Here is a 461373-nt window from a genome sequence, read left to right as displayed (position 1 = left end):
ACGGCTCGTCCCTTCACAGTAATCCTCCAGCCGCCGTTTTGACGCTCGACGAGGCCGTCCGAAAAAATGTCGAGCTCGGGTACGCGCGTTGCCATCCGCTTGGTGCGCTCGGCCCATTCCGGGCCGCTGGTCGCCAGGATGGCCATGTCGCGCTTGAGGTCCGCCATCACGGCGAATCCATCCGGATAACTCACCAGGATCTTCAAGACCGTGACCTGGAAATTCACTGCGCACCTCGCCTGATCAACGCCACATCCTCGGCGCTTGTGTCAGGGCTTTCCGGCCAATCTGCCGCAGCTCGTCCGGTGTCGTTTCGCCGGTCTTTGCGGTTTCGAGGATCTTGCAGGCCACATGGGTGCGAGCGCCCGTCTCGTCGCGGGCTAGCTTTTCGCAGACCTCGTCAAGTACCGCTCGCAATAGAGCGGTTGTAGCTTGTTCAAACATGGGTGCGCCCCCTTGGAAAGCCCGATCCTACCGCAAGTCTTTCCATTTTGGGATTCACGAATGTGAACTAATGAACTCTGCCGCACTGCACACGACCTGCGCCTGCGCCCCTCCTGAAATCCTGCTCGAAACTGCGCCTCTCAAATCGGCCAGGCCGAGTTGCGGCTCACCTGCCACTCACCGTGGGGCGAGGACAACGATACTCCGAGAAGCCGAACCGGCTTTGGAGCAGGCATCTCGTTTTGAAGCAGCGCGATCGAGAAGTGTTCGGGCTCGCTGTGGTTCGACTTCGCGATCGGCATGGACCTGCTGCGCGTGATGATGTCAAAATCGTTGACTTGAGCCTTCAGCGTGACTTTCCGGGCCCGCGCGGTCCTTGTCCTCCCAGTGCCGCCAGACCTTCTCGATCAGCGGGCCCAACTCGGTGGCCATTGCGTCGAAAGCGCTAAAGATCGGTTGAGGACGTATTCTCCGCACCAACCGACTTCCGGATCCGGTTCGCGCGGACCTCGCGGTGATCGATGCCCCTCGATATCCGGTAGTATTACGCGCCGGCCTTGCCGAAATTGGCTTGCAGAGTCGAGCGACTGATTGCGGACGTCGAGGCAGTGTACCGCCCGATAGCATTCATCTTGGCGCAAGTCGCCGGACCGATGCCGTGGGATTTGCTGACAGGGAGTGCCTCCACGAAGCCGGGGCTCATCTCCGGCGTGATGACGTACTGGCCGTTTGCCGCGCCAGGCTTTCTGCAGATACGCGCCGGCCGCGGAAACTCGCGTCCGAGGGGGCGCGCTAGCTCGCCCTGGTCAGTGCTCTGGAGCGGGACATCGCTGACGGTCGGCTGTCCGATGGCGACTGCCTTCCGCCGCACCTTGAACTGGCACGAGAGCTCGGCCTGTCCGTCGGCACCGTCAGCAAAGCCTATCAGAAGGCCGAACAACGCGGTATCAGCGGACATGTCGGGCAGGGAACCTTCGTCCGGCGTCATTCGCCGCGCAGGCCGAGGCGGCCACGGCATGACATGAACCGGTCAATTTAGCGCTGAGCGTGCCCGGCCACGGAAGCGAAACGCAGGTCCTGTCCGCGTTGTTTGGCGAGGTGGTGCGCGAACCTGATCTTGCACTGTTGTTGGGCTACCATCCTCACGCTGGCCTTTCCCAGGGACGTGAAATCATCGCAGCCTCGCTCTCTGACAACGCCTTTACGGTCGCGCCGGCACAGCTGATTCTGTGCAACGGCGCCCAGCACGCGATCGATGTCGCCCTGCGCTTCGTGGCAAAACCCGGCGACAGTGTCTTGGTGGGTGCTTTCACTTATCCCTGCTTCAAAGCCATCGCCGCGCCAGCCACCTTAATTTGGTGCCCGTGGACATGGATGAGGACCGAATCGACCCTGAGGCGCTGAAAAAGCCTGCCGGGCGTCCCGAGCGCGAGTGCTCTATTGCCTGCCGACGTTGCAGAGCCCCACGGCTCGCACGCTGAGTCTTGACCGCGGGGGCGCATCGGTGAATTCGCCGAGGAGCTCGATCTCGCCATCATAGAGGATGACGTTTACCGCTTTTTCTTCCCCGAGCGTCCTGTGCCGATCGCCTCATTGGTGCCGGCCCTCTCCTTCTACACGTCCTACTCCAAATACCTTGCGCCAGCCTTCAGGCTCGGGACAGTGACAGTCCCGCCGGCCTACATCGCTCAAACTCAGCTCCTCCTGCACGCCTGTGCCTGGTTTGTTGCTCAGGTGTTAGGCGAGACTGTGGTGCGGTTGATTGAGAGCGGAAAGCTGGAAGAACTTCTGCGTGAGCGGCGGCGTCAGGCGCACGAACGTTACGGGGTGCTCCTAGACTTTTTCCCAATGCCGCAAACTTCAGTTCTCAGCCTTCTACGGATAGTTGCAGTTGCCGCAAGAGTGGTCCGCAGATCGGTTTACGGCCGCTGCGCCAGGACGAGGCATACTTGTCCCCCCCGCATCGCCTCAGCGGTGGGAAAGGGGGATCCTGGCGCCATTCGCATCTGTTTTGGCGCCCCCAGCGATCCTAAAGAACTGTCCGATATATTTCAGATACTTCGGGACATTATGGCTCGCCGGCCAGTAAACGTCGCTTCTCACGCGTAGGTGTCCGTCTTCGTTTCGGTATGCGTGGCGAATCCCTTCGCACGACAGCCCCTTTTCTTGGCTGCGACGATAGATCGGCTGCCATCAAGCCGGTGCTGCCGAACTAAAGAGATCACCGATGGAAATTCTCGGCCAGGTCTCGGTCTGCCGAGCGGCTTTAATCTTCGCCGACCAAGCGTCGATGAGACTGTCGAGGACCAATCGTCCGTTGCCACGAGTATCCGGCCATTTCATCGTTGGTGTTCCCAGTGGCAGCGAGATCACCCCATGCGCCGCCGATAGCAGGGCGGTCGCGAGGCGCTCCGTCAGCCTTGGCGTCGCCTCCACCCCTAATTCGGAAAGATACTCCGCCATCGAGGTCACAAATAGCCCGTAGCCCTTTCGTGCGATCTCAGTTTCACCGAAATAAACCCCGTCGGGAAAACGCCTGTCCTCGACTGTGCCGGCCATCGAATAGAGCGATCGAAAATGATCGGGGTTGTTCACCCAATACTCGATATAGGCCTCCATGACACGCCGCAGCCGGACCTCACCGCTGGAATGAAGCGCGCGGACTTGGTCGAGCCGATCCGCCATTTCCTCGAGATTCCTCTCCTTCACTGCCAGCAGCAGCAGGATCTTGGTCGGAAAGTATTTGAGAACCGTACCCTTCGAGTAACCGAGCGCATCGGCGATCTTCTGGATCGAAACGGTTTCGAGTGTGCCGCTCGCGAACTCCTTTCGCGCTGTTTCCAGGATTCGAGCCTGCAACGCGCGCTTGTCAGCTTCTTGGCGTGCGCGCTTCTGAAAGCGTCGCATCCCCTTGGAGTTTCCTGATCTCTCGGCCGACATCCAATCTCCGCCTGGTCTGTCCTGCAGCTACATGGCTGTTATCACGAGCAAAAAACGCCGCTCCATTCCTAGCTTGCCACCTTCTGCAATAAATGACTATAGTCAATTAAGTTGAAGCGACCAAACGGAGGCAAGCAGTGGCAACGTCAGCACGCGAGTATGCCTGCAGCGATTTCGATCCGTTCGACTGGGACACTCGCATCGACCCCTATCCGGCCTATGCCGAGCTTCGTGCGACGGCACCCGTCGTCCGGCTCGAGAAATATCGCATCTTCGCCGTGCCGCGTTTTGCCGAGATCAAGGCGGTCTTTGCTGACCATGTGAACTTCAGCAATGCCGGTGGTGCTGGCATCATCAATTATTTCAAGGAGAAGCCGTGGCGTCCGCCAAGCATCGTCCTCGAAGCTGACCCGCCGCTACATACACGCACCCGAAAGGTGCTAGCTCGGATCATGTCGCCGGGTGCCATGCGGGGGCTCGAGAACGGTTTCAAGGCCAAGGCCGCCGCGCTGGTCGATGAACTCATTGAAAAGCGATCGTTCGACGCCGTCCGCGATCTTGCCGAAATATTTCCGGTGACTGTATTTCCGGATGCTCTGGGCATCGACAATGAGGGCCGCGAAAATTTTCTGACCTACGGCGCAATGGTGTTTGCCGGCATGGGGCCGGAGAACGATTATTTCCGAACTCTGATGGCCAAGGCACCTGAGGTTTTGCCTTGGGTTGCCGCGAAATGCCAACGGGACGCCTTGGCTCCCGGCAGTTTTGGCGCACAGGTCTACGAGGCCGCCGATAGCGGCGAAATTACCCATGACGAAGCGCCTCTGCTCGTCCGGTCCTTTCTTTCGGCGGGACTGGATACGACTATCAGTGCAACAGGCATGGCCCTCTTTAGTTTGGTCCGTCATCCGGAGCAGTGGGCCATTCTGGCCGCCAATCCTTCGCTGGCGCGCGGCGCGTTCGATGAGAGCCTGCGCTATGATTCCGCCGCACCTTACGTCTTTCGGACCACACCGCATGAAACCGAGATCGCAGGGGTGCCGATCGGTAAGCACGAGAAAGTATTGCTGCTGATTGGTTCTGCAAATCGCGACGAAACGCGGTGGGAGCAGCCCGACCAGTTCGACATCACCCGGCGCGTCTCGGGCCATATCGGCTTCGGCACCGGGATCCATGGCTGCGTGGGGCAAATGGTCGCGCGGCTCGAAGGCGAAGCCGTTCTGGCCGCCTTGGCGGCGAGCGTCGCATCAATCGAGATAACGGGCGAGCCGGTATACCGCGACAGCAGTGGATTGCGGGCCCTCAGCTCACTGCCGGTACGCGTTACGACGAAATAGCGCCAGCCCGGGCTCTTTGCGGCGGCTGTCATTGCCCGCCAGGACGGCTGGCGGACCTGCTTCCTTTGCGAGCTTATTGCCCGAAAGGTGTTGTCGTGCAAGCGCCGCTGCTTCTTCGACGTAGTTGCTATAGTTCAGCACGCCTTTCGCATGGAAGTTCGTTGAACCGAGAAGGGATCTTGTTCTTGAAAAGGAGCTCCCAAGGGCCCGAAGGATCAACGATCGCCTTGATAACGTTTGCATCGAGAATCAACGCGGGCCCTCTATCAGCCTTGCGAAATACGCCATCGTCATCGTGGCGAACCCCAGGCAGGTCACCAGATCAATGCCGGCGGCGAGCAGCGCATCGCGCTGCAAGTCCGTGCTCTCGCCGTCGGAGTCCGACGACACGCATGTAGCCAACCAACATAGGCGGATACGCATCGGAAATAGGTTCCGTATTGCAGCGCGTGGCGGCAGAGTTTTCCGCATATTTTTTGCGCCACCGAGCGTTTAGTTTAGGACGCTACTACAAGATTCGGTAGTTGGCTAAAGCCACTTTGAGGCCCTAGGTTCCGGCCGCCGTCCCCGCCGATCCTCATCATCGACGAACAGAAGCGAACGCAAGCGCACGTGAAGCCCGCACCGTCTGCCGGTCACCTTCCGCCCTTCCATCGCGTAGAGACTGAAGTGTCACCATGTCCGAACAACTCTTGCCGACGCTGCCGATGTGGCGCGTCGATCACATCGAGCCCTCGCCCAAGATGTTGGCGCTACGCGCCAACGGTCCGATCCACCGCGTGCGCTTCCCGTCCGGGCACGAAGGCTGGTGGGTGACAGGCTACGACGAGGCCAAGGCGGTGCTGTCCGACGCGGCGTTCCGGCCCGCGGGAATGCCGCCGGCGGCATTCACCCCGGATTCGGTAATTCTCGGTTCGCCGGGGTGGCTGGTCTCGCACGAGGGGGGCGAGCATGCCCGGTTGCGCACGATCGTGGCGCCAGCCTTCAACGACCGCAGGGTGAAGCTGCTCGCGCGGCAGGTCGAGGCGATCGCCGCGCAGTTGTTCGAGACGCTGGCGGCCCAGCCCCAGCCCGCCCGACCTGCGGCGCCACCTCTCCTTTCCGCTTCCGGCCATGGTCATCAGCGCGCTGATGGGCGTGCTCTACGAGGATCACGCGTTTTTCGCCGGCCTGTCTGACGAGGTAATGACGCACCAGCATGAAAGCGGCCCGCGCAGCGCGTCGCGCCTGGCTTGGGAAGAACTGCGCGCCTACATTCGCAGCAAGATGCGGGACAAGCGCCAGGATCCGGGCGACAACCTGCTGACGGACCTGCTCGCGGCGGTCGACCAGGGCAAGGCGACCGAGGAAGAGGCGATCGGTCTGGCCGCGGGCATGCTGGTGGCGGGGCACGAGAGCACCGTCGCGCAGATCGAATTCGGCCTGCTGGCCATGTTCCGCCATCCGCAACAGCGCGAACGCCTGGTCGGCGATCCATCCCTGGTGGACACGGCGGTGGAGGAAATCCTACGCATGTACCCGGCGGGCGTGGGCTGGGACGGCATCATGCGCTATCCGAGGACCGACGTGACCATCGCGGGCGTGCATATTCCCGCGGAGAGCAAGGTGCTGGTCGGACTGCCTGCGACGTCGTTCGATCCGCGCCATTTCGACGACCCGCAAATCTTCGATATCGGGCGCGCCGAAAACCCGCACCTGGCGTTCTCCTACGGTCCGCACTACTGCCTCGGCATGGCGCTGGCCAGGCTGGAACTCAAAGTGGTGTTCGGTTCGATCTTCCAGCACTTTCCCGCGCTGCGCCTGGCCGTGGCGCCGGAAGAACTGAAGTTGCGCAAGGAGATCATCACTGGCGGGTTCGAAGAGTTGCCGGTGCTCTGGTGATGCGCGGACACCGCCGGGAATCGCGATCTTCTCCGCAATTTGCCGGCGCGCCTGGCGCGCGCCGTTCCGATCAGCAAGCCAACAGTTAACCAAGATGGACGTGCAAGAAACCACGGCAGCATGCCGGGACGCCTTCGCCGAACTGGCGTCGCCAGCGTGCATCCACGACCCGTATCCGTTCATGCGGTGGTTGCGCGAGCACGATCCGGTGCATCGCGCGGCGTCGGGCCTCTTTCTGTTGAGCCGCCACGGCGACATCTACTGGGCGCTCAAGGCCACGGGCGATGCGTTTCGGGGACCGGCGCCGGGCGAACTGGCGCGCTATTTCCCGCGTGCAGCGACCAGCCTGTCGCTCAATCTGCTGGCGTCCACGCTGGCGATGAAGGACCCACCGACGCATACGCGTCTGCGCCGGCTGATCTCGCGCGATTTCACCATGCGCCAGATCGACGACCTGCGGCCGAGCATCGCGCGCATCGTCGCAGCGCGCCTGGACGGCATGGCGCCCGCGCTGGAGCGCGGGGAGACGGTGGACCTGCATCGGGAATTCGCGCTGGCCTTGCCCATGCTAATCTTCGCCGAACTGTTCGGCATGCCCCAAGACGACATGTTCGGGCTCGCCGCCGGCATCGGCGCCATTCTGGAAGGCCTAAGCCCGCACGCCAGCGATCCCCAGCTTGCCGCGGCGGACGCGGCCAGCGCCAGGGTGCAGGCCTACTTCGGCGACCTCATAGAGCGCAGGCGCACCGATCCCCGCCACGACATCGTGTCGATGCTGGTCGGCGCACACGAGGACGATGCCGACACGCTGTCGGATGCGGAGTTGATCAGCATGCTGTGGGGCATGCTGCTGGGCGGCTTCGCCACCACTGCCGCGACCATCGACCATGCGGTCCTGGCGATGCTGGCGTATCCCGAACAGCGGCACTGGCTGCAGGGAGACGCCGTGGGGGTGAAGGCATTCGTCGAAGAGGTCCTGCGCTGCGACGCGCCCGCCATGTTCAGCTCCATTCCGCGTATCGCCCAGCGCGACATCGAACTAGGCGGCGTGGTGATCCCGAAGAACGCGGACGTGCGCGTGCTGATCGCGGCCGGCAATCGCGACCCGGACGCCTTCGCCGACCCCGACCGCTTCGATCCCGCGCGGTTCTACGGCACCAGTCCTGGCATGTCGACCGACGGGAAGATCATGCTGAGCTTCGGCCACGGCATCCACTTCTGCCTCGGTGCGCAACTGGCCCGGGTGCAGTTGGCCGAGAGCCTGCAGCGGATCCAGGCGCGCTTCCCCACGCTGGCATTGGCCGAGCAGCCGAGCCGGGAGCCCTCCGCGTTCCTTAGGACGTTCCGCGCGTTGCCGGTGCGGCTGCATGAGCACGGGGACTGAGATGCGCGTCGTGGTCGACCAGGATATGTGCGGAACCACCGGGCAGTGCGTGTTGACGCTGCCGGGCACCTTTCGCCAGCGCGAACCGGACGGCGTGGCCGAAGTGTGCGTGGCGACGGTCCCGCAGGCGCTGCACGCCGCCGTGCGGCTCGCGGCCAGCCAATGCCCGGTCGCCGCCATTAGGGTCATCGAAAGCGACGCTGGCGATGACGAGCGCGCCACCGCCGACCCTGCGCCTTCTCCGGCCGAGGCCGAGCGGCATGCCGCGAAAGACCAACGCAATCGACGAGGACACGATGGGACGGTTTGAAGGCAAGGTGGCCGTGGTAACCGGCGCCGGCGCCGGTATCGGCAAGGCATGCGCCCTCGCTATCGCGCGCGAGGGCGGCAGAGTGGTGGTGGCCGACATTGACGGCGCGGCGGCCATCGCCTGCACCGCGCAGATCGCGGCCGAAGCGGGCCACGCGCTGGCCCTGGCGATGGACATCGCCGATGCGCAGGCGGTGGCAGCGCTGTTCGAGACGGCGGAGCGGCACTTCGGTGGGGTCGACCTGCTGGTGAACAACGCGAGCGCCATGCATCTGACCCCGCGCGACCGCGCGATCCTCGACCTGGATCTGGCGGTCTGGGACCAGACCATGGCGACCAATCTGCGCGGCACCCTGCTCTGCTGCCGGCAGGCAATCCCACCGATGATCGCCCGCGGCGGTGGCGCGATCGTCAACATGTCGTCATGCCAGGGGCTCAGCGGTGACACCGCGCAGACGTCCTACGCCGCGTCGAAGGCGGCGATGAACATGCTGTCGGCCTCGCTCGCCACCCAGTACGGTCATGCGCGGATCCGCTGCAACGCGGTTGCGCCGGGTCTCATCATGACCGAGCGTCTCCTCGCCAAGCTGGACGAGGGCATGCAACGGCATCTGCGCCGGCACCAGCTCCTGCCGCGCGTCGGCCGTCCCGAGGACGTCGCCGCGCTGGTGGCGTTCCTGCTTTCCGAGGATGCTGCGTTCATCACCGGCCAGGTCGTGTGCATTGACGGCGGCATGCTGGCGCATGTGCCGACGTACGCCGACGGTGGCAACAGCCGCGCCGCGCGGCCTGCCGACAACACCGCCGAAGCGGCTGCGGCGCCGCGCTGCTGATGGACATGCTGCTCAACCCGCTGGCGCGTCGGCACCGGCTGCGGTACGACATCCCGATCGTGCCCGGCGCTTTCCCCCTGGTCGGGCATCTTCCCGCCATCGTCTGCGACCTGCCGCGCCTGCTGCGGCGCGCGGAACGGATGCTGGGCAGCCACTTCTGGCTGGATTTCGGCCCTGCCGGACACCTGATGACCTGCGTGGATCCGGACGCGTTCGCGCTGCTCCGGCACAAGGACGTGTCCTCGGTGCTGATCGAAGAGATCGCGCCCGAATTACTTGGCGGAACGTTGGTCGCCCAGGACGGCGGCGCGCACCGGCAGGCGCGCGATGCGATCAAGGCGGCGTTCCTGCCCAAAGGGCTGACTCAGGCCGGCATCGGCGACCTGTTCGCGCCCGTCATCTGGGCGCGGGTGCAGGCGTGGCGTGACCGCGGCGACGTAACCATCCTGCGCGAAACCGGCGACCTGATGCTAAAACTCATCTTCAGCCTCATGGGTATCCCCGCGCAGGACTTGCCAGGATGGCATCGCAAGTACCGGCAACTGCTGCAGTTGATCGTCGCGCCCCCGGTCGACCTGCCCGGGCTGCCCTTGCGGCGGGGCCGCGCCGCCCGCGACTGGATCGACGCGCAGTTGCGCCAGTTCGTCCGCGACGCGCGCGCGCATGCCGCGCGCACCGGGTTGATCAACGACATGGTAAGCGCCTTCGATCGCAGCGACGATGCGCTCTCCGATGACGTCCTGGTCGCCAATATCCGCTTGCTGCTGCTTGCCGGTCACGACACCACCGCCTCGACGATGGCCTGGATGGTGATCGAGCTGGCGCGGCAGCCTGTGCTGTGGGACGCCCTGGTCGAGGAGGCGCAACGCGTGGGCGCGGTGCCGACCCGGCACGCGGACCTGGCGCAGTGTCCGGTCGCTGAGGCCCTGTTCCGCGAGACGCTGCGCGTGCATCCGACGACCACGCTCCTGCCGCGTCGGGCGCTGCAGGAATTGCAACTCGGCCAACGGCCCATTCCCGCGGGCACCCGTCTGTGCATCCCGCTGCTGCATTTCTCGACCTCGGCGCTGCTGCACGAGGCGCCTGATCAGTTCCGCCTGGCGCGGTGGCTGCAACGCACGGAGCCGATCCGGCCGGTGGACATGCTGCAGTTCGGTACCGGCCCACACGTCTGCATCGGCTACCACTTGGTGTGGCTCGAACTGGTGCAGTTCTGCATCGCTTTGGCGCTGACCATGCACAAGGCCGGGGTGCGGCCGCGGTTGCTGAGCGGCGTCGAAAAAGGCCGGCGTTATTACCCGACCGCACATCCGTCCATGAAAATCCGCATCGGATTCTCATGAGCTGGCATCGCTTGCGCCTGTGTGGCGAGGCAGCGACGCCGGCAACACCGCGGCGGCCCGCTCTGGCCGTCTCCTGTCAGGTACAAGGACATGAACAGCATGCAGACCGGTTCCACGCTACACGACGACCGAACTGGCGTTTCCGCGCTCGGCGGATTGGGCGCGCAGGCGCGCGGCGCTTCCGGCAGGCTGATGCCTGAGATCTGGATGCAGGACGGCGCAAAGCGGGTCGAACAAGCGCTCGCGCGTCGTCTCTGCGTCGAAGACAAGGGTGAGACCGAGCTGATCGCGGCAATGCGCTACGCCACCTTGCATGGCGGGAAGCGCACCCGCGCCTTGCTCTGTCTGGCTGCCGGCACACTGGCCGACACGCCGGCGCACATGCTCGACGACGTCGGCGCCGCGATCGAGATGATGCACGCCTGTACCCTGGTCCACGACGACCTGCCCGCGATGGACAACGACGTGCTTCGCCGCGGCCTTCCGACCGTGCATGTCAAGTTCGGCGAAGCCACCGCGATCCTGGTCGGCGACGCGCTGCAGGCGCACGCCTTCCTGACCCTGGCGAGCCTGGATGCGCCGGGCGACAATCCTATCGCGCTCGTGCGCGAACTGGCGCAGGCGGTGTCCGCCGAGGGTGCCGCAGGCGGGCAGGCCATCGATCTGTCGCTGGTCGGAAAGCACGTCGAGCTGGACAGGATCGTCGCGATGCACCGGATGAAGAGCGGAGCGCTAGTGCGCGCGTCCGTTCGCATGGGCGCGCTATTCGCCATTGCGGAGGATGCCGCGCACGCTGCGCTGTACTGTGCGCTCGATCGCTACAGCGCCTGTTTCGGCCTGGCGTTGCAGGTGGTCGATGACATTCTCGATGCGACGGCGGATACCGCGGCGCTGGGCAAGACCCCCGGCAAGGACGCGGCGGCGCAGAAGCCGACCTGCGCGTCGATCATGGGGCTGCAGGCTGCGCGCCAGTTCGCGCTCGATCTGTTGCGCGACGCCGGAGAGGCCATCGTCCCGCTGGGGCCGCGTGCGGAACGGTTGGGGCAGATGCTGCAGCGGGCCAACGCGCACCTGTTCAAGCACGCGCCATGCGCATGAGCGCGCCCGTGCGCATGGAGTCGCCCTTGTGCCGCTGCGATCAGCCGGCGGTAGCGGTGCATGCTGCACCGTGTCCGAGTCCGCGGCGCCCATCGCAGCGGTTGCCCTGCACGGCCGCGGCGCGCTGCGGCCAAGCCTATGCGGCGGACCGGCGCCAGCGTCGTTGGCGCGTCGCCGCGCCAGAGCAGTGCGGCCGTCCGGCGCTGCCCATCGGCCGGGCCGCGACGGACCTGCGGCGACGTGTGCGGCGTCTGCCCGATCCTGGTTCTCGTCAACCGTCTGCAGAAGGAACATCCCGCGTGAACGCGCAGTCCGAACAGATCCTTTCCGAATTGCGCCACCTGCTGAGCGAGATGAGCGACGGCGGCAGCGTCGGTCCGTCCGTCTACGACACGGCGCGAGCTCTGCAATTCCACGGCAACGTCACCGGTCGGCAGGACGCCTATGCGTGGCTCATCTCGCAGCAACAGGCCGATGGCGGATGGGGAAGCGCGGACTTCCCGCTGTTCCGTCATGCGCCCACGTGGGCGGCGTTGCTGGCATTGCAACGTGCCGATCCTCTTCCCGGCGCTGCCGACGCGGTCCAGGCTGCAACCCGGTTCCTCGAACGCCAGCCCGATCCCTACGCGCATGCGGTGCCGGAAGACGCGCCGATCGGCGCGGAGCTGATCTTGCCGCAATTTTGCGGCGAGGCCGCATCCTTGCTGGGCGGCGTGGCGTTTCCGCGCCACCCGGCGCTGTTGCCGTTGCGGCAAGCGTGCATGGTCAAGCTGGCGGCGGTGGCGACGTTGCCGAGCGGCCATCCGTTGCTGCACTCCTGGGAAGCCTGGGGGACCTCGCCGACCACCGCATGCCCGGACGACGACGGCAGCATCGGCATCAGTCCGGCGGCCACCGCCGCGTGGCGTGCGCACGTCCTGACACAGGGGAGCACGCCGCAGGTCGGGCGCGCGGACGCGTATCTGAAGGCGGCATCGAAGGCGACGCGCAGCGGCATCGAAGGTGTCGTTCCCAACGTTTGGCCGATCAATGTGTTCGAACCATGCTGGTCGCTGTACACCCTGCATCTGGCCGGGTTGTTCGCGCATCCCGCGCTCACTGAGGTGATGCGCGTGATCGTCGCGCAGCTCGATGCCCGCCTTAGCGTGCGCGGTCTCGGCCCGGCCTTGCACTTCGCGGCCGATGCGGATGACACCGCCATTGCGTTGTGTGTCCTGCGCCTTGCAGGCCGCGACCCGGCGGTCGATGCGTTGCGCCAATTCGAAAGCGGCGAGCTGTTTGTCACCTTCCCCGGCGAGCGCAATGCCTCGATGTCGACCAACATCCATGCCCTGCATGCGTTGCGACTGTTTGGAAAGCCTACCGCCGCCGCCAGCGCCTATGTCGAAGCCAATCGCAACCCGGACGGTGTATGGGACAACGAAAAATGGCACGTTTCATGGCTGTATCCCACCGCGCATGCCATCGCTGCGCTGGCGCAAGGCAACCCCCAGTGGCGCGACGAGCGCGCGCTGGCGGCGCTGCTGCGCGCGCAGCGCGACGACGGCGGCTGGGGCGCCGGTCGCGCGTCCACATTCGAGGAAACCGCCTATGCGCTGTTCGCGTTGCACGTGATGGACGGGAACGAAGAGCCGACAGGGCGCCGGCGCATCGCGCAGGCGGTGGCGCGTGCGCTGGAGTGGATGCTCGCCCGCCATGCGGCGCATCCATTGCCGCAGACGCCGCTGTGGATCGGCAAAGAACTATATTGCCCCACGCGGGTCGTGCGCGTGGCTGAACTCGCCGGGTTGTGGCTGGCACTTCATTGGGGGCGGCGCGCCCTGGCCAAGGGAGCAGGAGCGGCGCCATGATCCAGACCCAACGCGCGCTGCAGCAGGTGCTGGAGTGGGGGCATTCCCTGACCGGGTTCGCCGATGAGCATGCCGTGGAAGCAGTCAGGGGCGGCCAGTACATCCTGCAGCGCATCCATCCGAGCCTGCGCGACGCCAGCGCCCGCACCGGCCGCGATCCGCAGGACGAAACGCTGATCGTGGCGTTCTATCGCGAACTGGCGCTGCTGTTCTGGCTCGACGATTGCAACGACGTTGGCCTGATCGCGCCGGAGCAGCTCGCCGCGGTGGAGCAGGCGCTGGGGCAGGGCCTGCCGTGCGCGCTCCCCGGATTCGAGGGCTGCGCGGTGCTGCGCGCCTCGCTGGCCGCACTCGCCTACGATCGTCGCGACTATGCTCAGCTTCTCGACGATACCCGGCGCTACTGCGCAGCGCTGCGCGACGGACCCGCGCAGGCGGCAGGGGCGGAACGCTGGTCCTACGCCGAGTACCTGCACAATGGCGTCGATTCGATCGCCTACGCGAATGTGTTCTGTTGCCTGTCATTGCTGTGGGGGTTGGACATGGCGACCTTGCGCGAGCGTCCGGCATTTCGCCAGGTCCTGCGGCTCATCTCCGCGATAGGGCGTCTGCAGAACGATCTGCATGGACGCGACAAGGACAGGACCGCGGGCGAGGCCGACAACGCGGCGATCCTGCTGCTGCAGCGCTATCCGGCTATGCCTGTGATGGAGTTCCTCAAGGACGAGCTGGCCGGCCATACGCGCATGCTGCACCGCCTGATGGCGGAAGAATGCTTTCCCGCGCCGTGGGGAGCGTTGATCGAGGCCATGGCCGACATCTGCGCGCAGTACTATCAGACCTCGACCAGCCGCTATCGCAGCGACGCCGCGGGGGCAGGCCAGCGTGCGCCGGGCTGAACGCGCGGGAGGCGGAGGCGAGCGCCCGCTCCCCTCGGTCAGATCGGACGCAACGCCGTCGCCCGATGCAGCGAGCATGAGCGACACCGCCATGAGCCGTGCAAGGACGACTATCTGGACGTCGTGCTGGATCGGCGAACGGCACCGGCCCCGATCGCCGACGGCTGGAAGTATATAGGTTTCGAACACTGCGCATGCGACTTGGACCTGACGCAGATCGAGCGCTGCGCCTGGCTGGTGGGCAAGATCATGGCGCGAAGCGGCGTCCATAGCGATCACCGAGAAACCCGGTACGCAACGATCCCGGATCATGCCGACGAAGGTCGCGGAGATGAACACCGCATTCTGGGCGAGGGTCCAAACCTGGTCTTCGGCATCACGCTCAGCACGGTACCGGCAATGTAGATGAAAAACATTCCGATGCCGATCAGCCGCATGAGGCGGCCATGGAATGGCCCGACCAGCAGTCGATCAAGACGAGTGCCTGCGTTCACGGATTCGAGTTTGACGCTCTCCCTTGATGCGGACCGCCTTCTTCGAACTTCTGCCGCTTGTCTTCTGTTAGGGTCTGTACCTAATTAACTGCTTCTGATTCGCTCTTGCCAAGTTGATTCGGCATGGGGGCTTCGATGCGCAAAGGACTGTTCTGGCTCAACGACAAGCAGTGGGCTCAGATAGACCGCAGCTGCCAATGAACCAGACCGCGCCGGCGCGCGAAGACGATCGACGCATCATCAGCGGTATCGTTCACATGCTCCAGTGCGGCGCACGCTCGCGCGATTGCCCGCCCGACTATGGCCCTTACACGACAATCTACAATCGGTTCAATCGCTGGGCTAAGCGCGGACATTGGCAGGCTATCTTTGAAGCGCTCGCCCGCTGCGGCAAGGACGGCCTGACTTTGTCGATCGACTCCACCTCGATCAAAGCGCATCGCTCCGCGAGCGGCGGAAAAGGGGGGAGCATGAACAGGCCGTCGGCCGCTCACGCGGCGGGCGGAGCACGAAAATCCACGCGCTGAGCGACCCCGATTGCAAACCTTGCGCATTTCATCTCACTCCGGGACAAGACGCAGATCTTGCCGCAGGGCCGGCCCTTTTGAAACTCGCGGCGCCCATGTCTTCCCTCATTGGGGACAAAGGCTACGATGGCGACGGCTTTCGCACCGAAATCGTCAATCGCGGCGCGAAACTCGTCATTCCGAACAAGTCCAACAGGGTGCCCCTCCACAGCTTCAGCAAACGCGCCTATAAAGGACGCAAACGTTATCGAGCGCTGCTTCTGCCGGCTCAAGGATTTCAGGCGTGTCTCTACTCGCTACGACGAACTTGCTAGAAACTTCTTGGCCGCCGTCCACCTCGCCGCCGTCGTCGCCTGTTGGATCAATTGAGTCTGAACCCTAGTCTCTGTCGCGGCAGTTCTTCGTCTTGTGCGGTCCAAGAGCATGTCAAACAAACTAAGAAAATTGCGTATCTTTACCGACAGAGGTCCCCTGATTGCGCTAACCATCGCTGGGGGGATGGTGGTCGGCGTTGTCGGCCCGACGTCGGCGCAGTTCTTCAATTTCGGTGGATATCAGCAACGGCCGCAGCCGCAACGCGGTGGCGGATTCGGCGGCGGCTGGTTTGGTAACGACATGTTTGAGCCGTCTGCTCCCCAGCCTCGTTGGGATCGGCGGCAAACCTTGCCGCCCGCGCGCGAGGATTTTTCGAGGGCGCCCGCGGCCGGAAAGCGCGCTACTGTACCGGAGCGCCATGTTCTTGTGCTCGGTGATGCCATGGCGGACTGGCTCGCCTATGGTCTTGAAGACGCCTATGCCGAACAGCCTGACATGGGCGTGATCCGCAGACATAAGACCGTCTCAGGCCTTATCAAATATCAGCCGAAGGGCAATCCGGCCGATTGGGCCGCCGCTGCCAAAGGCATTCTCGCGACCGAAAAAGCGGACGTCATCGTCGTCATGCTCGGACTCGATGACCGAGTCGGGATGCGCGAGCCGCCGGCTGAGAAATCCGATATCAAGCCATCGGACAAAAACGCAGACAAGAAGGAAGCCAGAGGCAAACCGGGCGTCAAGCCGGAGGGCGGTACGAACGTCGACGCGAAGCCGGATGGCAGACTGGTCGATACGGAATTGTCGCCAAATGACGCCGCCGACGCGCCGGCTATCGAGCCGGAGAGTAGCACGCGCTCGCCGAACGGCCTCTATGAGTATCGCGAGAAACGCTGGATCGAGCTCTACAAAAACAAGATCGAACAGATGATCGGCGTGCTCAAATCTAAGGGGGTGCCGGTGCTGTGGGTTGGCCTGCCGGTGGTACGTGGCCCTAAGGCAACAGCCGACACCCTGTTTCTGGATTCGCTCTATCGCGAGGCGGCCGGCAAGGCCGGCATCACTTATGTCGATGTCTGGGACAGCTTTGTCGATGAAGCCGGCCATTTTATCCAGCGCGGTCCCGACTTCGAAGGCCAGATCCGTCAGCTGCGCTCCTCCGATGGCGTGTATTTCACCAAGCCCGGCGCCCGCAAGCTTGCGCATTATGTCGAACGCGAAATCAACCGGTTGTTGGCTACTCGTTCCGCGCCGATCGCGCTGCCGACGGAACCGGCAAAGCTCGACGTCAATGCGCTGCCGGGTCAACCGGACCTGCGCCCGCTCGCCGGACCGATCTTTCCCTTGGTGGCCCCCTCTTTCGGCGCCGATCAATTGCTCGGCGGTCCAGGGGCGCCGATGGCAATGGATGCGCTAGCAGCGCGTGTCTTGGTCAAAGGTGAGCCCTTGTCGGCACCGGCCGGTCGCGCCGACGATTTTGTCTGGCCGCGCCGCGAAGTCGGACGCGAACAGTCTAAGGATACTCCAATGGCTTCGGCTTCGCCCGATGATCGCATCCCGGTATCTGCGCCGGCGCCAATGCTAAAGCAGAAAAAGAATCGCAGCCAAAGGTGAGGCGCTGACGTTTTGGCCCGCAGGTTTCGCTCAGTGGGGCCGCTTCGGGGACAATCGCATCGGTTTGGGCTGGAGCCTGTGGGCGTGGCAAACGCAGTTCGCACCTGGAGCAACACTGTTCAGCCGCTTCTGGTTGGCCGTGTCGCGATACCAGTCGAACGGCTGCTCGTGCGTGGCGATCATCACGCTCTTAGTGTTGAAGTGGTTGTCGAAGGTTTCGGTGCGTATTCGCGGACGGTGGCGGAATAGCCGAGGCCCCCAAGGCGAGGCGGGGTCGAGCACCGGTGATGATCGTTGACCCAGACGACGCCGGCCGACGAAGGGGCAACTCGATGCGCGCGGGCGACGTCACGGGTGCGGATCGCTGCGGCAAGGCCGAAGGGGAAGTCGTTGGCAATCCTTAGGGCGAATGCCAAGCACCTACCTGGGTTGGCAGGTTCCAAATTATACTGCGGTGCTTAGACTCGTCGAGCGAATGCAACTCGCAACATTTGGCGAAACAAGATCACCTTGTAGCTCAAATCGTCTTTTCGCTGCTTTCGGAAGGCTGGCAGAGTTGTCGACGCCGATAAAACGGACCCTTCCTTCGGAAAGCGCTGGATCCAGATGACGCTCTCATGGCGAAAAGCACAAGTCCTCGCCAGATCCAGATCCAGCCCCAAGGGTCAGGGCCTCCAGCGAGGAACCTCCGTCCGAAGCGGCCGTCGAAGGCGGTCTTCTGAGGCAGGATGAGAGCGGGAGACGGAAACTAAAGGGATCCGATGAATGTTCGGGGGCAAATCCATTCCGCTCACGTCCAAGGTATCGGTCCTGTGCTCCAACCTTCAACTCTGTGATCCAAAAGCGGTGCATCATGACAAGGGAGCCGGGCGTCACGTCGGCGAACGCAAGTATTCGGGCAAGAATCGTCTGGACGATTGTCCTCGGCTTTGCCGCCGATCCTTTGATGCGTTGGAGTTGGCCGGACCCTGGGCAATATCTTGGCAGCATGATTCAGTTCATCAAGGCCTGCGGCGGACGAGCATTCGAGCATGGCACAGCATACGTCACGGGAGAGACTCGCGCCGCGGCCCTGTGGCTGCCTCCGGGCGTGCAGCAGGATGAGGATTCGCTGGACGCAATCATGGCGCTGTCCCTGCGCCCGGAAATCAGCGAACATATGGCACACCTGCGCCAGGGAATGGCCGAACATCATCCCTCCGAGCCACATTGGTATTTGCCCCTGATTGCTGTCGACCCGAACTGGGCCGGACAAGGGCTTGGCACATTGCTGATGAAGTACGCTCTTCAACGCTGTGATGAGCAGGGCATCGCTGCCTACCTCGAAAGTTCGAATCCTGAAAACATTCTCTTTTACCAACGCCACGGGTTCAAGATTATTGGAAAGATACAGCACGGTTGCTCACCGCCACTTACGCCGATGTTGCGAAAGGCGCGTTGAGCGGAATTCGGAGACGCTTCGCATGCTGCGGCTCCCGAAGCGTCCTTGAGACGCCGAACTGAGGCGCATTGCCCCATCCGGATTGTCACTGAACAACTTCTCGCCGGTGATTGGGTGGCTGCCATCGAATTGGTCCGGTGGCGTCTATGGCGGGAAAGATCAGCATGGGCGCGGGGCGGCAGGTGGTGTCGGCCGAAAGGGATCGTTGCCGGTCGGCCACCCGGGCGAAAAGAGGCGCATCTCGATGCGATATGCGCGACGACCGGCTGGCATCGCAAGTATGCGGTGCGTGCAATTCGGGAACGCGCAACAGTTGGACCGAGGCCGGTCTAGGCACCGCGAGAGCACAAGCGTTGATATGGGGCTACGATCAAGGGACGCGATGACCGCAGTGTGGGGCGTCGGATCGGGTCTGCGGCAAGCGGCTCAAGGGCCGGGTTTCGTCAACTCCTGCAGCTACGCCAATCATGAGGCCGCTCCTTTTGTGTCTCGATCGACGGCAGTGGCCCACCATGGATCTTTGCCTCAAAGCTCCGTAGCCGCTGATAGATCGAGATCAGTTCGACGATCGTGCTCCAGGAGTTGACGAGATACTGAAACGAGGTTCGTACTTGCGTGAACGCGTTGAGGATCTGGTTCATCGCGCCGAGGGTGATCTTGCCCGCGATGATTGTGGGCGCAAGCAGCAGATAAGGAAAGATGACGTCACTCTGGAGATAGACGATCCGGCCGATATTGAAGTACATGAAGTTCAGATAGAGCCGGAAGTAATTCCTGCGAATGTCTCTAAACAGCACGCTCAATGTCGGCGCATTGGCACGCGCCGTATCATCCTCGCCGAGCACGAGTTCCTTGCGATAGGCCGCTTCGACCCGCTGGTTGAAAAATTCAATTCCGGGCAGGCGGATGCCGATAAGCGCGAGAACGCCGGTGCCCAGGATTGACCAGATCACCGCGGCGAACACCAGCGGATAGGGAATCGAGCCGAACAGAGGCAACTCCGTGACGTTGCTGGACAGCCTCACCAGAACCGGCAGGAAGGCCAACAGTGTCAGCACGGCGCTGATGAGATTAACGCCTAGACCTTCCATGGTGCTGGCGAAACGCATGGTGTCTTCCTGGATGCGCTGGGAGGCGCCTTCGATCGTGCGCAGCCGTGGCCAGTTGGCGACATAAAAATCGTTCATCGCCGTGCGCCAGCGGAAGATGTAGTGGCTGACGAAGAATCGCGTCATCACGCCGACCACGACGGCCACGAGCGCGATACCGGCAAAGGTCGACAATTCGTTGTAGAACTGCTCAACCGTGACCGGCGCCGATTTCGAAAGCGCAGCCTGGACCAGGTCGTAGAACGGTCCATACCAGCTGTTGATCGCGACCGAGACCTGGACCTGAAAGTAAGAGGTGAACAGGATCAGCGCCGAACCAAGAATGGACCACGTCGCCCAGGGATGCGGGGCAAATAACATCCATGCAGCCGCGAACACCGTAACGGCCAGCGCAAAATAGAGATCAAACCACAGCGCCGAGGCCGACCAGAACGTCGCAAGCCCGACCGGCTTCTCCGGGGCTTGAAAGAGATTGCCGGCAAACACATACCAAAACGCCATCGCCAATGCCGTCCAAAGAATTGACGACGCAAAGAACAACTTTGGTCGAGGGAAGAATGAAACGAACATACTCGCTGTCCTTTATCGGCTCAGAACTTCAGCTCAGAAGATGAACACACCGCGGCCGCTGGCCACCACCGGTCGGCAAGCGTTATCGGCGATCTGGGCATTGGCGGTGTGGTAGGAAGCCTCGGGTGGAGAACGGCTCGCTCAACCAATAAGCAAAATCCTTCGGGCCGCATCCTGCATCCGCCGAGGGCGGAGGTTGTGTTTCGCATGCTCTGTCGACCGCGGGACACAGCGGCATCTGCGACGAACGGGTCAGCATCTGCAGGACATTGATTCAATCGAATAGTCATCTGATCTCTCGGAGCCAGTGGGTGCAACACGAGCATGGTCGTAACGGGGTCTTTAGTGGCGGCACGGGACAAGAGCAAGAGTTTTGCAAACCGCTTCATTCTTCTCACTTGCGGTGTGGCTTGCGACGATCTGACTTGCGTGCGCTTACTCCGCTGAAATCAGCGGTCGCAATCTATGCTCGCACCCGAAGGTGGATTGCGACGCTGTTGGAGATGATCTGCAGCGCAACCTGACGCAGCGTTCGGTTCACGCATTTCTTTCAGCGCAAATGTTGCGATGCAGTTACAGCAATTCGCGCGGACGTTGTTACGACGCATGAGGCTCGGGGCACTGAAGAGATGAGAGTAGAAATGAAAAACTTATTGCTTGCGACTGTGAGCATTGTGGGGCTTGGCGCGTTGGTGCCCGCATTCGGCGCGGATCTGGCTGCGCAGCCGGCCAAGCCTCTCTACACCAATGCCCCGCGGCCGTCGCGGCTGCAATCTACGACTGGAGCGGCTACAACGTCGGTATGAACGGCGGCTTGGCCTCAAGCTCGAATTGCTGGGATTCCGATGGCGGTAAGCCTGAGGGCTGTCATGATGCGACCGGCGGAAGCGTGGGTGGCCAGATCGGCTATCGATGGCAGATGGGCCCGATCGTGCTTGGTCTTGAAGGCCAGGGGAACTGGGCTGATTTGACCGGCTGGAATCCCAGCGCTGCTTTTTTGGATATCAACCAGACCAAGATTGATGCGTTCGGCCTGGTAAAGGGCAGATCGGTTATGGCTTCGACAACGTACTGCTTTAGGCCAAAGCGGCGCCGCGGTGACGAGCAACACGTTTCAAATCATCTGGACGACGGGCGAGCTGGGTGGAGAAAGCAAGCACGTTCTTTGGGGCGGCGCGTTGGCAGCCGGTATCGAGTACGGCTTCGCACCGAATTGGTCGGTTGGGTCCGAGTACGCACACCTGTCCATGCGGCCTGCCATGGTCAGCTTCACCGAGCCCGCTGGTGGGATCGACCGCGTCCGCCAAGATTTGGATCTTCTGACTGCACGGCTCAACTATAAGTTTGGCGGCCCGATTCTTCTCAAATATTGATCTATCGTTCAAAAGGTAGATAAGGCCTTGGCCCATGGGCCGGGGCCTATTTTGGTGCGCCAGGCATGGCGCGGAGCGCCGCGACTGGCGCGGTTGACCGGCTTTCAGTTGTCCATAACTTTCTCCGCTTGAGCTGATCCGCCGATCAGCAAAATCTTAAAGAATCACTTGTGGTTCCTTGCTGAGCACCTGATGCGCGAGGGGGTGCTCTATGGGGCTCACATTGAGGGATCGATCGGCAAAAGGCCGTTTGCGATTTGTAGGCGGTGAATGTTGGATTGATCGAGAGACTAGTGGATGCCAGTCTAAGGACGCGCGGCTCGGCGACAGATTCCGCTGCTCACGCATATTGGAAGCGCCATCGGACAAAGTATTCCGCTCGTCTGCCAATTGGGCGAATACCAAGGCGGCTTATCGCTTCTTCTCTAATGACCGGGTCAGCGAAGCGGACATTCTGGCGGGCCACTTTCAATCGGCGCGTGAGCGCACGATTGCCGCCGGCGGTCCGGTTCTAGTGCTCGATGATACGACCCAGTTCAGCTATCAAAGATAGAACTCCGACCGATCGGAATCACGAAGAGCATAAACAGCGGCCGGGGACAAGGCGGGCTGCCTGAGCTCGCACACGGTTTGCGGCATCCTGATGCACTCGAGCCTGGCGGTGACGACTGAAGGGCTCCGCCTGGGCTGGCCGCCGTCAAATTCCGGACCCAGAAGAAATTCAAGGGGCCGCCGCGCTCAAGAAGACTAGGATCCAGATTCAATTGAGCCAATATGCGACGAGAGCGGCAAGATGCGCAGCGGCCAAGAAATTCCGGCCGAGCTTGTCGCACCGCGGGGCGATGCGCCGGAAGTCCTTGAGCCTGCAAAAGCAGTGTTCGAGACGTTTCGGACTTTGTAGGCGCATTTGTTGAAGCGCTGGACGACAACACGGTTACATTTATTGGGGATTACGGGTTTCGCGCCGCGACGAACGATTTCGCCGCGAAGCTTGTCGCCGTCATGCCCTTTGTCGGCGAGGAGCGCACTGATAGGTGGCGCGAGCGCCAGGACATCGGGAGCCGCTGCGATATCGACATCCTGGCCTGCCATCAGATGCAGGACGACCGGCCGGCAAAGGGATTGCTCAGCGTATGGAGTTTCGTCGTGCGGCCTGCGCGCGAGCGGCCGATTGCTTGATTGTGCTCCCCCCTTTTCCGTCGGACGCACACCGGTGAGCTTTAACCGAGGTCCAATCGAGCTACAGCACAACACCATCTTCGCCAGGCTTGGCCAGCGGTTCGAAGATTGCGCACCATCGGCCTCGCTTGGCCCAGCGATGAAGCGATTCGTAGATCGTCGTGTAAGGGCCATTGCTGTGGAAGGAAAATAGAAAACAGCAAGTGTAAATATGGTTGGCTGCGTCAACCGATCGGCGGAGCGGCGAGGAGGCGGTTTGATCGGCCGCAGGTTCATCGGGCCGTTGCTTTCGCTGCAACAGGGTTAGGGTTGGTGGGGTATAGTATGTTGCAAGCCTAGTCCGCCCTGAAGGAAATTCAGCAGTCCGTCGAACGTTCAAATACGCCAAGCACGACGCTGCACGGTCCTGTGAAATATCCGCGACGTGCCGCTAAGTCCCGATCTATCTCAGTTTAGGCAGGAGCCTCAAAATGTTCGACGACTGGCCTTGAGCGGCCAGGCGAACAGCGCCGGCCACGCAGCTGTGTCGGTTCTTGCACAATCGATGTCACCGCTTGCGCGCCGCAGCCGACCTGCAGCACCAGAGCATTATCCAGGCGCCGACAAATGCAAAAAATCACAAGCCAGAAGAAGTCTCCGCGTGCATTAGTCGCGGGTGCCATGCAGATCGCACGTCTGCTACAACATCCGGTAGATGCCAGCGCTGACGAATCGGCGGAAGAAGAACGCGATCGCGGTCATTGACTTGCGGGTTGGTCGGACCTCGACCTGCTTTGCAGGGTGGCGGCAACCAAGCTGGCCAGCACCCTGCGCTCTGACATCGCCGACATTGCTCGCCAAGCGCTGATGCGGCTCGACCAAGAGATCATCTGTGCCGCGGGCAGCCTGCAATGGCGTGAGCCAACACCGCGGAAACGGACGAACTCCTAGTGAAGCGTCAAGGCGGTGTCGACAGCATGACGTGAGTCGGCGGGACCACTGACCCGGACCCCGACTGACCACAGCTTCACCTTTCCGCCACTGGAAGACCATAAGCTAATCGCAGCGCTTCGGCACGACTAGATCAGCGCACCCTGCGTCGTCCCGTGCGCTCTCATCTGGAATGGCTCCAACCGCCCCAGCGCGCCCTGAGGCGCGGCGTGACACAAGGTGCTTCCACATGACAATTTGAATTTTGGAAGTTCTTGCTTGGTGGTCGCGCGACCATTGGAATATTTGTGTACTCGGTCGCGACCTTGGAGACGTATGTTTCTTTCTTTCTTTCACGGTTGACAGTTTTCTCTTGTCCTCCATACGAAAGCATGGTCCCAGTTTGCGCGTAATACTCGGCCGCGTCGCAATCGGATTTCCCTTCGCCTAGTTGATGGAACGTATCGAAAATGAGCCACGCTTCGGAAGTGTCAGTTGAGCGGGTCACGATCCCAATCTTGCAGCGGTGGAAGCAGGAGCGGCGGCGTGTCACCATGACCACCGCCTACGATGCGGTTACGGCAGGCATCGCCGACCCCATCGTCGACATCATTCTTGTGGGCGACAGCGTTGGCAATGTCTGTCTCGGATTCGACAACACGTTGCCGGTCAGCATGGCAATGATGAACCATCATCTGGAGGCTGTTGCACGCACAAGGCCCCGCGCCCTGCTCGTGGCCGATCTGCCGTTTCTTAGCTTTCACCTTGGTCCGGAGGAGACGATACGCAACGCTGGAGGGTTCCTGCAGCGAGGCGCAGATGCTGTGAAACTCGAGGGCGGGGCCAAGCGCGTGGAAATGGTGCGTGCCTTGGTCGATTGCGAAATTCCTGTCATGGGCCATCTCGGCCTCACCCCGCAAAGCGTCAATGTCATGGGCGGATTCAAGGTGCAGGGCCGGAACGCCGATGACGCTTTACGGCTGCTCGATGACGCTCACCGTCTGCAGGAGGCCGGATGCTTCGCGTTGGTGCTTGAAGGCATTCCGGCCGAGCTAGCCCAGCGAGCGACCGAATCGCTATCGATACCAACCATCGGAATCGGCGCGGGTCCCGACTGCTCGGGCCAAGTGCTCGTATTCCATGACGTGCTGGGGCTAACCATAGGTCATCGGCCCAAATTCGTTCGCGCCTATGCAGATGGTTTTCAGATGTTACAAGAGGCGCTCTCTCGCTGGGCTGCCGATGTCCGCACCGGTGCGTTCCCGGCGCCGCAGGAGTGCTATAGGCTTCCTGAAAGCCTGAGTGACATTATCGCAACCTGGGCTCCTCCCAACCCAACCTGATGTAAGGTGCAACGATGCAGACGATTACCACGGTCGCTGAGCTTCGTCGTGAGCTAGCGAAGGCTTGCAGCGCGGGCAAACGCGTCGGGTTAGTGCCTACAATGGGGTATTTGCACGATGGCCATCTGGCCCTGGTCGAGGCGAGCCGAGCCCAATGCGATGTCACCGTCGTTAGCATTTTCGTCAATCCGGCTCAGTTCGGACCAAACGAGGATCTCAGCAGCTATCCTCGCGATTTCGTGCGCGATGAAAAATTGTGCCGCGATGCCGGTGTTGAGATTGTGTTCGCGCCGGGTGTACAGGAAGTCTATCCGGCTCAATTCGAGACCTTCGTCGAGCCGGGCGAACTGGCGAAACCACTCTGCGGAGCTTTCAGGCCTGGGCATTTTCGGGGCGTGGCGACCGTCGTGTGCAAGCTGTTCAACATGGTGCATCCGGCCGTCGTGTTTTTCGGGCAAAAGGATTTTCAGCAATGCGCGGTCGTGCGTCGCATGGCGACAGATCTCAATCTTCCCATCAAGATCGTCACCGTGCCAACCGTTCGGGAACCGGACGGGCTCGCGATGAGCAGCCGCAATCGGTATCTCAGCAAGGAAGAACGTCGGCGAGCCGTTGCCGTCAGTCGTGGACTGTTCGCCGCGGCGGAAGAATTCCGCGCAGGAGTGCGCGAGGTGGAGAAGCTGATTGCGATCGCCGAGCGGCAACTTGAGACAGTTGATCGGCTGCAATATCTTGAACTTGTCGACGGTGATACGCTCAAGCGCGCCGAGAGTCCCCTGCGGTTTCCGGCGGCGCTCTGTGTCGCAGCCTACGTTGGTTCGACCCGACTGATTGACAACGTCCTACTGGGACTACCAACTCCGTAGCGCAATTCAGAACCAAATCGATAAACCTATCTTCTCGTCATAATCCACGGATCGGCCGACCGATTCACCTGTTCAGGCCGTGGGCCCAACCCAGCGATTTGAGACGGTGCAGGTCCGGGATTTGAGCGTCGGGCACTCCGCGACCCTTGTTCCGCCGACGCAGCGCAAACCTTAGCATCTGGATGTGGGTCGGACATGGATTTAGCGATGAAGGGCTGGGTGCGCAAAGTTCAAGCCGCTCAGCGTCGTCAGACCAGAACTGCCCCGATTTTGAACGAATATGAACCTTACTCGTGAGTGGAGGGGCGTGAATTGTCTCTCCCGAGCAGCACAGAACTTTCCGTGCTGTCCTCCCTGAGCCAGAGCGGCGAGTTGGGCGATGGCGGATCGCGAGATCCGGAGCACCTTGTCTGGGATTAGGATCGTCCCTATGAGGGGGATACGGCCTGGATTATGCGTCGATGTGAGAGGTTCTGACGAACTAGCCGGACTCGGCTCTGCTTTATGTGCTACCGAAATCATTGGCCTTTGCCATGTCGAACACCATGAACGTGGAAGCGAGGAATTCGCGATGTCGCAGATGAATAGCGCCCGATTCACGGACGATCCGCGCTCGTTATTGCGCTCCAACCTTGATGAGCTTGAGCAGCGCATAAATCGGGCTTGTATGCGGGCTCGCCGCAGCCGTTCAGAAGTTCGTGTTTTGCCTGTCAGCAAGACCGTACCCGCCGCGATTATCCGTATCGCATCCGAACTCGGCCTTTGCGAGTTCGGCGAGAACAAGGTCCAAGAGGCGGAGAGCAAGGTCCGCGATTTGGCCGACCTGTCGTTGAACTGGAGTATCATCGGTCACCTCCAGACGAACAAAGTGAAATCGATGGTCAAGTTCGCGAACGAGTTTCATGCGTTGGATACCTTGAGATTGGCCGAAGCGCTCCAGGCCCGCCTGAGCGCCGAAGGCCGGCATCTCGACGTGTTCGTCCAAGTCAACACCTCGGGTGAGGTGAGCAAATACGGTCTGCTGCCCCACGAGGTAGAGGATTTTGTTCTTCGGCTGTCCGACTATCCAGCCCTTGTCCCTCGCGGCTTGATGACTCTCGCCGTCCTGAGCGGAGAGGCGGACAAGGTTCGCGAATGTTTCAAGTTGCTGCGCGGGCTTCGAGACGCACTCCGCGATAGAACATCGACGCGACTTGATCTCCTCTCAATGGGGATGACAAGCGACTTCGAGATAGCAATCGAGGAAGGTGCCGATGTCATAAGAGTTGGTCAGGCGATATTCGGACCTCGGCCGACCAAGGACGGACAGTATTGGCCAGGGCTTCCTCTCCCCACCAGCGCGCTATCCGAGTGAGGCCGCGGGACCTGCCGCGAGTTCTGTTTCGTCCGTCGCCTGCCAACAGCAGAGTAAAACCACCACGCCAATGCTAGCAAGTCGCCCCGTCACGATCGGCATGACGCCCCTTGTGAGCTGACCAGGCTCGATGGCGGACCCACTCTAAGTCGACACGCCGGAGCCTCGCCGATTGCAGGCGGGCCGCCCAACGGAAAACACGGCAAATTTCTCCGCGACCAGGAACACTAAGGTGCGCCGCGAGGTTCTTCTGCGTCAGGGATAGGGCTTGCGGAGTTCTCTTCCATGGTGAACGCCTCGCGCAACTGTCTCCGTGAGCAGGGCTCGGTGGGTCACTGAGATATTCGATTGTTAGCCTGCCCTAAAGAGACGTTAGGGTGCTGGCTTCGCAGAAGCAGGAATTTGCCGTCCCATATCGATGAGCTCGAGCGCTCCATCTCTTGACGCCCGCATCAAAATCGAGCGCACGCGCGTGGCCGGGCAACGAAGCCGCCGCGCCGAATATAAGCGCGCCGGCTTCGCATTGGGTGAACCCGGACGGGGCAATGTCCGGTGCGTGAACGCAACGCTACGATGCGTTGCCGCAATCAAAACCCCAAATTAATTGATGCCCTGGGTCGAGGTTAATTCTGGAACCGAGATTCGAGCGTGCAAGCGAGCAGGAACCTTCTGCTTTTCAGCCTCCGTGCCCCACCGATCAAAATTCATGGTTTGCCGGATCTTATCGCTAGAGCATTGGACATGACACTGGACGTGCAAGAGATGGACTGCGAGAGCGCCTGGAGAAGCTCTACGCGAAGTGCCGCCCACGGCGTTTCGCTCGTTTTGAACCAGAGCGGAGGGAAGCGAGACCGCTGGCGCGCGTGAGCGAACTCTACGGACGCTCGCCCGATTTAAGCGTCCGCGGCTAAACCAGGTCGGGCTACTCTGATCATGGGCGGTGCCACGGGATGGTCGCATCCAATAATTACAAGATCGGCACGGCAGAAGCAGAGCCCGAAAACGCGCGAGCAGATGCCGCTTATCCTGAAAATTCTAGAACGGCATCCGGAAATTTCAAAGGTGATAGAGTTCTATTGATCCGAGCACCTGAAAGGTATTGATAAGTTCAACCGGCCTAGCGGTCTGTGTGCTGCCCGCATCAAATGAACTCGACCCATATTTCTGCAATACTGCTCTTTTCGCGTTGACCGGTATGTTATCGAGCTGCGCATTTGTGAAACCGATCTATACGACCGCGTTTAAGGAAGCTCTGCAAGCCGTAGGAAAATTGCGAATACTGCGTCCCCTTGCGGTGCGAGTATCGACTCCGGATAGAACTACACGTCGTATGTCGCTTGATTCCGATGGGCAAGAGCATGATCGCCCTATCATCCCAGAGTGCTGTCACTAGCAGAGCGCGAAGTGCCACCCTCGGATCACCCACAATGGTCTCTCCGTTGCAAATACCTTTCCCGTCCGCGATCATATAAGCCCAGAAGGGATCGCACGTCATATGCGAATGCTGCCCGAGTACCGCGTCTCTCGATGCGCTATCCAGGCACTTTAGGTGCCTCCGATGCGAGAGGCCTCGCATGGCTGTGACGGGCTCGATCCACTGCAGTTCCACTACTGCATGACTCTGTCGCTCAGCGATATATGTAAGATCGTAATTCGGCCCGCCGAGGCGAGCGTTATATCACCCCAAAACGCCTACATGCCTGTCAGCTTAACCACGCGCGTAGCGAGGGCCCGCCGAACATACTGGCTCCGCATCTGCAGACAAGCTGTAGGCGGCCGCGAGACGTAGCTCTCGCAGCGGCTTACCTGACGGATCGATTGCTGGTAAAGCTCGGCGCTTTATAGGCTTCGAGGCGCCTTCGTCGTCGAACTCACCGTAGACGATCACGTCAATTTCGTTTGGCCGGTCACTCTTGCGGTTGCGAGCGACTTCAAGCCGGCGTGCGTACGGGATTTTGGCGAGAACGGAAAGGGCTTCGATTACTTTGTCGATGTATGCCTTGTCTTTTGCGGTGAAGAATACGACGTGTCAAATCATAGTTGGCCGTCGGTAATCCCGAACAGTTGCGGTTTGATTTCGTGGAAAGCGAAGCGTCCTAGCCAAGTCATGCAGGACTCGGGCAGCCGTCCAGTGGCCACCGCACGGTAGGCGCCCTGTACGATCGCACTGCCGGGTGTTTAGCTGAATCTCCTTCGGCCGCTACTGCGCAAGGTGGACCATGTCTGAGACCAATTTTCGCCATGCAGCAAGAAAGCGCCTGATCATCAAGTCCCCGAACAAGTTTAAGTATATGACTGCGTGGACGCCATTCGCTTTGCGCGGAGGTCGTGCATGAAACGATCTCACTTGCTGGATTGAGGCATAAGAACTGCAGGAAAATGCGCTCGCTTCTCGAATACAGGCGAGGCGCCGTCATAGAGCTGAAGGAAAGAGCGCGCCAAGCCCTGGAGCGTTGATGTCGAGGCATGACTTCAGCTCTTTATGCATCCGGCTGATCACCGCAGAGAGATCGCTCGTGAAACTACACCCAACTTACGGAACGTAGCGATGGTCCACCCCTGCCGCCGAGTTCGTTTTACAAGTGCGCGATCTCGTAGCGTAGCGCATCGGGCCCGCAACGCTATCTCCCCCACAGCGTCAGCACCGCTCACGCGCAATGGCTGCGCGGAGCCTTCGAAAATGCCATGCAGAGGTTGAGAAATGCCTGGCGCGAAATGCGCGCAGGGCATCTCGCCAACGGCTAATAGCCGGATCGCATTGCAACAAAACGCCAGTCTGGCGAGGCTTACCTGCTGTCGCGAAGGAGCCGTCGTTTCACGTACAGGCGCTTTTCGCCGGCCCGCACCAAGCGGCCCACCCATGAGCAACGCTAGTAGGCGCGGCGCACCAGTCGAGGGAGTCGAATAGGATTCGGATAGAATTTGTTCGCAACCGCGAGCACTGCCATTTCATCGGTTTCGAGCGCGATCTTTTGAGCGAGCATGATGTCGCCGGTCACCAGGGGGCGTTCGGGAACAAAGCACCACCCGATTTTTGGCTGGCCGTTTTCGTCGATCTCCACAACATTGCTCACGCTGCCCTGGTGAATTCGATATCGTCGACCCGTGTGAGAGCCCGTGACTTCGAAATAGCCTCGGCATCAAATTGCGCACGCTGCTCTGGGGATAGCCAATCCCACAGAAGACGCCACGCACGCGCTTCCGGGCCGTTTTGCTTAATGAAGCTCCAATAGACCAAACGCAGGGCGCGCAAACGCGCACGATTGCCGGCCCCATTGCGCCTGAACAGAAACATTTGCCGTTCCGCGGAGATAGCTAACCACTGACGAGGCGCGGATAGAATAGCGTCTCATCCGCAGTCCAGTCGAATGACCGTCTGACCTTGAGCTCGCCGGACGAGGTCCGGGTGGCGGCGGTAAATCCTTGGCCGGTCAGCTCCCTGAAGCGCTGTTCAGCCTCGGCCAGCCCGTTCGGGTCGGTTTGCTCAAACATATGTCGAGTGTCGCCCCGTATGGTCCAATACGATCTGAGTGGCCATGAAAGAGAACTCCGCAATTCTTGCCCCTGAGGCGAAGAACCTTGCAGCCCGGAATAGTGTTCCTATGTCGCTCGAAAATTTGAGTTTTCTCACTGACGCGAGCGTAACCCATGGGGCACTGCACGCTCTTTCGAGAACTCGTCTGCGGCTCGCGCTGGAAGGACGCCTACATCGTTGCTGCCGGGCCTCGCTCCAGGAATCCGCGTAAGTTCTCCTTGTCACCCTAATTGCGCCATGCCCGATGCTTCTTTCTGATGACGATGCCGCTACGCGGTGGCTCCCTGCAATGGGCCAGCGGCTTCCTCCATTTCGTGCCGCCTCATCCGAGTGACGACCTCGCCACGAGCCAGGAAGGATCGTTCCTGGTATCCGATCGTCACGCTTAGGAAGTCTCTGCAAGTCGCAGAAAATTCATGAGCAAGACGTGCCCTTGCTGCGTAAGTATCGACTCTGGGCAACTGCACGCCATAGTTGGTTGATGGCGATGTGCAATGGCCATGATCGCGCCTTCGTCCGAACGCGCGGTGACCTTGAGGTGCGGCGCGCAGGCCTAATCGAGCTCGACAACGAGAGAATGGTGGCGCCCGACGCAAAGTGGAAAGGGGAGGTCCTTGAACAACCCAAGGCCATCATGCGTTACGTACGAGGACCGGCCGTGCATAGGGCGACGTGCACGCGCGACACGTCCGCCGAAAACGCTGCCAATACACTGGTGTCCGAGGCAGATGCCGAGAATCGGGAGCCGCCCAGAAAGTTCGCGGACGACGGCGGTAGATATTCCGGCTTCCGTTGGCGTGCATGGACCGGGGGAGATAACGATTGCGCGCGGCTTGAGGCGAACAAGATCGCTGAGCCGACCACGTCGTTCCGGAACACCTCAGTTGCTTGACCTAACCTGCGGAAATAGCGCGTAATGTTGAAGACGAAGGAGTCGTAGTTGTCGATGATGATGATCAAAATCCACCGGGTGTTTTAGCGCCAAATGCATCAAAGATGCGCTACGCCTTCGCGAGCGTCTCCTGGTATTCGGCCTCTGGCTCTGACATCGCGGTTATACCGCTACCGGCCTGAAACACCGCTTGTTAGTCATTGATCGTGACAGTGCGGATCGCATTACTCGTATCCATGTGCCCGTTGAAACCGATGAAGCCGATCGCCCCGCAATAGACCTCTCGCGCCATAGCCTCGATGTTCCTAATAATTTCCATCGCGCGGACCTTCGGTGCCCCTGTGATGGAACCGCCGGGGAAGCAAGCCCGAAGTAAGGAAACGGCTAATGCGCTCACCGATGGCCTCAGCAATGCGCCCCGCAGTCGTCGCGTTTTGGTCAGGGCCAATCATAGATTATCTACCGCAAAATCAGGGCATGAGTAGGTCGCATCGTCTAGTCTGACTCCAGACCGACAGTTCATAGATAATTTCTCTGATTATCTATGATGGAATGCTAAGGCAAGTTGGGCCTGATTCTTGGCGCTAAATAGGACGATGTGACGAATCATGGGTGCCGCAGGAGCGATGTCGCTCGTTTTCAGCCCTGCTGCGCTACGGCAAGCTCACCATTGCGTCGAGCTCGCCGGAACCGTTACTGAAGCTTGACGGACGACAGGTCGAAACGCGACCCATCAAAGGTACGATCGCGCGATCCGCTGATTCCAAGGAAGACCAGCGCCGCGCTGATAGGCTGGTCGCATCCGAAAAGGACCCGGCAGAGAACACTATGATCGTCGACCTCTTGCGGAACGACTATCTCGCGTTTGCACTGTGGATTCGATCGACGTTCCTTCCTTGTGTGCAGGCCCTATGCTTTCTAGCCGGCGCAAACTCAATCTTCATCGGCGATGTGCTGTTGACGACTAAGAACCCGCAGCGCGACCGTGATGCCAACTTGCTGGACCGGCTCGGCATCTCGTGCGGGCCTACTAAATGAAAGAGGCAGCGCGCAGCTGTGCCGTAACTTGAGTGAAAGTGACAATGCAGATTATCTCGATGAAAGGCAAAATCCATCGCGTCTGGGTGACTGGAGCCGATCTGGACAGCGATGGCTCGGTTTCGAATGATCGTGCGCTGCTGGATGCGGCAGGACTCCTGATCCACGAACGCGTCGAGATCTACAAGATTGAAAGCCGGGGCGCTTCGCGACCTATGTGGTGGAAGCCCCCCGCGGATCGGGCTCCATAGATTTGAACGGTGCGGCTGCGCGACTCGCGATGCCCAGAGGCAAGGTTATCGTCGTGGCATACGAGTCGCTTGACGAGACGGAGGCAAGACCTTTCAAGCCGCCCGTTGTGTTCGTCGATCGAGAAACTCGCATTCTGCCAGGTCGAAGCCAAGAGGCAGATATTTGAGCTTGCTCTAGGCGGCCAACAGACTTTCTTGCGCGATCCCGGGAGTTGAAGAGTGACGTTAAGCCTTGCGGTCAAAGTTGCCGACTATGTCGCGCAGTTGCAGGCCCTGAACGAAGACGACCGTCTTCGCTGCCTCAAGCCGCGCAGTGGGGCAGATTTCACATCGAGAATGATTATCTGGCGCTGGCGAGCGCGCCGCGCATGAAAAAGGCTGTCACGGCCACGCTCGAGGCGGGCACCCCGGTCGGGCCGGCGGGTCGCGGCTCCTGCGTGACAATTGCGAAGAACAGTCGAGGCGGAAGCAGCTCGGTTCTTTGGGGCGGAGGCGCGCTTTTTTTCCCGCGGGCTATCTCGCAAATCTTGCAGCCTGACAACGCTGCCTCAGCGGGGTGATCTGCTTGTTCTCGATTCTCTTGTGCACGCAAGTGTTCATGAAAGGGGCGCGTGCTGGCCGGGCCGAGTTTCCTCTAACCGCCCACAATGATACTCAATCGGTCGAAAGCACAATTTGTGACTGGCGGGCCACGGGTGGAATGGGCCGCGTCTGGATCGTGGTTGAAAGTGTCTACAGCATGGATGGCGATTTCGCCCCGCTCAAAGAGCTGATCGCGATCGCGGATCGATATGATGCGTTTGTCGTAGTGGATGAGGCCCATGCCACGCGCGTTTACGGGGAGCAGGGCGAGGGCTCACCGCGCCTTATGAAAGGCGCGAGAACCTCTTGGTTGTCCATACCTGCGGCAAAGAACTGGGAGCGGCCGGGGCGCTTGTCGTGGCCTCGGGCGTGCTGCGCGACTTCATGGTCAATCGTTGCCATCCATTCATCTTCGCCACCGCGCCCTCACCATTGATGGCCGTCGCCGTGCGGGAGGCACTCTTCATGCTGCGGGAGGAACCAAAGCGACAGCAGCGGCTGGCCAAGCTGATCGCGTTCACGCATCGAGAGATTGGCGCGCCCAGTGGGCGAAGTTCCTCGGAGTCGCAGATCGTGCCCTATCCAGGGCGACAACGCGCGTGCGATGCGGCTCGCATCGAGACTGCAGGCGCGCGGTTTCGATATTCGCGCAATCCGGCCGCCGACTGTGCCGGCGGGCACGGCTCGTCTGCGAATTTCACTGACGCTTGCGGAGGCTGACGTGCGTGCAATGCTCGATGCCTGCTGCGAACCGATTCAGGCCGGCGTGGCAATAGGCGGTGAAGGGGCTCCAGAACTTAGACGCCTCTCGTGCTTTGCTCAGGCAGACCCAGAAGCCTCGAGGCTTGTGAGATGAAAGCTTTGCAATCTCCTGATTAGCTCCGGAATTCGGCAACGACCTGCCCAGCATTGCGGAAATTCGGCTCAGAGTCCGGGCAACATAGGACGCAAAGATGAAGACTTCCGGCCGACCAAGGTCGGAGCGGACAAGGTGCGTTCAGGGCTCGGCGCGTTTATTGAAGAGACGAGAGGTGAAGCTCGATGGGTCAGCGGATCGTGGTGACAGGCACAGACACCGGAATCGGGAAAACGGTGTTTTCCGCGGGGCTCGCCGATCTCCTTGGCGCCAACTATTGGAAACCGATTCAGGCCGGTCTCGAAGGAGAGACTGATGCCGAACTTGTCGCGCGGCTCGGCGGTCTCTCGCCCGATCGCATCATGCCGGAGCTTTACCGACTTCGCACTCCCGTTTCGCCACGTCAGTCCGCTGAAATTGACGGAGTTCGCATTGAGCCAGATTCGCTCAATGTGCCAGACACCGGGAGCGACCGTTGGTGATTGAGGGCGCTGGCGGCCTGATGGTGCCGCTCAGGGGCGATACACTCTACATTGATGTGTTCGAGCGATGGCGACTTCCAATCGTGCTTTGCGCGAGCACGGCACTTGGCACCATTAATCATTCGTTGCTGTCGATAGAGGCTCTGCGAAAACGCCAGATCCCCATTCTTGGGATAGCCTTCATTGGGGAACCCAATCCTGAGACCCAGATCGCAGTTCGCGAGATTGGGCGGGCGCGTTGGCTAGGGCGATTGCCCTGGCTGTCTCCCCTCGCGGCAGACACGCTGCAGGCCGCGTTCAAAACCGCTTTCCATGCCGATCAATTCAAGCAATGACGACGAAGCCGAAGTCGCCGATCTGGCACCCGTTCACACAACATGCGCTCCAAGAGGAGATGACAAAAGTTGTGCGGGGAGATGGCGCTTATCTCCGCACCGCTGACGGTCGCTGAATTATCGATGCCATATCATCCTGGTGGGTGGTGACCCACGGTCACTGCATTCCACATGTCGTGAGCGCCAACCAGGAACAGGCAGGCAAGCTCAACCAGATCATCTTCGCAGGCTACACCCACGAACCGGCGGAGGAGCTTGCTGCGCAACTCTTGAAGCTCGCAGGGGGATCATTCTGCTTCACGACGCCAAGGCACATACCGCCGCGATGAAGCCCGCCTTCCTACGGTACCTGCACGACAATGGCTATCACGTCGTTCAACATCGTTCCGACGGCGCCGCTGCAGAGGATGCCGATACGCTGATGGCGGAATGTCACGATGGCGCAGATTGGATATAATCCCGAACCAACTAAGCCGTCCTTCATGCTACCCGGTGCAATGATGAAGGCGGAATCGCGCCTGAGCCGGCAAGCTCCCGTCATAGGAATGTAGGAAAGTGACGTAAGTCACTTCAGACGTCTGCCTCATCCGTGCCGTTTACGCGCCGACAGGAGTGGTAGGCGCGCATAGCCGCTACGGTTCGTCCTCGTGCAGCACTTCCTGATTTTGGGATGGCAGAAGCCTACCGCTTATGCCTGAGCGATCTTCCGCGACGTTCTCACGGAGTAACGCGTGTCCGCAAGCATAGAACAGTCTTTCAACAAACAGATCGTAAAGTGATCCAAGTGAACGATAGAAACGTCTCGCGCGATACGGCCCGACGATGCTCTCAAAGCATTTAACGGCAATGCGATGGCAGGCGGTGAACCCGGCTCATCAGGACGGGATGTTGTCTATTCGAGGAACACGAGAGAAGCCGGCCTCAATCGCGAGCTCAACGACCAAGTTGCACGCGTTCGTCGGGCGTCCCGTGATGTTCTTCATCGGCGCGGCAACAAATGGCGCGTCCGATGAGAAATTAGAAAAACTGATTATCTAAACACTACCGAAAACAGTGTGCCATGGACTCGCGTGTTCCACGATTCTCTGAGAGCATAGATGCCAGCAATGACGGCGGTAGGGACGCTCATGATCCCCAACAACAGCTTCGACAAGGTGAGTAATTCAATTATTCCCGCGGACGGATGAGCGTTTTTTCCGCCACGCGCGCAACCACCGTCATGGGACCGTCAAATCTGATTGATCGAGACTGGATCCGGCAAATCGCGGGTCGGCCTGCCGTTCGAGCTTTCTACGAGGGGGGGAGAGTAGACCCTAATCCGTGAGCCTGTTCGCAAGCGGTTAGCCTCGCTCCTGTAACGTCCGCGCATGAACACGATCCGCCCGATGTTGGGCGACACGCAAGTCCAAAGAAGAAGAGACCTCCGTGCGATCATCACGATGTTCGGCAAGTTATCTTTCGAGTTTCCCAGATATTTTAGCTTAGCTGGGAGCGACACATAGACGCTATCACCGCGGTGTGAACTAAACGTCATCTGACCTTCAACCCTGCGGCATATCTGTTTTGGATCGGGTGCTGCGGCAGGTTCCTGCCCCGATGCCGCCGCTGGACCAGGTCGTACATTGGTAAAACTTGAAAGAGGATGTGACATGGTGACCACGCGTGAAGTCTCTAACGGCGACGCTACAACGGTGACTCACATGGTTGCCGCCCTACTTGCCGAACTTGAGGGCGGACAAAAGCAGGGCGGACCAGATACCCAGCTCGTTGTCGACCTCTTGGCCATGAAAGAGCGCGTCCATGGGTTTTTGGCCTTCACGGAGTCACGCCCGGTCGGCCTCATTATGTTGTCGGAAAGCGCCGCCCTTTTTGCGGGCGGAACCTACGGTATTATCACCGAACTCTACGTGGTGCCGGATCAGCGGTCGTCTGGGGTCGCGATGCGTCTCATTGAGGCTGCGGTGGGCCTAGGGACGGTAAAAGGCTGGGGCCAGCTCGAAGTGGGGGCGCCGAGGCAACCAATGTGGAGCCGTAGCCCCAACTCAGCATTATACCTGAAGGCCGGTTTTGCAGAGATCGGGCCACGCCTCAAGTTGCCGTTACACGGCTTACCTGGTCAACGTGCGAAACGTGATGCTGCGGGCAGCTCGCGGTTAGATCCTCGGCAGCAACGCGCACTGGGCCGCTTTCGCTCGGATTCGACTTCTGCGAGATTTGCGTGAGCGTCGATTTGCCGGCGCCCGATTGACCCGCGATGAAGTTTGTAGTGCCGGGTTTGAGTCCGGCCGACAAGTCAGAGAGAACCGGCGCATCTCAAACCCCTCATTGTGAGTGAGCCAATCCGCGTGCCCAGCTCGAAGGGACATAAACCCCTGCGCGGCGATGAGCCTTCTGTAAGGGCGGAACGCTGGCCGGTGTCCCAAGGCGTACGGATGGGACGGGCTTACGAAAGGCTCACGAGCTCGCCCCATCAGTTGACCGGTTTAATATTCTTCGAGGTCACTTGCGCTGGCGTCGCACCGATGAGCTGTTCGTACAGGAGAGGATCTGTCGCGCCCTCGGTGTTGATCAGAAAGACCCGTGCATTGGGTCCAAGACCGACCTTGCCACGCAAGGTCAGGTCAGAAGAGCCTTCAGTAGTGCTGCGAGGCCAACACCACCATTTTCGCCTGCAACGACAACGGGATCGCCATCCTCGGATTTGCCAGTCGTTTCATCACGCTGATTGCGTCCTCGTCGTCGACAGTCATAAAAGCATCCGCCGTGCGCGAAAGGATGCGCCAAGCGACGAGCGAAGGCTCGTAGCATTCGAGCATCGCCATCACGGTCGGTTGCCCATGATCTACCTTGACAGGATGACCGGCGCGCGCGCTTTCGAAGAGGCATGCTGCCCGCGAGGGATCGACAACTGTGAAGAAGGGGCGGTGTCGCCCAACAGAATTGATAGATGTCCAGCAACGGCTGCGGCGATGCCACCGACTCCTGCCTGGAGGAAGACGTGCGTCGGCGGCTCCGGCAACTGGCGTAGTGCTTCGCTCGCAAGTGCGGTATATCCCTGCATTACAAAACGTGGGATCCGCTCATAGCCGGGCCAGGACGTGTCAGACACTGTGATCCATCCTTCTTGTGCCGCAACTCGCGATGCTTGGACGACAGAATCGTCATAGTTGCCGTCGACACGGATCATCTGCGCGCCAAAGCGGGCGATGGCGGCGATGCGCTCGTTGCTCACGCCTGAATGAACGAAGATGACGCATTTTGCGCCAACAAGCTGGGCACCTTGGGCAACTGATCTGCCATGGTTGCCATCCGTGGCGTAAGAGACCGTCATACGTCTTGCCACGGTCTTTACTTCAGCTGTGTGCAGCTCGGACGCGTCAAGATGGCGACCGAGCTGCCGAGTTGCTTCCTCGAGCACCAGGGCATTCACTGCATAGAGCCGCCTAAGGCTTTGAAACTCCCAAGCCCGAGACGTTGGCCTTCGTCCTTTAGATGGATCGAACCCACTCCAATCTCGCGGGCAGAGCCTGGCAAAGAAATAAGCGGGTTTCCTTGTGACCATCGCGATGGTTGAGAAGCCGCTCGACCTCCTGAGCTGCTTCGAGGCTCAACGTGTCGGCGTCCGAGGCATCGAGGGGCGTGCGATGGTCGATCGGCTGTTTGAGGAGAAACATGATTTGGCTTTTCTCGGGAGCGCTTTGCATGGAATACTTCAGTTAGAAAAGCCTTCTGGAATCATTTTTTGCAAGATTCATACCCGAGGGAGAGCTCCTTGATCAGCTTGGACCCTCGAGCCGAAAGTCGCAAACGATACGGCGCGTTCTGCAGCATAGAAAAATCGCCCTATTGGCGTCATACCTGGCAGCGGATCGGCTGCTTCCTGAACCTGTCACAACCAGCGGGCCTTCGGTCGTGAAGACCGACCACAACCACCTTCCCCACGGTTCTTTAAGAAAATCTTGAACATGGGAAATTGATTAGACATGAGCAAGGCACAATTTTCGAAAGTTGTTTGTTTTTGGTCCTAAGAACTCCAGAGCGACTTTCAAGCGAGTTTTCTTTAGGCGATTCCTGGGTGCTGTGAGCCTATCAGCGAACTCGGTCAATTCGCTACTGCCGATATCCAAAAACAAATTCATCGAGTGCTTCCTGTTGTGCCGCGACGCTCGTGAGATGCTTGAAAGTCTTGTCCGTCAGCGACATCTTTACGACCCGGCCATCGCGTGCGCAGGGCTTGCGCCGCAGGAAGCCGTTTTTCTCGAGCAGCTTTGATTGGCTCGTAACGAACGAAGGCTCAACGTGCATCAATTTGGCCACGACGTTGACCGGGACACCGCCTTCTCGGTCCAACTCCGTTAAGGCCATCAAGATCATCCACTGTGGCCCAGTAATCCCAAGTACATCGCCGCGGAATTGGCGAAGTTCCTCCAGACACAAATTGATCGATCTGATCTCCCACGTGAATCGCCGGACCACTTCCTGAATCTCGGCAGAGCTACCGGCGAGCTGTCTTGCGGGGCTGGGTAAATCCGGCGGCATCGTCTGTCTGTCTCCACTTAAGCAGATTTAGGGACAATGCTGTCCGCGCGAACCCAATCAAACTTCACAGCGCGCTCACATCGTCGGGGCTCTTCGTCAAACTCCCGATCAGCTTGGCGTCGCTTGAACCGCCGATGGCCGGGTCGTCGTAGCGGTTAAAAGCGACGCGACGAATCCCAGTTTGAGCTAAAGCGCCGCCAGCCGAGACCACAGCAGCGTTCTGCATAAAATAACTAGACGGCTTCGCCGACCATATCGCTTCATCGAAATACGCGTGCGCGCTCCGCCAGCTGGCCTACGAAGGCTGGACAACGACCGCCATGCTGCGCACCCCGCAGACCGGCCGATCCGTCCGCCGCAAGATCCGGGGCCGCCCTTCGAAGATGTCTTCGGCAAAGCGCTCGCGCTGGCTTGCAGACCCCAAATGCTTCGCAATTTTCGGACAATCAGTGTGGTGAAATCCGTCGAAAGAAGCGCTCGAACGCGGAATTTAAGCGTCAACGCGGCACTCGTTGCATTGATCAATATCGACCAATCGTTACTGTACAGCATCGAACGTCGCCCTGTTTCACAAATCGACCGTTGCGTAGTCCCAATTGGCGGTGCTCGGTGCCTCGTGCCCAGCGTGGTATACGTCTGCGAAAATCCGTTCACGTTTATGTTCGATTGGAGTTCGCCCTTGGGACGTTTCTGCTTTCGGAGCCCTTCACCGCCTCATCGTGGTAGGTGCCAACCAGCTCGATGCCCCCGCGCTTCGCAAATCCCTCGATTGCCTGAAGTTGCCTGCGACCGCTGTCTTTATCCTCGCCGATGTTGGCGGCTGATGAGGTCCTGAGATAGGCAAATGCCCGAATGGATTTCGATGGTTTTACCAAGACTTGCCTCATCACTTTGTATCGTATTCCTGAGAATTAGATACAGTCCGCTAGGAAAACACCGCCGCTTTTGGAATCCCAGCGTTTCATTTCTGCATGGATGGACCGGGGGAGCGCGAGGCTAGGCAGCAAGCGCGAGCTAAGCAGACCAGCGGCGTAAAGCCCAATGGTCCATTAGCGACATCAGGAATCGCTGGGATTCCCGCAACGCATAGTACGAGAACGGTGTTTGCTGCACCGCAGTGCATTTGAGATGGGAGATAGACGCCAAGCGGAGTACCCACTGAAGTACAAGGTTGCATCGGTTGAGGCACCTCGACAATGCGCGCCTTCTGAGCGATGGTCGCGCCGTTCAATTTAGGGATTCGGATGACTGGCCGATTGAGCGCCTTTATCGCGTCGGAAATTGTTCTAACTGTTTCAGACGGAAAGATGGTTTGGTCCAGAACTGGAAACCGAGCCGTGCTGCATGATCAGCACAAGGGCTATAAGCTCGGGAAACACCTTTCAGGACAGCTGCCTTACCACTACCGCCCAACTAAGGGGATTGCGGATGATTTCACTTCCGAGAATTCCGCTTTGGAAGCCATTTTAGATCTGGCTGCGACCGCGCCCACGTCAACGACGTTCCGAAACAGCCATTGCGGTGAAATTCTTGCGGCGCATTTTGTTGAGAGCCAACTCAGCTACCGGCGTCTTTACAGCAAGCTCACCCTGACAACGTCTCAGAATACTAATGTTCATAAGATGGACGGCTTGTTTGTGAAGACAAGTCAGCCTCATTTCGAATATCTGTTCGTGGAAGCAAAGACGAGCATACTGCCAACAAAGAAGACGCCGACAAAAAAGCACAAATCTGGAATACTGAGCCAGATGCTCACGTCGTTGAACGCATATGCCGCAGACGATCCGCGGTTCGAATTTGCTCGTATCAGAGACAATCTAACCGCAAACTTTTCCGAAGCTGACCAAAAGCAGATACGATCAGATCTTACTCCGCCGGGGCCATCAAATCTCAAGCTGCTGGGCGTAAGCGTCACCAACGCGTCGACGGTGAACCCGGACGATGACGACTTCATTCTTACAGCGTCATGCGGAGCGCACTTCGACTACTACGCGCTTGTCGTGAGCGACCTCGCCTCGCTCGCGGCGGAGAGCTATGGTTACTGGGATGCGGTAAAGGCGGCGCTCGCCTGATGTTCAGCGCAACAGAATTGACGAACTGTCTCAACCAACACTGGTTTCAGGATGGATACCGCCAACTCGAACGCAATCTACTGCTGGTTCGACTAGGATTGAGCAGTGAACCGTTGTCTACCCAACAGCGCGCCAACCTAAAGCGCTTCTCACAAGCCGTTATTGGTAGCGCCCCCGCCTGGGATAACCCGAGAGCGGGATCGGAGCGCCGCCTGTGCCAACTGGCTGCGGATATCGAAGCTTCGCTATCTATTTCTGGGGGAGTTGACCACCAGCAGTCTCACGCTGCTCTCTTTAAGGCGATTGTGTTGTATGATCTCGCCGGTCTTCCAGGAGCGAGCGCCTCCCTTGCGTCCCGTAATGGTTTTGACCCGCGGGTTCGCGAGTTTTTTAATCGTTCTCCTGAATCCCTTTGGGGTACTACGGCACAGAACTCCGAAGCCGCTCTTGCCCGCCTCCGTGCAGAGCCGAAACTTAAGGGTGCTGAAGAACCGATTTTCGAGCAAGCGATAGGCGACTTGGTTCAAGAGGCTGCGCTTCGACTACAGCAACGCAACGACAAGAGCCTATCTGAATACTTCGAAATCTTGGTGCACGTAGCGGGGCACTATTCAGTCGGACTGTCGGGGGACGATCTGCGGGCTATCTCGCGGCTGATAGAATTGCGGGAGGCAAACAGCTCGCTAACTTTGGTGCCGACGCTGTCGCCCCTTGATCCGGCTGGCTTGCGCACAATCGGGCTTCCATTGGAGCTTTGGCCAGCCCAAGTCCGTGCGTTAAGAGAGGGTCTTTTAGACCAAAAATTTTTCAAGCTTTGGCTTTGCTGCTCCAACCGGCACCGGAAAGACAGCTCTCACAAGGCTGCTTATAGCCGACGCATTCGCAAAAAATCCTCAAAGGAAGGTGCTTTACATCTGTCCCAGTCGTGCGCTCGTTCATCAAGTCGGAGATGACCTTCAAGCGGCACTTGTAGGTCTCGGTCTAACGGTCCTGAAAGCTGGCGCCCACCTCGTCGCGCACGACCGAATTCCAATTTCGTCTGACGACGCGGATGTGATCGTATTTACGCCGGAACGAGCAGATTTGCTGCTTCGGATTGAGCCGGCATTTCTCAAGCGCGTTTGCCTAGTCATAGTTGATGAAGCCCATCACATCGAGCAGGGACCGCGTGGGGTCCTCCTAGAATTTTATCTTTGGCGACTTAGAAAGATGATCTCTGACGATGCGAGAATTGTCCAACTCTCGGCTGTAGCTCCGAATATCGAAGATCTGACGGACTGGATTTCGCTAAGAGGAACCTCGCATTCGGTAATGCTTGATTGGCGCACTAGCAAGCTCAGAGTGGGCGTGCTTGAGAGGACTGCAACGGGCGCCGCAGTTCTGAGTTTTAGCGGAGCTCCCTATGGGTTGTTGTCCGATGGGACTTTGCCACAACATCCGCGGCGCGGGTTGGCGGTACTAGCAAATCACTTGGCGAAGAGCGGCATTGTCCTTGTGCTTTGCTCCAGCCCAGCCGCAGCAGAAGAGGTTGCCGGTTATGTTGCGGAGCTGCGAAGCGAAACCCAAGAACTCGAAGATGAAATATCCGAGCGGTTAGATGCTTGGATAGAACGAGAGCTTTATCCTGAATCGGAATTGCGGGCACTTTATCGAAAGCGGGTTGTCTTCCATCATGCGCAAATGCCGCCGAGAGTGCGTCAGGGGCTTGAGGAAGCCATACGGTCTCGCAAGGTTGACGTTATATGTGCAACAACCACCTTGGCGGAAGGGGTTAACTTTCCGTTCTCGACCGTGGTCGTCGAGACGCTCGTTTCTAAGAAATTCGAGCTTACGCCGCGATCCTTATGGAATATTGCGGGTCGTGCCGGGCGGTTCGGTGTGGACTCTGAAGGGCATTGCATTCTTTTCCGACCGAGCCTTTGGACAGACAATCTCAGTGAATATCGGCTCGACGACTACATGAAGGTCGCTTTGGTCGACATTCCGCCTGTGCGCTCTGCGCTTGCGCTTGGAATTGAACGCCTAGATCGTCTTGTGGAGCAAGGCAAAATAGATTTGGTCTCCCTCGAAGACGTTTCGCTGGCGGCAATCAAAATCGATAACAAGGCATCTGAAGAAGCGAGGTCGATCCGGGCATTAATCAACATCGTGAGGGTAGGCTACGCGCACGCAAATTCTAGTGGCTTGATTTCGTTGAACACGGACGAAGCCCCCGAGTTCGTAAGTGAGTTGTTGGCCTCGCGCCAAATGCCAGAGGCAACCGTAAGATTCGCCACGGAGTTGGGTAAGCAGCAGCGCCGCGTTGTATCCCGGGCGACTGCAGGTGATCCAGATTTTGTGGAAATCGCTGCCCGAGTAGGTTGGTCGTTAGAAGCCCAGCAGATTCTCTATGCTTGGCTGAAGACAAGGGAAAACTGGCAGCTTGAACAGTTCGGTAACGTCGTCACGGCTGGGTACGTTAGGAATTTCGACCGATTGGGGTACTTGATCGGGCCGGTAGCCAAGCATCTGATAGCGTTTGAAGGGGCTGCGCTTGGGGGTGCGATAGCGTTCCTAGCAGAAAAATGGATTCGCGGAATACCATTGGCAAGCTTTCAGGTCGACAGGGGGGCGTCGTTCGGCCGAATGGTCAACAATGTTTATGGGCGAATGCAATATTTGCTGCCATGGGGTCTCTTTGGAATGCACGAATTACTCCAGTACGAGGCAAAGCTGCGTTCGATCCCGCTTGGTGATGGTTTGAGCGCGCTGTCGGTGCTTGCTGCCGAAGGGGTGCCAAATTTCGATGCCCTTAAACTAGTTCTCGACCTGGGTATCGAGCGCGTCGATGCAACGCGACTTGCGGAGCGCTATAAGCGCGAGCGCGTGTCCGCCGACATTTCAGCTTGGCTCGTTGCTAAAGAATGGTCCGAGATAGAGCGAGCAGTTAGGGGAGGGGACGTAAGGAGAGTTGATCCCTCTCTTAGGGGGCTCCATCGGCGTCTCCGAGAGAGCACGCCACAAGGTTTGTAAAGTTCGTCGAGTGTTTCGGAAACTGCTTGAGAACAATTTATCGGCGGCAGGGAGTTCGTCGATTAGACAACAAAACCGCCTTGCGACTGGGAGATGGGATTCTGTCTCGCGCGTGTCGAATCTCGGTAGGTCCTTGGGCGTCGATTTCGTGTGACGTCCAGCTGTCGCCAAAGGCTATGGGACTACGGGGGCGTTCGATGTCTGAACTTTGGTCTTACGCGGAAGGCGGAAATACACGTGGGCCGTTGTCGCTCAGTGAGCTATTGCCGCTTCTCTCACGAGTTGCCGATCCGCGCCGGGTCATGATTTGGCGCTCTGGCTTCGACGAATGGAAAGCAGCCGAGAACGTTCGTGAGGTCGCTCAGCAGTTGTTCCGGCCGCCGCCCTTGAAGCCCGCGACATCTTCCTCACCGCCAACATCGGCGGAAGCGGCTGTCCGAATGCCTGTGGTCGGAGCTGAGGAGGCCGCTGCGTTCAAGAACGTCAAGCCGGAATTGACTGGGATCGGGGGATGGCTCGGACTTGTGGCGTTCGGCCAGGTTGTAGGGCTGCTCCGCCTGCTCGTGTCATTGGGGCAGTACTACACATCAATTGACGAGCAAATATGGAAGCAATTCCCGACAGCGATGTGGGGCGAGGCGTTCTTGAACGCTGTGTTTGTCTCGCTCGTAATTTGCACCATAGTGCTCTTTTTCCAATATTCGCGCCATTTTCCGCGCGCCTTTGTTTTGCAGATGATCACCGTAATCTGCATGCCGTTACTCGATGCCCTCTGGGTAGCCTTCATCATTGGAGCGACGACTGGACAGTCACTTGGAAGCAGCTTTCACCTCGATGAGAAAGATGGTGGTCAGCTAATCGTCGCCGTCATCAGCGCGCTGATTTGGATACCGTACGTCATGCGGTCACGCCGGGTCGCGAACACGTTTACGAAATGAACATGAAAGACGGGGCATAGCGTAGTTGCATCGGCAGTTGCGGGAGACTTCATGTTCGGAATGCTTGACTATCGAGCACACAAACTCTTTCGACTGCTCAGTTTCCCGCTGATCGTCTGTGGAAGGCTAACATTTTTCGTCGTTGTTGCGATTGCCATAATCGTTGCGCAGCAGACCGGTTACAGTCTGCTCGTCAAAATCGTGTTGGCGTATGTCACGATTGGAGGCTCTTGCCCTTTTGACAGCGGGGGTTTGGTTCTTGATAATGTGGGTCTATCAGGCAGTCTTCTTCTGGATCGTTGATGTTGTACCTGCCAAGGGTCTCGAAAGAAGAGGCTCGGGAAGTTGTAAAAAAAAGGGCGGATCGTCTGGCTCTCGCGCAAACTCGGTTGGGATATTGGTGGCTGGAATGCGGACGACACCCGAGCATTTGTGTCTGTTCTAAATTGGCGTGCTCGCCTGTTCTTTAAAGCACGGGAACGCTTCGAGAGACGGGTCAAGCGCTTGCAGCAGAATTTCTATGAAACGGGGCTGCAACCCGGAGCGCTTAGAAAGGATGAAATCGATGGACTCGTTGGCGAAAGGAGCAATTGGTTAGAGACCGCGCTCGTTCACCCATATTACTTCAACTCAATCGTCGGCGCTTGCATCATTGTGGCTGCACTGATCGCTCTGAGTTGAAGTGTCCACCGGCATAGCCGCACTTCGATGAACCGATCTTAGAGAAACATCTTCGCTGCTAATCCGGCTACTGCTACGAGCAAGCCCAGCGCTGTGTATAAACCCCGCCATTTAGTAAGGTGCTCCTCAATACGCTTCATCATTGAGACCTTCGGCGGAAGCTGCTCGTGAGGGATAAGAGCGAGGTGGGCGGCCTTAAGCCGTATCTCTCCGGCGGCGGCCGCCTTGTTTAGTTTGGGAGGCGGCCCGAGGATTTGACCTTAAGTCTAGCTTTAAGGTCACGTGGCGAATGCAGGTCAATGTGTTGGGCGCCGAACGTCGGCGGCGATGGAGTTACGACGAGAAGGTCCGCCTTGTCGAAGAGACCTTGCAGGCTGGTGAGACAGTCTGCGGCGTCGCGCGCCGGCACGGGATGGCTCACAGCCTGCTGTTCACGTGGCGTCGACAAGCGCGCCAGGGTCGGCTGGCCGGAGATTCCGTGCCAGCTCTCGTTCCCGTCGAGATCACGCCGGTGGCGTCTCCGATCTCGAGTGACGCGCCACAACCGGCCTCTTCCCCGCCGGCGCAGCGCGCAAGGACTGGAATCATCGAGATCGAGTTTGGCGGCGGCTGTCGCGTGCGCGTTGACCGGGACGTAGACACCGAGACGCTGCAGCGGGTTCTTGAAGTTTTGAGACGACGATGATCCCGATCCCAAGCGGCGTCAGGGTCTGGATCGCCACTGGCCACACCGACATGCGTCGCGGCATGCAAAGCTTGGCTCTCACGGTTCAGGAGAGCTTGAGGCGCGATCCTCATGCCGGCGATCTCTACATCTTCCGGGGCCGCCGCGGTGATCTGGTGAAGATTCTTTGGCATGACGGGTTGGGCATGTCGCTGTATGCCAAGCGCCTGGACCGTGGCAAGTTCATCTGGCCCTCGGCGTCGGACGGTGCGGTGTCGATCTCGGCGGCCCAGATGGCTTACATGCTAGAAGGCATCGACTGGCGGAATCCGCAACTGAGCTGGCGGCCACAAAGCGCGGGCTGAGCGCCGAATCTGTAGCTTCTTGCATTTTGGGGAATCCCATCGCGTCCAATCTGTGATTCACTGCATCGCATGCATGCTGATCGCGACGCTGTTCCGGATGAGGTTGCCGCCCTGAAGAAGGCGCTGGCAGTCGAGCGCGCGAAGGCTTTGGAGGTCGCCGCCGAGCTCGCGGTCGCCCGCGCGAAAGCGTCGGAAGACGAGGCGCTGATTGCCCAGCAGAAGCTGCAGATCGCCAAGCTGAAACATCAGATCTACGGACAACGGTCGGAGCGCTCGGCGCGGCTGATCGAGCAGTTGGCGCTGACGTTCGAAGAGCTGGAAGCTGACGCTACCGAGGACGAGCTGGCGGCGGAATGGGCCGTGGCCAGGTCGACCACGGTGCGCGGATTTACGCGCAAGCGCGCCGAGCGCCAGACCTTCCCCGAGCACCTTCCCCGGGAGCGGGTAGTGATCGACGGACCTACGGCTTGTGAATGCTGCGGCAGCAATCGTCTTCGCAAGCTCGGCGAGGACGTGACCCGCACGCTAGAAGTGGTGCCGCGCCAGTGGAAGGTGATCGAGACGGTCCGCGAGAAGTTCTCCTGCCGCGACTGCGAGAAGATCAGCCAGGCGCCAGCGCCGTTCCATGCCGTTGCTCGGGGGTGGGCTGGTCCGAGCCTCTTGGCCATGATTATGTTTGAGAAGTTCGGCCAGCATCAGCCGCTCAACCGCCAGGCGGAGCGCTACGCTCTGGAAGGCGTGCCGATCGCACTGTCGACCATGGCAGATGCCGTTGGGGCGGTCTGTGCCTCGCTGGATCCTCTGCTGCGCTTGGTGGAAGCCCACGTCATGGCGGCCGAGCGCCTTCATGCTGACGATACGACGGTACCGGTCCTGGCCAAGGGCAAGACCGACACCGGACGGTGCTGGATCTACATCCGCGACGATCGGCCATTTGGGGGCACGGACCCGCCGGCGGCGATGTTCTACTACTCGCGCGACCGCGAGGGCGAGCATCCCCAAGCGCATCTGGCCCGGTATGCCGGCATCCTGCAGGCCGACGCCTATGACGGGTACAACCAGCTCTATCTGCCGGGACGCCAAGCCGGGCCAATCCGGGAGGCTGCCTGCTGGTCGCATGGACGGCGCCCGTTCTTCGCGATGGCCGACATCGAAGAGAATGCCCGGCGCAGGGCCACCGGCAAAAAGGAAATCCCGCTCTCGCCGATCGCGATCGAGGTCGTGCGGCGGATCGATGCGCTGTTCGAGATCGAACGGTCCATCAACGGCAAGAGTGCCGAGGAGCGCCTTCGGGTTCGGCAGACGCTGAGCCGGCCTCTGGTCGAGGACCTCCAGGTCTATATGCGGGAGCAGCTTGCCAAGCTGTCTCGGGGGCACGACCTGGCTAAGGCGTTCAACTATATCCTGAAGCGCTGGGCGAGCTTCACCCTATTCCTCGAGGACGGCCGCGTGTGTCTCTCCAACAATGCCGCCGAACCGGGCTTGCGAGGCATCGCTCTTGGGCGGAAGTCCTGGCTATTCTGCGGATCTGATCGCGGAGGGCGGCGCGCCGCAGCTATGTACAGCCTGATCGTCACAGCCAAAATCAACGGCATCGATCCGCAGGTGTGGCTCACGAATGTCCTCGCCCGCATCGCCGCTCATCCGGCTCATCGGCTGGACGAACTTCTGCCCTGGAATTGGACGTCAGCGTCTGCGCTCTCCGCTCGAGCGGCGGCATGACCACCCAGGTCAACAAGGTCCATCACGTCACCACCATCACCAAGGTCGCCAAAGACCTCGGCGAAGACGAAGATTGGCTGTGGGACATCGCCAACGAGATGGAGATCGAGGATGGCGTCATCTGGGTCTATGGCGTCGGAGAAGACGGCGTTCAGGCGTTCACCGACTTCGGCATCGACAACCTGATCGAGCTCATCTAGTTCTATAAAGAGAACCCCGGACTACTCAGGCGGTAGCCCTGCGGCCTACGCCGAATGGATACCTTAAGCCTCACGACCTCGACGTTTGCGCGGCTGTGCGTTTCAGAGGTGTTGTAGAACGGAACATTGGCGGGATTGCCATTGCCCCGTAATCTTTGATCGGTCGTTGTCGCCTCCTGAACAATGCGGGCGATATACCCGTTCAATGAGCGCTCTAACGTATCCAGAAATGACCGTTTCAAATCGGGCGGGTACGATGCACATTCCGCCTTCCATTGACGAAAGCCGCTGTGGACACGATCCACCAAATGCTTGCCCACTGAAGACCAATAAATGTCGTGTATCTGTCCTTGGAAAAGGATGCCCCCGACGCGGATGCGCCCGCCATAAAAGTCCTCCACGTCGACCGTGTGGTTCGGAATGTTGATGTTATGCCACTTGAAGAACCAGTCGTTCGCCATGCGAACCGAATCTTGGCCGAGTTGGTGGACCAAGGAAATCTCGAACGGCGTTGTCATTCACGGTAGCTCTCATCAGCGGGATTAGAATCAGGAGACTCCCCAACGCGGGAACGATATCGAGTTGAAGCGAATACAAAAGCGCTATACAAAAGGAAATCAGACGAGCGTAAAAAGGCTAGTCTTATCAGTGTTTTGCTCGGCGGGTGGCAGTACCCACCCAACTGTACCAAGGCTGCGGATAACTCCGCGTGTTCTCAGCATCTTATTGATACACCACGAGGATTTGCGCGGCCTAAATACAAAAGGCTGCACAAATGGCGTTACGAATGGTTGCGTTGAATAGGATTGCTGACGGTCGTTGGTTTGCTCGCAAGGTCATTGACCTGCCGAACTTTCATCCATCGGCGATGTTCATGAGATTGCCAAGTCGCGCATACCATACTCTTGCCCACCCCATTCACCCGGCGCTCCGGTGGACACGGCTGCGCAATCACGACGGTTAGGCGTCTCGCCCCTCGTAAGGCGCCGGATTAGCCAGGGCTGAAGATCAAGCAGAGCAGGATCGCCGCCACGACCAATGTCCAACCGATTGACGTGGCGAGAGCCATACTTGGATTGGCATCGAACGAACTCTCCCGACGACACTGCTGGCGGGGGACAGCGGCCTCTTGAAGTTACCTCAAACCCTGTTCGAGATAAAAGCCCTTACTTGGGGACCGCCAGAATCAAAAGCCGGACTCGCCACTTGTGAAGTCAAAAACGATTTCAGACCTATGATCTTTCGCCCGTGCCTAGACTACTGTAGAGGCGTCCATTGCGCGCAGAGGGCGATCGAAAGTGAGTAGTAGCAATCGGCGCTCAAATTGGGCGGCATCAGCCTAGTTGTTTACGAAGCAGATGGGCTTCGCGTCGCGATTGTGCCGCGCCCAAGACGTCGCCGCGTTCGACAGTCCTGCTCTGCATCTGAACGCAGGTGCTCTACTCTACTGCCGATTAGCGATCGCGTCCCCTTACGCGCCACAGGGTTGAACGGTGCGGGAATGCGGCGCACTGCTCGCTGATCGTGCTGGAAACCAGCGGCCCATTGGGAGACCAGCAGGAATTATGCGCCGTATTTGAATAATCTTTCATGATGAGGCGAACCGAGGATTACCTGATCTCTACTCCTCGCCAAAATTGAGCTCGTTCATGGGCATTGTTGATCTTGTCAGCAGCAGCTTCTGGTGCCGTCGGCAACTGGAGTTGCGCAACTCTGCTTCCGCTCGTCTTCACGTAAAGTGAGTTGGTCGGTCGTGTTGCCATCTTTGTAGACGTCAATCGCTGTTGTCCCGGAGCTTCTCCAACTACGTCGCTCAAACCCGCACGAACCATCTTCGGAAAGTGGTGGCGAGAGCTGCGTCCGCTTTCAGTATCTTCGCTATCGTATCAAGCCGACAGATATTTTGCCTCTTGGTAGTTGTCATTTTCATTTGATTGCAGATGCGAGGCCAGATGAGGAGCAATTTGACTCCGCTTCGCCCGGTCTGGACTGAAAGCCATTGGATGTGGGATAAGCGAAAATCAAAGCGCGTTCACTTCGAGCACGAGTACCGGGCAACCCTTTTAGGTCTAGACGGCACGTGGCGGCGCGATTGCATTCTCATCGACGTTTCCGACACTGGAGCACGCCTTCGAATGCATGGATCGCCAGACGTGCTCAAAGCTCGCCAGTTCTTCCTGCTGCTTTCAACCGTCGGATTAGCTTACCGACGATGCAAGTTGATTCGACTGGACGGCTCGGAAATCGGGGTCCAATTTGTAACCAGCCGGAATATCCGCTCGGGCTAATTGCCAGAGAAACCAAATCCGGTTCGAATTGATTCAATGAGGAGGGTCGTCCTCCCAACTCACTCCTGAATCGACGCTACCCGGCAGCAGCGATGCCCCTCATCTGCGTTCTCATTGTAGGGGCGGTCCATCCCGGGTATCGAACCCTTATGCGATTTGCCTGAACGGCGCCCGAGAACATGCCGGCGGCGGTCTCAGGACGTAGTGCTCCCCGTAGCGCTGCAGCGGTATAGTCGTTCCGGAACACGCCATATCGCCGCAAATGCGGACTACCTGCTTCGAACAGTTGGGCACTAAGTCAGCATTTGATGACATTCAACTTTGTCATCGATCGCTGACATTCACAAATTGTCAACGAACGCCGACTTATGCTAAAGTAAGCGAACGTAGACATTTGGATGTCCCATGCTCATACGCACACCGGCCGAACTCGGCGCGATCCTTCGCGACCGGCGCAAGAAGCTCAAACTCGATCAATCGACGTTTGCCAAGAGCATTGGCGTCAGCCGCCAATGGGTGATCGAGGTTGAGCACGGTCACCCGCGCGCTGAGCTCGGGCTGATCCTTCGCGCCCTCGACGCCCTGGACATCCGCCTGGATGCGGGCACCGAACAAACGCCAGCCCGCGGGACCACCAGGCCAGCCGTCGATATCAACGCCATCGTGGCCAAGGCCAGGAAAAAAAGGGCATGACGAGCGAACTTGTTGCTCTGCTCGATGATCGGGAAATCGGCCGCGTGCGCAATGACGCCCGCGGCCGGCTCACCCTTGTCTATGACAAGGACTGGCGCCGGGCCGAGGGAGCCTATCCGCTATCGCTCCATGCCGCTCGCGGCCGAAGAGCACGGTCCTTCCGCCGTGCAGGCCTTCCTCTGGGGACTCCTGCCCGACAACGAGCGCGTGCTGGAAAGGTGGGCCCGAAGATTTCAGGTGTCCGCGCGCAACGTGTTTGCCCTTATTTCCCATGTCGGCGAGGACTGCGCGGGTGCCGTTCAGTTCGTCACGCCCGATCGGCTGGGCGCCTTGCGAAGCGGGGCCCAAGACAAGGTCGAATGGCTTGATGAGACGGCGATCGCCAAACGCCTGCAAACCTTACGCGAGGATCACGCCGCCTGGCGATTGCCGCGCGACAACGGACAATTCAGCCTTGCGGGTGCTCAACCCAAAACCGCCTTGCTTCTGCAAAAAGGCAATTCCCTCTGGGCGCATTCCGACCGCGCATATCCTCAAACCGCCGACCGGCCATTTCGATGGGCACGCGGAAAATGAACATATCTGCCTCATACTTGCGCGCAGTCTCGGTCTGCCCGTCGCCGACACCCAGGTGATGCGTTTCGGAAAGGAAATCGCCATTGTCATCGAGCGCTACGACCGGCAGTTCAGTGGGAACGAGATCGTCCGTGTCCACCAGGAAGATATCTGCCAGGCGCTCGGCATCCTGCCGACCATGAAGTATCAAAACGATGGCGGACCAAGCCCTGCCGATGTGATCGAGCTTTTGCGCACCTACTCCACGGATCGGGTCGCCGACGTTGACACGTTTGTCGACGCGCTAAGCTTAAATTGGCTGATCGCGGGTACGGATGCGCATGCCAAGAATTATTCGCTGCTGCTGGCCGGAGGCCCTCATGTACGGCTCGCCCCGCTCTACGACATCGCCAGCATTCTTCCCTACGATGACGTCGATCTTCAGAAGATCAAGCTCGCGATGAAAATCGGCGGTGACTACAAGCTCAGCCAGATTAGTTTGCGCGATTGGCAGAAGTTCGCGCGCGAAACGCGGCTCGATCCTGACAAGGTGATCACCGGACTGATTGCCATGGCCGAGCAGCTTCCCGATATTGTAGCCGCTGTACGGAAGCAAGCCCGGAAAGACGGATTGGACAATGCCATCATCGGGCGTCTCGCCGAGCACCTGATCGCAAGAGCCGGGGAATGCCGTCGACTCCTGGTGAGGCATAGGTTCCGGCGACCGCCGCCAGCAGCATGATCGACATGTCGTTGACGATGCCAATGATGATCATGATCGGCAGCACCAGCATCAGCACCACAGTGATCGGCATGCCGATGTCGATGTCGACATCGACGATGTCAGTGGGTGCTCGCGATCCGTGGCAGCCGCGCAGTCGCTGCGGGTAGCATCACCATACGGCATGTCCTTCAAAGCTCCGACCGACAGCGATTTTTCTTCTGCGGGCTTTTCTAATTCGGTAGGACGCTCGTAGGTCGTCTTTTTGACGCGGCCCCAAATCAATGACGTTTAGGCGTCTCGCCCCGCTTAGGGGGCGCCGGATTAGCCACGTCCGAAGATCAAATAGAGCAGGATCACGGCCACGGCGACTGTCCAGCCGATCGACGTAGCGACAGCCCATACTGGCATCGGCATCGGATGGCCCTCCCGATGAAAGCTAACGAAGAGGCCGCTGGCGCTGGACAGCGACCTCTTGGACCCGCCTCAAAATGTCTTCGAGATAAAAACCCTTATCCCGGGTCGCTACAATCAAACGCCGGACTCGCCACCCTGTGAAGTCAAAATCGATTCGAGGGCCAATGGAACAATTGTGACGTTGCGAGAGCGACACACCTAACAAGCTAGGCCCGGTACTGGTGAAGAGTTCTGACTCGGGCGGAAGCCAACCAATTTGCCAGAGATAATGTGTGAAACTGCCTGGCGCATAAGCCGGGAATAATTTGTGGGCTATTTCACCTGATATTTGAAGTGGGGTAGATAAGCGTTCGCCGCTCGTCGGGGCTGGGCCGCAGGCGACGACGGCGGACCGTCCTACTGTTGAGGATTGCCGATGTCGAGCGCGCCTAGACGGTAATCTTCGCCCAGCGATTGGTCGGTCGTCGGCCGGGCAGTCAAGGTGAATGTCGCGTCGGGGTAGCGGGCCCACACCTCAATGTCCTCTGAAGTAACGGTTAGATATCCGAAGAAGCACTTGTATCGACCCGGCTCCGTTACCCGGCCGATTTTGTCCCAATTGATCTTGTTAACGCGCATCCCTAGCTCCACTCTTTCTCAGGCAGCGAGCCGGGCGGAGCATTGAGTTCTTCGAGGCCGGCTTCGATCACCGCCAATTCCTCTTGGATTGCTTTGGCCGCGTTTTCTGGGTTGATGCCCGACACGGCTTCCAACTGGGCGAGCACCTTGCGCCGATGCGCCAGCAAGTCGACTAGAGCCCGTCGGTCCCGCAGTTTCACGTAGCCAGTGACGATCAATTCCATGGCTTTTGACACGTTCGTCGTTTCCCACCGGTTTGCGGGTTATCGGGGGCGGCTAAGTTCTGTCAGACCGGCTGCGGTCATACGATATTCGACAGCTTCGCCGGTTGAGCGTCGCTCCATCCATCCGTTTCGTAAAAGAGCGAGCGTCGTTCCGGGGTGATCGGGAAGCCTCGAAGAAGACACCCAATCGCGGTCACCAAGAGGGTCGAGCATTTGCCGGTGATACTGGTTAAAAAGCGGCCTGCGCGGGCGTTCGGTTTCCATGGCCCGTTTGTTGCCATCGCATTGTTTACGATCAATTACGGATCGGGAACAGCCGGCAATCTTTTCTAAGTGGTTCATGGATATTGTTCTGCGGCATGGATCACGAGGACGCATCTGCTTGGTTTGTTCCGGCTCTCAGGCGAAGCTACGCTCGTCTAGCAGCGTGGATGACGCGCGGTAATCGCGCGCCTGAGCCCAGCCGCTTGCCGGAGCCGCCGCGCATTTAGGCATTGCAGGCATTGCGAATGACGAAGCACATCTACGCGTCCGTGATTGCCGGACGAAGAGGAGCGGAATTGCTCTCTCTCTTTGGCGCAGGTGCCATAGCTGAGGAGGGCGGCGAACGGCGAGGCCGCACCCGCCAAGCGGTCGACGCTCGCTTGCAGCGCTTTCAAAAACAGCGGGGGCGAGCGAGTAGGACGAGTGGGAAATTCTTTGCTCAGTTACTAGAGTATCGTCCGTTCAGCCCGGCTGAAGTAACCCTCAACCGATACATCGAAGATTCAATTGCATCCGCTTCAAAAGGCACCAAGCTGTAAGTGATCGCATTGAGGTCGACGGATGACCAGCCCGACTGATGACGAATTTGCGCCGCTGTCACCGCCGCCATTGAGCAGTGGAAGACTTCGCGCCAGCTTCCCACCTGTCGCCGAACGATTGTGAGACGTTGAACAAGTTGATCATCACCGGACTTCAGACCGTACTGTTCCAGCGTGCGAAGGGCTTCGACAAGCGCTAAACACCGGCGGAATTCGACGACACGATCTTTGATTGAAGCATGCGCCCGAAAGCCCGCTCAAGCAGAGCCGATCGAGCAGAAAGGCGGCGCATCACAAGGGTCAAGCGCTGCCAATCGCCGTGGTTGAAATGCTAAATGGTCTTCCGACTGACTTGGGGTCGCATGGTTAAGGCATTTCGCAATATGGTCATGGCACTTACTTTTGTAGGAGTTGCCGGCTGTAACATGTTTTGGAATTTCACGAATGACGATATGGCCTGCGGCCTTGCGCTGGCGGCATCGGTTGCAGCCGGCTTTTGCCTTGAGCGCATCTTCATCGAGCGGTCCCGTCGGGAGATGATCCGCCTCCACGGCGCGGAGTGGCATTCCACCGAGAACCTTTAGCTCGGCTCATGAGCGTCACCCGTCGCACGCTCGTCGTTTTCATCATCCGATTGTTCGCATTCGACTGGAGGGCTTAGGCCCGATGATCAAACTGGTCCATCCATTCCGGTTCGCTCGCATGGAGCGCCTGCGAGAGCTGCTTGAACGGGACTACGAAATGGCAGTTGATCCGAATGCGGGCGTGAGCACCACGAAGCTGGTGAGACCCGATCCGCCAATGCTCGATGCAGGTTTGATACTCGGTCAGTGACCCAGGAGGGTGCGAGCCGGGTCCTTCGTTTTGAGCCATACGAGCGCTACGGCACCGCAACCGGTCAATACGCCCGAGTAGCATCACGATCTGGAAGGGCGATGACCATAAGCCGACCCCGAGGTAGCGGGATGCGAAAGCGAACTCCCCGGCTCCATTAGTCCTTACCGCTTTACAATGTTGCCACAGGGCTCGTCGTAGTCGTCACAATCGCCGCTAGCGAGGTAGTCAAGAGGGGCGATCCGAACCAAGTCGGGCGCGAGGTTCAACGGCAACAGCTGGAGGAGAACCAGTGCACGAACTGGCAACCTGATGTTTGAAGGCGGCCCTATGTGGTTGTCCCTCACTGGACGGCAGGTCGTCACTGGAAACCAGCACTGGCTGCTCTGCGATGTGGTCTCGAAGACCATTTCGAGCTCGGCTGACGCGGCGGCAACTCATGGCTAGGGCGGACCACGAATTTTGGGTTGTTAGTATTAGCGCGCGCCCAGGCTGTGCCCCAATCTTTTTGGGGCACACATGAGGGGAATGAAAGCGCGAAGTGTCTGTAATTAGTGTGAAAATGGTGGGCGCACAAGGGATCGAACCTTGGACCTCCCCGTGTGAAATTTGCGGAAGGCGCGATTGAGCGCGCTGCGCGGAATGCGCCCGCCATCGTCGGTTCTCGTATACTGTGGGTAGACGACCATCCTTCGAACAATGACCTTGAGCGCAATCTGTTAGAGGCGCTGGGTATCGAGGTCTTTACGGTCAAGAGCAACAAGGAGGCACTCACCTTTTTGCCCGTCGTGCGGCCGGACGTCGTGATAAGTGATGTCGGAAGAGACAACGAGGAATCACTCCCATTGCGCAACTGCCCTGCTCATTACTATAAGGCTACAGACAGAAAGGATCTGGCCGCCGTCAACGCCGATCTGATGCAAGGGAAAACGAAAGACGCTGGTTTCAGTTTGCCTGAAGCCATCTCGGCGGTTGATGCCAAGTACACTGACCATTTTAGTGTCGGATAGCTTTCTACTCGGCCTCCGCCGGGGGAAGTTCGGCGAGTCAGTGCGCACGACTGGTGACTAACCGTCCCGATGTCCTGTTGCACAACGTTATCAGCGCATTGGAGGAAATCCGGTGGGAAAAGCTCAAGAAGCAGCCTGAAAAAGAAAAGCAGTCCGAGAAGAAAGACTAGCTCCACCCCGGCGCCACCGGTATATTTCCTACAACGCCCCTAAACACGTGGCCGCACCGCCACGCCGCTGGCGTCACAAAACGCACGCAGCTGCTGAATACAGCTTTGCGCGGTAAGCTTGCCTTGCACGGACGAATGGCCCGGGTTGTCGCGTATGCCCTCATGGGGAGCGGCCGTAGCGGTGTCTTCGTTTGCAGCCACTCAAGTTCGGCCGGCACACGCCTCATGGGCGCGAGCTATTTCTTGTCGGTGTGCGCAAGGCATGGCGCTACTATCTCGCTCCGGTACTTTCCGCGGTTGTCATCGTCTATCTGGCAGTCACGGTCGGTAATCGACTTGCGTTCACCGCGGTTGATCAAGCGGGGCTGGTTTGCAAGCCAACGGACAGGCTTGAATTTGTCCCCGACGCCGGCGCGCTGGTCTCGTTCGATGCGTCCGACCTTTGCTTTTCGACCGGTTATAAAGTGGGACGCCTAGAGCGATACCTCGTCTGGACCAACCCGGACCCGATTGCCCTGGCCAGGCAGTACAAGGACTACACTACCAGCCGCGCAACATGTCAGGTAGGGGCGGGAGACTTGCACAATGGCAGCGTCGTCACGGATGCACGTGGCTATTCGACTTTCCATAATCCGGATGACGGAACACAGCTGTCCTGGACCGAGACCGTTGTCCATATGCTCGCATCACCTTTGCGGCGTTACTACTTCCAGCCCTGGTTCCAACCGGTGGCGCGCTATGGCGCGCTAGGTAGTGAAGTGGACTTCCTCGAACCTGACCCCGACCGACGGGTGAAGAAAATATCTGAATATGTGACGCCGAAGGTGGCGGGCGAGTTGTTCTTTTACTTGAACGATGCCGTTCTTGTTCTCCCACGCAAATACCAGTGGCTTTATGGCGATAACGGGGGGTGCGTTTCGTTCTTCATCAAGCCGTCCAAATAACGATGGCGTGGGCCGACGTGAGCGTATGGGGATCTGATGGATTTCAATGGGACCTATATTGCCGGGCTGGTCGTGTCTGGCGTAGCGACAATCGTCTTCTTCGAAGGCAGGCCAAAGGGCCCTCAGTTCGTCGTCGCTCAGAACGCGGTCTTCCTCACGCTCCTTTCCACCGACTTTAGGGATACGGGCGAGGGGGGTAATGATCGTTTCGTCTTCGAGGTTGGCCCAATTGTACATGGTGCAGATGGACGCCTGGGTCTTATTGGCATTGCGCACGGAGGTTGCGGCGAGACCCCGAAGAAAGACGACCAGCTCTTTGCGGGTGATCGTTGATACGATTCGGGGACCGAACTCCGTCTTGGCCCGCTTTAGGACCCACTCGTCATCCTTCCACGATTTCTTGCGGGGCTTCGCGTATTCGTTGATGTGGCGGTCAGCCAGCCGATTGAAGGTCAGCTCGTCGGCTCCCACCGAGGCCTCGGCTGCCTCGCGCTGGGCCTCTGCGACCGGATTGCGGCCTTCGTGCAGGTCCGCATATCGGCGGTTTGCTATCTCGCATATTGTTTTCGCATCAGCGGCTGCGGTCGAAACCACTGCCGCAGCCAAGCAGAACGCTACTCTCATCATCACCTCCTCCGGCGAGGTGAACTGGTTTTCAAAGATTGCTCCTCACAGGCTGTTGAGTCAACGGCAGCGACGGGCCAATGATTGCAGGAACGATCGGGCCGCTTTCATTCGGCACAACGTGTGCATTGCTAACCAACAACTGGGAATGGTGTTGTTTGGCGATGTGCGCGGTCTAGATGTAGCCACGAGGGAATCCATCAGTCACTTTAAAAAAGGACGGCGAGCAAAATCCCGACTTGACCCCGGCTGCGGCCACGGGGACCGATGTCTCCAAAGAGATGGGGCCGCTCCTGGACGGCGCTCAGGTTCCGGGGTCAGCTTCCATTCCCGGCCGAACGGAGCTTCTGGTGACTTGTCCCTAGTGCTGGCCGGGATCGTTGCTTACCGGCTCAGGAAGCTTTGGAAGGTTCCTGGTTGCTTGGTCACGGACCCAAGCTGCCCAGGCGAATGAAAATGACGCCTTGGAGCGACCTTCCACGATGTCTATTAGCCGCGTTTGTAAGACCCCCAGTCCAAACGCAGTCATCAGGATGAGCGCGGCTTGTACTATTTGACTTACTGGAGTGGCACCTATCGCTTCTGCCTGGAAGCCGATCGGCGATACAGCTTCTTCGAACACGATGGCGCTGAGCGCGGCTAGAAACTTGATCAAGATCCAAGCCGCAAGCTCTTCGAAATACCAAACAAGAGCGGGCGGCTTGGCGCATCCGAATATCCCCGCCAATCCGTAGGTGAGCAGCTGTGGCACAACCGCAACGACTATGATCGAGATGACCAAAACGAGTTCATCACGAATATTAGTCAGCCAGTCATGAAGCCACAAAGTATATGCGCTCGGGATGTGCATCTCCTGTTCGAGGAACAGACTTAGAGATGAATAGCCATCAAGGTAGGCCGCGACCGATATCGTAATGCGGATCACGAAAACCAAGGAAAACGCGTACCAAATGACATTGATCTGAGTTTGGTGACCTCTCCGGTTCATTGTTTTTACGCATAGCCAGACAGTCCACAGAGCAAGCAGCAACCAGACTAATTGAGCTGCTCGAATAATCCATTCTGCGGCTGTCTGCGAGACCATTCCGGTATCCTAGTTCTGGCTGCACTCTCCCTGAGTGCCCTAAGTGGTGGGACGCTAGTCAGATAAGAGTCAGCGTTTTCGCTTCTTCATCCTCACCCCCGCTCCGCCCCCGTTCTCGGGGATAAACTCGACGCCAGCTCTTTCCAGGGCTTTGGCTATCACGTCGATAGTCTCGTCTGCGACCTTGATCGGGCCGCCAGCTTCTGCACGTTTCAATGTAGGCACAGATACGCCTGCAGCCTCCGCGACCTCGGGCTGAGAGAGGCCGGTCAGCGCACGCGCGGCTCTCAATTGAGAAAAATCCACCAAGGCTATTGATCCTTTTAGATCATCGTGTGTGATCCTTTTGTATCAAGGCTGAATTTCGAAAGCAACCCCGATGAGCAAGACCACTTTCCCGGTGAACGGCGGAGCCATGCCCGCAACCATCATCACCAATGTGAACTTCACCGACTTCGGGCAGCTAAACCGCGACACGGCCTTGGTCTGCCATGGGGTCTTGCGCACCTCGGCCAACGGTAAGCCGCGCCACCCGCGGGCCGCTCTCCTCTCGAAAATCATGATTGAGGCTCATGCCCGCGCGAAGGCGGATTATGCCAACGAGCTTTCGTGCCGCGCTCGCGCTCACCACGTCATCCGGAAAAACGTCGAAGAGTTCAAAAGCCTAGAAGCGTGGGAAGTTGCCGTGCTGGCGAAGGCCAATAGCTTTTTCAAGTGAGTCATCCGGCAACCCTCAAGCCGCCGGCCCCATACGAGAGTGATCAACTGGAAAGTCTGAAAACACATGAACGGCAAGGGTTTGCGCGGGCGTTCTGCGACCTTGAATCGAACGTCTGCGACCTCACCCGGATGGCCAGGCTTGCTCAGCTGCAGGTGCACGAAGCAATTGGCGAGCTAAAATATGAAGACGGGACCTGTGTCGAAGTTCCGGACACGGAGAGCGTTGGTCTTGCCATGTTCGCGGTCTCTCTCTTGACCGAAAAAGTGCGAGAGTTGGGGATGTCCCGGGTTCTGTTGAATTTCTGAAGAGGTCGGCGTTGCCCACCTTGAGCCGGTAGGCTCGGGGTGCTGATTCCACAAAGGAGAGCAACGCCATGACGAGAGATATCACACCGGCTGGTTCGCCGGCGACCGGGGCTGTGGACGAAGCGTTTGCAGAAGTGCGGGCGAGCTTCGATCAGTTCTGCCTTGCGGCAGGGATCGAGGCGCTCGGCACGATGATGGAGGCGGATGTCACGGCGGCCTGCGGGCCGCGCGATCGCGACGCGGCGCGGCGGGCGCACCGTTGGGGCCGAACGCGGGGACGGATCGGCTTCCACGGCGGCAAGATCGAGGTCGAGCGCCCGCGGGTCCGGGGCGTGGATGGCGGCGAGGTCACGATCCCGAGCTGGGAAACGGCGGCGCAGGAGGATTGGCTCGGTCGCTGGGCGATGAACCTGATGCTGATCAATGTGTCGACGCGCCGGTTCGGCCGCGCCGTCCGGCTGCCCGAAGGTGACGTGCCGGCACCGCCCGGATCGGGGGTTTCGAAGTCGGCGGCCTCGCGGAGGTTCGTAGCGCTGTCGGCGGCGCGGCTGGCTGACTTCATGGCTGCCGATCTGTCCGCGCTCGACCTTCTGGTGGTCCAAATCGACGGGCTGCATCTCGGCGACGATCTCGTGCTGGTCGCCGCGATCGGAGTTGACGGCGAAGGCAACAAGCATCCGCTGGCGCTGGTGGAAGGGGCGACCGAGAATGCCGCAACGGTTCAGGCCCTGCTGGACAACCTGGTCTCGCGCGGGCTCGACCCGACGATGCCAAGACTGTTCATCGCCGACGGCGCGAAAGCGTTGTCGAAGGCGATCCGCCGCACCTTCGGTTCGGCCGCTGCGATCCAGCGCTGCCAGATCCACAAGGCGCGCAACATCATGGAACGCCTGCCGAAAGAGCATCATGCGCCCACCCGTCGGGTGCTGCGCCAGGCGTGGGAGCTCGATGACGCCGACAAGGCTGAAAAATTGATCCGCAATCTCGCGCGTCGCCTCGACCAGCAATGGCCCGGCGTCGCGGCCAGCATCCTCGAAGGCCTCGACGAAATCCTGACTGTCGTCCGGTTGAAGCTGCCGAAGGAGCTTCGTCGATCGCTCGCCTGTACCAACATCGCCGAGAACATGATGGGCACCATTCGCCGCGTCACGCGCAACGTCAAACGCTGGCGGGATGCCGGTATGGCCTTGCGATGGGTCGCGGCCGGCATGATCGAGGCCAACAAGGGCTTTCGACGATTGAAGGCGCATAAGCAATTGTCGGTTCTGCGTGCAGCCCTTCAAGCTCACCACGATCGCATGACGATCAAGCCCGTTGCCCACGTCTCGAGGGCCGCGTAACATTGATCCCGGCAACGTCGGCCCGACGTAGTTCAAGACCGATCGGGACATCCCCCGAGAGCTTGAACAAGAGTGGTACCGGCTGTTCAACGAAGCGGTAGAGGCTGCACGGAATTGCCGTTGATGTCGCTCGGCCCGCCGGTTCACACTGGCGGGTCTGCTCGTCTGATTCCAAAGCGCGGGCTAGGCGTCTTGGCAGGGAATACCGAAGTTGTCACAAGCGAGAGCGAATGAGCGAATGACTCTTTTGCTTTTACATCCTCGAAGCAGAAGCGAGTGCCGACCTCCGCCTGATCGATCCACCAATCGACGTTACTGCCTTTCGCAATGCGGGATGCTTCGCCGCGTAACAGGTCCAGTTGTCTTCCCGCAGCACGAACGATCAAGCAATTCCTCTCTTTGGACATAATACCTTCTCCAATGGGCGGCCAGAATGATAGCGCTAACCGCCGTAGACGAAGGCCGCAGCAGGGGACTGCTGCGGCCTTGTTGTCAAAAAAGCCGGGTGAAAAGGTCTAAGTTAAATATTCAGCCAGCCCCGGCGTGATTATCGTATCGCAGCCTCTCTGGCTCGCAATATGATCTATTTCACAATTGCCACTTTTCCCGGTCACCTAATGTTCCAGCCAAAACAATTATGCTGGAGTCGGAAGTTTTCGGTGTCCTGATAGCCCTTGTGTATCTGTTGATACTTTCCGCCCGGTTGTGGCTTGCTACGGTTTCCCAACGGTAGGGGCACATGGATCAGCTAAAGAAAGCACTGAGGCAACTAGAGCCCGCGGAATGTCCGAATTGCCGCATCACTATGAGCTGGGTCCGCTCGGAGCAGGTGCGAGATACCCCGGAACGGATCATCGCGCACCTTTTCGTCTGCCCAAACTGCAAACGGGCTCAGCGCAGCGATACAAAGTTCAAGGCGATACGCGTCCCGCCTGACAAACAGGTGTCCCCGCAGTTTCGCGTCCGAGGGCCAGCAATACGCCGAAGATCAGCGCATCATGAAGCAACTACGTCACCGCCCCACAGAGGCGGCTCCGTTGCCGTTTCTAGCCGCTCCGAGCGAGGTGGCCTGATTTGATCTAGCAGTACTAGACATCATGCTTTCTCTCGCTATGATTGTAACTTGGATTATGTCTACCGTTGGTCTAACGATCCCGGCTGGGCGTCATGTTCGACGATGCTGCTAAGTTCTGGCAAGAGTATGAGGAATGCCGAAAGCAAGCCGGCATAACGAAAAACCCGTGCTCCCAAGCGCAGTGGCTTCTGTTCGCTGACGAGTGGCTAAAGCAGGCTGTGGCCGCTGAGGCTCTGGCGAAACGCGAGGCGGCTGAACCTGTGGCCGCAAAGTAAGGCCCGCCTCAGGGGCGGCATCTTTCACTGGCTCATGCTGAAGATCCCGCAGATATCCGATCTCCCTTTAGATCTCATGCCAAACGAAACGGCTCGCTTCACGTATTTTATCGCTTCGCGCGCCAAGGCGGGTGCTTTGTAAGCTCGCTGTGGGCGGCGGGCGCCGACGCCCGACCCCGTGCTCGGATAGGTGCGGACCTCCATGCACGGGCCGTAAGCGGGGCTGCGAGGCCCATCAGATTGTTTGTGCGAAGACCTGTGAGCGCCGCTAGAAGAGTCATCTTCTGCAAGGGTGCTCACAATGGACGACCATTCGGACGACATAAGACGACCGTTGTCACCGCGCATAGAAGTGTACGCCGGCGGCGGCCGGAAACAGTGGCCAGATGATTTGAAGGCGCAGATTGTCGCGGACAGTCTCGAGCCGGGCGCGATCGTAACAGATGTCGCACGTCGCCATGGCTGCCGGCCCAGCAGGTGCATGACTGGCGGCGCCGGGCGCGTTCAGGTCAACTGGTGCTGCCAGCTGCGGCGGGTGCACTGTCGTTTGTGCCGTTGGTGTCGGAATCGTCGCCATCGGCGGCTGCAGCTCCCTCCGGGTCGCCGGAAGCAGCCGTTGTGACGGTTGAGCTCCATGGGGCACGAGTTGAGGTGCGAGGGACGCCTGGCCTTGCTGTGTTGAGTGATGTGTTTGTTGCGTTGCGCCGGACACGTTCATGCTGACGGCTCCCGCTGGCCTCATGATTTACGTTGCGACCCGACCTGTAGACTTCAGGAAGGGCGCGGATGGCCTGGCGCTGTTGGCGAAGGAGACGCTGGGCCACGATCCGATGGAGGGCGTGGCGGTGGTCTTCCGTGCGAAGCGCGCTGATCGGGTGAAGATCGTTGTCTGGGATGGTAGTGGCCTCGTGATGTATTGGAAACGGCTTGAGGGCAGCGCCTTCAAGTGGCCGCCGGTCGTTGACGGCGTCATGCGAATGAACGCCGCGCAGTTGTCCGCGCTTTTGGCCGGCATGGATTGGACACGCATGCATGCGCCTCGAATCCCGCATCCGAAAGCGCTTGCGTAGGACACAAATCGTCGCTGCATCGGGGCGCGAAGCATGGCAGAATCGGGCCAATGAGTGATTTGCCTGATGAGCTGCCGAGCGATCCAGCCGAGTTGCGTGCCTTTGCCGCGGCTCTGCTGGATCGCTGCGCCAGGCTCGAGCGGTTGCTCAAGCTTGCAAAAGACGCGCAGTTCGGTCGATCCTCGGAAAAGCTTGACGCTGATCAGCTCCAGCTTGTTCTGGAGGATATCGATCAGGCTGTCGCGGCTCTCAAGGCAGCCGAGGACCGCGCCAATCCCAAAACGCGCGAGAAGAGAGCTGCCGAGCGCAGGGCCAATCGTGGCAGGCTGCCGGAGCATTTCGCTAGCTGCGCTGTGGTCAGCGAGTGTCATTCCAAGGCCGTGAAGCTGACCCAAAAGGTACGCTGCGAATTTCAAGGTGTTTCCGTATTCTGCTCCGACTTCGCGGACAACCGTGGGAATATCACCGTGCAGCCGATACCGTTTTATGGATTCGTTCGCGCGCCCGCGCGCATTGCTAGCTGCACCCATAAAGATTTGCGCTAGATTGTCTGCCGTTCCGTTCGTAGAGAATTGCGCGCTAAAGTAACAGGCTGCGTATTCTTCCCAACATGAAACAGAAGTGCCGCCGAGCACATTCCGTCGAAGGTTTGAATATCGAGCCTGCATCAAGACGTTCGGGAACGCTTCGTCGCGAGCTTTCAAATCGTGAACGTGGCCGCACTCATGCGCGATGAGATAGAGAAGCTCACGATTGAATTCGACGCCCTCAATTCCTCGTAGAATGGTGGCATCGTAGACCATATGAGCTTTGACCACTCCATCCCGTAATACGGCCGGTGTCATTGCAACGCCCTGACCGTAAGTTTCCGCTGTTGCCGTAAGTGGCGTAGTTCCTTCGATCCCCCTATCAACGCTCGCTAATGCGCCTGCGTAATCATACGCAACACTCACTGCGTCCAGCCGTTCTAGGTTCAAATATTGCCCGAGCACCTGCAAATAAAGATGCAGAGTATCGGCAAATTTGCGTGCTGCTTCCGGGCTTTCGAAGCCGCCAAGAGTCATAGGGAGAGGAGCGGGAAGACTAGACGGAATCTCGGAAGCGTTGTCCGTTGTTTCACTTACCATTAGTCAGTCGCCATTCCTTTGGACCAACCATTTGCGCGTGCCATTGTCGTCTACTTGTAGTTCAATGTTTCCGTAGTAGCGCGTTGAGAAAACTGAATTTGCGTGAGTGCGATACTTGGGGCTTGCATCTGTCGGCGGCTTCTTGCCCACGGAAACGATCACCACAGAGGGTTTGATCGCCTTCAGGGCGTCAAGGTGGAAGCCGCTATCCCGGCCATGATGGGCCGCCTTCAATACGGCCGCGCCGAGCGCGGTCCCGTAATATTTCAACATGCCATCCCAAGCGGTCTGCTCCGCATCACCGGGGAGCAAGATCGATGTGCCGCGGTGTGTTACCCGAATAGCATAGCTAAGGTCGTTCGATTTCTCTGTGCTGTTGCACCAATTAACTAAGTCGGAAGTTGGTGACAGCAGTTGAATCGCGTCGCCTGTGCCGTTCCCTGCCTCGTCGCAGCCAAAGGCGTAATGGCGGTCACCGCGATGATAGTTCTTTGCGGTCAGTCCCAGCTTGCCGCTGCGAAGAGCTTGGTAGTATTCCCAATCTTCTTTGTCGGCATCGCTTTGGAAGCTGGGTGTGGGTTTCGTATGAGCAATGTCCCAAAAGTTCGTGAAACCGATCTCTTCGTGCAGACGCTTTATTCCCCGCATGTGATCTAGGTCGGGGTGGGTTAAAATGAACCGGAAAAGCGACCTCTTTGGATAGTTCTGCTTGATATAGGCAATGGGATCAGTCAGATCGCTGACAGCATCGGCGCGTGCCTCCACTAAAAGCGCCGTGCTGCCAAGTGCGTTGCTCTGTGAAGCTGCTCGTGCTTGAGCATATTCCTCGACCGTCTCTTTGTCCGGGTCCTGCGAATTGTTGATATCGATCAGGGTGAGGTTGCCGGACGGATGCTCTATTAGAGTCGCATCGCCGTGACCTACATTGAGAAAATGGACCTTCAGCATGATTACCTATCACCGGACGACAAGCTTCAACCGCTTGCCTTTTTTGTTCGCGATCTGGGAGCCGTGCCCGTCTTTGGGAGATGAGGGGACTCGGTACTAAGCAAAAGTTGCCGGGCATAGGTCCGGGATGCCTCTCGCACCGCCTCTTCCGATGAAAAAAGTGCAAGATAGGAGGCGTGCAGGAAGGCAATGACAAAAACCGGCGCCAGTCCCGTAAGGTCGTGCGGAATCAATTTATACCGATAGGCAGTTATGCAGCCGAAAACGATGGCGACATTCAAAGCAAGAGCGGGCCACTTCAGCGCATATAGATTGCGTCGGTAGCCGTATGTCACGTTTTCATTGAATAGGATTTCGAAGTGCTTTTTGTCGCGGGTGTTTTCGCGTAGCCATGTCGCTGCGCGCGTATAGAAGCTGTCCGCGGCCGCAGGATCAGCAGCCTCTTGGGCTGCGGTGGGAGCCTGTTCGTTAACTCTCGTAGCTAGCGCCGCGTGCATCCGCATCCTGGTCGGCTCATCGAAAGTAGGATCGCGATGGCGCAGTATTGTTGTGCTGGGGAGACCTCCCATGCGCTCATTGATCCCTGGCTCGATGTGTTTGCCTCGGCGCCTTGCGACATCAGCAAACACCATCAACAGAACCGTGAGTGCGGTTCCGGCAATTGCATGTGTCACGCCTAGTGACTTCCACGAGATAAGCACCCATGCCAAAGTGAGGGCCGGTGCTGCGGCGATGATAGCCGGGACGAGTCGAGCGAAAAAGGTGTACTTATCGAACTTGGGCAAGGGTTAGTCGTCCTCAACGTCAGATGAAAAGGCGATTGTGCTGGCATCGACCGTGCCAGCTCTACGGTCGTAGTCACTACGGAAGTTGATCCACGAATCATGTGTTGAGTGCACGATGTATCCGCGACGGGTGAACGCATTCGCTACCTTCTTGCGCGGGTAGATATCTTCGTTTTTGCCTACAGATGCGATTGCGTTGCCGCGACCTTGAGCTGGGAACGCGCCGAGCCACCGGTTGAGGACTGCCGGGGTGACGTTGCGTCGGCTGCCATGATGAGGAATCTGAACGAGAGTTGGCTGAAGACTGGGAAAATTGTTCTCAGCGTAGTCGGCTGCTTCGTTAAGCCCGTCTGGACCAACATCGGCGGTCAGCAGGATGCTCTTAGTACCGAATGTCCCCATCTGAACTACCGAAGTCTCGTTCGAAGCGGAGGTGCTTGGAGGGTTGTTGTCCAGCGTTTCGAGGTCGAGACGCTCCTTTATTTTTTCGACCACGTTGCGCAAAGCGCTTCCGAAGACCGATCCGAGTCCGGCCGTGTCACTCCGGTAAGCTGTGGGGGTCTTGTCGAGATCAGGAATGAGACGAACGTAGCGTTCACGACTAGGAGCCAAGACTTTGAAAGCACCTATCTGAGCACCTTGCAGAGGTGCACGGATTTGGATGCCTCGCTCGGCCGCAATTGTTTCCATCTCCACCAGATAGGGATGCATTTCCCGCATTCGCTTGACGAGGCCCTCACGAGTGTAGGCGCCGTGAAACTTATCGAGCACTTCGTCCACGTAGTCCCAGGGGCGGTTCATCCAGAGCGTGTGGATGGTAAAGCCCTCATGTTGGAGCACCTTTATCAGGCCGCACGCGTGATCATTGTCTGCGTGGGACAAGACGACATTGGCGATGTTGGCGGGCTTCGCGTAGTACCGCTCGACGTGGGAAATGATCTGCTCGCCAGTGTCGGTAAAGCCGCCATCCACATGTTGATGTAAAATGCGCTGTCTTGGTATCGCCCCATCGGACGACAATAGCGTCGCCATTGCTATCACCAGCCCGGAGGAAATCGATTTCGTACGGCAATGCACGCTCCTATGCACGGCCGTCGTCTCGGACGGTCGTGAGCTGAGGCGATCTGGGCAAAAATCGGAAAGTTGTGTAGGCCCCTAGGTGCAGCTATGTGGTGCGTCTGCCTTTTGAAGCAATAGTAAGAAAGGAGGAATCGCGCAGTTTTCCACTGACACTTGATTTATATATACGTCATCAGACCTGACGCATGCTGCACTAAGCCGCTTCTTTGGTGGCTGCATCGCTGCGTCGTGTGCGCGAAATATAGTCCGCAATGGCATCCACTGCTTGCCGCTTCTCAGCCTGCATCTCGTAACGGTCATAGGTCTTTCCGCTGCCGACAATGGCATGATGCGTGAGCGCCTCCGTCGTGTCGCGCGGGATTCCCATCGTCCGCGCCCAGGTCGTGGCTGACCGGCGCGCGTCATGGGGAGACCATTCGGCCATTTTCAACTTCAGCCGGAGACGGCGCACAGCTTGCGACAGGGCATGTCGGTCAATCGGCTTGTCGCCCTTGCCCCGAGTGGACGGGAAGACGTACGGGCTATCGTGTAACCAGCAGGCTCCATAGTTCGAATGCGCCCTTCTTCTCCACGCCACAACGGCGCACGCCATGCGGCGTAGACCCTCCCGGGAAGGGATTCGGAGCTCCTCACCGGGGGCACTCGAGAAAGGGCCCGCCGTGATGAAGTATGCCGGCGTCGCTATCACTGCTCCGTTCCCGGGTGCCCTCTTAACTAATAGGAGCGAGCCCCACGCCGGTCGGCAGCGCGGCCGGACCCAGGCTGATCGAGCAGAAAGACGGCTCATCACAAGGGTCAAACGCTGCCAATCGCCGTGGTTGCAATGGTAAAAGTTCCTTCGCCGACTTACTGGGGGCAGGATGGTTAAGGCATTTCGGAATTTGATCATGGCACTTACTTTGTGGGAGTTGCCGGCTGCAACATGTTTTGGAATTTCATGAACGACTATATGGCCTATGGCCTTGCGCTGGCGGCTTCAGTTGCAGCCGGCTTTTGCGTTGAGCGCATCTTCATCGAGCGGTCCCGTCGGGAGATGATCCGCCTCCATGGCGCGGACTGGCATTCGGCGGAGAACCGACAGCTCGACTCATGAGCATCACCTGTCGCGCGCTCATCGTTTTCATCATCCGATTGCTATCATCCGACTGCTCGCATTCGACCCGAGGGGCCTAGCCCGATGATCAAACCAGTCCATCCATTCCGGTTCGCACGCATCGAGCGCCTGCGAGAACTGCTTGAACCAGACTCCGACACGGCAGTTGATCTGAATGCGGGTGTGAGCACCACGGAGCTGGTGAGACCCGATCCGCCAATGCTCGATGCAGGCTTGATAATCGGTCGTGATCCAGGAAGGGGCGAACTGGGCCCTTCGTTGCGAGCCATGCGAGCACTACGGCACGGCAACCGGTCAATACGCCCGAGTAGAACCACGATCTGGAAGAGCGATGACCATAAGCCGGCCCCGAGGTAGGGGATGCCGAAAGCGAACTCGCGGCTCCGTTGGTCCTTATCGCTTACAATATTGCCACAGGGCTCTCGTCGTAGTCGTCACCAGCGCCAGCCGTCCGAACTAAGTCGGGCGCGAGGCTTACGGCAACAGCTGGCGGAGAAGCAGTGCATGAGCTGGCAACCTGATGATTGAAGGCGGCCCTATGTGGTGTCCCTCACCGGACGGCAGGTCGTCACTGGAAACCAGCACTATCTGCTCTGGCGACGTGGTCTCGAGAACCACTTCGAGCGACATTGCCGAGCCGACGCGGCGGCAACTCATGGCGTTAGTGGACAACCCAGCCAATGAGCGGCAAGAGCGGAGCCTCAAAGGACTCGGCGGGACCACTATACCTTCCTCCGTGGTACCTCGGCGAAGGTTGCCTCGAGCACAACGTGCTCGCGCCTATCGAGCGCCAACGAAACCCGTGCCCAAAGGTCGCGCGACGACGCGTCTCGTGGTGAAAGATCGACGAGCTTTCTTGTTTGTCGTCGGGCCGGGAGCGGCGGGCGAAGGTAGAGGGATGATCTTTTTTGCAGCGTGCCCGGGTTGTGCCCCAGACTTTTCGGGGCACAATGTAGAGGAAGCAAGTCGGTAAGTCACTAAAAAATGCTGGAGAAATGGTGGGCGCACAAGGGATCGAACCTTGGACCTCTCCCGTGTGAAGGGAACGCTCTCCCGCTGAGCTATGCACCCGAATCCATCATGCAGGCGGCCCGAGTTTCGGCCGCCGGCGCTTTGGAGCCCGCGATTTAGAAGTGCGGGCCCAAGGTGTCAAGTTTCGAGGCGCTGCCGGGCCGGAAAACCTTCCCCGAACCCGCAATTCGGCGGTGAGACGGTCTTGGGGCCGCTTACGCGCCCTGCTGGCGGGCGCGGGAGGCGTGGGCCTGGAGCGCGCGGATGCGTTCGGCCAGTGTTCCGCCGCCTTCGGGCAGGGTGCCGGCGGCCGCGCCGTTGGTCGCGGCGTCATTGGCCGGGCGCGGCGCCGGCCTCGGCGGCTGGCCGGCCTCGGCCGCAAGCAGGGCCTCGATCGGCGAGTTCGGCCCTTCGAGCTGCATCGCGAGCTTGGCCACTTCGGCTGCGATGTCGTTGATGCGTTCGCGCAGCAGCGCGTTCTCCATCCGCTCGGTCGCCCAGGAGCTTTCGGCCTGCTGCTGGATCGCGTTGATGTCGCGCTGGAGCTTGGCGCGCTCGTCGCGGGCGGTGCGCAGCTGCTCTTCCAGGGCGGTCTTTTCCGCGCGGATCGATTCCATTGCGGCCGACGATTTGCCGCCGCTCAAGGCCGCGATCTCGACGCGCAGCTCCTTGATGGTGCGCTCGGAACTCTCATTGGCCTGGCGGAGCTGGTTGTTCTCATAGTCGCGCTCGGCGAGCAGCTTGCCCTGCGTGGCAAGGCGTCCCTCGAGATCGCTGACGCGGCCCGACAGCATCTCGGCCTCTTTCACCTGCAACATGAGCTGGCGATCGAGGTCGGTGACGCGCTGGCTCAGATTCTCGACCCGGCCGCGGGCGTCGCCGAGCTCGCGGGAGGCGGTCTCGGATTCGGTGCGCTCCTGCGCCAGCCGCGCCTGCGTCGCGGCAAATTCCTTTTCGGCGTCACCGACGCGGTTCTTCAGCTCCTCGATCTGCGCACGGACCACAACCAGCTCGACCTGGCGGCTCTCCGCCATCATCGAGCGGTCTGACAGTTCGGAATTGATCTTTGCGAGCTCGCCCTGCTTGTCGGTCAGCGCGAGTTCGGCGGCACGCAGGGCCGCGGTCTTGGTGTTGAATTCCTCTTCGGTGGCGCGGAGCTGCTCCTTCACCGCCTTCTCGCGCGCTTCGAGCGCGAAGATCGTGGCGTTCTTCTCGCCGAGCTCGATCTTCATGCGGTTGATGGCGTCGCTCTTCTTGCCGAGCTCGGCGAGCTGGCTCGTGGTCTTGTTCTTGAGCTGGTCGACGCTCATCTCCAGCCGTCGCGCCGACATGGCGAATTCGGCGCGGAGCTGGTCCTTGTCGGCCTGGATCTCGGCCATCGACAACGGCGTGGCGGCCTCGAGCCGGCGCGTGGTCAGGCGCACGGCGCGGTTATGCACCAGCGGCACGATCGCGAGCCCGCACAGCATCGAGAGCAGGAAACCGATCGCCAGGTACATGATCGGTTCGACCATGGGCCAGAACTCCCAAAGCTAAGGAAAAATTTACCAAGGACATTGCATGCGGGGCCGGCAAAAAGCCAGCCCCGACATGTCGTTAACCTTGATCCGTCGCCGCAGGGGAAAGCGGGACCCTAGAACGGGTTCCAGGTCGCGCGCGGGGTGAATTTCAAATAGCCGATATTGGCTCCCAGCCGCAGGCCGAGGCCCGAGCGGATCGGCACCAGCACGATGTTGTTGGCGGTGAGTGCCGTCATGCCGAAGCCGCCGATGATGTAGGCCGAGCCGTCGAGGCCGGCGAAGCGCTGGTAGATCGCGTTGGTGGCGGGCAGATTATAGACCAGCGTCATGGTACGCGCGCCGTCGCCACCCCAGTCGAAGCCGAGCGAGGGACCCTGCCAGTAGACGCGCAGGTCACCGGCGTTCTTGGTGTAGAGCGTGCCTTCGCCGTAGCGCAGGCCGGCGACGAAAGCGCCGGATCCTTCCTCACCGAGGATATAGCCGTTGGGCAGGCCCCATTGGCTGACCGCCTTCTCGATGATCGAGGCGAGACCGCGCGAGACGTTGCCGAAGAAGCGGTGGCCGGCGTTCACGAGTTCGTCCGGCCCATAGGTGCTGGGCGTCTGGGTCCGCTGCGGCGGCGGCAAATCGGGCGGCGGCGGCTGCTGGGCGGAAGCCGGACTGATCCACCCGACCATCGCGGCAAGCGCGACTGCGGCAAGGCGTGATGCGAAAGTCATAAAAGAACCCCTGGTACCGAATCCGGTCGCTTCCTTAACCTGACGCCAACAGGCGCGGCTCTAGGTTGCGCCGGATGTCCCCTCGACTCGGATGTTATCCGCAGCAACTATGACGGCAGAACGGCAGGAAGCCAGCCCTTTGCGCCCCGGAATTGCCTTGATCGGCCTTCTGGTCTGCATGCTGTCGGGCATTTGGATCCTCTGCGTGGGGGGGCCGGCGCAGGCGGCCACCACCGAGCGGATCGTCGTCAACCGCTTCAGCGGCGTGGCGATCGAGGGCTTCGACCCCGTGGCCTATTTCGTCGCTGGCACGGCCGTGCAGGGGACGGCCGAGTTCGAGGCGAACCTGTGGGGCGCAGTCTGGCGCTTTCGGAACGAGGGCAACCGCGCCTCTTTCCTGGCGCATCCCGAGGTCTACGGGCCGCAGTTCGGCGGCTACGATCCGGTCGATATCGCCCGCGGGGTCACCATCGCCGGCAACCCCCGTTTCTTCGCGATCGCGGCGCAGCGGCTCTATCTGTTCAGCCGGGAAGCCAATCGCGACGGCTTCGCCGCCAATCCCGAGCGCTTCCTCTATGAGGTGGGCAAGCGCTGGCCGGCCCTCCAGGACAAGCTCAGCCAGTAGGCCCCTTTACGATTTCAGACTCTTGCCGCCTGCGGGTCACCCCAGGCGATGAACTCCGGGATAATGAAGCCGCCATCGTGCCGCTCGCCGAAGCGGAGCGCGCCGCCCTTGCCGTCGGTCACGCTGCCGCCGGCCGCGGTCACGACCGCGTAGCCCGCCCCGACGTCCCATTCACAAGTGGGCCCGAAGCGCGGATAGATGTCGGCACTGCCTTCCGCGATCCGGCCGAATTTCACGGCCGAGCCGACCGTCTTCCTGACGGCGTTGGGGCGGTGATCGATGAAGTCCTCGGTTCGGGGATCTCCATGCGAACGGCTCACCGCGGCGATCCAGGGCTCGCCCAGGGGCGGCAACTTGCGGGTATGGATCGGCTCGGCAGCGCCGATCGTCGCGCCATCGAACCTGACGCGCTCGGCGCCGCGGCCGACGATGCCGCGCCAGAGCAGCCCGAGCGCGGGCGCGCTGACGATGCCCAGCAGCGGCACGCCCGATGTCACCAGGGCAAGGTTGACGGTGAACTCGTCGCGCCCGGCGACGAACTCCTTGGTGCCGTCGAGCGGATCGATCAGGAAGAAGCTGTCGCGGAACGGCGGCGAGGCGAGCTGGGTCCGCTCTTCCGAGAGCGTCGGGATGTCGCCCGCAAGCTGCGCCAGCCCGTCCGCGATGATGCGGTCGGCGGCAAGGTCGGCCTCGGTCACCGGCGAGCCGTCCTGCTTGCCGTCGACCCGCATCGCCGCGCGGTTGACCGCGAGGATGGCTTCGCCCGCCTCCACCACCAGCGCGGTGAGCGGCTCCATCAGGTGGAAGGCGGCCGCGCCGTCGATGATCCGCTTCACCTGCATGCCTCATTCATCGGCAATTCCATCCCTCCTCAGTGATTCGCCGCGGCATTAGGGCCGCTTCGAACCGATCGCAAGCTAGCTGCCACGTGCCAGCGAATGTTAGAACCTGAGGCATTCGTCAAGCATGCTTGATTCGCCGCGTCCGCGCCGTGCAATTCCAGGAACCCTTTATGTCTGACGCTTCGTCACCCGCTACCGCCACCGCTCCAGATGCGCTCGAACTCGCTGCGCTGCTGTGCTCGCGGGTCTGCCACGATCTCATCAGCCCTGTCGGCGCCATCGTCAATGGGCTCGAAGTGCTCGACGACGATCCCAAGCCCGACGACCGCGAGTTCGCACTCGACCTGATTCGCAAGAGCGCGAAAACCGCCTCCGCCCGCCTCCAGTTCTGCCGTCTTGCCTTTGGTGCGGCCGGCTCGTCCGGCGCGCAGATCGATCTCGGCGATGCCCAGACCATGGCGCGCGGCCACATCGAGGACGGCAAGTGCTCGATCACCTGGAATCTGCCGCGGATCCTGCTGCCGAAGAATCGCGTCAAGCTGTTGCTCAACATGCTGGTCGTTTCGCAGCACACGATCCCGCGCGGCGGCACGCTGACGATCGACCCGATCGGCGAGGGCGAGACCATGAGCTTCCGCATCACCGCGACCGGACATAATGCGCGCCTGCCGCAGAACATCTCCGAGCTCCTGAGCGGCGAGCGCGGCCCGGCCGCGGATGCGCACGCGATCCAGCCTTATTATACGCGGCTGTTGGCAGAGGCCTGCGGGCTCACCGTGAGGCTCGCGCATGAAGGCGAGGCCATCACCATCATCGCTTCGTAGACACGCAGCCGCTCTCAAACGTTAATCGAATCTTTACAAGGCGCTTCGGCTTGTCCGGAGCGCCTTATCTCTTTGTTGATTCCGTTCTTTTCCACATACTCAACCAATATTAAACGCTTTGCGGTGAAGCTGGCCCCATTCCGAATTGGCGCATCACGTCTTGTGTGCGCGCCCTCCCTGTATGAAGGCCTGTTTTCATGGATGATCTGTTGCGGGAGTTTTTGACGGAAACCAGCGAGAGCCTGGACACCGTGGACAATCAGCTGGTGAAGTTCGAGCAGGAGCCGAACAACGCCAAGATCCTGGATAACATCTTCCGCCTGGTCCACACCATCAAGGGGACGTGCGGCTTCCTCGGATTGCCGCGCCTGGAAGCGCTGGCGCATGCCGGCGAGACGCTGATGGGCAAATTCCGTGACGGCATGCCGGTGACGGGGCAGGCGGTGACGGTGATCCTGTCGTCGATCGACCGCATCAAGGAAATTCTGGCCGGGCTGGAGGCGACCGAAGCCGAGCCCGAGGGTACCGACCGCGATCTCATCGACAAGCTGGAAGCGATGGTTGAGCAGGGCATGGCGGCCATGGCGGCAGGCGCCGCTGCTGCTCCCGTAGCCGAAGCGCCGCCGCTGGTGCCGGAAGCACCTGTCGCAGTTGAAGCCGCGCCGACCTCCGGCGTGCTGGCCGACCCGAGCCTGGAGCGTCCGCTGCGTCCGGGCGAAGTCTCGCTCGACGAGCTCGAGCGCGCCTTCCGCGAGACCGCGATCGAAGTGCCGGTCCCGGTTGCCAAGGCCGAAGTCAAGGCCGAGCCCGCGCCGGCCGCTGAAGCCCCGGCGCCTGTCGCCAAAGAGGCAAAGGCACCCAAGGAAAAAGCCGCGCCGAAGAAGTCGATCGCCGACGAGGGCGCCGGCGAGGGAGCCAGCATCGCCAACCAGTCGATCCGCGTCAACGTGGATACGCTGGAGCATCTGATGACCATGGTCTCCGAGCTGGTGCTGACCCGCAACCAGCTGTTGGAGATCTCCCGCCGCAACGAGGACACCGAGTTCAAGGTGCCGTTGCAGCGGCTGTCCAACGTCACCGCCGAGCTGCAGGAAGGCGTCATGAAGACGCGCATGCAGCCGATCGGCAATGCCTGGCAGAAGCTGCCCCGCATCGTTCGCGACCTCTCGAGCGAACTCGGCAAGCAGATCGAGCTGGAGATGCACGGCGCCGACACCGAGCTCGACCGCCAGGTGCTCGACCTGATCAAGGACCCGCTCACCCACATGGTGCGCAACTCCGCCGATCATGGCCTGGAGACCCCCGCCGAGCGTCTCGCCGGCGGCAAGGGCGAGCAGGGCACCATCCGCCTGTCCGCCTATCACGAAGGCGGCCACATCATCATCTGCATCGCCGACAACGGCCGTGGCCTGAACACCGACAGGATCAAGGCCAAGGCGATCTCTTCAGGGTTGGTCACCGAGGCCGAGCTCGAGAAGATGAGCGAAGCCCAGATCCACAAGTTCATCTTCGCGCCGGGCTTCTCGACCGCTGCCGCCATCACCTCGGTGTCGGGGCGTGGCGTCGGCATGGACGTGGTGCGCACCAATATCGACCAGATCGGCGGCACCATCGACATCAAGTCGGTCGCCGGTGAAGGCTCCTCCGTTACCATCAAGATCCCGCTGACGCTCGCCATCGTCTCCGCGCTGATCGTGGAAGCCGCCGGCGACCGCTTTGCGATCCCGCAGCTCTCCGTGGTCGAGCTGGTGCGGGCCCGCGCCAACTCGGAGCACCGCATCGAGCGCATCAAGGACACCGCGGTTCTCCGGCTGCGCAACAAGCTGCTGCCGCTGATCCACCTCAAGAAGCTGCTCAAGATCGACGACGGCGCCGTCTCCGATCCCGAGAACGGCTTCATCGTGGTGACGCAGGTCGGCAGCCAGACCTTCGGCATCGTCGTCGACGGCGTGTTCCACACCGAAGAAATCGTGGTCAAGCCGATGTCGACGAAACTGCGTCACATCGACATGTTCTCGGGCAATACCATCCTGGGCGACGGCGCGGTCATCATGATCATCGACCCCAACGGCATTGCCAAGGCGCTCGGCGCCGCCGGCTCCTCGGCCCATGACATGAACAACGAGAACGGGACGCACAGCATCGGATCGGGCGAGCAGACCACCTCGCTGCTGGTGTTCCGCGCCGGCTCATCCCAACCCAAGGCGGTCCCGCTCGGGCTCGTCACGCGCCTGGAAGAGCTGCCGGCCGACAAGATCGAGTTCTCGAACGGCCGCTACATGGTGCAGTACCGCGAGCAGCTGATGCCGCTCGTCGCCATGGAGAGCGTCACCATCGCGAGCCAGGGCGCCCAGCCGATCCTGGTGTTCTCCGACGACGGCCGCTCCATGGGCCTCGTCGTCGACGAGATCATCGACATTGTCGAGGAACGGCTCAACATCGAGGTCGGCGGATCCTCCTCCGGCATTCTCGGCTCGGCCGTGATCAAGGGCCAGGCCACCGAAGTGATCGACGTCGGCCATTTCCTGCCGATGGCGTTCTCCGACTGGTTCACCCGCAAGGAGATGAAGCCGTCGCTGCACTCGCAATCGGTGCTGCTGGTCGACGACTCGGCGTTCTTCCGCAACATGCTGGCCCCGGTGCTCAAGGCGGCCGGCTACCGCGTCCGCACCGCGCCGACCGCGCAGGAGGGCCTCGCCGCGTTGCGCGCGCAGACCTTCGACGTGGTCCTGACCGACATCGAGATGCCCGACATGAACGGGTTCGAGTTTGCCGAGACCATCCGCTCCGACAGCAATCTGGGTGCGATGCCGATCATCGGGCTCTCCGCGCTGGTGTCGCCGGCGGCGATCGAGCGCGGCCGTCAGGCCGGCTTCCACGACTATGTCGCCAAGTTCGACCGTCCCGGTCTGATCGCGGCGCTGAAGGAACAGACCGCGGGCGCCGCCGGTGCCTCCGAGCTGAGCCGCGCAGCAGCGTAACCAGCGGGATCAGGAGATACGCAACATGACCAAGAAGACCCAGTCCGGCGAAGGCGCCATGGTCGAATACGTCACCGCGATGATCGGCGGCCAGCTGTTCGGCCTGCCGATCTCCCGCGTCCAGGACGTGTTCATGCCCGAGCGCGTCACCCGCGTGCCGCTGTCCTCGCGCGAGATCGCGGGCGTGCTGAACCTGCGCGGCCGCATCGTCACCGTGGTCGACATGCGCGCCCGGCTCGGCCTGCCCAAGCCCGAGGACGGCAAGATCCCGATGGCGGTCGGCGTCGACCTGCGCGGTGAATCCTATGGCCTCCTGATCGACCAGATCGGCGAAGTGCTGCGGCTCGCCGAGGACGGCATGGAAGAAAACCCCGTCAATCTCGACCCCCGCATGGCCAAGCTTGCCGGCGGCGTCCACCGTCTCGACGGCCAGCTCATGGTCGTCCTCGACGTCGATCGCGTCCTCGAGCTCGCGCCCGAGATGATGGCGGCCTGATACGCCGGCACATCCGCCGACGTACCTGCAATTGGAAGTGCCCCCGCAAAAGGGGTGGAAGCAGAGGTTCACATGCGAACTTGTCTCGTCGTTGATGATTCCAGCGTCATCCGCAAGGTTGCGCGCCGGATCCTGGAAGGCCTCGACTTCCAGATCCTCGAAGCCGAGGACGGTGAGAAAGCGTTGGAGGCCTGCAAGCGCGGCTTGCCCGATGCGGTCCTGCTCGACTGGAACATGCCGGTGATGGACGGCTACGAGTTCCTCGGCCATCTCCGGCGCATGCCCGGTGGCGACCAGCCCAAGGTCGTGTTCTGCACCACCGAGAACGACGTCGCGCATATCGCGCGCGCGCTGCACGCGGGCGCCAACGAGTACATCATGAAGCCTTTCGACAAGGACATCGTGACGGCGAAATTCCAGGAAGTCGGCCTTATCTGAGCGACTGCCCCGGAGGCTGAACGGCTCCTTCGGCGTTTGTTTTCAACTGACCGTTTCAGTCTGAGTTGGTGAGTAAATGAGTGTTGCGTTCGCAGGTAATTCGACCCCGGGCTCGTCGCGGGAAGCCGGACCGTTGCGGGTGATGATCGTCGATGACTCCGTCGTCATTCGCGGTCTGATCTCGCGCTGGGTCGGTGCCGAGCATGACATGGAGGTCGCGGCCTCGCTGCGCACCGGGCTCGAGGCGGTCAACCAGATCGAACGCATCAACCCCGACGTTGCCGTGCTCGATATCGAAATGCCCGAGCTCGACGGTATCTCGGCGCTGCCGCAACTCCTGGCGAAGAAGCGCGATCTCGTCATCATCATGGCCTCGACGCTGACCCGCCGTAACGCGGAGATCAGCTTCAAGGCGCTGTCGCTCGGCGCGGCCGACTATATCCCGAAGCCGGAATCGACGCGTGAGGCGTCGGCTGCGGACATCTTCCATCACGACCTGATCCAGAAAATCCGCCACCTCGGCGCACGGCTGCGCCGCAAGCCCGCGGTTGCGAGCCCGCCGCTCGCGCCCGCAAGCCCGGCTCCGGCTGCACGTGGACCGCTTGTCGCGCGGCCTGCCGCGCCGGCTCCGGCCCTGCATGCGCCGTCACCGTCCTCGCCGCTGTCCACGCGTCCGTTCTCGACCCAGGCACCGAAGGTGCTGCTGATCGGCTCATCGACCGGCGGTCCTCAGGCGCTGATGGCACTCGTCGCCGAGCTCGGCCCCGTGATCGACCGCGTCCCGGTGCTGATCACCCAGCACATGCCGCCGACCTTCACCACCATTCTCGCCGAGCATCTGGCACGCACGAGCCGCAAGCCGGCAGCCGAAGCCGTCGATGGCGAGCCGGTGAAGCCGGGCCGCATCTATCTTGCGCCGGGCGGCAAGCACATGCGCGTCGTGCGTAGCGGCGTCGACGCGGCGATCGCGCTCGACGACGGCCCCGCCGTCAATTTCTGCAAGCCCGCGGTCGATCCGCTGTTCACCTCCGCCATCGATATCTGGCACGGGGCCATCCTCTCCGTGATCCTGACGGGCATGGGCTCGGACGGCATGCGCGGCGGCAAGGACATCGTCGCCGCCGGCGGCAGCGTGATCGCGCAGGACGAAGCTTCCAGCGTGGTCTGGGGCATGCCGGGCGCGGCGGCCAATGCCGGCATCTGCGCGGCGATCCTGCCGCTCAACCAGATCGGCAGCCGGGTCAACCGCCTGTTCGCGGGAGACCGCTCGTGACGCCGGTTGACTACGAGTATCTGCGCAAATTCCTGAAAGAGCGCTCCGGTCTCGATCTCTCCCCGGACAAGCAGTATCTGGTCGAGAGTCGGCTCCTGCCGCTGGCTCGCAAGGCGAGCCTTACCGGTATTCCGGATCTTGTGCTGAAGATCAGGAACGGCGACGGGCGGCTCGCAAGCGACGTGGTCGAAGCGATGACCACCAACGAGACCTTCTTCTACCGCGACAAGATCCCGTTCGATCATCTGCGCGAAACGATCCTGCCGGGGCTGCTTCGGGCGCGTGCGGCGCGCAAGTCGCTGCGCATCTGGTCGGCGGCGTCGTCGACGGGACAAGAGCCCTATTCCATCGCGATGTGCGTGAAGGAGATGGGCGCAGCCTTCGCCGGCTGGCGCATCGAGATCGTCGCCACCGATCTGTCGCAGGAGGTACTGGAGAAATCCAAGGCCGGCGTCTACAGCCAGTTCGAGGTGCAGCGCGGCCTGCCGATCCAGCACCTGATGAAATACTTCACGCAAGCGGGCGAGGTCTGGCAGCTCAATGCCGACATCCGCGCGATGGTGCAGTTCCGCCAGCTCAATCTGTTGCAGGACTTCTCCCATCTCGGCACGTTCGACGTGATCTTCTGCCGCAATGTGCTGATCTATTTCGACCAGGACACCAAGGCCGTGATCTTCGAGCGCATGGCGAAAGTTTTGGAAGCCGACGGTACGCTGCTGCTCGGCGCCGCCGAATCCGTCGTCGGCATCACCGACGCGTTCCGCCCGATCGCCGAGCGTCGTGGTCTCTATCAGCTCAACCCGACGCGCTCCGGCCGCCCGATGGGCGGATTGATGCCGCCGTCGTTGAAGGTGGCAGCTGCGCGGTGAGTTCTCTTACCTCGCCCCGCTTGCGGGGAGAGGTCGGATTGCATCGGAGATGCAATCCGGGTGAGGGGGATTCTCCGCGAGTCCATTTGTCATTATTTTTGCGGAAGCAGCCCCTCACCCCAACCCTCTCCCCGTAAGAACGGGGAGAGGGAGATCACTTCACAGAATCGCATGTGGCAGAAACCGCGAGCCGTTGCCGGTGATCGGGCTCTCGTCCTCGCGGATCGACAGGCCGCAGGGTTCGTGATCCACCAGCCAGCTTCCCACCACCGGATAGAAGTCTGAGAAGTTCGGTAGCGGCGCGAGCGCCTGCCGCACGAATCCTTCGGCGCCGTAGGGGCCTGCCTGCTCGTCGAGCGGCATTCCGCCTGCTACCAGCGTGATATTGGCGCCTTCGCGCGACAGCAGCGGCTTGCGCACATAGGAGCTGCCGAGCCCGGCTGCCCGCGGATCGTCCTCGAAGAACGCCGGCAGCAGATTGGGATGGTTCGGAAACATCTCCCAGAGCAGCGGCAGGATGCCCTTGTTGGAGAGCACCGCCTTCCACGGCGGTTCGATCCAGCGTGTCGGTGCGTCCTTGAGCTTTGCGCCGAAGCTGTCGTGAAACATCCATTCCCAGGGATAGAGCTTGAAGGCGAGCGCGATGTCGCGGTCGTCGAGATCGACGAAGCCGCCGGAATCATTGCGCCAGCCGATCGCCTCGATGTCGAGCAGCGTGGTTGCAAGTCCGGCCTGGCGCGCGGTGTCTTCGAGATAGGCAAGCGTGCCGGCATCCTCCTCATTGCCTGTGGTGCCGGTGAGATGGACGTGGCGCCCCGCGGCAATCTGCTTCCAGGCTTCGATCAGTCGTTCGTGGATGGAGTTGAACTGGTCGGCCCGCGACGGAATGATGCGCCGTTCGATCGCCTGTTCGAGCCAGGTCCATTGAAACACCGCGGCTTCGAAAATCGAGGTCGGCGTGTCCGCGTTGTATTCGAGCAGCTTTGCCGGTCCCTTGCCGTCGAATTTCAGATCGAGTCGGCCATAGAGGCTGCGGTCGTCTCGTGCCCAGCTCTCGGCAATCAGGCTCCAGAACGCGTCGGGTATTTTCAAGCGCTGCAGATGGCGCTCGTCGCCGATGACCCGGCCGGCGAGCTCCAGGCACATCGCGTCGATCTCGCCGGTCGGCGTCTCGATGCCGCGCTCGATCTCGTCGAGCGTGAAGGCGTAGTAGGCGCGCTCGTCCCAATAGCGCTCGCCGTCGATGGTGTGGAAGGCGAAGCCGCATTGCTCGGCGATCTGCCGCCAGTCGTCGCGCTCGGGGCAGACGATGCGTCGCATGGGTCAGCCGCCGCCGGAGAAGCCATGGCCAAACGAGCCGAAGCCGCCGCGGCTCACGCCGCCGGAGCCTGAATCGGACGACGTTCCGGACGAGGAATGGCTCGAGGAGTCGCTGCTGAAGAAACTCGATCGCGACGAGCTGCCGCCGCCGCTGGAGGAACTGCGGCTACTGCTGCACGAGGTGCTCGCTTGCACCGCTGGGTCCGTGCCGACAGGAGTGGGCTCGCAATTCTGCCGCGGCATCAGCGTGTAGGCGGTGGTGCCGACCGCGATCGTGCCCATCACCAGCAGCGCGACACGGCCGGAGCGCTTCACCGGCTGTTGCGCAGGCGGCGGTCCTGCCGCCGGCCGGCGCTTGCCGAACTGCTGTTTGGAGGGTTTGTCGGCCATATCAGTGGATCATGTCAGTAGATCATGCAGGCGGCGTTGAGCAGGCCCGCGGCAAGCGAGGACAGCCCGAGCCAGATCGCAGGCGCAAGCTCGCCGGCCGCGATCCGCGCCGGCAGATTCGGCACCGGCACCCTCACCAGAAAGAGCACGATGATCTGCACGATCAGCGCGATGACCGCCCAGATCAGGCAATCCAGCACATTGGCCGAATGCGCGATGGCGCTGACCAGCGGCGCCACGAAGCCGAGCAGGCTGAGGCCGAGTGCAATCGCCGCGGCCGGCTCGTTGTCGCGGATCAGCTGGAATTCGTTGTACGGCGTGATGCGGGTGTAGACGAACAGATACGTCACGATCGCGATCAGCCCGGTGCAGAAATAGACCAGGAAGGCGGGCAGGCCGGCGAGTGATTGCAGGATCATAGGAAGGTCCGATGGATTAAGGCGCGACACTGCACGATCACTTGGTCGAGGCGTCGACGCCATCGGTTCGATTCCAAATGCCAAGCTATGGTGCTGCCTCGTCTGACCGGTCCGTGCGGATCACCCGCCACACAGTTGCAGCCACACTTGGTTGGATTCAATACTTGAAAGTTCCAGCGACGGTGTGCTTTGCTCGATAAGCATCGATATAGTTCTTGCACGCGGTCTTGAATTCGGCGGGCAAGGGAACGCTTCTGTTTGTTTGATTGGTCTGGGAGCGCAGCCGCTTGTCGATGTTGTCAAGGATGGTTCGCGTTGTCTTGTAATCGGGATTCTCCCCGACCTTCGCGCTCAGCAATGCGCGTGTCTGTTCGATTGCATCATAGTTTTCAAAGTAAGCCCAGGGCGCCACGACCGAGACAATTCCGAGCAGGTTCGCTCGACCATTCTTGCCGTAGTCTGTGCTATCGAGCTCTGGATCGTTGAGGTGGGCGATGGGGACGCAGACGGTGGTGTTATCAATGATGTTGCCAAGGATAAGAACGGAATTGAGCCTCGCATCGTAGATGTCGCTGCGCGCTGCGTAAGTCAGAACCGAGACGACAGCAATATTATCGTTGTCTCGAAACAGCGAGATGAACTCATTCAACTTCGTGGTATCGTTTGGGGTTCCGGACGCTGCATCGAGGGCGCCTTGCCTCGCCATGATGGCTCGCAGCGCAGCCGTCGCACTCAAGAGCTTGCTGCCCCCATCCGGAGGCATCTTTGGGGATGTGATGCCCGGTTCGAGCCCACCAATGACCGTGACAAGGCAGGGGACCGCAATCTTGATGTCTTGCAGCAGAGCGTCGGGTACGATGGGGACGCCCTTCGAAGGTATGCCGCTGGTCGTCGCTTGATACTGGGCGCACACGCCGGCTTCTTGCGCGCTCGCCCGATCGTATGGATAGGCACTCATCGCAATGAGCGTGAACAATGCAAAGCGAGGCAATAGAGTTATCACTTCGTCACCACTTCTGGAGGTTCTGTAGCAGCCGGCTGACTCGGGGCTTTGAGTGCGCCTTTGGCGTCGAAGTTCTGTCCGTTGTTTGGATTGCTCGCCAATTTGCGGTTTGCCTCCAGCAGTGCATCAGCTTGCTTGTCGTTCTGAAGATTGACGCAGACCACTTCTTCGTACTCGGGAAAGTCCTGGCCCCCGGAAGTTTGCCGGAAGCTCGATTTATTTAGCCGGATAACGAATTCTCTGGGTACCATATCGACGAGCTGGTCGAATTTTCCGTTGATCCTATGGTCGCTAACGGCGTTGGTGCCGCTCTCCGGCATGCGATAGAACATCCCGGAGATGCGCTTTCTCGACGAGCTTTCGTCGTCCTCTTCAGGGGATGCCTGCAGAGTCAGGGCTTTTGACTTTTCGCAGCCGATTCCCTTTCCCTTCGAGGCTGCTTTGTTTTTAGACTTGGTCTCGCTCGACTGAGCGGCGGTTTCAATTGTATTCAAGTCTGCCAGCGTATAGGGCACAAAAACTTCGATGTACGAATTTCCGCGCAAGACCGACGGAATTGGCGTGCCGTCGATGAAGAACTGCGAGGTGTAATATGCGATCTTCGATGATCCGTCAGTGCTCTTGATAAGCACGCGCAAGTACTTCTTTTCGGCCCTGAATGTGTCCGCCATCATGGGATAATACGTCACCATCCCGAATGCTACGCACAGGGCGAGTACTCCGGCGCCCCCTGCTATTGCTACATTGTACTTTGCAGCTGTCGTATCCGAACTGAAATTGCCGGCGCTCTGCGTACCCGTTCCGTAAAGAAGGAGGGCAATCCCCAGGACAACGAGGACGAAAGTGAACGCCGCATGCATTGTCTCAATTCGCCATTGAGCGATGAATAGCAACACACCGCCTAACAGCATGTAGAATAAGCCGCTGCTCGTAAATCCGAGACAGAATTCGCGAAATGTTTTGGGAGAGGTGTCGCTTGGTCGCTTGAGATTTGCGATGTCGTCGTTGAGCTTCTTGAGGGTAGCCTGTAGGTCGAACTGTTCGTTCGACTTTTGACCTTCGGGATTTTTATTCGCGTCTTCCGCGTTCTCTCGCATTGGGCTGCCTCGTCGAAATAATTACTCGATTAAATGACTTGCGTATTATTCAGTGGTCCGAGGGGTCTTCCTCGAGTGGGGCGTAGCGATCGGAATGCTTAGTTTGAACAATCTTCAGGTGAGATATTTTTACACTAGCGCATAGGTTGATGTTCTTTCAAGGGGGCGCGGAAACCGTTGGTACGGCACCATTGCATCCCCCCAAAAAACAAAACCCCGCCATTTGCGGCGGGGTCCAGGCTGGGAGGAGCAAGCCCCGAAGGGCTCGCGGGTAAAACCCAGGATCAGGCGGGAATGCGCTCTTCGACCTCGTGCGGCTCGCGCAGCACGTAGCCGCGGCCCCACACCGTCTCGATGAAGTTGCGGCCTTCCGAGGCATTCGCGAGCTTTTTGCGGAGCTTGCAGATGAAGACGTCGATGATCTTCAGCTCGGGCTCGTCCATGCCGCCATAGAGGTGGTTGAGGAACATTTCCTTGGTGAGGGTCGTGCCCTTGCGGAGCGAGAGCAGCTCCAGCATCTGGTATTCCTTGCCGGTCAGATGCACGCGCTGGCCGCCGACTTCCACCGTCTTGGTGTCGAGGTTGACGACGAGGTCGCCGGTCTGGATCACCGACTGGGCATGGCCCTTGGAGCGGCGCACGATCGCGTGGATGCGGGCAACCAGCTCGTCCTTGTGGAAAGGCTTGGTCATGTAGTCGTCGGCGCCGACGCCGAGACCCTTGACCTTGTCCTCGATGCCGGCGAGGCCGGAGAGGATCAGAATGGGTGTCTTGATCTTGGAGACCCGGAGCTGCTTGAGCACGTCGTAGCCGGACATGTCGGGCAGGTTGAGGTCGAGAAGGATAATGTCGTAATCGTATAATTTACCGAGATCGACGCCTTCTTCCCCCAAATCGGTCGTGTAGACGTTGAAGCTCTCAGACTTCAACATCAGCTCGATCGACTGCGCGACGGCGCTGTCATCTTCAATCAGCAAAACGCGCATGCCAGTTCCCCATAGTCGCCGCTCCTGGGCGTCAGGTCGGCCGCATTCGCGGCACACAACAAAACGCCTTTGAACAACTGATTCGGATCCTGACAACAGATGGTTAACAAATTCTGATTCTGGAACGCAAGCCCTGTAGATGCAATTTTCGTCGAATCGCCCTAAGGTCTTGTGTGCGAAGCAGCTTTCGTTATCCGGTTGCGTTCAAGTTCCACTTTAAGAGACGGGCCTAACCGACTCCCGCGACTCAGCCTTCTTCTGAAGGGGAGCCACGCTCAGTCACAAAGACAGTGACGCAATGATTAACGATGCGGGTAAACACGAAGTTAAGCGCCGTTCAGAAATATGGCGAAACTTAAGGTTTTCGCCACGAAGCCCGGGATTATGAAGGCGATCACCTCATGAAGGCCCTCTAATGAAGGCTCTTGCCGAACAGATCGGCGATATTGACGGCATCAATATTTATGGCCGTGTGGTCGGCGTGCGCGGCCTGATGGTCGAGGTAGCCGGCCCGATCCATGCGATGTCGGTCGGCGCGCGGCTCGTGATCGAGACCGGCGGCAACCGTTCCATCCCCTGCGAGGTGATCGGCTTCTCCGGCAACAATGCCGTCGTGATGCCGTTCGCCGGCCTCGACGGCGTGCGGCGCGGCTGCAAGGCCGTCATCGCCAATGCCGCAAATCAGGTGCGGCCTTGCGCGGCCTGGCTCGGCCGCGTCGTCAATGCGCTCGGTGAGCCGATCGACGGCAAGGGGCCGCTGCCGCAGGGCCCGGCGCCGATGCCGTACCGCAATTCGCCGCCGCCGGCGCACTCGCGCAAGCGCGTCGGCGCGCCGCTCGATCTCGGCGTGCGCGCGATGAACACGTTCCTGACCTGCTGCCGCGGCCAGCGCATGGGCATCTTCGCAGGCTCCGGCGTCGGCAAGTCGGTGCTGCTGTCGATGCTCGCGCGCAACGTCGATGCCGCCGTCAGCGTCATCGGGCTGATCGGCGAACGCGGCCGCGAGGTGCAGGAATTCTTGCAGGACGACCTCGGCGACGAGGGCCTCGCGCGTTCCGTCGTCGTGGTCGCGACCTCCGACGAGCCGGCGCTGATGCGCCGCCAGGCCGCGTATCTGACGCTTGCGATCGCCGAATATTTTCGCGACGAGGAGCAGGACGTCCTTTGCCTGATGGATTCGGTGACGCGCTTTGCCATGGCCCAGCGCGAGATCGGCCTGTCCGCGGGCGAGCCGCCGACCGCCAAGGGCTACACGCCGACCGTGTTCACCGAGCTGCCGAAGCTTCTGGAGCGCGCCGGTCCGGGCCTGGGGGAGGGCGCCATCACCGCGATCTTCACGGTGCTGGTCGATGGCGACGACCATAACGAGCCGATCGCGGATGCCGTACGCGGCATCCTTGACGGCCACATCGTGATGCAGCGCTCGATCGCCGAGCGCGGCCGCTACCCCGCCATCAACATCCTCAAATCCGTCTCCCGCACCATGCCGAAATCGGCCGACCCGGAGTTCTGGCCGACCATCCAGAAGGCGCGGGCGGTGATGGCGACCTATGCCGACATGGAGGAATTGATCCGTCTGGGCGCCTACCGCGCCGGCTCCAGCCCCGAGGTCGACGAGGCGATCCGCCTGCACGAGCCGCTGGAGGCCTTCCTGCGCCAGCGCAAGGATGAAAATGCATCGCTGGCGGACGGCTACCGCCAGTTGGCGCAAATCCTCGGCAATTTGGAAACGGAACGCTAACTTTGTCCCGTCATCATCCCATCCCACAGAGTAGCAGAGCCGGTCTTGGCCCCCGTCGGGCCTGTGGGGAGACCGGTGTTGTCCCACGTGCAGCCAAGGGACTTCTGGGGAGTACGAGTCGATGAAGTCACGTGATACCCTCATCCGCCTGAAGAAGTTTCAGGTCGACGAGAAGCGCCGCCGGGTCAGCCAGATCGAGACCATGATCGCCGACTTCCAGCGGATGTCGACCGATCTTGAACGCGAGATCTCGACCGAGCAGGAGCGCGCCGGGATCAACGATCCCTCGCACTTCGCCTATCCGACCTATGCCAAGGCTGCCATCCAGCGTCGCGAGAACCTGACCCGCTCGGCCGACGAGCTGAAGGGCCAGCTCGACGAAGCCAAGGCCGCGCTGGCCGAAGCCTTCGAGGAGCTGAAGAAGGTCGAGCTTCTCGACGAGCGCGATCAGGCCCGCGAACGCGCCGAGGAAAACGCCCGCGAGCAGGCCGATCTCGACAGCATCGGCCTGATGCGTGCCCGCATGGGCGCCGTCGCCTGAGACGCTAGCCGCCAGACCTGCGAGAATTTGCAGAACCCGGACCCCATGGGTCCGGGTTTTCGTATGTCCTGTCCACAGTGTGCCGCCGCGCCCCCTTGGTGGTCGGCTTTGTCGCGCGCTATGGTGGCGGAGTGCCAGGGCCCGCGCGGAACGCGACGGGCCGCGCATTGGGGGGCTGAATGCTGACGCCAGCAGAGCTGGTCGGGCTGATTGGGGCGGTGGCGCAGGGCGATCAGGCCGCGTTCGAGCGCCTCTACGTCGCCACGCGCGCGAAACTCTATGGCGTCGTGCTCCGTATCTTGCGCCGACAGGATCTCGCAGAGGAGGTCATTCAGGAGACCTACGTCAAGATCTGGAACAGCGCCGGCCAGTTCAATCCCGCTCTCGCGTCGCCGATCACTTGGATGGCGTCGATCGCGCGCAACCGCGCCATCGACATCGTGCGCAAGAAGACGGAAGTCTCCATCGAGGAAGAGCCGCAGGCGATGGAAGTCGCAAGCGACAGCCCCGATCCGCTGGCGCGGCGGGAGATGACCGAGGAATTGAGGCGGCTGCTGGAATGTATCGGCCGGCTCGAGCCGGACCGTCAGAGGCTCGTGCTTCTCGCCTATTACAACGGCTGGAGCCGCGAGCAATTGGCGGAGAAATTCGCGGCGCCCGTCAACACGGTGAAGACGTGGCTTCGGCGCAGCATGTTGGATATTCGCGAATGTCTCGGACTATGAGATTCGAGCCATGAGAGCTCATACGGTGAGGGTGGGTCTGGACCGCAAGTGATGGCCTATACGGAGGACCATATCGCGCTCGCCGCGGAATATGCGCTCGGCACGCTCGACGCCGGCGAGCGCGCGCAGGTCGAGACCATGATGGCGGTGGACAAGGCGTTCGCCGATGTCGTGCAGGCGTGGGCATTCCGGCTCGGCGTCCTCAACCAGATGGTCGGCTCGATCGAGCCGCGTCCGATCGTGTGGGAGAACATCAGGTCCGAGCTCGCGCGGACGGGCTTTGCGCAGGATCCGCCAGCACTGCCGGATGTCGCGCCGCCACCTGTGCCGGAGTTTTCCTCGCCCGACACCATGCCTCCGCAGGTGCCGTCGGAGACTATGCAGCAACCGCCGCCGCCTCCCGAGGCGGAGCAGCCTGACCCGGCGCGTCCTGCGTCCGATGCGATACCCGAAATCGTGCCGATCTTCATGCCGCAGGTCCACGCGCCGGACCCGGAGGTCGTGCGCGCGCCACCGCCGCCGGTTGCCGACAACAGCAATTTGATCCGGCTCGAGGGCCGGGTGAAGCGCTGGCGCACCATCGCATCCGCCGTCGGCGCGCTCGCGGCCGCGCTGCTCGTGACGCTGTCGCTTCAGATCTTCCTGCCCGACGCGCTGCCGGGCGGCTTGCGGCCGCCAGCGCGCATCCAGACGGTCGAGGTGAAGACACCGGCGCCGCTCCCGGTGTCGTCGCAATATGTCGCGCTGTTGCAGGGCCAGGGCGGCGGTCCCGCCTTCATCCTCACCATCGACGGTGCGACCAAGAACTTTACGGTGCGTAAAGTGGGCGCGACGCCGGAGCCCGGCAAGAGTTTCGAGCTCTGGCTGATCTCCGACAAGCTGCCGCGTCCGCGTTCGCTCGGCGTGATCGGCGCCGGCGATTTCACCGCACGACCGGTGCTCGGTTCGTACGATGCCGACGTCGTCAACGGCGCGACCTACGCCGTCACGCTCGAGCAGGCGGGCGGCTCGCCGAACGGCCAGCCGACCTCGGCGCCGGCATTTTCCGGCAAGCTGATCGAAACAGTGCCGCCCGCGCAGCCGCAGGCGCCCGCCAAGAAGTAAGCGTCGTAGCCCGGATGGAGCGCAGCGCAATCCGGGACCGCCGTCCCGCATTCCGCTTTGCTCCATGCGGGCTACCAGCGCAGAAAGCTGTCGCCACGGTCCGTCCCACCGTCGTCTTCCGACAAATCCCGCCAAATCCGCCCCCGATTTGAACCTCTGCGCGTTTCGCGGCGTCAAATGCCCGGAATTTGCAGTCGGCGCCCCCCAATCATGGTGCCGGAGAGGGGCGAGAAATCAGATGGATGCAGCGAAAACGTCGGGCATCTTCATTCACCAATATGCGGGGCTGCCACACGGCCCGGCCTTCGAACATTGGCGCGAGCGGACGTTCGGGACCTGCGGCCTGGATATCGGGCCGAGCCGGGGCGACAGCATCGATTGCCGGCTCCAGGTCAGCGTGGTCGATAATATCGCGCTCGCCATTCCCGAAGGCGCCTCCGCGCAATATTCACGAACGCAAAGCCACCTTGCCGACGGCAGCGACGATCTCGTCCTGATCGCGGCGCATGCGGGTCTCGTCCGCGTCGGGCAGAACGGCCATGCCGTGGAGCTTGCGCCGGCGCAGATGGTGCTCGTCGACATGGGCATCACCGGCACCGTCGGCCACACCGAGGAAGATCGCTTCACCACCATCCGCATGCCGCGCCGCGCGCTGCTCGATATCAATCCGCGCGCCGAGGACAAGCTGTCGCAAGTGCTCTCGGACGGCGCGGTCGCCGAGACGATCTTGCGCTACCACTCCCTTGCCGCCCATCACGCGCCGCATCTCGACGCCGTCGGCCAGCGCCTCACCGCGCAGCACATGGTCGATCTCGTCGGCCTCCTGCTCGGCACCGACGCCGAGCATGCGAGTCTCGCGCGCGGGCGAGGTCATGCGGCGGCCCGTCTCGATCTCATGCGCGCCGATGTGATGGCTGCCCTTGGCCGCAACGATCTCTGCCTGTCCGAGATTGCCACGCGCTCGGGCCTGAGCCCGCGCCAGGCACAGCGCCTGTTCGAGCAGGCCGGAACGACCTTCACCGAATTCGTGCTGGAGCAGCGCCTGCTGCAGGCGCGCAAGCTGCTCAGCGATCCCCGCGCCAGGACCCGCAAGATCAGCGACATCGCGCATTCGTCGGGCTTCTCCGATCTGTCCTATTTCAACCGCGCCTTCCGCAAGCGCTTTGCCGCGACGCCGTCGGAACTGCGCGAGGCCTGAGCGCGCCGAGAATTCGTGCGGCGCGCCGGTGCCACCGCAGTTGGCCCGCCAGGCCGGATGAGTTATATCTGTCTGCGCGGTCAGATGGCTTGATCGTTCGTCGCTTCGTCGTCGCTCTCTTGGGAAATGCAGTCAACGGACATGGCGCGTATCGTCGTGCTCGGCGCCGGGTTTGCAGGTCTGTGGGCGGCCATCGCTGCCGCACGCAAGCGCGAGGAGATCGGTGCGGCCGGCCGTGACATCGAGATTCGTGTCATCGATCGCAATCCGTATCACAACATCCGCGTCCGCAATTACGAGGCCGACCTCAGCGAGGTCGCGCTTCCGCTGCCGCAACTGCTCGATCCGATCGGCGTCAGTCACGGGCTCGGCGAGGTCGAAGCCATCGATCCGGCACGGCGCGAGATTTCGCTGGTCGCGGGTGGCGGTGACGAGACGCTCGCTTATGACCGGCTGGTGCTGGCGCTCGGCAGTGAAGTGATGCGTCCCGACATTCCCGGCCTTGCCGAGCATGCTTTCGATGTCGACACTTATGCAGCGGCGCTCCATCTCGAGGATCATCTCACCTCGCTCGGACGCAGCGTGCCCGCGCCGGGGCGCTCGACGATCGTCGTGGTCGGCGCCGGCTTCACCGGCATCGAGGTCGCGGCCGAGATGCCCGACAGGCTGGCGCGCGCCGGCATCACCGGCAGCCGCCGCATTATCCTGGTCGATCCCAATCCTGCCGTGGGCGCCACCATCGGCGCACATGCACGTCCCGTCATCGGTACGGCGTTGGCCTCGCTCGACGTCGAGACACGGCTTGGCGTTCGCGTCGTCTCCGTCGAGGCCGCCGGCCTGCGCCTGAACTCGGGCGAGTTCATTCCGACACGGACGGTGATCTGGTGTGCCGGGATGCGCGCGAGCCCCCTGGCGGCGAGCTTTCCGGACGCACGCGATCGCCTTGGGCGGCTTCTGGTCGATCCCATGATGCGGGTCGCGGATGTCGGCGGCGTGTTCGCGGCCGGCGACGTCGCCTCGAGCGTGGTCGACGGCTTGCATCCGACCGTGATGTCCTGCCAGTTCGCGCGGCCCATGGGCCGCTTCGCGGGCCACAATGTGGTCGCCGATCTCGTGGGCTTGCCGATGCTGCCGCTACGGATCGGCTGGTACGTGACGGTGCTCGATCTCGGTGAGTGGGGCGCGCTCTATACGGAAGGGTGGGACCGCGAAGTCCGCGCCACCGGCGCGGCCGCGAAGGCAACCAAGCAGACCATCAACCGCAAGCGCATCTATCCGCCGCTCTCGGGGCGCAAGGACGAGCTGTTCGCGGCAGCCGCGCCGACTGTGCAGGCGCCGCCGCCGACGTATGGGGCGCGGTAGTATCGGTGCCCGTTGGGGGATGACGGCGGTACGTTTTGCTTCGTCATTGCGAGCGTAGCGAAGCAATCCAGAACGTCTCTGCGAAGGGGTCCTGGATTGCTTCGTCGCAAGAGCTCCTCGCAATGACGGAGTTGGACGCGCGCTCGCAACGGCGAACTACCCCAGACATGAGAAAGCGCCCGTGGGGGGCGGGCGCTTTCTGTAGTCGACTTGGGGTTGGGGTCGTCTACATATCCACGTGGCGACTTTGGGGGGCTGATAAAGAGCCGCGTGAATTCCTGAAACTCAAATCTCCTTAGCGAACGAGGGAAACGTTCGAGCTGGTGATGGCGATCGGCTTGCCCGCCTTCATGACGCGAGCGGTCTGGGTCAGGCCTTCGTCTGAACTCGTACGCGCGGTGATCCCGAGACCCGCCACCGCGATGCCGGCAACGAGCGCGACAACCACGATCTTGAGGTGGGTCGAGCGATCTGCGCTGTAAATCGAGTGGTTCATGGAAGGCTCCTGCCGCCATCTACCCGAAGTAGTCGCCTGCGTGTTTGGGCAGGTTCATGCTTCCGGTGCCCAACAACCTAGTATTGGGGGGATTCGTTCCCAAGAGGCGATCACAAGAGCGTGACAGGACGTGAGAAGTCGCGATCGAAAGCGACCCTGGATCGTGCAATTTGGCAATTATTTCAAAGCTGTAATGTGCCTGTCTGGCGCCTTGCCGGCCGTTGATCGGCAAGGCGCCAAAACCTGAAAAACCATTTGCCTGTGGCCAAAAAACACACGGCTTCTTAAGGCAAATCAGATGCTTCCGACCGTTTTCAGTCTCGCCCTGGGGTGGATTTCAGCCTGCGACAGCACGGTCGTCTGGGCCCGGAACCGCTCGACCAGGGAACGCACGAAGGGACGAATTGCCGCAGAGGTGACCAGCACCGGCGCCTCGCCTTCGCGGGCGGCGCGCTCGAAGGCCTCGCGCACGCCGGTCATGAACTCCGACAGCTTCGAGGGCTGCATCGCGAGGCTGCGCTCCTCGCCCTGGCCGATAATGGATTCGGCGAAGGCTTGTTCCCACCGCGCCGACAGCGCGATCAGCGGCAGGTAGCCGCTGTAAGAGGTGTTCTGCGCACAGATCTGCCGCGCCAGGCGGGCGCGGACGTGCTCGACCATGGTGGCCGGATTGCGCGAGAACGCGAGCGAGTCGGCGATGCCTTCGAGGATGGTCGAGAGATCGCGGATCGAGATGCGCTCGGCGAGCAGCAGCTGCAGCACGCGCTGGATGCCGGAGACGGTGACCTGTCCCGGGACGATGTCCTTGACCAGCTCGCCTTGCTCCTTCGGCAGCTCCTTGAGCAGCTTCTGCACCTCGCCATAGGAGAGCAGGTCCGACATGTTGGCCTTGAGCAGCTCGGTGAGGTGGGTCGAGAGCACGGTCGCGGCGTCGACGACGGTGTAGCCCTTGAGCGAGGCCTCCTCCTTGAGGCTGGCATCGACCCAGGTCGCGGGCAGGCCGAAGGTCGGCTCGGTGGTGTGGATGCCGGGCACCTGCACCTGGCTGCCGCCGGGATCCATGACCATGAACTGGCTCGGCCAGATCTTGCCGGTGCCGGCGTCGACCTCCTTGATCTTGATGATGTAGGTGTTGGCTTCGAGCTGGACGTTGTCGAGGATGCGCACGGCGGGCATCACGAAACCCATCTCGATCGCGAGCGAGCGGCGCAGCGCCTTGATCTGCTCGGTGAGGCGGTCGGTGCCGTCGGGGCCGTTGACCAGCGGCAGCAGGGCATAGCCGAGCTCGATCTTGAGGTCGTCGATCTTCAGCGCCGCGGAGATCGGCTCCTCCGCCGCAGCGGAGCCGGCTGCGCCCGGCGTTCCCGGTGCAGGTGCAGTCTTCGCAACTTCCTCAGCCCTGGCCGTTGCCCGGTTGCGGTTGCGGGCGTGCCAGGCGAGCGCGCCGGCGCCGGAGCCGAGCGCCAGGAAGGGGAGGGTCGGGATGCCCGGCAGGGCCGCCAGCACCAGCATGACCGCCGCGGACATCGCCAGCGCCTGCGGATATCCGGAGAACTGCTTCATCAGCGCCTTGTCGGCGGCGCCGGACACGCCGGCCTTGGAGACGAGCAGGCCGGCCGCGGTCGAAACGATCAGTGCCGGCACCTGGGTGACGAGGCCGTCACCGACGGTCAGCAGCGTGTAGCTGCGGCCGGCGTCGGCAAAGGACAGGCCCTGCTGCGCCACGCCGATGATCATGCCGCCGACGACGTTGATGAAGACGATCAGGAGGCCGGCGATGGCGTCGCCGCGGACGAATTTAGAGGCGCCGTCCATGGCGCCGAAGAAGCCGCTCTCGTCCTCCAGATCCTTGCGCCGTTGCTTGGCGACGGTCTCGTCGATCAGGCCGGCGGAGAGGTCGGCGTCGATCGCCATCTGCTTGCCGGGCATGGCGTCGAGGTGGAAGCGCGCCGCGACTTCGGCGATACGGCCCGAACCCTTGGTGATGACGACGAAGTTGACGATGATCAGGATGGCGAAGACGATGATGCCGATGACGAAATTGCCGCCCATCACGAAGCTGCCGAAGGCCTCGATGACGTGACCGGCGGCATCCGTGCCCTCGTGCCCGTGCGACAGGATCAGCCGGGTCGAGGCCATGTTGAGCGACAGCCGCAGCATGGTCGAGATCAGCAGGACGGTCGGGAAAGCGGAGAATTCCAGTGGCGCCTGGATGAACAGCGACGTCATCAGGATCAGGATCGAGAGCGTGATCGAAATCGCCAGGAACAGGTCCAGCACGATCGCGGGCAGCGGAAGGATCAGCACCACCAGGATGGTGAGGACGCCGAGCGCCAGCGCGATATCGCCGCGCTTGAGGATGTTGCCGATCTCGGCAAGGGTGGGGAAACTGGCGTTTGTGCTGCCTACGCCCTGTCCCGCGGTGACGTCGACCATGGTAGCTGCCCCTCCGCGCGACTGCCGTCCGCGCGCCCCAAATGTCTGCGCGGCGGCCGAAGGGCCGCCGTTCCGAAGGTGAGGCACCGCACTGGCGTCCACAGGGCAATCCCCGTTCTACGCGGCTGACGACACTCGACTCCACTGGGCAATTATTGCCGGGTGTATGGTTAGCAAACGGTTAACGAGGGTGGGGCATGGGGGCGTCGGGTCCCCAAGACTTCATTCCAGATTCCAGGCGGAAGCCGTCTGAGCGGCTGCCGATAGCTGCCGAGTCTCAGGCCCTACGCGGACTGTGACATCACGCGCCAGATCTAGAGCGCGTCCACGACGTCGGCATGGCCCATGGGAGAAGCAGCGGTCGTCCCCTTCCTGATCGACTCCGCGACGTAGCGAAGCTCCCAGTTCTTCACGAACCAGTAGATCGCAAAGGCCCACAGCCCGGACCACTCGACATACAGGATGTAGGAATCGTTCTCCCGATCCGTATGCAAGAAATGCATGATGACCGAGCCTGCCATCGCCAGCAACATGTAGGCCCCAATCAGGAAGTAGGCTCTCCTGAACCATTTGCGGGCCGCACCGTCTTTCTTGAGCTTCGACAGCGTCGAGTCCGAGTACCAGAATATGATGATGCCGATACATATGAATGCCAGCACCGCGCTGATGCCGTGCAGCGTGACGTTGGGAAGGCCGAAAGATGCGAGGGTGAATGGACTCGTCTTGCCGGAGACCCCCATCGGAAAGATCGCAACGCCCAAGACGAATGCGCCGGTCAGGCTGAGCCAGCGGTCTTCATTTTTCGAGAAACCCGTGTAGCGGTAGAGGAACACGCCGACGGCGAAGAGGAGACCGCAGAACCAAAGCCGGACGGGATAGAGATCCGCTACGCCTTGAGCAGGGGTTTGGGCAAAATAGTAATCGCTCAATGAAGGCTGGAGGCGAATTTCCCAAAGAAGCCCGATCACGATGACGACGACAGGGAAAGCCGCGGTCAGCGCGCCCATTCGGGTTCGCAGCTTCCTGTAGTTTTCAACAATAGCCTTGTCGATATGATCCTGTTCCATGATGCGCTCCATGACTCAAATAAGGGTCATCTTGGCATTATTTAAAGTTGTGGAAAAGGGAGAGATATCGCTCCGGGCGTCGCCATTCTAGTCGTGGTGGCGAACCCCGAGATTCCGAGGGGCGATGCAGCGCATCGCCCCTCGGAAGGACGAGGACCGCCTACTTCGCCTTCTCCATCCGGGTCACCATGTACCCCGAAGCCGCCTCCTCGGCTTCGAAACTCACCTTGTCGCCGACCTTCACCTGCTTGAGCACGGCCGGGTCCTTGACGCGGTAGACCATGGTCATGGGTTCATCCATGCCGAGGTTCTTGGCGGGCCCGTGCTTGAGCGTGATCTTGCCTGCGCCCTCGTCGATCTTCTTGACCTCGCCGGTGATCGCGGCGCCCTGGGCCGCGAAGGCACCTGTGCCAAGGCCGACGGCCAGCGACAGCGCTGCGGCGATACGGATGATGCGGTTCATGGGACTCCCCTTTATTGCTTCACGGTGACGTGGCCGACCATGCCGTAGTCGCGGTGGTCGGGAATCAGGCAGGAAAATTCGAACGTGCCGGCCTTGCTGAACTTCCAGAGGATCTCGGCTGTCTTGCTCGGCGCGAGCCTGACACCGTTGGGATCGTCATGCTCCATGTGCGGGTGCTTCTTCATCTCCACCGCATGCGCGAGATTCTCCTTTGTGGTGGCGAGCAGGAATTCATGGTCCTCCTTGCCGACATTGCGCAGCACGAAGCGGATCTGCTCGCCGCGTTTGACCTCGATCCTGGCGGGTGCGTAGTCCATCTCGTTCAACAGGATCTCGATGGTGCGCGCTGGTTTCTTGGGATCGCCGGGCTCGCCGGCCGAAAAGGTGCCGTGCCCGTGCTGGTCGTGGGCAAAGGCCGGCGCGGTGGAAAGCGCGGCCAGCGCGAGACCGAGCTTGATCGTCGTCTTCATTGGTAGCTCCAGTTGGTGGTGGTTCATCGAAACGCTCACATCTTCATGTTCTTCATCGGCGGTCCGCCTGGTTGTTGCCGCACGGGCTCCGGGGCCGGCGGCGTGACCTCGTAGGCGACGGTGCCTTTCGGGAATTGGTAGGGGCCGGGATCGCGATAATCGTCGCGCGCGAGGCCCTCGCGGATCTTCATCACCGTGAACATCCCGCCCATCTCGATCGGACCGAACTGACCGGTGCCGGTCATCATCGGCAGCGTGTTGTCGGGCGCGGGCATCTCCATGTTGCCCATCGCCATGCCGGTCGAGCCCATCGCCATGCCGTCAGGCGCGAGCTTGCCGACGGCTTTGGCGAGATCCTTGCGCGACACCCCGATCATGTTGCGCATGTCGTGTCCCATCGCATTCATGGTGTGATGCGACTTGTGGCAGTGGAACGCCCAGTCGCCGGGGTTGTCGGCGAGCACGTCGAACACCCTGACAGCGCCGACCGGTACGTCCGTCGTCGTTTCCGGATATTGCGCGCTCTCCGGAATCCAGCCGCCGTCGGTGCAGGTCACCGCAAAGCTGTGGCCGTGCAAATGGATCGGATGGTTGGTCATGCTGAGATTGCCGATGCGCACGCGCACCTTGTCGCCGAGCCTGACCGGCAGTGGATCGATGCCGGGAAATACCCGCGCATTCCACGTCCACATATTGAAGTCGGTCATCTCGTTGACCTTCGGCAGATAAGTGCCGGGATCGACGCGATAGGTGCTCATGACGAAGACGAAGTCGCGGTCGACGGCCCGAAAGGTCGGGTCACGCGGATGCACGACGACCATGCCCATCATGCCCATCGCCATCTGCACCATCTCGTCGGAATGCGGGTGGTACATGAAGGTCCCGCTCTTCCTCATCTCGAACTCGTAGACGAAGGTTTTCCCCGGCTGGATGTGCGGCTGCGTCAGTCCGCCGACACCGTCCATGCCGCTGGGAATGATCATGCCGTGCCAGTGCACGGTGGTGTATTCGGGCAATCTGTTGGTCACGAAGATGCGGACCTTGTCGCCCTCGACGGCCTCGATCGTCGGGCCCGGCGACTGTCCGTTATAGCCCCACAAATTCACCCTCATTCCCTCGGCGAATTCGCGCACCACGGGCTCGGCAACGAGATGGAACTCCTTCCAGTCGCCGTTCATCCGGAACGGCAGCGACCAGCCGTTCAACGTGACGACGGGGCGATAGTCCGGCCCACTGACGGGGTGCAGCGGCGGCTGCATCACCACCTTGTCCATGTGCGGGGCTTCCGGAATGGAGGCGGCCTGCGCGCGTCCGCTGACGACGGATGCGCCGGCGAGCGCGGCGCTACCCAAAAATCCTCGGCGGGAAAACATGTTGGCCTCCATGTCAGTGACCGCCATCGGCAGGCGCTGCCGCGGCGAGAGTGGTTGAATTGTCGCCGTCAGCAGGCGCGCCGCCGCCATTCACGGCGGTCTGCAAGTCGGATTGGGCAAGGAAGAATCTTTGCCTGGCATCGATTGCACCGCGCAGCGACGCAAGCCGCTGCCGCGCCTCGGTGAGCAACGCGAAGATATCGACCTGCATGCTGGAGAAGCGGAGCTGCATCTCCTCGGTGATGATTTTGCGCAAGGGGATGATCTCGCGCTGATAGTGGCTGGCGATGTCGTAGCCGGAGCGATAGATCCGGTAAGCATCGCGCGCCTCGGAGCGTACATTCACGGCACGCTCGGTCAGCCGGTTGAAGGCGAGATTGTAGGTCTCCGCCGCCTGCCGCACCCGCACCTCGCCGCCGTCGAAGATCGGGATCTGGAACTGCACGTCGAAGCCGCGCTCGCGGAACGGTGCGCCTTCCGGATCCCGGGTGCGGCGGGAGATGCCGGCGAGATCGAGCAGTGTCACGAAGCGCGTCGCCTCGGTGAGATTCAGTGACTTCGCCAGCGCTGTCAGCTCGAGCCGCGCGATCTGAAGGTCGATGTGATGGGCGACCGCGTCGGCTTCAATCGACGGCAAGGCCTGCGGCCGGCGCGGCAGCGGCGGCAGCTGACCGGGCAGGCGGAAGTCGAGGCCGCCGTCCCACAGCCCCATCAGGCGCGCCAGCTTTTCGCGCGCGCTCGTCGCCGTCTGTCGCGCGGTGGCGAGGTCGGCGGTGGTTTCGGCGTAAAACACCTGTTCACGGGCCTGATCGAGCTTGTTGATCGAGCCGGTCTCGCCGAGCTTGACCGCGAGCTGTGCGGTCGATTCCGCCGTCGCCTTCGCATCCGTCAGCAACGCCACCATCTCGTTGCCGCCAACGGCGCGCCAATAGACGCGGCGGACATCGGCGGCAAGCCGCAACGTCGCCAGACCCGCGCGCAATTGCGCCTGGCGGAAACGGTCGCGGGCGATCTCCGAGCGGAACGGCAGTGTGGCGAGCGCGAGGATGTCGCCGACAATTTGACGCTCGATTTCGCTGGCGCCGTTGCCCGAGATCCGCGAGACCGAGAACACGGGATTGGGCGGCAGGCTCTGCTCGACGAGATCGGTCTCGGCCAGCGCCAGCTCGTTATAGGCGGCCTGAAGCCCCTTGTTGTTGAGCAGTGCGATCTGCACGGCGGTCTCGGGGTTGAGTGTTCGCGAGAGCAGTTGGTGAACGCGCGCGTCGACCGCACCCGCCCCCTCGGCCGTTCGCACGAAGGCGACATCCTTTTTGATGGTCTGGCTCGTCAGCTCCGAGACGGCATTCATGCCGCTGTCGGGCGAGAAGGCGGCGCAGCCCGACAAGCCGAGCGAGGCAAGAACGAGCAGGCTTGGCACGAGCAGGCTTGGCACGAGACGGCTTGGCGCGAGACGGTGTGTCATGACGCGCTCCTACCGGTCTTGCTTGGGTTGCGGCGCGACGCTCTCGTTGCGCTCGCGCCATGGTGCTGGCGCCGCCGGCCGCAGGCTGGTGTAGGGCGCAATTGTCGAACGATAGCCGGCGCGCGCGACCTTGGCCGCGGGATCGGCAGGATCAGCGCCGGCGACTTGTGTCGTTGCCGGCATGCAGCCGGACAGCGCCAATGCCGTCGCGGCCAGCAGCAGCCAATTGAATCGAAAGTGTCGTCCCCGCGCTGTGGATGCAGCGGCGGACTTCGCCCCGGAAAGCGTAAGCATGAGTCATCCCTGATCTGTCTGGAGACCACAGGTTCGCGCGCGCGGATGCGCGCTCGGCCTGACGTCGTCGCGCGTCAGATCAGACGATGGGAGGGCGGTAGAGCAGGGGCGGCGCCGCGCTGTGCAGGCTGGCCACGATCTCGGGCGAGCAGGCGGAAACCGGCTGAAGCGGCTTTGCGACGCTGGGCAGGTCGGCCGGCAACGCGCTCCCGCACATCATCGCGCAGCACGGTCCCGCCGTACCCTTGCCGCCGTGATGATGCGGCGCGGGGGGCGCGTCCTGTGCGGCGGCCTGGTGATGCGCATGCGCCCCGGCGTGGTCATGCGAGGCGCCGTCATGCGTGTGGCCGGCGTGCATCTGATGATGCACCGGCACGAGGTCGGCGAGGAGCGTGTCGTCGAGGCACGGTGCTGGAGCGCTACCCCAGGCGAGGCTTGCGGCCGGCGCGAGCACGCAGAACAGATAGGCAAGGGCAATCACACGCCCCAGCCTGATCCGCATCGATCGTGTCAATCGCAGCAACATTCCGCCGACATGCTCTTCGCGCGGCGATGTTGCACGCGCTGATTTGCAAAATAATGACAAAACGCGCGTTCGCCAAGCTCCTTCTTACCGCAGTGCACCGTGCATGCCCAATATCGCGCCACAATGCTTGACCCTGTGGCGATCTGCGGGCCATGGTCCCGCCCGTGCACGCGCCAAATCAATCAGGACAAACACCCGAAGCATTCACCCCTGATTCCCGTCAGGCCTGGATGCGCCTCGCCATTGCGCTTCTGATCGGCTCGATCGGCGGCGTCGGCATGTGGGCGATCGTCGTCATGATTCCCGCGGTGCAGGCCGAATTCTCCGCCACGCGCGGCGCGGTGTCGCTGGCTTTCACTCTGATGATGTTCGGCTTCGGGCTTGGCGGCGTCATCGCCGGCAGGATCACAGATCGGTTTGGGATCGTGGCGGCGATGGCAATCAGCATCGCCTTCCTCGGCGTCGCCAACGTGCTGGCGGGTCTGTCGACCCAGCTCTGGCAGTTCGTGGCGGCGTATTTCCTGATCGGGCTCGGCACCTCCGCGACCTTCGCGCCGCTGATGGCGGAGGCCTCGCACTGGTTCGAGCGCTATCGCGGCCTGGCCGTGACCATCGTTGCGAGCGGCAATTATGTCGCCGGCACGATGTGGCCCCCGCTTGTGAGCACAGGCATGCAGACGATCGGCTGGCGCTTCACTCATATCGGCATCGGCCTCGTCTGCGTCAGCCTGATGACCATCCTGGTGCTGGTCTTGCGCGCGCAGATGGGCGACGACAAGGTTCACGATCATGCCAATGCAGCGCCGCCGCGGGTCGACCTCAAGCTCTCGACCAACACGCTGACGGTGCTGCTCTCGATCGCCAGCATCTCCTGCTGCGTTGCCATGGCAATGCCGCAGGTGCATATCGTCGCCTATTGCGGCGATCTCGGATATGGCGTGGCGCGCGGCGCTGAGATGCTGTCGCTGATGATGGCCTGCGGCATCGTCAGCCGGATCGGCTCGGGCTACCTCGCCGACAAGATCGGCGGCATCCCGACGCTGCTGATCGGTGCCCTGGCGCAAGGCTTTGCACTCGTATTCTACCTGTTCTTCGACAGCCTGACTTCGCTTTATTTGATCTCCGCGATGTTCGGCTTGTTCCAGGGCGGCATCGTGCCGAGCTATGCCATCATCGTGCGCGAGGCGATGCCTGCGAGCGAGGCCGCAACCCGAGTCGGCATCGTGATCTTCGCGTCCGTGTTCGGCATGTCGTTCGGCGGCTGGGTCTCGGGCGTCATCTTCGACGCTACGGGCTCCTATGCGGCTGCGTTCGCCAACGGCGTGGCGTGGAACGCGCTCAATATCGGCATCGTCTTGACGCTGCTGATCCGCTCGCGGATGAATGCAGCCAGGACCGGTCCGGGTTTTGCGACCTAGACTGCCTGTCCCGCCTTCAGCAGCGAACAACCCGTGATCTTGTAGCTGCCGTCTGCCTGCTGCTCGAGCGTGTAGAGCGCCTCCCAGGCCTCGCCATTGGCATCGATGATATGGACGTGCTGGGCAATCCGGCCGCCCTCGCTCTTGCTGTCGCCAAATTCAAAGCTCTTGTGCCGGTAGACCGGCGGGTAGCCGTTTTGCACCATGGACATGAAGATGTCGGGCGCGGGGAAGATCTCCCGGATTGCTGGCGCGGCGTAGGAATAGGCCGCGCGCGCGTCGTCGCGGCCGAATGCCTGCTCCTGGGCGCGGATGATATCCTGTGCCGTCGCGACATCGTCGGCGCGTGCTGAGATGGGAGCGAAGGCGACACTGAGAAAGACCAGCAAGGCGGCGATGCGCATGACAGGCTCCGCGTTGAAATCCCGGCGGCGCCGATCCTAGCACATCTTGCGGATTATCGCTTCCGCTTTGCAGCCGGCTTCGCGGGCTTGGCGGCCGCGCGTACCCCGGCCTTCTTGACAGGCTGAACCCGCAAACCGTCGACGAACACGTCGAGCATCCGCAGCACCGAGGATTGCCAGCCGGGCTGGTCGTGCATGTAGCACATGCCGAAGAACGCGCGGAGCAAGTCCTCGGGACTGACGTCCGCGCGCATCGCGCCGGCCGCGGCTGCGCGGTCGAGCAGCGAGCCGATCGCCTTGGTCAGGCGCTCAAAGGAAAAAGCATGCAACTCCGACCCGCTCTGCACCGCGAGTGCCAGGGCTGCCACCATGCCCTTCTTGGTGGCAACGAATTCGACGCCTGAGTGCAGCCAGCGCCTGAGCGCATCGACCGGGTCCCCGTTCTTCAACTGCTCGGCGAGCTCGCTGAGCTGCTCGACCTCGCGCCGGTACACCGCCTCGAACAAATCCTCGCGCGTCGGGAAATGCCGATAGAGCGTGCCGATGCCGACGCCGGCACGTTTTGCCACCGCCTCCAGGCTCGCCTCGGGACCACCCGCGTTGAACACGGCCTTGGCGGCCTCGAGCACGCGCTCGCGATTGCGCACGGCATCGGCGCGGGGCTTGCGGGTCTGGTCGGTGGTGTGGTCGTCCATCCACGCAATGTAGATCACGAATTGGTTAGATTGAACCCTTGTGGGGCTGCATCGCGTTGATGCGCACGGGCTTTTGACGAATTCCAAATATTTCCCGCCGGCTCTTGTTAAGCGGAGGCTGCCTCCGTATCTTCGGTGAGATGTTGGCCGGGCTCAGCCTGGCCGGCGCATGTCGACGGCGGCCACGGCGGTGGCGCGCTGCGCGACGACTCATGTCCATATCTGATCGGAGCCTTATATGAACCACTCCATCAGCCTCACCGTGAACGGTGCGCGGCGCGACTTCGTCCTCGACGATCCGCGCGTCACGCTGCTCGATCTCCTGCGTGAGCGCCTCCATCTGACCGGAACCAAGAAGGGATGCGACCGCGGCCAATGCGGCGCCTGCACCATTCTCGTCGACGGCAAGCGCATCAATTCCTGTCTCGCGCTGGCCATCAGTCATGACGGCGCCGACATTCTCACCATCGAGGGCGTGGCGCGCGGCGACCAGCTTCATCCTGTGCAGGCCGCCTTCATCGCCCATGACGGGTCTCAGTGCGGCTTCTGCACGCCGGGCCAGATCATGAGCGCGATCGGCATGATGAGCGAGGCGCAGGCCGGCAACGATCCCGAGCGCATTCGCGAATGCATGAGCGGCAATCTGTGCCGCTGCGGCGCCTATGCCGGCATCGTCGATGCCGTGCTCGACGCGCAGGCCGGCATGGACGAATCCAACCAGAGGCGCTCCGCATGAAGCAGTTCGATTATGTCAGGCCGGCCACGGTCGCCGAGGCCATCGCTGCCGCCGCGCAGCCGGGCGCGACCTATCTCGCCGCCGGCACCAACCTGCTCGATCTGATGAAGGGTGGCGTCAGCCGGCCGGATCGTCTGGTCGACGTCACCCATCTCGACGGCCTCGATCAGATCGAGCGCCTTGCCGACGGTGGCATGCGTATCGGCGCACTGGTGAGCAACGCCGATCTCGCGCACGATGCCGGCTTTGCCAAGGCCTATCCGGCCGTCGCCGAAGCGCTGCTCTCCGGTGCGTCAGCGCAACTGCGCAACGCCGCGACCGTTGGCGGCAATCTGCTGCAACGGACGCGCTGCGCGTATTTCTACGACACCGCCAGCCGCTGCAACAAGCGCGAGGCCGGCAGCGGTTGCGACGCGCGTGAAGGCGAGAACCGCACCCACGCCGTGCTCGGCTGGAGCGAAAACTGCATCGCCACGCATCCGTCCGACTTCTGCGTGCCGCTGGTCGCGCTTGACGCCATCGTCGAGATCGAGGGCAGGAACGGGCGGCGCGAGATCGCGCTCGACGAACTGCATCGCCTGCCCGGAGATACGCCCGAACGTGACTCGGCGCTTGAACCGGGCGATCTCATCGTGGCGGTGCGTCTGCCGCCCGCTGCACGGGGCTTTGCCGCGCATGCGCGCTATCTCAAGGTCCGCGATCGAACGTCCTACGCGTTTGCCGTCGTCTCGGCTGCGGCTGCGCTGCGGATCGAGAACGGCAAGATCGCGGAGGCGCGGCTTGCGCTCGGCGGTGTCGCCGCAAAGCCCTGGCGCGCCCGCGCTGGGGAGGACGTGCTCAGGAACGTCGCACCCACGGTGGACGCTTTCCAGGAAGCCGCCTCGCGCGCGCTCGCCGACGCAAAACCGTCCGGCGACAACGCCTTCAAGATCGAGCTCGCGCGCCGCATCGTCGTGCGTGCGCTGAGCCTCGCCGCCGCCGGTACGCCCGCGCGCATCCCCGCGCTGCCGGCCTCTCCCTTTGCCTCGACGTCCGGAGCCATTCATGCCCGAGCTTAATCTCACCAGCGCGCCCGCTCATCTGCGCCACGGCTCGAACATCGGCCAGCCGCTGACCCGCCGCGACGGCGTGCTCAAGGTCAAGGGCCAGGCGACCTACGCCGCCGACAATCATCCGCCCGGCATGCTGTTTGCGGTGTTGGCGGTGGCCAGCATCTCGCGCGGCCGCGTGACCTCGCTCGATGTCAGCGCTGCCAAGCGCCACCCCGGCGTCGTCGAAATCATGACGTCAGACCACAAGCCTGAGCTCGCGATCGATCCCGAGATCAAGACCAATCCATTCGTATTCCGGATGGAGGTGTTGCAGAGCAACGAGGTCCGCTACGCCAACCAGCCGATCGCCGTCGTGATCGCCGAGACGCTGGAAGCGGCGACGGAAGGCGCGGCGCTGCTGGCGCCGCGCTACGAGACGCTGCCCGCGCTCATCGGCCTCGATGCAGGTGACAGCTACGTGCCGCCGGTCGTCGGCGTCGGCAACCCCACAGAAAATCACCGCGGCGATGTCGAGGCGGGGCTTGCCTCAGCAGACAAGCGGATCGACGCGACGTACGAGACGCCGCCGCAATATCACAACGCAATGGAGCCGCATGCGATCGTGGCGGCCTGGGACGGTGACAGTCTGCAGATCGACATGCCGACCCAGGGTCTCATGCTGTCGCTGGCGCGCGTCGCCGAATTGTTCGGCATCGCGCACGACAAGATCCACATCCGCAGCCCGTTCCTCGGCGGTGGGTTCGGCTCGAAGGGGCTCATGGCCGGCCCTCCGGTCCTCGGCATCATGGCGGCAAAGCTCGTCGGCAAACCGGTCAAGCTGGTGCTGCGCCGCGAGCAGATGTATGGCCCGGTCGGCCATCGCGCGCCGACGCGGCAGCGGCTGCGCATCGGTACCGATGGCGAGGGGCGCCTGACAGCGCTCGATCACCACGCGCGCACCGTGTCGAGCACGTTCGACGATTTCTACGAGCCCGCGGCCGATGCCTCGCACACGCTCTATGCGGCGCCTGCGATCCGCACCTCGCATGACGCCGTGCGCGTCAACACCGGCACGCCGTTGTTCATGCGCGCGCCCGGCGAGGCGACCGGCTCGATCGCCCTGGAAAGCGCGATCGACGAGATGGCTTGGTCCTGCCGCATCGATCCGCTCGCCTTTCGTCTGAAGAACTATGCCGAGGTCGAGCCCATCACCGGCAAACCGTTCTCGTCCAAGGCGCTGCGCGCCTGCTACGAGCAAGGCGCCGCGCGCTTCGGCTGGGCGAAGCGAACGCTCCAGCCGCGGCAGATGCGCGACGACGATGGTCTTCTGGTCGGCTGGGGCATGGGTACCGCGACCTTCCCGGCATTGATGTTCCAGGCCGAAGCGCGTGCCGTGCTTCGCCGCGACGGCTCCGGTGCCATGGAAATCGGCGCGCATGACATGGGGCAGGGCGCCTGGACGGCGCTTGCGCAGATTGCGGCCGACGAACTCGGGCTTGATATCGACCGGGTCGAGTTCAAGGCCGGGACGTCCGACCTCGCCCGATGCCGGCATTGCCGGCGGCTCCGCGCACACCGCGACCGCGGGTGCCGCGATCCACAGCGCAGGCGCGGCGGTGATTGCAAAACTCGCCGATCTCGCCACCGGCGACGAGCGCTCGCCGCTGTTCGGCGCCGGCAATGCCGGCGTGATCGCGCGCGATGGCAGATTGATCCGGCGCGACGACGAGAGCCGCGGCGAAAGCTATTCCGAGATTCTCGCGCGCGCCGGCGTGGCCGAGGTCGAGGCGCGCGGCACCGGCGCGCCGAATCCGGCGGCAATGGAGGAGTATGCGATGCACGCCCATGGCGCGGTATTCGCGGAGGTGAAGGTCGATCCCGAACTCGGCCAGGTCCGCGTCACCCGCATGGTCGGCGCCTTCGCCGCGGGGCGCATCGTCAACCCGCGCATGGTGCAGAGCCAGCTGTTCGGTGGCATGATCTGGGGCCTGTCCTTCGCGTTGCACGAGGAAGCCATCACCGACCGCCGCACCGGCCGGATCATGAACGCCAATCTCGGCGAATACCATGTCCCGGTGAATGCCGACGTGCCGCCGCTCGACGTGATCACGGTCGATGAGCACGACCCGCACGTGAACGCGCTCGGCATCAAGGGGGTCGGCGAGATCGGCATCACCGGCAGTGCAGGGGCAGTCGCCAACGCCGTCTGGCATGCGACGGGCGTGCGTGTTCGCCGTTTCCCGATCCGGATCGAGGAGTTGCTGACCTAGGCTTTAAGCAGCGGCGGGCGAGGCCGTCTCGCTCCGCCGCGTGCTAATGCAGCTTCTTGCGAAGAGCCTTGAGCGCTTCTCGCTGCGACTCGATGTAATTCGCGATGGTCTTGCGCAGCTCCTCCGAATGGAGCCTGTCGCTGTCGCGCTGCACTTCATCGAGTGCGGCCTCTGCATTGGCGAGCGTGATCTTCATAGCGAGCCCTGTTACGAAGCGGCTCCGGAAAGCGGAGGCTGCTTGGCTATGGCTCGAAACATATAGAGGATCAGGCTGCGGAAATTGAGATGGCTCAAGCTCCGTAAGATACCGGTGGCTCCGTAGGATGCGGACCACTTCAAAACGTCGGCGGTGTGCAGGCCGAGATCACCTCGCACGGCTTGCCGCCGACGCAGCGGAAGCGATGCGGACGCCGGCTCTCGAAGTAGTAGGCATCGCCCGGATTGAGGATGCGGCGCTCGTCCTCGACGGTGACTTCGAGCTTTCCCGAGATCACGACGCCGCCTTCCTCGCCGTCATGGACGAGGTGAACGCGCCCGGTGTCGCTGCCGGGCTCATAGCGCTCCTTCAGGATCTGCAGGCTGCGACCGAACAGATTGTCGCCGACTTGCCGATAGGAGATCGGCTTCTTGCCGACCTCGGTCAGCTCTTCGCCGCGGTAGAAGATCTTGCGCCGGCTCTCCGGCTCCAGCGCGAAGAATTCGGCGAGCCCCATTGGAATGCCGTCGAGGATGCGCTTGAGCGCCCCCACCGACGGGTTCATCTGGTTGGATTCGATCAGCGAAATTGTCGAATTGGTGACGCCGGCGCGTTTGGCGAGTTCGCGCTGCGACAGCTTCTGGCGCGCCCGGATGAATCGCAGCCGTCCACCAATATCGACGCTCATGTCCCTGTCCCGTGTTGCACGTGTTGCGGATCGCGCAAATATGGACCGGCAGCCCCAGTCAAATCAATGGCTTGCAGCCCATCAGAAAAGGACTTGTTGCGCTTCTTAAGCCGTGCCTCTGGTGGCAAGTCAGCAAAGGAGCGTGGCCCGTGACCCTTCATCAGATTCCGAACACCATCAAGACCGACTCGTTCTGGATGCCATTCACGGCCAACCGGCAGTTCAAGAAGGCGCCGCGCCTGTTCTCCTCGGCCGAGGGCATGCATTACACCACGGTCGACGGCCGCAAGGTGATCGACGCCTCCGCCGGCCTCTGGTGCGTCAATGCCGGCCACGGCCGCAAGCAGATCGCCGCCGCCGTCGAGCGCCAGCTGATGACGCTGGATTTCGCACCGTCGTTCCAGATGGGCCATCCGCTGGCATTCGACTTCGCCGAGCGTCTGGCCGAGATCGCGCCGAAGGGCCTCGATCGCATCTTCTTCACCAATTCCGGCTCCGAGTCGGTCGACACCGCGCTGAAGATCGCGCTCGCCTATCACCGTGCCAACGGCCAGGCGAGCCGCACGCGCCTGATCGGCCGCGAGCGCGGCTATCACGGCGTCGGCTTCGGCGGCACCTCGGTCGGCGGCATGGTCGCCAATCGCCGCGCCTTCGCCACCCTGCTGCCGGGCGTCGACCACATCCGCCACACCCATGATCTCACCCGCAACGCCTTCGCCAAGGACCAGCCCGAGCATGGCGCCGAGCTTGCCGACGATCTCGAGCGCCTCGTCGCTCTGCACGGCGCCGAGACCATCGCTGCCGTCATCGTCGAGCCGGTGCCCGGCTCGACCGCGGTGTTGCCGCCGCCGAAGGGCTATCTCCAGCGCCTGCGCGAGATCTGCGACAAGCACGGCATCCTCCTAATCTTCGACGAGGTCATCACCGGCTTCGGCCGCCTCGGCACGCCGTTCGCTGCCAACTTCTTCGGCGTCACGCCTGACATGATGACGACGGCCAAGGGCATCACCAACGGCACCATTCCCTGCGGCGCCGTGTTCGCGAGCCGCAAGGTTCACGACGGCCTGATGGTCGGCCCGGAGAACGCGATGGAGCTGTTCCACGGCTACACTTATTCGGCGCATCCGGTCGCCTGCGCCGCGGGCATCGCCACGCTCGACATCTATAAGGATGAAGGCCTGCTGACGCGCGGTGCGTCGATCTCCGAATATTGGCGCGATGCGCTGCATTCGCTGAAGGGCCTGCCCAACGTCGTCGACATCCGCAATTGCGGCCTGATGGGCGCGGTCGAGCTGTCGCCGCGTGACGGCACGGTCGGCGTGCGTGGCTACGATGTCATGGTCGATTGCTTCAATCGCGGGCTGTACTTCCGCATGAGCGGCGATAGCTTTGCGCTGTCGCCTCCGCTCATCGTCGAGAAGAGCCACATCGACGATATCGTGTCGATCCTCGGTGATGCCATCAAGCGGGTGGCCTGATAATTGCTCTCGCCGTTGCGGAGTTCCCTCTTGCAGCGGCGAGCGTGATGCCGCGGGAGTTTGACCAAGCGTGAAAGTTTTGATCCTCGGCAGCGGTGTCATCGGTGTCACCTCTGCCTACTACCTCGCGCGTGCCGGCCATGAGGTGACGGTCGTCGACCGTCAACCCGAACCGGCGCTCGAGACCTCCTTTGCCAATGCCGGCGAGGTGTCGCCCGGCTATTCTTCGCCCTGGGCCGGTCCCGGCGTCCCGGTCAAGGCGGTCAAATGGCTGCTGATGAAGCACGGCCCGCTGGTGATCCGGCCGAAGCTCGATCCCGTGATGTGGGTCTGGCTGCTCAAGATGCTGCGCAATTGCACCAGCGAACGCTACGCCATCAACAAGAGCCGGATGATCCCGATCGCGGAATATAGCCGCGATTGCCTGCGCGACCTGCGCCGCGACATCGGCATCCAGTATGACGAGCGCTCGCAGGGCACGCTGCAGCTGTTCCGCTACCAGGCCCAGCTCGACGGCACCGGAGAGGACATCGCCGTGCTCAAGGAGTACGGCGTACCGTTCGAGGTGCTGAGCCGTGAGGGCTGCATCGCGGCCGAGCCGGCGCTGGCGGGCGTGAAGGAGAAGTTCGCGGGCGGACTGCGCTTGCCGCAGGACGAGACCGGCGACTGTCACATGTTCACACAGGCGCTGGCCAAGCATGCCGAAGCGCTCGGCGTGCGCTTCATGTTCAACACCGGTATCGACCGCATCGTCACCGACGGCGGGCGCGTCAGCGGCGTCGCGACCAGCGCCGGAATGTTGCAGGCGGACGCCTACGTCCTGGCGCTCGGAAGCTATTCGTCGCGCCTCGTCGCACCCCTCGGCATCTCGCTGCCGGTCTATCCTGTGAAGGGCTATTCGATCACGGTGCCGATCAAGGACGCTTCCGGCGCGCCGGAATCGACCGTGATGGACGAGAGCTATAAAGTCGCCATTACGCGCCTCGGCAATCGCATTCGCGTCGGCGGCACCGCCGAAATCTCCGGATTCTCGAGCCAGCTTTATGATGCGCGCCGCGCCACGCTCGATCACTCGCTGACCGATCTGTTCCCGCGCGGCGGCGATCTCTCCAAGGCGACGTTCTGGAGCGGTCTGCGCCCGATGACGCCCGACGGCCCGCCCGTGATCGGCCCGACGAAGTACGCCAACCTTCACCTCAACACCGGCCACGGCACGCTCGGCTGGACCATGTCTTGCGGTTCGGGACGGGTGCTTGCGGACATGCTGTCGGGCAAGAAGCCGGATGTGGATGTGAGCGCGCTGACCGTCGACCGGTACGAACACCGGTTTGGGTAATACTCTCTCTCTCGTAATGATGATGGGAGGCGTTCACGTCATGATGTTCAAGGCGGCTCGCGCCGTGCGGAGAGAATCCGGGCGATGTGGCCATCATTGCCGTACATGGCATCCCACAAATCGACGCCGGACGCCCACGATCTGATCCAATCTTCGAAACCGCGCGATTCCTCGAAGAATGCGGCGCTCCAGTCGTCTCCATCCTGAGCATCGGGATCGAAGATTCGCATCGGGAAGTCCGGGGCGAGACAATCGATGCAAGAGTAGATCGCGCATCCCCAATGGCAGATAGGTAGCAGGGCATCGGGCCATCCCAGCTCTGGCGCGCTGCGAAACACGTCGTAAATCGCAACAGCGGTCTTGCCGGTATCGTCGGGAACGCCGTTCGTTAGCCCGATGAGCCCATATCCCGGGCCGAAGCCTCCATTCCCGATCTCTGCATAGATGCGTTTCAAAAGGGATGGCAGCCCGAAACGAAAATGCTTTTCGTCGGAGTCGATATCGCCGGGCTTGCCCGGCATCAATCCCGCGTGCGGGGGGCGGCCTAGATCGGTGGGTTTCGTTTTCAATCGCCGTCGGATCGCGGCGATGATGGGGTCATCCATCGGTGGCTTCCCTCGCCTCGCGGAATGCCCTCACATTATGCCAGCAGACGGAGCGCCGGCAAACTACCCGGCCCCCGTCACGCAATTCACCCACAGCACCACCGCCTTGGTATCCTCCGCCGGGTTGGAAAACCGGTGCGGCCTGCGGCTGGCAAAGCGAAAGCTGTCACCGGTCTTCAGCGACCACGTCTCGCTGTCCACCGTCAGCATCATCTCGCCTTCGAGCACGAGGCCGGCCTCCTCGCCGTCATGGGTGTAGAGCTCGTCGCCGGTGGAGCCGCCGGGCTCCAGATGTACCAGGAATAGATTGAGCCGGTTGTCGGTGCTGGCGGGGCTCAGCAATTGCTTCGACACGCCGGTGCGCCAGAGCTTCAGTTCGGGCCGCTGAAGCCCGCGCGTGACGATTTGGTCGGATGCACCGTCGGCGTTCGGGCTCGCGCCGAACAGCGCGGCGATGCCGACGCCGAGCACGTCGGCGAGCGTGGCCAGCACGCGCAGCGACGGCGACGACAGGCCGCGCTCGATCTGGCTGAGGAAGCCGATCGACAGCTCCGTGCGCGAAGCGACCGTCTCGAGCGAGAATTGCCTGACGCGCCGGAGGTCGCGGATGCGGCGGCCGACCGCGACATCCATCGCCGGCTCGGCCGCTTTCGCGACAGCCTTGGCTTTCACCTTCTTCGCCGGCTTTGCGGCGGCCGGTCTGCGCATTCTTTTGCCACCGCTCACGTCAAACCGCTTCCTTCATGTGCATGAAAACCGCTTGCAACGGCCGTGAAAGTGTGACCAAATTTTCATATTGGTGAAAATAGGCCGAAACGGCTTGGCCCGCAACGTCTGCGATGACGAGATCTGCGAGCGCCGCCATCGGCCGGGCCCAAGGGGGATGCGATGAAGCGTTTTGGTCTGGCCGCGGTCGCGGCACTCGCGATTGCCGCAGCAGCGCCGGCTTCGGCGCAGCAAGTGCTGAAGGTCGGCTCGACGCCGACAGGCATTCCCTTCACCTTCCTCGACACCAAGACCAATAGCATCCAGGGCATCATGGTCGATCTCGTCACTGAAGTGGGCAAGGATGCCGGCTTCAACGTGCAGATCGAGCCGATGCAGTTCTCGGCGCTGATCCCGTCGCTGACATCGAGCAAGATCGACATCATCGCGGCCGCGATGTTCATCACTGCGCCGCGCAAGGAGGTTGTCGACTTCTCCGACCCGATCTACGCCTATGGCGAAGGCCTCGTGGTTCCCAAGAGCGACACCAAGGCCTACGCCACCCAGGACGATCTGAAGGGTGAGACGGTCGGCGCCCAGGTCGGCACCGCCTTCGTCGACGCGCTGAAGAAGTCCGGCCTGTTCGCCGACGTCAAGGCCTACGACACCATCCCCGACATCCTGCGCGACGTGAACACCGGCCGCCTCAAGGCCGGTTACGCCGACTATCCGATCCTCGCCTATAATCTGAAGCAGGGCGGCCTTCCCCGAGGTGCGTCTGGTCGACGGCTACAAGCCCGTCACCGTCGGCTCGGTCGGCATCGGCGTGCGCAAGGGCGAGACCGCGCTGCTCGGCAAGATCAACGCCTCGCTCGCCAAGCTGAAGGCCAACGGCACTATCGACAAGATCCTCGATAGATGGGGCCTGAAGGCACAGGGTTGATCGCCAGCGGCCAATCGTGAAAGCTGACCGATGAAGGGCTTCTGGCACGACGCGGCCGAATTCTTCCCGATCCTGATGAGCGGCGTCGTGCTGACGATCGTCGTCACCATCGGCTCGCTGCTGCTCTCGACGGTGCTTGGCCTCGTCTGGGCGATGATGCGGGTCTCCGGCATCCGCGTCCTGTCGCTGCTCAGCGCCAGCCTGATCAACGTGATCCGCGGCATTCCGATCATCGTGCTGTTGTTCTACCTCTACTTCGTGATGCCTGATCTCGGCGTCACGCTGTCCGCGTTGCAGGCCGCGATCCTCGGGCTCGGCATCGCCTACTCAGCCTATCAGGCGGAAAATTTCCGCGCCGGCATCGAGGCCATCGACAAGGGGCAGATCGAGGCGGCGCAATCGATCGGCATGGGCTGGTGGCTGACCATGCGCCGGGTCGTGCTGCCGCAGGCGGTGCGCATCGTGCTGCCGCCCTACGGCAACGTCATGATCATGATGCTGAAGGATTCCTCGCAGGCCTCGACCATCACGGTCGCCGAGCTCGCCCTTCAGGGCAAGCTGATCGCGTCCTCGACCTTCAAGAACACCAACGTGTTTACGATGGTCGCGCTGATGTATCTCACCATGAGCATTCCGCTGATCCTGCTGGTCCGTCACTTCGAGAAGCGGGCGGGCAAGAAATGATCGAGCTCACCGACGTCCACAAGAGCTTTGGCGAGAACGAGGTGCTCAAGGGCATCACGGCGTCCGTCCAGAAGGGCGAGGTGGTCTGCATCGTCGGCCCCTCCGGCTCCGGCAAGTCCACCATCTTGCGCTGTATCAATGGTCTCGAAAGCTACGACCGCGGCGAGATCAGCGTCGAGGGATTGAAGGTCGACAGCGACGCGCCGTCGATCGTGAAGATCCGCACCCAGGTCTCGATGGTGTTCCAGCGCTTCAATTTGTTTCCGCACCGGACGGTGCTGGAGAACGTGGTCGAAGGTCCGCTCTATGTGAAGAAGGAGCCGCGTGCGCAGGCATTCGAGCGCGGCCGCGCGCTGCTCGCCCAGGTGGGCCTTGCCGAGAAAGCCAGCGAACATCCGCCGCAGCTCTCCGGCGGCCAGCAGCAACGCGTCGCGATCGCGCGGGCGCTGGCGATGCAGCCCAAGGCCATCCTGTTCGACGAGCCGACCTCGGCGCTCGATCCTGAATTGGTCGGCGACGTTCTCGGCGTGATGCGCAAGCTCGCCGACGACGGCATGACCATGGTCGTCGTCACCCACGAGATGGGCTTTGCCCGCGACGTCGCCGACCGCGTGCTGTTCATCGATGGCGGCGTCATCGTCGAGCAGGGACCGGCGAAATCGGTGCTCAACCAACCGCAGCATGCGCGGACGCAGGATTTTCTGCGCCGCGTGCTGCATCCGCTCTGATCGGTCTTCGCCATGACCACGCGCCTGCCTTTGCCGCCGTCGCTCTATGCCGACACCGCCGTCGCGCCGGTGGCCACGCCGCCGCTCGACATCGACAAGACGGTCTCGGTCGCCATCATCGGCGGCGGCTACACCGGCCTGTCCACCGCATTGCATCTGGCGGAGCAGGGTGTCGAGGCACTGGTGCTGGAGGCGCAGGAGCCGGGCTGGGGCGCATCCGGCAATAATGGCGGCCACACCAATCCCGGACTGAAGCACGATCCCGATCAGATCGAGGCCGATTTCGGCGCCGAGCTCGGCCGCCGCATGGTCGCGTTCTCCTACGGCACGACGGATTTCACCCACGATTTGATCCGTCGCTACCAGATCCCGTGCGAAGCGCGGCAGAACGGTACGCTGCGCGCGGCCTATAACGAGGCCAGCGCCGCCGCGATCGAGACAACCGCACAACAATGCATCGCCCGCGGCATGCCGGTGACGTACCTCAATCGCGAGCAGCTGCGCGAGATGACCGGCACGGATCGCTACATCGGCGCCATGCTGGATACCCGCGGCGGCGACTTGCATCCGCTCAGCTACGCTCGCGGCCTTGCGCGCGCCGCGATCTCGGCAGGCGCGAAGGTGCACGGCGAGACACCGGCGCTGTCGCTCCGTCGCGAGGGCAGCCGCTGGCGCATCGAGACGCCGCGCGCGGTGGTGCATGCCGACAAGGTCCTGCTCGCGACCAACGGTTTTACCGACGATCTCTGGCCGGCGCTTCGCCGCACCATCGTGCCGGTGTTCTCCTCGATCGCCGCCACCGCGCCGCTTTCGGATGAGGTCGCGCGTTCGATCATGCCGACGCGTCCCGTCCTTTACGAGAGCGGCCACATCACCGTCTATTACCGCATCGATCAGCAGAACCGCCTCTTGATGGGCGGCCGCGGCCCGATGCGCTGGATCAATTCGCCGCGCGACGTCGCTTATCTCATGCGATACGCCGAGCGGCTATGGCCGCAACTCGAGGGCGTCGCCTGGACCCATGGCTGGAACAGCCGGCTTGCCATTACCGCGGATCATTACCCGCATGTGCACGAGCCCGCGGACAACATCCTGATCTCGCTCGGCTGCAACGGCCGCGGCGTCGCGCTCTCGACCGCCATGGGCGCGCAGCTGGCGCGGCGTCTGATCGGCGGCGCCAAGGCCGAGCTCGACATGCCCGTCACCGGCATCAAGCCGATCCCGATGCATGCCTTCTGGCCGGTCGGCGTGACGACGGCAGTGATCGCTGGTCGCGTGCGCGACCGGCTCGGGATCTAAGCTCAGCCCTCCGCCACCGCGTCGGCCCAGGGCTGGAAGATCTCGACCGCGCCGGAATTGGTGTCGCCGTCGCGCATCACGACGCTTGGGCAGGCGAACTTCTGCGGCAAGGATTGCACCCGCGCTTCCTCATAGTCGAATCGCGCCGCGAGCGTCTCGCGTGTGTCCGCCGGCAACCTGGTATCGCCGATCACGATCGCGCCTTCGCTGGCGTCGATGCGCGGCTGGTGGATCGCGGCGTCGAGATCCATGCCGAAATCCATCGCAAACGACACGATCTGCATCACCGACGGCAGGATGCGGCGACCGCCGGAGGCGCCGACCGCGAGCCGCCTGCCGTCCTTGGCCTCGGCGATGACAGGCGTGTAGTTGGTGAGACAGCGCTTGCCAGGGGCGAGCGAATTGGTGGTGCCCGGCATCGGGTCGAACCACATGATGCCGTTGTTCATGGCGATGCCGGTGTGCGGCGTGACGTATTTCGAGCCGAAGGATGAGAGCAATGTCTGCGTCACCGCCGCGATGTTGCCGTGGCGGTCGACCACGGAGAAGTGCGTGGTGCAGGCGGGCGCCAGATAGTCCGCGCCGAGCGAGCGCTTGCCGTCGGCATCCCCCATATCCTTGAGCCGCTCGCGATAGGCCGATTGCAGCGCGGCGGCATATTCGACGTAGGCGGCTGCATCGGGCGCGCTTCCCGGCTTCAGGTTCTGTTGCAACAGGCGCAGCGCATGCGCCATCGTCGGTCCGGCCGTGAGCTCCGGCGTCGCAAACACCTTGCCGCCGCGATAGGGGATCGCCAGCGGATCGCGCAGATGGGCTCGGAACGCGGCGAGGTCCTCCACCGACAGCGCGCCGCCGTCGGCCTTGATGTCGGACGCGATGCTTCTGGCGAGGTCGCCCTGGTAGAAATCGCGCGGACCGGCGTCGGCGAGATGCGCCAGCGTCGCCTTCAGCGTATCCAGCGGCAGCCGCGTCTCGGACTTGATGCCCCATGGCGCGCTCGGAGGCAGGCCATCCTTCAGGAACGTGGCCGCGCTTCCCGGATAGCGCCGAAGATCGGCCGCCGATGCCGCGATCGTCAGCGTGGTCCACCAGTCGACCAGCAGGCCTTCACCGGCGAGGGCGACGGCCGGCGCGACGAGATCTTTCCATGGCAGCCTGGCGTGGCGGCGATGCGCCTCCTCCATGCCGGCGACGACCCCGGGCACGGCGATCGAGCCGGGGCCGTGGATGTTGCGGTCGTTCTTCACCCGCTGCCAGGGAAACAGATCGGAAGCCGCGCCTTCGCCGCTGATCGGATAGTCGGCGGTGCGCAGGCTTTGCGGCGCGCACATGCCGTAGTCGATCACCTCGTAGCGATTTTCCGCGGCACGGTAGAGCACCATCGCGCCGCCGCCGCCCATGCCGCTGTTCCAGGGCTCCAGCACGTTGAGCGCGAAGGTGGTGGCGACGATCGCGTCCACGCAGTCGCCGCCCGCCGCCAGCACTTGCGCCCCCACTTCGGCCGCCCGCCGCGATTGCGCGGCGACGATGCCGCCTTTGGATGTGACGGCGGGCTTGCGGACGGTTTGGGTGTGGCTGAACTGGTGCGGCATGATGATGTCTGTGTGCTGTCTTCGGTTTGGCTTCGTTGCGCTGAGCTCCGCAATTCGCGGAACGCGCGAAGAATGGCACATCGCCCCCACCGAGAACATCGAAAGGGCATGGCTGGTGTGAAACAGGCGGGGGTAGGCGCCAACGCGTGATGCCCGGGACATAGGCGAGCGGAAGCGACGCCGTCCTTCGGACGGCTATGCCCGGGCATGACGCATTGAAAGACCGATCAGTGGGAAGCAGGAGCCGCAGGGCTCAGCGCGCGCGATCCAGCCGGCTGGCCTGATACTTGGCGTGCCATTTCGGGCCAGGCCCGCGCATGTAGTGAAGCTCGGGGCGGTAGGGATTGCCCGCGACCCGCATCAGCGTCTGCCATTTGCTGGCGACGAAGTTCAGGGGCTGGCGGAGCAGGGTCAGTGACGCGAGCAACATGGCATCACCTCAGTGCGGCTTGCCGAGCATGGCAGTGAAGGGGAGATCGAAGATCTCCTCGCCATCGGAGCCGCTGACATGGATGACCCAGTCGCGCCAATCCTCAGCGCCGGGCGTCAGGATCATCGCGTTCATGATCTGGGCGGCACGGTCGCGCGCCTCGGTCAGGTTGGTCACGGCTGTGCCGCTGCGATCGATCAGCGTGCCGTCCAAGTTGGAGCAGTGAAAATAGACCTGGACCATATGCGTCTCCTATTGGGAGCGATTGGGACGGCAAACCGATACCATTCCAAGCATTCGCGAAACATTCGGGCCGAGCCCGGTAAGGGAATCTACGGAGATTGGTCGGCGCCAAGCCCCCTGCCGGTTTGATCACAAGGGGGTGTTGATCAACTGGACGGCATTCCCACGGCATGGAACAACCCTGGACGGAAAGTCCGGGAGGCGCCGTGAACCACCTCACATTTTGGCGTGAAAGCCGAAGCCTGCGCGCATGCGCGGTCGCCCTGGTGGTCCTCCTGACCCTCACCTCGGTAGGCTCATCAGAACCGGTCCGCAAGAGCGGCTATGCCATCGGCACGGAGACCTGCGGCAGTGCCGATCTGGCTTTTCCAAAAATCCAGATCGACACGAAGGCGGGATTTTGCGCTGGCCTCGTCGCCAGCGAGGAGGATCGGCTGAAATTCCCGCGCTCGATCATCCAGGTGCCCGGTCGTGACCTGTTCGTGGTCGCCGACATGGCGGGCTGGGGCCATACCGATGGCCGGCTGCTGTTGCTCGACCCGCGCGCACCCCAAGGACAGCGGTTCAAGGAGCTGCTGACTGCAATCGAATATCCGTTCGGTCTCGTGATCGGCCCGGACAAGAAGCTCTATGCCTCGAGCGCGGAGACGATCTTCCGGTTCGATCCGCTCGCCGACAATCCGCGCGACACGGTCGAGACCATCGTCCGTCACATGCCCGGCCGCCGGGTCACATTGCCCGATGGCACAAAGCTCGACGAGAGCGCGCATCCACTCAAGCAGTTTGTCTTTGATAAGAACGGCCGGCTGTTCGTCAACATCGGCTCGCACAGCGACGACTGCATCACGCCGGCGCCGATCACGAAACCTTGCGCGGCGGCCGAGGGCGCTTCCGCGATGGCATCGATCTGGCTGTTCACGCCGCCCCCGGGCGGTATCTTCCCGGCGTTGAAGCCTGGCGAGACCGACCCGCCGCACGGCGTCTATGCGCGCGGCCTGCGCAACTCGATGGCGCTGGCGCTGCACCCGAACTTTCCCGATGCGGGCTATGCCTTCCTGCAAGGCGAGAACGGCCGCGACCTGCCTGACATTTTCAAGCCGAACGAGGAGATCAACGCGATCGAGCAGGGCAGGCATTACGGCTGGCCTTATTGCTACGATGTGTCGACGCCGAGTCCCGAATTCAGGATCGTGTTGCAGTCGGGGGTCTACAAATCGCTGTGCACCGCCAACGTTCTCTACAACGCGCCGTTCTCGCTGCTGCCGCCGCACGGCGCGCCGCTCGCGATGCTCTATTATCACGGCGCGAAATTTCCGGAGCTCGAGGGCAAGCTGCTGGTCGGCCTGCACGGCTATCGCCCGACCGGCAGCCGCGTCATCGTCTATGACGTCGACGAGCACGGCTTCCCGAAGCCCACCCCGCTGCCGGTACGCTATCATGTCAGCTGCGCGGCCGATCCGACCCACAGCTTCCAGACCGAGGGCGGCGACGTCGCCGCCGCGCCGTTCGAGGAGCTGATCGCAGGCTGGCACCGCGTCAACGGCGCACGGCCGCAAGGTGCGCCGGTCGGCATGACGGTCGCCGAGGACGGCGCCATCTGGCTGGTCGAGGACAAGAACCAGACCGTGATCCGGATCGACCGCGCCGCGGGCGATGCGCCGCCGCCCTTGCCATGCGACATGCGGAGCCAGGCGCTGATCGATCAATTGGCGGTCTTCGTTGCCAGGGACGCGCAGAACAGCGTCCGGCTCACCAGTTTGCGCAAGGGCCTCGTCGAAAAGCATTGCGTCGGCTGTCACTCGGATTTCGGCCTGAAGCCGGGCCTATCGGACGCTCAGAAGGACGCGACGGTGCTTCGCTTCATGCTGGCGCAGGATGGCTGGATCTATCCTGGCGATCCCGACTCCAGCAAGTTGCGCACGCGGCTTCGTGGGTTAGGCGCGGAGAAGCTGATGCCGCCGGGTGGCGAAGGCCTGCCGAAGGCCGAGCCTGGTTACACGCGCCTGCTCGACACGGCGGATCTGCTGGTGTCAAAAATGGTTCCAGGCATCCGGATGCGGATCAAGTCCGGCCCGCCGCAGCGCAAGTTCTTTGGCAAAACCAACAAGGAATGCGGCGAAATACCGGCTGCCAAGGTCGTCGTCGTGACACAAAGGAACGCTGTAGACAAACCCGGCTTCAGCCGCTTCTTCCGGCCGGCCGATCCCTATCTGAATGGCGAGTGCAGCGACGGCGATGGCTATTACATCCGGCAGGAATTTCTGGTGCCTGTGCAGTAGCGTTGTTCTCGTCCTTGCGACGGCACCGGCACGAGCGGAAACGAAACTGTTCGAAAGCGTGCAGGTGACGCCATCAGGCGAATACACCTTCGGCATCGAAGGGCCGGCCGCCGATCTCGACGGCAATCTCTTCGTCGTCAATTTCGGCAAGCCCGGCACCATCGGCAAGCTGCCTGTCGGCGGCGCGGTGTCCGAGCCGTTCACGGCACTGCCCGAGGGCAGCGTCGGCAATGCCATCCGCTTCGCGCGCGACGGCACCATGTTCATCGCCGACTACAAGGAGCACAACATCTTCGCGATCCCGAAGGGATCGACCGAGCCCGCCATCTGGTTTCACTCCGACGAGATGAACCAGCCCAACGACATCACCATCGCCCGTGACGGCACGATCTATGCGAGCGATCCGAACTGGAAAGGTCGCGAAGGCCACATCTGGCGCATCGCGAAGGGAGCCGACGGAACGGTGCAGGGACAGCTAATGTCGGCGCCGCGCGCGATGGGCACGACCAACGGCATCGATCTCAGCCCCGATGACAAGACGCTCTATGTCGGGGAATCCAGCAGCGGCCAGATCTGGTCCTATACCGTCGGCGGCAACGAGCTCACCAATCCAAAACTCGTCAAGGCGTTTCAGCCCGACACCGTCGACGGCCTGCGCACCGACGTGGCCGGCCGCCTCTATGTCGCGCGCATCCTCAAGGGCACGATCACGTTGATGAAGGCCAATGGCGCGGTCGAGCGGGAGATCGCGCTGAGAGCCAAGGAGCCGACCAACCTGGCCTTCGGCGGCAACGACGGCAAGACGATCTTCGTCACCCAGCGTCAGGGCGGCTTCGTCGAGGCGTTCCGCACCGACCAGCAGGGTCGCGAGCACTGCCTTCAGCGTGGGCGCTGCTGAGCTTCACGAGCGATCTGCTTGCGGCGCAGGGCGGTGCGACAGGGGCGGCATTCTTCTTGCTTGCATCTCGCCGCCGCGGCGATTTAGACATCTGTGGCACCCTCAAAGCGACCACGGAGTGTTCGAGTGAAAGCCGTCCATACCGAGCTGCATCGCAGCCACGATCCGCAATTCTTCCTGGTTCGCGGTGTGGTCAAGCGCACCACCGAGCAGCCCGAGCGCGCCGACCGCCTGCTCAAGGGATTGAAGGACGGCAAGCATCAACTGGTCGAGCCAACCACATTCGGGCAGGGGCCGCGTGCGCGCATCCACAGTCCGGAATATCTGTCGTTCCTGAGCGAGGCCTGGGAGGCCTGGACCGCGCTCGGCGATTCCGGCCCGGAGATGATCGGCAATATCCATCCGGTGCGCCATGCCGCGACTTATCCCACCCATATCACCGGCAAGCTCGGCTGGCACACCGCCGACACCGCGGCGCCGATCGGTCCCGGCACCTGGGCTGCGGCCTGCGCTGCGACCGACGTCGCGGTCACCGCGGCACAGATGGTGATGGACGGCGAGGATGCGACTTATGCGCTCTGCCGGCCGCCCGGCCATCACGCCTATCGCGACATGGCCGGCGGCTTCTGCTTCCTCAACAACAGCGCGATCGCGGCGGCGCATCTGCGGCAGAAGCACGAGCGTGTCGTGATCCTCGACGTTGACGTCCATCACGGCAACGGCACGCAAGGAATCTTCTACGCGCGGCCGGATGTCTACACGGTCTCGATCCATGCCGATCCCGTCGCGTATTATCCTTACGTGTGGGGCTATGCGCATGAGCGCGGCGAAGGTCCCGGCCTCGGCGCCAACCTCAACATTCCCCTGGCGATCGGTACCGGCGATGACGGCTACATCCAGGCGATGGAGGTCGCGCGCAAGGCGATCGAATCCTTTGCGCCCGGCGCCCTCGTCATCGCGCTCGGCCTCGACGCCTCCGAGCACGATCCGCTGAAGGGTCTCGCCGTCACCACGCCCGGCTTCCGCCGCATCGGCCAGGCCATCGCGAAGATGGGCCTGCCGACCGTGTTCGTGCAGGAGGGCGGCTATCTCTCGGACATCCTCGGCGCGAACCTGACCTCGGTGCTGGCCGGATTCGAAGAGGCGCGGTGATGCTCGCTGAGTAGCCCATCATTCTCCGTCATTGCGAGCGTAGCGAAGCAATCCAGAATCTTTCCGCGGAGGGACTCTGGATTGCTTCGCTTCGCTCGCAATGACGATGTGGATGGTTAGGTCGACTTCATCAACATCTCAAAACATCCCGCTTGCCGCGAGCGCCTTGCAGACGTGCTGCATCTCGGTCTCGTCTGCGACCATGTCGAGCATGATCGTGGTCAGCCCCTTTGCGGCAAATTCCTTCAGCTTCGCGCCGATCTCCGCGTAGCTGCCGACGAGGTAGGGGCAGTCGGCCTGGAAGGTCAGGAACGGCAGCAGCCAATAGCCATTGTCCGCGAGCTCGCCGCTCTGGCCCTCGTAGAGGCGCCGTTTCCACTCGGAATCGCTGTTCTCCACGGTGAGCACGAGCAGCTCGCGATCGTCGGCGTTATCGCGGAAACGCGCCTTTGCCGCTTGCCGTGCCTCGTCGCGTCCCTCGCGGGCGAAAATTCCAAAATTCACGCCGGGCGCATCGAGGCCGCGGTCGAGATCCGGCGGCAGCATCTGCATCTTGATGCAGCCGGTCTCCTTTGCGACGCGCTGTGCCGGCTCGGACTGGCCTGCGACCAGAAATTCCGGCATCAGCTCCGGCGGCAGGCGCGGCCGCAGTTGCAGGTTGCTGGCGCGGTAGAACCGGCCCTCGAAAGTCGCCGGCCGCGGGCTTGCCAGCAACTGGCGCATCAGCGCAACGAATTCGCCGAGCCGGGCATAGCGGTCGGCATGCGACAGCTCGTCGCCGAGCCCCTGCAAATCGCTGACCGCCGTCCCCGTGATCATGTTGAGATAGACCTTGCGGCCGTGGAGCTGCGCAAAGGACGAGACGAATTTTGCCGCCGTGAACGGGTGCATGTAGACCGGATTGACGGCGATCAGCGGCGAGGATCGGGTCGTCTCGCCAATGATGTGCTGGGCCATCGCCCAAGGCTCGACGAACACGTCGTTGCCCTCGAACAGCAGGATGCCCTCGAAGCCGTTGCGCTCGGCGAACTGCGCCACCCGCATCAGCTCGCCGACATATTTCTTGGGATCGCGGTTGCGCGAAATCGCGGGAAAGACGCGCAGCCGCGGCAGTGTCATTCAGCCGCCTCCTGCAGCGGCCACGCATTGCGGGTGATGGGAAGGCCGCCGGTGGCGCGGGAGCCGTCGGCGATCGCGAGACGATGCGAGGGCGACGGCGAAATCAGCTGGAATCGCCAGCCTTCCGGATCGTCGGCGATATCGGGCGTGAAGCTGATCTCGATGGCCTCGCGCGATACCTGCATCGCGAAGGCATCGAGCGGCAAATTGAGGCCGAAACCCCTGGCCTTCAGATAGGCCTCTTTCAGCGTCCAGTAGTCGAAGAAGCGCTCGGTCGCGGCGGGCTCCGGCAGTCCGCGCAGCGTTTCGACCTCTTCCGGCGCGAAGAACCGAAGCGCGGTCGACAGCGGCGCCACCCGACTCGACACGGTCTCGACGTCGACGCCGACGGTCTCGTGCCCCGATACGACGCAGGCGACGCAGCCGTCGGCGTGCGACAGGCTGAAATGCAGCGTGCTCGAGGTCTTGGGCGATGCGACAAACGGCCGCCCGTAACGCCCGGCCGCAAATGACCAGTCGGTGGGGGCGACATCAGGTGCGACGTGCGAGAGCGCGAGGCGCAACATCGCGTGCGCGAAAATATATTGCCGCTGGTGCCGCTCGAACCTGAAGCGGTCGGCTCGTCCCCGTTCGTCGACCGAGAGCAGGCGCCGGCACGTATCAACCGCATCCGGCGCGTCAAAAGTCTCGATCAGTCCGACAAACAGTTCAATTCTGTCGTCTGCCATCAATTGGGCCCATGGCGTCAGGCCGGGGCCAAATCCCCTGCCATGACGGAAGAATCAACTGAGCAAGAATTAACTGAGCGGACCGCTTCTAGCGGTCCACTCGGGCGAATCCTTGTCGATTGCTGGCCGGTTTACGGGCGCAAGCTTGTGCGAGACCCCAACTCGACACGCGAGCGGCCAAATCTGAAAACAGAAGCCCGAAAACCGAAGCCTGAAGATTCGTGCGGCGTCCCGGCCGACGAGTCTTACGTCTTCTTCTTCTTGGACTTCTTGGAGCCGCCCAGCATCGAAATACTGGCGTCGACGTCCTTCAGGGCGGACTGCAGCTTCTTCTTCTCGGCGCCGAGCAACTTCTGCAGGGCCTTGCGGTCCTTGTCGCTCAACGAGGTGCCCTTGGTAAATTTGATGAAACCCATAACGAACTCCCCGGTTGAAAATAATCGTCCAAATCAAAACGCGAGAATAATCTTGCGCGATGGCGCCAAATAATCAAGATGCAACTTGGTCATTCACAGCTTTGACGGGTGAACCCGTATTCGCCCGTGCTCTGCGGCCGGTCATGCCGCCCTGCGATTGAGCAATCGGCCGAGCGGCGCGTTGGGTTGGGCGAGGGCGGCCCCGAGCAGCGCGACGAGATCCTCCATCCACTGGCCGACCGTAGCGCCGTCGAGCAGCTCGCTTTTGTAATTGCATGAACCGGTGATTCCCGTCGGCCGCTCCTTGAGCATCAGCGACAGCCAGGTCTGGTCGATCGGCAGCACCGGCTGGCCTTCGCGGGCAATGTTGCCGATCGATCCTGTCGTGAGATCAGGCAGATCGAGCGGCTGGCGCAGCGGATTTTGCAGGGTGAAATAGACCTGGAGCAGCGCGGCTGGATCGACCCCCTCCTGCTCCAGATGTTCGGCCAGGATGTTGAACGGCAACTCCTGGCGCGCATGCGCGTCAAGCACGCTCTGGCGGACCCGGGCCACGGCCTGCGCGAACGACAGCTCCGGCGTGATTTTGGTGCGAACGATCACCGTGTTCTCGAACGGGCCGACGATCCGGTCGGTGTCCGGCAGGGCGCGATTGGCCATGGCGGTGGCGATCGAGATGTCGTGGCGGCCGGTCCGCGCCAGCAGCAGGGCTTTCAGGCCGGTCAGCAGACACATGAACAGCGTACAATTGTGCTGGCCGGCGAAGGCCGCGAGCCGGCCGATCAGCTCACGCTCGAGACTGACCGGATGGTGCCCTCTGGACGGGCCCGGGCTTGATTCGCCCTCGAAGAGGGGAGCCGCCCCGCGCAGATTCTCCGTCCATTCAGCCGCCTGACGGCGGGCGGCATCGGTGCCGCACCACCAGCGCTGCCAGCGCGCGACGTCCGAAAAGGCCGGCGGCTGTTTCGGCAGCGGCACCGACGGATAGCCAGCCAGCGCCGCATAACGGTGGGATAATTCCTCGAACAGCACGCCGATCGACCAGCCGTCGACGACGGCGTGGTGCAGCGTCAGCAGCAACACGTGATCGTCATCGTGGAGCCGCAACAGCCGGGCGCGCAGCAGCGGCGCGCGCGTGGTGTCGATCGGGACATAGGTCTCCTGTTCGATCAGGAGATTGATCTTGCGGAGCTCCAGCGCCTTGCGCCGCTTGTTGTTGTGGGGCTGACCGTCGCCGATCGTCTCGACGGTCAGGACACGGCCGAGGGCGCCGGGCGCGGCGACGTGGCTGACGGGCTCCCCGCCGCTCCAGCCGAAATGGGTCCGCAGCGATTCGTGCCGACGCACGATGTCGTCGATCGCCTGCGCCAGGGCGGCCAGATTGAGCGGCCCCTGGAGGCGGAAGGCGAAAGGCAGGTTGAACAGCGGCAAACCCGAAAGATTCTGCTCGATCCGCAGCATCTGGTCCTGCGCGATCGAGAGCGTGGGAGGGCTGCCTTCGGCCAGGCTCGCTCCAACCAGCCTTGCCAAACTTGCGGCCGGCTTGCGCGGCTTTGCCGCCACGGCCTCGTCGACCCGCCGGGCAAGCTCGTCGATCGTCGGTGCCTCGAAGATGGTCTTGATCGGCAGCGACACGCCAAGCGCCCGGGCGACGCGGGCCATCACCTGGCCCGCCAGCAGCGAGTGGCCGCCGAGGTCGAAGAAATTGTCGGTGACGCCGAGGCTCTCGACCTTCAGCAGGTCGATCCAGATGTCGGACAGCACCTTTTCGGTGAAGCGCCGCGCCGGCACAGTCGCATCCGATCCGGAGGTTTCCTGCTGCGCCGGCGCCAGCAGCGCGCTCCGGTCGATTTTGCCATGGGCATTGAGCGGCACCTGGTCCAGGAACAGGAACGCGGACGGGATGGCATGGCCCGGCAGCCGGCTCTTCAGGAAGTCGCGTAGCTCGCTGGCGCTGCTCCGGCTGCCGGATCTCGCGACGATGTGGGCAATCAGCCTGACATCGCCGCTCGCTTCGCGACGCGGCTCGACGATGCCGGCGCGCACATCCGGATGGTCGGCAAGCGCGTTCTCGATCTCCTTGAGCTCGATACGGTAGCCGCGGACCTTGACCTGATGGTCGGCGCGACCGAGGCATTCGATCGTGCCGTCGGCGCGGCGGCGGGCGAGGTCGCCGGTCCGATACAGCCGGCTGCTTGCTTTGCGCGAGAACGGATCGGGCAGGAAGCGCTGCCGGTTCTGTGCTGGATCGTTGACATAGCCGCGGCCGACACCGGTGCCGCCGATGCAGAGCTCGCCGGTCACGCCGACCGGCTGCGGCTGCAGGCTTGCGTCGAGCACGTAGAGCTGCGTGTTCGGCAGCGGCGCGCCGACCGGGACGTTGTTTGTCATGGTCGCCGGCGCCCTGGTCAGGCGATGCAGCGAGACGTCGTCGGAACATTCCGACGCACCGTAAGCGTTGATCAGCGGCACTTTCGGGCAGCGCGCGAACCAGGCGTTGCAGAGATCGACGGGCAGCGGCTCGCCCGTCGAGATCAGAAGGCGCAGCCTCGCAAAGGCGCGTCGGACCTGTGCCTCGTCCATGCGATCGAGGATCACGCGCAGCAGCGATGGGACGATCTCCAGCACCGTGATGCCCTCGTGCTCGATCTCGCGCGCGAGTAAAATCGGGTCTCCCACGATCGCGGTACCGCAGACATGGACGCGCGCGCCGACCATGGGCCCGGCGAGGAACTGCCATACCGAGATGACAAAACTCTGCGGCGCGGTCTGCGCGATCACGTCCCGGCGCGAGAGGTTCAGCTCGGAGATGAGCGAGGCGAGATGGTTCGAAAGCCCGCGCTGCTCGATCATGACGCCCTTCGGCGCGCCGGAGGACCCGGAGGTGTAGATGAGATAGGCAAGGCTCGACGCCGCGCGCCGCGTTGCACGGGCCGGCTTGGTCGACGCCGGCGCGATGGCGTCCTCGAGCCCGGCCATTGGGATGCGCTCGACCAGCGGTTCGAGCAGCGCCTCCGCTATGGACGACTGCGCCCGTCCGGTCAGCAGCATGCGGGCGCCGCTCGATCCGAGGATGGTTGCGAGCCGTGCCGGCGGCTGGTCGGGATCGAGATTGAGGAAGGCAGCGCCTACGCGTTGCACGGCGATCATCGCCGCGAGCAGGTCGGGTCCGCGCTCCGCAAGCAAGGCGACCACGGCCTCGGCGCCGACGCCTTCGCTGGCCAGCCAGCGCGCGGCCGCCTGGCTGCGGCGCGCCAGCTCGCGGTAGCTCAAGGACGTGCGGCCGTCCGATACGGCGATCGCGTTCGGCGTCTTCTTGACCTGGCGGTCGAAACGTTCGCTCGGATTGCCGCGCGTGGCGAAATTGGCCGGCACGCCCCGGCCCTGCGCCAGCAAGTGCCGGCGTTCGGTCTCGGTCAGAAGTGCCAGGTGAGAGATGCGCTGCTCCGGATCGGCGATGACGGATTTGAGCAGGGTTTTGAACTGGGCGGCCATGCCCTCGATCGTCGCCGCGTCGAACAGATCGGTGGCGTATTCAAAGAAGCCGGTGAAACGGCCATCAGCCTCGACCAGTTCGAGCGTGATGTCGAATCGCGCCACTTTTGGATCGATCTCGATCCGCCGCGTCGACAGACCGGAGAAAGATGCCGCCTCGATCGAGGCATTCTGGAGGATGAACATGATCCGGAAAAGCGGATTACCGTCGCTCCTTCGCGCGATCTGAAGCGCGCGAAGGACCTCTTCGATCGGGAGGTCCTGGTTGCGATAGGCATCGAGCGTGACCTGCCGGACCCGGCGCAACATGTCGCCGAAGCTCGGATCGCCGCCAAAATCATTGCGCAGGATCAGGGTGTTGGCGAACAATCCGATCAGGCGCTCGCTCTCGATCTGGTTGCGGTTGGCGATCAGCGAGCCGGTCGCGACATCTTCGTGCCCGGTGTGACGGAACAGCAGGCACTGGAACACTGCGAGCAAGGTCATGAAGGGCGTGACGCCCTGGTTCTGGCTCAGCGCACGCAGGTCGGCCGACAGAGTTTTGGAGAATTCGAGATAGCAACGGGCACCGTGGCCGCTCCAGACCTCCGGCCTTGGCCGGTCGGTCCGCAGCGGCAGTGTGGTGACGCCGTCGAGCTGCGTCCGCCAGTAATCGAGCTGCTCCTTGGCGGCCGGCGTCTGCGCCCAGCTCTGCTGCCAGAGCGCAAAGTCGCGATACTGGAAGGCTGGCGAAGGCAGTGCCGCCACGTCGTTCTTGCGCGTTGCCGAATAATGGGCGGCGAGTTCTTCCCAGAACAGCCGCTGCGACCAGCCGTCGGTGACGAGATGATGGACGTTGACCACGAGCGCGTGGTTGCTCTTGTCGAACGAGAGCAACGTGACCTTCAGCGGCGCCTCGTGCGCGAGGTCGAACGGATGTTGCGCGAGCCGGAGCGCTTCGCGCCTGACAACAGCGGCCCGCTTGTCCGCGGGGCAGGCCTTGAGCTTGATCCGCTCGAACTGCAGCGGCGATTGCAGCACAAGCTGCACCGGCTCGCCCTCGCGTTCGATGATGACCGACCGCAACGCCTCATGGCGTGCCGACACCGCGGCGAGGCCAGTAGAAAGTGCGGCGACGTCGAGCCCACCCTTGAAGAGCGCGACTTCGACGACGTTATAATTGTAGCGGGTGGCGTCGAGCCGCGAGAGCACGTACATCCGCTGCTGCTGGAACGACAACGGCGCGTCTGCTGCCGTGGCCTGACGCCAGCCCGGCAGCATCGTTTCGCGATGGGTTGCGGTCTCGATCCGGGCCGCAAGCGCGGCGGCGGTGGCGCAATCAAAAACGTCCTCGAACGAGAAGTCGACATTGAAGCGTTCGCGCAGGCGCGAGCGCATCTGCGTCACCGCGAGCGAGTCCGCACCGAGCGCGAAGACGTCCTGATCGCCCCCGACCTGCGGCAGCTCCAGCAAATTGGCCCAGATCCCGGCGAGTTCGGTCTCAAGCGCGTTGCGCGGCAGACGGGCCGCCTCCTCGCCGCCGCCCATCGTTGCGATCAGCTCGGCCAGCGCGTTGCGCTTGACCTTGCCGCTGGCGCCTTTCGGCAGCGTCGCCACGCTGCGGATCAGGCTCGGCACCTTGTAGGCCGCGAGCCGTTTCCGGGCGAACTGGCGCAACTGGTCGGAGGTCGCCGCGGAATTCGGCCGCAGCACCACGATTGCGGCGACATTCTCGCCGAGCTTCGGGTGCGGGACGGCAAACACGCCGGCCTCCAGCACCGCGGGATGGCTGAGCAGGACCTCTTCCACCTCCAGGGGCGAGATCTTCTGCCCGCCGCGGTTGATGACGTCCTTGATGCGGCCGACGATGAAGAGATAGCCGTCGGCGTCGAGATAGCCGAGATCGCCGGTCCGGAACCAACCGTTGCGGAAGGCAGCCTGCGTCGCCGCCTCGTCATTATAGTAGCCGCGGCTCATGTTCGGTCCGCGCAGCATGATCTCGCCGTGCTCGCAGCTGGCGAGCGCGCGGCCCGTCTCATCCATGATGGCGATCTCGGGGCCCGCGGCGCGGCCGACCGATCCGACCTTGCGCAGCTCGAACGGATTGGCCGCGATCTGCGAGGCCGCCTCCGTCATGCCGTAGGTTTCGAGAACGGGAACGCCGAACGTCGCCTCCAGCCCGTCGAGGATCGCAGGCGCAAGCGAGGCCGAGGCGGAGCGGATCACGCGCAGCGAGGACGATCGGGCGAGATCCGGGTTGGCTTCCGCCGCCCGTCAGTAGCGCGCGATGGATGGTCGGCACTGCCGTGTACCAGCTTGGTTGCAGCTGCCGCATCCAGCCGAAGAAGGAGGCTGCGTCGAAACTTTCCGTACAGATCACGCTGGAGCCCGCGGCCAGCGCCGTCAGCAGGCCGGAAATCAAACCATGGGCGTGAAACAGCGGCAGGACGTTGAGCAGACGATCGTGGGACGCGAGCGACAGCACGCGGCCGGCATTGTAGGCGGAGAGGCACACATTGCGATGCGTCAGCGGCACCATTTTCGGTCGCGCCGCCGTGCCCGAGGTCAGCAGGATGAACGCGTCGTCGTCGCCGCGCGAGGCGCCGCTGCTGCTCGCCGGTCCAACCGCCGGCCCGACGAACGTGCAGCCACCGAGATCGTCTTGCGACCCCGGCACGAAATCGATCACGGCAATATCGAGCACCTTGGCGACATCGCGGGCCGCCGAGTTCGTGTCGGCCCGGGTGACGAGCGCGCTCAGCTTCAATTCGCTGAAATAGCGTTGCAGCTCGTCCGCCGTCAGATCGGGATTGACCGGGACGCAAGCGCCGCTCGAGGCGACCGCGATCAGCGCCAGTGCGCTGTCGGCACCGCGCGGCAGTGCAACCGCAATACGGTCGGCAGGGGTAATGCCAAGCCCGCGCAGCGTGCGGACGAGATCCTGCGTCCGCGCGCCAATCCCGCCGTAGTTGAGGACCGGCCGACCAGGGGCGAGGAGGGCGGGGGCCGCCGGCCTCTTGCGGGCATGGAAATCGAGAAGGCCGCCGATATCCGCGAATATCTTCGTTTCGGCCGTCGTGCCGGCTGATCCCTGCGGCGCTGGGCGTGTAGCGTCCGACAATTCCGTTCCCTTTTGATCCGGTTCGGCTATTCTTCCAAGAAGTTACGGAACGCGTCCAGTCTGAGGTGAAGTTTTGGCCCCAAAATCTGTGGTTGCGGGGCCCTGAGCCCTTCGACGGAGTGATTGGTCGGGCAGAATCACCATGCTGGAGACTGAGTCGGGCACGGGAACGGAAGGCGGGCTGAAGCGCTGGCTCGAGGGTATCGGTCTTAGCCACTATACCGATCTCTTCGCGCAGCACCGTCTCGATCTCGACGTCATGGGGGACCTGACCGAATCCGATCTGGTCGAGCTCGGATTGCCGCTGGGCGATCGGAAGCGGCTCCAGCGCGCCATGACCGCGTTGTTCCGGGCCGAAACCGCGCAGATGCCCGACGCGACGGCGCGCCCGCAAGTCCGGACGGAGGTCGGCGCGGAGCGGCGTCAGCTCACCACCATGTTCTGCGACATGGTGGATTCCACCTCGCTCTCGGTGCAGTTCGATCCGGAAGACGTGCGCGACATGATCGCGAGCTTCCGCGAAACCTGCGTCCGCGTGGTGAAGCATTACGAAGGTTTTGCCGCCCGCTTCGTCGGGGACGGTATTTTGGTCTATTTCGGCTATCCGACCGCACATGAGGACGACGCCGAGCGCGCCGTGCGTGCCGGGCTGGAAATCGTCCGGGTGCTGTCGACCGCCCGCGCGATCGAGCCGCGTGGTGCGCTCAGCCACTCGCCCGCCGTCCGCATCGGCATTGCGACCGGTCTCGTCGTGGTTGGCGACCTCGTCGGACAGGGCACCGAAGAGCGCGACTCCGCGGTGGGAGAAACCGTCAATCTCGCCGCGCGCCTGCAAGGCCTGGCGCCGCCCAACGGTGTGGTGATTTCCACGTCGACCCAGTCGCTGCTGAAGGGGAAGTTCGACTACCGCGATCTCGGCGTCCACGCGCTCAAGGGCATCTCGGAGAAGGCCCAGGCCTGGCACGTGATGCGCGCCTCGCGGGTGGAGACCCGCTTCGCCGCCGCGATGGGCACGCGGCTGACCCCGCTCGTCAACCGCGAGGAGGAGATTGCGCTGCTGATGGGGCGCTGGCAGCAGGCCAAGGAGGGCGAGGGCCAGGTCGTGGTCAAGTTCGGCGAGCCCGGCATCGGCAAGTCGCGCATTATCCAGGAAATCTTCGAGCGGATCGCGGGCGACCGCCATGGACAGGTCTCGTTCCAGTGCTCGCCCTATTACACCTCCACGGCGTTCTATCCGTTCGCTGAGCAGCTCAAATTCTCTCTCGGTCTCGATCGCGAGGATGCGTCCGTGCAGTCGCTGGCGAGCCTGGAGACCGCGATCGCCGCCGCTCATGGCGACATCGAGCAGGTTGCTCCGCTGCTTGCCGCGCTGTTGTCCATTTCGACCGGTGACCGCTATCCGCCGCTGGAGCTGTCGCCGCAGCAGCAAAAGGATGCGACCGTCGCGGCGCTGGTCAATCATTTTCTCGGCCTTGCGCGCGAGCAGCCGCTGGTGATCGCATTCGAGGATCTGCACTGGATCGACCCGACATCCCGTGAGGTGATCGATCTCCTGGTCGACCGGGCACAGCACCGGGCAATCCTGGTCATCATCACCGCGCGGACCGAATTCCAGCCGAGCTGGAACGCCCATTCGCATATCACGACCCTGGTCCTGAGCCGGTTGAGCCGGCAGTTGCGCGCGACGCTGGTCGAGCGCGTGGCGGGACGCGAGCTTCCCAAGGAGGTCATCGAGGAGATCATCGTCAAGACCGACGGCGTGCCGCTGTTCCTGGAGGAGCTGACCAAGACGGTGCTCGAATCCAACCTCCTGACCGAACGGCACGGGCGCTACGTGCTGTCGGGCCCGTGGCGGCAGCTCGCGATCCCGGCGACGCTGACGGACTCGCTGATGGCGCGGCTGGACCGGATGGGGCCGTTCAAGCGGATCGCGCAGATCGGCGCCACCATCGGCCGCGAATTCTCCTACGAGACTCTGCACGCGGTCGCCAACACGCCCGCCGAACAGATCGAGGCTGCGCTCAATCATTTGGAGGAGGCCGGGCTGATCATGCGCCGCGGCCATCCGCCCGACGCGCTTTACTCCTTCAAGCACGTGATGATCCAGAACGCCGCGCATGCGAGCTTGCTGCACAGCGAGCGGCGCAAGCTGCATTCCCGGATCGCTCAGGTGCTCGCCGAGATGTATCCCGAGAAGACCGAGCGCGAACCGGAGCTGCTTGCCCATCATTTGACCGAATCCGGCCAGAGCGAGGGCGCTGCCAGCTTCTGGCTCAAGGCCGGCAAGCAGGCGGCCAAGAGCGGCGCCAATCTGGAGGCGATCGGCCATCTGCGCCGCGGCCTCAGCGTCGTGCAGGCCAATGCGCGCATGCAGGGCGCCGACGAGATGGAGCTGGAGCTGCGCATCGCGCTCGGCAACGCGCTGATCGCCGCCAAGGGCTATGCCGTGCAGGAGGTCGAGGAGAACTACGTCCGCGCCCTCGAGCTCGGCCAGCAACTCGACGATGACGAAAAGGCCTTCGCCGCCACGCGCGGGCTCTGGGTCTGTCATTTCATCCGCGCCGATCTGACCCGCGCGCACGATCTCAGCGTCGAGCTGTTGAAGTTCGCCAAGCGCGAGCGGCTGAACGAGGGGACGCTGCCGGCGCAACAGACCGGCTATCTGATCGAGGCGCATCGCTCGATCGCGATGACCATGCTCTATCGCGGGCGCTTTGCTGTGTCCCAGCACCATCTGCATCGCTGCATCAACCTCTACAGCCCCGACCTGCACTCCGATCTGATGGAGCGGCACGGCACCGATCCCGGGGTCGTCTCGCTGTCCTATCTCGGCTACCTGCTGTGGTTCCTCGGCCGGCCCGACGCGGCGCGCCAGCACAGCGAGCAGGCGATCGCGAACGCCGAGAAGATCCGCCACCCCTTCACGCTCGCCTTCGCGCTCGTGTTCGGCGCCTATCTCTGCCAGCATTTGCGCGATGTCGAAGGCACGCGCGACCACGCCAACCGCGCCATGATCATCGCCACCGAGCACAATTTCCTGCACTGGAAGCAGCAGGCCGCGATCCTGCGCGGCTGGGCGCTGGCGCAGCTCGGCGAGGCCGACGAAGGCCTCAGCCAGATGCGGTTCGGCCTCGACGAATACGAAGCGATGGATTCCTGGCTCGCCGGCTGCTGGTTCCGCTGCCTGCTCGCGGAGGCCTACGCCAAGGTCGGGATGCGCGATGCCGCCTTGCGCGCGCTGGACGGTGCGCTCGCGACCGCAAGACGGACCGGCGACCACTCCTACCTCGCCGAGGTCTACCGCCTGCAAGGCGAGATCACGCTCTCGGACGGGGATCCGGCCTCGGTGCAGGAGGCCGAGGAACTGTTCAACCTGTCGCTGGAGATCGCACGCAAGCAGGGCGCGCTGTCGTGGGAGCTTCGCACCGCCGTCAGCCTCGCGCGCCTGTCGCACCAAGCCGGCAAGCGCGAGCACGCTCGTCTCCTGCTCGTACCGATCGTGGGCAGGTTCAGCGAGGGCTTTTCCACGCCGGACCTGAAACAGGCGATGCAACTGATCGACGAGCTCGGCGCGGACGCGCCTGTTCGTGCACAGGCCGATCTGTGAGATGAGCGATCTTGCCGCCGCGCGTGCGCGTTACGTGGAGCTGATCGCAAAGCGCGAGCGGATCTCCTCAACGCGCCTGCTTGAAGCCCTCGCCACCGTTCCGCGCGAAAAGTTTCTGGCGAAGGGACCCTGGCGCATCAAGAGCGAGGCGGCGCGCAATTATCGGCTGACGCCGGATGCCGATCCCGTTCATCTCCAGGACAATGTGCTGGTCGCGATTGATGCGCGCCGCAAGCTCGACACCGGACTGCCGAGCCTGTGGGCACACTTCATCGACTTGCTCGACGTCGGGGAGAAAGACCGTGTGGTCCAGATCGGCTGCGGGCTCGGCTATTTCTCGGCCGTGCTGTCGAAGATCGTGGGCCCCAAGGGCAGGGTGCAGGCAATCGAATGCGACGAGCGGCTTGCGGCGCGCGCCGCGACCTATCTTGGCGCCTATCGCAACGTCGCGGTCGTCCATGGCGACGGATGCGAGGACATCGGCGAACCCGCCGACGTGATCATCGTTCATGCCGGCTTCTCGCAGCCGCATCCGCTCTGGCTTCGGTCGCTTCGTCCGCGCGGCCGGCTTCTGGTGCCGCTGACCCAGCGGGACCGCGAAGGCGCCGCGCTCAAGATCACCCGCAAGGGCAAGGGGTTCGAGGCCGAGGCGGTGCAGCAGATCCGGATATTCCCCGGTCAGGGTCGAGGCGTGACCGCGCTCGACGACCGCGTCGCCGACTGGTGGCAGCGCGCCTCCACGCTGGCGCCGCTGCGCTTTCGCAGCATCGAGCAGGGGCTGCCGTCGGATGGCTAATGCTTCGTTTCATTTTACCTTGATTGCGAATGTAAGTATTCAACGCGCCTCGGCGCCGTTATGACTACGGCCTGATCGCCATACGAGCGCGCGCCATGCATTCCGTTGCCCTGCTGACCGCCAGCTACGCCAAGGATATCGAGCGCTTTTCGCTGCTCAGCGAGAGCATCGACACCTGGTTGACGGGGTACACGCGGCATTATGTTCTCGTTAACGATGAGGATCTGCCGCTGTTCGCGCGGTTCGCTTCCGACAAGCGTGTCATCGTTCCGGCCTCGCGCTATTTGCCGAAATGGCTGTGGGCGCTGCCGCCGGCTCTGCAGTTCATCAGCAAACGGCGCGTCTGGCTGTCGCTGCTGTCGTCTCCGGTTCATGGCTGGCACATCCAGCAGATCCTCAAGATCGCCGGCGTCCTCAACGCGCCCGAGCAGCGCGTCTGCATCCTGGATTCGGACAATCTGTTCTTCCGCGAATTCGACGTCGGCCAATACGCCGGCGCCGAGAAGACCCCGCTGTTCGTCACGCGCAACGGGATCGACGCCGCCCACCCCTTGCATGTCCTGTGGCTCCGCACCGTCGATCAGCTCCTTGGCATCAAGGACAGGTCCTTCCCCGCGGACGACTATGTCGGCAACGCACTGGTATGGGACAAGGACACCGCGCGCGCGATGACCGACGCGATCAAGTCGGCGACGGGATTGAACTGGGTTCTGGCGCTGTGCCGGAAGAAGAAGTTCTCGGAATATCTCATGTACGGCCATTTCGTCGCGAACGCGCCCGCGCATCTGGCCGCCCATCGGGTCACCGAGGACAGCATCGCGGTCTCGCATTGGGATGACACCCGCCTCGACCGTCCGGCCATCGAAGCGATGATGCGCGCCGCTTCGCCCGACCAGGTGGCGCTCTGCATCCAGTCCTATTCGTCGACCTCGATCGACGACATCCGCGACGTGTTCCGCCTCAGCTCGCGCGACCGTCGCAGTCCGAGCCTGTCTCCGGAGGACATCGGGGACCAGGTTCAGTTCGAGGCTCCGAAGACGCGCTGAGACCCGGCGCCTTCACGCGTCCTTCGTGAACTTACTGATCACGTTCATGAACGGCTTCGGCTTGAACTCGCCGTCGAGCGGCAGGGGACGGTTCGGCTGCTTGTCGGCGCGGGCAAAGGTGCCGTTGATCCAGCTATAGCGGTCCGAGAGGCCCCAGGTCAGGATCGAGCGCACCGGTCCGCTGGTCGAGATCGCGGTCAGGAGATCATCGACCCGCTTGGCGACGATCGCATCGCGCTCCGCCGGCGTCCCCGTCAGCTTCTGGTCGTCAACATCGAGCTCGGTGACGTACACCTCAAGGCCCCAGGCGCGCAGCTCGGTGACGAATTCGGCGAGCCCATGGGTGTCGATCTCGAGCTCGGCATGCAGATGCGATTGCAATCCCACGGCGTGCAGCGGCACGCCCTGGTCGAGCAGCTCCATGATGAGTTGGCGGTAGGCCGCGCGCTTCGCAATGAACGTGTCCTTGGCCGACTCGATGTCATATTCGTTGATCGCGAGCTTGACGAAGGGGTCGGCCGCCGCTGCCGTGCGGAACGCCAACGGAATCCAGCGATTGCCCAGATGCTGCGTCCAGAACGACTCGCGCCGGTCTTTTGGACTGCGCGGATTGTCGGGGATCGGCTCGTTGACGACGTCCCACGACGTCAGCTTGTCCTTGTAATAGGAGACGACGGTGCCGATGTGGTCGACATAGGCGCGCTCGACGCCCTTGGTATCCTTGATCTGCTTGGTCCAGTCCGGAATGTCGTGATACCAGGCGAGCGCGTGGCCGCGCATCGTCAGGTCGTTCTGCCGTGCGAAATCCAGGATCGCATCGGCACGTTCGAAGGCAAAGGTATGCGCGTCGGGACGCAGCATCGGCCATTTCAGCTCGAGCACCGGAACCACCTGCGTGCAATAGGTGCTGATGGCTTCGCCGAGCCTGGGATCGGCTTGCAGATCCCAGAGCGTGGCCGCGGCACCAAATCCCTGATGGCGCTGGGCGAGTTTCGACGCCGGCGCTGCGGACGCCGATGCGGCTGCCGTGAGTGCTGCGGCGCTGCCGAGGAGAAATTCGCGTCTGTCGAGCCTGGTCACGGCATTCCTTAATCGCACCAACGCGCCATCGTACCAAGCGACGCCTTGCAACGCCGGGGTTTTCCCTCGTTGGGTTAACTTTGCCATCTGCGAAACCACGGTTCCTTTCCGTGGTCGTGCCGCCGGTCAGGGAAGGGCAAATTTAACGCTAACCCGTGAAAGCGGCCCCAAAGCCGCATTCGCCGCCCGATCTCCAGACTTATGTGACACTCTTGAGAGATGCTGCGGCGCAATTCGTTCGCCCCGCCATGGTCCAATTGATGAACGGCCGTCACACTCGCAACAATGTTGCCGGTCCCGTGCTCACATGCTGAACCGCCATTTTTCGATTTATCTCGTTGCCTACATCCTGCCTGCGGCGGTGGGCTTCTTCGCCGTCACGGCCTACACGCGGCTGCTGACGCCGGCGGAGTACGGCGTCTATGTCGTCGGCATCAGCCTGGCCGGCATTCTGGGCGCGATCTTCTTCGCCTGGATCAAGCTCTCGGTGTCGCGCTATCAGGCGATGTCGGCCGAGGTGGATTTCCGCGGCACCGCAATGGTCGCCTTCGCGCTCACCGTCGCCGTCCTCTGCGCCACCACGCCGCTGGTCTTCCTGTTCCGCAGCGATCTCAGCGTCGGGCTGCTGCTTGCCAGCATGTTCGTCGCGATCATGGCGAATGCCGTCGATGTCGGCCAGGAGTTCGAGCGCGCCAAACTGCGCCCTTACAGATTCGCGGCGATCTCGATCGTGCGCAGCGTGTCGAGCGTCGGTTTCGGCCTAGTCGGCATCTGGCTGGGCTGGGGTGGACTGGGACTGCTCGCCGCATTCGGCCTGGGTTCGCTCGCCGGGATCATCCTGAACCTCGTCGGTGACCGCACCAGGATCGCGCGTTTTCAGCGCAGTCAGTTCGTGCAGCTCGCGCGCTACGGCCTGCCGCTGACGCTGGCCGGATTGTCCGTCGCGGTCTACTCGGCCTGCGACCGCCTCATCGTGGCATATTTGCTCGGCAAGGACGCTGCCGGCATCTTTGGCGTCGCCGCCGATCTGCCGCGACAATTCATGGTCATGATCGCCTCCAGCGTCGCTGCGGCAACAGTGCCGCTGGTGTTCCGGTCATTGTCGGAGAAAAACAACGAGACGACGCGGGAGCGGCTGACCGAGAGCCTCGAGCTTCTGCTCGTCGTGGTCGCGCCCGTCGCCGTCTGGCTCGCGCTCGCAGCCGACCAGGTCGCCGGCACACTCGTCGGCGTCGACTTCCGCGCCGGCGTGTCGGCATTGCTGCCGACCCTGGTGCTCGCGCGCTTGTTCGGCATCGCCAATCAATTCTACGTGCAGATCAGCTTCCAGCTTGCCGAGCGGCCGTTCATGCTGGCGGCGCAGTCGTTTCTGACGCTGGTCGTCAGCGTGGCGTTGATGTTCGTGCTGGTGGCCGGCCATGGCCTCTACGGCGCGGCGCTGGCGACCCTTGCAACCGAAGCGATCGGCTTGCTCGTTGCCGTCGTCCTGATGCATCGCGCCCATCCGGTCCCGTTCGACCTCCACCGTCTCGCCGGCGTTGCCGTCTCTGCCGCGGCGATGGCGGCTGCGATTCTCGTTGCACGATCCCAGGTCAATGGCATCGGTCTCGTCCCACTCATGGTCGTGAGCCTCGCCGGCGGGCTCGCTTATGCCACTGCCGGCTGGTTGCTGAACGTCGCAAATGTCCGGACGCTGTCGCTGCGTTTCCTGCGAACCTTCAATCGCAAGGCACTGGGCGTTTAAGCCGCAATATCTGACGAGGCTCGGCCTCACCGTCTGAAGCTCTGAAACCGCCGCTTGGCCTGGCGATGGCTCGGTTCCGACCGGAAGTGGTCCAGGCGGAGGGCGATTTTGTTGCGTCGGTGGCCATAACCGTGCTTCTTGGGCGGCATGTCGGGAGCAGAGCAGATATGAGCCAAGGAATACCGGAAATCCGCGCATCGGCGCAGTTGCTTGCCCGCTATCGCGAGCCCGACAATGCGCGGGGTGTCCTTGAACTGGCGATTACGGCGATACCGTTCGTCGTCATCTGGGCTCTGATCTGGGCCGCTCTTGACCAGGGCTATTGGTTTGCCCTCCTGCTGGAGGTGCCCGCGGCGGGTTTGCTGGTCCGCCTCTTCATGATCCAGCACGATTGCGGACACGGCTCGTTCTTCCGCGGCCGCGTTGCCAACGATTGGGTCGGCCGTGCCCTCGGCGTGATGACACTGACGCCATACGGGTACTGGCGGCGCAACCATGCAGGCCACCATGCGAACTCCGGCAATCTTGATCAAAGGGGGTTGGGCGACATCGATACGCTGACCACGCGTGAATTTCTCGGGCGGTCTCGATGGCGTCGGACGCTGTATCGCTTGTATCGACATCCCCTGGTGATGTTTGGCGTCGGCCCCTCGTATTTGTTCATCTTGAAGCACCGATTGCCGGTGGGGATGATGCGTCGCGGCTGGAAACCCTGGCTGAGCACGATGGGCACGAACATCGCCCTCGCGGTTCTCGTCGTCACGATGATCCAGCTGGTCGGCTATGGGCCGTTCCTGCTCGTGCATCTGCCGATCATTGTTCTGGCGGCGTCGATCGGTGTCTGGCTGTTCTACGTCCAGCATCAGTTCGAGCACACGCACTGGGCCCACGACGAGACCTGGAATTTTCACGACGCCGCGCTGCACGGCAGCTCTCACTACCAACTGCCGGCTGTCTTGCGATGGTTCACGGCAAATATCGGCGTCCACCACATCCATCATTTGTCCAGTCGAATTCCCTACTATCGCTTGCAGGACGTGTTGCGCGACAATCCGCAGTTCGCTGGTGTCGGGCGGATCACGCTGCTCCAGAGTTTGCGGACCGTGCGGCTGACCTTGTGGGACGAGGAGCGGCAGCGGCTCGTCTCCTTTGGAGAGGCGGCCTTGTTTGGAAAGGGAGCCAAGCTTGTTTAAAAAGGGCGGCCTTGGCCCCAGCGGTTTCGCTTACGCCGCCCCCGCGCGGCCGCCGAATGGCGTGAATCCGCGCGATCGGAAGGCGATGGGCGTTCAGCGTCCGTTTAACGTGGCCTCGCCGTCCGACGCCGGGCGCTGGCAGCCGTGTCACCGACCCCCGGTCATTCTGTCGCAGCGATAGACCGCCAGCTTCGGCCGCGTGCCGCCCTTCCGCCTGCGTCAACCGTCGTATATGAGATTTATCGCCGGAACGTGCCGAATGTCGCCACAGACGGAACGTAAGGCGACTGCGATTTCTTAATTCAATGATCGCAATCTGATCAATGACCGGCGGACTGGCAATTTCGACCGAGGATGGCATGAGAAACCTGATGACAACGGCGCAATCTACCGTGGCGATGCGGCGTTGGGGGCCTCCCGGAATTGTGACCTTGGCGGCGATGCTCGCCTTCGCGGCCGTGGCCCCGGCCAATGCGGCCAAGCAGGCGCGTCAGCCGGCCGAGGCGGTGGCGCCGCGCGAGGCCGGCGAGCCGATCATGGCGATCGTCTCGATCAAGAGCCAGCAGGTCACCTTCTACGACGCCGAGGGCTGGATTTTTCGCGCGCCGGTGTCCACCGGCACGACGGGACGCGAGACGCCGGCCGGCGTCTTCGCCATCGTCGAGAAGGACAAGGACCACCACTCGACCATGTATGACGACGCCTGGATGCCGAACATGCAGCGCATCACCTGGAACGGCATCGCGCTGCATGGCGGGCCGCTGCCAGGCTATGCCGCTTCGCATGGCTGCGTGCGGATGCCGTTCGGTTTCGCGGAGGGCCTGTTCGACAAGACCAATATCGGGATGCGCGTGATCATCTCGCCGAACGACGCGGCTCCGATCGACATCGTTCATCCCGCCTTGTTCATGCCGAAGCGGGACGCCATTGCGGCGGCGCCAGGCCAGATCGGCAAGCTCTCCGGCGAGGCCGAGGAGGCCACAAGGGCGGCCGACGAGGCCAAGAAGGCTGCGACTTTGGCCGCGAAAGAGGCGGCATCGCTGCCGGCCTCGCTGCGCAAGCTGGAACAGCAGAAGACCCGCGCTGACGCCGAGCTCGCCTTCGCCGACAAGCAACTCGCGGCCGCCAAGACCGATCAGGCCCGCGCCAAGGCCGAGGAGCTGAAGCAGAAGGCCGCCATCAAGGCCGCCGACGCGGCGACGCAGCTCGATGCCGCCAAGGCCGCCGCACAGCCGAAGCGCGATGCGGTCGCTGCCACGAAGGAGGCGGCCAAGGCGGCGGCGACCAGGAAGTCCGACGCCGTAAAGGCTGCGACCGACGCAAAGCTCGCGCTCGAGCCGGTCTCGGTCTACATCAGCCGCGCGACGCAGAAGCTCTATGTGCGGCGGAACACGCACAAGCCGGCACCGGACGGCGGCGGCGAGGTGTTCGACACCAGCATCGAGGTTCCCGTCACGATCCGCAATCCCGACCAGCCGCTCGGCACCCACATCTTCACGGCGATGGCGAAGAACGACACCGGCCTGCGCTGGAGCGTGGTCACGATCGAAGACAGTGACAACGCCAAGAACGCGCTCGATCGCATCATCATCCCGCAGGAGGTGCTCGATCGCATCGCGCCGACGGCGTTGCCGCGGTCCTCGATCATCATCTCGGACGAGCCGCTGAGCAGCGAGACCAACTACCGCACCGAGTTCGTCGCGGTGCTGAGCAACCAGCCCCAGGGCGGTTTCATCACGCGCAAGCCGACCGCGCCTCCGATGGCCATGGCGAGCGACGACGGCTGGGACAATGGCGGCAACGGTTTCGGCTTCTTCTTCCAGCGCGACCCGAACCCGCAGCCCGTCAATCCGCGCCGGCGTGGCCAGTATCAATATTATCAGCCGGCACAGCCGATGCAGCGGGGCTTCTGGTAGGAGGCGGGCTGATCGAAGTCCGTCACTACCGCGCCTCGATCACGATAGCCTGGATCTTACCCTCGATCGGTCCGGACCCATGGCGCGTCCGGATCGCCTCGGCAACGATGTCGGTCGCAGCCTGGAGCTTGCTGGCATCGCGTGCCTCGATCTCGCTGCGCAGCGGCGTGCCCTGGCAGAGCGCGATCGCAACGTGCTCGGGCGACGGCGCGCGGCTTATTTCAGCGCGCGTTTCGATCGATATGTCACGGAAGCCTGCGCGTTCGAGGTCGGTTCTGATGACGGCCTTGTCGTGATAGCCGTGCGGCGTCCGGGCCATGAAACGGGGCGGGTCGTCGGGGAACAGCTTTTCGAGTGCGACAGTTGCTTCATGGGTCAGCACATTGTCCTCGATGCGATCCCAGACGTTGAACACGAACGTGCCGCCGCCCTTCAGGACGCGCTTCACTTCGCCGTAAGCCTTGACGCGGTCCGGAAAGAACATGGCGCCGAACTGGCAGCAGACCACGTCGAAGGCGGCATCGTCGAAGGGCAGGGCCGATCCGTCCGCCTGGCGCCACGAGATGCGATCGTCGTCTGCCTGACGCTGCGCCGCGACGGCGAGCATGGGCTCGTTGAGGTCGGTCGCGACATAACGGATGCCGCGCGGCAGCGCCGCCGCGACCGCGCGCGTCACGGCCCCGGTGCCTGCCGCGATCTCGAGCAGCACGGAGGGAGACCGGGCCGCGACACGTCTTGCGATGTCCTCGGCGTAGACGGCGAAGATCAGTGGGACCAGATATTCGTCGTAGAGCTTTGGGATCGAGCCGGCGAAAACCTTGTCAGTGTTGGACATGCTTGCCTCGCTGAAGGTTCGGACACGAGGCTCATGTTACCATGGATTGCCGTCTACCGCGCCAGCAGCGCGGTGAACCCGGCGGGTTCCTGCATCGCCTTGCGGGCCTCCAGCGTCATCGGCCCCCACCGACCTCGCGAATCGGCCGCGTGCCATCCCAGGTGGCCGCTGCCTGCCGGACCTTCTCGAAGAACGGCCCCTTGGTGCCGCTGATGTCGGAGATCTCGATCACGGTGCCTGGATGGGCCTGGGTGTCGAAATAGGCAAAGCGCCCCTTGTCGCCACCGATCTGGCCCTCGTGGCCGATCCGGTAGCCGAGCCCGAGCGCCCTGTCGTAGAGCGCCTGATAGTCGTGGCTCCAGTACGACATGTGCTGAAGGCCTTCATGGCCGGACTCGAGGAACTCCCTGTACAGCGAGGGCGCGTCGTTGCGCTGCTGGATCAGCTCGATCTGGAGATCGCCGGAATTGGCCAGCGCGATGCTCATCTCGACGGCAGAGTTTTCGCCGCGATGGCGAAACCAGTCGGTCTTGACGCGGTCCATGTAGTACCAGGGACCGACGCCCATGACGTCGATCCAGTGCTTCATCGCGGCGTGGATGTCCCGCACCACATATCCGTTCTGGCGCACCGCGCCGAAGATGCGGCTCATGCCGGCGCTCCCGTTGTCACCTCGTTCACCTGATCTCGATTCACTTCACTTCACTTCAATGCCCGCGTCCTTGGCAACCTGCTTCCAGGCCGCGATGTCGCGGGCGTTGATGTCACGCTGCTCGTCGCCCGGCACGAATTGCGGCGTGATGCCGAGCCCCAGCAGCTTCTCCTTCACCTCGGCATCGGCGAGCGCGTCCTTCAGTGCCGCCGACAGCTTTCTTGCGATCGGCTCTGCGAGGCCCGCAGGCGCATACATCGCCCAGGACAGGCTGCGGTCGAACGGCACGCCCTGTTCCTTGTAGCTTGCGACATCCGGCAGGCTCGGCGAGCGCTCGCCGCAGGCGGCCAGCGCCTTGATCGAGCCGTCCTTCACCAGCGGCGTCGCGGTCGCCATGTCGAGGGTCGCCAGCGAGATGTGGCCGCCGAGCAGATCGCCGGCGAGTTTTGCGATGCCGTTGAACGGCACGTGGTCCATCTTGATTCCGGTCTGCTGCATCAGGATTTCCGCGCAGAATTGTCCGGTCGAGCCCACGCCCCAGCTTCCGTATTGGATCGGCTCACCCTTCTTGGCCAGCGCGATCAGGCCCTTGATGTCGTTGGCGGCAAAATCCTTGGTCGCCACCAGCATGATCGAGGACGTGCCGATGCGCCCGATCGTGGTGAAGTCCTTGATCGAATCGTAAGGCAGTTTCGGATAGATCGCCGGCGCCAGCACATGCGTGGTCATGCCGCCGACGGTGATGGTGTAGCCGTCGTTCGCCGCCGCCGCGACGATCTGGGTGCCGAGCGTGCCGGCAGCCCCGGTGTGGTTCTCGATATAGACGCTCTGTCCGAGCGTCTTGCCCATCCTGTCGCCGAGCAGCCGCCCGATCACGTCGCCGCCGCCACCGGCCGCATAGGGCAACAACATCCTGATCTTGTGCGTGGGATAGGCGGCTGGGTCCTCGGCCCGCGCAGGCAGCATTGCCGAGGACGTTGCGACCAATGACAATGTTGCGGCGCGCAGCAGACGAAAATGGACGAAGCGCGCCATGACCCAGTCTCCCAGATTGCTCTCCGCTTCTTGAGAGCGGAGTTGAAACGAACGATCGTTCGTACGGTTGACTAGCGAACGATCGTTCGTTAGTCAAGCCGCATGGCTGTCCACACCACCAGCGCGGCGGAAGCGGCTGCGCCTACGACCCGCGCGCGCATCCTTGCCGAGGCGCTCGATCTGTTCGCGCAGAGCGGTTATGGCGGCGCCTCGATGCGCGAGCTCGCGCGTCGCGTCGGCATTCGCGAGAGCAGCCTCTATAATCACTTCGCCGGCAAAGCCGCGATCCTCGAGGCGATCGTTGCCGAGCACGGTCCGGCCAGCTCGGCGAGCCGGCTGGAAGAGCCGCGCTACAAGCAGCTCGCGCGCCAGCCCGCCGCGTTCTGCCGGCAGTTTGCATTGGACCTCGTCGAGCAATGGTCCGATCCGCGCGAGCACCAGTTCCAGAAAGTCATCACCGCCGAGCGCAATCGCGTGCCCGGCATCCGCGCCAAATTCGCCGATCATTTTTATGCGCGCGAGCAGAGCATGATGACGGATTATTTCCGCGGCTTTGCGCTCGCCGGGTTGGTCTCGACGCCGGATCCGCGCGAGACCGCGCGGCTGTTCGCGGCCGGGCTGATCTACATCCGTCTCGAGCATTACGTGATGGGCGCGGCACCGTCGCCGCGGCCGAAGGTGATCGAGGCGATCGACCGCTATCTCGCCTTCTTCCTGTCGCTGATCGCGGCGGACGGCGGGACGCAGGACAACAAGAAACGAAAAGCCAAGGGAGAGAATCGTGGCAAGGCTGCCCCTGATTGATCCGGAGACCACCAGCGGCGACATCCGGGCGTCGTTCGACCGCATGCCGATCAAGCTGAATATTTTCCGCATGATGGCGCACGCCGAGGCCAACATGATCCCGGCGATGCGGCTCGGCAATTCGATCCTGCACAAGCAGAAGCTCAGTGCGGTCAATCGCGAGCTCCTGATCCTCCAGGCCGCCCAGCTCGAAGGCGGCGCCTATGAATGGCGCCAGCACGTGCCGATCGCGCTCGGGGTCGGCTGCACGCAAGCACAGATCGATGCGGTCGAGCGCGCCGACTACGATGCCGCCGGCTTCAGCGAGGCCGAGCGCGCGCTGCTGAAATTCGGCCGCGAGGTGGTCGAGAACGTCCGCGTTCCCGAGGCGATCTTTGCCGCCATGCGCGAGCATTTCAGCGACCAGGAGATCGTCGAATCCATCGTCGCGCTCGGCTTCTACATGATGATGGCGCGTGTCACCGAGGCGACCGAGACCGATCTCGATCCGGCAGCCGGCATGAAGGTCTATGACGGCGGCAAGACATAGGCGGCGCGCATGTCCGAAAATTCCGAGACCAGACCGGAGCGCTATGTCCGCCCGCCGAGTGCGGAATCGCTGGGCGAAGCGCCGGGCAGGGGACGTCTCGCGGGCCGCCGCATCCTGATCGTCGGCGGTGGCCAGCGCGTGTTCGATGCCGCCACCGATCCGATCGGCAACGGCCGTGCCATGAGCATTCTGTGCGCGCGTGAGGGCGCGAAGGTCGCAGTCGCCGATCTCAACCGAACCTCGGCCGAGCACACCGTCAAGCGCATCACCGACGAAGGCGGTGAAGCCTTTGCGATTGCGGCCGACGTCACGTCGGAGGCCGAAATCCTGCGCATGATCGACGAGGCGCATCGGGCCATGGGCGGGCTCGACGGAATGGTGCTCAACATCGGCACGTTCGGCAAGGTCGGGCTCGACGCCGTCAGCCCCGAGGAGTGGAATGCGATCTACGACGTCAACGTTCGCGGCCCGATGCTGTGCTGCCGCGCAGGCCTGCCGCAATTCGACAACGGCGGATCGATCGTCTTCATCTCCTCCATCGCTGCGCTGAAAGCCGGCTCGCAGATGGCGGTGTATGATTCCTCGAAAGCCGCGCTCGGCGGCCTCATGCGCAACATCGCCCATCTCGGATCGCGCCGCGGCATTCGCGCCAATTTGGTCTATCCCGGCCTCGTCGACACCCCGAACGGCCGCGAGGCCGGCGCCGGCCGACCCAACCGTGGCAAAGGCCACGTCCCGTTCGGCCGTCAGGCCACCGCCTGGGAAATCGCCTATGCCGTGCTGTTCTTCCTCTCCGACGAGAGCGTCTACGTCACCGCGCAGACGCTCGCGGTCGATAGCGGGCTGAGCGGGATGTGAGAGGGCGGCCTCGCGCCTATGGCCGAGGGGCGCGCGCTTGGCAGATCACGTGGTCGAGCGAGACCCAGCCCGGCCCGTAGGCCATGATGGCGAGCGCCATCGCCGCCCAGGTGATGTGGATCGGCCAGCCGTCAGGCACGGTCAGCTCGACGATGACGGTCATGAACAGCAGTCCGAGCGCCGCGAACCGCGTGCCCAAGCCGAGCAGGAGCAGGATCGGGAACATGATCTCTCCGCATCCGGAGAGGAACGCCATCACGCTCGGCGCCGGATAGTGATAGGGCCCGCCCGGCAGATGCAGCATGAACTCGTCGCTGAACAACGTCACGGCAGTGTCGTTGAGCTTGAGGAAGCCTGCCCATTTGAGCATGCCGGAACGCCAGAACGGCACCGCCAGCGCGACGCGGAGCACGAGCTGGACCAGCGATGGCGAGGCGATGGTCTGCACCAGATGATTGGCCTTGTCGACGAGGAGCCCGAGTGAGGGCAGGCCGCCACCCGCCTGCATGCGTTGGTCCGTGATCATCAGACGTCTCCGAAAGCGATTGAGGTGAAGGCGCCCGCCTCGATCAGGCCGGTGATGTTCGAAGCGAGGTCGAAGTCGGCCGCCGCGTCCAGCGCGCGTGCGGCGGCCTCGCCGAGCGGCCGACCCGACATCAGGCTGCTCGCGAACGCCGCTCCGCCCGGCGGCAGGTGCCGGACCACGACATCGCATTCGGCGCGCGTGACCAACGCGTCTTCCGGTGTCGCAGCGTCAATGCGCCCGACCGGCGACGTGTCGCGGTTTTCGGCGAATATCGTCACCGCGGCGAATTGCGACCGCACGATTCCCACTGCCGGGTGCGGTACGAGGACGAGATCGCCCAGCCGCTCCGGCGCAACTGCGGCAAGCTGCCCCGGCGACAGCGGTGCGGCGTCGGCGGCGTGATAGGCATCGAGCCAGGCCCGCTCGATGCGGGCGACATCTGCGAGCCATGGCATCATCTGCGCATGTTCATATTGCGCGATGAAGGCGGGGAAGTCGCGGCCGTAGTCGAACAGCAGGGGTGAGATCGGTGGCGTCTGGCGAACATGGAAGCGCGCCATGGCACGGAAGAAGTCGATGCCGGTGATGCGCTGCACAGCCGGGTAGATGGCAGCGAGCGCGTCGATCAGGCTGACCGTGACGTTGTTGCGGTAGACGTCGTAGCGCTTGCCAGGTGCCTTGCCGTTCGGACCGGCCACGATCTCAGGCGCAGGGCGCACCGGGTCCAGCAGCGCCGGTGCAAAGGCTGCGGCAAAGCAAAGGTCAGGCTCAGGCGGCATGACGATCTCCCGTCAGCCCGACCGGGCGGCAACGGTCGAGGATCGCCTGCGCAGCGGCCGCCTCCGCTCGCAGGACCGCCCAATCCGGGATCTTGCTGTCCCACTCGATCAGCGTCGGCACGCCGCCGCGGCGCTGGACGACGATCTCGTACAGCTTCCACACGGCGTCCGCGACCGGGCCGTCATGGCTGTCGATCAGCAGCAGATCGCCTTCGTCGTCGGCCTGCTCGGCATGGCCGGCGAGATGGATCTCCCCGACGCGGGCCAGCGGAAAGTCCGCGAGATAGTCGAGCGCCGAGAAGCCGTGATTGGTCGCTGATACGAATACATTGTTGATGTCGAGCAGCAGCCCGCAGCCGGTCCGCTCGGCAACAGTGCGGATGAAATCGGTTTCGCTCATCGAGGATTCGCGAAAGGCGACATAGGTCGACGGGTTTTCCAGCAGCAGCGGTCGGCGGATCGCGTCCTGCACCTGATCGATGTGATCGCAGACGTTTCGGAGCGTTGCTGCGGTGTAGGGCAGCGGCAACAGATCGTTGAAGAAGCTGGTCTCATGCGTCGACCAGGCGAGATGCTCCGATACCAGCGCGGGCTGGTAACGCGCCACCAGTGCGCGAAAGCGGGCCAGATGCGTCTTGTCGAGCGGCTGTGGTCCGCCGATCGACATGCACACGCCATGCAGTGAGACGGGATGGTCGCGGCGGATCGCCTCCAGCGCGCGGTGCGGCGGTCCGCCGGCGCCCATATAGTTCTCGGCGTGGACCTCGAAGAAGCCGCGTTGCCGTTTCGCGCCCAGGATCGCCTGAAGATGTTCGGGCTTGAAGCTCGTCCCCGCGACGCCGCCGATCGGCGCGGAATAGCGGAGGGGCACCGCAGACATGTCAGGCGCGATTGCCGTCGTCATGGTTTCTCTCCGCTCTTCCGTGTTGTGGTGGTCGCGACGCAGCGCGTCAGACCGGCTTGAGCGAGCCCTTCTTGCCGCCCGGCAGCTCGATGCTGGTGCAGGTGCCGCCCTGGACGAATTTCCATGCATTGCCCTGGAAGTCGGCGGTCGAGGTGCCCTGGCAGGTCGTGCCCGGTCCGGCCGCGCAATCGTTCTGGCCCTTCAGCGCGACGCCGAAGCATTTTTCCTTCTTGGCGGCGACGGCAGCGTCGCCCTCGGCCTTGGTCAGCGGAGCAGCAGCGGCCAGGGTCGCCAGTGCGGTCGACATGGCGCCGGCGAGAACGAGCGTGGTCACGGCAAGTTTGGCAGACATTGAAGTTTCTCCTGTTCGAGATGGCATCGCCTGGCAGGCGAAGAGCGCCTTGTTCGTTCGCCTCGCAGCCGGCTCGCGTTACCGATCGAGCGGGTCACGAGTTCGTGAGGACGTTAGATGAGCGCACGGGCTGTGCGCCTGGACCGGATTAGCGGGTGACGGGCCGGTCAATCCAATGCCTAGTCTCTATCGAGACCTTAGCCGGAGAGCATTGGCGGCGAGGCGCGGTGCCTGCCACAGGTAACGAATGCACGCGTGCCACGTAGAGCGGTAACAGGAGGTGGCCAGTCGCCGCTTTGCCGGAGAACGGAAACAGCGATGAATGTCGATCCCGGACGGCACCTGCGCGCGCTCGCGAAGCTGACGGTCAGCATTCGGCTCGCCGTCTCGGCGCTGGTCCTGACCGCGATCCTTTTGACCGCCGCCCTCTCCAGCCTGTTGTGGTGGCGCACGGCAGAGGCGGCGAGCCGGCAGCTCGCATCGACCATCAACGAGCAGATCGTGGCCGCCGTCCGCAAGGAGGTCGCCGCGATCGTGGACGAGGCGCGTGCCGCCCACACCGCGATCCGCACCCTGTTCCTCCAGAACGTGCTCGACACCCGCGAGGCCGACAAGCGCGAATTCGTGTTCCTGTCGCAACTGCAATCGCAGGCGACGATCTCCTGGGTCGCCTTTGGCTGGCCCGACGGGACCTTCTTCGCCGCGCACAAGCTCGGCGACCACCGCCTGGAGATGATGGAGATCTCGCTGACCGATCATGCCGGCCAGCGCCGCATCGACGAATACGAGGTGGTGCCCGGCGATATCGAATTCGCCAATCGCCGTTTCGAGCCGACCGATTTTCGCGTCGCCGATCGCGCCTGGTTCAAGACCGGGCTGGCGGCCGGGGAGCCGGAGTGGTTCAAGGTCATGGACCATCCGACCGGCGAGCGGCCGTCGATTGCCTTTGCCGGTCCGATCGATGTCTACCAGGAGCGGCAGGGCGTCCTCGCCATCGTCATCGAGTACACCAGGCTCGCACGCTTCCTGTCGCAGCTCGAGGTCGGGCGCACCGGAACGGCCTTCATCATCGACGGCAGCGGCGAGCTGATCGCGGCGCCCGACAAGGACGCCGACGAGCTGCACGTTGCGAAGGGCGATACGACGCTGCTGCCGCTGGCGCGGATGGCACTCGTGAAGGCGGGCGAGGATGGCCGCAAGGAAGCTTGGCGAAGCCGGCTGACGTCGGCTGGCGGGGCTTACGAAGTGGCGCTCACGCCGCTGCCGTTTCCCGGCTGGTCGCTCGCGACCGTGATCCCCGAGGCGGAGTTCCTTGGTCCGGTCGAGACGACATTGCGCCGCCTGATCCTCGGCCTTGCCGTCGGCGCCGTGCTCGCGGCGCTGGCCTCAGCGATGCTGGCGCGCTCCGTCATCGCCGCGCCGCTGTCGCGCGTCGTCGGCGAGCTGCGTCACGTTGAAGCTTTCGCGCTGGAGCAGGTCCGCCGCCATCCCTCGCGGTTGAAGGAGATCGCGAGCCTGTCGGGCGCGATCGCCGAGATGGCGGCCGGCCTGTCGGCGTTTCGCAAGTTCATCCCGGCCGATCTGGTCCGCTCGCTGTTGCGCCAGGGCGTCGAGGCAAGGCCAGGTGGCAGCATGCAGGAGCTCAGCGTGATGTTCGTCGACATCGCCGGCTTCACCGGGCTGTCCGAGCGGCTCGGCGACCGCGTGGTGCCGCTGTTGTCGCGCTATCTCGACCTCGCCTCAGAGGCCGTTGTCGCGAATGGCGGCACCATCGACAAGTTTATCGGCGACGCCGTCATGGCGTTCTGGGGCGCGCCGCAGCCGCAGGCCGACCACGCGCTGCGCTGCTGCCGCGCGGCGCTCGGCTGTTGCAGGGCAATCGCGGCCTCGGGCCTTGCCGACGATCTCGGCCAGCCGCTCCAGATCAGGATCGGGATCAACTCCGGCCGCATGCTGGTCGGCAATATCGGCTCGGAGCTCCGCCTGAACTATACCGTGATCGGCGATGCCGTGAACGTCGCAAGCCGCCTCGAGGGCGCCAACAAGTCCTACGGCACGCAAATCCTCATTGGCGAAGCGACCGAACGTCTCGCGCGCGGCGCCATCGTCACGCGCGAGATCGACAGCATCGCCGTGTACGGACGCGAGGAGGGGTTTGCGGTCTACGAGTTGGTCGGACTCGTCGGCGAGGACGGCGGCGAGACGCTCGATTGGATCGTCCGCTACGAACAGGGCCTCGCGAACTATCGCGCGCGCCGGTTTGCGGCTGCACTTGCTGATTTTGAAGCCGTGCTGAACACGCGCGGCGCGGATCGCCCGGCTGAATTGATGCGCGATCGCTGCCGGCAGTTGGTTGAGAGCGCGCCTGATTTTGCGTGGCGCCCGGTCGCGGCACTGACGACGAAGTAGTCGCGAAAGATTGGCGTGCTGCGGGAAGCGAGCTGGCTACAATTCTATCTGCATGATACGCAACTGACACCCGCCCTCTTGCGCTCCCGGACCACCTGAAGACATGAAAACCACACTGCTGAAATCCGAAGACTACGCTCGCTCGCCCTGGAAGAACGGCGGCGGCATCTTCACCGATATCGCGGATGCCCATCGCGCTGAGTCCAATGTGAAGGATTGGGACAGCCTGCTGTGGCGCTTCGCGGCCACGCCGATCGTGGCGCCGGGTCCCTTCTCCCATATGCCCGGCATCGACCGTTTGCAGATGGTGGTCGGCGGCCGCGGGCTGGTGCTGAAATCGCCCACCCAGGAATTCGACGAGCGCGAGCCGTTCACGACGGTGCGCTTCACCGGCGAGCTCGAGATCGTGACCAGGCTCGAGGAAGGGCCAGTCGAGGTGGTGAATTTGATGGGCCGGCGCGGTGCGGTGGCGCTTGAGCTCGAAGCGCTTAAGGCGCCCGGTGAGCAGCGATTGTCCGCCGGCACGCATCTGATTTATGCGGCGCGCGGCGACTGCGGCATCCGTCTCGACGGCACGGATTTTTCGATTTCGCACGAGAACACGTTGAAGGTCGAACTGACGGGGGCGTCGACGCTTGCGCTTGTGTCGGGGCTGGCCGTGCTGAGCTCTATTCAAATCGTCGGCTGAACCGCGTTCCGGCCGTCGGAGCGGTGCGCACAATCCGTGCAACTGGCTAGGTTGACGCCGTCGCGCCGGGGCACGATATCTGCCCTGATGCAGCCGCTGCCCAGAGCACGATATGGGCAGCCACGATATGAACGGGCAGATATGACCTCGCGAGACAAGAACGCCACGCTATCCGACGGCGTCGTCGATTGGCTGATCAACGGCACGCGCGACGAGCGCTTCATCGACAAGATCTTTGCCGAGATGTGCATCCGGCTTCAGCAGGCCGGCATTCCGCTGGCGCGGTCGACGGTTCACGTGCTGATCCAGCATCCGCAATGGCTGGGCGCCCGCTTCATGTGGGCCGACGGCATGCGCGAGGCGGAGATTGCGCGGGTCGACTACGACGTCCGCGAGCGGTCCGAATACATCGGCAGTCCCGCCAACGAAATGTTCGACGGCGCAACCGAGGTGCGCGAGAATCTCGAGGGCGACCCCTCGCTCGGCCGCAAGCACGCGCTCTATCGCGAGATGCGCGCGCAGGGTCTGACCGACTATGTGGCCTGGCCGCTCTATCATACGCTCGGCAAGCGCCATCTCGTCACTTTTGCGACCAACCGGCCCGGCGGCTTCGACGACGCCCATGTCGCCGCCCTCAAGAACCTGTTGCCGGTGCTGGCGCTGGTCAGCGAGATCCGCATCAAAAATCGCCTGGCGCGAACGCTGCTCGAGACCTATGTCGGCTCCCATGCCGGCGAGCTCATCCTGGCCGGCGCCACGCGGCGCGGCACCGGCACGACGGTGCGCGCCGCGATCATGATCTGCGATCTGCGCGAGTTCACCAAGATTTCCGACAATTGGCCGCGCGATGACGTCATCGATCTGCTCAACGACTATTTCGACGCGATGTCGGAGCCGATCGCGCGGCATGGCGGCGAGATCCTGAAATTCATCGGTGACGGCCTGCTCGCCATCTTCCCCTTGAGCGAGCCCAATGCCGGTGCAAACCTGCTGCATGCCGTGACCGAAGCCCGTCAGGCCATGATCGCGTTGAACGCGCGCAACGACGGCACCGGCCGCGCGCCGCTGAACTACGGCATCGGCGTCCATGTCGGCGACGTCATGTACGGCAATATCGGATCGTCCACCCGACTCGACTTCACCGTGATCGGTCCCGCCGTCAACATGGCCTCGCGCCTCGAAGCCTTGACCAAGCAATTGGGAAAGACGGTGCTGCTGTCACGCGACTTCGCCGATCTCGTCGGCGGCCAGTTCGATCTGGAGCGCGTTGGCGAGCACGGTGTGCGCGGCTTCAGCGAGCCGATCGAGCTGTTTGCGTATCAGGGTTGAGGCAAGGACCATCACTGTTTCGATCCGGTCCAGCTTCCGACACATCCATCGGATCGCTGGAACGTACCGGAGCCGCTGCGGCCTGAAAATCGCCCGGACATGGTCCAACTCAGGCTTCCGGCGGCACCGACGCCGGAGGTGGAGCCGTTCGGACTGACTTGGGCGGTGCCGTACTGTCCCACCAGCTTGCCGCCGGTGATGACCACCGTGTCCGTGGAGGTGCCGCAGGACGCGCCGACACTGGTCAGCACCCATGCTCCGTCGAGATTGCCGCCCCCGCCGCTCTTTTGCGGCGCGCGGCGTGGCTCGTCGTCCGCGGGCTTGCTGCGTCGTGCCGGCTTCGAAGGCTCGGTTGCCCGCGGCGTCGCGCGCGAACCGGACAGCGATTTTTCGTCATTGCCGATGCTGCCGCCGGCGCTCCCCGACTGCGCACGCGCCATGTCCGGCAAGGCGACGATTGCGAGTGTGGCTGACAACAGGGCGGCTTCACAAAAAGCGCGAAAATGGCTTTGCATATTGCACTGGTTTCAAATGAACAGGTGTTGGCGGCGGATCGTATTGCCAATGCGCGAGTGTGTCACTACGCTTGACCCTGGGTAGCCCAAACGTTGCTTCGATCGGCCGCACGTTCATGCCAAAATTCCTCCGCATCGGAATCCATCAGTCGAACGTATCGGGTTACACGTCGAAAGCGTGGTGCGTCCGGCGCGTCGGCACGGCGATCCTCCTGAAATGGGGCGCCGTGGAGGTCCAGGGCGCCGGTGACGGACGAAAGGTCTACTGGACCCGTCTGCCGCAGGAGAAGACCATTCGCTGCGGCAGCGCGCAGCGTGCCCAGGACTACGCAAAGGCCGCGATCGCGCGGCGCCGCAACCATCGCTATGAACCGCTGGCCGGCGCGATCGTACTCCGGCGCCGACCGGCCGCGGGCAACACCGAGCTCAAGCGGGCGCTCGCCACGATCCTGATCGTCGACATCGTCGGCTCCACCGCAAAAGCCGCAAAGCTCGGCGATGTCCGCTGGACCAAGATCATGGGTCATTATTACGCGGCGGTCCGCAAGGAGCTGAAGAGTTCGCGCGGCAAGGAAGTCACGACCACGGGCGACGGCGTGCTGGCGACGTTCAAGACGCCGGACGCCGGAATCAATTGCGCGGCCGCGATCCAGAAGGCCGTGCGTACGCTCGGCCTCGAGATCAGGGTCGGCCTGCATGCCGGCGAATACACCGTGAGCGGCACTGAGGCGGTCGGCCTCGCCTTCCACATCGGCACCCGCGTCGCCGCAAAGGCGCGCGCCGGCGAAGTTCTGGTCTCCAGCGCGGTGAAGGAGCTGATGACGACCCAGTCCGAGATCCGCTTCAGGGATCACGGCGTGCATCAGCTGAAGGGCGTGCCGGAGCGATGGCGGCTGTGGCGGGTCGAGGGCTGAGGCGATTGGGCGGGCCGCATCCACGCCCTCATCTCATCTGGACGACGATTTTCCCCTTGGCCCGTCCCTTTGCGAGATAGGCCAGTGCCTCTTTCGCCTGTTCGAACGGAAAGACCTTGTCGATCACCGGCCGGATGTGCTCCGCCTTGAGAAGCTCGCCGATCTCGGCGAGTTGGTTGCCGTCCGGGTGCACGAACACGAACGAATAGTCCGCGCCGATTTTGCCGGCTTGGCGAATGATCTTGCGGCTCAGCCATCCGAACAGGAACACCATGATGAAGTTCATCCCGCGGGCGCGCGCGAACGCGGCGTCCGGCGGCCCGACCAGCGAAGCAATCCTGCTCCCCCGCTTCAGGATTCGAAGCGATATCTCGACCGCGTCGCCCCTGAGCGTACCCAGCACCGCGTCGTAGTCCCGCAGCACCGCCTCGAATTGCTGGGTCTTGTAGTCGATCACCTCGTCAGCCCCGAGGCGGCGCACCAGATCGATGTTTCCAGTGCTGGTCGTCGTCCCCACTTTTGCCCCGAGATATTTCGCGAGCTGGATCGCGAATGTGCCGATCCCGCCGGCGCCCGCGGGAATGAACACCTTCTGGCCTGGCTTGAGACGTATGCGCTCCCTAAGCGCTTGCCACGATGTCAGGCCGACCATCGGGATCGAGGCCGCCTGCACGAAGTCCAGGTTTGGCGGCTTGAGCGCGGCGGCATCCTCCGGCACGATCGCGAATTCGGCGAGAGCGCCGGTGCCGAGATCGAAGATGCTGGCAAAGACGGCATCGCCGGGCTTGAAGCGGGTCACGCCGTTTCCGACCTCGACGACGATGCCCGCGAGATCGCTGCCCAGCGTGGCCGGCAGCTGAAACTTGAGGATCGGCTTGAACGTTCCTTTCGGAATCATGTTGTCGATCGGGTTCAAGCCCGCGGCGTGAACCTGGACCAGGATTTCGTTCGGCTTCGGCGTCGGCCGGGGGATGTCGGCCAACGCGATCTGGTCCGGCTTGCCGTAGCGCTTGAAGATGAGGGCTCTCATTTTTTCTCTTAGTCCGAGGGTTCTTCGCACTGGCAGTTTGCGGCCGTCAGAAAGCCCGCGCAGTGCGGGCGGGCTGTGGCGCCGCCACCACGTCGAGCCGCAAATCCTTTCGAAGCCCGGCATCCACCAGGGCTGCGGGCGCAAATCTGCGTAGAAACCGCAGGCGCTTCGCAAGGCTGCCGGCCGCGTATTTGAGCTGCGGGCGCGCCGCGCTCGCGGCCTTCAGCACAGTCTCGGCCACCACGCCGGGCTCTTCGGCCGTCGCCATCACCTCGTTCACCCGCTTGGTCACGCCGGCGCGCGCCTCGCGATATTCCTCGAGCGTGGCGTCGGGCTCCATGAAGTTCGCGTCGAACGGCGTCTTGGTGTAGGCGGGCTCGACCACGGAGACGCGGATGCCCCGCGTGCGCAGTTCATGGTCGAGCGATTCCGAATAGCCCGCCACCGCGTGCTTGGTCGCGGCATAGAGCGCGCCGTAAGGCATCGGCAGAAAGCCGAGCACCGAGCCGATATTGATGATGCGGCCATTGCCCTGGCGGCGCATGTGCGGCACCACGGCGCGCGTCATCCGGATCAGGCCGAAGAAGTTCGTCTCGAAAATCGCGCGCGCCTGCTCCATCGAGCTCTCTTCCGCGCCGGCGGGGGCAACGCCGAAGCCGGCGTTGTTGACGAGCAGGTCGATGCGGCCCTCGCGCCGGATCACTTCGCCGACGGCGGCTTCCACCGACGCATCGCTGGTGACGTCGAGGGCCAGCATCTCGAAGGCTTGCTTGCCCGCCTGCGCGCCCCGCCTGCTGGTGCCGAACACCTTGTAGCCGGCGTTGGCGAGCCGCTCCGCCGTGGCCTGGCCGATGCCTGAGGAGGCGCCGGTCACCAGCGCGATCTTCGGTGTAATCCTGTTCATAATGCCTCTCCGACGCCACTAGCGGGCCTGAAATCGTTTGATTACGGTCGTAACTATTGATATACATGACGATCGTAATTATAAAAGTCAAGCCCCGTATCCGAGGATCGGTCCCATGCGCGTCTCAAAGGAACAGGCTGCCAAAAATCGCGAGCATATTCTCGAGACCGCCTCGCGGCTGCTGCGGGAGCGCGGCATCGCCGGCGTCGGTGTCGACGCGCTCGCCGAGGCGGCCGGGATGACCCACGGCAGCCTGTACAGTCAGTTCGGCTCGAAGGAGCGGCTGGTCGAGGAAGCCGTGGCCCATGCGATCAAGGCCAAAGGGGAGGAATTGCCCGAGGCCTTCGCGCTCGAGGACTATCTTTCGGAATATCTCTCGCCGGGGCATCGCGACGATCCCGCCGCCGGCTGCCCGTTCGCTGCGCTCGCCTGTGAAGTGTCACGTCAAGGCGGCGGCCTGAGGCAGCGCTTCACCGCCGGCGTGCGCGGCACGATCGCCCTGCTGAGCAGCCGGATGGCCTCCACGCTGAAGCCGCGGCAGCGCGAGGACAAGGCGCTCGCAGCCGCCGCCTCCATGGTGGGCGCCCTCGTGCTCGCCCGGGCCGTGGACGATCCCAAGCTGTCGGACGATATTCTTCGCGCGACGAGGAAGTCGCTGGGAGGGTGAGGACGCGTCTCGGCGGGACGCCAAAAGTCCGGAACAAAATTCCGGTGTCGACGTTCGATGTCGCGGATAGCCAATGGCAATGGCTGCCGATCTTTCGACATCGACATACGTTTCGAACGCGCATGGATGATGACAGCGATCTGGTGCTCGGCATGTTGGCCCTGGCCGTCGCTGCCCTCCTATTGGTGGCGGGCGAGCTCTATCTCGTGACGCGGCCAGAGCCGCCGCAAACTCACGCGCCGGCCCGACCGGTCGTAACATCGTCGGCCGAAGCCATTTTTGGTCATGTCGATTTTGGAGCGTAAGCAGACAAACTCGAAGAGGTGGGCCATGGGAAGCACTGCAACTGTTCCGATGCTGTCGCCTGAGGGCGGATTGACACATTATCTGGCGGAAATTCGCAAGTTTCCGATGCTGCGGCCCGACCAGGAAATGGCGTACGCGAAGCTATGGCTCGAGCACGGCGACCGTGAGGCAGCCTATCATCTGGTCACAAGCCATCTGCGGCTCGTTGCCAGGATTGCGATGGGATATCGCGGCTACGGCCTGCCGGTTGCGGACATCATTTCCGAAGGAAACGTCGGCCTGATGCACGCCGTCAAGCGCTTCGAGCCGGAGCGCGGCTTTCGGCTTGCGACCTACGCGATGTGGTGGATCAAGGCGTCGATACAGGAATACATCCTGCGGTCCTGGTCGCTGGTCAAGATTGCCAACAGCGGCGCGCAGAAGAAGCTGTTCTTCAAGCTTCGCAGAACCAAGGCGGAAATCTCCGCTCTGGAGGATGGTGATCTCCGCCCCGAGCACGCCAGCCAGATCGCGCGGCGGCTCGGCGTGCAGGAGAACGACGTGATCGAGATGAACCGGCGCCTCGGCGGCGACCTGTCGCTCAATACTTTGGTGCGCGACGCCGACGGCGGCGAAGTCCAGGACTGGCTCGTCGACCCCGCGTCCAGTCCTGAAGCCGAATACGCCGAGCGGGAAGAAACCAGACGGAGGCGTGAAGCCCTCGCCGGCGCGCTGGACGTCCTCAAGCCGCGCGAGCGCGACATTCTCGAGGCGCGCTGGCTCTCCGAGCCGCCGCTGAGACTCGAGCAACTCGCGGCACGGCATGGCGTTTCACGCGAGCGGGTGAGGCAGATCGAAATGCGCGCGTTCGAAAAAGTTCGGGCTGCCATCGGGGGGCGCTTGGCAGCCACCTCTTGAAACCAAATCGCCGCCTCCTAATTCTTTTGGCAACCCCGACCGAAACATCGAGCACAAGCAGGTGCCTGACGAGCTGATCGTCTGGGCTTTGCAGCGCCGGTGCGTGGCCTTCGCCGCGCGCCGAGCTGCGCTAATCGACAATCGAGAGAGGAGAGAAGGAGAAACGACAATGGCACTACGCGATCTGATTCCGTGGAACAACGGCTCACGCAGCATGGCCGTTCAGCGCGGCGAAGCCGGCAACCCGCTGCTTGCGCTTCACCGCGAGATGAACCGGCTGTTCGACGACGCCTTCCGCAGCTTTGACCTCAGTTCGTTCGGCTCCTCGACCGCGATGGGTTGGCCGAACGTCGAACTCGACGAGAGCGACAAGGAGGTCAAGGTTGTCGCCGAGCTTCCCGGTCTCGAACAGAAAGACGTCAACGTCGAACTTGCAAACGGCGTGCTGACGATCAGCGGCGAGAAGAAGAGCGAAACGGAAGACAAGGAGCGTCTCTTCAGCGAGCGTTACTATGGCCGTTTCGAGCGGCGCATTCCGGTCGATGACGTCGATCAGGACAAGGTCGCCGCTTCCTTCAACAACGGCGTTCTCACCGTCACCCTGCCGAAGTCACCGGCGGCACAGCAGAAGGTGAGGCGGATCGCGATCAACGGCAAGTAAGCATGAAGCGGGCGGGAGCCAGCGCTCTCGCCCGCGTCCGGCAGGGGGCCGCATTCGCGTTCGTCGGCTCGCTGCAAAATTTTTCGGAACGCCCGGAAACTTCAATTCCGGTCTGGCGTTTTGCGGTCGGTTTCCAAGTTTTGGGAGTCGCATATGAAGAAACTTGCTTTGGTCCTGACGATGATCTCGACGCTGCTCGTGGCGGCCGCGTCGCCGGCGGAAGCCCGTGGCTGGCGCGGCGGCTGGCACGGCCATTGGGGAGGCCCCGGCATCGGCTTCGGTCTTGTTGCCGGTGCGCTTGCGGCCGGGCTCGCGGCCGATACCTATTATGGCCCGCGCTACTATGGCCCGCCCTACGGCTACTATGGACCGCGCTACGTGCGGCGGGCCTATTATGTGCCTTACGCCTACGCGCCGCCGCCCTATTGGGATCCATGGTGGTGACAAGACAAGGCCCGGACCATCGTCCGGGCCTTCCTGCGTGAGCGCAATCGGTCACTCGTTCGCGGCGCGCCTATTTGCGGCTCGCTCCGGTGGAGCCGGAACCTGGCATGGCCTGCTGGCCTCCTTGCGTTTGCCTTGTGTCGTTGTCGCCTGGCCGCGTCGTTGACGTTTTGGCCGGTGCGTTCGCCCCGCCGCCATTGTTGTCCGATGACGTGTTGAGGCTGGAGGCTCCCGCGCCCGTCGCGCCGCCGGTGCTTGAGGAGTCGATGCTCGACCCGGTCCTGGACGCACCCGCGCCGCCTTGCGCGAACGCGGCAGGGGAAAATGCGAGAGCCGCAACCAGCCCTGCGAGAACCAGCTTTTTCATGTCCGCTCCTGTGCTTGACGTCGTCACATACCGTGCCGAGGCAAAGATCTCGGCACGCACCTGTTCCTGCGTGGGCGCGGAAATCCGCACCAGCGACGATTAAGTCATCCCGGACTCATCGCGCCCGGGGCGATCAATTCCTGCGCTTGCGGCGTCAGCTCGTAGCGATCGCCGGCTTTCACGAGCCAGCCCGCCTCGATCATGCGTCGCGTCATGCCTGCGCTGCACAGCGGGTGGCTGCCGCCGGGATGAAACAGCGCGCCCTCGCGTTCGATCAGGTAGCCGTAGAGCCGCGCCTGTCGAAGCGGGTTTTGCATCCCTGGTGTGGGCGCCTCCATGGTCTCTCGCGCAGTTGCTCCATGACGGGTTGAGATGACGGGCTGATCCCCATCAGGCGGCCCCGGCCTGTGGCCCGGGGGCGGGGCTTCGAGCCGAGGCCGCCATTGCCGGAATCGCAAGGACCCGGCGCGGCCCAATACGCAACAGCCCCAGGTCGTTCCTACAACGCCGTTCCTATCGGCCGTTGCTGTTTCCGGATGGGGGCCGGCAAGGCGAAGCGTCTAGGCCGACCAACGATCCTGCTCTTCCTGGTGGGCATGCTCGTTCAGCCGTTCGGCGATCTGATCCGCGATCTTCTCCGACTCGGCCGAGGCGACCGGCTCGCCCTTGTGGGTCCTGAGCTTGTCCTTGTCGGCTTCGATGGGAAAATCGTCGGGCTTCAGTCCGGGATCCCTGGTCATGGCGCGCCTCATTATGTCTCGCATCCCGAAAACACGGATGCAGGCTGTTCGTTGCTGGAACAATGAAGCTGCGATCGAAAGCCACAGCCTGGCTCAAGCACCGCGCTCCCGCGCTTTGCTCAGGCCCCGCCGACGGCCCGGATCACGGTCCCGCTCCCGCCGCACGTCGCACAGGGCGCGCCGTCGATCCGCCCCTTGCCATGGCAATCGGGGCACACATCTTCGCCCGTGCCCGTCGTTCCCGGTGCGGCTTCATCGCCGGGGTTGAGCGCTGCCGAACCCGTCGGCGATGTCCCGGTCGATGTCCCGGTCTTGGCGCCTTGCGCGTCGGTCTTGGTCATCTGCAATCTCCATCGAAAAGACCGCAACGCGCCTTGCCGCAGGAAGTGCCAATCGAGGTTGCACTCGCCGAGACCGCCCCACTTGCGCGATTGCGGAATCAACCACAACCAGAGCTTGCGCGATTGCTGGAAAACCAGCAGTATGCATGACGGCTCATTGTCGATCTCAAGTTGAACGATACCGCCGCGTCACGGCGTCATCGTCCCGGGATCGGCCCGACACATCCGCGCTTCACCCTGGAAAACCCATGACCCGCATCGACGCAGTCGACTGCCACGCGCGACCATTGCAATCATCGGCGCGGGCCCGACGGGCCTGTCGACCGCATGGTTCCTGTCGAAGAACGGGTTTCACAACGTCACGGTGCTGGAGAAGCTCGGCCAGATCGGCGGGCTCTGCAAGAGTCTCACGGTCGACGGCATGAGCTATGACCTCGGTGCCAATTACGTCACCTGGGCCTACCAGGAGACGCTGGCGATCGCGGCCGAGGTCGGCGCGACCACCTATGCCGAGGAGCCCTATACCTCGATCGACATCGCGCCTGATGGCAACAGCTTCACGTACCGATCGCTCATGAAGGCCGTGCTCTACGATCCCTACACCAAGTCCACGATCTCGGTGTGGACATTCCTCTGGGCGGCGGTTCGATATCTTTATATCCGGTGGCAGCTCAGCGGCGTCATCGACGCGCCTGACTATCTCGACAAGATCCACGAGCGCCCCGAGCTCTGCGTCGACTTCAAGTCCTGGCTCGCAAAACAGGATCTGATGCCGCTGGCCACCCTGTTCCAGTTTCCGATCACGATCATGGGCTACGGCCAGCTCGACGACATCGCGACGCCCTACGCGCTGCGCTACATGTCGGTCCGGACGTTCTTCCCGATGGTGTTCGGGCTCGGCCCGGTCAACTGGATCATCGGGAGCTGGCCGCGGCGCTTCACCGACGGGTTTCAGCGGCTGTGGGAACGGGTGTCCTGGCGCCTCAACGTCCGGCTCAACGTCAACATCACCAAGATCGAGCGCACGGCCGCCGGCGTCCGGATCGACATGGAGTATCCCGAGCAGGATCTGAACGACCTCAAGATCGTCAAGGACAGCAAGCTCTATGATTATCTGGTGCTCGCCTGTCCGTTGACGACGGACGTGTTCGCGCAGCTCGGCCTTGCTCCCAATGCCGCGGAGCAGAACGTGAATCGCGAGATCAAGTTCAATCCGTATTGCATGACGACGTTCTGGATCGACATGAAGATGGAGGCGCCGGTCGCGCCGGTGCTGCCGCTCACCGAACAGGGCACGCCATGGGCGGTCGCGCGGCAGTTTCAGGACAGCGGCAACATGTTCACGCAGTTCTACACCCGCCCCAGGGACAAGCAGACCAGCGACGAGGTCATCGCTGAGGTCAAGCGCCTGACCAAACTGCTCGGCGGCACGATCGACACCAGCCAGCCGCGCTGGCACACGTTCGACGAGTTCACCTACTTCCAGCACTTCACGCCGGACCAGATCAAGACCGGCATCTATGCCGACCTCGCCCGCATGCAGGGCGAAGACCGCACGTTCTACGTCGGCGGCGCGACCGATTTCGAGCTGGTCGAGCCGATCGTCGTGCATTCGAAGTACATCGTCGAGAAGCACTTTGCCGGCGGGGTCTGCACGAATTAGCGCGGCCGGGCGGCGTCACCTCATCATTACCGCACGCCGGTGCCCTTGCAGCGCTGGCACTTCACCACCTTGTCGCCCTTCTTGAGCAGGCCTTTGCCTTCGCAGTTCTTGCATTTCTGCTTCTTCTTGATGTTCGGGCCTTTTTCACTGGTCATGGATGGCTCCTGCCGCGGTGGGGGACGGGCGCCTTGTATAGGATATTGAACCCGCGAAAGCGGCAGAAATCATCAAGAGTGCTGTGCCGTAATCCCGGCGTTCGGTCAGGGACGCACGCGAATACTCGCGTTGGAGGGGCCGCCGACCGTCTGAATCGGCTCACCGGCCGCGCGGTCCAGCGGCGGGTGCGGCCTGGCGAGTCCGACTGTTCCGGGAGCTGCCTCGTTGCTGACCGCAGGCATGTTGACGCGCTCCATCGTGATCGTGGCCACGACGGCAACGGCGAGGGCGACAGCACTCAAAACCAGGGTCATCCGATTCTGGTCTTCCATCGTGAGACCTCCGCGAAACGAGTCGCGGGGATAATGCCGGATCGGGGATTTAGTTCTTCTCCCACCTGGTTCAGGCTGCGCCGCACAAAACGCTTCGCCCTTCATTCTCCGGCTCAGATGCTCGCCTTCAGGACTCCAGCTCTCATCTGACGCCCGAGAAAGCATCCGCGGCGTAGACGACCTTACCGCCCACGACGGTCAGCAGCGACGCCGTGGCGCCAATTTGCTCGACGGGGACGGACATGAAATCCCGATCGAGGATCGCGAGGTCGGCGAGCTTGCCGGTCTCTAACGTGCCGCGCCGCGTCTCGTCGAAGCAGAACCACGCGCTTCCCACGGTGTAGAGGCGCAAGGCATCTTCGCGGCTGGGTGTTTCGTCCGGGCCGCGCGTCGACAGTCCGCCGACGGTCTTGCCGTCGAGCATCCATTGCAGCGCCACGAACGGATTGTAGGATGCGACCCGATGCGCATCCGTGCCGGCCCCGACATGGACCCCCATGCGCAACGCCGTGACGAGGGGCGGCATGCTGCGCGCGGCTTCGCCGGCCTGCGCCACGATACGGTCGCCTCCGAGATACATCGCGTCCTGCATGGTCCAGCCGACCCCAAGGGCTTTCATGCGCGCGAGCGTTTCGGGCGAGGTGTTGTCGAGATGGGCGATGGACCAGCGCAACGGCGCGAGCGGCGTCTCCTTGTTGACCTCGTCATAGAGGTCCAGGAGGTGATGGACGGATTTGTCTTCCTGCCAGTGGATGGTGACGGTCAGCCCTTGTTTGGCCGCCCAACGAATGATCTCGCGGAATTTGTCCTTGGCGGCCGCGTCGGGCGCATTGTTGTTGTACATGGCGCCGGTGATCCGCTCGCCTAGTCCGTTGAACCGCAGCATGTCGTCGCCGAATCCCATCGGCAGGAACGGCGTGAGAGACTTGTACTCCTCGAATTCCGCGCCGACATTCTGCGCGAACAGGCTGTAGGCAACCCGAACCGAGAGCGATTTCTCACGCCAGAGCTTTTGCAAAGCGGCGTAATGGCTGGGATAAATGCTGAAGCCGCCGGGATCCACGATCCCGGTCACGCCAAGACGATTGAGCTCCGTGAAGAACTGCCGCGTCCCGGCGACATTCTCTTCGAAATTCGGCCTCGGCAGCCGATCGAACAGCGCGGAGATACTGACAATGGAGCCGTTGAGCCAGCCCGTGGTGTCGCCCGACGCGGCCGTGATACCGGCCGGCAACTGATCCGCAGACATCCCGAGGGCTTGTTGCGCCTTTGGCGTCATCAGCACCGCCGCATAGAACAGCTGGATGTAAGCCGGATTGTCGGGAACGGCCGCCATCACCTCGGCGAGCGTTGGCCGCCGCTTCTCCGCAAATTGCAATTCGCTCCAGCCACCGGCCACGATGATCCAGGACGCCGGCCGCGCTGTTGCCGCCTGGCGCAGGCGGTCCATGGCCTCAGGGATAGTCTTTGCGCCGATCCAGTTGACCTCGGTTGCGTAGGTGAGGCCGGCGCGCACGGCGTGAATATGGGAATCGATCAATCCCGGAATGATGGTGCGTCCACCTGCATCGACTCGGCGCGTCGCGGGCCCGATCAGGCCTTCCATGGCATCGTTGCCGCCAATCGCGACGATCTTGCCGTCGCGGACTGCGAGAGCCTGCGCGATCGTCGATGCGGGATCCAGCGTCACGAGCTTTGCGTTCGTGACAATGAGGTCGGCCTTTTGTGCGTAAGCCAAACCGGCCCAGCACGAGATCACCAAAATCGCCAGAAGCTTTCGCATCATCAGTTCCGACATGAGAGAGGCCGAAGCGTCGCCACACATCCGCCGCCGGATGCGCCCTTGGACATCGCGTGTCGCAACGGGGAGTGTTGCCGTCCTGGCCATGTCTGGCACCAACAAAATCAGCCGGTCCACTGGAAAATTTGTTAAGGCCCAAGTTTGATTTTCCTGGTGGGCCCGGCAGGACTCGAACTTGCACGAGACCGTTATGAGCGGCCGGCTATCGAACAGCTTCGTTGATTTTGCCGCTTTTTCGTTCGAGTTCGCTCGCGTTCGTGAGGGTTTGTTTGCGCTGTTTCTGGTGCAAAACTGGTGCAGCTGAATGTTGGGCCGTTCTGCTCTCACATAGAAAGCACTCAAGACTTTCCCTTGTGGACTTATGCTAGTCACGCTCTAACTTGCGTTCATCGAAGATTGTCCGCATGCATTAATGTCGTGGAGGGCAGCAGAAGCATTTCGAGTTCACCGAGATGGTTGCGGTCGTGTTCCTATCCGTTCCCCGCTACTGACGCAGCACCAGGTGCTGGAATGCGATCCCTTCGTCCGTGCTCAACGTGATTGGATCGTCCGCACTATGCGCGTAGGGACTAGCGATATGGTTATTCGCTGAGATTGTCACGGTATTCGTGTGGCTCGTTGTACTGGTCCTCAGGACGGTCGACGCAACGTTTCACCAGCAGGTTGGCGAGGTTTCTCGCAATCTGAACCGCAGACGCCAGGTGAGCCGCGAGATATGATCGCCCTCACGAGAGGTCCCTCATCGGCAGCGCATGGAAGCATTCAGCGGGCTACCGCTGTGAAGCCAACCTTTTGAAGCGGCGGGGACTCCTCGCATTGGGACTTCGTAGTAGCGAGCTCAGACGGCTAGAGCCAGAGTTAATAGGCTGGCGCAGTTCTGCCAAAAAAGCGCCGTTGGGGCCAATAATTAGCTTGTTTCTGAAGGTTTTGTGATAAAGGTGTGTCGGGGAGGTGATGCAATCGGTTCGTGCGTGTCGGTCTGCGGCCTATTTGGCTGTGGGAAAGCCAACGCTCAATCGCGAGGAAGGCCACTAGACTTGGTGCTTTGCGATTTGGGGATGTAGGCTTTTGCATAGCTTGATTCGAAGCTTCGAGGCTTTCCGAATGGCCACGCTGATGTGCGACCGCTTGAGTCGCTTTTCCGGCAAAGTCCCTCCGGTCGATTTCTCCCCGCCATCCGTCCAGCATTTTCGCGGCAAGAACTTTAGGTGCGTAAGTCAGTTCGTCATGATCGTTTTTGAAAAGAATGTATTCGAAGGCCGGCGGCCGCTCCACGTCCTTATTGTCGTCGTTGGCGATGACAAGGACTCTCCGCTTCTTAACGCTCAAGCGTTCTGTCAGGACATCGTCGATTTCTGGATCGGGCACGAGGACGAGTCACTCGCGCACGAGATGTCTCTCAGTACGATCGAACTAGTTGCCAGCGACCGGGATCGAGCCGGCGGTGTGACCGTTCGGATCCCATCCGGCACCAAGACGGTCGAAAATCCGAATTGGGCCAATGCTCGCCTTGCTATCCAGAACTGGTGCTCTCGGGTGCAGAAAGGTGGTGCGGGCATCCTTCATTGGGTCGGTCACGGCCATATCGAAGGCACGCAAGAGAGCAGTAGTGTTCAAATCTTGTTCACCGACGACAAGCTGGAAAACCGAAGAGAAGGTATTAATTGGAACACCACGAGAATTGGGATTGACGACAGGACACGCGGAAGGCCGGTGTTCTGCTTCGTCGACAGCTGTCGAGTTTGGGAGCCAAGCAGGGCTGGATACCAGTCCGCCTTCGACGGTACGGTGTGGCCCGCCAGCAGGCGGGCGGCCGTCGTTTATGGGGTGGCGCCTGAAAGTCCGGGCATTTGGGACGACATGCGCCATCACGGCGACCGCGCGGCTGACCTCCACTTCCCGGGCGGTCCGGTTGCGACGAGTGCATTTGTTAAGTCTTTTGAGGGGCTTGGAGTGGATTATGTCCCCGGTCGGGGACGGCACGATGTCAAAATGCACCGTATCGAAGAGGGGGCGAGAGCGTTAGTCTGCAGGTGGATGCACGCGATTGGCAGGCCGGTCGCAAAGGGCGACGAAAGGGATATTGTGTTTGTGGATTATGCGGGAGAGTTCACCCCGATGATACACAGTCCGACGCCGCAGTCGGCGGTTGATGTCATGTCGCACGGCGCGATCGCTTGTTCTTTGACCTCGACAGCGAGCGCGGTCGCGTCCAACGGCGTGTCAGTGCCAGGATCACAACCACCCACGTTCGAATTCCTCGTGTCGTGCGGCGACTTTAACGCAGACGTTCGGGACGCGGGCGGCATTTATAGTAGGTCGCTCGGAGAGACTATCACGATCCCACATCAGCAGGTGACGGTCTCGCGGTGAAAATGATAACTACATCCGAGTCACTTCCGCCTCCTCCACTTCTCTTCATCGAGACCGTGGGAAGCGATGGAGAAGCGCGCAAACGCATTGTTCAAACCAGCGACGAGTTTCCTGCTTGGTTTTCGAAGGAAGCATCCGTCCGTGTCATCGCTCCTAACGGCGCGCGACGTGAAGGCAAGATAAAGGTCGATATTCACAAAACGAACTTTTACGAGGCCTGCAGGAGCCTTCTCGGCTCAAGCGCGGATTGGATGCCTTCGCTTCCCGAGAAAAAGAAGGTACACGAACCGGACCATGACTGTCGTGTTTGGATAGATGGAAAGCCGTCCGACATCGAACTCGGCCGGTTGGCCGGGAAGTTCATTAAGTTCAATGTCCCACTGGATGCCTCGAGTTCGTATTTTGAAGTTTCGAACGACAAGGGTCCGAAGATCTTTGCCCCGATCGATCGAAATATCTTCGTCTACATCGACATCCTAAAGGGCAGGACCGGAGACTTTCTCTGCCCCCGAGTGCTGACCAACTTTACGTTCCCGGCAGCACTGTGGGCATTCCGGCGTGTGCGGATTTCGGATGCTGCCGAGGTCGCCGCTGTCGAGGTCGCGAATCGATGCAAGGAAGGCGAAGACAGGATAGATTGGGTCGTTGCCGCCGGTCAGAGCGTAATTCTTTATCCCGATCGAACCGAGTCCAATCGTTCGAAGGTGGTGAAAGCGCTGTCGGAAGCGTCGTCCAAAAGTCCCGACGCGGAGATCTGTCTTGCTCTCATCCGAATGATGGATACGGACAATCGTGAGGAAGCGTACTCGGTCGCCAAGAAGGCAGTGATCAATCTTGCAAGAATTCCGCCTCGCTACGCTTGCACGATGGAAGTGTTGGACGCGAATGTGGACGTCCTAGCGGAATTATTCCGGGCTGATGGAAAGGCCGAAGAAGCACTTTCGGCGGTGCGTTCGCTGGTCGCGCGAGTTCGGGCCAGCTTCGGGCGAGGAGATGTGAACGTATTCAGAGGAAATTCGCCGACCGAACCGGACAGCACAGCGGTCGGTGAAAGCGGCTCAAAAAAAAAGTCTAGTTTAATCGAGGATCATTTCGCTTCGCGCGTTGCAGCTGCGGCTCTTGAAAAAGAGCCCGCGCAGGAGAAAGTTGCCGTATCAATTGATGCAGGTGCACCGACCGTTCGTTCGCAGCCCGCCGCTACTGCTTCTCCTAGACAAAGGGCGAATGCCAATCGGGTCGATGGCACGCGCAGGCGCGACAAACGAGAACGCTTCGACGGGCGAAACGAGCGAGATAACGAATTAGTCGATAAGCTCGTCCATATAAATCGCGTAGCCAAGGTCGTCAAAGGCGGCAAACGTTTCGGATTCGCGGCGCTAGTCGTGATCGGCGACCAGAAAGGTCGGGTTGGTTTTGGTCACGGCAAGGCGCGCGAGGTTCCAGAAGCGATCCGAAAAGCGACAGCTGCGGCCGAGAGCAATTTGACTCGCGTACCGTTACGTGAGGGTCGAACGCTACATCACGACATTGCCGGTCGTCACGGAGCAGGGAAGGTATATCTACGGTCGGCGCCTCCCGGCACTGGAATCATAGCCGGCGGTCCGATGCGGGCGGTGTTCGAGACACTTGGTATCCAAGACGTAGTGGCGAAATCGATCGGCTCATCCAATCCATACAACATGGTTCGGGCCACGTTCGATGCGCTTAAACATCAGGAGTCGCCGCGAGCCGTCGCCGACCGCCGAGGCATAAAAGTATCCGTATTGAATCGACGCATGGAAGAGGGCGGTCGCTACGCAGAAGCGGCGGAGTAGGGTTGTCTCGACCCATAAAATATCGAATTTGTCTGCGTGCTGAACGTCCGACGTGTTTGCCTCAGCACTAGTGTGCCGTCGTACCTTCGACCCGAACCCGCGAAGGAGGTTCTCATGACAGAAGTTCGCGCTGCGGGACCTTATCCCCTTCCCGGTGTGAAGATGCGGACCTGGATCGTGAGATACGACCAGGATGGCGGCTGTTGTTCTCCGGAAACACGCAAAGCCTGCATAGATGCTGTCTCGGCCGCGGGTGATCGTCCGGTCATTCTATTCTCTCACGGTTGGAACAACGACTTCAGCGACGCCGAGGATCTCTATAGCCGCTTCCTAGTGGAATTCGAGAAGATCCAGCAGATTCACCCGCTGAAGGGCGGTGAGCCTATATTCATCGGCGTGACCTGGCCGAGCATATGGCTGCCTCTCGACAAGGGTCCCAAGATGTCCGCGGATCCGACCGGAGCCTTCGAGGGTGCCGCGAAGTCGGTCGGGAGGACCATAAGCGATCCAGCCGATCGAGCACGATTTCACGAACTGGTCGGATCGGGATCGCTGAACTTACAGGATGCGAGCGATCTTGCCCGGTTGATCTCGCCGATCTTGCGGGGCGACGACGACGAGGGACCTCCCGCCGCCGCTGCCGACGAGGTGAGCGTGCTTGCGTCTGCCGAGGCGATCGAACAGATCGAGAGGGGAGAAGACGATGACGACTTCGACCGGATCCGACGGGTCGATGGGCCGGGAAGCCGCGAACCGCGCGAGGCCACCGCGGCGGGGTACAGTCTCGATCCTAAGAACGTGCTCCGATTGGCGTCGCTGTACCTCATGAAAGGGCGTGCTGGAACGGTGGGATCGAAGGGCGTATCCTCGCTGCTCGCCGATCTACTAAAGACCAGAGCGTCATTGCACTTGGTGGGTCATTCATTCGGCTGCAAGGTACTCCTATCGGCCCTTGCCGAGAGCGACCCTCCTTCGCGCAAGGTCGGTTCGATCCTCCTCCTGCAACCAGCGATATCCCATCTCGCCTTCGCCGATACGATACCGGGGCGCGAAGGTCCGGGAGGCTATCGCAACGTGTTCGCAATGGTCGAAGGACCGATTTTCTGCACCTATAGTGCTCACGACTTTCCCCTCCACGACGTCTACCATCACGCCATGGCGAGAAAAAACGACGTGGGGGAGATACGGAGCGCTTCGTCTCCAACGTCCGCCGGTGCACCTCCCAACAACTACGCCGCCCTCGGGGGGTACGGTCCGCGCACTTCGGGGGAGAAGCTTCTGGATCCAATTCCAAACGTGGGCGAACCGCACATCGTCGACAACGGAGCATCGATCGTCGGACTCGACGGCTCCGCGGGACGGAGGATCGACGGGCACGGAAGCGTAGCAAACGTGTACACCGCTTGGGCGCTGCGGTCGCAGATGATGTGATACTCGCTGCGGCACACCAGCGTTTCGACCGCCGACCAAAGCCGATAAGGTAGGGATGCGCATGACGGACTCGATCATTCGCCCAGATTCCGTCTCCGTTAACGCGTGGGACGGCACCAGAACATTCCGGTCGCCGTTGCCGTCGGAAACACGGTGGGAAGTCCAGCACCACTTCAAAGTGGCCTCGATCAAGACGCTGGCTGCGCCCGAAGCAGTGGAAGACCGCGACTGGAGGCGTCCGGACGTCGGCTGGGGTCTCATTCTTCCCGAAAATACGACGCTGTCACCCAGAGAACGCTCAACGGCCATCGATGCGCCCTGTGCGATCCGTCGACTGTTCGATAGCCGCCAGGCAGCGGTCGTGCTTCGGTGGCGCCCGGAAGTGGAGGACTTCCTGCTGCGGTATGACGAGAGCGGCGGCAGCAAGGATCTTTCCATCAAATCGCCGAACCCCGGCACCGGAGAGAACTGCATTCCGCGTTACCTGCTCATCTACGCGACGCCTCATCAAATTCCTTGGTCGGTTCAGTACGGACTGAACATGTCCACGTACGTCGGCAGATTGGATCTGGAGGGACGGGCGCTCGAGAACTACATCAATGCGTTGATAGGAAATTGGGGCGGCCAACTGGCCGATGCCCGTGCACCCCTCGTCTGGAGCGTTGACCACGGCGCTGGGGACATCACGAGGCTCATGGCGCGCGCCATCGGTAGAAAGATCTGGGAAAAGCTGGAATCCAACCCGGACCTTTCGAAGCGAAGGTTTTTGTACGACGACCGTGCTTCGGGGAAGGATCTTGTCGAATCCCTGGTGGAGCTGAACCCAGGCCTGGTCGTTACGACCAGCCATGGAATGACTGGTCCTCTCGGCGACGGCGCGCAACTTTCCGCTCACTTGGGCTGTCCGATAGACTGCAACTACTCCGTCATCAAACCGTCCGATCTGGCGGCTTGGAATCCCAGTGGGGCCATTTGGTACGCTCATGCCTGTTGCTCCGCAGGATCGGATAGAGAGTCGCGCTACCACGATCTATTTCCGCCCGGTACCGATATCGGTGACTTCCTACGCGGCATTTCAGCCGCCGCCGGCGCGATCGTCGCGCCTCTCGTGCGAACTCTGCTGGGAGCAGAAAGACCACTTGGCGCCTTCGTCGGTCACGTCGAGCCGACGTTCGACTGGACGTTGCGAGACACGCTTAACGGTCAGGTCGTGACACACCAGCTCGTGGACGCGCTTTACGGCAAACTCTACCAGGGCTACGCGCGAAATCCGATCGGTTGGGCTCTCGAACAGATCTACAAGGAGGCGGGAGCCTATTTCGCCGATTGGTCGAACGCCGTTGCCAATGCGAAAGGCCAACCCGCGTCTCTCCAAGATCGGACGAGATACTGTAAGCTGGTCGGGATGGACCGGCAAACCACGGTCATCATTGGAGACCCGACGGTTTCGCTCGCTCCCCTCAGCATAGCAACGAGCTAGAACCCTTTTTGGCGCGAGCGTTAGTGTTGTGCAGATGGAGCGGCGCGAGGATGCGCTATGAGGCGGCCGCCGTCAGGCGCATGCTCGAACAACACCGGCAATCGGTGCTGCCATGTTGCTATCGCAGTGGCATCTCACTGCCACCTGATCGGAGACAGCACGGCCTCGAATAACCTCGATTCAGGCGGGCGTTCGTCGCGAAGTTCGTGGATAGTTCCGAGGGACGCCCCAGAAACCGAACGGGGAAGAGCGGGGTAATCATTGGTGGTCGGCGCATCACTCGCATCATCTTCTGCCGACATCGCCGACTGGCGCGTTCCGCTTGCAGGTTCTCGATTGTCGATCGGCAATTCCTCTCATAGAAGTGTGAGGTGCTGCTCGGACTTCTTCAGCGAAAATGCCTCCAAATCTACGATCGCACGGAAATCGTAGCCAGATCGAAGCCGCAGAGTTAGTTCGCGGAAACACAGCTCGGGGCAAAATAGCGAGGCATTTCGGTGCGATGGCCAACAGCCTGTGAAATGAAAACCGGCTAAGCCATTGATCTCTTTGGTGGGCCCGGCAGGACTCGAACCTGCAACCAGACCGTTATGAGCGGCCGGCTCTAACCATTGAGCTACAGGCCCCGCCGCGAGACGGCCGCGAAAGCTGCGGCCGGCAACGGTGCGCGGTTCGTTTACAGGGACGGAGGCGGGGGTGCAATGCTGGCTCCGGCGGATGGAAACGCCGGCGCGGCAAGGCCCGATATTTTCGAATAACCGAAATTTGCGATGATGCGCTTATAGTCCTGTTTTGCCCGACGGCGCAAGCCCACCTCGCCGAGCCTTTGCCCCCGCCCTCCGGCAATCGCGCCAAGGGGTTCGGTTTTCGATTCCGTAACACCTTGTAATCGTTCGCTCTTTCTACTGTGCATGGGGTTGTTTTCGCACATTTTGTTGGGAGGGGTCTTCCGATCCCCTCCGATGTCGCGTTGGCGCGCTGCAGGCGCGCGGCAGTTCCCGCCGCTAGTCCACCGACACGCCGGCGAACTCCACCACCTTGCGCCACTTCTCGGTCTCGTCGGTGACCAGCTTGCCGAACTCGGCCGGCGTCATCGGCTTGGGGATGCCGCCGGTCTCGGTGAGGCGCGCGACCAGCTTCGGGTCCTTCAGCGCCTCGTTGACGGCCTTGTTGAGGATCTCGATCACGTCCTGCGGCGTGCCCTTCGGCGCGGAGATGCCGTAGAAGCCGACCGATTCGAAGCCCGGCAACGTCTCGGCGATCGCGGGAACGTCAGGCACGCTCGGCCAGCGCTGCGGCGAGGTCACGCCGAGCGCGCGGACATTGCCGCCCTTGGCCTGCTCCATCGCGGAGGGGAGGTTGTCGAAGATTAGCTGCACCTTGTTGGAGATGATGTCGGGGAACGCGATCGCAGATCCCCGATAGGGCACGTGCACCATGTCGCACTTGGTCATCACCTTGAACAGCTCCGCCGACATGTGCACCGAGGTGCCGTTGCCGGACGAGGCAAAGGAGATCTTGCCAGGATTGGCCTTGCAGTAGTCGATGAACTCCTGAACCGTCTTGGCCGGGAACGCGTTGGAGACGACCAGCATGTTGGTGAGCTGCATGATGCTGGCGACCGGCACGGTGTCACGCAGGAAGTCGAACGGCAGCTTCTTGTAGAGCGAGGTCGAGATCGCGTTGTTGGGCGCGACGAACAGCAGCGTGTAGCCGTCCGGCGGTGAGTTGATCGCGGCGCCGGCCGCGATGTTGCCGCCGGAGCCGGCGCGGTTCTCGACGATGAATTGCTGGCCGAAACGGTCCGACAGCCAGTTCGCCATGATCCGCGCCACGATGTCGACCGGGCCGCCGGCGGAGAAGCCGATGATCCAGTGCACGGGACGGTCGGGATAAGCGGCGGAGGCGGGAGGTGCGGCGCCCAACAGCGTTGAAAGGAAAACCAGCCCGAAAACACTGTTACGCAAAATTCGCAACATGACGCCTCCCATTGTTCTATTGTCGTTGGGCTGCATGCTTTCACAAAAACGGGGCGCTGCCTACATCGCCGCAAGTCGATGTTGACGCGCCTCCGCCGGGACCGACCATGAGATTCGCGATCACCCTTGCTCTCGGCGCGGCGCTGCTTTCAAGCCCCGCCGCCGCTCAAACCGGAGGCAACGCCATTCCGACCACGACTTCCAGCCTGACGATCAGCTTGGGCACCGCGACGCCCGGCGGCGGCTTTCCGCTCTATGGCAACGCCTTTGCGCAAGCGATGAACGCGGCCGATCCGCAAGCCATCATCGCCCCGCGCAACACCAAGGGCAGCAACGAGAACATTCCGCTGCTGGAGAAGGGTGAGCTCGATCTCGCTCTGGTCGCGGGCGAGCCGGCCTATGAGGCCTTCGCCGGCATCGGCCGCGCGCCGGTACGGCTGAAGATTCTTACCGCGATCTATTCCAACCCCGGCATGTTCGTGGTGCGCGCGGACAGTCCCTACAAGACCATCCGCGATCTCGTCGGTCAGCCCGTTGCGTTCGGCGCCAAGGGCTCCGGCCTGCCGATCCTGGCGCGTTATGTGCTCGATGGGCTCGGCTTGAAGCAGGACGGGGATTTCAAGGCGATCTATCTCGACCGCGCCGGCGATGGCCCCGCGATGGTCGAGGATGGCCGCGTCGCAGCACTCTGGGGCGCCGGCATCGGCTGGCCCGGCTTTGCGGCGGTGGCGTCGAGCGGATCAGGCGCGCGCTTCATTGCGCCCAGCGCCGAGGACATCACGCGCATCCGCGCCAAGCACGCGTTCCTCAAGCCGCTCACCGTGCCGGCCGGCAGCTATCCGAACCAGTCCGGGCCGATCGCCTCGCTCGGGTCCTGGAGCTTTGTCCTGACGCGCGAAGATCTGCCCGATGACGTCGCCTATCGCCTGGCGAAGACGCTTCACGGTGTCGAGCCGACGTTCTGCAAACAGCTCGCCCAAGCCTGCGAGACCACGGCCGCGAACACCGTCGCGGCCGCGCCGAAGCCGGAGCTGATCCACCCGGGCGTGATGAAGTATTTTCGCGAGATCGGGGTGGTGAAGTAGGGCACTTCCTTCCTTCTCCCCCTGTGGGAGAAGGTGGCGCGAAGCGCCGGATGAGGGGTATCTATCCGCGAATTCAGCGAGAGCTGGTCGAGCGGAGAGATACCCCTCACCCGGCTTCGCTTCGCGAATCCACCCTCTCCCGCAAGGGGAGAGGGTACACTGTCAGCGCGGCTTCGCTACACCCTCACTTCTTCACCATCGCACATGCCGGGTCCGGCGGACCGAAGGCCTTGTCGCCCGAGATCGTCGTGAGGATCTTGTAATAGTCCCACGGATATTTGCTCTCCTCCGGCGTCTTCACCTGCACCAGCCAGAGGTCGTGCACCATCAGATTGTCCTCGCGCAGTTTGCCGTTGCGGGCGAAGAAATCCTCGATCGGCTTCTCCCGCATCTTCGCCGCGACCTTGAGCGGATCGTCGGTGCCGGTCTCCTTGATGGCGTTGAGATAGTGCATCACGCTCGAATAGACGCCGGCCTGCCACATCGAGGGCATCTTGTTCATCTTGGCGAAATAGCGCTTCGACCATTCGCGGGTCTTGTCGTCCATGTCCCAATAGAACGAGGTGGTCAGCAACAGGCCTTGGGCCGCCTGCAGGCCGAGGCCATGGATGTCGGTGATCAGCGCCAGCAGCGCCGCCATCTGCTGGCCGCCCTTGAATACGCCGAACTCGGACCCGGTCTTGATCTCGTTCATGTTGTTGGGCGGACCCGCCGCGATGCCGATGATCTTGGCCTTGGAGGCCTGCGCCTGCAGCACGAACGAGGAGAGGTCGGGCGTTGCCAGCGGCGGCTTCACCGAGCCCAGCACCTTGCCGCCATTGGCGGTCACGACCGCCGAGGCGTCGCGCTCCAGCGAATGGCCGAAGGCATAATCGTCGGTGATGAAGAACCAGCTGTCGCCGCCGCGCTTGACCACCGCGTCCGCGGTACCGACCGCGAGCGCACGGGTGTCGAACACCCACTGGATCGCATAAGGCGAGCAGAACTTGCCGTGGAAATCCGCGGTGCCGGTGGAGTGGGTGATGAACAGCCGCTTCTTCTCGTTGGCCATGTTCTGCACCGCGAGCCCGACCGCGGAGACCGGTACGTCGACGATCAGATCGACCTGGTCGACGTCGTACCAGCGCCGTGCAATCGCGCCGCCGATGTCGGCCTTGAGCTGATGGTCGCCGACGACGATGCTGATCGGCTTGCCGAGCACGGTGCCGCCGAAATCGTCGATCGCCATCTGCGCCGCCGTCACCGAGCCCTGGCCGGTCGGCGCCGAGGCCGGACCGTTCATGTCGGTGAGCACGCCGATCTTGACGATTTCGTCGGACACCTGCGCCATTGCGGCGCCCGGCAGCAGCGCCGCCGCCAGGAACGTCGCTGTAACGCCGGCAGCGACCGGCAGTCCAAATCTCGTTGGCTTCATGCTTATCCTCCCCTGATCCGGCGCGTTGGCCGGTGTGCCCTCCGGGTATGGCCCGGCTGAATTGGTTTCTTTTGCAACTATTTGGGGGCGGGCGTCAACGTCAGGCGGCGAAGCGGATTTGTCCGGCCGGGGAGGGATCGTAGCCGGTCAGCTCCGCGGCGCGCTGGAGCAACCGCTTTTCGCTGAGGAACCGGATCAGGCCCTGCATGGCGGGGCGGAAATAGCTGCGCTGCCGCATCGCGAGGTCAAAATTCTCCCAGACCAGCGGCACGAAATCGAGGCCAGCCGAGCGCGCGGACGCACGCGTCGCGATGCCGCAATCGGCTTGTCCCGCGCGGACGATCTCGGCGAGATCCGGCCCGGTCAGAGCGGGCGTCTCGATCCGGCGCAAATCGCGCGTCGAGGCGCCGGCGCGCTTGAGCAGCACATCGAGCAGCATCTGCGCGCCCGTGCCCTGTTGCCGCATCGCCACCTTGGCCCCGAGCGCGAGCACGTCGGAAAGGCCGCGCAGCCGCTTGGGATTGCCCGGCGGCAGCACGAGACCCTGCTCGCGACGCACGAACGCGACCAGCAATGCATCATGCAGGTCCGGAGCGTCACGCAGGACCGTCGCATTGGCGTCGGCGGCGAGATTGCCGTCGGCATCGAGGCTGTGGAAGTGCATTGCCACGGCCATCACCTCGTCCCGCTGCAGCCGCTCGAGCCCGCGCGCGCTACCCTCGCTCATCGATCCCAGCCCCGAGCCGGATTCGCGCAGACCCCAATCCAGCAGCTCGTCCTGGCTGCCGCCGACGACCGGCGGCGGCTCAGCGATCAGCATGCCGGCCGGACGCGCCAGTCCGGACAGCACCCAGAGGTCGAGCTCGTGCCGCGGGAAGAGCCATTTGCCGGTCACTTTGGTGCATGGGATCGCGCCGGTGGTGACGAGTTCGTACAGCTTGCGTTCGCCGAGCCGAAGATAGTCGGCGGCTTCGCTGGTCGTCAGGAATTCCATCCTGCATTCCTATGCAAATTCTTGCTTCTTTTTGGAGCTCGACGCAGGTGGAATCTGCATTTCAAGTTTTGTCCGTGACGACCATGCCTGATCATCTCGCTGCTTTGCAACACATCCCCACGCGCGATCTCTGCTTTGGTGAACGATCCTGAATCGCTCGCGTGGTGCCATTCTTGCGGGCAGTCGCGCGCGCAACTGCAATGGGCATATGCCGCTCCGCGCGTTGCCGAGATTTCCCGAGTCGTCCGCGCGCGATGCGGACGATAAAATCTGTCGCCGGTAGTGGTTTGATCCGCGCTCTATCTTTTGTTGTCCGCATCCGGCGCTGCAACGAGCAAACGCGTCACGAGTGCGGCGCAATCGATCATCATCATGATGGCGTCATAGCCAGTGGGAACCCGATCATGGCCGTCCGCCGCCTCTCCGTTGCACTCGCGCTTCTCTGCGGCCTCGCCGCGGGCGTTGCGGCGTCATCCGCGGAGGACCGCGCGATCGTGCTCGCCACGACCACAGCGACGCAGGAGTCCGGCCTGCTCGACTATCTGCTGCCGATCTTCCGTGACAAGACCGGCATCGAGGTGACGGTGATCGCGCGGCGCGCCGACGAGGTGCTCGAGGGGGCACGAAGGGGCGAAGTCGACGTCGTGCTGATGCATGCACGGCCGCAGGAGGAGAAATTCGTGGCCGACGGTTTTGCGGTGAAGCGCTTTGATGTGATGTACAACGACTATGTGCTGATCGGGCCGAAGAGCGATCCCGCCGGCGTCAAGGGCAAGGACATCGCGACCGCGCTGAAGGCGATCGAAGCCAAGGGCGTGCCGTTCGTGACGCGCGGCGACCGCTCGGGCACGCATGCCGCGGAGCTCGCGCTCTGGATCGTCGCCGGCATCGACATCGCTCGCACCAAGGGTGCCTGGTATCGCGAAGCCAAGCAGGACATGGCTTCCGCCCTCGACGCAGCGCGCGTGGCGAACGCCTATGTGCTGTCCGACCGCGGCAGCTGGATCGCTTTTCGGGAGCGCGGCGATCTCGACATCGTGGTCGAAGGCGACAAGCGTCTGCTCAATCAGTACGGCGTAATGCTGGTGAACCCCGCGAAGTTTCCGAACGTGAAGAAGGAGCTGGGGCAGGATTTCGTCGACTGGCTGATCTCGCCCAACGGACAGGCGGCGATCGCCGGATACAAGGTCGACGGACAACAGCTGTTCTTCCCCAATGCGGACAAATCGGGCGGCTGACCTTCGTATCGCCAGTGGTTGCCAAACCGGGCGATGCATGATCCATCATGGCGCATGACCCAGCGCCTGCCGCCATCACTGACGCCGCTCGACGCCGCACTCGCCGCGTTGCTGAAGGGGCTTGATTCGCTCGCGCCGATGGAGTTGCCGCTGAGCGAAGCGGCCGGCTGCATCGCGGCGGGCAATCCGCTGCTCCCAGCCCGACCGTCTCGTGACGTCGCTGCCGCGGACGGCTGGGCGTTACGCGCCAATGATCTTGTCGGCGCGTCCTCCTATTCACCGCTGCCTCTCGCGACAGCCCCGGCTTGGGTCGATGCCGGCGACGCGATGCCGGCGGGATGCGACTGTGTGCTCGATGCCGACGCAGTCGAGGTGTTTGGTCCGCTCGTCCAGGTGTTGGCGGAGGGCGTGCCGGGGCAGGGCGTCAGGCGTGCGGGCGACATCGGCGGACGAACGCCTGCCGCGGCAGAGGGGAATCCGCTTGGTCCTGCCGCTCTGTTGCTCGCGCGCGCCGCCGGACTGGACCGGCTGAGCGTGCGCCGTCCGCGACTGCGCATCATCAATGTACCAGGTGCAACGCTGACCATGCATCTGATTGCGGACATCGCACGCGCCGCAGGGCTGGATGTGCAAACGAGCGAGGCCGGTGCGCGCGACGCGGAATCGATCGCGGAGGCGTTCGGGGCGCCCACCTGCGATCTCCTGCTGACGATCGGCGGCAGCGCTGTCGGTCGCAACGATGCAGCGGTCACCGCTCTGACCCGGCGTGGTGACGTGATCGCCCATGGTCTTGCGCTCCAGCCCGGACGCACCGCCGCGATCGGGCGGTTCGGAACCATTCCTGTCGTGGCCCTGCCCGGATCGCCGGATCATGCGCTTGCGGTCTGGCTCGCGCTCGTGCTGCCTCTTGTCGATCTTCTGTCGGCGCTGCTGCCGCGCCGACAGATAGCCTTGCCGCTCGCGCGAAAAATTGCATCCAGCGTCGGCATCGCCGAAATGGTCCTGCTGGCCGAGGAACATCATGCGTGGGTGCCGCTTGCGGTAGGAGAATGGCCGCTCCAGGCAATTGCCCGCGCGGATGCATGGCTGCTTGTTCCCGCCAGTCACGAGGGATTTGCAGCGGGCGCGCCGGTCGATGCCTATCTGATGTGGGAATGATATGGGTTTAGCATGACCATGATCCCGCAATCGCAAGTCCGCAGCGCGCTCGAACAGGAACAGTTCCTCAAGATCCTTTCCCGCGAGGAGGCGCTGGCACGCTTCGAGGCCGCGCTGTTCCCGCGCGCTCTTTCGAGCGAAACGCGCAAGCTCGCCGATGCGCTCGGCGCGTCGCTCGCTGAAGACATCACTGCGCCAATCGACGTGCCGCCGTTCGACCGTTCCAATGTCGACGGCTTCGCGCTGCGCTCGGCGGACCTTGCGACAGCCGGCGAAGGTGCGCCGGTTCGCCTTCGGTTGAATGGCGAGACCATTCACTGCGGCACCGTACCGGCGCTGCAAGTCGCCGCGGGAACGGCAACGCCGATTGCCACCGGCGGTCCGCTGCCGCGCGGTGCCGATGCCGTGGTCATGGTCGAGCATACCCAGCCGACGGAGTCCGGTGCGATCGACGTCCGTCGCGCGGCGTCGCCCGGGCAATTCATATCCTACGCAGGGTCCGATATCGCGCGCGGCGAGGCGCTGCTGCGCACCGGCACGATCATCGGCTCACGCGAGGTCGGCATGCTGGCGGCTTGCGGTCTTGCCGAGGTGCGCGTCGTGCGCAAACCTCGTGTTGCCGTGATCTCCACCGGTGACGAACTGGTTCAGCCCGGCGCGGTGCTCGCGCCCGCTGCGATCTACGACACCAACGGCGCGATCGTCACTGCTGCGATCGACGAGAACGGCGGAGAGGCGGTTGTCCTCGGCGCCATTCCCGACGACGAAGCTCAGCTCGAAGCCGCCATGCGGCGTGCGCTGGCGGACGCCGACATGCTGGTGCTCTCCGGCGGCACGTCGAAAGGCGCGGGCGATCTCTCCCATCGCATCATCGGCCGGATCGGCAAGCCCGGCATCATCGCGCATGGCATTGCGCTCAAGCCCGGCAAGCCGCTGTGCCTTGCGGTGTGCGAGGGCAAGCCGGTGGTGATCCTGCCGGGGTTTCCGACCTCGGCGATGTTCACCTTTCACGACATGATCGTGCCGGTGCTGCGCAAGATGGCCGGGCTACCACCGCGCTCCGATGCCATGGTGAACGCGACCGTGCCGGTGCGCATTGCTTCCGAGCTTGGCCGCACCGAATTCGTCATGGTCTCACTGGTCGCTGGCAAGGACGGCTTGATCGCCTATCCCTCCGGCAAGGGGTCCGGTGCGATCACGTCGTTCGCGCAGGCCGACGGTTTTCTGCGCATCGACGCGCTCGCCGACCAGATGCCGGCCGGGAGCGAAGCCGAAGTGACGCTGTTCACGCCGCATGTGCGGGTGCCCGATCTCGTCATCGTGGGCAGCCATTGCACCGGCCTCGATCTCGTCACGGCGCAACTCGCGCATGCCGGCCTGACCGTGCGCTCGATTGCGGTCGGCAGTCTCGGCGGACTTGCGGCGGCACGGCGCGGCGAATGCGATCTGGCACCGATCCATCTGTTCGACGACAAGAGCGAGACCTACAATGCGCCTTACCTCGTCGAAGGACTCGAGCTCGTGCCGGGCTGGCGACGGATGCAGGGCATCGTGTTTCGCAAGGGCGACAAGCGTTTCGAAGGCCACAGCGCGAAGCATGCCGTGGCCGCGGCGCTCGCTGACCCCTCCTGCATCATGGTCAACCGCAACCAGGGCGCCGGCACGCGCATCCTGATCGAGCGGTTGCTTGGCGGTGCGCGCCCGGAAGGCTATTGGAACCAGCCGCGCTCGCACAACGCGGTGGCCGCGGCGGTCGCACAGCACCGCGCCGACTGGGGCATGACCATTGCACCGGTCGCCCATGCGGTCGGCCTCGGTTTCATTCCGCTCGCCGAGGAACATTATGACTTCGCGTTGGTGACGGCGCGCAAGCAGCGTCCTGCGGTGCAAGCCTTTCTCGCCGCACTCGGCTCGGACGAAGCGCGCGCCGCACTGGAGCGGGCCGGATTCCGGCCGGCGTAGAGCTTGGTTAGGACGCCGCATCCAGTGCGGCCAGCCGCTCGGCTTCCGCGATATCCTCGACGGTGTTGGCATTGAAGAACGGATCGAGCGGCTCGGTCGGCCACGTCACCGTCGCGAGCGGATAACGCGCGGTCCAGCGGTCGATCTTGCGGAGGTCTTCGACCACCAGCGCGTGACGCAGTTCGTCGCGCAAGCCAACCCGCCACAAGCCGATCACCGGATGCGATTGGCCGCCTGATGCCGCCACGGCGAGCTCGGCATTCGCCGCGATGCGTTCGTCATGCAAGCGCACGACCAGATCGCGCGGCAGGAACGGGCAGTCGCCGGCGGCACTGAGCACCCATTCCACCTCAGGCCGGTTCGCCGCGGTCCAGTCGAGCGCGGCAAGGATGCCGGCGAGCGGACCGGGAAAGCCGGGCACGTCGTCGGCAACGACCTGCAAACCGAACTTAGCGAAGCGGTCGGGATCGCCGTTGGCATTGAGGATCAGGCCGCAGCATTGCGGCTTCAGGCGTGCGATTACGCGTTCCAGGATGGTGCGGCCGCCGATGGTGCGCATCGGCTTGTCGCCGCCGCCCATGCGCCGCGCGAGGCCGCCGGCGAGCAGCACGCCTTGCGTGGTCGGGAAGCTAATCGTCACCACTTTCACCCTTGCGCTTGTGCCTGGCCGATTCCTCCTCGACATAAGCGAGGTTCTGGTCGTAGACGATGCGCTCTGCCGCCGCCAACGCGATGAACCGTTTGCCGCGCGCGCGGCCGACCAGCGTCAAGCCCACCTGCCGGGCGAGATCGACGCCCCAGGCGGTGAAGCCGGAGCGCGACACCAAAATCGGAATTCCCATGCGGACCGTCTTGATCACCATCTCCGAGGTGAGCCGTCCCGTGGTGTAGAGGATCTTGTCGGATGCATCGACGCCGTGGCGGTACATCCAGCCCGCGATCTTGTCGACGGCGTTGTGACGGCCGACATCCTCGGTGTAGCAGAGCGGCTCGCCCTCTCTGCACAGCACGCAACCGTGGATCGCACCGGCCTCCAGATAGAGCGAGGGCATGGTGTTGATGGTCTGAGTCATCTGGTAGAGCCAGGAGGTACGCAGCTCCGCCTTCGGTAACGCGACGCTCTCGACCGCCTCCAGCAGATCGCCGAAGGCGGTGCCCTGCGCGCAGCCCGAGGTCTGCGTGCGCTTCTTCAGCTTGGCTTCGAAATTGGTGTGGTGCTCGGTGCGCACCACCACCACCTGGAGGTCGTCGTCGTATTCGACCTCGGTGACCGCGTCATCATACTTCAGCATATTCTGGTTGAGCAAATAACCCAGCGCGAGATATTCCGGATAGTCGCCGATCGTCATCATGGTGACGATCTCCTGCGAATTCAGGTAGAGCGTCAGCGGGCGCTCCACCGGCACCTTGATCTCGATCCTGGCGCCGGACTGGTCGGTCCCGGTCACGCTCTCGGTGAGGCGCGGGTCGTCGGTGTCGGGGACGATCAGGGGTGCTGGGGCTTTGTCGATCTTCATCATGGCCGCGACGTTAGCATGACATTCGGGTCAAGCCGATATAAGCATGCTGGCGAGAGAACGAAATGCCGCCTATTCGTCATTGCGAGCGAAGCGAAGCAATCCAGGCTGCCGCCGTGGATGCATTCCTGGATTGCTTCGCTTCGCTCGCAATGACGTAGGAGAGGGTGGTTCCATCAAGGACCGGGTCGCTCGCGGAGACGGAGCTGGAATGAAAGTCATCGGCCTTGCAGGCTGGAGCGGTGCGGGCAAGACCACGCTGTTGACGCGGCTGATTCCGCATTTCAATGCGCTTGGCTTGCGCGTCTCTGTCATCAAGCATGCGCATCACCAGTTCGACGTCGACGTGCCCGGCAAGGATTCCTGGCGCCATCGCGAGGCCGGGCGCGGCCGAGGTGCTGGTTGCTTCGTCAAATCGCTGGGCGCTGATGCACGAATTACGCGGAGCGGCGGAGCCGCGTCTGCCGGAACTGTTGAGCAAATTGTCGGCCGTCGATCTCGTCGTGGTCGAGGGTTTCAAGCGCGAGCCGCATCGCAAGATCGAGTTGCATCGCGCCGCCAACGACAAGCCGCTGCTGTTTCCCGATGATCCCGGAATTTTCGGGATCGCGGCTGACGTTGCCATTGAAACCCGACTGCCGACGGTCCATCTCGACGATATCGCCGCCGCCGCGGAATTGCTGCTGCGCGCGGCGATGCCGGTCGAGGAAGCGGTCGCGAAAAGCGCTGCGATGCGCTGACGAGGCACCATGGCGCAACTGTCGGACGATTGCTTTGCCTTCGGCGGACCGATGATGTCGGTCAACGAGGCCGTTGGCCTGATCACGACGCGCGTCAACGCGATTGTCGATCTCGAAACCGTGTCGCTCATCGATGCCGATGGGCGGGTGCTGGCCCGCGATATCGCGGCGCCGCTGCCGTTGCCGCCCTTCACCAATTCCGCTGTTGACGGCTACGCCGTGCGCAACGCCGATCTTCCTGATAGCGCCGAGCGGGCACTCCCGCTCGATGGCCGCATCCAGGCCGGCGGTCTGGCACTGGCGCCTATCAAGGCCGGCCGCACCGCGCGCATCTTCACCGGCGCGCCGATGCCGCCGGATGCCGAAACCGTCTTCATGCAGGAAGACGTCCGCGTCGATGACGCCGGCCGAATTGTGCTGCCGCCGGGGCTGAAGCCGGGTGCGAATGTCCGCCCTGCGGGAGAGGACATTCCCCAGGGCCATCTCGCGCTGCGCGCAGGCCAGCGCTTGCTGCCGCAGCATGTCGCGCTCGCGGCGGCGTTCGGCCTTGTCAGGCTCGACGTCGTCAGGCGCATCCGCGTCGCGGTGTTCTCGACCGGCGACGAACTGGCCTCGCCCGGCGAGCCGCGCGCGGCCTCGCAGCTGTTCGATTCCAATCGCTTCATGCTGATGGCGATGCTGCGCCGGCTCGGCTGCGACGTCAGCGATCTCGGCATTTTGCGCGACGAACGTATCTCGCTTGCGAATGGCCTCAAGCAAGTCGCCGGCACGCATGATCTGATCCTCACCACCGGCGGCGTATCGACCGGGGAAGAGGATCACGTCAAGGCGGCCGTCGAGAGCATCGGCTCGCTGGTATTGTGGCGGATGGCGATCAAGCCGGGACGGCCCGTGGCGATGGGCATCATCGAGGGCACGCCGCTGATCGGATTGCCGGGCAATCCCGTCGCGAGTTTCGTCACGTTCGTGCATGTGGTGCGGCCGACGGTGCTGGCGCTTGCGGGCAGCCTGCAGGCGCCGCCGTTGCCGATCCCGGTGCGCGCGGCGTTCACCTACAAGAAGAAGGCGGGGCGTCGCGAATATGTTCGCGCCTCCTTGCGGCGCATGCAGGATGGCGCACTCGAGGCAGTCAAGTTTCCACGCGAGGGAGCGGGGCTGTTGTCCTCTCTGGTCGACACCGACGGCCTCGTCGAGCTCGATGAGGAGGTTACGCGTGTCGAGCCCGGGCAGAGCGTGGGTTTCCTGTCCTATGCCGATTTGCTTTGAGCCTGGGTACTATGTTGGCGCTGTCCTGGCGTTGACGCCATCGGCCCCTCCCGCCATGTTGCGCCGATGACCAGAACGACGCTCGATCTCACCGGACTGAAATGCCCGCTGCCCGCCCTGAAGACGCGCAAAGCGCTGAAGCCGTTGCAGCCGGGCGATCAGCTCGAAGTGTACTGCACCGATCCCCTGTCGGTGATTGACATTCCGAACCTGATCCGAGAGACCGGCGACACGGTGGAGATCACCGAGCGCAACGACGCGCGTATCGTGTTCTTGATTGAGAAGGCCAATCGATCGATAGAAAATCTCAATGGTGCGCCGCCCACTTAGCCGACGGTCACTCGGTTGATACCTACCTTTTGTCTATCGACATCGATCACCACTTCTGCCCCAATTGAGTTCCTCCGCCGAGACGCGGAGGTCGAGTCTTGCCTGCGATATGCGGAGCAAATGGGCCATCGAAAGAAGCCCGGCCGTGGCGTCGGGCATAGCCCCCAAGGTTAGGGGTTTAACGTCTCGGATGCGCGTGACGATCCTGGCGCGCGTCGATCATTGTGCGGAGCAGCAGGGACAAAGGCTGCGCTGCAGGCTGAGGAACAGGACCGTCGTGGCAGGCCGTTCAGAAGGGCGGCTTCAGGGGAGGAATGCATGTCTACCATCGAGAGCGCTGGAACACTTTCGGGCGCCGGCGCAGGTTTTCTGGATCGCGAGCGGACCATCGCGACCGCGGGGTTCAATCGCTGGCTGGTGCCACCGGCCGCCCTGTGCATCCATCTCTGCATCGGCATGGCCTACGGCTTCTCGGTGTTCTGGCTGCCGCTGTCGCGTGCGATCGGAGTGACCGCGCCGAAGGCGTGCGCAGAGATGTCGCTGTTTCAGGAGCTGTTCACGACCAGCTGCGACTGGAAGGTCGCCAGCATGGGATGGATGTACACGCTCTTTTTCGTGCTGCTCGGTATCGCGGCTGCGGTCTGGGGCGGCTGGCTGGAGCGCGTGGGTCCGCGCAAGGCCGGCTTCGTCTCGGCGCTGTGCTGGTGCGGCGGCCTCTTCCTCGGTGCGATCGGGGTCTACACCCATCAGCTCTGGTTGTTGTGGCTGGGTTCGGGCGTGATCGGCGGCATTGGTCTCGGTCTTGGCTATATCTCGCCGGTGTCGACGCTCGTGAAGTGGTTCCCGGATCGTCGCGGCATGGCGACCGGCATGGCCATCATGGGCTTCGGCGGCGGCGCCATGATCGGCGCACCGCTGGCGAACCTCTTGATGAACTACTTCAAGACGCCGACCTCGGTCGGCGTCTGGGAGACCTTCGTCACGATGGGCATCATCTACTTCGTGTTCATGATGATCGGCGCGTTCCGCTATCGTTTGCCGCCGCCCGGCTGGCAGCCCGAGGGCTGGACCGCGCCGTCGAAGGCCAACGCGATGATCTCAAAGGCCAATGTCCATCTCAACGACGCGCACAAGACGCCGCAGTTCTGGCTGATCTGGTGGGTGCTGTGCCTGAACGTGTCGGCCGGCATCGGCGTGATCGGCATGGCCTCGCCGATGCTCCAGGAGATCTTCGCCGGCAAGTTGATCGGCCTGCCTAACGTCGGCTTCAACGCGCTTGATGCGGGACAGAAGGCGCAGATCGCCGCGATCGCCGCGGGCTTCGCCGGATTGCTGTCGCTGTTCAACATCGGCGGCCGCTTCTTCTGGGCATCGCTGTCGGACAAGATCGGGCGCAAGAACACCTACTATACGTTCTTCATCCTCGGCATCGTCCTCTACGCGCTGGCGCCGACTTTTGCGGCGATGGGTTCGAAGCTGCTGTTCGTGCTCGGCTTCGGCATCATCCTGTCGATGTATGGCGGTGGCTTCGCCACCGTGCCGGCCTACCTCGCCGACATGTTCGGAACCCAGTTCGTCGGCGCCATCCATGGCCGGCTGCTGACGGCGTGGTCCACCGCGGGCATCATCGGCCCCGTCGTCGTCAACTATATCCGCGAGTTCCAACTCGCGGCAGGCGTGCCGCGCGACCAGCTCTACAACACGACGATGTACATCCTCTGCGCCATGCTGATCGCGGGCCTGATCTGCAACTATCTGATCAAGCCGGTCGATTCGAAATGGCACATGAAGGAGGCTGATGTCGCCAAGTTGCAGGCGGCAAGCGCCAACGCCGCCGCCGCGGGGCCGCACGGCTCCTACGGCATCGGATTTGGCGGGCTTGACGCCAAGGCGGCGCTGTTCTGGGCCTTCGTCGGCGTCCCCCTGCTTTGGGGTGTCTGGAAGACATTGGAGAGCGCGGTCAAAATCTTCTGATCGCCGTCGAGACAGAAGCGGGATGTTCATCAGGCGTCCCGCTTCGTTGGCCTTTCAGACATCATCAAGAATGGGACTTAGGGGGATTGAAATGCTTCGCACTCGAACTTGCCTTCGAATTTGCCTTGCGGCCGTGTTGCTCGTCGCTGGCCTTCATGCCGCATCCGCGCAGACGACAACGACACCGGCGGCGCCTGCTGCAACGACCGAAGCCAAGCCTGGCAAGATGAAACTCACCATGCAGAAGCTGAAAGACATGAAGGCGAAATGGGCAGCCAACAAGCCGAAGCTGAAAGCCTGCCGCGCCGACGTGAAGGCCAAGGGCCTCGCCGGCGATGACCGCTGGTTCTACATCGAAGAGTGCATGAGCAAGACCTGAGATCGGGTTCCGTCTGGCGCACGCGTAAAGGGGTATGGCGGGCGACCGCCTGCCTCCTAAATCATTCTAGAGACGCTCTAAATTGTCTTGCATCTGGCATACCAGAGACTAGAGTTGCGTCGAATTTGGCTTGGTCGACGGGACGCAGAACCGGTGGTTCCGCTGATCGAATCGGGAAACGAAGGCTGATCGCTTTGGCGATCCGGCCTAGACTGATCACGCATTTGAAGAGAACGCGACCTCTCCATGAGCAGCAACGACGACGTTCACAAGGTTCGCGAGTTCGAACATCCCGGCCAGGGACGGAAGCGCGCCAAATCCACGCCCAAGGGACGGCAGGTCGATCCCGCCGCCGCGCACGAGATCGAGCAGATGCTCGGCGATCGGCCGCGGCGTCGCGATCTCTTGATCGAATATCTGCATCTGATCCAGGACAAGTACCGCCAGATCTCTGCCGCGCATCTCGCCGCGCTCGCCGACGAGATGAAGCTCGCGTTCGCCGAGGTGTTCGAGACTGCAACCTTCTACGCGCATTTCGACGTGGTGAAGGAAGGCGAGCCCGAAATCGCGCCGCTGACGATCCGCGTCTGCGATTCGCTGACCTGCGCGATGCTCGGCGGAGAGAAGCTGCTCGCCGATTTGCAGGACGCGTCGGGCCCCGGCATCCGCGTGGTACGCGCGCCCTGCGTCGGCCGCTGCGATACGGCGCCCGCCGCGGAAGTCGGACACAACTTTGTTGACCATGCGACGGTGGCCAATGTCACGGCGGCGGTGAAGGCTGGCGACACCCACGCGCATCTGCCCGAATATATCGGCTATGAGGCCTATGTCGCCGGCGGCGGCTACAAGCTGCTCAATCGCCTGCGCTCGGGGGAACTGGCGACGGACGACCTGCTGAAGACACTCGATGACGCCTCGTTGCGCGGTCTCGGCGGCGCCGGATTCCCGACGGGACGTAAATGGCGCGCGGTGCTGGGCGAGCCCGGTCCCCGGCTGATGGCGATCAACGGCGACGAGGGCGAGCCCGGCACGTTCAAGGACCGCGTCTATCTCGAGAGCGATCCGCACCGCTTCCTCGAGGGCATGCTGATCGGCGCCCATGTGGTGCAGGCCTCGGATATCTACATCTACCTGCGCGACGAATATCCGGCATCGCGCGAAATCCTCGAACGCGAGATCGCAAAGCTCCCGCCGGGCGGTCCGACGCTGCACATGCGCCGCGGCGCCGGCGCCTATATCTGCGGCGAGGAATCCTCGCTGCTGGAAAGCATCGAGGGCAAGCGCGGCCTGCCCAGGCACAAGCCGCCTTATCCATTCCAGGTTGGCCTGTTCGGCCTGCCGACGTTGATCAACAACATCGAGACCTTGTGGTGGGTGCGCGACATCGTCGAGAAGGGCGCCGATTGGTGGAAGGGCCACGGCCGCCATGAGCGGCACGGCCTGCGCAGTTTCTCGGTCTCGGGCCGCGTCAAGAATCCCGGCATGAAGCTCGCGCCTGCTGGCATCACCGTGCGCGAGCTGATCGACGAATATTGCGGCGGCATGGCCGATGGCCATCAGTTCTATGCGTACCTGCCGGGTGGTGCGTCCGGCGGCATCCTGCCGGCGGCGATGGACGACATCCCGCTCGATTTCGGCACGCTTGAAAAATACGGCTGCTTCATCGGCTCTGCCGCGATCGTGATCCTGTCGCAACAGGACAGCGTGCGCGCGGCCGCGTTGAACCTGATGAAGTTCTTCGAGGACGAGAGCTGCGGCCAATGCACGCCGTGTCGCGTCGGAACCCAGAAGGCCGCGCTGCTGATGCAGCAACCGGTCTGGAACCGCGCTCTCCTGGACGAATTGAGCCAGGCGATGCGCGATGCCTCGATCTGCGGGCTTGGACAGGCGGCATCGAATCCGCTGTCCACTGTGATCAAATATTTCCCTGACGAGTTCAAGGAAGCGGCCGAATGACGAAGATTACGTTCGAGCTCGACGGCAAGCAGGTCGAGGCCAATGCAGGCGAGACGATCTGGCAAGTCGCAAAACGTCAGGGCCGCGAGATTCCGCATCTGTGCTATTCGCCCGCGCCGGATTATCGCCCCGACGGCAATTGCCGCGCCTGCATGGTCGAGATCGAGGGCGAGCGTGTGCTCGCGGCGTCCTGCAAGCGCACGCCGTCGGTCGGCATGAAGGTGAAGACCGAATCCGCGCGGGCTGTATCGGCGCAGAAGATGGTGATGGAGCTGCTGGTCGCCGATCAGCCGGCGCGCGAGACCTCGCACGATCCGGACTCCAAGTTCTGGCATTGGGCCGAAACCACGGGCGTCACCGAAAGCCGCTTCCCCGCCGCCGAGCGTTGGGCGACCGACGCCAGCCATCCGGCGATGCGCGTCAATCTCGATGCCTGCATCCAGTGCGGCCTGTGCGTGCGCGCCTGCCGCGAGGTCCAGGTCAACGACGTCATCGGCATGGCCTATCGCAGCCACGGCTCGAAAATCGTGTTCGATTTCGACGATCCCATGGGCGAGTCCACCTGCGTTGCCTGCGGCGAATGCGTGCAGGCCTGTCCGACCGGAGCGCTGATGCCGGCCGTGATGCTCGACGAGGCGCAGACCCGTGTCGTCTATGCCGACAAGAAGGTGGATTCGCTCTGCCCGTTCTGCGGCGTCGGCTGCCAGGTGACCTATGAGGTCAAAGACGAGAAGGTGATCTATGCCGAGGGCCGCGATGGCCCGGCCAACCGCAACCGTCTCTGCGTCAAGGGCCGCTTCGGCTTCGACTACATCCACCATCCGCATCGCCTGACCAAGCCGCTGGTTCGGCTGCCGAACGCGAAGAAGGATTCCAACGACCAGGTCGATCCGGCCAATCCGTTCACGCATTTCCGCGAAGCGAGCTGGGAAGAAGCTCTCGACATCGCGGCCAAGGGCCTCGTCAAGATCCGCGACGAGAAGGGCGTGAAGGCGCTGGCCGGCTTCGGTTCGGCGAAGGGTTCGAACGAGGAGGCCTATCTGTTCCAGAAGCTGGTGCGCACCGGCTTCGGCTCCAACAACGTCGACCATTGCACCCGTCTGTGCCACGCCTCGTCGGTCGCGGCGCTGTTCGAAGGCCTGAGCTCGGGCGCGGTGTCGGCGCCGTTCTCGGCTGCGATGGACGCCGAAGTCATCATCGTGATCGGCGCCAACCCGACCGTGAATCATCCGGTCGCCGCGACCTTCATCAAGAACGCGGTCAAGCAGAACGGCGCAAAGCTGTTCGTCATGGACCCGCGGCGGCAGACGCTGTCGCGCCACGCGACCAAGCATCTGCAGTTCAAGCCGGGCTCCGACGTCGCCATGCTGAACGCGATGATCCACACGATCATCACGGAAGGTTTGACCGACGACCAATACATCGCCGGCTACACCGAGGGGTTCGAGGACCTCAAAGAGAAGATCAAGGAGTTCACGCCGGAGAAGATGGAGCCGATCTGCGGTATCCCGGCGCAGACCCTGCGTGAGGTCGCGCGAACCTATGCGCGGGCAAAATCGTCGATCATCTTCTGGGGCATGGGCATCAGCCAGCATGTCCACGGCACCGACAATGCGCGCTGCCTGATTGCGCTGGCGCTGATCACCGGCCAGGTCGGTCGCCCCGGCACCGGCCTGCATCCGCTGCGCGGCCAGAACAACGTGCAGGGCGCCTCCGATGCCGGTCTGATCCCGATGTTCCTGCCGGACTATCAGCCGGTTGGCCGCGACGACATGCGCGGTGCGTTCGAGAAGCTGTGGGGCCAGGATCTCGATCCCGTGCGCGGTCTGACCGTGGTCGAGATCATGAACGCGATCCACGCTGGCGAGATAAAGGGCATGTATATCGAGGGCGAAAACCCCGCGATGTCCGACCCCGATCTCCAGCATGCGCGCCAGGCGCTTGCCATGCTCGATCATCTCGTGGTGCAGGATCTCTTCGTCACCGAGACCGCGTTCCACGCCGACGTCATCCTGCCGGCCTCGGCGTTTGCCGAAAAGGAAGGCTCCTTCACCAACACCGATCGCCGCGTGCAGCTCGCGCGCCAGGTGATCAAGCCGCCGGGCGATGCGCGGCAGGATCTCTGGATCATCCAGGAGATCGGCAAGCGCATGGGCCTGCCGTGGAATTATGCCGGTCCCGGCGATGTCTTCACCGAGATGGCAGAGCTGATGCCGTCGTTGAAGAACATCACCTGGGAGCGGCTGGTCCGCGAGGGCGCGGTCACCTATCCTGTCGATGGTCCCGACATGCCCGGCAACGAGATCATCTTCACCACGGGCTTCCCGACCGCGAGCGGCCGCGGCAAGATCGTGCCGGCTCACGTCATCCCGCCGGACGAGATCCCCGACGCCGAATATCCGATGGTGCTCTCGACCGGCCGCGTGCTGGAGCATTGGCACACCGGCTCCATGACCCGGCGCGCGCAGGTGCTCGACCAGATCGAACCCGAGGCGGTCGCGTTCATGTCGCCAAAGGACATGCACAGGAAGAAGCTAGCGCCCGGCGATTTCATCCGGCTCGAGACCCGCCGCGGCGCGGTCGAGGTCAAGGTCCGCTCCGACCGCGACGTTCCGGAGAATATGGTCTTCATGCCGTTCTGCTACGCGGAAGCGGCGGCGAATTTGTTGACCAACCCGGCGCTCGATCCGTTCGGCAAGATCCCGGAGTTCAAGTTCTGCGCGGCGAGAGCCGAGCGCGCCGAAATGCGGGACGCGGCGGAGTAGGGCTGCGGCGGTCGCCGGCTATTTGGCGGCACAATGCCTCCAAATATGCGGCGTCGTCCCGGCGAAGGCCGGGACCCATACCGCGAGGTGTCTCCTTAGCGGATGGTGGGCGTACCGAACGACGAGTTTTCACCAAACTCCTGCCTGTGGTTATGGGTCCCGGCCTTCGCCGGGACGACGCTGAGGCTGTGGTGTATGCGTCCACCCGTGTTGCCGTCCCTTCGCTCCTCGCAATGGCGGTGGTAAACATCGTCCATGTCCAAAGCCACCCCAGCCACACGCGCGCTCACAGCCGCCGGTGTTGCCTTCACCGTCCACGCTTACGACTATGATCCCGATGCCGAGAGCATCGGCCTCCAGGCGGCTGCTGCGCTTGGCGAAGACCCCGCGCGCGTCTTGAAGACGCTGATGGCGCTCGTCGATGGCAAGCCGGTCTGCGTGATCGTCCCATCCGACCAGGAAGTCTCGATGAAGAAGCTCGCCGCTGCTTTCAGCGGCAAGTCGGCGCAGATGATGAAGCTACCGGAGGCCGAGCGCCTCACCGGCTACAAGGTTGGCGGCATCAGCCCATTCGGGCAGCGAAAGCCCGTGCGCATCGTGATCGAGCAGAGCGCGCTCGCACATGACTATGTGTACGTGAATGGCGGCCAGCGCGGACTGCAGGTGCGGCTCAGTCCGGCCGATGTGCGGGACGTGTTGAAGGCGATCGTCGCGGAACTGGTCGCCTGAGCGCCGCGCTCTACTACTGCTTTTGCAACAGCTTCAGCCGGCAGCGCAGCGCTTCGCGGATGTGTGTGCGCGCGAGCTGCTCCGCTTTGCCGCCGTCGCGAGCCGCGATGGCTTCGATGATGGCCTGGTGCTCACCGTGGCTGGTCGAGGGGCGGCCCGATACCGTGAACGTGGTTGGACCGAGCAGGGCGATCCAGTCCTGCAATTCGCGCGAAGCGTTGTCGAGATAGCGGTTGCGCGCGGCGCGGCAGATCGCTTCGTGGAAGGCGCGGTTGAGTCTTGCCATGTCTCCTGCCATCTCGGTCGCGTCGGCCTCGGACGCTTCGACAAAGGCCTGCTCGATATCCCTGAGTGCATCGATCTCGGGCGCCGAGGCGTGCTCGGCCGCAAGTCGGGCGGCGGCGCCCTCCATGATCTCGCGCATGGCGTAGAGCTCGAGCACCTCCGAGATGTCGAGGTTGCGCACAATCAGGCCGCGGCCGCCGGCAGGTTCGACGAACCCGCGGGCCGCAAGTCGCCCGAGAGCCTCCCGCACCGGGGTGCGGCTGACCTTCAGCCGCTGGGCGACCTCCTCCTCGCGCAGGCGGTCGCCGGCGCGGTAGCTGCCGGCCTGCAACGCCTCGCAGAGCGAGCGGAACACGGCTTCGCCCAGTGCCACGCCGCCGCCGCGCGCGATCGAGCCGCCTACCTTTGTCGGACGTCTTGCCATCCATCCTCGTGGGCTCGCGCATCCTGCCCATGCAGCGATGGCGCTTGCCGGACGTTTGTATAGCTTTGTATACAAAGGTGCGCAATGATCCCGGATTGACCGAGGCTGCTGGCGGGCAGAATGTTTCCAACTTCGTCGCACGGGCAGACGGCATGAGCAGCAAATACGATGTGCTGGTGATCGGCGGCGGCAACGCGGCGCTGTGTGCGGCGATCAGTGCGCGACGCGGTGGGGCGTCCGTGATGGTGCTCGAAGGTGCGCCAAAATTCTATCGCGGCGGCAACACGCGCCACACCCGCAACATGCGTTGCGCCCATGACGAGGCGACCGAAATCCTCACCGGCCCCTACACCGAGGAAGAGTTTTGGGAGGATCTCCTGCGCGTCACCGGCGGCCAGACCGACGAGGTGCTCGCCCGGCACATGATACGGGAGTCCAAGGACATCTTGAACTGGATCGTCGAGCAGGGCGTGCGCTGGCAGCCCTCGCTTGGCGGCACGCTGAGCCTCGGTCGCACCAACTCCTTCTTTCTCGGTGGCGGCCGCGCGATGTTGAACGCACTTTATCTCACCGCCGAGAAGCTCGGCGTCGACGTCGAATACGACGCCGAGGTCACCGACCTCGTGATCGAGGACGGCATGTTTCTCGCTGCTCGCCTCAAGCGGCCGATCAAGGGCGATACCGAGATACGCGCGACATCGCTGGTCGCCGCGGCCGGCGGGTTCGAGGCCAACATCGAATGGCTGAAGCAATATTGGGGCGAGGCCGCCGACAATTTTCTGATCCGCGGCACGCCCTATAACCGCGGCTCAATCCTGAAGATGCTGCTCGCCAGGGGCGTGCAGGAGGTCGGCGACCCCACCCAGTGCCATGCGGTCGCGATCGACGCGCGCGCGCCGAAATTCGACGGCGGCATCATCACGCGGCACGATTCCGTCGTGTTTGGCATCGTCGTCAACAAGCTGGCGCAGCGCTTCTATGATGAAGGTGAGGACATCTGGCCGAAGCGTTACGCGATCTGGGGCCGGCTGGTGGCCGCGCAGCCCGACCAGATCGCCTACATCATCTTCGATTCCACCGTGGTCACGAGCTTCATGCCGACGCTGTTCCCGCCGATCGCAGGGCAGACGATTGCCGAGCTTGCGGGCAAGCTCGAGCTCGATTCGGCTGCGCTGGAAAAGACGATTACCGAATTCAATGCCGCGGTGCAGCCCGGCACCTTCGACCACACCATTCTGGACGATTGCCGCACCGAAGGCATCACGCCGCCGAAGACGCATTGGGCACGGCGGATCGAGACGCCGCCCTACCTAGCCTATCCGGTGCGGCCCGGCATCACCTTCACCTATCTCGGCACGCGCGTGACCAGGGAAGCGCGCATGCTGATGGCTGACGGCAAGCCGTCGGCCAACATGTTCGCCGCCGGCGAGATCATGGCCGGCAACGTGCTCGGCAAGGGCTATGCTGCCGGCATGGGCATGACCATCGGAAGCGTGTTCGGACGGATTGCAGGACGGGAAGCGGCACGCCACGCGAAGAACTAGGACGAAGAAAAGACACGAGGGAGGAACCATGTCACGCATTGCCATCGCTTCGATCGCGGCGCTGCTAATCGTCGGCCACGCCCAGGCGGCCGAGCCGATCACGCTGCGAGACATGGGTTCGTTCCATGTCGGCGGCCGCCTCGTCGAAATCTCCGGCAAGCCGGTGAGGGAGGTCGTGTTCGCGCCCGGTGGGGTGCCGGCCAAGGTCGATCCCAACGGCACGTATCAGGTCGAGCAGATGTACGTGCAATATTTTCTGCCGGCTAACGAGAAGGGTGCCTATCCCTTGCTGATGTGGCACGGCGGCGGATTGACGGGCGTCACCTACGAGACCACGCCGGACGGACGCGAAGGCTGGCTGAATTATTTTCTGCGCAAGGGGTGGGCAGTTTATAATTCCGACGCGGTAGAGCGCGGACGCGCGGGCTGGGCGCAGTACCCCGATATTTTCAAGAGCGAGCCGGTCTTCCTGACCACGGCCAACCCGTTCGAGCGTTTCCGCATCGGCGATGGACCGAACTCATACGATCCCGATCCCGCCAAGCGAAGATTGTTGCCGGGCAACCAGTTCCCCGTCGAGGGTTACGAGAATTTCGTCAAGCAGAACGTGCCGCGCTGGACCACGACCGACGATGCGACCATCGCCGCCTATATCGCCGAGATCGATCGCGTCGGCCCCTCGGTGCTTCTGTTCCACAGCCAAGCCGGCACCTTCGGCTTCAAGGTCGCGCAAGCCCGTCCCGACAAGGTCAAGGCGCTGATTGCGATCGAGCCGGCAGGCATCGGCGATCCCGCCAAGGCGGATGTGCTGAAGAACATCCCGACCCTCATCATCTACGGCGACTATATCGAGCGCGATTCGCGCTGGCCCAAGATCCGCGCTAATGGCATCGCCTTTGCGGACGCCATCAAGGCGGCCGGGGGCAGCGTCGACATCATCGATCTCCCGCAGGCCGGCATCAAGGGCAATTCGCATATGGTGATGATGGACAAGAACAACCTCGAGGTCGCAGCCCTGATCCAGAAATGGCTCGAGGGCAAAGGTCTGACGAAGTAAAGCCATGCACGGAACCAGAATTTTGGACGAAGCCGACCGCCTGATGACGGTCTGCAATTCCTGCCGTTACTGCGAGGGTCTTTGCGCGGTGTTTCCCGCCATGGAGATGCGGCGCGCCTTCTCCGACGGCGACCTCAATTATCTCGCCAATCTCTGCCATGGCTGCGGCGCCTGCTACGTCGACTGCCAGTTCTCGCCGCCGCACGAATTCGACGTCAACGTCCCGCAGACGCTGGCGATCGCGCGCGCGGAATCCTATGCGGCCTATGCCTGGCCGCACGCGCTGTCCGGTGCCTTCGCGCGTAATGGTCTCGTCATCAGCATCGTCGCCGCGCTCAGCATGGCCGCCTTCATCCTCGGCTTTGCGGCCCTGAACGACCGCAGCGTGCTGTTTGGCGTGCACACGGGCCCCGGCGCGTTCTACAAGTTGATGCCGCACAACGCGATGGCGGCGTTGTTCAGCGCCGCCTTCCTCTATGCGATCTTCGCGCTGGTGATGAGCGTGCGTGCGTTCTGGCGGGATATCGGCCCGCCGATCGGCGGCCGTGCGGACGGCGGCTCCATCTTTCAGGCGATACGCGACGCTGGTGAGCTGCGCTATCTTCATGGTGGCGGCGCCGGCTGCTACAATGAGGATGACAAGCCGACCGACCGGCGCAAGCTTTTCCATCACCTGACCTTCTACGGCTTCCTGCTCTGCTTCGCCGCGACCTCGGTCGCCACGCTGTATCACTATCCGCTCGGCCGCGAGGCGCCGTATCCGTGGTGGGATCTGCCGGTGGTTCTCGGCACGCTCGGTGGCATCGGCCTGATCATCGGGCCGATCGGCCTGTTCGCCGCCAAGATGCGGCGCGATCCGGCGCTGCTCGACGAGCAGCGCTACGGCATGGATGTCGGCTTCATCGCCATGCTGTTCCTCGCCGGCTTCACCGGCATGCTGCTTCTGCTCTTGCGGGAGACCGCTGCCATGGGACCGCTGCTTGCGTTGCATTTGGGGGCAGTGTTCGCGCTGTTCATCACCATGCCCTACGGCAAGTTCGTGCACGGCATCTATCGCTTCGCGGCGTTGGTGCGTTATGCGCAGGAGCGCCGCGGAGAAGGCAGTTCTTGAGATTCAGACTTGCGGAAGCGGGTTTCGCGCACGTGAGCGGTAGAGAGAAGAAGTTCGGCATCCCGGTAAGGAGGTTCGGGCGGCGCGTGAGCGCCGCAGTCGCCCTTGAAAAATGCTATCAAAGGTTCTATTTTGATAGCATTGCAGTCAGTTTCCGGAGGATGCCATCATGGCCGCCGTCACCATCCGCAACCTTTCCGAGGAGGCGCATCGCGCCTTGAAAGTCCGCGCGGCGCAGCACAATCGCAGTGCGGAAGCGGAAATGCGCGCCATTCTGGAGGCCGCAGTGCGTCCCGAGGGCCGGCTGCGGCTTGGCACCGCTCTTTCGGAGATGAGCCGGAAGATCGGCCTCACCAATGCCGACGTCGAGGCACTTGAACTTGGCCGCGACGCGCGTCCCGCTGAGCCGGTGCGCTTCGAATGATCCTGCTCGATACCAATGTGGTCTCCGAGGCTATGAAGCCCGAACCGCATCCATCGGTCCGCGACTGGCTCGACGCCCAGGCGGCCGAGACGCTGTTTCTCTCCAGCGTCACCATTGCCGAACTGTTGTTCGGGATCAGCGCGTTGCCGCGCGGCAAGCGTAGGGACAGGCTGGCAGCTGCGCTTGACGGCGTGCTGGACCTGTTCGCGGCCCGCATTCTGCCCTTCGATACCGCCGCGGCGCGGCGCTATGCCGATCTCGCCGTCAAGGCGCGCGCGGCCGGGAAAGGCTTCCCCACGCCCGATGGCTATATCGCCGCGATCGCCGCCGCGCACGGGTTCGCAGTGGCATCGCGCGACACGAGTGCGTTCAAGGCTGCCGGTCTGACTATAATCGATCCCTGGACCGTGACCACCTGACGGGGGCGGGCGCATCACGTTCTGCGAAATCGGTGATCGCCGGGTGGATCTCGCGAGCGCTGCAATCGGCTTCCTGCGGCTCGCATAGTCGATGTTGAGTGTCGCGAACCCGGTCGCCTGGAGTGCCCGCTCAAGACGTTTCAGGGTGCGGAGGTGCGGGCGATGCCATGGAGCAGTACCACTCCCGGGCATCGCGCGCTGCCCATGTCAGGCGCCTTGGACATCTCTCTTAGGCAACCTCGCGCTCCGCGCTTGAGGCCTGCTCCCGGGCCATCGTGGTTGCGGTGACGTAGTCGGTCTTGCCGGTGCCGAGCAGTGGCACCTTGTCCACCACCATGATCGCCGCGGGAACGGTCAGCTCGGATGCGCCGATCGCCTTGGCCTGGCCCTGCATCGCACTGCGCTCGGCGTTCTTTTCCGTTGTCAGCAGCACGATACGCTCGCCCTTGCGCGGATCCGGGATCGACACCGCGACCGATGCGGCCTGCGGCCACAGGGTCGTCGCGATGTTCTCGACCGCGGACAGCGAGACCATTTCGCCGGCGATCTTGGCAAAGCGTTTGGCGCGGCCCTTGATGGTGATGAAGCCGGCGGCGTCGATCGCCACGATGTCGCCGGTGTCGTGCCAGCCCTCGGCGAGCGGTTCGAGCACGCCGGGATTTTCGGCCCGCAAGTATCCGAGCATCACGTTCGGTCCGCGCACCGACAGGCGGCCGCCTTCCTCAATGCCGGGGACCGGGTCGAGGCGGCTTTCCATCAGCGGCGACAGGCGGCCGACCGTGCCGGGGCGGTTGGCCATCGGCGTGTTCATCGCCAGCACCGGCGCGGTCTCGGTCACGCCGTAGCCCTCGAGGATGCGGATGCCGTAGCGTTCCATGAAGACCTGCCGGGTGCGATCCTTGACCGCTTCGGCGCCGGCGATCACCAGGCGCAGGGTGCGGAAGTCATAGGCATGCGCCGAGCGGGCGTAGCCGGTGAGAAACGTGTCGGTGCCGAACAGGATCGTGGCGCCGGTCTGGTAGATCAGCTCGGGCACGATCCGATAGTGCAGCGGCGAGGGGTACATGTAGATCGGAATGCCCGCGAGCAGTGGCATCATCATTCCCCCGGTCAGCCCGAAGGAGTGGAACACCGGCAGCACGTTGAACACCTTGTCATTGGCGTTGGCATCGACCCGCGCCAGCGCCTGTGCGGCGTTCGCAAGGATGTTGCGGTGGGACAGCACAACGCCCTTGGGCGTGCCTTCCGAGCCCGACGTGAACAGCACGACGGCCGGATCGCTCGCCTGGCGGACGACGCGCGGCGTAGTCCCGGCGAGCAGACCCTTGATCTTGTCGGCCGTGCCGATCGAGGCGCGGACATCCTCGAGATAGACGACGCGAACTTCCGCGGAGATCGCGGCCATCAGCTTGTCGAGCTTGCCCTTCTCGATGAAGGCCTTGGACGTCAGCACGGTCTTCACCTGTGCGGCCTTCATGGCGGCGAGGACGTTGACCGGGCCGGCCGAGAAGTTGAGCATCGCCGGCACCCGGCCGATGTTTTGCAACGCCATGAAGACGACGGCGACGCCTGCGGAATTCGGCAGCAGCACGCCGACATTCTCACCGATAGCGGTGCCGTTCTCCAGCTTCCGGCTCAAGACCTGCGCGCCCAGGATGAGCTTGCGATAGGTCAGCTTGGTGCCGAGCGCGTCCTCGATGATGACCTTGCCGGTGTCGCGGTCGCGGTAAGCGTGTCCGAGCGCCTCGAACAGGGTGTGATCGAGCATGGCGTTCTTCACCATGGCGTCGATCATCACGTCCTGAAGTGCCGCGCCCGCGGCATTGCGGCGCGACTTGCCCTTGAGCGACGGATCGACCGGAAGCTTGACGGGCGGCAGGATGGTGACGGTCACCCGCGGAAACCACGTGCGCTTGATCTGGCTGCCGTTGAGATAGCTGAGATGCGAGCGTTGGGCGCCTTCGATGCGGATCGGGACGACGACCGCGTCGGCCTTGTCCGCGATCATCGCGGTGCCGTCATAGACTTTCATCAGCGAGCCGGAGACGGTGATGCGTCCTTCCGGGAAGATCACCACCGGCTCTCCGGCGGCGACGAGCTTGATGAGGTCGCGCGCGGCCAGCGGCTTGCTGGGGTCCATGGTGTAGTGCTTGACCACGCGCAGGAACGGCTTGGCCCACCAGGCCTTGGCGATGCCGGTATCAACAGCGAAGCTCGCGTCGATCGGCAGCACGGCGTGCAGCAGCGGGCCGTCGATCAGGCTGACATGATTGGGCGCGATCAGCATGCGCGTGCCAGCAGGCGGCAGGTTCTCCAGCCCGCGGACCTCGGTGCGGAACAGCGCGCGGAACAGCAGCCCGCCAAAGTCGCGCACGCCTTCCTTGCCCCACTTCGTCAGCACGAACCAGACCGCGCCGAAGCTGGCGATTCCGAGGCCAAAGAAGATCCAGCCGATGTGCAATCCGCCGGCCTGCAGCAGCGCGACGAACAGCGAGCCGGCCACCATGAAGGCGGCCTGCAGCACGTTGCCGGCGGCGATGATGCGGGCGCGCTCCGAGGGAGCAGACCAGGCCTGGACGGCGGCGAAGGACGGAACCACGAACAGCCCGCCGCCGAATGCGAAGGCGACGAAATCGAGCAGCATGCGCAGGCCCGCGAACGAGGTCGCGAAGTCGCCCGCGGTGATGTCCTGGCCCTTGGCGGTCACGCCGATCGCCCAGGCGAGGTCGAGGCCGGCAAACCCCATCATGATGGCGCCGATCGGCACCAGCGCGAGGTTTGGGCGAACGTGGCTCAGATTCGCGGCGAACAGCGAGCCGATGGCGATGCCGATTGCGAAGATCGCGAGACACAACGTCACCACGCCCTCGGTGCCGCCGATGACGTCCTTGACCAGTGCCGGCAGCAGTGAGAGCACGATGGCGCCCACCAGCCAGAACCAGGAGACGATCACGGTGCCGTCCCACAGCCGGTGATCGGCGTGCAGCGTCTTCAGCAGGCCGAGCGTCGAGGTCCAGGGATTGGCGTTGACCGGAAGATCGGGTGCAGACGGCGTCGTCGCGGGAATGCGGGAGGCGAAGGCCCAGGACAGCAAGGCCAGCACGACCACGGCCGATGCGACCCAGCCCATATGCGCGGAGCCGGCCACGAACTGGCCGCCGGCAACGGTGCCGAGCAGGATGGCCATGAAGGTCGCGCCTTCGACCAGCGCGTTGCCGGTCGCGAGTTCGCCGAGCTCGAGCTGGTCCGGCAGCATCGAATATTTCACGGGACCGAACAGCGCGGCGATGACGCCGAACAGTGCAAGTGCTGCGAACAGCAGCGGCACCGAGTGCAGGAAGAAGCCGGCCGCGGCAAAGCCCGCGGCAAAGATCTCGGCGAATTTGAGCCGCCTTGCGACGACGGATTTGACGTATTTGTCGGCGAGCTGGCCGCCGAGCCCGGACAGAATGAAATAGGGGAAGATGAAGACGGCGCCTGCGACCGTCACCAGCGCATCGCCGTGGCCGGTCGCGGCACTGTAAAGCAGGATGATGACGAGTGCGTTCTTGAGCACGTTGTCGTTCAGCGCCGAGAAGAATTGCGCCCAGAACAGCGGCGCGAAGCGGCGTGACGACATCAAATCCCTGATCATGACTAGTCCTGTTTTGGAAACGCTGTCTGAGGTTGTTTCATTGTCGGATGGGCGTCGGGACCGGAGGAGATGCGACGGGCATTTGCGGGTTGACGGCGATCGTCCCGGCCTGCTCTGCGCCTTTGCCTTCCGATCCTGTTGGTCTCCGCGTGGCGTGGTTTGGTTCGCAAATGGTTGGTCGCGGCTCTGTCACGCTCCGGCAAGGCGGCGTGCTCGCCTCAGGTGAGATGGGCTAGGCGGCGAAAGGGCGAGAGGCGGCCGAGCAGGCTAATGCGGCGGCCCTCATGACGGGCACGGCCGCGGTTAGCCCGCCACATCCGGAAGGTCGCCCGGCGCTCGGTCAGGACGCCGGCGATGTCGCAGGCATTTGCGATGCGATCGATCGGCCCCGTCGCGAACCGCAGGAGGGCGCGGCCAACTCCGGTCACGAGAGCTATGGCGTCATCGACGAAGGTGGAGGCGATATCAACAGCGAGGGTTTGCATTTTGCAGGTCTCCGGGTTAACTTGAACATTGTTCAAGTGAGTATCCTAAAAATGAACAATGTTCAAGACGAATCGTTGCGAGATCGAAAAAAGTCTCGCCGGCGGCAGCAGATCGTGGAGATCGCTCGCGGTATTATTGCAACTAAGGGATTGAAATCGTTGAAAGTCCGGGACGTTGCGGACGCCGCCGGCTGCTCGGTTGGCAGCGTCTATAACGAGTTCGGTGACTTCGACGGCGTGATCCTGACTGTGAATCGGGAGACTGTTAATGCGCTAACGGTGCGGCTGGGCCAGGTTCCAGCCGAGGATCCGGTTCGCCAGCTCTACGGGCTGGCCGCGACCTATCTCGAATTCTTCGCGGAGCACGCCAATCTGCTGCGCTCGCTGTTCGAACATCGGATGGAGGACGACCGCCCTTACCCCGATGACATCCTTCAGATGGTGATGGACGCCTTCGCGCTGATGCATGCGCCCCTGGTGCGGCTGCTTCCGAATGCAGACGACGTGCAGATCGCGCTGCTGTCACGCACCCTGTTTTCCGCCGTGCACGGGATCATCTCGCTCGGCCTCGAAGAGCGCATGGTGGCCGTACCGTCGCAAATGCTGCGCCAGCAGGTCGAACAATTTCTGGATGCGCATCTCGCGGGGCTCGGGATTCTGCCCATACGATAAAGTGCTGAGCGCTGCTATGCGCTGGCGGACTTGCGTTGCCGAGAGGTGACGACGATGACGTCCGTCGTCCCGTTGTCGACCTGAACACGGTTGCGTCCGTTCTCCTTGGCGCGATAGCAGGCGGCATCCGCGCGCCGCATCGCGTCCTCGAGCGTGGCGTTGCCGTCGGTGATGCAGGCAACGCCGATGCTGGCGGTCACGGCAAAGCAACGATCGTCCCAGGCGAAGACGGATAGCTCGAGCGCCCGGCGCAGCCGTTCGGCGATATCGACGGCGTCGTACGGTGGGCACCGCGGCAGGATCAAGCCGAATTCGTCACCGCCGAGCCGGGCCACCAGGTCATGCGGCCGCCGCTCCTGCTGCAGGAGGCGCGAAATCTGGCGGAGCAGGCGGTCGCCGGCGAGGTGACCGCAGCTGTCGTTGACGTCCTTGAACTGGTCGAGATCGAGCAGGATCAGACCCAGCGAACCCGCCGCGGTGTCATCCAGCTCGCTTTGCAGGCGCGCCTCGAAGGCGCGACGGTTGGACAAGCCGGTCAGCCAATCGTGCGACGCCTGCCAGGCCAGGCGCTCCTTCTCGGCATGCAGGGCATCCTCGAACGCCTGTCGTTGCAGCACCAATCGCCGCGTGTGCCAGATCAGGAGCAGGATCAGCGTCATGGCTGTGACGATATTGACGCCAGTCAGCGTCATCTTGATGGCGCGGGAGCCTTCGCCGAGAACGGTGGAGAACCGCTTGGCGTGCACCGTGAATTGGGTGTTGAGCTCCGAGAGCCGCGACGACAACAATTGCAGGCGCTTGCTGTCCTGAACCGGCCCATTCTTCAACTCTGACCGTATGACCTCGCCGAACACGCTGAGCTCCAGCAGCATGGGGTCGGTGGCAGCCCACTCGCGGATCGCTTCCTTGAGAAAGCTGACCTGTTTGAAGTAGCGAAACAGCCAAATCAGTCCCGGCACGTCATCGGGGTGGTTGCCGCCTTGCAGGAAGCCGATGCGGGCGGCCTCGACGTCGACCGGATCGCGCTCGAGCGCCCAGCGCGCGAACTCGTCGCCGATGGGAACGGCCAGCGAGGTCTGATATTGCGCAAACTGGCTGGCGTCGCCCGAATGCAGATAGAGATTGAGGAAATAGACGGCGTTCTTCTGCGAGCGCGACCACAACGCTTCGCCCGCGACATAGGCGCGGACCGAGGACATCACCTCCAGGCTGAATCCGGCAATCGCGGCCTGCAGCAGAACGACCGTGACGAAAGGCGAGACGAGCTTGATGACGTGAAGGAAGCTGCGTCCCTTCGTTGACGGCGCTGTTCTGCGAAACACTTTGCGTTTCCCCAAGTCGCTCGACGACCCCAGCGGAGCGATCCGCTCATAACGCGGATTACGCGCGAAAGGTGCTTAACTCGACTTGAAAATGCCAGGAGACTGCGTCGCAGGGTGAAGACGTTGTGAAGCGGATGATGGCAGATCGTTGCAAATGCCGTCGAACCGGAACTGACGCGGCATCGGCGCGCCGATGTCTCGCATTCGCCCCAGATGGTTTACCCGATGGAGAGAGATTGCTCTGGCGCTAGACCAGCACGGGCTTGCGCACGCGCCCGGCGTCGCCGAAGACGCGCAAATAGCGCTCGATCTCCGAGGGCAGGCCGGTCGCCTTCTCGGGATTGTCGGAGAGCTTGACGGCCGGATGTCCGTCGACCGACGACACCTTGCAGACCAGCGAAATCGGATCGAGATTGAACGAGCCGTCGGGTGTGCAGCCGACGAAATCATTGGTGAGATTGGTGCCCCAGCCGAAGGAGAGCCGCACCCGGCCGGCGAAGTGGTGGTAGGTCTCCTCGATCGAGCCCACGTCCATCGCGTCGGAGAACACCAGCAGCTTGTCCCTGGGATTGCGGCCCTTCTGCTCCCACCATTTCATGATCTCCTCACCGGCCTGGATCGGCGGCGCGCTGTCGGGACGGAAGCCGGTCCAGTCGGCGACCCATTCCGGCGCATCGCGCAGGAAAGCCTTGGTGCCGAAAGCGTCGGGCAGCGCGATCAGGAGGTTGCCGCCATAGGTCTGGCGCCACTGGTCAAGGATGCGATAGGGCGCCCACCGCAACTCCTCGTCGTCGCTGGCGAGCGCGGCCGCGACCATCGGCAGCTCATGGGCGTTGGTGCCGATGGCTTCGAGATCATTGTCCATCGCGAGCAGCACGTTGGAGGTGCCGATGAAGGACGGGCCCAGGCCTTCCTTCACGGCCTCCACGCACCAGCGCTGCCAGAGGAAGCCATGGCGGCGACGGGTGCCGAAATCGGAGAGCCGCAAGCCATCCAGCTTGCGCAGGCGTTCCACCTTGGTCCACAGCTTGGCCTTGGCGCGGGCATAGAGCACGTCGAGCTCGAAGCGGCCGCGGCCCTTCATCGCTGCGCGCGAGCGCAATTCGTTGAGGATGGCCAGCGCAGGAATCTCCCACATCGTGGTATGGCTCCACGGCCCGTGGAAGTGCAGCTCGTACTGGCCTTCGACCTTGCGCAGCTCGTATTCGGGCAGCCGGAATTCGGCGAGCCAGCGGATGAAGTCCGCCGAGAACATGTGGGTCTTGCCGTAGAATGTGTTGCCGGCAAGCCAGATCAGCTCTTTCTTGGTGAAGCGGATGGTGCGGGCGTGGTCGAGCTGGGCGCGCAGTTCGCCCTCGTCGATGATCTCGGCGAGCCGGACATGGCGCGATCGGTTGATGACCGAGAATGTCACCTGCTGATTCGGGTAAGATTCCCGAATCATTTGCAACATCAATAGCTTGTAGAAGTCGGTATCAAGCAGGCTGCGGATGATGGGATCCAGCCGCCAGCTGTGATTGTAGGTCCGGCTCGCAATGTCGGTCACTGTCATGGGGGAATTCTAGCGTGGCGGCCCCGGCGCAACCAGTGGGTTTGACGGGGATCAGGTTTTCGTGGAGGCGGGGTGCGAGGCCGTCGCCGCCATGGTCTCGAGCTGGCCTCTGATCCAGCGATGCGCCGGGTCCTTCTGATAGCGCTGGTGCCAGACCACGTACATCGGCAGCTCGGCCAGGGTTCGCGTGCGCGAGGCCAGTGGAATCCGCACCTGCGCGAAGCCGTGCATCACGCCGGGCGCCAGCAGGCTCGGCATGCTCGCCAGCATTTGCGAGCCACGCAGGAAGGACGGCACGCCGGAGAAGCTCGGCACCGAGATCGCGATGTCGCGGTGGAAGCCGTTGGCTGCAAGCCGGCGATCGAAGTCGAGCCGCTCATTGTCAGTGTAGACCACCGTGATGTGACGCGCCGCGAGATAGGCGCCGCGGGTAGCCGGCGCGGCACGCGCTTTGGGGTCGTAGTAACAAACGTAATGGTCTTGCAGCAGGCGCTTCTGCACGATGTCCACGCCGGATGGCGGCAGCGGCGTGATCAGCAGATCGCAGCGGTTTTCGCGCAGCATCGCGGGCGAGGGCGACTGCGAGGGGATCACGCGCAGGTTCAAGCTCGTCACTTGCGCGGCGACATGATCGAAGAACCGCGGCAGCAGCAGGTCGCGCTGGAAGTCGTTCGCGGCGATTGTCAGCGAAAGCTGCGCGCTCGCCGGCTCGAACGTGACGCCGCCGGCAAAGCTCCGCATCTCGTCGATCAGCGCCCGCGCCTTTGCCGCGAGCGCCTGGGCGTGCGCCGTGGCCACAATGCCGCGGCCGGATTTGGCAAACAGCGGATCGCCGACGATCCGCCGCAGCTTGTTGAGGGCGTGGCTGACCGCGGATTGCGTCAGGCCGAGCCGCGTTGCGGCGGCCGTCACCGAGCCTTCTTCCAGCACCGCCAGGAACAGCTCCAGCGCGTGGCCATCAAGCGCCAAATGATCGATTTTGTTCATGGAATTCATTATAATCGATCTATTTATCTTGAGAATAGCCCGCGCCATCATCTCCCGATAAACCGTGCGCCCAAACGGGGCGCGATAGGGAGAGACAACGCCGATGCATGCCCAGGCGCCAGCCTTGCGGGATCCCCGCCTCAACCACCCCGAGCCGTTCACGCCGCCGCTCGGTGACGGCGGCTTCTTCCAGCGCGACCGTTCCATGCATCCGCCCGCGTACGCGCCGGGCTACAAATCGTCGGTGCTACGTTCGCCGCGCCAGGCGCTGCTGTCGCTTGAGAACTCGGTCTCGGAGATTACGGGGCCAGTGTTCGGTCACAACGACCTCGGCGCGCTCGACAATGATTTGATCCGCAACTATGCCAAGGACGGCGATCCCGTCGGCGAGCGCATCATCGTCCACGGCCGGGTGCTGGACGAGACCGGCCGCGGCGTACCGAACACCCTGGTCGAGTTCTGGCAGGCCAATGCCGGCGGCCGCTACCGGCACAAGAAGGACACGTATCTGGCGCCGATCGATCCGAATTTCGGCGGTTGCGGCCGCGCGCTGACCGACGACACCGGCTACTATTATTTTCGCACCGTGAAGCCGGGACCCTATCCCTGGCGCAACTACGTCAACAGCTGGCGTCCCGCTCACATCCATTTCTCGGTGTTCGGCTCGGGCTTCGCACAACGTCTGATCACCCAGATGTACTTTGAGGGCGATCCCCTGATCCCGGTCTGTCCGATCCTGACGACGATCCCGGACAAGGACGCGCTGGAGCGTCTGGTCGCGCCGCTCGACCTCAACGCATCGGCTCCGTTCGACTCGCTCGCCTACCGCTTCGACATCGTCTTGCGCGGCCAGCGCTCCACTTACTTTGAAAATCGCACCGCAGGGAACTAGGTCCATGCCGCAGCCGCTCAACTACCTCAAGGAAACCGCCTCGCAGACGGCCGGGCCGTACGTCCATATCGGGTTGATCCCGGCCATGGCCGGCTTCGACATTTTCGAGAAGAACTTCTCCAACGTGCTGGTGACGACGAACACGCAAGGCGAACGCATCACGCTGGAGGGCAAGGTGATCGACGGCAGCGGCACGCCGCTGCGTGACGTGCTGCTGGAGATCTGGCAGGCCAACGCGACGGGCCGCTACAACCATCCGGCTGATCGGTCAATCGGCTCGCTGGACGATGAATTTCGTGGCTGGGGCCGCGGCGGCTCCGACTTCGAGAGTGGTCTCGTCACCTTCGAGACCATCAAGCCGGGCGCGATCATCGACAAGACCGGCCGCAAGGGCGCTCCGCACATCAATGTCTGGATCGTCGCGCGCGGCATCAACATTCGGTCTGAACACGCGCCTCTATTTCTCGGACGAAGAGGCCGCCAACGCCGGCGACCCCGTGCTCAACCTCATCGAGCAGCCGGTCCGGCGCTCGACGCTGATCGCAAAGCGCAGCGAACGCGCCGGCAAGATCGTGTATTCCTTCACGATCAATTTGCAGAGGCCGGAAGAGACGGTGTTCTTCGATGTGTGATCGTCTCAGGTCTCCTCGCCGTGGAGCTGCGCGCGAAAGGCGCGCGGTGACACGCCCGTGGCGGCGGCGTAGACCCGGCTGAAATAGGCGGGGTCCTCGAAGCCAAGCGCATAGGCGATCGTCGAGACCGGCAAATTGGTGTAGACGAGGTTGCGCCGCGCCTCGCGGATCAGCCGGTTGAGGATCAGGTGCGAGGCGGTGTCGCCGGTTGCTGACCGCGTCACCCGGTTGAGATGGGTCGGCGTGATCGACAGCGCACCCGCATAGTCCGCAACGCTCCAGCGTTCCAGATGATGCTGTTCCAGCAGCGCCTCGAAGCGACGGAATAGTCCGCTTTCAGCCGTGCCGTTGCCACCGCCCTCGCCGGTGAGCGCACGAGCCACCAGCCCAATCATGGCCGCCGACAGTGCACGCAGCACATGCGCTCGGCCGAAATCGCGCGCGGCGTGTTCGGCAAAGATCTGCTTCATGGTGATCCGGATCTGCGGCGTGCCGCGTATCACGGCCGAGCGCGACAAGGCACCCCGCAGTCCTTCGGAGGCGAGCAGCGCTTCGTCCAATATTTCCGCGGCGATGGTCAGCACCCAGCCCTGGGTATCAGGCACGAAACGGAAGCCGTGGACGTGGCCGACAGGCACGTTGACGATTTGCATCGGCTTCAGCTGCATCACGCGCCCGTCAAGCGTGGCTTCGCCGCCGCCGCGCTCGATCAGCAGCACCTGGTGCAGCCGGGCATGGCGGTGCACGGCCAACGTCCAGTCGTGCAGCACCGAGCGCGAGGCAATCGTCTCGCAATGCACGACATCGGGCAGATCGCCGGACTCGCCGAACAGATTGTAGACCCGGATCGCCGGGGCGGGGGCTGCGCTTCTCATGTTCGAATAGTACAAGACAAAGACGAAAGTCTCCATCGGTCAGCGGCGCTGAATCTGCAAGAAAGTGCAGAGGAGGATGCAAAAATGAAAGTTCAGGTCTGTATCATCGGCGGCGGGCCGTCCGGGCTGCTGTTGTCCCAGCTCCTGCACCTCAAGGGCATCGACACGGTCGTGCTGGAAAAATACAGCCGCGACCACGTGCTTGCCCGGATCCGTGCCGGCGTGCTCGAGCACGGCTTCGCCAGGCTAATGCGCGAGGCTCAGTGCGGCGAGCGGATGGACCGCGAGGGTGAGATCCACAAGGGATTCGAGATCGCCCATGACGGCGTGCTCTCACAGATCGACCTTTACAAGCATTCCGGCGGCAATTCGGTGCTGGTCTACGGCCAGACCGAGCTGACGCGCGACCTCTACGAGGCGCGCGACCGCCTCGGCGGCAACGTCGTGCACAACGCCGAGGATGTGACGCCGCATGACCTGACCTCCGACCGGCCTTACGTGACCTATCGTTCGAATGGCGAGACCGTTCGAGTCGATTGCGATTATATCGTCGGCGCCGACGGCTTTCACGGCGTCAGCCGCAAGTCGATCCCGAAGGACGTGCTGCGGGAATACGAGAAGATCTATCCGTTCGGCTGGCTCGGCGTGCTGTCGCGCACGAAACCGGTGTCGCCGGAGCTGATTTACGTGAAGCACGAGCGCGGCTTCGCGCTGTGTTCCTTGCGGTCGCAAGTGCTGAGCCGCTACTACGTCCAGGTGCCGCTCACCGACAAGGTGGAGGACTGGAGCGACGATGCGTTCTGGGCCGAGCTGAAGCGTCGTTTGCCGGACGAGGTCGGCGGCCGCCTGATCACGGGACCGTCCATCGAGAAGAGCATCGCGCCCTTGCGCAGCTTCGTCGCCGAGCCGATGAGCTACGGCCGCCTGTTTCTCGCCGGCGATGCCGCCCACATCGTGCCGCCGACCGGCGCGCGCGGGCTGAACAGCGCCGGCTCAGACATCTATTATCTCTACCACGCCATGCTCGCGCACTATCAGAACGACGATGATTCCGGGCTCCAGGGCTACTCCGCCAAGGCGCTGGCGCGGATCTGGAAGGCGCAACGCTTCTCGTGGTGGATGACGATGCTGCTGCATCGCTTCCCCGACCGGCTCGAATACGAGGACCGGCTCCAGCAGACTGAGCTGGAATATCTCCTTTCGTCCGAGACGGCGCAGCGCCTGCTCGCGGAAAATTATGTGGGGCTGCCGTTCTAGCGTGGAGTGAACCCGAAAAGCGGTGCTACGCTGCACTACTTTCCTTCTAGGATGTTCACCGGAGTCCAATCCGACCCCGGTGGATTTGTAGCGAGCGCAGTCGCGCGCTTGCCAAAAAGCGCTGACGCCGGATCCATTTCCGCCGTTCGCCCGAACGCATCAGCGGCCTTCGCAAACTCCCTTGCCCGCCAGCAGGCCAGCCCTTCCGCGTAAGCCGTGGCCACCTGTTTCTGCCCGGCGCTCTCCGCGCCTTTGTCCGCGAGCGGCTCGAATACCCTGATCGCCTCGCCGCGCCCCAGCACCCGGATCGCATCGAGTTCCCGCCAGGCGAAGCCGTCGCCGGTTTGCGCCATCGTCGATTCCGAGGCCATGATTGCGGTGCCGTAGTATTTGTTGGCGCCTTCGAGCCGCGAAGCGACGTTCACGGTGTCGCTCATCACGGTGTAGTTGAAGCGGCGGCGGGAGCCGATATTGCCGACCACGGCCTCGCCGCTGTTGAGCCCGATGCGATGCGACAGGCCGCGGCCGGCGAAAGCGGCGCTGCCGGCGTTGAGCTCTGCCAGCTTTGCGTGACACTTCAGCGCGGCATGGACCGCGTGGCGCGCATGCGCGGGATCGTCGGCGGGCGCACCGAACATGGCGACGATGGAATCGCCGATATATTTGTCGACATAGCCGCCATGGCTCTCGATGATGTCGGTCATGGCCGACAGATATTCGTTCATCAGCGTCACCAGCTCGCCCGGCGTCATCGTCTCGGCGATGGAGGAGAAGCCGCTCAGGTCGGAGAAGAACATGGTGACGTTGCGCATTTCGCCGCCGAGCGCCGGCATCTTTCCGGAGGCAACCATGGTGTCGATGACTTCGGGGGCGAGATAGAACGCAAAGCTCTTGCGCAGGAAACGCTCGTCACGATCGGCCAGCACGAAACGGTAGCCGATCATCATCGCGAGCGCGGCAAGGCTTGCGAGTGCCGGCTCCGTCAGCGGCAGCGCCAAGGCATAGACGAATGCACCGACGGCCACGGCGGCGTAAACGGCGGTCAGGACGAACCAGGCGATCATCGCGCCGCCGGGCGCGAACATGCAGGCCGCGCAGGCGATGATTGCCGCGAGCGCGATCGTGACAATGGTCCGTGCCGGAAAGCCGAGTTCGCTCACGGCATCGCGCTCGATCAAGTTCCGGACCGCGGTGGCATGCACGAAGACCCCGGCGATGTCGCTGCGGGCCTTTTGCGCGGTGTTCGCCGAGACGGGTAGGGCGCATCGCGGCCCCGGCGTTCCGTCATATCCGCCGGACAGCCGCATCGAGGTGAGCTTGCGATCCTCGAAATTCAGAGCGGTGCCGAGCAGCACGACTTTGCCGCCGAAGGCGCGGCGGAAGAAATCGCGGTCGCCTTTTTCGACGCAGGCTCGCAGATCGGCGAAGGAGAAAGTCGGAATGTCGCGGCCCAGTCCTCGAAAATTGAGCGCCAGTGTATTCGGTACCGCGCTCGGAATTGCATAACCGGACAATTCGGTCGTTCCGGACGGTGCAATCTCGGGCTTTACAGCGAGCGCGCGCGCGGCGAGCTCGACCGCCATCGCGGGGACCGGCTTGCCGTCGATCGAGAAGCTCAGCGGCATCCGCCGGATCACGTCGTCGGTGTCGGTATGGACGTTGAGGGCGCGGATATTGTTTCTCACCGCCAATTGCTGCGCGCGGTCGGGCCTTTCCTGATGGTCGTTGCTCAAGATCTCGCCGAGCACCAGCTTGCCGCTGTCGGAAAGCTTCCGCAGGGCGATGAGATAGTCCCGATCGAAGCCTTTCATGCGGCTGCCCAGCGGCGCGTCGCCGAAGGGAATCTCCGACTGCTCGATCGAGCTCGGGAAGATGACGTCGAAGCCGATGACCTTGGCACCGCCATCGTCGATACTCCCGAGCACGCGGCCGATCTCGCGCGTCCAGGTCTGCGTTGGCGATCCCTTGAACGGCGGAGTGTCGTAGGTCTCGCCGTCGATGGCCACGACGACGACGGGTGATGTCGCGGGATCGCGGTGGTCGCCGACGAGCATGCCGCGCAGTGCCGTGAGGATGTCGAGCGACAGGCCCTGCAACGTCTGGAACGGCGGAGACGTGACGACGGCGCCTGCAAGAAGCGCAATCAGGATCGCTGCAACGATGTCCCGTCTGCCGCCGATCCGCCGCATCGCCCCGACGCAGGCCGCCTACTCGAGCCGCAGCAGGCGTCCGACGATCGGCGTCGGCGATGACGTGGCGCTGGCATCGACCTGGAAGGCGTAGCGCTTGGCGCCGAGAATGGCGAGATAGCTGCCGCCCGGCGTCAGCGACTTCCCGACCTTGGCGAAGTCATAGAACTTGCCTCCGACCATCGTGTCGCCCCTGAGCGGCACGCTGATCGTGGGCTCCTTGCCATCGGTGCGTTCGATCACCAGGGTGCTGCCGCTCTTGGCCTGCACCAGCGGCGCGACGCCGTAGAGCGTCGGCAGCTTGGCCGGAGCGCTACCCTTGGCATCCGACCGCATGGTGCGGAAGGTCGTCGCGGCACTCTGGTTCGCCTCGCGCTCAGACAGTTTGGCCGCATTGGTATCGCAGGGCACCTTTTCCCGCTTGACCTCGCCGAGCTGCACGGTGCTCTGCTCGGCGCCGATCAGGACGACGCCTTCGCTGATGATCTCGCGCTGGCAGGATTTGAGATAGCTGAGCGTAATGCTCGCCTTCGGCCCGAGCTTGATGATCTTGCCCGGCGCCACGTAATCCATGAACGCGATGCCGTCGACCTTGCCTTGCACGTCCTCCACGATGGCGGCCGGAGTCTCCGCCAAAGCGGGGGCAGCAAGACAGCACGCGCCGACAACAGCGCCGATCAGGCTTTTCATGGGAAATCTCATCCAATTCGACCGATATTTGCCCGGTCCCCGTCCAGGGGCGATGCTTAGCAGCGAAACGCCAAGGCAAGTGTGACCGGAATCACTCTCAGATATTGGTGCACTCTATCAGGAAGAGGTTCAAACCGGCGACCGGAGAAAACAGTGCGCCGGCAAGCTGTTGGCCGGATGGATAATTTCATTCGGCTGGGACGGCCTCGACCGGGTGGCCCTCCGCTGCACTCTCTATACCTATAATGGGCGCGAGCGTGGCCTCGGTCTTCTGATACGGCGTCGCCTGCTGACCGGCGGCGATCTCGACCACTTCCTCCCTGCGCGACAGGAAGGCTTGTTGTCACGAAGGCTGAGTTGATAGCGGTTATATGCAAGCTGCCAAACGAGGTCGGCACGCCGATCGTCTTTAGCGCGGTATGCAACGAGGTCCAGCTTTCGTGCCCGCTGCGCGGAGGAGCCTGCGCTGCCCGCGTCGCTGCGCGTCGGTAGCAATTTGACTGGCTCGCTTTGCAGGGTGTTAACCGTGGCGGAATGCTCTCCGCGCGGATCATTGTCGCGCCCTAGTATTGGTTGCAAATGGGTTTGAGTTGTACGGCGGATATTTTCATGCTGAGAGACGGCAAATATGCTGCCTGGTTCAGGACCCCGCGCGGTCAGGGCACGGGCGTAGTGCATCTGGCGGAGGGACGAATCTCCGGCAGCGACAGCTTCTTCACCTATGGCGGCTCTTACCGAATCGACGAGCAGCGCTTCACGGCGATTCTGACCACGCGGCGACATGCCGAGGGGCCGCCGACCGTGTTTGGGCTCGACGAGGTCGAGGTCAAGCTCTCGGGCGTGTGCAGCGGTGCGATGGCGACCTGTTCCGGAACGGCCGAGCAGGCCCCCGATTTGACCTTCGAGGCGACGCTGATCTACAGCCAGGACGAGGTGCCGGCCCCCGACACCAGAGGTGCGGTCGTGAAGCTCAATGCCGACAAGCTGCCCAAGGGGCTCGACGGCCGTTCGCGATCGCGCCATCCATTTGCGCCGGGATCGCTTGGCTCAGAACGGAATAGACCATAAGGCCAGATCGACTTCGACGATGTTGTCAGGACTTAAGCGGATGAGCCCGCTGGTGCCAGGCCCAGGCGGTGCGGATCACAGTCGGTAGATCCGAATGTCGCGGCACGAAATTCAGCACTTTTCGCGCTGCGGAGGGATCGGCGACGAGATAGGTGGGATCGCCGGCGCGGCGCGGTTTGACGGTGTGGGGCACCTCGCGCCCGGTCTCCTGCCTGATGGCGGTCAGGATTTCCCGCACCGAAAAGCCGGAGCCGGTGCCCAGATTGAAGCTGCCGCCGGCATGCCCTTGTTCCAGCAGCTTCAGCGCCGCGACATGCGCCGCGGCGAGGTCGGTGACATGGATATAGTCGCGGATCGCGGTGCCATCAGGCGTGTCGTAGTCCTCGCCGAACACGGCAAAATCGACATGGCCCTGTAACGCCATCATGGCGCGCGGAATGAGATGGGTTTCATTGTCACGCAATTCGCCGATGCCGCCGGCAGGATCGGCGCCGCTGGCGTTGAAATAGCGCAGGCAGAACGCGCCGAAGCCGTAAGCGGCGCGGTAATCGGCCAGCATGCGCTCGATCATCCACTTCGATGCGCCATAGGGGTTGATCGGCGCGCAGGGGAAATCTTCCGGCAGTTCCTTGGAATCGGCATTGCCGTAGACGGCGCCGGTCGAGGAGAACACGATACGATGGCAGCCCGCATTGCGCATCGCCTGCAATAGCGACAGCGTGCCCTGCACATTGTTGATGTAGTACTTTTGCGGGTCGGTCATGGACTCGCCGACGAGGCTTGCCGCCGCGAAATGCATGACCGCCGTGATTTTGTGCTCGGCGAAGGCGTGCGCCAGCGTGGCGCCGTCGAGCAGATCGCCTGTTACCAGCGGACCGGCGACGAAGCCGCGATGACCTGTCGACAGATTGTCATAAACGACGGGCTGATAGCCGGCGGCGGTCAGGGCGCGGCAGGCATGCGAGCCGATATAGCCCGCGCCTCCGGTAACGAGGACAGTCGGTCGGTCCGTCATGTGTGCTTACCTCAAAGCGAAATCAACGATTATCCAGGCAACCGCCGCCAGCACCAAATCGGCAGACAGCACGAGCGAGCGTCAGCGATGCGGGACGTTTGCGGAGAAGCCGACCATATGTCGGCCCAAAGCGGTGCCCAACGCGGGAACATGCAGGGTGGCGCCACGGGACACGACATCACTCAAGGAGAGGGCTTCCGAAGTGATCTGTCCCAATGTGATTGCCTCAGTTCAACAGTTGATCGATCGGGTGAGCATAGATCGATCTTCGCTGTATGCAACCCACCGGGGGCTCGGCACGATAGTCCTTCTTCGTTTAGCTCGCATTGACCCTATGGCTGCGAAATGGTCGGCGCGCGCGCGGCGGCAACCGAAGCTTTAAGTACGAAAAATAAGCTGAGGCCGAGTAAAGGAGTGACTGAACATGGCACAGATCTGGATGACTTATGACGAACTCGCCGGGCTGAGTGGCTGCACGCCTGCCGAGGCCAGAATGCGAGCCATCCATTTGTCACTTGACCGCCGCAAAAGCCGCGATGGCGCAACCCGCGTCAAGCTCGATCTGGCGCTGACGGCTAAATTTTTCGCATCTGTCCGGGACGCCGATTTTGATCTGGACGGCGCCATCGAGGCGCTCCAGGCCACCCATCATCAGATGGCAGAACTCCTGACGCCGAACCAGTTCCTGGGCCAGCGCCGCTCGGCTTAGCCCCCGCACGTGATTTCTCAAGCTCCGGGTATAAGGAGCCGAGATCTCGCGATAGTTGTTCCGAATCAGGCGTAAATCTCCATCCGGAATTTCCATTGCGGGCCGGGTTTAATCGCAGCGGGCCGCAGAGCTTGCAGGAGGATGCCATGAGGAACGACAGCGATCGAGGCTACGCGACACTGGTGGGAGCGGCGATGCTGGGGGGCTGATCATCATGACAGCCGCAACGGCGAGCGCAGAACTCGTGAAGTTGCAGGCCGATCTCAAAGGCGGCAATGAAGTGCCTCCGAACAACTCGCCTGGAACAGGCAAGGCCGAGGCGACCTACGAAAGCCTGCCGAAAAGCGCGCCGATTGCGAACGCTACGGCCAGCGTCGGCCAGTAGGCCTCGCGTCGAGAGGATGCCGCGTTCGAGGCGGATGGTCGCATGGAGTGGGAATCGAGTGGAGTTTTTGTCGAGATCGATCGGGACCTGCAAGGCTTTGTCGGGATAGAGCAGGAATTCGCCAAGTTTCTCGCCGTTGCTCAAGGCGAGGATCACTTCGCTATGGACGCGCAACTCGGCGGGCATGATGTCGAACAGGCTGGCGTTGACGCCAAGAATGGCGACCAATGCGGCGTTGCCATTGATGTCTTTGAGCACGCCCAGAGCATCGCCGCCGAATTGCTCGACACGGAAGAGCGAAAGGCTCTTGTCGCGCGCGGGAAGCATATCGCGGCGGTCGATCATCCCTTGTCGAATTCCAGCGTTTCGGAATAGGCCGAACAGATCACCGGGCCATCAGGGTTAACGAGGCGCACATCCTTGATTGCGGAACGCTGGTAGACGTGGAGGCGGATCGCCTGCAGCGTCGCGGGCCCGCAATCGGCAAGGTCGCGCCGCGCAAGTTCGCCCAGGCTCGCGCCGGCAAAATCGATTGCAAATTCGGCGCGACGCAGAACAACCTCAGTCAATTCGTCGAGCTGATGGGCTTGCTGACGCCGGATGATGCTTTCGGCTGCGAAATGCCCGCCCAGCCCGAACGCCATTGTGCTCGCAAGCACGAGCGCCGCAAACACAAAGGTCGGTCGCTGTAGTCTCATCCTGCCCGCGCGGAGATCGAAGGACGCTCCTGCAGATCCTAGTCAGGACGGGCTAAGATAGGGTCTAATTGGGACACCCAAACGCGGCGCGGAACCCAACGGGTCTTGCCCATTTGGCGGGCAGCGGGGGCGGGAGGCGTGGGTAGCCCGGTTTGGGGCAGAGCGGTGCGCTCTTCGGCATCACAAGCCAGGGTGGCGAACCGCGTAGCCCGAGGATGAGCCAAAGTTGCCTTGTTCTACCCACCGATCGGGATGGCTCGGGCCTGTTGCCTCAGGTCGGAGGTCTGGGCAAGAAGGCCAAGATCGTCTGGGCGAGCATGACACCCACGAGACCTCCGGCGACTTTCTGGAGGGCGTCAAGCAGGCCCGGATCCCGGTCGGGTGTGAGCATTTGCATGATCTCCAGCCCTATGGCGACCGCGATAACGAGAGAGCAGGTTAAAGCGAACCGTCCCGGCAGCAGGAACGACAGGAGAAATCCGAGCAGCCCATAAGCGCTGAAGCGCTCGATCACGACGACCCAATAGGCTTCGTGATGCCCCATTAGCGCAGGGCGTCCTGCCAACTTTGCAAAGGTGGCGTAGACAATGAGCGCCAGGCAGATGCACATGGCTGCAATCAAGTGGTTTCGGCGCATGCCGCCAGGGTAGCCGGTTGGCTACCGATCGGGATCAAAAAGCCCAGATATCGTTAAGTTCCTGCTGGCGCTAACGAGGCATCCATGATTCAGGGGCGTTTCAAGGCGCGATCTCTAAAGGACCACACTCACGCTTAAGCAGGTGGGCATAAGAGTAACCTCTCCGGTTCCGTGGCAAGGCAACGAGTTTACTCTGGCTGAAGTTGGCTTTTCTATTCGTCGAGAACAATCGCATAGTTTCTGTTATTTCAGCCGCCGCTTTATCCGATGAGCTCTTTGCCATGCCGAACGTCGACGATCTGCAGATGCTACGTCTGATCAAGGCTTTTCAGAAAATATCCGACCAGGACGTAAGGCGCTTGATCATCCTGTATGCGGAAGAGCAACTCGAGAAGCTACAGGCAAAAGCGAAGCAAAAGCCGCAGTAGACGTACGCCGGCCGGCGAGCCGTCCCTGTGGTTTGCGTCGCAAATTTCCGGTGCTCAGGTGATATCCGTTCGACAACCCGTTGCGCCCCATTGAACGTCTCGACATGGAGCCGACTCGGCTTAAGCCTTTTCCCTGCGGACAATCCACCGGCTCGGCCTGCAACGCCCGCCTTCCCAGATAGATGGACGGGTCCCCGCATCGCTGACGATGCCGTAACTCAGATTGGTTTGGCACCGACGGTCTAAGAGGGCTACGACAAGGTTGTGGTCAAAAGCTTCCGGTAGTTCGAGCCGAAGAGGACACACCGCAATTTTGGGCGAAGCCGAAGCTGCTACGCAGCAAGCCCTTGCGTTGCGGTAACGCGCCATTTTGCGCTGTCCTTGTCGACAGGCCTAATTCTGCCTGATCGTCGGGCTGTCTATTTTCGTTGACCAGCGCGATTTAGATTCCGCTGTAACCCATCGGCGGCGCTTCAGCCGTGATCAATGCGCCCCGAGACACAGGAGCCTTGGTGGCGAAATCCCCGCGGTGGTCATACCGGCGTTGAAGCCGGCGGCACCGGGATGGTCGGCCTCAAAGTGGGGTTGCCATCAGGTCATCGGGGCCAGGTTTAGGCTTGACGTTCCATTTCAGCCCGATTTGGGCATGCGTCGCCAGTCGTCCCTGTTTGCCGCTGTTCCCCCCTCAGCATGTATCAGCGGTGTCGCCGAATGATCGCTTTTCACGCGTCCAGGGTAGGAGCTCGTCCCATTCCAATTTCGCGACACCCCCCGTTACCGACCCAGAACAAAAACGGATTTTTGATAATTTAAAACGATTCTTTGTCGAACTCTTCGTGTCCTGTGGGAGAGCGAAACACGCCATCAAAGAATCGTTTATTTTTCTAGATGAGTCGTATCGCACGGTAACTCGCTGCGTGTTACCGTGCGATGGCGACAATGTTGATGGCCAATCGTGCTCGAAGATCGGAAAGACACGGCAAAAGGCACAACTCGGGATCAGTCCGCATCCCCTCTGCCATTATCCGGGCGCGACCCAACATACACTTCGTCCAGCGTGGCCAAGCTGCGATGCCAAGCCCGGGTGGTAGGCAGCGTTGAACGATTGCCCCAATTCTAGACCTTCTAACGGCTATCCATGTGCTACGCCGCGTCGGTTGATTGGCTCGACGGTTACGGCCACCGGCGCAAGCGAAATCTTAGAATGCGCGCTGAAGATGCTGTGGTTCAATAGAGCCGCGGCAGGCATGAAAACGTTGGAGCCAACTGCTGTCCGAGCCCGAAGGCGCCAGCATCCGCCTTACCGCATCCCTCGATGACCGATAACGATGCAGGCATCTGGATCTAGGCTCGGCGGAGGCGGCGCACCGTTGCGGCCAAGTAAGCTCGGACGTGCCCCACAGTCATCGATGACATCAGTTCGATGAGTGGGGCGCCTTACGATGCGATTGAGCTCAGCGACAGTTGCGCGAGCGGTGGGCGCTGATCATTGATCTGATATGGGAACATCAAAAGGAACGCCGCCGGGGCGACAAGCTCAGGCGAACCAAACGTCAATCCAAGGCGTTCGCCACCTGTCGCTGCTGCTTGAATAATGCGCGTTCCACGATGGTGCTCGATTGAGTACTATCGCCGCCTGCAATTTTTATTCAGCTAATGGCTCACCCAGCCGTTCCAGCACGGCAAGCCTGTAGGCCGCCTTATCGGCAACCAACGTCTGCATTCTGCGATACATCTCAAGCCGCTTTTGCATTCGCGCAACCAACGGCCGTGATGGCCACGGGACGACGACACCGATTTCCTTCCACGCCGCGCGTCGTTTAGTATAGTGCTTCCTCTCGTTGTTGATGCACAGGTGGCCTACAAGGGCCGCCACCCCGGCATCGCCATACTCGCTTCTCATGTTTTCAATGAATTGCTGGCGCAGGCTGTGCAGGTCATATTGCAGCTTGAACCCGCATTTCTTTGAAGTCACGCGGAGCAGGCGCGCGATTTGACCTTGACGCTCGGCGAATTTTCCCTCGACTGCCCATTCGCTTGCGTTATAGATCATGTGCTGGATGTTTGTCACAGCGGCTTCGCTGAACTTCGAAATCTCGAGGGTGCGGTGGGTAAGCCACTCCTCCTCCACATGGCCCATTATCACGTGAAGCCAAACCCGCCTGCCGTGAGGCGCGCTGGCGTCGTGGCGTATTTCCAGTGTGGCCAAAGGCCATTCGGTCGGATGCAGACCGGTACTAATGCCGGCATCGAGCCAGATTTCGAGCCAGCGTGCCGGTTTGCTGTTTTGGTCCCCGAGTGCAGTCTTGAGCTTTTCGATCTGGTGCTGTTCGATTTGGTTCGCGCTCTCGCGCTCGCGCGATCCGGATCCAGGCTGAAGATCAGAATACAACCAGGCGAGTGCTTCAGTTATATGTGAAGAGGGGATGGTGTGGATGACAGCGATCGCACCTGCACGATTCATTCTCCACGTGCTGTCGTCCCAGAAGGGCTTCCTGGCCAAAAGCCAATTTGCGAAGTCACGCGGATCCACGTCCTCGAATGCCATCCCGGACGCTTCAGTACGGACGTACTTGGCTGCCAGCCTGCGCCCACACCTCTCGTAAAGCTCTTTTGTTTCCTGGCTCGCGACGGCCAGAGGGGCGTCCGGGTCCTTCTGGTGCTTGTTGCGCCATTGAGTGCGATATCCTTCGGCTTGCCCGACGAGCCCGGACAAGACAGGGTCAAAGGAGGCGTAGTCCGGTCCCCTTGGCCCATCGAGCGAAGCTGCGATCTCTGCGGTCCAAGATTGACCATCGTCGAATTGCTCTCCCGGGCGGCCAACCTGCGGGTCGCCATCAGGCAATTGAATGCCCAAGGAGGCTTCCGCGTCTATTCTGTGAGGGGCCTGTTGAGCCTGCGGAGCCGGGTTGTCAGCCTTAGCCGCCCTGATCGAGGCCGGGTAGCTGGCTCCGATGTCTGGGTCTCCGGCTGTCGAACCATTATGCGTCTTGGTTTCGCTGCGGGCCTTCGCCTGGCGAAATCCAAGCTTCCGTCGAAGCGGGGCGACGGCCCTGGGCCGTTTATCGTCTCGATCTGTCATTGTTTTACCCGCCGCATGTGTCGGCGTAGAAGCCGCGGCTGACGACTTTTCCGGTCTTAGGGCGTGCGCGCATGAGCTCGTCCTTTCCTCCAATCCGATGGGCAACCCGTTCAGAAAAAAACGGAAATGAGTCATAATATAACGCCTCTTTAGTGAATTCGGGAAGAGAAATTTTGTCTAAGAGTCGTTTATTTTCTCAATAGAGTCGTATCGCACGGTAAGTTGCCGCGAGATACCGTGTCATCTTGAAAGCCGCTCGATTGCCGGGCTCCTTTTGGAGGGCGCAGCTCGCTAAACCGGTTGAAGCGATTGCGAAGCGGCAGCATGGGTGCATGACAGAGACCGAGGCGACGGCCAAGGCATCGATGTGCGCCGTTCGCCGGCTGCGCGAACCGCCTGGCGGCTGCGATCGACGTTACTGCCGGCAAGAATTCAGGCCAGAAGCTCAAACATGACGCCGGTCGCACCAACGGACGGAGCGACGATGGCCCTCCACGGCCGGCGCGATCATCGCGCGTCTGAAGCTGGAGTTGAGCTGAATGATGCGCCGCCGCGTGCGCCAAGCCGGCCGACGCCAATGTCGCGAGGGCAACCGGCCGCTTCGCATTGAGAATGAGCAGGCCGCGGTCTGACCTCTGACGACGGGCGCATGTCGGGGCCCCTTTGGCGCCGGATTCGCGATGCTCGAAGCCGTCACGATCAAGACCATCGATATCGCCTCCGGGCCAGACCCAAAGACGGGTGAACGCGTGAATGGGGGCTCTTTCCGGAAGAGCCGAGCGCCATTGCGTACGGAATCTGCGGCTCGGCCCGGTTGGACATCCTGGCGAAGCGTCCGTCAGAGCGCCGCCAAATGTCATCTGGGCAGGTGTTGGGCGGCGTGGCCGCCGGGCGATCGTCGACGCCGTCCTGTCGGTCAATATGCCCATGGCTTTCGGGGACGAGGTCCGTCTCTCGGGGCGGGACCGGGCGCAGGGCGCTCGAAATAGCCGTTCGTCGAAAGTGAATGATATAATAGGCAACAAATGGTAACTCATGTTGCTAAAGCAAAAATATATCGTTATATATGTGTTGGGAGGTAAAATACCCCGGCTGACTGTCGAGGTCCGGCAGCAGGAGGATGATCAACAGAAAGTGTCATGATGCGGTTCTTCACGTCGGTGTTCGCAGCCTTCCGGGCAGTCGTTGCGGCGCTTTGGGCGCTCGTGCTGCTGCCTGGCCGCCTTCTGGGCGTGCTCTTCGGCGTCGCGCCGGACCATGACGAGATTCCGCCGATCGCTCCGGCCGAAGATCTGGAGAAGGTCGCGGAAGCAGAGGTTAGTGCTTCGGGCCCCGATCATTTGGCGGCGGCTGTTGTACTCGGATGGTGCGCGCAGAGCATCATCGATGGCCGGCCGGCCTTACTGCCGCTCGACGCGCCGATGGAAATTTCTCGATGGCTGCGTGGCCTGACCCGCCAGGAATGCTCGATTATCGTCCATTCCAAAAAGTCCAATATCGAAAGTCATTTGATTGGACGTCACCGGCTTCCCGGCGTCAGGGACGTCCGGCCCTTGATGCCGCAGCAATGGACGGCGGGGCCCAACACGGGCCCCGCGGCCGACCTCATCGCCGACGAAGAATCTCCCGAGCCCGCATCGCCTTCAACTCGGCCGTGAGGGCGATCATTTCCGACTGCATTTCCAGCATCCGGCGGTTCGAGACCTGCACCTCTCTGTAGAGGCGGGCCCGCTTCTGCTCGCTGAACTCGATGCCGTCGACCAGGGCCTGTCGGTCCCAGCGCGCAAAGTTTGCCGCGCGGGCGTTTTGGATCGCGGCGGCGAACGCCGCCGCGATGGTCGCCGCGCCGCCGACCGCTCCCACGGTGAAGGCGCGGGCGTCAAAGCCGGTAAGTGGGTCGCGAGTGCTCATCTTCTGTCCTCCGTTTGGTAACAAATTAGATGTTGCATCATTATATCCTAAGTATTACAATCTCGTTTCATCGCCGTCGACAGTTCTTAACAATCGATCCAAAGGACGAAGCATGCGTATCCGCCTCGGCTCCGACTTCCACGACGATCTCGCAGGTAACGGCATGGATCGCCTCGCGGTCGTCGATGCGGATGTCACGGTCATCGCCGGCGACGTCATGGCCCCTGGGCACCTTGCAATCCGCCGGCTGCGCGAATTGCTGCCCGACGCGCGAAATCTGGTCTACGTGCCCGGCAACCATGATTTTTACTCGCACGCGGATAGGCACCACCCCGAACTACGGACGACCTACGAAGCCCAGCGCTACGAGCTTATGCCGCGTGCCGCCGAAGAGAATGACGTCATCTTGCTGGATGACGCGGCTGTCGAGATCGACGGCGTCCGGTTCATCGGCGGCACGCTTTGGACCGACTTTTGCGCGCGGCCGGGCTACGTCTCCTTCGACGAGGCGGTTCGCGCGGCGTCGAAGGCAATGAACGACTATCGATTGATCAAGAGGTTGCCCGGCCGTTCGCGTGACAGGTTGCGAGCGCGCGACACGATCGACGCTCACAAGGCCACTCGGAAATTCCTGCAGGAAACTTTGGCCCAGCCCTTCGATGGAGAGACCGTGGTGGTGACGCATCATGCCCCTTCTTATCGTTCGTTGCTGGGCTGGGGGCCCGATCGTCCGCTCCTGTTCAATGATCTCGACTGGTGCTACGGATCCGACCTGGAAGCCCTGATGCAAGGCGATGGAGCGCCGGCGCTCTGGCTGCATGGTCATGTTCACACCAATCGCGATTATCAGGTCGGACCCGTGCGCGTGGTCGCTAATCCGCGTGGTTATCCTTTGCGGCCGGGCGTGCGCGAGAACCCCGACTTCAATGCCGACCTCGTCCTCGAGCTGGAGTCGCGCTTGGCCCCAACGATGAAGATCTGATGCGCCGTCGGAGCCGGGATCGCCGCGGATGGGTCTTGTTCGGGGCGAAGGGGGGCGGACCGACTGCGTCCGCGAATGAGCGCCGGGGTCTGGCGGGACGTGGTGGTGGCCGTTCGGAAGGCATTGTTCGAGCCATCGGCGCCGATGAGAGTTGCGCGTTCGCCTCGCCACCCGATCCCGCAGCTATGCTGCACGACGCTGCGGCATTTCTGGTTGCCTCGAAACCCGCTTTCGAATCGCTGAAATTAGCGTAGTCTCCGGCAGTCGCCTCGTTTAATGTTATAGCATTAAATGGCGGCAGATAGAGGGTGAGCCGAAACTTGAAGGACGCTGCAAAAAAAAGAGCTCGGGGGCGTCCTTTCGGCGATCCCGACGCCAGACGCTCCTATCGGTTCGTGATGCGCATGAACCCGGATTTGGCGGATGTGCTGGATCTGCTCGCTGACGAAAGTGGTCTTTCCAGATCACTCTTTGTGGAACGGGTCCTCATTTCGTTTGTGAATCAGGATCCCAGGATTCAGCTCAACCACATTGGCCGCAAGGTCGATACCATGCCGACCGGGCCAGCACCACCGGGCTCGCTCGCGAGTTTCGGTGCGCAGTGGCGTCGCTGGCACGCCATGAAGCATGATGTGCTTGGGGAGGACGCCCCGACCGCCTACGGTGCCGCAGAGCCGTCTTTTGACGATTTTGGGCGTGACGCGCGCGGTCATGGCCACCGGCAGGAGCAGCGTCCGCCTGTGCCGGACCATCTCACGCACAAGGCGGCCGACAAGATAATTCCTCACAAGGGTGGACGGCGAAAGGCCCCGAAGTGAGTCCTGAATCGTCCGTCGAGAAGCCACGATCGCTCGGTCATTCGACTGCGCCTCGATAAGACGCTCTTGCTTCCGCTTTGTGATCCGCAATGCTCCAATCGCGGACTTTGAGCGCGCTGTCGGAAGCGGGCTGCATCATCCCGGCAGATGATCGGGCCCTTCGGGCTTTTGTTGCTCAGCCCTGCTTCGGCTTCTTCGACCCAAGCGAAAGACCCAGGCGCAATGCCATGCGCTTGATTGCATCAGGTGTCCGGCCGAGCTGTTTCGCGGCTTCTTCCAAAGAGACTGAAGACTTGGCCAGTTCCATCAACTTGCGGTCTTCCTTGAACGACCAGGGCTTGCGCGCCATACTCAAAGAATCCTCATTCACAAAATAAGACGAAAAAGCCGCCAAGCGACCCAGATTCGCTCGACGGCTTTGCTTGGGTGGGGCCAGGCCTTGGGGAAGCCCGGTGCGAAAATGAATATGCGATCGGCGAAATCTCGCAAGCAACACCGTGTATTAAGCTAACCGCTCAACCTTACCTGCAGCGTGCGCGTCGCGTTCGTCCGTGGATATACGGATGTGGATCCCGAAGCGAATGACGACAAAAGTCGAGGTTCGTCGAGCGTCCTGCATCTGACTTCGACGGAGCCAAACGGCTGGCGCGTTTATGCCGCGGGCCTCGATGCAATCTCCATGGACGAGCCGCGTGGTACGGAGCCGTCGGAGCAGTTGCATGGTCTGCGACAATCGGCGCTGGAAGCGCGAGGAAAGCCGCGCTAGGTAGTGCTTCCCGCAACGGCAGTAATTGGCCGCCGCCTTTTCTGCGGCTCCAGGGCAAACGGCGGCGTTCATTCCGCGTCATCGACCCGGCCAATCGAGTGGAATGAGAGCGCGCGATCGAAGGGAACGCGAGACAGGCGGAAATGTGAGGCGCGTCGATGCGCAGGATCGTGAGTGAACGAGCTCTGACGTTACCGACGCATGCAGGAGCGCCGGTGTCCCTCGTTGTGGCCGCCGGGCCCGTCAACTCTTTCTGTTAACGCTTGGCTCTGGCGGTACGGCTTCCAAGTTACCTTGAGTGATCACCACGCTTGCAGCAGCTTCGCCGGACGCCTAATAATTCTGCATATTGTCAGTTTAGTACGGCTTCGATCATTTGAAGTGCTGGTCACGTTGGGTCGTGTGGTTCGTCAAGGCGAATTCTGGGCCCGAGTTTTTGGAAGCCGGTGCCTTGAGGAGCCAAAATGCTGGTTCATTGGAACGCTGGACCGCGACGGTATTTTGTCAATGCTGATGGACATCGCGTCCTCATCGGCCTCTCGCGCGCGGAAACCGCAGAATTCGAAATGCTCGACGATCCTCCGTCGCGGGCGGAGGAAGGGAGCGCGATAGGTGGCAGCGGTTCGACCTGCGTGAACGTCGATCGATGGTCGGAACTCTATACCAAGCATGAAGATGCCTGGCGCATCTGGATCGCGCGAAGCCGCACTGAAGCGGTTTCCAGTTTAGCCCTTTTTTAACCATGGCGGGTCGATCCTTGGGCCCAAGGGCACAAACAGGATATGCCAGATGTTCCATCGTCTTCTGAAAGCCCGAACGAACAATCCGCTCGCGCAGAACAAGCGCTTCCAAGCGCGTTCGGCCGAACGTGATGCGCAGACCGATCGCGAGCGTGTTGCTTCGATCATGACGGCGATTGACGTCGCTCTGCAGGCTGCCGAAAACGAGCAAGCGGGGCTGAGCAGTCGCGTGGAAGATGCGCTCGCGCGTGCGGCCGTGACCTTCGGCAATGGCGACGATGAATATCTAGAGCGGGAAGCGCTGGACAATCATCATCAGGACCTTTTTGGCGCCGAAATCTCCAATGGTCAGAGGCGGCTCAAGGAACTTGACGCGTCCGTCTCGCATTTGAAATTCGTCAGATCCGCAATGCTGACGCGTTTTCCCGGCTATTTCAGCCAGTCGGGCAGTTGACCGCTCGTCGTCCTGATCAAAGCGTCGTTTTCATTGCTCGCTTTCGGGCAGCAGTGTAAATTGCAGGCCTCCCGCTCTTGCGATTGCTGATCCTAGGCGTTTGTCCGACTGGTGGCTGAAACCGGTGATGACCGCCTCTGCGCGCGGAGCCAAGCTCGGGCCGACGACATGTTTTTTCGCCACTGGGTGCAAGTTGGGACGACAACTCTGTCGTTTGCGGTGAGCGCGACGGCGTGTCTTGCAGAACAACCGGCCGGGTCGGCGACGGAGGAGCCAGTGGGCGAGACGTCGACTGAAATGTCGCGTGAAGAATGGAAGATACAGATCGAGGAAGCTCGTAGACGGATTGCCGCCGAACGTCGCGAGCGACGCCTCGGGTTACGAGCTCCCGCCGAACAGGATCTGGCGAAAATAGCCGCAGAGCGCGCCCTGGAGCGAGCCATGAACGACACGACGCTGGAGCCGGGCGACATCGTGTCGACGAGCAAAGGATTTCTCGTCTTTAAACGGCGAACGGGTCCTGAGGGAGAGTGGAACGAATTCGTTCCACTCAGTCCGCGCTGACGCGCGGGCTTCGACCGAGATAACGCCATCCGAGCCGGATCTCTTGCACTCCAGCAGCCAGTGAATAGAGGAAGGCCGTCGGGGAGCGCTCCCCGGGTGGCCGTCACCGTGTTTGGTCCACTGAGCTCTGCGAAGGCCGAGCGCCCGCGGACTCGGTCGACCAAACGCGTCGTGAAAGGCGGCACCATCAACCGGTGATGCCGTGCACTCGCAAGTTATTCTCGCTTGAGGGCGGCTGCGCCTTTCGCGTGGAGCGGCTTAATCGATCCTGCGGCTGCTTACGAGCGTTCTGAAGGTTTTGTCGGCAAACTTGGGACCGCAATGCACCAGGGCAGGGGCTGCGCGACCGGGTTCCTCTCACCGCGCATACGACGATTGCTTGGAATCTTGATCAATCTTCGGAGAGATCGTACCTTCTCGTGCGGGCAATTCTTCGCCGCTGCATGGAAATAAGTGCACGAATGGCGTAGCCGACAAACACGCCAGCGACGAAGGCGGACCACAGGAAAGCGATTGGATAAGTGGCGATTAAATACGTCATGGCCTCGCGCCGAAAAAAATGCACTCGGCCAGAATGAGCACGCCAATCCTAACCGTGATTTAATCGGCTCACAGGAACGGAAGTTTGGACCGGGACCAATCGTCGCAAACGTCGCGTGGGGGAAATGTCCGGTCCTGCGATCTTTCCTATCGTGGGAAAGTCGCCATTGGCTGGCCCAGGCAGCCTAGGTCGGCGGGCGCCGCAATTGCCTCGAAAAACTCGGTCGAACCATCAAGGACGTACGGCATTGCGACATCGCTCCTTAGCGACGAGATCAAATGGTCGACATCAAATATTTTTGGAGGAGTCCGTTCCGCGAGCCTCCGAAATCAAAAATTCCTCGAGATGCGCCCCAGCCTGGAGCTTGGCAGCTATCCAGCGCGGTTGCCTCCCCCGTCCTGACCATACCTCGTTCGGATTATTCGGGTTTCGATATTTGGGCAGCACGGCGGGATATGGGCGGCGCTCGCGATCGGGTCGCCAGGCCTCGTTGGTTTCTTCAATCGCGCGAAGCCTTTGCTCAAGCTTGAACTTTTCCGCCTCGATCATCCGAGCAAGCTTCTTCGTCAACTCCTGATGAATAATCCATAGCTCATCGACGGACATCGATTGAAAGTCACATACCTCCATGGCGAACCCCTTAATCCGGTGATTCGCAAATCATGGGATAAGAAGTCGCGCGGCGAGGGAATATATCGCTCTACCCACAGGTATTTACTATGTGCGCCGCAGCGCCTGAGCGGTACTCAGGGAAGTTTCTATGCAATCAGCCGTACGAAATCCGCAGGAGCCGCGACGGCGGGAGTTGTTCGACTTCTAAGCAAGTGAAGCGCATGGAAAAGGGAGGCTCTCGCCTCATCCGCTACAGCGATAAGCCGTAGCGGCGCGCGTCGGAAACGCCCGGAGACCGACAAGTCCCATCGCCCGTGACGGCCCTGGAGTACGCGAGGTTCCAGATTTAAGCTTTTGCGTAGGCGTCAATCTTAATAAGCGGGATGGCTTGCCGCCTTATGCAATTCCGGCCATCTATCAACTATTGGCAAACGTCTTTAGCGACCTTCCGCAACTCAACTACTTGCGTCAATTGGGCAGGCAACAAGTTCATGATCAGATATTCTTCGAGCTGTGTAACGAACTATCGCGCGCCAGAAACTCAATCCGCGCAAGATTCTCTCGAAATACAATATCGAGAATTGTTGAAATTGAGAGAGCGTGTCGAGAACGCCGAGACGGAGTTGCGCTCAAAGCTGCTCGACAAGGGCTCGCTTCGCAAAATCAACTAGAGCGCGGAATCATCTGTGGTGGCCCGTCGCGATCCAGCTGAATTGCGATGGGTCTTGACGACGAACCGTCGGATCTGGCGTCCGAGCAGTCGGCGCTGGAATGCCGCGTCGAATCTCCAGGGCCGCAACTGGATGGTTGTTGCGTGCTCTGGCGGACCTCGCTGATCACTAAGAGATATTGAGGGCTTCCCCACGTGTGGGCCGCACATCGGAAGAAAGCTGCCGCGCGACCAGATACTATCCGCTGTTGTTCGGCGACAGGAAGGACCCGGATACTTGCGAACTCGGGTGCCTTGCTCAAAGGCACTGGCGCGGACGGCTTGGCCGAGATTGTTCGGGCGATGTGCGAAGACTTCATCCGGGACGGCGTCTCCGATCTGTTACACGTTCGCGACGGCAAGGTGTCCTTTCGAGGTCAAAGGCGAAAGCGGACGCTATGCGCCGCAATCAACTGAGCCGTCTGCGCCAAATGGAGTGCGCCGGCATCACGGCCGAGATTTGCTGTGTGGACTAGGGTTCGAGCCGAAATAGGACCACCTGGTCGTAGATTTGAAACCGTGGGGGCCGGCCGTCCGGTGATAGGATCAGCGAAAGCGGCGCGGTCAGGATCCGCTACTGTCGGTTGACGATGAGTGGCAGTCGCCGTCAACCCGTAGCGGCCGATCCCTATCTCTTCGCCGCACTTCGACTATGGCTTCCTTTCGGTCGAGTACGGCTGAACGGCGCTTCCGCTTTCCGAAGCTCCGCACTTGCGCGGGAATGCGGCCTCGACAGCCGCCACTGATGGCCTGGTGAATCGTGTCCGTCGCTTGCCGGTAGGTTGGCCGTGAGTGACCGTGTGATTCTCGCGATTTTCGCGTTACAATTGCGGATTAAGTAGTTACAGCACCGGAGTTTCGCGATTCACTTCTCTTCGTTCGTGGGATAAAATAAGAGTATAGCGTTACTAATGAAGATTATGGTGTTACAGTGAAGGAACAGGTTTCTGGCAAAAACTCCTCGAGTCCATGACTTTAGGCGCGCCCCTGAAATTGAATAATTCGATTATGGCGTTACACTACGACGCAAGACCAGGGGGGAGCCGCGGATGTGCCCATGGCCACTGTCTCGAATTTGTAGCGAGCGACCGGCCTTGGCGATCCGACGGAGAACTTTTTCGAGGTCCATCGAACCGGATTAACGCGTTACTTTTCGAGATTAACGCGTGACAGTTTAGGGGAAGTAACGGGGGGCCCCGGCGATTCCTTGCCTACTAAGGTCCCTACAATGCCGGAAGGGGACACCGGCTGAGAGGCGCTTAGGCTGCTCAATCACCCCCGCCCAACGCGATTGTAGAGGCGATCGGCCGCAGCCCCAGGCTGGTCGAGGTCCAGTTTGAAGACGACTGCTGATTGCTAACAAGTAGCGCGGCTGATCGCCTCCTAAATCGACTGCAAGCTCACGAAGGTGAGGTCAGGCAATGCCCTTCCGATCATCTTGCGCACTGTCGGCGCCAATGGGGCCGACCAACGGAATCTTCGCCTTGGACCGCGCACCGATGGGGGTGCTGCGTGCGATCGCCCTGTTCTCTCGGCACAAACCGTCGCCAATGAAATTCATGGTTAGGGCGGCGACCCGGTGCGGCTCAGACCGCTGCTTCAATCGATCGAAACGTGATGTTTGCGTGTCCCACGTTGAGTGCGGCCCCTGACCGCGTCGGCTTTTCAATCCAAGCGAGAAGTTCGATTGCGTTCGGCTCCTGTGTAGCGAGCGAACCCGCGACGTAACTCCAGTTGGAAAGCATTCTGTTGTTGATCATAATAGGTCCACGGATGACGTACCTGTCTGGCTTGAGAAACCTCGTGCCAACGAACTCAAGTTTGAGCATCAACCGGATGTCCTGATATTCGTGAGGTGTTAGGGCGAGCGTGGCGACGACGGTTCCCATTGCCTTAACCTGGACATACGCCGGGAACGGCAGGGGGGCGTACCAGCCGGACAACTCGATTAGGATCGCATCGCCTCTACAGATCGAGGGATCGGGCGGAATGGTCATCACGAGCTCCGGTGTTGCTACAGGGCTCGACCAAGGCGACTCGGACAACCGCCTTATTGTGGGCAATCGGCCAAAAGTTCGCGCGCAGGCAACAAACCGACTTTGGTCCAGCAGGGCTTGCGACGCTATGTGAGTATAATCGCAATTCCGTAGAACGACGCCATGAAACTGATAGGGCTTGTCTGGAGGTGGATCCATCGTTACGCATCCGGGCCCACTGACGCCGTCGAGCATAACATTCCTTTGAACGCCCTTGTAGAACCATATCAAATTGTGCTCGCTCCGGTCTGTCGCGCCACGCAGCGAGCAATGACTTATCGTTACGTTTTGAACTTCTCCATCGTTGTGATCGTTATGCAGAACAAAGCCGTGGTGAAATCCGTTCGCAGGATCGAGTGTTTCGATCGAGGTATTGGCAAGCGTTAACCCCAGATGGCCGAGCTGATATTCGCCCGGATCGGGTACGAAATAGTCGAGGACTTTGTCGATTGATTTTGCCGTGACCTCGATGTTCTCCAGCCGGTGGCCTCCGCTCATGATCTGCAACACCATGCCAACGTCGAGACCGGCGGCGGCCACCCGAATGTTTCGTATCAACGTTCGTCGTGAGAATTCCTGGCAGTAGAACAGAGGAAACTGCGTTCCAGGCTTCGAAGAGCCTGCCATGTAAACGTCGATGTCGTGAAAATTGGCGCGTACGGAGCCGGTTTCGACCTCGAACAAAGAGGCTGACGTTCCAGCTGCATTCCACAGAACCGTGGCGTTAATATCGTGTGCGGCGCTTCGCGTGAAAGCATTGAAGCAAGCGACGGCATAGCCACGGGTCCAGCAGTTTCGAATGACGCTCTTGTAGCTTCCCTGGATGAAGAACGGATATCCATTGTCACACTCGATCCGCAAATCATGGATGCTGTAACCTTGCGCGATGTGCTTCGTGACGTTCGCCACGATCAAGCCCCTCCAGCCGTCATCGACCGGATCCTCGAGCAAGAGGCGTCGTCCGTCGACTCCGACGACACGGTTCATCTCCACGTAATAGGGTAGGATGTCGCCGGGTGTGACGATCGCATTGATCGAGCGTGCAATGACGATATCGCCTGGCTTGAAGCTCACCGCATCGCGAGCATCCCGCAGATCAATGAATTGATCGCCGGCCACAATGTCACTGATCGGCATGTATTTGTAGGAGTCGTACGCCGTCCGTCCGAAGGCAGCATCTTCTGGGCTGATGAAGGCGGCGTTCGATCCAATGATGACTGAGCTGTGCCCGTCTCCGTAGTATTCGACATTGCTGCGAACTGTGATGTTTTTAGCGATTTCGGGGAGGCGATATCGGCCGGTCGGGAAATAAAGTCGGCCGCCGCCAAGGCGCTCCAAATAGAGCCCGGCCGTCTCGATGGCTGCCCAATCGTTAGCCAGACCGTTCCCGACCGCACCGAAATCGCGTCGGACATCGACCTGATGTGTCGGGCTCGTGCCCGATGCGCGCGGTGGCGATTGAGCGATTGCATCGGAGGCGGCCAATAGCGAAGCCGGGCCACCGGCCAGTAAATCTCGCCGCCGCATTTGATGTCCGATGTCCCTGGTTTTAGCCGCCCGCGGACTGCGGCCGACCACGCGAAACTGTCAAATGCGTTTCGACAAATCAAGCTAGGAGCGGCCTGTCTATCCATCACACCACTGCCACTTGTCGCGTAAGAGGAGCTGTCTCCTGCAACTTGTGGGCGCTTCTTTTTGGGTTCCAATATGTTAACTTTATACCCTTAATACCCTTACGGTTAGCGCATTGGCCCTGAGGGTTGATCGCCGCAGCGCTGGTGCTGCACCATCTCGAAGCTGCAGGCTCGATGACCTTCGAAATCGATGAAGAAGCATTCGAGACAGGAAATATTCGTCAAGCTCAACCAGGCGGATGCGCTGGCTCAGGCAGGCAATTCCCAGGTCCAAATCAGCAAGGCGCTCGGTGTCAGTGTGATGACCCTGCATCGTTGGCGCAGGCTTCCGCGCCGGCCCGGGGAGTTCCGAAGCGGGGAGGGCGCTGTCCAAATGGAGGCTTTGGGACCGGAAGGACAGCCAAGTGCGGCGCATGTGCATCGCCTGGTTGAAGAGCTAACCCTCGAGAACGGACGGCTCCGCAAGATCGTTACCGATCTATTGCTTGAGAAGTTGCAGCTGGAAGCGGCGTCCTCCCCGGGGATCGCTCATAAGGACGAGCGCGACAGCTGATCGGCCTCCGCCTCTCGGCTTTGGTTAAGAGCTCCTGGTCCAGACTTGCATAATTTGAGGCAAGTCCGACCGTCCAGCCAAACGCGTTTCTAAATTGTCGCTGTTATTGCTGCCTCAAGGATCACGATGCTTGGGGAGTACGGGATGTTGCGCAAATTCTGGATCTGCTTCGCGTTGCTTTTTGCCTCTGTTTTGTCCGTTCAGGATACGCGAGCAGCAATGATCGGTGCACCGATCAATCTCAAATATCAGTTTGAGCGGATTAAACTCGCCGGCGCTGTCCTGCCGCCGATGGCGCATATCAATTTCTGCCTTCGCTATCCCTCGGATTGCAAGACGGGCAAGCAACTCTTGTTCCGGGGCGGCGGTGTGAAACTGACGGCAGAACGCTATGCCGATCTCGTCAAGATCAACTCGGACGTCAATCGATCAATTGCCCCTGTGCGCAACGAACGTGGCGTTGTTGGCGAAGAATGGATCGTGGCGCCTTCGCAGGGGGACTGCAACGACTACGCCGTCACCAAGCGCCACGCGCTGCTCGAACGAGGATGGCCGGCGCGTGCCTTGCTGTTGGCGGAAGTCGTGACCGGCTCGGGTGAGCATCATCTTATTCTCGTGGTCAGGACGCGCTCGGGTGACGTCGTTGTCGACAATCTCAACGCGAATGTCCGGCCGTGGTCAAAGACCAATTATCAGTGGGTCAGGATGCAGTCGCCGCAAAACCCGCAATTTTGGTCAAAGGTTGCGGCTTAAGCCTCGTTTGCGCACCTCCTTGGAGTGTGCGCGCTTCGGGCGTTCGAAGGGGCCGGGTTCAAACAGCGACGCGCCTTACTGCAAAAAAAATTGGCACTTGAGTCCGCCGATAGCGGTTCGTGTTGGTGGCGCGCCAGGTGCCTCAATCGTACGAATACCGTCCAGCGTGCCGAGCGATAGACGCCCGCCGCCCTAGGACAGAGAGGCAGCGTGAAGGCGAACCGGATCTTCGTTAACCGACCGCTAAGGATAAAACCGCAATCCTTGCGCCCCTCGAGCATCCACGCCGGCCTGATTGCTGAATTACGGAAGTGATTTGAGCAAGTTGACTAAATGTTGCGTGGTTGCAACACTCGCCATCAACGTTCCGTTGCCAATAATAGTTAGCGATTGCGATGCTACCCTCACCCATCCTGCCGTGATACGGCAGGGTTAGGGTTGGAGGTTAGATGCAGTTCCGGACTATCGCGAGCCTGAGCTTGGTTGCGCTGGCGACATGTTTGTCGGCGGGCTGCTCAATGATGCCGGCAAGCGGTCCCCAGGGCGATGCGGTTCGTGCATCGGAAGCCGGAAGTCCGGAAAGTCTGCCCTACGCCCTCGTCAAGGTAACCCCCGACGTTGAAGCGGTCCTCGCTTCGTTTTCGCCGCGCTTGTCCAATCAGGCAACCAGGGCGTTCCGCTCCGATCCGACCGAGATTCGTTTCGGAGTGGGTGACGTCGTCAGCGTCACCATCTTTGAGGCGGCGGCCGGCGGACTGTTCATTCCGTTGGAAGCCGGTGTGCGACCCGGTAATTTTGTCACTATTCCGAACCAGAATGTGGACCACAACGGCTTTATTTCTGTGCCGTACGCAGGCAACATCCGCGCGAAGGGAAGGACGCCCGTCGAGGTCCAACAGGCGGTCGTGGAAGCTCTCAAGAACAGGGCCATTGAACCGCAGGCCGTGGTGACGCTAATTGATCAGCGCACCTCGCTGATCAGCGTTCTGGGTGAGGTCAATTCACCTTCGCGTTTTCCAGCCAATGCGGCTGGCGAGCGAATTCTTGACGCGATTACCCGAGCTGGCGGCCCGAAAGGACAGGGATTTGATACCTGGGTCATGCTGGAACGGGGCGGCCGGCGCACCACCGTGCCGTTCGGGCAATTGGTCTACGAACCGACCAACAATATCAATGTGCAACCTAACGATACTATCTACGTCTATCGCGAGCCGCAAAATTTCGTCGCCTTCGGCGCGTCGGGCTCGCAGGGACAGTTCAATTTCGACGCATGGCGAATTTCGCTCGCCGAGGGTGTCGCCAAGGCCGGCGGGTTGAACGATAGTTCAGCCGATCCAGCGTCAGTGTTTCTCTATCGCGGTGAGATGCGCGAGGTCGCAGAGCGTCTCGGAGTCGATACCAAGCGGTTTCCTGGTGATATCGTGCCGGTCATCTACAACGTGAATTTCCGCGATCCCAGCGGCTTCTTCCTTGCGACAAAATTCCAGATGCGGGCGAAGGATGTCGTTTTTATCTCGAATGCGTCGTCGGTCGAGGCAGCCAAGGTGATGCAGTTCATCCGACTGGTCACAGCGACTGTCAACGATCCGATCGTGGCTGCTCAGAATGCTGTTCTGCTTCGGACGGCGATCAAGACATCGCCTTGATGCAGGTTGCGCTCTCGGCGGGCCGCCCGTGGCTGATCGCGAGCTGGCGACGTGAGCATCTCGTCTGACGCCAAGAACCAGGTTCAACGTACGCGAGACAACCGGCTTGCAACCGGTCTGCTTGGCGCGACGATCGCCGTTGCGCCTCTTCCCTACGGCGCGACCGATCCCATTGCAGTCAGCGCCGTGGTTGCTGGTCTGGGGATTGCCCTGCTGTGTGTGCGCCCTCGGTTGCGAACGCCTCGGGACTGGAGCGTCATTGCCTTTCTCGCTCTCGTTGGGGCGGGATATGCCTTGGTGCTGCACGAGCAACTGAGCGCCAATCCGTGGTTGCAAAGCCTGCCCGACATGGCTTGGCTCCAAGTATCCTCCCTGCTTGGCGACACGAGCGCGCCGCTCTCAGCTGTGAGGGGGCAGCCATTTTTTGCCCTCGGCAACACCTTGGCTTGTAGTGGCGCGCTGTTGTGTTCCTACCTGGTTTGCATGGACAGGCAAAATGCCGAAAGCCTGCTCAAGATCATTGCATGGGCAGGGGTGGCCTACGCCTTCTTCGGTATCGCGGCCTATATCGTCGCGCCAGAAATGGTGCTGTGGCGGGAGAAGGTCCTTTTTCGGTCGGTGTTGAGCAGTACCTTTCCAAACCGCAATACGGCGGCGATCTATTTCGGGGTTTGTTCGGTTCTTTGGGCGTTGCACGTGTTTCGCGAGATGCTCAATCAACACGTATTCTGGGAAAGCCGATGGCGGATTGCAAATCTGACTTGGGATTTCAGCCTCAGCGCGTCTTGTGGAGGTTTCCTGCTGTGTTTTCTCGCGATGATGTTGACGGGCTCGAGAGCCGGAATTTCGATTTCCCTCATCGGAATATGCGCCGCTATCGCGTTCCTTTTTAACCGAGAGATCCGATCCCGGGCGGCCGCATTATGGTTGAGTTTGCCGGTCCTTGGGGGCGCCGCTCTGTCTTTCCTTGTGCTTGGCGGCCAGGTCGGGGAGCGCCTCGGTCAATATGGCTTGAGCGGTGGAGGGCGATGGGAGGCGTATGCTTCGACCTGGCAAATCATCTCCCAACATCCCTATTTTGGAACGGGCTTGGGGACTTTTGCATCGGTCTTTCCGCGTTTCCGGAGCGGCGATGTTTCGATCTGGGGGATCTGGGACCGCGCCCATAACACGCTCCTCGAACTTGCCGCCGAGGTCGGAATTCCGCTTGCGGCTCTGGTGGGATTCGGCTGGATTCTGGCGCTGCTTGCATTGCTGTTCGGTTCACTGCGGCGGCAAAAGGGGGCAATCTTTCCGCTTGCCGGCCTTGTCTGCGGCGCCATGGCGGTCTTGCATTCAATGGTCGATTTCTCGTTGCAGGTGCCCGGTCTGGCCGTGACCGTCATGACGCTTGTCGGGATGGGGCTCGCTCAACGGACCTCTCGGGCCGGGGCAAGGAAGTTGTGAGGGGCGAGACGGCGTAAAGGTTAACCCGGTGATGGGCTATTTCTAAAGGCGCAAACGGGCCATTTGCCTTGGCGGGCTGCCAGCCGCCATGTTATGGGTATTATAATATTTAATAGGGGTTGATTATGTTCTCCTTCGGTGGGTTTTGTTCGCGACGCATGATTGCGGCGCTGGCGGTTTCGGCATCTTGCACCCTGCTTATGCCCGCGGGCGCGCTTGCTCAGCAGGGGCAGCAGCAGGGCCTGGTTCAGCAGTTCAACGCCAATCCGCAGCAAGTGCTGCAGCAATTCCCGAACGGGGGCGCTGCCATGATCTCGCAGCTTCGTGAGATTGCGATCGCTGATCCGAAATCCCTTGACGCGATCATGGGGCTCATCCCCAACGCCAGCAAGGATCAGAAGGCTGCAATCGGCTCCGCGCTTGGCCAGGCGGCAAAGGTGGTTGTGAAGACTGACCAAGCCTATGCCAACGATATTCTGCAGGCGATCGCCAAGACCAAGGACCAGGACGTCTTCCTGGCTTATTCGGGCGTTGCGCCAGACCAGGGAACCGCTGCGACGGGTGGCGGCGGCGCAGGCGGCGGTGGTGGTGGCGGTGTTGGCGGCCAAACGAACGCGATTGCCGGGACCCCAAGCAGCACCGGTGCGCCTCAAGCCATCGGAGGAGGCAACACGCCAACCGCTAATTTCAGCTACACCTCCAGCGTCTCCGGCGGTGGGACGACGTCGGGAACGACCACTCTGCTTGCAACTGGTACCAGTCAATAGACCCGATTGCGGCCAATCGATCGCTACCGCTCCATGCGACGATCGACAGGCTAGGCCTTCTTCGAATAGCGGACACCCATGAACGTACTTCCCAGTCTTGATCGGGCGGTGGCCTACGCCGGGGCGGCAACGGATCAGGCCGCCTCGTCCACGGAAGCGGTCAAGGGTCTTCTCGGTTTTCTGCGCCGGCAGTACCGGCTCATCCTGACCATCGTGGCGGCGAGCTTGTGTTTCGGGCTGCTTTATATGATCGCGACGCCGTCAAGCTATACGGCGACGGCCACTTTGATCATCGATACCCGCAAAAATCAGCTGTTTCAGCAGCAGTCGGTTCTGGGAGACATTCCAATCGACAGCGCGGCCGTCGAAAGCCAGGTTCAAATTCTCAAATCGGAAACGATCGCGCTCGCCGTCATCAAAGATCTTCATCTAACCGAGGATCCGGAATTCGGTGGCAGGTCGGGGCTGCTTGGCATGATTTCCGGCGGCCTCGCATGGCTGTTTGCAGGGGATTCAAGTCGCTCTGATTTTGAAACGCTGCGACGGACGGCCGAGGCGTTCTCCAAACATCTTACCGTACGTCGGGTGGGCCTCACCTACATCATCGAGATCAGCTTCAGCTCGCTCTCATCGGATCGCGCTGCCCAAATCGCAAATGCGGTCTCGGAGGCTTACGTCGTCGACCAGCTCGACTCCAAATATAAAGCGACCAAGCGAGCCAGTGTCTGGCTGCAGGATCGCATCAAGGAACTTCGTGATCAGGCGTCTGCAGCCGAACGGGCCGTGGTCGCGTTCAAGGCCAACAACAATATTGTGGAGTCAGGCGGTCGCCTGATGAACGAGCAACAGCTCGCCGAGCTCAACAGCCAGCTCGTTGTTGCGAGAGCGCAGGCCTCGGAGGCCAAGGCGCGATTGGATCGTATCCAGGCTGTCCTCCAAATGGACTCGCCGGAATCGACGGTCGATGGGACGGTCGCCGATACTTTGAACAATCAAGTGGTGAGCAAGCTCCGATCGCAATATCTCGACCTGGCGACGCGCGAGGCCGATTGGTCAGCGCGCTATGGCCGCGGCCATCTTGCGGCGGTTAATCTGCGCAATCAGATGCAAGGCATTCGTAATTCTATCCTGGATGAGCTGCGTCGCCTGGCGGAGTCCTACAAAAGTGATCTCGAAATCGCAACGCAGCGTGAAGCTGGTGTTCAGAAGCAGCTATCACTAGCGGTAACGGAGTCTCAAGCCACCAATCAGGCTCAAGTTTCGCTGCGTGACCTTGAGAGTTCGTCGCAGACCTATCGAGCGCTGTACGACAACTTCCTGCAACGTTACATGGAATCGGTGCAGCAGCAGTCATTTCCGATCACCGAGGCGCGGGTCATTACGCAGGCTTCTCGCCCGCTGAAGGCGAGCGCGCCGAAGCTCAGCTTCGTGATGCCGATCGCAGCCTTTGCAGGGCTTTTCCTCGGGCTCGCCATTGCACGCTTCCGTGATTTGTCGGAGAACGTTTTCCGCACTACGGATGATGTCAAGGCCGTCCTGAAGACAGATTGCATTGCAATTCTGCCGCAGATCGAAGAGCAAAAGGGACGTCTGCCGGTTGCCGCGGTGCTCAACGGCCCCCGTGCGATCGCTTTGAACGGCAGCCTGTACTGGCATGTGGTCAACGAGCCATTTTCCCGCTACGCCGAATCCATCCGCTCAATCAAGGTCGCAGTTGACCTTGCGCTACGTTCGGGGACCGGCAAGGTCATCGGCTTCACCTCTTCGCTCCCGAACGAGGGCAAGTCGACGGTTGCCACCGCATTCGCCGAGCTCCTGGCGCAGAGCGGAGCCCGAACGATTCTGGTCGATGGCGATCTGCGCAATCCTTCCCTGACGCGCGGCCTTACGCCCGATGCGAACCGTGGCTTGATCGAGGTCATGGCCGGCCGCGACGGACTTTCGCAGGTCGTGTGGCAGGAAGGCAATACCGGTCTGCACTTCCTGCCCGCCGTCGTTGCTGCGCGCACCGCGCATACGAGCGAAATCCTGGCGTCGCAGGCGATGAAGGCGCTGATCGACGACCTGCGGAAGAACTATGACTACGTAGTGGTCGATCTATCTCCGCTCGCGCCCGTCGTCGATGTCAGGACTACAACCGACATCATCGATTCCTATGTCTTCGTCGTCGAGTGGGGACGCACCAAGATCGATATCGTGCGGCATGCGCTGGACGGCGCGCGCAGCCTGCGGGAGAACATTCTTGGGGTGGTGCTGAACAAGGCCGATCTAAAGCTGATGTCGAGATATGGCCACCACGACTACTACAGAAACGAATATTACAATCGCTACGGCTATTCTGATTAGAAGCAAATCGAACGGGCTGCTGCGCGCAGCGGTCGCTTGCTGCGGCTGCCTGCTGGCCGGTTGGGCTGCGGGTACCCTGCCAATGTTTCGGCAAACCGAAGGCGCCGATCGAACCGCTGCGGCCATTCTGACCGGTCGAAGCTTTCCAACCGAGCTCGTTACAAGCTACATCGGCGATGCGAAAGGCGCCGACGTCTTTGGCTTCTGCAGGGCTTCCACCAGGCGCTCATTGGCCGTGCTGAACCTCTACCTCTACGAGGAAGCGTTTGCCGCAGGGCGGGCCGATCTCATCGACTCGCGACTGCGAAATCTCCTCGGCAGCGTGAAGGCGGCGCTGCACTGCGCGCCGGCAGACGCTTACCTTTGGCTGTTGCTGTTCTCGTTCGAAAATGCGTTCGGCGGCTTTAAGACAGACAACCTCGCCTATCTGCGAACGTCATATTTGATGGGACCACACGAGGGATGGATTGCGATCAAGCGCAATCCTGTGGCCCTCGCGATGCTGCCGGGCCTTGATTCATCACTGGCGCAAACCGTTTTGGACGAATTCACTATGCTGGTGCAGAACGGCCTTTATGAGGAAACCGCTGCAATCTTTGCGGCTGCCAACCCCATCTTGCGCGACCGCCTTCTCGCCCGTTTGGCCGCGGTTCCACAGCCGAGCCGTGAACGCTTTGCCAAGGCGCTAGGCGCGCTGCTGCCTTCGGTCGCAGTGCCGGGCATCGATCGGGAAGACGATCGTCCATGGAGGCGTTGACGGTCAGCAGCCCTACGCGGCCACGGGTTTTGACAGTAGCCCACAGGTTTTGCCTGGGGTTCGGCGGGATCCCCGAGAGCCTGCTGCTGCTTGCACGCGAGCTCGAAAAGCTCGGCGTGCAATTGGACATCTTGAGCAAGGATGGCCTGGTCGAAGCCGCCGGATGCCTGGATCGGCTTCCCGCACAAAATGTTTTGAAGTCGAGACCCGCCCTCGGCGATCTGATGGGCCTCGACCTTGGTAGCTACACTTGCGTGTTCATTGCCGGTGCCTGGAACCCGATCGGCTGGTGGATTGCAGCACGGGCTCGCCGGAAGGGCCTGCGACTTGTCTACACCCCTAAGGGAAATCTCGCCCGCGCCGAATTTAAACGCCCTCGGGATATCAAGAAATTCCCCTACTTGGCGTCGATTGAATTGAGTTTACTGGCGATGAGCCAACGGATTATTTTCTCGTCGCAGTTGGAGGCTCAGAGTTCGCTTCTGGCAGGTTTATTTCGGAGTAAGTCGATTGTCCTGCCGGAGCCATTCATTGGCCCCGCATTGGCCGGTTCCCAAACGCGCCGCCCCGGGCCCATTCGATTCGGTTTCCTGGCCGAAATAGCCCCACGAAAAGGCCTAGCGGAACTCACACGTGCTTTTGTGGCCTGGCAGGCCACAGATGACGCTCCGCCCGCCGAGCTCCATGTTGCGGGCGCGGCACGCCCAGGCTCCGAAAGGTATCAGAATAAGGTCGCGCAGGAGGTTGCCGCGGCGCCGGGGCGTATTTTTTTCCGGGGGGCCCTGAGAGTGACCGATCGGGAAGAATTCTACGAGGACATCGATTACTTCGTTTGCCCGACGCGTTTTGAGTCTTTCGGGCTTACGCCGCTCGAGGCGCTATGGCATGGCAAGCCCGTTATGGTTACTAACAAACTAGGCGCATTGGAATTTATTTCCGACCGCCGGTGCATTATAAATTTAGGGGATGGAAATAAGACAGATATTCTCACAGCGTTTGCTGTGGCAGTGAAGGATTGGACCGACCTTTCCGCGGCGGCTAACCAGTGGCGCATGCGGCCGGTGACAATTATTACGAACGATCATTTGGCGCGCGAGTTCGCACGCGAGCTTGGAGTTGGACCGACGATGTGGACCGGGGGGAGTTAGAATGGCGGCCGCTTCGCATCACGTCAGGCCGGCCGCCGCTGTGGTCATCGTCAATCACTTCAAGGCGCAGCGCTTGCTGGAGGGAATCAGGTCGCTTCATCGTCAGACGATTGCCAGGACGCTTGCCGTTGCGGTGGTAGACAATTCGATGGACGAGCGCGAGCGGCGCGCTTTGTCCAAGGACGCGCCGGAAGGTGCATTTCTGCTTGTCGAGCCTGGCGGAAATATCGGTTATACAAGGGGCTGTAACCTCGGCGTTGCCGCTCTACCCTCCTCACGCTATGTCGTCCTGTGCAATCCTGACGTGGTGTGGGATCAGCCCCATGCGCTTGAGCGCCTCATCGCAATGGCAGACGCTGACCCTTCGATCGGCGTTCTGGCCCCTCTGCAATTCAGTGATGATGGCGCCCCGGTCGAGATCGCAAGAACATTTCCGACCCTGACCGAACAGGTCAAGCGACGCTTGAGTCCGCAGAGCGGGAGTGAACTCTATCTGAATGAATCACTGACCGACGGCTCAGCGGTTTCGACCGAAGTCGATTGGGTGCAGTCATCATGCGTCCTTGTTCGCAGGACGCTCTGGGATCGGATCGGCGGGCTGGACGAGAGATATTTTCTCTTCATGTCCGATGTCGAGCTTGGTCGTGCAACATGGAATGCGGGCATGCGGGTATGCCTTACCTCGGCTGCAGCGGTCAGGGCTGACGGCAAACGGGCGAGCAATGGCGGCTTCCGTGCGTTGCTTACCAGCAGGGCTCAACGGGGCCACCTTGCGGATGCCATCAAATACTATCTGATCAACGGTCCTCGAAAGCTTCGTCGTCAGCAGATCAGCGGTATGGCCTATCGCCGAATCACCACGGCACCAACCGCGCTAGGTGCCACGACGCCCGGTGCACGATCCGCAGTCAAATCACTGGATGCCGCTGTTCATCCTGTCGATGCGCCAAGCGTCGTAAGAAGGCCATTCCTGTCATCGCCTCAATGAGCCACATCACTGGGACGATCACTGCGAGATTGCGCAAGGGCACAAGATATTCGTCCAGTGTGAGTTCTGGCTTGAGCGCCAGATGGATGATGGCAAAAGTGCCGAACATGACGGTGATCGGAGCCGGGAATTTCTGAATCAGAAAGATGGCACCCCGCAACAGGGCGAGCATCACGAGCGCGTAAAGCCCGGCACCAATAACTCCAAAATCAGTCATCCCGTCCGTTAGAATCGTGTTGGCCTGATCGATCACAGGCAATCCAAGCTTCGGATGCGCCAGGGCCTCGACCATCTGCAAGGCGATGATTTGGTCCTTGCCGGAGTCGAGTGCTGAAGGGATGCAAAGGCGCACGTAGTAGAGTAACGCCTCCCCGTAAAGCGGAGCGGAGTTGGATACGGCCTCCATCAAATCGGCAAGGTAGCCCAGGAGAAACGTCCGCTCTCGAACGTTTTCGTAGAACAGCGTTGTAAAACGATCCTGCAGCGAGGGGGAGACCAGAAATTCCAGGCCCAGGCTCATCTGGTCAGCCAGAGTGGCATCGGTGCCCAGCTCCCATCCTGCAAGCCGCAGAGCAAAGAAATACGAACTCATGACGTAGGCAACGGCCCCGCCGCAGGCAACACCCAGCAGTTTTCGAGACAAAGAGAGCCGTTGCAACCCGCCGCCCAACGAAAACCCCATGGTGGCAACAATCAAGATCAACACGATCGGCCGTCGGCCGGTCGGGACGGCCGCCAGGACGACCATCAAGACGACCGCCGCATAAAACGCTGTCATCGTGCGCCGCCGGCTGCGCGCCAGCATGAAGCCAGCGATCCCGGCGAGTGGCCCCTGAAACAGCGCGGCCGCCGCACCAAGGACCGTGATGCGACCGGCTTCGTCGATCTGAATACCCATGTAGCCGAGGTCGCCAGCGAGATAAGCAGCAACGATCAATATGAGCCCGAAGGTCGCCAAAGCGAAGGAAAACCAGCTGTCTTCGGTCGCTTCCGCTGTCCTGGTCACGACGGGGCTCTCGAGCTGTCCTACGATCAGGAGCAGGCCGCAGATGATGTTGACCAAAGCCAGCGTCGATGAAATCAGCTCGATCGGACGATCCTTCACCATGATGGCAAATTCCGGAGCCGATGGCGCGCTGAGATAGGTCGACACAGAACCGCCGTCATAGGCAAACAGCAGCGAGGTGGTGAGGATCCAGGAGATGCGCATGGCCTTGCGATCGTCGATTGCGGCGTAAAGCGTCGCGAGGCCAATGATCAAACCGCAGAAGGCTACAGCTACAAACAGCGTCAGATTAGGCCACAGCAGAAGGACAAGGCCGCTGAGCAGCAAGGCCGTTCCGAACCGCGGGATTGTCAAAAGCCAATTCACGGCATGCGATCCTTGCGCTCAGCCAGCACCTTGACCAGGAACGTGGCGTAGCGCGCTGCGGCAACATCCTCCGAAAAGGATCCAGCGTGACTGCGCGCGGCTTCGGATTGTGAGGTCAGCCAGGCCCAGTTTCTCGCAATCGTGGCTGCTGATTTTTGCGGTTGGTGAGGATCGATCAAGAGGGCGGCTGGTCCTGCGATGCTTCGCATGGGCTCCTTATCGGTGGTGATCACCGGGCAGCCGCAGGCCTGAGCTTCGATGATCGGCCAGCCGAACCCTTCTTCATATGATGGGTAAAGCAAGGCCTCGGCCCGCATATACAGAGCCTCGATCAATTCGTTCGATGCCTCGCTCAAGACAATCAAGTTCCGCTGCCAATTCGAAGCTATTCGCGTGGCGTCTTCGGGAAGCGGCGGTCCTACGCAGACCATCAACGCGTCGCGAAGCGACGGCTCCCATTCGGGATGATCGCGCAAAAGACCGAACAACTCGACCGCGCCCCCTCGATTCTTGTACCAGATATTGCTTCCAACATGGAGCAGAAACGGACGGTCAACGGGCAAGTCCGCCTGCCGCAAGAGCTCGAGCGCGCGGTTCTGATCCATACCGCCGAACCCTATGACCGGGTTGGGAATGACATCACTGGTTCCTGAGGGGAGCCCAATCAGGCGCGTGAAATCGGCCTGAGTCGGCGCGGAGACAAAGGCAATGTTGGCGACGTGATGAAGGGACAGGCGGATGAGCCGCTGGAGATAGCGTCCTGTTGAGGGTAGGCGCTGGCCTTCGACCTCGCCGGACAGGACCTTGATCGGGATGAGGTCGTGGCAAGTGATGCTCGATGGCGTCGAGCCAAGCAACAGCAAGTATGGCGCATTCGAGTGGTCTGCGATGTGGACCAAATCGTAGCGTGAAGCCCGCACCTTGAGCTCGGCCGCGAAAAGCAGAAACTTGTCCACGAAGCCAAGCCATTTGCGGGCTGGGCCTTGGCCGGAGGCTAGTTTCGCGAGGCGAACCGACGGCGCGATAAGGTCGACCTCGAACCCCTGGCGCCGCAAGGCCGCGGCGAGCCAGGATGTATAGCGCAGCATCGAAAACTGGCGATCCGGGGCGTAATTTCCGACCAGGAGAATGCGTGCAGAATGGCTCATTGCAGGATTGCGGAGCTTTCGGCCTGAAGGTCAACGGCGGTGTTGTAGCCCAAATCGGGCCGAAAAGGTGGGCGGCGGTCACTTTGCGCTGAGCGATCGAAAATTAACGTAAAAGACCTACCAAGGGCGAACTGGCCCGATTTCTCCATTAGAGAGACAGTTCGGTGGTCAAGCGCATGTTGAAGGGCAAGACGGGACCTGCAGCGCAAGGCAAGGCAAGATGAATATTGACCGTTACTATACTCGTCGCGCTTGCGCCGGATTTTATCCATGCCGGCCCTGATCAAGCGGCTTGCGATTGGCCTCCTGGGGCAAGGGGTTTGGCGTGTTGCCGTAGCGCTCAACACCGTGGCGCTGATCCCTGTGCTCATTGCGACATGGGGGCTTGAAGGTTACGGCCAGTGGATGACGATCAACGCGCTCGTCTCCTATCTAGCCTATGCCAATCTTGGCCTCGTGGCCGCCGCGACGAACGAGCTCATCATGCTGGTTGCCGCTGGCGATCAGGTGCGCGCGCAACGCTGCTTTCAGATGTCCTGCAATCTAGCTCTTGGCCCGTTTCCGATCCTGCTCGCCGCAATCCTGGCGCTGGCAGCTTCGCTGCCGCTCGTCGACTGGTTCAATCTAGCGGAATTCTCGTCAGGCGCGGTCATGCTCATACTGGCGCTCGGCGCGCTGCAACTTTGTTGCGAGACGCTTCGCGGCTTCATGGCCGGGGTGCTCTTTTCGGCGGGACGCTATGGAACTGCTTATAACATTGCCGCAGGTGTAAAGTTTGTCGAACTCGGCACGTCGATCTACTCCGTCGGCGTCCTCGGCGTCCGTCCGGTGTACCTTGCGGCCATCATGGCGGCTGTCGCCCTGGTTGACCTCATCATCGTCGTTTGTCTTGCCCGCTCAGCGGCACCCTGGGCGCGCCTGGATTTCCGCGTTATGGATGGACGCTTCTTTCGCGATCAGCTCAAACCCGCGCTGGGGTTCGCCTGTTTCAACCTGGCGACCCAAGGCGTTCTGGTTCAAGGACCGCGGCTCGTGCTTGGCACCTTGATGGGAGGACCGGCGGTCGCGGTGTATGCCGTGTATGCGACCGCAATGCGGCTTGTCGATCAGCTCTTCTTCATGTTGATGGCGCCGGTCGGCGTCGAAATCAGCCATTCGGCCGGACGCGGCGAGCCGCAACAGGTCGTTCGCCTCACCGCGGTGATCGTACAACTATCTACGCTCGTCTTGATCGCGGTTACTTCATTCCTAATGGTGCTTGGCCCGGTCATCTTCGACTGGTGGACCCATTCACGGGTGGCCTTTCACCACCCGGTGATGGCGCTTTTCCTTATCATGTCTGCGGCTAGTCTGCCGGGTCGGATCGCAGCGCAGGTCCTGATTAGCGTGAATGCCATGCGCGTCGTGTCGGTTTTGGTGCTGGCCGTCTCGCTTGCATCGCTGGTGCTCGGCTCAGCGCTAGTTCCGAATTTCAAGATTTACGGAATGTTGATCGGCCCCATTTGCGGCGAGGTTGCGATTGCGGTCGTGCTATGGATCTGCCTTAACCGCTGGCTTGGTCTTCCGTTAAGTGCAATCGCGCGCGAAGCTGCAAATGTCTCGGGTTTGGTCAGACGGATCCAGCACCATCTGCGCGCCCCGCTGGGCGGCCGGGGCGGTTCACGATGAGTCTCCTGCACCGGCAACATAGAACGAGCATCTTGATGTCAGGTCTGCCAAATGATGAAGACGCCAACCAATTTATGTATGAGCGATATCTCTCCTCCGGAGGTTTCGGGCGGGCGCCAGTCAACGAAAGCGATCTTGCGCCGCGCTTAGTCATCTTGCGTGATCTCGTGCGCAGGTTCTTCCCGGCTGATCGAAACGCGTTTATTCTTGATCTCGGCTGCGGATATGGAGTGCTGCTGCTTGCCGCCCGTCGCGAGGGCTACGTTCAGCTGTTGGGGGTCGATGGGTCGGCGGAACAAGTCGCGACTGCGCATCGTCTGGGGATTAGCGAAGTCCGCCAAGGGGATCTGTTTGCCGAAATCGAACAGACCGCGGCCGATGTTCTGGATGTGGTCGTGACTTACGATGTGATTGAGCACATTAAGAAGCAGGATTTGCTTCGCCTGGTCGCCGAGGTGAGGCGGGTGCTCAAGCCAAATGGGCGCTGGATCATCCATGCGCCGAACGCCGAATCACCGTTTTTTGGGCGAATCCGCTACGGCGATTTCACTCACGAGCTTGCGTTCACGCAGCAATCGCTCGGAGCTGTGCTGCGCGCCGGCGGATTTGGGCAGGTTGAGTGCTTTGAAGATCAGCCGGTCGTGCATGGGCTGAAAAGCGCAGTCCGCTGGATGTTTTGGAACCTGCTGCGCCTGGGGTTGCGCTTCTTCATCGCAGTCGAGACGGGCGAAACCGCAGCTGGAATCTACAGCCAAAACCTCACGGCGGTGGCTCGCAAGCTGTGAGAAGGGGCGCGCAACGTTTTATTCGCTGCCCCTACCGGGGGCTGATCCGACCGACCCAAATTAAGTTCCCCCCGCAATCAATAGCTGTTTTGGTAGTTCTTCCTCGAGAAGAGCAAAAGGGCGGTCAGGAACATGATTTTGAGGTCGAAGTAAAACGACCAATTGTCGACATAGAACAGATCGTGGTCGATGCGCCTTTGCATCTTTTCCAGCGTGTCGGTTTCCCCTCTGAGCCTATTGACCTGAGCCCAACCGGTGATGCCGGGTTTGACGTTGTGACGTCGCGATAGAGGCGGGATGCGCTCCTCGAACATCTTATTATGGGCAACGGCGTGCGGCCTCGGACCGACCAAAGACATCTCGCCGCGCAGCACGTTGAAGAGCTGTGGCAACTCATCAATGCTGGTCGCTCTCAACGTTGCCCCGACCCATGTCACCCGGTCGTCGTTACGCGCTGCCTGGCGGAAATCCTCACACTTGTCATCCGTGCGCACCTGCATAGTGCGAAACTTCAACACAGTGATGGCTTTATTGTTGAAGCCGTGACGGACCTGACGAAACAGGGCGGGACCTGGGCTCGTCAATTTAACAAGGGCCCCAATCATCAACATTAGTGGGGCCAACGTCACCAACAGCAATGCGCTGACAACGATGTCGAAACCTCGCTTGAGAAGCTCGTCAGCGGCGGATAGCGGTTCACCCTGCACCTTCATGGTTGTGACGTCGCCGAACGCGGAAATCTCTGACGACGACAGCAGCCCATCAAGTCCCGGCACCATGACGTGGACCGCGACCGGCAGCTGCGACAGCTGGTCAAGCACGGGCCTTACGCTTTCAAGCTCGCTTGGTTGGGGCAGAACAAAAATCTCATCCACGGCCAATGAGCGGCAGGCCTCAATCAGCTCTCGGGTCATGGAGGCGGGTTGATCGGCATCCAGGCTTGAGAGCGGGAATTGAGCAATGGTGACGACCCCGTTCGCGTCAAGGCGCTTTGACAATGCACTGGAGGCTGCAGGATCGCCGATCAGAAAGGCGCGGCGCAGGGCCAGTCGTCCTTGGCCGAGCGCCCGCTCCTGACGCCGAATCAGGATGCCACGCAACGCCAACGTGGCGAGGCACACGGTCACCAGTTGCGCGAAAAATGCGCCGCGTGAATATTCCAAGGACGTCTTGAGGAGAAACATTCCGCTCAACAAAAAGCAGAACGACAGGACGGTGGCCCGGACGGCATTCCAGAGCAATTGCCGGCGGCGGAAAGCCAGCAGAAGGGCTGGGTCGCCGAGCCAAAGCGTGCTCACGCAATAGAGTGTTGCGAGCAGGAGAGCTGCCGGGAAATAACGAGCGGCGGCGGTGGCGTCGGGGACAACAGCGTGGTGATAAAGCTTGCTTGCCAAATAGGCGGCCGCCGTGACCGTCAAGAACTCGAGGCTCAACAGTCGGAATGCGACCCGCGCGCCTGGTTGCAGCCCCAGCCCCAACGGCCAAACTGATTTGCGCGTTGGCCGGAGCGGCGAGGACGTCTCGGTGGAGGGGGCGGCTGCCTGATCGGTCCGAGAATCGGGCCCGCTGTGCGACGGATGATCTTCGCGGTGCAGCGGAGGTGCTCGCCGACCGGGCGCATGCCGGCCCATTCCAACTTCGCGACGCATCCGCTACGCACCCCTAACAAATAAATATCAAATCTCGACAGATCAAAGATGTATCTTAACGTTCCAGCCACTTTAACTGTTTATTTACCGTTCGCAATCTCACAGTTTGTCAATCCATGGCGCAGATAGGCCCTTGCATGCATCCCCCTCAATGGTTGCAACAGTCGCTCGTTGCTTCTACTGCGATTGCTACCTTGCTGGTCGTGTCGCCGGCGGCGGCGCAAGGGACAACGGATCCGCTGACGGGCCTTGGCACGAGACCCGAGGTGGGCGGAACCTACCGGCCGCGTGAGGTGCCGCAGCCCAAGATCAGCAGCAGCGGCAACACCGAGATTCTCCGCCACCGTGATTTCAGTGGGAAGCCGTGTCTCAGCGTTGGGGGATTCGCGCGACCGTTTGCAACCAGCCCCAACCTTTTCGACCATGTCATCAGCGCCGAGAACAATTGTCCGAAAGCGATCCAGATCCAGGTTTGTTATTTCAAGAGCACCGCGTGCACCCAGGCCGCGGTTCCCGGTTATGGCCGCAAAGAGGCCATCCTTGGTACGATGCCCTCGCAGAAGGATTTTCGCTTCGAGTTTCGCGAGAAATTTTGAAAGCGGGCGTCCGAATTAAATCTGCTGCGTGTTTTCCACAAGGACGTCCTTAGGGGCGGGCGAGAGCATCCTCAACGGTGTCGGCAAGCGCGCGAATCTCGAAATCTGCGGGTTCATCGGGTGCAAAACTTGCGACCGATTGTCCCATCGCGAATGAGCGGACGAAGGCCGACCGTGCTGAAATTGCGGGCGCCACCATCTCGCCAAAAGTCTGCAATTCCTGAACCAGCTGGCGGCCTTCCAAGGTTCTTGCGTCAAGCCTATTGGGAACCAAAATCACCTGTGCGGGCAAACGGCGACGGGCGCGCACTGCTGCAATGATCGCGAGTGTTGCGGCAGTGGCTTCGAGATCGAGCCCTGACGCCGTGCAGGGGATGAGGATCAGATTGGCCAGCGCGATGGAGGCCCCCATCTCGCGCTCGTTTGGCGCGGTATCGATGACGAGCAACTCGGATTGCACGCTCAAGACATCGCGCGTCCATACGGAGATGGTATCCAAGCCCAAGCCTATCTCGTGAACGGGAAATTCGAGCTGGCCGGGCTCGGCCCACAGGGACGCGGAGCGCTGCGGATCTGCATCAATCAAGGATATGCCGTGACCGCGCCTGGCGAGTTCCGCGGTGATACAAACAGCGAGCGTGGTTTTGCCGACGCCACCTTTGCGTTGGGCGACTGTAATGATCGTGCTCATGAACAGCGAAGACCGCGGGCCTCGTTTCTAGTGATCTCCGGGAGCCGTAGCAGGATGCCGGCTGTCGCGTCAGCAAAATCGAGCCCGCGACCACGGCCCCCCGATGTTCTCCGCACGCTTAGACCGCTGCCGGCCGCCTCAATGACACCATGCGGGCTTCGGGTTAGGCGAGCTTGCCGTTTCGTGCTCGGGGTGATCAGCCAAATCGAAGTTAACCACAATATGATGTTGCCTGAGATTTAAGTTGGCGGGAATTAAATTCTGATCTTGCACGCACTGCGGCGCTCCGTTAACAGTAGCTTAACGGAGGCGAGAAGGGGGCAGACTCTCTTTGCGCCTTTTGAAATGCCTTTTTCGAGGTTGATCGTTTCCATCTGGCTTCCCCATGAGCCGGCTGGGTTAGGAAATTTCAGGGGTCTTGTATGGCTGTCAGCTATTTGACGAAGACGGATTTGAATGCCGACCTCACGGCGGCGGGGCATCTCGATCCCGCGGTTCAAGCGGCACTGATCGCGTCGCTTGAAAACGGCGGCGTCTACGATCCGGGTCCTGAGGACGGCAAGAAGGCCTGGGTTGAGCAGGGCACCTACACCAGCGGACCGGTTCCCGGCATCGTTCAGGTTGTGGACCTCACGAATTCGGCGACCGTTCAGACCTCCTCGACGCTCAAGGCCATCATCATGGATGATGCCGGCGGCAACCAGCTCAACGTTGCGGGCGGATCGAACGGCGTCTTCGTGGCGATGGGTGAGGGCAACGACAGCGTCAACCTGTTCGATAGCGGCAACGACACGGTGCGGGGCGGCTCCGGCGCCGACGTGATTGGCGGCGGCAGCGGCAACAGCCAGCTCTTTGGTGACGGCGGCAGCGATACCATCTATGGCGGCAGTGGTCAGGACAGCATTTACGGTGGTGCGGGTGACGACGTGCTGCGGGCCGGCACCGGCGGGCATCAGTTGCTCGACGGCGGCGACAATAACGATGACATCCGTGATTTCTCGTCCGGTTCGAGCACGCTTCTGGGCGGCGCCGGCAACGACACCATCTGGGGTTACGGTGCGGATACGATCAACGGTGGCACCGGCAGCGACGAGCTGCATGGCGGTATCAACTCGACCGTCATTTCGGGCAGCACGGCCAGCGATGCCTCGGCCCTTGGTTCGGGCAGCACGCAGACGGGTGAAGCCAACTCGCTGCAGGGCGGGGCAGGTGCCGATACGCTCTATGGCGGCGGCGGTGGCGATACGCTCACGGGCGGTGCGGGCAACAACTTCCTGATCGCAGGCTCTGGCCAGCATCAGCTCCTGCAGGGAACCACCGGCAACACAAAATTGTACGATGGGTCGGCTGGTGCGGGCACCGACACGCTCATCGGCGGTGCAGGCAATGATACTATCATTGGCCAGCAAGGCGATTACTTCCAGGATACGGGCGCGGCCGGATCGAAGAATGAATTCTGGCTTTATGGCAGCTCCGGAGCGTCCTCGACGCTGCAGGGCGGCGCGGGCGACGATACCTTCCACGTTGAAACCAAGATTGGCAACGATACGATTATCGGTGGCGGTGGTACGGATATTGTCGGTTTCAACGACCGTTCGCTCGGCGACGTCAAGTCACTCGATCCGACAGCGCCCGGCAGCTACACCATCACCTTCAACGATGGTCAGGAAATCAAGGTCACCGGCATCACGGAGCTTTACTTCACCGACCAGGTGGTCAAGCTCACTTAATTCCGCTGATCGGCGGATTGGAAAGCCCCGCCTCGGCGGGGCTTTTTCGTCTCGACTAAGCTATTGAGCTCGCATCGTTTACCGTTAATTCGGTGAGAGTCGTGACCGGCTGGCAGGGGTCCGGTCGGCTTGGTAATCTCGGGCCAAGGTTTGATTGAGATTGTCCGGAGGAACGTCGTTGCCCCACAAGCGCATGCTCAACGCTGGCTCCGGTCCAGGTCCTGCTCGACGGATCGCCCGAATGACGGCGAAAGCGGATTGGGAAGAAGTGCGGCTGGACATCGACCCGGGCGTTCGGCCGGACGTGGTCGGCTCGATCAGCCGGCTCGATGCGTCCTTTGGCCCTCAAAGCTTTGATGCGGTCTGGTCCTCGCACGTGCTTGAGCATCTCTACGCCCATGAGGTTTATCCGGCGCTGCGGCAATTCCACCGGGTTCTCAAGTCAGATGGATTCGCTCTCATCATGAGCCCGGATCTGGAGGCGGTGGCTCAGTTCATCGTTGAGCATGGGATTGCCGCTGTGGCCTACGAATCGCCGGTTGGGCCGATACGTCCGCTCGATATGCTGTATGGTCACACGCGCTCGATCGAGGAGGGGCAACACTATATGGCCCACCGCACAGGTTTTACGCCGGAGCGGCTTGGCAACCTGCTGCTCAGTGCAGGCTTCCCCACGGTATCGGTCCGGAGCCAGGATTTTGAGGTCTGCGCGCTGGCGATAATGCCCGAGGCCGATGGCGTTGCCATTCAGAAGGAGCTTGCCGCCTGCGGCTTCGATTTTCAGGAGCAATTTGCCTAGCTTGTGACCGGAAGCTCCCCCGCCGCAGTGTTAAAGTTTATCGCAGAAGAGCCGCAGTGTTAAGGTTTATCGCAGAAGAGGTGGCTTTTTACCCCATGGAAGCGGGCTTTCCGCATAGCAAGATCACCTGATTTATTATATGAATTTAATAGCTTGGCCCGAAGCGTCAGAGCGTTAGATTTTTCGGCTCCGTCGGTAGGCCATATCGTTTCTTCTAGAGGTTAGAGACAGGACCCCAATGAGCTCCGAACTCGTTCGCGAAGGCGCCTCGACCGACCCCACACCCGCCTCGGCACTTGAGTGTCTTGTCATCGTGGCCCGCCAGCATGGGATGCATTTGACGCCGACTCAGCTGGTGCAGGACAATTTGCTTCGCGATCAGAACGTCTCGATCCCGCAGCTGATCAAATGTGCCGAGAATGCCGGCATGAAGGCCAAGGCGGTCAAGCTCGATTGGGCCCATCTGGCGCAGCTGAAGAAGGCACTGCCGGCGGTCGTTTGGCTTCGCAATGGCGCCGCCATGGTGCTGCTCTCCGTTGACGGCGATCCACAAAATATCCGCGTCACGCTCCGTGATCCGAACGCGGCGGACGACGCCCTGCTGGTCATCGACCAACCGCGGTTCGAGAACATTTGGTCGGGGGATGTCGTGCTGGTCAAGCGCGATTACGAGATTTCGGATGAGGACCAGCCGTTCAGCTTCGGCCTCATCACGTCGCTGATCTTTCGCGAGCGGCGCATGGTGCGCGATGTCGCAATCGCCGCGCTCGTGCTCGGCTTCCTGTCGCTCGCGCCGATCATGTTCTGGCGTCTCATGTCGGACAAGGTGATCTTCTACAAGGCGTACAACACATTCTATGTGCTCTGCGTCGGCATGCTGGTCGTGATCGCATTCGAGGCCGCATTCTCGTTCCTGCGACAGTTCCTGGTGCACCGGCTCACCTCGCGTCTTGACGTGAAGCTGTCCACCTACGTTTTCGAAAAAGTGTTGAGCCTGCCGATCGACTATTTCGAGCAAAACGCGGTCGGCCTGATCTCGCGCGACATCCGCGAAGTCTTCCGGGTCAGAACGTTCCTGGTTGGCCAATTGTTCGGCACCGTCCTGGATTCCACGATGCTGCTGTTCTTCCTGCCGGTGATGTTCTTCTTCAGCCCGGTCATGACCTTCATCGTTCTCGGATTTGCCGGCCTGATCGTGGCCTGGCTGGTGCTCATGCTGCCGGCTTATCGTAAAAAATCAGGTGCCGTCATGGCTGCGGAGGGCGCGCAGGGTGCGTTCCTGATCCAATCGCTCAACGGTATTCGCACCATCAAATCGCTCGCGCTCGACGCACGCCAACGGCATATGTGGGACGTGTTGGTCGCCCGCGTCGCCAAAGCGCGAATTGGCGAGGCCATGACCGGCACCATGATCCAAACCGTGGTTCGTCCCCTGGAGCGGCTCGCGGTCAACGGCTCCTACGCCATCGGCGTTTATCTGGCGCTCACAACGAATGATCCGATCTACATCGGTGCTCTGTTCGCATTCCTGATGCTGTCACAACGTGTGTCCGCGCCTCTGATGCAAATGGCGCAGCTCATCAATCAATACGATGAAGCGCGCACGGCGGTTTCGATGGTTGCAAAGCTTGTCAATCAGCCCGCGGAAGAAGGCCGGTCGGGTCATGGCGTGCGGACGCCGTTCAAGGGCCACGTCGAATTTTCCGGTGTGACCTTCAAATACAAGGGAACGGTGACACCTGCGCTCAACGACGTCTCGTTTGAGATCCCGCAAGGACAGACGCTTGGTGTCATGGGCAAGAGCGGCTCGGGCAAGACCACGATTACCCGGCTGTTGCAGCGCCTGCACTCTGATTATGGCGGGCTCATCAAGGTCGACGGCATTGACGTGCGCGAATACGATATCGACCATCTTCGGCGTAATGTCGGTGTTGTGCTGCAGGAAAACTTCCTGTTCAGCGGCACCATCCGAGAGAATATTGCGGCGGCCAAGCCTGATGCGACGTTCGATGAGGTGGTTCGCGCGGCGCGGCTTGCGGGCGCGGAAGAGTTCATCGACAAGCTGCCGCGCGGCTACGAGACCTATATATATGAAGGCTCGCCGAACCTTTCCGGTGGTCAGCGGCAGCGCCTTGCGATTGCGCGGGCGCTGATCGTCGACCCGCCGATCCTGATCCTGGACGAGGCCACCAGTGCTCTCGATGCCGACAGCGAGGCGATCGTCAACGCGAATATCGCCCGCATCGCGCATGGACGAACGCTTATCATCATCTCGCACCGTCTGTCCTCGCTCGTGAAGTGTGACGCTATTGTCGTCCTCAATCGCGGCGTGATCGACGATGTCGGTCGCCACGAGGAGCTCTTGGAGCGCAACGATATTTACAGCGGTCTTTGGCATCAGCAGAACAATCATATGATTGCCCCGGTTCGACGGAGCCCTAGCCTTGTCTCGTAGTCAGCAAGCCTCCCTTACGACGGTTCGGCAATTCCAGTCCGAGACGGATGCCATTCGCGAGGCGGCCGAGCCGTTGGTCGCCCGCGCCACCCTGTTGGTGCTCACGGCTTTCGTTGTCGTGATCGTTGGGATCATGTGTCTGACGCGCATCGATCGTGTGGTCTCGAGCGTCGGCGGCAAGATCGTTCCGGTCGACCAAATCACGGTGTTGCAGGCGCTCGACCCCTCGATCATCAAGACCATCGACGTCAGGGAAGGGGATCAGGTCAAGACCGGGCAATTGGTCGCTACGCTTGACTCGACCTTTACCGCGGCGGATGTGCATCAATACAAATTGCAGATCGCGAGCCTTGAGACGCAAATGATGCGGGACAAGGCTGAGCTCGATGGAAGTGTGCTGGTCTTCCCCGATCGCAATGACGAGGCGTTCAAGAGCTATGCGGATCTGCAGGGGGCGCTGTACGACCAGCGCGATGCGCAGTACAGGGCGCAGCTGTCGAGCTTCAATTCCAAGATCGAGCAGACGAAAGCTACTATCCAGAAGCTCGAGAAGGATGACGAGCGTTTCGGCCAGCGCGAAGAGATCGCAAAGAAGGTCGAAGATATGCGTACGAGCCTGGCCGAGAGCGGCAGCGGTTCGAAGCTCAATCTCTATGTGTCGCAAGATCAGCGCATCGAACTGTTGCGGCAAATGGACAGCACGCATAACAGCCTGCTCGAATCCAAACATACGCTGCAATCGCTCATTGCCGATCGCAATGCTTTTGTCCAGCAGTGGCGTGCGCAGCTCAGCCAGGATCTGGTGCAGACCCGCAATAACCTGGATACGGCACGATCGTCCTACGAGAAGGCCAATAAACACCAGGATCTGGTGCGACTGACTGCCACCGAACCATCGGTTGTGCTGACGATGGCGAAGCTTTCGATTGGTTCCGTTCTAAAGCCGGGCGATCCCTTTATCACCCTCATGCCGATCGGCACGCGCCTTGAAGCGGAAATCAAGCTTGCGTCCCGGGACATCGGGTTCATTCGTTCGGGAGATCGCTGCACCATCAAGGTGGACGCGTTCAACGCCACCGAACATGGCACGGCCGAGGGCAAGGTGCGCTGGATCAGCGAAGGCGCATTTACGTTGGATGACGACGGCCGGGCCGTTGAGGCCTATTACAAGGCGCGTTGCTCGGTCGAGCACGCGAACTTCATCGATGTGCCCCAGAACTTCCGCTTGATCCCCGGCATGACCCTCACCGGGGATGTCAACGTCGGAACGCGATCGGTTGCGATGTATTTGCTCGGCGGCATGCTTCGGGGCATGAAAGAGGCCATGCGCGAGCCATGATGGCAGCCCAATTTCTCCTTTGGCGAGCCAAGGAGGTCTTGCGCGGGAAATCATTTCGTCACCGAAGGTCCCCATTCGATGCGGGGGTCGCTGCCTATGAGGCTGCACGCTTTCTTGACGCTTTTCACGCCTGGAGAGACGCGAGCAAGCTTGGCCATGCGGAAGCCGATCACCGGATCGCGCTCCTATACGAAAAAGGCGAGGGCGTTCGTGGCAGCATTGCCGAGGCCGTGGCCTGGCACGAGCGCGCGGCCCAGGCGGGTCACCTCGAAGCGCAATACAAACTCGCGCTGATATACCGCCATGGCGTCCAGGCCGGACTCGGGCCTGGATCAGCTGAGACCTGGCGGCGGTCGTCCGAGGAGCGCCTCGGCGAGAAGGCATCGTCGCTTCATGCTCTGATCTTTCCACATGGTACGGCCGTTGCCAAAAACTCTGAAGCTGCGTTTCGATGGGCCAAATCTGCGGCAGATGCGGGCAAGCCCGAGGCGCAGGTCTTGCTCGGTGATCTCTACACAAATGGCGAGGGCTGCGAGCGGGACCTCAAGGAAGCACTGAAGTCTTATATGGCGGCCGCGAAACAGGACTTTGCGGCCGGCCAGTTTGCGCTCGGCGATGTCTGCTTCCAGGGCCGCGGACTGCCGGAGAATTTCGAGCTTGCCGCCGAATGGTACCGCAGGGCCGCGGATCAGGATTACGTCCGGGCGGCGGTGGCGCTTGCGTTCATGCATCTGAAGGGCAAGGGACTGCCTGAGGATCATGCTGAGGCCGCGCGGCTGTTTGCAAAGGCGGCCGAACACGACGACGCCGTTGCGCTCTACCATATCGGTATCATGCGTCTCAACGGGGATGGCGTCGAACGAGACCGCGAACGCGCGGAAACGCTGTTGCGGAAATCTGCGCGCAAGGACTATCTGCCGGCGATCCTGGGGCTTGGCGAATTCTACGCTCTCGGAGCGGGCGCGGAGCCCGACCTGCGGGAGGCCGCGTACTGGTATCAAAGAGCGGCCGAGCGCGGCGATGTGCAGGCTCAATTCTTTACCGGCCGGTTCTTTGCCACGGGCGACGGCGCGCCGCCCAATCTGCGGGAGGCGGCTAAATGGTTCCTTCGCGCGGCCGAGAACAAGCATCCCACGGCGGCCTTCAACATCGCGACGTTTTTGGCCAATGGCACCGGCCTGGAGAAGGATATCCCTGCTGCGATCAAATGGTTCGAGGTCGCGGCCCAAGGCGGCCTGAGCGCGGCGAAGGTTCAGCTTGGCCGTCTCTATGCGGCCGGCGAAGGCGGGACAGACCAAGTGCAGGCCAGACAATGGCTCGAGCAAGCTGCCAATAGCGGCGAACCCGAAGCCAAGGTTGCCTATGCCCAATACCTCTTGCAAACGGACAAGGAACGTTCACTCAAACGCGCGACAGAGCTGCTCACGGAGGCTGCCGGGGCAAACCACGGGCCGGCAAAACTCATGCTCGGACATCTCTACGCGGGGCGACTTGGTGTTCCTCCTGTCCTGACGCTCGCGGCAGAATGGTATAATAGCGCTGCCGAGGCCGGATCCATCGAGGCCATGATGGAGCTTGCAAATATCAACCTTGGTCAGAACAAGCTCGGCGCCGATCCCAAGCAGGCGGCCATGTGGCTCGAGAAGGCGGCACGTGCCGGGCATGCGCTGGCCCAATTCCAACTCGGGGTGTTGTTCTGCACCGGCAACGGAGTTGAGCTCAATCTCCAGCGAGGCCTCGGATGGTATGAGGCTGCAGCCAAGCAGGGCCATGCTCTCGGGCAGTTCAATCTCGCGGTGATGCTCTCGAAGGGACAGGGCTGCGAAAGAAGCGCAGAGAAGGCGGTCGAATGGTTCGAGCGGGCTGCCGAACAGGGTATGCAAGCTGCACAGTTTTCGCTCGCAGAGGCCAATTACGGCGGACTAGGCATCACAAAGAATGTAGAGGTCGCAGCGACTTGGTACGAAAGGGCCGCGCAGCAGGGCCATGAGGGCGCTAAAGCGCGCTTGGCGGAGTTAAAGCAGCAGCTTGCCAGGCGGTGATTGTGAATTTAGTACCCGATGGCTTTCTGCTATCGCCAGAAAGACATGATAAAGCGAACTGGCCGGGACAAAGGTCACCAATGGTTGACCTTGGGCGTCTACTCTATCGATCCAGCCAGCTCTAAACGGACGTCCCAAGAACAAGTTCTGTAATGCATTCAGAAAGCCCATTGTGAGCCGAGGCGAATGGTCTAGTCCGCTTTCGAGGTCAACAACAGCAGCTTTGAGTGCTTCGCATGTGCCCCAGCATCTTCGGCTCAGGGTTCTTCGTCCGTTTCGAAGTCCAACAGTTTCGACGACGGCGCCGGCTTCGTCAAGTCCCTCAGAATAAGCTCGGTTTCGCAGCGCATTAATATCGCTCCGCAGATCGATTCCGCACATTTTGCTGTATCGTTCGAGAAGCCACATCCACTCGAAATGGTGGCCTGGCTCGAACACCGAATCGTCATGGTCGATGAATGTCCAATCATTATCATAAAGTTCGGGTAATGCAGCGAGAGGTCTCTGAAACAGACGCGTCCTAAAGAGCTCGAAAAGTTCGCTCGCAACTAAGTCGGCTTCAACCATTCCAAATGCGTCTCTGACCTCAAGCATTGCCTCGAAGAGGTGCATTTGTGGGTTTTGTCGGCAAAATTGATCGGGCCTAGGGAGCCCATCGATGAAGCCAAATGGCAGCCGAGCGTCTGCTAGGTTCGTCCGGATAAAGTGCAACAGGCCAGCTGCCAACGTAGCATCAACTTGATTTCCAAGAACGCGGCGTGCCCATGCTAATGCAAACAACAAGAAGGAATAGCTATAGGTATCGCTCCTGTCTTCGACGATTCGTCCATTCGTCTCGATCGAAAAGGCGAAGGGAGCTGAAGACGATCCGACGCGAAATTTTGTCAGCAGCGAGCTCAATGCTTTACCAACAAGGTATTCTCCATCGAACCACCCCAGCAGCGTCGCATGAGAGAAAACGTAGATCTGTCGGCTTTGTACCATAAGCCGATGTGGAATCCCTCGAACGGGTTTTCCAGAAAAATCGAGGCGCTCTTCAAAAAGGTTTGACTCAGCATTGAATCCTGTGGTCGACCAATAAGGAAGAGTCGCGCCAATCAGCCAGTCCTTCATCGAGTTGGTACTATTCGCTAAGTCAGCGAGCATGCGGTGTTTCCGATACAAGGCACCTGTGTTCAGAGATCGACTGGCTACCTTAGGATACGTGGGTCTCAATTGTATCTGCCGTTGCCGCTTTGCTAGTCCGCATCCGCTTCACAATTCCAGTAGTACTTGAGTTCTCGACGAGAGAGATAAGAATTACGCGACCGCCGTGCTTCTCTACGATTGATTTCCCGACGACTTGATCTGCCAAATAATCGGCGCCCTTCACGAGGACGTTAGGAACAACTTGGTTAATGAGCTCCAATGGCGTGTCTTCATCGAAGCAAACTACAGCATCCACAACGGAAAGAGCTGCCATCACTCGCGTTCGAGCTCCTTCCCTCTGAACTGGTCTACTTGGCCCCTTTAGACGCTTCACCGAGGCATCGCTATTCAATGCAACGATAAGACGATCGCAGTACGAGCGAGCCTCCGCCAAGAGCTGAATATGACCCTCATGAAGGATGTCGAAGCATCCATTCGTAAATCCGACCACCAAACCATCATTGCGCCACGCCGACACGCGATTCTCCAAATCTAACCGAGAGTGAAAGATCTTCGCATCGAGTTCAAGCTTCGGCCTAGAGAGTAGGGCGTCGCGCAGCTCTTGGTGCTCAACATTCGCCGTACCGGGCTTGCCCACCACGATGCCGGCCGCAATGTTTGCAAGGCGTGCACTATTCTCAGCCGTGCCGCCGCTTACTAGGCTCAAAGCAAATGCGGCTACAAGAGTGTCGCCAGCACCGGAAACATCTATCACTCGTCTCGCTGTTGCCGGATATCGATGGCATTCTCTGAGGCCATTCGTGAGCAATACTCCTTTGTCTCCACGCGTGACGAGAATGCCTTTGCAATCAAGATCTGCGCTCAATGTTGCGGCGGCCTGAATCTGCGATTCTTCATCATCAAGGTTGAGAGCGGCAGCTTGCCTGAGTTCCGAGAGGTTTGGGGTAATGTAGCTCGCGCCGCGATAGCGCACATAATGGGATCCTTTTGGATCAACGACGACCGGTCTTCCGCAATCTTTGGCGAATCTTACGATTTCCGTGATCACCCGAGGGGTAAGTAATCCCTTTCCATAGTCGGAAAGTAACACGGCGTCGTTCTTGCCAACCAACTGTTGGGCCCGTTCGATGAGATCGTCCTCTATTTCAGTCGCTATCGGGCGGGCATCTTCAATGTCGGCCCGAAGGAGGTGAGTGTTGTGTAATCGGGCTACGAACCTTCCTTTGACTGTCGTGGGTCTCCCATTCAGATGGACGAAATGCGCCGTCACTCCGGGCAAAATTCCGATGAGATGAGAGAGGGTTTGTGCAGCTTCATCGTGACCGATTCCGGCTATGAGATCACAATGCCCTCCAAGAGAGGCAATATTTCGCGCAACGTTGCCAGCTCCGCCGATAGTTTCCTCAAGTTCGTCCAGATGGATGACCGCAGCCGGTGCTTCAGGTGAAATTCGCCCCACGCTGCCGTAGTTGAACCGATCAAGCATCAGATCGCCAACGACCAGAATGCGGCGTGTAGCGAACGTCTCAAGAATGCGTTCGAATGGCTTTGTTTCTTCTGGTAACAAGCTGACCATTGGCTCTCTCGATCTCAGAAATCGCGGGGCAGTCGGCCTTCAGCGTAGCCGTGAGTTAGAAAATGCTGTTGCGGCGAGCTGATTTCTCCGCTTTCGATACCATGTGCGACGTCGGGATAAGTGCTTAGATACCAGTCCTCATCTACCGCCACCGGGCCCGGTCTGCGACCTTCGAAGTATCCGTTTTCTACAAAGTGATGCTTGGCTGATTTGTAGTCACCCGACTGAATCGCTTCATCAACGTCCGGGTATGTCCGCCGATACCAAGTCTCGCTGACGGGAACTCCCTTCAACAGATGCCGAATCATCTCTCGCACGTCCTTACCGGAAACGCTCAACCGAGTAGTATCGCTAAGTGTTCCGACTCCGAGACTATCGAGCAAGATCGAATAGGGTGGCACGTAGGTGGTTTCTGGCTGGCCCACAACGGACGACTGCGTCTTTTTTGAAGACATGCTCATTTCGGTCTCCTGCTTGTCCGCGTCTTGATGTTTTTCACGTCCGAGCGCGTATTGGCTTTCGAGGCGGGAGCTATGAAGCCCGCCTTTAGCTGAAGGAAAGGAAGGCAAGACAATAGCACCGAGCGCGGATGCAGTTCAGTCAAGCAAACCAGCCCTCGATGACAGTCCTCACGCTTTGCTGAGTAGCAAGGCGCGCAGGTCATCTCGCGCTTGATGGCAAGAGCAGCGGTGCCCAATGGCCCCCATTCGCGGGGATCCACAACGCCGGAGTGAATGCCAACGGTCGGAACGCCGAGCGCGGCCGCGAGGTGCTTGGGACCGCTGTTGTTGCCAACGAATAACGTGCAACAATCAATGAGGAGCGGGAGATTGGGAAGTTTCAAGCGCCCCACTAGGGAGGTCACGCGATCTTTGTGTCGGACCCGCTCGATCATGTCTTCAGAGATTGCGGCTTCGTCGGGGCCGCCGATAACAACGACATTTATGTCTGCAGCGTCGACCAGCATATCGGTCAGGGCTGCAAAATGCTGTGGTGGCCATTGTCGCATTTCGGTTCCCGCGGCGGGGTGTATGCACACCACGCGTCGCTCGAACAGGGTTGAGTTCTCAAGTTCGGACACCAGGCGAAGTTGCTTCTGACGCCAATCCGCCGGCTTTTTGATGACGCTGCGTTCCAAAATTCCCGCTGCGGACACTGCGTCAACCAGATTAATTAGATCATCCGCAACATGCTGCCGCTTCGGCAAAAACCGGTGATCCCCTTCCCAAGGCACGGAAATGTCCAACCAAGAGAATTGCTGTGTGCTCGGCTCGAAACCTGCCTTGATCGGCGCCCCGGTGTACTGCAGTACTTTTCGAGTGTCTGGATGCTTGCGCAAATCGATCGCTATATCGAAGCCATATTCCGATAGTTTCGTACGCAGAGCATCGAGATCTGCTTCCGAAACCTCCTTCTGTCCGAGTCCAGATCGGGCATGAAAGAATTCGAAGGGTATTATCTCGTGAATGGAAGGCTCGAGTGAAGCTAGCGTCTTCGCCGCAGGGGCAGTCAACGCGTAGAGCTCTGCGTTTGGGAAGTGCTGCTTTAAGCGCTGGAATGCGGGGAATGCCGTCAGGAAATCGCCGATATGATCAAGTTTAACGGCCAGAATTCGCTTGATCTGATCCTTGCGGTAGATCGGATGGCCGGCGAACACAACCTGGGTTGGTTCTGACTCATGCTGATAGTTGTCGCTATTTCGCGAAAGGTCCGGATGAAAAAATGGATCGCCTTCTGAAAAAATCCTCGCCCACTTTTTGGCAAAGGCAGATCGGTCATGCACGTCCTTCATGGTAGCGCGGCTCGCGAGCTCATGATGTATCAAGGTCGCAAACGGTGTGTAAATGTTGCGGTAACCGGCCGCGTGGGAGCGAAGGCAAAAATCGAGGTCGTTGTTAACAACCGCATGTGCCTCGTCAAAGCCTCCGAGTTCGTCAAATACGGATTTTTTTACAAGAAGGCATGCTCCGGTCACGCCGATTACGTTCCGCTGGGTCAAGGCAAGACCGAAATAGCCTGGATCAGTCTCGTCGCAAAATCGAAATGCATGACGCGCAGCATTTTCGCCTGAGAGGAATAGGCCTGCGTGCTGCACCTTGCGATCAGGGTACAGCAGCTGCGGCCCCACGATACCAACGCCCTCTTCAGCTGCCAAAGCTAATAAGGTTTCAAGCCAATTAGGCTCTATCACCTCAATGTCGTCATTCAAGAAGAGTAAATAAGAACCGGATGCTTCAGCAGCTCCAAGATTATTGAATCTCGACCAGTTGAACGGTTCTAGAATTTCGACAACAACATCGCAGTTGTCGCGAAGCCAGCCCTTCCATTCGTTATCTTCATCCAGAATGTTATCAATGCCAATGATCTCAATCTGTTTGTAGGTTGATCGTTGGCGAAGGCTATCGATGCAGGTCTTGACCAGGCCTCGTGCAGCACAGGTCGGAATAATGATCGAGACCAGCTCATTCATCTCGCGCTTGTGTCTGATGCGATAGCTGTGCTCGACGCGACCTTTTTCGACCGTCGCGTTGATATTTCGGCGTCGCAGTGCTTGCCGAAGCGCCTTTAGCTCATCTTTTCTGCTCTCGATCCCGGTGGGCGATCGAGAGCAGAGTACCTTCGGAATATGCTGAATGTTCTTGGCAAGTTCGGTCAATCTGCACACGGCGTCATAGCGCCCCGAATGTTCCAGCTTCGAAGGTTCCAGATTCGCAGCACTGATCACATCAGCTCTTGCACACCAAGGCCGGCCAACGTAGTTGCTCGAAAGAAGAAGATCGGGCGACCAGCTTGGCTTGAAGAATGCATCTACGGTCTGCGAAGCCGCATTGTTTTTCCGCTCGTCGCCATAGAAGAAGTCGGACCCCGGCTTGAGTGCGGACGCGCGGGCGAACTCGAAAAGAGCATCGCAGGAAAGAACATCGCCGGCGTCTAGCGGGAGAGTCAAACTTCCCGCCGGTAGGGATAATTTCTTTGAATGCGGCAACAGTCGCGGTGCAATAACAGCAAAGCTTGCTGCTATCTTGTTTACGATTTTCAGCGCCGAGGGCGAGCCAATGAGCAGAAGCTGCCAATTCGTATATGTTTGTTCGTTAAGAGCGCTAAGGCTCGACTTGACGAATTCGGCATTTGCATTTTCGCAATTTAAAGTTATCAGAAACGAAATATTAGGTAAGCGTTGGCTGACCGCTTCGGTCAAAAGACGCTCCAATACGGGAATGTGTTTGCGGAGCGACCACGGTCCAGCCTGCTCCTGGCTTTTCGTAACCTCAATCGTGAACTCGATCGTTTTTTCTAGAGCGGCTTCGGTAATTGCCGTGAGAGACACTAGATGTTGCCCTTCAGTAAGGGCGCGACGAGGTAGGGAGAAGGCAAAGCCGCTGAGCAGAGATCCGCCCCAGTCAGGGAACGCCGTCTCAATATCCTCTCGGCGCATGCCATAGTAGGCATTGCCCACATTGACTTTGTCGAGCTCAACCTTGATCGAAGAAATCCCGTCCCGAGCGAGAGCCCAACCGACGATCGAAAGACCTCCTGTGATCGGCTGTGCTGCGACCGAATCTTTCACAGTAGGATCGTCAACGAAGATTAGAACGCTGTCGACGGCCGGGTTGTTTTGCTCAACGATCTCAATTCTTTGAGGAGCTAGGGCGATCTTGAATGTCTGTGTCCCTCCGTCCTTCAGAACAACGTCAAGGGTGAAGATATGCTCGTCTCGGAGCGCTTCCTTTTGAATTGCGCCACTAAATGCAAAGCCGGATTGCCGGGAGCCTGGCAGTGCTGGAAACAAATTCCCAACATCAGGTCTTTCGGATCCGTATTCAGCAACGCCGATCAGTTCATCTTCTAGTAAAACCCGAATCTCTGCGACGCCGGCACTCGAAACGGCCCATCCCCTGAGCTTTATCAGCCCCTCCGTTGTGAGGACTGCCTCATCAGTTGTTAGTTTGTGAGTCTCGCTGACCTCGCGCGGTTTCGCAAAGGAGATCCGATCCACAGGGACCGAAACTTCGCGAACGATGCCGCCCATAGCATTTGCGGTTACCCGAATATATATGGGGTGCTCAAAATTGGTCGCATCAGTTGCTAAGAAGAAGCCTGATGTTAAAGAGTTCGGAAAATCTGGCCACGCAGACGCGACGTCCTGCCGTTCGATTCCGATTTGTGCGTTTCCAATCAGTTCATCGTTGATTGAAACAACGACGCTCTCGATTCGAGAATGGCAGATGGCCCAACCGCCCAATCGCAAGAGCCCGGCTCGGTCGATCGCAGCGCTCTCCACGTTGAGTTGCATAGCCGCGCCAGCGTTGGAAGGGTGATCGGACGTGCTTCCGGCTTTGCTTGCCGAGTGGGCCTCGACAATGTCAATAGGGATCTCCAAGGAGCGCTCATAACCGCCGCGGCTTTTTACAGTCACGCTAACATTTAGAGTTTCTCCGGGCTGACAAGATTCCGGAATCTGCAAAACGGTTGAAAAGCCAGAATAAGCAAATGCGATATGCTTGGGATAAGCTTTGGCAAGCTCAGGCCGGAACAGGCCGTGGCGTGCCAGTTGTGTGTTGGAGCCGCACTGGATGACAACGGCCTTGACGTGCTCGTGCGCTGCAGCAACCCCTTGGACGGTAACGTGGTTTCCAGGCGCAGCGGGGAGGACAGGATCTAGGTGGAGGAACACCTTGTCAGACTGCTTTGACCTCAGTTCTGAGGGAGGGCTTTGTTCGGGTCCCGTAGGTGCATTGATAGTGTTGTCGGACATGCTATGTTCATACACGCCTGTTGGCAATTATCTAGCAAGATTGACGCCAGAGTGAGTCTTAACGTTACCTATCCAGCGAATGGGCATATGATAGCCGCTTGGGTTATGTTCCGCACCTTAAATGCGTGGGTTTCAAGCTTACTTAGCGAATCGCAACGGTTAATAGGCGCGCAGTCTATTACTGGCATCTGACAATTGATGCAGATGTCTATTTTCGAAATGTGTTCTCTAAGGGTGCGATGACGCGAGTTTTTGCCATAGGGGCTTATGGAACGAACAACGTCGGAGATGAAGCTATCTTTGACGGACTATCAGTTATATTCCCGGGGTGTGTTCCGATCCATATTGGGAAATCAGACCGTCCAAATGCCGTTTTCTTCGAGGATGTGCTCAAAAACCCTGAGTTTTTTCAGCGGGGCGATCTTCTTATAGTCGGTGGTGGAGGCCTCCTGTACGATAAGAGAGCCATCAGGCTCTTTATTGAATTGGCAAGGGCGGTCGATCGTGCTGGAGGTAAGCTTCGCATTCTTGGCTTGGGTTGTGAGGCCGCGGATGAGGCGTACTACGAGGACATACGCGAGCTCGTGGGTCTGACGGATACCGTCGAAGTTCGAAGTTCTATTTCGCAAGAAATCCTCAAGCGGATTACAGGCCGAGAAGCAGTTTTCCGAGAGGATTTTGCATTTTTTTTGCGCTCAAAGATCAATCAGGCGGAAGGAAGTTGTGATGACGTGCCTCACATAGGTATTGTAACTTCGGGAGATTACCTAGAAGACATCTCCGAATTGTGTCGAGTGATTAAGACATTTACCGCCACACCAAAAGTGAAATTCCATCACATTCCTCACTCGAGAGCGTTCTTCGATCCTAGAAACAACGACTTGACAGTTGGTCAACGCGTGTGGTCGTCGATCGACGTCTACTTTGGCAACCGAGAACAGTTGTTTTTCACTGAGTCATTTAGTTCTGATCCCACCAAGGTGTTGAACCGATATCGGAAATTAGATGGCGTTGTATCACGCCGCTATCATGGACTGGTGTTTTCAAAGATCGTTGGCATTCCTCATATGGGAATGAACGGTGAATCGCTGAAGAACGGCTCCTTCTTCGCCGACCATAGTTCCAATCTTTCTAGAATCTCGCGAACGAGCGCGGATTTGTTCCGGACATTCGCCGAGTTCTTTGAGCTTGTTAGGGATGTCAAACAGCGCACAACGGTGGATGAAAAGAGTTTCGCTGTAGAGCCCTTGCGGGGTTCATTCGAAGACTTCGGGCGTGCCAGGCCACCAAGCGTTGCAATCGGACTTGGTGACTATGAAGTGTGCCTCTTCTGCGAGCTTTTGGCTAAGGGCGCAGCTGCTGCGGCGGCCGGAGACTTACAAAGTAGACAGGAAATCGTTGCTGTACTGAAGAAACTGTCGCTCCCGCCGTTCGCTACCATCGCGAAACTTTTGGATCGAAAGGCCGAACGTGCTGTCGACAACAGCGAGGTTTCCAGAATTATTAAAGAACTGTTGTCCGATTTGCCGTTCAACGAAGGATGGTACGTTACAAGATATCCCGATATCGCGAAGGCAATAGCCCGCGGATCCATTCAAGATGCTCGTTCACACTATATAGATCTCGGTTATTTTGAGGGGCGGCGGAACGCACCTTAAAGGTCGTCCGTCTACGACTATTGCACTTTTGCTGCCGCCGCTCGGAAAGTTTCATTTCCGATGAAGATCGCAATGGGTGATCGTGCCATCATGGACCGATCAAGCGACACTTCGCCTTGTAGATTGGTGCTGAGCGTTGCCAACGGTAACGTGCTTTGCCGAAGAGCGATTTTCCTTCGACCAATTTCTCTCCCGTCCCGACTCAAAAATATCACCGCAAGGTAACCGGCTCTCCCCACGTCAACGCTTGTGCGAAGGGGGATGTCTAAATGATAGCTGCCGGGCCAAACTGCAAAGGTTTGAGAATTCGCCTTGACGACTTGGCCGCGACCAACGCTGTATTCAAAGGCGCCATCTTGCATTAGTTGTCCCATGGCAACCCTCTTCTCGCCGCCAGAGTCACCGTACTTCATAGTTCCGATCGTAACGTCTCCCGTTCCAGCGCATCGACATTCAGCATTTAGGCGGAGGGCAATTAAAGCGCTTACAGCAGCTTGCGGCACTTGACCCTCTCTTATCAAGGAAGCCAAAGGCCCACTTCGCCCGTCCTGCAGTGCCGATATTGAGATCTTCGCATTCGCTATGGGCTTTTCGTCAGCGTCGGTCAGTCGGGCGTAGAATCTCTCGGCGTCTGCTGATAGCGTCAGCTTGGTTCGCTTGCGGGCATAACGATTCACAAGGTTCGTCATCGTCCCAGGTGTGACTTCAGGAACCATGTTCGCTGGGCGCCGCATCCATGTCTGCAGGACCACGTCACTTGGAATGATGTTCAGTTGCGTCTCGACAAATTCGAAGCGTTCCTCAGCGTTCTTTGCCCATGCTACATCGTCCTGGTCATCCTCATCTCCATTATAGATGATTCCGAATCGGATGGAGCGTGCATCAAGTTCATTCTTCAAGGAGATGAGCTCTCGATCGGAGTTCATTACCCAATCAATGTCTACGTGAAAAAAATCCAGAAAAACGCCGGCTTCACCAAGGGCATCGACCCAATTAAGAAAAGTATCTAGCAGCGGAATTGATTGGAGTTGGCTAACTGGCTCGATGTCGCCGACTTGCACCCTAGGAAAAACCTGCCTCACCTCGGTCACCCCCTTTGCTACGGTGCGCGCGAGATCGGGCAAGGGGGTCTGACAAGCATTCTTGCCAGCAAAAATATGCCCAAACCATAGTGGCTCATCAAACGCGATGTATGCCAACTCGCCGCCCAAGGACTTTACTCGCTCAGCCGCTCGCAACATTGTTAGCGGCGAAGAATAGCCTTCAACACCTTGCCCACATTCCTCCCGGCTGCTCGTTAGAATAAGCGCTTCCATCGCGAGTGAGATTTTTCTCCTTTTTAGGGCGGCGAACATTTGCCTGAGATCGTCATCCGATCCATTAAGGATCCATTGCGTCGAAGTTTTAAACACATCCAAATGTGATGCTGCTTCCTTCCACGAGTCGCGTTCTTGAAACAACTTCATGTAGTCCGAAGGACTCGCATTCATCGTTTTGCGCACGAACGGATCAACTCCCGAGAGCCAAATTCGCTGAGAGTGGGCTTCTTTGGCTTGCATGCAGGTGGCCGTCGCGACGAAGGCGATAACGGCGGCAAGCAGTTTCAGGACGTGTTTCATGCGTTGATATGTCAAAGCTGTTGCGCGTATGCGCGCTCTGAAATTCAAACTAGATCGCAACTACGCTGCAAATCGGCACTCAGGGATGCGGCTTAGAGGGCGTAGTCTTCGGCGCGGGACAACTGACCTGATGGTTGCGTCGAGCAAAGGTCACTCTAGAGAGGCCATGAATTCAAGATTCAGAGTGACTTTCGCCGAATCAGTTTTTCAAGGATGCCCTCTTCTGTTCGTTTGGTCATTCCGCTGGGTTTTCTGTGGAAGGAGCTGCGACTCCAATGTTTTGAAGTCCTCTTGTACCTAACCTGACAGTGAATTCCGACGTGACTTTGCAACTCACCCATGTTTAGGATGACTGTCTTCTCGCTCCAGCCATCTTCAGTAGCCGCGTATTGGCCGAACGCGCGGGTAAGAAGGCCGGGGCCAGTCGCGAGCCATAAGAAGTCCGCATCTCCACGGTTAATTGCTTCTCCAGCCAATTCCAGCGAGCGTTGGATGACTGGATGCTTAGGTGTGGCGGCAAGAAAATTGTTTCCGAGTGTACCGAAATCCTCCTGAAAGGCGACGAAATCTGCGTCAGGGTGAACGAACTCAGTTACGGCCTTCAAACAACGATCGTCCGCGTCCGCGTAAAACCCTCCGAGAGTTGAAAGGCAAGCTAGTCTGAAAATATCGGCGCGCTGTGCCGGTTCTTGTGATCGAAGATAGGCGTCGAGAATTCTGCTAGAGTGGTTTCGGCGTATAAAATCTTGTGCTGTTGCGTCATTGAATAACAAATACTCAAAACTTGGATGGTTGTCCTTCCAAGTTCTCATTAAATCCGAAATCTCTTCAGGAGGATTTGTGTCCCAATATTGTATGATCCGTGCCGGGATACGTGGGGCGTGAGATCGATAACAAGGTCTGTAGGGGGCGCGGTCGAATCTGCCGCACTGTCGAAGTGCAATCATGAGCATAATCGACGCGGGCGTGTAGTCGGGATTCTTAAGAATAAGATTACGCAACTGTGTGATCTGCTGATTGATCTCTAGCTGCCGTATCATGCGCATTTCTTCCAGAAGCTCAGCGTCGAGCGCGAACTCGTCTATCAGTTGGCCGATGTGGGTTTGGGAGATATTGGACGAATTCCCCTTGAGAATATTTTCGGTCGCGTGGATTTCTTTCTGCCGGCGCAAATGATGGCGGGCGCCATCAATATCCAGTAGTTTGAGTGTAGTTCGTGCCAACTCTGCATGAGCGCCAGCATCGTCTTTATTCGCTCTTAGCGCTTCCCGATAATGGGCGGCTGATTTTTCTAGTTGCCACCGCGCCTCGGCGAGTTTTCCTTTGAAAGTATCGATTCGCGATAACTCATGCAGCGTAGTCGCACGGAAGTTCTTCAGGGCCCCTTCGGCTGCGGAGTGGGCGCCGCTATCGAGGAAAACCTCCATTCGTTTCGTCCACAGTAGGAAATTGCCGGAGTGACGCGTTGCGTGTTCCGTGAGAAGGGAGCCTGCACCGGCCCAATCACGCAGCCGTCGATATCCGTCAATCTTAGCCGCAAGGATGTCAGGATGGTGGTTCAGGCGCCTTTCAGCCTCATCCAGCACGGCGAATGCTTCGGTCATCCGCCCGAGCTCAAACAACAACCGGCCAGCGCGAACGAACGGAGCAGGATGGTGGGGATGAGTCTCGATCCAGATGTTGCAAACCTCAAGTGAGCTTTCTAGTTCGTCAGCAATTAAGAAGTGCTCAGCGGTGTGTTCTAGCGCCCCAAAATGTGTCGGCTCCGCTTCGATCGCTCGTTGCAACATCGCAATCGATTCGCGAGGGCGGCCGAGTGCGCGAAACTCGACTGCTAGTTCGGTCATTATTTGGGCGGAGTTCGGGTACCTCTTTAGGGCAGTTTGCAATATCTGGGAAGCGGTTTGGCGGTCGCACTGCTTTCGCAGGATATAAGCCTTCTGCAAGATTGCCGTCAGATTCGCCGGGTTTTTCGTGATAACCGATTCGATGATCCCGTCCGCCTCAAGAAAATTACCGAGCTCTCTATGCTCCGCGGAAATTTCGAAGATCGCGTTGGAAGTTGGGTCAATCTTATGAGCTTCCTCGAAGCAAGAGAGAGCATCGTATCTCTTTCCCTGCTGCCGCGCTATATAGCCAAGCATTAGGTGGATTTGGGCATTTCTGGGATGATGGCCTAGCGCGGTTTTGCAAAGGTCGTAAGCGGCGCTTAGGCGAGAGTGCGAAATGAGGTGCGAAGCTAAGGTGCACCGCACGCTCACGTTGTTCGAATGAGATTGCAAAAGGTGTTCAAGTTGTGTGATTGCTTCTGAGGTCTGTCCTAGACCGCGCAGATCATTGGAAATCTCGATCTGGACTCCAATATGACCTGGGTCGATCTTTGCTGCCGCCTCGAAGGCGGCAAGGGAGGCGAGGCGGTCGCCCTGCCGTCGCTTGAGATGGCCAAGCCCAATGAGTGCGCCGGTGTTCGTGGGCTCTCGCGCGATCAGGCGCTGCAGAAGCGCCTCCGCCTCATCGAAGCGGCCAAGCTCACGCAGATCATTGGAGATCTCGATCTGGACGCCGCTATGACCGGGGCCGATCTTTGCTGCCGCCTCGAAGGCGGCAAGGGAGGCGAGGCGGTCGTCCTGCCGTCGCTTGAGATGGCCAAGCCCAATGAGTGCGCCGGTGTTCGTGGGCTCTCGCGCGATCAGGCGCTGCAGAAGCGCCTCCGCCTCATCGAAGCGGCCAAGCTCACGCAGATCATTGGAGATCTCGATCTGGACGCCGCTATGACCTGGGTCGATCTTTGCTGCCGCCTCGAAGGCGGCAAGGGAGGCGAGGCGGTCGTCCTGCCGTCGCTTGAGATGGCCAAGCCCAATGAGTGCGCCGGTGTTCGTGGGCTCTCGCGCGATCAGGCGCTGCAGAAGCGCCTCCGCCTCATCGAAGCGGCCAAGCTCACGCAGATCATTGGAGATCTCGATCTGGACGCCGCTATGACCGGGGACGATCTTTGCTGCCGCCTCGAAGGCGGCAAGGGAGGCGAGGCGGTCGCCCTGCCGTCGCTTGAGATGGCCAAGCCCAATGAGTGCGCCGGTGTTCGTGGGCTCTCGCGCGATCAGGCGCTGCAGAAGCGCCTCCGCCTCATCGAAGCGGCCAAGCTCACGCAGATCATTGGAGATCTCGATCTGGACGCCGCTATGACCGGGGCCGATCTTTGCTGCCGCCTCGAAGGCGGCAAGGGAGGCGAGGCGGTCGTCCTGCCGTCGCTTGAGATGGCCAAGCCCAATGAGTGCGCCGGTGTTCGTGGGCTCTCGCGCGATCAGGCGCTGCAGAAGCGCCTCCGCCTCATCGAAGCGGCCAAGCTCACGCAGATCATTGGAGATCTCGATCTGGACGCCGCTATGACCTGGGTCGATCTTTGCTGCCGCCTCGAAGGCGGCAAGGGAGGCGAGGCGGTCGTCCTGCCGTCGCTTGAGATGGCCAAGCCCAATGAGTGCGCCGGTGTTCGTGGGCTCTCGCGCGATCAGGCGCTGCAGAAGCGCCTCCGCCTCATCGAAGCGGCCAAGCTCACGCAGATCATTGGAGATCTCGATCTGGACGCCGCTATGACCTGGGTCGATCTTTGCTGCCGCCTCGAAGGCGGCAAGGGAGGCGAGGCGGTCGCCCTGCCGTCGCTTGAGATGGCCAAGCCCAATGAGTGCGCCGGTGTTCGTGGGCTCTCGCGCGATCAGGCGCTGCAGAAGCGCCTCCGCCTCATCGAAGCGGCCAAGCTCACGCAGATCATTGGAGATCTCGATCTGGACGCCGCTATGACCGGGGCCGATCTTTGCTGCCGCCTCGAACGCGGCAAGGGAGGCGAGGCGGTCGTCCTGCCGTCGCTTGAGATGGCCAAGCCCAATGAGTGCGCCGGTGTTCGTGGGCTCTCGCGCGATCAGGCGCTGCAGAAGCGCCTCCGCCTCATCGAAGCGGCCAAGCTCACGCAGATCATTGGAGATCTCGATCTGGACGCCGCTATGACCTGGGTCGATCTTTGCTGCCGCCTCGAAGGCGGCAAGGGAGGCGAGGCGGTCGTCCTGCCGTCGCTTGAGATGGCCAAGCCCAATGAGTGCGCCGGTGTTCGTGGGCTCTCGCGCGATCAGGCGCTGCAGAAGCGCCTCCGCCTCATCGAAGCGGCCAAGCTCACGCAGATCGTTGGAGATCTCGATCTGGACGCCGCTATGACCGGGGTCGATCTTTGCTGCCGCCTCGAACGCGGCAAGGGAGGCGAGGCGGTCGCCCTGCCGTCGCTTGAGGTGACCGGCCGCGACGCGAGCTTCGATATCTTGAGACAGATCGAGATCAGGAATGATAGCTTCCCTTGGCTCAGACAAACATACGGGCGGGTATGGTGCAATATTCAAACGGAGCACTCGACTTACCGTGGGTCATAGTCACAGTAGCCTTTTATTTTCTTGCACTTAGCTAACCTGGTTTAGTACCTTTATTGACTATGCGGCCAATAATTTCTCCGTTCAGCGACTGACTGCGATCGTTCGCATGTAACTAATCTTTCTGAGGGCATGAAGGCGAACCCATGATACCCCCTTATTGCTGCCTGAAGATACTTCGGTAAGCGTCAGCTGCCATCGGCACTTTGTTGTTATCAAAGTAGATTCTCAAGACAACGGAAATGTCTTGATATCGTTTATATTGGGCCTATCCCGATATCTTACTAACACCAAATACGTCAACGTGTGCCTTAGAGTGCTTCACGTCGTTCCCGTCTCCTCAGATTTGCCTCCGGCAACGAAATCTGCCATCCAGGGGCGGGCAATGACCACGCACAGGCTGGGCGATGGGCGAGGGATTTCAGGCGATCGTTAATCTGTACGTCAAGATGCAGAACTACGCTGCCTTGGAGGAACAGAAGTTGCACCGCTTGCAACTCCTGACCCAGTTAGGGCAAATTTCCGAGTTCACGGCGGCCCGACAGGCAATTCAACAAGACATCGATCTCATCAACCTTGCCTTCTCTAACCGACTTAAGACCGCCCAGCTGCGATACCACTTCGACACGTTCACACATCAGAAGATTGTCGGGTGGGCTTACTATCCGGAGTTTCCAACCAACCGCGCCGTACTGACCATACTTCGAAACGACACCGAGATCGCGACGGTCACGGTCAATACATTTCGAAGTGATTTACTAGTGGCCGGCTATGGCGATGGTAAGTGCAGCTTCTCACTCGATTTGCCCGCGGACATGGAGCTGACCCAAAACACAACCTTGGAAGTGAGAACCTTCGGCGGAACCACGCTCGCTCGCCGCACCATTGAGAGTGGCCCCGAGTGAGCAGCCCGCGTCGTCACTAACCAGACCATTCCCCCCATCGACAAGAGATATTCTCAGGGCCGTCGAATGTACGCTCGATTGCCTCGTAAAAACAGCGTGGACAATGTCGCCGTGAATTTACCGAACGCACTTGTCCTGTGAACTAGTCTCAACTTGCTGGGGTACTTTTACTCTGGCACACTACCCCTGTTAAGACTCTAAAATATTGGCAACATGCAGCTTCCCGTTCCGCAACAGCATGCTTCGCAATGCAAGATTTGCCAGGGTCGAGCTGAGCTTTTTGATGTTGTGGATTTCAATAAAATTTGCAGCGAAACCCTGCCCTATGCATTTGGATTACGCGGGGAACCAGTCTACTACTTCCAATGCTTGGATTGCGGGTTCATCTTTACGCGTCATTGCGACACTTGGTCCAACAGCGACTTCGCAGAACGCATCTACAATTCCGACTACAATAGGGTCGACGGAGAATATCTCGACATCAGACCAAGACGCGAGGCATCGAGGCTTGCCTCAACTTTCCCGAGAATCGGTCAACTCTTGATGCTGGATTTCGGCTCGGGCAATGGCGCGCTTTCCCGTCACTTAGCAAAGCTTGGAGTTTCCAGCGTCACCAACTACGATCCATTCTCCAGTCCGCTGCGCCCCGCCGGATGGTTTGATGTCGCCACGGCCTTCGAAGTCTTCGAGCACGCGCCGGACCCAATAGCGACTGTTCGAGACGTCCTCTCATTTATGAAGGACGACTGCGCGATCCTGTTCACCACTCTAACTCAACCGAAAAATATATGCGAGGTTCGAGGTGGGCATTGGTACATCGCCCCTAGAAATGGACACATCTCCATCTACGGAGATCGCTCTCTTGCCAAACTCGCGAAGCTCTTTGATCTGCAGTTTGCTTCTGATGGCAAATACCATGCATTTTTTCGAGGTATTCCGCCGATCAGGCTCAACGCGAGCCCGACCTTTTTCGTCGATCTTTTAGCTCCACTTTCGACCATAGCTAAGGGCTGGAGCGTAATCGAGGATTCGCATCGGTGGACTTCCGAGAGTTCAGTGAACTGGGATTTCACCTTGCCGTATGATGCCAAGGTTGTTTTCACAGTGCCGTTTCATTCGGAGATTCGCCCAGCGTTCGCTAGTGAGTGCTATGTTTTTTGCTCTGATCGCTGGGCCACTCTCGAAAAAGCACGAGGGCTTCAAAAGTACGAGCTGAGCGCAACTCTGGATCTTCCGAAGGGCGGTCATGTCGTCACGCTGCGAACGCCAGAGCCGCTGCGGCCAAGCGACCTGCATGGTTCAGCGGATAAGAGACGGCTCGGCCTTTTTGTAAGAATGGATACAGACTAGTCTCGATTTGGGCCGCTGCCTTGCGCCTCGTCGCTTTGACTTTAGCTCCAAGATTATCAACGGAACAACGCGGTTTACCTTAAACTGGGCACTGCCTTGTTACTGTCATCTTGCGCGGTTATCTCTAAAATGCCCGTGAACAACGTGAGAATTTGAGATGTCGCAATCATTTGGCTCCAATCGTGACCTGCTTCCTCAGGATCGTTCCAAAGAACTGGAGGAACAAGAGATGGTTGCCAAGATCTCCGAAGCAATTGCTCGTAACGCCGAAGCTCAAGCCCGCAACGCGGAAGCACGGGCTCGCATTGCAGAGGCAAGTGTTAAAGAGCGGAGAGCGCTGCAAGAATTGAACGAGCTTGGAAAATTGGTCAGCTGAGCAGGGAGGCTTCGGTTGCGCCGGCATAGCATGCAAGGCAGGCTGCCTCTCTGAATCATCGCCCCTGGGTGCTGGAGCGCCGCGGGTGAATGTCTAAAGGACGTTGGGCTTATATTGGGGTTTAAGTATTCGCTCTACGTTAGCGTCCTGCTCTCTGCAGCCATGCAACAGCCGGCAAGCATTTGAGCGCTTTTGGCCTGCCACTGAGTATTTCCTCCAGAAGGAGTTAGAGTCCGGCCTGAACCTGAAGTGCTCCCCAAAACTAGGCCAGCTGATGCTGGAATTTTCCGGGGTTTAGCTCATGCCGGCGGGGGCGCCGATGAGCCATTCAACAGCGATATCGGCGCCTTGTTGCCGATCGCGCTATCACGCGTTGGAGATGTCCGACGTCGAGCACCTGGGTCCGTCGGAGAAGACCGCCCGTACGTCCGTTTGCCCACTCCAGAGCGAAGGCTCGGGTTATCAGGCCCGGGCCGGTTCAAAGCCAGACCAGATCGGTATCGCCGCGGTTCATGGCCGCCGTGCCCATGTCGAGGGCGCGAACGAGGACGGGATGCACTAAGCGTCACAGCGATGAAGTCGCTATTAATCGAACTTGTCCTCCTGACCGAAATGCCCCTCACCCGATCAATCTCTGAACAGGGCTAGATTCCCATAACTTCCTCGCGACAGGAAGGGGTGATATCTGCACGCTGGTCCACCAGGTTTTCTCGTTACCATGTCGGTGCAGCTCGCGGTGGTGGGGCCGGCAGAGCGGTACGGTAAACTCGTCACTCACCTTTCGTCCGAGCGCTCGTGGTTGGGCAAACCTGATATGATGGGGATCCGAGGGCGACTGTTTGCAGATCAGGCAGGGCTGCCCCCGAACAAACAAAAGGTGGGCCTTGCTCCGCTTGCGCGGAGGCTCTTTCGGGAAGGCGAGAGCGGGAGCGGGGTGACCCACCTCTACTTCGGCCTTCTCGCTGTCAGCTACCTCTTCTGTAACGGGCTGCAGAGTGGGACCTTGATCTGCTGCTGATGAATCTTGTTTGCTGACGTTTGCTTCGCGAGAGGCCACCTCCTGGAGCTGCAACTGATAGGCTGCCTCGACGGCAGTTACGTCTGCTGCCTGAAGAGTGTTTTTGATTGGTAAGTTGATCTTGGCCCAAGCAAGCAGGTCCTCGCTCAGTACTAGGCGTTTAAGTTCGCCGAGCATGCGCGTCCGCAACTCGGCTGATTGGTGCGAATCCAGCGTCGGCGCGCGGTTCAGAACACTTTTTGTGGGTTTGCCCTTTGGTCCTTGAGCGGCTGGTGGAAGAGGAGTCGTCGGCGCGGGGACAACCAAGTCTGGCGCGTCCAGATCGTCCTCTCCGGCGATGCCGACCAATGTAAAAAGGGCGTAGCGCCGGGCATATGTGAGCGCGGCGCCCATTCGGTGAGGCGCATCGGTTTCCTTGCCGGCGCAGACTGGCCAGTCCGACGATATCCATTCCCCGGAGGAATGTGCGAGCATCGTCGTCAAACGGATCTGCCCAGTCTCAACTTCGATGCGCGTGGTCTGGATCGTCGCGATCTCCTGCTGGCTTAAAGTTTTACGGACAATATCCAGCCCGCTCGCGAGCGAAGCGTAGCGAAAACTCCGATCCGCTTCCCGTGGAAAGGGGGACTGAATCACAGCCGTGAGACTCTTTTCCGGATTGGTAAGCTGGGCCTGGGCGCGAGCCAACGCTGCCGCAATGGTGCCGATGCGCTCACTGGACTGATGCATGGCCGACCTCCGTCTGCATGGCGTCAAAGCTGATGGCGCCGGACTTCGATCGTTTGGCCCTGATGCCATGCCCGATCGCCTCCTTGGCGTCCTCCGGGACGAGCTTCTTGAGCTCTCCCTTCGCGAGTTCATGCTCGCCATGGGCATTTCGGGTTCGCAGGTAGGTTGCGGCAAGTTCCGCCCAGGAGTTCGAGCCGCACATGTCGACGACCTTCACCGCCTCCAGCCGGGGCCGGGGGGCCTCGATCCCGAACAGGACAGGGGGCTCGCCGGTCTGAACGCAGCGCCAGAACCGCTTCTCCGCGGTCAGCAGCAGGTGTTGGTAGAGCGGATCGGCAGTGACGGTGATTTCGACCCACTTGCCTCCGCCCGTGATGATCGAGAGCACGGCAGAGCGTGTCGCGACGACCCACATGTTGTGCTGCAGCTGCGCCATATGCTTTTCGGCTGCCGCCTCTTCTGAGAAATTCCACGGCAGCATGAATTTGGCTTCGAACACCGCTCCAGTCTGAGCGACGCGTCCGTCCAGGGTGGCTCCCATCCACTTATGGACGGAATGCCGCACGTGGCGCTGGACGTCACGCACGGTTTGCTGTGAGTTGCGCTCGTACCAGGTGCGATTGAGGTCTTCGGTGATGGTCCCCAGTTGGACGATGAGCTCCCGGCTGAGGTCTTGCGGCTCGATCTCGCCCCGCTTTTCGCGCCAAAGCCTGACGAGCTTGTCCTGATCCTCTCCCATGATGGTCCGGGCGTCTGACCCCCCGATGAATTCGCGCCTCTCGATGGTCTTTGAAATCGGCATGGCTTATTACTCCTGATGAAGCCAATGTGCATTTGGCACATGTGACAATGGCACAAGAGAGGGCGTGTGACAAGTGCACAACTGAGGATGGCGCGTGCTGCTTTGGGATGGACAGTTCGGGAATTGGCGGCCGCTACAGGCCTTCATCGGAATACGATCACCAACATCGAAGTAGGAAGGTACGCTGGCGATCAAGGCACCCTGACAGTCATCAAGCGAGTGCTTGAAGAGCAGGGCATTGTCTTCATTGAAGCGAATGGTGGAGGTCCCGGTGTTCGCTTCAACGACCCCGCGCAGCAGCGCGCAAAACCGCGCCCATGACGATAGCTGGCCCACGCCCTTGAGCTTGCTAGAAGCTTACCGTCGAATTCGCGGGTCCGGGTGGCGCAGCTAGGCTGATCGCCGCTGGTGTAATCCAACGTAAAAAATGGTTCATGACTTCGATAATCGGTAGCGGGACGAACTCGCTCGCAATAATCTAGCAACGATTGCGCGTCTCGTCGGATATTGCATGTCGCGGCCCAAAAAGCAGAAAGAGCCGGCGAAGCGGTTTCGCAAGCCGAATGCGATGAAGCACGGCGCGTTCTCAGCGATCGACATCCTCCCGTGGGAGAATGCAGAGGACTTCGAAAGGATCTGCACCGAGCTGACGGACCAGTATCACCCCCGCGGCCCCGTCCAAGAAGACTGCATCAGGGGCATCGCAATCCTTATGTGGCGCAAGCTACGGGTCCAGCACAAGCGATCGATCGACTTCGCAGCTGAATTCGAGCGCATTGAATATAAAGTCCTGTGGCAGCATCCATTACCACTCTCTGATACATCTTTGGACCGCGCAAAGGCATTGTTGGAAAACGCACAGGATGCTGACCGTGTTCGTACTAAAACCGAATACGAAGAGCTCTTTCATTTTAGCTCAAGCCTCTACCGGTACATCAACAGTTCGCTCGTGCTGCACATGATCAGAATGCTCCCGAAAGAATTCGCAGATCACTTGCAAGAAAAGATACCGGAAGCGAACTTTCCGGATCGTTCGGACTGGGTTGTTGCGCTGAAACGCGAGGTCGACGAAGTGCTCCTCCCGATGGTGAAGAAGCGCTACGCACTTCCAACCGGATACTACGAGGCCGCCGCAAAGCTTGCGACATCCGAGCGGATATTTGCCGATTTGGATCTCGAAGAACGTTTCGACACAGCGATTGATCGCTTGTTGAAGCGGTTCTTCAGCTTACGTATTGTTTGAGAGTGAGCCTGCCGCCGCTTGTTAGTTTCCTAAAAGGTTCGTTCTGGTGTCCCGAAGATGCGTGATCCTCTCTGCGTCCCCAGCATGACTCACGACTCGACACACCGGTTTTGAGCGCTTTTCATTTGCTTCGATGGCGAGGAACGCTAGAACTCACCACCCTCATAGCGACCGCGCCGCGAGCACAAGCTGAACCTGGAGCTCCAATCTACAATGGACTCAGGAAAGTGCCAGATCAGAATTTCCGGACGCAGCAGTCATGAACGATTGATGAAGTGTGGCCAAAGTGGAGAATCAAATGAAGGCGTTTACCATGGTGTCACTCCTTGCCATTGTTACATCTTCGTCTGTTTGCGCGCAGAGGGCAGCTGAGTCACTGCCGTAGGTCACAGTTGATTGCTACCAATCGTTCGCGAGCAAGACCCAGTTCCCTGAGCACGATGACAAGGACATTGGAATCAGCAGCGATGTTTTTGAGAACCCGCTACTACGGTACAGGCTTCAGGTTGTTGGAGAAACCATACTTAAGATTATCTTGGACCCAGATCGCCCAGCGTTTCGAACTGAGTACGGCAAGACGGTCTGGGAGATGAAGAGTGATTTCACCAACAAGCATCAGATCGTAGCTTGGAGGGAGGACAAGACCGGTGCATCGTGAGACTTTTCACCTTCGATTTTGTGGATCTATTGTTGAGCACGGTTGACATCTCACCCGCGGTTTCGATTGCCGCCGGTATCGAGCTTCACGTCATGAAATGCAGTAGCACGAGACCCTAGATGCCATTCGGCTGTATTTCCCGGCCATTGTCTCAAGGCCGCCGCGTTGATGAAGACTGCAGGTGATTGCCAAGCAGGGCGGCTCGTGTCAGGGGCGGTGTTCCTGAGATTTTCCGATGAGACTGACCTCACAAGAAGTGTTCATTGGTGCCGGCAAGCACGCCGATGGTCGAGGCTGATGGCTGACGATCCAACTCTTGGCCTAGCGGTGTTAACGGTATCCGTCCGGTGAAGGCCGCCTTGCCGAATGAGGCGTGTTGTTGAGAACTGTCCTTATGGACAGTGATAGGCGCAGCGCCCAAGTCGAACGGCTTGAGGTGGTGGACACGGGCCGGCGGCGGCGCTGGTCCGAGGATGAGAAGCTCAAGATCGTCGTGGAGAGCTTACAGGCGCCGCGCCAAGTCGCAGCAACAGCGCGGCGGTATGGCGTTTCGCGCTCATTGCTGCTGCGATGGCGACGCTCGTTTCAGCCGGAGCCGAAGGATGCCGCCGATCAACCTGGCTTCGTACCGGCGATAGTGGTCGCGGAATCAGGGCCGACACCTTGTCCAGTCGCGCCGGCCAGCAGCGGCGGGTCGATTGAGATCGAGTTTACTGCCGGGGCTCGGATGCGGATCACGGGTACGGTCGACGCGGCGACGCTGAAGGCCGCCGTGGCGGCGCTGGCAGATGGACGCCTACGGTGATCCCCATTGCGTCGGGCGTGCGGGTGTGGATTGCGACCGGCCACACCGATATGCGTCGCGGCATGAACTCGCTGGCCTTGCTGGTGCAGGAAGCGTTCACGCGAGACCCGCACGGCGGCGACCTCTATGTGTTCCGTGGCAAAAGCGGCAAGCTGATCAAGATCCTTTGGCACGATGGACTAGGCATGTCGCTTTATGCCAAGCGGCTGGAGCGCGGCCGCTTCCTGTGGCCGTCGTCGGCTGATGGCGTGGTGACAATCACCCCCGCCCAGCTTGGCTACCTGCTGGAGGGCATTGACTGGCGGATGCCGCAACGTACCTGGCGACCGCGGGCGGCTGGCTGATCGCTGGGATTTGAATCGGTGGCACGATCAGCGGTTCGGACAAAGATCGCGTCTTGTGATTCTCTGGTCGACGATGGGTGCTGATGATTCTCTTCCCGACGATGTGACCACGCTGCAGGCGATGCTGCGCGCTGAGCGAGCGGCCCGGTTGGCCGCGGAAGCCGAGGCCCAGGCGGGGACATTGCTGATCGAGAAGCTCAAACTCACGATCAAGAAACTCCGGCACGAGCAGTTCGGACAGTCCTCCGAGCGAGGCGCATTGCTGGACCAGCTCGAGCTACAGCTCGCCGACCTGGAGGAGAACGCGGCGCAAGCTGAGACCGCGGCGCAGATGGCAGCCGAGAAGATTGCGGTGCCATCGTTCGAGCGCCGCAAGCCGGCCCGCCGTCCGCTGCCGGCGCATTTGCCGCGGGAGCGCATTGTCTATCCGGTGCCTGCCACCTGCCCATGCTGCGGCGACAGCCGATTGCGCAAAATTGGCGAGGACGTGACCGAGACGCTGGAGCTCGTTCCGCGCCGGTGGAAGGTGATCCAGCACGTGCGCGAGAAGCTCGTCTGCCGGGCCTGCGAAGCGATCACTCAGCCGCCGGCTCCATCGCACCCGATTGCGCGCGGGCGTGCAGGGCCCAAGCTGCTGGCCCATGTCCTGTTCGCCAAGTACGGCCTGCACCTGCCGCTTCATCGTCAGAGCGACGTCTACCAGCGTGAAGGCATCAACCTCGACGTATCGACGCTCGCGGACTGGGTAGGTGCCTCCGCGGCAACCCTGATGCCTCTGGTCGATGCGATCCGGAGCCACGTCTTTGCAGCCGAGCGCATCCACGCGGATGACACCACGGTGCCGGTCCTGGCCAAGGGCAAGACCCGGACCGGACGGCTCTGGACTTACGTGCGCGACGACCGTCCGTTTGCCGGCCCAGATCCGCCGGCGGCCGTGTTCTTCTACTCGCCCGATCGTGGCGGTGCGCATCCGGAGCAGCATCTCGCGGGCTATGCCGGACTGATGCAGGCCGACGCCTACGCCGGCTTTGGCAGGCTCTACGAGGCCAATCGCAAGGGCGGTCCGATCATCGAGGCCGCGTGCTGGGCGCACGGCAGGCGCAAGTTCTTTGATCTCGCGCGGCTCAGCAAGGCGCCGATCGCGGCCGAGGCGGTCAAGCGCGTCGATGTTCTGTTCGCCATCGAGCGCGAGATCAACAGACTTCCTGCGCAGGAGCGTTTGCGTGTGCGCCAGGAACGTAGCCGCCCTTTGATCGTCGAGTTGGAGGCGTGGTTGCGCGAGCAGCGCGCCAAGCTCTCCAGGAACAACGACACGACCAAAGCGATCAATTACTGCCTCAGCCGCTGGGGTGCATTTAGCCGCTTCCTTGATGACGGACGGCTTTGCATGTCGAACAATGCTGCTGAGCGTGAGCTACGGTCGGTCGCCGTGGGACGAAAAAATTGGACCTTCGCCGGGTCGGATGAGGGCGGCCGGCGTGCGGCTGCCATCTACAGCCTCATCGCCACCGCCAAGCTCAATGACATCGATCCACAGGCTTGGCTTGCCGACGTGCTGGCCCGTCTCCCGGATCATCCCGCCAAGCGCATCCACGAACTCATGCCCTGGAATTGGCGATCTCAGAACCTCGCTCACGCCGCATAAGCGCGGTCAGCCATCCGCTCAAGATGCCTAACCAGGGGCCATCACCGGATGCGTACTGTTAACGCCGTACCCACGCTGGTTGTTGGGCACGAGCACAATACAGACGAGGGTCCCCGCCGGATGGTGGGGGGCATCGCCGAAAGCGTCACTACTCCGGAGATCGACTTGGGAGCCTGAACCGGCTAGAACGATTCGCGGGGCCTCCTTTGGCAAGGAGCGGCTTCATGATGACTTTTCCTCGCACTGCGTGTTTTGCATTCACTGTCGGACGGCGTAATTGCGGTTGCATTTGCTGCCATCCCGAAAACCGCGACATCTTGCGGGACAGCGCCAAGTCAATTAAGCCGGTCGCCTTGCGTGCGCTGCAAGTGCTTAAGCCGGTCGCGGATATCTAAGCTTTGCGCCTGTGAGCAGGGGGATCCTGTGCGGAAAGCGATCTTGGCGGGTGCCACAGCGCTCGCCGCTTTTGCGGGTGATGACGACGTCACAGGCGCGACAAATGCGTGCGCAGCAAAGTTGTATTCAACGTTTGATCAGAGGAAATTCGATCAATGCGTCAACGCGTGCATTAAGTGCGAGACCGGTGTCATGACGACGTCTTCGACATCATGCAGGCTCAAAGGCGCCCGTTAGAGCGGCGCACGTATGGTACCGGATTGTTTGTCCAGCAGCGTTTACAACCGTTGTTGATTTGCAAAATTGCGACATTCCTTCTAAGCCGCCAAAAGCGTAGCCTCAGCGGCGAGACCATCGCGATAGCAGGGAAGAGTATGAACCTGCGAGGTGAGGGCGGCAAGTTCGGTAGCGCCCATGTAGTGCGCGCGATGTTCGGAATATGGTCGTGCCCAGTCACCTCGCCTTCTCGAGGCAAAGAGTACCCTTAGAGCGGCGTGCACTGTTCGCAAAGCTGCAGAAGCGGGCGTGAGGCACAGATGGGAAATTTACAAATCGAAGCCAATCGTAGAAATGCCAAATGGAGCACAGGTCCCAAATCGGTGTCCGGCAAGGCCCGCTCCAGCGCCAACGCGCTTCGCCATGGACTGTCACGACGGGAGACGAGCAAAGGTTCGTCAATCGAGCGCATCTGCTTGTCGATCATCGCCGCTCTTGGTATCAAGGCGACCGCGGATATCGCCCGCCAAGATCCATCAACTTCGCTTTGACATGCTGACTGCGCTATGACCTTGCTCGAACAGGTCGATGCAGAGAGTTTGCGCTGCCTCGAGCGCTACGAGCGGGCGGCGCTTACAAAGCAGAAACGGGCGCTTCGCGGTTTGGCCAAAGCGCAGACGTGATCCGCGAATAGGTCGGTTCCAGCTTCTCGTCGCGGCGCAGGACGTCAATTGGCTCCTGCAAGCGGCGGGCACTGCAGCTTATCCGCGTTTTCAAACCTTCTACATTAAACCACGTCTGCCAGTTTTTAATCCAGCCGATTGGGCAGCGTTCGCTCCGCCTGGGACCCAGCACCATCCAACAGCACCCGGCCCCGAGTTGCGCGCGAACGAAAGGAAACGCTTTGTTTCAAGGCACTAAGCGTTGATTGCGCAGTTGCACCACCGAGGGAGCAGCGCGGCCGCTGCGGCCAAATTGCTTCCCACGCTGGAGACGCGCAACGGCTCCATTTATAAGGATTTAATTCGTTTTAAATCGACGCTCGACGCTGGATGTCTGAGGCCCAATTTTCGCCAAACTCGAAGCCATTTTTAGCTTCGGGGCAGGACTAACCCGTAGGAGTCCTGCATATGTTAAGCCGAGTTTTTGTCGCGTTTGTCTTGGTCATTGTCGGGGCCACCGCTTCAGAAGCGCGCCGTTTAAATTTTAATAAAGCGCCTGAGTGCAACGTCACGATGCCCTGCGACTTTTCGTTTTCGCAACCATATCAATTCAGCAATTCACGACGATCGCGGGCGCTTCGGGTGGCGCGCGCTCGGATGTCGTATGCTGAAGCCACGGTAGACAGAGGACAAGTCGTTGGTAGCCGGCCGGCAGGCTGCCCTCGCGCCTTCTGCGGATGCGGTGCATCCATCAAGGTGTTTGGTCGCATCGTGCCGGACTTAAATCTCGCGTCCAATTGGCTACGATTTCCTCGCGCAACGCCGGCTCCGGGAATGGTTGCCGCGCGGCATGGTCACGTGTTTGTCCTAGAGCAGCATGTTAGCGGCGACGTATGGATGGCATACGATGCCAACTCGGGAGGAGGCGCCACGAGAATCCACGCGCGTTCTCTACGAGGTTATACGGTCGTCAATCCTCGCGCCTGAGGTGATCGCACGCCGGTGGGGCGTTTGAACAACGGCCCTCCGGCCGAGCGGCGACAGCAGCTATCAGCAGCCTAACCTTCTGCCTCCTTCGCGTGACTACCCGCGGATGGATGTCCGGGGTAGGCCAGACCGCGATGGGCGAGAGCGGGATCTCCTTCTTGCCGGTAGTTGACTTGCGAGGCGCATTCTCTTCGATATCGGGCAGGCGAAGAACGGGCGCAGCGCATGGATCAGCCGCACGGGTCGGGACGGCCTAACAAGGCATCGGCTTCAACATGCTTCGGCATCGATAACCTCGCCATCTGCTGAAGCCGATCCCAGCATATTCCTCGTCCTACAGCGGGCGAATGCACACGGGAATTACGCATTTGCAATTATCCTTGATCCACGAGCCGTCAACGGAAGCATACGAGCGAGCCTCATGCTAGGGCGCTCGATCGCAAACCACATGGCGAAGGCGACCATAATGGAGAGTATGAGTGCGGCTCCATAGGAAGCAATTTCTTTGCCTAAGCCGTTACCTGGAAACCTCGGCGCAATCCGGAACGTGGCTCCCACTACGCGATCATGGATCAAGTATAGTGAATAAGAAATCATTCCGAGAAATTGCAGGGCTCCCCAGTTGCCGTATGTTTCCAGTTTTCCGCAATGTCCTAACAAAAGAATGAAGCAGGCTGTCCCGACGCATGCTGACATAAATAGGTCGTGCCCAGTAAAAGCGAGCACAGCAAGACAGCCCGCATAGGCGAGAAACCAGCCTAATCGCGATCGGTCCTTCCAGCTTACATAAGTCACAACTCCCAATAGGAAACCGTACCACTGCGTGGTGAACAGCCCATTCCAGATCGCGAACTGGCTGAGCGGGATGCTCAGGACAAAGGCGGCAATCAGCGTGTTCCTCGATTTGCAAAGCAAGAGCAGCGCGAAAACGACATAAAACTGCATCTCAAGGCAGAGCGTCCAGAACACGGTGGCGATGGCCGGCATATCCAAGAGATCTTGGGCGTATAGAAGATGGGCACCGATCTGCATCGCGGTAAACGGTGGTTCGCCCTTTATCAGAACCGCGACACATCCAACCGCGATAGCAAACCAATAAGAGGGATCGAGACGCAGGGACCGCCTCAACATGAAGCGGGCAGCCATCCCCCGCGTCAAATCGACAGAAAGCAGCGAGTGCGAGATCACAAAGCCACTTAAGACAAAGAAGACTGAGACGCCAAGATTGCCGTGGTTAAGGGGCCACTGGACTAAATTGGGCAGCCTGTCATGCAGCAGCGGCGTATGACCTCCTGCAAAGGCATGAAAGAACAAAACGCTCAATGCTGCTATACCTCGGAGCGCATCAATAAGAGTAAATCTCATAACCGCCTCGGCCCCCTCGAGCCCCGCGGCCGGTGTTGCCGGAGACCAATTGATGGTTGGTGCCAGTGGATTGACCTTGATTACCTCGGTCTTGGTTGTCGCCGCGCTGAGATTTCCTTCGTCGCTCTCAGTCACCGCGCGGTGACGTCTGGGAATGGCTTCTGCGCCGCGCACGGCGAACAGGCTTCGAAACGCATTACGAGAAACCGACGGCTTGCCCATCGCAATGTCTCCTAAAATCGATTTTAAATAATTGGAGTATTCTGCGGATATCAGGAGGCAAACGCTAGTTAGAACTTCAGGAATGGTCTTGGCTCCGGAAATGCGTCAGCGAAGCTCACGCATTCTTGTGGGAGTAGCGGATTGCGGCGACCTCCAACGGCCGCTAGGGCGTCCATTCATCCGCCGAGCATTACCGCGTGTGTATCGATCTCGCGGCATAGATACCGCTGGAAAGGCGATTCTTCTCTAAGCAAGCTTGACTTGCCTTGTCGGCGGTCGCGCCGGAAGGCGATACGGCTCCAATGCCGGTCTGTCGATTTGTACTGGACAGGGCAGTGGATCCCGATCGCGCGTTGAAGTGGCTGAGATCAAGTACCTGGGTTCGCCGGAGGAGCCCGCCTGGACGTTGCCCTGCCCACTCCAAAGCGAACGCTCGTGTCAGCAGAGCTGGGCCGGTTGAAAGCCAGATCAATTCTGTATCGCCGCGGTTCATGGCCGCCGCTCCCCTCTCGAGCGCGCGAACGATGACAGGATGCACTGATCGTGACAGCGATGAAGTCGCTGTCTGTGGTACCGTTTCCTCCTGACCGAAATGCTCCTTACCCGAGCAATCTCTGCACAGGACTAGATCCCATAACTTCCTCGCGACAGGAAGCGGGGATATCTGCACGTTGGTCCACCAAGTCCTCTCGTTACCATGTCGGTCCAGCTCGCGGTGGAGGTAAATTCGTCACTTACCTTTCGCCCAAGCGCTCGAGGTTGGGCGAACCTCAGGTGGTGGGGGTCCGATGGCGACTGCTTACAGATCAAGCAGGGTTGCTCTCGAACAAACAAGAGGTGTGCTTTGCTGCGCTTGCGCGGGGGCTCTTTCGGGAAGGCGAGGGTGGGAGCGGGGTGCCGGGTCTCCACTTCAACTACTTCGCTGTCTACGTCCGCTCTTGCGATGGGCTCCAGCGGACGAAGTTGATCTGCTGCTGACGAGTCCTGATTGCTGGCGTTTGCTTCGGGAGAGGCCGACGCCTCAAGCCGCGACCGATAGGCGGTCTCGACGGCAGTTGCGTCCGCTGCCTGAAGAGTGTTTTTGGTCGGTAAGTTGACCTTTGCCCAAGCAAGCAGGTCCTCGCTCAGCGCTAGGGGTTGAAGTTCGCCTAGCAAGCGCTCCCGCACTTCGGCTGATTGGCACGAATCCAGTGTCGGCGCGCGGTTCAGAACACTTTTTAAGGGTTTACCTTTTGGTCCTTGAGCGGCTGTGGCAGAGGTGCCGTTGGAGAAGGGACAACCAGGTCTGGCGCGTCCAGATCGTCCTCGCCGGCAATGCCGACCAGGGTAAAAAGGGCATACCGACGAGCATATGTGAGCGCCGCGCCCATTCGATGGGGCGCGTCGGTCTCCTTGCTCGCGCGGACAGGCCAGTCCGACGATATCCACTCGCCGGAGGAATGCGCGAGCATGGTCGTCAGGTGGATCTGGCCGGTATCAGCTTCGATGCGCGTGGTTTGGATTGTTGCGATCTCCTGCTGGCTGAGGGTCTTGCGGACGATATCCAGCCCGCTCGCGAGCGAGGCGTAGCGGAACGTTCGATCCGATTCCCGAGGGAAGGGGGACTGAATGACGGCGGTGAGCCTTTCGTCCGACCGCTACTTTAAGCGAGGCTTCGCTTCCTGGCTTTTCTTCCCCGCATCTCCGATCGATTGAAGATGCGCTACTCAATCTGATTGAGTTGAACCAGACCTTCGGTCTAGCAGGTTTGGAACGTGAGCAGGAAGTTCGCCAGAGATCAGAAGCCCTGCTCGATTCATCGTCTATGCATCTTGGTCGCAAGAAACTTGAACAGCGAAGGCTTCGTGTCGGCGGGCAATGGCGGAGGCATGTAGTTGTCGCCGACCACGTCGACCAAACTCCGCATGCCATCGGACCAACCGAGTAGCTCAATCGTTGAGCGGCAATCGAGGCGTTTATCCTGAGCCCATCCCTCCATGAGGTCAGCTAATCCGGATAGTTCTTCGCCCGAAAGCGTAGCCAAATGAGAGACGGATGGCGTCGCGTAACAGTGTCGTATGGCTTCGGCCTCAGACGTGCTGATTGTCCGCTTGATTTCGGCTCGACCGACGACCGAACTCAGAATGTCACCAGAGAGTCGCCACTGCCTCCTTCTTCTAACCACCCGATGAAATTCGCTGCCGCGTGCGAGGAAGTGATCCATCTGATCGAGGAAGCCTTGCTTGCACTCGCGATGCGCGAAAGGGAATGCCGCGACCAAGCACGCGTATTGCCTCGCGCAGTCGAGTATTGTCTCATCAGTATCGAGAGCTGAACCTGGCATCGTTATGCTCGAATCGAAAACAGCTCTTGTGGAATTGTGGCTAGTGAGCTGGCATAAGAGATGGTCGGTCCCTTCTTATTTTCTAGGGACGGCCGTGCCTAAATTGCAGTGGCACGGCCCCCGCCTTGGGAAGGCGAGGGCCGCATTGTTGCTCCGACCAGGGGGCGGCTCGGAACGGCTTGGCGATGCTGGATGGGCCCTGTTGTTCCTTAAAACCGAAAGTTTTCCTCCGTTCAGGGCGCGTCATTGAGGTCTCTCCCTCCGTGCGGCCTCGCCAGTCCGCCAGATCTTGCAAATGCACATTCTTATGCAGGCAGCAAAAGGGGAGTGGCAACAAACCTTCGATCCAAGCGTTAGGTTCGCTCGGTCCTAATCGAGGTCAGAATGGAAGACTCCCAAGCTCCGGCCCGCGTGCGCCAATCGGCACTTCCGTGGGTGATCGTTGCTCTCGTGGTGTTCGCGGGCGTCGCAAGCGTTATTTGGATGAACAACAGGATTGAGGCGCTCGAAGCCGCGAATGCGCCCCATCAGGTGCTGAACGGTGACGAGACGCAGCACACCCTAGCGGCCCTCCAACAAAGTGTGAACGACATTAAGAACGGTCAAACGACGTTGGCCGACCAAGTGAGCCAGCTTCAACGCCGGATTGCCGCAGAACAAGGAGAACGCAAGCTTCTCTCCGATCAGCTCGGTTCGATCAGCGGTCGGGTAGATGCTCTCTCTTCGTCGAATGCCGAGGTAAATACCAGTCCACAGCAACCTCAAAGGAACAGACGAAGCAAACATTAGGCGAGTAAATGCTATCGGCCGATTGACGAAACAGGCATCAAAGTGGGCCAGCCTTTGCACCGTAGCGGTCGGGCAAGTCTTCCCCACCGACAGGCCTGGCTGCTTTCCAGAGCATCGGTGGTCATGGCGAAAGTCCGACGCACCCTCTTAGGGCCATCCATACGCGCGTCCGTACAGAAATAAAGGCCTCCCAGAGTTTCGCGAACCACGGCATCATCAAAAGCTTCGGCTTGACGATTTGGAAAAGCCGCTCGACCAGCAGAAGGCTGAGCGCATAGCAGACGACGATCATCGCCGTGCCGGCGATCCAGTGGCCCTTTCCCGCCACGGCCACCGCGACAAGCTTCAGAGGTTCGACCGTCGCCGTCGGAAGCGCCAGCAGAAACAGCGAGGGATAAGGTCCGAGTCGCTCGATCGACCGTCTCAAGCTCATGGAAGGCTCTTGAGCGAGAACCGCCGTGACCCGCCTATTGTTCCCTGCTACGGAACATCTGGCGATTATTCTGGTGAAGCACTTGCGCCAGACTGCATTGCCTGTGTCGTCGGCCACCACCAAGGGCGACTGCGCGGCAAGGGCTACGCCTAAGCAGGTGGATCGCTCTGATAGTTGAGAAGATGCAGCAGAATATAGCGAGCGGGACAATCAACATATCAATCGCATTGACCCAGCCGTAGCTCTGATGGCGAAATATCAGATCGGCTATGAGAGCAGATGCTGGCATCGAGAGTAGTAGGAGGCCGGACAGCAGGCTGTATCTACCGCGCGGGTTAGACGTCGAATTTCGGGCAGATTGATTCCGAAGAATCATATTTAATTCTTGTGATTGGTTGTCGTTCGACATTCTATCGGGCGCAGATGCGACCGAATGAGGAGCTTTCCTCCACGGAACAGCCCAATCTTGGTAATCTGCTGATCGATGCTGGACGTAAACTTGGTGCGGCGCTGAAGGACCGGAGTATTGGCCGTCGGCTTGGTGACATTAACGAGACTAATCGATGCGCGTGCCATGATGGACTCCTATTGTGATCAATGGAGCGGCCGTCCTCTAAACTTGCACTCTGGGCAACGGTGATACCGGAGCGAATACCCGAAGCCCGGCTATCAGCTTGAAATATCGGAACCTTTCTCGTGGTGAAAGATCGCGCGATGGAAGCACGGCAATGTCAGCTCAGGTGACTAATCGGACTTTCCCGCTCTCGGTGGTCGCCGTTGAACTACCCGCAGCGGACGACTGCTCTTCAGCAAAATGCTGCCGGGCTGATCTCCGAATTGCGAGAGCATCGGTCATCGGCCCGAATACAAAAAGCTTTACCTGCTTTCATGCTCTCCTTAAGGTAGCAGCGGGTCTTGGGAGCAAAACCGGTGCGGGGTAAACCTGTTTTCGTTCTAGGTAGCTGCCTTTTTGGGTTTGGCTCCGTAGCGACGCCGGCGATGGCGCCTGACCTTACGCTGCCGATCAAGGCAATCACTCTGCATGCAACGTGTGAGCTAAGAGACGCTCTGCATTCCTTCGAACATGTCCCCCCTGGCACACGACTTCCGCCCGATTTTCCGCAGCATTGGAGCATGTCGATCCAGCTGACTCCGAAGGTCGATACGGATTTAAACGCTCGCATCGGTCTCACCGGCACCACCAAATTTCCTGGCACGGCGGTAAATCACTTCAACACGTTTGCTGTTGGCGCAAGTCCCGGCGCAGGCATCGATATCAAGACCTGGAAGAACGGCGCGGTTACGTACTACGTGGCTGGCAGAGATCTTCTGAACGAGAAGATCCACTACGATTGTGATAATGCCAGGACCACTCCGCATGCGCTTGCCCAAGATTTTGGAATTCAGGAGTGGCTGCAGCGTCTCATTGATTCTACAAACCAGCCGGAGTTGGCCGGAGCGGTTAGTTTCGATAAACCAACCTTTGCAGCACAGATCGTCGTCCGCCTGGATGGCTCGGGCAATTTCACGTACAACTTCCCGCTAGGCACAAACTTTGTAAACGCCGGTGGTTGGTACGAAGTCGATGAAACGCTGTCTATAACCTTCACGCAGGACCCGAAGCCAGCTCCGAACATCGTCCAGTTCCCAGCGTTCACAAAGCAGAAGGGCTCGGAAGCATCTCCCGAAAAGAACTTCATTAGATTCCGAGAAGACGGGCAGCCCCGCATAAGGCCACCAGCTCGCGTGCGACGTACTCCGTCCGGGGCGCCTGCAGCGCCGCAAGGGGTATCGCCCGAGGCTAAGGAAAGACTGGATCGGCAGCAAAATGAGCAGACGATACGAAATCTTCAATTCAATCGTTAGGTCCCGCTATGAAGTTCATTTTGCTTCTCGCATTCTTTGTGGCACCCGATGGAAAGACGTTCTTGTTGCAAAGCACGTCGAGCATGGAGTTTGACAACAAGTTGGCGTGTGAAAGTGCTGGTGCGGGCATTTGGGACACTTTCAAAGCCAGCAATGTTAATGCTGTGAAAATAGTAGCTTGGTGCATTCCGTCAGACGCTAAGCAACCATCGGACGTTCACAGGCTCGAAAACGTCGGGAAGTAAGTCGCCGACAGCGCTAATAGCCGCTTCGGACCATTACTTCCGTTGACGCGGTGCCGCTGAATGTCCGTTATATAGGGCAGACGGGATTGTTTCAGTCGGTCGCCCGATCGACGCTATGATGCAACTTCTACATCAACCTGCCCAGCCGTCCCAGGGCAGCGTTAAGCCGCAGAAGCATCCCCTTCCGAGAAGTCAGCAGTGCGCTCAGTCAACTGATCTCGGATTGAACGCGGCACCTGGCGGTGAGCTTTCGCCCTCGGATATTTCATTTCGAGAATTGGTTCAGCACGTTGGTGCAGATTTTTATGTTCGATCCAGTTATCGAAACTGAGACGTCCCACATTATCGATGAATGTCTCAGCCGGCGTATTCTCAGCAAAGATCAAAGAATGATCGTCAAGCTCAATATGATAGTAGGTGAACGTGTGCGGCACGTCCGTTTCGCGCAAAACGGATGTTTCATTCACAAGAGCGCCCGCCTGTAACAGCACATCATTGATAAAAATGGCATGATCGGGCGAAAGTAAAAGGTCACGGGAAGGGACATTGTCGGAAATCGCGCCGGCCTTAATCCGAACAGGAAATGCTCGCAGTGGTTCGGCGAACAGCTTGGATACTGTGCGTCGGCCAAGCCATCTGACGGTGCATTCGCGCCCATCGACCGTGACTACCACATCGCCGACCTTAAGGTTTTGGATCGGCACCTCACCCTCGGAAGTCAAAATCAGCGTGCCGTGCCAGAAACAAGGAATTTCAGACTCCAGCGTTGCAACGGACTGGTGAGTAATGCCGTTGCCGTCGGTGTAGGTCTCTAAGATTTCTCCTCGACCACTAACCGAAGTGGGAAGTGTGTACTGACCGGGACCGCTACCAGATGCCGGATCGTTGTACGGCGTGTAGACACCATCACTATATATAAACCCTTGGCTGGGTCCTTGATTGCCCGCCACCCCTACAATCAAGCCAGAATCGCTGATGCCCTTGGGCTGAAAGACATCGAATCCCGGAGGATTGGGAAGTGTGGTGAAGACACCCCCACTGTAGATGAACGCGTGAGCAACGCCGTTGTCGTCAGTGTAGATTCCCGTGATATCGCCGGAGTCGTTGACAGCGGTAGGTAGCGTGTATTGCCCGGGTTTAGATCCCGCCGAAGGATCATTGAACGCAGTGTATACGCCGTTGCTATAGATGAAACCTTGGCTGGGTGCTTGATTTCCTGCAACGCCGACAATGACGCCTGCGTTGTTGATGCCATTCGGTTGGAAGGCGCTGTAACCGGAAGGATTGGGCAGTGTTTCGAACGTGCTTCCGCTGTAGAGAAATGCGTGACCAATACCGTCGCCGCCGAAATAGATCCCCGTGATATCGCCGAGATCATTGATTGCTGTCGGGTCTGTATACTGATTAGCCCCAGTTCCTGCCGATGGATCATTGAACAGGGTGTAGATGCCACCGCGATACACAAACCCCTGACTGGGACCTTGATTGCCGGCTACGCCAACGATCACGCCTGAATCGTTAATGCCGTTCGGTTGAAAGACGTTGTAACCCGACGGACCAGGAAACTCAGTGTATTGTGTCATCTAAGCGTGCCCCTCTTGCTGGACAGTTGCTAACAAGCGATTGCCCGGTGTGCGCCACCCGCGCGCGGTGTGGGATAGCATGTCTTGCATCAAGGGCAAGTAGGACCCGACAAAGCGTAATAGTTCCGAGTCAGCGATAATCGTTCTCCGACCTGAGGAAATTCGATCGTCACCGAGCCATTTCCATCGCTGCCGGAGCGCTCACGGACCAGGCGCTCAAACTCAGTGTATTGTGTCATCTAAGCGTGCCCCTCTTGCTGGACAGTTGCTAACAAGCGATTGCCCGGTGTGCGCCACCCGCGCGCGGTGTGGGATAGCATGTCTTGCATCAAGGGCAAGTAGGACCCGACAAAGCGTAATAGTTCCGAGTCAGCGATAATCGTTCTCCGACCTGAGGAAATTCGATCGTCACCGAGCCATTTCCATCGCAGCTCAGACTAATCCGACGCTCATCCAAAGTTTCGATGTTGGTTTGCCTACCGCAGTCCTGCAAGACGGTTCCAGTAGCGGCATTGCCGCCCTCGATCTTCTTACGAACGAACGCTGCGAATAACTTTCCGCATCTGAACCAAACTTCGAGCGATGAGCCGTCTGCTCGCGTACAAATGCGCCTGCCCAGATTTTCGACAGGAGTGAGAGGTTGGAGTGTTTCGATATTGCTGGCACAAGCGCCGGCTATGATAGGAACAGCATCCATCATCGACATGCGTGCCTTACGCTCTTCTTACGAACGAACGCTGCGAATAACTTTCCGCATCTGAACCAAACTTCGAGCGATGAGCCGTCTGCTCGCGTACAAATGCGCCTGCCCAGATTTTCGACAGGAGTGAGAGGTTGGAGTGTTTCGATATTGCTGGCACAAGCGCCGGCTATGATAGGAACAGCATCCATCATCGACATGCGTGCCTTACGACCAAACACCTCCCAATCGCCGGCGGATGCTTCTTGAGCAGTCAGAAGGATAAGTGGGAGAGCAAGAAACTTGATTGGTGACACTGCAAAGTTCCCGAGAAGTCAAGATAACATCGTTACGCCGAGCGTTAAGGCGCGTTGGTGTCTAACACATACCTCCGACTGGCACCGCTCTGCGATGTCGTAAGCGAGGACATACTCGATGCCGTGCTTTCAACTCGCGTGACGCCCCATAGGGAACTGCCAGGTTTTCCCGGCGTTGTAGAGAGCGGGTTGGAGCGAGCAGAGCAATTTTATGCAGAGCTTTGCCAATGCGGCCTTTTCGCCCGATGTGATTGAGGTGATGACCTCCGCTCTGAAGGCGGCAGTAGCGACCTTGCCGGAGCCTGTGCATTCGCTTCATGTCAATCTTCTTGCAGAATCTATCCTGCGTACCGCAGGTGGAGGTGAACGCGAAGCCGCCGCCTTGCAAAGGATAGCGCTCATAGAGCTGCAACTGGCTTGCAGAGAGTAAGCGCGGCAAAGGAAATCTGGCAGGACCTTCTACGGCAGAAAAAGTAAGGGGTAGCTGACATCTCGTCTGATCCGATGTCGTTCAGGATGCGCAGGACGTTATTGAATCGGCTCCTAGAATGACGAGAACTCGCAGGCGGGATCGGCGCCGCGGCCATCATCTGCCACGGGGCTGCGAGCTTTGTTTGCGGCCAATGAGATACTTGGGTGACCATGCAGAATGCCGATTGTTCAGGTGCGACGATTGCACACTCGTCAGAACCGAGGACGTTGATGTCCCACAGTTCGATAAGCAGATAGCCTCACGATCGTGGCGGATCATGTGACTTTGGTGGCGTTCGATTGATCGGCGAACTTTCGGCTTGCGATTGGGGCGTAGCCGATACTGGAGTTGCCGTTGCAGGGAGAGTCATCGCAGCTCCCAGGTCAGGTTCTTAGCCCCTGATCCGAGCCATCCACGCAATAATGTGCTTCCGGGTCCACTTGTGCGAGCACTATCCGCCGACCCACCAAGACAGACCGTGCTTTCCAAGCCAAGACATCGCCGCGGTACAAGCGATCGAAATTAGGCCAGTCCAAAACCAAGGACGACCACGAGCGGCGCTAATGGAACGGAGATACAGGAACGCTCCGAGCAGCGTTCCATAGTTCCTCCTGAAGTCCCCGTAGAAGACGTGTCTTCGGTCATGGATGCTGGCTCCTAACGTCGGCTACCACCACCCTATGAACCACTGTTTTGCCCGAACAAAAGCGGCCGCCGCAGCTCAATCAAACGCGGCGCCTCTCTGAAAATTTTTTGTTTGAGGCGGCATTTCACCGGAGCAAACGCTTCGGTATTTTTCTGTCGGCTTCCGTGATGGACGTGTGAGGATCGTGTTTCCTGACGCAAAGGACCCCCTCAAATACGAGCAGCAAATTGTCGCCTCTGGCGCGATCGACCCCGCTTACGATTGGCCTCACGCCGTGGAAGGTCGAAATATGCGCGAGCCACGTTTGTAGGCCGACATCGGAGCTTTGCTGGCGCGTAAGGCTCAAGCACATCGCCCGACTGGAACTTGGTCAATCGAGTTGTGTTCCGCCGGGGCTTTTGAGAAGGCGCTCGGTCATTGCAGCGATCACCTGATGCTCCGCTGCGATGCGGGTCTGCGCGTTGACGAGATTTGCTACGGCCCTTAATTGCACCATCCAATGAAAGTCGAGCGCGAGCATATGATAGAGCTCGATACTTTGCTTGATCGAGGCGATGCAACGCTGATCAAGCGCGGCCGCGGAAGCGACAACCTCGATCGTTGCCGTTGCATCAGTTTGCGCCCTTTGAACCAACGCTTCCAATTGCCTGCGGAGACTGGCGAGACTCCGGAGTCGGTCATCGAGTGATTTTGCGATCTTGTTGATATGCAGCATCGTCGAGCGGTTTTCGTCGGCAGATTGGCGCGATCGGCCTTTGCCGCGCAACCCGATTCTGAACCGCCCGAATGCTGGGTCAAGCTCGGGTGCTCGAATGAAACTGTTGAAAAACGCGACCGAGGGCTAGATCGCGCGGGCGAGCTGAGCGAGGTTGCGTGGTTCTGATGGGGACCGGGAACTCCTGAGGAAAATTGCAATGTCAGCGAAGAGAACGTCAGCCAAGAAATTCCGCCCCAAATCGGAAAGCGCGCTCAAGCACGGCGCGTACGCGCGCGCAGTGTTGCTACCGCATGAGAGCCGTCGCGACTATGGACGGCTTGTTGCCGAAACCCGGATAGAATGGTCGCCGAGCCGTCCCACCGAGGAGCACCTGGTGGCTCGCTTGATCGACAAGCTGTGGAGGCTGGAACGGCTGCGCCGGTACGAGGACCAGTTGTTACAGCGCCGCATCGAGCACGTGCAGGAGCAGAATAGCATCGTGCCCGTGAGAGGGAAACTTAAGGCGCTGGGTCCCGAGTTTGTCGGAGCCAGCACGACGGACCAGGTGGAACAGCTCCTCGCCAAGCACGGTGAATACGGCAAGGTCATCGCTTCGTGGGTGCCGTTCTGTGGCGCATTCACAATTGCGCCTGCTTGGATAAGAACATCGTCAACAAGTAAGGCGTGATCTGGTGAGACGAGCAGGTCACGCCACGGCATATTTGGACCGAGAGCGCCGGCCTTGACGCGGATCGAAAGAACGCGTTCCTTGTCGCCGGATACTGTGGACACAGTCTGCCGTCCAATCCAGCTGATAGGCATGATCTGCCCGTCGCTGCAGAGCACCATGCCGCCGCGTTTCAGACTCTCGACGGCGACTTCGCCAGACCGTGGCCGTTTTGTCTGGCCGATGACGGTGGGGGGTGTGGTGGCGCTGAAGCTAGATGCAAAGACGCTCTTTTTGCACCCGTTGGATTCGGCCATACTGCATCAGTTAATTCTGGTTTGAGTTTTTGAGTGGGGGTAAATGGACCTGGATCGATGCCGCATCGGGATCACCATCGTCGGCTTCCGCAATCCTGAAGACGTACGGGCTTGCCTCGCCGCACTATCGCGTTCAGCGGTTGAACCGCGCTTTGACGTTTTCATTTGCGAGAACGGCGGAGACGGGGCATTTGCTCTGCTGTGCGACAAACTGATCGGGCCGGGAGGGGCGTGCACCAGAGGCTCGGATCCGCCCCCGGAAGCACCGCCGGCCGTTGCTTCGGGACAGATGGAAATCGCCCGGTTGGCACTAAAGGGACGCAACACACGAGTGTGGGTTGGCTGCGCAGCGCAAAATTTGGGTTACGCCGGAGGCACCAACGTCTGGATTCATCGCGTGTTGCCAAACCCGGAATGGGACGGGGTATGGGTGCTCAACCCGGACTCAGAGCCCGAACCGAACGCTTTGAAGGCTCTGGTTGAGCGCTCTTCGGCTGGCAACAAGGGGATGGTGGGCAGCACGATCGTGCCTGATGTTCACTGCGCGACTGTGTATTGCCGCGCCGGTCATCGATGGCGGAGGCTTCGCGCTGATCTTGCGTTGATTGGCCATGGCGAGCCCGTCTACGCCCCTGTGGACCTCAAGTCGATAGAGGCTGATCTCGATTGCATCTCCGGTGGATCGATGTACGTCTCGAGGCGGTGCCTTGAGGACATCGGCCCCATGGATGAACGGTTCTTCCTCTTCTACGAGGACGCCGATTGGTCAAAACGAGCCAAGAAGCACGGCCTCGGGTATGCGCAGGATTCGATCGTACCGCACAAAGGGGGCACGACGATCGGATCGGCCCGTCGTCGAGCAGAAAGATCCTACCTTTCAGTTTACCTCGAAAGCCGCAATAATCTCACGTTCGTTCGGATGCACTGGCCCCGATACGTGTTGCTGGCGAGTCTGTTTGGAAGCATCCAAGCGATGATGTATTTGTTCGCGCGCTCGCCTAGAAACTTCCAGGCGGCCGCGAAAGGCCTATTAGCGGGTATACGAGGAGAAACAGGCCAACCACGATTTCACACCGCTGAGGGCGGTGGTCGCTCACAGCGATAGTGGATCGTGCTTTTATTTGTGCGCGTCCATCACGCGCGTCATCGCAGGGTGCGTCCGAGTCTTACCTTGATCCAGTCCTTCGACCGTCCGGCACCATAGCGCCGGTCGCGTCGTTTTGAGACTAGGCCCTCCGGGCTGATGCGGCAGGCAGCGCCGAACAGCTCTGGCCCGAGCTCCGCGGCCTCGAACGGCGCGACGAACATGCCGTCCGGCTGGCCGCGCAGCAGACGCGCCAGATTAGTCTAGCGCAGGCTCAGCGGCACCGGCCGCAACTCCTTGCCGCAGAGCGCGAGGATGTCTTCCGAGACATCCTTCGACCAGCGCCCGGCGGTGAAGGCGATCACCCTGATCGGGTTGCTGTACTCGCCTGACATCAGGTCAGTGGTGACGGTGCCGTCATCGAACAAAACGTTTCTATGCTGGCCGATGCCCAAGCTCTCGTTGGCCGCTTCCACGCGATGATCCGAAGGAAGGCCGCGATGGAGCTCGAACCTTGGATTGATGATTCCAAGCGGAGCCTCATTGCCTCGTTCGAGAATGGTATCGCCAACGATAAGGGCGCGGTGCACGCCGCTATTTCGCAACCATGGTCCAACGGCCAAGTGGAAGCCCAGATCACCGAGCTCAAGCTGGTGAAACGGCAGATGTACGGGCGCGCTAAGCTCGATCTGCTTCAGGCTAGGCTGATTGGCGGCGCCTTAAAAACAATCACGATCATCGAATATGCGTGAGAGCCTCGATTGGATGCCGATCACCCCAAAAGCGGGGTCCTTATTCCATGTCGAAACACAGCCTAAGGCGGGGTTGAAGCATGGCTGCCCGCTGATCACGCCTGCTTGGCCTACCTCCAAGCTGCCTAACGGTCCGGCGACCTGAAACGCCTTGAGCGCTCACGTCGACTTCGAGAAATATGTTCGCGAATGCCGTAGCCCACGGCAAACCCCGCACCGAAGATAAGCAGGATGACGGCAAGCTCTGCCATATAATGCGGTTCGCCACTTCCTGAGAATACACAGGAATGAGCGGCCGGCTCTTTCCAGCCAACCTATAAACTATCGCGGCGGCTTCGTGCTCGCGATTGCAATTCTGGCCGAATGTTCGTCACGGCGAGCGCGTGAACGCAGCTTGCATGCGCGACCCTGCAACAGCGAGGTGAGATTAAGGTAAGACGTCATGGTTACTTCGGGCAGAGCAACTTCTGGTCTGAAGGCCGTTCTGAGGCTGCGGAATGGAACCCTCCGCTCACGGTGCCTGCATCCACGATAGCTGGGTGATTAAGCATCATCCCGAACGGATGCGTTTCGCAAGCGCGTCGAACGAATAGCCCGACCGCTCAGCGCTTTGGACAGCTGTGCACTCAGCGAAAACGCCGATCAAAGACCGGTCGGACAAGAAGTGCGTAACCGGTAGCCTTCAATTCCATCGCTCTTTGATGTTCACTGCATTCAGCGAACTCCCTTTAGCCGACAAGACGTCGAGCACGTCGTCATCACGCCGTGATTGCATTTGAGGCAGGCGTCGACGCATTGGTCGAAGTTCTTCGGATCAAAAGGCGAGTACATTTTTGCGGCGCATGCATTTGCCAAGTTCATGACGTGTTCCTCACGCGAACAAGCCGAAAGGCATGTAGCGAGCGCGATAACGGCAACCGCGCGGATCATTCGCTTCCGGCCGCGCTCCACCACTGCGTCAGACCAGAGCTTGCCGGGCCGAAGCTACCGTCCTTGGAGATTTTGAGTGCATGGCGGCGAGATACCGAGATGTCGTGATTACGGCAAAGACGACGGTAATGGCAAAGACGACCGTGAAAACAACAAACGCGGTACGAGGACCAGTCATATTGGAGCGCTCCTCCTCAGGGGCGCCCCGACAACCATCTTAGCGACATGGTCCCCAACAGTTCAAGTTTCGCCTGATAGTCTAAAAAGTCCTTTGGGACGCTCACGATGCCAGACGCCGGCGCGCGAGTGCCAAAGCTGTGAGCCCGCCTCGCAGCGACGCCACGCGCGTCTGCTCGTCAATCCGGACCGCGGACACCAGCGACGACTTCTCTGTTTGCGCGCGATGCCAATCAGCTTCAATTTACCTTCGGGCCGAATTTAGGACAGTCCTGCTTTCCGATTAAGGATGTTCGAATTCGAACGGCGCATGGAAGCCGATGCGGCGTATGATTGTCGGTATGCGCTTGAACCCGCAACTCAAGGTCGTGACGGGACTGGGCCTTGCTCTGACCACGTACGCAGCAGTGGCAGCGCTGAAAGGCTGGCCGGCGATCGTCGGCCATCATCACGACGACGGCGTGATGTTCATTGAGCGGTTGTGCCTCTGGGCCCTTTTAGGATCTATGTTATCGCTCCTTCTGCCGGGAAGGCCGATGCTCGTTTGCGGCTTTCTCATAGTGACATCACTCGCAATCGAACTGTCGCAAATCCTTCGCCCTGATCGCTATCCCGCCCTCTTCAGCGCTGCCCAGAAAATCCTAAGCGGCATCGTCGGTGCAGCGATCGCACAAGTCGTTCTCATGTTCTTGCCGCGTCCCCCATAGCAGCTCGCCAAATCAGGCCCATCTCAGAACTGCAAAGGAAATCCACGAAGCTCGCCAGATCAAGGGCACCGAGAAGCGCGACCCGGGCATCGTTCGGCGGGCCATGGACCTGGCTAAGCCCGACAAGGAGCCGAGAGGGCCGATGTTAGATGGTGGCCGGATCACCGCCGTTTAAAGCGCTGCTTCCAAGATGCTCCCAAGTTCGCCAGCTGATGCGGCTCCGCTATTTGAGTATCGCCGTAGATACCGTATTCGCCATCAGAACGCGCTGACAGCGCCTGTATATCGACCGCCTGAGGCCGTCGATTTTCGAGATCACTTCGCTTGTAAGATCTCGTCCGTTTGATCTCAAAACGCATGGGCGATCGCAAGCCAGCTCGATACAGCGGCACAAGCGGCGAGCGCCAGGTGGGAAAGAGGTTAAAGAGAAGCGGTGACGTTCGCGTCTGCGACCAGCCTGATGTTCTTCCTGCGCACGTGCCGAGCTCTGTTTCGGGCTTCGGCCTCTGCTACCGCAACAAGTTTGCGCAGCCGCTTTACCTCCAGCAAAATATCGATCAGTCTTTGCTTTTCCTCGGAAATGCGTCGCAAACGCTCGTTGGAAAGATCCATTGGCGCCTCACAAAAAATAGAAGTCGATTAAAATCGTAAGCAGCTCCTCAATTCTATACGAATTTCTCGAAACTGAAAACAAAATTCGGCGACCGTAAGCTGCTCTGCAATCCGCACTGCGTTGTCTTACTAGCACACCCGATGCCCCTTCTGTTGCTGGGCGGGTCCGTAGATCGGAATTCGTCAGACAGCAATGAGGCAAGGTTAATGTTACTGCAACGTGAGGAGAAAGGTTGCGTCGGCTCAGCTACTCCGACGCCGAGCGGCCTTCAATTGATAAATCGAACAGCAAGCATAAGTCGGTCGCGCTGGGTCGGCGGAGTAGCGCGGTGGTAACATGACGTATCCTGAACGAAGCCGGTGCCTGCTTTGCCTTCGATGATGACTTCGTTTTCTAATCCAAACTGCTTGCGCACACTTGCTTCGCTTGCCGACGCCGAGCCAAGAAGCATACGAAGCGGCTTGCGATTGTGTGAGCGCTTCATCATTACATGCGCTCCGGAATTGCGGTCGCTATCGGTTATATAGAAGTTGGCGTATACGAAGTTGTATCCCTCCACGTCATAATGATAGTCAAGCACGTTCTGATGCTTCAGCCGTCGGCGCTCCTCCTGGGAAAAGTCCGCCGCAAAGCTCCAGTTGATGATGGTCATCACCTTGCGAGGCTCGTGCCCAAGGTAAGTCCGCACGATGGCCTGCAATACGGGATCATCGACAATGGCTTGCACGGCAGGACAGCGGGTCGGCTTGTGAATACCGGCGACTGGCACGGATCTACCGTCGGGTGCTTTACCTCGGGTCACTTCCGAATATCGGAACGTGGGGCCATTCGGGTCGTAGCTGGCGTGAAGCGGCTCGGAGCGAGCAAAGGCGTCAATTTCGCTCACTATATACGCCGGGAGATTTAACCCCACAAACACTGCTTCTTCGGAAATGGTCTTAACGATTTCGGAGATGTTCCGATCGGGAAAGAGCGTCGGAATTCCATTCTGCTCCGCCAAAACGCCGCGCCCGAATAGCCGTCTTGCAGCACCGTAGGCTAAACGGACAGTCCGGAATCGACCAAGCACGTAATGTATGTCACCTTCGGAAAATCTTCCGGCTATCCCCTGGAGATTCATTGCAGCCTCCAGCTTGTCGACCACGACACGGTGTGCCTGCGATCTTTTCTATCGGATGATTAGCTCAACTATGAACATCCATACTTTCGCTTGTCGTTAACATAAATCAATCGATGCAGGATGACCGCCTTCTGCAAAGCAACGAGCGGTCATTGCCGCAGTTTGTTACCTCAGACTTAATCCTGTCGTCTCACCTCAATTATCTGCGAGGGGACATCTCCGAAACGTCAGGAAGGCTCACTAAAGCAGCTCGCCATACTATCCAGCGGCCATAAGGCGTTCAACAATATCCTGGAGCGCTGGGCCAGCTTCACGTTCGCCCGATAGTTTGTCGATGATGCGCCCAGGGCTGCGCTCATTCAGCAAATCTCGGCGCCGTTGCGCAGTTCGACAGGGCCATGACGGTTGCCAAGCTGCGTGGCGCGGGCGAGCGCAAGCGGCGTAAAACATGCTGCGAGATCGAGGGGCGAATTTCGCTGGTTCACCCGGACACAATTCAAACGTTTGGGTTTTGCGTTCGGAAAGCATGACTCCACCAAGCGTCCGCACGCAGTTGGCAGAGTGAAACAGCCGGTGATTACTACCAAATGCGAACAGAATAGCAATACTGCTAGTCAGGCTGCGGGACATTCCGTCAAACATGATTGCTGGTGCACGCAGGTGTGATACGCATTGTGAAGTACTTCACGAGCGGCAGGTATCACCGAGCATACCGTGCGCACCTCCACTAGAGGGGAAGCGCAATGAAGTGGAAATTGACAACCTATCGAATGCTCAAACTGACCGCCGTTGTTTTGATGGCGGCTGGTACTACGATCGCTATCGGTACTCCTCGTGGAGTCTATGAACCAATGTTAGGAACCGATTGGCAATGCAGCCGGGCCATGCTGCTCGTGACCACCTGTGCTCACTAAGGCAGTAGTTCGCAATAAACGACGGGCGGCTTGCAGACGGACGCCGAGCAAAAGCTTATAGCTATTTAGACGCGGGACTGGGTGTTTGCAAACTACGGAAGTCCAGTGATTGGATCAATACTTCGGGCTTCCTTTTGCGCATATGCTGAAGTCCACTTCGAGGTCCTTTGGACAGCCCTCCTTACCGGTTCTTGCTCCTAAAGAATGGGCTCGCAGGGACGTTGATCTGAAAAATGAACCGCCCCGGGTTTTCAAGAAGGCAGGGGTCGATAGCGGTCAGCGGACCGGCGTTCCGACCGATACGGCCGAGAAGCTGAAGGCGCTCGAACGGGAGAACCGCGAGCTTCGGCAGGCCAACGAGATCCTGCGCAAGGCAAGCGCCTATTTTGCGATGGCGGAGCTCAACCGCCGGTCCAAGCCATGATCGCCTTCATCGGCGATCATCGTGGGGCGTATGGGGTCGAGCCGATCTGCAAGGTCTTGCCGGTCGCCCCTCGACCTACCACGCCCATGTGGCGAAGCGGCGCGATCCCGCCAAGCTGAAGGCGCGCGCGAGGCAGGATGTCAGGTTGAAGATCGAGGTTCGGCCGCGTGTTCGATGGAAATTTCTCCGTCTAAGGCGTGCGCAAGGTCTGGCGGCAGCTCAAGCGCGAAGGCTTCGATGTTGCCCGTTGCACGGTGTCGCGACTGATGCGAAGAGCCCGGCCGGGTTGCGAGCGTCTGATTTCGCGCGACGCCAAGCGCGCCATGCAGATACAATTGACTAGGGCGTGAACCCATAAACATGGAGCGGACGGCGGACGTCCGCCTTGGTGCCGATAACGGACTTAAGTCGGACATGGCACCATGTCTGAAAAGGGCCCATTTTCGGATTCATGCGCCGAAACAATAGAGGGGATCGGCCTCTTGTTTAACGAAACTGAGCAACCGCTCATTCGTTGGGTGGGACCATCGACCTTCTATGCGCAGGGTGAATTAGACTATGGTCGACGTCTCAGGTCATGCTGCCCGGGATGAAACAGCGGACACGAGGATATCCATCGATGTAGTGCTTCCAGACCATCGTGCGGCCGGCGAGATTGGGTTGCTTGATGAGAGCGCCGTCTGGCACGAGGACCCATTCGTCGTCGATGCGAACGCGATATTGTCCGTGATCGGACTTCCAATTCGGTTCGGAGACTACGTAGGCGTCAGAATCCTCACAGCACTTCCCGAATTCGCTTTGCAGGCCCTCAAACCAGGGCTTCAGCGGGGAATTCGCATAGCGCCCATCATCTCGCGCAAGTATCGCAGTGGACGACAGCAGTAGCAGAAAAATTGGACCCGCCATCTGCTTTTATCGCTCTAATTACCAGCATTTCGTCACCTAAAGCCATCTTGGAAAGTCAGTTTCGAATCAGCGCCGCTGGCGTCATGGGCAAGAAACGCAAGAACACGAAGCGGGAGGTAATTGGTATTTCCGCGTCGGCGCGACCATCCTGGCCGATGAGAATGAGGCCCGCTCCCCCATTTGCCACGGTCAAGATGACCTCTTCACCAGTCCAAGTGCGGATCGGGTTCATCCCGATGACGAGAAACTCACCTACAGGCTGGTCCAGATATTGAAGTCTAAGTTGCGGAGCGATTTCAGGCGGCGCAAGCCCAAAGCCCAGTTGCTGCGCGAGTTCGTAGATTTGCCGCAACGGCACCGTCTCACCCTTGAGGCCCAGGTCGGCCGCAGTCACTGTCAGAAGTGTTACCGCCGTTCTGGTGCCGCTAACGGTAAACGCAGGTCGAGCAAGAGCCTCAGCGGCCGAGTTACCGACGCCGCAACCAATCGCACTCAGTGCGGTGAGTAGAGCAAACGGATGTGGGAATGTGCCGATGCTGATCGTTTTCCATTCGGCAACATCCGCAACGGACGTTACTGGACCCATGCGTGTCGGGACAACGGGCGTCGCCTTGAGCATCAACTGCATCTGCAACACATCACGCGCCGAGCATTGAGCGTGAGCGCGGTTCGCGGAGGCGAGAACGCATACGACACAGAGCAAGAGCGTCGCTGCGGCGACGTCCCAACCTGCCAATCGATATGAATTCGCGGTAATCGCCTGCCCGGCGAGGTAATCGGTCTCGCAGCAGGTAGCGCCCGTCAGCACAACGGTCCGCCTCATGGTACCCTCCCTCGTGACGCGGGATCGGCAGCAGTTCCTACCATTCCAGCCACGTACGAGGATGCACCGGGGTTATAGGAAGCGCTTTACAACCGGCTTCCATTCTTCTTACCGTCTGCTTACATCGCAGCTCCGCGGGGTGCGATCGTACCGTAGGAGGGCGCATTTGCTTTACTCCTTTTCGGACTTCAGGCTGGATACGGACCGGCGGGAGCTGCGGCAGGGAACCGAGACGATCTCTGTTGCGCCACAGGTCTTCGACCTTTTGAACTATCTGATCCGCAACAGGGAACGTGTCGTCAGCAAGGACGAGCTCATCGCCGGCGTTTGGAACGGTCGCATCGTCTCGGATGCCGCGCTGACGACGCGCATCAATGGTGCTCGGTGTGCAATCGGCGACACGGGTGAGAAACAGCGCCTGATCAAGACACTGCCTCGCAAAGGCTTCCGCTTTGTTGGTGCAGTGCAGGAAGCCCAAAGGCGCAAGGTCGACCCTGTTGGTTCGGCAGCGCAAGACAGCGACACGACGTCAAGCCCGCCTATGCCGCCGCGTCTGTCCATCGTGGTGCTGCCGTTCGCAAACGTCGGCAGCGATCTTGAGCAGGATTATTTTGTCGATGGCGTGACCGAGAGCCTCACGACAGACCTCACGCGCATCAGCGGCTCGTTCGTGATCGGCCGACATATCGCATTCACGTATAAGGGGAAGACGGTCAACTTCAAGCAGATCGGGCGCGAGTTGAACGTTCGTTATGTCCTCCAAGGCTCCGTCAAGCGAAGTGGCAACCGGCTTCGGACAAACGTTCAGCTCGTCGATGCCGAAAGCGGCAATCACCTTTGGGCCGAACGGTTTGAAAAACAGATCTCCGATCTGTTCGACATGGAGGACGAAATCGTCGCCCACCTGGCCAATACGCTGGATGCTGAGCTCGTGACAGCCGAGGCGAAGCGCGCCGAACACTCGCTAAGCATCGACGCGATGGATCTGTATTTCCAAGGCATTGCTTCCTTTAACAGGGGGACCACGCCGGAGCACTTGACGCGGGCGCGTGGCTTTTTTGAACGGGCGCTGGCGCTAGATCCCGACTTTGTCGAGGCATTGGTCGGCAGAGCGGGTGTAGAGGAGGCAATAGTCGCCGCGTTGTTGACTGACGACCCAGCCTCACACCTTGCCGCCGCTGAGGCTGCCTTAAATAGGGCTTTATCGCTGGCTCCGCAGCACGCGTTGGCACACCTCCGGTTGGGCATTGTTTTTGTTTTAACAAACCGCGCCGCTCAGGGCATTGCTGAATGTGAACGGGCGCTAGTGCTCAATCGCAATTTAGCCCATGCCCACGCCTGGATCGGTCTCGCCAAAGTATACATCGGCCATGCAGCGGAAACCGACGCCTGTGTACAGGAGGCCCTTCGGCTGTCTTTGGCTGATGATAGCGGGCATCGCGACGTTTCACCTCGATGCTAACGAGGAATCAGTGTTTTGGCTACGCCGTAGCGTCGAGGCCAATCGGAACCATCCGCTCGCGCATTTGTGGCTCGCCGCGGCGTTGGCGCGACTTGGAGCGGTAGACGAGGCGAAGCGCGCAGCCCGCACGGGGCTGGCTCTGAATCCGACTTTCACCATTCGCCGGGCGCGCGCCCAGCTCCCGAGCAACGATCCGATCTATCTGGCCGAACGCGAGCGCTATTATGAAGCGCTGAGCATGGCCGGGGTATCGGAGGAGTGATGTCGGAATGGGTCCTGAGCCGTAATACTCGGATGACGGCAGGAGAGACCTCACATGACGTCCTACATTTGTCGCGATGGTCCACAAAAGACACCATACTGCGCAGTTCGTGGGGGTTGGACGGAGATCAACATTCCCGACGACCGCATTCAATCATGGGGGCAGGCCCATGATACGACAAGCACGCACTATCCTATCGAGGTGTTCCGGCGCGTAAGTTCTAGCAAGCTTGGGAACGAGTGCGGAAACGCGCACAGCCGGCCTCGCTTCCTTCAGGCGCGTGCCGATCATCCGCGCTTCCTGGACCCTGCCAGACAAAGCGTGGCATGCCGCCAGGATGAATTGTGCGTTTAGATAATTGGGTCGGTGCAGCACAGCCGACTTGGCCCAGGATGTCCCGTCCTCGTATCGATCTGTCAGAAAATGCGCACACGCTATTCCGGTCTGCGTCAGAAAGAGAAACGGATCCAGCGGGCTTAAACGCACCCCGGCATCGAATTGCTTGAGCGCCGCCTCGACATTGCCGCGGCGTATGTGTTCCCAGCCGATAGTATACCGTGCGACAGCCAGATTTGGATTGAGCTCATGCGCCTGGAAGACGAGGGGCACGCCCTCGTCCAGCTCATACAGTACGATGGCAATAGCTTGCCCGACCCTCACGAGTACAGTTGGATCATCTTTATCGAGCTCAAGTGCGCGCCTTGCCAGCCGTCGGGTCTCGTTTCGTTCCTGATCTGCATCGACGGTCCAGCCGAAGACCTTTCGCTGCCCGTAGCAATAAGCACCAAGCGCGTATGCTGCGGCCAGTCCGGGATCGATTTCGACAGCAAGCCGGATCAGTCGGATGGCTTCAATATTTTGTTCGCGGGTGAATTGGTAGAAGCTCGAGAGTGCACGAAGATAGTAGTCGTAGGCCTGAAGATTATCGGTTGGGACGCGTTTTGCCCGTTCTATCTCAGCGCGCTCCAATTGAGGAAAGAGTGCGCCAATTACGCTACTCGTTACTTGGTCCTGCAGATCGAAGATATCGTTGAGCTGGCTGTCAAAGCGGTCCGCCCAAAGATGGGCACCCGTTGTGGCCTCGATCAGCTGCCCGGAAATGCGAACGCGATCGCCGGATTTGCGCACGCTGCCTTCGAGCACATAACGAACGCCCAACTCGCGCCCGACCTGCCTAATGTCGATAGCCTTGCCTCTGTAGGTGAAGGTGGATTGCCGCGCGATGACGAACAGCGATTTAGATCTTGAAAGGCCGGTGATAATGTCCTCGACCATGCCGTCGGCGAAATACTCCTGCTCTGGATCCGAGCTCAGGTTGGTGAATGGGAGAACGGCGAGCGAGGGCTTGTCGGGAAGTGTGAGGGCAGGTTTAGCGGCCTCCCCTTGGAATGCGTTTACTGCCACTGTCGGGGCTCTGTCTGTTTCCTGCACCGTACCGATAAAGCGATAGCCCTTCCTCGGCAGCGTCTTGATCAGACGCTGGCCCTCCCCGGAATCGCCAATTGCGGATCGAGCCGCATTTAGCCGGGTCGTCAGCGCGGCATCGGACACGCACCGCCCCTTCCAAATGGCGGTGATGAGCTCGTCCTTGCCAACCACGCGCTCGCGGTTGCGGATCAGATAGTCGAGCAGGTCAAAGGCCTGTGGCGTCAGGGCGACGACGCTTGCATCGCGGTAAAGCTCGCGGCGGCTGGAATCTAGTTCACAATCTTCGAAGAGATAGCGCAAGATGCGAAATCCCTGTAGCCGGTCGCCGGTTGAGGCCGGCTACAAATCGGAAGTAAAGAATAAGCTGGCTGTAAGGAAAATGTAAGCAGCACGTCAAGCGTAGTGGGCCAAATCTTGGCAGCTTATCTGGGTGGAAACAAGGCACCCAGGATGCTGCAATGAACACGATTTACCAGACGGGCTTGGTCCAGACGACCTTAGCGCAGCCGAGCAAGGTGGGCCCGTCCAAGAATTGTTGGACGGCCTTTCAGGAATGGCGAAAATGGGATCGGCTGCGGCGCGATCTTTGCAACCTGAGTGATCGGGAGTTGATGGATATCGGGATTACGTATGGCGAGATCGACTACGTGACCTCAAACCGAAATACTGACCCGCGAGGCATACGATCGGCCGAATGATGTCGACGGCCGGCAGCAGTAGACGGTCCATCGGAAACTGGTCGACGCGAGCTGCTTTGCAGCCCCGACACCGCTTTCCGGTATGGGTGAAAGGCGGCGGTCTGCACCGCAGGCGACGACGTCTGCTCTACCCTCGATGCCAGACCTGCCGATGGACCGCGTCGACGGAAGCGATGGGCCAACAGGCGACCAAAAACATTTGGCCGGACGTTAACCAATTCACACATGGCGAGGCCGCCCGGCTGGAATATGAAAGCAGTACCTCATTAGAACCGCGGAGCCGGGGCGATGATTCGCTTTTTCGCTGTACTCGCCATTCTGTGTGCCGCCGCAACGAGAGCCGCCGCCGAAACGCCGATCGAGCGCGGTAGCTACTTGGTGAACGCGGTCATGGCATGCGACGGCTGCCATACGCCGCGCGGCCCCAGCGGTCTCAACATCGAGCGGCGGTTTTCCGGCGGGTCCATTGTTTGGGACGGGCCGGCCTACACTGTCCACGGCTCAAACATCACGCCCGACCGCGCCACAGGCATTGGAGCTTGGAGTGAGGACGACATCAAGCGACTGCTGATCAGCGGCGTGCGGCCGAACGGAGTGTCGGTTGCGCCGCAGATGCCCTACGGCTTCTACAGAATTCTGACGCCCGGCGATCTCGATGCGATCGCGGCCTACTTGAAGACCATCAAGCCGGTGAGCAACGAGATGCCGCCGCCAGTCTACAAGGCCGCGGCGTACCCTGTGGCACTGTCCGGCGCCGAAACATCGATAGGTGACGCGGTCCCCCAAGATCCGGTCAAGCGCGGCTTCTATCTCGCCACCCTTGCGCATTGCATGGAATGCCACTCGCGCAAACCCGATGGCTCTCAAGACTTTAAGAACTGGTGGGGCAAGGGCGGTCACGAGATGAAGGGCCCCTTCGGCTCCGTCGTCGTCGCCAACATCTCCTCCCACAAGGAGAAGGGCATCGGCGCGTGGACGGACGCCGAACTCAAGCGTGCGCTGACCGAGGGCATCAGCCGCGATGGCCGCGTGCTCATGCTGCCGATGGCCCGGCAACGCTATTTCAGTAGGATGACTGAGCAGGATCTCGACGCCATCGTCGCTTGGGTGCGCACCATTCCGCCCATCGAATAGTTCATGATCACTCTTTCGAGGTCTCGAATGTCGCAAATGCGTCAAAAGCGCCGTTTTTGGCTACGGCCCGCGCAGTCTGCAGCGCCATTCGGACGGAGCCGGTGTCGTCGGCCACTTCGCAAACGGGCAATAAGAGAGACTTTTTCAACGGGCATCCGCCGAGCACAGTAACTAGCGTCTTAGCTTCATCTCCTACGGAGGTTCTTCGGTGACATCCAACCATTGGCTCACTCTCCTCGGACTGATCAACGGCTTTCAGGTCACACAGGCAATTCATGTCGCGTCAACTCTTCGTATCGCAGACCATCTGAAAGGCGGCTCTCGTTCGGCAGAGGAGCTGGCGTCCTTAACGCAGAGCCATGCAGGCGCTCTCTACCGACTGCTGCGGGCGCTCGCCGCAGTGGGCGTTTTTGAGGAAGATGAAAGCCGAAGGTTTGCGATGACACCGATGGGAGATTGTTTGCGCACTGACTCCGCGACGCCGATCGGCGCATGGGCGGAGTGCGTCGGAAGTCCGTACGTTTGGAGCACATGGGGCCATCTGCTGCACAGCATTCGAACCGGCGAGAATGCCTTTCAAAGTCTGAATGGTAAGGACATTTGGAACTATCGCACCGAACATCCGGAGGAGAGCGCGGTCTTCGATCGCGCTATGACGGAGTTTTCGCGCGGCGGCGCTGAAACCGTTATTGGCGCGTATGATTTCTCCGCTTTCCATCATGTTGTGGATGTGGGTGGCGGGCGCGGTCTAATGCTGGCAGCCATTCTGACCGCTCATCCCCAGATGCAAGGCACGTTGTTCGATCAGCCAGGCGTCATTGTCGGAGCCACGGCGGTTCTGGAGGCGCACGGCGTCGTCGACCGGTGCCGAATGGTGGGCGGAAGTTTCTTCGAATCGGTACCTGAAGGTGGAGATGCCTACGTGATGCGAGTGGTAATTCACGATTGGGACGATGACGGAGCTATCGCCATTTTGAAGGCGTGCCGGCGTGGGATGCGGGACACGGCGAAGTTGGTTCTCATCGAGCGAATTATCGCGCCTGCGAACGAAGTACCGGCGACAAAATTCATGGACCTCCACATGTTGGCTTTACCGGGTGGGCGGGAGCGGACTCGTGACGAGTTCTCTGACCTGCTTGCCAAGTCTGGCTTCGAGCTGACGCGCGTTGTGCCAGCGGGTAGAATCAACGTCATCGAGGCCCGGCCATATTGAGCACAAGGCGGCCCGGTCTCCAGTGTCGTCCGTTCCGGGCCGATTTTGTTGCAAAAGTCGGTTGAGACAAGTCACGAACCGTGATTCCGTTGTGTTGACGCGAATCTCGGCGAGGTCGATCCATGATGGGCCGTCTGAAGAGTGACCAAGGTCAACTGTTCTACGAGTTTCGTCTTGGCGACGCGATACCCGAAGATCATCTGGTGCGGAAGATCGATGCTGCTCTCGATCTGTCCTGGCTTCGCGGTGAACTAGCATCTCACTATTCGTCGATGGGGCGCCCGTCGATTGATCCGGAACTGATGATCCGGATGCTGGTCGTGGGGTATGTCTTTGCGATCCGCTCGGAACGGCTGATCTGCCGTGAAGTGCAGGTGAACCTCGCCTATCGCTGGTTCTGCAAGCTTGGTATCGAGGACGCTGTCCCGGATCATTCGGCATTTTCGCGCGCCCGCAACGAGCGCTTCCGTGATGGAGATGTTCTCCGCCGCGTGTTCGAACGGATTGTCGAGACATGCATTGCCGCCGGTCTGGTTGGTGGCGAAGGATTTGCAGTCGATGCGAGCCTGATTGCGGCCGACGCGAACAAGCAGCGCTCGATCGCAGGTCAGGACTGGCGCAGGGATCGCGATCCGGCCAGGTCCAGCCGCGCGGTGAAGGAGTATTTGGCAACCCTCGACGATCCGGCGTGGGGCGCCGCCAGCGATGTCATCCCGAAGTTTGTCTCGCCATCCGATCCGGCAGCGCAGTGGACCGGCGCTCACAAGGGGCCGGCATTCTTCGCGTACTCCGACAACTATCTCATCGACGTGAAGTTCGGCGTCATCGTGGATGTCGAGGCCTCCCGCGCCATTCGCCAGGCCGAGGTCGGTGCAGCAAAAACCATGATCGAACGAACCGAGGAGCGCTTTGGTCTCAAGCCAGAGCGACTTGTCGGGGATACCGCTTACGGAGCGGCTCCGATGCTGAACTGGCTGGTCGAGGAGAAGGGCATCGCGCCGCATATCCCTGTGTTCGATAAGTCGAAGCGGGATGATGGCACCTTCTCGCGGAGCGACTTTCGATATGACCCAACCGGGGACGTTTACCACTGCCCGGGTGGTAAGCGGCTTGGGACGAGCGGTACCGTGCACGAGGGCAAGACCCTTCTGTATCGTGCCAGCAAGCTCGACTGCGATGTATGCCCGCTCAAACCGCAGTGCTGCCCAAAGGAACCATCACGCAAGATCCCGCGCGATATCCATGAGCATGCCCGAGACGTTGCCCGGTCGTTCGCTGGCACCGAGGGCTTCGAGCTCTCTCGGCGTCAGCGCAAGAAGATCGAGATGAGGTTCGCACACTTGAAGCGCATCCTGAAGCTTGGTCGGCTCCGATTGCGAGGCCCGCAAGGTGCCCAGGATGAGTTTGTTCTAGCCGCCATCGCTCAGAATCTGAGGCGGTTTGCATCGCTGGTCGCACGACCGCCGCCGGCTCAGGTTCTGCGCATCGCGTAGCGTAGCGTCAAAGTTGCGTAAAATGCGTCAGGGCCAGCGCTTCAAAGCGCGGCTCAACAAAAGGCCCAGCGGCCAAATCCATTGCAGCCAACTTTTGCAACAAAATCGGCCAAAAGCGGTCCTCCACAGGCCACGCGCGGCAGGTCAGCTAGGGGTCAAAAGCGCCCTTCGGCAGCCCGGCTGCTTACTTCCGCTTGAGCACCGGGAGCGGACATCGCCCGCGCCAGTACGGAGCTCCGAAATGGGCCAAGAGCGGGAGATGAGATTTTCACGCGGCCGCCGCAACTGCGCTAAGCGGCACATCCAGTGTAGATAAACCCACTGGGTTCGCAGGCGAGCGGCACCTGACCATTCAATTGTTGCCCGAGAGACTTCATCACGCGGGTACCAAAGCTCAACCGCGTCGGCGGCCGAACCGGCGGCCCACCGCGTTCAGTCCAGGAAAGGTGAAGCCGCTGGGTAGGGTCATCGACCGTCCATGCGACTTCGACGCGCCCGGCAGGGACAGAAAGTGCCCCGAATTTTGTCGTGTTCGTGCAAAGTTCATTGAAAGTCATTGCGATCGCGATGACCGCGCCTGAGGTAATCTTGAGATCCGGCCCGTTGAAATGGAAGCGCCTGCTTCCTTGACTGTCATAAGGTTCGGTGGCGCTGCTCAAGGTATGCGTAAGGCTTGTGCTTGCCCAGCGGACCTGCATGAGAACATCGTGGGCTCGGCCCAATGCGCCAAGCCGCCCCTCCATTGCCTTTTGCCCGGCCTCAATACTGGGCGCCGCACGAAAGCTCTGAGAAGCGATAGCGCTCACGGTGGCAAGAGTATTCTTGATACGATGATGCAGTTCACCAAGGATAGCCTCGCTCGCCGCTCGGCGTGCAGATCAGCCGAGAGCGACGTCAAATGGATTGATCAAAGTTGAGAATGGTCGCTCGACCGACGGGCTTGAGCACCGCAACAACTGGTGCGCTCTTTGCGAAGGGATAGCGAGCTAATTCGGCCCCCGGCGGCTGGCAAGCGTGCCGAAGCGTGTCTCAAGCGACTGCTCTCACTTGCGGGAACTGCGGACGATCGCAGCTAGGGCATCCAGGACTTTGTTCGGCCAGCGATCGTCGTTCTCCCGCTTCCTTTGCGCGGCATCGTCAGCGACATGATCGTTAAATATTTGGACGCGTCGGGGTAGATCGATCTTCTCTGTCAGGATGTACATTTAGCCCTGCTTCCATGAACCACAACTCGCGCCTGGCGGTAACGTTCCATAAAAGCAACTTTTCCGAGATTAAGCGCTTCAGCTGTCGAAAACGCGCACCATCGCGGGCTTCAAGTCCGCTACGGGTCAGTCGCGTCGTAGATTTTCCGGTTATATCCGCTTACGGGGTAGTCTCGGAAGTACCGGTCCTCTGGTTTTTCCGGTTGAAGGTATCGGGTTGAACGTGATTCAAGCGTCCAACCCGGAGCCTTGAAGCGCTACGAGCTCAGCGACTACGAATGGACCGCCATCAAACCGATGCTACCCAACAAGCCGCGCGGCGTTCGGCGGGTAAATGACCGTCGCGTGCTCAATGGCATCTTTTCGGTTCTGCGGTCAGGCGCTCCCTGGCGCGACCTGCCAGAGACGTATGGTCCCCGCACCACCTGTTACAATCGCTTCGTTCGGTGGCGGCGCGCTGGCGTCTGGGACCAGATCATGGATGCACTTGCCGCCGGTCATGACACGGCGGTGCAGATGATCGATACTTCCGTCGTGCGCGTGCACCAGCACGGTGCCAGTGTTGCGGACAACAATCATCAGGATATGGGTCGCTCGCGGGGTGGCCTGACCAGCAAGATTCACGCGGTCGTGGACACCAATGGCTTGCCGGTCCATCTCGCCCTCACGCCCGGTGAGGCGCACGACAACCGGCTGTGCTCGGTTTTCCTCAGCGCCTTGCTTCCACAAACGATGTTGCTCGCGGATCGCGGCTATGACGCCGACTGGATCAGGGAGCTTGCTCGCCAGCAAGGAGCATGGGCGAACATTCCGCCGAAGCGAAATCGCAAAGACTCGATCTGCTTCAGCCCGTATCTGTATCGCGCACGCAACCTGATTGAACCGTTCTTCAACAAGATCAAGCAATGTAGGCGTATCGCGACCCGATACGACAAGCTTGCAGCCAACTATCTGGCGTTCATCAAACTCGCGTCAATCCGGAGTTGGCTACGCGCTAATGAGTCCACGTCCTAAACGACATCCTGGTGCGCGCCTACTATTAACGCCGCTCTAGCCAATAAGTGCTCGCGGATCCGGCGAGCTGCCTGACGATGGGATTTCGCTCGAGGAAGTTCCATTTCCGCCACGGCCTTGCCGTCGGGATAGTGCGCCTCGTGCTCCCCCAGTTATCAAAATGCAGACGGTCGACGTTGTGGACGAAGGTCTCGGCCGAAGTATCCTCCGCGAAGATCAACGAATGATCGTCAAGTTCAGCATGGTAGTAAGTAAAGTGACTGCATGCGAGCTGGCAGCGCGTTGCTCAAATTTGGCCACTGAGCCGCTATCCCAAACTGCTCCGGCTTCATGCAATCCTTACAATCTAAACTACAGCCGACCGGCGAATTTATGGCGCCTATACAAACATGTTATTAACTGGTCGATCTAAGTTCGGGAGGCGCGATCTCGGCGGATTCCGCCGAAGTCGCTTCGCGGAAACTACCAGCACAATTAAAGCAAGCGTCCCCGTGGCGTATGCGGGCCGAAAAATTCTGGTCGGATCGCTCATCTTTGATGTTAACATTCTAAACGTCGGACTGGACGTCCCGACTCCACAGGACGAAAGTATCCGAAACTGGCACTTAAACTGAGTGCTTCGCTTGCTTGACGCCTTTCATCGCTTTGATGACAGACGCGGGCGTAACTATAGCTCTAGCGGGGGAGGGCCAAGGAAGCGGCTGTAAAGGCCTAAACCAATATACGTGAGATCTATGCCGACACATTACAAGTCGCAATTACTCGAGACTGCCGTGCCGTGGCTCCAGGTCCGGGACCGTATGTACCTTGGGCTACAGCCTGCTGCACGATCGATCCTGACGATACTCGAATTTTATGCCGAACGAGAGCTCGAACCGCTTGCCAATGGCGTCCCGCTTTTAACGGATGAGCAAGCCGAACTCGAACCGATCGTCGCGGCCTTAACGGTTGCGGGGGTGCTAAGCCAAGCGATGAGATCAGGTACGCTTGTCGCCACGTTGGCGCAGGTCGCTAAGGCGCCGGACCTGTTTTACACGCATGAACTGCCGGCCGCCGTGCAATGGGAGCTGGCCCAGGACACTCAGCGTGCCCTTGAGGCGCCCGGAACGTTCAGCATGGATGTCTGGGCTACGGAAAACACCCGCGTTCCGTATACTTTCGGTCGGCCGACTGAGGAAATCCTAGCGAGCGCGGCTGCGCGGGCGCGCGACCGCAATCAGGAGGCCCGCACTCCCGGTCACCCCGAGCACCCGGCCCACCGTGAGCTGGCTGAGCGCCTTGGTCCGATCTTCCGGGCCGGCAAGGAGCAGATCTTCAGGCAACGGAAAAAGGTGGTGCGCCGCGAACACGGCGAAGAGTTTCAAACTTACCAGGAAGGCGGGCCATTTTCAGATTTTCTCGAGCTTGTCCTGCCGCCGCTTCAGGATTTTCTACGTGAGAATCGCCTGCCGCCGGTAACCATTGCAGCCATCGTACGCACCGCAATGTCGCACTCAAGAGACAGCCGCAGCCGTCCGCCGGCCACCCCCGATTATTCCCACAACGCCAAGCCCATATACTTTCGCACCTATCCTAAAGAGAACGGCCATCACGTGATGAGCCCTCACAGGAAAGGAACGTAAATTGTTAGACGATGAACATAGCCGGATGCCGGACGCGCTCACCGAGCCCGGTTCGCCCCGTGATCAGGGGCTGACCGACTTCCACGCAGACAGCCCGCCAGCTAACGCGGAGGGGCATCCGTCAGCAGCTGACGGTGAGCCGTCCGCGGCCGAAGAAGCTGCTTCGAAAATCGTCTCCAAACATGTCGCGGGCGAGGCCACAGCAGTGGAAGACAAGGCGGATGAACAAGAGGCGGAAAACCAGCACGAAAAAGACGAAGAATATGGAGAAGAAGACGAAGACGAAGACGAAGACGAAGACGAAGACGAAGACGAAGACGAAGACGAAGACACAGACGCTGTCGACTACTACGCCCTCCAAGAGGACGAAGAGACGCGGAGTTACATGCCGCTTTCCATAGAGCAGATGCTTGAGGATCCGCCGCTTCCCCCCGGCGTTGACCAGTGCGACTTTCGCGAGATATTCAATTCGTTTGCTGAGGACTATCGCCCGCCGCACCGCCCGAAGCGTGATATCGAGTTTCAGTGGGTTTGGCAGGCGGCGATGGCCCACGTGAACTTGATCTTGTTTGATAAGATGTTGGCGGCGATCGTGGCCAACGAGCGACGCGCAGCGGTGGAGGTCTTGTACAAGAAGGCCGCTGCCGTTGTGACGTCCTCGAAAGAGGAAGCCAAAAAGCTGGATTGGTCGGCGAAGGAAGCCGCGATGGAGTATTTTCTCGATCCCGATTACAAAAAGAAGTTCCAGAAAACGCTCGAGGATGCAGGCTTTACCGCGAACGCGGTAACCTCCGAAGCATTCCTGCGAGCATTGCCGCCCCTGAAGGAAATCGAACGCTTGAAGAAATCGGCCAAGAAAGAGCGTGATGAAGCCCTCAAGCAGTTGGACCTCGCCTACGACATGCGCAGTCCCGATCAGCAGATGCCACTGAGCGCGGCTGCGGACCGACGTTTCTATCTCGAGGTCAAGCGCGACAAGCAGCTTGCACGAGAGGAAGAACTCGAACGCGCGCAAAAGGCTGCTGAAGATGGCAACCCGCAAGCAGATCGCGGCGAATAGGAAAAACGCGGCCCGAAGTACCGGGCCGCGTTCACAACAGGGCAAAGCGCGGTCACGGATGAATGCGCTCCGCCATGGCCTTGCAGTCAAACTGCCGGGCTCCGACGAGACTTGGGATCAACTCGAATCGTGCTCCTTCGAAGACATTCGAGCTCGGATCGGTCTCGTTGAGAGCGAACGCGCGAAGTTGTCAATCTCCATCAGCAAGGCGATCGCTTCCAGCTCATCTGCCCCCGTCGTCCTGCAGCTCAAGAAGCTCGCAGCACTAGATCGGTATCTATGGCGAGCTCAAATCAAGCTGAAAGCCCTGTCAATGTGACTGTCGTGCTTCCGAAGTATTTCTATTTAGTATCAGTGCCTTGCGGGTCATTTGCGTGGAAATTGGGTTCGTTCTGCCAACTTTTCCTGGGCGGTTACTTTTTGGAGCGCAAATAAACGTTTGCATTCAGGATCGGGGCTCGGTGCAGGAGGAACTTAGTGTGCAGGTAAAATGGTCTCACTGGGGGCTCGATTCGAGCGCCTTCAAAACCAAGTTCTCGCGCCTTCGCGTAGCTACCCCGGCGAGAAGGGTTCGAGCTGCGGTGGGACCGCGCCGATACTTTCACGGCGTTGCTGTTCAAGTCAGGTGAGTGGGAAACCCTCTGTATCATTGGCGCATTCACGTCTTCGGCTGGTTGAATTTCAATAGGCAGGAAAACAGCATGATGAGATTGACGATATTCAAAACCTGTGCGGGCGATGACCAGGCCAACACCATGAGACAAAGGGGTCGTTCTGTCTTCGCAGAACAGTCCGGCCCAATTAGCTCGCGGGCTTAAACTCCGGCTGCTGTTCTTTCTCGGCCATCGCCTCGATCTGCTCGACGAAATCCTGTCGCTTCTTCTGGTCTTTGGCAAAGTCCCTGACCAGCCTCAACAACTGCAATTCCTCTACGGCCATACGATTGCAACCGAGATGGAAGAGACCAGCGTCAAAGGCTCGCATTACATAGATGTGCGCAACCACAAGGGTGACACGACGAAGGCCGCGCTGGAAGTCAAGTTCAAGCGTATCGCTGTCTTGCCTCGCATCGGGAAGCAGAAACGATCCAGCCTCGACCTGACAGTAATCGACACGCAAGGGGTCGCTGGCACAACCTGTTCAGCATATGGGTCTCAACCGAACGGTTGACACTTGCTGAATTCCGACCGTCGCAGGTAATCGCCCGGATATGCAATCCCTCATCTCAAACCTAAGATTTGCCACCATCCCGAGTTACGGCAAAACGCCGATGAGACTTGCCCATGTCGACCATCATTTTGATCTTCGCAATATGGATCGGCTTCAACGTAGCCGTTGCGGTTGCGTTGACTTTACGGAGCCCCGGACAACATAGGCCCGCGTTGCAAGCGCGCGTGTTTCATTTGGTTGCGCGAGCAGAGAGCTACTGACACCGCCTCAATCTCCAGCGCATCAGCCTGCGTACGATGCGCTGCAGACCAGGAAGGGGCCGCTCGCTGACGAATGGCTGAAGCTCGCGCGCAATTCTAGCGGTGGTGCATCCGATTAACCGCCACAATGAGGTCGGGGCGTTCTAGAATTTCCACCAGTTGGTCGAGAATGGCGCGCTCGTTGTTGCGCGGCTGCGGCTTTAAATACTCTTCCAAAATGATTTGCGCATCGCTGACGGCTTGAAGGGCCAGGTCTTCATCATGCATGGAGTTAAACTCCGCTGTAATCCACAGATAATACAGCATCGACTAAATTGGTTCCATTTAAATTAAATCCGGAGTTTATTCCTGCGGTTGGACGGACTGGACGCATAGGAATGGCTCAGCTAGTGCCAAAATTGAACCGCAACGTGAGAGGCGGACATTGGTTTGTGGCCGTCAAGACTGGTTGCGGACCCGACTCTCATATCGGGATTTTGAGACTGAAGAGGGAGCCAAAGAATGGATATTGACCAGTCCAAGTGTTGGCGGGCAAACCGGCAGCCTAGACGAGCGCGTACGGCACGTTCGACGCAGCAATTCGTCCAGCGGCAGTTTTTCGAGCAAAGGTTTTACACACGGCATACTAAGGCTACGGACGGCTCTGCTGTTGAGTTTCAACGAGAACCGGCCCGCCGCCATGCGCGCGGTAGACGACAGACCGTTCCGGGTGGATGGCGCGAAACCGTCGCGCCACACACCGGTCATTCAACGTTTTCGCGGGAGCGGCGTTCCTAGAGCGGGTCCAGCACAATGGTATCGACCCTCAGGCAAGGTAGGCAGCGATAGGCGTACACAGCGGGCAGACCTGCAATCTCTGGAAGTCTCGCTAGGTACGCCATGGGCCGCCTGCACACATTGCAAATAAGGATCGGTGGATTGTCCCGCGTCATCCAAATAACCAAAAGCGGGCAGCGTACGGTTATGGAATGCCTGGCGCATCTCCGGTCTATTACGGGAGACTGTCGAAATTCGGCGGGTCTCAACCGTTCGGTTGATGCGTCAGAGATTCAGACGCGGCGTCGGTCGCAGGAGCAGCCTCTCAGCCGTTCCTGCGACCTTCCCTTTCGAGGCTCCGGCGCTCTGATCCGCAATTGGATTGGCAGCCGGGAGCATGGGGCTGGAAAGCGAGCGTTGCCATGTTTTCCCGAAAGCAACAATGCTTAGAAACCCGAGTTCGGTAGTTATCCGGAGTCCATTTTCGGAACGGGGTGTTCTACTGTGAGAACACCGGCGCGATTTAAGCACGACCCAATTTTAAGTTGTCGGGAATGCCGCAGTGGGGCTGGAACCACGCTGCGGCTTTTCGCTGAGCGAACCCAAATTCTTTGTTGAGCCGTATCTGGCCGGAGCAATGTTTTCCGGGGGACGATTGTGAGCATCCAAGGCATCGTGGCGACTATATTGGAGCAAGAGCTGGCCGCGCGGGGCGTGCGGTCATTGCGGCATTCCGATTGCATGGAGATAGTGGAAAACCTACTCGTCCGCTTGAAGGAGCTGGACCAGGAATTAGCCGCGCGGAATAGCGAGCGAAGCTAGACGCTCACCACACCCTTGCCGGCGTAAGTGACCTCGGGACTGGGCGCCTATCTCTTCCGGAAGAAGCGGGCCAAATCCGCCAATAGGCCGAAGCTGAACCGAAAGCCCGCTGGCGGTCGCGGTCGGTCGGCTTCCGAAGCATTGCAGCGTGGGCAAGCATCGCCGGCTGCGCCGCAGCCGCAGGCGTGTGGACCGTCCCAAGAGCGGCCGGGGTGGGCTTCGCATACCCAGCCAGTATCTTCGCAGGCGGCGCAATGGAATGCAGCCGCGCGTCAACCAGACCTCGGCGACAGCATCGCGCAGCCGGTCGTCATCAAGTATGCGGATCAGCCAGTCGATCGTGCGTAGCCGCGTCACGCTCGCGCGTCAGGTAGTCCGCCAGCAGTATGATGGCGAGGTCGTCGCTCGGCTCGATCCGCTCGGCGGGTTAGAGGCCAGCGGCTTCAGCCTCAATTGCGAGCCGGCAATCTCGGTGTGACCACCGGCGAGGAGCCGCTCAACGACGCCGTCGCTGATTACCTTGACACCGAAGCGCCAGCCTCCACGCGGCCGCCGCTGAAACGGGCCATGTTGGAGCAAGCGCAGGAAATAGCGCTCATTGTAGTTCTTCTGGTCGGTCATCACTTAGCCCCCCACGTGCCGGCGAGCAGGACCGTGATTTAGCGCTTGCAATAAGTCAACCGGTTACCGACGACATCTGCGGTTCCAGCCGGCAAGACGATCTCTAGGCACCGCGAAGCCGGTATCATGGGCGTCCCTAGCTGTGCCTTCTAACCCGCGCGGGCCAGTGCCGGCACCAGAGCGATGATCAGGAAAACGCAACGCCGATGCGTCCTTCCGACCGCCACACCGCTCGGCAGGAAAGCTGGGACTGCGCGCTCGGAATGATCAGTGTGAACTCGTGCGGAATGCCAGATGCGCTGGGCACGTCCAGGTTGGCGCCCAGATCGGAGAAGTTTCGGACGACGCAACTGAAGGAGCCTCCGGGAAACTCGATGAGTGCCGACTTGAATACACGTCGACGGCGAGCGGTTCGCTTTTCCATGGGGACGGGTTTTAAGCCAGCTTTTCTTACAGATCGATAAAGCTGTCGCGGAAAGTCGCGGCACAATTTGCGGGCCAAATAGAGAAATCGTTTACTTAGGGCTGGTCGGGCAAAGCGAGTCGAGCCTGCACTACCATTGAGCGAGACTTTACTCGGCAAGGCTACCGTTCTCCCGATGATCAAGGGCTTGACCATAGCTGCTCTTGTACTGGCAGCGGCCAGCCGCGTATGGTCCGGCCACGGGTCCGCACTGACCGCGCCCCGATGGCTGCAACGGTAGTTGGCGCACCAGACCACGACGCCCCAAACGCCCTTCTCCCGCATCTTGCCGAAGGTGAGCGGGCGGCCGTCAGGGTGGGTGGGCGGATGGCTGAGCCGATGGGGTCGCTTGGCAGCGGTCTCATCATTGCCGGCCGCAAACTTCCTAGACGAACCGGAGGCATGTCCGACCAAGCCGCGCCGGACTGAATTTGGACAATGGTAACTTTAAATTAGGGCACGGAGCGTAGCGTGCGCCTGTTCGGTCGTCGCACACCCGAACGCTTCCTTTGGTACGCTTGGACCCCAGATCCGATCTCAACCCGGATCTGGGGTCTTTGTCTTTCTAGCGGCCAGAATAAAAATGCCGCCCGCGATGAGAATTAAGATTCAAGCGGGCGGTTTTTGCAGAAACACTCAATCCCGGGGCTGGCGGGGACTGAGCCTTTGAAAGCCGTGCACGATTTCAGCGCCCGGACCGGCATGGCTTACGATTGCTATCGTGCCCTATTTTATTTGAGCCGTCATGTAGTCTATCCAGACTAATCGATACCGGGGTTTTGCATCATCCCCCTCGGGGCTGGAAGTCGCCCCCCGCGACTCATTCAAGCGGGCGGCGTTTTTGCACCCAGCGCGCTCCAGTATCGGCGCAGAGCCTTCAGACGCGTGATAACCATACGCCCGTTCAGGCCGACGTCGGTCATCCGCGACGGCTCCCAAGACCTCACCCGCCTGAGCCCATGAACGGGCCGCGATTGATCGTCACAACGCCCGCGCCCGTCGGGCGAACAATGCGGGCAAAGTACGGATCTGGTGGGCTTCTCCGTTAAGGTGTCTTTCCGCGATTTCCGTTTCTTCCAATTATCTTTTGAAAGCAGGCCTCGTAAGCCTCAGGGCGGCATTGCAGGGAAGCCGTGCACCAAGTCAGCGCACTTAACCTTGAGAAGTGAGGTCAATCCGAACATTGACTTGAGACCGCTGCGCGCTTGCGCGTTCATGGCAAGGCCGGACAGGGCTGGTCTTATCCTCAAATCGAATCCTCAAGACCACAATTTCAATTGTCCGGCACGGGCCGCCAGCGATACGCCCTGGGTCTGGCGGCCCACCCTTCTTTGCAAGGATGGTGACGCGGATGCCGTTCGAAAAACTTTCAGACCACTACATCACGCACATGTACGAGAGCATCCGCGATCAGGTCCGAGCCGATGCCAAGTCTGGCCTTCGCTTGACGAGCCGGCGAGAGCGCGCGCCGAGGAACTGCGCCGCAACATTGATCGCCGGGCTTCCGCATGCGCTATGATCGTTCACATCACCACCAACCGCCATACTATCGAGCAGCGCGGTAAGATTGGCTCAGGGAGCGAGGCCCGGGATCTCTGCGCGGTGCGGAGGTGCTTCAGGGCATCCGGTAGATTCGACGCCCCGTTCTGATCGACACCTTCGCGCGAGCCCGCATGCACCCATGCTCTAGCCAGGATCTTTAGAGCTTCCTGGTTGTCGACGCGCGTTTTGACTGCTGCGCGGTGCAGCAAACGGCGGCTGGCGCGCGACCCCTGGTGTTTAGATTTCTCCAGGGGCTCACTTTGCGACCGTTGCGCTTTCCATGCTGATGTGGTCTGGCTCGTGCTTAACTTTTACAAGTGACCAAATGCCAAATCATTCGACTACCGCAGCACTTGTTTTCCTAGTTTCCTTCGGGCCATGCTTTGCTCAGGAACAATCCTTAACCTCCCCATCCAGCGCCGGACCGAATGCTTTTGTCAGCTTCCTGGCGTTGATGTCGGGGAAGTGCAAGACGCTGAAGGTCGCCGGGCGCAGCTTCGCTTGCAAGACGCTGGTCTATGCCCACGGCGACAAGGGGCGGGTCAATTTCGCGGTCGCCGTCGACGATCCGGACGATGAGAACCACGTGGTATCGTTCTCCGGCGCGAACGGCAAGCGAGCCGACGACAATTCCTACGAGCTGGCGATCGATCTCATGCTGCTCAATTCTAAGGATCGGCCCAAGGTTGACGGACTGCCGGTGCCGGCCGAGCAGCCATCAACCGGTAGCTGCCGCCAGACTGGCAATTTCGCTGCGAAGAAGGTGACTGATGTCACCTGCGCAGCGACCGACAATGAAGGCCGCCGATACGAGCTGCTGTTCGTGTCCGACGGCACGCCGGTGAGCGTGCGCCGCATCAGGCAGTCGGCGCCTTCGATCCAGGATCCGTTTAAGTGAAGCAGAGGAGTGCCGACGCAGAGATCAGAAAGTTTCCTCGGCTTGCAAGTTCCTCTTCTTTGATCCCGAGCCGCATGCGCTCAGCGTTGATGACAACTTTTCGCAGCCACTGCACGCGGTCCCTCGTGGCGCACATGGAGCGCGCCAAAAAGAGCGCCAACGCGCTCAAGTAGACTCCCGTGCTCTGTGCCACTCTCCCCCACGACTCAGGCGCGCCCTACCTAAGCGCAATTCTGCGCTTAGTGCATCGCCTCAGTACGGCTACGAATTATTTCGCAGAGGAGCAACTTGGCCACCGCTTCCGGGGGCGACCCGCCGACGTGGGTTGCCTTGCTTCCAAGGACGGATTGCACGTACACGGCGCAGTTCTGGAGGAAATATGTCCCGTGATGCGCAACACCATCAATTGTGATTGTAATAGTCCGAACCACGGCAGGCCTTCCCATGTGAAGCCTCGCTCAAAAGCAGTCCTTGAAAATCACACGCATCAAATGCATGATTCGGGGTGGTCTAGAAACCCAAACCAGTGCTGCCCGTGTCACATGCTGAATTTAACCGCTATCCTAGCGGCAGATTCGAGTGTGCCATGTGCTGTCCGGCCTTTGGCCGGGGGGCCGTCGTGATGTCCAGAGGGAGTTGCCCCCAAAGTTTCTCCCTTAGAGGCGCCGCGCCTGTCTGACTGGCAGGTTTCTAGCCCCGGCTGCCGGTCATGGCCTCACCACCATGGAAAACGTCAGCGAACTGCCAGCGGACTCTACCGGCGCGATTTTGTCCGCCCTCGGTATCCAACAGCAGGAGCGCGCAAGGGCTCTCAGCGACCTCGCCAGGCTTAGAAAAGAGGCTGCAGCGGAGATCACCGGCTGATCGCCTTCCTCGACCAGTCCGACCCTTACGTCATGACTGAGCTGGAGAAGGACATTTCGGCCGACCTGGAGGACGACACCTCGGGCGGAGACGACGACCCGGCAGAGAATGACCTCGAAGACGGGCCATCACTCGGCAGCTGTGATCCGGCGGCGGCGATCAAACCCGGTGGGCCTCCGGTGGCCGGCGCGATCTGGAGCAGGACTATGCCGAGAGCGGGATTGTAACCATGACGGGCCGCTGGAGCAGATCGGCGCGCAGCACTGGCAGCAAGGGGTGACGGCATGACCCAGGGCACCCCTAGATCTCCTAAGGGAAGCGAAGAACCGAAGAACCGAAGAACCTCACCAGCTTGCTTGCTATTGTCCTCGCCGGGCCCGATGCGGACACCGTCATCGATGGGATGCACTAGGTAGTGCTTGATCAGCGCACGCCTGGATCTGATTAACGAGAAATTGGAATGCGCCTGATTCAGCTTCTGCCCATGCGGGCACAGCTACGGCTCGCCCGCCGTTGCTTCTGAACTGGGTCAGCGGCTGCATCGGCCTGAGCCTAGTCCAAACAAATGCGCCGCCGGGCACACAATACCTTCGGCCCGGCGACGTTTGTTTCAGTCCAGCCCCGAGATTGGGATTAGCAAAAAACCCCGGATACTCATGGGTGTAGGGAGCTAGTGTGAAGGTTCAGGTCCTCGATAAAAAAATACAAAGCCCCGCCGGTACACGCGGGCGGGCTTGCCTTAGCGCCCAAGGGCGGTTGCCCGGAAATACGGCATCATCTTCTCGAAGATCTCACCGCAAAATCGGTCGATTTCCCAACTGAGAGCGTCGCTAAAACCCGGGGCATGGTTGTGAATCGTTTTGCGGTCCGCAGCGACCTTTCTCGAAAGACCGTCCACGATAATCCACCCGGTTAGAACCTCACCGTTCCACTCTATTGTTTGTGAGCGATCGATGGACATTAAGCCCTCCTGTGCCTAGTCGGAGAATTGAGCATCACGTTTAACCAAAAGCTGTGGCGAGATCGCTACACAGGCCCGTCTAAAGATCCATATCCCCACCGGGCTAAAGCGTAGCCGAGCGCTACGTCTAAAGCGATAATGTCGCCCACCTGAACCGCACTCATGGCCAGCCTCCTCCTTGATTGGACGGAAGGTTGGAAGGTTCAATACCCGCCGGTTCACGTGGGTGGGCCTTCTCGTTATGAGAGGCAGGCTACAATAGCGAGAACCACGTCAGCGCCCAGCTCCCCCGAATACGTCGCGAAGATAAACCCGCCACCAACAACAAGCGCAATTGCTTTGAGCGTAATCATTTTGAACTCCCCTCGTTAATGAGCGGAGGTTCGACCTTCCCTGTTTCAGGGAGATTTCGCCGATTGGCGATAATGGCTTCGTCGTGGGTCAGAAAGGCCGGCTCAAGCTGGTGGGATGCTGCAAAGGCCGCAGCGGGAGGTTAAATCGCTGCGGCCCGCGCTGCAAAAAAGCCGGGTTTAAATTCACAATTATAAAAGGAGCCAGCCCCGGCAGCGGAATTGTGCGCTCACTTTACCTTAGAGCTTCGGGTGGACTTGGGTGTCTGCGATGAGCGACACCTCCTTTGTGGCCAATGTTGAATCCTGAGTGGCACAGAGCGGCCCCAGTCCGGGGCTGGCTGGGACTGGGGCCTTGGGCGCACTTCTCCCAAAGGCTGAGGGTTATCCTTCCTCATGCCTTTGCCACCCTAGTCAGACCTGTTGACCATTGCCACTTTTTCCTAGGCAGAGAGTAGGCATGGCTGGCCTGCAAGGCAACCCGCAAACAGGCTTTGGAGTCTAACGAAGAGTTCGAGGTTGCGAATTGCGGAGGCTCGCCGCTGCTGAATCCGATCTGGCCTGAGCCCCCGGTTGTCCCATCCGGCGCACACCAACCTCGGCTCGATATCGGACAAGCGAACTTCGTCCCGCCAGTGATCGGCGCTGATGTATTCGTGCACGCGGCATGGTGACCACGGTTGTTGCATCTCCTTCAAAAGGGCGAAACATACGCGGACGGCGTCGAACGTCTGCGCCGGCAAGACGGCGGACTGGCGGCTGACGAAAAGCGCGCCGGCGTCCATCAAACCGGCAGCAGCTCAATCGACGCCAACGTTGCCCGCGCTGCATATTTGGCCTGGGTGGGGGCTCCGGCCCGCCGATCCGTGCGCACCGAGCCGAAAGTCGATACCGAGAGTTGAAAAGCGGTCACCTCATGATCAAGATCGCGGACGATGAGGGGCGGTTAATCGACATGCAGACAGGTTGGGCTGTTCTCGAAGAATTTTGCTGGACTTGTCCTAGCTGAGCTGAGCGCGCTGCCGCAAGATTGGCGGAGCACAATCTCGCGGGCGTCGCTGCGTCGAGAAGGAATTGTTCAATCAGCGGGAGAGGCTGGGGAGCGCACTCGCGAGAAAAGCTGCGGTTTTGCAAGAGAGATCGAAGATGCATAATGACTGCGATGGTGGGCCCCATGAAGAATTCATTGCCCACCTTGACGGCCGGATCGTCAGCACTGTCGATGCAGCCAAGGCTGCTATTGCACGCCTTCCGCCAGCCAAGCAGGCCTAAGCGGCCTGTGATATCGCGGCGGCGCTCATGGAGGGTCTCGACCAGCTGCGAGAAGCAATTGATCAAGCCAAGGCGCGGCTGCTCGGCAGTTGACGGCTCGGTGCTTTGGATGCCGATGATGTCGATATAAGCGTCTTCAGGGCCTCACTGAACCCTTTGGAGTTTCTGCCCCTACAACGCGGCTTTCGGGGTGCAGCTGAAGTCCTCCCGACTTTATCCGACCACAGGTATTACGCCTGTATCGAACAATACTGGTCAGGTTTTCTGACGCAATGTTGGCTGGTGGTTTGAGCAGCCCACGCTGTCTGCGCCCCCTTTCTCTTGAGCGATGCTGAGCTACTGTGCATCGAAAGAATTTAGTACCGCGTTCTCGACCTTTAACCGTGCTCGTGGTTGTATGTCGTGATTGCAACCAAAGGAGCGTTAGATGAACCGTTTACTTTCAATCATAGCTATTGCTGCGCTCGCTATTGCCTTTTCACCAGCAGCAAAGGCGCAAACAGTTAGCGGTGCTACAAAATCGCCAGCAGCAGCGAACCCACCTGTCAAGAGCACGGCCGGGAAGAAAAGGATGATGACATCGTGCACTCCCCGTCAAAAAATGTCCGGAGCCCCTTGCTCCTAGCAGCACGTCCGGCCGCCGAAGTTGCCCGCCTCTTTCTTCTCAATATCGGTTGGCAGCCTTAGCCGAACCATGCTGAACCGCAGTCATTGTGGGCTACTAGCCAGGCGCCGTAGCGTCGGACAGATTACCCATGAGCGAGAGCGAACCTCCCAAGCCGAAGCCCAGACCGTCGCGCGCTGAGGAAACTTGGCGACTGGTCCAAGAGGAAATCGATCAGCAGCGCGCAACCCTTGACGAGCAACGCCGCAAACTGAGTTGAGACCCGCAGGTACACGCTGCGGCTTGTTTTTAGAGCAATGTCAGTTTGGGGCGGGGCGTCGCGAGAAGGGGAGATCAGGCTCCGAATTCGATCTTGGTTCCGTCGAGTCGAGGGATTGCCGTGGGTATTTACTTACTCTCACTCTCGGTGTGCGTTGTTGCGGTTCTTATCTTCGTGGCATTCCGATAGGGCCGACTGTTGACGCATCCGTTGCTGAGAATCATCACCCTTGGGCCGAATTAGGAGATTCGGCCGGTTATCTTTGACTGTGCAGAGTGTGGGCGTTCAACTCCATAGCCTGGAGACGAACGTGATCACTTGGCTACTAATCCTCCTCATCGCCATAAGCGTGCTGATCGTAGTAGCGCACGCGGTTGACGCGTTGCGCTCATGATGTTCGCCGGCGTGAAGGCGCCATGGCTGCGTTCACCATGATCCGATGGTGCGAGCTCAACGGCGTGAACCGATAGGGTGTTCAGGCGAGCCTATCCCTGATCCGGGCGAGCCTATTGGCAACCCGTTCGGGGCGGTGCCCGCACCTGCGTTACGCCTAGCTTGTGCGTTTGCAGGCAAGCCTCCTGGCGCGTTGGGGTCCGTGCTTTTCGTCGTGCTTGAGGCGCTGTTGCCTGCAGACGATTGGTTGACGCCGCTTCCGGTCGTGGTCTGGCCGGCTCCGCCAGTTTTAGGGGATTGGTTGCCAGCTCCGGTCTGACCGGTCGCGCTCGAAGACGATCCGCCGTTGGAAGCCCCGGAACTGGCCGAAGAGCCGCCACCGCCTGCGCCACCACCGGCGCCGCCGCCACCACCTCCGCCCCCACCGCCACCTTGAGCGAATGCGCCTGCGGAAAGTACTAACGAGGCTACTGCAACGATTATCGACGTCCGGACCATGCTCTTTCCTTCCATACTTGGACAGGCAATCGTCGCAAGGCACGGGAGTTCCTAATCAGTGTTCACGATGGCCAGAGAGACTGAAGGGCTCAAATCTCAAAGGGTTCTTTCTTCTGCTTTCGTCGACAGGTCTGGCTTACCGTGTCAATCGGCGTTCGACTGGGGACCCCCTGGCGGCATCCATGCCGAAACACAGCTTGGGGTCAGGTGCGGCCCTTCGGGCACGGGGCCGCATTAGCGCTGGACTTCTATGATGGTGCGCGGTCCCGCCGCCGGCTCACAGCATCGACTGCGGGCTAGCCGTCTTGGCAGGGAATACCGAAGTTGTCACAAGCCAGAGCGAATGACTCCTTTGCTTTTGTATCCTCGAAGCAGAAGCGAGTGCCGACCTCCGCCTGATCGATCCACCAATCGACGTTACTGCCTTTCGCGATGCGGGAGGCTTCGCCGCGTAATAGGTCCAGTTGTCTTCCTGCAGCACGAACGATCAGGCAATTTTTTTGTTTGGACACAATCTTCTCCAATGGCACAGGACGCCGAAGTCATTGGTACAAGTACGGCGGCCAGATTGATCGCGCTAAGCGCCGTGAACACGAAGGCCGCAGCACGGGACTGCTGCTGCGGCCAGCGCGGTCGAAAGGTCCGGGTGAAAAGGACTAAGTGAAATATCAGCCAGCCCCGGTGCGATGATCGTATCGCAGCATATCTGGCTCGCAATATGATCTATTTCACAATCGGCACAGGCTTAACAGTCAAGGTGTGGGGTGACCCGCCGGGGCTGGCTGAAGCTGGCGGGTCCTCAAATCGGGTCCCACCGGTTCACGCTGGTCGGTCGCTATGCTAGCACGCCGGAGCCGTGCGGAACGTCGCGGCGTCGGTCGCAGGAGCAGCCCTTTAGCCGTTCCTGCGACCTTCATTTTCGAGGCTCCGGCGCTCTGATCCGCATTTGAATCGGCAGCCGGGAGCATTGGGGGCTGGAAGCCAAGCCGTGCCATGTTCGCTCTAATGTGACAAGGTGCCACCGGTAGTTGTACGGAGTCCATTTTCGGAACGGGGTGTTCTACTGTCGGAACACCGGCGAGATTTGAGTACCAAGCTATTTGCAGTTGCCCGGGATGGCCGCAGTGGGGCTGGAACCAGGCTGCGGCCTTTCCCCTGAGTGAACCCAATTCTTTGTTGAGCCGTATCTGGCGGCGCAAATGTTTTCCTGCGGGGGATTAGTGAGCATCCAAAGCATAGTGGCTACAATATTGGAGCGCGAGCTCGAGGCGCGTGGCGTGCATTCGTTGAGGCATTCTGACTGCATGGAGATCGTTGAAAATCTACTCGTTCGCTTGAAGCAGCTGGACCAGGAATTGGCCGCACGAAACATCGAGCAAAGCTAACTACTCCCTCCATCTAAAGAGACACGGCCCCGGCTTCAGGGGGGCTCCTTGAGGGTGGCCGGGGCCGCTCCGCCAGCTCTGGGCGGCGAGCCGGCGGTGTTTAACTTTCAATCAAGTTCCATGTTCCTTTTCGGCAATAATAGCGGCATATTTAAACATAATTTAATGTGCCGCTTTTCCGATGAGGTCTTTGCCATGACCCAACCAGTTGAAGATCTGCAGATGCTGCGCCTGATCAAAGCCTTTCAGAACATCACCGACAGGGACACTCGACGCCTCGTCCTGTTGTTCGTCGAGGAGCAGCTCGACAAGCAGCTGGCACAGTCGCGTCGAAAGCTCGGCCGGACCGAGCACTGAGGCCGATTGCAGGTTTCCGACTTTGCCATTAGCGTTCCCGTTGGGGAACGCGATGAAAGACATGCTCGAACATCTTGCGACACTCCGCGAGCAGATCGTGAAGTGCGAGCAATTGAGAGACGCCGCAAAGTCCGTCATCAAGCGCGAAGCCTTCGCGAGGGTCGTCGCGCACTACACGATCTTGGCAGCCGAACTGGAACGCGCAATTTCCCAAACCGAGAACGAGTAAGGCCGCCTTGATTGGGCGGGCGCCTGCTCAGCCGCAGGCACTGCCGCTATTGCGAGGTCCAGGCGGTCTGCGATCAGTGCAGCGCCGCGCGGATGTTCTATGATGAGGGCTTTACATTTGCGGTGTTGAGGCCATGAACCCTAGAAATTCCATTTACCACCCGCTGCATGTTCGGCTGTCGAATGAGCGTGGACCGATCGTTCGGCTAACGTTCGCCGAAATCGAGGACGTCCTAGGACGCAAGCTCCCGGCGTCGGCTCGAAAGTTCACCTCGTGGTGGAGCAACGAGAACGTCCGCGCGGGTCACAGTCAAGCACGCGCTTGGCTCGATGCTGGGTTCGCCGTCAAGGTCTCGCTAAAAAATCTGACGGTTGAATTCGAACGTGGAGCGAAGCCGAGCTGATCGCAGCGCCTCACCTCACCAGCTAATTAGGGTCGCGCGCTTCGTCCTGATTTGCGTCACTCTTTCCAGTGCAGCTTGGCGCAGTTGGGGCATTGGTACACCCCGACTTCGCGACCGGACTGGGTGTCGAGAACGAAGGTTCTCAGGATTGTTGGCACGTCGCAGTTCTCGCAGCGTGGATGCTGCTCGGCTCTGGCCACTCGCTTCAGCATTGATTCGGTCCCCCGGCATTCGGGTGGATACAACGCGCGCCGCAAGGGTGCCTTCACGCAAGTTAAGCGCGGGGCTTTTGATAGCGGAGCAGATTGTGCAGCGCGCATGACGCCAATACGAGCGCACATCGTCGGGCCGCCGCCTGCCATGAGGATTACCGCCACCATCGCGGCTCGCTATTCAGGCGCGGCGTGTTCTCTTCTTGGCAGGCTGCTGATGCAAGCTCAGGAAGCCGTCTGGCAGCGCGATCGACTCGTCAAACGGACCACGTCATTCCTTCGCCAGCAAATCCTCGCTCGGCCTAAGCAGCCGCACGTAGGTACCGCTCTCGTGCAGCTCCAGCCAGCCCTTCTCGACAGCGCACCTGATGCCGGCGCCGAACTCTGCCCCGCTTGCCTTAAGCGTGTATAGGAATGGGTAGTTGATCTTCTCGATATGGATTCTGCCGTCCTGTACCGCCTCGATTCTCGAAGCCAGCTGAACGAGCTGACGCGCGGCGGCTTCCGGATTGGCAAAACGGCGCTCGGTGACGTGCTTCATCGCTGGAATCAAAACCTCAAGCGGCCCATGCTTGGCCTGACTTGCCCGCGACTGTCATGCCAGTTTGGGAGATATGCACAGATCCTGCGGCGCCGCATGCTGAGCAGACGAGACGCAAGCCGACTCGCGACCACGGCTGAGCTTGCAGTAGTGTGTCGAGCCGCACGTCGACCCTGCGATCGCAATGGCCGTTTAGGCATTGGATGCTGCAGGTCACATGTCGGCCAGCCATTCCGCACGGCTGCGGGGCGGATAATGGCCAGACCATTATATCGACGAGCGGGATGCCGCCAGCAAAGCTGGCATCTTAGGAATCTCGCAAATTGTCGATTCCTAGTTAGCTCGGAACGCGGGCGAGCTACCGCTTATCGTAGTGGGTTCAGGCAGGTGCTCCCCTGAGCCGGCAGAATAGAGCCGCCGGGCAGACAATACCTTGTCCCGGCGGCTTGATATCCGTCCAGCCCCGGGAAGGGATTAGCAAAATCCCGGATACTCGTCAGTATAGGCGCGCGGTGTGAAGGTTCAGTTCGCTTTTAAAATATACCCCAAAGCCCGCCGGCTCATGCCAGCATTGCCATGCTACAATCCAAGGGACGATTTATGGTCTTCTGCTCGCTTGATTGATGCCGAGGCAGGCCACTATTTTCTTATAGCGATTTGATCAACTGCAGGTAGGGAGTTCGCAGAATGATTAGGCCGATCTTATTTGCTTCCTTTGCTCTGGCTTTGGTCGCAGGCGCTGTACAGGCTCAGCAGGGCGCGCCTCGCAACCCGCAAAAATTGGAAAAATGCCAGCAGCTCGCCACCGAACGTGGGTTTTCGAGTGCGGGCGGAAGAGGAAAGGGACAAGGTCGCGCAAAGCGGGAGTTCGTGATCGCCTGCATGCACGGGAAGCAAAGCTAAGCAGTCGCTTCGAGCGGCTATCTTCGGACGACCCACCGCCGGCCACCGCCGGTCACGCTGGCGGCCATACGGCGAAGGCCGCAGCGGGAGGTTAAATCGCTGCGGCCCCGCGTGGTCAATGCAGCCGGGTTAAAAGAACTAAGTGAAATATGAAGCCAGCCCCGGTGCAGAAAATTCTGCCCCAGCTTCGTCTCGTTTGCAAATACAAATTCGGTGGAACCGAAATCCACGCAGTGGGCATTTCGTTCCAGAAGTGGAACAATTCTGCTAATCTCCGCTCCAAGCGAACTGGAGCTTGGCGCGTGCGAAACCACAAACCTAAGCAGTGGACCAAGGGCGAGGTACAGATGCTGATCAAAATGGTCAACGTTGGCTCGACCGCGGGTGAAATCGCAACCGAGCTTGGAAGGTATATCGCGTCCGTCAAACGTGTGGCCCGAGACATGGGATTTTTGCTCCGAAGCGAGAGGAGCGCTGCACAGAGACGTAGACGTATAAGTCGCCTGTAGAATCGCTCTATGCTGGCTCAGCCAAACCTTACGGGGAAAGCAGGGAATGGTTAGGCCCGGCGCGTCTTACCGGACAAGGACGCGTCGGGCCGCGAGTGCGTAAACGCGCATTGCGCAAGCTGGCGGCGCCTTGTTTTTGGGAAAAATACGGGTTACCTAGCGAGCGCTTGGGGCTGCGGCTTGCGGCTGCTGAAATCGGTCTGACCCCAGCCCCTCGGTTGCCGTATCCGGCGCACACAAACCGCGGCTCGACCTCAGAGAAGCGAACGTCGTCCGGCCCAAACGATCGGCCGTTAGAGCAACGTGATGGCCGCAATGGCAGTGGACCAGGACATTCGCGTAGGCCCATCTCGCGCATCACACTGAAGGTGCCTTCTGCATGCCGCATGCCGGTATCCAAGTGTCGTGGCGGCGAGCGTCAATCGGCCCGGCGCGGCCAGGGAACGTATTCGGCTTCAGGTCTTTCCCGTCCTGGGGCCGCTTTTTGGCAAAACTGACCGAAAGCTAAGTCACACACTGAAATGCGCGCCTGTGGAAGTGGGTGGCATCGCCCCGAATGTCGCGGCTTCGATGCTACCAGCCTAACGGATACCCTTTGGTAGGGAGCCCGCCGGCTCCTTCAATCCTGGCGCCCAGGGGGAGGCTCCGGGGCGGGCTGGCGGACCGTCCATGACGCGGCACGGATGCCTTCTTACGCGGCCGCCCTTCTCGTCATTGGCGCACAAGCTTGGACCGCATACCAGTCAGCATGGTGTAGGCAAGGCGACGCCAGATCAGGTTCATCAGGACTAGCATGTGGCATCCCCGTGTTCGATGGCGCCACTTTCGACCCCCTCTGTTTCAGCAAGATTTCGCGGGGCCGGGAAATGGCTTCGTGCGAGGTCGGGGTCGGTTCCCCGGTGCAGGTCGGCATGGCGGCGAGTTAATTGACACCGCCAAGGGAGGTCTGAGCGATCGGTATCATAATGGTGCCCTGTCGCGGCCGCTCCGCGGGTGAGCGGGAAATCTCATTCTCCAGTGGCAATCGGAACGCCGCGGCTGATCGTACAGAAATGGAAAAGCTGCGGGGACCAGTCACGCTGGCGGGGCTTTCGGTTTTTGATTAGCTGCGGCACGAGCGGCGCCTTTCAAGGCCGCTTCGATGGTCTTGAGCCGCGTACTTCGTCGGGATCTTCCGCTTTGCTGCTTAGGCGTTGATGATCGGGACACTCTCGTAACTAGCCACAGATCGCTGCCGCAACTAGCGCATTCATAACGCTTCAGTTCGTAGCCTTTGGTGACGGGGAAAACAGCTTTGAGCAGTCGAGCTTGGCTACAAACGGTGCATCCGGCTTCGCCGTTCACGATCGCCTCCCGCAGGCAATTTGGCCGCAACGATGGAAATCGAAACTGAGTCTCGGTTCAGCAGCAATAGCGGCTCACGCTGGCGGGGCCTATTTTCGATAAGGCCTCCCGGTAGTCGTCCGGAGGTGTAAACGCCGGCCATTGGAATTACCGTTCTCACCTTTTGGCGGACCAGCAATGGCGCAAGGCGGTGGCACGGACAAGGCACCAACCCTCATCTGCAACAGATGTCAGCGTCCAATGGAGTTTCTCGCGTCGCTGCCGGCAATTGCAAACCTGCCCGCCGCCGCCTATGCCTACAGGTGCATGCCCTGCCTGAGAGTTGAAATTCTGAGCTGAAGGAACGCGCCGGAGGATTAGAATTCGAGCGGCTGGCGGACGTTCGAGGTGGCAAATCGAACGGCATCGCGTCGCTCGACCGGTGCGGAGAATGTCGCCTCTGTCAGGCGGCCAAGCTCATGCCGCCGATCAGCATGGCTCGCGCAGCTTCGTCGCCGTGAGTAAGCCGGAGGGCGGTCACGATGACGGCAATTGCGTCGGGGTTCTTCAGAGCCACAGCAGGTTCGCTTTGCCAGCAAAATATGATGCCGGATGCCGCCCCTTTCACGCAGGCGATATCGAGCCATTGCGAAGATATCTCAAAGCGACAAATGCCACCGGCCCATCCGCACTTGCGGAATGCGGGCGCCGCCTTCAGGGTCTAGTCGTGTGGGTCGTTTCCCTTCGGCTCCTGCAAGAATTTTGGCATGTGTCCACGCGCTTCACGATCACGCGGGGCGGGGCGTTCGGACGGGTCGCGACCGAGCTTGGACTGCAGCTCGACGAGGTCGGTGAAGACGTCGGCCTGGCGGCGCAGCTCGTCGGCGATCATCGGCGGCTGGCTCGCGATCGTGGAAATCACGGTGACCCGCACGCCGCGGCGCTGAACGGCCTCGACCAAGGGAGCGGAAGTCGCCGTCGCCCGAGAACAGCACCATCTGGTCGATGTGCTCGGCGAGCTCCATCGCGTTCACGGCGAGCTCGATGTCCATGTTGCCCTTGACCTTGCGGCGGCCGGAGGCGTCGATGAACTCCTTGGTCGCCTTGGTGACGACGGTGTAGCCGTTGTAGTCGAGCCAGTCGATCAGCGGCCGGATCGAGGAGTACTCCTGATCCTCGATGATCGCTGTGTAGTAGAACGCCCTCAGCAGCGTCCCGCGGCTCTGAAACTCCTTCAGCAGGCGCTTGTAATCGATGTCGAAGCCCAGAGTTTTCGCCGTCGCGTAGAGATTGGCTCCGTCGATGAAGAGCGCGATCTTGTCGGCAGGCAAATGAGACATCTGTAGGCTTTCGGTGGGGCAAGTCGGAGTTGAAGCATCCCGTAAATTCGCAACGCAAAATTTTCGGTCGCATTCTATATGGATAGCTACCGGAGATCGTCGAGTAGCAACGAACGTTTAATCTTCAACTAATATCATATGTATCCGGGCGTGGAACCCCAGCGTTGCCCGAAAGTTCTCCCCGTCAGATTTCGTAATGTGTCCTGTCTATTTCCAAGTGCGCATTTAAGGTGTTCATGGATGAACGCTGACGCTTTTGCTCCCTTTGATCTGTCGATACATAGGCGCGGTCGTGCCTGGCGATGGTCCGTCATTGACCGATCAGGCAACCCTTTGTTGATTGGCAGCGAGTTCAGCAGGACTGCGGCTCATTACAGCGCCACCAGGGCAATCTTGCAGATGTTATTGACCGCTCCCTATCGAAATCAAATGTCTCCAGCGGCCTGGTCGCTCGCCTCGAAGATTGAGGCGCCTCGCACCTTCCGGGACCCAGGAAGAAGGCGCAGGTTAAAGTCGAGGGGCTAATAGGCGAACGCGCCGGTCTAACGAGCTGCGTGAGGGGCAGAAGACTTCCTATGAGGTCAAAGTTGAGCAGAGGCGCGGCAAGAGCGCGCGGAAACGGCGCATCTGATCACTGCGTTTTTCGCCCGAGGTCTCTCAGGAGCGAGTGGAGAAAATCACTCGCATGGTCGTACCGCGTGCCGCCGCTCGCGAGTTCACGGGCGCGCGGCCCCACTACACTACCGACGGTTTCTGAACCGAGTAGATCAGCTTTTTCAGACCATTGCTGCAGTAGGCGATCAGGAATGTATTCTGCAGACCCGAACAACCTCAAAAGGCATTCTTCGGCTTTGTGATCGTGATGAGCCTTCGTCGCGTAGAAAGCGAATAGTCCACGAAAAGCATCACGGGAAAAGGCTGGTTTTGCCATTGCAATGTCCCCGCAGAATTGAATTCCCAACGAAGAGGCCACCTAAAGGCGGCCTCAGAAGTTCATTGGTTGATCTAAACAACACGTACTAAAACGGCTGCCGCAGCGTTGCCGTTGCTTCAGTCTCCGGGTGTAAATAGATGCGAGATGAACGTGCGAGCCCGGTCACAGGAGCATGCCAAGTTGACTCGCTTCTGCCAACAAGAATCTGACGACTGCCGGGAAAATCTGGCAATTCCAAACCTATGTCAGCATAATTGACATACGCACAGAGCCGTTCGGCGAGCGAAGTATCATGATCATCTATCAGGATACGTGCTCGACGAGCTCGGCTATGCCTGAGTTTGGATGTGAGACTGCGCGACGGAAGTAGAAGCAAAGGGAAGGGCCGCTGCGAAGAAGAAGCCCCGTGGAAGTTTGGTGCGATGGTCGGCGCCTCGCCCCTTTGCAGCCGCAGCTGGACTGGACCTTGTACTCACAACGAAGAACGTGAATTCGTCATTCCTTTCCGAGCGGCACCATCACTGGCACAGCGTGAACGGAAACTCGCAGATCTCGGTACCTGTGCCCGGGACGAACACATACGGGTTTGGGCAGAATGCGTCGACGTCGCCTGCCCCGCACCAGCCCGGGAGCATGGGCGGAGTAGTAGGCTTCGGCCGCAGGTTCTGATCAGCAGAGGCGGGGCTTGCAAGGCACGTTAGCTGTGCGACCGCTGTGTAATGCTTCGGTCAATAAATGGCGGACCGCGTCGAGGTGGCGCCTTCAACGCGGTCCTAACTCCGACATTGGGATGAGCAATGTCGGTGCTGACCAGACAGGTATCAGCATCGGACTGCCGATGCAGCTCTTTCCGCCTAAAGAGCCCGGGGCGAGCCGCTCGGCATCGCCGCCAGCCCATCCAGTTCGGCGCTTTTATCCAGTGACGTCCCGGCAACCCGGTCAAGATCAGGACCTAGGCGGCCTTTGCCGACCGTGCACCTCAGCTTCGCGATCAGCGCGCGCGCTGCGCTGGCGTCAGATCGCGGCACGCTAATGGACAAACGCCACCCCGACGAAAGCATCGCGACGCCATATGAGGCGGCAGGCGAAGCCTGTTCGAAAATGGTCAAACGATAGGTCGAAGATAGTCGACGGGATCGGAGCATTTTCTAGCAGTAGGCCGGCCCCAAAAACTGAGAGGTCACGCATTGCGCAGCGCGTGACTGTCGCTCCGCCTGAGAGCGAGAGCATGACTGTCTGGTCGACCGTTTTGCATGTGACGCGTCGCCGTTCAACACCCGTGCATTCAACACACACTTTGCCTCCGAACCTCAGCAGCATTGTGGGCGGGATCGCCGACCGGGGGGCGGCGACCCCTCGCCGCGAAGCCGCCGTTACGCGAGACGAGGACGACTTCGCGACTGCATGAAGCATCGGGCCCGTTGCCGAGCGGCGCAAGAACATCTGTGCGTTAGTGTTACTTGGGCAAATGAGGGCAATACAACGACTATGGAGGACGCGGCAAGAACATGAGAACGATTTGTGCGACCGCTGCACCCACGATGCCGCTTAGGATTTTTAGCGCAGCGCTGAAGAGGCTGGGATAGCGGTCAGGGCGAACGATTTGCGACAGTTCTATTGCGAGTGAAGTCACTATGAGGAAGCCGCAAACGATCAGCAGCCTGCCCGGTAAAAGGAGCGATAGCGCAGATCCAAAAAGAGCCCACACGCAAAATCGCTCAATGAGCATCACGCGATCGCCGTGATGGTGCCCGCCGATGACCGGCCAGCCTTTCAGCGCTGCCACCGCTGCGTACGTTGCCAGAGCAAGGCCCAGTCCCGTCACAATCGTGAATTGGCGGTTCAAGCGCATAGAGACAACAATACGCCGCGGCGGCTTCCATACGCCGTTCGAATTCGAATATCCTTAATCGGAAAGCAAGACTGTCCTAAATGAGACCCGGCAGTCAATTGAACCGCATCGCGCGCAAACAGTGAAATCGCATCTTAACGCGCTCTGGATTGGCGAGCAGAAGTGCGCAGCGTAGCTGCGGGGCGGGCTCACAGCTTTGGGTCGGCGAACTGTTCAAAAGTGGACACTCGCACGCCGGGCTCTGGCATCGCAAGTTCGCAAAGGTCCTTCGAGCTATGAGACGAAGCTTGAACTCTTTGGGACCATGTCGCTAAGGTGATTGTCGGGGGACGCCCCTGGGGAGGAGTGCTTCAAATTACGATTGGTCCTCGTACCGCTTTTGTTGTTTTCACGGTCGCCTTTGCCATTACCGTCGCTTTTGCCGTAGTCACGACATCTCGATATCTCGCCGCCATGCACTCGAAGTCTCCAAGACCGGTAGCTTCGGTCCAGCACGCCCTGGTCTGACCCAGCGTGAAGCGCGCTCGAAAGCGAATAATCCATGCGGTTGTTATCCTCACGGTCGCTGCGGGGCTTTCGGCCTGTTCGCGTGAGGAAGACGTCACTAACTCGACGAATGCATGCGCTGCCAAAATGTTCTCGCCTTTTTTTTGATCCGAAGAACTATGATCAATGCGTCAAGGCTTGCATTAGGTGCGACAACGGCGTGATGACGACGTGCTCGACGTCGTGTCGTCTGAAGGGCGCTCGGTGAATTCGCGTTTTGAACGGCGCGGCTGCGCGACGGCGGAATTCGACTTAAGTCAGAGCAGGCTACTATTGCTTGCGACGCGAACCCGATATATCCTCCTGCCTTAATTCTTATCGGCCCTTTTTAGTACACTGCAGATTTAATCGCGCTTCCGATGGGGAGCTTTGTTCATGCAAATCGATTTTAGGTGCGCCGCCGCGGCGAGTGCCGCCCAGGTGGAAGAAGCCGTCGCCGATCGGACAGCTGCGACGAAGCCTGCCGCCGCGAACGACAATCTTGAAGTCGCGTCCTGGCCATTCATCCCGCTTCCCAACGGTTGGTATGCGATGTCTTGAAACCTTGGAACAGTCGTAAAAAGTGCCCGGAACACAATGCAGTGGGGGTGGTCTATGTCGAATAAGCACACGAATATTGCTGCGCGCGTCGAACTCCTCAACAACAACCAAATCGCGCGTTTGGCGACAAAATTGCAAACTCAGAAACAATACGAAGAAGTTCTCCTTCTCAGGGAGACACTTCGGCTGGCCAATGCCAACGCGAGAACGCTTCGGACACCGCGTGCGAAGGACCCGGGTAACCTTGCTGCGTTACCTTAATCCCAGCGCAGTCTTGCAGGTCGCCTGACGTCCACAGCAGTATCGTTGTGCCAGTCGTCTGACCGCCCAAGGCCAGAATTTTCAGCACTGGCACGGGCCGCCAGCGGATTGGCTGGTAAGCTGGCGGCCCACTTCTGGCATTCTCTCGGCAGCGGCGAACGCATCGAATGGCAGACGTTGTCGTCATCTTGCTTATCTTCGGTGCCGGGTTTGGCGTTGGCTACGGCGTTCGCGAGCATATTTCTGATCGCCGACGTGAGCGCTCAAAGCGTCTTAGGCCGCCGGAACGGTAGGCAGACTGGCTTGCACCCCCCAGGCTAAGCAGGCGTGACCAGCGCGTAAGGATGCTTCAACGCGCCTCAAAGACCTGTTTTAGGCTGGGGTCCTCTAATACCCCATCGGCTGCGCTGAACCACTCACCGGGCGCCAATCGAGACCCTTAGTCGCCTCGGGGACGGATGTGTGGGCCGTTGAACAGCTTCCCGCTAAAGCAGCACGCTGTACTTTACGCGGCGATGTCGAAGGAAGCGATCAGTTCGCGCATATCCTTTGCCAAATCGCGATGACGCTGGCCAGCGCGTAGGTACAGCTGTCGATCGTTTTCATTCGATCGCTCAGCGATCAATTCGCATTCAGTGGCGAGGCATTCAAAACGTTCAAGCTTGGCTCGAACCCGGTCATACGACGCCTTCCGCACTATTATTTTTCCTCAAAAGGACGGCGATCATAATTTTCAGCTCAGCTCAAGGCAACCTTGATCTTCAGTCCAAATGAGGTCGCAGAATACCTCTCGCGGTGGCGTCTGAAGGGCGCTCGGTAAGTTTATTGGTGCGCCGTACCTGCTCGCAGGCAAGCGTGCCGAAGTCGCCATCGCCGGCGAAACCGCAGAAGTCGGACGCGCTATCGCGGCGGACATCGGAGTTAGCACAGATAACCGCTCCTAATGAGCGCGCTATCCGCAACGCCTTGGAAAGCGCTGGGGTACTCGCCAATTTGGATCTCGAAGAACGTTTCGACACAGCGATTGATCGCCTGTTAAAGCGGTTCTTCAGCTTACAAATGGCAGATGAATTGGATAACAGAAAAGTCAAAACCGTGACGTCCAAGGGCTAGGCGTCGCGCGTGAAGAAGATCTGGTAATCGGACGAGGCCTTGCGCTTTGTCGGACTTCAACTCCGAGATCGGCTTCTCGTTCTTTTTAGAGCGAGTACCTTCTTATCTGCGAGAAAGTTGCCAAGCGATTTAATTAGTGTAGTTTTCTGATATGCAGCTGATGCGAGCAATTTCGCAAAATCAAACGGTGTAATCTCTTGAAAGGGCCCAGGTTCATCTATGCCTTAAGCCGGCTCTCATGGTCCAGGAGGTCAAGTTCTGGGGGTTTCTGCTCCACTTCTCGCGCTGGCGAGGTATAAGAACGCGCTGCATCTGGCTTAATGAGAATAGGTTCATTCCTCTGGAGCGTGACGTCATCCGGTGAGGTGGTTGCGTTGTTTTCTCAAGGCCGGCCAAGTCCGCCGACGGAGTCCTCGCGGACGCGGCAACGCTGCGGCAGGGTTAATGCACCAACCGACGCAGTAGCATCGAGATTGACCCAGTAGCGATTGCCGGCCCTCGTTCTAATACCCGTGCCTCTGGCAAAGCTGGGCGGGGCCGCCTGGCAATGGCAAGCGACCCCTCGCAGCAAAAGCGCCCGTACGCGAAACGAAGGCTATCTCACGACCGTAGGTACCTTCAAATGAAGTGGCGCTTTACTGCAATATGATCTCGCTATTAGGCTTACCTGGACGGCTTGCGTTCATTGTGCGCGACGGCTCTCTCCACCTCTGCCATCGTTCTTTCGTAAGCTTTGCGCAGCTGTTCAGCGTGAGCGGCGTTCTCCGGCTCCATGAGATGTGCAACCTTGATCATCAGCTTGTTCAAAAGGTTCGTGACGCGGCCATTTTCCGAATGGCGGCTTCGCAGGACGCTAATCTCTCGAGGCATTTCGACGAGATCGAGCGGTTCCTTTGACGGGCCCTGCAAAATCAACTCGCGCGCGTTGTGGGGCGAACGAAGATGACGCGCCGAATATAAGAGCGCGCCGACTTTCGCCATGGTGGGCCCGGGAGATGCAATGTCCGGTAAGCGAATCTTAGCGCGGAGTAGAACGCACACAACCAAATTCGCGGATCAATATTGATGCGGGGCTTGCAGGTTAACTGGCCGCACGGGTTTGCAGAGCGTCGATGAGCCAATGGCTTCGACGCCGCCGGATCATCGTTTTCCACGCACCAGCAAGGTCCACACCGGCGCCGTCCCGTCCCAGCGCCGAAGCCGCCCATAGAATCGCACCCGAACACCAGCCTCTTTCAGGCGCTCGACCACGAGATGCAATGCGATAACGTCGCCCTCTGCCAATTCCACACAACCCCGCTTGCGGGACCAGACCGCACCGGGGAAGCGAAACAGGTTGTGCTTCAACCATCGACCGCCGCGCGCCGATAATGGCTGTAGGTCCACGTGGGTGCCGTCCCGAGGTCGCAGGCCGACGTCCGGAAGGCGGAGTAAATTTGCGATCCAGCCCAAAATTAACTCCTAGTCACAATAGTCTTTCGGTGCACATCGTTCGAGCCGCAGCGTCCATTCGGCACTTCGGACGAATCTGCCTGATTCGGGACGCCAAGCGCCAATAAGCGCTGTGAGGGCGTCACCACAGCGGGTAGCGGCCAACAAGATGGTAAGCAGGGAAGCGCGGAGGGGAGACTTGGCGGCAAGCAGGGTTGTCTTTTGCCGAGGTCTCTTCGGTGAGTCCGTGCGAGCAAAATCTCATTCTCCACCAGTAGATGGTCGCGTCGTCTTATCCGTGGCGGTTCCGACGAGTATGGAGCGACCACCAGCGCAGCAGCATTTGGCTATAGGGTATATCGCCACGCGCTTTAGTATCCAGCGCGGAGGCCGCCGGCACTTGCCAGATAAGCAAGCCGAGTCGCGGCGAGGCCACCGCGGCAATAGAAACTAGAGAGCAATGAACGCATGCATTAACGCACTCCCACATCCGGTGCCTGAGACGCTTGCCCACGCAATTGCATGGCTAACCCTATCGCCGGCGCGGTAGCCGTTTTCAGGATCGGTCTCGCCAAAGATGGGCGAACTTCGCGGCGCTCGAACCAACAAGCCCGCCAATAACCTTTTGCGCAGCGTCCGCGATGTGGCCATGGCGGTCAGGCGTGAGATGTTGCAGCAGCTCGAGCGAAACGGCCATACCGAGTATGAATATCATCATCAGTGTGAATCGGCGAGGATATGCCACTACGAAGAGAACGCCGAGGGCACCGTAAGCTGCGAAACGCTCGAACCCGGCAGATCCTAATTCAGGGCGCAAGCCGATCGGAGAGAGTGTTACAAAGGCGATGGATCCGAGGCCGCACCAGGCAATCAAAATGATTAATTTCCGCATCATGTCGCGAAAATAGTGCCTTCTGCACACGCCGTCCACTCCTCAGAGGCTTTCGCGTGGTGGCTGTCAAGAACATCGGAGGCCATGCCTGCAACGGCCCCGCGTCGCCGAACGGAAAGAGGCATGTTGTATAAGAACACTGATAGGCGGAGTGCCGAAGCCGAATGGGTTGGGGTAGCAGACACGGACCGGCGGCGGCGCCAGTCCAAGAAGCTCAGGATCGCCGTCGACAGCTTACGGGCGCCGCGTCGGGGCACCGTAGGTCAGCCCCTTCGCCGTGGCGGCGAAACCATTTCCGGGCGCAACGAAGCGAGCCTGAAACACTCCCACCCTAACGTTCCACGGGATGATAAACAGCGGGATGTGGTCATGCTGGCGCTTATCAATGTACTTTACGAACAGTTCGTGCAGGCCGCTCTTCTGGGCATCTCGAGCAAATGGGTGAGGCCATGACAGAGATGGCAATTGCCACGTTGGCCTTCCTGAGTGTCGTGATCTTTTTGGCGCACGCCTTTGACGCGTTCAGGATGCGCTGAAAGAACAGAAGCACCATCGGCGGCTGCGCCGCGCCCGCTCCAGTGATTCGGACTGAGGCCGGATTTGATCGGATTTCGACTCGGACCGCCGGGTTATCTTTCGGTAGTCCCAGTCGCTTTGTCGGCGGATTTCAGGCAGGTTTTGCCTGATTTCGGTGAGCCAGTGCTACTAGTCGCCAAATGGCCGCTTTCGAATTAACCAAAATGAGAAGTTCCGCCTCATTCCGGACCCATCTCGTGGCAGATGCTAAGATTGCCAATGTGGGGACTGGCAAATGCCAAAAAGCTGTTGTACTTGAGGTGCTTGGCTTAGTTTGAATCTGCGCGATTGCCGCTGGGGGTCGCAGGTCGGATCCCCCCCAGTCAGAGGTGCTGGTAGTATTCGCTGCACCGGCGTCGGCTGCGAGCACGAAGAAATCCGACAGGTTGGAAACTCTTGTGGTGAAAGACCTGGATCTGCCCAAGCAGATAACGGAGGTGAGCTTCATAGCTGCAGAGCAAGAGCCTCTTCCCGCTCCTCCGATTAGCCGTCCTAGCCAAACACCTGATTTCATTCTTGTCACTGGCGCGACCCGTATGCTCCAAAGCCTGAGGCTCAAAAGCAGGCGGGCGTCGCAAAGAAGCGGGTCAGCGAGCCGCCGAAGAAGTTCAAGCGAGCTTGGCGAAGGAATGCCCAAACGATCGGTTTGCGCCGCTCCTGAGAAAGCTTGGGTTGGCTGCCGCCTGCAACACCTAGAGCAGCGGTGTGGGATTGGTTTGCCGGGTGGAGAGCACATTCCTCGGCGCTAGGTGTTGATGGACAATCCTCGAGCGCTCGTATGCGCCAGGGCGATGAGCGATCGGTTCAGTTCAATGGTATCCGTCCGGTGAAGGCCGCCTTGCCGAATGAGGCGTGTTGTTGAGAACTGTCCTTATGGACAGTGATAGGCGCAGCGCCCAAGTCGAACGGCTTGAGGTGGTGGACACGGGCCGGCGGCGGCGCTGGTCCGAGGATGAGAAGCTCAAGATCGTCGTGGAGAGCTTACAGGCGCCGCGCCAAGTCGCAGCAACAGCGCGGCGGTATGGCGTTTCGCGCTCATTGCTGCTGCGATGGCGACGCTCGTTTCAGCCGGAGCCGAAGGATGCCGCCGATCAACCTGGCTTCGTACCGGCGATAGTGGTCGCGGAATCAGGGCCGACACCTTGTCCAGTCGCGCCGGCCAGCAGCGGCGGGTCGATTGAGATCGAGTTTACTGCCGGGGCTCGGATGCGGATCACGGGTACGGTCGACGCGGCGACGCTGAAGGCCGCCGTGGCGGCGCTGGCAGATGGACGCCTACGGTGATCCCCATTGCGTCGGGCGTGCGGGTATGGATTGCGACCGGCCACACCGATATGCGTCGCGGCATGAACTCGCTGGCCTTGCTGGTGCAGGAAGCGTTCACGCGAGACCCGCACGGCGGCGACCTCTATGTGTTCCGTGGCAAAAGCGGCAAGCTGATCAAGATCCTTTGGCACGATGGACTAGGCATGTCGCTTTATGCCAAGCGGCTGGAGCGCGGCCGCTTCCTGTGGCCGTCGTCGGCTGATGGCGTGGTGACAATCACCCCCGCCCAGCTTGGCTACCTGCTGGAGGGCATTGACTGGCGGATGCCGCAACGTACCTGGCGACCGCGGGCGGCTGGCTGATCGCTGGGATTTGAATCGGTGGCACGATCAGCGGTTCGGACAAAGATCGCGTCTTGTGATTCTCTGGTCGACGATGGGTGCTGATGATTCTCTTCCCGACGATGTGACCACGCTGCAGGCGATGCTGCGCGCTGAGCGAGCGGCCCGGTTGGCCGCGGAAGCCGAGGCCCAGGCGGGGACATTGCTGATCGAGAAGCTCAAACTCACGATCAAGAAACTCCGGCACGAGCAGTTCGGACAGTCCTCCGAGCGAGGCGCATTGCTGGACCAGCTCGAGCTACAGCTCGCCGACCTGGAGGAGAACGCGGCGCAAGCTGAGACCGCGGCGCAGATGGCAGCCGAGAAGATTGCGGTGCCATCGTTCGAGCGCCGCAAGCCGACCCGCCGTCCGCTGCCGGCGCATTTGCCGCGGGAGCGCATTGTCTATCCGGTGCCTGCCACCTGCCCATGCTGCGGCGACAGCCGATTGCGCAAAATTGGCGAGGACGTGACCGAGACGCTGGAGCTCGTTCCGCGCCGGTGGAAGGTGATCCAGCACGTGCGCGAGAAGCTCGTCTGCCGGGCCTGCGAAGCGATCACTCAGCCGCCGGCTCCATCGCACCCGATTGCGCGCGGGCGTGCAGGGCCCAAGCTGCTGGCCCATGTCCTGTTCGCCAAGTACGGCCTGCACCTGCCGCTTCATCGTCAGAGCGACGTCTACCAGCGTGAAGGCATCAACCTCGACGTATCGACGCTCGCGGACTGGGTAGGTGCCTCCGCGGCAACCCTGATGCCTCTGGTCGATGCGATCCGGAGCCACGTCTTTGCAGCCGAGCGCATCCACGCGGATGACACCACGGTGCCGGTCCTGGCCAAGGGCAAGACCCGGACCGGACGGCTCTGGACTTACGTGCGCGACGACCGTCCGTTTGCCGGCCCAGATCCGCCGGCGGCCGTGTTCTTCTACTCGCCCGATCGTGGCGGTGCGCATCCGGAGCAGCATCTCGCGGGCTATGCCGGACTGATGCAGGCCGACGCCTACGCCGGCTTTGGCAGGCTCTACGAGGCCAATCGCAAGGGCGGTCCGATCATCGAGGCCGCGTGCTGGGCGCACGGCAGGCGCAAGTTCTTTGATCTCGCGCGGCTCAGCAAGGCGCCGATCGCGGCCGAGGCGGTCAAGCGCGTCGATGTTCTGTTCGCCATCGAGCGCGAGATCAACAGACTTCCTGCGCAGGAGCGTTTGCGTGTGCGCCAGGAACGTAGCCGCCCTTTGATCGTCGAGTTGGAGGCGTGGTTGCGCGAGCAGCGCGCCAAGCTCTCCAGGAACAACGACACGACCAAAGCGATCAATTACTGCCTCAGCCGCTGGGGTGCATTTAGCCGCTTCCTTGATGACGGACGGCTTTGCATGTCGAACAATGCTGCTGAGCGTGAGCTACGGTCGGTCGCCGGGGGACGAAAAAATTGGACCTTCGCCGGGTCGGATGAGGGCGGCCGGCGTGCGGCTGCCATCTACAGCCTCATCGCCACCGCCAAGCTCAATGACATCGATCCACAGGCTTGGCTTGCCGACGTGCTGGCCCGTCTCCCGGATCATCCCGCCAAGCGCATCCACGAACTCATGCCCTGGAATTGGCGATCTCAGAACCTCGCTCACGCCGCATAAGCGCGGTCAGCCATCCGCTCAAGATGCCTAACCAGGGGCCATCACCGGATGCGTACGTTCAATGACAGGCTAATCGCCTTGTTGAGATGAACACGAACGCCGTGAGTTTCGCTCCTCTCATCTCGGCCCAGTGCCCCGGAGGTCGATCTGCAGCTGCGGTCCGACTGCGCTCAAACTGCGTCTCGCCAGCGCTTCCGCCTTCAGCGCCTTGGCGAGAGGGCTACGGTGTTGCAGTGACCTGCCTCAGTCCGTCGGCGCCGACCCAGCGGGCTCCTCGAACTGGCCGTAGAGGGCGTCGAGAAGAAGACGAATTTGTTCTGATCGAATATTCGTTTGCTACCCGGCTGCGAAGGTAACGTCCAATGCGAGGGTGGATTAGACAATGATAAACCTTGCCAGGATGGGGATGACCTTTTAGAGCTCGGTTAGCGTGGCTTCCCTTTTCGGCGAAACGCCGTGCGGCTCCAGTGCTTGTCTGTTGATTTATAACGGACGGGGCAGTGGATGCCGATCACGCGTTGGAGATGGCCGAGATCGAGTACTTGAGTTCGTCGAAGTAGGCCACCGGGGCGTCCGCTTGCCCACTCCAGCGCAAATGCGCGGGTCAGGAGACCTGGGCCCGTCGAAAGCCAAACCAGATCGGTATCGCCGCGGTTCATGGCCGCGGTGCCCATATCGAGGGCGCGGACGATGACAGGGTGCTCCGGCGTCACGGCGATGAAATTGTTGCCGATCGAACCGTAGTTCTCCTGATGCACTGCCAGTGTCGCCTCTGGATGAAGATAGCTGTCGATCGGTGCAAGGGATCGGTCGTCGGCATCCGCATAGATGCCGCCTCGCGCCGCAAGCCAGGCGAGGCGGAACAGGTCGGCCTGTTGAGCCGGTACGACGGCGCGATCGTAGGCACGAAGGACCTGCACACCGAATTCACGCCTGAGGAATTCTCTCGCGCTGTCATTATCGAAACAAGTCCAGCGGTGACTTGGGTTGAATTCCCGCCACGATCCCATCAGCTCAGTCACATCTTTCGGCGGATCCCGATCCCAGAATTGCACGATGTGCCGCGGGATTGGACTCTGAGCTCCCGGATCCGATTTTGGCGGTATTGCAAATCGGCCATTTTGGCGCAGCGCGATCGCCAGAAGCATCGCAGCTGGCGTGTAGTCCGGATAAGCCGCGAGCATCGCTCGCAATCGGCCGAATTGAACTGCGGGATCGCCAGACATGATGCTTTGCAGTTCCGCCAAGGCATCGGCATCCAGGACGAACTCGTCGAGCAATTGTCCGACGTGATTTTGCGACGGGCTGAGGGACTGACCTTTGAGGAGAAGCGAGGATCTGCTGACACGAATGAAGTTCGCGAGCGCTTTCCGTGATGTATCGATGTCGAGGCTCATCAATGCCGCGCGCGCGAGCTCGAAATGGGCCCATGCATCGCTGGGATTGAGGCGAATGGCCTCCTGATAGGCCGGGATCGACTCGCCGTAGGCGAATCTGGCCTCGGCAAGCTGCCCGCGAAGCAACTCGACCCGCGCGTGGTCGGTTACGCTCGAGGCCGGCGTCGGGCCATTCAACTCCTGCTCGGCCAGCACGTAGTCGCCGGTCATGGTCGCAATCTGGACCTTATGCGACCAGAGCCAGAAATTTGGACGCGGCGCCTCGGCCAAGGCCTGATCGATCGTCTCTTGCGCCCGGGTCCATTCTCGCAGTTGGCGCAGCAGCTCGATTTCCATCCCAGCCATCTCGGGATGCGATCCGAGCCGCTCACGAGCTTCTGCGATCAAGCGGAAAGCTTCATCGCGCGAGCCCGCTTCGAAAGCAGCTCGCGCACCGCCAAGCCATGCCCAAACATTGTTAGAATGTGCGGCCGCTGCGCGGCGATAAATCTCCAGGGCCCCTTCCGCATCGTCGCTTTGCATGGCCAATTCGGCGAGCCCGATTAGGGCTCCGACGTGATCGGCCTCGGCGATAAGGGCTTGATCAAGCCATTGTGTCGCAAGCTGCGGGCGGCCGAGCGCACGCTCCTCGCTCGCCGCTTCAACCATCGCCTGGGCATTGTCCGGGTGATGGGCGATCAGCTGCTTGAACACCACCAGCGCCTCGTCCCGGCGGTCCTGCCGGCGCAGCAGCTGCCCGCGTTGCATCAACGCACGCGCTTCCGTGGGAGCCGAGGCAAGCACTCGATTGATGACCGCGGCACTCTCGTCCAGCTGGCCCAGATCTCTCAGCTCGACGGCCACATCAAGGAGCCGCATTTCGTTGGCTGGCTCAGCAGCCGCCGCCCGGCGGAACGACGCGAGCGCGGCATCGCGATCTCCGCGCCGCCGATGAATGTTGCCGAGAGCCCCGTAACTCTCGGCGTGATCGGGCTGGCTGGCGATGACCTGCAAGAACAGCTCGGCCGCTTCGTCCAGCCGGTATTGGGCGTCAAGCAGATGACCAAGCGCCACGCGGGCGCCGCCATGGCCTGGTTGTGTGGCCAGCACCTCGCGCAGGGCTGTCTCGGCCTGATCTAACTGCCCCAGGCGGCGAAGTGCGTAGCTAAGGCCAACCAAGGCCGACGGATTCCCCGGCGCGCGCGTAAGCGCTTCCCGGAAACGCTCAACCGCTTCGGTCGGCCGGCCGAGCTTCAAGAGCACGTGACCGGCCTCGATGGGCGCGTTCGGATGCGCCGGATCGTCTCCCGTGGCCGCATAAAAGCGGCCAAGGCCTCGTCGCTGTGTCCGGCGCTTCGGAGCGCATAGCCCAGTCCAAGGTGCAACTCTCGTGATGCCGGCCAATCCCTCAGGGCGTCCCGGTATTGGGCGGCGGCGTCGTCAAAACGTCCGAGATTTCGCAACGAATTGCAGATCTCTTGCCGAATATAGAGTGCCCTTGGATCGACATCGCGAGCACGGTTGAAACAGTCCAGCGAAGCCCCATGGTTGCCGCGGTCTCGCTCGCTGATGCCAAGCGCGTGCAGCGACCCGGCATTTGTGGGTTGCAGGTCAACCGCACGCCGGAACGCCTCTGCAGCAGGGTCAAGCCTTGCAGCCTTGCGATGCAGCCAGCCCATCGCGACCCATGCACTGGCATTCGCAGGCTCCTGCTCCAGGACTGCGGTCAAGACCTCGAGGGCCTCGTCGAGGGCGTCGATGTCACGAAGAATATGACCGAGTTCTATACGATAAGTAATGTCGGTGGGGTCAACCGTAATGAGCTTTCGAAACGTTTCAGCCGCTTCCAGATTGCGGCCCGATTGCTTCAACAGCCGCGCGAGAGCCGAGATATGTCCCGCATTTGATGGGCCCTGCTCGATGACGTCTTGCAACAGGGCAATGGCGTTGTCGATACGGTTAGTATCGCGAAGGATGTTCGCAGCCTCGACCTTCGCGGCAGTGTTCGTGGGGCTGGTCTTTGCGGCCGACAGGAACGCGTCAAGCGCCTGATCGCTGCGGCCCAGCGATTTCAAAGTGTAACCGAGCCCCATGGATGCGCCCGCATGACCGGGCTCGAGTTCGAGGACGCGCTGAAAGCAGCGCTGGGCCTCCGCGAGATCACGTAGATGCCTAAAGGTGTGACCCAAGCCGATCAGGCCTGACTTGTTGTCGGCATCAAGCGCAAGGCCGCGCTCGAAGGCATCCCGTGCCTCGGGGATCTGGACGAGGTGAAGATGATCATAACCGCATTCGATCGCAGCGGTTACGTTCGAAGGGTCAGCATCGGTTGCTCGGGCAAACGCCGCCAGCGATCCGACACGATCATTGGCTTTCCGGAGTTGCCGGCCTTGCTCGATCAAGCTCCGCGCAGTTTCAGCGGCGTCGGGAGCTGAAAGTCCGCCAACTTCTCGGTTGCTTCGCTATTTTCTAATGGACCTTGCATCGAATGACTTAGATGAGGGGAGCCAATATGGCGGATCATCGAACCTATTTAACACGGCCCTAGCTGAGGAAAATGGACCGGCGTCAGAACGTTAGTTGCGGCCATGAAAATGAACTTTACGCTCGGCTCTACCATGAATAGAGGATTCATATACCCAAAAACGGGATTGGACTTAATACTAGCAGGGGGACTGAATGGCGGTGCATCACTCGGTGACCGCCGTATACCGCCTGTAAGCTGGAAATGAATGCCGACAACCCTCGGGATCATTGTTCCCTATCGCGACAGGTCGGAACACCTTGCGGCACTCATTCCGCACTTACTGGCCTTCTTTGCTCGGGACACGCTCTGCTCGACAGTTGCCGTCCGGATTATGGTTTCAGAGCAGGCCGGCAATCTTCCCTTCAATCGCGGTTTCGTTAACGACGCTGGATTTCAGGCAATAGCGCCGGACGTCGATTATGTCTGTTTCCATGACGTAGACCTCTTGCCCGAAGAGGCGGACTATCGCCTGTCAGAGAGGCCTGCGATGGCGATATCGGACGGGCTCAACTCTAGCTTCACCCCGGAATTTGTTCGGCAGCTTTTTAGCGCAGTCGTTTTAATGAGCAAGGAGCACTTTAGCTCGCGAATGAACGACTATTGGGGATGGGGATTCGAGGACGTGGATCTTCGAGAGAGGCTGCTGCGGGTTGGGTGCAGCACCGAGCATCGCCCGGGTCGCTTCAGGCGCTTAGCTCATGTTGATGCCGGAAGCTTTCCGGATGGCGAACCCACGCCAGCGCATGTTAGAAACAGACTTCGTTATGTGGACCTTTGGTTTGAGCAAGTCGCGCAAGGCTTCATTCGCAAGCGCAAAACTGATGAGTTCTGGAAGCGCGATGGTTTATCGAATTAACGAGCATTCAGAAGGTGCATTCGCGGCGTCACTTGGAGCACAGCGGCAAAATTGTTGTGGAGCACATCTTGGTTGAACCCCTCCATCAGCCGCAACCGGCAGAGGGCTAAAAAGTCAGCTTAGGACTGATGCCGCAGATCTAAAGCTTTATGCCTACGCGCTTGGCCGTATAGCCCCGCTCCAAAATTGCGGCCCACCACGGCTTATGATCGAGATACCACTTCACCGTCTTCTCGATTCCGCTTTCAAAAGTTTCTTCGGCGGCCCAGCCAAGTTGTCGCTCGAGCTTTGAAGCGTCGATTGCATAGCGATGATCGTGGCCGGGACGGTCAGTAACAAACGAAATGAGCCGACGGCGCAATCCATCGCTTGTAGGGGCCATGTCATCAAGAAGGTCACAGATTGTCTGGACGACCTGCAGATTGGTACGTTCGTTACGGCCACCGACGTTATAGGTCTCGCCGATGTTGCCGCGTTCGAGAACCGTGGTCAAAGCCTTGGCATGATCCTCGACATAGAGCCAGTCGCGGATATTCTTGCCATCGCCATAGACCGGCAACGGTTCGCCGGCGAGACCCTTGATGATCATGTGCGGGATCAGCTTCTCCGGAAAGTGAAACGGCCCGTAATTGTTCGAACAATTCGTCACCAACGTCGGCAGATCGTAGGTCTCCCGCCAGGCGCGTACCAGATGATCAGACGAAGCTTTGCTGGCAGAGTAGGGGGAGTTCGGGGCGTAGGCTGTCGTCTCCGTGAAGAGCCCCTCATCGCCCAGCGAGCCGAAGACCTCGTCGGTGGATATGTGGAGGAAGCGGAACGTCGCACGCTTCTCGGGAGACAGGGTTCGCCAATGGCGTAGGGTCTCCTGCAGGATCGTGAAAGTACCTACGATGTTGGTCTGAACAAATTCATCTGGACCATCGATTGAGCGGTCGACATGGCTCTCGGCGGCGAGATTCATCACCGCGTCGGGTTGATACTTCTCGAACAACTTGCGAAGTGAGGCGCCTTCGCAAATGCACTGCCTCTCGAACTGATAATGCGGATTGCCTTCGGCGCCAGGTAAGGAGTCGAGATTAGCCGCGTAGGTGAGCTTATCGATGTTGACAACGCGCGCATGTGTATCGCGCAACAGATGTCGCACCACGGCAGAGCCGATGAAGCCGGCCCCCCCAGTCACGAAGATCGTTGAGCCTTTGAAGCGCATCTGGAGCGCCCTCCGTGATTGAAATTACTGTTGGAAAGAGCGAGCAACCGATTTCAAGTATTCCCCGTAACTACTCTTGGCTGTCTTCTCTGCCACTTTCTCGAAAGCTTTCAGAGAGATGTAGCCCTGCCGCAAGGCAATTTCCTCGGGGCAAGCGACCCGCAAACTCTGGCGCTGCTCCAGGATCTGTACGAAGTGACTGGCCTCCACGAGAGAGGCATGCGTACCCGTATCAAGCCACGCAAATCCGCGCCCGAGCACCTCGACAAAGAGATCACCGCGCTCGAGATAAGCGTTGTTGACGTCGGTGATTTCGATTTCTCCGCGGGCGGACGGCTTCACATTCGCGGCGATGTCCAGGACGTCATTGTCGTAGAAATAAAGGCCCGTAACCGCCACGTTAGATTTGGGTTGCTTGGGCTTTTCCTCAATTGACAACGCTCGGCCGGTGGTATCGAGCTCGACGACACCATACTGCTCCGGCGTGTTCACGTAATAGCCAAACACCGTCGCGCCCTTTTTTCGAGCCCCGGCGTGGGCGAGCATCTCTGGAAGGCCATGGCCGTAGAAGATGTTGTCGCCTAGGATCAGGGCGACCGAATCCTGGCCCACAAATTCGCGGCCAACGATGAAGGCGTCAGCCAGTCCACGGGGAGCGTCCTGGCTTTCGTATGAGAACCGTACGCCGATGTCTGATCCGTCGCCGAGCAGGCGTTGAAACAGAGGTTTGTCCAGAGGGGTCGAAATGATCAGAATGTCGCGAATACCCGCCAGCATCAGCGTGGAAAGGGGATAATAGATCATCGGCTTGTCGAAAACCGGAAGCAATTGCTTGGATACAACGGTGGTCACGGGGTAGAGGCGCGAGCCAGTTCCGCCGGCGAGTATGATGCCCTTCATGGCCCTCTCACAAATTTACCAATTAAAACGTATCAGATGGAATAGCCGGCACAAGTTCGCTATAGATCTAGAGTAAACAAGGTTTTCGAGCCCCTCATATATCACAATGAATGTTATTGCGACTACGCTTCCTGAGGTTTTGGTTATTGAACCCAAGCTATTTGGCGACCAGCGGGGCTTTTTCCTCGAAACCTACCGGTTCGACCGCTACGCCGAACACGGTGTCAGCCGCCCGTTCGTGCAGGATAACATGTCGCGGTCGTCCTATGGGGTGCTTCGCGGCCTTCACCTACAAAACCCCTCGACACAAGGCAAGCTCGTCAGTGTCGTGCGGGGCACGGTATTGGATGTTGCCGTAGATGTCCGTGTTGGAAGTCCGAATTTCGGGCGGCATGTGGCGGTTGAACTTAGCGAGGAAAATCGCAGGCAATTGTGGGTGCCTCGAGGTTTCGCGCACGGGTTCGCGGTGCTGTCTGAAACGGCGGATTTCTTTTACAAATGCGATGATCTCTACAGCCCAAAGGACGAACTTGTCGTCCGATGGGATGATCCCGCCATCGGGATCGATTGGGGCATTCCCAACCCGTCATTGTCGCCGCGTGACGCGGAGGCGCCTTTGCTCGCGGACGTGAAGAATTTGCCGACTTACGGGCAAGTGTAATGCGAATCCTTCTGACCGGGACCAGTGGGCAGGTTGGTGGAGCGCTGTTGCCTCTGCTGAATACTTCACACGTGGTCTTGGCGCCGCAGCGTGCGGAACTCGATCTTTCTCGGCCTGAGACCGTAGCTGAAGCGTTAGATGGCCTAGCGCCCGACCTCATCGTTAATCCAGCTGCTTACACAGCTGTCGACAAGGCTGAGGATGAGGCAGAACTCGCTCTGCGCGTGAACGCAGCATCTCCCGCCGCCATGGCCGCTTGGGCCCGTAAACGTAACGTTCCCCTGATCCATTTCTCTACAGACTATGTCTTCGATGGATCCGGCGAGACACCCTGGCGCGAAGGGGACAGATGCGGACCCCTCTCAAGTTATGGGCGTAGCAAGTGGGAGGGAGAGCGAGCAATCCAGGCATCTGGCGCAGCCCACCTCATCCTGCGAACGTCGTGGGTGTACGCCGCACAGGGAACAAACTTCCTTCGCACGATGACGCGTTTGGCGCGCGAGCGTGACGAATTGCGGGTGGTGGCGGACCAGTTTGGCGCCCCAACGGCGGCGGCTTCAATCGCAGAGGCGACATCGGCCATCATTGATCGACGCACAAACACTACGGATTTGGCCGAGGATTTCGCGGCGGCAGAGGGGCTCGTCCATCTGGCAAACGCCGGCACGACGTCCTGGCATGGCTTCGCAACAGCGATCGTGGATGGCCTCAAGATGAGAGGTCAGGCAGTCAAGTCTGCGACGATTCACGCCATCGCGACCAGCGAGTTTCCCACAAAAGCAATCAGGCCTGCCAATTCGCGGCTGGACACGTCAAGGCTCCGCCAGGCCTTCGGTGTGTCGATGCCAGGTTGGAGCCAGGCTATGCACCGTGAACTTGATCGTTTGATTCGGCTGGGATAATTCGGGTGCTTCTCAAGATCCGGGGGCTTCTGCCGTTGATCGTCATCGGTCGTAGCGAGCAGATGGTTGGCAAAGCTAACTCCCGCTGATCTGCCAAAAGGGGCGAGCACGCGATGGTGAAGCTCTCCGAGCTGCTGGTGCTCAAGTCGAGTCGATCATGAGCCGCCTCAAACCGCAGCATCGAACAAGTCAGCATCGAAGGTCGACGTCCGACAGGATCATGGGTTATTTGAGTTTTAGATCTTCGAGTGTTGTTCCTGCCGCAAGTAGGTCGTGTACCCATCGCGGCTGACTCCCGCGTCCACACCACGTCTGTGACGGATTGTTTGGGTTTCGGTATTTTGGACGGACACGCGGATATGGCTTCCGCGGCTTGGTCAGGTGAGATTTTAGATTGGTTCGTTGTTGGATCGTCTCGCTAATTTCATGATGATGAAGCAAAAGGTCGTCCAACGACATGGATTGATAGTCCCTCATCGCTACCTCCCCGGTGCTAAAAAGATCTTGTAATGGAAATGCTTATGAGATGATCCCTTGGTGGGCGTACGTGACCAGTGCGTGGCCCGGTAAATTGGAAACAAGATTGAAAGAGTCCGCAGTGTAGTCGCCAAGAAGAGTCAGGTGAGCGACTTCTGCTCCGTTTGCGATGGTTAGCGTGCCGCCGGTGTTCGCATTCTGGACGTAACTGATAGTGGCTGAATCGGGGTTGAAGTTGTTCAACTCGATAACGTCCAAATCGTTGAACCCTGAAATCGTACCGTTGAAATGGAAGGCATCTCCGAGCGACAGGGTGCCGCCACTAGCCAGGCCAAAAACCACGTTGGCGTTTGAAGCGGCCTCGAACTCAAGCAGGCTTGGGCCATCGATAATCGCTGTGCCGTTTCCACTAACGGCACCTTTGACCGTCAGATTGGCAGTATTCGCCCTGAGGAAGCCCGAATTGTCGACTGCGCTGACAACGATCAGGCCTCCTGGTCCAGAAGCCTCCAAAATTCCCGCGTTGTGGATCACATTCGAGCCAGTGTCGATGATAAGCGGTTGGTTGCCTGTCGCGTTGACGTTGCCGGCGTTGATGAAGTTCAGTTGTCCGTTGCCCAATTGACCTGCACCGGAGATGACGTTGTTTTCGTTGTTCAGGGTGACATTCGGGCTGGTTCCCGAAATGATGTTGCTGTTATCATCCGAGAGCAAAAATTGCCCGCCCCCCTTAAGCGTCAATCCGGGTTGAATGAGCTGCACGATGGTTTCGTCGCCTGCCGCGCTTACTAGGACGGTGCCGGTATTGTTCATTTCTCCACTGATCGGGAGTAAGGCTCCGTCAGAAACTGACATCGTGCCAACATTGCTGAACGCTGGTGCCAGATCGAAAACGAAATTGCTTGCCGTTAGCGAAGAGGATGAGATGCCCGGTAGCGTAATAGATTGCTCGTCACGCAGCGCAATGACGGCGCTGCCGGAGACATCGTCCAGCATGTGCGCTTGAACGTCGCCGAAGTCGGTGGCGGAAAAGCCGATCAGATCGATTTGATCGGCACGAACATCGAAATTGTAAAGGAGGTCATGACCAATGGGTTGCGAGAACACGATCAAGTCATGACCGCTCGCCGCCGTAAGGAAATCGTCGCCTGCATAAGCGAAGATTGGCGTTCCTTGGGCGTAAGCTTCAACATTGTCAGCGACGACGTGGTTCGTACTTGTACCGTCCTGCGTGGTGACCACTTCAGTTATTTTTAGAACCGCGGCGCCTTCGAAAGTACCCGGCGTTGTTATCGACAGAGATCCAGGATCGGCTGGTTGCACCGACCAAGTACCATCAGCGCTTCGAACTCCATCGATTACGGTCCAGTCGTCCGCAACGCCGGCGAGTGTGACAGTGACTATGGCGCCAGATTGCAAGAACGGGTCGGCTAAGCCGAGATTGATTTCGGAGCCAGCGACGCCAGCCGGAGCTCGATGCGGCGGATCATCATCGCTGATCGTAATAGTCGCGACCTTGGCAGTGCCATCAATGGTCTGAACGGTGAAGGTGTCTTTGAGATGTTGGCCTTCATCGAGCCTGTGTACCGTCGGGTTTGAATAATCGAGCGTATAGGTCCAAATGCCGGACGCCGTCAGTTGATAAGTGCCGTAGCCGTTGCTAGTGGCCGACCCGGCAGGCTTCGGTATGAAGGTATTGGAAGTATTGTCGATGTCGGTGTCGGTTACTTTGCCGGTATCTATTAACTTGCCGCTACCCGGGCCGTCATCGGGTATCTCCACATTGCCGCTCAGCTTCCCTGAGATCACCGCGGCATCGTTGCTTCCGGCAATGGTAATGTCGATCAGCTGAGAAGCGGAACTGTCGGCCGATTTCACAGTCAGGGTGTCGTGGACGACCTCGCCGCCAGCAAGCGCCTGGACCTTGGCGGCAGAGTTATCGAGCGTGTAGCTCCATTCGCCGGTGGCAGGATCGAACGTGAACGTCCCGTAGCTGCCGGCGAGGGAGGCCGGCGTCTGGAAATGGTCCTGGCCCGTGTCGATATCCTGGACCGTCAGCGTGCCGCCCGCAGTCAGCTTGCCGTCTTCCTTCACCGCGCCATTAGCTGTTCCCGAGATCACCGCGGCATCGTTGCTGCCGGTGATGGTGACGTCGATCAGCAGCGAAGCGGTGCCGTCAGCCGATTTCAGGGTCAGGGTGTCGTGGACGACCTGGCCGCCGGCAAGCGCCTGGACCTTGGCGGCCGAGTTGTCGAGCGTGTAGCTCCATTCGCCGGTGGCAGGATCGAGCGTGAACGTGCCGTAAGCTCCGGTGAGGGAGGCAGGTGTCTGGAAATGGCCCTGGCCCATGTCGACATCCTGGACGGTGAGCGTGCCGCACGCAGTTACTCTGCCGTCTTCCTTCACCGCGCCAATAGCTGTTCCCGAGATCACCGCGGCATCGTTGCTGCCGGCGATGGTGACGTCGATCAGCTGCGAAGCGGTGCCGTCCCCCGACTTCACCGTTAGCGTGTCGTGGACGACCTCGCCGCCAGCAAGCGCCTGGACCTTGGCGGCGGAGTTATCGATCGTGTAGCTCCATTCGCCGGTGGCAGGATCGAACGTGAACGTGCCGTAACTGCCGGCGAGGGACGCGGGCGTCTGGAAATGGTCCTGGCCCGTGTCGACATCCTGGACCGTGAGCGTGCCGCACGCAGTTAGTCTGCCGTCTTCCTTCACCGCGCCAATAGCTGTTCCCGAGATCACCGCGGCATCGTTGCTGCCGGTGATGGTGACGTCGATCAGCTGGGAGGCGGTGCCATCGGCCGACTTCACAGTCAGGGTATCGTGGACGACCTCGCCGCCGGCGAGTGCCTGGACCTTGGCAGCAGAGTTATCGAGCGTGTAGCTCCATTCGCCGGTGGCAGGATCGAACGTGAACGTCCCGTAGCTGCCGGCGAAGGAGGCAGGTGTCTGGAAATGGTCCTGGCCCGTGTCGATATCCTGGACCGTCAGCGTGCCGCCCGCAGTCAGCTTGCCGTCTTCCTTCACCGCGCCATTAGCTGTTCCCGAGATCACCGCGGCATCGTTGCTGCCGGTGATGGTGACGTCGATCAGCTGGGAGGCGGTGCCGTCGGCAGACTTCACAGTCAGGGTGTCGTGGACGACTTGGCCATCGGCGAGCGCCCGGACCTTGGCGGCCGAGTTGTCGAGCGTATAACTCCATTCGCCGGTGGCAGGATCGAACGTAAAAGTGCCGTAGGCTCCCACGAGTGAAGCCGGCGCCTGGAAGTTACCCTGCCCGGTATCGATGTCCTGGACCATCAGCACACCGTGCGCTGTCAGCCCGCTGTCTTCCTTCACCGCACCGGTTCCTGTTCCCGAGATCACCGCCGGATCGTTGCTTCCGGTGATGGTGAGGGATAGAGCCCTATGAAAGATTTCGGATCCGACTCTGCTATCGAATTCGATTACAATCACGACGTTCTGATTGGCGCCAAGAAAAGCAAACTTTGCCGGATCATAGCTGATTGCGCCAGTGGCAGCATTGAGAGTTAGAAGCTTTGCCAGATCGGGGCCGAGTGGAGCGGCGGGGGGCCCGCTAACAGATTTGATTGTGCCGGTCCCTGCGATGTATGGAACGAGAACATCAGCAGGGTTGGAATCGGTGATGATAACCTGATCGGCAATTGTGAAACTCGATTTATCTGACGCAGGAATCACATCGACAGATTTGATCGAGATGAACGGAATGAACAGTTCGCCCGGTTGGTTAAATGCAGCCGTTTTTTCGGGGGCGATCGCAAAGTTAAAATTCGGGATACCGGCTTGGCCGCCTGCACTGTTCATCGCCAGACCACGGCTGTCGGGGATGACCGTGTCGGTGAAATTCGTCGTGAGCCTGGTATTGTCCGAATTCGCGCTGAACTTCAGCGAGAACACATCGGAGATCAGCTTCTGAACATCTGGCGACAACAATGCATTGGAGATCGAAACATTGCCGCCGCTGACCTGGATCATTTGTCCAGCTTGGTTGACTGTGCCGATCGGTAGCAGCGTGACCTTGTCGAACAGGACGTAGGAGCCCGTGGTGCCGTCGGGCTCGACCAGAACCTGGAAATTCGCCTGGGGCTGCGGATCGCCACCGCCCGGCGGCACGAAGAAGCTTATCTGGGATAGCACGGCGGTCCCACGGATCCCCATGGTCGCGACCGGAGTATCGATCTTCATGTCGCCGTGCTTAGCGGTCTCACCAGCGACGAAAGTTATTGTGCCCGCGATCAAGCTGAGTAGCGATGAGTTGCTCGACCCATTGGGGTCGTAAATCATCTCGTTCAACACCATCCTCGCATTTGAGGACAGGCCGAACACTGTACCGTCGATGAAGGTGACGCCCAGGGTTGTATCCGAACCCGTCACCAGCACGTCGCCCTTCTCGACGTCGTCGCCATTATTCAGGATAATCGACACGCCATTACGGATCGCGGTAGCGCTGCCCGCCAGCTTCGTGACGTGGCCTATAACTTGGGCTGTCGCTGTGCTCGGCGCTGCCTGAGCATACTGAACGTGGCCGGCGAGCGCGTTGACAAGATCTCCGCTGAGATGGGCGCCGTCGGGCGAAGAGAGCGCTGCGCGCTTCTCACCCTTGAAAAAGTCATGAACGACGAACTCCCGCCCATCATTAGAGAGGACGAGGTCGACGCCAGCACGCTTGTACTCGCCGTGAAATAACAGATTGGGATCAGGTACGAGGAGTGCGCCGTCGGGCGCGTGTCCGTGAGCCAGTACGGCAAACGAATCCACGTGACTCGAGGCGAAGGGGTGAAACTCCCGGCCATCGATAGCAGGACCCGCGGCGTCAAATCTGCCCGTGTAATTCAATTGGGCACCGCCAATAAGCTAGTATTAAATCGACAAAATTCTCGTCAAATTTGTATCACTCTTGCCGTAGTAAGTAATCAACCAGAGCGTGATTAAAGCTGAATTAGGTCTGGCAGTATTACTTACGTATTTCCTATGACCTGCCTATCCGCCGAAGCTGCGACGTTCGTCCTGATCTCAGAAGATCCGCGAATCTCTCTACGTGGGCGGCTTTGCTCAACCGCGCCACTGAAGCGTCTTGCAGCTGCTTCTACGAGTAAGAACACCCGACCAACAGCACTCAGAACGACAGCGTCGTGAGATCAAGTTGAACCTGCGATCTTGAATCCCTTGGGAGCTCGCGCCAAAGCTATCTGGTAAACTCAGGAGATTGCCGGGTTAACTTTTTCCGCGGACAGCGGTCATCTCTGCGACGAGTTAAGGTAGCAAGTGGAGAATTAAATGAAAGCGCTCATCATATTATCATGCTTTGCCATCCTTACATCTTCGTCTGTTTGCGCACAGCGGGCTGCGGATTCGTTGCCGGAGATGACGATTGACTGCTATCAATCGTTTGCGAGCAAGACGCTATTTCCAGAGCACGACGATAGGGACGTTGGAATCGACAGCGATGTTCTTGAGAAGCCGTTAGTGCGGTACCGACTTCAGGTTGTCGGAAAAAACATACTCAAGATTATCAGGGACCCAGATCGCCCAGCGTTTCGAACTGAGTACGGCAAGACGGTCTGGGAGATGAAAAGTGATTTCACGAACAAGCACCAGATCGTAGCTTGGAGGGAGGACAAGACCGGTGGAATCGTGAGGCTTTTCACGTTCGATTTTGTGGACCTGTTGTTAAGCACGGTTGACATCTCACCCGCGCGCTCGATTGCCGCCGGTATCGAGCTTCACGTCATGAAATGCAGTAGCACGAGACCCTAAGCTCTTGCGGGGCATGGTCTTGCCAACAATTTTGACCGAATGCCGCAAAGTGAAGAAAAGATCCGCGCAGAGTATGACGAAGCTCTCGAGCGTTAGAGTTCGATTGCGTTGATTAGAGTCCGCAGTCGGGCATAGCCATTTTGCGTGAGGCAATTGAGCGGTCCCCATCAACGCGCGAGCCGCCTTACGATATCTCCGAGAGCCAGCGTGCGAGAGGTCCCATCTCTTCGATGGTTAGAACTCGGGACTTGGGAAATGCGACCTGTGTCTTCCGCGTGGTACGGGGTGGCTGTCCAAACGTAGCACGAAACGCACGATTGAAGGCGGGGATGCTTCGGAAGCCGGCGCCGTATGCTATGGGCCCAATGCGCCGGTTCTGAAAACCAGGAGCCATTAGTTCCTGGTAGGCACGGTGAAGGCGTCTCATTCGTATATAGGAAGCGACACCACCGACTGGTTCAAATAGCCGGTAGAGCGAGGCGCGCGAAAGCCCGAACGTACGCGCGAGCTTCTCAGCAGGAGGTGCTGCGCCCAAGTCCCGCGCAGTCAAGTTGGTCTCGATGAATTGTGACAGCGTCACGAAGCTTTCTAACGGTGGTGCGTGGGGCGTATGTACATTCGGCTCCGCGGCTGCAGCCGCCGCAACGACATCTGCTGTCAGAGACGCAACGCCGCGCACCAACTGGTCCAAAACGGACGGCGTTGTGGCGTCCAACTGAGTGAGTAAAGCTCGCAGGGCTGCGAGAAGATCAGCCAGCCGCCGGCGCCGTTCCACGCGACGCCGCGCGGCTTCATCGGCCCACAATTGCTGGCGACGATTCTGTTCGACAAGTTCGGCATGCACATCCCGCTTAATCGCCAGAGTGCGCGCTTTAAGGCCGCGGGGATCGACCTGCCATTGTCGACGCTGGCCGACCAGGTCGGCCACGGGACCTTCGCCGTCATGCCGCTCTTCCACTTGATCGAACGCCATGTGCTTGCTGCCGAGCGCCTGCATGGCGACGACACCACCATCCGCATCCTGGCGAAGGGCAAGTGCAAGACCGGTCGGATCTGGACATATGTGCGGGATGACCGGCCCTTCGCCGGGCCAGCGCCACCGGCGGCGGTCTATTACGCCTCGAGCGACCGTCGAGGCGAGCATCCACAGAAGCATCTGGCCGCCTTCGCCGGTATCCTGCAAGCTGATTGCTACAACGGCTTCGAGCCGTTGTTCGATCCGCAGAAGAAGGTGCTGCCGATTACGCCGGCGTTTTGCTTCGCCCATGCGCGGCGGGGCTTCTTCGAGCTGGCCGACATCGAGAAGAACGCTTGGGAAGGCCACAGGGGCAAACCGGTCTCGCCGATCGCGTTGGAGGCGGTCAGACGCCTCGACGCTTTGTTCGAGATCGAGCGCGCCATCAACGGCCGCGGCGCCGACGAGCGGTGCGCCGTGCGCCAGGAAAAGAGCAAGCCGCTTCTCGAGGACATGCATGCCTGGCTGCTCCTCGAGCGCGAACCCCTCTCGCGCTCCTCCGAGGTCCTGAAGCCCATGAATTACATGCTCAGGCGCTGGGACGACTTCGCCCGCTTTCTCGATGATGGCAGGATCTGCTTGACCAACAATTGTGCTGAGCGCGCATTGAGAGGCATCGCCCTGGGAAGGCGCAATTGGACCTTCGCCGGCAGCCTGCGCGGTGCCGACCGCGCCGCCATCATGCTGACGATGATCACCACCTGTCGTCTCAACGATGTCGATCCCAAGGCCTGGCTCGCCGATATCGTCGCCCGTATCGCCGATCTTCCCGTATCGCGTCTGCACGAACTGCTACCCTGGGAATGGAAGCTCCTCCGCCAAGGCGACACTCCGCCGATCAGCAGGCTGCCTGATCTTCACGCAACGCCCTTCATAGAGCTCGTCGCGCTTGCGCGCATGCGTCAATCAGGCGGCCTTCGTCGTATGCGTACGTACGCGCGAGCTTCTCAGCGCCCAAGTCCCGCGCAGTCAAGTTGGTCTCGATGAATTGTGACAGCGTCACGAAGCTTTCTAACGGTGGTGCGTGGGGCGTATGTACATTCGGCTCCGCGGCTGCAGCCGCCGCAACGACATCTGCTGTCAGAGACGCAACGCCGCGCACCAACTGGTCCAAAACGGACGGCGTTGTGGCGTCCAACTGAGTGAGTAAAGCTCGCAGGGCTGCGGTTGCGACGACCGTTCCCGGTTGATCGGCCTTGACCACTCTCGCGTTTAAAGTTGTAAGGCCCTTCAGCCGATCCGGCAGTTGCGACCGCGGCAGCCACAACGTCATTTCGGAAGAATTGGTCCTTTCGCTTTCGCGGACCAATTCTATTGGCTCGCGCAGGTCCAAGAGCAAGATGTCGCCGAGCCGACCTGTTGCGCCGCTCGCGCGCTCGTCGATCGTCCCGCTCAGAATTACGCAGATTCCCACTTGCTCGAACCGGCCAAATTTTGACGGGTCGTGGACGAGGCTCGCGCAATCGCAGGAGCTTTGGGTGATGACGAAACTGCTGCTGGCCCAGACATCGATGGCACTCTTCTGGTTTGGGAAAGGCGTTGGCGACGTGAATATCGGCGATACGGCTGCCAGCCACTCACCACCGCTGTCTCCCCCAAGCTCTGATGACCAGTGGAAAGATCGTAAATCCATTTGCTCATTATTTCTCAAGTTACAGTTATTTTGTTTCACCGTATATCAACGGCGTTGGCAATCCGTTATGAGGAACTTGGGCTAGGTTAAATATTGGATTTCGAGGTTATGGCGATGGCTGCAAAAACGAGTGAGGAATTTAATTTCGCATACGAGTTGGTAAAGACGGGCGGAACATTTAAACTGGTCGATGCCGATTCCACGTCACCTGGCGTCAACCCGGTCGCCTTTGGGGTGAAGGCGGTAGACCAGTCCGGAAATGATCCGCTCGATCACGGCGACAAGGTCAAAATCCGCGACGTCGCAAGCGGCTCGCTGAGCAACGGGAACAAATATACCTTCCTCGCGACTGCGGATCTGGCTGGCCATAACGGCATCATCATCCAGGACAACCACGGTAACTATTTCTTTCTGACGGATACCGCGTATTCCGGCAATTTGAACGGCCAACACGGCAGGCTGACGAATGTCGACACAACTGCCGAGGTCACATTCTGCTTCTACAGCGGTACGCTGATCCGGACGCCCCAGGGTGATGTGGCTGTAGAAGCACTCAAGCGTGGCGACCTCGTGCTGACCCATGATGGACGCACAGTCCCGGTCGATTGGGTCGGCATCCAGACGGTATCGACTGTTTTTGCTGATAAGATGCGATCGCTTCCAATCCGGGTCCGCGCGGGGGCTCTCGGCTCTAATACGCCAACGCGGGATCTTTTAATCTCACCTGATCATGCGCTGCTTGTTGACGGCATGCTGATTCAGGCTGGTGCACTCGTTAACGGCTCCTCCATTACGAGAGAACCGGAAGTTCCTGCAACGTTTACGTACTATCATGTTGAAGTCGAAGACCATTCGCTGGTGCTTGCCGAAGGCACGCCAGCAGAGACTTTCATCGATAACGTGGACCGCTTAGGGTTTGACAACTGGGCGGAGCATGTCGCGCTATATCCGCACGGCAAGCAGATTGATGAACTTCCATATCCGCGGGCAAAAAGCCACCGCCAAGTACCGGTAAGCACTCGGATAGTTCTTGCGGCGAGAGCGGAAGCGCTCGAATCTTCGCCGCAATACCACGTTGCTTAGGTTGGTGGTCTTCGTTGGAAGGCGGCGCAGCAATGCGTCGTCTTCTTGCTTTGGGTCTTCACCGCGGACGTAGCGAATTGTTTGTCTCAGCCAAAAGCCGGGCCAATAGGCCGGGCTCATTTTGCAGCGCCCTTCGTATTGGAGAGGTATCGGCCATTCTTTTTCGCGCCTCGCGCGGACTAAGGCCGTACGCTTTCTGAAACAGTCGATTAAAAGCGCTAATGTTCTGATATCCCAATCCGAACGCGATTTGTCCGATCCGGCGATCGGACAAGCCGAGAGCTGTTATTTCTTGGTAGGCCCGCTTCAGTCTGGCGGCGCGAATATAGCTCGCAACTCCTCCGACCGGCTCAAATAATCTTGCGAGAGACGCTCGCGATAAGCCAAAAGATTTTGCCACCATGTCGGGGTTTAAAGTGGCGGTCGTCAAATTTCGATCGATGTAGCGCCTTATAGTCACGAATGAGACCAGCGGGGTTGCGCCCGTTGGTCTTGCTTTGTGAAGCAGCGGGCCGATTGCACGCGCGACAAGCTCGAAGGTGCCGTTTGATAGCGCGTCCATCTCTTGAGACGTCATCTTGCCGGCCCATTCCGCCAATGCGCGCAATGCCGACCCAGCGATTGCACCGACAGGAGTGGTTCCCCTTAGAAGCATTCCGTGCAAATCTAAGTCTTCGATTAGAGAAGCCGGAACGCGCGCGCGGGGAACCCAGAGAGTGATCTCGGTCGTAGTTTTTTCTCGGGCGGAGACGCGGAGGTCAAGCGTCTGCGACAAATCGACGAAGAAAACGTCTCCACCCCGAGCCTCCACGATTTGTTGCCCAACTACCCCCGCAACGCTGCCTGAAAGGACTAGTCGAAGGGCGAGATGGTCGAGGCGGTTCTGAGCGATTGTTTCTGTTGTCCGTCTCAGTCGGACAGGAGAGCTGGACGACTCTGTCAAGACGGACTGGTTCGCTGGATAGCTCGTGAGGTGGCCTCGAAACGTTGCAACCTCATCAGGATCCTCTACTACATCGAAAACTTGTGCCCACGCGTGCTGCCAATTTGCGAACGGTCCTCTTTGGGCGTGTATCTGGCGCACGGAATCGCTCATCGATTTAATTCTTTAACCAAATCTCGTTTTGTTAATGTTAATCACTATTTGCGCGGCGCTGCCAACGTCTTGCTATCTTGATAGTACTGTTTGCCATTCATGCCAAAAACTTTGCAGTTTATGCAAGTCAAATCGGCCCCCATTGAGGGTGGTCTTTAAAAATGCATTAGGTCCGGCTCCTAAATAGTAATCGTTTTTTAAACAATTAACGCAGGGGCTGATTATGGCGAGCAAGACTTGGTCCTCGGGCAACAACTGGAACACGGCTGGGAATTGGAGTCCGTCGGGTGTGCCTGTGGCCGGCGATGATGTGATTCTCAATCGTTCTGGAAATCAGACGCTTACTTTGGATGTTGCGAGTTCCGTTGCTCTAAAATCGCTGACGATCTCCAATAGCCTAAACACGCTCGCGATAGGTGCAAACACCTTGAACGTGACTGCCGGCGGGGGCAACTGGCATCTCTGTTGGAACTGGTAGCATCACTATCGCGGGTGGTGTCATCAATGACACTGCAGGCATCTCTACCCTTGCGGGGGGCGACGTCACCGGCCGTGGAACAATAAATGTTGGAACCTCCATCACGGGCCTTGGATCGGTCGTCGCAAGCGGCGGAACGCTCGAAGTCAATGGTGCCGTATCCAGTATTGCAGCTCTCTCCATTGTCAGTACAGCGAAGCTCCTGTTGGACAAGACGAGCAGCGCGACCACGATTTCATTTTCGAGCACGGGCGGTACCCTCGAAATCAATACCAATGGCACGCTGTCCGTCACCAACGCCTTGGCCATCGGTAACAATACCGTCAAGCTCGACGGGGCGTCCGGCACGGTGCAGCTAACCGACGGCAATGGTCTGACCCTCTCAGGAGGTACTATCTCGGGTACCGGTACAATTGCATCGGGCACGAACCTGAGTGGTACGGGTACTGTTGCTATTTCTATTGCGAATTCGGGAACGATTACAGCAACTGGTGGAACCCTCGATCTCACTGGAGCCGTGACCAACCGTACACTTGCCATTTCCAGTTCGTCGGCGTCGGTTTTGAAGATCGATGGCACGGTTATCGCTGCTGCGCTGACAATTGGCAGCGCGAATCAGACGCTTGAGGTGGGCACGAGTGGAAATCTCACGCTAACCAGCGCTCAGACGTTGACCAACGGCAAGATCCAGCTGGATGGAGGCACGCTCACCGACACCTCTGGCATTACTTTGACAAGCCCGGGGCAGATCATCGGATCGGGGACGATCGCTACCGGGACAACGGTCAGTGGTACGGGAACCGTCACTGCAAACGGTGGCACGCTCGACATCTTCGGGACAATTAACAGCGGTGTGAAGCTGGCGATCGGCACCACGACCGCTTCAGTTTTGAAAATCGATGGTACGGCGACTTCGTCGACCGCAATTTCTCTGACGGACTCCGATCAGACGCTTTCCATCGGCGCAACGGGTGCACTTACCATAGTGGGCGCGTTACAACAGGATGTCAGCGGTGCGCACATCGTCTTGGGCGGTGGATCGCTGACTGCCTCCGGCGGCATCCATCTTCACGGTTCGGCCAGCGTCAGCGGCTTCGGGACTTTGAATGTTGGCACGTCGAACGGATTGGATACGAGCCAATCCGGGATTATCACGGCCAGCGGAGGGGTACTTAATCTTGTTGGAAAAGTCGATCTGACGGGTGCCAGTTCCGGCAATGTCACGATTGCAACGGGATCTGCTTCCACCCTGGAATTTTCGGGTGGATCGGCTTCAATCGATGCCATCACGATCAACAACGTCAACCAAACTTTGGAAGTTGGTGCTTCTGGTTCCCTCTCAATTTCAGGCGCGCAAGGAATCACCAACGGCACGATTCTTTTGGCGGGAGGCACGCTAACCGATACGTCGGGACTGACCGTCGGTGCAGGCGCGAAGCTAACCGGCTTCGGTACCGTGGGTACGGGAACGACCGTCAATGGAACGGGTACGATTACGGCAAGTGGCGGGGTGCTGGAATTCAAAGGTGCAGTCGACACAACCAGCTCATCCATTTTCCACGTCGCTTCTACCGGGACCCTCAAGTTTGACGGTGCGGTGGGTACGGCTGCGATCAAGCCGACCGTCGCCTTCGATTCAGCTACCGGCGTGCTCGACCTTTCAAGCATGAGCGGCGAGTCGAGCAATTTTCATGGAGTTGTTACCGGCTTCAAGTCAGGCGATCAGATCAAGCTTACGGTGGCAGGCGCTGGCACAGAGACCTACACGACGAGCTTTAGCGGTGGGCAAACAACGCTGATCATCAAGCAGGGCTCCACGACAGTCGGCACGGTGGTTCTGCAGGGAGATTATCGCAACGCGCACTTCTCTATCGGGGAGAGCGGCACTCTCGACACTATCACCACCGATGCAGCCTGTTTCATGGCGGGCACGATGATCCAGACGCCGAATGGCGAGGTTGCCGTTGAAGAGCTTAAGCGCGGCGATCTCGTCTTGACGAGTGACGGCCAGGTGAGGCCGGTCAGCTGGCTCGGCGTGCAGACCGTTTCCACGCGCTTCGCTGATAAGATGCGTGTTTGGCCAATCCGGGTGCTCGCAGGTGCATTGGAGCAGAACGTGCCTTCTCGCGACTTGTTGCTTTCGCCAGACCATGCCCTCTTGGTCGAGGGTGCACTAGTCCAAGCGGGAGCGTTGGTGAATGGCACGTCTATTCTGCGCGAAACTAATGTCCCAGAAGTATTCGTCTACTATCACGTCGAGCTCGATGATCATTCTTTGATCCTGGCCGAAAATACACCGGCGGAAACTTTCGTCGACAACGTGGATCGTTTGAACTTCGACAACTGGGCCGAACATCAGGAGCTCTACCCCGAGGGCAAGCCGATGACCGAATTGTCCTATCCCCGAGCGAAAGCGCAGAGGCAAGTTCCGGTCCGCACCCGGATCACGCTGGCTGCACGGGCGCAAGCTATCGGAGCCGACGCGACGGCCGTAGCCTGAAGGTAAAGGCTCCAGCAGCTTAGAAAATGGCGCCTACGGGCGCCATTTTTTTACCTTTTGTGGTGATCAGAAGACCAGAGTCCAATTCGTTGAGCGCTAAGCTTTGCAGCTTTGCCGTCATGATCGGCGTCGCAATGATGACGGTGGGGCTGGCTCCACGTTCGGAGTTGGCAAACCACTCAGGACTTGTGGCCTGATGGCAAAACCGCTCAGCGAGCGTTTCTTCAAATGACGAGGGGGCGAAGTGATCCCGCGGTCAGCATGTCGTCGACTGGTCTGGTTACCGCGGGCGAGCTCAACAACTGAGTGCCCGTCCGCAGCCAGATCCGCGGTGCCGCTAAAGCCGTGTCTTCGGTTCACGCGAATAACCGCGCTGGTGTCAAACTCGCGAGCGGCCGACCGTCTCTTGCATTGAGAGCCACGTCGGTCCGGACAGCGTGTTGATCTCGAAAAGCGTCGCGTCACGCTGGCGGTCATTCTTTTACCGAACAGATCGACATCGCCTTGAAAGGCGCCACCGCGCCAATTAGTCGAACCAAAAACGAACTCTGGCAGCCGCAACAGTTGAAAAGCGCGTCGGCACTTATCACCATGACTCGGCTATCGGGAACTTCATGGTGCCGTCCGAATGGTTTAGGTTCTGACGCAAATCCCTAAGCAGTTCGGGGGGGCGTGAGTACTTTTCTACTTTTACTCGCGGCATGTGTTGTTGGCGCTCTCCTCCTCCTGGCATTCCGCCACTAGGATAGGGCCGACCACGGTCGCAACCGTTGCAGTAAATCCTCAGCCGGACGCAGGATCAAGGTTTCCGGCAGGTTGTTTTTGACTGTGCGCTCTTGAGCGCGTTCACTCCATGACGCGGTGGAGACGAACGTGATTGCCTGGCTGTTAGTCATCGTCATCGGGGTCAGCGTCGCAATCCTGATCGCCCCTGACCTGCCCCTGCCGATTTCCTCCAGTTGAAGTTAGAGTCCGGCCTTCTGAAGGACGGACAGATGAAGCGAGCCAGGTTTACGGAAGAGCAGATTATTGGCGTGCTGCGTGAGCATGAGGCAGGTGCGAAGGCTGCCGATTTGGCGCGGAAGCATGGCGTCTCTGAAGCGACGCTGTACAATTGGAAGGCGAAGTTCGGCGGTCTGGACGTCTCCGATGCCAAGCGGTTGCGGCAACTCGAGGACGGAGAACGCCAAGCTGAAGAAGCTGCTGGCCGAGCAGATGCTGGATGCTGCAGCGCTACGCGAGCTTTTGTCAAAAAAATGGTAGGGCCCGTCGCCAAGCGCGAAGCCGTCGCGCACCTGCAGGCCGTCATCGGTCTGTCGGAGGCGGCGGGCCTGCGGCATCGTCGGCGCTGACCGCAAGATGGTTCGCTACCGATCGTGCCGACCGCCGGACACCGAACTACGCGGCCACTTGCGCGAGCTTGCTAATGCCCGTCGGCGGTTCGGCTACCGCCGGCTGTTCGTGCTGCTTCGCCAGCAGGGCGAGCCGTCCGGGCGGAACCGGATCTACCGTCTGTATCGAGAGGAAGGCCTCAGCGTGCGCAAGCGCCGAGCCCGCCGCCGCGCCGTGGGCACCCGAGCGCCGATACTGCTCGAGGCTCGGCCGAACGCCCGGTGGTCGCTGGATTTGTCCACGACCAGTTCGCCAGCGGCCGTCGCTTCCGGGTCCTGAATATCGTCGATACGTGACCCGGGAATGTCTGGCGGCCATCCCCGACACCTCGATCCCGGGGCGGCGGGTGGCACGCGAACTGACGGCGCTGATCAATCAGCGCGGCAAGCCGGGCATGATCGTCTCCGACAACGGCACCGAGTTCACCTGCAATGCCATGCTGGCCTGGTCGAAGGAGAACAACATCGACTGGCACTTCATTGCGCCGGGCAAGCCGATGCAGAACGGCTTCTGTGAAAGCTTCAACGGCCGGATGCGGGACGAGCTTCTCAACGAAACCTTGTTCTTCGGCCTCGATCACGCCCGCGCCAAGATTGCGGATTGGGTCGGCGACTACAACGGCCAACGCCCGCATTCCTCGCTCGGCTATCTGGCCCCTGCGGCCTATGCCGCCTACCTCACCGCAACGTGCGATCGGCTGCGCAACCCCGACCAGCTCCGCCGATCGCACGTTGCTAACACCGCGCCAAACGGCGTAACATCCGCCGAGACTCTAACCGCTACTGCGTGAAACTTCAGGGGCAGGTCAGCCCTGCTACGATCGAAATAAAAACCCGCCGACCTTGGGGCCCGGCGGGAGTTGCAGATAGCGAGAGGCGGACACCAATCGCTCCGGTTTGATTACGACTGAATGCAGAGCCCGTGAACTGCTCCTCTCCATTCATCCTTAATGTCTTTATAATAATCTAAGCTTTGGGACGGGGCCGTGGGGGACATACGCGGCCTTGTGCTTGGGGGAAGGCCCGCCAACTGCCCAGCCCCGGCGGGCCTTCCCTCACCAGTTTGGTGCACGTGAAGCACAGCTCGGGTTGCCTCCGCCGCGCAATAGATTTAATTTGAATTTAACTAATTCGGGCGGGTAGGATCTTGCGACCGGGGCTGGCAGATATTTCACTTAAATCTTTTTCACCCGGATTTTTCGACGATCAGGCCGCAGCGGTCCCCCGCTGCGGCCTTAGTCGTGAGTGCTCTCTAACGTAGACCGTCGGGCCTCAATTCAGTTTGCGGCGTAGCTCCTCAACAATAGCGCGCTGCTGATCGAGTTCCTCTTCAATCCGCCGCCGAACTTCCTCAGCGCGGCGGCTTGGGTCGAGACTTGTTGGGCGGGTCCGCTCTAACCCAAGGGCGGGCTTGTCGGACGCTATGCCGCTCATTTTAGGTCGTCGCATTTTTTCCGCCCTTAGCCACCGCTTCGATCAGAACCGAGCACTTTTCATATTCCTTCGCATCGCCGGCAACAGTCCCGCGAAGCTCTCGGCATTCGCCGCCGTCGAAGAACCACTTGGTGGAGCCAACGGCGACGATCACTTTGCATTTGGGGCACGGCACCTGCATCGGCGCAATATGCACTCAGAGTCGGTTCGTTTCCAGTCAGTAGCCCAGAGAGAAGCAGGTCAGGAGATCTATCCAAAGGGGAGGCATGGTAGGCCTGAGGCCCCAGGCTATCTTCCTAAGGTGCTTAGGCGCCACCAGGGGCGAAGCTGTGGTCCAACTGAGCTGCTGCCGGTTTGAAGGACACCGAGATAGGGTGTTTTATCAAGCCGGAGGTGGGCTATGCAGAGACGCAAATTCAGTCGAGAGCTTGTCAGGGAGCGTGGGGTGTCTGTGGCGCAAGCCGGTCGAGACCTTGGCGTTCATGAGAACGTGCTGCGCAAATGGGTGAAGGAGTTCGGCTCCGATCCGGCGCAGGCGTTTCCGGGCCATGGCCAGATGAAGCCCGAGCAGCTCGAGATCGAGCGGCTGCGACGCGAAGTCAACAAGCTCAGGGCTGAGCGAGATATCCTAAAAAACTGTCCAGGGCCGTTGCGCGCCTGTGCGGGGTAGAAACAGCACTGTGTTATCCTCTGCGGCTGGGAGGGTAGCGGCCGTCAGCTTATTGGAGGCACTGTCCCCGTTAAAAAACGTGGTCCATGGGTGCATGCGGACTTGAGAGTGGTGACGCCGCTTCGGCTGCGATCCCGAATAGGAAGATGACGATTGGCATAACCCAGACCCTTCCGCTCATGAGTGAATGGAGGATTTGCGATGCCCCAGAGGACGACCGGTGACCGGCCGGAATTGAAGCCAATCAACGTCAGCGCGGCCGCCATCGACATCGGATCAAAGATGCACATGGCTGCGGTGAACCCGGACTGCACTGACATTCCCGTGCGCGCGTTCGGCACATTTACACAAGATCTCCATGATCTGGCGGATTGGTTTAGCGCATGCGGCGTGACCAGTGTCGCGATGGAATCCACCGGGGTCTATTGGATCCCAGCCTATGAAATCCTGGAGCAGCGTGGATTTGAGGTTATTCTGGTCAACGCCCGGTACGCCAAGAACGTGCCCGGACGCAAGACCGACGTCAGCGATGCCGCGTGGTTACGCCAGCTTCATTCCTATGGCTGCTACGAGGTAGCTTCCGACCCGATGCCGAGATCGCAACACTGCGGGCCTATTTGCGGCAGCGCGAGCGGCTTGTGGAATATGCCGCCGCCCATATCCAGCATATGCAAAAGGCCTTGATGGAGATGAACCTGCAGCTCCATCATGTCGTCTCAGACATCACGGGCGCCACTGGCATGCGGATTATCCGGGCCATTGTTGCAGGCGAGCGCAATCCTGATGTTTTGGCAACCTATCGGGACGTGCGATGCCATTCATCCACCGAGACCATTCGCGCGGCACTGGTAGGCAACGACCGGCACGAACATGTCTCCCTGAGCCAATCGCTAGAACTCTACGACGTCTACCAGGCGAAGATGCTGGACTGTGACCGCAAGCTCGAAGTCCTGATCGCCGCGCTAGGAAATAAAGGGGCAAAGCCGGTCGGGAAGCTATCCAAGCCGCGCATCAAGACCAAACAGATCAACACGCCCACCTTTGACGTCAGGACCGCGCTGTACGGCGTGCTCGGCGTCGATCTGACTGAGATCCATGGACTTGGTCCGTCGCTCGCATTGAAGCTTATCGGCGAGTGCGGCACGGATTTGAGGGCATGGCCGAGCGCCAAGCACTTCACGTCCTGGCTCTGCCTTGCACCGGGCAACAAAATCTCCGGCGGCAAAGTGCTTTCTTCGCGCACCCGGAGATCTTCCAGCCGGGCTGCCGCACTGTTGCGGTTGGCGGCCACCACGGTGGGGCGAAGCGATACGGCGCTCGGAGCATTCTATCGCCGCCTGTCCTTACGTGCGGGTAAGTCAAAGGCGGTGACAGCGACCGCCCGCAAGATTGCGGTTCTATTTTACAACACCCTCCGGCACGGCATGAGCTACAGGGATCCAGGTGCCGACCAATATGAGCAACAATATCGCAGCCGCGTTCTCGCCAACCTTCAGCGCCGGGCCAAATCTCTGGGCTTCGTGTTGCAGGCCATTCCGACGGACGCCAATCCAGCTGTTTCTTAGGAAGGCCGCGGCCTTCTTCGCGAGGGAAGCGACATGAAGTTCGTCTTCATCGCGAAGCACCGGAATATCTGGCCGGTGGCATGGCTGTGCAATGCGATGGGCGTGTCCCGCTCGGGCTTCCATGCCTGGCTGAATCGCTCACCCAGCGCGAGATCCCTAGGCGACGAGACAGTCGGCCGGCGGTGAAGGCAAGCTTCCTTGCCAGCGACCGGACCTACGGCGCACGGCGTGTCTGGCGGGATGTGCTGGCAGATGGCCCCGAATGCGGCCTGCACCGGATCGAGCGGCTGATGCGCCTGCAGGCCTTGCGGGCGCGGCCACGGCGCCGGCGTCTGCCCAAGGACGAAGGCGATCGCCAGGTTGCGAACGTACCGTCGAAACTTCTTGATCGGCAGTTTGCAGGCGAGCGGCCGAACCAGAAGTGGATCGCCGACTTCACCTACATCTGGACGGCCGAGGGCTGGCTCTACGTATCGGCCGTCATCGACCTGTTCTCCCGCAGGGTGGTCGGCTGGTCGATGAACGCCAACATGGCGGCTCAGTTGGTTGCAGACGCCCTGCTGATGGCGGTCTGGCGGCGCGGCAAGCCGGATGCTCTGATGCATCATTCTGATCGGGGCAGCCAAGGCGGATTCAAACGGTCGTCGCAACACCAGAGGATTGGAGGTTGCGATGAACGTTGTAAGGCGTCGATCGAGCCCCATTGCTATCGCCAGGACGGCCCTCCGTTGCGGGACGCAATGAACAGAATAGATTTTGGCGGGCGATTGCGGCGGGGCTGAAGATGCTGCGCTCGAAGCTGGATTGTCACAACCTGTCGGAGGCAGATTCTTCCGAAAGGCGGGCGGCATGCGACCAGCGATGTTCAGACCTTCGGCAAAGGCGCTCTCTGGGCGGTACCTCTCATTGGTAGAGCGCGAGGAGAGCGGCGCGCCCGTTCCTGGTCCCGCCGTTCTGTGGAAGGGCCGCCGGCACGGCCCACGCAAGGATCGGCGATGGGCCAAAGCCTGGAGCCCTGAACAGATTGCCCGACGCTTGCCGATCGACTTCCCGGACGACAAGACGATGCGTATCAGCCACGAAGCCATCTATCAGGCTCTCTTCGTTCAGGGCCGTGGGGCGCTGCGCCGCGAGCTGACGGCCTGCTTAAGAACCGGGCGTGCATTACGGATGCCCAGGGCACGCGTACGCAGGCGAGGCAAGGGCTTTGTCTCGCCAGAGATCATGATCAGTGAGCGCCCTGCTGAAGCTGCCGATCGAGCAGTGCCGGGGCATTGGGAGGGAGACCTCATCCTCGGTCTTGGCAGCTCGGCAATCGGCACGTTGGTCGAGCGCACCACGCGCTTCACGATGCTATTGCACCTTCCCCGGTTGGCGGGGCATGGCGAAGCTCCGCGCGTGAAGAACGGACCTGCGCTCGCGGGACACGGGGCCGAAGCCGTGCGCGACGCGATCACGCGCACCGTCATCACCTTGCCCGAAGAACTGCGTCGCTCGCTCACCTGGGATCAGGGAGCCGAAATGGCTCAGCACGATCGTCTCAAGATCGATGCGGGCATCCAGGTCTACTTCTGCGACCCGCAAAGCCCTTGGCAGCGCGGCACTAACGAGAACACCAACGGGTTGCTGCGGCAGTACTTCCCGAAAGGCACAGACCTGAGCATCCATAGCGCCGAAGAGATATCCGCTGTGGCTGCGGCCCTCAATGCCCGACCGAGAAAGACACTAGGCTGGAAAACGCCGGCGGAGGCGCTTGACGAATTGCTGCTATGAGTGAAAACAACTGGTGTTGCGACGACCGTTTGAATCCGCCGCTGCGAGCGAACAGTTCCAGCGACGATGGCCGACAGCGGCATCGTTTGCAGCATGAGCCGATCCCGCAATGTCTGGGACAACGCGGCGATGGAGAGCTTCTTCTCGTCGCTGAAGACCGAGCGTACCGGGCGCAAAACCTATCGGACCAGGAACGAGGCCAGAGCAGATGTGTTCGACTACATCGAGCGGTTCTATAACGTCGAGAGGCGCCATTCGACGATCGGGTATCTCAGCCCTGTTGAGTTCGAGCGTACGTCGGATTAGCTTAACCGGGTGTCCTTCAAACCGGCAGCAGCTCAGATCTCGGATCCGACGTTGTCCTCGCCATCATGGCTTGCCTGTCCTAGCGACATATCCGTCACCCTCGCGGCCGGTGCGCTCACATTAAGTGAGAGGCACCGGGCCTGCCGATCTACGGCTTTCCCCCTGAGGTTCGGCTGCGTAAGCACGAAACAGCCTTAGCAACAACCGTCGGACTAGCGCGCTCGCCAATCCGATATGCGAGCGATGTCACTCCCGGCTGGCTCCCAACCAGAGCGCCTGAGGGCAAGATTGGCGGACGTCTGCGCTGCTCAGTCAACGAACTTCACGCCGATCCGGCTGCCGCTCGACCATACCAAGCAACAGTTCTTGATGGCGCGGTTGTTCTCGATCATCAACTTGAATTGCGGTCTTGTAGATCGCGGGTCTGCCAGCTCAATCGCAGCTCCTTCTTCCGAGATGTTGAGCACGCGGCAACGGACACTAGATCCATCGCCGAATATGTAGGCGATCTCATCGATCTCCGCGCGGTCGTGTTTTCGACGCTCGTCCACTGATCAGATCTTTCGATGGTCGTGTAGAAAGGAGATGCCAATCTCCTCGCCATTGACCCATGCCAGCTCGCAGCGCCGATAGGCAACTCCTCTGGTTGACAGCACCAAGAAGAATTCCTTCAGGGCTAGTCCGTCGAGACTTTCGATATGGAGCTTCGCACCTGCCTGGGAAACGTCAGTCATTTTACAAGGCCGGCTCCAGGTCCCGTCGATAGCAAGGATGTGAACATCGATGGGTCGCGAGAACACAACCCGCGATGATTGACGATTTTCCCTGTCAGGGCTAGATGACATCTTAATATCGAATGCCGCTTCATTCGCTCTGTTCCGCCACTTGTTGGATTAGTTGAAACTGTCGAGTGACCTGCAACGCTATATCGGATCGCTCCCTGCGTAGCGCGGCCTTTTGTTCAGAAACGTCGTGCCCGTCCCTTTCGAGAACTTGGATCAGGATCTGCTTGTCTTCAACCGCCCGATGGCGCGCGGCAATCTCCTGCGTCAAACTGGCCAACTCCAAGTCAATTTCCGAGGGCATCGCAATCTCCTTGCCAAGCAACATTCGCTTATAAAAATCGGAAATTATCTGTTATTTACTGCAAAACTCTTACCTCGCGCGTTTGGTGACCTGCTGGTCAAGAGCTGATGCGGTAAGGCGCGCTCCACGCCATCGCGCTGCCGGGCTGGCGCGCCAACCATCGGCCACGCTGCAGGACGCCCAACGGGGCGATTATAATAATTCAAATGATTTAAATTAATGCGTCGAGCTTGCGCCCTAGAGTCCAATTTTCGCCAAGCTCGAATGGCTTTCTGGCGCCGGGGCAGGACCAACTCCGTAGGAGTCCTGCATATGTTAAGACGAGTTTTTGTCGCTTTTGTATTGGTCATTATCGGGGCCACCGCTACAGAAGCGCGCCGCATAAATTTTAATCAAGCGCCTGAGTGCAACGTCACGATGCCCTGCGACTTTTCGTTCTCGCAACCAAATTTATTCAGCAATTCACGACGATCGCAGGCGCTTCAGGCGGCGCGCGCTCGGAGGTCGTATGCTGAAGCCTCGGTAGACAGAGGACAAGTCGTTGGTAGCCGACCGGCAGGCTGTCCTCGCGCCTTCTGCGGATGCGGTGCATCCATCAAGGTATTTGGTCGCATCGTACCGGACTTAAATCTCGCGTCCAATTGGCTACGATTTCCTCGCGTAACGCCGTCTCCGGGAATGGTTGCCGCGCGGCATGGTCACGTGTTTGTCCTAGAGCAGCATGTTGGCGGCGACGTATGGATGGCATACGATCCCAACTCGGGAGGAGGCGCCACGAGAATCCACGCGCGTTCTCTACGAGGTTATACGGTCGTCAATCCTCGCGCCTGAGGCGATCGCTCGGCCGGTGTGGCGTTGGAAAATGGCCTCCGGCTGAGCGGCGACAGCATCTATCAGCAGGCTCACCTTCTGCTCGTGCGCGTGACCAACCGCGGACTGATGGGCGGGCTACCCTTTGCTCATCGTGCAGTTAAACTGTTGGGCGAGGTTCAATTTATTGTCCGCGAAGCACCGTGGAAGCTTCTTCTGGGAAACAAGGCAAAGCAGTTTGATTAGGCCGCAAATCCGTGCTGGAATCGGATCCGCTCAGTACAACCTTCGGTAAGCAGGGGGTACTAGATGGGGGGAAGATTGATGGCTAGGCACTTCGGTTTAAAGGCTACATCAGCGGCACGGTCAGCGTTCGCAGGGACCTCGAGCACTTCGCTGGATTGGGTTGTGTCGGCATCGGCATCGAAGAGTCATTTTCCGGACAATTCGCCAATGATAAGGCGCTCTTCCCCGCGCTCCGAATTGCTGTACTCGCCGGCGAGCTGGCGGGGCTCCCGTGTTCGACGATCCATCTCAGCAGATTAAAGGTCTCCAGCACCGGCTCGGGACCACGATAAGCCCGAAACGCAGGCTGCTGCGTGGGCTGGCACCTGCGCTCAGACCCAATCTCTTCAGCTGACAGGAAGAGATCGCTGGCCTGGCAGAACAGCACCGGCTGCGATCGTCGTGACATTGGCATTCTGTGGCTCATCGGCCGTCCAAGCCGGAGGCATCTTCGCGGAGCTATCCCGATCCCGAAGCAAGGGAGCCGCTTAGCGCTTACATTTGAACGGATACATCTAGGTATCGCAATCGGCAGCCAACCTGAGCTTTCTCAGGAGCGGCGCAAACCCATCGGTCGAACATTCTTTTGCTACGCTCGCGAGACGTTTTTCGGCGGGCCGCTTGGCGGATTTTTTTGCGCTGCTTGCAAGCTTTTTGGCTTCCGGCTGCGAAGCGTAGGGATCATGCCAGTGACGAGGAACGAAATCAGGCGATGGTTTTGGCCGGATTATAGGGGAAGCCGGTCGGGGCTCTTGCTGCACCGCCACGAAGCTCACCTCCGTTATTTGCTTGGGCAGCGCGACAGCACTCTCCACAAGAGTTGGCAACCTGTCAGATTTATTAGTGGTTACAGTCGAAATAGGTCCGACGAACGCAAGCAGCGCATCCGACTGAGGGGGTGCATCCGACCTACGGCCCCCAACAACAATCGAACAGATTGCAACTGAGCCAATTATCCCGAGTACAATAGTTTTTGGCATTTGCCAGTCCCCGCATTGGCAACGTTAACAACTTGCCACGAATTGGGTCTGGAATTAGGCCAAATTGCTCATTTGGTTAATTTAAGAACAGAGCATCGAATAGTATGAATGCGGCCGGCAGATCCGCAAGCAAGTGGCAGCGCCAGCCCCCAAGTCCGAATTGACGGCGGCTCAAGGGCAAGCCAGCGTAGGACTGTGCCGCTGGTGTTTGAAGAAGTAGGGCACTTACTCGCGTTGGCATGAGCGCCGGATATTGCATTACCTCTTCCAAGCCGTTTCTCTTCAGTCGGCGCCCACCAAACGCAGGCCTGGTGTAAGGCCGCTGGCATGTTGGTCCGATGCAGTGCAGACCTGCGCAGCCAGCCTTTCAACGGCCCGCCCGTAGACGCTGCAGCCGTGGCGCGAGAGGCTGTCCTGGCCGCGCGTGATCACCATCAGGATTGTGGTCCATTCCTCGCCGGTCAGCGTCACCCCGACGGCCCTCTGTGGGAAACTGTTCATTTCTCACTCTCCTTTAGTCCTTGCCGAGAACCGAATATCGAACTGCTCGGCACAATGAGCAAGCTTGATGCTGCTCCCGCGCGCGAACTGGCCAGAGGCGAACTAGGCTTTCATAGCGCGGCAGACCTGCTCCCGGCGCTCAACGCGCTTGCAGACATACTCATAGTGCAACGCGCTTTCATCCACGGAATGCAAGTCTCCGGTGAGGACGAAATGGCATCGCGTCGTTGGACATCCAATCCTCGCCTCTGGAAACAGGCACAGCGGAAGCGAAGTGCCTCCCGCTCGAGAGCCGATTGGCAGCCCATTTTGCGCGGCGCCCGCACCTGCATTGCGCTTGGCTTGCGCGTTCGGGAAGCTACCCGGTGCGCTGGAGTTTTGTCTCAGCAGTGCTTGTCGTTGCGCCAGCAACGCTGTTGCCAGTAGATGACTGATTGATGCCGCCTGTGGTCGTGGTCTGGCTGGTCCGGCGTTTGTGGAGGATAAGTGCCAGCTCCAGTCTATCCGGTCGCGCTCTAGGCTCCGCCGTTGGAGGCTCCGGAATTGGCTGGAGAACCACCACCGCCGCCTGCGCCGCCGGCGCCGCTTCCACCTCCGCCTTGAGCGAACGCGGTTGCCGAAAGAGCCATCTAGGCGACCGCAACAACTATCGGTGTCCGACCATGCTCTATCCTTCCAATTTGGACAGGCAATCATGAAGGCAGGGGAGTTCTAATGAGATGCCCTGGGCCGCAAGGATTTGCCCACACGTGGCAAGCAGCGCAGTAGCGTGACCTAGCGCCCGTTCTACTTCGGCAACGCTAACCGAAAGAAACCAATCAGAGCTAGTGTATGCAGCGCCGCCGGATTGGCGCAATCGCACGGGCATAGGGACCGGCTCGTGTGAGAAGTGGTTTTTTTGATCGCTCGAACCTTCGTGACCTGCCCCTGCCGATTTCCTCCAGTTGAAGTTAGAGTCCGGCCTTCTGAAGGACGGACATTTGAAGCGAGCCAGGTTTACGGAAGAGCAGATTATTGGCGTGCTGCGTGAGCATGAGGCAGGTGCGAGGGCTGCCGATTTGGCGCGGAAGCATGGCGTCTCTGAAGCGACGCTGTACAATTGGAAGGCGAAGTTCGGCGGTCTGGACGTCTCCGATGCCAAGCGGTTGCGGCAACTCGAGGACGGAGAACGCCAAGCTGAAGAAGCTGCTGGCCGAGCAGATGCTGGATGCTGCAGCGCTACGCGAGCTTTTGTCAAAAAAATGGTAGGGCCCGTCGCCAAGCGCGAAGCCGTCGCGCACCTGCAGGCCGTCATCGGTCTGTCGGAGGCGGCGGGCCTGCGGCATCGTCGGCGCTGACCGCAAGATGGTTCGCTACCGATCGTGCCGACCGCCGGACACCGAACTACGCGGCCACTTGCGCGAGCTTGCTAATGCCCGTCGGCGGTTCGGCTACCGCCGGCTGTTCGTGCTGCTTCGCCAGCAGGGCGAGCCGTCCGGGCGGAACCGGATCTACCGTCTGTATCGAGAGGAAGGCCTCAGCGTGCGCAAGCGCCGAGCCCGCCGCCGCGCCGTGGGCACCCGAGCGCCGATACTGCTCGAGGCTCGGCCGAACGCCCGGTGGTCGCTGGATTTGTCCACGACCAGTTCGCCAGCGGCCGTCGCTTCCGGGTCCTGAATATCGTCGATACGTGACCCGGGAATGTCTGGCGGCCATCCCCGACACCCCGATCCCGGGGCGGCGGGTGGCACGCGAACTGACGGCGCTGATCAATCAGCGCGGCAAGCCGGGCATGATCGTCTCCGACAACGGCACCGAGTTCACCTGCAATGCCATGCTGGCCTGGTCGAAGGAGAACAACATCGACTGGCACTTCATTGCGCCGGGCAAGCCGATGCAGAACGGCTTCTGTGAAAGCTTCAATGCGGATTCCGACGAAGTCGCCCAGGCGTACCGATATGAAGTCGCCCGTGGATTCCGAGACGATGTCGCCCACTTTCCGATTTGATCTCGCCCAGCGGCGAGGCGTTCTGGCCGGCTGGTTCTCTGGCATCGGTCAAGGCGCGCGGTCAATCTGGAATCGCGACTTCGACCTGTTTTTCTTCTTCTGCGGTTGCTGTGGGCATGTGGGCAACGCGATTGCGTTGTCCAAGCGCAGCGGCATGTCCACAGCGCCACGGGCTCAGGTCTTTCGGGCGGATTGCCGGGTTCGCCGCAGGCTCTCACCGGTGAGGTCGAGCCGATGGGCATTGTGGACGAGGCGATCGAGCACGGCGTCGGCATAGGTGGGATCTCCAATGAGCAGATGCCACTGGTCCACGGGGAGCTGGCTGGTGACGATGGTGGAGCGATGACCGTAGCGATCTTCGAGGATTTCCAGGAGGTCGTGACGGGCACCGGCGTCGAGCGGCTCGAGTCCCCAATCATCGAGGATCAGCAGATCGACACGGCCAAGGCCGCGCAACAGACGTGGATGGCGGCCGTCGCCGCGGGCGAGCGCGAGATCGTCGAACAGTCGCGGGACGCGCTGATAGAGCACGGAGCGATTGTCGCGACAGGCCTTGTGGCCGAGCGCCGAGGCGAGCCAACTCTTGCCAACGCCGGCCGGGCCGCAGATCAGGAGATTGACGTGGTCGTCGATCCAGCGGCCCTCGACAAGCTTAGCGAACAGCGGGCGGTCGAGACCGCGCGGGGTGCGGTAGTCGATGTCCTCGACGCACGCCTGCTGGCGCAGCTTGGCGTAGCGCAGGCGAGTGGCGAGCCGTTTGTCGTGCCGCAGCGAGGCTTCACGTTCGAGCAGCAGCGCAAGCCATTCGGTGTGACCGAGGCTTGCGGCCTCACCGGTGGCTTCGATGTCGGCGAAGGCCTTGGCCATGCCATGGAGGCCGAGGGCGTTGAGGCGGTCGAGGGTCGGATGGGTGAGCAAGGGATGATCTCCTAATTGTAGTAGCGCGGTCCGCGGATGTTGGCATGCAGGATCGGCGCATCGTCCGCGGAACGCTGGTGAGCAGAACGCCGATCGAGATTGTTGGCGAGGATCGACTTGACCGAGCCATAGGTGCGCGCGCCGATGTCGATTGCCCGCGCAGCCGCGGCGTCCAGCCGTTCGCGCCCATAGGAGGCGGCGAGCCTGAGGATGCCGAGACAGGCGCGGAAGCCTTGCTCGGGGTGCGAGCGCTCGTCGAGAATGAGGTCGCACAACGCGCTGGTCGCCGGCCCGATCGCGGCGGCGTCCTGGCGAATACGTGCGATGGTCCAGCCGGCGTAGCGCCGATGGCTGGAGGCCATGTGCTCCGGCACGGTGGTGTGTTTGTGATTGCCGCTCATGCGCTGATGCGCGGCGATCCGCTCGCCCTTGTGGAAGATCTCGACGGTACGGGCCGTGAACCGCACCTCGACCTCGGCGCGGGCGAAGCGATGCGGAACGCTGTAGTAATGCTTCTCCACCTCGACGTGGTAATCGAGACTGACGCGGCGGATCCGCCACTCGGCGAGGACGTAGGGGGACGCCGGCAATGGCTTGAGCGCCGGCCGGTCGACCTCCTCGAGCAACCGGCGGCGTGTCACGCCGAGCCGCCGGATCGGCCGTTCCTCGTTCAGCCTCGTGAGCAGTTCGCCGATCGCCGCATTGACCTCGGCCAGGCTGTAGAAGGTGCGATGGCGCAGGCGGCCGAGCAGCCAGCGCTCGACGATCAGGACGGCCTGCTCGACCTTGGCCTTGTCGCGCGGCTTGCGCGGCCGCGCCGGCAAGATGGCGGTGCCGTAATGCGCCGCCATCTCCGCGTAGGTACGATTGATCTGCGGGGCGTACAGGCTCGCCTTAATGACCGCGACCTTGGTGTTGTCGGGCACCAGCAGCGCCGGTATGCCGCCGATCGCCGCGAAGGCGCCAACATGGGCGCTGATCCAGTCGGCGAGCCCCTGCGTCCACGTCGCCTGCGCGTAGGTGAAGCTCGATGCGCCGAGCACGGCGACGAAGATCTGCGCCGTTCTGCGCTCACCGGTCAGGCGGTCGACCACCACCGGCACGCCATCGCCGGCATAGTCGACGAATAACTTGTCGCCGGCCGCATGGGCCTGGCGCATCGTCACCGACAGACGGCCTTCCCAGGCGCGGTAGAGCTCACAGAAGCGCGAGTACCGGTATCCGCCAGGCTCCGCGGCGATATATTCCTCCCACAGGATCGACAGCGTCACGTGCTTGCGTTTGAGCTCGCGATGCACGGTCGCCCAGTCGGGCTCGGCAATGCGGCGGTGACCCTGACGGTTGCCATTGCCGGTCTTCGCGAACAGGCGAAGTTCCAGAACCGTGTCGGTGACGTCGTCTGGCAACGGCCAGCTCAAGCCCGCGGCCTCGAACCGCCGGAGCGCCAGCCGCACCGTCGAGGGCGCCGCGCCCACCCGTCGCGCAATCTCGCGGCTCGGCAACCCGGCCGCCTTCATTCTGATCACATCGCGCACACGGCGCATCGCAAGCCTCTCCGTCGGCATCCAGGGTCCCCTTCGCAAAGCCGAAAGGGTTCATCCTATGGGAGCCAGAAGAGGCCTCGTCACCCGGGCGACATCATCCCGGAATGGTGGGCGACATCATCTCGGAACGGGTGGGCGACTTCAAATCGGAATGGTGGGCGAGATCATCTCGGAATCCTGGGCGACATCGACCGGAATCCGCACTTCAACGGCCGGATGCGGGACGAGCTTCTCAACGAAACCTTGTTCTTCGGCCTCGATCACGCCCGCGCCAAGATTGCGGATTGGGTCGGCGACTACAACGGCCAACGCCCGCATTCCTCGCTCGGCTATCTGGCCCCTGCGGCCTATGCCGCCTACCTCACCGCAACGTGCGATCGGCTGCGCAACCCCGACCAGCTCCGCCGATCGCACGTTGCTAACACCGCGCCAAACGGCGTAACATCCGCCGAGACTCTAACCGCTACTGCGTGAAACTTCAGGGGCAGGTCACTCGCTGTGAGAACACAGCACGGTGCCGGAGTGAGTCAAAGCTGGCCGGCGTCTGCGGAGTTCTCCCCACCAAAACAGGTTGCTGAGACTTCGAGATCCGCCGGGCGTAGTCCGTTTCGCACGAATTGTCGTCCGGCTGCGCGTGATTGCTTCCGTGGTGCCGACCACGAGAGGTAAGGTTAATTGTTCCTTCGATTGTAGGTAACCATTTAACTATTAAGGTCGTTGGGGTGGAAGCTGAACGAAGGGCTGAAATGGTGTTTGCATATTGCCTCATCGGAGCGAGCATTTTGGTCCTTTTGGCCGGCATAATTGCTGTCGGCCTCCAGAGAAATACATTTCATCCAATGGCGCTGCTGTAGTGCGACACAATGGGCGCTGACGTTCTCGCCGGAGCCGTTGGATCAACTGTCCAAGCCGCGGCGCCCTTAATGGTAGTGACGAAGGAATTTGATGATGGCTAATTGGGAAGCCGAGCTGGAAGCGATGCTGGCGCAAACCAACGAAATTGCCCGGAGGGGTGCTGCGTCAATCGTACCAGGCAAGCAACTTACATCGCCCGTTGCCGCTGTGCCTTTGCAAGGGAATATTGAAGCGGTATTGCCAACAGAACGGAAGTCTACGGAGCGCGAGGAGATCGAAAAGCGCATTGAGAGCTTCCGCGCTCATCAGCGCCGCTTTGCTCGTGAGCGAGAAGACTACGCGGCGGAAACCATCGCCCGGATGCGGCGGCTCGATCCGAAGATAAACAAGTAGGAATTCGAACCGGATGATAAGGGGCAAAGTGCAAGTAGATGGACGTCGCCTGCTATGGCAGGGGATGTTTCTGTCGTTGCTGGGCTTGCTCACAGGACTTGGGGAGCAGCACTAACATTTAAGACTTGCGGCCCATCTCGAAGGCCTCATGAACGGAATATTTTTGTGGGCGCTCGAAGGATGTCGGACGCAAGTTCGGCTATCAGCCGGGCTTGAGCGCGTGACCTTCGCTGCGCTGGTGTCATAGCCGTTTGATAGCGATCGGAGCGAACCCCGTCCAGGGAGTGCCGCCATCCCCGATCAGAAGGGGCGCTCGCGACCAAGCCCCAAAGCACTAGGCATGACCCAAAAGATCGGTGGCGGAACAGTACGCTGCAGCCTCGCTCGGCTTGCTCAGTTGTCTTACGGCCGTCGCCTCAGACATTGATACTGACAGCTCACTCAGTCAGGCCAACCCGCAGTTGACGTTGCCGCCACCCAGTATGCGGAGATAGGGAGCTTCACCGCGGCGGATGGCGCTTCAATCCCATCGTCTGGCCGGAGGTGGCCCTAGAAGCCATCGGGCGAGGCACGAACTGAAGGAACTCCCGCCATTGATCGACCGTTATCAGGCAAATCACTGGAGATTGTTCCCATGGTACGGCAATCCTTTGTTGCAGCAGTCGCGTGCGTTGCTCTGGCTTCAACCGCTCTCGCTCAAGGCGGCGGTGGAGGTGGAGGTGGGGGCGCCGGAGGCGGATCGTCCGCAGCTGGAGGCGCCTCCTCCAGCTCGGGAGCATCATCCTGGGGGCCGTCCGGCACGGGTAGCCTATCTCCTGCAGGCGGCCGGTCAGGCGCACCCGTCGCAACTTCCAACAATCCGACCTTTTCCGGTCAAGGGGTGACCACGCCTCTGACCGCCGGTGCCGCTCGCTCCGGTGCAACCACGACCAATCCAGCAGCGGTCGGGACAGCAGGCGCCCAGTCCAACAATACCCTCAGAGGCGCGGGCACGGCCCCAAACGGAGTTCCCATTGGCAGTCCCGGCTCAGGAAAAGGCTCCCCAGAAAATCCCTGGTAGATTGAAGCCCGCTCTCTCGCGGGCTTCTTGCTGATTGCGGCTTCGGCATCGTTGGCGAGAGTGGACGGTAACCTTGCCGCGTTACCTTGATTTTAGCGGATGCTTGCACGGGGCACGGCCACCTAGCAGGATTGGAACGCGCCAGTCGTCTGACCGCGTGAGGCCAGAATTTTCAGGATTGGCGAGGGCATATTGGCTGGAAAGCTGGCGGCCCACCTTTTCCTGTGAAACTACGCCGCGTCGGTGCCGTTGCGCGAGCCTGGCCTCGCTGCCAGCGAACGTAACGAAACCGAAGCGAACTCGCGAACTAAGCTTGTATCGTCCCGGCGAATTATTCCGGAACTTGCCTGCCAAGGGTACGCGCTGGGCAGCTCAGCGCGCTTATCGCCGATCTTTGGTGGCGCATCGATCTCATGAATTCCGACATTCTCGAAGAAGAAGCAAAAGCTAGGGTATTTGACGTGCGCCAGCCGACCTATCCTTTGCTCGCGCTAAACCTCCGATCCCGCCGCGACAACCTTATTTTGACGATCAACGCTCTTGAACATCGCGCAAGGACAGCGCGAGCGGCGTGAGCGAGCCGACGGCAATCTTCGTTAACCCGGTGCCAATGCCGAATGGGCCTGCTTTTGATCATGCGTGCAATTCAACGTAAGCGCTGTTTCGGTCCCACCTTCCATTGAAGGCGTCGAGCGAGGCATGATCGATCTCTGATTGGAGATCGGCTTGTGTCTAAGCTTGACCATATGCTTGAGCCCAGGACCTCGGTTCGCCGGGTCGAGGTCATCACGGAGAGCGGCCGACGCCGGCAGTTCTCGGCCGACGACAAGGCGCGGTTCGTCGAGGAGACGCTGGCCCCGGGAGCCGTGGTATCGGAGGTCGCGCGGCGGCACGGATTGTCGCCGCAACAGCTGTTTACGTGGCGCCGGCAAATGCGACAGCCGGTTGCGATCCCTGTGGCTCCCGAGCCGCAGACGTTCGTGCCCGCTGTCGTTACCCCATCATGCACGCCGCCGGAGCGCTCACCGCGGCAGTGCCGACGCCTCCGGAAGGCGCCCGAGGGGGCCGAGAACAGCGGCATCATCGAGATCGAGATCAACGGCGTCGCGCTCCGGGTCGGCCGCGGCGCGGATGCCGCGACGATTGCGGCCGTGATCCATGCGCTGAAGACCTGCACGTGATCGGTCCAACGGGCGCGGTGCGGGTGATGGTGGCGACCAGGCCGGTCGACTTCCGCAAGGGTGCCGAAGGGCTCGCGGCCCTGGTGCGTGAGAGCATGCAGGCCGATCCGTTCTCCGGCGCCGTGTATGTGTTCCGCGCCAAGCGCGCCGACCGGGTGAAGCTGATCTATTCGGACGGCACGGGTGTGTGCCTGTTCGCCAAGCGGCTTGAGACCGGTTCGTTCTGCTGGCCCAACGTGCAGGACGGCGTCATTCGCCTGACCGCGGCGCAGCTGTCAGCCTTGCTCGAAGGACTGGACTGGAAGCGCGTCCACACCGCGCGCGAGACACCGTCGCCGATCCAGGCGAGCTGAACTGCGGCACGTGAATCAGTATGCATGTCGCGCTCGCGAGATGCCGCGATGCATGGTGTAATCGCATCATGGCGACGACGGCCGACACGCTTCCGGACAATCCCGGCACGCTCAAGGCGATGCTGCTGGCCGAACGGGCGCGCGCCGCGCGGCTCGAGCAGATCATCAAGGAGTTGCAGCGTCATCGCTTCGGCCGCCGGGCCGAGACGCTGCCGGAGGACCAGTTGCTGCTCGGCCTGGAGGAGGTCGAGCAGGTCGAGGCGAGCAGTGATGCCGCGACCGATGCAGCCAATGCTGCCGAGCGATCGAGCCGAGCCGCACGGCGCCGCAGGAACAGAGGACCGCTGCCGGCGCATCTGCCGCGGGTCGAGATGCTGATTGACCTCGACGATGACGCCTGCCCGTGCTGTCAGCAGGCGCTGCACCGGATCGGCGAGGATGTGAGCGAACGATTGGATATCGTGCCGGCCCAGTTCCGGGTCCTAGTCGTAAGGCGGCCGAAGTATGCCTGCCGGGCCTGCGAGACCATGGTGCAGGCACCGGCGCCAGCGCGGCTGATCGAGGGCGGGCTACCGACTGAAGCCACCGTGGCGCAGGTACTCGTGGCCAAATATGCCGACCATCTGCCGCTGTATCGGCAGGCTCAAATTTACGCCCGCCAGGGCCTCGAACTGGATCGCTCGACCCTGGCCGATTGGGTCGGGCGGGCAGCCTTCCTGTTGCGGCCGGTGCATGAGCGACTGCTCGCGAGGCTGAAGCAGTCGACAAAGCTGTTTGCCGACGAGACCACCGCCCCGGTACTCGATCCCGGACGCGGTCGCACCAAGACCGGCCAGCTCTGGGCCTATGCCCGCGACGACCGGCCCTGGGGCGGCACGGACCCGCCCGCCGTCGCCTATGTCTACGCTCCAGATCGCAAGGCCGAACGGCCGATCGTCCACCTCGCGGGTTTTGCCGGCATCCTCCAGGTCGACGGCTATGCCGGCTATCGGGTCCTGGCCGAGCGCGGTGACGTAGAGCTGGCGTTCTGCTGGTCCCATGTGCGCCGGCGCTTCTACGAACTCGCCGCGGCCGGTCCCGCACCGATCGCCAGCGAGGCGCTCGAACGTATCGCCGGGCTCTACGTCATCGAAGCCCAGATCCGCGGCCGCACCGCCGACGAGCGTCGCGCCGTCCGCCAAGAGAAGAGCCGGCCGATCGCCGACGAGTTCGAACCCTGGCTGCGCGCCAAGCTTGGTCTGATTAGCCAAAAGACCAAACTCGCGGAGGCCATCCGATATGCGCTGTCGCGTTGGGACGGGCTGACGCGCTTCATTGCCGACGGCCGCGTTGAGATCGATTCCAACGTCGTCGAGCGCGCTATCCGCCCAATCGCGCTCAACCGCAAGAACGCCCTGTTCGCAGGCTCGGACGGCGGCGGCGAACACTGGGCCGTCATCGCCTCACTGATCGAAACCTGCAAGCTCATCGGCGTCAAACCCCACGCCTATCTCGCCCACGTCATCACCCGCATCGTCAACGATCACCCGAATAGCCAGATCGACGAACTGCTACCCTGGGCCTATCTCGCTACCCCAGAACGCTGGCGCGTGGCCTGAGAACATCGCTTACAATTCAACTCGGGCGAGGTTCAATCCAAGGTTGGCAAGATGCTGCTAAAGCTTCTGGGGAACCCAGCAAAGCAGATTGTTTGGGCTGCAAATCCTTGCTCGGATTAAATATGGGTACAACGCTCGGTAAGCAGCCGATAGCTGATAGGAAGAAGATCGATCGTTAGGCACTTCGGTTTGAAGACTACGTTTAGCAGCACGCTTGGCCTTCACAGCAGGTGGAGCACTTCGCTGGACCGGGGCGTGCCGGCATCGAAATGTCATTTTCCGGACAATTCGTCAACGACAAGGCGCTCTCCCAGTCCACTAATAGGATATATGGATCGTGAATCCTCGTGCCTGAGAACGTCGAAGTCGATGTTTACTCGCAGCAGGACTCCACAGTGGAAATGTATGGTTGGATCTATCGCTCTTACTGAAGATACTAACGAGTCAATGAGCCACCGTGCTGCATCAAGATTGGGGCATGGTCGTAACCTCCGACAAACGCGAAACCTGCGGGAGCGGGCGACGCCCCGGCCTTTGCGCTGGAAGGCGAAGCGCGTTCCCGAATGAATGCGCTGCGCCATGGGCCGGCGGCTACATCGCCGGGCGGCGTTGCCTCTTACGAGCGTTCGACTGCTCTTCATCGGGTCGATCGTGTTCGCGTGGTCGTTCTCAAAGGCATTGAAGAAGCTCTAAAGAATGACGGTTTGGGCGAAATTCCAGGAGCCGTGGATTCCTTGGTTGGCTGGAGCGCTACACGCGACGTGCGTATGCCGCGCTAAGAAGAAAGCTAGTCGGGGCAGGGAGAGCACAAATGGCTGAATTTGGCAGTAACCCAGTTCTGTTGTCCTTTCGTGGGCTATCATAATAAGGGTGCTCTACGCTCGCTTGATTCATCTCTCGAGAGCATTCACAGAGGGAGAATATTGAAACGCGACAGCTTCCCGCGATCCCCTAATAGCCGACGCAGCTCTGGTGCCGCGTCATGGAAGTGCTGAGCGAGCGTCTCTGTTAGGGCTGGCTCGAATGCTATCGGCTTTCGGACTAGGGTGATTGAAGCCAGAAAGGCTCGCAATGCCGAAAGAAAAGATTCCGTGAAGCAGAGCCGTTAGTAATTTTCTGCTCGCGCGACTAAGTAAAATACGCGCGGCTGCAACACGAGCTTGCGTCGAACCGGGCTTCGGAGGGTCAACGCAACGGCAACAGCTACGTTGAAGCTGATCCATACTGCCAAAATCGAAAAGATCGACATGGGTCAAGTCTCCTAGCGGCGATAACGCGAAAGGGCGTGCGCGCGTTCCCTCTACTTGGAGCGGTAGTAAATCTTAGCGATTTATATCGCGGGCTGCATTCCCGGATTATTACGGGCGACTGTCAAAACCCGACAAGCCTCGTCGGGGCTGTCTGGTAGAGAGGAGAGCACGTTGCCATTTTTAGATGGTAAAGTTTTCGGATTTATTGCCGGTATCTCAAGGTTGTCAGGATCGAGGTAACAAAGATGTCCTATGTCGTCATGCCGCCAAATGGGAACCTTTTAACCAACGATCTTGCAGAGACGCCGGTCAATTCACGCTGGGATCTCGGAACAGGGCTGCCTGCCCGAGCGGCTTCAACCGATGTATCTTGTAGCGGGCCAAGCGGATGATTGGCGCCTCTCTAGTCGTCACACGGATAGGACGTTGGCAACTTCGCGCTCCTACCTGCCGAGATGCCGCCTCGGACGCGTCCCAGCTTGCAGAGGAATGATGGGCGGCTCCGATCTTCATCACAAGCCCGCAAGCGAAGCGGAGGCTCTTTCACGACTGCAAAAACCCTCCGCTAAAGTGGCTGTTCCTCGCTGTTAGCCTTACCTGGACGTCTTGGTTTTGCTTCGCGCGCTGCGAGGGCGCCGGTGGGCTCTGCTGGCTTGCAAAGGCTTCATAGCCGCCTTCCTCTTCGAAATCGTCGGCGCCCCGGCGTCTTCGCGTCTTTCTAGCAAGCCGATAGAGCGCCTGCACGCCGGCGCCCACGCCGATGACCTCCCGCTCTGCTGGATCATTCATGGTTTTGTAATACTTTCGCCGTTCTCTTTGTCCGATGCTCGGCTTTATTGCGCTTTGAGCGAGGCGAACACATGCTTAAAGACGGCGAATATATCGCATGGTTCCAGACCGAGCGCGGTTCAGGCACCGGCCGTGTTCATCTGAGGAACGGCGTTATCACAGGTGGCGATACAGTCATGAGTTACGGCGGAACGTATCAGATCGCCGGAACACGATTTGCGGCAACGCTGACGACATGCCGACACGCTGATGGACAGCAAAACATTTTCGGTGCTGACGAAGTCGAAATCAAGCTGACGGGCACGGCCGCTTCGAACTACGCTTCGTGCTCTGGCGAGGTTGGGGGGCTGTTTTTTCAGGCAACCCTGATGCCCGTCCAAGAGGAGAAAAAGCGACCGGACTGGAAGATCAACCCAACAGACTTCCATCCCGAACGGCTACCTAAACCCAACGTTCGCTAGGCTGACGGTCTGGCGCACGGCTTTGACACAAGGCGAAGCTTCGCTGGTAAAGTCGGCAGATCAATAGACAATGCCGTGGGGTTTCTTGTGCAATTCTGCGAATTAGAACAAGAGATAATTAGTCGACGTAAGATTTTACATAAAAAATTTGAACCAAAGGAGTTGCACATGACTGAAGAGGGATCGCTCGAACCGATCCTTGAAGAGGTGCGCCGTTATCATCGCGCCGCTGAGGCTACTCCCGAGGAGATGTTTAATGGGCGCCATCGTCAATTCCTGGATCAAACTCCGGCATGCAAAATCGACGCACGCATCCAAGATGCCTGACCCACCACGAACAAAGAAAGCGCTTCTGCTAAACGGATGGATCGAGCGTCGTGAAACGCCTGATGGCACTGAGTACCGCATCACGCAAAGAGGTCTCAACGTAGTCCGCCCACCGAGGTGACCATTGCAGCAGCGGGGGCGAGCTTTGTGAGTGTTAAACGATCCATCTAGCGCCATGGTCCAATGCTCGTGCGAAGCTCAAGAACTTGACCAGCGTCGGGCGCCGCTGTGTTTACGCCGTCTTCCACACGGCGGTGAACTTGCGCGCTGGTGCCGGCGCTGGGTCGGCGCGGTCAAGGTTTTCGTCAATCTCGGCAAGTGACGCCTAGGCTTGCCGGCCTCTGGCTAGGTCGGCGAATTGTCCAAAGTGAACACTTGGCGGGGTTGGGGGGAACAGGCCTTCGCGTGTCGCAAAGGTCGGTCAGACAAAGGCTTGAACTGATAAAGACGATGTCGCTAAAATGTTACCAGGGGGATCCCTGGGGAGCAGCGCTTAAATATGCTTTAGCCCTCGTGCCGCTTTTTTTACTTTCACGGTTGCTTTTGAGATTTCCGTCGCTTTTGCCGCAGTCACGACATCCCGGTATTTCGCCGCCATGCGATCAAAGTCTCCAAGGCTGGTAGCTTTGGCCCCAGCAAGCACTGGTTTGACCTAATGGGGAAGCGCGGTCACGAGCAAATGATCCGCGCGGTTGCCGTCGTCACGCTTGCTACAACATGGCTGGTCGCTTGCTCGCGTGAGGAAGACGCCACCAACTCAACAAATGCATGCGCCGCAAAAATGTACTCGTCTTTCGATCCAAAAAATTTTGATCAATGCGTCAACGCGTGCATCAGATGCGACAAGGGCGTGATGACGACGTGTTCAACGTCATGTCGACTGAGGGGCGCTCGCTGATCTTGCGCCGCTCTCTGGTGCTTTGATCCTACCGGCTGGCCATAGTGCCGCTCGGGGTCCGGTGACTGCGAAGCAGTATCATTTCGCCGGTCGTCTGACCACGCAAGGCCAGAATTTTCGGGATTGGCAGGGGCCGCCAGTGGATACTGGCTGGAAAGCTGGCGGCCCACCTTCCCCGAGGGGTGACGCCGGCTGCGACGGCGTGCGTTCACAGGTGTGAACCCGTCCCGCTTCAGGGTAAGCGATGTCCTGCGGCCACCTTTCGGATGAGCTGGTGATCTGCGAGTCTGCGGCTTGGTTTTTGTCGCTAGGCTTAGAATGGACACAGTGCGCAGTGCTATCACGGAGCCGGTCCGGCGGTTGGAAGTCTTCACCGGGGCCGGTCGTCGGCGGAAGTGGCACAACGAAGACAAGGCGCGGATTGTTGCGGAGATCGCGACGAGTGGTGACTCAGTTTGTGCAGTGGCTCGGCGCCATGGGTTGTCGCCGCAACAGTTGTTCGGTTGGCGCCGGGAACTGAGAGAAGCCGCGGCCAAGCATTCTAAAGCGCAAGAATTGCGGTTTGTGCCGGCGGTGGTGGATGCGGTCGCGCAGACGGCTGCTCTTGGCCGGAAGTGCAAAGCGCCGCGATGCAAGCCCAGGCCCGACGTCGGGACGATCGAGATTGAGGTCGACGGCGTCACGATCCGGGTTGTGGCCGCGGCGCGGACGCAAACATGATCTCGGCTATCGTTCAGGCGCTGAAGGCGAGCCGGTGATTGGTCCGTCCGGGACGGTTCGGGTGATGGTGGCGACCAGGCCGGTGGACTTCCGCAAGGGCGCCGAAGGATTGGCAACACTGGTGCGCGAGGCCATGATGGCCGATCCGTTCTCGGGCGCGATCTATGTGTTCCGGGCCAAGCGGGCGGACCGGATTAAGCTGATCTTCTGGGATGGGACGGGCCTGTGCCTGTTTGCGAAGCGTCTGGAAGACGGCGTCTTCCGTTGGCCGAAGATTGAAGATGGCGTGATGCGTTTGTCGGCGGCGCAATTGTCTGCGCTGCTGGAAGGGCTAGACTGGCGGCGTGTCCATGAGGCCCGGGAGACGACGACACCGACGCAGCCCGGATAGTTGTTGGCAGCGCTGCGGCGAAGTGAATCAGGGTCGCCGGGCTCGTCGCAAAGCGAGCGCGAATATGCTCTGATTTGCCCGTGAGCGCCGCCCTGCCTGATGATCCCGAGACGCTGAAAGCGATGCTGCTCGCCGAGCGGTGCGAGAGCGAGCGGCTGCGCCAGATCATCAAGGAGATGCAGCGCCATCGCTTTGGCCGGAAGGCGGAGACGCTGCCCGAAGAGCGATGCTGCTGGGGCTGGAAGACGTCGAGCAGGTCGCAGCGTCTGCCGAAGCGGAGCAGGACGAGAGCGTCCCGGATGGCCGCGCGGCGCGGACTCGCAAACGCCGCAGCAACCGTGGCGCCTTGCCGGCGCATCTGCCCCGGATTGAGGTCATCGTCGATATCGAGGACAAAACCTGCCTCTGCTGCCGAGGCGAACTGCACCGGATCGGCGAGGACAGAAGCGAGCGCCTGGAGCTGGTGCCGGCACAGTTCCGGGTGCTCGTTACCCGGCGTCCCAAATACGCCTGCCGGGCTTGCGAGGACGGCGTTACGCAGGCGCCAGCCCCGGCGCGGCTGATCGAGGGCGGATTGCCAACCGAGGCCACTGTGGCTCAGGTCCTGGTGTCCAAATATGCCGACCACCTGCCGCTGTACCGGCAGGCCCAGATCTACGCCCGCCAGGGCATTGAGCTGGATCGTTCGACACTGGCGGACTGGGTCGGTCATGCGGCTTGGCACCTGCGTCCGCTGCATGAGCGCGTCCTGGTTCAGCTCAGGCAACGGGCGAAGCTGTTTGCCGATGAAACGACGATGCCGGTGCTCGATCCAGGCCGCGGGCGCACCAAGACCGGCCAGCTCTGGGCCTATGCAGCTGACGATCGGCCATGGGGCGGCGTCGATCCGCCGGGGGTCGTCTATGTCTATGCGCCCGACCGTAAAGCCGAGCGGCCGATCGCTCATCTTGCAGGTTTCAAGGGGATACTGCAGGTCGACGGCTATGCCGGCTACGCCAAACTCGCCGCGCGCGGCGACGTTGAGCTTGCGTTCTGCTGGGCGCATATGCGGCGCAACTTCTATGAACTCGCAACGCCTGGCCCAGCGCCGATTGCGAGCGAGGCGCTCAAATGCATCGCTGAGTTTTACGCCATCGAGAAGGACATCCGCGGCCGCAGCGCCGAAGAGCGCCGTCTGATCCGGCAGCAGAGGAGCCGGCCGCTTGCAGATGTCTTCGAGGGATGGCTACGCACAAAGCTTGCCCTCATCAGCCAGAAGGGCAAGCTCGCCGAGGCCATCCGCTATGCGCTCTCGCGCTGGGAAGGCCTGACACGCTTCATCGATGACGGTCGTATCGAGCTCGATAACAACGCCGTCGAGCGCTCAATCCGTCCGATCGCACTCAACCGGAAAAATGCGTTGTTCGCAGGCTCCGACGGCGGCGCTGAGCATTGGGCCGTCATCGCTTCCCTGATCGAAACCTGTAAGCTGAACGACGTCGATCCGCTCACCTACCTGACCGACGTCCTTACCAGGATCGTCAATGGCCATCCCAACAGCGACATCGATCAGCTCCTCCCGTGGGCCTACCGACGCCAAGCCCTTAAGGCCGTGGCCTGAAAACGACGCTTACGCTTCAGGAGCGTATTGCATCGATCGTGTGGGCGATCAGAATTGCGACACTGACACCGATGAGAATGACTAACATTCAAATGAACACGTTCGTCTCTCCCGGCCTGGAGTGAACGAGCTCAGGCGTGCACAGTCGAAGAACAACGGGCGTCAATCTTACCTCGACAATCAGCTGAGGACTTGCAGCAACGGTTGCGCCCGCTATCGGCCCTACCGCGGCTTCGTGCGTCATTACGCCTTCACTCGCCGTGTGGCGTCCAACTGCTTCCCAAGGGACTTCCTGTCGGTTGCAGTGCTTTGCAAACGTTGATAACAGGTGGCGGCCGTGCACTTCGCTTGGGGTAGGTTGAGGACGCTCAGGACACGGCCGCCCGGTCACGGGGCGGCCGTGACCACTTTCAGCATAGCATGCGTTGCTTAAATTTGTGTCGGTGAGGGGAACTGTAAGGTTCACCACGCGAGCGTTATTGTTCGCTTATGGCAATTTGAATATTAAACCGCATATTTTATCCCCGTTATTATCTAATCTAACCTGCAGGCGCTTCGGCGACACTGCCCTCAGTGATGAAGCGGCGGTTTAAACGCGGCCTCGCCTCCCCGAAGAAGCCATATCCTCTGCTGGCGAAGTCGCCCTGAAACAAATCGGACCGAACCTAAGCCACGTCTCAAGTGAGAGGATGCGATCATGTTAGTGCTGATGAACCTGATCTGGCGACGCCTTGCCTACACCATGCTGACCGGCATGAGGTTGACGCTGGTCCGGAAGTGAACCGCGAGGTCGAGAACAGCCCAGAGCGGAGCGCTAAGCCCCGCGTCCCGGAGCCGTTGTGACGCGAAACACGGGATTTCGCAAATGCGTCAAGCATCCGGTTCGCCGGCGGACGCGCAAGCCACATCAGGGTATCCCTGTACGGCAACTACGCTGTAACACTATTAGCAAGCCTCGCGGACCGTAAACTTGGCGCCTACAAAGGCATCGCGGCGCCAGACCATTTTGCAGAGCGTCATCGCAGGCACTCCGTCAATCAGCAGCTCAAACTCTTTCGGTATGACCCTTAGTCTTGGAGAAAGATGGCGACGCCTCCCGACGACACGTCACGAACATGGCACGAACGAAATCGGGTGCGGCGAAGGTCACAAATCGCGGGCTTGTGGGGCCACTTCGGCTCAAGGAACCATCGGCTCCGAAGAAGCTGGTCCATGTTAAGGCTTATGATGGCGCGGCGGGTCCCGATGCGCCCGATCCACTGCTTGTTGCCATCGGTCGGGTAGCGTCGTACACGGCTGTATCGTGGGTCAAACAACCGCCGACTGATTTCAGCCCAACGATCATCTGTTGTAGTGCGAACTTTCGACAAGTCGTTCTTCGCCGGGTCTTCATAGTAATGCGGTCGCGGATTTGGGTTCCGCTGAAAAAGATCAGTCGTTGTTTAATGATTTAATCTTGGACAGCTCTAGTTTAAATTCGTAGAGTTTAGATATTTCCTTCCCTTGGCGGGTGGCGTGGAGCAAGATACAAATGAAAAAGCTGACCTTGTCCTTACCCTCTGCGGCCGTTTTGACTTTTATTCTGATGACGGGTTCGCCGACAGCGAGCGCCTGCAATGGCAACGGGAATTGCTCCAACGCGCCCGGCCAAATCCGGGGAGCGCCCGGACCGATTGCAGGCGCCGGCCTTCCTCTTCTCGCGATAGGATATGGCGTGTATTGGCTGGTGAGACGCCGTCGAGCTCGATAGTTGCGATTGCTCGCCATTGTGCTGATCGCGAGCGAATCGAAGCGACCAGACGGGAGCGGTGGCCTACGAGCACGCGAAGCGGCCCCGCTAACAGATCTTCGCCATTTTGGGTAAGCGCCGCGCTGTCCAGCTGGTAGGAGCGGCGGCGATGCTGGTTATGAGAGCGCAATCGATGGGTGATCGCCATTCGAGGCTGCAAACTTCTTCCAGCTTGGACTCGTCGGCAATGACGCCGTTGTCCGCCGGCCAGTTAATCGTCGTGCAGGCCGACGCTGGCCCGCGACTAGCCGGTAAACGTGGCGTGGTTCTTGGGACAGGTGCAACGCGCACACGGGTCAGGGTTCTTCTCGACGGCTCAAAGGGCCCCATCACGTTGCATGAGCGGTTTCTGGGGAAACGTTGAGGTGCCAACAACAGCTGGGCTGCTGGATACGAAGCCAAGCTGCATAACCTAGGCCAAAGTTTATCTCCTATAAGAAGGCACTTGAAAAGGGTGTACTGTCGAGAGCTGCGGTTGGTTGCAATACCGAGGCAAACGGCGCCGCCTAATGGAAGTAGGGGAATAAACGGCTCGGTGAACGAAACCAATCGCCCCGTCCCCTTGAAGCTGCCTGGAAACGATCATGGCTCATCCTCGCCCTCACTGGACGAGAGGGTCTTCATATAATTGACTCAAAGCATTTGTGCTCGCCCAAGGTACGGAGATTTGTTTTGGAATTGTTCGTGTGACTTCGGCTGCGGCTTAGCTTTGGCAATTTGTTGCCCGCCTCACATAATCATTCCGCTGCTTCGCCCGGCCTTTCCGGCCTATTCAGCCTTCGGCAGACGATGCGGGATCGGCAATTCCCCGCGCCGGATCGCTTCGAACTTGATGTTGCAAACCGCCCTTCAAACGGGTCCAAAATCTAACGGGAAGCGGCCCTGGGGGTTTGCGCGGCCTTGCTCAGGAAGCGGAAGTCGCCTACCTCGGTAGTTTTAGCGGGCCTCCCTATGTGCACGAAGGCTGCAAAATTTAAGCTCCTGTAATGGAACAGCATTTTGTTTGCACAATGGGCTGGCTTTGCACCTAGACCCCTTTCACCCGGATTTTTTGACAATGCGCGGGCCGCAGTCTGCCCCAGACTGCGTCTTGTTCAACTGTTGACCTGCCCCTGCCGATTTCCTCCGGTTGAAGTTAGAGTCCGGCCTTCTGAAGGACGGACAGATGAAGCGAGCCAGGTTTACGGAAGAGCAGATTATTGGCGTGCTGCGTGAGCATGAGGCAGGTGCGAAGGCTGCCGATTTGGCGCGGAAGCATGGCGTCTCTGAAGCGACGCTGTACAATTGGAAGGCGAAGTTCGGCGGTCTGGACGTCTCCGATGCCAAGCGGTTGCGGCAACTCGAGGACGGAGAACGCCAAGCTGAAGAAGCTGCTGGCCGAGCAGATGCTGGATGCTGCAGCGCTACGCGAGCTTTTGTCAAAAAAATGGTAGGGCCCGTCGCCAAGCGCGAAGCCGTCGCGCACCTGCAGGCCGTCATCGGTCTGTCGGAGGCGGCGGGCCTGCGGCATCGTCGGCGCTGACCGCAAGATGGTTCGCTACCGATCGTGCCGACCGCCGGACACCGAACTACGCGGCCACTTGCGCGAGCTTGCTAATGCCCGTCGGCGGTTCGGCTACCGCCGGCTGTTCGTGCTGCTTCGCCAGCAGGGCGAGCCGTCCGGGCGGAACCGGATCTACCGTCTGTATCGAGAGGAAGGCCTCAGCGTGCGCAAGCGCCGAGCCCGCCGCCGCGCCGTGGGCACCCGAGCGCCGATACTGCTCGAGGCTCGGCCGAACGCCCGGTGGTCGCTGGATTTGTCCACGACCAGTTCGCCAGCGGCCGTCGCTTCCGGGTCCTGAATATCGTCGATACGTGACCCGGGAATGTCTGGCGGCCATCCCCGACACCTCGATCCCGGGGCGGCGGGTGGCACGCGAACTGACGGCGCTGATCAATCAGCGCGGCAAGCCGGGCATGATCGTCTCCGACAACGGCACCGAGTTCACCTGCAATGCCATGCTGGCCTGGTCGAAGGAGAACAACATCGACTGGCACTTCATTGCGCCGGGCAAGCCGATGCAGAACGGCTTCTGTGAAAGCTTCAACGGCCGGATGCGGGACGAGCTTCTCAACGAAACCTTGTTCTTCGGCCTCGATCACGCCCGCGCCAAGATTGCGGATTGGGTCGGCGACTACAACGGCCAACGCCCGCATTCCTCGCTCGGCTATCTGGCCCCTGCGGCCTATGCCGCCTACCTCACCGCAACGTGCGATCGGCTGCGCAACCCCGACCAGCTCCGCCGATCGCACGTTGCTAACACCGCGCCAAACGGCGTAACATCCGCCGAGACTCTAACCGCTACTGCGTGAAACTTCAGGGGCAGGTCACTCCAATTTTCCGGAGGCTTGATGACAAACGAACATTGCCTGACTGTGCGTGCTGCTGGAGCATCGCCAAAGATACGAGAACCGTCTGGTGGACCGATCGAGCGGAAGGTCGGAACCAAATTTTGCTTCGAAAAAGCTAAGGCAAAACAGGCTTTCGCCATCGCTTGCGACAGCTTGGACATCGCGTGCCAAGACGGCTAGAGCAAGAGCGTTTATGTTGAGCTGCTGCCGGTTTGATCTGGCGGGCTTCGCACTACCAGTCCGATGTAGGTTGCCTTCAAGGCGGGTTCCTGTCGTCGAAAAGTTATGGCAGGCAGGCGGCGGTCGCCAGTGCCACGTCGTAGCCGAAGTCGCCCGAACAATTCCAAAATGCGATCCCGGCACCAAGGGCGAGTACAAACGCTTTGAGTGTAATCATCTGAATTCCCCTCTCTTCGAATGACGGTAGGACGAGCGCGAGGAGTTTTGCACATCAGTGATCGGCCGAATTCGCCTGGACCACTATCGAGCCCTTGGGACCTCATTGACCTTGAAGGGTAAATCAGCTCTTTGCCGAGAGGACATGACCAGGGTACGCATCCAAGATCCGTAGCCCGCGAGCTTGTTGTCGTTCCGACCCGCCCTGCGGTTATCGCGGTCGGCTAAGCTCTGCCAGACCTACCTCAGTCATGCGATATTCGAGGCCAGCCTTGGTGGAGCGCTGTTCGAACCAATTATTTCGGAGGAGGACAGCCGTCACTTTGGCACGTTCGGCAGCTTTGAACCGAGCACCCAATCGCGATCGCGAGAAGGCCAAGATGTTTCCGGTGATGCTGAGTGAAGATTGTGCTTTGCGCGACGGCGGACGTCTTGCAGTATGGCTTCAAGCCAGCGGTCTGTTTCCATCATGACCATCCTTTCGCATCGCACTATTGAAGAGCAGTTACGCGGTCCGGGAAAACACGGCAAGTCTTTTTAAATGATTTGAAGACATTCTTTCGCGGCATGGATCACGAAGAGGTATCGGCTTGGTTTGCACCGGCTCTGAGGCGAAGCTATGCGCGTCTAGCGGCGTGGATGGTGCGCGGTAATCGTGAGCCTGAGCGTAGCCGCATACCAGAGCCGCCGCGGGTCGAACGGCCGGCCCGAACTCCTGATGCACCGCGGCGGCCTGCACCGCCGCGCGCCTAAGTCTGCGAACGCTGTAACCGATCATGACGAACAATCGAACTTTGACGCGTCCATGGCTGCCAGACGAGGAAGCCAAACTGCTTCTCCTCTTTAGCGGTGGCGCGTCGGCTGGGGAGGTCGGCGAACAGCTGGGCCGCACGCGGCAGGCGGTTTACGCTCGCTTGCAGCGCTTTCAAAAACAGCGGGGCCGAACAAACAAAACGAGTGGGAAATCTTTCGCACAATTGGTGAAGTGATGTCTTTGCCGATGCTCCATGTGCGACTGAATACGCCATCTCCTTTAAGATGAGCCTGTTTAGGTTGGGCGAAGGGGTCGGCAGAAGAAAGGGCCGCCCCGCCGGGCGGCCGGTTCGACCAGTGTATCTCACGCAAGTCAAACGATTACGTAAATCCAGTCCCGGCTAAAAGTAGCTTGGGGCCCAAACCTCTGCGCCAGTGAGCCGAGTAGCCCGCCGTTATGTTTGAGCAATCTTTCGTTGTGGCCCGAATCTGTTGTTCCGCTGCGGACCTTCGCTGCTGTGGCAGCGGCGCCCTGAGCTGCGTCTGCCAGCCACTCAGCACTGCTGTCCCCGCCTAGCCCTGATGACCAGTGGAAAGATCGTAAATTCATTTGCTTATTTATCTCAAGTTACAGTTATTTTGTTTCGCCGTATATCAACGGCGTTGGCAATCCGTTATGAGGAACTTGGGCTAGGGTAAATATTGGATTTCCGAGGTTATCGCGATGGCTGCAAAAACGAGTGAGGAATTTAATTTCGCGTACGAGTTGGTAAAGACGGGCGGAACATTTAAACTCGTCGATGCTGATTCCTCGTCACCTGGCGTCAACCCGGTCGCGGTCGGGGTCAAGGCGGTAGACCAGTCCGGAAATGATCCGCTCGATCACGGCGACAAGGTCAAAATCGGCGACGTCGCAAGCGGCTCGCTGAGCAACGGCAACAAATATACCTTCATCGCGACTGCGGATCTCGCTGGCCATAACGGCATCATTATCCAGGACAACCACGGTAACTATTTCTTCCTGACGGATACCGCGTATTCCGGCAATTTGAACGGCCAACACGGCAGGCTGACGAATGTCGACACAACTGCCGAGGTCACATTCTGCTTCTACAGCGGTACGCTGATCCGGACGCCCCACGGTGATGTGGCTGTAGAAGCACTCAAGCGTGGCGACCTCGTGCTGACTCATGATGGACGCACAGTCCCAGTCGATTGGGTCGGCATTCAGACGGTATCGACCGTCTTTGCCGATAAAATGCGGTCGCTGCCGATCCGCGTTCGGGCAGGAGCTTTGGCCGACAATGTGCCGTCCCGAGACTTATTGGTCTCTCCCGATCACGCGCTGTTGGTGGACGGCACGCTCATCCAAGCTGGCGCGCTTGTGAATGGCGCTTCGATCGCGCGAGAGACCGCGGTCCCATCGACGTTCGTCTATTATCACGTCGAGGTGGAAGATCATTCGTTGATCATTGCAGAAAATACCCCAGCGGAGACGTTCATCGACAACGTTGATCGTCTTGGCTTCGACAATTGGGCCGAGCATGTAGCGCTCTATCCAAACGGCAAGCCGGTGAACGAGTTGCCGTACCCTCGCGCAAAATCGCACCGTCAGGTACCAGTCAGTATTCGCATTGCGCTGGGTGCAAGAGCTCAAACCGATATGCCGCAGGACGCGCAATCTGTTGCGTAGTGCGGCAGGTCACAAAGAGGCGGCTTTAAGTCGCCTCTTTTTTTGCCTCTTTGTGATAGCAGTGTTCAGAATTTGGGATCGTCCGGCCCGGCACGTCAACACACATTTGGTTCCAACTCGCCGAGCCATTGGTCGGTGTTGTTATCGGCGGTGGCGTATTGCCCTCAGGCCCGAACGAAAACGGCCAGAGCCGGTAGTCTTGTGTGGGGACGTCGCATGATGAAAACGCAGAAGCGATCATGTTCTCTTAGTTGGGCGCGGAGGTGAGCAATGCTCCCCGCCCCATGTGTAAGATTATCACGGCCGGGGCATCGGGGTGCACCTGCACATCGACGCCTACTATGTCACATCTTTCATGTGAACCTTTGCTATAGTCCGTCGGACCCAATTGAAGCGTCCGTTTCAGCTGTCGATCTGGCGTTAGGTGATTTGATTTTTGGAAAGTCCCATTATTTGAGGGGGCGTATCATGAGTGAGCGCGGTCAGCGCGATCGTATCGTTCTTCTGAGGCAACTCGTTGGGGCTCTCAACTCACAATTTGCCGAACTGCAAGAGCTTCGAGCCCGAGTTTTAAGGGCAGAGCAGGGTGCAGTGCGTAGGTCCTCCCGAGACAGAGCCAGTGGTATAATCGTATCATCTCGTGCGAAGTCATCGTCGGTAATCGAAGTCGCTGGTGTCAGAGCTATTTGCGCCTGACGTGCGCCTTCCCGAATGGAGGAAGTCGTCAGCAGAGCAATTTACTGAGGCAGCGATGCCGCCGATTTTAAACGGCGCGCGTCAGTTGAAGTTGCGCCTTCAATCGTCACGAGGCGGACTAATAGATCACCGTCCCTGACTGTCTTGACTTATTCGTTGTTCCGTCTTTAAAATCCGACAGATCTAGTTTTTTAATTAACGCCGCTCCAGCAGTTGAGCGGTCCTAATTTCCAGCTGGATCTCGAAGGGCGACTTGAGCAGCTTTGCGGATTCGCTCTCGTTCGCTCGGGTCGCGCACTTCCTGTAAGTGATAAATGCTGCACAGACGCGCTACAAGAATGTGGCGATTGGAATGCCGGTTGCGCCCCTGCACGAAGTTGGTGGCGGATCTCGAATAGATCCAAGGGATGGATGTTCCAGGTTGCACCGTGCGAGTGGATCCCGGGGTGTATCCGCCTGGACGAAGCACTGATCCACTGGCCTGGTTCTCCCCCCACGCAGAATCTGCGCGCTAGTGAAACGCTGGGATCATCGCCGCAGGCCGAACGATCGCCGGGGTCCAAACAATTAACATTAGAACAAAACCTCTTTTCAGACAATTGAGCAGATGCTAGTAAGATCAAATTGATTTTTACAGATTTCTGTTGGGGGGCGATTTGAATACCCCATTGCAACCGATGTTCGACGCCGGGGCCGAGTTAGTCTGGGGGTCCATAAGTTCATCCGCTCACGGCTCAGCCGATACGGTAACCATTTCCGACGCGCATCTCCTGTTCTCTGGCGCGTACGCACGGTCGGGGCGAGATCTAGTTATTTCGGATTCTGACCACCGCCTCACAATCCAAGGTTACTTTCACGGCGAAAAACGTCCTTCGCTGGTCTCAAGAGACGGCGCGCTAGTCGATGCGAGAGTTGTCGAAGCGCTAACTGGTTATCAAACCCTCGCTCAAGCCGCGGGAAATGCGGCGTCGGCTGTCAAGGTGATCGGCCATGTTGCAACAGTAACGGGAAGCGCCAGCATCGTTCGCAATGGCGTTACTATCGAGGCAAATAATGGGGACGTCGTCTATCAAAACGACGTTGTGCAGACAGGAAGTGGCTCGACAATTGGTCTGGTTCTGATCGACGGCTCAACATTCAACTTGAGTGCTAACGCACGGTTCATGTTGAACGACTTGGGATATGACGGTCAGAATAATGCGAATGGCACCTTGGTCAGTCTGACTGATGGCTCGAACCATTCTCTGTTCACACTTATGCAAGGTGCGGTCAGTTTCGTCGCTGGTCAGGTTGCCAAGACGGGTGACATGCAGGTTGCGACCCCGAGTGCCGTTATCGGAATCCGCGGCACGGCAGTCCTTCTCAACGTCGATTCAGTGGACGGCCAGGTCTCAATCTCTGTTGCGGATCAGCACGATGGTCAGATCCATTCGGTACAGGTCTTCAAATGCGTTCCGGGGAGTGTACTTCAAGGCGCCTGTGTTGCGGGAGATTCAATCGGGATCGTTACCAGCGACGGCCCTTCGCTAAGCATAACGCCGACCGCCAATCTCGAAGTCGTCACCCAAGTTATCAGCAAAAGCCAGAGCCAGGTTGCGCAGGAGTTCATCGCGTTTCAGCAGGTGTTGACGACCTACGACATTGGAAAGCAGCTGGCTCCGAATACTCCGCCGCCCAGCGACGGCAAGCGAGGCGACGTCGACACTAAGTCTCTACAAAAGTTCGCTGGCAGTCCCCCACCGTCACCCACCGAGGCCTCGACTACCGTTATTGTAGACGACGTGAAGGGACAGGTTAGTGGCGGATCGATCACTCCACCCACGGTAACGCTCGCTCTGATTACCGGAAGTTCTTCGTCGGCAACGAAGCCACTTGTCCCCGCATTGGACACCACGCAAGCTGCCGTTGTGGCGCCATTCGGAGCTGTGATTATCAGCAACACAGGCGGCCCAATCAACCACGGTAGTCAGACGATCAGTGGAACCGCCGGTGCCGCCTTTGTTGGAACGACGGTGACGCTGTATGATACCTATGACGGTGTCACCACTCAGATTGCTTCAGTTACCGTTGGCTCTGGCGGCGCTTGGAGTACGGCCGTCACACTGGCAGGTGATGGTACGCACAGTATCGTCGCCCGTTTCCCCGACGCCAGTAACAATCCGAGTGTGCCCGTTGTTTTTACGTTGGACACCACGGCCCCAACGGTTGCGATCACCAGCACGGGCGGTGCGACCAACCAGGCAAGCCAGACCATCACCGGGACGGTCGACGTGGCCGATGCCGGCGCGACCGTCACCATCCTTGATGGCACGGCCACGATCGGCACCGCGGTGGTGCAGGGCAACGGCAGCTGGAGCGCCACGGTCACACTGAACAACGGCAGCAACTCGCTGACGGCCCAGGTCAGCGATGCGGCCGGCAACACCGCGACCAGCAGCGCGGTGGTCTATACGGTCAGCACCACCGGTCCGGCGGTGACCGAGGCCCTGGTCTCGGACACCGGCTCCTCGGCGACCGACCACCTCACCACGAGCCCGGCGCTGAGCGGCACCGGGCTTGCCAGCACGGTGGTGCACTTCACCATCGACGGTGTCGCCAGCACCACCACGGTGACGACCGATGCGCAAGGCGCCTGGTCGTTCACGCCGAGCGGGCTGGCGGACGGATTGCACACCATTGTGGCAAGCCAGACCGATAGCTTCGGCAATACCGGCTCGGCTTCGCTGAGCTTCACGCTGGATACGACGGCGCCTGCGGTCGCGATCACGACGATCGAGGGCGGTGACAACCTGATCAACGCCGCGGAAGCGGCCGGCGGGGTCCAGATCAGCGGCACCGCTGAGATCGGCTCGGCCCTGACCGTCAATGGTGCGGCGGTGACGGTCGATGCGACCGGTCACTGGACCACGTCGATCACGCCTGCCGGCCAGGGCGCCCTGGCCGTCACGGCGATCGCGACCGATGCGGCGGGCAACACGGCCTCGACCTCGACCACGCTGACGGTCGATACCGTTGCGCCTGCGGTCGCGATCACCAGCACGGGCGGTGCGACCAACCAGGCAAGCCAGACCATCACCGGGACGGTCGACGTGGCCGATGCCGGCGCGACCGTCACCATCCTTGATGGCACGGCCACGATCGGCACCGCGGTGGTGCAGGGCAACGGCAGCTGGAGCGCCACGGTCACACTGAACAACGGCAGCAACTCGCTGACGGCCCAGGTCAGCGATGCGGCCGGCAACACCGCGACCAGCAGCGCGGTGGTCTATACGGTCAGCACCACCGGTCCGGCGGTGACCGAGGCCCTGGTCTCGGACACCGGCTCCTCGGCGACCGACCACCTCACCACGAGCCCGGCGCTGAGCGGCACCGGGCTTGCCAGCACGGTGGTGCACTTCACCATCGACGGTGTCGCCAGCACCACCACGGTGACGACCGATGCGCAAGGCGCCTGGTCGTTCACGCCGAGCGGGCTGGCGGACGGATTGCACACCATCGTGGCAAGCCAGACCGATAGCTTCGGCAATACCGGCTCGGCTTCGCTGAGCTTCACGCTGGATACGACGGCGCCTGCGGTCGCGATCACGACGATCGAGGGCGGTGACAACCTGATCAACGCCGCGGAAGCGGCCGGCGGGGTCCAGATCAGCGGCACCGCTGAGATCGGCTCGGCCCTGACCGTCAATGGTGCGGCGGTGACGGTCGATGCGACCGGTCACTGGACCACGTCGATCACGCCTGCCGGCCAGGGCGCCCTGGCCGTCACGGCGATCGCGACCGATGCGGCGGGCAACACGGCCTCGACCTCGACCACGCTGACGGTCGATACCGTTGCGCCTGCGGTCGCGATCACCAGCACGGGCGGTGCGACCAACCAGGCAAGCCAGACCATCACCGGGACGGTCGACGTGGCCGATGCCGGCGCGACCGTCACCATCCTTGATGGCACGGCCACGATCGGCACCGCGGTGGTGCAGGGCAACGGCAGCTGGAGCGCCACGGTCACACTGAACAACGGCAGCAACTCGCTGACGGCCCAGGTCAGCGATGCGGCCGGCAACACCGCGACCAGCAGCGCGGTGGTCTATACGGTCAGCACCACCGGTCCGGCGGTGACCGAGGCCCTGGTCTCGGACACCGGCTCCTCGGCGACCGACCACCTCACCACGAGCCCGGCGCTGAGCGGCACCGGGCTTGCCAGCACGGTGGTGCACTTCACCATCGACGGTGTCGCCAGCACCACCACGGTGACGACCGATGCGCAAGGCGCCTGGTCGTTCACGCCGAGCGGGCTGGCGGACGGATTGCACACCATCGTGGCAAGCCAGACCGATAGCTTCGGCAATACCGGCTCGGCTTCGCTGAGCTTCACGCTGGATACGACGGCGCCTGCGGTCGCCATCACGACGATCGAGGGCGGTGACAACCTGATCAACGCCGCGGAAGCGGCCGGCGGGGTCCAGGTCAGCGGCACCGCTGAGATCGGTTCGAGCCTGGCGGTCAATGGTGCGGCGGTGACGGTCGATGCGACCGGTCACTGGACCACGTCGATCACGCCTGCCGGCCAGGGCGCCCTGGCCGTCACGGCGATCGCGACCGATGCGGCGGGCAACACGGCCTCGACCTCGACCACGCTGACGGTCGATACCGTTGCGCCTGCGGTCGCGATCACCAGCACGGGCGGTGCGACCAACCAGGCAAGCCAGACCATCACCGGGACGGTCGACGTGGCCGATGCCGGCGCGACCGTCACCATCCTTGATGGCACGGCCACGATCGGCACCGCGGTGGTGCAGGGCAACGGCAGCTGGAGCGCCACGGTCACACTGAACAACGGCAGCAACTCGCTGACGGCCCAGGTCAGCGATGCGGCCGGCAACACCGCGACCAGCAGCGCGGTGGTCTATACGGTCAGCACCACCGGTCCGGCGGTGACCGAGGCCCTGGTCTCGGACACCGGCTCCTCGGCGACCGACCACCTCACCACGAGCCCGGCGCTGAGCGGCACCGGGCTTGCCAGCACGGTGGTGCACTTCACCATCGACGGTGTCGCCAGCACCACCACGGTGACGACTGATGCGCAAGGCGCCTGGTCGTTCACGCCGAGCGGGCTGGCGGACGGATTGCACACCATCGTGGCAAGCCAGACCGATAGCTTCGGCAATACCGGCTCGGCTTCGCTGAGCTTCACGCTGGATACGACGGCGCCTGCGGTCGCCATCACGACGATCGAGGGCGGTGACAACCTGATCAACGCCGCGGAAGCGGCCGGCGGGGTCCAGGTCAGCGGCACCGCTGAGATCGGTTCGAGCCTGGCGGTCAATGGTGCGGCGGTGACGGTCGATGCGACCGGTCACTGGACCACGTCGATCACGCCTGCCGGCCAGGGCGCCCTGGCCGTCACGGCGATCGCGACCGATGCGGCGGGCAACACGGCCTCGACCTCGACCACGCTGACGGTCGATACCGTTGCGCCTGCGGTCGCGATCACGACGATCGAGGGCGGTGACAACCTGATCAACGCCGCGGAAGCGGCCGGCGGGGTCCAGATCAGCGGCACCGCTGAGATCGGTTCGAGCCTGACGGTCAATGGTGCGGCGGTGACGGTCGATGCGACCGGTCACTGGACCACGTCGATCACGCCTGCCGGCCAGGGCGCCCTGGCCGTCACGGCGATCGCGACCGATGCGGCGGGCAACACGGCCTCGACCTCGACCACGCTGACGGTCGATACCGTTGCGCCTGCGGTCGCGATCACGACGATCGAGGGCGGAGATAACCTCATCAGCGCCGCGGAAGCGGCCGGCGGGATCCAGGTCAGCGGCACCGCTGAGATCGGCTTGGCCCTGACCGTCAATGGTGCGGCGGTGACGGTCGATGCGACCGGTCACTGGACCACGTCGATCACACCTGCCGGCCAGGGTCCGCTGGTCGTGACGGCGATCGCGACCGATGCGGCGGGCAATACGGCCTCGACCTCGACCACGCTGACGGTTGATACGATTGTGCCGACTGGCGGGACGCCGGACCTCGTGGCGGCCTCTGACACCGGGCAATCGAATACCGATAACGTCACCTCCCACATCGCGCCAAGCTTTGCGATATCGCTCGATTCGACAGTTGCAATTGGCGATACAGTTCAGTTTCTGCTGAACGGCTCGGCATTATTGCATCCTGTAGCACATGTCATCACCTCCGCCGATGTTCTGGCCGGCTCGATCACTCTTACCGTGACGGCCGGTGACCTCGGGGCCGACGGCAATAAGCAGGTCGCGGCTCAGTTTAGTGACGCGGCTGGTAACACTTCGTTGACGTCGGCGCTGAGCTTTACGATTGATACTACGGGCCCAACTGAGGCGTTGGCGATCACGGCTATTGCAAACTCGGGAGGTTCGGCCTCGCTGACGGTGTCGGGTACGAACGGTGTGCTCGCTGTCGGAGAGAAAATCCAGATTAGCAGTGACGGCGGTGCGACCTGGATCGACGTCCTACAAAATACCCCGACCAGCTGGAGCCTGGTGGATGCCGCGGCACATCCACTCCACTACACCTACCAGGCGCGGATCATCGACGCCGCCGGCAATACCGGCAGTGTCGTCAGTCAAGCTGTGAACGGTGAGAGCTCAAGCGGCGTTGTTGCTGGCAATCTCAATCCCGCCAACAGCAGCAATGTTGCTGTCGCTATACCAGCATCACCGCCCATTTCAGGCGTGTATGATGGCGTGAAGGCTTTCACGTTTGGCAGTGGCAATGTAAGCGTGTCGACCGCCAGTGGCGCGAGCATCACTGGCTCAAAACAATATGGCATTGAAGCGTTCTCGGCTTCCTCGGGAAGCGTTTCAGTGACGGCCGCTGCGAACAGCAGTGTTAGGTCCGGCAGCGCAGGCATTCTTGCTTACAATCAGGCGGCCTCGATATCGCAACTCAATGGCGCCACGACCAGTACGATCTCGGTGACCGCCAACGGCACCATCGAATCGGGAACTACTCTTACAGGTTCAGGCGCAAGACCCGCAGGAATTTTGGCTGTCTACAAAGGAGGGACGACCAACACAGTAAATCCAGCTGTGTTTGGCAACGTGATCATCGATAATTTCGCCTCCATCGTGGCCGCTGGTGGCGACGGAATTCGTGCCTACAATTATGGTAGTGGTAACGTCACGATCACCGATCGCGCGGGGTCAACGATCTCGGCAAGCGATGTTTTTGGCATCAGCGCAGGGACTTATGGAAGTGGTCAAGTTTCGATCACAATGGAAGCTGGCGCCATCGTCACTTCCGGTTCAATCGGAGTTCAGGCGATCAACCAGGCCACTGCGATTGGTGTCGCTGCCGCATCGACCGTGAGCATAACCGCGCGCGGGACCATCCATTCCGGCACGCATCTTACTCCGGGCGGATCCCAGCCTCAGGGAGTTTCGGCAGGCTATTATTCGAACGGAGTTTCGAACACGACCGTCAATGGAATCGTCTCGGTCGACAATTTTGCGAACGTGACCGCTGACGCTGGCACCGGCGTGAACGCTTACAACTGGGGCAATGGCGCCGTTACATTACTCGAGGAGGCCAGCACCAACGTCTGGGGTGCGCAATACGGGATAACGGCCTATTCGCTGAGTTCCGGTGTCGGCAGTTCCGGAAGTGTAACTATCACCGTGGGCCCGAACGCTACGATCACGGCCGGAGCCTTGTACGGGATCATCGCGATCGATGCTTCTGAGCGCAATGGCGGAAATATTTCGGTCACGACGTCGACCGGCGACATCATCAATTCCGGCGGCAGTGGAATCAGCGCAAGCAATCAGGCCGTTGGCACCTCATCGAATCCGATTACAGGGCAAATATCTGTAACGGCTTTTGGAACGATCAATTCAGCCTTCAACATGTTCACGGGTGGCGGCCAACCCGGGGGTATCTGGAGCGGCTATAACGCCGGAGGTAGCCAGACGGTCAATACTTTCGTGCACGGGAACGTCGTCATCGATACAGGCGCTACGATTAACGCGGCAGCGGGAGTCGGTGTCGGTCTCTACAATTTTGGAACGGGAGCGATCACCGCAACGCTTGAACAGTCGTCCCTTATAAATGCAGTTTCGGCGGGCCTGAACATTTTTGCGCAAGGAGGTGGCAATGTCACGATCGCCAATCATGGCGCCGTAACGGACCCAACCGGCTATGGAATAGTCGTGGGCACTGGGCAGCCATCGACCGGCGGCAGTGGTGTCATCTCGATCAGTAACCTGCACGATGCTGGAGGGCAGGCCACTTCCGGCGTGATGGTAGCGCTTGGATCTCTCAGCAACGCGACCATCCAGGTCAATAACTGGAGCAACCAAGGCGCAACGGTCACGAACTCCGGGACAATTGCGGCGACGCAGTTCTCCTTGACCCGGTTGAACACGGCCATAGGAATCTACAATGGGCCGAACAGCACGAATGTTGGTGGTGCTACCGTCAGCAATTCGGGCGGTGTCATCGGAAACGTGAACTTTAGCGCAGCGTCATTCAATATTAGCGCTGCTTCGTTCAACAACAATGCTGGTGGCGTCTGGAACGTCAACGGGCAGAATTACTTTGGCGGCGTCACGAACGCGATCAACAATGCCGGCACCATCAACGCGTCCGGCCTCAGCATTTTTTCGTCCTCGGGTCCGCTCGCGGTCAATAATACCGGATCCATAAATGTATTGGCTTTCGGAGCGGCTCTGGTCTTCGGCAACGTTTCCGGTCAGGGAGCGTTCACCATCGGCGATCATGCTGCGCTGGAACTCGGTGGCTCAGTTGCGGGCGGGCCGACCGGGCAGACCATCACCTTTGTGAATGGCAACGGGTTGCTGACGCTCGATAGTCCCTCTGCTTTCAACGGGACCATTGCGGGACTTTCGATCGGGGACACGCTCGATTTTCTCGGCGGTGTGACGGTATCAAGTGCCAGCATCAGTGGCTCGACATTGACCGTTACAGACAGCGCCCACTCCCAAACGTACTCTTATCAAGTTATTGGCGCCGCATCCGGGACAGCTTTCAATGTGCTGTCTGCGGATAAGATCGTCGTGATACCAATATCGGCGCTGTTTCCCACTACCACGCAGCGCTCATTTGCGCCCTCTTCGGGATCTTTCTATGTTCTCGCGAACGATACAATCTCCGGCACCGGTGTTGGCTACGCGGTAAATTCCACAGACAGCAGCTCGGCCGATTATGCGACGGTTCAGATTAACCAAACGTCGTCAATTTCAGTCTCCGGAACGGGAGTCAGTTTAACGACGACCGGAGCCAATATCGCCCTCATCAATGCGGGGAGCATTACGTCGACGGCCGGCACAGCGATCGCAACGAACTCCGGATCGGGGTCGACGGACATCGTCAATTACGGCAGCGTGTCAGGCCAGGTCACTGGAATTGCGGCGCGCACCAATGGTGCCGGTCTGCTTTACATCGTTGCTGGTGGCTCGATTACCGGCACAACGTCCAGCGGCATTTCAGCGATTTCAACTTTGGGCGGCATAAACGTAACGACGGCGCCCGGACTACTGATCAACGCCGGAACCAACGGTATCCTCGCCCAGAATCAAGGTACTTCCGTGCCGGCTGGTAGTGGGGCGATTTCGATCTCGACCTCTTCCGGAACGATAAATGCTGGGACCAGCGCGATTTCGGTGTCCTATCTGTTAGGAACGAGTGCGCCGTCGACACCGCCCAACCCACCGAATGCTACGGTGTTTGGCGACATCACCATCGAGAACGTCGCCACGCTCAATGCGGCAGCGGGAGTCGGCATTTCCGCGAGCAACTACGGCGTTGGCAACATCTCTGTGTCCAACAATGCGAGCATTACAGCGACGGCGGCGGGTATAACTACTCCGGGCACAACGTCATCGCAGTATGGCATGGCCGCCTTTAACTACGGCTCTGGCAAGATCACAGTTACGACCGGGTATGGCTCGGTCATAAATTCCGGCAGTAGCGGTATCAACGTATCAAACCAGGCGACGGCGATCGCTGCGGCGGCGGCGAGCACTGTTACCGTTGTGGCGTTAGGGAGCATTAACTCAGGGGGCAACAACAACAACTCCGGTAGCGCGCCTTCGGGAATCCAGGCCGGCTACAACCCCGGTCTTGCGGGCGTGTTCAATGCGAACGTTTGGGGCGACGTGCTCGTCAACGCCAACAGTAACATCGCGGCAGCAGCGGGTGATGGTATCAACGCCTACAATTACGGCAATGGCGGCGTCACCGTTAATCTCGGGTCCAACGTCAATATTCAGGCGCTGACATCTGCGACGTCGGCGACAGGAAAGGCTCCGTACGGAATCAGCGCCTCCGTTTACGGGCCCGGCGACATTGCTGTGACAACAGCAAGCGGCGACGTGATAACATCAGGTAGCAGTGGTATCAGCGCGACAAATCTCGCAACCTCAATCGATGTGTCCGCAGCCGCGCTGATCACCATTTACGCCCAGGGTTTGATTCATTCCCAGTCGACTTTGACAAATAGCGGCGCGCAGCCGTCTGGAATTGCAGCCGGCTTTTTCGGCGGCACGAACGCGACGGTAAACTTGAACGTAAACGGCAGAGTGATTGTCAACAATGATGCAAATATCGTTGCCAATGCGGGCGTCGGCATCAATGCCTATCACTATGGAAACGGGGATATAACGGTCAACGATGCGTCTGGAACATCGGTGACCGGCGCACAGTATGGCATCGAGGCGCACGCCGAAGCCACCGGCAGTACAGGCAACATCGCCGTTAACGTCTATTCCGGAGCGACAATCACTTCTGGCACGAGCTACGGGATCTTCGCCTTCACCAAGGGTAGCGGAAATATCTCGATCATCACCTCGTCTGGCGGTGTCATCAACGCCGGCAGCGTTGGAATAAACGCCACCAATGAAGCGACCTCGATCGATGCCACTGCAAACAGCTCAATTGTCGTCACTGCGGCAGGAACGATCAATTCGGGAACGGGATTGACCGGAACGGGAAACCCGCCCGCGGGGGTCATTGCCGGCTATTTGGGGGGGACAGCCATCCCTGCCAGCTTCCCCCTGACCACTCTGTACGGCGATGTGACTGTTAACAATACCGCCAACATCGTTGCCGCTGCCGGCGACGGCATTCGCGCCTATACTTTCGGTATTGGCGACGTGACCGTGAATGATCTGGCGGGATCGATCACGGCGCTCGGCGGAAGCAGCCCCACCAACGGCTTCGGGGCCGGCGTTTCAGCGAACAACTACGGTTCCGGGAACATCAGCATTTCCACCGCAGTCGGGAATGTCATCAATTCCGGAAGCTCCGGCATAGCCGCGATTAATAAGGCGCCTTCCAGCGGATCGTTTGTCGTGCCTTCGACGAGCATGATCTCTATTTTGTCTTACGCTTCTATTTCTTCCGGCTCTATCCCGACGGCCGCAGGCGATGCGCCGGCCGGAATTTTGGCAAGCTACAATCCCAACGTTGCGAACGTTGCCGATGATAATGTTCACGGCAACATCCAGATCGACGACTACGGGTCTATTTCTGCAACCGCAGGAACGGACGGCATTCGCGGCGAAAACTACGGCACGGGATCGGTCACGATCACGGCGGAGGCCGGAGCGCTGATTTTTGGGCGGGCGCTACGGCATTTCAGCAGTGAGCCACGATGGAGGAAACGTCGCCGTCACGAACTATGCTCATTCAGTCGGAACATTGGCAGCAGTGAATGCCATGACCACGTCTACCGGCACGGCGGTCGTCGATAACTATGGACATTTGGTCGGAGGCATTAACGCCTACAACGCAATCGTCACCAACGAACTTTCGGCGGATTGGTCTGTCAACGGAACAAGCACTTTCTCCGGCGTAAGCTTTCTATTCAATATGGGCACGATCGACAGCTTAAGCGCCTCGCTCATTTCTGGGCTCTCGAGCTTCGTTAATACCGGGATCATCGAGGCGCTGTCCGGGAGCCTGGAAGTTGCCAGCGCAATGACTGGCGCGGGCGTCGTCGACATCTATGGCGCAACAGTTCAACTCGATGCAGCTTCAGACGCGCATGTTCAATTTGCAACGAGCCAATCTGGTAAACTGGTCCTTGGGAGTCCAATCAATTTCACCGGTACAGTCACTGGTTTCGACTCTGGAGATGCCATTGATCTCAATGGGATAGCTCCTGCGAACGTGAGTATCAACGCTTCAGGTTCACTCCATGTCAGCTATACAGGCGGAGGCTTTGATTTGGTCGGGGCCTATAGCGCTTCCGATTTCTCCGTCCTGTCGGATGGTGCGGGCGGCTCGGAGATCATCTGGAATCACCATGCGCCAGCCATTGTCACTGACCAGGTCAGCGTGGTGAACAATGCCAATGGAACGATGACGGTATTGGGCTTGCAGGTCTTGGACAGCGACGCGAACGCGTCGGCTGAGAGCTTCAGGTTGAGCGCGACGACCGAAGAGGCTGGATCGGGAAGTGCAGTGACTCCATCTGGCAGCAGCGGCTCCCTGACAGCGATCAATGGCGTCCTCGCGGCCGGCGCTGTCTACAACTATCAACGCTTCAGGTTCACTCCATGTCAGCTATACAGGCGGAGGCTTTGATTTGGTCGGGGCCTATAGCGCTTCCGATTTCTCCGTCCTGTCGGATGGTGCGGGCGGCTCGGAGATCATCTGGAATCACCATGCGCCAGCCATTGTCACTGACCAGGTCAGCGTGGTGAACAATGCCAATGGAACGATGACGGTATTGGGCTTGCAGGTCTTGGACAGCGACGCGAACGCGTCGGCTGAGAGCTTCAGGTTGAGCGCGACGACCGAAGAGGCTGGATCGGGAAGTGCAGTGACTCCATCTGGCAGCAGCGGCTCCCTGACAGCGATCAATGGCGTCCTCGCGGCCGGCGCTGTCTACAACCGTCGGCTGAGAGCTTCAGGTTGAGCGCGACGACCGAAGAGGCTGGATCGGGAAGTGCAGTGACTCCATCTGGCAGCAGCGGCTCCCTGACAGCGATCAATGGCGTCCTCGCGGCCGGCGCTGTCTACAACCCAGGTGCTGCACCGCCACTCGTCGACAAGTTCACGTTGACGGTAACTGATGGGTTTGGCGCAACGGACACCGTCAATTTTGTCTTCAACGGAGCTGGAGCAAGCTCCAACACCGTGCTGCAGGGCTCATCGGGAAGAGACGTAATTCTTGCTTCAACTGGATCGGACACGCTCAGCGGCGCAGGTGGGCCGGACCAGTTTGTGTTCGCGCCGACCTCTTCGGGGCCGTCCGTGCAACACACAGTGACCGACTTCATCGTTGGGTTAGACCGGCTTGACGTAAGGCAATTCGCCGGTCTCACCGCGGGATCGCTACCTGCCGAAACCCAACAGGGAAGCGACACGCTGATTACGCTCGATAGTCACGACACGATTCTGCTAAAGAATGTCAATGCCACGGCGGTGCACGCCAGCGACTTCATTTTCCATACCTAGATACTCGATTGCAATTGCTTGACCCTTCGAGGGAAGTCGCTGGCGGTTTCGAGAACAATGGAAGCGATTGGTCCAATGTTCATTCAGATCCGCGCCCTATACGATGCGTGCGGTTATTTTTGTCTCACGGCGGATAAGTGAAGTATGTTCCAACGCAATCGTAACTTGCCGATGGCGCCGGGTCGATTGGTCTTCGAAAAGTCCCTGATCGAGGGCCAGAGGATAGTCGTCGCTTCCTCCGCGGGGAAGAGGTTGGCTGGTAAATCAGGCATCGTCACCGCTAAAGGCAGGAGCAAGAGCCAGGTCAGGGTTCTGCTCGACGGCTCCAAGGGGCCCATCACGCTGCACGCGCGCTTTGTAGACTTGCCGAAAGGGCAAATGTTGCGAGCATTGGGGGAGTTCCTCCAGCCCATATGATGGTGTTATCAAACGACGGTCCCGTGTGATATGAGTTGTACGAAGGCTTGTGCGGGTGGAGCGTGTCGCGCGCGATGCGAACCGACGTCATTAATCGATATTCGCCCGTCGTTTACCGCTGCGATGTATGAACTATTGCAGTCTCGCATTGAGTGAAAATGCTTTACGAGATGACATCATGATGGGTGTACGTGATCACCGCTTGGCTTGGCGAATCAGAAGCAAAATTAAAAGAATCAGCAGCGTAATCACCAAGAATGTTTAGGTGTACGGCTTCCGCTCCCGTTTGTGATTGTTAGCATGCCGCTAGTCTGCCCAGGATTTTGGATGTAACTGACGATGGCAGAACTGGTATTGAAATTGTTGAGCTCGATAACGTCCGAATCATTGAATCCCGAAATCGTCCCGCTGAAATGGAAGGCATCTCCGAGCGAGAGAGCGCCCCTGCTGGCTACGCCAAATACGACGTTTGCGCTCGATGCGGCTTCGAAGGCAGCAGCTCTTTGCCGTCGATTATCGCCGTTCCATCGCCGCCAACGGCACCTTGCGCAGTTAAATTGGCATCATTTGCCGTAAGCGTCGCTCCGCTCCCACCTTTCTCGCGGCACATGGGATAGGCGAGTTTCACGATCTCTTTGAAGGGAGAGGCTTGTGTCTATGCTTGACCATACGCTTAAGTCGGACGGGACGGCGCGCCGGCTAGAAGTGATCATGGAGACGGGACGCCGTCGTTGGTTCTCCAAGGACGACAAGGCCCGAATCGTCGAGGAGACGCTGGTGTCAATCGGCGTTCAAATTTGACCCCGTATCGGCGTCCAATTTTGACCCCTTTGAGCGACGAGTCTTGACGGTAGCGCTCGCCTCGTCGGAGCTGGCCGGGGTTGCGGAGACGAGGCGAGCGCGGGTTGTGTGATCGTCGTCGCGGCTTTTGAAGCGCCAACTGTCGTTGCCACTCTCGACGATGTCGCAATGGTGGGTCAGGCGGTCGAGCAGCGCGGTAGTCATTTTGGCGTCGCCGAACACGCTGGGCCATTCACCGAAGGCAAGGTTGGTGGTGACGACAATCGAGGTGCGCTCGTAGAGCCGGCTGACGAGATGGAACAGCAGCTGGCCGCCGGACTGGGCGAACGGCAGGTAGCCAAGTTCGTCGAGGACGATGAAGTCGAGCCGGGTCAGATGCTCGGCGATGCGGCCCTGCCGTCCGTTGCGGGTCTCGATCTCCAGGCGGTTGACGAGGTCGACCACGTTGTAGAAGCGACCGCGGGCACCAGATCGGATGCAGCTTCTGGCGATGGCGATGGCCATATGTGTTTTGCCGGTGCCGGTACCGCCGACCAGAACGGCGTTACGTTGCTGGGCGATAAAGCCGCCGCCGGCGAGATCATTGACCAGGCTCTGGTTGATGGGGGTGCCTTCGAACTGGAAGTCCTCAAGGTCCTTGGCAAGCGGCAGCTTGGCGATGGTGAGCTGGTACTTGATCGAGCGGGCCTGCTTCTCGTTGATCTCGGCATTGAGCAGGTCGCCGACAATGCGTTGGGGTTCGTGCTGGCGCTTGATGGCGGTCGCCATGATCTCGTCGAAGGCGGCCTTCATGCCGTAGAGCTTGAGCTCACCCATGAGGTCGAACAGTTGAGTACGCTCCATCAGATGGTTCTCCTGAGGTTGTCGTAGCGGGCACAGTCGGCGATCGGGGCATGGCGCAATGTCAGCGCAGCCGGGGTGAGGATGTTGGCCGGCGGGGCAGGATCACGCTGGCGGGCCAGGATGTTGAGCACGACATCGGCGGAATGAACGCCGTGAGCGGTCGCCTCGGCGCAGGCTGCTTCGACGGCCGGCAAGCCGTCGGTCAGAACCGCGTTGAGGATGTCGACCATCTGCCGGTTGCCGTCGTCGGCACCGGCGAGCTTGCGCCGCACACGTTCGATCGCAGCCGGCAGCACCCAGTCCTTGAAGGGAGCGCCGTTGCGCAAGGCACCGGGTTTGCGAGCCAGCACCGGCACGTAATGCCAGGGATCGTAGACGGTATCACCGCGGCCGAACGAGCGAGCATGCTCGGCAACGATGCGTCCGTCCTGGCGGATCACAATGCGATCGGCGTAGGCGTGAACCTCGACAGGCCGCCCAACGGCACTGGCCGTGACCGAGTATTTGTTGTTATCGAAGCGCACCAGGCAGGTCTTCGAGACCGATGCCAGCACCGCGTGGAATCCGTCGAACCGGCCGGCATAGGGAACGAGCATTGGTCGCTCGGCTTCGAACACCTGCCAGACCGTTTGCTCGGTCAGTTCCGGATGCCGGTGCGCTTTGGTGTAGGCGATGCACTTGTCCAGCAGCCAGGCGTTCAACTCGTCGAGGTTCTTGAACCGCAGCCGTGGCGTGAAGAAGCGTTCCCGGACAAGCCCAACCTGGTTCTCGATCTGGCCTTTCTCCCAGCCCGACGCTGGCGTGCAGGCCACCGGATCGACCAGGTAGTGACTGCACATCTGCATGAAGCGGCGATTGTAGAGACGCCCTTTGCCGACGAAGATCGTCTCCACGGCGGTCTTCATGTTGTCGTAGATGCCGCGCACGCAGGTGCCTTTGAACAGGGCGAACGCCCGATCGTGGGCGTCGAACACCATCTCCTGCGTCTCGCGCGGATAGCACCGCACGAACAGCATCCGGCTGTGGCAGAGCCGGACGTGGGCGGCCTTTACCATCACCGTCACGCCATTGAGCAAAACGACCTCATGGCTCCAGTCGAACTGATAGGCTTCTCCCGGCGCAAAGCTCAGCGGGACGTAGGCCGCAGCCGTCGATTGTCCGCGTTCCTTGCCCCATCGCCTGGCGTAACGTCGCACGGCGTCGTAACCGCCGTCATAGCCGCGGCCGCGGAGCTCCTCGAAGATCCGGATCAACGTCAGCTGCTCGCGAGCCGACTTGCCTGCGTTCCCTGCCAACAATCCGTCGAGTTCTGCAGCCCACCGTCCCAGCTTCGGTCGCGGCTGGATGACACGCTCGTACTCGAACGAGGTCTCTCCCGACCTCAGCACTTTACGGACCGTGTTCCGCGACACCTTCAGGTCACGGGCGATCTCCTTGATCGTCTTGCCCTTGATGAAGTGCTCGCGCCTTATCCGGGCAATCGTCTCCACGATCAGCATCCCCAACCACCTGCTTCATGACGAAGCAGGCAGCGCAACAGACCAACCTGTAGGGGGTCAATTTTGGACGCCGATCCCCCGGCTTAGGGGGGCAATATTGCAGGCCGAATGACAACGTCGATCCAAGAGCCTGGCTTGCCGACGTCCTCGCCCGTATCGCCGGTCTTCCCGCATCGCGGCTGCACGAACTGCTGCCCTGGGAATGGAAGCTCCTGCACCAAGCCGGCAAATCCGACGATCAGCAAGCCGCCTGACCTTCACCCAACGCCATCACATATAGCTCGCCGTGCCCGCGCGCACGCGTCAATCAGGCGGTCTTCGGCGTATACGTGCCGTAGTTCTGACGTAGTGCACCCTGCGTCCATTTTTCGTGCGTCTAGCTCCATCAGCGAATTCTTGAGGGGAACGCTGGTTTTGGTCCAAGCCAGCGGGGCGTCGTCCCCTTCTAAGGGCCGTAGCTGACTTGCTCGCTCAGATCCTCGACTTTCGGGATCCAAGACGGCAGGTTTGGCTTAGGACCGCTCTGGCGGCCTTATAGCGCCAGCGGCGGTCCGTGGCCCGGTCGGTCCAGGAGAGCCCATGACGGCGTTCGAGGCGTCTAAATCGTCTCGCCTGCAGTCCCAACCAGGGTAGAAAGTGCGTAGCGGCGGGGAGCCTAAGTCAACGCGTACTCATCTTGTCCGGCGAGCCGATTTCCTTTGCTGCGCAGACTAGCAGGTGCGAGGAGATCCAATCCCCGGATGCATGGGCGCAAGGCTGGGAGGCGGATCTGGCCGGTCGCAGCCTCGATCCGGGTGGTCGGAATCGCTGCGATTTCTTGTCGGTTTACGGCTTTACATACGACCAGCCCTGCTCCTGCAGCTCCATGATGCGAGTGACGCCGGAGCTCACAAGTTGCGCCTGGGGGATGAGCGGGATGTCCTTGTTCTCCGCCTTGCTCATATTCTGCTTGGTGTTGCCACACGCCCTGAACGAAATCTCAGGTGTACTCAACGCCAGCGTTTCGATTCGCGCTTTCACGGGAGAAGTGTCGTCCCGCAACATGTGCAAGCCCGGTCCAAACGTAACAAATTCGATCGAAACCGACTGGCCAAGCTCCTTGTAATATTGGACGACATTGGCTGCATTGTTGAGCGCCAGGTTCATCATCGCTGGATCGTTGCTGTTGACCTGCAAAATGAGCCGATGCTGCGTCTTGGCAGACGTGCTTTGCTTTGAGGTCGCTGACGGCTTGACGCTGGTGCTCTTTGCCAGGGCGGGCGCCGTCACCAGTAAAGCAATCGCGGCTACGGCTTGAATTGCGGTTGCAAAAGTAAACATGGGAAATGTCCTCTCTGAATAATCAATTGTGCAGCTTAGCGTTGATGGGCGGCCAGTTGCATGCTTTGGCCAACTTGCTTCTTGCGCCTTTCAGCCCGTCCAACTGAAAAGTTCCCTCGCGAGTGTCGCCCGATCGCGTCGTGAGTCGAATCCGTATCTCGCCTTCGCCAGGAAGCGCTTGCAGCAAGCTCACGATCTCACCGGGCATGGCAATACCGCCGAAGAGCGATGATCCCACTCCGGCATGAGTGGGACTGCTACCGTTTACGGAATACGAAAGTTCGTAGGTGTCGGCACGCGGGGAGACACTCTGACCACCGACAACAAGAAAGGTGTTGCCGCCGCGGCAATAGATGAAGAGCTCCATTCGAGGGGCGTCTGCATTGTGCTTTGACCTTGTGCTTGCGATGACGATGGGCGAATAGTCGACTGGCGATGTCGTTTCGCTGATGATCCAGTTTCCCGCTACGGGCGGCGATTGCGGGGGCTGGCCCGACGCACCTCCGCTTCCTAACCACAAGGATGTCAGCAGCAAGGGAAGCCCGGCGTGGTTCATTGCGACACCTGCTTTGCACGCGGCTGACGATCCAGCCAGGCTTTTGCGGCAGGTGATCTTGCGAGGCCCGGGACGTTTGCTCCGATATTTATCGACTTCCACTTCGGATCGAAGCCAATGCCCTGCAGCTTTTCCATTCGCGAGAAAAGGTAGTCAACGAAGCGGGCGACGCGATCGTAGCGGTTTGAATTCTTTGGCCACTTGAATGAAAGCATTACAGTCGGGACTGCGATCGTCGACACTCGTTCGCCCTCTTTGATCAGGGCTGGATAGTCGCTGGGCTCGAGTGTTGACGGAAGATAATAGTCTTCGAATTTGGTGTCGTAGACGACCGGAAGAAACTTGTAGCCGGGTTCCCAGCGTCCTCGTGCAAAGGCGTCTACCGGTTTGGACGTTATGAAGACCACGCCCGCAACATCTCCCTGGCGCATCTGCTCCAGAGCGACCTGATGCGGAATGAATGTCTTCTCCACATCGATGCCAAGACGGCTGAAAATCAATGGGCCGGTGTAAGCGGCGGCCGTCCCTTTGGTGTTAAAGTTGACTTTCTTGCCGGCAAGATCCTGCAGACTCTTGATTTCCGGCCGAACGAAGATGTGCAGTTCCGACGGGAATAGGCTGAGCACGTAGTTCACGCGATTCTGGATGTCGGGTACCTGCGCCTTGTATTCTTCAAGCGCATCGAGATTGACAATCGCGAGGTCGACGCCGCGCAGATAGAGGAGGTCATTGAGGTTTTCCACCGGGCCTCGCGTGACGATGGGCAGAACGATCATGTTATGACCGTCGTCGACGACTCGTGCGATCTCAGTAGCGAAGCGTATCGGGGCCCCCTCGAGTTGGCCTGCGGCCAAGCCAAGGGTCCACGCGTTCATGCTGTCCTTTTGTGCCTTCTGCGCCGATGTCGCTTGCTTTACTTGGGGCGGTGAAGGGGCCTGAGCATGGACCAATTCGGTAGCAAAGACCAAAGTCAGCGCAGTCGTCATCCGAACAAGAAGTAGCTTTACCCAAAGACGCATCGTAGCCTCACACATATACCATTAAGAAATGTCACTGACGTAATGAATCAAGAGCAGTCTTGGCCTCTGAAATTCCACCGGAGAGAGCCCGTGCATAATGTTCACGCGCCCTCGCAATGTCGGCTCGCGTTCCGTAGACGTTCCAGCGCGACAGGACGCGAGGGTCATAGGTCTGCGCCAGGACAAAGCTGGCTTTGGCGCTTCCCAATTCAACGGCGCGCTGGAGGAACCCGCGCGCGCTATTGATGTCGCCTCGGGCGAGGAAAGAGTCGGCTCGTTCGACCAAATGAGCGATTTCAGGGTTCTGATCGAGAGGCGCTGGCTGCGGTAAGTGGGGCGTTATGGGCTTTCTGGTGGCGTCTGCGTCCGCAGCCGCTGTTGTGCTCTCTTTGGACTGCGCGGTAACATCAATCGTCTTGTTCGCTTCGGCAGCAGGAGCTCTGGGTTGTTCTAGTTGAGTGACCCTGGCCGAGGCATTGCGCACGCTCGCGAGTTCAGCCGTGACCGCAGCCGTCTTCTTGCGCTCTTCTTGCAGGGCGGCGCTCGTTGCGTCAGCGGCTTTTCTCAAGTCCGCCGTTTCCAATTCGATCTTGCCGGATCGAGCCGCTTGAATGTCCAAGTCGCGGCGTGCAGTCGTCAGGTCGTCTGCGAGTATCGTCGCTCGTTTGTGTTCTTCCTGCAGGGCAACGCTCGTAGTGTCAGCAGCTTTTTTCAGTTCGGCTGCCTCTTCCTTGGCCTTGTTGAATTGAATGGCCTTGGCGTCGATGTCGCGGCGTGCGGATGCCAATTCGGTTGTGAGCGAGGCAGTTCGCTTGCGCTCATCCTGGAGGGCCGCGTTCGGAGTCTCAGCGGACTTTCTCAGTTCCTCTTCTGCTCCCTTGGACTGAGCGACCTTGGTATCCAGGTCGCGGCGTGCGGCCTCCAAATCGCCTTTGAGCGAGGCAGACCGCTTACGTTCATCTTGCAAGGCCACGTTCGCAGCGTCAGCGGTCTTTCGCAGGTCCGCGGTGTCTTCCCCGGCTTTGTCGGAATGCGGGCCCCTGGCATCCAGGTCGCGGCGTGCCGCCGCCAACTCGCCCACGAGCGAAACGGTCCGCTTGCGCTCTTCCTGGAGAGCTTCAGTCGTAGCCTCGGCGGCCTTTCTGGCTTCCGCCGTCTCTGCACCCGCCTTGCCGATTTCGACCGTCTTGGCATCCAGATCGCGCCGCGCCACAGCCAGATCGTTCATGAGCGAAGCTGTTCGCTTGCGCTCGTCCTGCAGCGCGGCGCTTGTGGCCTCAGCGGTCTTTCTCCAGTCCGCCGTTTCCTCTCCGATCTTGCTGGATTGGATAGACTTGGCCTCCAGGTCACGGCGTGCGGCTGCTAGATCGCCTGTGAGCGATGCAGTACGCTTGCGTTCTTCCTGCAGGGCCATGGATGCGGTCTCGGCGGTCTTTCTCAGATCGACTGTTTCCTCTCCAGCCTTGGCAGATTGGACGACAGATATCTCCAGGTTGCGGCGCGCAGCCGCCAAATCGTTGACGAGCGAACCGGTCCGCTTTCGCTCTTCCTGCAGAGCAAGGGTTGTGGCCTCGGCAGTCTTTCTGAGTTCAATGGCCTCAACTCCGGTCTTGCCGGAGACGATCGCCCTGGCGTCGAGATCGCGCCGCGCAGCTACCAGCATACTCGTGAGTGAGGCAGTCTGCTTGCGCTCCTCCTGCAAAGCGAAGGCTGTTGTTTCGGCAGTCTTCCTGGATTCTGTCGCGTCATCGCCGGCCTCGCGCAGCTGAGCAGCTTTAGTACTTAGCTCACGACGCGTTGCGGCCAATTCGTTTGTGAGCGCTTCAATCAAACGTGTGGCGTCTAGATCGTCGGTTGGGACCGCAGTTCGTCCACCCGCCGCGGACTTTGCGGCGATGGGTTGAGGCTTGCTCTTTATTTCCGTCCCGTCGTCGACAAAGACGAGAGCTAACATCACACAGACTACTGCCGAAAATGCAATCAGCACCAATCGGGGGATGAAAGTTCTGATCGGCCTCGACACAGCAATATCGTCCTCAAACTCGATCTCATCTTGCAGGTCCGGAAGGCGTCGCTCGATTGGAGCAGAGGCGTGTTGCGACTGCTCTTTCGCGGCAAAATTGAAGCCTACATTCGTCATCAAGACTCCGCGAACTTTCTCGCTTGGAAGGCAAGGCTAATGGAGGCGGTTCAATCTTTTGTCAGCCGATTTGCAGGGCCGCCTTACACAAAGTACAAAAGTCGTGTGGGCAGCGTCTCGACGACGAACATTCGCTGCTGGAGTCGGAACATCTAATTCTTGCGTTCAACATAATTTTCGTTAGATTATTGTAAGATAACGATTTTTACTAGATAAATTTGCGATCGATTTAATTGTTATTATTCGGAAACTGAGAAGTTATTCGTGCGTAGCTGGCGGGTCGCAGGCCATGTCCGTTGAGGGCAGGTATGTAGGAATAGATAGGACCTCAACTGACGATCGGAGCGACCGGATCTTGTCGAGCTGAGGGAACTTGGCGCTAAGTGCGGATGCGTGGTTTCGCTTGCGTAACTTGATTCGTCTGGTCCTTTCATCCGGGCGGTCATCGAAGCTGCGGTTGCGGTGTTGGCGCGGCCACAGCGGTTCATCTCCTTGAGCTCTTGCCGTGTGAAGTTCGGCGTCCTCTTTGAGGTCGGCGCAACGTTGACCCGCTTGAGGGCCGCCTCTATCGCTTTCTGGCGAAACACTTCGAGAAGTGTCGCGAAAGGCGATAACGTTGCGGCTCCGGAGAGCTTGACGACTTCAAACGCGAGGAGCCGGTCGATGGGCGATTGGGGAGCTTCGTCTTGCTCGCCGCTTTCACCAGGCAAGAGTTGATGCGAAGTGCCAAATGCTCGAATTCGACGGGTACGGCCCGCTTGAGCTGACGGACACCGCGAACCGGACCGTTCATCGGGTCAAACCTCCGGTCTGAGTTGAGCGGCACGGCTGTTCCCGGACAAAAGCCAGATGGGCCTTGCTCCGCTTACGCGGGGATTTTTTTGGGGAAGCCGGTCGCTCTCCGGCTGCTGGGGAGGTGCGGCCCGGTCGGCATTCGACGGACCTTGCCTTAGCAAAACGGGGTGATGCTGGCCTCGTCATCTGGGGAAGGGGCGTGTCGAACCGCCGCGCCCAACAACGGCAATCATGAAGGTCGCCCGGTGCGGTGCTAAAGAAGCTTTATGTAGGTCAGTATCTCGCCAGCGATAAAAATTTCGAAAGCGTAGGCAGCCAGGGCCCTTTGAAACGTGAAGCTTGAGCCGGCGCCCGGCAGCATCCAGTCGTGGGGCTCAATATGTACGACGAACACGTCTGCGAGCCATTCAGTGTTGTTCGAGAAAAGATCCTTTTCGAAGCCTTCGATATCTATCTTCGCTATGAAAGGGACCCCGTTGGCGGCGTAATCAAAGGCATTTCCCATCGTCGTGATAGGCAGGCCGCTCGATGAACGCTCTACGCGGGATGCCCAACCCAGTTCGCCTTCGAGGACGTGGACAAAACCAGGCTCGGCTCCGATTGCCGCTCGAACGGGAATGATTTTATCGGTCAGTTCTGCGTTCTTCGTCAGAATCCGGAAGTTCTCGGGGTCTGGCTCCACAGCGACAACGATGCTGGCCGGAAATTGCTTCTTGAACCAGAGCGATGCTGCTCCAATATTCGCGCCCGCGTCCACGATGACCGGAGTTCTGCCGAAGGCAAGAATCTCTTCGTATCGACGGTTGACACGGTCCTCGAGAATCGGGATCGAATGAGAGATGTGGTACTGGTGAGAGCCGAAGACAGCTCGGACGGTATCGATGTCAGAGTCTCCAACTCTGACGTGAATCGGTTGACCAGAGACGTAGATTTTGGCCGTCTCTGCGCCGGTAAGCCGAGGGGCGTGGCGCATAAGGAAGCGCGGACCATACCGCATAACGTCTTTGAGGTTGGTCCAGATACGATGGATAATGGACATCGGTATAGTCCGGGTCCGACAATGGCTCGTACGTATTATTTCTGAATATTTCCGACCGGCTATTTTAGCGCCTCTGCCTTACAAGAGCCTTACCGCCGCAGGCTCTCAGCTTGGTAACAGTTATACCTCCAGCAGCCGGCTGACAATAAAATGTGCGGGCCGGCGAATTTAAGTTTCCGAATTAACTCGAGGCGCCGGCTATCAAGCTTAATTTGCAGCTTCGGTTGCTGCCGGCATTCACGAGCTACGCTGGGTCGACCGTACACTCCTTTGTCTCGTTCGTCCGAGCTTGCCAAAGCAGGGCAAGCTGCCACCATCCGCTTCGTCCCCGTTGCAAGATTATCGTTGAGTTTAAACTTTTGAAGACGTCGCAAAACACCAGTGAGGCAACGCTCGATCTATTTGAAATGCGTCGCAGGCTCACGGAACTGCGTTCGCAACATTCCGAGAATCTCGTCGTCGTGTCGCTTCTCAATCGCATGCTTGTCAAAGTGGCCCTTTCTATCGGCGCCGAGAGATCAGGCGCATGAGCAGCAAGTGCAGGCAGAATTTGCACATATCCTGCAACGAGTAGAATCCGTCATTTAGCGCGGTGCTTCTCCAATCGGAGCGCTCGGCGCGGCTGATCGACCAGCTGGCGCTCACCTTCGAAGAACTGGAAGCGAACGCGACGGAAGACGAATTGGCGGCGGAGCAGGCAGTCGTCAAAACGACGACGGTTGCCGGATTTACGCGCAGGCGCGCCGAGCGCAACACGTTCCCAGGCACCTTTCGCGCGAGCGGGTGGTGATCGATCCGCCGACGGCGTGCGAATGCTGCGGCGGCAGTCGCTTGCGCAAGCTCGGCGAAGATGTGACCCGAACGCTGGAATCGTCGCCGCGTCAGTGGAAGGTGATCGAGACGGTGCGCGAGAAGTTCTCTTGCCGGGACTGCGAGAAAATCAGCCAGACACCGGCGCCATTCCATGTGATCCCGCGAGGATGGGCGGGGCCGAGCCTGCTGGCCATGCTCCTCCATGAGAAGTTTGGCCAGCATCAGCCTCTGAACCGGCAGACCGAGCGTTACGCGCTGGAGGCGGTGCCGATCAGTCTGTCGACCGCAGCCGACGCCGTCGGAGCGTGCTGCACGGGATTGGAGCCGCTGTTGCGCCTGTTGGGAGCCCACGTCATGGCATCCGAATGCCTCCACGGCGACGACACCACCGTGCCCGTGCTGGCCTTGGGCAAGTGCGAAGTCGCCCGATGCTGGGTCTGTGTGAAGGACGACTGCCCCTTCGGCGGCTCAGATCCGCTGGCGGCAATGTTCTATTACTCGCGCGATCGAAGGGGCGAGCATCCGCAGGCGCATCTGACCAACTATAGCGGCATCCTGCAGGCCGACGCCTTCGGCGGATACACCAAACTCTACGAGCCCCAGCGAAGTCCTGGGCCTATCAGGGAAGCGGCCTGTTGGGTCCATGCCCGGCGCCCGTTCGTCGCCATGGCGGATATTGAGGAAAACGCGCGACGTAAGGCTACTGGCAAGAAGGAGATCGTCCTCTCGCCGATTGCGATCGAGGTCGTGCGTCGCATCGACGCCCTGTTCGCAATCGAGCGCACTATCAATGGCCAAGGCGCCGACTACCGAAAGGCTGTTCGCCAGGCGCAGAGCGCTCCGTTGGTTGCCGATTTGGAAACCTATATGTGTGAGCAGTGCGCCAAGCTCTCCCGCGGTCACGATCTGGCCAAGGCCATGAACTACATGTTCAAGCGTTGGAGCTCCTTCACACGCTTCCTCGACGATGGCCGCGTCTGCCTCTCGAATAACGCCGCCGAAAGAGCGCTGCGCGGAACCGCATTGGCAGAAAGTCGTGGTTATTCTGCGGGTCCGACCGCGGGGGGCGTCGCGCCGCCGCCATGTATAGCCTCATCGTCTCTGCGAAGATGAACGACGTCGATCCTCAGGTCTGGCTCGCCGATGTACTCGCTCGCATCGCCATCCACCCCGCCCAAAGGCTCGATGAGCTGCTGCCCTGGAACTGGAAGATTGCGCAACAGCAAGGCCTCGCGGCGAAGGCGGCTTAATGGGGCACGTCAACAAAGTCAACCACGTGTTCATTCTCAGCCATGTCGCCGAGATGCTCGGTGAAGACGAGGACTGGCTGTTCGAGGTCGCCGAAGAAATGGACACCGTGGATGGCCAGCTATGGGTCGTCGGCGTCGGTGAAGACGGGGTGATGGCGTTCACCGATGACGGGATCGAGAACCTCAAGGAGCTGATCACAATCCACAAAGACGACCCCAGCATCATCGAAAAACGCCGCCAAGCGCTCGCTGCGATCATGAAGCCGAAGACCGAGCAGTCCGACGAAATCTAATCCCTAACCGGTCGATCAGCGCGCTTGCGGCCTACAGCACATGGCTGCCCGGCGGCCCACGCCGGATGCGTACGAATGGACGAGCCCTCATCCCAAATATCGCAGGGGACTGCGCCGTAGTTGATCCAGACGAGGCAATGTCCGATGGAGGTAAAACTAGCTGGCGCGAATGAGGGCGCAACCGATGTTACGAATTAAGCTTGATCGAGCGTCCAGGAGTTAGTTCGGGAACCCGGAGGCATCTTTTGGCACTCAGAGCCGAAGTGAAGAGACAGCCCCGCCGCAAGGTGGCAACGATGCAAGAAGTGCCCCGTCTTACGCCCAGCAAAGAAGCTACAGCTCAATTCAGTTGCCGCGGCCCTTCGGCGCCGCATAGTTCCTATGAACTCCGACGTTTTCGAGAGGAGGGCTAGGGCAGGCGTGTTCGATGTAAAACAGCCAGCATATCCGCTTCCGGCGCTCAATCTCCGTGCGCGACGCGACAACCTCGTGCGACAATCAGCATTCAAGAGCGCGCAAATTTGAACGATTGATCGATGATTATTCTATGGTCGAGGGGCCGATGTCTAATGTGCCAGGACTATCTCGAACCACCGGGTCTTCAGTTGCTAACGGCGCAACCAAAGTTAATGCTGCGTCTCCATACCTCGATATCGTCCGAGTAACCGTCAGGTGCTACACTTGTATCGGCCGGGCTCGGACGTTCTGATCCAATTAGTTCTATTGCCCCGCAAGACTTGGATTCGAAGATCGCAAGCTGCTTCCTAGAAAGCGAATAGAGCGTGCAGCTATCAAGATAGTGGGTAACGAGCAGCGAGGCTGTTGAGCGACATCGCGCGCTCGGCCGCTCGGATCTGGCGTCTGTTCACGACATGCTTCAATTGCCAGTCGGGTCGATCAAATTGATCTCCGGCCCAAATCTGAGGGCAGGCATTTGCCGCATTGGTCGAGCACCCAAACGAAGTAATAAGCATCCTCCATAAGCTGACATTTTGAACTATGCTGGCCTGACTAGTTCATCGTCTCAAGGCAACTCGTTCACTCAGGCCAATCGCACGGAACTGTTTGAACCATTTTAGCGGCAGGCCAAGATCGTAGCCTCGTCGTCGCAGTTGTTGAGGAGTCCTCCTTAGAGCAAGTGCAATATCATCTTCCGACGCACCATTCTCGACCATATGCCTGAATCGCGCATCGTCGGTCGGCGTCCAGCCCGGATAATGACTTTCCATTGAAATCGTAACCTCAAAGCTCGTTGCGATGCCAGAATAAGTTTTCCCTCTGCCGCAAGGGAGGGGTAGCTCGCCGGCCAGCATCCACTGGCGTCCAATGGACCGGTCATTGAAATTGCGACCCAAAATGTTGAGGCGACTGGCGTCAACAATGATGGCGTCTCCATGTAAACCCGGCAATCGCACTATGAAATTAAGGTGACGGCACACGGTTAAACTCAATACCATTTCTTTTGCGGGACGCTCGCTGGCAAGCTCTTGCACGACACGCCAAGCTCGGCAGAACAATTGGAATGACGGAAACGTCCGTCTGGTTAATACGACTTCTATTTAAAATCGTCGTTGGATAAGCTTAGCAGCTTCGTCTGTAGTTGAAAATAGATGCTCTGGTACGAACAGTGATCTAGGTGTTCAGTCCCGAGGTCAAGTGGATGGGATCGATTCGGAAGCGGTCAGGCTCGTTTGCCCAAGCTGTGCAAATGGCTTCGGTAGGTGTGAGGCCGCGTAGCGTCTTCAGGCGCTTGGCGAAGTTGTAGCCGTCCAGGAATGCGCCGAGGTGATCTACGAGTTGGTGCTTGGTCTTATAGTGGTATCGCCGGACGGTGGCCTCCGTCAGTGTTCGGTTCCTGTGACGGCAGTCGCCTTCTGCATCAGTCGAGCAAAGGCATATTTCGAGGTGCGGTCCACAGCCACGAAAAGGTAGAGTTTGCCCTCCTCAGTGCGGACCTCGGCGAGGTCGATATGGAAGTAACCGATAGGACAGGCCTTGAACGGCTGCTTGGCGGGCTTGTCACCGGCGACCTCGGGCAGGCGGCTGATCCCATAGCGTTGCAAGCAACGGTGCAAGGATGACCGCGTCAGGTACGGTATCGTCGTTTGCGAGGCGTAGAGGCAGCCATCAAGAGGCAGCAGTGTATGCTTCGGAACGCGACGATCATCGCCTCTTCCTCCGCCGTCAGCACCGTCGAGCGCACGTCTTCGGACCCATCCGCGCATCGTGAACAAAGTTCCGCTTGCGCCATTTATCGACTGTCTTCTGATTAGGGCCGTGCTGAGCGGCTAAGTCTTTGAGCGGGGCTTCGATCGCTGTACTGCTGCTCGGACGGCGTGGGTGGTCGTGGCGCTGCCGTGAAGTATCTGTCCCATAACTCCTGCCGGAACGAGGGGGCAGCTTGGCTGAATCCCCCACACTCCGGGATCAGGCACCTAGCAGGCTTATCAAGGCGACGAGCCCATGCGGTTCTGGAACTTGTTAAGTCAGATGCAGCAGATGCTGGACGCCGGGGGCTTAATTCCGTGCTCGTGCTCGAAATGGATATGCGAAGACATGTGACCTTCTGACGAGCCCATGCGGTTCTGGAACTTGTTAAGTCAGATGCAGCAGATGCTGGACGCCGGGGGCTTAATTCCGTGCTCGTGCTCGAAATGGATATGCGAAGACATGTGACCCGACCCGCACCGACTAATGCCCGAGCCGTGTCGCGAACAACCTTGGCAGCTTTCTGCAGGGAAATCCGAGCATCCCCAACGCCGCGGGCAATTTGTACGATCTTGTTTAGCGGGCGAAAAAGCTTGGCTCCACGCGCATGTGCTGCTTAGGAGGATCGCAAGCGGGATAGGCAACGAAAACTCGCATGTCCCCCCACGTTGATTTCGTGACCCCGGTCGGACAGAACGGGTGTGGGCTTCGCTTCAAAATCTGCTGTAAATCTTGCTGTCTATTCGCGAATTGATCTTGGAACTTGGATCCGCAACGCCGACAGGCGCCACAGGAGGTGCGGGACCCCCTTGGATTGGAAACGGTTGGCGAACGATGAAGACATGGTTGACGACATTTGAGCGCTCTTGCTTAACTGCGCCAGCCGCCTGACTTCCGCCGCCGGCAGCCATGACAGAGCTACCGCCAAGGGTGGCGATCGTCACCATGTACACTATCTTGCAGACGCGCATGTCAACACCCGGAATAGCGCTTAGTACTAACCGACTTTGAAGGACATTGTTCCTCGCGTCATTCAGCTTCTTGAGGCGTGGTTGTTTGGTGTGCCGCCCTTGAGTTCTTCGTCCGCATCCGGATTTCTTCGAGGCCGTGCAACCCGCACGTTTGTGGACCTCACGCGCGCCGGCAACGGTAGAGCGTCGACGAGATGAGGTTTCCTTTCGTCGACATCCCGTCTGCCCACCATTCCCCATGCATTAAACATTGTCGTGTCCTCGACCTTACTGCGCAATAAGGCCGGTTGGCAGATCTCTTCGCGGAGCCAAGGGCAGTATGGACTGACCGATCGTCTTGATGTTCTGCCCTCTCAAGCAGACCGTGTCGCGGCGTTAGGTCGTCCCGATGGTCTTCCCGAGGCAGTCGACACTGTTGGTGCCGTTTGTAGCCAAGTGGGCATCGCCTCCGTGCCCTCATCCCGCCGGAACTATTCCGCATGCTTCGGGAGGCCATACGGAAACGGCCAAGCGGCAGAGCTTTGGTGGCAATGTGCTCTGCAGGGAGTATGGCGCCATGAGGACGATGTGCCTGGCGGTTGCAGTTTCGCAGATCGAGGTAAGTGCAACGTCGGCTAAGGATGCAGATAGCCAGGGTTGCCTGCGCTGCGGCCGCTTTCAAGAACTACCTCACCGCAAGTCGGGTGTCAGGGACCGGCCCGGCGTAAACGACCAGATTGCGCAGCGTCCTCTGCAAGAGCAGTAGTTCTGCTTACGCGCTGTTCAATGTGTCGCGCGGGATCAAGACAAAGGGCCGGACCCCCGTCGGCGTCTGGCTTTGCTGACTGTCTCAAGGAGGAAGCGATCGAGCTGTACAAGCTCTATAAGGACTAACGCGCACTCTGCAGCTCACTCAACGCCTCTCATGCAAAATGTTTTGACCAATTGGCGGCATTGTCCCTACACTCGCACCGAGTGCAAGGTCTGGGCATTGATGTCACGCAACGCACGCAAGCACATCGATTATTGCATCATAAACTTCTCCACATTAGCTTGGCGGATAATGCGGATGGCAAACGCGGGCTTTTACACGATGAACCGGGAAGTTCGCGTCAACAGCGTTTGCAGATTTCCGTTGCCCGCTTGAGTTGACGATTTTCCTGATCCTGTTCGACGGACTCCTCGAAAGAATCAGGTCTCCGCGAACGATCGGGCGACGCCACGGAGGGCGGCTGTTCGCCGGCGGAATTGAGCGGACCTTTCGACTTCTGTGTCGCGGAGCGACGTTCAGTCGTGAAGCGAGAGACCGACTGAGCGGCGTCGGGGTCGGGCCCCAGTCCATCCCATGCAGAATGCGGGCGCAACTGCAGACTGGTTTGCGCTTCCGCGGCTCCGGTCAAGCCGCCAACGAGCGCCGACAACAGACAAAGTCGCTTCAGTTCGCTGGCGAAGCGTCGTCGCCACAGTCGCGGTAACTCGGCGATAATCGCAGCCTCAAACTCGGAAAGATGGATGCACATTCAAAAAGCCGGTTGGATGAAATCCGCTCATTAAACCGCAATAGCGACGGGAGTGCAAGCTACCCACAAGCACTGTTAGATCGTGGCGATCCGGGCGTCAGCCTCGAACCGAGAACCGGAACTACCGCATCAAAGCCGCCCTTAGTTCAGCCGACGTTTTGCTTTCTGCTTTGCCGCTGCGTCTTCTATCCTTCGCTCGAGTTCCTTCTCAATCAAGGCCCGTACAGCGCGCCGCAGGCGCAGCAGTTCGTCGAGCGGCAGCTTTTCAAAAGTTTCCATGCTGCGGCTCTTTCCATTGCGCATGGTGCCAGCTACGGACGATCTCCCCGCCAGGTTTCAGCGGCCCGCTCACGAGTGGGGCTTGAGCTCGAGGAAAGCTGCCGGCCCGCTGTTGAGGGGGCGTGAATTGAGCCGTGCCGGCAACTTCTGTCAAGGGCACGTCCTTGGGCAAATCTTAAAATTCCAGGTGGATCAACGCTGCCTTGGTGCAGGAGGACGAAGGATACGGTCGTGGGACCGCTGATCAAATGTCATGACATCGATTCCGATGCTGAAAGCTGGATGACTATTCTCGCATCAATCGTGAATATTGCCCTGGCGCGTTTTCATTTGCATGGACAGCAAGGCGCTGCTCGTAGTGACGCGCCAGCTCAAGAAGCCGCTTCTTGAAGGGGTCGCCTTCTCAGCAGGGTCTCGTACGGTCCTGAGGCGTTCTCGGCGAAAATCATCGTCCATAATCACCAGCCTAGCTAAACGCGCAAATGTAGATGCTCGTGGAAGAAGCCGCAGAGCACTGGAAGTCTGTGAGTTCCATGTGCATGGGCCTTGACGATCGCAAATACGGAAAGGCGCCGAGTAAGGATCCGTAATTTTCTCGAATTCGCCGTCGAGTTTGGTAATTTTCGCGAGTTCTCAACTCTCGTCTGTCATCGATCAGTGCGGCGCGCCGATCGTCACCTTGGCGTGGACTGATCGTGGCCTTTGCGACAGCCCTTTTGACCTGGCTGGCCAGATAAAACTGGCGGTGGTCTGCGCCGTCGGAGGCACACGTGAAAATCCAAACGCGGACAGCGAGCTCTGAATTTCCGGAGAGGCACGTTGGAGCAACGGCCTAACGATCGCTGTGTTTGGCTTACGGAATATCTCCAGCAGCGAAAGCACGGCAATAGCTTTGTCATGCACAAGACGTCTCAGCATGCCAACCGGCTACCATGTAGACGCCAGCGACGACCAAGTTGAGGTCGTCGCTGTCGACTGGCCTCAGGCCTGCTCGATGTAGAATGCGCCCGCCGGTTTTCCCGTATGATTGCTCCGATCGGAGATCGACATGACATGCGGCCCGAACGGGGCGAGCGTACCTGTTGGGCCCGATGCATTCTTGAAAGCGAGACGGGACAGGGCGTGTTTGATCGCGTATTCGGCCAAGCTGCTTTATGGCCGGCCGCAAGCGACGTTTCGCTACTGCGATATCGAATCTGCTGCGATGCAGTGAGAAGGGTTTAACGAGCCGGGGGTGAGGGAGGGCTCCGCCCGGGCTGGCTGCTGGCGAGCCCTCGACCCCAAGCACATGACCGCGTTGCTCCCCACGCGGCCCCGTCCTGTCGTTCAAACTACGACGACCTCGTTAATACAATTTGAACCTGCTCGTGGCTGACTTTCCTTGGATGCTACCTGCGAGATTGCCGGTCCGCTGAGGGATGCGTCCAGCTCCAGAATCGTTGTGACGAAATCTATTTAGTCGGTCCCTGCAATGCAGGCGAGGAGGCTCGCCGTGATGAGGCGCCACAAGCCGAAGGCATGGACAGAAGACGAGTCCAGATCTTGATCAAATTGAGCAAGGAGGGCGTCCGGTCGGCCGAGACCGCGAGTACCTTGGAGAGGATGACCTTGCCCCTCGGGCTTAATCCAGTTTGAAGTTCGTTCTGGCCCAAGACGAGGACCAGAGCATGAAGCGCAAGCGATTTACGGAAGAACAGATCATCGGGATTTTGAAGGAGCACGAAGCCGGGGTTCCGGTCGCCGATCTCTGCCGCAAGCATGGTGTCAGCGATGCCAGCATCTACAAATGGAAGGCCAGGTTCGGCGGAATGGACGTCTCGGAGGCCAAGCGACTGGGGTCGCTGGAAGACGAGAACACGAAGCTGAAGCGGCTTCTGGCAGACGCCATGTTGGACAATGCGGCGCTGAAAGATCTCCTGGGAAAGAAGTGGTGACGCCCGCCGGGAAGCGGAAAGCTGTCGCTCATCTGGTGGATGCCCATAGGATGAGCGAACGGCGGGCGTGTAAAGCCATCGGCTGCTGCCGCATGACCATGAGATATCGGACGACCCAGGCTGACGATGCCGGCCTTCGCCAGCGCATGCGGGCGATGGCCGCCGCTTCGGCTATCGGCGGCTGCATGTTCTACTCAGGCGGGAGGGGTAGACGATTGCTCGCGCGCGTTACGAGGCGAGGGCGGCTTGTTTCCCCAAAGCGAGCCGTCTTTATGGATACCGAGAACGATCCAAATCGCGAATTCGCAAGCGTTGAAACGACCGCGGTTTGGTTTTTCGTCTTCCTCCCAGTATTTATTGTGCTCTTCGTGGTGTACCTGAAGCTGGGTGTGGGCTAATCGCTGCAGACCTTTGCATGACACAGCGTTGTGGACATCTTCGCGGGTAAGGCGGGTGGCTTTAGGCCAGTTCGGCCTGATATAGCCGTATGAAAGTGTTTGGTGATCTATATCACAGACGGTCGTGATGAATATTGGCATTCTCCGCCGCATTCTCTTGGGGGGGTGGGGATGAAGAGGCCGTCTCAGATCCTGTGTAAGGATAGCAAGCTTTTGTCGATAGCAGAGGTCGAGCAGAGGCTCGCGATGCTCGCGGAGTTGGAGCAACTTCTGAAGCGGAGGTCGGAAGCGGTGCTGCTCTCGAGTTCGTTTTTGTCGGACGAGACGCTGGCGGGCCGCAACACGCAAAGGTCCACCAACAATCTCTCGTGACGACAAACCGTTGACCCGTTCGTCAACCTCCTCAGCAACGTTATCAGTTCCCCAAGCTCAAATTCCTGCTCGTGGTTTGATAGCTCATGCTCGGAGGCATTATTGCATCCGGTGGCTCGCGTATGACGGCAAGCTGGTCCATCGGATCAAGCTGCCTTATCTCTCGTAACCAAGCGCAGCGGTCTCTAACCGATTGCGCAAGCTTCGCTCCAGCTATACGATGGCTGAAGCACTGACGACGAGCTTGCAGAGATGGCCCGCTGCCCTGGTCAGCTACGAAGAACAGGCCGGTCTAGGCGTCCGGGTCAAAGTCGTCGCGTAACCCGACGAGGAACTTGATCAGGTCGCAAAATATTGGAGAAGGCGTCGATTTACTGGTTGGCAACGACAGTCTGCCGAGCGGGTCTGCAGCGAGGCACAATCACTTCTGGAATGCGCAATAGCGGCGCCGTCTTCAGAAGGCCGATTGCGGTCAGCTGACGCACTTCTCAAGCGCAAACAGGAGCGCCTCAATCATGTTCCGCGCCTTCATTGTAATCTTCGCGCTTCTTATTCATCCACCTGTCTTCGCTCAAACGACCCAACCCATCGGTCGTTCGGGACGGCCTGTTCCAACGCAACCAAATCCAACGTTCTCGAATCCACTTGGGCACGTCGCGCCGATGGCGACGCCCAACGTCTACTATTCAAGAGACCGCAGCGGCCGGGCGACGGTCATTCGACCGGACGGTAGCGCGATCTCGGGCGGAACCCAGCAGCGACGCTAGTTCGCTGCGAGCGGCAGCCGGATCGGGGATCGAGAATGGTCTGATTTGGGCGCATCTGTTGCTACGAATCCCCAACGGGCACTGAATGACGATTCTCCAAGCTTGGTTTTTGACTGTGCATGAAGACGCGCGTTCAGTTCGAACGTCGTCGGAGACGGGCGCGGTCGTGACCTGGCTATTTACCTTTATCGTCGCCATAGGTGCTGCGGTTTTGATCGCGCATTTTGTCGAAGCTATGCGTTCTTAAACTCTGCAGGAAGCTCTCAGGGCGGCCTCTTCGGTTTCCTTCTGGTGCAAAGCAGACCAGTTGGTGACATCCGCGCACCCAATTTTGTTTGGCCTTCGAAAGACGAGGTCGTGAGCAATAATTCGCGCGGGTACGAATCAAACCCCCTCGATATTGAGGAGCAGCCTCGCACGATCGGTCGAGTAGTTGCTTGGCTTTTGCCTAGAATTCGACTGCTGGTCGCAGGGACCATGTCGATCGGTATGGGCTCTTCGACGGCGAGCCGCGCTCCGCAGGCCGGCGAATCTGGTCATCCTTCGTTCTGCGGTACGGAACTTAGACGCGGCAAGGAACAGAGGAGGATGGTCTCCAAATGCCAGGGATGGTCATCGAGGAGATCAATCGCGGACTGAGCTCCGCTAGACGTGATCACTAAAGCCGGTGTGTGGGCACGTCGGGGTCCGCAGGTCGCATCCTGCCAGAGACGCTCCGGCGAAGACGGGCTGAATCGGTCAACGGACGAACTCTGCGGAATCATTTTCCGCGTCTGAGCGCTCGCCCAAGCGGGCAAAAATAGGTTGCAATCAGCATACAAGGGCCAAACCAGGAATTAAATGTCGCCATAATCCTGCGTTTAACAGGATCTTGGCGAAAAAGCTGGGGTGATCCGATGAAATTTGTTGCCGAAATGGAGCGCCTTGATCTGGACGATCTATGGGCTCTGTATGCAGAGATGACAGAGGTTCTGGAACGCAGGGTCCGCGAAGAAAAGCTGCGTCTTGAGGAGCGTCTCAGAAAGCTCGGAGTTTCGGAACCCGCGCGCCGAGCCTACCCGCCGGTGCTTCCGAAATATCGCAATCCTGAATTTCCCTCCGAGACCTGGGCGGGGCGCGGGAGGCAGCCGCGCTGGCTGGTCGCGCAACTTCAAGCCGGCCGCCGTTTGGACGATTTCAAAATCCAATCGCGAGACGGTCTGCGCGCACAAGTGAGAATGGGGTAAGGACCGACCGGTCCAAGCCTGGCTATCACGCGTCTAAGTATGAAGACGTACCAACTTGCGCCATCTAGGCGGTCGTCGTGACGAAGCAGCGCCATGTTTGGCGCGGCTCCTTGCTTCTGCGTCGTCGACCCGCTTCTGGAGTTCGTTTAACTCGCGCAATTGCCTGGCAATGATCTCTATTCGCTGATCGAGCTTGCTCGCCATAATTTCACTGACACTGCGCACTGATCCCACCTAAATCCAAACAAGAAAAAAGGGTCGCCAAAACGCGGCGATACTAGGTGAGGCATTGCGGGCTTTCAATTGGCGTTCGCGTGACATCAACAACTCGCGTTGCCTAGGCTAAGCGCTTCACGACGACGCCCTCACGCGGTCCAACTGGACTGTTGCGCAACGAAAGTGGCTTGTGCCGCCATACCTGACCGGAGGGGCCACGGTCGGCATATACTTCCACGGCGCTTGGCATTTTCGTGCAAACCTGCGATTTGAACCTAGGCTGATCGTGTCCCTAGCGTGGTGTAGCTGGCGGCGGGTCACCGCGTTCGCCGGCAAGGCCGGGCCCGGTCAGCTGGCGATAGCCGTGATGCTGACGGTTGGATCATCGCTCAATGGCGATGAGCGTGTGGGCCTGAACCGACCGGCGACGCGTCCCTAAAAATGTTTGCAACGTTGCGGCTGCCAAGGTCACGAAGTGCGCCGTGACCTCCGGCGATCCATCAACACACTTTATCAAGCTGTTTTATTCTCCGCGAGAGCGGGCGATTTTGGATTTTCAGGACGCAGTCATTGCAGTGACCTGGACCCGCCGGAAACTCGACCGGATGGGGCGCGCTTCGATTGTTGGGGCTAGGCGAGCCTGGGAACCCAGAGAGCCGGCTAACGCAGACTGCTCCGTCGTACACGGGAGCGACGGGTCGATGCTGATACGTACCGAACCCTGCTTCTCACTTCAGCCTCGTCCACCCGCTTCTGTAGTTCGTTCAGTTCCCTAATCTGCCGAACGATGTTTCGAATTCTAAGGTCTAAGGCACCAACAGAAATCTGGCTACCATTACTCATACCAGCCCTCAATGAATAATCACTCGTCAATTAAGTAGTTGATTTTTAGTTCAAAAGCCGGGGCATTTCAAATGATAAGTGCTGCGGCCCTGGGAAAAAAGCGTGACCTTGGTAACCATAGGGTTCAGCCGCACCCATTCGACGTCAAGATCGCGGCCGCCGTGCGATCGAACTTAACGAATGTTTTTTGAAGCGCTAGAAGACGACCTGGAACAGGCTCTAGATCGTCCGTTCCAATCAATGAGCCTTGGGCGAGGCATTGCTTCCCGCCGCTCTGAGCAAATTGACTAGACTAGACGGGTGAGTGAACGAGCCCTCGTCGTCCGATCGCAGGAAAGGGACGTCCAGATCGCTCGGCCGCCTCCCAGCCCATTTCAGCCTCATAGTCGAGATCGACAATGACGTCCTCGAAGGCAGAAATGGTCAGCTGGATTGCGGCGATCTGATTCAGCTCCTCATTCAGAATCGGGCCGACCCGATTTTGGAGCGCGACGACCATTTCCCGCCGTCGTTCTTTCAACTGTACCAACGGCAAACCGTGATCGGACGGGTAGTGCATTTCAGTCCTCTCCATTTGGAACTGCATTAGTCTTTATCCAAATTTTGATGACATGCGGTTGCAAGATGAGTTCGAATTTTAGCGTTCAGCGACGTTCCGGCAAACGATCGTGAACTAGTGCGCAGTTCCGGTTTTGCACGAACTGCGCAGACGACATGCCCGTGTCGGGGTTACGATTAGCAGTGCCATGGCTCGAGGTGACTGGCTCCCCGTCGGACTCGGCAGCGCTTGAGAGAAGCTTTGGTCGGCGGATCTGCTCGCGTGGTGCTCCATGACTATCGGAACAGGGTGGTCCTCCCAGGCTGACACGGGTGCGGAGCGCGCCATCTCTTCGCCGCTACGGGCGCCAGAATTGCGACAGCGCGACATGATGACCGCATTCGACCGTCAGCTTTGAATGGTCGTAGGAAGCTCGTCCATACGTCTCTTGTGGCCGCTACGTGAGCGTGGCTATGGACCGCGTTGAGGGCTCGGGATTCATTGTCGGGTCGGGTCAACGCGGTCGCGGATTGGGGCCTGCTCGCCCGAAGCCGAAGCTGCATCACCGCTCGTGCATTGTTGAATGCTGCAAGATCAACCCGGAGCGCGCTCTTGCCTAGACGGCGCGATGCATCGTGGTAAGGCTAACGAGCGGTTTGAGTTGCGAACGCAATTGTCTGGACCGATGTTTGCCGGAGTCGTGGGATTGCCCGGAGGTAAGGCAACCGCGCGGCAAGGGGCGCCGTCTCACGTGGCGGCGTCCCGCCCAATAACGGTCAGACACCCGCGATAGACACAGTCGCTGGGGAAAGGTCATCCTCCTGCACCGTCATGCAATCCCGCCCTTCTTGTCCCGCGGCCCTCGGCGTTAACCGGCTGCGGGAGCTGGGCACCCGTTTGTTTCCGCGAACCACATCGAGGTTCCGACGCATCAAGGTCCGCCGCGTCCCCCGCGTACTGTTCAGCGGTGGCTGGCGAAGGGCGCGCGTCGCTTGCTAAATCGGACTGGCAAGGGTTGGCGAGCAGGTCCAAGGGACTTGACGTTGCAGCGCCCATCCAGGTCCGGTAGTTGATCGTGCTGCTATTGGAGAGCTTCTTCCATGATGTCGCGCATATTCATGATTGTCGGTTCCGCCGTTCTCTTCGTTTGCTCTCCTTGCGACAAGGCTGGGGCTGTCTCAGCAGAAGTGGCTAAGAAGTGTGAAGCGGCGGTAGTGGCGGCGCTCCCACCGGGGGTGCCATCGGACCAGACAGCGGGAAGCGTCAAGGGCAACGTCCGCGACCAGCGGGCCTACTTGACGAGTGCATCGAAAACGGCGGAACACCGCCCAGCGACAAGAAATAGCAGCATACCTTTCGAGCTTTCCGGCCTTCGTTCGGGCGAGTTCTTCGCGCCTGATTGGACGAAAAGGTAAATCGGACGCATCCATATCCGAAGCAAGATCGAGGAAGAGGATCAGAAACTCAAAAGGCTGCGATGGTCGTGGCAGGGGCACTGCAAGCGCTCCGGCAGCCCGGCGGCGAACACGAGACCGTGGCCGCGAGACCATCTGGATCGCAGGCCAGCAGCTCTCCTGGATGTTCGCAGATCAAGGGGCTGCAACCATATTCTGGCCGCGCTTAGGCCAAAGAAACCGCGCCGCTTATGTGCTCGGGACTTCTTGTCGAGAAAGGTTCGCTGCGGTCTCGACTCCCATCAAAGACCTGTAACCATCGACTGAGCTATTGCGCAACACGAAGCTGTGCTCCCTCGCTCAGCCATGGATATGGGCCCTGTATTCCAGCTGTCTTGTCGCAGTGCGGAGAATGGTCCGTTGGACTTTCAGCAGTGAGCCTGCGTGCCGGCTTGATCGCGGGGTGCGAATTCGGTGCGCGCCCCGGTCGCAAGCCTGCTGCTCACAGCCAGGATCCAGCGATAGGGCGGTTCCGAAGCATCTCCGTGAGGCGAACCTTGCCATGTCAAGTAGTTGCAACCAAGCCATTCGATGTCTAGCATAAATGGAACCAATTTCAATGGATCCTTGTTACCGGCTGAATTGGCGAGAGTGGAGTACGCTTTCGCTAAAGCAAGCAGGAGATTGGGCCGTGAGACCCAGGCCAGTTGGAGCGCTTGCGGGAGGTCTTGCGCTTCCGTCGGATCAGATGGGCGGGCTTCGAGCGCATGGCCAAACGGTGCGTTGGCTCATCCGATCATCGGGTATGCCAAGGACGGAGCGATCCCACGTGATCCGGTGTAGTCCTGAAAGGTGGAAAGGATCAGCGAGGACCACGTTCACTGGGACTGGCGATGGGAGCTTGAGGCCGCTTTGTGAGGCGGTGATAACCCGCATCAACTACCCGAGCCGGTAACGCCGAGATTGGGCCGGTTTCGCTGTTTTTTAAAATCAGTGCATTGCAGATGTTTTGAAATGCTACCAAGGTTCTTGGATTGATCCGAAAATACTGACATGTGCGTTCGGCGTCATGGCGGCGATGCCGATGCGTTACAGTTAAATATCTGATTTTAAATTACAAGTTAATTTATTTAACATCATGGATGTGCGATGCGAAAGCCGCAGACTTTTGGGGTGGCTTTCGTCGTTTCGCCGCTTTAGCTTGCATTGCTTTGTGCAGAGCCCTTGAGCTCGATTCATTTCCGTTCGGGCATATTGGAATGACCCGCTATTTTTTCGACATTCGGGACGGATGTGATCTCTATCCTGACGACATCGGGCAAGACTTGGCTGACGAAAAGGCAGCCGAAATCGAAGCCACACAATCGCTCGCCGGCATGATTAAAGATGATCTCGCCGCAGATCGGCGTGACATGGCTATCGAGGTTCGCACTGAAGAAGGGCCCGTCTTCCAAGCTGCTTTCATATTCGGCAACGGACGCATGAAGCACTAGCTGTGCTTCTGCATCGGAATGTTCTAATCACTTTTCAGCGGGCTCATGCCTCGTCAATCCGAGGTGTCGACGGTCTGAAGGCGAAGGCCAAATCGATCGCTCCGTGCGGCTCCCCAAAGTCAATGCTTGGCTCGAAGTGGCAGTTCGCTTTTGCTCTGGCGGCGCCACGCCGGGCCCTTGTTTGGCTGAATGACGGTCAATATGTCCGCGCCGCCAGAGACGTCGCGTGCTCTGGATCGTCGTAGATGGCGATCCTTGGTCGCGAGACATTGCAGGGAAAACCTGTCCAGTCAGGCGCTCCAACAACTGCGCGGCGCGCCTCCATCCACCAGAAATATGTCCGAATGCGTCGATTGTCTCACGTAAGCGGCGATTGCGGTCAGCGGCGTGGGCCAATGCAAACACATTTAAATGCCCAAACTCCATTGCGCACGCTGTTGTGATCTGCGCAGGTGAGTGCCGCGGCGCCTCTATTTGAATACCCGTTGGCGCCGCCAGTCCGAAAGCCCGGTTGCCTTCCAAAATGAGTCAAAATGTGGCTCAAGGAAAACCCCGGAACCATCGGCGGCTTGGACCGTTTTTTCTTATGGTCCGCGTCTCAGAACGTGTATCTCTAGAGATTTCAATCTTGCTTAATTAAATCGTTGGGCGCATTGATGTGCGTCACGAAGAGGCTTGGATTCGCGTGAGGGATTATGGATTACGGCCAGTTGAAAGTGTTGTCCGTGGATGAGCTCTGGCTTCTGCACGAGGAGGTCACCTCCGAGTTGAGCAGAAAGATCGAGGTAGAAAAGGCCAAACTCGAAGAGCGACTTCAGAAGATAAAAATGGCAACTACTAAGAGGGGCGGGAGGGATGGTCACCGTCGCCCATATCCGAAAGTGCTGCCTAAATATAGAAATCCCAAAAATCCCAAGGAGACCTGGTCTGGGCGCGGGAAACAGCCGCGCTGGCTGACGGCCCAGCTTGGGGCAGGCAAGAAGCTGAACCAGTTCTTGATCTCGCGGCCGTAATCCATTCGGCTAGAAGCTTGCCGATATTGCGAAGCCCATGCGACTCGCGGCGGGCAGCATCGAACGTTCAGGCGGAAACAAGCATCCGACCGTTGAGTGTTCAATGCATCCCGATCCGGCAGGCCAGAGTTGGCCGCGTGGTAAGGTTTTGTCGGGCGGTCGCACAGTCGAGCCACAGACATTTGCACGGAGACGCATGCACAGGTCTGCCGCCAGTCGTCGTCTAACAGCTCTCAACTGCCAGAAATAACGGAAATGCCTGAACGTACAGTGCAGATCCGCGTGCAGTTGTCCATGACGTGCCTTCCGTTCAGAGAATGTCGGTCCGTTTCCTTAATTTGACTTCGTCAGCACATCTCGCCAGGTTTCGATCGCGGCGATAGATTTGCTCCACAAAGGAGCGCTATCCGCCCCGGTCGACCGGAGCGATTGAACAAGTTCGTCTATCGCGGCCCAAGCCGCAAGATAGGCATCGACTCCGCCGGGTACGACAGCGCTCTCCTTGTAATCCGAAGCGTCAGCCAGGAGCTGCTCGACCATTTTGATGGCGGCGCGTCGGTCGGACAGTTTGGCGTGACGGACCACGAGCAAGGCGTGCTTGGCACTCACGAGCGCCTTTTCGACCAGAAGCTTGTCCGCTGCAATTTCTTTGGCCATCAATCAGGCCCGCCGACAATGTGATGAATAGAGCAATAAGGGAGCAATTCTAGAATTGTAGCGAGCGCATGCTCGATGTGCAACCAATGAGAGAGGTCGCTTCGACGCCCGGAACGTCGTGGGTCCAGGCTCGGTTTGATCAGAATTCGGGAACGCTTTCTGGACTGCATCGCACGACGGTGAGCCGGGAGGCTGTCAATTCATCGGTCCGAAGTGTTTGCCGGGATCCGCGCGGTCACCGGCAAACAGGCCTTCCCGGCCACACGGGCTAACATGGCGCCTGTGGCGGCCCCGGTTACTATATGCTCAAGCGCCCTTGTCTGGCTGGCGCAGCGGTCAGCCGCCTTGCGGTTAGCGCCCCCGAAAACGCCTAAACTCCTGGTCGTGCGGCGCAGTGCCCCTAGCTGGCTTTGCCTCTGTGCCTTCGCCGCATTAGGTTGACCAAATCTGAGCTGGATAGAAGCCCATTTGATGACGTTGGAGCCAACTAGAACTGCGGCAGGCATCGCGAATACCGCACATCCAGAAGTGGAATTTGCGCTCGTTCTGGCTCGCACAATTGACGCCGTGCAGGGAGATCCGGAGCAACTGCGCCAGGTTATCTATGAGTTGGCGCGGCAGAAGCTTGAGCAATTGCAAGCCGGCGATCCGGCTGAGCAGCAACGACTGGCGCTGGCGCTAGAAGTCGCGATTGCGGGCGTTGAAGCGAATGCGAAGGGCGGTCCGATCGTTCACGACAAGATCCGCTCTGCTGCGATACCTGAACGCTCCTTCCGCATAGCCGCGACCGTCGCTGATAAGACGAGCATCTTGGCAGCCGACAACGAATATGAATTTGGCGGATCATCACCCGTCGAGAATGTGCGAGGTTCTCGACGCATGTTGATGGGGCAATCGCAACTTTTGCCGGCCCTCTCTTTACGCCACTTGGCAATGTTCTGCTTCGTCGCCGGCGTTGTTGTTTGGGCGATCACGTTCGCAGGACGGACGTCATTGCCGACGCCTCAAAGGCCAGAGCCGATCCAGCCCAAGACTGAACTCTCGGTCCACAACAAGAGTTCTCAAGGTCCAACGGTCGAAAAGGCAATCCACGAGAGCAGGCCGCTCCCAGCGGCATACGGGGTATATGCGGAGCAGGGCGGCAAACTCCTTGCGCTCCAGATGTTGCCCGGGCATGCCCCGGATCCACGCGTTGCCATTTCGGCTGCGATTACCAAGCCCAGCGAAACGATGCTTCCAGATGGCAACGCACATTTCATAGTATTCGACAAGGACGGGCAGGGCGCGCACGAATCGGTTGAGGTGCGCGTGATTGCGCAGGTGAGGCAGGCAACGAATTTTGACTCGTCGGGCAAGCCGGTCGTCGCGCAGAAAGGCGGCACCTGGGTCATCCGCAACATCTCTGTTCCTTATCAGACGATTCCTTTGCAAGGGAATCCGCAGATGTACGAGATTCGATCCCGGGAGTCAGGAAAATCACTTCCTGCTGGGCGCTACGCGCTCATTGTACAGGGGAAGTCCTTTGAATTTTCAGTTGCAGGCCCGATCACGGACAAGCGCCAATGCCTGGAAAGTATTTCTGCGGCCAATGGCGTTTTCTATACCGAGTGTCCTGACACCTAGGTGTGATCGTCCGTTGCTACGCCTAATCTTCGCGCTCCAACTTCGTTGCGACCGCGCGCATCCGGCTGCTGGCACGGACGATCGCTATTTTTGCGCGGCAGGTCGATCGAGCCATTCGAGGAGTTGCCGGAGGTTTTCCGTGGTATCGTTTTCGGCCGGCGAAGGTGCCTCCGGCTCGTCAGCATCGTGGTCAATCCGTACAGCGTCAGGCGCTCCGTCTTGCTCGCGTGTTGTAAGCACCACGGGGGCGTTCGTCCGTTTCTCCTCGATCGCTGGTTCCGAACGATCTGGTCGCGGCGCTGGTGTCAGGCCTGCCGGCGATTGATCGAAAATCGCCGCGGAATCCTGCATGTCGACGGAGAAATTGGCGATCGTCTTAGCTCCAACATCGCCATCAAGCCCGGAATCGAGCCTGTAAGACGCAACTATCGTGCTCAATATGCTCGATAGAAGTGCCCTGTTTTCGAATATCAGGTAGGTTCTGGCGAACTGTTGTGCGTACTTTGCGCCGCATCTTGCTAAAATTGCCTCGGCCTGCGCGATGTCGCGATCGCCTTCAGCCAAGTGTCGCCAGCGGTCCCGATCGAAGCTCGTCGACTGCTCGCAGTCGGCGGTCCGGCCGACAGGTCGCACAATCGGTCCGATCGGCGATCGAACGTCCTGCAGTTTTATTGCCTCTTGCTTCCTTTCAGCAGCTTGCAAGACAAGCAGGCCGGCTCCCATCGTCACGAACCCGACCGCAGCCCAATCGATGGAAGCACAAAGAATTAACCCGATGAGCAGAAGTACAGAGCCAGCAATACGCATCATCAACCAAAGAAAAAATATGCTAAATCGCCGTAATCCTACCGTGTTGTCGTTTCTTTGACAATATAATTGGCATGCGTCGATATTGCCGTTGTCGTTCCAGCGATACTTGCCAGCCCCTGCGGATCTGCGTGCCCCTCAGAAGAGCCTCACATTCCCATCGCTTCCCGCCGATTAGCCTTTTACAGGCCTAGGAAAAGCACATGACGCCTTCGTTGCAAGATGCCCGCCTCCGGCAGCTCAGCGATAAGGGAGTTAACGTCGTCGATCCGCGCCAGACTTTTCTAGACGACGATGTCGACCTCGACCGCGTGTTTCCCGAAGCCATACTGTTTCCTGGCACTCGTCTGGCGGGGCGCAAAACGCTTGTTGGGCCGCGCGCGAAAATCGGGAGCGAGGGGCCGGCGACGGTGATCGAATCGGTCATTGGTGAGAGTGCTGAGATCGCAAGTGGCTATGTAACCGGCTCGGTCTTGCTCACCAAAGCGCGAATTGGTGCAAACGGCCACGTGCGCGAGGGGACGCTGCTCGAGGAGGAGGCCTCCACGGCCCACGCGGTGGGCCTGAAGCAGACTGTACTGATGAGCTTCGTCACACTTGGATCGCTTATCAATTGCTGCGACTGTCTGGTTTCAGGTGGACGGTCCCGCTCAAATCACACCGAAGTTGGAAGCGGGTTTATTCATTTCAATTTCACGCCATGGGGCGAGAGTGGCGACAAAGCGACCGCATCACTGTTTGGCGGAGTTCCGGACGGTGTTTTCCTCCGGGAAGAACGGATCTTCATCGGGGGCAGTAGCGGAATGGTGGGACCCACTCGAATAGGCTTTGGATCTTTCACTACGGCCGGGCAGGTTATTCGCTCGGACGTTGCGACCAAACGTATTCGTTCCGAATCGCAGCGCGAGGTGGACGCGCCTTGGGGATTCGCGGCACCCAGAAAAGCCGCCGATCGCGTTGAAAGAAACCTCGAATATATCGGTCACCTGGTCGCGCTGCAGGCATGGTATCGACGAATGCGCAAGGCACGTGTGCCCGACGATGATGTTTCGCTACCCCAGCGTCTGACGCTCGATGCCGCGATCGCGTTGCTGGACGGCAACATTGCTGAGCGATGGGTGCGACTTGGTCAGTTTCTCGGCCAACCGCTTCCACCGATCAAATTTCCAGCAATCGATTGTCCTCTTCAATTGAACAGCGACCCCGGCCCGCATATTAGCTGGGTCAAAAATCTGTCGCCTGAAGAGATTGCGTCCGGGCGCCGCTGGCTACAGGACACGGTTGACGCGGTCGTGATTGCCAACAGGCCTTCAGTTGGTTAATCGCCATGCTGTCTCAAAAGCCTGACGGGATCGCCCGGGAGCTCGGCGGCTGGTTCGTTCTCGGACTGCAATCTGCCGGCGGCCACGCTAATGCGCCGTAAGGCACCCCGTCACGCGACAATTGCGGGTTATAGGTCGGATCTTCCAAAAGTGCCTTTCCCCATCGCGAACGTAGCTGATTAAGCTCGCGATCGAACCTGTCCCGTCGGTCGGGGCGGTCGTCCTTGCCTCGACTTGCAGATTCAAGGTGAAGGAGCCGTGCGTGCGGCGTCAGTACGATGCGTTTGCCAATCTCACGCAATCGAAGACAATAGTCCACGTCATTGAATGCAACGGCAAAATTTAACTCATCCAGCCCGCCAAGCCGCAGATAGTCTGCGCGACGCGTCACCAGACATGCTGCGGTCACGGCGCTGCACTCGTGGGCTATGCGCAGAAGATCGAGATACCCCGGATCGCTGCCGAGCCTGTCTGTAAAGGCGTGGGTGGCCGCGAAGTTCATCCCGAGAACCACGCCACCATGCTGAACGACGCCGCCCGGCCAGGTCAAGAGCGCGCCTGCCGCCCCCACATCCGGCTCTGCAAGGCGAGACAACAGTTCGTCGAGCCAGTCGTCTGACGTCGCCTCGATATCGTTGTTGAGAAGGCATAATACATCGCTGTCAACCGCAGCCGCCGCGCGATTGTTGAGCTTGGCGAAATTGAAGACGCCTTCGACACGAATGGTTCCGATTCCCCGACGGGGCAGATCGGCCAAATAGTTCAACGAATCCGGATCAGTGCTATGATTGTCGATCACGAGAATATCTGCCCCGCTGCGCGCGACAGCAGGCGCAATGCTGTCGAGACATGTGCGTAGCATGGCGGCTCGATCACGAGTCGGTATCAGTATCGTTGTCTTCTGGCGTTGCCTCACACGTCTCACTCGCACCGCGGGAAACAAGCTTCCCTCGGATGGAATGACTTCCGATCTGATGGCACGCGCGATGAGGTGCCGTTGCGTGGCGGATTGCAGGTAAGGCGTGCAGTGAAGCCGGTCCAGCTTCGGCAAGGTCCCCGCCGAGCCTGATAAATGCAGGATGGCCCGTTGCGGCCCCGTCCGGTCGAGCATCGAGTTGAAAAGCCGATAAAGATTGTCAGGCTTCGAACGCAGCAGTTCAAAAGCGGCGTCGCGCCGAACGGCGAAAAGGTATGAGCAATAGCCCTGTTCGAGCATTCGTTCATAGTCAAATGCTGGCAAGGCGATTGGCCACAATCGACCATCGTCGGCGAGAAAGTCGAGGTCGCAATAGACTGCCGACGCATCGGGGTGGTCATCGAATGCTGCCGAAATCCGTGCCAAAGCATTGGGCGCCAATTGAATGCCGGCCATGACAAACACCAGGATGTCCGCCACTGGGTTCGTATCTGTTAGAAATTCAGAGACGAGGGCAGGATCTATCGCGGGGGGCGTTCCCTCGATTACGGCCGCAGTCCACGCCTCGTGACTCTGGCTTTGCAATGTCGCGAGTGTTTGTTCTGAGTCTCTTTCACCGGCAACGACAACGGCAAGTTCGAGCTGGCTAGGGCTCGGATCAGGCAATGGGAAACGCTCAAGCCAGGCTTCATAGTCCGCAAAGGGAAGCGAGGAAGGAATGAGCTGGTCGTAGAGTGTGCCGCGAAGACGCTCTGCGCCGTTATCTCCAAGGGAAGATAGGATTGCGGAAAGTCCGTCAGGGAAGGCGACGAACGTTGCATAAGGCATCAATTCGCCATCACCTTGACGCAGGCTCACCCGGTGGACGCAGCCATCTGCAAATCGCTGTGGCAAGTTGAAGTCGAACGCGCGAACATTGCGGCCCGAGTGGGAGGAGCCATTCTCGTCGATGCGCGTCCACTGAGTGGCGCGCAATTGCGAAACCGTCTCGCCATCCACAACGGCATCCAGGACAGTCTCGAGACTCGAGTCAACCCATCCATGGAAACGAAGGCCGCCTAGCCAGCGCAGGAAGCTTTTGGTGCGCGTATCATCGAACGTACCCTTTCGCGTCGAATTCAAGTCAATCGGAAGGCCAACCCCTGTCCCTAGATTTGCGATCCGCGCTTCGACGGTACGCGCCGTTGATAGATGATCGGGATCGAGCAACAGCTCAAATCCGTAGCGCGCATTCCTCATGCCCCGGTTTGCGAGCTCGGGAACGAAGCTCGTAGCATGACAGGTTTTAATCACCAGGCCATCCAGCAGAACGTCAACGGTAAAGTTGCGCCCGAGGTCTTCTGGATCGAATACGAAGCCCGTGAGCGTCCCGTCAGCGGCCAGAGCAAGCCGACTAACTTGGGTTCCAGTCACGGATTTCGGGGTTGAACCTGGTTGGCCGCGGGAAGCTCGGATCATGTTTGGGGCGCTCCTGTCCAGCTTGCGAGAGCGTCGGCGAGCGCCGCGTCATCGATGTCTGGCGAGATCGGAAGATCACCGGGTCTAGGAGCGACCAGGCGATTTGACCAATCGCAATAGGCAACCTTCCTGTTGGCTTGCCGGACGGCTTCGATGGTCGGATGGCCGAATAGAGGATCGCCAAAGTCAGTAAAGAGCCAGCTCGGAGCGTGCGGCAGCAGGACATCGGCGAGCTCTGCAAGGTGCGTGTTTCCCGTGACAAACAGATTAGGGAATGACATGAGCTCGAGGTCGTTCAAGGTTGCTCCGGCCACAACAATGGATACTGCCTCATGCTGCAATCGCGCGGCGATCGCGCGGATGACGCGAAAGATGACAGGCGATGATGATACGGGAACGATGGCCAGAGTTCTGCCAAGAGGCTGGCCGCTCGGAAGAACCAGCGGCTCGACTTTCCAGGACCGGGTGTTGATCGTGCGTCGCGGCATGCGCGAGCGTGCAAATGCTTCGGCCGCCGGCGTGGGGGCAAGGAGCGGCGCCTTTGTACTCAGTTGAGACGAAATGCCCTCCATATCTGCCGTGATCCAGGTGTCAATTCGGATGGCCTGGCTATGAGCAAGTCTGGTGAGTTCCGCGTCTACGGCCGGGTCGAGGACTTCGAGCCGCGTCGGCCGCAGATCGGCAATGATTTTGGCAGCACGATCCTTAGCCGCGTCGGAGGAGAGGTCGATAAAAATCGACTGTGGGGCACTTTCATCGTACGCGGAAAGGCGCAGTCCAGCGAGGTCTCGAATGATGAGGATAGCGTGCTCGCCAGCATTCGCAATTTCGGCGGCGCGCGCCCGTGCAATATCGAGGCTCGATCCCATGGCGGTAGCGATGAGAACGGAATCACGATCGAGGCGGCCTAAGCCGCGCTCGATCGTGGCGCGTGCGAAGCGCAAGGGGTCAACGGCTTCAAATGCCAGGCATTCTCTTCGATAGCCGGGAAAGCGCTGGTCAAGGATGTCGAGATTGCGCCGGACCAGCTTGCGCTTTTCCTCGCCAAACGACCGT

At 60.3% G+C, this 461373-nt stretch carries 360 protein-coding genes, 3 tRNA genes, 48 pseudogenes and 1 other annotated feature (2 of these 412 only partly in view); of the genes and pseudogenes, 235 read left to right on the top strand and 176 right to left on the bottom strand.

Features of this window, described 5'->3' with window-relative positions; all coding sequences use genetic code 11:
* The 3 genes from ACVIN2_RS13780 to ACVIN2_RS13770 all read right to left on the bottom strand — a co-directional run.
* On the bottom strand, nt 1-227 hold the 5' portion of the coding sequence (locus ACVIN2_RS13780) for a hypothetical protein (RefSeq protein ID WP_007600175.1). It extends 202 nt beyond the left edge of the window; only the first 227 of its 429 coding nucleotides appear in the window; its start codon is at nt 225-227; its stop codon lies beyond the left edge, outside the window.
* A 16-nt stretch (nt 228-243) separates the two neighbouring features.
* Nucleotides 244-444 (bottom strand): hypothetical protein, encoded by a 201-nt coding sequence (locus ACVIN2_RS13775; RefSeq protein WP_317245100.1) that lies wholly within the window; start codon nt 442-444, stop codon nt 244-246.
* Nucleotides 445-584: 140 nt separating this feature from the next.
* The gene (locus ACVIN2_RS13770; RefSeq protein WP_456769713.1) at nt 585-764 is read right to left on the bottom strand and encodes a hypothetical protein; all 180 of its coding nucleotides are present in this window, start codon (nt 762-764) and stop codon (nt 585-587) included.
* 482 nt (nt 765-1246) lie between these two features.
* Here ACVIN2_RS13770 and ACVIN2_RS13765 point away from each other — a divergent pair, with 482 nt between their 5' ends.
* Nucleotides 1247-1483 (top strand): GntR family transcriptional regulator, encoded by a 237-nt coding sequence (locus tag ACVIN2_RS13765; protein WP_326956081.1) that lies wholly within the window; start codon nt 1247-1249, stop codon nt 1481-1483.
* An 8-nt stretch (nt 1484-1491) separates the two neighbouring features.
* Nucleotides 1492-1848, top strand: coding sequence for an aminotransferase class I/II-fold pyridoxal phosphate-dependent enzyme (locus ACVIN2_RS13760; RefSeq protein ID WP_456766010.1), 357 nt, complete (start codon nt 1492-1494; stop codon nt 1846-1848).
* Nucleotides 1849-2637: 789 nt separating this feature from the next.
* Here the strand turns inward: ACVIN2_RS13760 and ACVIN2_RS13755 are convergent.
* Nucleotides 2638-3384, bottom strand: a complete 747-nt coding sequence (locus ACVIN2_RS13755; RefSeq protein ID WP_456766009.1) for a TetR/AcrR family transcriptional regulator — start codon at nt 3382-3384, stop codon at nt 2638-2640.
* Between the two features lie 137 nt (nt 3385-3521).
* On the opposite strand from ACVIN2_RS13755, the gene ACVIN2_RS13750 reads away from it, so the two are divergent.
* Nucleotides 3522-4721, top strand: coding sequence for a cytochrome P450 (locus ACVIN2_RS13750; protein WP_456766008.1), 1200 nt, complete (start codon nt 3522-3524; stop codon nt 4719-4721).
* 249 nt (nt 4722-4970) lie between these two features.
* Here ACVIN2_RS13750 and ACVIN2_RS13745 read toward each other — a convergent pair whose 3' ends face one another.
* Entirely contained in the window at nt 4971-5111 is a 141-nt protein-coding gene (locus tag ACVIN2_RS13745; RefSeq protein ID WP_231189001.1) for a hypothetical protein, read from the bottom strand.
* Between the two features lie 287 nt (nt 5112-5398).
* On the opposite strand from ACVIN2_RS13745, the pseudogene ACVIN2_RS13740 reads away from it, so the two are divergent.
* From ACVIN2_RS13740 to ACVIN2_RS13700, 9 genes and pseudogenes are all read left to right on the top strand, one after another.
* Nucleotides 5399-6602, top strand: a pseudogene (locus ACVIN2_RS13740) (cytochrome P450).
* Nucleotides 6603-6696: 94 nt separating this feature from the next.
* Nucleotides 6697-7986 carry a cytochrome P450 gene (locus ACVIN2_RS13735; protein ID WP_456766007.1) on the top strand — a complete coding sequence of 430 codons (1290 nt, stop codon included), beginning with the start codon at nt 6697-6699 and terminating at the stop codon, nt 7984-7986.
* 1 nt (nt 7987) lies between these two features.
* Nucleotides 7988-8296 carry a ferredoxin gene (locus ACVIN2_RS13730; protein WP_231188988.1) on the top strand — a complete coding sequence of 103 codons (309 nt, stop codon included), beginning with the start codon at nt 7988-7990 and terminating at the stop codon, nt 8294-8296.
* Nucleotides 8283-9128, top strand: coding sequence for an SDR family oxidoreductase (locus ACVIN2_RS13725; RefSeq protein WP_456769712.1), 846 nt, complete (start codon nt 8283-8285; stop codon nt 9126-9128). The genes ACVIN2_RS13730 and ACVIN2_RS13725 overlap by 14 nt, the downstream gene beginning before the upstream one ends.
* Entirely contained in the window at nt 9128-10471 is a 1344-nt protein-coding gene (locus tag ACVIN2_RS13720) for a cytochrome P450 (protein WP_456766006.1), read from the top strand. The genes ACVIN2_RS13725 and ACVIN2_RS13720 overlap by 1 nt, the downstream gene beginning before the upstream one ends.
* A gap of 99 nt (nt 10472-10570) precedes the next feature.
* Nucleotides 10571-11569, top strand: a complete 999-nt coding sequence (locus ACVIN2_RS13715; protein WP_317245092.1) for a polyprenyl synthetase family protein — start codon at nt 10571-10573, stop codon at nt 11567-11569.
* A 299-nt stretch (nt 11570-11868) separates the two neighbouring features.
* Nucleotides 11869-13419 (top strand): hypothetical protein, encoded by a 1551-nt coding sequence (locus ACVIN2_RS13710; protein WP_456766005.1) that lies wholly within the window; start codon nt 11869-11871, stop codon nt 13417-13419.
* Entirely contained in the window at nt 13416-14318 is a 903-nt protein-coding gene (locus ACVIN2_RS13705; protein WP_456766004.1) for a terpene synthase family protein, read from the top strand. Before ACVIN2_RS13710 ends, ACVIN2_RS13705 begins: the two co-directional genes overlap by 4 nt.
* Nucleotides 14305-14570: pseudogene (locus tag ACVIN2_RS13700) on the top strand (type 2 isopentenyl-diphosphate Delta-isomerase); the annotation flags it as partial. The gene ACVIN2_RS13705 and the pseudogene ACVIN2_RS13700, both read left to right, overlap by 14 nt.
* 4 nt (nt 14571-14574) lie before the next feature.
* Here the strand turns inward: ACVIN2_RS13700 and ACVIN2_RS13695 are convergent.
* Nucleotides 14575-14812, bottom strand: a pseudogene (locus tag ACVIN2_RS13695) (MFS transporter); the annotation flags it as partial.
* Nucleotides 14813-14947: 135 nt separating this feature from the next.
* On the opposite strand from ACVIN2_RS13695, the pseudogene ACVIN2_RS13690 reads away from it, so the two are divergent.
* Nucleotides 14948-15708: pseudogene (locus tag ACVIN2_RS13690) on the top strand (IS5 family transposase).
* 54 nt (nt 15709-15762) lie between these two features.
* Complete coding sequence (locus ACVIN2_RS13685) at nt 15763-17265, top strand: SGNH/GDSL hydrolase family protein (RefSeq protein WP_456766003.1); 1503 nt, start codon at nt 15763-15765, stop codon at nt 17263-17265.
* Nucleotides 17266-17382: 117 nt separating this feature from the next.
* Here ACVIN2_RS13685 and ACVIN2_RS13680 read toward each other — a convergent pair.
* Nucleotides 17383-17678: pseudogene (locus ACVIN2_RS13680) on the bottom strand (aldehyde dehydrogenase family protein); the annotation flags it as partial.
* Between the two features lie 440 nt (nt 17679-18118).
* Between ACVIN2_RS13680 and ACVIN2_RS13675 the strand changes: the two are divergent.
* Nucleotides 18119-18706 carry a GNAT family N-acetyltransferase gene (locus tag ACVIN2_RS13675; RefSeq protein ID WP_456766002.1) on the top strand — a complete coding sequence of 196 codons (588 nt, stop codon included), beginning with the start codon at nt 18119-18121 and terminating at the stop codon, nt 18704-18706.
* A gap of 443 nt (nt 18707-19149) precedes the next feature.
* Here the strand turns inward: ACVIN2_RS13675 and sbmA are convergent, their stop codons facing one another.
* Complete coding sequence (gene sbmA / locus ACVIN2_RS13670; protein ID WP_456766001.1) at nt 19150-20385, bottom strand: peptide antibiotic transporter SbmA; 1236 nt, start codon at nt 20383-20385, stop codon at nt 19150-19152.
* Nucleotides 20386-21026: 641 nt separating this feature from the next.
* On the opposite strand from sbmA, the pseudogene ACVIN2_RS13665 reads away from it, so the two are divergent.
* A pseudogene (locus ACVIN2_RS13665) lies at nt 21027-21758 on the top strand (outer membrane protein).
* 211 nt (nt 21759-21969) lie between these two features.
* On the top strand, nt 21970-22311 hold the full coding sequence (locus ACVIN2_RS13660) for a transposase DNA-binding-containing protein (RefSeq protein ID WP_456766000.1): 342 nt from the start codon (nt 21970-21972) through the stop codon (nt 22309-22311).
* A gap of 207 nt (nt 22312-22518) precedes the next feature.
* Here the strand turns inward: ACVIN2_RS13660 and ACVIN2_RS13655 are convergent.
* Nucleotides 22519-23109: pseudogene (locus ACVIN2_RS13655) on the bottom strand (IS5 family transposase); the annotation flags it as partial.
* Nucleotides 23110-23543: 434 nt separating this feature from the next.
* Here ACVIN2_RS13655 and ACVIN2_RS13650 point away from each other — a divergent pair.
* On the top strand, nt 23544-23681 hold the full coding sequence (locus tag ACVIN2_RS13650) for a hypothetical protein (RefSeq protein ID WP_317245085.1): 138 nt from the start codon (nt 23544-23546) through the stop codon (nt 23679-23681).
* A 36-nt stretch (nt 23682-23717) separates the two neighbouring features.
* Nucleotides 23718-23867 (top strand): hypothetical protein, encoded by a 150-nt coding sequence (locus ACVIN2_RS13645; protein ID WP_456765999.1) that lies wholly within the window; start codon nt 23718-23720, stop codon nt 23865-23867.
* A 163-nt stretch (nt 23868-24030) separates the two neighbouring features.
* Here the strand turns inward: ACVIN2_RS13645 and ACVIN2_RS13640 are convergent, their stop codons facing one another.
* The gene (locus ACVIN2_RS13640; protein ID WP_456769886.1) at nt 24031-24402 is read right to left on the bottom strand and encodes a hypothetical protein; all 372 of its coding nucleotides are present in this window, start codon (nt 24400-24402) and stop codon (nt 24031-24033) included.
* Here ACVIN2_RS13640 and panB point away from each other — a divergent pair.
* The 3 genes from panB to ACVIN2_RS13625 all read left to right on the top strand — a co-directional run bounded on the left by panB (nt 24317) and on the right by ACVIN2_RS13625 (nt 27409).
* Nucleotides 24317-25189: a 3-methyl-2-oxobutanoate hydroxymethyltransferase gene (panB, locus tag ACVIN2_RS13635; RefSeq protein WP_317245083.1), complete on the top strand. Its 873-nt coding sequence runs from the start codon at nt 24317-24319 to the stop codon at nt 25187-25189. The genes ACVIN2_RS13640 and panB overlap by 86 nt on opposite strands.
* 14 nt (nt 25190-25203) lie before the next feature.
* The gene (panC, locus tag ACVIN2_RS13630; RefSeq protein WP_456765998.1) at nt 25204-26055 is read left to right on the top strand and encodes a pantoate--beta-alanine ligase; all 852 of its coding nucleotides are present in this window, start codon (nt 25204-25206) and stop codon (nt 26053-26055) included.
* A gap of 571 nt (nt 26056-26626) precedes the next feature.
* Nucleotides 26627-27409 (top strand): YggS family pyridoxal phosphate-dependent enzyme, encoded by a 783-nt coding sequence (locus ACVIN2_RS13625; RefSeq protein ID WP_317245081.1) that lies wholly within the window; start codon nt 26627-26629, stop codon nt 27407-27409.
* Nucleotides 27410-29117: 1708 nt separating this feature from the next.
* Here the strand turns inward: ACVIN2_RS13625 and ACVIN2_RS13620 are convergent.
* From ACVIN2_RS13620 to ACVIN2_RS13600, 5 pseudogenes are all read right to left on the bottom strand, one after another.
* Nucleotides 29118-29426, bottom strand: a pseudogene (locus tag ACVIN2_RS13620) (Dabb family protein); the annotation flags it as partial.
* An 853-nt stretch (nt 29427-30279) separates the two neighbouring features.
* Nucleotides 30280-30704 (bottom strand): annotated as a pseudogene (locus ACVIN2_RS13615) (hypothetical protein).
* A 20-nt stretch (nt 30705-30724) separates the two neighbouring features.
* Nucleotides 30725-30947, bottom strand: a pseudogene (locus ACVIN2_RS13610) (hypothetical protein).
* 382 nt (nt 30948-31329) lie between these two features.
* Nucleotides 31330-31904, bottom strand: a pseudogene (locus ACVIN2_RS13605) (anthranilate synthase component II).
* A 41-nt stretch (nt 31905-31945) separates the two neighbouring features.
* Nucleotides 31946-32254, bottom strand: a pseudogene (locus ACVIN2_RS13600) (chorismate-binding protein); the annotation flags it as partial.
* A 218-nt stretch (nt 32255-32472) separates the two neighbouring features.
* On the opposite strand from ACVIN2_RS13600, the pseudogene ACVIN2_RS13595 reads away from it, so the two are divergent.
* The 7 genes and pseudogenes from ACVIN2_RS13595 to ACVIN2_RS13565 form a co-directional block, all read left to right on the top strand.
* Nucleotides 32473-32738: pseudogene (locus tag ACVIN2_RS13595) on the top strand (chorismate-binding protein); the annotation flags it as partial.
* A pseudogene (locus tag ACVIN2_RS13590) lies at nt 32737-32874 on the top strand (biotin synthase BioB); the annotation flags it as partial. The pseudogenes ACVIN2_RS13595 and ACVIN2_RS13590, both read left to right, overlap by 2 nt.
* A gap of 44 nt (nt 32875-32918) precedes the next feature.
* Nucleotides 32919-33292 (top strand): annotated as a pseudogene (locus ACVIN2_RS13585) (aspartate 1-decarboxylase).
* Between the two features lie 52 nt (nt 33293-33344).
* Nucleotides 33345-34563: pseudogene (locus ACVIN2_RS13580) on the top strand (8-amino-7-oxononanoate synthase).
* A 185-nt stretch (nt 34564-34748) separates the two neighbouring features.
* Nucleotides 34749-35380: pseudogene (gene bioD / locus ACVIN2_RS13575) on the top strand (dethiobiotin synthase).
* Nucleotides 35377-35658 (top strand): annotated as a pseudogene (locus ACVIN2_RS13570) (aminotransferase class III-fold pyridoxal phosphate-dependent enzyme); the annotation flags it as partial. The pseudogenes bioD and ACVIN2_RS13570, both read left to right, overlap by 4 nt.
* A 1371-nt stretch (nt 35659-37029) precedes the next feature.
* Nucleotides 37030-37602: a GNAT family N-acetyltransferase gene (locus ACVIN2_RS13565; RefSeq protein ID WP_456765997.1), complete on the top strand. Its 573-nt coding sequence runs from the start codon at nt 37030-37032 to the stop codon at nt 37600-37602.
* On the opposite strand, the pseudogene ACVIN2_RS13560 reads toward ACVIN2_RS13565, so the two are convergent.
* From ACVIN2_RS13560 to ACVIN2_RS13545, 4 genes and pseudogenes are all read right to left on the bottom strand, one after another.
* Nucleotides 37547-37672 (bottom strand): annotated as a pseudogene (locus ACVIN2_RS13560) (ATP-binding cassette domain-containing protein); the annotation flags it as partial. The gene ACVIN2_RS13565 and the pseudogene ACVIN2_RS13560 overlap by 56 nt on opposite strands.
* 178 nt (nt 37673-37850) lie before the next feature.
* Nucleotides 37851-39054, bottom strand: a pseudogene (locus ACVIN2_RS13555) (diaminopropionate ammonia-lyase).
* 436 nt (nt 39055-39490) lie between these two features.
* Entirely contained in the window at nt 39491-39919 is a 429-nt protein-coding gene (locus ACVIN2_RS13550) for a MarR family transcriptional regulator (RefSeq protein ID WP_456765996.1), read from the bottom strand.
* Between the two features lie 64 nt (nt 39920-39983).
* On the bottom strand, nt 39984-40145 hold the full coding sequence (locus tag ACVIN2_RS13545; protein ID WP_456765995.1) for a hypothetical protein: 162 nt from the start codon (nt 40143-40145) through the stop codon (nt 39984-39986).
* A gap of 1111 nt (nt 40146-41256) precedes the next feature.
* Here ACVIN2_RS13545 and ACVIN2_RS13540 point away from each other — a divergent pair.
* The 10 genes and pseudogenes from ACVIN2_RS13540 (at nt 41257) to ACVIN2_RS13495 (ending at nt 49573) form a co-directional block, all read left to right on the top strand.
* Entirely contained in the window at nt 41257-41991 is a 735-nt protein-coding gene (locus ACVIN2_RS13540; protein ID WP_456765994.1) for a Hachiman antiphage defense system protein HamA, read from the top strand.
* Entirely contained in the window at nt 41991-42944 is a 954-nt protein-coding gene (locus ACVIN2_RS13535) for a hypothetical protein (RefSeq protein ID WP_456765993.1), read from the top strand. The genes ACVIN2_RS13540 and ACVIN2_RS13535 overlap by 1 nt, the downstream gene beginning before the upstream one ends.
* A pseudogene (locus tag ACVIN2_RS13530) lies at nt 42853-43200 on the top strand (DEAD/DEAH box helicase); the annotation flags it as partial. The gene ACVIN2_RS13535 and the pseudogene ACVIN2_RS13530, both read left to right, overlap by 92 nt.
* The gene (locus ACVIN2_RS13525; protein WP_456765992.1) at nt 43201-45003 is read left to right on the top strand and encodes a helicase-related protein; all 1803 of its coding nucleotides are present in this window, start codon (nt 43201-43203) and stop codon (nt 45001-45003) included.
* Between the two features lie 197 nt (nt 45004-45200).
* The gene (locus tag ACVIN2_RS13520; protein WP_456765991.1) at nt 45201-45941 is read left to right on the top strand and encodes a DUF2569 domain-containing protein; all 741 of its coding nucleotides are present in this window, start codon (nt 45201-45203) and stop codon (nt 45939-45941) included.
* 51 nt (nt 45942-45992) lie between these two features.
* Nucleotides 45993-46244, top strand: coding sequence for a hypothetical protein (locus ACVIN2_RS13515; protein ID WP_456765990.1), 252 nt, complete (start codon nt 45993-45995; stop codon nt 46242-46244).
* A gap of 667 nt (nt 46245-46911) precedes the next feature.
* A complete protein-coding gene (gene tnpA / locus ACVIN2_RS13510; protein WP_456765989.1) occupies nt 46912-47307 on the top strand; it encodes an IS66-like element accessory protein TnpA in 396 nt (131 codons plus the stop codon).
* Nucleotides 47304-47651: an IS66 family insertion sequence element accessory protein TnpB gene (gene tnpB, locus ACVIN2_RS13505; protein ID WP_456765988.1), complete on the top strand. Its 348-nt coding sequence runs from the start codon at nt 47304-47306 to the stop codon at nt 47649-47651. The genes tnpA (ACVIN2_RS13510) and tnpB (ACVIN2_RS13505) overlap by 4 nt, the downstream gene beginning before the upstream one ends.
* 69 nt (nt 47652-47720) lie before the next feature.
* On the top strand, nt 47721-49373 hold the full coding sequence (gene tnpC / locus ACVIN2_RS13500) for an IS66 family transposase (protein WP_456765987.1): 1653 nt from the start codon (nt 47721-47723) through the stop codon (nt 49371-49373).
* Complete coding sequence (locus ACVIN2_RS13495; protein WP_456765986.1) at nt 49370-49573, top strand: hypothetical protein; 204 nt, start codon at nt 49370-49372, stop codon at nt 49571-49573. Before tnpC (ACVIN2_RS13500) ends, ACVIN2_RS13495 begins: the two co-directional genes overlap by 4 nt.
* A 2-nt stretch (nt 49574-49575) precedes the next feature.
* On the opposite strand, the gene ACVIN2_RS13490 is transcribed toward ACVIN2_RS13495, so the two are convergent.
* Complete coding sequence (locus ACVIN2_RS13490; RefSeq protein ID WP_456765985.1) at nt 49576-50091, bottom strand: hypothetical protein; 516 nt, start codon at nt 50089-50091, stop codon at nt 49576-49578.
* 1422 nt (nt 50092-51513) lie between these two features.
* On the opposite strand from ACVIN2_RS13490, the gene ACVIN2_RS13485 reads away from it, so the two are divergent.
* The 5 genes from ACVIN2_RS13485 (at nt 51514) to ACVIN2_RS13465 (ending at nt 54000) form a co-directional block, all read left to right on the top strand.
* A complete protein-coding gene (locus tag ACVIN2_RS13485) occupies nt 51514-51861 on the top strand; it encodes a PilZ domain-containing protein (protein ID WP_456765984.1) in 348 nt (115 codons plus the stop codon).
* Between the two features lie 405 nt (nt 51862-52266).
* Nucleotides 52267-52554: a helix-turn-helix domain-containing protein gene (locus ACVIN2_RS13480; RefSeq protein ID WP_231188961.1), complete on the top strand. Its 288-nt coding sequence runs from the start codon at nt 52267-52269 to the stop codon at nt 52552-52554.
* Nucleotides 52555-52683: 129 nt separating this feature from the next.
* A complete protein-coding gene (locus ACVIN2_RS13475) occupies nt 52684-53130 on the top strand; it encodes a HipA N-terminal domain-containing protein (protein WP_456765983.1) in 447 nt (148 codons plus the stop codon).
* The gene (locus ACVIN2_RS13470) at nt 53015-53851 is read left to right on the top strand and encodes a HipA domain-containing protein (protein ID WP_456769711.1); all 837 of its coding nucleotides are present in this window, start codon (nt 53015-53017) and stop codon (nt 53849-53851) included. Before ACVIN2_RS13475 ends, ACVIN2_RS13470 begins: the two co-directional genes overlap by 116 nt.
* Nucleotides 53848-54000, top strand: coding sequence for a hypothetical protein (locus ACVIN2_RS13465; RefSeq protein WP_456765982.1), 153 nt, complete (start codon nt 53848-53850; stop codon nt 53998-54000). Before ACVIN2_RS13470 ends, ACVIN2_RS13465 begins: the two co-directional genes overlap by 4 nt.
* A gap of 643 nt (nt 54001-54643) precedes the next feature.
* Here the strand turns inward: ACVIN2_RS13465 and ACVIN2_RS13460 are convergent.
* Together ACVIN2_RS13460 and ACVIN2_RS13455 are read right to left on the bottom strand one after the other, a co-directional pair.
* On the bottom strand, nt 54644-54865 hold the full coding sequence (locus ACVIN2_RS13460) for a hypothetical protein (protein ID WP_317245070.1): 222 nt from the start codon (nt 54863-54865) through the stop codon (nt 54644-54646).
* A gap of 2 nt (nt 54866-54867) precedes the next feature.
* Nucleotides 54868-55101, bottom strand: coding sequence for a hypothetical protein (locus ACVIN2_RS13455; RefSeq protein WP_456765981.1), 234 nt, complete (start codon nt 55099-55101; stop codon nt 54868-54870).
* Between the two features lie 497 nt (nt 55102-55598).
* Between ACVIN2_RS13455 and ACVIN2_RS13450 the strand changes: the two genes are divergently transcribed.
* The 3 genes from ACVIN2_RS13450 (at nt 55599) to ACVIN2_RS13440 (ending at nt 56726) form a co-directional block, all read left to right on the top strand.
* The gene (locus ACVIN2_RS13450) at nt 55599-55892 is read left to right on the top strand and encodes a hypothetical protein (protein WP_456765980.1); all 294 of its coding nucleotides are present in this window, start codon (nt 55599-55601) and stop codon (nt 55890-55892) included.
* Nucleotides 55893-56227: 335 nt separating this feature from the next.
* Nucleotides 56228-56476: a hypothetical protein gene (locus ACVIN2_RS13445; RefSeq protein WP_456765979.1), complete on the top strand. Its 249-nt coding sequence runs from the start codon at nt 56228-56230 to the stop codon at nt 56474-56476.
* An 82-nt stretch (nt 56477-56558) separates the two neighbouring features.
* Nucleotides 56559-56726 (top strand): hypothetical protein, encoded by a 168-nt coding sequence (locus ACVIN2_RS13440; protein WP_456765978.1) that lies wholly within the window; start codon nt 56559-56561, stop codon nt 56724-56726.
* 563 nt (nt 56727-57289) lie between these two features.
* On the opposite strand, the gene ACVIN2_RS13435 is transcribed toward ACVIN2_RS13440, so the two are convergent.
* Nucleotides 57290-57376, bottom strand: a tRNA-OTHER gene (locus ACVIN2_RS13435).
* A 721-nt stretch (nt 57377-58097) separates the two neighbouring features.
* Here ACVIN2_RS13435 and ACVIN2_RS13430 point away from each other — a divergent pair.
* Both ACVIN2_RS13430 and ACVIN2_RS13425 read left to right on the top strand, forming a co-directional pair.
* The gene (locus ACVIN2_RS13430; RefSeq protein ID WP_456765977.1) at nt 58098-58850 is read left to right on the top strand and encodes a hypothetical protein; all 753 of its coding nucleotides are present in this window, start codon (nt 58098-58100) and stop codon (nt 58848-58850) included.
* 36 nt (nt 58851-58886) lie between these two features.
* Complete coding sequence (locus ACVIN2_RS13425; RefSeq protein ID WP_438744114.1) at nt 58887-59183, top strand: hypothetical protein; 297 nt, start codon at nt 58887-58889, stop codon at nt 59181-59183.
* Nucleotides 59184-59835: 652 nt separating this feature from the next.
* On the opposite strand, the gene ACVIN2_RS13420 is transcribed toward ACVIN2_RS13425, so the two are convergent.
* Together ACVIN2_RS13420 and ACVIN2_RS13415 are read right to left on the bottom strand one after the other, a co-directional pair.
* Nucleotides 59836-60558, bottom strand: a complete 723-nt coding sequence (locus ACVIN2_RS13420) for a hypothetical protein (protein ID WP_456765976.1) — start codon at nt 60556-60558, stop codon at nt 59836-59838.
* 69 nt (nt 60559-60627) lie between these two features.
* Nucleotides 60628-60864: a helix-turn-helix domain-containing protein gene (locus tag ACVIN2_RS13415; protein WP_456769710.1), complete on the bottom strand. Its 237-nt coding sequence runs from the start codon at nt 60862-60864 to the stop codon at nt 60628-60630.
* Nucleotides 60865-60937: 73 nt separating this feature from the next.
* Here ACVIN2_RS13415 and ACVIN2_RS13410 point away from each other — a divergent pair, with 73 nt between their 5' ends.
* The 6 genes and pseudogenes from ACVIN2_RS13410 to ACVIN2_RS13385 form a co-directional block, all read left to right on the top strand.
* Entirely contained in the window at nt 60938-61276 is a 339-nt protein-coding gene (locus ACVIN2_RS13410) for a hypothetical protein (RefSeq protein WP_456765975.1), read from the top strand.
* Nucleotides 61273-61584 carry a hypothetical protein gene (locus tag ACVIN2_RS13405; RefSeq protein ID WP_456765974.1) on the top strand — a complete coding sequence of 104 codons (312 nt, stop codon included), beginning with the start codon at nt 61273-61275 and terminating at the stop codon, nt 61582-61584. The genes ACVIN2_RS13410 and ACVIN2_RS13405 overlap by 4 nt, the downstream gene beginning before the upstream one ends.
* Nucleotides 61585-61652: 68 nt before the next feature.
* Entirely contained in the window at nt 61653-62924 is a 1272-nt protein-coding gene (locus ACVIN2_RS13400) for an IS256 family transposase (protein ID WP_456765973.1), read from the top strand.
* Between the two features lie 1651 nt (nt 62925-64575).
* A complete protein-coding gene (locus ACVIN2_RS13395) occupies nt 64576-64896 on the top strand; it encodes a transposase (RefSeq protein ID WP_456765972.1) in 321 nt (106 codons plus the stop codon).
* Nucleotides 64897-64990: 94 nt separating this feature from the next.
* Nucleotides 64991-65344, top strand: a complete 354-nt coding sequence (gene tnpB, locus ACVIN2_RS13390) for an IS66 family insertion sequence element accessory protein TnpB (protein ID WP_456765971.1) — start codon at nt 64991-64993, stop codon at nt 65342-65344.
* A 50-nt stretch (nt 65345-65394) separates the two neighbouring features.
* Nucleotides 65395-65682 (top strand): annotated as a pseudogene (locus tag ACVIN2_RS13385) (transposase domain-containing protein); the annotation flags it as partial.
* A 792-nt stretch (nt 65683-66474) separates the two neighbouring features.
* On the opposite strand, the gene ACVIN2_RS13380 reads toward ACVIN2_RS13385, so the two are convergent.
* The 4 genes from ACVIN2_RS13380 to ACVIN2_RS13365 all read right to left on the bottom strand — a co-directional run bounded on the left by ACVIN2_RS13380 (nt 66475) and on the right by ACVIN2_RS13365 (nt 69708).
* Entirely contained in the window at nt 66475-67419 is a 945-nt protein-coding gene (locus ACVIN2_RS13380) for a ComEC/Rec2 family competence protein (RefSeq protein ID WP_085394462.1), read from the bottom strand.
* 26 nt (nt 67420-67445) lie between these two features.
* Nucleotides 67446-68204 (bottom strand): hypothetical protein, encoded by a 759-nt coding sequence (locus ACVIN2_RS13375; protein ID WP_456765970.1) that lies wholly within the window; start codon nt 68202-68204, stop codon nt 67446-67448.
* A gap of 3 nt (nt 68205-68207) precedes the next feature.
* Nucleotides 68208-69236 (bottom strand): hypothetical protein, encoded by a 1029-nt coding sequence (locus ACVIN2_RS13370; protein ID WP_456765969.1) that lies wholly within the window; start codon nt 69234-69236, stop codon nt 68208-68210.
* A 241-nt stretch (nt 69237-69477) separates the two neighbouring features.
* Nucleotides 69478-69708 carry a hypothetical protein gene (locus ACVIN2_RS13365; RefSeq protein ID WP_456765968.1) on the bottom strand — a complete coding sequence of 77 codons (231 nt, stop codon included), beginning with the start codon at nt 69706-69708 and terminating at the stop codon, nt 69478-69480.
* Nucleotides 69709-70221: 513 nt separating this feature from the next.
* On the opposite strand from ACVIN2_RS13365, the gene ACVIN2_RS13360 reads away from it, so the two are divergent.
* Nucleotides 70222-70377 (top strand): hypothetical protein, encoded by a 156-nt coding sequence (locus ACVIN2_RS13360; protein ID WP_456765967.1) that lies wholly within the window; start codon nt 70222-70224, stop codon nt 70375-70377.
* A gap of 1017 nt (nt 70378-71394) precedes the next feature.
* Here the strand turns inward: ACVIN2_RS13360 and ACVIN2_RS13355 are convergent.
* The 3 genes from ACVIN2_RS13355 to ACVIN2_RS13345 all read right to left on the bottom strand — a co-directional run bounded on the left by ACVIN2_RS13355 (nt 71395) and on the right by ACVIN2_RS13345 (nt 73648).
* Nucleotides 71395-71469: transfer RNA gene (locus ACVIN2_RS13355), tRNA-Val, on the bottom strand.
* A 155-nt stretch (nt 71470-71624) separates the two neighbouring features.
* Nucleotides 71625-72923, bottom strand: a complete 1299-nt coding sequence (locus ACVIN2_RS13350) for a hypothetical protein (RefSeq protein ID WP_456765966.1) — start codon at nt 72921-72923, stop codon at nt 71625-71627.
* 119 nt (nt 72924-73042) lie between these two features.
* On the bottom strand, nt 73043-73648 hold the full coding sequence (locus ACVIN2_RS13345) for a DUF1134 domain-containing protein (RefSeq protein ID WP_018458350.1): 606 nt from the start codon (nt 73646-73648) through the stop codon (nt 73043-73045).
* A gap of 139 nt (nt 73649-73787) precedes the next feature.
* On the opposite strand from ACVIN2_RS13345, the gene ACVIN2_RS13340 reads away from it, so the two are divergent.
* Nucleotides 73788-74273, top strand: coding sequence for a YHS domain-containing (seleno)protein (locus ACVIN2_RS13340; protein WP_456765965.1), 486 nt, complete (start codon nt 73788-73790; stop codon nt 74271-74273).
* 14 nt (nt 74274-74287) lie between these two features.
* Here ACVIN2_RS13340 and ACVIN2_RS13335 read toward each other — a convergent pair whose 3' ends face one another.
* Nucleotides 74288-75115, bottom strand: coding sequence for a 3'(2'),5'-bisphosphate nucleotidase CysQ family protein (locus tag ACVIN2_RS13335; protein WP_456765964.1), 828 nt, complete (start codon nt 75113-75115; stop codon nt 74288-74290).
* Nucleotides 75116-75285: 170 nt separating this feature from the next.
* On the opposite strand from ACVIN2_RS13335, the gene chpT reads away from it, so the two are divergent.
* From chpT to ACVIN2_RS13305, 6 genes are all read left to right on the top strand, one after another.
* A complete protein-coding gene (gene chpT, locus ACVIN2_RS13330; protein ID WP_018458347.1) occupies nt 75286-75939 on the top strand; it encodes a histidine phosphotransferase ChpT in 654 nt (217 codons plus the stop codon).
* Between the two features lie 197 nt (nt 75940-76136).
* Nucleotides 76137-78920 (top strand): hybrid sensor histidine kinase/response regulator, encoded by a 2784-nt coding sequence (locus ACVIN2_RS13325; protein WP_456765963.1) that lies wholly within the window; start codon nt 76137-76139, stop codon nt 78918-78920.
* A 25-nt stretch (nt 78921-78945) separates the two neighbouring features.
* Nucleotides 78946-79416, top strand: coding sequence for a chemotaxis protein CheW (locus tag ACVIN2_RS13320; RefSeq protein WP_007606277.1), 471 nt, complete (start codon nt 78946-78948; stop codon nt 79414-79416).
* Between the two features lie 72 nt (nt 79417-79488).
* Nucleotides 79489-79854, top strand: a complete 366-nt coding sequence (locus ACVIN2_RS13315; RefSeq protein ID WP_007600538.1) for a response regulator — start codon at nt 79489-79491, stop codon at nt 79852-79854.
* A gap of 76 nt (nt 79855-79930) precedes the next feature.
* Nucleotides 79931-81127: a protein-glutamate methylesterase/protein-glutamine glutaminase gene (locus tag ACVIN2_RS13310; RefSeq protein ID WP_456765962.1), complete on the top strand. Its 1197-nt coding sequence runs from the start codon at nt 79931-79933 to the stop codon at nt 81125-81127.
* Nucleotides 81124-81996 carry a CheR family methyltransferase gene (locus ACVIN2_RS13305; RefSeq protein WP_456765961.1) on the top strand — a complete coding sequence of 291 codons (873 nt, stop codon included), beginning with the start codon at nt 81124-81126 and terminating at the stop codon, nt 81994-81996. The genes ACVIN2_RS13310 and ACVIN2_RS13305 overlap by 4 nt, the downstream gene beginning before the upstream one ends.
* A 159-nt stretch (nt 81997-82155) precedes the next feature.
* Here the strand turns inward: ACVIN2_RS13305 and ACVIN2_RS13300 are convergent, their stop codons facing one another.
* From ACVIN2_RS13300 to ctrA, 6 genes are all read right to left on the bottom strand, one after another.
* Nucleotides 82156-83316 carry a glutathionylspermidine synthase family protein gene (locus ACVIN2_RS13300; protein ID WP_456765960.1) on the bottom strand — a complete coding sequence of 387 codons (1161 nt, stop codon included), beginning with the start codon at nt 83314-83316 and terminating at the stop codon, nt 82156-82158.
* 3 nt (nt 83317-83319) lie between these two features.
* Nucleotides 83320-83706, bottom strand: a complete 387-nt coding sequence (locus ACVIN2_RS13295) for a hypothetical protein (protein WP_456765959.1) — start codon at nt 83704-83706, stop codon at nt 83320-83322.
* A gap of 14 nt (nt 83707-83720) precedes the next feature.
* The gene (locus ACVIN2_RS13290; RefSeq protein ID WP_027568203.1) at nt 83721-84125 is read right to left on the bottom strand and encodes a DUF350 domain-containing protein; all 405 of its coding nucleotides are present in this window, start codon (nt 84123-84125) and stop codon (nt 83721-83723) included.
* Nucleotides 84126-84282: 157 nt separating this feature from the next.
* On the bottom strand, nt 84283-85083 hold the full coding sequence (locus ACVIN2_RS13285) for a hypothetical protein (protein WP_456765958.1): 801 nt from the start codon (nt 85081-85083) through the stop codon (nt 84283-84285).
* Between the two features lie 41 nt (nt 85084-85124).
* Nucleotides 85125-86225 carry a hypothetical protein gene (locus ACVIN2_RS13280; RefSeq protein WP_456765957.1) on the bottom strand — a complete coding sequence of 367 codons (1101 nt, stop codon included), beginning with the start codon at nt 86223-86225 and terminating at the stop codon, nt 85125-85127.
* Nucleotides 86226-86509: 284 nt separating this feature from the next.
* Nucleotides 86510-87211, bottom strand: coding sequence for a response regulator transcription factor CtrA (ctrA, locus tag ACVIN2_RS13275; protein ID WP_007600544.1), 702 nt, complete (start codon nt 87209-87211; stop codon nt 86510-86512).
* A gap of 415 nt (nt 87212-87626) precedes the next feature.
* On the opposite strand from ctrA, the gene fliI reads away from it, so the two are divergent.
* From fliI to ACVIN2_RS13245, 6 genes are all read left to right on the top strand, one after another.
* Nucleotides 87627-88952, top strand: a complete 1326-nt coding sequence (fliI, locus tag ACVIN2_RS13270) for a flagellar protein export ATPase FliI (RefSeq protein ID WP_456765956.1) — start codon at nt 87627-87629, stop codon at nt 88950-88952.
* Between the two features lie 121 nt (nt 88953-89073).
* Nucleotides 89074-89493 (top strand): flagellar export protein FliJ, encoded by a 420-nt coding sequence (fliJ, locus tag ACVIN2_RS13265; RefSeq protein WP_007600546.1) that lies wholly within the window; start codon nt 89074-89076, stop codon nt 89491-89493.
* Between the two features lie 179 nt (nt 89494-89672).
* Nucleotides 89673-90218, top strand: coding sequence for a sigma-70 family RNA polymerase sigma factor (locus tag ACVIN2_RS13260; RefSeq protein WP_027568201.1), 546 nt, complete (start codon nt 89673-89675; stop codon nt 90216-90218).
* Between the two features lie 51 nt (nt 90219-90269).
* Nucleotides 90270-91322 carry an anti-sigma factor domain-containing protein gene (locus ACVIN2_RS13255; RefSeq protein WP_456765955.1) on the top strand — a complete coding sequence of 351 codons (1053 nt, stop codon included), beginning with the start codon at nt 90270-90272 and terminating at the stop codon, nt 91320-91322.
* Between the two features lie 238 nt (nt 91323-91560).
* Nucleotides 91561-92520: an AraC family transcriptional regulator gene (locus tag ACVIN2_RS13250; RefSeq protein WP_456765954.1), complete on the top strand. Its 960-nt coding sequence runs from the start codon at nt 91561-91563 to the stop codon at nt 92518-92520.
* Nucleotides 92521-92661: 141 nt separating this feature from the next.
* The gene (locus tag ACVIN2_RS13245; RefSeq protein ID WP_456765953.1) at nt 92662-93882 is read left to right on the top strand and encodes an NAD(P)/FAD-dependent oxidoreductase; all 1221 of its coding nucleotides are present in this window, start codon (nt 92662-92664) and stop codon (nt 93880-93882) included.
* A 295-nt stretch (nt 93883-94177) separates the two neighbouring features.
* Here ACVIN2_RS13245 and ACVIN2_RS13240 read toward each other — a convergent pair whose 3' ends face one another.
* The 9 genes from ACVIN2_RS13240 to ACVIN2_RS13200 form a co-directional block, all read right to left on the bottom strand.
* Complete coding sequence (locus tag ACVIN2_RS13240; RefSeq protein WP_007600553.1) at nt 94178-94378, bottom strand: hypothetical protein; 201 nt, start codon at nt 94376-94378, stop codon at nt 94178-94180.
* A gap of 294 nt (nt 94379-94672) precedes the next feature.
* The gene (gene flhA, locus ACVIN2_RS13235) at nt 94673-96814 is read right to left on the bottom strand and encodes a flagellar biosynthesis protein FlhA (RefSeq protein ID WP_456765952.1); all 2142 of its coding nucleotides are present in this window, start codon (nt 96812-96814) and stop codon (nt 94673-94675) included.
* A gap of 314 nt (nt 96815-97128) precedes the next feature.
* Nucleotides 97129-97881 carry a hypothetical protein gene (locus ACVIN2_RS13230; protein ID WP_456765951.1) on the bottom strand — a complete coding sequence of 251 codons (753 nt, stop codon included), beginning with the start codon at nt 97879-97881 and terminating at the stop codon, nt 97129-97131.
* Nucleotides 97882-98041: 160 nt separating this feature from the next.
* Nucleotides 98042-98344, bottom strand: coding sequence for a copper-binding protein (locus ACVIN2_RS13225; RefSeq protein WP_456765950.1), 303 nt, complete (start codon nt 98342-98344; stop codon nt 98042-98044).
* An 11-nt stretch (nt 98345-98355) separates the two neighbouring features.
* Nucleotides 98356-98814, bottom strand: coding sequence for a cupredoxin domain-containing protein (locus tag ACVIN2_RS13220; RefSeq protein ID WP_456765949.1), 459 nt, complete (start codon nt 98812-98814; stop codon nt 98356-98358).
* 35 nt (nt 98815-98849) lie between these two features.
* Nucleotides 98850-100187, bottom strand: coding sequence for a copper oxidase (locus ACVIN2_RS13215; RefSeq protein WP_456765948.1), 1338 nt, complete (start codon nt 100185-100187; stop codon nt 98850-98852).
* Between the two features lie 13 nt (nt 100188-100200).
* The gene (locus tag ACVIN2_RS13210) at nt 100201-101652 is read right to left on the bottom strand and encodes a TolC family protein (RefSeq protein ID WP_456765947.1); all 1452 of its coding nucleotides are present in this window, start codon (nt 101650-101652) and stop codon (nt 100201-100203) included.
* A 9-nt stretch (nt 101653-101661) separates the two neighbouring features.
* On the bottom strand, nt 101662-101946 hold the full coding sequence (locus ACVIN2_RS13205) for a hypothetical protein (RefSeq protein ID WP_456765946.1): 285 nt from the start codon (nt 101944-101946) through the stop codon (nt 101662-101664).
* Nucleotides 101947-102025: 79 nt separating this feature from the next.
* Complete coding sequence (locus tag ACVIN2_RS13200) at nt 102026-102472, bottom strand: hypothetical protein (RefSeq protein ID WP_456765945.1); 447 nt, start codon at nt 102470-102472, stop codon at nt 102026-102028.
* A gap of 152 nt (nt 102473-102624) precedes the next feature.
* On the opposite strand from ACVIN2_RS13200, the gene ACVIN2_RS13195 reads away from it, so the two are divergent.
* Nucleotides 102625-103890, top strand: coding sequence for an MFS transporter (locus ACVIN2_RS13195; protein WP_456765944.1), 1266 nt, complete (start codon nt 102625-102627; stop codon nt 103888-103890).
* Here ACVIN2_RS13195 and ACVIN2_RS13190 read toward each other — a convergent pair.
* Nucleotides 103887-104294, bottom strand: coding sequence for a DUF4864 domain-containing protein (locus tag ACVIN2_RS13190; RefSeq protein ID WP_456765943.1), 408 nt, complete (start codon nt 104292-104294; stop codon nt 103887-103889). The two genes, ACVIN2_RS13195 and ACVIN2_RS13190, sit on opposite strands and share 4 nt — an antisense overlap.
* Nucleotides 104295-104347: 53 nt before the next feature.
* The gene (locus ACVIN2_RS13185; RefSeq protein WP_456769709.1) at nt 104348-104989 is read right to left on the bottom strand and encodes a TetR/AcrR family transcriptional regulator; all 642 of its coding nucleotides are present in this window, start codon (nt 104987-104989) and stop codon (nt 104348-104350) included.
* A 238-nt stretch (nt 104990-105227) separates the two neighbouring features.
* On the opposite strand from ACVIN2_RS13185, the gene ACVIN2_RS13180 reads away from it, so the two are divergent.
* From ACVIN2_RS13180 to ACVIN2_RS13170, 3 genes and pseudogenes are all read left to right on the top strand, one after another.
* Nucleotides 105228-105725, top strand: a complete 498-nt coding sequence (locus tag ACVIN2_RS13180) for a (2Fe-2S)-binding protein (RefSeq protein WP_456765942.1) — start codon at nt 105228-105230, stop codon at nt 105723-105725.
* On the top strand, nt 105722-106783 hold the full coding sequence (locus tag ACVIN2_RS13175; RefSeq protein ID WP_456765941.1) for an FAD binding domain-containing protein: 1062 nt from the start codon (nt 105722-105724) through the stop codon (nt 106781-106783). The genes ACVIN2_RS13180 and ACVIN2_RS13175 overlap by 4 nt, the downstream gene beginning before the upstream one ends.
* Nucleotides 106770-109026, top strand: a pseudogene (locus tag ACVIN2_RS13170) (xanthine dehydrogenase family protein molybdopterin-binding subunit). Before ACVIN2_RS13175 ends, ACVIN2_RS13170 begins: the two are co-directional and overlap by 14 nt.
* 43 nt (nt 109027-109069) lie before the next feature.
* On the opposite strand, the gene ACVIN2_RS13165 reads toward ACVIN2_RS13170, so the two are convergent.
* Nucleotides 109070-109222 (bottom strand): hypothetical protein, encoded by a 153-nt coding sequence (locus ACVIN2_RS13165; protein ID WP_456765940.1) that lies wholly within the window; start codon nt 109220-109222, stop codon nt 109070-109072.
* Between the two features lie 139 nt (nt 109223-109361).
* Nucleotides 109362-109910 (bottom strand): cupin domain-containing protein, encoded by a 549-nt coding sequence (locus tag ACVIN2_RS13160; protein ID WP_456765939.1) that lies wholly within the window; start codon nt 109908-109910, stop codon nt 109362-109364.
* Between the two features lie 149 nt (nt 109911-110059).
* Between ACVIN2_RS13160 and ACVIN2_RS13155 the strand changes: the two genes are divergently transcribed.
* Both ACVIN2_RS13155 and ACVIN2_RS13150 read left to right on the top strand, forming a co-directional pair.
* On the top strand, nt 110060-111388 hold the full coding sequence (locus ACVIN2_RS13155) for an aspartate aminotransferase family protein (RefSeq protein WP_007600575.1): 1329 nt from the start codon (nt 110060-110062) through the stop codon (nt 111386-111388).
* Between the two features lie 70 nt (nt 111389-111458).
* Complete coding sequence (locus ACVIN2_RS13150; RefSeq protein WP_456765938.1) at nt 111459-112724, top strand: D-amino acid dehydrogenase; 1266 nt, start codon at nt 111459-111461, stop codon at nt 112722-112724.
* A 47-nt stretch (nt 112725-112771) separates the two neighbouring features.
* Here ACVIN2_RS13150 and ACVIN2_RS13145 read toward each other — a convergent pair whose 3' ends face one another.
* Nucleotides 112772-113329, bottom strand: a complete 558-nt coding sequence (locus tag ACVIN2_RS13145; RefSeq protein WP_456765937.1) for an SMI1/KNR4 family protein — start codon at nt 113327-113329, stop codon at nt 112772-112774.
* Nucleotides 113330-113392: 63 nt separating this feature from the next.
* Nucleotides 113393-114037, bottom strand: coding sequence for a helix-turn-helix domain-containing protein (locus ACVIN2_RS13140; RefSeq protein ID WP_456765936.1), 645 nt, complete (start codon nt 114035-114037; stop codon nt 113393-113395).
* Nucleotides 114038-114217: 180 nt separating this feature from the next.
* Here ACVIN2_RS13140 and ACVIN2_RS13135 point away from each other — a divergent pair.
* The 4 genes and pseudogenes from ACVIN2_RS13135 (at nt 114218) to ACVIN2_RS13120 (ending at nt 117688) form a co-directional block, all read left to right on the top strand.
* Nucleotides 114218-114977 (top strand): annotated as a pseudogene (locus ACVIN2_RS13135) (ABC transporter substrate-binding protein).
* Nucleotides 114978-115007: 30 nt separating this feature from the next.
* Nucleotides 115008-115661 carry an amino acid ABC transporter permease gene (locus ACVIN2_RS13130; protein WP_007600584.1) on the top strand — a complete coding sequence of 218 codons (654 nt, stop codon included), beginning with the start codon at nt 115008-115010 and terminating at the stop codon, nt 115659-115661.
* Entirely contained in the window at nt 115658-116389 is a 732-nt protein-coding gene (locus ACVIN2_RS13125) for an amino acid ABC transporter ATP-binding protein (protein WP_456765935.1), read from the top strand. Before ACVIN2_RS13130 ends, ACVIN2_RS13125 begins: the two co-directional genes overlap by 4 nt.
* Before the next feature lie 12 nt (nt 116390-116401).
* Nucleotides 116402-117688 (top strand): NAD(P)/FAD-dependent oxidoreductase, encoded by a 1287-nt coding sequence (locus ACVIN2_RS13120; RefSeq protein WP_456765934.1) that lies wholly within the window; start codon nt 116402-116404, stop codon nt 117686-117688.
* A gap of 2 nt (nt 117689-117690) precedes the next feature.
* On the opposite strand, the gene ACVIN2_RS13115 is transcribed toward ACVIN2_RS13120, so the two are convergent.
* From ACVIN2_RS13115 to ACVIN2_RS13105, 3 genes are all read right to left on the bottom strand, one after another.
* Nucleotides 117691-119280: a gamma-glutamyltransferase family protein gene (locus ACVIN2_RS13115; RefSeq protein ID WP_456765933.1), complete on the bottom strand. Its 1590-nt coding sequence runs from the start codon at nt 119278-119280 to the stop codon at nt 117691-117693.
* A 253-nt stretch (nt 119281-119533) separates the two neighbouring features.
* Complete coding sequence (locus tag ACVIN2_RS13110; protein WP_197031156.1) at nt 119534-119710, bottom strand: hypothetical protein; 177 nt, start codon at nt 119708-119710, stop codon at nt 119534-119536.
* 9 nt (nt 119711-119719) lie between these two features.
* Nucleotides 119720-119953: a DUF6894 family protein gene (locus ACVIN2_RS13105; protein WP_007606355.1), complete on the bottom strand. Its 234-nt coding sequence runs from the start codon at nt 119951-119953 to the stop codon at nt 119720-119722.
* A 206-nt stretch (nt 119954-120159) separates the two neighbouring features.
* Here ACVIN2_RS13105 and ACVIN2_RS13100 point away from each other — a divergent pair, with 206 nt between their 5' ends.
* From ACVIN2_RS13100 to ACVIN2_RS13090, 3 genes are all read left to right on the top strand, one after another.
* A complete protein-coding gene (locus tag ACVIN2_RS13100; RefSeq protein WP_456765932.1) occupies nt 120160-122232 on the top strand; it encodes a PQQ-dependent sugar dehydrogenase in 2073 nt (690 codons plus the stop codon).
* On the top strand, nt 122189-123130 hold the full coding sequence (locus ACVIN2_RS13095; RefSeq protein WP_456765931.1) for an SMP-30/gluconolactonase/LRE family protein: 942 nt from the start codon (nt 122189-122191) through the stop codon (nt 123128-123130). The genes ACVIN2_RS13100 and ACVIN2_RS13095 overlap by 44 nt, the downstream gene beginning before the upstream one ends.
* Before the next feature lie 126 nt (nt 123131-123256).
* Nucleotides 123257-124282 (top strand): histone deacetylase family protein, encoded by a 1026-nt coding sequence (locus ACVIN2_RS13090; RefSeq protein ID WP_456765930.1) that lies wholly within the window; start codon nt 123257-123259, stop codon nt 124280-124282.
* Nucleotides 124283-124420: 138 nt separating this feature from the next.
* Here the strand turns inward: ACVIN2_RS13090 and ACVIN2_RS13085 are convergent, their stop codons facing one another.
* From ACVIN2_RS13085 to ACVIN2_RS13070, 4 genes and pseudogenes are all read right to left on the bottom strand, one after another.
* Nucleotides 124421-125401 (bottom strand): LLM class flavin-dependent oxidoreductase, encoded by a 981-nt coding sequence (locus ACVIN2_RS13085; RefSeq protein WP_456765929.1) that lies wholly within the window; start codon nt 125399-125401, stop codon nt 124421-124423.
* Nucleotides 125398-126129 (bottom strand): 4'-phosphopantetheinyl transferase family protein, encoded by a 732-nt coding sequence (locus tag ACVIN2_RS13080; RefSeq protein WP_456765928.1) that lies wholly within the window; start codon nt 126127-126129, stop codon nt 125398-125400. Before ACVIN2_RS13080 ends, ACVIN2_RS13085 begins: the two co-directional genes overlap by 4 nt.
* A gap of 245 nt (nt 126130-126374) precedes the next feature.
* Nucleotides 126375-126545: a hypothetical protein gene (locus ACVIN2_RS13075; RefSeq protein WP_162847227.1), complete on the bottom strand. Its 171-nt coding sequence runs from the start codon at nt 126543-126545 to the stop codon at nt 126375-126377.
* A 141-nt stretch (nt 126546-126686) separates the two neighbouring features.
* Nucleotides 126687-133140: pseudogene (locus tag ACVIN2_RS13070) on the bottom strand (amino acid adenylation domain-containing protein).
* Between the two features lie 142 nt (nt 133141-133282).
* Here ACVIN2_RS13070 and ACVIN2_RS13065 point away from each other — a divergent pair.
* The 3 genes from ACVIN2_RS13065 (at nt 133283) to ACVIN2_RS13055 (ending at nt 138589) form a co-directional block, all read left to right on the top strand.
* On the top strand, nt 133283-136747 hold the full coding sequence (locus ACVIN2_RS13065) for an AAA family ATPase (RefSeq protein WP_456765927.1): 3465 nt from the start codon (nt 133283-133285) through the stop codon (nt 136745-136747).
* A 1-nt stretch (nt 136748) separates the two neighbouring features.
* Complete coding sequence (locus tag ACVIN2_RS13060; protein ID WP_456765926.1) at nt 136749-137543, top strand: protein-L-isoaspartate O-methyltransferase family protein; 795 nt, start codon at nt 136749-136751, stop codon at nt 137541-137543.
* Nucleotides 137544-137638: 95 nt separating this feature from the next.
* Nucleotides 137639-138589: a DUF6492 family protein gene (locus tag ACVIN2_RS13055; protein WP_456765925.1), complete on the top strand. Its 951-nt coding sequence runs from the start codon at nt 137639-137641 to the stop codon at nt 138587-138589.
* 12 nt (nt 138590-138601) lie between these two features.
* On the opposite strand, the gene ACVIN2_RS13050 is transcribed toward ACVIN2_RS13055, so the two are convergent.
* Nucleotides 138602-139669 (bottom strand): endo-1,4-beta-xylanase, encoded by a 1068-nt coding sequence (locus ACVIN2_RS13050; RefSeq protein ID WP_456765924.1) that lies wholly within the window; start codon nt 139667-139669, stop codon nt 138602-138604.
* 307 nt (nt 139670-139976) lie between these two features.
* On the opposite strand from ACVIN2_RS13050, the gene ACVIN2_RS13045 reads away from it, so the two are divergent.
* The 3 genes from ACVIN2_RS13045 (at nt 139977) to ACVIN2_RS13035 (ending at nt 144522) form a co-directional block, all read left to right on the top strand.
* Nucleotides 139977-141413 (top strand): lipopolysaccharide biosynthesis protein, encoded by a 1437-nt coding sequence (locus ACVIN2_RS13045; RefSeq protein WP_456765923.1) that lies wholly within the window; start codon nt 139977-139979, stop codon nt 141411-141413.
* Between the two features lie 167 nt (nt 141414-141580).
* Nucleotides 141581-142606, top strand: a complete 1026-nt coding sequence (locus ACVIN2_RS13040) for a fatty acid desaturase (protein WP_027516086.1) — start codon at nt 141581-141583, stop codon at nt 142604-142606.
* A gap of 359 nt (nt 142607-142965) precedes the next feature.
* Nucleotides 142966-144522, top strand: coding sequence for a L,D-transpeptidase family protein (locus ACVIN2_RS13035; RefSeq protein ID WP_456765922.1), 1557 nt, complete (start codon nt 142966-142968; stop codon nt 144520-144522).
* Nucleotides 144523-144547: 25 nt separating this feature from the next.
* Here ACVIN2_RS13035 and ACVIN2_RS13030 read toward each other — a convergent pair whose 3' ends face one another.
* The 3 genes from ACVIN2_RS13030 to ACVIN2_RS13020 all read right to left on the bottom strand — a co-directional run bounded on the left by ACVIN2_RS13030 (nt 144548) and on the right by ACVIN2_RS13020 (nt 147044).
* A complete protein-coding gene (locus tag ACVIN2_RS13030; RefSeq protein ID WP_456765921.1) occupies nt 144548-145357 on the bottom strand; it encodes a class I SAM-dependent methyltransferase in 810 nt (269 codons plus the stop codon).
* Between the two features lie 115 nt (nt 145358-145472).
* Nucleotides 145473-146009 carry a VOC family protein gene (locus tag ACVIN2_RS13025; RefSeq protein ID WP_456765920.1) on the bottom strand — a complete coding sequence of 179 codons (537 nt, stop codon included), beginning with the start codon at nt 146007-146009 and terminating at the stop codon, nt 145473-145475.
* Nucleotides 146010-146054: 45 nt separating this feature from the next.
* A complete protein-coding gene (locus tag ACVIN2_RS13020; RefSeq protein ID WP_456765919.1) occupies nt 146055-147044 on the bottom strand; it encodes a Bug family tripartite tricarboxylate transporter substrate binding protein in 990 nt (329 codons plus the stop codon).
* 102 nt (nt 147045-147146) lie between these two features.
* On the opposite strand from ACVIN2_RS13020, the gene ACVIN2_RS13015 reads away from it, so the two are divergent.
* The 3 genes from ACVIN2_RS13015 to ACVIN2_RS13005 are packed head-to-tail and all read left to right on the top strand — an operon-like array spanning nt 147147 to nt 149235.
* Nucleotides 147147-147848 carry a TetR/AcrR family transcriptional regulator gene (locus tag ACVIN2_RS13015; RefSeq protein WP_456765918.1) on the top strand — a complete coding sequence of 234 codons (702 nt, stop codon included), beginning with the start codon at nt 147147-147149 and terminating at the stop codon, nt 147846-147848.
* Nucleotides 147826-148377 (top strand): carboxymuconolactone decarboxylase family protein, encoded by a 552-nt coding sequence (locus ACVIN2_RS13010; RefSeq protein ID WP_456765917.1) that lies wholly within the window; start codon nt 147826-147828, stop codon nt 148375-148377. Before ACVIN2_RS13015 ends, ACVIN2_RS13010 begins: the two co-directional genes overlap by 23 nt.
* A gap of 9 nt (nt 148378-148386) precedes the next feature.
* Nucleotides 148387-149235 (top strand): SDR family NAD(P)-dependent oxidoreductase, encoded by an 849-nt coding sequence (locus ACVIN2_RS13005; RefSeq protein ID WP_456765916.1) that lies wholly within the window; start codon nt 148387-148389, stop codon nt 149233-149235.
* Nucleotides 149236-149251: 16 nt separating this feature from the next.
* Here the strand turns inward: ACVIN2_RS13005 and ACVIN2_RS13000 are convergent, their stop codons facing one another.
* The 4 genes from ACVIN2_RS13000 to ACVIN2_RS12985 are packed head-to-tail and all read right to left on the bottom strand — an operon-like array spanning nt 149252 to nt 151796.
* The gene (locus ACVIN2_RS13000) at nt 149252-149761 is read right to left on the bottom strand and encodes a DoxX family protein (RefSeq protein ID WP_456765915.1); all 510 of its coding nucleotides are present in this window, start codon (nt 149759-149761) and stop codon (nt 149252-149254) included.
* Nucleotides 149761-150540: an HvfC/BufC N-terminal domain-containing protein gene (locus ACVIN2_RS12995; protein ID WP_456765914.1), complete on the bottom strand. Its 780-nt coding sequence runs from the start codon at nt 150538-150540 to the stop codon at nt 149761-149763. Before ACVIN2_RS12995 ends, ACVIN2_RS13000 begins: the two co-directional genes overlap by 1 nt.
* Nucleotides 150530-151444: an MNIO family bufferin maturase gene (bufB, locus tag ACVIN2_RS12990; RefSeq protein WP_456765913.1), complete on the bottom strand. Its 915-nt coding sequence runs from the start codon at nt 151442-151444 to the stop codon at nt 150530-150532. Before bufB ends, ACVIN2_RS12995 begins: the two co-directional genes overlap by 11 nt.
* Before the next feature lie 46 nt (nt 151445-151490).
* Nucleotides 151491-151796 (bottom strand): BufA1 family periplasmic bufferin-type metallophore, encoded by a 306-nt coding sequence (locus ACVIN2_RS12985; protein WP_456765912.1) that lies wholly within the window; start codon nt 151794-151796, stop codon nt 151491-151493.
* Between the two features lie 318 nt (nt 151797-152114).
* On the opposite strand from ACVIN2_RS12985, the gene ACVIN2_RS12980 reads away from it, so the two are divergent.
* The 3 genes from ACVIN2_RS12980 to ACVIN2_RS12970 all read left to right on the top strand — a co-directional run bounded on the left by ACVIN2_RS12980 (nt 152115) and on the right by ACVIN2_RS12970 (nt 156222).
* Nucleotides 152115-154205, top strand: a complete 2091-nt coding sequence (locus tag ACVIN2_RS12980) for an adenylate/guanylate cyclase domain-containing protein (RefSeq protein WP_456765911.1) — start codon at nt 152115-152117, stop codon at nt 154203-154205.
* A gap of 103 nt (nt 154206-154308) precedes the next feature.
* Entirely contained in the window at nt 154309-154893 is a 585-nt protein-coding gene (locus ACVIN2_RS12975; protein ID WP_456765910.1) for a HutD/Ves family protein, read from the top strand.
* A 141-nt stretch (nt 154894-155034) separates the two neighbouring features.
* Complete coding sequence (locus tag ACVIN2_RS12970) at nt 155035-156222, top strand: adenylate/guanylate cyclase domain-containing protein (RefSeq protein ID WP_456765909.1); 1188 nt, start codon at nt 155035-155037, stop codon at nt 156220-156222.
* Between the two features lie 11 nt (nt 156223-156233).
* Here ACVIN2_RS12970 and ACVIN2_RS12965 read toward each other — a convergent pair whose 3' ends face one another.
* Complete coding sequence (locus tag ACVIN2_RS12965; protein WP_456765908.1) at nt 156234-156737, bottom strand: hypothetical protein; 504 nt, start codon at nt 156735-156737, stop codon at nt 156234-156236.
* A gap of 116 nt (nt 156738-156853) precedes the next feature.
* Here ACVIN2_RS12965 and ACVIN2_RS12960 point away from each other — a divergent pair, with 116 nt between their 5' ends.
* The gene (locus tag ACVIN2_RS12960; RefSeq protein WP_456765907.1) at nt 156854-157651 is read left to right on the top strand and encodes an adenylate/guanylate cyclase domain-containing protein; all 798 of its coding nucleotides are present in this window, start codon (nt 156854-156856) and stop codon (nt 157649-157651) included.
* Between the two features lie 28 nt (nt 157652-157679).
* On the opposite strand, the gene ACVIN2_RS12955 is transcribed toward ACVIN2_RS12960, so the two are convergent.
* Together ACVIN2_RS12955 and ACVIN2_RS12950 are read right to left on the bottom strand one after the other, a co-directional pair.
* Nucleotides 157680-158681, bottom strand: a complete 1002-nt coding sequence (locus tag ACVIN2_RS12955; protein WP_456765906.1) for an NADP-dependent oxidoreductase — start codon at nt 158679-158681, stop codon at nt 157680-157682.
* A 46-nt stretch (nt 158682-158727) separates the two neighbouring features.
* Nucleotides 158728-159585, bottom strand: a complete 858-nt coding sequence (locus ACVIN2_RS12950; RefSeq protein ID WP_456765905.1) for an oxidoreductase — start codon at nt 159583-159585, stop codon at nt 158728-158730.
* Between the two features lie 115 nt (nt 159586-159700).
* Here ACVIN2_RS12950 and ACVIN2_RS12945 point away from each other — a divergent pair, with 115 nt between their 5' ends.
* The 5 genes from ACVIN2_RS12945 (at nt 159701) to ACVIN2_RS12925 (ending at nt 162560) form a co-directional block, all read left to right on the top strand.
* On the top strand, nt 159701-160252 hold the full coding sequence (locus ACVIN2_RS12945; protein WP_456765904.1) for a TetR/AcrR family transcriptional regulator: 552 nt from the start codon (nt 159701-159703) through the stop codon (nt 160250-160252).
* A 44-nt stretch (nt 160253-160296) separates the two neighbouring features.
* Nucleotides 160297-160557, top strand: a complete 261-nt coding sequence (locus ACVIN2_RS12940) for a hypothetical protein (RefSeq protein ID WP_456765903.1) — start codon at nt 160297-160299, stop codon at nt 160555-160557.
* Nucleotides 160558-160582: 25 nt separating this feature from the next.
* A complete protein-coding gene (gene rpoH / locus ACVIN2_RS12935) occupies nt 160583-161455 on the top strand; it encodes an RNA polymerase sigma factor RpoH (RefSeq protein WP_456765902.1) in 873 nt (290 codons plus the stop codon).
* 169 nt (nt 161456-161624) lie between these two features.
* A complete protein-coding gene (locus ACVIN2_RS12930; RefSeq protein WP_456765901.1) occupies nt 161625-162116 on the top strand; it encodes an Hsp20/alpha crystallin family protein in 492 nt (163 codons plus the stop codon).
* Nucleotides 162117-162269: 153 nt separating this feature from the next.
* Nucleotides 162270-162560: a hypothetical protein gene (locus ACVIN2_RS12925; protein ID WP_456765900.1), complete on the top strand. Its 291-nt coding sequence runs from the start codon at nt 162270-162272 to the stop codon at nt 162558-162560.
* 471 nt (nt 162561-163031) lie between these two features.
* Here ACVIN2_RS12925 and ACVIN2_RS12920 read toward each other — a convergent pair whose 3' ends face one another.
* The 3 genes from ACVIN2_RS12920 to ACVIN2_RS12910 all read right to left on the bottom strand — a co-directional run bounded on the left by ACVIN2_RS12920 (nt 163032) and on the right by ACVIN2_RS12910 (nt 164008).
* A complete protein-coding gene (locus ACVIN2_RS12920) occupies nt 163032-163265 on the bottom strand; it encodes a hypothetical protein (RefSeq protein ID WP_027516108.1) in 234 nt (77 codons plus the stop codon).
* Between the two features lie 222 nt (nt 163266-163487).
* Complete coding sequence (locus ACVIN2_RS12915; protein ID WP_063993743.1) at nt 163488-163667, bottom strand: hypothetical protein; 180 nt, start codon at nt 163665-163667, stop codon at nt 163488-163490.
* Between the two features lie 119 nt (nt 163668-163786).
* Entirely contained in the window at nt 163787-164008 is a 222-nt protein-coding gene (locus ACVIN2_RS12910; protein WP_456765899.1) for a hypothetical protein, read from the bottom strand.
* Nucleotides 164009-164186: 178 nt separating this feature from the next.
* On the opposite strand from ACVIN2_RS12910, the gene ACVIN2_RS12905 reads away from it, so the two are divergent.
* Nucleotides 164187-165671, top strand: a complete 1485-nt coding sequence (locus ACVIN2_RS12905; protein WP_456769708.1) for an FAD-dependent oxidoreductase — start codon at nt 164187-164189, stop codon at nt 165669-165671.
* A gap of 26 nt (nt 165672-165697) precedes the next feature.
* Here ACVIN2_RS12905 and ACVIN2_RS12900 read toward each other — a convergent pair whose 3' ends face one another.
* From ACVIN2_RS12900 to ACVIN2_RS12890, 3 genes are all read right to left on the bottom strand, one after another.
* A complete protein-coding gene (locus tag ACVIN2_RS12900; RefSeq protein ID WP_007600646.1) occupies nt 165698-165826 on the bottom strand; it encodes a hypothetical protein in 129 nt (42 codons plus the stop codon).
* Nucleotides 165827-165931: 105 nt separating this feature from the next.
* Complete coding sequence (locus ACVIN2_RS12895) at nt 165932-166159, bottom strand: hypothetical protein (RefSeq protein ID WP_456765898.1); 228 nt, start codon at nt 166157-166159, stop codon at nt 165932-165934.
* Nucleotides 166160-166301: 142 nt separating this feature from the next.
* Nucleotides 166302-167942 (bottom strand): amidohydrolase, encoded by a 1641-nt coding sequence (locus ACVIN2_RS12890; protein WP_456765897.1) that lies wholly within the window; start codon nt 167940-167942, stop codon nt 166302-166304.
* A 1122-nt stretch (nt 167943-169064) separates the two neighbouring features.
* Here ACVIN2_RS12890 and ACVIN2_RS12885 point away from each other — a divergent pair.
* The 4 genes from ACVIN2_RS12885 to ACVIN2_RS12870 all read left to right on the top strand — a co-directional run bounded on the left by ACVIN2_RS12885 (nt 169065) and on the right by ACVIN2_RS12870 (nt 175058).
* On the top strand, nt 169065-170333 hold the full coding sequence (locus tag ACVIN2_RS12885; RefSeq protein WP_456765896.1) for a hypothetical protein: 1269 nt from the start codon (nt 169065-169067) through the stop codon (nt 170331-170333).
* A 1157-nt stretch (nt 170334-171490) separates the two neighbouring features.
* The gene (rpsE, locus tag ACVIN2_RS12880) at nt 171491-172147 is read left to right on the top strand and encodes a 30S ribosomal protein S5 (RefSeq protein ID WP_456769707.1); all 657 of its coding nucleotides are present in this window, start codon (nt 171491-171493) and stop codon (nt 172145-172147) included.
* Between the two features lie 114 nt (nt 172148-172261).
* Nucleotides 172262-173578, top strand: a complete 1317-nt coding sequence (locus ACVIN2_RS12875) for a hypothetical protein (protein ID WP_456765895.1) — start codon at nt 172262-172264, stop codon at nt 173576-173578.
* 61 nt (nt 173579-173639) lie between these two features.
* Complete coding sequence (locus ACVIN2_RS12870) at nt 173640-175058, top strand: hypothetical protein (protein ID WP_456765894.1); 1419 nt, start codon at nt 173640-173642, stop codon at nt 175056-175058.
* Nucleotides 175059-175608: 550 nt separating this feature from the next.
* On the opposite strand, the gene ACVIN2_RS12865 is transcribed toward ACVIN2_RS12870, so the two are convergent.
* Both ACVIN2_RS12865 and ACVIN2_RS12860 read right to left on the bottom strand, forming a co-directional pair.
* Nucleotides 175609-175684: transfer RNA gene (locus ACVIN2_RS12865), tRNA-Ile, on the bottom strand.
* A 378-nt stretch (nt 175685-176062) separates the two neighbouring features.
* Nucleotides 176063-177037: a Bug family tripartite tricarboxylate transporter substrate binding protein gene (locus ACVIN2_RS12860; RefSeq protein WP_456765893.1), complete on the bottom strand. Its 975-nt coding sequence runs from the start codon at nt 177035-177037 to the stop codon at nt 176063-176065.
* Nucleotides 177038-177144: 107 nt separating this feature from the next.
* Here ACVIN2_RS12860 and ACVIN2_RS12855 point away from each other — a divergent pair, with 107 nt between their 5' ends.
* Nucleotides 177145-178122 carry a TAXI family TRAP transporter solute-binding subunit gene (locus tag ACVIN2_RS12855; RefSeq protein WP_456765892.1) on the top strand — a complete coding sequence of 326 codons (978 nt, stop codon included), beginning with the start codon at nt 177145-177147 and terminating at the stop codon, nt 178120-178122.
* A 184-nt stretch (nt 178123-178306) separates the two neighbouring features.
* On the opposite strand, the gene ACVIN2_RS12850 is transcribed toward ACVIN2_RS12855, so the two are convergent.
* Both ACVIN2_RS12850 and ACVIN2_RS12845 read right to left on the bottom strand, forming a co-directional pair.
* Nucleotides 178307-179536, bottom strand: a complete 1230-nt coding sequence (locus ACVIN2_RS12850) for an ABC transporter substrate-binding protein (RefSeq protein ID WP_456765891.1) — start codon at nt 179534-179536, stop codon at nt 178307-178309.
* A 100-nt stretch (nt 179537-179636) separates the two neighbouring features.
* Nucleotides 179637-180530: a substrate-binding domain-containing protein gene (locus ACVIN2_RS12845; protein WP_456765890.1), complete on the bottom strand. Its 894-nt coding sequence runs from the start codon at nt 180528-180530 to the stop codon at nt 179637-179639.
* A gap of 404 nt (nt 180531-180934) precedes the next feature.
* Here ACVIN2_RS12845 and ACVIN2_RS12840 point away from each other — a divergent pair, with 404 nt between their 5' ends.
* The 3 genes from ACVIN2_RS12840 to ACVIN2_RS12830 are packed head-to-tail and all read left to right on the top strand — an operon-like array spanning nt 180935 to nt 184888.
* Nucleotides 180935-181768, top strand: a complete 834-nt coding sequence (locus tag ACVIN2_RS12840) for a substrate-binding domain-containing protein (RefSeq protein WP_456765889.1) — start codon at nt 180935-180937, stop codon at nt 181766-181768.
* A gap of 54 nt (nt 181769-181822) precedes the next feature.
* Nucleotides 181823-182926 carry a molybdopterin-binding protein gene (locus ACVIN2_RS12835; protein ID WP_456765888.1) on the top strand — a complete coding sequence of 368 codons (1104 nt, stop codon included), beginning with the start codon at nt 181823-181825 and terminating at the stop codon, nt 182924-182926.
* A 12-nt stretch (nt 182927-182938) separates the two neighbouring features.
* A complete protein-coding gene (locus ACVIN2_RS12830; RefSeq protein WP_456765887.1) occupies nt 182939-184888 on the top strand; it encodes a molybdopterin biosynthesis protein in 1950 nt (649 codons plus the stop codon).
* Nucleotides 184889-184895: 7 nt separating this feature from the next.
* Here the strand turns inward: ACVIN2_RS12830 and mobA are convergent, their stop codons facing one another.
* Nucleotides 184896-185573 carry a molybdenum cofactor guanylyltransferase MobA gene (mobA, locus tag ACVIN2_RS12825; RefSeq protein WP_456765886.1) on the bottom strand — a complete coding sequence of 226 codons (678 nt, stop codon included), beginning with the start codon at nt 185571-185573 and terminating at the stop codon, nt 184896-184898.
* Nucleotides 185518-186408 carry a formate dehydrogenase accessory sulfurtransferase FdhD gene (fdhD, locus tag ACVIN2_RS12820; protein WP_456765885.1) on the bottom strand — a complete coding sequence of 297 codons (891 nt, stop codon included), beginning with the start codon at nt 186406-186408 and terminating at the stop codon, nt 185518-185520. Before fdhD ends, mobA begins: the two co-directional genes overlap by 56 nt.
* Nucleotides 186409-186616: 208 nt before the next feature.
* Between fdhD and mobB the strand changes: the two are divergent.
* The 8 genes and pseudogenes from mobB to ybaK all read left to right on the top strand — a co-directional run bounded on the left by mobB (nt 186617) and on the right by ybaK (nt 196544).
* Nucleotides 186617-187145: pseudogene (gene mobB, locus ACVIN2_RS12815) on the top strand (molybdopterin-guanine dinucleotide biosynthesis protein B).
* Between the two features lie 9 nt (nt 187146-187154).
* Nucleotides 187155-188411: a molybdopterin molybdotransferase MoeA gene (locus ACVIN2_RS12810; RefSeq protein ID WP_456765884.1), complete on the top strand. Its 1257-nt coding sequence runs from the start codon at nt 187155-187157 to the stop codon at nt 188409-188411.
* A gap of 66 nt (nt 188412-188477) precedes the next feature.
* Nucleotides 188478-188741 carry a sulfurtransferase TusA family protein gene (locus ACVIN2_RS12805; RefSeq protein ID WP_456765883.1) on the top strand — a complete coding sequence of 88 codons (264 nt, stop codon included), beginning with the start codon at nt 188478-188480 and terminating at the stop codon, nt 188739-188741.
* A 318-nt stretch (nt 188742-189059) separates the two neighbouring features.
* Nucleotides 189060-190715, top strand: coding sequence for an OFA family MFS transporter (locus ACVIN2_RS12800; protein WP_456765882.1), 1656 nt, complete (start codon nt 189060-189062; stop codon nt 190713-190715).
* A 91-nt stretch (nt 190716-190806) separates the two neighbouring features.
* Nucleotides 190807-191094, top strand: a complete 288-nt coding sequence (locus tag ACVIN2_RS12795) for a hypothetical protein (protein WP_456765881.1) — start codon at nt 190807-190809, stop codon at nt 191092-191094.
* 246 nt (nt 191095-191340) lie between these two features.
* Nucleotides 191341-193050, top strand: a complete 1710-nt coding sequence (locus ACVIN2_RS12790) for an NADH-ubiquinone oxidoreductase-F iron-sulfur binding region domain-containing protein (RefSeq protein ID WP_456765880.1) — start codon at nt 191341-191343, stop codon at nt 193048-193050.
* Nucleotides 193047-195815, top strand: a complete 2769-nt coding sequence (gene fdhF, locus ACVIN2_RS12785) for a formate dehydrogenase subunit alpha (RefSeq protein ID WP_456765879.1) — start codon at nt 193047-193049, stop codon at nt 195813-195815. Before ACVIN2_RS12790 ends, fdhF begins: the two co-directional genes overlap by 4 nt.
* Before the next feature lie 255 nt (nt 195816-196070).
* Nucleotides 196071-196544, top strand: coding sequence for a Cys-tRNA(Pro) deacylase (gene ybaK, locus ACVIN2_RS12780; protein ID WP_456765878.1), 474 nt, complete (start codon nt 196071-196073; stop codon nt 196542-196544).
* A gap of 13 nt (nt 196545-196557) precedes the next feature.
* On the opposite strand, the gene ACVIN2_RS12775 is transcribed toward ybaK, so the two are convergent.
* Entirely contained in the window at nt 196558-197253 is a 696-nt protein-coding gene (locus ACVIN2_RS12775; RefSeq protein WP_456765877.1) for a GntR family transcriptional regulator, read from the bottom strand.
* A 152-nt stretch (nt 197254-197405) separates the two neighbouring features.
* Between ACVIN2_RS12775 and tcuA the strand changes: the two genes are divergently transcribed.
* The 5 genes from tcuA to ACVIN2_RS12750 all read left to right on the top strand — a co-directional run bounded on the left by tcuA (nt 197406) and on the right by ACVIN2_RS12750 (nt 201808).
* Nucleotides 197406-198797: an FAD-dependent tricarballylate dehydrogenase TcuA gene (tcuA, locus tag ACVIN2_RS12770; protein ID WP_456765876.1), complete on the top strand. Its 1392-nt coding sequence runs from the start codon at nt 197406-197408 to the stop codon at nt 198795-198797.
* A 28-nt stretch (nt 198798-198825) separates the two neighbouring features.
* Entirely contained in the window at nt 198826-199854 is a 1029-nt protein-coding gene (locus ACVIN2_RS12765; protein ID WP_456765875.1) for an esterase, read from the top strand.
* Between the two features lie 4 nt (nt 199855-199858).
* Nucleotides 199859-200965 (top strand): tricarballylate utilization 4Fe-4S protein TcuB, encoded by a 1107-nt coding sequence (tcuB, locus tag ACVIN2_RS12760; RefSeq protein ID WP_456765874.1) that lies wholly within the window; start codon nt 199859-199861, stop codon nt 200963-200965.
* Nucleotides 200966-201134: 169 nt separating this feature from the next.
* On the top strand, nt 201135-201389 hold the full coding sequence (locus ACVIN2_RS12755; protein WP_456765873.1) for a FitA-like ribbon-helix-helix domain-containing protein: 255 nt from the start codon (nt 201135-201137) through the stop codon (nt 201387-201389).
* Nucleotides 201386-201808, top strand: a complete 423-nt coding sequence (locus tag ACVIN2_RS12750) for a PIN domain-containing protein (RefSeq protein WP_456765872.1) — start codon at nt 201386-201388, stop codon at nt 201806-201808. Before ACVIN2_RS12755 ends, ACVIN2_RS12750 begins: the two co-directional genes overlap by 4 nt.
* 229 nt (nt 201809-202037) lie before the next feature.
* Here ACVIN2_RS12750 and ACVIN2_RS12745 read toward each other — a convergent pair whose 3' ends face one another.
* The gene (locus ACVIN2_RS12745; protein ID WP_456765871.1) at nt 202038-205442 is read right to left on the bottom strand and encodes an acyl-[ACP]--phospholipid O-acyltransferase; all 3405 of its coding nucleotides are present in this window, start codon (nt 205440-205442) and stop codon (nt 202038-202040) included.
* A 536-nt stretch (nt 205443-205978) separates the two neighbouring features.
* Here ACVIN2_RS12745 and ACVIN2_RS12740 point away from each other — a divergent pair.
* On the top strand, nt 205979-206599 hold the full coding sequence (locus ACVIN2_RS12740) for a TetR/AcrR family transcriptional regulator (RefSeq protein WP_456769706.1): 621 nt from the start codon (nt 205979-205981) through the stop codon (nt 206597-206599).
* A 14-nt stretch (nt 206600-206613) separates the two neighbouring features.
* On the opposite strand, the gene ACVIN2_RS12735 is transcribed toward ACVIN2_RS12740, so the two are convergent.
* The 3 genes from ACVIN2_RS12735 to ACVIN2_RS12725 form a co-directional block, all read right to left on the bottom strand.
* Nucleotides 206614-207921, bottom strand: coding sequence for a GGDEF domain-containing protein (locus ACVIN2_RS12735; protein WP_456765870.1), 1308 nt, complete (start codon nt 207919-207921; stop codon nt 206614-206616).
* Nucleotides 207922-208168: 247 nt separating this feature from the next.
* Nucleotides 208169-209473, bottom strand: a complete 1305-nt coding sequence (pncB, locus tag ACVIN2_RS12730) for a nicotinate phosphoribosyltransferase (protein WP_456765869.1) — start codon at nt 209471-209473, stop codon at nt 208169-208171.
* Between the two features lie 51 nt (nt 209474-209524).
* Nucleotides 209525-210469, bottom strand: coding sequence for a LysR family transcriptional regulator (locus ACVIN2_RS12725; protein WP_456765868.1), 945 nt, complete (start codon nt 210467-210469; stop codon nt 209525-209527).
* Between the two features lie 94 nt (nt 210470-210563).
* On the opposite strand from ACVIN2_RS12725, the gene pcaH reads away from it, so the two are divergent.
* Both pcaH and pcaG read left to right on the top strand, forming a co-directional pair.
* The gene (gene pcaH / locus ACVIN2_RS12720) at nt 210564-211352 is read left to right on the top strand and encodes a protocatechuate 3,4-dioxygenase subunit beta (RefSeq protein ID WP_456765867.1); all 789 of its coding nucleotides are present in this window, start codon (nt 210564-210566) and stop codon (nt 211350-211352) included.
* A gap of 4 nt (nt 211353-211356) precedes the next feature.
* Nucleotides 211357-211984: pseudogene (gene pcaG, locus ACVIN2_RS12715) on the top strand (protocatechuate 3,4-dioxygenase subunit alpha).
* A 5-nt stretch (nt 211985-211989) separates the two neighbouring features.
* On the opposite strand, the gene ACVIN2_RS12710 reads toward pcaG, so the two are convergent.
* Entirely contained in the window at nt 211990-212895 is a 906-nt protein-coding gene (locus tag ACVIN2_RS12710) for a helix-turn-helix domain-containing protein (RefSeq protein WP_456765866.1), read from the bottom strand.
* A gap of 48 nt (nt 212896-212943) precedes the next feature.
* Between ACVIN2_RS12710 and pobA the strand changes: the two genes are divergently transcribed.
* The gene (gene pobA / locus ACVIN2_RS12705; protein ID WP_456765865.1) at nt 212944-214116 is read left to right on the top strand and encodes a 4-hydroxybenzoate 3-monooxygenase; all 1173 of its coding nucleotides are present in this window, start codon (nt 212944-212946) and stop codon (nt 214114-214116) included.
* 35 nt (nt 214117-214151) lie between these two features.
* Here pobA and ACVIN2_RS12700 read toward each other — a convergent pair whose 3' ends face one another.
* Together ACVIN2_RS12700 and ACVIN2_RS12695 are read right to left on the bottom strand one after the other, a co-directional pair.
* The gene (locus ACVIN2_RS12700) at nt 214152-216305 is read right to left on the bottom strand and encodes a CHASE2 domain-containing protein (RefSeq protein ID WP_456765864.1); all 2154 of its coding nucleotides are present in this window, start codon (nt 216303-216305) and stop codon (nt 214152-214154) included.
* A gap of 18 nt (nt 216306-216323) precedes the next feature.
* A complete protein-coding gene (locus ACVIN2_RS12695; RefSeq protein ID WP_456765863.1) occupies nt 216324-216995 on the bottom strand; it encodes a hypothetical protein in 672 nt (223 codons plus the stop codon).
* 609 nt (nt 216996-217604) lie between these two features.
* On the opposite strand from ACVIN2_RS12695, the gene ACVIN2_RS12690 reads away from it, so the two are divergent.
* Nucleotides 217605-218063: a hypothetical protein gene (locus tag ACVIN2_RS12690; protein ID WP_456765862.1), complete on the top strand. Its 459-nt coding sequence runs from the start codon at nt 217605-217607 to the stop codon at nt 218061-218063.
* Nucleotides 218064-218088: 25 nt separating this feature from the next.
* Here ACVIN2_RS12690 and galE read toward each other — a convergent pair whose 3' ends face one another.
* Nucleotides 218089-219078, bottom strand: a complete 990-nt coding sequence (galE, locus tag ACVIN2_RS12685; RefSeq protein ID WP_456765861.1) for a UDP-glucose 4-epimerase GalE — start codon at nt 219076-219078, stop codon at nt 218089-218091.
* A 424-nt stretch (nt 219079-219502) separates the two neighbouring features.
* Between galE and ACVIN2_RS12680 the strand changes: the two genes are divergently transcribed.
* A complete protein-coding gene (locus ACVIN2_RS12680) occupies nt 219503-219787 on the top strand; it encodes a hypothetical protein (protein WP_007606560.1) in 285 nt (94 codons plus the stop codon).
* Between the two features lie 169 nt (nt 219788-219956).
* On the opposite strand, the gene ACVIN2_RS12675 is transcribed toward ACVIN2_RS12680, so the two are convergent.
* From ACVIN2_RS12675 to ACVIN2_RS12665, 3 genes are all read right to left on the bottom strand, one after another.
* A complete protein-coding gene (locus tag ACVIN2_RS12675) occupies nt 219957-220517 on the bottom strand; it encodes a hypothetical protein (RefSeq protein ID WP_456765860.1) in 561 nt (186 codons plus the stop codon).
* Complete coding sequence (locus ACVIN2_RS12670; protein ID WP_456765859.1) at nt 220514-220816, bottom strand: CSS-motif domain-containing protein; 303 nt, start codon at nt 220814-220816, stop codon at nt 220514-220516. Before ACVIN2_RS12670 ends, ACVIN2_RS12675 begins: the two co-directional genes overlap by 4 nt.
* Nucleotides 220817-221141: 325 nt before the next feature.
* Entirely contained in the window at nt 221142-221507 is a 366-nt protein-coding gene (locus tag ACVIN2_RS12665; RefSeq protein ID WP_456765858.1) for a VanZ family protein, read from the bottom strand.
* Between the two features lie 281 nt (nt 221508-221788).
* On the opposite strand from ACVIN2_RS12665, the gene ACVIN2_RS12660 reads away from it, so the two are divergent.
* Nucleotides 221789-221935 carry a hypothetical protein gene (locus ACVIN2_RS12660; protein ID WP_456765857.1) on the top strand — a complete coding sequence of 49 codons (147 nt, stop codon included), beginning with the start codon at nt 221789-221791 and terminating at the stop codon, nt 221933-221935.
* A gap of 1645 nt (nt 221936-223580) precedes the next feature.
* Here ACVIN2_RS12660 and ACVIN2_RS12655 read toward each other — a convergent pair.
* Nucleotides 223581-224792, bottom strand: a complete 1212-nt coding sequence (locus ACVIN2_RS12655; RefSeq protein WP_456765856.1) for a hypothetical protein — start codon at nt 224790-224792, stop codon at nt 223581-223583.
* A gap of 1364 nt (nt 224793-226156) precedes the next feature.
* Between ACVIN2_RS12655 and ACVIN2_RS12650 the strand changes: the two genes are divergently transcribed.
* Nucleotides 226157-226675 (top strand): hypothetical protein, encoded by a 519-nt coding sequence (locus ACVIN2_RS12650; RefSeq protein WP_456765855.1) that lies wholly within the window; start codon nt 226157-226159, stop codon nt 226673-226675.
* Here ACVIN2_RS12650 and ACVIN2_RS12645 read toward each other — a convergent pair.
* A complete protein-coding gene (locus ACVIN2_RS12645) occupies nt 226623-226928 on the bottom strand; it encodes a hypothetical protein (protein WP_456765854.1) in 306 nt (101 codons plus the stop codon). The genes ACVIN2_RS12650 and ACVIN2_RS12645 overlap by 53 nt on opposite strands.
* Nucleotides 226929-227040: 112 nt before the next feature.
* Here ACVIN2_RS12645 and ACVIN2_RS12640 point away from each other — a divergent pair, with 112 nt between their 5' ends.
* The gene (locus tag ACVIN2_RS12640; RefSeq protein WP_456765853.1) at nt 227041-227910 is read left to right on the top strand and encodes a metallophosphoesterase; all 870 of its coding nucleotides are present in this window, start codon (nt 227041-227043) and stop codon (nt 227908-227910) included.
* Between the two features lie 320 nt (nt 227911-228230).
* Complete coding sequence (locus ACVIN2_RS12635) at nt 228231-228728, top strand: hypothetical protein (protein ID WP_456765852.1); 498 nt, start codon at nt 228231-228233, stop codon at nt 228726-228728.
* A gap of 175 nt (nt 228729-228903) precedes the next feature.
* On the opposite strand, the gene ACVIN2_RS12630 is transcribed toward ACVIN2_RS12635, so the two are convergent.
* Nucleotides 228904-229077: a hypothetical protein gene (locus ACVIN2_RS12630; RefSeq protein ID WP_456765851.1), complete on the bottom strand. Its 174-nt coding sequence runs from the start codon at nt 229075-229077 to the stop codon at nt 228904-228906.
* An 881-nt stretch (nt 229078-229958) separates the two neighbouring features.
* Between ACVIN2_RS12630 and ACVIN2_RS12625 the strand changes: the two genes are divergently transcribed.
* The 3 genes from ACVIN2_RS12625 (at nt 229959) to ACVIN2_RS12615 (ending at nt 231252) form a co-directional block, all read left to right on the top strand.
* Entirely contained in the window at nt 229959-230234 is a 276-nt protein-coding gene (locus ACVIN2_RS12625) for a hypothetical protein (RefSeq protein ID WP_007606566.1), read from the top strand.
* 49 nt (nt 230235-230283) lie between these two features.
* Nucleotides 230284-230688 (top strand): hypothetical protein, encoded by a 405-nt coding sequence (locus ACVIN2_RS12620; protein WP_456765850.1) that lies wholly within the window; start codon nt 230284-230286, stop codon nt 230686-230688.
* Nucleotides 230689-230964: 276 nt separating this feature from the next.
* The gene (locus tag ACVIN2_RS12615) at nt 230965-231252 is read left to right on the top strand and encodes a hypothetical protein (protein WP_198287875.1); all 288 of its coding nucleotides are present in this window, start codon (nt 230965-230967) and stop codon (nt 231250-231252) included.
* An 829-nt stretch (nt 231253-232081) separates the two neighbouring features.
* On the opposite strand, the gene ACVIN2_RS12610 is transcribed toward ACVIN2_RS12615, so the two are convergent.
* Complete coding sequence (locus tag ACVIN2_RS12610; protein WP_245266047.1) at nt 232082-232399, bottom strand: H-NS histone family protein; 318 nt, start codon at nt 232397-232399, stop codon at nt 232082-232084.
* A 2301-nt stretch (nt 232400-234700) separates the two neighbouring features.
* The gene (locus tag ACVIN2_RS12605) at nt 234701-236677 is read right to left on the bottom strand and encodes a glycosyl hydrolase family 28-related protein (RefSeq protein WP_456765849.1); all 1977 of its coding nucleotides are present in this window, start codon (nt 236675-236677) and stop codon (nt 234701-234703) included.
* A 297-nt stretch (nt 236678-236974) separates the two neighbouring features.
* Here ACVIN2_RS12605 and ACVIN2_RS12600 point away from each other — a divergent pair, with 297 nt between their 5' ends.
* From ACVIN2_RS12600 to ACVIN2_RS12560, 9 genes are all read left to right on the top strand, one after another.
* Nucleotides 236975-237337, top strand: a complete 363-nt coding sequence (locus ACVIN2_RS12600; protein WP_456765848.1) for a helix-turn-helix domain-containing protein — start codon at nt 236975-236977, stop codon at nt 237335-237337.
* A 144-nt stretch (nt 237338-237481) separates the two neighbouring features.
* Complete coding sequence (locus tag ACVIN2_RS12595) at nt 237482-238090, top strand: transglutaminase-like cysteine peptidase (protein ID WP_456765847.1); 609 nt, start codon at nt 237482-237484, stop codon at nt 238088-238090.
* 449 nt (nt 238091-238539) lie between these two features.
* Nucleotides 238540-239736, top strand: coding sequence for a polysaccharide biosynthesis/export family protein (locus ACVIN2_RS12590; RefSeq protein ID WP_456765846.1), 1197 nt, complete (start codon nt 238540-238542; stop codon nt 239734-239736).
* 51 nt (nt 239737-239787) lie between these two features.
* On the top strand, nt 239788-241182 hold the full coding sequence (locus ACVIN2_RS12585; protein ID WP_456765845.1) for an O-antigen ligase family protein: 1395 nt from the start codon (nt 239788-239790) through the stop codon (nt 241180-241182).
* Nucleotides 241183-241307: 125 nt separating this feature from the next.
* Nucleotides 241308-241949: a hypothetical protein gene (locus ACVIN2_RS12580; RefSeq protein ID WP_456765844.1), complete on the top strand. Its 642-nt coding sequence runs from the start codon at nt 241308-241310 to the stop codon at nt 241947-241949.
* 78 nt (nt 241950-242027) lie between these two features.
* On the top strand, nt 242028-244295 hold the full coding sequence (locus tag ACVIN2_RS12575) for a polysaccharide biosynthesis tyrosine autokinase (RefSeq protein WP_456765843.1): 2268 nt from the start codon (nt 242028-242030) through the stop codon (nt 244293-244295).
* On the top strand, nt 244237-245052 hold the full coding sequence (locus ACVIN2_RS12570) for a hypothetical protein (protein ID WP_456765842.1): 816 nt from the start codon (nt 244237-244239) through the stop codon (nt 245050-245052). Before ACVIN2_RS12575 ends, ACVIN2_RS12570 begins: the two co-directional genes overlap by 59 nt.
* Nucleotides 245040-246200 (top strand): glycosyltransferase family 4 protein, encoded by a 1161-nt coding sequence (locus ACVIN2_RS12565; RefSeq protein WP_456765841.1) that lies wholly within the window; start codon nt 245040-245042, stop codon nt 246198-246200. Before ACVIN2_RS12570 ends, ACVIN2_RS12565 begins: the two co-directional genes overlap by 13 nt.
* A 1-nt stretch (nt 246201) precedes the next feature.
* Entirely contained in the window at nt 246202-247188 is a 987-nt protein-coding gene (locus ACVIN2_RS12560) for a glycosyltransferase (RefSeq protein ID WP_456765840.1), read from the top strand.
* On the opposite strand, the gene ACVIN2_RS12555 is transcribed toward ACVIN2_RS12560, so the two are convergent.
* A complete protein-coding gene (locus ACVIN2_RS12555; RefSeq protein ID WP_456765839.1) occupies nt 247109-248560 on the bottom strand; it encodes a hypothetical protein in 1452 nt (483 codons plus the stop codon). The genes ACVIN2_RS12560 and ACVIN2_RS12555 overlap by 80 nt on opposite strands.
* Nucleotides 248557-249708 (bottom strand): glycosyltransferase family 4 protein, encoded by a 1152-nt coding sequence (locus tag ACVIN2_RS12550; protein WP_007606600.1) that lies wholly within the window; start codon nt 249706-249708, stop codon nt 248557-248559. Before ACVIN2_RS12550 ends, ACVIN2_RS12555 begins: the two co-directional genes overlap by 4 nt.
* A 270-nt stretch (nt 249709-249978) precedes the next feature.
* Between ACVIN2_RS12550 and ACVIN2_RS12545 the strand changes: the two genes are divergently transcribed.
* Both ACVIN2_RS12545 and ACVIN2_RS12540 read left to right on the top strand, forming a co-directional pair.
* Nucleotides 249979-251376: a lipopolysaccharide biosynthesis protein gene (locus tag ACVIN2_RS12545; RefSeq protein ID WP_456765838.1), complete on the top strand. Its 1398-nt coding sequence runs from the start codon at nt 249979-249981 to the stop codon at nt 251374-251376.
* A gap of 35 nt (nt 251377-251411) precedes the next feature.
* On the top strand, nt 251412-252161 hold the full coding sequence (locus ACVIN2_RS12540; protein ID WP_456765837.1) for a class I SAM-dependent methyltransferase: 750 nt from the start codon (nt 251412-251414) through the stop codon (nt 252159-252161).
* A 77-nt stretch (nt 252162-252238) separates the two neighbouring features.
* Here the strand turns inward: ACVIN2_RS12540 and ACVIN2_RS12535 are convergent, their stop codons facing one another.
* Nucleotides 252239-253594 carry an exopolysaccharide biosynthesis polyprenyl glycosylphosphotransferase gene (locus ACVIN2_RS12535; RefSeq protein ID WP_456765836.1) on the bottom strand — a complete coding sequence of 452 codons (1356 nt, stop codon included), beginning with the start codon at nt 253592-253594 and terminating at the stop codon, nt 252239-252241.
* A 419-nt stretch (nt 253595-254013) separates the two neighbouring features.
* On the opposite strand from ACVIN2_RS12535, the gene ACVIN2_RS12530 reads away from it, so the two are divergent.
* The gene (locus ACVIN2_RS12530) at nt 254014-254406 is read left to right on the top strand and encodes a hypothetical protein (RefSeq protein ID WP_231171146.1); all 393 of its coding nucleotides are present in this window, start codon (nt 254014-254016) and stop codon (nt 254404-254406) included.
* A 49-nt stretch (nt 254407-254455) separates the two neighbouring features.
* Here the strand turns inward: ACVIN2_RS12530 and ACVIN2_RS12525 are convergent, their stop codons facing one another.
* Nucleotides 254456-255097, bottom strand: a complete 642-nt coding sequence (locus ACVIN2_RS12525) for a nucleotide-binding protein (protein ID WP_456765835.1) — start codon at nt 255095-255097, stop codon at nt 254456-254458.
* Nucleotides 255098-255519: 422 nt separating this feature from the next.
* On the opposite strand from ACVIN2_RS12525, the gene ACVIN2_RS12520 reads away from it, so the two are divergent.
* From ACVIN2_RS12520 to ACVIN2_RS12500, 5 genes are all read left to right on the top strand, one after another.
* Complete coding sequence (locus tag ACVIN2_RS12520) at nt 255520-256827, top strand: calcium-binding protein (protein WP_456765834.1); 1308 nt, start codon at nt 255520-255522, stop codon at nt 256825-256827.
* A 193-nt stretch (nt 256828-257020) separates the two neighbouring features.
* A complete protein-coding gene (locus tag ACVIN2_RS12515) occupies nt 257021-257626 on the top strand; it encodes a class I SAM-dependent methyltransferase (RefSeq protein ID WP_456769705.1) in 606 nt (201 codons plus the stop codon).
* Nucleotides 257627-257864: 238 nt separating this feature from the next.
* Nucleotides 257865-260081, top strand: a complete 2217-nt coding sequence (locus tag ACVIN2_RS12510; protein WP_456765833.1) for a peptidase domain-containing ABC transporter — start codon at nt 257865-257867, stop codon at nt 260079-260081.
* Nucleotides 260071-261420 (top strand): HlyD family type I secretion periplasmic adaptor subunit, encoded by a 1350-nt coding sequence (locus tag ACVIN2_RS12505; RefSeq protein WP_456765832.1) that lies wholly within the window; start codon nt 260071-260073, stop codon nt 261418-261420. Before ACVIN2_RS12510 ends, ACVIN2_RS12505 begins: the two co-directional genes overlap by 11 nt.
* Nucleotides 261417-263462: a tetratricopeptide repeat protein gene (locus ACVIN2_RS12500; RefSeq protein ID WP_456765831.1), complete on the top strand. Its 2046-nt coding sequence runs from the start codon at nt 261417-261419 to the stop codon at nt 263460-263462. Before ACVIN2_RS12505 ends, ACVIN2_RS12500 begins: the two co-directional genes overlap by 4 nt.
* Here ACVIN2_RS12500 and ACVIN2_RS12495 read toward each other — a convergent pair.
* Genes ACVIN2_RS12495 through ACVIN2_RS12480 form a run of 4 tightly spaced genes read right to left on the bottom strand, consistent with a single transcriptional unit; the run spans nt 263436 to nt 270943 of the window.
* A complete protein-coding gene (locus tag ACVIN2_RS12495; RefSeq protein ID WP_456765830.1) occupies nt 263436-264608 on the bottom strand; it encodes an AGE family epimerase/isomerase in 1173 nt (390 codons plus the stop codon). The two genes, ACVIN2_RS12500 and ACVIN2_RS12495, sit on opposite strands and share 27 nt — an antisense overlap.
* A gap of 49 nt (nt 264609-264657) precedes the next feature.
* Entirely contained in the window at nt 264658-266187 is a 1530-nt protein-coding gene (gene rfaE2 / locus ACVIN2_RS12490) for a D-glycero-beta-D-manno-heptose 1-phosphate adenylyltransferase (RefSeq protein ID WP_456765829.1), read from the bottom strand.
* Nucleotides 266188-266201: 14 nt separating this feature from the next.
* On the bottom strand, nt 266202-266648 hold the full coding sequence (locus ACVIN2_RS12485; protein WP_456765828.1) for a hypothetical protein: 447 nt from the start codon (nt 266646-266648) through the stop codon (nt 266202-266204).
* Entirely contained in the window at nt 266645-270943 is a 4299-nt protein-coding gene (locus ACVIN2_RS12480; RefSeq protein ID WP_456765827.1) for a glycosyltransferase family 9 protein, read from the bottom strand. Before ACVIN2_RS12480 ends, ACVIN2_RS12485 begins: the two co-directional genes overlap by 4 nt.
* A gap of 239 nt (nt 270944-271182) precedes the next feature.
* Between ACVIN2_RS12480 and ACVIN2_RS12475 the strand changes: the two genes are divergently transcribed.
* Entirely contained in the window at nt 271183-272601 is a 1419-nt protein-coding gene (locus tag ACVIN2_RS12475; RefSeq protein ID WP_456765826.1) for a polysaccharide pyruvyl transferase family protein, read from the top strand.
* 17 nt (nt 272602-272618) lie between these two features.
* Here the strand turns inward: ACVIN2_RS12475 and ACVIN2_RS12470 are convergent, their stop codons facing one another.
* Both ACVIN2_RS12470 and ACVIN2_RS12465 read right to left on the bottom strand, forming a co-directional pair.
* Nucleotides 272619-274220 carry a hypothetical protein gene (locus ACVIN2_RS12470; RefSeq protein WP_456765825.1) on the bottom strand — a complete coding sequence of 534 codons (1602 nt, stop codon included), beginning with the start codon at nt 274218-274220 and terminating at the stop codon, nt 272619-272621.
* 179 nt (nt 274221-274399) lie between these two features.
* Nucleotides 274400-278602, bottom strand: a complete 4203-nt coding sequence (locus ACVIN2_RS12465) for a tetratricopeptide repeat protein (RefSeq protein WP_456765824.1) — start codon at nt 278600-278602, stop codon at nt 274400-274402.
* A 434-nt stretch (nt 278603-279036) separates the two neighbouring features.
* Between ACVIN2_RS12465 and ACVIN2_RS12460 the strand changes: the two genes are divergently transcribed.
* The 4 genes from ACVIN2_RS12460 to ACVIN2_RS12445 all read left to right on the top strand — a co-directional run bounded on the left by ACVIN2_RS12460 (nt 279037) and on the right by ACVIN2_RS12445 (nt 281822).
* A complete protein-coding gene (locus ACVIN2_RS12460) occupies nt 279037-279534 on the top strand; it encodes a hypothetical protein (RefSeq protein WP_456765823.1) in 498 nt (165 codons plus the stop codon).
* A 213-nt stretch (nt 279535-279747) separates the two neighbouring features.
* Entirely contained in the window at nt 279748-280884 is a 1137-nt protein-coding gene (locus ACVIN2_RS12455) for a class I SAM-dependent methyltransferase (protein ID WP_456765822.1), read from the top strand.
* Nucleotides 280885-281041: 157 nt separating this feature from the next.
* Nucleotides 281042-281260, top strand: a complete 219-nt coding sequence (locus tag ACVIN2_RS12450) for a hypothetical protein (RefSeq protein ID WP_456765821.1) — start codon at nt 281042-281044, stop codon at nt 281258-281260.
* Nucleotides 281261-281639: 379 nt separating this feature from the next.
* Complete coding sequence (locus ACVIN2_RS12445; RefSeq protein ID WP_456765820.1) at nt 281640-281822, top strand: hypothetical protein; 183 nt, start codon at nt 281640-281642, stop codon at nt 281820-281822.
* Between the two features lie 57 nt (nt 281823-281879).
* On the opposite strand, the gene ACVIN2_RS12440 is transcribed toward ACVIN2_RS12445, so the two are convergent.
* Together ACVIN2_RS12440 and ACVIN2_RS12435 are read right to left on the bottom strand one after the other, a co-directional pair.
* On the bottom strand, nt 281880-283007 hold the full coding sequence (locus ACVIN2_RS12440; protein ID WP_456765819.1) for an ERF family protein: 1128 nt from the start codon (nt 283005-283007) through the stop codon (nt 281880-281882).
* Nucleotides 282991-283809: a YqaJ viral recombinase family protein gene (locus ACVIN2_RS12435; protein WP_456765818.1), complete on the bottom strand. Its 819-nt coding sequence runs from the start codon at nt 283807-283809 to the stop codon at nt 282991-282993. Before ACVIN2_RS12435 ends, ACVIN2_RS12440 begins: the two co-directional genes overlap by 17 nt.
* A gap of 87 nt (nt 283810-283896) precedes the next feature.
* Here ACVIN2_RS12435 and ACVIN2_RS12430 point away from each other — a divergent pair, with 87 nt between their 5' ends.
* The 6 genes from ACVIN2_RS12430 to ACVIN2_RS12405 all read left to right on the top strand — a co-directional run bounded on the left by ACVIN2_RS12430 (nt 283897) and on the right by ACVIN2_RS12405 (nt 289667).
* The gene (locus tag ACVIN2_RS12430) at nt 283897-284130 is read left to right on the top strand and encodes a helix-turn-helix domain-containing protein (protein ID WP_456769704.1); all 234 of its coding nucleotides are present in this window, start codon (nt 283897-283899) and stop codon (nt 284128-284130) included.
* A gap of 190 nt (nt 284131-284320) precedes the next feature.
* Nucleotides 284321-285052 carry a hypothetical protein gene (locus ACVIN2_RS12425; RefSeq protein ID WP_456765817.1) on the top strand — a complete coding sequence of 244 codons (732 nt, stop codon included), beginning with the start codon at nt 284321-284323 and terminating at the stop codon, nt 285050-285052.
* A gap of 1052 nt (nt 285053-286104) precedes the next feature.
* Complete coding sequence (gene tnpA / locus ACVIN2_RS12420) at nt 286105-286515, top strand: IS66-like element accessory protein TnpA (protein ID WP_456765772.1); 411 nt, start codon at nt 286105-286107, stop codon at nt 286513-286515.
* Entirely contained in the window at nt 286512-286859 is a 348-nt protein-coding gene (gene tnpB / locus ACVIN2_RS12415; RefSeq protein ID WP_456765771.1) for an IS66 family insertion sequence element accessory protein TnpB, read from the top strand. Before tnpA (ACVIN2_RS12420) ends, tnpB (ACVIN2_RS12415) begins: the two co-directional genes overlap by 4 nt.
* A gap of 73 nt (nt 286860-286932) precedes the next feature.
* A complete protein-coding gene (gene tnpC, locus ACVIN2_RS12410; RefSeq protein WP_456769703.1) occupies nt 286933-288504 on the top strand; it encodes an IS66 family transposase in 1572 nt (523 codons plus the stop codon).
* A 932-nt stretch (nt 288505-289436) separates the two neighbouring features.
* Entirely contained in the window at nt 289437-289667 is a 231-nt protein-coding gene (locus ACVIN2_RS12405) for a hypothetical protein (protein ID WP_456765816.1), read from the top strand.
* Between the two features lie 1458 nt (nt 289668-291125).
* On the opposite strand, the gene ACVIN2_RS12400 is transcribed toward ACVIN2_RS12405, so the two are convergent.
* From ACVIN2_RS12400 to ACVIN2_RS12390, 3 genes are all read right to left on the bottom strand, one after another.
* Entirely contained in the window at nt 291126-292352 is a 1227-nt protein-coding gene (locus tag ACVIN2_RS12400; protein WP_456765815.1) for an acyltransferase family protein, read from the bottom strand.
* Between the two features lie 624 nt (nt 292353-292976).
* A complete protein-coding gene (locus ACVIN2_RS12395; RefSeq protein WP_456765814.1) occupies nt 292977-293519 on the bottom strand; it encodes a DUF968 domain-containing protein in 543 nt (180 codons plus the stop codon).
* Between the two features lie 50 nt (nt 293520-293569).
* Nucleotides 293570-293893, bottom strand: a complete 324-nt coding sequence (locus ACVIN2_RS12390; RefSeq protein ID WP_456769702.1) for an ERF family protein — start codon at nt 293891-293893, stop codon at nt 293570-293572.
* 1166 nt (nt 293894-295059) lie between these two features.
* Here ACVIN2_RS12390 and ACVIN2_RS12385 point away from each other — a divergent pair.
* Entirely contained in the window at nt 295060-295464 is a 405-nt protein-coding gene (locus tag ACVIN2_RS12385) for a hypothetical protein (RefSeq protein ID WP_456765813.1), read from the top strand.
* Nucleotides 295465-295585: 121 nt separating this feature from the next.
* Here the strand turns inward: ACVIN2_RS12385 and ACVIN2_RS12380 are convergent, their stop codons facing one another.
* Nucleotides 295586-295897, bottom strand: coding sequence for a hypothetical protein (locus ACVIN2_RS12380; RefSeq protein ID WP_456769701.1), 312 nt, complete (start codon nt 295895-295897; stop codon nt 295586-295588).
* A 1134-nt stretch (nt 295898-297031) separates the two neighbouring features.
* Here ACVIN2_RS12380 and ACVIN2_RS12375 point away from each other — a divergent pair.
* Nucleotides 297032-297763 (top strand): hypothetical protein, encoded by a 732-nt coding sequence (locus tag ACVIN2_RS12375; protein WP_456765812.1) that lies wholly within the window; start codon nt 297032-297034, stop codon nt 297761-297763.
* 406 nt (nt 297764-298169) lie between these two features.
* On the opposite strand, the gene ACVIN2_RS12370 is transcribed toward ACVIN2_RS12375, so the two are convergent.
* Entirely contained in the window at nt 298170-299591 is a 1422-nt protein-coding gene (locus tag ACVIN2_RS12370) for a Hint domain-containing protein (RefSeq protein WP_456765811.1), read from the bottom strand.
* 1207 nt (nt 299592-300798) lie between these two features.
* Here ACVIN2_RS12370 and ACVIN2_RS12365 point away from each other — a divergent pair.
* Nucleotides 300799-301017 carry a hypothetical protein gene (locus tag ACVIN2_RS12365; protein ID WP_456765810.1) on the top strand — a complete coding sequence of 73 codons (219 nt, stop codon included), beginning with the start codon at nt 300799-300801 and terminating at the stop codon, nt 301015-301017.
* A gap of 1058 nt (nt 301018-302075) precedes the next feature.
* On the opposite strand, the gene ACVIN2_RS12360 is transcribed toward ACVIN2_RS12365, so the two are convergent.
* Nucleotides 302076-302420 carry a hypothetical protein gene (locus tag ACVIN2_RS12360; RefSeq protein WP_456765809.1) on the bottom strand — a complete coding sequence of 115 codons (345 nt, stop codon included), beginning with the start codon at nt 302418-302420 and terminating at the stop codon, nt 302076-302078.
* Between the two features lie 309 nt (nt 302421-302729).
* Nucleotides 302730-303251 carry a Hint domain-containing protein gene (locus ACVIN2_RS12355; protein WP_456769700.1) on the bottom strand — a complete coding sequence of 174 codons (522 nt, stop codon included), beginning with the start codon at nt 303249-303251 and terminating at the stop codon, nt 302730-302732.
* A 178-nt stretch (nt 303252-303429) separates the two neighbouring features.
* Here ACVIN2_RS12355 and ACVIN2_RS12350 point away from each other — a divergent pair, with 178 nt between their 5' ends.
* Nucleotides 303430-304491, top strand: coding sequence for a glycosyltransferase family 2 protein (locus tag ACVIN2_RS12350; protein ID WP_456765808.1), 1062 nt, complete (start codon nt 303430-303432; stop codon nt 304489-304491).
* 242 nt (nt 304492-304733) lie between these two features.
* On the opposite strand, the gene ACVIN2_RS12345 is transcribed toward ACVIN2_RS12350, so the two are convergent.
* Nucleotides 304734-304946, bottom strand: a complete 213-nt coding sequence (locus ACVIN2_RS12345) for a hypothetical protein (RefSeq protein ID WP_456765807.1) — start codon at nt 304944-304946, stop codon at nt 304734-304736.
* On the opposite strand from ACVIN2_RS12345, the pseudogene ACVIN2_RS12340 reads away from it, so the two are divergent.
* A pseudogene (locus tag ACVIN2_RS12340) lies at nt 304890-305222 on the top strand (transposase); the annotation flags it as partial. The gene ACVIN2_RS12345 and the pseudogene ACVIN2_RS12340 overlap by 57 nt on opposite strands.
* Nucleotides 305223-306658: 1436 nt before the next feature.
* Nucleotides 306659-307036, top strand: coding sequence for a VanZ family protein (locus ACVIN2_RS12335; protein ID WP_456765806.1), 378 nt, complete (start codon nt 306659-306661; stop codon nt 307034-307036).
* Nucleotides 307037-307456: 420 nt separating this feature from the next.
* Here the strand turns inward: ACVIN2_RS12335 and ACVIN2_RS12330 are convergent, their stop codons facing one another.
* Both ACVIN2_RS12330 and ACVIN2_RS12325 read right to left on the bottom strand, forming a co-directional pair.
* On the bottom strand, nt 307457-307648 hold the full coding sequence (locus tag ACVIN2_RS12330) for a hypothetical protein (protein WP_456765805.1): 192 nt from the start codon (nt 307646-307648) through the stop codon (nt 307457-307459).
* Nucleotides 307649-307917: 269 nt separating this feature from the next.
* Nucleotides 307918-308793 (bottom strand): hypothetical protein, encoded by an 876-nt coding sequence (locus ACVIN2_RS12325; RefSeq protein WP_456765804.1) that lies wholly within the window; start codon nt 308791-308793, stop codon nt 307918-307920.
* 1155 nt (nt 308794-309948) lie between these two features.
* On the opposite strand from ACVIN2_RS12325, the pseudogene ACVIN2_RS12320 reads away from it, so the two are divergent.
* Nucleotides 309949-310382, top strand: a pseudogene (locus ACVIN2_RS12320) (IS3 family transposase); the annotation flags it as partial.
* Nucleotides 310062-310178, top strand: a sequence feature (AL1L pseudoknot). Its footprint overlaps the pseudogene before it by 117 nt.
* 295 nt (nt 310383-310677) lie before the next feature.
* Here the strand turns inward: ACVIN2_RS12320 and ACVIN2_RS12315 are convergent.
* Together ACVIN2_RS12315 and ACVIN2_RS12310 are read right to left on the bottom strand one after the other, a co-directional pair.
* Nucleotides 310678-311013 (bottom strand): hypothetical protein, encoded by a 336-nt coding sequence (locus ACVIN2_RS12315; RefSeq protein ID WP_456765803.1) that lies wholly within the window; start codon nt 311011-311013, stop codon nt 310678-310680.
* Between the two features lie 55 nt (nt 311014-311068).
* Entirely contained in the window at nt 311069-311836 is a 768-nt protein-coding gene (locus ACVIN2_RS12310) for a hypothetical protein (protein ID WP_456765802.1), read from the bottom strand.
* A 166-nt stretch (nt 311837-312002) separates the two neighbouring features.
* Between ACVIN2_RS12310 and ACVIN2_RS12305 the strand changes: the two are divergent.
* A pseudogene (locus tag ACVIN2_RS12305) lies at nt 312003-313560 on the top strand (winged helix-turn-helix domain-containing protein).
* Between the two features lie 153 nt (nt 313561-313713).
* On the opposite strand, the gene ACVIN2_RS12300 reads toward ACVIN2_RS12305, so the two are convergent.
* Nucleotides 313714-315288, bottom strand: coding sequence for a winged helix-turn-helix domain-containing tetratricopeptide repeat protein (locus ACVIN2_RS12300; protein WP_456765801.1), 1575 nt, complete (start codon nt 315286-315288; stop codon nt 313714-313716).
* A gap of 158 nt (nt 315289-315446) precedes the next feature.
* On the opposite strand from ACVIN2_RS12300, the gene ACVIN2_RS12295 reads away from it, so the two are divergent.
* The 4 genes from ACVIN2_RS12295 to ACVIN2_RS12280 all read left to right on the top strand — a co-directional run bounded on the left by ACVIN2_RS12295 (nt 315447) and on the right by ACVIN2_RS12280 (nt 319526).
* Nucleotides 315447-315686, top strand: a complete 240-nt coding sequence (locus ACVIN2_RS12295) for a DUF1127 domain-containing protein (RefSeq protein ID WP_456765800.1) — start codon at nt 315447-315449, stop codon at nt 315684-315686.
* Nucleotides 315687-315974: 288 nt separating this feature from the next.
* On the top strand, nt 315975-316820 hold the full coding sequence (locus tag ACVIN2_RS12290) for a c-type cytochrome (RefSeq protein WP_456765799.1): 846 nt from the start codon (nt 315975-315977) through the stop codon (nt 316818-316820).
* A 208-nt stretch (nt 316821-317028) separates the two neighbouring features.
* Nucleotides 317029-318033, top strand: coding sequence for a methyltransferase (locus tag ACVIN2_RS12285; protein WP_456765798.1), 1005 nt, complete (start codon nt 317029-317031; stop codon nt 318031-318033).
* A 122-nt stretch (nt 318034-318155) separates the two neighbouring features.
* Complete coding sequence (locus tag ACVIN2_RS12280; protein WP_026233905.1) at nt 318156-319526, top strand: IS1182 family transposase; 1371 nt, start codon at nt 318156-318158, stop codon at nt 319524-319526.
* Nucleotides 319527-319816: 290 nt separating this feature from the next.
* On the opposite strand, the gene ACVIN2_RS12275 is transcribed toward ACVIN2_RS12280, so the two are convergent.
* The gene (locus ACVIN2_RS12275; RefSeq protein ID WP_456765797.1) at nt 319817-320332 is read right to left on the bottom strand and encodes a sensor histidine kinase; all 516 of its coding nucleotides are present in this window, start codon (nt 320330-320332) and stop codon (nt 319817-319819) included.
* Between the two features lie 237 nt (nt 320333-320569).
* A complete protein-coding gene (locus tag ACVIN2_RS12270) occupies nt 320570-320731 on the bottom strand; it encodes a hypothetical protein (protein WP_456765796.1) in 162 nt (53 codons plus the stop codon).
* A 249-nt stretch (nt 320732-320980) separates the two neighbouring features.
* Between ACVIN2_RS12270 and ACVIN2_RS12265 the strand changes: the two genes are divergently transcribed.
* The 4 genes from ACVIN2_RS12265 (at nt 320981) to ACVIN2_RS12250 (ending at nt 324746) form a co-directional block, all read left to right on the top strand.
* Nucleotides 320981-321745 carry an IS5 family transposase gene (locus ACVIN2_RS12265; protein ID WP_456765795.1) on the top strand — a complete coding sequence of 255 codons (765 nt, stop codon included), beginning with the start codon at nt 320981-320983 and terminating at the stop codon, nt 321743-321745.
* Nucleotides 321746-322479: 734 nt separating this feature from the next.
* Complete coding sequence (locus ACVIN2_RS12260) at nt 322480-323367, top strand: hypothetical protein (protein ID WP_456765794.1); 888 nt, start codon at nt 322480-322482, stop codon at nt 323365-323367.
* Nucleotides 323368-323392: 25 nt separating this feature from the next.
* Nucleotides 323393-324427, top strand: a complete 1035-nt coding sequence (locus tag ACVIN2_RS12255; protein ID WP_456765793.1) for a hypothetical protein — start codon at nt 323393-323395, stop codon at nt 324425-324427.
* Nucleotides 324396-324746: a hypothetical protein gene (locus ACVIN2_RS12250; RefSeq protein WP_456765792.1), complete on the top strand. Its 351-nt coding sequence runs from the start codon at nt 324396-324398 to the stop codon at nt 324744-324746. The genes ACVIN2_RS12255 and ACVIN2_RS12250 overlap by 32 nt, the downstream gene beginning before the upstream one ends.
* Before the next feature lie 482 nt (nt 324747-325228).
* Here the strand turns inward: ACVIN2_RS12250 and ACVIN2_RS12245 are convergent, their stop codons facing one another.
* Together ACVIN2_RS12245 and ACVIN2_RS12240 are read right to left on the bottom strand one after the other, a co-directional pair.
* Nucleotides 325229-325546: a hypothetical protein gene (locus ACVIN2_RS12245; RefSeq protein ID WP_456765791.1), complete on the bottom strand. Its 318-nt coding sequence runs from the start codon at nt 325544-325546 to the stop codon at nt 325229-325231.
* A gap of 407 nt (nt 325547-325953) precedes the next feature.
* Entirely contained in the window at nt 325954-326163 is a 210-nt protein-coding gene (locus ACVIN2_RS12240) for a hypothetical protein (RefSeq protein WP_456765790.1), read from the bottom strand.
* Between the two features lie 1531 nt (nt 326164-327694).
* On the opposite strand from ACVIN2_RS12240, the gene ACVIN2_RS12235 reads away from it, so the two are divergent.
* Nucleotides 327695-327913: a hypothetical protein gene (locus ACVIN2_RS12235; protein WP_456765789.1), complete on the top strand. Its 219-nt coding sequence runs from the start codon at nt 327695-327697 to the stop codon at nt 327911-327913.
* Between the two features lie 330 nt (nt 327914-328243).
* Here ACVIN2_RS12235 and ACVIN2_RS12230 read toward each other — a convergent pair whose 3' ends face one another.
* Nucleotides 328244-328675 carry a PilZ domain-containing protein gene (locus ACVIN2_RS12230; protein WP_456765788.1) on the bottom strand — a complete coding sequence of 144 codons (432 nt, stop codon included), beginning with the start codon at nt 328673-328675 and terminating at the stop codon, nt 328244-328246.
* Nucleotides 328676-330386: 1711 nt separating this feature from the next.
* Between ACVIN2_RS12230 and ACVIN2_RS12225 the strand changes: the two genes are divergently transcribed.
* Together ACVIN2_RS12225 and ACVIN2_RS12220 are read left to right on the top strand one after the other, a co-directional pair.
* On the top strand, nt 330387-330959 hold the full coding sequence (locus ACVIN2_RS12225) for a hypothetical protein (RefSeq protein WP_456769699.1): 573 nt from the start codon (nt 330387-330389) through the stop codon (nt 330957-330959).
* 896 nt (nt 330960-331855) lie between these two features.
* Nucleotides 331856-332050, top strand: a complete 195-nt coding sequence (locus ACVIN2_RS12220; RefSeq protein WP_456765787.1) for a hypothetical protein — start codon at nt 331856-331858, stop codon at nt 332048-332050.
* Nucleotides 332051-332562: 512 nt separating this feature from the next.
* Here ACVIN2_RS12220 and ACVIN2_RS12215 read toward each other — a convergent pair.
* Both ACVIN2_RS12215 and ACVIN2_RS12210 read right to left on the bottom strand, forming a co-directional pair.
* On the bottom strand, nt 332563-332784 hold the full coding sequence (locus ACVIN2_RS12215; protein ID WP_456765786.1) for a hypothetical protein: 222 nt from the start codon (nt 332782-332784) through the stop codon (nt 332563-332565).
* 3693 nt (nt 332785-336477) lie between these two features.
* Entirely contained in the window at nt 336478-336693 is a 216-nt protein-coding gene (locus ACVIN2_RS12210) for a hypothetical protein (protein ID WP_456765785.1), read from the bottom strand.
* Between the two features lie 921 nt (nt 336694-337614).
* Here ACVIN2_RS12210 and ACVIN2_RS12205 point away from each other — a divergent pair.
* The 3 genes from ACVIN2_RS12205 (at nt 337615) to ACVIN2_RS12195 (ending at nt 338555) form a co-directional block, all read left to right on the top strand.
* Nucleotides 337615-337923 (top strand): hypothetical protein, encoded by a 309-nt coding sequence (locus tag ACVIN2_RS12205; protein WP_456765784.1) that lies wholly within the window; start codon nt 337615-337617, stop codon nt 337921-337923.
* Nucleotides 337924-337975: 52 nt separating this feature from the next.
* Entirely contained in the window at nt 337976-338152 is a 177-nt protein-coding gene (locus ACVIN2_RS12200; protein ID WP_456765783.1) for a hypothetical protein, read from the top strand.
* A 133-nt stretch (nt 338153-338285) separates the two neighbouring features.
* Complete coding sequence (locus ACVIN2_RS12195; protein WP_456765782.1) at nt 338286-338555, top strand: DUF7662 domain-containing protein; 270 nt, start codon at nt 338286-338288, stop codon at nt 338553-338555.
* A gap of 483 nt (nt 338556-339038) precedes the next feature.
* Here the strand turns inward: ACVIN2_RS12195 and ACVIN2_RS12190 are convergent, their stop codons facing one another.
* The 4 genes and pseudogenes from ACVIN2_RS12190 to ACVIN2_RS12175 all read right to left on the bottom strand — a co-directional run bounded on the left by ACVIN2_RS12190 (nt 339039) and on the right by ACVIN2_RS12175 (nt 346163).
* Nucleotides 339039-339308, bottom strand: coding sequence for a hypothetical protein (locus tag ACVIN2_RS12190; RefSeq protein WP_456765781.1), 270 nt, complete (start codon nt 339306-339308; stop codon nt 339039-339041).
* Between the two features lie 3456 nt (nt 339309-342764).
* A pseudogene (locus ACVIN2_RS12185) lies at nt 342765-343383 on the bottom strand (LabA-like NYN domain-containing protein).
* Nucleotides 343384-344014: 631 nt separating this feature from the next.
* Entirely contained in the window at nt 344015-344314 is a 300-nt protein-coding gene (locus ACVIN2_RS12180) for a hypothetical protein (protein ID WP_456765780.1), read from the bottom strand.
* A gap of 1489 nt (nt 344315-345803) precedes the next feature.
* A complete protein-coding gene (locus ACVIN2_RS12175; RefSeq protein WP_157234051.1) occupies nt 345804-346163 on the bottom strand; it encodes a VanZ family protein in 360 nt (119 codons plus the stop codon).
* A gap of 927 nt (nt 346164-347090) precedes the next feature.
* Here ACVIN2_RS12175 and ACVIN2_RS12170 point away from each other — a divergent pair.
* On the top strand, nt 347091-347255 hold the full coding sequence (locus tag ACVIN2_RS12170) for a hypothetical protein (RefSeq protein ID WP_456765779.1): 165 nt from the start codon (nt 347091-347093) through the stop codon (nt 347253-347255).
* A 766-nt stretch (nt 347256-348021) separates the two neighbouring features.
* On the opposite strand, the gene ACVIN2_RS12165 is transcribed toward ACVIN2_RS12170, so the two are convergent.
* On the bottom strand, nt 348022-348213 hold the full coding sequence (locus tag ACVIN2_RS12165) for a hypothetical protein (RefSeq protein ID WP_456765778.1): 192 nt from the start codon (nt 348211-348213) through the stop codon (nt 348022-348024).
* 128 nt (nt 348214-348341) lie between these two features.
* Here ACVIN2_RS12165 and ACVIN2_RS12160 point away from each other — a divergent pair, with 128 nt between their 5' ends.
* Nucleotides 348342-348629, top strand: a complete 288-nt coding sequence (locus ACVIN2_RS12160) for a hypothetical protein (protein WP_456765777.1) — start codon at nt 348342-348344, stop codon at nt 348627-348629.
* Between the two features lie 663 nt (nt 348630-349292).
* On the opposite strand, the gene ACVIN2_RS12155 is transcribed toward ACVIN2_RS12160, so the two are convergent.
* The 3 genes from ACVIN2_RS12155 to ACVIN2_RS12145 all read right to left on the bottom strand — a co-directional run bounded on the left by ACVIN2_RS12155 (nt 349293) and on the right by ACVIN2_RS12145 (nt 350982).
* Entirely contained in the window at nt 349293-349610 is a 318-nt protein-coding gene (locus ACVIN2_RS12155) for a hypothetical protein (RefSeq protein WP_456765776.1), read from the bottom strand.
* A gap of 159 nt (nt 349611-349769) precedes the next feature.
* Entirely contained in the window at nt 349770-349976 is a 207-nt protein-coding gene (locus ACVIN2_RS12150; RefSeq protein WP_456765775.1) for a hypothetical protein, read from the bottom strand.
* Nucleotides 349977-350616: 640 nt separating this feature from the next.
* Nucleotides 350617-350982, bottom strand: a complete 366-nt coding sequence (locus ACVIN2_RS12145; RefSeq protein ID WP_456765774.1) for a VanZ family protein — start codon at nt 350980-350982, stop codon at nt 350617-350619.
* A 93-nt stretch (nt 350983-351075) separates the two neighbouring features.
* Here ACVIN2_RS12145 and ACVIN2_RS12140 point away from each other — a divergent pair, with 93 nt between their 5' ends.
* From ACVIN2_RS12140 to tnpC (ACVIN2_RS12125), 4 genes are all read left to right on the top strand, one after another.
* On the top strand, nt 351076-351405 hold the full coding sequence (locus ACVIN2_RS12140; protein ID WP_456765773.1) for a hypothetical protein: 330 nt from the start codon (nt 351076-351078) through the stop codon (nt 351403-351405).
* A 996-nt stretch (nt 351406-352401) separates the two neighbouring features.
* Nucleotides 352402-352812, top strand: a complete 411-nt coding sequence (gene tnpA, locus ACVIN2_RS12135) for an IS66-like element accessory protein TnpA (protein ID WP_456765772.1) — start codon at nt 352402-352404, stop codon at nt 352810-352812.
* Entirely contained in the window at nt 352809-353156 is a 348-nt protein-coding gene (gene tnpB, locus ACVIN2_RS12130) for an IS66 family insertion sequence element accessory protein TnpB (RefSeq protein ID WP_456765771.1), read from the top strand. The genes tnpA (ACVIN2_RS12135) and tnpB (ACVIN2_RS12130) overlap by 4 nt, the downstream gene beginning before the upstream one ends.
* Before the next feature lie 73 nt (nt 353157-353229).
* Nucleotides 353230-354801, top strand: coding sequence for an IS66 family transposase (gene tnpC / locus ACVIN2_RS12125; protein ID WP_456769698.1), 1572 nt, complete (start codon nt 353230-353232; stop codon nt 354799-354801).
* Between the two features lie 425 nt (nt 354802-355226).
* On the opposite strand, the gene ACVIN2_RS12120 is transcribed toward tnpC (ACVIN2_RS12125), so the two are convergent.
* Both ACVIN2_RS12120 and ACVIN2_RS12115 read right to left on the bottom strand, forming a co-directional pair.
* Nucleotides 355227-357440, bottom strand: coding sequence for a tetratricopeptide repeat protein (locus ACVIN2_RS12120; RefSeq protein ID WP_456765770.1), 2214 nt, complete (start codon nt 357438-357440; stop codon nt 355227-355229).
* On the bottom strand, nt 357431-358579 hold the full coding sequence (locus tag ACVIN2_RS12115; RefSeq protein WP_456765769.1) for a tetratricopeptide repeat protein: 1149 nt from the start codon (nt 358577-358579) through the stop codon (nt 357431-357433). The genes ACVIN2_RS12120 and ACVIN2_RS12115 overlap by 10 nt, the downstream gene beginning before the upstream one ends.
* 330 nt (nt 358580-358909) lie before the next feature.
* Here ACVIN2_RS12115 and ACVIN2_RS12110 point away from each other — a divergent pair, with 330 nt between their 5' ends.
* The gene (locus ACVIN2_RS12110; RefSeq protein WP_456765768.1) at nt 358910-359560 is read left to right on the top strand and encodes a galactosyltransferase-related protein; all 651 of its coding nucleotides are present in this window, start codon (nt 358910-358912) and stop codon (nt 359558-359560) included.
* Between the two features lie 139 nt (nt 359561-359699).
* Here ACVIN2_RS12110 and rfbB read toward each other — a convergent pair whose 3' ends face one another.
* Nucleotides 359700-360767: a dTDP-glucose 4,6-dehydratase gene (gene rfbB, locus ACVIN2_RS12105; RefSeq protein ID WP_456765767.1), complete on the bottom strand. Its 1068-nt coding sequence runs from the start codon at nt 360765-360767 to the stop codon at nt 359700-359702.
* Nucleotides 360768-360791: 24 nt separating this feature from the next.
* Complete coding sequence (gene rfbA / locus ACVIN2_RS12100; protein WP_456765766.1) at nt 360792-361667, bottom strand: glucose-1-phosphate thymidylyltransferase RfbA; 876 nt, start codon at nt 361665-361667, stop codon at nt 360792-360794.
* Between the two features lie 106 nt (nt 361668-361773).
* On the opposite strand from rfbA, the gene rfbC reads away from it, so the two are divergent.
* Both rfbC and rfbD read left to right on the top strand, forming a co-directional pair.
* Nucleotides 361774-362328, top strand: coding sequence for a dTDP-4-dehydrorhamnose 3,5-epimerase (gene rfbC, locus ACVIN2_RS12095; RefSeq protein WP_456765765.1), 555 nt, complete (start codon nt 361774-361776; stop codon nt 362326-362328).
* On the top strand, nt 362328-363230 hold the full coding sequence (rfbD, locus tag ACVIN2_RS12090) for a dTDP-4-dehydrorhamnose reductase (RefSeq protein WP_456765764.1): 903 nt from the start codon (nt 362328-362330) through the stop codon (nt 363228-363230). Before rfbC ends, rfbD begins: the two co-directional genes overlap by 1 nt.
* 225 nt (nt 363231-363455) lie before the next feature.
* Here rfbD and ACVIN2_RS12085 read toward each other — a convergent pair whose 3' ends face one another.
* The 3 genes and pseudogenes from ACVIN2_RS12085 to ACVIN2_RS12075 form a co-directional block, all read right to left on the bottom strand.
* Entirely contained in the window at nt 363456-363689 is a 234-nt protein-coding gene (locus ACVIN2_RS12085; protein ID WP_231171148.1) for an H-NS histone family protein, read from the bottom strand.
* Between the two features lie 60 nt (nt 363690-363749).
* Nucleotides 363750-367166: a VCBS domain-containing protein gene (locus ACVIN2_RS12080; protein WP_456769697.1), complete on the bottom strand. Its 3417-nt coding sequence runs from the start codon at nt 367164-367166 to the stop codon at nt 363750-363752.
* 330 nt (nt 367167-367496) lie between these two features.
* A pseudogene (locus ACVIN2_RS12075) lies at nt 367497-368567 on the bottom strand (FecR family protein); the annotation flags it as partial.
* Between the two features lie 441 nt (nt 368568-369008).
* Between ACVIN2_RS12075 and ACVIN2_RS12070 the strand changes: the two are divergent.
* Nucleotides 369009-369488, top strand: a complete 480-nt coding sequence (locus ACVIN2_RS12070) for a hypothetical protein (RefSeq protein ID WP_456765763.1) — start codon at nt 369009-369011, stop codon at nt 369486-369488.
* Nucleotides 369489-369672: 184 nt separating this feature from the next.
* Here ACVIN2_RS12070 and ACVIN2_RS12065 read toward each other — a convergent pair whose 3' ends face one another.
* Nucleotides 369673-370068, bottom strand: coding sequence for a helix-turn-helix transcriptional regulator (locus ACVIN2_RS12065; RefSeq protein WP_456769696.1), 396 nt, complete (start codon nt 370066-370068; stop codon nt 369673-369675).
* 159 nt (nt 370069-370227) lie between these two features.
* Between ACVIN2_RS12065 and tnpC (ACVIN2_RS12060) the strand changes: the two are divergent.
* A pseudogene (gene tnpC / locus ACVIN2_RS12060) lies at nt 370228-371357 on the top strand (IS66 family transposase); the annotation flags it as partial.
* 17 nt (nt 371358-371374) lie between these two features.
* Here tnpC (ACVIN2_RS12060) and ACVIN2_RS12055 read toward each other — a convergent pair.
* Nucleotides 371375-372136, bottom strand: a complete 762-nt coding sequence (locus tag ACVIN2_RS12055) for a hypothetical protein (protein ID WP_456765762.1) — start codon at nt 372134-372136, stop codon at nt 371375-371377.
* Between the two features lie 93 nt (nt 372137-372229).
* Between ACVIN2_RS12055 and ACVIN2_RS12050 the strand changes: the two genes are divergently transcribed.
* Nucleotides 372230-373219, top strand: coding sequence for a Hint domain-containing protein (locus ACVIN2_RS12050; RefSeq protein ID WP_456765761.1), 990 nt, complete (start codon nt 372230-372232; stop codon nt 373217-373219).
* A gap of 58 nt (nt 373220-373277) precedes the next feature.
* On the opposite strand, the gene ACVIN2_RS12045 is transcribed toward ACVIN2_RS12050, so the two are convergent.
* Nucleotides 373278-374315: a helix-turn-helix domain-containing protein gene (locus ACVIN2_RS12045; protein WP_456765760.1), complete on the bottom strand. Its 1038-nt coding sequence runs from the start codon at nt 374313-374315 to the stop codon at nt 373278-373280.
* A gap of 683 nt (nt 374316-374998) precedes the next feature.
* Between ACVIN2_RS12045 and ACVIN2_RS12040 the strand changes: the two genes are divergently transcribed.
* Both ACVIN2_RS12040 and ACVIN2_RS12035 read left to right on the top strand, forming a co-directional pair.
* Nucleotides 374999-377293, top strand: a complete 2295-nt coding sequence (locus ACVIN2_RS12040) for a Hint domain-containing protein (protein ID WP_456765759.1) — start codon at nt 374999-375001, stop codon at nt 377291-377293.
* Nucleotides 377294-378288: 995 nt separating this feature from the next.
* Nucleotides 378289-379475 (top strand): annotated as a pseudogene (locus tag ACVIN2_RS12035) (IS3 family transposase).
* 644 nt (nt 379476-380119) lie between these two features.
* Here ACVIN2_RS12035 and ACVIN2_RS12030 read toward each other — a convergent pair.
* A complete protein-coding gene (locus ACVIN2_RS12030; RefSeq protein WP_456765758.1) occupies nt 380120-380314 on the bottom strand; it encodes a hypothetical protein in 195 nt (64 codons plus the stop codon).
* Nucleotides 380315-380518: 204 nt separating this feature from the next.
* Here ACVIN2_RS12030 and ACVIN2_RS12025 point away from each other — a divergent pair.
* From ACVIN2_RS12025 to ACVIN2_RS12005, 5 pseudogenes are all read left to right on the top strand, one after another.
* Nucleotides 380519-380773: pseudogene (locus ACVIN2_RS12025) on the top strand (transposase); the annotation flags it as partial.
* 216 nt (nt 380774-380989) lie between these two features.
* Nucleotides 380990-382353: pseudogene (locus ACVIN2_RS12020) on the top strand (IS110 family RNA-guided transposase).
* Nucleotides 382354-382979 (top strand): annotated as a pseudogene (locus tag ACVIN2_RS12015) (IS3 family transposase); the annotation flags it as partial.
* Between the two features lie 77 nt (nt 382980-383056).
* Nucleotides 383057-384126, top strand: a pseudogene (locus tag ACVIN2_RS12010) (IS30 family transposase).
* Nucleotides 384127-384160: 34 nt separating this feature from the next.
* Nucleotides 384161-384432: pseudogene (locus ACVIN2_RS12005) on the top strand (IS3 family transposase); the annotation flags it as partial.
* A gap of 308 nt (nt 384433-384740) precedes the next feature.
* Here the strand turns inward: ACVIN2_RS12005 and ACVIN2_RS12000 are convergent.
* Genes ACVIN2_RS12000 through ACVIN2_RS11990 form a run of 3 tightly spaced genes read right to left on the bottom strand, consistent with a single transcriptional unit; the run spans nt 384741 to nt 385518 of the window.
* Complete coding sequence (locus tag ACVIN2_RS12000; protein ID WP_456765757.1) at nt 384741-384983, bottom strand: PilZ domain-containing protein; 243 nt, start codon at nt 384981-384983, stop codon at nt 384741-384743.
* Nucleotides 384984-384986: 3 nt separating this feature from the next.
* Nucleotides 384987-385277 carry a PilZ domain-containing protein gene (locus ACVIN2_RS11995; protein WP_456765756.1) on the bottom strand — a complete coding sequence of 97 codons (291 nt, stop codon included), beginning with the start codon at nt 385275-385277 and terminating at the stop codon, nt 384987-384989.
* Nucleotides 385278-385296: 19 nt separating this feature from the next.
* Entirely contained in the window at nt 385297-385518 is a 222-nt protein-coding gene (locus tag ACVIN2_RS11990) for a hypothetical protein (protein WP_456765755.1), read from the bottom strand.
* 855 nt (nt 385519-386373) lie between these two features.
* Between ACVIN2_RS11990 and ACVIN2_RS11985 the strand changes: the two genes are divergently transcribed.
* On the top strand, nt 386374-386574 hold the full coding sequence (locus ACVIN2_RS11985) for a hypothetical protein (protein WP_456765754.1): 201 nt from the start codon (nt 386374-386376) through the stop codon (nt 386572-386574).
* Nucleotides 386575-387875: 1301 nt separating this feature from the next.
* On the opposite strand, the gene ACVIN2_RS11980 is transcribed toward ACVIN2_RS11985, so the two are convergent.
* Nucleotides 387876-388094, bottom strand: a complete 219-nt coding sequence (locus tag ACVIN2_RS11980; RefSeq protein WP_456765753.1) for a hypothetical protein — start codon at nt 388092-388094, stop codon at nt 387876-387878.
* Between the two features lie 980 nt (nt 388095-389074).
* Here ACVIN2_RS11980 and ACVIN2_RS11975 point away from each other — a divergent pair.
* A pseudogene (locus tag ACVIN2_RS11975) lies at nt 389075-390305 on the top strand (IS3 family transposase).
* On the opposite strand, the gene istB (ACVIN2_RS11970) reads toward ACVIN2_RS11975, so the two are convergent.
* Nucleotides 390256-390999 carry an IS21-like element helper ATPase IstB gene (gene istB / locus ACVIN2_RS11970; protein WP_007605871.1) on the bottom strand — a complete coding sequence of 248 codons (744 nt, stop codon included), beginning with the start codon at nt 390997-390999 and terminating at the stop codon, nt 390256-390258. The pseudogene ACVIN2_RS11975 and the gene istB (ACVIN2_RS11970) sit on opposite strands and share 50 nt — an antisense overlap.
* Before the next feature lie 11 nt (nt 391000-391010).
* Nucleotides 391011-392543, bottom strand: a complete 1533-nt coding sequence (gene istA, locus ACVIN2_RS11965; RefSeq protein ID WP_456765752.1) for an IS21 family transposase — start codon at nt 392541-392543, stop codon at nt 391011-391013.
* A 204-nt stretch (nt 392544-392747) separates the two neighbouring features.
* On the opposite strand from istA (ACVIN2_RS11965), the pseudogene ACVIN2_RS11960 reads away from it, so the two are divergent.
* From ACVIN2_RS11960 to tnpC (ACVIN2_RS11910), 11 genes and pseudogenes are all read left to right on the top strand, one after another.
* Nucleotides 392748-393017, top strand: a pseudogene (locus ACVIN2_RS11960) (integrase core domain-containing protein); the annotation flags it as partial.
* A gap of 471 nt (nt 393018-393488) precedes the next feature.
* Entirely contained in the window at nt 393489-393791 is a 303-nt protein-coding gene (locus ACVIN2_RS11955) for a hypothetical protein (RefSeq protein ID WP_456765751.1), read from the top strand.
* A 1473-nt stretch (nt 393792-395264) separates the two neighbouring features.
* The gene (locus tag ACVIN2_RS11950) at nt 395265-395426 is read left to right on the top strand and encodes a hypothetical protein (protein ID WP_456765750.1); all 162 of its coding nucleotides are present in this window, start codon (nt 395265-395267) and stop codon (nt 395424-395426) included.
* Between the two features lie 153 nt (nt 395427-395579).
* Nucleotides 395580-396032 carry an IS66-like element accessory protein TnpA gene (gene tnpA / locus ACVIN2_RS11945; RefSeq protein ID WP_456765749.1) on the top strand — a complete coding sequence of 151 codons (453 nt, stop codon included), beginning with the start codon at nt 395580-395582 and terminating at the stop codon, nt 396030-396032.
* Nucleotides 396029-396385: an IS66 family insertion sequence element accessory protein TnpB gene (tnpB, locus tag ACVIN2_RS11940; protein ID WP_456765748.1), complete on the top strand. Its 357-nt coding sequence runs from the start codon at nt 396029-396031 to the stop codon at nt 396383-396385. Before tnpA (ACVIN2_RS11945) ends, tnpB (ACVIN2_RS11940) begins: the two co-directional genes overlap by 4 nt.
* 68 nt (nt 396386-396453) lie before the next feature.
* Nucleotides 396454-397983 (top strand): IS66 family transposase, encoded by a 1530-nt coding sequence (gene tnpC / locus ACVIN2_RS11935; protein WP_456765747.1) that lies wholly within the window; start codon nt 396454-396456, stop codon nt 397981-397983.
* A gap of 2110 nt (nt 397984-400093) precedes the next feature.
* The gene (locus tag ACVIN2_RS11930; protein WP_456765746.1) at nt 400094-400483 is read left to right on the top strand and encodes a hypothetical protein; all 390 of its coding nucleotides are present in this window, start codon (nt 400094-400096) and stop codon (nt 400481-400483) included.
* A gap of 168 nt (nt 400484-400651) precedes the next feature.
* Nucleotides 400652-400810: a hypothetical protein gene (locus ACVIN2_RS11925; RefSeq protein ID WP_456765745.1), complete on the top strand. Its 159-nt coding sequence runs from the start codon at nt 400652-400654 to the stop codon at nt 400808-400810.
* 1258 nt (nt 400811-402068) lie between these two features.
* Nucleotides 402069-402428, top strand: coding sequence for an IS66-like element accessory protein TnpA (gene tnpA / locus ACVIN2_RS11920; protein ID WP_456765744.1), 360 nt, complete (start codon nt 402069-402071; stop codon nt 402426-402428).
* A gap of 34 nt (nt 402429-402462) precedes the next feature.
* Nucleotides 402463-402819, top strand: a complete 357-nt coding sequence (gene tnpB / locus ACVIN2_RS11915; RefSeq protein ID WP_456765743.1) for an IS66 family insertion sequence element accessory protein TnpB — start codon at nt 402463-402465, stop codon at nt 402817-402819.
* A gap of 122 nt (nt 402820-402941) precedes the next feature.
* Nucleotides 402942-404419, top strand: a pseudogene (tnpC, locus tag ACVIN2_RS11910) (IS66 family transposase).
* Nucleotides 404420-405850: 1431 nt separating this feature from the next.
* Here tnpC (ACVIN2_RS11910) and ACVIN2_RS11905 read toward each other — a convergent pair.
* Nucleotides 405851-406186, bottom strand: coding sequence for a hypothetical protein (locus tag ACVIN2_RS11905; protein WP_456765742.1), 336 nt, complete (start codon nt 406184-406186; stop codon nt 405851-405853).
* Between the two features lie 1187 nt (nt 406187-407373).
* Here ACVIN2_RS11905 and ACVIN2_RS11900 point away from each other — a divergent pair.
* From ACVIN2_RS11900 to ACVIN2_RS11870, 7 genes and pseudogenes are all read left to right on the top strand, one after another.
* Nucleotides 407374-408560 (top strand): annotated as a pseudogene (locus ACVIN2_RS11900) (IS3 family transposase).
* Nucleotides 408561-410472: 1912 nt separating this feature from the next.
* Nucleotides 410473-411441 (top strand): Hint domain-containing protein, encoded by a 969-nt coding sequence (locus ACVIN2_RS11895; protein WP_456765741.1) that lies wholly within the window; start codon nt 410473-410475, stop codon nt 411439-411441.
* 1676 nt (nt 411442-413117) lie between these two features.
* Nucleotides 413118-423887: an Ig-like domain-containing protein gene (locus ACVIN2_RS11890; protein WP_456765740.1), complete on the top strand. Its 10770-nt coding sequence runs from the start codon at nt 413118-413120 to the stop codon at nt 423885-423887.
* Nucleotides 423853-424722 (top strand): hypothetical protein, encoded by an 870-nt coding sequence (locus ACVIN2_RS11885; protein ID WP_456765739.1) that lies wholly within the window; start codon nt 423853-423855, stop codon nt 424720-424722. Before ACVIN2_RS11890 ends, ACVIN2_RS11885 begins: the two co-directional genes overlap by 35 nt.
* A 1-nt stretch (nt 424723) precedes the next feature.
* Nucleotides 424724-425056, top strand: a complete 333-nt coding sequence (locus tag ACVIN2_RS11880) for a hypothetical protein (protein ID WP_456765738.1) — start codon at nt 424724-424726, stop codon at nt 425054-425056.
* Nucleotides 425053-425598, top strand: coding sequence for a hypothetical protein (locus tag ACVIN2_RS11875; RefSeq protein ID WP_456765737.1), 546 nt, complete (start codon nt 425053-425055; stop codon nt 425596-425598). Before ACVIN2_RS11880 ends, ACVIN2_RS11875 begins: the two co-directional genes overlap by 4 nt.
* A 144-nt stretch (nt 425599-425742) precedes the next feature.
* Entirely contained in the window at nt 425743-426015 is a 273-nt protein-coding gene (locus tag ACVIN2_RS11870) for a hypothetical protein (RefSeq protein ID WP_456765736.1), read from the top strand.
* A gap of 780 nt (nt 426016-426795) precedes the next feature.
* Here ACVIN2_RS11870 and istB (ACVIN2_RS11865) read toward each other — a convergent pair.
* On the bottom strand, nt 426796-427659 hold the full coding sequence (gene istB / locus ACVIN2_RS11865; protein WP_456765735.1) for an IS21-like element helper ATPase IstB: 864 nt from the start codon (nt 427657-427659) through the stop codon (nt 426796-426798).
* Nucleotides 427625-429158: pseudogene (gene istA, locus ACVIN2_RS11860) on the bottom strand (IS21 family transposase). The gene istB (ACVIN2_RS11865) and the pseudogene istA (ACVIN2_RS11860) overlap by 35 nt, the downstream one beginning before the upstream one ends.
* A gap of 98 nt (nt 429159-429256) precedes the next feature.
* Here istA (ACVIN2_RS11860) and ACVIN2_RS11855 point away from each other — a divergent pair.
* Nucleotides 429257-429412 (top strand): annotated as a pseudogene (locus ACVIN2_RS11855) (transposase domain-containing protein); the annotation flags it as partial.
* Between the two features lie 571 nt (nt 429413-429983).
* Here the strand turns inward: ACVIN2_RS11855 and ACVIN2_RS11850 are convergent.
* The 5 genes from ACVIN2_RS11850 to ACVIN2_RS11830 all read right to left on the bottom strand — a co-directional run bounded on the left by ACVIN2_RS11850 (nt 429984) and on the right by ACVIN2_RS11830 (nt 436027).
* Nucleotides 429984-430478: a DsrE family protein gene (locus tag ACVIN2_RS11850; protein ID WP_456765734.1), complete on the bottom strand. Its 495-nt coding sequence runs from the start codon at nt 430476-430478 to the stop codon at nt 429984-429986.
* 22 nt (nt 430479-430500) lie between these two features.
* On the bottom strand, nt 430501-431034 hold the full coding sequence (locus ACVIN2_RS11845) for a hypothetical protein (protein WP_456765733.1): 534 nt from the start codon (nt 431032-431034) through the stop codon (nt 430501-430503).
* Complete coding sequence (locus tag ACVIN2_RS11840) at nt 431031-432053, bottom strand: TAXI family TRAP transporter solute-binding subunit (protein ID WP_456765732.1); 1023 nt, start codon at nt 432051-432053, stop codon at nt 431031-431033. The genes ACVIN2_RS11845 and ACVIN2_RS11840 overlap by 4 nt, the downstream gene beginning before the upstream one ends.
* Before the next feature lie 31 nt (nt 432054-432084).
* Nucleotides 432085-434193 (bottom strand): hypothetical protein, encoded by a 2109-nt coding sequence (locus ACVIN2_RS11835; protein WP_456765731.1) that lies wholly within the window; start codon nt 434191-434193, stop codon nt 432085-432087.
* A 1048-nt stretch (nt 434194-435241) separates the two neighbouring features.
* Nucleotides 435242-436027 carry an FkbM family methyltransferase gene (locus ACVIN2_RS11830; RefSeq protein ID WP_456765730.1) on the bottom strand — a complete coding sequence of 262 codons (786 nt, stop codon included), beginning with the start codon at nt 436025-436027 and terminating at the stop codon, nt 435242-435244.
* Nucleotides 436028-436628: 601 nt separating this feature from the next.
* On the opposite strand from ACVIN2_RS11830, the pseudogene tnpC (ACVIN2_RS11825) reads away from it, so the two are divergent.
* Together tnpC (ACVIN2_RS11825) and ACVIN2_RS11820 are read left to right on the top strand one after the other, a co-directional pair.
* A pseudogene (gene tnpC / locus ACVIN2_RS11825) lies at nt 436629-438090 on the top strand (IS66 family transposase); the annotation flags it as partial.
* Nucleotides 438090-438383, top strand: coding sequence for a hypothetical protein (locus ACVIN2_RS11820; RefSeq protein WP_456765729.1), 294 nt, complete (start codon nt 438090-438092; stop codon nt 438381-438383). The pseudogene tnpC (ACVIN2_RS11825) and the gene ACVIN2_RS11820, both read left to right, overlap by 1 nt.
* Nucleotides 438384-439399: 1016 nt before the next feature.
* Here the strand turns inward: ACVIN2_RS11820 and ACVIN2_RS11815 are convergent.
* The 5 genes and pseudogenes from ACVIN2_RS11815 to ACVIN2_RS11795 form a co-directional block, all read right to left on the bottom strand.
* On the bottom strand, nt 439400-439876 hold the full coding sequence (locus ACVIN2_RS11815; protein WP_456765728.1) for a hypothetical protein: 477 nt from the start codon (nt 439874-439876) through the stop codon (nt 439400-439402).
* A 139-nt stretch (nt 439877-440015) separates the two neighbouring features.
* Nucleotides 440016-440758, bottom strand: a pseudogene (locus tag ACVIN2_RS11810) (IS481 family transposase).
* A gap of 546 nt (nt 440759-441304) precedes the next feature.
* Nucleotides 441305-441538 (bottom strand): hypothetical protein, encoded by a 234-nt coding sequence (locus ACVIN2_RS11805; protein WP_456765727.1) that lies wholly within the window; start codon nt 441536-441538, stop codon nt 441305-441307.
* Between the two features lie 1115 nt (nt 441539-442653).
* Nucleotides 442654-443061 (bottom strand): hypothetical protein, encoded by a 408-nt coding sequence (locus ACVIN2_RS11800; RefSeq protein WP_456765726.1) that lies wholly within the window; start codon nt 443059-443061, stop codon nt 442654-442656.
* 141 nt (nt 443062-443202) lie between these two features.
* Complete coding sequence (locus tag ACVIN2_RS11795) at nt 443203-443340, bottom strand: hypothetical protein (RefSeq protein WP_456765725.1); 138 nt, start codon at nt 443338-443340, stop codon at nt 443203-443205.
* Between the two features lie 231 nt (nt 443341-443571).
* On the opposite strand from ACVIN2_RS11795, the gene ACVIN2_RS11790 reads away from it, so the two are divergent.
* The 4 genes and pseudogenes from ACVIN2_RS11790 (at nt 443572) to ACVIN2_RS11775 (ending at nt 448037) form a co-directional block, all read left to right on the top strand.
* Nucleotides 443572-443730 (top strand): hypothetical protein, encoded by a 159-nt coding sequence (locus ACVIN2_RS11790; RefSeq protein WP_456765724.1) that lies wholly within the window; start codon nt 443572-443574, stop codon nt 443728-443730.
* A gap of 1277 nt (nt 443731-445007) precedes the next feature.
* A pseudogene (locus ACVIN2_RS11785) lies at nt 445008-445482 on the top strand (transposase); the annotation flags it as partial.
* A 403-nt stretch (nt 445483-445885) separates the two neighbouring features.
* Nucleotides 445886-446044: a hypothetical protein gene (locus ACVIN2_RS11780; protein ID WP_456765723.1), complete on the top strand. Its 159-nt coding sequence runs from the start codon at nt 445886-445888 to the stop codon at nt 446042-446044.
* A gap of 1663 nt (nt 446045-447707) precedes the next feature.
* Nucleotides 447708-448037, top strand: a complete 330-nt coding sequence (locus ACVIN2_RS11775) for an H-NS histone family protein (RefSeq protein ID WP_456765722.1) — start codon at nt 447708-447710, stop codon at nt 448035-448037.
* Between the two features lie 1351 nt (nt 448038-449388).
* On the opposite strand, the gene ACVIN2_RS11770 is transcribed toward ACVIN2_RS11775, so the two are convergent.
* Nucleotides 449389-449655, bottom strand: a complete 267-nt coding sequence (locus ACVIN2_RS11770; protein ID WP_456765721.1) for a hypothetical protein — start codon at nt 449653-449655, stop codon at nt 449389-449391.
* A gap of 2632 nt (nt 449656-452287) precedes the next feature.
* On the opposite strand from ACVIN2_RS11770, the gene ACVIN2_RS11765 reads away from it, so the two are divergent.
* Together ACVIN2_RS11765 and ACVIN2_RS11760 are read left to right on the top strand one after the other, a co-directional pair.
* Entirely contained in the window at nt 452288-452521 is a 234-nt protein-coding gene (locus tag ACVIN2_RS11765; RefSeq protein ID WP_456765720.1) for a DUF6894 family protein, read from the top strand.
* Nucleotides 452522-453216: 695 nt separating this feature from the next.
* Complete coding sequence (locus ACVIN2_RS11760) at nt 453217-453534, top strand: H-NS histone family protein (RefSeq protein WP_456765719.1); 318 nt, start codon at nt 453217-453219, stop codon at nt 453532-453534.
* A 333-nt stretch (nt 453535-453867) separates the two neighbouring features.
* Here the strand turns inward: ACVIN2_RS11760 and ACVIN2_RS11755 are convergent, their stop codons facing one another.
* Nucleotides 453868-454191 carry a hypothetical protein gene (locus tag ACVIN2_RS11755; RefSeq protein ID WP_456765718.1) on the bottom strand — a complete coding sequence of 108 codons (324 nt, stop codon included), beginning with the start codon at nt 454189-454191 and terminating at the stop codon, nt 453868-453870.
* 471 nt (nt 454192-454662) lie between these two features.
* On the opposite strand from ACVIN2_RS11755, the gene ACVIN2_RS11750 reads away from it, so the two are divergent.
* Entirely contained in the window at nt 454663-455814 is a 1152-nt protein-coding gene (locus ACVIN2_RS11750) for a hypothetical protein (protein WP_456765717.1), read from the top strand.
* An 84-nt stretch (nt 455815-455898) separates the two neighbouring features.
* Here the strand turns inward: ACVIN2_RS11750 and ACVIN2_RS11745 are convergent, their stop codons facing one another.
* The gene (locus ACVIN2_RS11745; RefSeq protein ID WP_456765716.1) at nt 455899-456627 is read right to left on the bottom strand and encodes a hypothetical protein; all 729 of its coding nucleotides are present in this window, start codon (nt 456625-456627) and stop codon (nt 455899-455901) included.
* 197 nt (nt 456628-456824) lie between these two features.
* Between ACVIN2_RS11745 and ACVIN2_RS11740 the strand changes: the two genes are divergently transcribed.
* On the top strand, nt 456825-457943 hold the full coding sequence (locus tag ACVIN2_RS11740) for a UDP-N-acetylglucosamine pyrophosphorylase (RefSeq protein WP_456765715.1): 1119 nt from the start codon (nt 456825-456827) through the stop codon (nt 457941-457943).
* A gap of 13 nt (nt 457944-457956) precedes the next feature.
* Here ACVIN2_RS11740 and ACVIN2_RS11735 read toward each other — a convergent pair whose 3' ends face one another.
* Together ACVIN2_RS11735 and ACVIN2_RS11730 are read right to left on the bottom strand one after the other, a co-directional pair.
* Nucleotides 457957-460317 (bottom strand): glycosyltransferase family 2 protein, encoded by a 2361-nt coding sequence (locus tag ACVIN2_RS11735; protein WP_007606760.1) that lies wholly within the window; start codon nt 460315-460317, stop codon nt 457957-457959.
* A protein-coding gene (locus tag ACVIN2_RS11730) for a glycosyltransferase (RefSeq protein ID WP_456765714.1) crosses the window boundary here: on the bottom strand, nt 460314-461373 show its end. 1409 nt of this gene lie beyond the right edge of the window; 1060 of the gene's 2469 nt are visible here — the last part of the coding sequence; its start codon lies beyond the right edge, outside the window — the gene reads right to left on this strand; it ends in the stop codon at nt 460314-460316. The genes ACVIN2_RS11735 and ACVIN2_RS11730 overlap by 4 nt, the downstream gene beginning before the upstream one ends.

The organism is Bradyrhizobium sp. USDA 3650 (genome assembly GCF_054057395.1).
This window is presented reverse-complemented; position numbering and strand designations above follow the sequence as displayed.

Coding starts and splice junctions, on each gene's coding strand:
- ACVIN2_RS13395 (WP_456765972.1), top strand. CDS start 64,576: ATGGACGACCATTCGGACGACATAAGACGACCGTTGTCACCGCGCATA.
- ACVIN2_RS13280 (WP_456765957.1), bottom strand. CDS start 86,225: ATGCGAGAGAACGCGGAAGACGCGAATAAAAATCCCGAAGGTCAAAAG.
- ACVIN2_RS12675 (WP_456765860.1), bottom strand. CDS start 220,517: ATGATCGACCGCCGCGATATGCTTCCCGCGCGCGACAAGAGCCTTTCG.
- ACVIN2_RS12230 (WP_456765788.1), bottom strand. CDS start 328,675: ATGGTCAAGCCCTTGATCATCGGGAGAACGGTAGCCTTGCCGAGTAAA.
- ACVIN2_RS13060 (WP_456765926.1), top strand. CDS start 136,749: ATGAGCGATCTTGCCGCCGCGCGTGCGCGTTACGTGGAGCTGATCGCA.
- ACVIN2_RS12600 (WP_456765848.1), top strand. CDS start 236,975: ATGAAGAAGCATTCGAGACAGGAAATATTCGTCAAGCTCAACCAGGCG.
- ACVIN2_RS12680 (WP_007606560.1), top strand. CDS start 219,503: ATGGCACAGATCTGGATGACTTATGACGAACTCGCCGGGCTGAGTGGC.
- ACVIN2_RS12755 (WP_456765873.1), top strand. CDS start 201,135: ATGGCCGCCGTCACCATCCGCAACCTTTCCGAGGAGGCGCATCGCGCC.
- ACVIN2_RS12485 (WP_456765828.1), bottom strand. CDS start 266,648: ATGAGCATGTCTTCAAAAAAGACGCAGTCGTCCGTTGTGGGCCAGCCA.
- ACVIN2_RS12710 (WP_456765866.1), bottom strand. CDS start 212,895: ATGGAGACTTTCGTCTTTGTCTTGTACTATTCGAACATGAGAAGCGCA.
- ACVIN2_RS12310 (WP_456765802.1), bottom strand. CDS start 311,836: ATGAGGCGGACCGTTGTGCTGACGGGCGCTACCTGCTGCGAGACCGAT.
- ACVIN2_RS12915 (WP_063993743.1), bottom strand. CDS start 163,667: ATGACCAGGGATCCCGGACTGAAGCCCGACGATTTTCCCATCGAAGCC.
- tnpB (WP_456765971.1), top strand. CDS start 64,991: ATGCTGACGGCTCCCGCTGGCCTCATGATTTACGTTGCGACCCGACCT.
- ACVIN2_RS12640 (WP_456765853.1), top strand. CDS start 227,041: ATGCGTATCCGCCTCGGCTCCGACTTCCACGACGATCTCGCAGGTAAC.
- ACVIN2_RS13045 (WP_456765923.1), top strand. CDS start 139,977: ATGCTGAACCGCCATTTTTCGATTTATCTCGTTGCCTACATCCTGCCT.
- ACVIN2_RS12385 (WP_456765813.1), top strand. CDS start 295,060: ATGGAAGACTCCCAAGCTCCGGCCCGCGTGCGCCAATCGGCACTTCCG.
- tnpC (WP_456769698.1), top strand. CDS start 353,230: ATGGGTGCTGATGATTCTCTTCCCGACGATGTGACCACGCTGCAGGCG.
- ACVIN2_RS13085 (WP_456765929.1), bottom strand. CDS start 125,401: ATGACACTGCCGCGGCTGCGCGTCTTTCCCGCGATTTCGCGCAACCGC.
- ACVIN2_RS13565 (WP_456765997.1), top strand. CDS start 37,030: ATGGTGACCACGCGTGAAGTCTCTAACGGCGACGCTACAACGGTGACT.
- ACVIN2_RS13705 (WP_456766004.1), top strand. CDS start 13,416: ATGATCCAGACCCAACGCGCGCTGCAGCAGGTGCTGGAGTGGGGGCAT.
- ACVIN2_RS12590 (WP_456765846.1), top strand. CDS start 238,540: ATGCAGTTCCGGACTATCGCGAGCCTGAGCTTGGTTGCGCTGGCGACA.
- ACVIN2_RS12430 (WP_456769704.1), top strand. CDS start 283,897: ATGGCGCGTGCTGCTTTGGGATGGACAGTTCGGGAATTGGCGGCCGCT.
- ACVIN2_RS12355 (WP_456769700.1), bottom strand. CDS start 303,251: ATGGTGCTCTGCAGCGACGGGCAGATCATGCCTATCAGCTGGATTGGA.
- ACVIN2_RS12180 (WP_456765780.1), bottom strand. CDS start 344,314: ATGGCAAAACCAGCCTTTTCCCGTGATGCTTTTCGTGGACTATTCGCT.
- ACVIN2_RS12985 (WP_456765912.1), bottom strand. CDS start 151,796: ATGTCTGCCAAACTTGCCGTGACCACGCTCGTTCTCGCCGGCGCCATG.
- fdhF (WP_456765879.1), top strand. CDS start 193,047: ATGACGAAGATTACGTTCGAGCTCGACGGCAAGCAGGTCGAGGCCAAT.
- ACVIN2_RS12625 (WP_007606566.1), top strand. CDS start 229,959: ATGCTGGTTCATTGGAACGCTGGACCGCGACGGTATTTTGTCAATGCT.
- ACVIN2_RS11765 (WP_456765720.1), top strand. CDS start 452,288: ATGACCCGCTATTTTTTCGACATTCGGGACGGATGTGATCTCTATCCT.
- ACVIN2_RS13180 (WP_456765942.1), top strand. CDS start 105,228: ATGAACCACTCCATCAGCCTCACCGTGAACGGTGCGCGGCGCGACTTC.
- pobA (WP_456765865.1), top strand. CDS start 212,944: ATGAAAGTTCAGGTCTGTATCATCGGCGGCGGGCCGTCCGGGCTGCTG.
- ACVIN2_RS12450 (WP_456765821.1), top strand. CDS start 281,042: ATGTCGCAATCATTTGGCTCCAATCGTGACCTGCTTCCTCAGGATCGT.
- ACVIN2_RS12900 (WP_007600646.1), bottom strand. CDS start 165,826: ATGACCAGTGAAAAAGGCCCGAACATCAAGAAGAAGCAGAAATGCAAG.
- ACVIN2_RS12895 (WP_456765898.1), bottom strand. CDS start 166,159: ATGGAAGACCAGAATCGGATGACCCTGGTTTTGAGTGCTGTCGCCCTC.
- ACVIN2_RS12455 (WP_456765822.1), top strand. CDS start 279,748: ATGCAGCTTCCCGTTCCGCAACAGCATGCTTCGCAATGCAAGATTTGC.
- ACVIN2_RS12670 (WP_456765859.1), bottom strand. CDS start 220,816: ATGGCGTTCGGGCTGGGCGGGCATTTCGCAGCCGAAAGCATCATCCGG.
- ACVIN2_RS12200 (WP_456765783.1), top strand. CDS start 337,976: ATGAAAGACATGCTCGAACATCTTGCGACACTCCGCGAGCAGATCGTG.
- ACVIN2_RS13075 (WP_162847227.1), bottom strand. CDS start 126,545: ATGGGTTTCATCAAATTTACCAAGGGCACCTCGTTGAGCGACAAGGAC.
- ACVIN2_RS12805 (WP_456765883.1), top strand. CDS start 188,478: ATGACCAGAACGACGCTCGATCTCACCGGACTGAAATGCCCGCTGCCC.
- ACVIN2_RS13035 (WP_456765922.1), top strand. CDS start 142,966: ATGAGAAACCTGATGACAACGGCGCAATCTACCGTGGCGATGCGGCGT.
- ACVIN2_RS13115 (WP_456765933.1), bottom strand. CDS start 119,280: ATGCCGCACCAGTTCAGCCACACCCAAACCGTCCGCAAGCCCGCCGTC.
- ACVIN2_RS12335 (WP_456765806.1), top strand. CDS start 306,659: ATGATTGTCGGTATGCGCTTGAACCCGCAACTCAAGGTCGTGACGGGA.
- ACVIN2_RS13215 (WP_456765948.1), bottom strand. CDS start 100,187: ATGTTTTCCCGCCGAGGATTTTTGGGTAGCGCCGCGCTCGCCGGCGCA.
- ACVIN2_RS13165 (WP_456765940.1), bottom strand. CDS start 109,222: ATGAAGATCACGCTCGCCAATGCAGAGGCCGCACTCGATGAAGTGCAG.
- ACVIN2_RS12845 (WP_456765890.1), bottom strand. CDS start 180,530: ATGGAATTCCTGACGACCAGCGAAGCCGCCGACTATCTTCGGCTCGGC.
- ACVIN2_RS12460 (WP_456765823.1), top strand. CDS start 279,037: ATGGGCGAGGGATTTCAGGCGATCGTTAATCTGTACGTCAAGATGCAG.
- ACVIN2_RS13380 (WP_085394462.1), bottom strand. CDS start 67,419: ATGCTGAAGGTCCATTTTCTCAATGTAGGTCACGGCGATGCGACTCTA.
- ACVIN2_RS12620 (WP_456765850.1), top strand. CDS start 230,284: ATGTTCCATCGTCTTCTGAAAGCCCGAACGAACAATCCGCTCGCGCAG.
- ACVIN2_RS13625 (WP_317245081.1), top strand. CDS start 26,627: ATGTCGCAGATGAATAGCGCCCGATTCACGGACGATCCGCGCTCGTTA.
- ACVIN2_RS13290 (WP_027568203.1), bottom strand. CDS start 84,125: ATGATCCTGCAATCACTCGCCGGCCTGCCCGCCTTCCTGGTCTATTTC.
- ACVIN2_RS12765 (WP_456765875.1), top strand. CDS start 198,826: ATGTCACGCATTGCCATCGCTTCGATCGCGGCGCTGCTAATCGTCGGC.
- ACVIN2_RS13550 (WP_456765996.1), bottom strand. CDS start 39,919: ATGCCGCCGGATTTACCCAGCCCCGCAAGACAGCTCGCCGGTAGCTCT.
- ACVIN2_RS12225 (WP_456769699.1), top strand. CDS start 330,387: ATGCCAAATCATTCGACTACCGCAGCACTTGTTTTCCTAGTTTCCTTC.
- ACVIN2_RS13450 (WP_456765980.1), top strand. CDS start 55,599: ATGACGAAGCACATCTACGCGTCCGTGATTGCCGGACGAAGAGGAGCG.
- ACVIN2_RS12665 (WP_456765858.1), bottom strand. CDS start 221,507: ATGCGCCGAAACCACTTGATTGCAGCCATGTGCATCTGCCTGGCGCTC.
- ACVIN2_RS12910 (WP_456765899.1), bottom strand. CDS start 164,008: ATGACCAAGACCGACGCGCAAGGCGCCAAGACCGGGACATCGACCGGG.
- ACVIN2_RS12855 (WP_456765892.1), top strand. CDS start 177,145: ATGAGATTCGCGATCACCCTTGCTCTCGGCGCGGCGCTGCTTTCAAGC.
- rfbB (WP_456765767.1), bottom strand. CDS start 360,767: ATGCGCTTCAAAGGCTCAACGATCTTCGTGACTGGGGGGGCCGGCTTC.
- ACVIN2_RS13210 (WP_456765947.1), bottom strand. CDS start 101,652: ATGACACACCGTCTCGCGCCAAGCCGTCTCGTGCCAAGCCTGCTCGTG.
- sbmA (WP_456766001.1), bottom strand. CDS start 20,385: ATGTTCGTTTCATTCTTCCCTCGACCAAAGTTGTTCTTTGCGTCGTCA.
- ACVIN2_RS13295 (WP_456765959.1), bottom strand. CDS start 83,706: ATGGCCGACAAACCCTCCAAACAGCAGTTCGGCAAGCGCCGGCCGGCG.
- ACVIN2_RS12630 (WP_456765851.1), bottom strand. CDS start 229,077: ATGGCGCGCAAGCCCTGGTCGTTCAAGGAAGACCGCAAGTTGATGGAA.
- ACVIN2_RS13020 (WP_456765919.1), bottom strand. CDS start 147,044: ATGGCGCGCTTCGTCCATTTTCGTCTGCTGCGCGCCGCAACATTGTCA.
- ACVIN2_RS12790 (WP_456765880.1), top strand. CDS start 191,341: ATGAGCAGCAACGACGACGTTCACAAGGTTCGCGAGTTCGAACATCCC.
- ACVIN2_RS12775 (WP_456765877.1), bottom strand. CDS start 197,253: ATGGCAAGACGTCCGACAAAGGTAGGCGGCTCGATCGCGCGCGGCGGC.
- ACVIN2_RS12750 (WP_456765872.1), top strand. CDS start 201,386: ATGATCCTGCTCGATACCAATGTGGTCTCCGAGGCTATGAAGCCCGAA.
- ACVIN2_RS13110 (WP_197031156.1), bottom strand. CDS start 119,710: ATGTTGCTCGCGTCACTGACCCTGCTCCGCCAGCCCCTGAACTTCGTC.
- ACVIN2_RS13080 (WP_456765928.1), bottom strand. CDS start 126,129: ATGGCAGACGACAGAATTGAACTGTTTGTCGGACTGATCGAGACTTTT.
- ACVIN2_RS11735 (WP_007606760.1), bottom strand. CDS start 460,317: ATGATCCGAGCTTCCCGCGGCCAACCAGGTTCAACCCCGAAATCCGTG.
- ACVIN2_RS12235 (WP_456765789.1), top strand. CDS start 327,695: ATGCAGCCGCGCGTCAACCAGACCTCGGCGACAGCATCGCGCAGCCGG.
- ACVIN2_RS12795 (WP_456765881.1), top strand. CDS start 190,807: ATGCTTCGCACTCGAACTTGCCTTCGAATTTGCCTTGCGGCCGTGTTG.
- ACVIN2_RS12745 (WP_456765871.1), bottom strand. CDS start 205,442: ATGATCAGGGATTTGATGTCGTCACGCCGCTTCGCGCCGCTGTTCTGG.
- rfbC (WP_456765765.1), top strand. CDS start 361,774: ATGAATGTTATTGCGACTACGCTTCCTGAGGTTTTGGTTATTGAACCC.
- ACVIN2_RS13545 (WP_456765995.1), bottom strand. CDS start 40,145: ATGCAGAACGCTGCTGTGGTCTCGGCTGGCGGCGCTTTAGCTCAAACT.
- ACVIN2_RS11835 (WP_456765731.1), bottom strand. CDS start 434,193: ATGACGAATGTAGGCTTCAATTTTGCCGCGAAAGAGCAGTCGCAACAC.
- ACVIN2_RS12695 (WP_456765863.1), bottom strand. CDS start 216,995: ATGAAAAGCCTGATCGGCGCTGTTGTCGGCGCGTGCTGTCTTGCTGCC.
- ACVIN2_RS13525 (WP_456765992.1), top strand. CDS start 43,201: ATGATCTCTGACGATGCGAGAATTGTCCAACTCTCGGCTGTAGCTCCG.
- ACVIN2_RS13370 (WP_456765969.1), bottom strand. CDS start 69,236: ATGGCGACGCTATTGTCGTCCGATGGGGCGATACCAAGACAGCGCATT.
- ACVIN2_RS12055 (WP_456765762.1), bottom strand. CDS start 372,136: ATGGATTTACGATCTTTCCACTGGTCATCAGAGCTTGGGGGAGACAGC.
- ACVIN2_RS12045 (WP_456765760.1), bottom strand. CDS start 374,315: ATGAGCGATTCCGTGCGCCAGATACACGCCCAAAGAGGACCGTTCGCA.
- ACVIN2_RS13520 (WP_456765991.1), top strand. CDS start 45,201: ATGTCTGAACTTTGGTCTTACGCGGAAGGCGGAAATACACGTGGGCCG.
- ACVIN2_RS13715 (WP_317245092.1), top strand. CDS start 10,571: ATGCAGACCGGTTCCACGCTACACGACGACCGAACTGGCGTTTCCGCG.
- ACVIN2_RS13495 (WP_456765986.1), top strand. CDS start 49,370: ATGACCACCCAGGTCAACAAGGTCCATCACGTCACCACCATCACCAAG.
- ACVIN2_RS12725 (WP_456765868.1), bottom strand. CDS start 210,469: ATGAATTCCATGAACAAAATCGATCATTTGGCGCTTGATGGCCACGCG.
- ACVIN2_RS12965 (WP_456765908.1), bottom strand. CDS start 156,737: ATGCAAAGCCATTTTCGCGCTTTTTGTGAAGCCGCCCTGTTGTCAGCC.
- ACVIN2_RS12070 (WP_456765763.1), top strand. CDS start 369,009: ATGAAAGCGCTCATCATATTATCATGCTTTGCCATCCTTACATCTTCG.
- ACVIN2_RS13105 (WP_007606355.1), bottom strand. CDS start 119,953: ATGGTCCAGGTCTATTTTCACTGCTCCAACTTGGACGGCACGCTGATC.
- tnpA (WP_456765989.1), top strand. CDS start 46,912: ATGCAGGTCAATGTGTTGGGCGCCGAACGTCGGCGGCGATGGAGTTAC.
- ACVIN2_RS12740 (WP_456769706.1), top strand. CDS start 205,979: ATGAACAATGTTCAAGACGAATCGTTGCGAGATCGAAAAAAGTCTCGC.
- ACVIN2_RS13140 (WP_456765936.1), bottom strand. CDS start 114,037: ATGCGCAGACCGGCCGCCGCAAAGCCGGCGAAGAAGGTGAAAGCCAAG.
- pncB (WP_456765869.1), bottom strand. CDS start 209,473: ATGACAGTGACCGACATTGCGAGCCGGACCTACAATCACAGCTGGCGG.
- ACVIN2_RS13040 (WP_027516086.1), top strand. CDS start 141,581: ATGAGCCAAGGAATACCGGAAATCCGCGCATCGGCGCAGTTGCTTGCC.
- ACVIN2_RS12445 (WP_456765820.1), top strand. CDS start 281,640: ATGTCCGACGTCGAGCACCTGGGTCCGTCGGAGAAGACCGCCCGTACG.
- ACVIN2_RS13345 (WP_018458350.1), bottom strand. CDS start 73,648: ATGACTTTCGCATCACGCCTTGCCGCAGTCGCGCTTGCCGCGATGGTC.
- ACVIN2_RS12950 (WP_456765905.1), bottom strand. CDS start 159,585: ATGAACAGGATTACACCGAAGATCGCGCTGGTGACCGGCGCCTCCTCA.
- ACVIN2_RS13440 (WP_456765978.1), top strand. CDS start 56,559: ATGATCAAACTGGTCCATCCATTCCGGTTCGCTCGCATGGAGCGCCTG.
- ACVIN2_RS11795 (WP_456765725.1), bottom strand. CDS start 443,340: ATGGAAACTTTTGAAAAGCTGCCGCTCGACGAACTGCTGCGCCTGCGG.
- ACVIN2_RS11885 (WP_456765739.1), top strand. CDS start 423,853: ATGACCACGTCTACCGGCACGGCGGTCGTCGATAACTATGGACATTTG.
- ACVIN2_RS13400 (WP_456765973.1), top strand. CDS start 61,653: ATGACGAGAGATATCACACCGGCTGGTTCGCCGGCGACCGGGGCTGTG.
- ACVIN2_RS13000 (WP_456765915.1), bottom strand. CDS start 149,761: ATGATCACGGACCAACGCATGCAGGCGGGTGGCGGCCTGCCCTCACTC.
- panC (WP_456765998.1), top strand. CDS start 25,204: ATGCAGACGATTACCACGGTCGCTGAGCTTCGTCGTGAGCTAGCGAAG.
- ACVIN2_RS12155 (WP_456765776.1), bottom strand. CDS start 349,610: ATGGCGAAAGTCGGCGCGCTCTTATATTCGGCGCGTCATCTTCGTTCG.
- tnpC (WP_456765987.1), top strand. CDS start 47,721: ATGCATGCTGATCGCGACGCTGTTCCGGATGAGGTTGCCGCCCTGAAG.
- ACVIN2_RS12495 (WP_456765830.1), bottom strand. CDS start 264,608: ATGCTCGCTGACTTAGCGAATAGTACCAACTCGATGAAGGACTGGCTG.
- tnpB (WP_456765988.1), top strand. CDS start 47,304: ATGATCCCGATCCCAAGCGGCGTCAGGGTCTGGATCGCCACTGGCCAC.
- ACVIN2_RS13325 (WP_456765963.1), top strand. CDS start 76,137: ATGGATGATCTGTTGCGGGAGTTTTTGACGGAAACCAGCGAGAGCCTG.
- mobA (WP_456765886.1), bottom strand. CDS start 185,573: ATGTCGAGGAGGAATCGGCCAGGCACAAGCGCAAGGGTGAAAGTGGTG.
- ACVIN2_RS11755 (WP_456765718.1), bottom strand. CDS start 454,191: ATGGCCAAAGAAATTGCAGCGGACAAGCTTCTGGTCGAAAAGGCGCTC.
- tnpA (WP_456765772.1), top strand. CDS start 286,105: ATGGACAGTGATAGGCGCAGCGCCCAAGTCGAACGGCTTGAGGTGGTG.
- ACVIN2_RS13365 (WP_456765968.1), bottom strand. CDS start 69,708: ATGGCCGAATGGTCTCCCCATGACGCGCGCCGGTCAGCCACGACCTGG.
- ACVIN2_RS11930 (WP_456765746.1), top strand. CDS start 400,094: ATGCTTAAAGACGGCGAATATATCGCATGGTTCCAGACCGAGCGCGGT.
- rpoH (WP_456765902.1), top strand. CDS start 160,583: ATGGGAAGCACTGCAACTGTTCCGATGCTGTCGCCTGAGGGCGGATTG.
- ACVIN2_RS13125 (WP_456765935.1), top strand. CDS start 115,658: ATGATCGAGCTCACCGACGTCCACAAGAGCTTTGGCGAGAACGAGGTG.
- ACVIN2_RS11750 (WP_456765717.1), top strand. CDS start 454,663: ATGACGTTGGAGCCAACTAGAACTGCGGCAGGCATCGCGAATACCGCA.
- ACVIN2_RS13775 (WP_317245100.1), bottom strand. CDS start 444: ATGTTTGAACAAGCTACAACCGCTCTATTGCGAGCGGTACTTGACGAG.
- ACVIN2_RS12190 (WP_456765781.1), bottom strand. CDS start 339,308: ATGAAGCACGTCACCGAGCGCCGTTTTGCCAATCCGGAAGCCGCCGCG.
- ctrA (WP_007600544.1), bottom strand. CDS start 87,211: ATGCGCGTTTTGCTGATTGAAGATGACAGCGCCGTCGCGCAGTCGATC.
- tnpA (WP_456765772.1), top strand. CDS start 352,402: ATGGACAGTGATAGGCGCAGCGCCCAAGTCGAACGGCTTGAGGTGGTG.
- ACVIN2_RS13350 (WP_456765966.1), bottom strand. CDS start 72,923: ATGGTCGAACCGATCATGTACCTGGCGATCGGTTTCCTGCTCTCGATG.
- ACVIN2_RS13015 (WP_456765918.1), top strand. CDS start 147,147: ATGGCTGTCCACACCACCAGCGCGGCGGAAGCGGCTGCGCCTACGACC.
- tcuA (WP_456765876.1), top strand. CDS start 197,406: ATGAGCAGCAAATACGATGTGCTGGTGATCGGCGGCGGCAACGCGGCG.
- ACVIN2_RS13660 (WP_456766000.1), top strand. CDS start 21,970: ATGGGGCTCACATTGAGGGATCGATCGGCAAAAGGCCGTTTGCGATTT.
- ACVIN2_RS13030 (WP_456765921.1), bottom strand. CDS start 145,357: ATGTCCAACACTGACAAGGTTTTCGCCGGCTCGATCCCAAAGCTCTAC.
- ACVIN2_RS13490 (WP_456765985.1), bottom strand. CDS start 50,091: ATGACAACGCCGTTCGAGATTTCCTTGGTCCACCAACTCGGCCAAGAT.
- ACVIN2_RS12470 (WP_456765825.1), bottom strand. CDS start 274,220: ATGAAACACGTCCTGAAACTGCTTGCCGCCGTTATCGCCTTCGTCGCG.
- ACVIN2_RS12890 (WP_456765897.1), bottom strand. CDS start 167,942: ATGCGAAAGCTTCTGGCGATTTTGGTGATCTCGTGCTGGGCCGGTTTG.
- ACVIN2_RS11845 (WP_456765733.1), bottom strand. CDS start 431,034: ATGAACCACGCCGGGCTTCCCTTGCTGCTGACATCCTTGTGGTTAGGA.
- ACVIN2_RS11925 (WP_456765745.1), top strand. CDS start 400,652: ATGACTGAAGAGGGATCGCTCGAACCGATCCTTGAAGAGGTGCGCCGT.
- ACVIN2_RS13160 (WP_456765939.1), bottom strand. CDS start 109,910: ATGAGCGTCGATATTGGTGGACGGCTGCGATTCATCCGGGCGCGCCAG.
- ACVIN2_RS13335 (WP_456765964.1), bottom strand. CDS start 75,115: ATGCAGGTGAAGCGGATCATCGACGGCGCGGCCGCCTTCCACCTGATG.
- ACVIN2_RS13640 (WP_456769886.1), bottom strand. CDS start 24,402: ATGGTGACACGCCGCCGCTCCTGCTTCCACCGCTGCAAGATTGGGATC.
- ACVIN2_RS13410 (WP_456765975.1), top strand. CDS start 60,938: ATGAGCAAGACCACTTTCCCGGTGAACGGCGGAGCCATGCCCGCAACC.
- fdhD (WP_456765885.1), bottom strand. CDS start 186,408: ATGATGAAGATCGACAAAGCCCCAGCACCCCTGATCGTCCCCGACACC.
- ACVIN2_RS13735 (WP_456766007.1), top strand. CDS start 6,697: ATGGACGTGCAAGAAACCACGGCAGCATGCCGGGACGCCTTCGCCGAA.
- fliJ (WP_007600546.1), top strand. CDS start 89,074: ATGAAGTCACGTGATACCCTCATCCGCCTGAAGAAGTTTCAGGTCGAC.
- ACVIN2_RS13420 (WP_456765976.1), bottom strand. CDS start 60,558: ATGGTCTCGCAGACAGCCGCAGAATGGATTATTCGAGCAGCTCAATTA.
- ACVIN2_RS12550 (WP_007606600.1), bottom strand. CDS start 249,708: ATGAGCCATTCTGCACGCATTCTCCTGGTCGGAAATTACGCCCCGGAT.
- ACVIN2_RS13260 (WP_027568201.1), top strand. CDS start 89,673: ATGCTGACGCCAGCAGAGCTGGTCGGGCTGATTGGGGCGGTGGCGCAG.
- ACVIN2_RS12975 (WP_456765910.1), top strand. CDS start 154,309: ATGAAAACCACACTGCTGAAATCCGAAGACTACGCTCGCTCGCCCTGG.
- ACVIN2_RS13055 (WP_456765925.1), top strand. CDS start 137,639: ATGCATTCCGTTGCCCTGCTGACCGCCAGCTACGCCAAGGATATCGAG.
- ACVIN2_RS11800 (WP_456765726.1), bottom strand. CDS start 443,061: ATGTGCATCCATCTTTCCGAGTTTGAGGCTGCGATTATCGCCGAGTTA.
- ACVIN2_RS13310 (WP_456765962.1), top strand. CDS start 79,931: ATGAGTGTTGCGTTCGCAGGTAATTCGACCCCGGGCTCGTCGCGGGAA.
- ACVIN2_RS13220 (WP_456765949.1), bottom strand. CDS start 98,814: ATGAAGACGACGATCAAGCTCGGTCTCGCGCTGGCCGCGCTTTCCACC.
- ACVIN2_RS13205 (WP_456765946.1), bottom strand. CDS start 101,946: ATGCTTACGCTTTCCGGGGCGAAGTCCGCCGCTGCATCCACAGCGCGG.
- ACVIN2_RS13320 (WP_007606277.1), top strand. CDS start 78,946: ATGACCAAGAAGACCCAGTCCGGCGAAGGCGCCATGGTCGAATACGTC.
- ACVIN2_RS12435 (WP_456765818.1), bottom strand. CDS start 283,809: ATGCCGATTTCAAAGACCATCGAGAGGCGCGAATTCATCGGGGGGTCA.
- galE (WP_456765861.1), bottom strand. CDS start 219,078: ATGACGGACCGACCGACTGTCCTCGTTACCGGAGGCGCGGGCTATATC.
- ACVIN2_RS13720 (WP_456766006.1), top strand. CDS start 9,128: ATGGACATGCTGCTCAACCCGCTGGCGCGTCGGCACCGGCTGCGGTAC.
- ACVIN2_RS12480 (WP_456765827.1), bottom strand. CDS start 270,943: ATGTCCGACAACACTATCAATGCACCTACGGGACCCGAACAAAGCCCT.
- ACVIN2_RS13475 (WP_456765983.1), top strand. CDS start 52,684: ATGCCGCTCGCGGCCGAAGAGCACGGTCCTTCCGCCGTGCAGGCCTTC.
- ACVIN2_RS13725 (WP_456769712.1), top strand. CDS start 8,283: ATGGGACGGTTTGAAGGCAAGGTGGCCGTGGTAACCGGCGCCGGCGCC.
- ACVIN2_RS12970 (WP_456765909.1), top strand. CDS start 155,035: ATGACCTCGCGAGACAAGAACGCCACGCTATCCGACGGCGTCGTCGAT.
- ACVIN2_RS12945 (WP_456765904.1), top strand. CDS start 159,701: ATGCGCGTCTCAAAGGAACAGGCTGCCAAAAATCGCGAGCATATTCTC.
- ACVIN2_RS13250 (WP_456765954.1), top strand. CDS start 91,561: ATGGATGCAGCGAAAACGTCGGGCATCTTCATTCACCAATATGCGGGG.
- ACVIN2_RS12860 (WP_456765893.1), bottom strand. CDS start 177,037: ATGTTGCGAATTTTGCGTAACAGTGTTTTCGGGCTGGTTTTCCTTTCA.
- ACVIN2_RS13195 (WP_456765944.1), top strand. CDS start 102,625: ATGGTCCCGCCCGTGCACGCGCCAAATCAATCAGGACAAACACCCGAA.
- ACVIN2_RS13460 (WP_317245070.1), bottom strand. CDS start 54,865: ATGCGCGTTAACAAGATCAATTGGGACAAAATCGGCCGGGTAACGGAG.
- ACVIN2_RS12560 (WP_456765840.1), top strand. CDS start 246,202: ATGGCGGCCGCTTCGCATCACGTCAGGCCGGCCGCCGCTGTGGTCATC.
- tcuB (WP_456765874.1), top strand. CDS start 199,859: ATGCACGGAACCAGAATTTTGGACGAAGCCGACCGCCTGATGACGGTC.
- ACVIN2_RS12835 (WP_456765888.1), top strand. CDS start 181,823: ATGACCCAGCGCCTGCCGCCATCACTGACGCCGCTCGACGCCGCACTC.
- ACVIN2_RS12110 (WP_456765768.1), top strand. CDS start 358,910: ATGCCGACAACCCTCGGGATCATTGTTCCCTATCGCGACAGGTCGGAA.
- ACVIN2_RS12520 (WP_456765834.1), top strand. CDS start 255,520: ATGGCTGTCAGCTATTTGACGAAGACGGATTTGAATGCCGACCTCACG.
- ACVIN2_RS13515 (WP_456765990.1), top strand. CDS start 45,993: ATGTTCGGAATGCTTGACTATCGAGCACACAAACTCTTTCGACTGCTC.
- ACVIN2_RS12875 (WP_456765895.1), top strand. CDS start 172,262: ATGACAGAAGTTCGCGCTGCGGGACCTTATCCCCTTCCCGGTGTGAAG.
- fliI (WP_456765956.1), top strand. CDS start 87,627: ATGAAGGCTCTTGCCGAACAGATCGGCGATATTGACGGCATCAATATT.
- chpT (WP_018458347.1), top strand. CDS start 75,286: ATGTCTGACGCTTCGTCACCCGCTACCGCCACCGCTCCAGATGCGCTC.
- ACVIN2_RS13025 (WP_456765920.1), bottom strand. CDS start 146,009: ATGAGCCGCATCTTCGGCGCGGTGCGCCAGAACGGATATGTGGTGCGG.
- ACVIN2_RS11760 (WP_456765719.1), top strand. CDS start 453,217: ATGGATTACGGCCAGTTGAAAGTGTTGTCCGTGGATGAGCTCTGGCTT.
- ACVIN2_RS12140 (WP_456765773.1), top strand. CDS start 351,076: ATGTTGTATAAGAACACTGATAGGCGGAGTGCCGAAGCCGAATGGGTT.
- ACVIN2_RS12405 (WP_456765816.1), top strand. CDS start 289,437: ATGGGAAATTTACAAATCGAAGCCAATCGTAGAAATGCCAAATGGAGC.
- ybaK (WP_456765878.1), top strand. CDS start 196,071: ATGTCCAAAGCCACCCCAGCCACACGCGCGCTCACAGCCGCCGGTGTT.
- ACVIN2_RS11840 (WP_456765732.1), bottom strand. CDS start 432,053: ATGCGTCTTTGGGTAAAGCTACTTCTTGTTCGGATGACGACTGCGCTG.
- ACVIN2_RS11740 (WP_456765715.1), top strand. CDS start 456,825: ATGACGCCTTCGTTGCAAGATGCCCGCCTCCGGCAGCTCAGCGATAAG.
- ACVIN2_RS13480 (WP_231188961.1), top strand. CDS start 52,267: ATGCTCATACGCACACCGGCCGAACTCGGCGCGATCCTTCGCGACCGG.
- rfbD (WP_456765764.1), top strand. CDS start 362,328: ATGCGAATCCTTCTGACCGGGACCAGTGGGCAGGTTGGTGGAGCGCTG.
- ACVIN2_RS12610 (WP_245266047.1), bottom strand. CDS start 232,399: ATGTCCGTCGATGAGCTATGGATTATTCATCAGGAGTTGACGAAGAAG.
- ACVIN2_RS11805 (WP_456765727.1), bottom strand. CDS start 441,538: ATGGTGACGATCGCCACCCTTGGCGGTAGCTCTGTCATGGCTGCCGGC.
- ACVIN2_RS12290 (WP_456765799.1), top strand. CDS start 315,975: ATGATTCGCTTTTTCGCTGTACTCGCCATTCTGTGTGCCGCCGCAACG.
- ACVIN2_RS12980 (WP_456765911.1), top strand. CDS start 152,115: ATGAATGTCGATCCCGGACGGCACCTGCGCGCGCTCGCGAAGCTGACG.
- ACVIN2_RS12360 (WP_456765809.1), bottom strand. CDS start 302,420: ATGCTGCATATCAACAAGATCGCAAAATCACTCGATGACCGACTCCGG.
- ACVIN2_RS12920 (WP_027516108.1), bottom strand. CDS start 163,265: ATGGAGGCGCCCACACCAGGGATGCAAAACCCGCTTCGACAGGCGCGG.
- ACVIN2_RS13755 (WP_456766009.1), bottom strand. CDS start 3,384: ATGTCGGCCGAGAGATCAGGAAACTCCAAGGGGATGCGACGCTTTCAG.
- ACVIN2_RS12925 (WP_456765900.1), top strand. CDS start 162,270: ATGAAGAAACTTGCTTTGGTCCTGACGATGATCTCGACGCTGCTCGTG.
- ACVIN2_RS13200 (WP_456765945.1), bottom strand. CDS start 102,472: ATGTTGCTGCGATTGACACGATCGATGCGGATCAGGCTGGGGCGTGTG.
- ACVIN2_RS12280 (WP_026233905.1), top strand. CDS start 318,156: ATGATGGGCCGTCTGAAGAGTGACCAAGGTCAACTGTTCTACGAGTTT.
- ACVIN2_RS11850 (WP_456765734.1), bottom strand. CDS start 430,478: ATGTTTACTTTTGCAACCGCAATTCAAGCCGTAGCCGCGATTGCTTTA.
- ACVIN2_RS12955 (WP_456765906.1), bottom strand. CDS start 158,681: ATGAGAGCCCTCATCTTCAAGCGCTACGGCAAGCCGGACCAGATCGCG.
- ACVIN2_RS13145 (WP_456765937.1), bottom strand. CDS start 113,329: ATGGATGACCCCATCATCGCCGCGATCCGACGGCGATTGAAAACGAAA.
- ACVIN2_RS12830 (WP_456765887.1), top strand. CDS start 182,939: ATGACCATGATCCCGCAATCGCAAGTCCGCAGCGCGCTCGAACAGGAA.
- ACVIN2_RS11980 (WP_456765753.1), bottom strand. CDS start 388,094: ATGAACAGTTTCCCACAGAGGGCCGTCGGGGTGACGCTGACCGGCGAG.
- ACVIN2_RS13065 (WP_456765927.1), top strand. CDS start 133,283: ATGCTGGAGACTGAGTCGGGCACGGGAACGGAAGGCGGGCTGAAGCGC.
- ACVIN2_RS12240 (WP_456765790.1), bottom strand. CDS start 326,163: ATGCTGTATTATCTGTGGATTACAGCGGAGTTTAACTCCATGCATGAT.
- ACVIN2_RS13285 (WP_456765958.1), bottom strand. CDS start 85,083: ATGAGTGCCTATCCATACGATCGGGCGAGCGCGCAAGAAGCCGGCGTG.
- ACVIN2_RS12690 (WP_456765862.1), top strand. CDS start 217,605: ATGCTGAGAGACGGCAAATATGCTGCCTGGTTCAGGACCCCGCGCGGT.
- ACVIN2_RS13240 (WP_007600553.1), bottom strand. CDS start 94,378: ATGAACCACTCGATTTACAGCGCAGATCGCTCGACCCACCTCAAGATC.
- ACVIN2_RS13650 (WP_317245085.1), top strand. CDS start 23,544: ATGCAAAAAATCACAAGCCAGAAGAAGTCTCCGCGTGCATTAGTCGCG.
- ACVIN2_RS11770 (WP_456765721.1), bottom strand. CDS start 449,655: ATGCACTACCCGTCCGATCACGGTTTGCCGTTGGTACAGTTGAAAGAA.
- ACVIN2_RS12595 (WP_456765847.1), top strand. CDS start 237,482: ATGTTGCGCAAATTCTGGATCTGCTTCGCGTTGCTTTTTGCCTCTGTT.
- ACVIN2_RS12330 (WP_456765805.1), bottom strand. CDS start 307,648: ATGGATCTTTCCAACGAGCGTTTGCGACGCATTTCCGAGGAAAAGCAA.
- ACVIN2_RS12545 (WP_456765838.1), top strand. CDS start 249,979: ATGCCGGCCCTGATCAAGCGGCTTGCGATTGGCCTCCTGGGGCAAGGG.
- ACVIN2_RS12195 (WP_456765782.1), top strand. CDS start 338,286: ATGAACCCTAGAAATTCCATTTACCACCCGCTGCATGTTCGGCTGTCG.
- ACVIN2_RS13255 (WP_456765955.1), top strand. CDS start 90,270: ATGGCCTATACGGAGGACCATATCGCGCTCGCCGCGGAATATGCGCTC.
- ACVIN2_RS13185 (WP_456769709.1), bottom strand. CDS start 104,989: ATGGACGACCACACCACCGACCAGACCCGCAAGCCCCGCGCCGATGCC.
- ACVIN2_RS12220 (WP_456765787.1), top strand. CDS start 331,856: ATGACTGAGCTGGAGAAGGACATTTCGGCCGACCTGGAGGACGACACC.
- ACVIN2_RS12365 (WP_456765810.1), top strand. CDS start 300,799: ATGCAGAGCTTTGCCAATGCGGCCTTTTCGCCCGATGTGATTGAGGTG.
- ACVIN2_RS12580 (WP_456765844.1), top strand. CDS start 241,308: ATGTTCTCCTTCGGTGGGTTTTGTTCGCGACGCATGATTGCGGCGCTG.
- ACVIN2_RS12930 (WP_456765901.1), top strand. CDS start 161,625: ATGGCACTACGCGATCTGATTCCGTGGAACAACGGCTCACGCAGCATG.
- bufB (WP_456765913.1), bottom strand. CDS start 151,444: ATGACGACGGCAATCGCGCCTGACATGTCTGCGGTGCCCCTCCGCTAT.
- ACVIN2_RS12475 (WP_456765826.1), top strand. CDS start 271,183: ATGACGCGAGTTTTTGCCATAGGGGCTTATGGAACGAACAACGTCGGA.
- panB (WP_317245083.1), top strand. CDS start 24,317: ATGAGCCACGCTTCGGAAGTGTCAGTTGAGCGGGTCACGATCCCAATC.
- ACVIN2_RS12575 (WP_456765843.1), top strand. CDS start 242,028: ATGAACGTACTTCCCAGTCTTGATCGGGCGGTGGCCTACGCCGGGGCG.
- ACVIN2_RS11820 (WP_456765729.1), top strand. CDS start 438,090: ATGGGGCACGTCAACAAAGTCAACCACGTGTTCATTCTCAGCCATGTC.
- ACVIN2_RS12645 (WP_456765854.1), bottom strand. CDS start 226,928: ATGAGCACTCGCGACCCACTTACCGGCTTTGACGCCCGCGCCTTCACC.
- ACVIN2_RS13360 (WP_456765967.1), top strand. CDS start 70,222: ATGAACGACTATATGGCCTATGGCCTTGCGCTGGCGGCTTCAGTTGCA.
- ACVIN2_RS12425 (WP_456765817.1), top strand. CDS start 284,321: ATGTCGCGGCCCAAAAAGCAGAAAGAGCCGGCGAAGCGGTTTCGCAAG.
- tnpC (WP_456765747.1), top strand. CDS start 396,454: ATGGCGACGACGGCCGACACGCTTCCGGACAATCCCGGCACGCTCAAG.
- ACVIN2_RS11950 (WP_456765750.1), top strand. CDS start 395,265: ATGAATTCCGACATTCTCGAAGAAGAAGCAAAAGCTAGGGTATTTGAC.
- ACVIN2_RS13130 (WP_007600584.1), top strand. CDS start 115,008: ATGAAGGGCTTCTGGCACGACGCGGCCGAATTCTTCCCGATCCTGATG.
- rfbA (WP_456765766.1), bottom strand. CDS start 361,667: ATGAAGGGCATCATACTCGCCGGCGGAACTGGCTCGCGCCTCTACCCC.
- ACVIN2_RS13005 (WP_456765916.1), top strand. CDS start 148,387: ATGTCCGAAAATTCCGAGACCAGACCGGAGCGCTATGTCCGCCCGCCG.
- ACVIN2_RS12660 (WP_456765857.1), top strand. CDS start 221,789: ATGCCGAACGTCGACGATCTGCAGATGCTACGTCTGATCAAGGCTTTT.
- ACVIN2_RS12570 (WP_456765842.1), top strand. CDS start 244,237: ATGGCCACCACGACTACTACAGAAACGAATATTACAATCGCTACGGCT.
- ACVIN2_RS12440 (WP_456765819.1), bottom strand. CDS start 283,007: ATGCATCAGTCCAGTGAGCGCATCGGCACCATTGCGGCAGCGTTGGCT.
- ACVIN2_RS12870 (WP_456765894.1), top strand. CDS start 173,640: ATGACGGACTCGATCATTCGCCCAGATTCCGTCTCCGTTAACGCGTGG.
- ACVIN2_RS12260 (WP_456765794.1), top strand. CDS start 322,480: ATGCCGACACATTACAAGTCGCAATTACTCGAGACTGCCGTGCCGTGG.
- ACVIN2_RS12170 (WP_456765779.1), top strand. CDS start 347,091: ATGCAAATCGATTTTAGGTGCGCCGCCGCGGCGAGTGCCGCCCAGGTG.
- ACVIN2_RS12810 (WP_456765884.1), top strand. CDS start 187,155: ATGGCGCAACTGTCGGACGATTGCTTTGCCTTCGGCGGACCGATGATG.
- pcaH (WP_456765867.1), top strand. CDS start 210,564: ATGCATGCCCAGGCGCCAGCCTTGCGGGATCCCCGCCTCAACCACCCC.
- ACVIN2_RS13425 (WP_438744114.1), top strand. CDS start 58,887: ATGGATTTCAATGGGACCTATATTGCCGGGCTGGTCGTGTCTGGCGTA.
- ACVIN2_RS13445 (WP_456765979.1), top strand. CDS start 56,228: ATGGTCTTCCGACTGACTTGGGGTCGCATGGTTAAGGCATTTCGCAAT.
- ACVIN2_RS13535 (WP_456765993.1), top strand. CDS start 41,991: ATGTTCAGCGCAACAGAATTGACGAACTGTCTCAACCAACACTGGTTT.
- ACVIN2_RS12085 (WP_231171148.1), bottom strand. CDS start 363,689: ATGTCGTTGGACGACCTTTTGCTTCATCATCATGAAATTAGCGAGACG.
- ACVIN2_RS11895 (WP_456765741.1), top strand. CDS start 410,473: ATGGCTGCAAAAACGAGTGAGGAATTTAATTTCGCGTACGAGTTGGTA.
- flhA (WP_456765952.1), bottom strand. CDS start 96,814: ATGGTCGACGTCACCGCGGGACAGGGCGTAGGCAGCACAAACGCCAGT.
- ACVIN2_RS12380 (WP_456769701.1), bottom strand. CDS start 295,897: ATGAGCTTGAGACGGTCGATCGAGCGACTCGGACCTTATCCCTCGCTG.
- ACVIN2_RS11990 (WP_456765755.1), bottom strand. CDS start 385,518: ATGCCCTCGGAAATTGACTTGGAGTTGGCCAGTTTGACGCAGGAGATT.
- ACVIN2_RS12250 (WP_456765792.1), top strand. CDS start 324,396: ATGGCAACCCGCAAGCAGATCGCGGCGAATAGGAAAAACGCGGCCCGA.
- ACVIN2_RS13245 (WP_456765953.1), top strand. CDS start 92,662: ATGGCGCGTATCGTCGTGCTCGGCGCCGGGTTTGCAGGTCTGTGGGCG.
- tnpC (WP_456769703.1), top strand. CDS start 286,933: ATGGGTGCTGATGATTCTCTTCCCGACGATGTGACCACGCTGCAGGCG.
- ACVIN2_RS13315 (WP_007600538.1), top strand. CDS start 79,489: ATGCGAACTTGTCTCGTCGTTGATGATTCCAGCGTCATCCGCAAGGTT.
- ACVIN2_RS12315 (WP_456765803.1), bottom strand. CDS start 311,013: ATGGCGGGTCCAATTTTTCTGCTACTGCTGTCGTCCACTGCGATACTT.
- ACVIN2_RS12295 (WP_456765800.1), top strand. CDS start 315,447: ATGAACACGATTTACCAGACGGGCTTGGTCCAGACGACCTTAGCGCAG.
- ACVIN2_RS13095 (WP_456765931.1), top strand. CDS start 122,189: ATGGCTATTACATCCGGCAGGAATTTCTGGTGCCTGTGCAGTAGCGTT.
- ACVIN2_RS12375 (WP_456765812.1), top strand. CDS start 297,032: ATGTCGATCCAGCTGACTCCGAAGGTCGATACGGATTTAAACGCTCGC.
- ACVIN2_RS12515 (WP_456769705.1), top strand. CDS start 257,021: ATGCTCAACGCTGGCTCCGGTCCAGGTCCTGCTCGACGGATCGCCCGA.
- ACVIN2_RS12700 (WP_456765864.1), bottom strand. CDS start 216,305: ATGCGGCGGATCGGCGGCAGACGGGACATCGTTGCAGCGATCCTGATT.
- ACVIN2_RS12215 (WP_456765786.1), bottom strand. CDS start 332,784: ATGTCCATCGATCGCTCACAAACAATAGAGTGGAACGGTGAGGTTCTA.
- ACVIN2_RS12850 (WP_456765891.1), bottom strand. CDS start 179,536: ATGAAGCCAACGAGATTTGGACTGCCGGTCGCTGCCGGCGTTACAGCG.
- ACVIN2_RS12565 (WP_456765841.1), top strand. CDS start 245,040: ATGGAGGCGTTGACGGTCAGCAGCCCTACGCGGCCACGGGTTTTGACA.
- ACVIN2_RS13465 (WP_456765982.1), top strand. CDS start 53,848: ATGATCGACATGTCGTTGACGATGCCAATGATGATCATGATCGGCAGC.
- ACVIN2_RS12500 (WP_456765831.1), top strand. CDS start 261,417: ATGATGGCAGCCCAATTTCTCCTTTGGCGAGCCAAGGAGGTCTTGCGC.
- ACVIN2_RS11775 (WP_456765722.1), top strand. CDS start 447,708: ATGAAATTTGTTGCCGAAATGGAGCGCCTTGATCTGGACGATCTATGG.
- ACVIN2_RS11905 (WP_456765742.1), bottom strand. CDS start 406,186: ATGGCGAGCAATCGCAACTATCGAGCTCGACGGCGTCTCACCAGCCAA.
- ACVIN2_RS11955 (WP_456765751.1), top strand. CDS start 393,489: ATGATGGCTAATTGGGAAGCCGAGCTGGAAGCGATGCTGGCGCAAACC.
- ACVIN2_RS11870 (WP_456765736.1), top strand. CDS start 425,743: ATGTTCCAACGCAATCGTAACTTGCCGATGGCGCCGGGTCGATTGGTC.
- ACVIN2_RS12605 (WP_456765849.1), bottom strand. CDS start 236,677: ATGCGGCGGCGAGATTTACTGGCCGGTGGCCCGGCTTCGCTATTGGCC.
- ACVIN2_RS13175 (WP_456765941.1), top strand. CDS start 105,722: ATGAAGCAGTTCGATTATGTCAGGCCGGCCACGGTCGCCGAGGCCATC.
- ACVIN2_RS11995 (WP_456765756.1), bottom strand. CDS start 385,277: ATGTCATCTAGCCCTGACAGGGAAAATCGTCAATCATCGCGGGTTGTG.
- ACVIN2_RS12540 (WP_456765837.1), top strand. CDS start 251,412: ATGTCAGGTCTGCCAAATGATGAAGACGCCAACCAATTTATGTATGAG.
- ACVIN2_RS12840 (WP_456765889.1), top strand. CDS start 180,935: ATGGCCGTCCGCCGCCTCTCCGTTGCACTCGCGCTTCTCTGCGGCCTC.
- ACVIN2_RS11830 (WP_456765730.1), bottom strand. CDS start 436,027: ATGTCCATTATCCATCGTATCTGGACCAACCTCAAAGACGTTATGCGG.
- ACVIN2_RS13120 (WP_456765934.1), top strand. CDS start 116,402: ATGACCACGCGCCTGCCTTTGCCGCCGTCGCTCTATGCCGACACCGCC.
- ACVIN2_RS12525 (WP_456765835.1), bottom strand. CDS start 255,097: ATGAGCACGATCATTACAGTCGCCCAACGCAAAGGTGGCGTCGGCAAA.
- ACVIN2_RS12255 (WP_456765793.1), top strand. CDS start 323,393: ATGCCGGACGCGCTCACCGAGCCCGGTTCGCCCCGTGATCAGGGGCTG.
- ACVIN2_RS12995 (WP_456765914.1), bottom strand. CDS start 150,540: ATGCCGCCTGAGCCTGACCTTTGCTTTGCCGCAGCCTTTGCACCGGCG.
- ACVIN2_RS13675 (WP_456766002.1), top strand. CDS start 18,119: ATGACAAGGGAGCCGGGCGTCACGTCGGCGAACGCAAGTATTCGGGCA.
- ACVIN2_RS12400 (WP_456765815.1), bottom strand. CDS start 292,352: ATGGGCAAGCCGTCGGTTTCTCGTAATGCGTTTCGAAGCCTGTTCGCC.
- ACVIN2_RS13730 (WP_231188988.1), top strand. CDS start 7,988: ATGCGCGTCGTGGTCGACCAGGATATGTGCGGAACCACCGGGCAGTGC.
- ACVIN2_RS13485 (WP_456765984.1), top strand. CDS start 51,514: ATGCGAGGCCAGATGAGGAGCAATTTGACTCCGCTTCGCCCGGTCTGG.
- ACVIN2_RS12270 (WP_456765796.1), bottom strand. CDS start 320,731: ATGTACATCCTGACAGAGAAGATCGATCTACCCCGACGCGTCCAAATA.
- ACVIN2_RS13685 (WP_456766003.1), top strand. CDS start 15,763: ATGTCAAACAAACTAAGAAAATTGCGTATCTTTACCGACAGAGGTCCC.
- ACVIN2_RS12350 (WP_456765808.1), top strand. CDS start 303,430: ATGGACCTGGATCGATGCCGCATCGGGATCACCATCGTCGGCTTCCGC.
- istB (WP_456765735.1), bottom strand. CDS start 427,659: ATGGAGCGTACTCAACTGTTCGACCTCATGGGTGAGCTCAAGCTCTAC.
- ACVIN2_RS13190 (WP_456765943.1), bottom strand. CDS start 104,294: ATGCGCATCGCCGCCTTGCTGGTCTTTCTCAGTGTCGCCTTCGCTCCC.
- ACVIN2_RS13225 (WP_456765950.1), bottom strand. CDS start 98,344: ATGAACCGCATCATCCGTATCGCCGCAGCGCTGTCGCTGGCCGTCGGC.
- ACVIN2_RS12885 (WP_456765896.1), top strand. CDS start 169,065: ATGGCCACGCTGATGTGCGACCGCTTGAGTCGCTTTTCCGGCAAAGTC.
- ACVIN2_RS13300 (WP_456765960.1), bottom strand. CDS start 83,316: ATGCGACGCATCGTCTGCCCCGAGCGCGACGACTGGCGGCAGATCGCC.
- ACVIN2_RS12800 (WP_456765882.1), top strand. CDS start 189,060: ATGTCTACCATCGAGAGCGCTGGAACACTTTCGGGCGCCGGCGCAGGT.
- ACVIN2_RS13230 (WP_456765951.1), bottom strand. CDS start 97,881: ATGGAACAGGATCATATCGACAAGGCTATTGTTGAAAACTACAGGAAG.
- ACVIN2_RS12960 (WP_456765907.1), top strand. CDS start 156,854: ATGCCAAAATTCCTCCGCATCGGAATCCATCAGTCGAACGTATCGGGT.
- ACVIN2_RS12510 (WP_456765833.1), top strand. CDS start 257,865: ATGAGCTCCGAACTCGTTCGCGAAGGCGCCTCGACCGACCCCACACCC.
- istA (WP_456765752.1), bottom strand. CDS start 392,543: ATGCGCCGTGTGCGCGATGTGATCAGAATGAAGGCGGCCGGGTTGCCG.
- ACVIN2_RS12370 (WP_456765811.1), bottom strand. CDS start 299,591: ATGACACAATACACTGAGTTTCCTGGTCCGTCGGGTTACAACGTCTTT.
- ACVIN2_RS12650 (WP_456765855.1), top strand. CDS start 226,157: ATGATGCGGTTCTTCACGTCGGTGTTCGCAGCCTTCCGGGCAGTCGTT.
- rfaE2 (WP_456765829.1), bottom strand. CDS start 266,187: ATGGTCAGCTTGTTACCAGAAGAAACAAAGCCATTCGAACGCATTCTT.